General features: G+C 72.4%; 428 protein-coding genes, 3 tRNA genes, 1 other RNA gene, 4 pseudogenes and 1 riboswitch (2 of these 437 running past the window's edge). Of the genes and pseudogenes, 284 read left to right on the forward strand and 152 right to left on the reverse strand.

Annotated features, from left to right (window positions below; translation table 11 throughout):
- From ACUP6Y_RS01015 to ACUP6Y_RS01050, 8 genes are all read left to right on the forward strand, one after another.
- On the forward strand, positions 1 to 550 hold the 3' portion of the coding sequence (locus ACUP6Y_RS01015) for an ABC transporter permease (RefSeq protein ID WP_462553736.1). The gene continues 503 nt to the left of window position 1, outside the view; the window shows 550 of its 1,053 coding nt (coding positions 504-1,053); its start codon lies beyond the left edge, outside the window; its stop codon occupies positions 548 to 550.
- Positions 551 to 584: 34 nt separating this feature from the next.
- Complete coding sequence (locus tag ACUP6Y_RS01020; protein WP_462553737.1) at positions 585 to 1,973, forward strand: amidase; 1,389 nt, start codon at positions 585 to 587, stop codon at positions 1,971 to 1,973.
- On the forward strand, positions 1,966 to 2,178 hold the full coding sequence (locus tag ACUP6Y_RS01025) for a hypothetical protein (protein ID WP_462553738.1): 213 nt from the start codon (positions 1,966 to 1,968) through the stop codon (positions 2,176 to 2,178). Before ACUP6Y_RS01020 ends, ACUP6Y_RS01025 begins: the two co-directional genes overlap by 8 nt.
- A 20-nt stretch (positions 2,179 to 2,198) precedes the next feature.
- Complete coding sequence (locus ACUP6Y_RS01030) at positions 2,199 to 2,396, forward strand: hypothetical protein (protein WP_462553739.1); 198 nt, start codon at positions 2,199 to 2,201, stop codon at positions 2,394 to 2,396.
- The gene (locus ACUP6Y_RS01035; RefSeq protein WP_462553740.1) at positions 2,383 to 3,849 is read left to right on the forward strand and encodes an amidase; all 1,467 of its coding nucleotides are present in this window, start codon (positions 2,383 to 2,385) and stop codon (positions 3,847 to 3,849) included. The genes ACUP6Y_RS01030 and ACUP6Y_RS01035 overlap by 14 nt, the downstream gene beginning before the upstream one ends.
- A gap of 64 nt (positions 3,850 to 3,913) precedes the next feature.
- On the forward strand, positions 3,914 to 5,152 hold the full coding sequence (locus ACUP6Y_RS01040) for a DNA cytosine methyltransferase (RefSeq protein ID WP_462553741.1): 1,239 nt from the start codon (positions 3,914 to 3,916) through the stop codon (positions 5,150 to 5,152).
- A gap of 108 nt (positions 5,153 to 5,260) precedes the next feature.
- Positions 5,261 to 5,962, forward strand: a complete 702-nt coding sequence (locus ACUP6Y_RS01045; RefSeq protein WP_462553742.1) for a UPF0158 family protein — start codon at positions 5,261 to 5,263, stop codon at positions 5,960 to 5,962.
- A gap of 132 nt (positions 5,963 to 6,094) precedes the next feature.
- Positions 6,095 to 7,423, forward strand: a complete 1,329-nt coding sequence (locus tag ACUP6Y_RS01050; RefSeq protein ID WP_462553743.1) for a DUF2786 domain-containing protein — start codon at positions 6,095 to 6,097, stop codon at positions 7,421 to 7,423.
- Between the two features lie 8 nt (positions 7,424 to 7,431).
- On the opposite strand, the gene ACUP6Y_RS01055 is transcribed toward ACUP6Y_RS01050, so the two are convergent.
- A complete protein-coding gene (locus tag ACUP6Y_RS01055) occupies positions 7,432 to 9,588 on the reverse strand; it encodes an MMPL family transporter (protein ID WP_462553745.1) in 2,157 nt (718 codons plus the stop codon).
- A gap of 137 nt (positions 9,589 to 9,725) precedes the next feature.
- Here ACUP6Y_RS01055 and ACUP6Y_RS01060 point away from each other — a divergent pair, with 137 nt between their 5' ends.
- Genes ACUP6Y_RS01060 through ACUP6Y_RS01075 form a run of 4 tightly spaced genes read left to right on the forward strand, consistent with a single transcriptional unit; the run spans position 9,726 to position 12,645 of the window.
- On the forward strand, positions 9,726 to 10,871 hold the full coding sequence (locus ACUP6Y_RS01060; RefSeq protein WP_462553746.1) for a sensor histidine kinase: 1,146 nt from the start codon (positions 9,726 to 9,728) through the stop codon (positions 10,869 to 10,871).
- Positions 10,835 to 11,476, forward strand: a complete 642-nt coding sequence (locus tag ACUP6Y_RS01065; RefSeq protein ID WP_462553748.1) for a response regulator — start codon at positions 10,835 to 10,837, stop codon at positions 11,474 to 11,476. The genes ACUP6Y_RS01060 and ACUP6Y_RS01065 overlap by 37 nt, the downstream gene beginning before the upstream one ends.
- Before the next feature lie 31 nt (positions 11,477 to 11,507).
- On the forward strand, positions 11,508 to 12,125 hold the full coding sequence (locus ACUP6Y_RS01070; protein ID WP_462553749.1) for a nitroreductase family protein: 618 nt from the start codon (positions 11,508 to 11,510) through the stop codon (positions 12,123 to 12,125).
- Between the two features lie 40 nt (positions 12,126 to 12,165).
- Positions 12,166 to 12,645: a glutathione peroxidase gene (locus ACUP6Y_RS01075; protein ID WP_462553750.1), complete on the forward strand. Its 480-nt coding sequence runs from the start codon at positions 12,166 to 12,168 to the stop codon at positions 12,643 to 12,645.
- 110 nt (positions 12,646 to 12,755) lie between these two features.
- Here ACUP6Y_RS01075 and ACUP6Y_RS01080 read toward each other — a convergent pair whose 3' ends face one another.
- Both ACUP6Y_RS01080 and ACUP6Y_RS01085 read right to left on the reverse strand, forming a co-directional pair.
- Positions 12,756 to 15,050 carry an MMPL family transporter gene (locus ACUP6Y_RS01080; RefSeq protein ID WP_462553751.1) on the reverse strand — a complete coding sequence of 765 codons (2,295 nt, stop codon included), beginning with the start codon at positions 15,048 to 15,050 and terminating at the stop codon, positions 12,756 to 12,758.
- A 66-nt stretch (positions 15,051 to 15,116) separates the two neighbouring features.
- The gene (locus tag ACUP6Y_RS01085; protein ID WP_462553752.1) at positions 15,117 to 15,716 is read right to left on the reverse strand and encodes a TetR/AcrR family transcriptional regulator; all 600 of its coding nucleotides are present in this window, start codon (positions 15,714 to 15,716) and stop codon (positions 15,117 to 15,119) included.
- 141 nt (positions 15,717 to 15,857) lie between these two features.
- On the opposite strand from ACUP6Y_RS01085, the gene ACUP6Y_RS01090 reads away from it, so the two are divergent.
- Positions 15,858 to 16,355 carry a hypothetical protein gene (locus tag ACUP6Y_RS01090; protein ID WP_462553753.1) on the forward strand — a complete coding sequence of 166 codons (498 nt, stop codon included), beginning with the start codon at positions 15,858 to 15,860 and terminating at the stop codon, positions 16,353 to 16,355.
- Positions 16,356 to 16,395: 40 nt separating this feature from the next.
- Positions 16,396 to 17,916 (forward strand): flotillin family protein, encoded by a 1,521-nt coding sequence (locus ACUP6Y_RS01095; protein WP_462553754.1) that lies wholly within the window; start codon positions 16,396 to 16,398, stop codon positions 17,914 to 17,916.
- Positions 17,917 to 18,027: 111 nt separating this feature from the next.
- On the opposite strand, the gene ACUP6Y_RS01100 is transcribed toward ACUP6Y_RS01095, so the two are convergent.
- Together ACUP6Y_RS01100 and ACUP6Y_RS01105 are read right to left on the reverse strand one after the other, a co-directional pair.
- A complete protein-coding gene (locus tag ACUP6Y_RS01100) occupies positions 18,028 to 18,708 on the reverse strand; it encodes a response regulator transcription factor (protein WP_462553755.1) in 681 nt (226 codons plus the stop codon).
- Positions 18,690 to 19,952 carry a sensor histidine kinase gene (locus tag ACUP6Y_RS01105; RefSeq protein ID WP_462553756.1) on the reverse strand — a complete coding sequence of 421 codons (1,263 nt, stop codon included), beginning with the start codon at positions 19,950 to 19,952 and terminating at the stop codon, positions 18,690 to 18,692. The genes ACUP6Y_RS01100 and ACUP6Y_RS01105 overlap by 19 nt, the downstream gene beginning before the upstream one ends.
- A gap of 134 nt (positions 19,953 to 20,086) precedes the next feature.
- Here ACUP6Y_RS01105 and ACUP6Y_RS01110 point away from each other — a divergent pair, with 134 nt between their 5' ends.
- On the forward strand, positions 20,087 to 20,395 hold the full coding sequence (locus tag ACUP6Y_RS01110; RefSeq protein WP_462553757.1) for a hypothetical protein: 309 nt from the start codon (positions 20,087 to 20,089) through the stop codon (positions 20,393 to 20,395).
- Between the two features lie 103 nt (positions 20,396 to 20,498).
- Entirely contained in the window at positions 20,499 to 21,869 is a 1,371-nt protein-coding gene (locus ACUP6Y_RS01115) for a cytochrome P450 (protein WP_462553758.1), read from the forward strand.
- A gap of 145 nt (positions 21,870 to 22,014) precedes the next feature.
- On the opposite strand, the gene ACUP6Y_RS01120 is transcribed toward ACUP6Y_RS01115, so the two are convergent.
- Complete coding sequence (locus ACUP6Y_RS01120) at positions 22,015 to 22,758, reverse strand: M15 family metallopeptidase (RefSeq protein ID WP_462553759.1); 744 nt, start codon at positions 22,756 to 22,758, stop codon at positions 22,015 to 22,017.
- Complete coding sequence (locus ACUP6Y_RS01125; RefSeq protein WP_462553760.1) at positions 22,752 to 24,215, reverse strand: serine/threonine-protein kinase; 1,464 nt, start codon at positions 24,213 to 24,215, stop codon at positions 22,752 to 22,754. The genes ACUP6Y_RS01120 and ACUP6Y_RS01125 overlap by 7 nt, the downstream gene beginning before the upstream one ends.
- A gap of 156 nt (positions 24,216 to 24,371) precedes the next feature.
- Here ACUP6Y_RS01125 and ACUP6Y_RS01130 point away from each other — a divergent pair, with 156 nt between their 5' ends.
- The 6 genes from ACUP6Y_RS01130 to ACUP6Y_RS01155 all read left to right on the forward strand — a co-directional run bounded on the left by ACUP6Y_RS01130 (position 24,372) and on the right by ACUP6Y_RS01155 (position 30,999).
- Complete coding sequence (locus tag ACUP6Y_RS01130) at positions 24,372 to 25,877, forward strand: fatty acid desaturase (protein WP_462553761.1); 1,506 nt, start codon at positions 24,372 to 24,374, stop codon at positions 25,875 to 25,877.
- A complete protein-coding gene (locus ACUP6Y_RS01135) occupies positions 25,874 to 26,068 on the forward strand; it encodes a ferredoxin (RefSeq protein WP_462553762.1) in 195 nt (64 codons plus the stop codon). Before ACUP6Y_RS01130 ends, ACUP6Y_RS01135 begins: the two co-directional genes overlap by 4 nt.
- A 59-nt stretch (positions 26,069 to 26,127) precedes the next feature.
- Positions 26,128 to 26,691, forward strand: a complete 564-nt coding sequence (locus ACUP6Y_RS01140; protein WP_462553763.1) for a TetR family transcriptional regulator — start codon at positions 26,128 to 26,130, stop codon at positions 26,689 to 26,691.
- Between the two features lie 62 nt (positions 26,692 to 26,753).
- Positions 26,754 to 28,019 (forward strand): M15 family metallopeptidase, encoded by a 1,266-nt coding sequence (locus tag ACUP6Y_RS01145; RefSeq protein WP_462553764.1) that lies wholly within the window; start codon positions 26,754 to 26,756, stop codon positions 28,017 to 28,019.
- 99 nt (positions 28,020 to 28,118) lie between these two features.
- Entirely contained in the window at positions 28,119 to 29,282 is a 1,164-nt protein-coding gene (locus ACUP6Y_RS01150) for a CaiB/BaiF CoA transferase family protein (RefSeq protein ID WP_462553765.1), read from the forward strand.
- A 250-nt stretch (positions 29,283 to 29,532) separates the two neighbouring features.
- Positions 29,533 to 30,999, forward strand: a complete 1,467-nt coding sequence (locus tag ACUP6Y_RS01155) for a DEAD/DEAH box helicase (RefSeq protein WP_462553766.1) — start codon at positions 29,533 to 29,535, stop codon at positions 30,997 to 30,999.
- A 99-nt stretch (positions 31,000 to 31,098) separates the two neighbouring features.
- On the opposite strand, the gene ACUP6Y_RS01160 is transcribed toward ACUP6Y_RS01155, so the two are convergent.
- Positions 31,099 to 31,848: a MerR family transcriptional regulator gene (locus tag ACUP6Y_RS01160; RefSeq protein WP_462553767.1), complete on the reverse strand. Its 750-nt coding sequence runs from the start codon at positions 31,846 to 31,848 to the stop codon at positions 31,099 to 31,101.
- Positions 31,849 to 31,910: 62 nt separating this feature from the next.
- On the opposite strand from ACUP6Y_RS01160, the gene ACUP6Y_RS01165 reads away from it, so the two are divergent.
- The 5 genes from ACUP6Y_RS01165 to ACUP6Y_RS01185 all read left to right on the forward strand — a co-directional run bounded on the left by ACUP6Y_RS01165 (position 31,911) and on the right by ACUP6Y_RS01185 (position 38,666).
- Positions 31,911 to 33,122 (forward strand): acetyl-CoA C-acetyltransferase, encoded by a 1,212-nt coding sequence (locus tag ACUP6Y_RS01165; RefSeq protein WP_462553768.1) that lies wholly within the window; start codon positions 31,911 to 31,913, stop codon positions 33,120 to 33,122.
- 52 nt (positions 33,123 to 33,174) lie between these two features.
- Positions 33,175 to 35,364 (forward strand): 3-hydroxyacyl-CoA dehydrogenase NAD-binding domain-containing protein, encoded by a 2,190-nt coding sequence (locus tag ACUP6Y_RS01170; RefSeq protein ID WP_462553769.1) that lies wholly within the window; start codon positions 33,175 to 33,177, stop codon positions 35,362 to 35,364.
- Positions 35,365 to 35,470: 106 nt separating this feature from the next.
- Positions 35,471 to 37,123 (forward strand): LCP family protein, encoded by a 1,653-nt coding sequence (locus ACUP6Y_RS01175; RefSeq protein WP_462553770.1) that lies wholly within the window; start codon positions 35,471 to 35,473, stop codon positions 37,121 to 37,123.
- A gap of 30 nt (positions 37,124 to 37,153) precedes the next feature.
- Entirely contained in the window at positions 37,154 to 37,924 is a 771-nt protein-coding gene (locus ACUP6Y_RS01180) for an SDR family NAD(P)-dependent oxidoreductase (RefSeq protein WP_462553771.1), read from the forward strand.
- Positions 37,925 to 37,997: 73 nt separating this feature from the next.
- Positions 37,998 to 38,666: a histidine phosphatase family protein gene (locus tag ACUP6Y_RS01185; protein WP_462553772.1), complete on the forward strand. Its 669-nt coding sequence runs from the start codon at positions 37,998 to 38,000 to the stop codon at positions 38,664 to 38,666.
- 156 nt (positions 38,667 to 38,822) lie between these two features.
- On the opposite strand, the gene ACUP6Y_RS01190 is transcribed toward ACUP6Y_RS01185, so the two are convergent.
- Together ACUP6Y_RS01190 and ACUP6Y_RS01195 are read right to left on the reverse strand one after the other, a co-directional pair.
- On the reverse strand, positions 38,823 to 39,143 hold the full coding sequence (locus ACUP6Y_RS01190; RefSeq protein ID WP_462553773.1) for a calcium-binding protein: 321 nt from the start codon (positions 39,141 to 39,143) through the stop codon (positions 38,823 to 38,825).
- Complete coding sequence (locus ACUP6Y_RS01195) at positions 39,118 to 39,477, reverse strand: hypothetical protein (protein ID WP_462553774.1); 360 nt, start codon at positions 39,475 to 39,477, stop codon at positions 39,118 to 39,120. Before ACUP6Y_RS01195 ends, ACUP6Y_RS01190 begins: the two co-directional genes overlap by 26 nt.
- A gap of 235 nt (positions 39,478 to 39,712) precedes the next feature.
- Between ACUP6Y_RS01195 and ACUP6Y_RS01200 the strand changes: the two genes are divergently transcribed.
- Positions 39,713 to 40,801: a VanZ family protein gene (locus ACUP6Y_RS01200; RefSeq protein WP_462553775.1), complete on the forward strand. Its 1,089-nt coding sequence runs from the start codon at positions 39,713 to 39,715 to the stop codon at positions 40,799 to 40,801.
- Here the strand turns inward: ACUP6Y_RS01200 and ACUP6Y_RS01205 are convergent.
- Both ACUP6Y_RS01205 and ACUP6Y_RS01210 read right to left on the reverse strand, forming a co-directional pair.
- Positions 40,777 to 42,462, reverse strand: a complete 1,686-nt coding sequence (locus ACUP6Y_RS01205; RefSeq protein ID WP_462553776.1) for a lipase family protein — start codon at positions 42,460 to 42,462, stop codon at positions 40,777 to 40,779. The two genes, ACUP6Y_RS01200 and ACUP6Y_RS01205, sit on opposite strands and share 25 nt — an antisense overlap.
- Positions 42,463 to 42,468: 6 nt before the next feature.
- On the reverse strand, positions 42,469 to 43,266 hold the full coding sequence (locus ACUP6Y_RS01210) for an SDR family oxidoreductase (RefSeq protein WP_462553777.1): 798 nt from the start codon (positions 43,264 to 43,266) through the stop codon (positions 42,469 to 42,471).
- 54 nt (positions 43,267 to 43,320) lie between these two features.
- Here ACUP6Y_RS01210 and ACUP6Y_RS01215 point away from each other — a divergent pair, with 54 nt between their 5' ends.
- From ACUP6Y_RS01215 to ACUP6Y_RS01320, 22 genes are all read left to right on the forward strand, one after another.
- Positions 43,321 to 43,593, forward strand: a complete 273-nt coding sequence (locus ACUP6Y_RS01215) for an AbrB/MazE/SpoVT family DNA-binding domain-containing protein (protein ID WP_462553778.1) — start codon at positions 43,321 to 43,323, stop codon at positions 43,591 to 43,593.
- Positions 43,577 to 43,978 carry a PIN domain-containing protein gene (locus ACUP6Y_RS01220; protein ID WP_462553779.1) on the forward strand — a complete coding sequence of 134 codons (402 nt, stop codon included), beginning with the start codon at positions 43,577 to 43,579 and terminating at the stop codon, positions 43,976 to 43,978. Before ACUP6Y_RS01215 ends, ACUP6Y_RS01220 begins: the two co-directional genes overlap by 17 nt.
- Positions 43,979 to 44,018: 40 nt before the next feature.
- Positions 44,019 to 44,753, forward strand: a complete 735-nt coding sequence (locus ACUP6Y_RS01225) for a calcium-binding protein (RefSeq protein ID WP_462553780.1) — start codon at positions 44,019 to 44,021, stop codon at positions 44,751 to 44,753.
- A gap of 73 nt (positions 44,754 to 44,826) precedes the next feature.
- A complete protein-coding gene (locus tag ACUP6Y_RS01230) occupies positions 44,827 to 45,414 on the forward strand; it encodes a PadR family transcriptional regulator (protein WP_462553781.1) in 588 nt (195 codons plus the stop codon).
- Positions 45,411 to 46,130, forward strand: a complete 720-nt coding sequence (locus ACUP6Y_RS01235) for an ABC transporter ATP-binding protein (protein ID WP_462553782.1) — start codon at positions 45,411 to 45,413, stop codon at positions 46,128 to 46,130. Before ACUP6Y_RS01230 ends, ACUP6Y_RS01235 begins: the two co-directional genes overlap by 4 nt.
- The gene (locus ACUP6Y_RS01240; protein ID WP_462553783.1) at positions 46,127 to 48,709 is read left to right on the forward strand and encodes an FtsX-like permease family protein; all 2,583 of its coding nucleotides are present in this window, start codon (positions 46,127 to 46,129) and stop codon (positions 48,707 to 48,709) included. The genes ACUP6Y_RS01235 and ACUP6Y_RS01240 overlap by 4 nt, the downstream gene beginning before the upstream one ends.
- Positions 48,710 to 48,766: 57 nt before the next feature.
- On the forward strand, positions 48,767 to 49,024 hold the full coding sequence (locus tag ACUP6Y_RS01245; RefSeq protein ID WP_462553784.1) for a type II toxin-antitoxin system Phd/YefM family antitoxin: 258 nt from the start codon (positions 48,767 to 48,769) through the stop codon (positions 49,022 to 49,024).
- On the forward strand, positions 49,021 to 49,410 hold the full coding sequence (locus ACUP6Y_RS01250) for a type II toxin-antitoxin system VapC family toxin (protein ID WP_462553785.1): 390 nt from the start codon (positions 49,021 to 49,023) through the stop codon (positions 49,408 to 49,410). Before ACUP6Y_RS01245 ends, ACUP6Y_RS01250 begins: the two co-directional genes overlap by 4 nt.
- A 62-nt stretch (positions 49,411 to 49,472) precedes the next feature.
- Entirely contained in the window at positions 49,473 to 50,087 is a 615-nt protein-coding gene (locus tag ACUP6Y_RS01255) for a TetR/AcrR family transcriptional regulator (RefSeq protein WP_462553786.1), read from the forward strand.
- Positions 50,087 to 50,884, forward strand: coding sequence for a TIGR03084 family metal-binding protein (locus ACUP6Y_RS01260; protein ID WP_462553787.1), 798 nt, complete (start codon positions 50,087 to 50,089; stop codon positions 50,882 to 50,884). Before ACUP6Y_RS01255 ends, ACUP6Y_RS01260 begins: the two co-directional genes overlap by 1 nt.
- Entirely contained in the window at positions 50,881 to 52,596 is a 1,716-nt protein-coding gene (locus ACUP6Y_RS01265; RefSeq protein WP_462553788.1) for an acyclic terpene utilization AtuA family protein, read from the forward strand. Before ACUP6Y_RS01260 ends, ACUP6Y_RS01265 begins: the two co-directional genes overlap by 4 nt.
- On the forward strand, positions 52,596 to 53,732 hold the full coding sequence (locus ACUP6Y_RS01270) for an acyl-CoA dehydrogenase family protein (protein ID WP_462553789.1): 1,137 nt from the start codon (positions 52,596 to 52,598) through the stop codon (positions 53,730 to 53,732). Before ACUP6Y_RS01265 ends, ACUP6Y_RS01270 begins: the two co-directional genes overlap by 1 nt.
- On the forward strand, positions 53,732 to 54,202 hold the full coding sequence (locus ACUP6Y_RS01275) for an SRPBCC family protein (RefSeq protein ID WP_462553790.1): 471 nt from the start codon (positions 53,732 to 53,734) through the stop codon (positions 54,200 to 54,202). Before ACUP6Y_RS01270 ends, ACUP6Y_RS01275 begins: the two co-directional genes overlap by 1 nt.
- Before the next feature lie 35 nt (positions 54,203 to 54,237).
- A complete protein-coding gene (locus ACUP6Y_RS01280) occupies positions 54,238 to 55,788 on the forward strand; it encodes an acyl-CoA carboxylase subunit beta (protein WP_462556587.1) in 1,551 nt (516 codons plus the stop codon).
- Between the two features lie 8 nt (positions 55,789 to 55,796).
- The gene (locus ACUP6Y_RS01285; RefSeq protein WP_462553791.1) at positions 55,797 to 57,803 is read left to right on the forward strand and encodes an acetyl/propionyl/methylcrotonyl-CoA carboxylase subunit alpha; all 2,007 of its coding nucleotides are present in this window, start codon (positions 55,797 to 55,799) and stop codon (positions 57,801 to 57,803) included.
- Positions 57,800 to 58,966: an acyl-CoA dehydrogenase family protein gene (locus tag ACUP6Y_RS01290; protein WP_462553792.1), complete on the forward strand. Its 1,167-nt coding sequence runs from the start codon at positions 57,800 to 57,802 to the stop codon at positions 58,964 to 58,966. The genes ACUP6Y_RS01285 and ACUP6Y_RS01290 overlap by 4 nt, the downstream gene beginning before the upstream one ends.
- 30 nt (positions 58,967 to 58,996) lie before the next feature.
- Positions 58,997 to 59,380: a PLD nuclease N-terminal domain-containing protein gene (locus ACUP6Y_RS01295; RefSeq protein ID WP_462553793.1), complete on the forward strand. Its 384-nt coding sequence runs from the start codon at positions 58,997 to 58,999 to the stop codon at positions 59,378 to 59,380.
- 37 nt (positions 59,381 to 59,417) lie between these two features.
- The gene (locus ACUP6Y_RS01300) at positions 59,418 to 59,900 is read left to right on the forward strand and encodes a hypothetical protein (RefSeq protein ID WP_462553794.1); all 483 of its coding nucleotides are present in this window, start codon (positions 59,418 to 59,420) and stop codon (positions 59,898 to 59,900) included.
- A 56-nt stretch (positions 59,901 to 59,956) separates the two neighbouring features.
- A complete protein-coding gene (locus ACUP6Y_RS01305; RefSeq protein ID WP_462553795.1) occupies positions 59,957 to 60,877 on the forward strand; it encodes an AEC family transporter in 921 nt (306 codons plus the stop codon).
- A 54-nt stretch (positions 60,878 to 60,931) separates the two neighbouring features.
- On the forward strand, positions 60,932 to 62,050 hold the full coding sequence (locus ACUP6Y_RS01310) for a YihY/virulence factor BrkB family protein (RefSeq protein WP_462553796.1): 1,119 nt from the start codon (positions 60,932 to 60,934) through the stop codon (positions 62,048 to 62,050).
- Between the two features lie 45 nt (positions 62,051 to 62,095).
- Positions 62,096 to 63,199: an S-(hydroxymethyl)mycothiol dehydrogenase gene (locus tag ACUP6Y_RS01315; RefSeq protein ID WP_462553797.1), complete on the forward strand. Its 1,104-nt coding sequence runs from the start codon at positions 62,096 to 62,098 to the stop codon at positions 63,197 to 63,199.
- Positions 63,196 to 63,840, forward strand: coding sequence for an MBL fold metallo-hydrolase (locus tag ACUP6Y_RS01320; RefSeq protein ID WP_462553798.1), 645 nt, complete (start codon positions 63,196 to 63,198; stop codon positions 63,838 to 63,840). Before ACUP6Y_RS01315 ends, ACUP6Y_RS01320 begins: the two co-directional genes overlap by 4 nt.
- 45 nt (positions 63,841 to 63,885) lie before the next feature.
- Here ACUP6Y_RS01320 and ACUP6Y_RS01325 read toward each other — a convergent pair whose 3' ends face one another.
- Complete coding sequence (locus tag ACUP6Y_RS01325) at positions 63,886 to 64,650, reverse strand: tyrosine-protein phosphatase (RefSeq protein ID WP_462553799.1); 765 nt, start codon at positions 64,648 to 64,650, stop codon at positions 63,886 to 63,888.
- Positions 64,647 to 66,194, reverse strand: a complete 1,548-nt coding sequence (locus tag ACUP6Y_RS01330) for a chitinase (protein WP_462553800.1) — start codon at positions 66,192 to 66,194, stop codon at positions 64,647 to 64,649. Before ACUP6Y_RS01330 ends, ACUP6Y_RS01325 begins: the two co-directional genes overlap by 4 nt.
- A 119-nt stretch (positions 66,195 to 66,313) precedes the next feature.
- On the opposite strand from ACUP6Y_RS01330, the gene ACUP6Y_RS01335 reads away from it, so the two are divergent.
- Positions 66,314 to 68,635, forward strand: coding sequence for a glycosyltransferase family 2 protein (locus ACUP6Y_RS01335; RefSeq protein ID WP_462553801.1), 2,322 nt, complete (start codon positions 66,314 to 66,316; stop codon positions 68,633 to 68,635).
- Between the two features lie 148 nt (positions 68,636 to 68,783).
- On the opposite strand, the gene ACUP6Y_RS01340 is transcribed toward ACUP6Y_RS01335, so the two are convergent.
- The 9 genes from ACUP6Y_RS01340 to ACUP6Y_RS01380 form a co-directional block, all read right to left on the reverse strand.
- Entirely contained in the window at positions 68,784 to 69,602 is an 819-nt protein-coding gene (locus tag ACUP6Y_RS01340) for a DUF1295 domain-containing protein (RefSeq protein ID WP_462553802.1), read from the reverse strand.
- A complete protein-coding gene (locus ACUP6Y_RS01345; RefSeq protein WP_462553803.1) occupies positions 69,599 to 70,825 on the reverse strand; it encodes a class I SAM-dependent methyltransferase in 1,227 nt (408 codons plus the stop codon). Before ACUP6Y_RS01345 ends, ACUP6Y_RS01340 begins: the two co-directional genes overlap by 4 nt.
- Positions 70,822 to 74,130 carry an FAD-dependent oxidoreductase gene (locus ACUP6Y_RS01350; RefSeq protein WP_462553804.1) on the reverse strand — a complete coding sequence of 1,103 codons (3,309 nt, stop codon included), beginning with the start codon at positions 74,128 to 74,130 and terminating at the stop codon, positions 70,822 to 70,824. The genes ACUP6Y_RS01345 and ACUP6Y_RS01350 overlap by 4 nt, the downstream gene beginning before the upstream one ends.
- Positions 74,130 to 74,867: an anti-sigma factor gene (locus tag ACUP6Y_RS01355; RefSeq protein ID WP_462553805.1), complete on the reverse strand. Its 738-nt coding sequence runs from the start codon at positions 74,865 to 74,867 to the stop codon at positions 74,130 to 74,132. Before ACUP6Y_RS01355 ends, ACUP6Y_RS01350 begins: the two co-directional genes overlap by 1 nt.
- The gene (gene sigK / locus ACUP6Y_RS01360) at positions 74,864 to 75,472 is read right to left on the reverse strand and encodes an ECF RNA polymerase sigma factor SigK (protein ID WP_462553806.1); all 609 of its coding nucleotides are present in this window, start codon (positions 75,470 to 75,472) and stop codon (positions 74,864 to 74,866) included. Before sigK ends, ACUP6Y_RS01355 begins: the two co-directional genes overlap by 4 nt.
- A gap of 50 nt (positions 75,473 to 75,522) precedes the next feature.
- Entirely contained in the window at positions 75,523 to 76,206 is a 684-nt protein-coding gene (locus tag ACUP6Y_RS01365) for a fasciclin domain-containing protein (protein WP_462553807.1), read from the reverse strand.
- Between the two features lie 97 nt (positions 76,207 to 76,303).
- Positions 76,304 to 77,350, reverse strand: a complete 1,047-nt coding sequence (locus ACUP6Y_RS01370; RefSeq protein ID WP_462553808.1) for a molybdopterin-dependent oxidoreductase — start codon at positions 77,348 to 77,350, stop codon at positions 76,304 to 76,306.
- Entirely contained in the window at positions 77,341 to 77,817 is a 477-nt protein-coding gene (locus ACUP6Y_RS01375) for a hypothetical protein (RefSeq protein ID WP_462553809.1), read from the reverse strand. The genes ACUP6Y_RS01370 and ACUP6Y_RS01375 overlap by 10 nt, the downstream gene beginning before the upstream one ends.
- A 79-nt stretch (positions 77,818 to 77,896) precedes the next feature.
- Positions 77,897 to 78,916, reverse strand: coding sequence for a helix-turn-helix domain-containing protein (locus ACUP6Y_RS01380; protein ID WP_462553810.1), 1,020 nt, complete (start codon positions 78,914 to 78,916; stop codon positions 77,897 to 77,899).
- Positions 78,917 to 79,086: 170 nt separating this feature from the next.
- On the opposite strand from ACUP6Y_RS01380, the gene ACUP6Y_RS01385 reads away from it, so the two are divergent.
- Positions 79,087 to 82,170 (forward strand): Ig-like domain repeat protein, encoded by a 3,084-nt coding sequence (locus tag ACUP6Y_RS01385; protein ID WP_462553811.1) that lies wholly within the window; start codon positions 79,087 to 79,089, stop codon positions 82,168 to 82,170.
- A gap of 55 nt (positions 82,171 to 82,225) precedes the next feature.
- Here the strand turns inward: ACUP6Y_RS01385 and ACUP6Y_RS01390 are convergent, their stop codons facing one another.
- Together ACUP6Y_RS01390 and ACUP6Y_RS01395 are read right to left on the reverse strand one after the other, a co-directional pair.
- Positions 82,226 to 83,191 carry a succinylglutamate desuccinylase/aspartoacylase family protein gene (locus ACUP6Y_RS01390; RefSeq protein ID WP_462553812.1) on the reverse strand — a complete coding sequence of 322 codons (966 nt, stop codon included), beginning with the start codon at positions 83,189 to 83,191 and terminating at the stop codon, positions 82,226 to 82,228.
- Complete coding sequence (locus ACUP6Y_RS01395; RefSeq protein WP_462553813.1) at positions 83,178 to 83,648, reverse strand: ATP-dependent zinc protease family protein; 471 nt, start codon at positions 83,646 to 83,648, stop codon at positions 83,178 to 83,180. Before ACUP6Y_RS01395 ends, ACUP6Y_RS01390 begins: the two co-directional genes overlap by 14 nt.
- Positions 83,649 to 83,701: 53 nt before the next feature.
- Between ACUP6Y_RS01395 and ACUP6Y_RS01400 the strand changes: the two genes are divergently transcribed.
- The 3 genes from ACUP6Y_RS01400 to ACUP6Y_RS01410 all read left to right on the forward strand — a co-directional run bounded on the left by ACUP6Y_RS01400 (position 83,702) and on the right by ACUP6Y_RS01410 (position 86,418).
- Positions 83,702 to 84,892, forward strand: coding sequence for a RimK family alpha-L-glutamate ligase (locus tag ACUP6Y_RS01400; protein WP_462553814.1), 1,191 nt, complete (start codon positions 83,702 to 83,704; stop codon positions 84,890 to 84,892).
- 110 nt (positions 84,893 to 85,002) lie between these two features.
- Positions 85,003 to 85,764 carry an enoyl-CoA hydratase-related protein gene (locus tag ACUP6Y_RS01405; protein ID WP_462553815.1) on the forward strand — a complete coding sequence of 254 codons (762 nt, stop codon included), beginning with the start codon at positions 85,003 to 85,005 and terminating at the stop codon, positions 85,762 to 85,764.
- Positions 85,765 to 85,827: 63 nt separating this feature from the next.
- The gene (locus ACUP6Y_RS01410; protein ID WP_462553816.1) at positions 85,828 to 86,418 is read left to right on the forward strand and encodes a hypothetical protein; all 591 of its coding nucleotides are present in this window, start codon (positions 85,828 to 85,830) and stop codon (positions 86,416 to 86,418) included.
- A 26-nt stretch (positions 86,419 to 86,444) separates the two neighbouring features.
- Here ACUP6Y_RS01410 and ACUP6Y_RS01415 read toward each other — a convergent pair whose 3' ends face one another.
- The 4 genes from ACUP6Y_RS01415 to ACUP6Y_RS01430 form a co-directional block, all read right to left on the reverse strand.
- A complete protein-coding gene (locus tag ACUP6Y_RS01415; protein WP_462553817.1) occupies positions 86,445 to 87,083 on the reverse strand; it encodes a hypothetical protein in 639 nt (212 codons plus the stop codon).
- On the reverse strand, positions 87,076 to 87,582 hold the full coding sequence (locus ACUP6Y_RS01420) for a SigE family RNA polymerase sigma factor (protein ID WP_462553818.1): 507 nt from the start codon (positions 87,580 to 87,582) through the stop codon (positions 87,076 to 87,078). Before ACUP6Y_RS01420 ends, ACUP6Y_RS01415 begins: the two co-directional genes overlap by 8 nt.
- Before the next feature lie 211 nt (positions 87,583 to 87,793).
- A complete protein-coding gene (locus ACUP6Y_RS01425) occupies positions 87,794 to 89,125 on the reverse strand; it encodes an IS4 family transposase (RefSeq protein WP_462550973.1) in 1,332 nt (443 codons plus the stop codon).
- 211 nt (positions 89,126 to 89,336) lie between these two features.
- Entirely contained in the window at positions 89,337 to 89,960 is a 624-nt protein-coding gene (locus ACUP6Y_RS01430) for a TetR/AcrR family transcriptional regulator (RefSeq protein WP_462553819.1), read from the reverse strand.
- Between the two features lie 172 nt (positions 89,961 to 90,132).
- Between ACUP6Y_RS01430 and ACUP6Y_RS01435 the strand changes: the two genes are divergently transcribed.
- Positions 90,133 to 92,367, forward strand: coding sequence for a HelD family protein (locus tag ACUP6Y_RS01435; RefSeq protein WP_462553820.1), 2,235 nt, complete (start codon positions 90,133 to 90,135; stop codon positions 92,365 to 92,367).
- Here ACUP6Y_RS01435 and ACUP6Y_RS01440 read toward each other — a convergent pair.
- Genes ACUP6Y_RS01440 through ACUP6Y_RS01455 form a run of 4 tightly spaced genes read right to left on the reverse strand, consistent with a single transcriptional unit; the run spans position 92,351 to position 94,835 of the window.
- On the reverse strand, positions 92,351 to 92,599 hold the full coding sequence (locus ACUP6Y_RS01440; protein WP_462553821.1) for a hypothetical protein: 249 nt from the start codon (positions 92,597 to 92,599) through the stop codon (positions 92,351 to 92,353). The two genes, ACUP6Y_RS01435 and ACUP6Y_RS01440, sit on opposite strands and share 17 nt — an antisense overlap.
- Positions 92,596 to 93,534, reverse strand: coding sequence for a carbohydrate kinase family protein (locus ACUP6Y_RS01445; protein ID WP_462553822.1), 939 nt, complete (start codon positions 93,532 to 93,534; stop codon positions 92,596 to 92,598). Before ACUP6Y_RS01445 ends, ACUP6Y_RS01440 begins: the two co-directional genes overlap by 4 nt.
- The gene (locus tag ACUP6Y_RS01450; protein WP_462553823.1) at positions 93,535 to 94,179 is read right to left on the reverse strand and encodes a class II aldolase/adducin family protein; all 645 of its coding nucleotides are present in this window, start codon (positions 94,177 to 94,179) and stop codon (positions 93,535 to 93,537) included.
- Positions 94,176 to 94,835, reverse strand: a complete 660-nt coding sequence (locus tag ACUP6Y_RS01455; protein ID WP_462553824.1) for a TetR/AcrR family transcriptional regulator — start codon at positions 94,833 to 94,835, stop codon at positions 94,176 to 94,178. Before ACUP6Y_RS01455 ends, ACUP6Y_RS01450 begins: the two co-directional genes overlap by 4 nt.
- Before the next feature lie 56 nt (positions 94,836 to 94,891).
- On the opposite strand from ACUP6Y_RS01455, the gene ACUP6Y_RS01460 reads away from it, so the two are divergent.
- Positions 94,892 to 96,382 carry a flavin monoamine oxidase family protein gene (locus ACUP6Y_RS01460; protein WP_462553825.1) on the forward strand — a complete coding sequence of 497 codons (1,491 nt, stop codon included), beginning with the start codon at positions 94,892 to 94,894 and terminating at the stop codon, positions 96,380 to 96,382.
- Positions 96,383 to 96,387: 5 nt separating this feature from the next.
- On the opposite strand, the gene ACUP6Y_RS01465 is transcribed toward ACUP6Y_RS01460, so the two are convergent.
- The gene (locus ACUP6Y_RS01465; RefSeq protein ID WP_462553826.1) at positions 96,388 to 97,626 is read right to left on the reverse strand and encodes an MFS transporter; all 1,239 of its coding nucleotides are present in this window, start codon (positions 97,624 to 97,626) and stop codon (positions 96,388 to 96,390) included.
- An 84-nt stretch (positions 97,627 to 97,710) separates the two neighbouring features.
- Between ACUP6Y_RS01465 and ACUP6Y_RS01470 the strand changes: the two genes are divergently transcribed.
- Entirely contained in the window at positions 97,711 to 98,196 is a 486-nt protein-coding gene (locus tag ACUP6Y_RS01470; RefSeq protein ID WP_462553827.1) for a hypothetical protein, read from the forward strand.
- A gap of 10 nt (positions 98,197 to 98,206) precedes the next feature.
- Entirely contained in the window at positions 98,207 to 98,713 is a 507-nt protein-coding gene (locus tag ACUP6Y_RS01475) for a MarR family winged helix-turn-helix transcriptional regulator (protein ID WP_462553829.1), read from the forward strand.
- An 8-nt stretch (positions 98,714 to 98,721) separates the two neighbouring features.
- Here the strand turns inward: ACUP6Y_RS01475 and ACUP6Y_RS01480 are convergent, their stop codons facing one another.
- Entirely contained in the window at positions 98,722 to 98,979 is a 258-nt protein-coding gene (locus tag ACUP6Y_RS01480) for a LuxR C-terminal-related transcriptional regulator (protein ID WP_462553830.1), read from the reverse strand.
- Positions 98,976 to 99,356 (reverse strand): hypothetical protein, encoded by a 381-nt coding sequence (locus ACUP6Y_RS01485; protein ID WP_462553831.1) that lies wholly within the window; start codon positions 99,354 to 99,356, stop codon positions 98,976 to 98,978. Before ACUP6Y_RS01485 ends, ACUP6Y_RS01480 begins: the two co-directional genes overlap by 4 nt.
- A 134-nt stretch (positions 99,357 to 99,490) precedes the next feature.
- Between ACUP6Y_RS01485 and ACUP6Y_RS01490 the strand changes: the two genes are divergently transcribed.
- Positions 99,491 to 100,057 carry an RNA polymerase sigma factor gene (locus ACUP6Y_RS01490; protein ID WP_462553832.1) on the forward strand — a complete coding sequence of 189 codons (567 nt, stop codon included), beginning with the start codon at positions 99,491 to 99,493 and terminating at the stop codon, positions 100,055 to 100,057.
- Positions 100,054 to 100,494: a hypothetical protein gene (locus ACUP6Y_RS01495; protein ID WP_462553833.1), complete on the forward strand. Its 441-nt coding sequence runs from the start codon at positions 100,054 to 100,056 to the stop codon at positions 100,492 to 100,494. The genes ACUP6Y_RS01490 and ACUP6Y_RS01495 overlap by 4 nt, the downstream gene beginning before the upstream one ends.
- A 6-nt stretch (positions 100,495 to 100,500) precedes the next feature.
- Here ACUP6Y_RS01495 and ACUP6Y_RS01500 read toward each other — a convergent pair whose 3' ends face one another.
- The gene (locus ACUP6Y_RS01500) at positions 100,501 to 101,883 is read right to left on the reverse strand and encodes a S8 family peptidase (RefSeq protein ID WP_462553834.1); all 1,383 of its coding nucleotides are present in this window, start codon (positions 101,881 to 101,883) and stop codon (positions 100,501 to 100,503) included.
- A gap of 97 nt (positions 101,884 to 101,980) precedes the next feature.
- Here ACUP6Y_RS01500 and ACUP6Y_RS01505 point away from each other — a divergent pair, with 97 nt between their 5' ends.
- From ACUP6Y_RS01505 to ACUP6Y_RS01520, 4 genes are all read left to right on the forward strand, one after another.
- On the forward strand, positions 101,981 to 104,515 hold the full coding sequence (locus tag ACUP6Y_RS01505; protein ID WP_462553835.1) for a CHAT domain-containing protein: 2,535 nt from the start codon (positions 101,981 to 101,983) through the stop codon (positions 104,513 to 104,515).
- Between the two features lie 43 nt (positions 104,516 to 104,558).
- Positions 104,559 to 106,481 (forward strand): anthranilate synthase family protein, encoded by a 1,923-nt coding sequence (locus ACUP6Y_RS01510; protein WP_462553836.1) that lies wholly within the window; start codon positions 104,559 to 104,561, stop codon positions 106,479 to 106,481.
- 161 nt (positions 106,482 to 106,642) lie between these two features.
- Positions 106,643 to 107,188, forward strand: coding sequence for an anthranilate synthase component II (locus ACUP6Y_RS01515; RefSeq protein ID WP_462553837.1), 546 nt, complete (start codon positions 106,643 to 106,645; stop codon positions 107,186 to 107,188).
- 16 nt (positions 107,189 to 107,204) lie between these two features.
- Entirely contained in the window at positions 107,205 to 108,482 is a 1,278-nt protein-coding gene (locus tag ACUP6Y_RS01520) for an anthranilate synthase component I family protein (protein ID WP_462553838.1), read from the forward strand.
- Here ACUP6Y_RS01520 and ACUP6Y_RS01525 read toward each other — a convergent pair.
- From ACUP6Y_RS01525 to ACUP6Y_RS01545, 5 genes are read right to left on the reverse strand one after another with little or no spacing between them, the layout of a single operon-like run.
- Positions 108,472 to 109,050: a hypothetical protein gene (locus tag ACUP6Y_RS01525; protein WP_462553839.1), complete on the reverse strand. Its 579-nt coding sequence runs from the start codon at positions 109,048 to 109,050 to the stop codon at positions 108,472 to 108,474. The two genes, ACUP6Y_RS01520 and ACUP6Y_RS01525, sit on opposite strands and share 11 nt — an antisense overlap.
- Positions 109,043 to 110,467 (reverse strand): sensor histidine kinase, encoded by a 1,425-nt coding sequence (locus ACUP6Y_RS01530; RefSeq protein ID WP_462553840.1) that lies wholly within the window; start codon positions 110,465 to 110,467, stop codon positions 109,043 to 109,045. The genes ACUP6Y_RS01525 and ACUP6Y_RS01530 overlap by 8 nt, the downstream gene beginning before the upstream one ends.
- A 7-nt stretch (positions 110,468 to 110,474) precedes the next feature.
- Positions 110,475 to 111,188: a response regulator transcription factor gene (locus ACUP6Y_RS01535; protein ID WP_462553842.1), complete on the reverse strand. Its 714-nt coding sequence runs from the start codon at positions 111,186 to 111,188 to the stop codon at positions 110,475 to 110,477.
- Between the two features lie 46 nt (positions 111,189 to 111,234).
- A complete protein-coding gene (locus tag ACUP6Y_RS01540) occupies positions 111,235 to 112,101 on the reverse strand; it encodes a fructosamine kinase family protein (protein WP_462553843.1) in 867 nt (288 codons plus the stop codon).
- Between the two features lie 32 nt (positions 112,102 to 112,133).
- Complete coding sequence (locus tag ACUP6Y_RS01545) at positions 112,134 to 112,535, reverse strand: phage holin family protein (RefSeq protein WP_462553845.1); 402 nt, start codon at positions 112,533 to 112,535, stop codon at positions 112,134 to 112,136.
- Positions 112,536 to 112,637: 102 nt separating this feature from the next.
- Between ACUP6Y_RS01545 and nhaA the strand changes: the two genes are divergently transcribed.
- The gene (nhaA, locus tag ACUP6Y_RS01550; protein ID WP_462553846.1) at positions 112,638 to 114,029 is read left to right on the forward strand and encodes a Na+/H+ antiporter NhaA; all 1,392 of its coding nucleotides are present in this window, start codon (positions 112,638 to 112,640) and stop codon (positions 114,027 to 114,029) included.
- Here the strand turns inward: nhaA and ACUP6Y_RS01555 are convergent.
- From ACUP6Y_RS01555 to ACUP6Y_RS01595, 9 genes are all read right to left on the reverse strand, one after another.
- Entirely contained in the window at positions 113,980 to 114,399 is a 420-nt protein-coding gene (locus tag ACUP6Y_RS01555; RefSeq protein WP_462553847.1) for a pyridoxamine 5'-phosphate oxidase family protein, read from the reverse strand. The two genes, nhaA and ACUP6Y_RS01555, sit on opposite strands and share 50 nt — an antisense overlap.
- A gap of 99 nt (positions 114,400 to 114,498) precedes the next feature.
- The gene (locus ACUP6Y_RS01560; RefSeq protein WP_462551837.1) at positions 114,499 to 115,797 is read right to left on the reverse strand and encodes an ISL3 family transposase; all 1,299 of its coding nucleotides are present in this window, start codon (positions 115,795 to 115,797) and stop codon (positions 114,499 to 114,501) included.
- A 172-nt stretch (positions 115,798 to 115,969) separates the two neighbouring features.
- Positions 115,970 to 117,952, reverse strand: coding sequence for an acetate--CoA ligase (gene acs / locus ACUP6Y_RS01565; protein WP_462553848.1), 1,983 nt, complete (start codon positions 117,950 to 117,952; stop codon positions 115,970 to 115,972).
- A gap of 138 nt (positions 117,953 to 118,090) precedes the next feature.
- Positions 118,091 to 119,695 carry a solute symporter family protein gene (locus tag ACUP6Y_RS01570; protein WP_462553849.1) on the reverse strand — a complete coding sequence of 535 codons (1,605 nt, stop codon included), beginning with the start codon at positions 119,693 to 119,695 and terminating at the stop codon, positions 118,091 to 118,093.
- Entirely contained in the window at positions 119,695 to 120,072 is a 378-nt protein-coding gene (locus tag ACUP6Y_RS01575) for a DUF485 domain-containing protein (protein ID WP_462553850.1), read from the reverse strand. The genes ACUP6Y_RS01570 and ACUP6Y_RS01575 overlap by 1 nt, the downstream gene beginning before the upstream one ends.
- A 337-nt stretch (positions 120,073 to 120,409) precedes the next feature.
- Positions 120,410 to 121,090, reverse strand: coding sequence for a nitroreductase family protein (locus ACUP6Y_RS01580; protein WP_462553851.1), 681 nt, complete (start codon positions 121,088 to 121,090; stop codon positions 120,410 to 120,412).
- Positions 121,087 to 121,869, reverse strand: a complete 783-nt coding sequence (locus ACUP6Y_RS01585; RefSeq protein ID WP_462553852.1) for an ABC transporter ATP-binding protein — start codon at positions 121,867 to 121,869, stop codon at positions 121,087 to 121,089. The genes ACUP6Y_RS01580 and ACUP6Y_RS01585 overlap by 4 nt, the downstream gene beginning before the upstream one ends.
- Complete coding sequence (locus ACUP6Y_RS01590; protein ID WP_462553853.1) at positions 121,866 to 122,867, reverse strand: FecCD family ABC transporter permease; 1,002 nt, start codon at positions 122,865 to 122,867, stop codon at positions 121,866 to 121,868. The genes ACUP6Y_RS01585 and ACUP6Y_RS01590 overlap by 4 nt, the downstream gene beginning before the upstream one ends.
- Positions 122,864 to 123,892 carry a FecCD family ABC transporter permease gene (locus tag ACUP6Y_RS01595; RefSeq protein ID WP_462553854.1) on the reverse strand — a complete coding sequence of 343 codons (1,029 nt, stop codon included), beginning with the start codon at positions 123,890 to 123,892 and terminating at the stop codon, positions 122,864 to 122,866. Before ACUP6Y_RS01595 ends, ACUP6Y_RS01590 begins: the two co-directional genes overlap by 4 nt.
- 49 nt (positions 123,893 to 123,941) lie before the next feature.
- Between ACUP6Y_RS01595 and ACUP6Y_RS01600 the strand changes: the two genes are divergently transcribed.
- The 6 genes from ACUP6Y_RS01600 (at position 123,942) to ACUP6Y_RS01625 (ending at position 129,500) form a co-directional block, all read left to right on the forward strand.
- Positions 123,942 to 124,910 (forward strand): ABC transporter substrate-binding protein, encoded by a 969-nt coding sequence (locus tag ACUP6Y_RS01600; protein ID WP_462553855.1) that lies wholly within the window; start codon positions 123,942 to 123,944, stop codon positions 124,908 to 124,910.
- Positions 124,911 to 124,989: 79 nt separating this feature from the next.
- Positions 124,990 to 125,109: a streptamidine family RiPP gene (gene amiA / locus ACUP6Y_RS01605; RefSeq protein ID WP_246086471.1), complete on the forward strand. Its 120-nt coding sequence runs from the start codon at positions 124,990 to 124,992 to the stop codon at positions 125,107 to 125,109.
- A gap of 65 nt (positions 125,110 to 125,174) precedes the next feature.
- Positions 125,175 to 125,879, forward strand: coding sequence for a hypothetical protein (locus ACUP6Y_RS01610; RefSeq protein WP_462553856.1), 705 nt, complete (start codon positions 125,175 to 125,177; stop codon positions 125,877 to 125,879).
- Positions 125,876 to 126,898 (forward strand): CocE/NonD family hydrolase, encoded by a 1,023-nt coding sequence (locus tag ACUP6Y_RS01615; RefSeq protein ID WP_462553857.1) that lies wholly within the window; start codon positions 125,876 to 125,878, stop codon positions 126,896 to 126,898. Before ACUP6Y_RS01610 ends, ACUP6Y_RS01615 begins: the two co-directional genes overlap by 4 nt.
- Positions 126,895 to 128,226, forward strand: a complete 1,332-nt coding sequence (locus tag ACUP6Y_RS01620) for a YcaO-like family protein (protein WP_462553858.1) — start codon at positions 126,895 to 126,897, stop codon at positions 128,224 to 128,226. Before ACUP6Y_RS01615 ends, ACUP6Y_RS01620 begins: the two co-directional genes overlap by 4 nt.
- Positions 128,223 to 129,500, forward strand: coding sequence for an MFS transporter (locus ACUP6Y_RS01625; RefSeq protein WP_462553859.1), 1,278 nt, complete (start codon positions 128,223 to 128,225; stop codon positions 129,498 to 129,500). Before ACUP6Y_RS01620 ends, ACUP6Y_RS01625 begins: the two co-directional genes overlap by 4 nt.
- A gap of 49 nt (positions 129,501 to 129,549) precedes the next feature.
- On the opposite strand, the gene ACUP6Y_RS01630 is transcribed toward ACUP6Y_RS01625, so the two are convergent.
- Positions 129,550 to 130,098 (reverse strand): Uma2 family endonuclease, encoded by a 549-nt coding sequence (locus tag ACUP6Y_RS01630; RefSeq protein WP_462553860.1) that lies wholly within the window; start codon positions 130,096 to 130,098, stop codon positions 129,550 to 129,552.
- Between the two features lie 258 nt (positions 130,099 to 130,356).
- On the opposite strand from ACUP6Y_RS01630, the gene ACUP6Y_RS01635 reads away from it, so the two are divergent.
- Positions 130,357 to 131,850 (forward strand): MFS transporter, encoded by a 1,494-nt coding sequence (locus ACUP6Y_RS01635; protein WP_462553861.1) that lies wholly within the window; start codon positions 130,357 to 130,359, stop codon positions 131,848 to 131,850.
- A 21-nt stretch (positions 131,851 to 131,871) separates the two neighbouring features.
- Positions 131,872 to 132,432: an HAD family acid phosphatase gene (locus ACUP6Y_RS01640; RefSeq protein ID WP_462553862.1), complete on the forward strand. Its 561-nt coding sequence runs from the start codon at positions 131,872 to 131,874 to the stop codon at positions 132,430 to 132,432.
- A gap of 15 nt (positions 132,433 to 132,447) precedes the next feature.
- Here the strand turns inward: ACUP6Y_RS01640 and gdhA are convergent, their stop codons facing one another.
- Entirely contained in the window at positions 132,448 to 133,785 is a 1,338-nt protein-coding gene (gdhA, locus tag ACUP6Y_RS01645; protein WP_462556589.1) for an NADP-specific glutamate dehydrogenase, read from the reverse strand.
- Between the two features lie 201 nt (positions 133,786 to 133,986).
- Here gdhA and ACUP6Y_RS01650 point away from each other — a divergent pair, with 201 nt between their 5' ends.
- The 11 genes from ACUP6Y_RS01650 (at position 133,987) to ACUP6Y_RS01700 (ending at position 145,674) form a co-directional block, all read left to right on the forward strand.
- Positions 133,987 to 136,047 (forward strand): molybdopterin oxidoreductase family protein, encoded by a 2,061-nt coding sequence (locus ACUP6Y_RS01650; RefSeq protein ID WP_462553863.1) that lies wholly within the window; start codon positions 133,987 to 133,989, stop codon positions 136,045 to 136,047.
- 183 nt (positions 136,048 to 136,230) lie between these two features.
- On the forward strand, positions 136,231 to 137,001 hold the full coding sequence (locus tag ACUP6Y_RS01655) for a GntR family transcriptional regulator (RefSeq protein ID WP_462553864.1): 771 nt from the start codon (positions 136,231 to 136,233) through the stop codon (positions 136,999 to 137,001).
- Positions 136,998 to 137,483 (forward strand): VOC family protein, encoded by a 486-nt coding sequence (locus ACUP6Y_RS01660; RefSeq protein ID WP_462553865.1) that lies wholly within the window; start codon positions 136,998 to 137,000, stop codon positions 137,481 to 137,483. Before ACUP6Y_RS01655 ends, ACUP6Y_RS01660 begins: the two co-directional genes overlap by 4 nt.
- Positions 137,484 to 137,504: 21 nt before the next feature.
- The gene (locus ACUP6Y_RS01665) at positions 137,505 to 138,722 is read left to right on the forward strand and encodes a Rieske 2Fe-2S domain-containing protein (protein ID WP_462553866.1); all 1,218 of its coding nucleotides are present in this window, start codon (positions 137,505 to 137,507) and stop codon (positions 138,720 to 138,722) included.
- A gap of 66 nt (positions 138,723 to 138,788) precedes the next feature.
- The gene (locus ACUP6Y_RS01670; protein ID WP_462553867.1) at positions 138,789 to 139,688 is read left to right on the forward strand and encodes a fumarylacetoacetate hydrolase family protein; all 900 of its coding nucleotides are present in this window, start codon (positions 138,789 to 138,791) and stop codon (positions 139,686 to 139,688) included.
- Entirely contained in the window at positions 139,685 to 140,674 is a 990-nt protein-coding gene (locus tag ACUP6Y_RS01675; RefSeq protein WP_462553868.1) for a PDR/VanB family oxidoreductase, read from the forward strand. Before ACUP6Y_RS01670 ends, ACUP6Y_RS01675 begins: the two co-directional genes overlap by 4 nt.
- A gap of 35 nt (positions 140,675 to 140,709) precedes the next feature.
- A complete protein-coding gene (locus ACUP6Y_RS01680) occupies positions 140,710 to 141,552 on the forward strand; it encodes an ABC transporter ATP-binding protein (RefSeq protein ID WP_462553869.1) in 843 nt (280 codons plus the stop codon).
- 107 nt (positions 141,553 to 141,659) lie between these two features.
- On the forward strand, positions 141,660 to 142,649 hold the full coding sequence (locus ACUP6Y_RS01685; protein ID WP_462553870.1) for an ABC transporter substrate-binding protein: 990 nt from the start codon (positions 141,660 to 141,662) through the stop codon (positions 142,647 to 142,649).
- A 5-nt stretch (positions 142,650 to 142,654) separates the two neighbouring features.
- On the forward strand, positions 142,655 to 143,494 hold the full coding sequence (locus ACUP6Y_RS01690; RefSeq protein ID WP_462553871.1) for an ABC transporter permease: 840 nt from the start codon (positions 142,655 to 142,657) through the stop codon (positions 143,492 to 143,494).
- Complete coding sequence (locus tag ACUP6Y_RS01695) at positions 143,491 to 144,258, forward strand: ABC transporter permease (RefSeq protein WP_462553872.1); 768 nt, start codon at positions 143,491 to 143,493, stop codon at positions 144,256 to 144,258. The genes ACUP6Y_RS01690 and ACUP6Y_RS01695 overlap by 4 nt, the downstream gene beginning before the upstream one ends.
- Positions 144,259 to 144,459: 201 nt before the next feature.
- The gene (locus ACUP6Y_RS01700; protein WP_462551601.1) at positions 144,460 to 145,674 is read left to right on the forward strand and encodes an IS4 family transposase; all 1,215 of its coding nucleotides are present in this window, start codon (positions 144,460 to 144,462) and stop codon (positions 145,672 to 145,674) included.
- A 210-nt stretch (positions 145,675 to 145,884) separates the two neighbouring features.
- Here ACUP6Y_RS01700 and ACUP6Y_RS01705 read toward each other — a convergent pair whose 3' ends face one another.
- Complete coding sequence (locus tag ACUP6Y_RS01705; protein ID WP_462553873.1) at positions 145,885 to 147,369, reverse strand: hypothetical protein; 1,485 nt, start codon at positions 147,367 to 147,369, stop codon at positions 145,885 to 145,887.
- 129 nt (positions 147,370 to 147,498) lie between these two features.
- Between ACUP6Y_RS01705 and ACUP6Y_RS01710 the strand changes: the two genes are divergently transcribed.
- The 23 genes from ACUP6Y_RS01710 (at position 147,499) to ACUP6Y_RS01820 (ending at position 172,552) form a co-directional block, all read left to right on the forward strand.
- Positions 147,499 to 148,260 carry an IclR family transcriptional regulator gene (locus ACUP6Y_RS01710; protein WP_462553874.1) on the forward strand — a complete coding sequence of 254 codons (762 nt, stop codon included), beginning with the start codon at positions 147,499 to 147,501 and terminating at the stop codon, positions 148,258 to 148,260.
- A gap of 203 nt (positions 148,261 to 148,463) precedes the next feature.
- Complete coding sequence (locus ACUP6Y_RS01715; protein WP_462553875.1) at positions 148,464 to 149,660, forward strand: ABC transporter substrate-binding protein; 1,197 nt, start codon at positions 148,464 to 148,466, stop codon at positions 149,658 to 149,660.
- A 63-nt stretch (positions 149,661 to 149,723) separates the two neighbouring features.
- On the forward strand, positions 149,724 to 150,605 hold the full coding sequence (locus ACUP6Y_RS01720; protein ID WP_462553876.1) for a branched-chain amino acid ABC transporter permease: 882 nt from the start codon (positions 149,724 to 149,726) through the stop codon (positions 150,603 to 150,605).
- 4 nt (positions 150,606 to 150,609) lie between these two features.
- On the forward strand, positions 150,610 to 151,530 hold the full coding sequence (locus ACUP6Y_RS01725) for a branched-chain amino acid ABC transporter permease (RefSeq protein ID WP_462553878.1): 921 nt from the start codon (positions 150,610 to 150,612) through the stop codon (positions 151,528 to 151,530).
- Positions 151,527 to 152,330 carry an ABC transporter ATP-binding protein gene (locus ACUP6Y_RS01730; protein WP_462553879.1) on the forward strand — a complete coding sequence of 268 codons (804 nt, stop codon included), beginning with the start codon at positions 151,527 to 151,529 and terminating at the stop codon, positions 152,328 to 152,330. Before ACUP6Y_RS01725 ends, ACUP6Y_RS01730 begins: the two co-directional genes overlap by 4 nt.
- Positions 152,331 to 152,338: 8 nt before the next feature.
- A complete protein-coding gene (locus tag ACUP6Y_RS01735; RefSeq protein ID WP_462553880.1) occupies positions 152,339 to 153,109 on the forward strand; it encodes an ABC transporter ATP-binding protein in 771 nt (256 codons plus the stop codon).
- Positions 153,106 to 154,692, forward strand: a complete 1,587-nt coding sequence (locus ACUP6Y_RS01740) for an alpha/beta fold hydrolase (RefSeq protein ID WP_462553881.1) — start codon at positions 153,106 to 153,108, stop codon at positions 154,690 to 154,692. Before ACUP6Y_RS01735 ends, ACUP6Y_RS01740 begins: the two co-directional genes overlap by 4 nt.
- A complete protein-coding gene (locus ACUP6Y_RS01745; RefSeq protein ID WP_462553882.1) occupies positions 154,689 to 155,660 on the forward strand; it encodes a cyclase family protein in 972 nt (323 codons plus the stop codon). The genes ACUP6Y_RS01740 and ACUP6Y_RS01745 overlap by 4 nt, the downstream gene beginning before the upstream one ends.
- Positions 155,657 to 156,592 carry a phosphoglycerate dehydrogenase gene (locus ACUP6Y_RS01750; RefSeq protein ID WP_462553883.1) on the forward strand — a complete coding sequence of 312 codons (936 nt, stop codon included), beginning with the start codon at positions 155,657 to 155,659 and terminating at the stop codon, positions 156,590 to 156,592. Before ACUP6Y_RS01745 ends, ACUP6Y_RS01750 begins: the two co-directional genes overlap by 4 nt.
- The gene (locus ACUP6Y_RS01755; RefSeq protein WP_462553884.1) at positions 156,589 to 157,431 is read left to right on the forward strand and encodes a fumarylacetoacetate hydrolase family protein; all 843 of its coding nucleotides are present in this window, start codon (positions 156,589 to 156,591) and stop codon (positions 157,429 to 157,431) included. Before ACUP6Y_RS01750 ends, ACUP6Y_RS01755 begins: the two co-directional genes overlap by 4 nt.
- A complete protein-coding gene (locus ACUP6Y_RS01760; RefSeq protein ID WP_462553885.1) occupies positions 157,428 to 159,041 on the forward strand; it encodes an FAD-dependent oxidoreductase in 1,614 nt (537 codons plus the stop codon). Before ACUP6Y_RS01755 ends, ACUP6Y_RS01760 begins: the two co-directional genes overlap by 4 nt.
- Positions 159,042 to 159,227: 186 nt before the next feature.
- Positions 159,228 to 160,097, forward strand: a complete 870-nt coding sequence (locus ACUP6Y_RS01765; RefSeq protein ID WP_462553886.1) for an isocitrate lyase/PEP mutase family protein — start codon at positions 159,228 to 159,230, stop codon at positions 160,095 to 160,097.
- A gap of 1 nt (position 160,098) precedes the next feature.
- Positions 160,099 to 161,364: a 3-isopropylmalate dehydratase large subunit gene (locus tag ACUP6Y_RS01770; protein WP_462553887.1), complete on the forward strand. Its 1,266-nt coding sequence runs from the start codon at positions 160,099 to 160,101 to the stop codon at positions 161,362 to 161,364.
- Positions 161,361 to 161,915 carry a LeuD/DmdB family oxidoreductase small subunit gene (locus tag ACUP6Y_RS01775; protein ID WP_462553888.1) on the forward strand — a complete coding sequence of 185 codons (555 nt, stop codon included), beginning with the start codon at positions 161,361 to 161,363 and terminating at the stop codon, positions 161,913 to 161,915. Before ACUP6Y_RS01770 ends, ACUP6Y_RS01775 begins: the two co-directional genes overlap by 4 nt.
- A gap of 8 nt (positions 161,916 to 161,923) precedes the next feature.
- The gene (locus ACUP6Y_RS01780; RefSeq protein ID WP_462553889.1) at positions 161,924 to 163,528 is read left to right on the forward strand and encodes an FAD-dependent oxidoreductase; all 1,605 of its coding nucleotides are present in this window, start codon (positions 161,924 to 161,926) and stop codon (positions 163,526 to 163,528) included.
- Positions 163,525 to 163,959, forward strand: a complete 435-nt coding sequence (locus tag ACUP6Y_RS01785; protein ID WP_462553890.1) for an Ohr family peroxiredoxin — start codon at positions 163,525 to 163,527, stop codon at positions 163,957 to 163,959. The genes ACUP6Y_RS01780 and ACUP6Y_RS01785 overlap by 4 nt, the downstream gene beginning before the upstream one ends.
- On the forward strand, positions 163,956 to 165,647 hold the full coding sequence (locus ACUP6Y_RS01790) for an AMP-binding protein (RefSeq protein ID WP_462553891.1): 1,692 nt from the start codon (positions 163,956 to 163,958) through the stop codon (positions 165,645 to 165,647). Before ACUP6Y_RS01785 ends, ACUP6Y_RS01790 begins: the two co-directional genes overlap by 4 nt.
- 102 nt (positions 165,648 to 165,749) lie before the next feature.
- Positions 165,750 to 167,204: an FAD-dependent oxidoreductase gene (locus ACUP6Y_RS01795; protein ID WP_462553892.1), complete on the forward strand. Its 1,455-nt coding sequence runs from the start codon at positions 165,750 to 165,752 to the stop codon at positions 167,202 to 167,204.
- 6 nt (positions 167,205 to 167,210) lie between these two features.
- Positions 167,211 to 170,060, forward strand: a complete 2,850-nt coding sequence (nirB, locus tag ACUP6Y_RS01800; protein ID WP_462553893.1) for a nitrite reductase large subunit NirB — start codon at positions 167,211 to 167,213, stop codon at positions 170,058 to 170,060.
- Positions 170,057 to 171,169, forward strand: coding sequence for a uroporphyrinogen-III synthase (locus tag ACUP6Y_RS01805; RefSeq protein WP_462553894.1), 1,113 nt, complete (start codon positions 170,057 to 170,059; stop codon positions 171,167 to 171,169). The genes nirB and ACUP6Y_RS01805 overlap by 4 nt, the downstream gene beginning before the upstream one ends.
- A complete protein-coding gene (locus ACUP6Y_RS01810) occupies positions 171,166 to 171,918 on the forward strand; it encodes a sirohydrochlorin chelatase (RefSeq protein ID WP_462553895.1) in 753 nt (250 codons plus the stop codon). Before ACUP6Y_RS01805 ends, ACUP6Y_RS01810 begins: the two co-directional genes overlap by 4 nt.
- A 99-nt stretch (positions 171,919 to 172,017) precedes the next feature.
- Complete coding sequence (locus ACUP6Y_RS01815; protein ID WP_462553896.1) at positions 172,018 to 172,212, forward strand: acyl-CoA dehydrogenase family protein; 195 nt, start codon at positions 172,018 to 172,020, stop codon at positions 172,210 to 172,212.
- A gap of 7 nt (positions 172,213 to 172,219) precedes the next feature.
- Entirely contained in the window at positions 172,220 to 172,552 is a 333-nt protein-coding gene (locus ACUP6Y_RS01820; RefSeq protein ID WP_462553897.1) for a muconolactone Delta-isomerase, read from the forward strand.
- Between the two features lie 32 nt (positions 172,553 to 172,584).
- Here ACUP6Y_RS01820 and ACUP6Y_RS01825 read toward each other — a convergent pair whose 3' ends face one another.
- A complete protein-coding gene (locus ACUP6Y_RS01825; protein ID WP_462553898.1) occupies positions 172,585 to 172,890 on the reverse strand; it encodes a hypothetical protein in 306 nt (101 codons plus the stop codon).
- Between the two features lie 141 nt (positions 172,891 to 173,031).
- Between ACUP6Y_RS01825 and ACUP6Y_RS01830 the strand changes: the two genes are divergently transcribed.
- Positions 173,032 to 173,166, forward strand: coding sequence for a DUF7489 domain-containing protein (locus ACUP6Y_RS01830; protein WP_462556591.1), 135 nt, complete (start codon positions 173,032 to 173,034; stop codon positions 173,164 to 173,166).
- Here the strand turns inward: ACUP6Y_RS01830 and ACUP6Y_RS01835 are convergent.
- The 6 genes from ACUP6Y_RS01835 to ACUP6Y_RS01860 form a co-directional block, all read right to left on the reverse strand.
- A complete protein-coding gene (locus tag ACUP6Y_RS01835) occupies positions 173,153 to 173,833 on the reverse strand; it encodes an LpqN/LpqT family lipoprotein (protein ID WP_462553899.1) in 681 nt (226 codons plus the stop codon). The genes ACUP6Y_RS01830 and ACUP6Y_RS01835 overlap by 14 nt on opposite strands.
- A 284-nt stretch (positions 173,834 to 174,117) precedes the next feature.
- Positions 174,118 to 175,617: a sodium/solute symporter gene (locus tag ACUP6Y_RS01840; RefSeq protein WP_462553900.1), complete on the reverse strand. Its 1,500-nt coding sequence runs from the start codon at positions 175,615 to 175,617 to the stop codon at positions 174,118 to 174,120.
- Positions 175,617 to 175,991, reverse strand: a complete 375-nt coding sequence (locus ACUP6Y_RS01845; RefSeq protein ID WP_462553901.1) for a hypothetical protein — start codon at positions 175,989 to 175,991, stop codon at positions 175,617 to 175,619. Before ACUP6Y_RS01845 ends, ACUP6Y_RS01840 begins: the two co-directional genes overlap by 1 nt.
- Positions 175,988 to 176,731 (reverse strand): LytR/AlgR family response regulator transcription factor, encoded by a 744-nt coding sequence (locus ACUP6Y_RS01850; RefSeq protein WP_462553902.1) that lies wholly within the window; start codon positions 176,729 to 176,731, stop codon positions 175,988 to 175,990. The genes ACUP6Y_RS01845 and ACUP6Y_RS01850 overlap by 4 nt, the downstream gene beginning before the upstream one ends.
- Entirely contained in the window at positions 176,728 to 177,849 is a 1,122-nt protein-coding gene (locus tag ACUP6Y_RS01855) for a sensor histidine kinase (RefSeq protein WP_462553903.1), read from the reverse strand. Before ACUP6Y_RS01855 ends, ACUP6Y_RS01850 begins: the two co-directional genes overlap by 4 nt.
- 29 nt (positions 177,850 to 177,878) lie before the next feature.
- Positions 177,879 to 178,814, reverse strand: coding sequence for a class I SAM-dependent methyltransferase (locus ACUP6Y_RS01860; protein ID WP_462553904.1), 936 nt, complete (start codon positions 178,812 to 178,814; stop codon positions 177,879 to 177,881).
- Between the two features lie 69 nt (positions 178,815 to 178,883).
- Between ACUP6Y_RS01860 and ACUP6Y_RS01865 the strand changes: the two genes are divergently transcribed.
- Positions 178,884 to 179,612, forward strand: coding sequence for an oxidoreductase (locus ACUP6Y_RS01865; protein ID WP_462553905.1), 729 nt, complete (start codon positions 178,884 to 178,886; stop codon positions 179,610 to 179,612).
- Between the two features lie 288 nt (positions 179,613 to 179,900).
- Here the strand turns inward: ACUP6Y_RS01865 and ACUP6Y_RS01870 are convergent, their stop codons facing one another.
- Positions 179,901 to 180,710, reverse strand: coding sequence for an HAD family hydrolase (locus ACUP6Y_RS01870; protein WP_462553906.1), 810 nt, complete (start codon positions 180,708 to 180,710; stop codon positions 179,901 to 179,903).
- Positions 180,711 to 181,014: 304 nt separating this feature from the next.
- Here ACUP6Y_RS01870 and ssd point away from each other — a divergent pair, with 304 nt between their 5' ends.
- From ssd to ACUP6Y_RS01905, 7 genes and pseudogenes are all read left to right on the forward strand, one after another.
- The gene (gene ssd, locus ACUP6Y_RS01875) at positions 181,015 to 182,106 is read left to right on the forward strand and encodes a septum site-determining protein Ssd (RefSeq protein ID WP_462553907.1); all 1,092 of its coding nucleotides are present in this window, start codon (positions 181,015 to 181,017) and stop codon (positions 182,104 to 182,106) included.
- On the forward strand, positions 182,103 to 183,272 hold the full coding sequence (locus tag ACUP6Y_RS01880) for a TadA family conjugal transfer-associated ATPase (RefSeq protein WP_462553908.1): 1,170 nt from the start codon (positions 182,103 to 182,105) through the stop codon (positions 183,270 to 183,272). The genes ssd and ACUP6Y_RS01880 overlap by 4 nt, the downstream gene beginning before the upstream one ends.
- A complete protein-coding gene (locus ACUP6Y_RS01885; RefSeq protein ID WP_462553909.1) occupies positions 183,272 to 184,060 on the forward strand; it encodes a type II secretion system F family protein in 789 nt (262 codons plus the stop codon). The genes ACUP6Y_RS01880 and ACUP6Y_RS01885 overlap by 1 nt, the downstream gene beginning before the upstream one ends.
- On the forward strand, positions 184,053 to 184,775 hold the full coding sequence (locus ACUP6Y_RS01890; RefSeq protein WP_462553910.1) for a type II secretion system F family protein: 723 nt from the start codon (positions 184,053 to 184,055) through the stop codon (positions 184,773 to 184,775). Before ACUP6Y_RS01885 ends, ACUP6Y_RS01890 begins: the two co-directional genes overlap by 8 nt.
- A 172-nt stretch (positions 184,776 to 184,947) precedes the next feature.
- Complete coding sequence (locus ACUP6Y_RS01895; protein WP_462553911.1) at positions 184,948 to 185,127, forward strand: DUF4244 domain-containing protein; 180 nt, start codon at positions 184,948 to 184,950, stop codon at positions 185,125 to 185,127.
- Positions 185,099 to 185,500 carry a TadE family type IV pilus minor pilin gene (locus ACUP6Y_RS01900; RefSeq protein WP_462553912.1) on the forward strand — a complete coding sequence of 134 codons (402 nt, stop codon included), beginning with the start codon at positions 185,099 to 185,101 and terminating at the stop codon, positions 185,498 to 185,500. The genes ACUP6Y_RS01895 and ACUP6Y_RS01900 overlap by 29 nt, the downstream gene beginning before the upstream one ends.
- Positions 185,497 to 185,832: pseudogene (locus ACUP6Y_RS01905) on the forward strand (Rv3654c family TadE-like protein); the annotation flags it as partial. The gene ACUP6Y_RS01900 and the pseudogene ACUP6Y_RS01905, both read left to right, overlap by 4 nt.
- 42 nt (positions 185,833 to 185,874) lie before the next feature.
- Here the strand turns inward: ACUP6Y_RS01905 and ACUP6Y_RS01910 are convergent.
- Both ACUP6Y_RS01910 and ACUP6Y_RS01915 read right to left on the reverse strand, forming a co-directional pair.
- The gene (locus ACUP6Y_RS01910) at positions 185,875 to 186,186 is read right to left on the reverse strand and encodes a hypothetical protein (RefSeq protein ID WP_462556840.1); all 312 of its coding nucleotides are present in this window, start codon (positions 186,184 to 186,186) and stop codon (positions 185,875 to 185,877) included.
- 9 nt (positions 186,187 to 186,195) lie between these two features.
- On the reverse strand, positions 186,196 to 188,574 hold the full coding sequence (locus tag ACUP6Y_RS01915) for a DEAD/DEAH box helicase (RefSeq protein WP_462553913.1): 2,379 nt from the start codon (positions 188,572 to 188,574) through the stop codon (positions 186,196 to 186,198).
- A gap of 137 nt (positions 188,575 to 188,711) precedes the next feature.
- On the opposite strand from ACUP6Y_RS01915, the gene ACUP6Y_RS01920 reads away from it, so the two are divergent.
- From ACUP6Y_RS01920 to ACUP6Y_RS01940, 5 genes are all read left to right on the forward strand, one after another.
- Complete coding sequence (locus tag ACUP6Y_RS01920; protein ID WP_462553914.1) at positions 188,712 to 189,044, forward strand: STAS domain-containing protein; 333 nt, start codon at positions 188,712 to 188,714, stop codon at positions 189,042 to 189,044.
- A 233-nt stretch (positions 189,045 to 189,277) separates the two neighbouring features.
- Entirely contained in the window at positions 189,278 to 191,578 is a 2,301-nt protein-coding gene (locus ACUP6Y_RS01925; RefSeq protein WP_462553915.1) for a sodium-translocating pyrophosphatase, read from the forward strand.
- Positions 191,579 to 191,580: 2 nt separating this feature from the next.
- A complete protein-coding gene (locus ACUP6Y_RS01930; protein ID WP_462553916.1) occupies positions 191,581 to 192,357 on the forward strand; it encodes a M14 family zinc carboxypeptidase in 777 nt (258 codons plus the stop codon).
- A gap of 120 nt (positions 192,358 to 192,477) precedes the next feature.
- Positions 192,478 to 193,914, forward strand: a complete 1,437-nt coding sequence (locus ACUP6Y_RS01935; protein WP_462553917.1) for a Vgb family protein — start codon at positions 192,478 to 192,480, stop codon at positions 193,912 to 193,914.
- Between the two features lie 79 nt (positions 193,915 to 193,993).
- Positions 193,994 to 195,361, forward strand: coding sequence for an Ig-like domain-containing protein (locus tag ACUP6Y_RS01940; protein WP_462553918.1), 1,368 nt, complete (start codon positions 193,994 to 193,996; stop codon positions 195,359 to 195,361).
- A gap of 16 nt (positions 195,362 to 195,377) precedes the next feature.
- Here ACUP6Y_RS01940 and ACUP6Y_RS01945 read toward each other — a convergent pair.
- Positions 195,378 to 195,664 (reverse strand): annotated as a pseudogene (locus tag ACUP6Y_RS01945) (YciI family protein).
- Positions 195,665 to 195,941: 277 nt separating this feature from the next.
- Here ACUP6Y_RS01945 and ACUP6Y_RS01950 point away from each other — a divergent pair.
- On the forward strand, positions 195,942 to 196,376 hold the full coding sequence (locus tag ACUP6Y_RS01950) for a DUF6069 family protein (protein ID WP_462553919.1): 435 nt from the start codon (positions 195,942 to 195,944) through the stop codon (positions 196,374 to 196,376).
- 95 nt (positions 196,377 to 196,471) lie between these two features.
- Here ACUP6Y_RS01950 and ACUP6Y_RS01955 read toward each other — a convergent pair whose 3' ends face one another.
- A complete protein-coding gene (locus tag ACUP6Y_RS01955; RefSeq protein ID WP_462553920.1) occupies positions 196,472 to 197,032 on the reverse strand; it encodes a hypothetical protein in 561 nt (186 codons plus the stop codon).
- 18 nt (positions 197,033 to 197,050) lie between these two features.
- Positions 197,051 to 197,587, reverse strand: a complete 537-nt coding sequence (locus ACUP6Y_RS01960; RefSeq protein WP_462553921.1) for a matrixin family metalloprotease — start codon at positions 197,585 to 197,587, stop codon at positions 197,051 to 197,053.
- 242 nt (positions 197,588 to 197,829) lie between these two features.
- Here ACUP6Y_RS01960 and ACUP6Y_RS01965 point away from each other — a divergent pair, with 242 nt between their 5' ends.
- The 6 genes from ACUP6Y_RS01965 (at position 197,830) to ACUP6Y_RS01990 (ending at position 206,800) form a co-directional block, all read left to right on the forward strand.
- Positions 197,830 to 199,350 carry a DUF7059 domain-containing protein gene (locus tag ACUP6Y_RS01965; RefSeq protein WP_462553922.1) on the forward strand — a complete coding sequence of 507 codons (1,521 nt, stop codon included), beginning with the start codon at positions 197,830 to 197,832 and terminating at the stop codon, positions 199,348 to 199,350.
- Positions 199,351 to 199,360: 10 nt separating this feature from the next.
- Complete coding sequence (locus tag ACUP6Y_RS01970; RefSeq protein ID WP_462553923.1) at positions 199,361 to 200,371, forward strand: DUF2510 domain-containing protein; 1,011 nt, start codon at positions 199,361 to 199,363, stop codon at positions 200,369 to 200,371.
- A 143-nt stretch (positions 200,372 to 200,514) separates the two neighbouring features.
- Positions 200,515 to 203,223: a type I DNA topoisomerase gene (gene topA / locus ACUP6Y_RS01975; RefSeq protein WP_462553924.1), complete on the forward strand. Its 2,709-nt coding sequence runs from the start codon at positions 200,515 to 200,517 to the stop codon at positions 203,221 to 203,223.
- A gap of 171 nt (positions 203,224 to 203,394) precedes the next feature.
- Positions 203,395 to 204,069 carry a dTMP kinase gene (tmk, locus tag ACUP6Y_RS01980; RefSeq protein ID WP_462553925.1) on the forward strand — a complete coding sequence of 225 codons (675 nt, stop codon included), beginning with the start codon at positions 203,395 to 203,397 and terminating at the stop codon, positions 204,067 to 204,069.
- Positions 204,066 to 205,217, forward strand: coding sequence for a DNA polymerase III subunit delta' (locus ACUP6Y_RS01985; RefSeq protein ID WP_462553926.1), 1,152 nt, complete (start codon positions 204,066 to 204,068; stop codon positions 205,215 to 205,217). The genes tmk and ACUP6Y_RS01985 overlap by 4 nt, the downstream gene beginning before the upstream one ends.
- A 26-nt stretch (positions 205,218 to 205,243) precedes the next feature.
- The gene (locus ACUP6Y_RS01990; RefSeq protein WP_462553927.1) at positions 205,244 to 206,800 is read left to right on the forward strand and encodes an alpha/beta hydrolase; all 1,557 of its coding nucleotides are present in this window, start codon (positions 205,244 to 205,246) and stop codon (positions 206,798 to 206,800) included.
- A 10-nt stretch (positions 206,801 to 206,810) separates the two neighbouring features.
- On the opposite strand, the gene ACUP6Y_RS01995 is transcribed toward ACUP6Y_RS01990, so the two are convergent.
- On the reverse strand, positions 206,811 to 207,728 hold the full coding sequence (locus ACUP6Y_RS01995; RefSeq protein WP_462553929.1) for a LysR family transcriptional regulator: 918 nt from the start codon (positions 207,726 to 207,728) through the stop codon (positions 206,811 to 206,813).
- 230 nt (positions 207,729 to 207,958) lie between these two features.
- On the opposite strand from ACUP6Y_RS01995, the gene ACUP6Y_RS02000 reads away from it, so the two are divergent.
- From ACUP6Y_RS02000 to ACUP6Y_RS02010, 3 genes are all read left to right on the forward strand, one after another.
- A complete protein-coding gene (locus ACUP6Y_RS02000; RefSeq protein WP_462553930.1) occupies positions 207,959 to 209,557 on the forward strand; it encodes a hypothetical protein in 1,599 nt (532 codons plus the stop codon).
- A gap of 102 nt (positions 209,558 to 209,659) precedes the next feature.
- On the forward strand, positions 209,660 to 209,821 hold the full coding sequence (locus tag ACUP6Y_RS02005) for a hypothetical protein (RefSeq protein ID WP_462553931.1): 162 nt from the start codon (positions 209,660 to 209,662) through the stop codon (positions 209,819 to 209,821).
- Positions 209,822 to 209,885: 64 nt separating this feature from the next.
- Positions 209,886 to 209,961: transfer RNA gene (locus ACUP6Y_RS02010), tRNA-Thr, on the forward strand.
- A 161-nt stretch (positions 209,962 to 210,122) separates the two neighbouring features.
- Here ACUP6Y_RS02010 and ACUP6Y_RS02015 read toward each other — a convergent pair.
- The gene (locus tag ACUP6Y_RS02015; protein ID WP_462553932.1) at positions 210,123 to 211,133 is read right to left on the reverse strand and encodes a YeiH family protein; all 1,011 of its coding nucleotides are present in this window, start codon (positions 211,131 to 211,133) and stop codon (positions 210,123 to 210,125) included.
- Between the two features lie 70 nt (positions 211,134 to 211,203).
- Between ACUP6Y_RS02015 and ACUP6Y_RS02020 the strand changes: the two genes are divergently transcribed.
- Positions 211,204 to 212,124 (forward strand): LysR substrate-binding domain-containing protein, encoded by a 921-nt coding sequence (locus ACUP6Y_RS02020; protein ID WP_462553933.1) that lies wholly within the window; start codon positions 211,204 to 211,206, stop codon positions 212,122 to 212,124.
- Positions 212,125 to 212,407: 283 nt separating this feature from the next.
- On the opposite strand, the gene ACUP6Y_RS02025 is transcribed toward ACUP6Y_RS02020, so the two are convergent.
- Positions 212,408 to 215,998, reverse strand: coding sequence for an SdrD B-like domain-containing protein (locus tag ACUP6Y_RS02025; protein ID WP_462553934.1), 3,591 nt, complete (start codon positions 215,996 to 215,998; stop codon positions 212,408 to 212,410).
- A 382-nt stretch (positions 215,999 to 216,380) separates the two neighbouring features.
- Here ACUP6Y_RS02025 and ACUP6Y_RS02030 point away from each other — a divergent pair, with 382 nt between their 5' ends.
- A complete protein-coding gene (locus ACUP6Y_RS02030) occupies positions 216,381 to 216,509 on the forward strand; it encodes a hypothetical protein (RefSeq protein WP_462553935.1) in 129 nt (42 codons plus the stop codon).
- A gap of 46 nt (positions 216,510 to 216,555) precedes the next feature.
- A complete protein-coding gene (locus ACUP6Y_RS02035) occupies positions 216,556 to 217,734 on the forward strand; it encodes a thiolase family protein (RefSeq protein WP_462553936.1) in 1,179 nt (392 codons plus the stop codon).
- A gap of 47 nt (positions 217,735 to 217,781) precedes the next feature.
- Here the strand turns inward: ACUP6Y_RS02035 and ACUP6Y_RS02040 are convergent, their stop codons facing one another.
- A complete protein-coding gene (locus ACUP6Y_RS02040) occupies positions 217,782 to 217,997 on the reverse strand; it encodes a KTSC domain-containing protein (protein ID WP_462553937.1) in 216 nt (71 codons plus the stop codon).
- Positions 217,998 to 218,150: 153 nt separating this feature from the next.
- On the opposite strand from ACUP6Y_RS02040, the pseudogene ACUP6Y_RS02045 reads away from it, so the two are divergent.
- Positions 218,151 to 218,291: pseudogene (locus ACUP6Y_RS02045) on the forward strand (pyrroline-5-carboxylate reductase dimerization domain-containing protein); the annotation flags it as partial.
- 46 nt (positions 218,292 to 218,337) lie between these two features.
- Here the strand turns inward: ACUP6Y_RS02045 and ACUP6Y_RS02050 are convergent.
- Complete coding sequence (locus tag ACUP6Y_RS02050; RefSeq protein ID WP_462553938.1) at positions 218,338 to 219,765, reverse strand: HNH endonuclease signature motif containing protein; 1,428 nt, start codon at positions 219,763 to 219,765, stop codon at positions 218,338 to 218,340.
- Between the two features lie 201 nt (positions 219,766 to 219,966).
- Between ACUP6Y_RS02050 and ACUP6Y_RS02055 the strand changes: the two genes are divergently transcribed.
- Positions 219,967 to 221,184: an acetyl-CoA C-acetyltransferase gene (locus ACUP6Y_RS02055; RefSeq protein ID WP_462553939.1), complete on the forward strand. Its 1,218-nt coding sequence runs from the start codon at positions 219,967 to 219,969 to the stop codon at positions 221,182 to 221,184.
- 98 nt (positions 221,185 to 221,282) lie between these two features.
- Complete coding sequence (locus ACUP6Y_RS02060) at positions 221,283 to 222,749, forward strand: DHA2 family efflux MFS transporter permease subunit (RefSeq protein WP_462553940.1); 1,467 nt, start codon at positions 221,283 to 221,285, stop codon at positions 222,747 to 222,749.
- Here ACUP6Y_RS02060 and ACUP6Y_RS02065 read toward each other — a convergent pair.
- Together ACUP6Y_RS02065 and ACUP6Y_RS02070 are read right to left on the reverse strand one after the other, a co-directional pair.
- Positions 222,736 to 224,436, reverse strand: a complete 1,701-nt coding sequence (locus tag ACUP6Y_RS02065; protein ID WP_462553941.1) for a SulP family inorganic anion transporter — start codon at positions 224,434 to 224,436, stop codon at positions 222,736 to 222,738. The two genes, ACUP6Y_RS02060 and ACUP6Y_RS02065, sit on opposite strands and share 14 nt — an antisense overlap.
- 7 nt (positions 224,437 to 224,443) lie before the next feature.
- On the reverse strand, positions 224,444 to 224,779 hold the full coding sequence (locus ACUP6Y_RS02070; protein WP_179728970.1) for an ArsR/SmtB family transcription factor: 336 nt from the start codon (positions 224,777 to 224,779) through the stop codon (positions 224,444 to 224,446).
- Between the two features lie 115 nt (positions 224,780 to 224,894).
- Here ACUP6Y_RS02070 and ACUP6Y_RS02075 point away from each other — a divergent pair, with 115 nt between their 5' ends.
- Entirely contained in the window at positions 224,895 to 225,149 is a 255-nt protein-coding gene (locus tag ACUP6Y_RS02075; RefSeq protein ID WP_462553942.1) for a hypothetical protein, read from the forward strand.
- A gap of 15 nt (positions 225,150 to 225,164) precedes the next feature.
- On the opposite strand, the gene ACUP6Y_RS02080 is transcribed toward ACUP6Y_RS02075, so the two are convergent.
- The 3 genes from ACUP6Y_RS02080 to ACUP6Y_RS02090 all read right to left on the reverse strand — a co-directional run bounded on the left by ACUP6Y_RS02080 (position 225,165) and on the right by ACUP6Y_RS02090 (position 227,966).
- Positions 225,165 to 226,373, reverse strand: coding sequence for an aminotransferase-like domain-containing protein (locus ACUP6Y_RS02080; RefSeq protein WP_462553943.1), 1,209 nt, complete (start codon positions 226,371 to 226,373; stop codon positions 225,165 to 225,167).
- A gap of 41 nt (positions 226,374 to 226,414) precedes the next feature.
- A complete protein-coding gene (locus tag ACUP6Y_RS02085) occupies positions 226,415 to 227,296 on the reverse strand; it encodes a hypothetical protein (protein ID WP_462553944.1) in 882 nt (293 codons plus the stop codon).
- A gap of 76 nt (positions 227,297 to 227,372) precedes the next feature.
- Complete coding sequence (locus ACUP6Y_RS02090) at positions 227,373 to 227,966, reverse strand: TetR/AcrR family transcriptional regulator (protein ID WP_462553946.1); 594 nt, start codon at positions 227,964 to 227,966, stop codon at positions 227,373 to 227,375.
- A gap of 79 nt (positions 227,967 to 228,045) precedes the next feature.
- Between ACUP6Y_RS02090 and ACUP6Y_RS02095 the strand changes: the two genes are divergently transcribed.
- Both ACUP6Y_RS02095 and ACUP6Y_RS02100 read left to right on the forward strand, forming a co-directional pair.
- Positions 228,046 to 229,218 (forward strand): acyl-CoA dehydrogenase family protein, encoded by a 1,173-nt coding sequence (locus ACUP6Y_RS02095; protein WP_462553947.1) that lies wholly within the window; start codon positions 228,046 to 228,048, stop codon positions 229,216 to 229,218.
- Positions 229,219 to 229,320: 102 nt separating this feature from the next.
- Positions 229,321 to 230,040: a GntR family transcriptional regulator gene (locus ACUP6Y_RS02100; RefSeq protein WP_462553948.1), complete on the forward strand. Its 720-nt coding sequence runs from the start codon at positions 229,321 to 229,323 to the stop codon at positions 230,038 to 230,040.
- Between the two features lie 4 nt (positions 230,041 to 230,044).
- Here ACUP6Y_RS02100 and ACUP6Y_RS02105 read toward each other — a convergent pair whose 3' ends face one another.
- The 4 genes from ACUP6Y_RS02105 to ACUP6Y_RS02120 all read right to left on the reverse strand — a co-directional run bounded on the left by ACUP6Y_RS02105 (position 230,045) and on the right by ACUP6Y_RS02120 (position 232,646).
- The gene (locus ACUP6Y_RS02105) at positions 230,045 to 231,283 is read right to left on the reverse strand and encodes an amidohydrolase family protein (protein ID WP_462553949.1); all 1,239 of its coding nucleotides are present in this window, start codon (positions 231,281 to 231,283) and stop codon (positions 230,045 to 230,047) included.
- On the reverse strand, positions 231,280 to 231,477 hold the full coding sequence (locus ACUP6Y_RS02110; protein WP_462553950.1) for a hypothetical protein: 198 nt from the start codon (positions 231,475 to 231,477) through the stop codon (positions 231,280 to 231,282). Before ACUP6Y_RS02110 ends, ACUP6Y_RS02105 begins: the two co-directional genes overlap by 4 nt.
- 127 nt (positions 231,478 to 231,604) lie before the next feature.
- Positions 231,605 to 232,141: a gamma carbonic anhydrase family protein gene (locus tag ACUP6Y_RS02115; protein WP_462553951.1), complete on the reverse strand. Its 537-nt coding sequence runs from the start codon at positions 232,139 to 232,141 to the stop codon at positions 231,605 to 231,607.
- A 16-nt stretch (positions 232,142 to 232,157) separates the two neighbouring features.
- Positions 232,158 to 232,646, reverse strand: a complete 489-nt coding sequence (locus ACUP6Y_RS02120; RefSeq protein ID WP_462553952.1) for a winged helix-turn-helix transcriptional regulator — start codon at positions 232,644 to 232,646, stop codon at positions 232,158 to 232,160.
- Positions 232,647 to 232,689: 43 nt separating this feature from the next.
- Here ACUP6Y_RS02120 and ACUP6Y_RS02125 point away from each other — a divergent pair, with 43 nt between their 5' ends.
- Complete coding sequence (locus ACUP6Y_RS02125) at positions 232,690 to 234,033, forward strand: MFS transporter (protein WP_462553953.1); 1,344 nt, start codon at positions 232,690 to 232,692, stop codon at positions 234,031 to 234,033.
- The gene (locus tag ACUP6Y_RS02130; protein ID WP_462553954.1) at positions 234,030 to 235,271 is read left to right on the forward strand and encodes an NAD(P)/FAD-dependent oxidoreductase; all 1,242 of its coding nucleotides are present in this window, start codon (positions 234,030 to 234,032) and stop codon (positions 235,269 to 235,271) included. The genes ACUP6Y_RS02125 and ACUP6Y_RS02130 overlap by 4 nt, the downstream gene beginning before the upstream one ends.
- Here the strand turns inward: ACUP6Y_RS02130 and ACUP6Y_RS02135 are convergent.
- The 4 genes from ACUP6Y_RS02135 to ACUP6Y_RS02150 form a co-directional block, all read right to left on the reverse strand.
- Entirely contained in the window at positions 235,268 to 236,791 is a 1,524-nt protein-coding gene (locus ACUP6Y_RS02135) for a PucR family transcriptional regulator (protein ID WP_462553955.1), read from the reverse strand. The two genes, ACUP6Y_RS02130 and ACUP6Y_RS02135, sit on opposite strands and share 4 nt — an antisense overlap.
- 203 nt (positions 236,792 to 236,994) lie before the next feature.
- The gene (locus ACUP6Y_RS02140) at positions 236,995 to 238,773 is read right to left on the reverse strand and encodes an acetyl/propionyl/methylcrotonyl-CoA carboxylase subunit alpha (RefSeq protein WP_462553956.1); all 1,779 of its coding nucleotides are present in this window, start codon (positions 238,771 to 238,773) and stop codon (positions 236,995 to 236,997) included.
- Between the two features lie 16 nt (positions 238,774 to 238,789).
- Positions 238,790 to 239,038, reverse strand: a complete 249-nt coding sequence (locus tag ACUP6Y_RS02145) for an acyl-CoA carboxylase subunit epsilon (protein ID WP_462553958.1) — start codon at positions 239,036 to 239,038, stop codon at positions 238,790 to 238,792.
- A 108-nt stretch (positions 239,039 to 239,146) separates the two neighbouring features.
- Complete coding sequence (locus ACUP6Y_RS02150) at positions 239,147 to 240,733, reverse strand: acyl-CoA carboxylase subunit beta (RefSeq protein WP_462553959.1); 1,587 nt, start codon at positions 240,731 to 240,733, stop codon at positions 239,147 to 239,149.
- 49 nt (positions 240,734 to 240,782) lie between these two features.
- On the opposite strand from ACUP6Y_RS02150, the gene ACUP6Y_RS02155 reads away from it, so the two are divergent.
- Positions 240,783 to 241,469: a TetR/AcrR family transcriptional regulator gene (locus ACUP6Y_RS02155; RefSeq protein WP_462553960.1), complete on the forward strand. Its 687-nt coding sequence runs from the start codon at positions 240,783 to 240,785 to the stop codon at positions 241,467 to 241,469.
- Between the two features lie 7 nt (positions 241,470 to 241,476).
- On the opposite strand, the gene ACUP6Y_RS02160 is transcribed toward ACUP6Y_RS02155, so the two are convergent.
- Together ACUP6Y_RS02160 and ACUP6Y_RS02165 are read right to left on the reverse strand one after the other, a co-directional pair.
- The gene (locus ACUP6Y_RS02160; protein ID WP_462553961.1) at positions 241,477 to 242,286 is read right to left on the reverse strand and encodes a hypothetical protein; all 810 of its coding nucleotides are present in this window, start codon (positions 242,284 to 242,286) and stop codon (positions 241,477 to 241,479) included.
- 119 nt (positions 242,287 to 242,405) lie between these two features.
- The gene (locus tag ACUP6Y_RS02165; RefSeq protein ID WP_462553962.1) at positions 242,406 to 243,074 is read right to left on the reverse strand and encodes a helix-turn-helix domain-containing protein; all 669 of its coding nucleotides are present in this window, start codon (positions 243,072 to 243,074) and stop codon (positions 242,406 to 242,408) included.
- A 136-nt stretch (positions 243,075 to 243,210) separates the two neighbouring features.
- Between ACUP6Y_RS02165 and ACUP6Y_RS02170 the strand changes: the two genes are divergently transcribed.
- The 3 genes from ACUP6Y_RS02170 (at position 243,211) to ACUP6Y_RS02180 (ending at position 247,169) form a co-directional block, all read left to right on the forward strand.
- Positions 243,211 to 243,861 carry a GTP pyrophosphokinase gene (locus ACUP6Y_RS02170; RefSeq protein WP_462553963.1) on the forward strand — a complete coding sequence of 217 codons (651 nt, stop codon included), beginning with the start codon at positions 243,211 to 243,213 and terminating at the stop codon, positions 243,859 to 243,861.
- On the forward strand, positions 243,858 to 245,576 hold the full coding sequence (locus ACUP6Y_RS02175) for a cation:proton antiporter (RefSeq protein WP_462553964.1): 1,719 nt from the start codon (positions 243,858 to 243,860) through the stop codon (positions 245,574 to 245,576). The genes ACUP6Y_RS02170 and ACUP6Y_RS02175 overlap by 4 nt, the downstream gene beginning before the upstream one ends.
- Before the next feature lie 261 nt (positions 245,577 to 245,837).
- Positions 245,838 to 247,169, forward strand: coding sequence for an IS4 family transposase (locus ACUP6Y_RS02180; protein ID WP_462553965.1), 1,332 nt, complete (start codon positions 245,838 to 245,840; stop codon positions 247,167 to 247,169).
- Between the two features lie 36 nt (positions 247,170 to 247,205).
- On the opposite strand, the gene ACUP6Y_RS02185 is transcribed toward ACUP6Y_RS02180, so the two are convergent.
- Positions 247,206 to 250,034, reverse strand: a complete 2,829-nt coding sequence (locus ACUP6Y_RS02185) for an FAD-binding and (Fe-S)-binding domain-containing protein (protein WP_462553966.1) — start codon at positions 250,032 to 250,034, stop codon at positions 247,206 to 247,208.
- 251 nt (positions 250,035 to 250,285) lie between these two features.
- Here ACUP6Y_RS02185 and ACUP6Y_RS02190 point away from each other — a divergent pair, with 251 nt between their 5' ends.
- Together ACUP6Y_RS02190 and ACUP6Y_RS02195 are read left to right on the forward strand one after the other, a co-directional pair.
- Positions 250,286 to 251,341: an LLM class F420-dependent oxidoreductase gene (locus ACUP6Y_RS02190; protein ID WP_462553967.1), complete on the forward strand. Its 1,056-nt coding sequence runs from the start codon at positions 250,286 to 250,288 to the stop codon at positions 251,339 to 251,341.
- Positions 251,338 to 252,189, forward strand: coding sequence for a crotonase/enoyl-CoA hydratase family protein (locus tag ACUP6Y_RS02195; RefSeq protein ID WP_462553969.1), 852 nt, complete (start codon positions 251,338 to 251,340; stop codon positions 252,187 to 252,189). Before ACUP6Y_RS02190 ends, ACUP6Y_RS02195 begins: the two co-directional genes overlap by 4 nt.
- 181 nt (positions 252,190 to 252,370) lie before the next feature.
- Here the strand turns inward: ACUP6Y_RS02195 and ACUP6Y_RS02200 are convergent, their stop codons facing one another.
- The 5 genes from ACUP6Y_RS02200 to ACUP6Y_RS02220 all read right to left on the reverse strand — a co-directional run bounded on the left by ACUP6Y_RS02200 (position 252,371) and on the right by ACUP6Y_RS02220 (position 256,365).
- Entirely contained in the window at positions 252,371 to 252,661 is a 291-nt protein-coding gene (locus tag ACUP6Y_RS02200) for a DUF4031 domain-containing protein (RefSeq protein WP_462553970.1), read from the reverse strand.
- A 29-nt stretch (positions 252,662 to 252,690) separates the two neighbouring features.
- Positions 252,691 to 253,233 carry a C40 family peptidase gene (locus tag ACUP6Y_RS02205; protein WP_462553971.1) on the reverse strand — a complete coding sequence of 181 codons (543 nt, stop codon included), beginning with the start codon at positions 253,231 to 253,233 and terminating at the stop codon, positions 252,691 to 252,693.
- Positions 253,234 to 253,561: 328 nt separating this feature from the next.
- A complete protein-coding gene (locus ACUP6Y_RS02210) occupies positions 253,562 to 254,233 on the reverse strand; it encodes a hypothetical protein (protein ID WP_462553973.1) in 672 nt (223 codons plus the stop codon).
- Positions 254,234 to 254,330: 97 nt separating this feature from the next.
- Positions 254,331 to 255,770: a glyceraldehyde-3-phosphate dehydrogenase gene (locus ACUP6Y_RS02215; RefSeq protein ID WP_462553974.1), complete on the reverse strand. Its 1,440-nt coding sequence runs from the start codon at positions 255,768 to 255,770 to the stop codon at positions 254,331 to 254,333.
- A gap of 97 nt (positions 255,771 to 255,867) precedes the next feature.
- Entirely contained in the window at positions 255,868 to 256,365 is a 498-nt protein-coding gene (locus ACUP6Y_RS02220) for a VOC family protein (RefSeq protein WP_462553975.1), read from the reverse strand.
- A gap of 58 nt (positions 256,366 to 256,423) precedes the next feature.
- Here ACUP6Y_RS02220 and ACUP6Y_RS02225 point away from each other — a divergent pair, with 58 nt between their 5' ends.
- Positions 256,424 to 256,891, forward strand: coding sequence for a MarR family winged helix-turn-helix transcriptional regulator (locus ACUP6Y_RS02225; RefSeq protein WP_462553976.1), 468 nt, complete (start codon positions 256,424 to 256,426; stop codon positions 256,889 to 256,891).
- On the opposite strand, the gene ACUP6Y_RS02230 is transcribed toward ACUP6Y_RS02225, so the two are convergent.
- From ACUP6Y_RS02230 to ACUP6Y_RS02255, 6 genes are all read right to left on the reverse strand, one after another.
- A complete protein-coding gene (locus ACUP6Y_RS02230) occupies positions 256,892 to 258,430 on the reverse strand; it encodes an FAD-dependent oxidoreductase (protein ID WP_462553977.1) in 1,539 nt (512 codons plus the stop codon).
- 19 nt (positions 258,431 to 258,449) lie between these two features.
- Positions 258,450 to 258,860, reverse strand: coding sequence for a VanZ family protein (locus ACUP6Y_RS02235; protein ID WP_462553978.1), 411 nt, complete (start codon positions 258,858 to 258,860; stop codon positions 258,450 to 258,452).
- Positions 258,861 to 258,933: 73 nt separating this feature from the next.
- Positions 258,934 to 259,056, reverse strand: coding sequence for a type B 50S ribosomal protein L36 (ykgO, locus tag ACUP6Y_RS02240; protein WP_462553979.1), 123 nt, complete (start codon positions 259,054 to 259,056; stop codon positions 258,934 to 258,936).
- Positions 259,053 to 259,241: a 50S ribosomal protein L32 gene (gene rpmF, locus ACUP6Y_RS02245; protein ID WP_462553980.1), complete on the reverse strand. Its 189-nt coding sequence runs from the start codon at positions 259,239 to 259,241 to the stop codon at positions 259,053 to 259,055. The genes ykgO and rpmF overlap by 4 nt, the downstream gene beginning before the upstream one ends.
- Positions 259,241 to 260,305 (reverse strand): CobW family GTP-binding protein, encoded by a 1,065-nt coding sequence (locus ACUP6Y_RS02250; RefSeq protein WP_462553981.1) that lies wholly within the window; start codon positions 260,303 to 260,305, stop codon positions 259,241 to 259,243. The genes rpmF and ACUP6Y_RS02250 overlap by 1 nt, the downstream gene beginning before the upstream one ends.
- The gene (locus tag ACUP6Y_RS02255) at positions 260,302 to 260,571 is read right to left on the reverse strand and encodes a type B 50S ribosomal protein L31 (protein ID WP_462553982.1); all 270 of its coding nucleotides are present in this window, start codon (positions 260,569 to 260,571) and stop codon (positions 260,302 to 260,304) included. The genes ACUP6Y_RS02250 and ACUP6Y_RS02255 overlap by 4 nt, the downstream gene beginning before the upstream one ends.
- Positions 260,572 to 260,644: 73 nt before the next feature.
- Between ACUP6Y_RS02255 and rpmB the strand changes: the two genes are divergently transcribed.
- From rpmB to ACUP6Y_RS02295, 8 genes are all read left to right on the forward strand, one after another.
- On the forward strand, positions 260,645 to 260,881 hold the full coding sequence (rpmB, locus tag ACUP6Y_RS02260; RefSeq protein ID WP_462553983.1) for a 50S ribosomal protein L28: 237 nt from the start codon (positions 260,645 to 260,647) through the stop codon (positions 260,879 to 260,881).
- A gap of 1 nt (position 260,882) precedes the next feature.
- On the forward strand, positions 260,883 to 261,053 hold the full coding sequence (rpmG, locus tag ACUP6Y_RS02265; RefSeq protein WP_462553984.1) for a 50S ribosomal protein L33: 171 nt from the start codon (positions 260,883 to 260,885) through the stop codon (positions 261,051 to 261,053).
- On the forward strand, positions 261,053 to 261,358 hold the full coding sequence (rpsN, locus tag ACUP6Y_RS02270) for a 30S ribosomal protein S14 (RefSeq protein ID WP_462553985.1): 306 nt from the start codon (positions 261,053 to 261,055) through the stop codon (positions 261,356 to 261,358). The genes rpmG and rpsN overlap by 1 nt, the downstream gene beginning before the upstream one ends.
- A 136-nt stretch (positions 261,359 to 261,494) precedes the next feature.
- A complete protein-coding gene (locus tag ACUP6Y_RS02275) occupies positions 261,495 to 262,025 on the forward strand; it encodes a DUF4333 domain-containing protein (protein ID WP_462553986.1) in 531 nt (176 codons plus the stop codon).
- A 23-nt stretch (positions 262,026 to 262,048) separates the two neighbouring features.
- On the forward strand, positions 262,049 to 263,437 hold the full coding sequence (locus ACUP6Y_RS02280; protein WP_462553987.1) for a CAP domain-containing protein: 1,389 nt from the start codon (positions 262,049 to 262,051) through the stop codon (positions 263,435 to 263,437).
- A gap of 50 nt (positions 263,438 to 263,487) precedes the next feature.
- Positions 263,488 to 264,372, forward strand: coding sequence for a hypothetical protein (locus ACUP6Y_RS02285; protein ID WP_462553988.1), 885 nt, complete (start codon positions 263,488 to 263,490; stop codon positions 264,370 to 264,372).
- 7 nt (positions 264,373 to 264,379) lie between these two features.
- Complete coding sequence (locus tag ACUP6Y_RS02290) at positions 264,380 to 264,901, forward strand: hypothetical protein (RefSeq protein ID WP_462553989.1); 522 nt, start codon at positions 264,380 to 264,382, stop codon at positions 264,899 to 264,901.
- A gap of 197 nt (positions 264,902 to 265,098) precedes the next feature.
- Positions 265,099 to 265,242 carry a hypothetical protein gene (locus ACUP6Y_RS02295; protein ID WP_462553990.1) on the forward strand — a complete coding sequence of 48 codons (144 nt, stop codon included), beginning with the start codon at positions 265,099 to 265,101 and terminating at the stop codon, positions 265,240 to 265,242.
- Here the strand turns inward: ACUP6Y_RS02295 and ACUP6Y_RS02300 are convergent, their stop codons facing one another.
- The gene (locus ACUP6Y_RS02300) at positions 265,243 to 266,265 is read right to left on the reverse strand and encodes a CobW family GTP-binding protein (RefSeq protein WP_462553992.1); all 1,023 of its coding nucleotides are present in this window, start codon (positions 266,263 to 266,265) and stop codon (positions 265,243 to 265,245) included.
- Positions 266,266 to 266,324: 59 nt separating this feature from the next.
- Here ACUP6Y_RS02300 and ACUP6Y_RS02305 point away from each other — a divergent pair, with 59 nt between their 5' ends.
- Complete coding sequence (locus ACUP6Y_RS02305) at positions 266,325 to 267,599, forward strand: YibE/F family protein (protein WP_462553993.1); 1,275 nt, start codon at positions 266,325 to 266,327, stop codon at positions 267,597 to 267,599.
- Positions 267,600 to 267,688: 89 nt separating this feature from the next.
- Here ACUP6Y_RS02305 and eccCa read toward each other — a convergent pair whose 3' ends face one another.
- On the reverse strand, positions 267,689 to 271,825 hold the full coding sequence (eccCa, locus tag ACUP6Y_RS02310) for a type VII secretion protein EccCa (RefSeq protein ID WP_462553994.1): 4,137 nt from the start codon (positions 271,823 to 271,825) through the stop codon (positions 267,689 to 267,691).
- Positions 271,826 to 271,993: 168 nt separating this feature from the next.
- Here eccCa and ACUP6Y_RS02315 point away from each other — a divergent pair, with 168 nt between their 5' ends.
- The 7 genes from ACUP6Y_RS02315 to ACUP6Y_RS02345 all read left to right on the forward strand — a co-directional run bounded on the left by ACUP6Y_RS02315 (position 271,994) and on the right by ACUP6Y_RS02345 (position 279,696).
- Positions 271,994 to 273,391, forward strand: a complete 1,398-nt coding sequence (locus tag ACUP6Y_RS02315; protein ID WP_462553995.1) for a hypothetical protein — start codon at positions 271,994 to 271,996, stop codon at positions 273,389 to 273,391.
- A 134-nt stretch (positions 273,392 to 273,525) separates the two neighbouring features.
- A complete protein-coding gene (locus tag ACUP6Y_RS02320) occupies positions 273,526 to 273,849 on the forward strand; it encodes a WXG100 family type VII secretion target (protein WP_462553996.1) in 324 nt (107 codons plus the stop codon).
- Between the two features lie 34 nt (positions 273,850 to 273,883).
- Positions 273,884 to 274,198: a WXG100 family type VII secretion target gene (locus tag ACUP6Y_RS02325; RefSeq protein WP_462553997.1), complete on the forward strand. Its 315-nt coding sequence runs from the start codon at positions 273,884 to 273,886 to the stop codon at positions 274,196 to 274,198.
- Positions 274,199 to 274,380: 182 nt separating this feature from the next.
- Entirely contained in the window at positions 274,381 to 275,763 is a 1,383-nt protein-coding gene (eccD, locus tag ACUP6Y_RS02330; protein WP_462553998.1) for a type VII secretion integral membrane protein EccD, read from the forward strand.
- A 167-nt stretch (positions 275,764 to 275,930) separates the two neighbouring features.
- Positions 275,931 to 277,340, forward strand: a complete 1,410-nt coding sequence (eccB, locus tag ACUP6Y_RS02335) for a type VII secretion protein EccB (RefSeq protein ID WP_462553999.1) — start codon at positions 275,931 to 275,933, stop codon at positions 277,338 to 277,340.
- The gene (locus tag ACUP6Y_RS02340; RefSeq protein WP_462554000.1) at positions 277,331 to 278,560 is read left to right on the forward strand and encodes a S8 family serine peptidase; all 1,230 of its coding nucleotides are present in this window, start codon (positions 277,331 to 277,333) and stop codon (positions 278,558 to 278,560) included. Before eccB ends, ACUP6Y_RS02340 begins: the two co-directional genes overlap by 10 nt.
- Positions 278,560 to 279,696 (forward strand): glycerophosphodiester phosphodiesterase, encoded by a 1,137-nt coding sequence (locus ACUP6Y_RS02345; RefSeq protein WP_462554001.1) that lies wholly within the window; start codon positions 278,560 to 278,562, stop codon positions 279,694 to 279,696. Before ACUP6Y_RS02340 ends, ACUP6Y_RS02345 begins: the two co-directional genes overlap by 1 nt.
- Positions 279,697 to 279,735: 39 nt before the next feature.
- Here ACUP6Y_RS02345 and ACUP6Y_RS02350 read toward each other — a convergent pair.
- Positions 279,736 to 279,824 (reverse strand) — tRNA-Ser (locus tag ACUP6Y_RS02350).
- Between the two features lie 82 nt (positions 279,825 to 279,906).
- Here ACUP6Y_RS02350 and ACUP6Y_RS02355 point away from each other — a divergent pair.
- Together ACUP6Y_RS02355 and ffs are read left to right on the forward strand one after the other, a co-directional pair.
- Positions 279,907 to 280,128 (forward strand): hypothetical protein, encoded by a 222-nt coding sequence (locus ACUP6Y_RS02355; protein ID WP_462554003.1) that lies wholly within the window; start codon positions 279,907 to 279,909, stop codon positions 280,126 to 280,128.
- Positions 280,129 to 280,175: 47 nt separating this feature from the next.
- An RNA gene (ffs, locus tag ACUP6Y_RS02360) (signal recognition particle sRNA small type) lies at positions 280,176 to 280,266 on the forward strand.
- A gap of 6 nt (positions 280,267 to 280,272) precedes the next feature.
- On the opposite strand, the gene ACUP6Y_RS02365 is transcribed toward ffs, so the two are convergent.
- Positions 280,273 to 281,340, reverse strand: coding sequence for a class I SAM-dependent methyltransferase (locus ACUP6Y_RS02365; protein ID WP_462554004.1), 1,068 nt, complete (start codon positions 281,338 to 281,340; stop codon positions 280,273 to 280,275).
- Positions 281,341 to 281,373: 33 nt separating this feature from the next.
- Here ACUP6Y_RS02365 and ACUP6Y_RS02370 point away from each other — a divergent pair, with 33 nt between their 5' ends.
- The 6 genes from ACUP6Y_RS02370 (at position 281,374) to ACUP6Y_RS02395 (ending at position 287,720) form a co-directional block, all read left to right on the forward strand.
- Positions 281,374 to 283,581, forward strand: a complete 2,208-nt coding sequence (locus tag ACUP6Y_RS02370; protein ID WP_462554005.1) for a DNA polymerase III subunit gamma and tau — start codon at positions 281,374 to 281,376, stop codon at positions 283,579 to 283,581.
- Positions 283,582 to 283,640: 59 nt separating this feature from the next.
- The gene (locus tag ACUP6Y_RS02375) at positions 283,641 to 284,036 is read left to right on the forward strand and encodes a YbaB/EbfC family nucleoid-associated protein (RefSeq protein ID WP_462554006.1); all 396 of its coding nucleotides are present in this window, start codon (positions 283,641 to 283,643) and stop codon (positions 284,034 to 284,036) included.
- Between the two features lie 13 nt (positions 284,037 to 284,049).
- Entirely contained in the window at positions 284,050 to 284,646 is a 597-nt protein-coding gene (gene recR / locus ACUP6Y_RS02380) for a recombination mediator RecR (RefSeq protein ID WP_462554007.1), read from the forward strand.
- On the forward strand, positions 284,643 to 285,290 hold the full coding sequence (locus tag ACUP6Y_RS02385) for a DUF5063 domain-containing protein (RefSeq protein ID WP_462554008.1): 648 nt from the start codon (positions 284,643 to 284,645) through the stop codon (positions 285,288 to 285,290). Before recR ends, ACUP6Y_RS02385 begins: the two co-directional genes overlap by 4 nt.
- A 91-nt stretch (positions 285,291 to 285,381) precedes the next feature.
- Positions 285,382 to 286,674 carry an aspartate kinase gene (locus tag ACUP6Y_RS02390; protein ID WP_462554009.1) on the forward strand — a complete coding sequence of 431 codons (1,293 nt, stop codon included), beginning with the start codon at positions 285,382 to 285,384 and terminating at the stop codon, positions 286,672 to 286,674.
- Entirely contained in the window at positions 286,671 to 287,720 is a 1,050-nt protein-coding gene (locus tag ACUP6Y_RS02395; protein WP_462554010.1) for an aspartate-semialdehyde dehydrogenase, read from the forward strand. Before ACUP6Y_RS02390 ends, ACUP6Y_RS02395 begins: the two co-directional genes overlap by 4 nt.
- Before the next feature lie 114 nt (positions 287,721 to 287,834).
- On the opposite strand, the gene ACUP6Y_RS02400 is transcribed toward ACUP6Y_RS02395, so the two are convergent.
- The 3 genes from ACUP6Y_RS02400 to ACUP6Y_RS02410 form a co-directional block, all read right to left on the reverse strand.
- Positions 287,835 to 288,578: a hypothetical protein gene (locus tag ACUP6Y_RS02400; RefSeq protein ID WP_462554011.1), complete on the reverse strand. Its 744-nt coding sequence runs from the start codon at positions 288,576 to 288,578 to the stop codon at positions 287,835 to 287,837.
- A gap of 123 nt (positions 288,579 to 288,701) precedes the next feature.
- Positions 288,702 to 288,775: transfer RNA gene (locus ACUP6Y_RS02405), tRNA-Pro, on the reverse strand.
- A 92-nt stretch (positions 288,776 to 288,867) separates the two neighbouring features.
- Complete coding sequence (locus ACUP6Y_RS02410) at positions 288,868 to 289,797, reverse strand: metallophosphoesterase (RefSeq protein ID WP_462554012.1); 930 nt, start codon at positions 289,795 to 289,797, stop codon at positions 288,868 to 288,870.
- A gap of 36 nt (positions 289,798 to 289,833) precedes the next feature.
- Here ACUP6Y_RS02410 and ACUP6Y_RS02415 point away from each other — a divergent pair, with 36 nt between their 5' ends.
- Positions 289,834 to 290,292 carry a GatB/YqeY domain-containing protein gene (locus ACUP6Y_RS02415; RefSeq protein WP_462554013.1) on the forward strand — a complete coding sequence of 153 codons (459 nt, stop codon included), beginning with the start codon at positions 289,834 to 289,836 and terminating at the stop codon, positions 290,290 to 290,292.
- Positions 290,293 to 290,304: 12 nt separating this feature from the next.
- Here the strand turns inward: ACUP6Y_RS02415 and ACUP6Y_RS02420 are convergent, their stop codons facing one another.
- Positions 290,305 to 292,620, reverse strand: coding sequence for a transglycosylase domain-containing protein (locus tag ACUP6Y_RS02420; protein WP_462554014.1), 2,316 nt, complete (start codon positions 292,618 to 292,620; stop codon positions 290,305 to 290,307).
- A gap of 231 nt (positions 292,621 to 292,851) precedes the next feature.
- Here ACUP6Y_RS02420 and ACUP6Y_RS02425 point away from each other — a divergent pair, with 231 nt between their 5' ends.
- Positions 292,852 to 293,130, forward strand: a complete 279-nt coding sequence (locus ACUP6Y_RS02425) for a WhiB family transcriptional regulator (RefSeq protein WP_462554015.1) — start codon at positions 292,852 to 292,854, stop codon at positions 293,128 to 293,130.
- A gap of 14 nt (positions 293,131 to 293,144) precedes the next feature.
- On the opposite strand, the gene ACUP6Y_RS02430 is transcribed toward ACUP6Y_RS02425, so the two are convergent.
- The 3 genes from ACUP6Y_RS02430 to ACUP6Y_RS02440 all read right to left on the reverse strand — a co-directional run bounded on the left by ACUP6Y_RS02430 (position 293,145) and on the right by ACUP6Y_RS02440 (position 296,323).
- Positions 293,145 to 294,365: an ArsA family ATPase gene (locus tag ACUP6Y_RS02430; RefSeq protein ID WP_462554016.1), complete on the reverse strand. Its 1,221-nt coding sequence runs from the start codon at positions 294,363 to 294,365 to the stop codon at positions 293,145 to 293,147.
- 2 nt (positions 294,366 to 294,367) lie between these two features.
- Entirely contained in the window at positions 294,368 to 295,411 is a 1,044-nt protein-coding gene (locus ACUP6Y_RS02435) for an ArsA-related P-loop ATPase (RefSeq protein ID WP_462554017.1), read from the reverse strand.
- Positions 295,412 to 295,477: 66 nt separating this feature from the next.
- Entirely contained in the window at positions 295,478 to 296,323 is an 846-nt protein-coding gene (locus ACUP6Y_RS02440) for an SDR family NAD(P)-dependent oxidoreductase (protein ID WP_462554018.1), read from the reverse strand.
- Between ACUP6Y_RS02440 and ACUP6Y_RS02445 the strand changes: the two genes are divergently transcribed.
- Genes ACUP6Y_RS02445 through ACUP6Y_RS02455 form a run of 3 tightly spaced genes read left to right on the forward strand, consistent with a single transcriptional unit; the run spans position 296,303 to position 297,707 of the window.
- Positions 296,303 to 296,950 carry an RraA family protein gene (locus ACUP6Y_RS02445; RefSeq protein WP_462554019.1) on the forward strand — a complete coding sequence of 216 codons (648 nt, stop codon included), beginning with the start codon at positions 296,303 to 296,305 and terminating at the stop codon, positions 296,948 to 296,950. The genes ACUP6Y_RS02440 and ACUP6Y_RS02445 overlap by 21 nt on opposite strands.
- Entirely contained in the window at positions 296,947 to 297,378 is a 432-nt protein-coding gene (locus ACUP6Y_RS02450; protein ID WP_462554020.1) for a cupin domain-containing protein, read from the forward strand. The genes ACUP6Y_RS02445 and ACUP6Y_RS02450 overlap by 4 nt, the downstream gene beginning before the upstream one ends.
- A complete protein-coding gene (locus tag ACUP6Y_RS02455) occupies positions 297,378 to 297,707 on the forward strand; it encodes a hypothetical protein (RefSeq protein WP_462554021.1) in 330 nt (109 codons plus the stop codon). The genes ACUP6Y_RS02450 and ACUP6Y_RS02455 overlap by 1 nt, the downstream gene beginning before the upstream one ends.
- Before the next feature lie 142 nt (positions 297,708 to 297,849).
- Here ACUP6Y_RS02455 and ACUP6Y_RS02460 read toward each other — a convergent pair whose 3' ends face one another.
- The 4 genes from ACUP6Y_RS02460 to ACUP6Y_RS02475 form a co-directional block, all read right to left on the reverse strand.
- Positions 297,850 to 299,370 carry an FAD-dependent monooxygenase gene (locus tag ACUP6Y_RS02460; protein ID WP_462554023.1) on the reverse strand — a complete coding sequence of 507 codons (1,521 nt, stop codon included), beginning with the start codon at positions 299,368 to 299,370 and terminating at the stop codon, positions 297,850 to 297,852.
- 119 nt (positions 299,371 to 299,489) lie between these two features.
- The gene (locus tag ACUP6Y_RS02465; RefSeq protein ID WP_462554024.1) at positions 299,490 to 300,332 is read right to left on the reverse strand and encodes an ABC transporter ATP-binding protein; all 843 of its coding nucleotides are present in this window, start codon (positions 300,330 to 300,332) and stop codon (positions 299,490 to 299,492) included.
- On the reverse strand, positions 300,317 to 301,120 hold the full coding sequence (locus tag ACUP6Y_RS02470) for an ABC transporter permease (protein WP_462554025.1): 804 nt from the start codon (positions 301,118 to 301,120) through the stop codon (positions 300,317 to 300,319). Before ACUP6Y_RS02470 ends, ACUP6Y_RS02465 begins: the two co-directional genes overlap by 16 nt.
- A gap of 72 nt (positions 301,121 to 301,192) precedes the next feature.
- Entirely contained in the window at positions 301,193 to 302,263 is a 1,071-nt protein-coding gene (locus tag ACUP6Y_RS02475) for an ABC transporter substrate-binding protein (RefSeq protein WP_462554026.1), read from the reverse strand.
- Between the two features lie 197 nt (positions 302,264 to 302,460).
- Here ACUP6Y_RS02475 and ACUP6Y_RS02480 point away from each other — a divergent pair, with 197 nt between their 5' ends.
- The 4 genes from ACUP6Y_RS02480 to ACUP6Y_RS02495 are packed head-to-tail and all read left to right on the forward strand — an operon-like array spanning position 302,461 to position 307,363.
- A complete protein-coding gene (locus ACUP6Y_RS02480) occupies positions 302,461 to 303,450 on the forward strand; it encodes a ketopantoate reductase family protein (RefSeq protein WP_462554027.1) in 990 nt (329 codons plus the stop codon).
- 54 nt (positions 303,451 to 303,504) lie between these two features.
- Positions 303,505 to 304,425 carry an HpcH/HpaI aldolase/citrate lyase family protein gene (locus tag ACUP6Y_RS02485; protein WP_462554029.1) on the forward strand — a complete coding sequence of 307 codons (921 nt, stop codon included), beginning with the start codon at positions 303,505 to 303,507 and terminating at the stop codon, positions 304,423 to 304,425.
- Positions 304,422 to 306,494, forward strand: coding sequence for an acetate--CoA ligase family protein (locus tag ACUP6Y_RS02490; RefSeq protein WP_462554030.1), 2,073 nt, complete (start codon positions 304,422 to 304,424; stop codon positions 306,492 to 306,494). The genes ACUP6Y_RS02485 and ACUP6Y_RS02490 overlap by 4 nt, the downstream gene beginning before the upstream one ends.
- 14 nt (positions 306,495 to 306,508) lie before the next feature.
- Positions 306,509 to 307,363, forward strand: a complete 855-nt coding sequence (locus ACUP6Y_RS02495; RefSeq protein ID WP_462554032.1) for an enoyl-CoA hydratase-related protein — start codon at positions 306,509 to 306,511, stop codon at positions 307,361 to 307,363.
- Positions 307,364 to 307,479: 116 nt separating this feature from the next.
- On the opposite strand, the gene ACUP6Y_RS02500 is transcribed toward ACUP6Y_RS02495, so the two are convergent.
- Entirely contained in the window at positions 307,480 to 308,046 is a 567-nt protein-coding gene (locus ACUP6Y_RS02500; RefSeq protein ID WP_462554033.1) for a TetR/AcrR family transcriptional regulator, read from the reverse strand.
- 85 nt (positions 308,047 to 308,131) lie between these two features.
- Here ACUP6Y_RS02500 and ACUP6Y_RS02505 point away from each other — a divergent pair, with 85 nt between their 5' ends.
- Complete coding sequence (locus ACUP6Y_RS02505; protein WP_462554034.1) at positions 308,132 to 308,563, forward strand: organic hydroperoxide resistance protein; 432 nt, start codon at positions 308,132 to 308,134, stop codon at positions 308,561 to 308,563.
- A 122-nt stretch (positions 308,564 to 308,685) separates the two neighbouring features.
- Here ACUP6Y_RS02505 and ACUP6Y_RS02510 read toward each other — a convergent pair whose 3' ends face one another.
- Both ACUP6Y_RS02510 and ACUP6Y_RS02515 read right to left on the reverse strand, forming a co-directional pair.
- The gene (locus tag ACUP6Y_RS02510) at positions 308,686 to 310,077 is read right to left on the reverse strand and encodes a phenylacetate--CoA ligase family protein (protein ID WP_462554035.1); all 1,392 of its coding nucleotides are present in this window, start codon (positions 310,075 to 310,077) and stop codon (positions 308,686 to 308,688) included.
- Complete coding sequence (locus ACUP6Y_RS02515) at positions 310,074 to 311,216, reverse strand: mandelate racemase/muconate lactonizing enzyme family protein (RefSeq protein WP_462554036.1); 1,143 nt, start codon at positions 311,214 to 311,216, stop codon at positions 310,074 to 310,076. Before ACUP6Y_RS02515 ends, ACUP6Y_RS02510 begins: the two co-directional genes overlap by 4 nt.
- A 111-nt stretch (positions 311,217 to 311,327) precedes the next feature.
- Between ACUP6Y_RS02515 and ACUP6Y_RS02520 the strand changes: the two genes are divergently transcribed.
- Positions 311,328 to 311,942, forward strand: coding sequence for a TetR family transcriptional regulator (locus ACUP6Y_RS02520; protein WP_462554037.1), 615 nt, complete (start codon positions 311,328 to 311,330; stop codon positions 311,940 to 311,942).
- A 22-nt stretch (positions 311,943 to 311,964) separates the two neighbouring features.
- On the opposite strand, the gene ACUP6Y_RS02525 is transcribed toward ACUP6Y_RS02520, so the two are convergent.
- From ACUP6Y_RS02525 to ACUP6Y_RS02540, 4 genes are all read right to left on the reverse strand, one after another.
- Positions 311,965 to 314,382 carry an ABC transporter permease gene (locus ACUP6Y_RS02525; protein WP_462554038.1) on the reverse strand — a complete coding sequence of 806 codons (2,418 nt, stop codon included), beginning with the start codon at positions 314,380 to 314,382 and terminating at the stop codon, positions 311,965 to 311,967.
- Positions 314,382 to 315,083: an ABC transporter ATP-binding protein gene (locus tag ACUP6Y_RS02530; RefSeq protein WP_462554039.1), complete on the reverse strand. Its 702-nt coding sequence runs from the start codon at positions 315,081 to 315,083 to the stop codon at positions 314,382 to 314,384. The genes ACUP6Y_RS02525 and ACUP6Y_RS02530 overlap by 1 nt, the downstream gene beginning before the upstream one ends.
- Before the next feature lie 87 nt (positions 315,084 to 315,170).
- Complete coding sequence (locus ACUP6Y_RS02535; protein WP_462554040.1) at positions 315,171 to 315,848, reverse strand: response regulator; 678 nt, start codon at positions 315,846 to 315,848, stop codon at positions 315,171 to 315,173.
- Positions 315,845 to 316,996 (reverse strand): sensor histidine kinase, encoded by a 1,152-nt coding sequence (locus tag ACUP6Y_RS02540; RefSeq protein WP_462554041.1) that lies wholly within the window; start codon positions 316,994 to 316,996, stop codon positions 315,845 to 315,847. Before ACUP6Y_RS02540 ends, ACUP6Y_RS02535 begins: the two co-directional genes overlap by 4 nt.
- A 103-nt stretch (positions 316,997 to 317,099) precedes the next feature.
- Between ACUP6Y_RS02540 and ACUP6Y_RS02545 the strand changes: the two genes are divergently transcribed.
- Genes ACUP6Y_RS02545 through ACUP6Y_RS02565 form a run of 5 tightly spaced genes read left to right on the forward strand, consistent with a single transcriptional unit; the run spans position 317,100 to position 319,642 of the window.
- Entirely contained in the window at positions 317,100 to 317,252 is a 153-nt protein-coding gene (locus tag ACUP6Y_RS02545) for a hypothetical protein (RefSeq protein ID WP_462554042.1), read from the forward strand.
- Between the two features lie 28 nt (positions 317,253 to 317,280).
- Positions 317,281 to 317,436: a DUF4177 domain-containing protein gene (locus ACUP6Y_RS02550; protein ID WP_462554043.1), complete on the forward strand. Its 156-nt coding sequence runs from the start codon at positions 317,281 to 317,283 to the stop codon at positions 317,434 to 317,436.
- 3 nt (positions 317,437 to 317,439) lie between these two features.
- Positions 317,440 to 317,907 carry a RidA family protein gene (locus ACUP6Y_RS02555; protein WP_462554044.1) on the forward strand — a complete coding sequence of 156 codons (468 nt, stop codon included), beginning with the start codon at positions 317,440 to 317,442 and terminating at the stop codon, positions 317,905 to 317,907.
- Positions 317,907 to 318,818: an NUDIX hydrolase gene (locus ACUP6Y_RS02560; RefSeq protein WP_462554045.1), complete on the forward strand. Its 912-nt coding sequence runs from the start codon at positions 317,907 to 317,909 to the stop codon at positions 318,816 to 318,818. The genes ACUP6Y_RS02555 and ACUP6Y_RS02560 overlap by 1 nt, the downstream gene beginning before the upstream one ends.
- A 2-nt stretch (positions 318,819 to 318,820) precedes the next feature.
- On the forward strand, positions 318,821 to 319,642 hold the full coding sequence (locus ACUP6Y_RS02565; protein ID WP_462554046.1) for an MBL fold metallo-hydrolase: 822 nt from the start codon (positions 318,821 to 318,823) through the stop codon (positions 319,640 to 319,642).
- A 63-nt stretch (positions 319,643 to 319,705) separates the two neighbouring features.
- On the opposite strand, the gene ACUP6Y_RS02570 is transcribed toward ACUP6Y_RS02565, so the two are convergent.
- Positions 319,706 to 320,383, reverse strand: a complete 678-nt coding sequence (locus ACUP6Y_RS02570) for a Crp/Fnr family transcriptional regulator (RefSeq protein WP_141800618.1) — start codon at positions 320,381 to 320,383, stop codon at positions 319,706 to 319,708.
- Positions 320,384 to 320,532: 149 nt separating this feature from the next.
- On the opposite strand from ACUP6Y_RS02570, the gene nth reads away from it, so the two are divergent.
- From nth to ACUP6Y_RS02595, 5 genes are all read left to right on the forward strand, one after another.
- Positions 320,533 to 321,249, forward strand: coding sequence for an endonuclease III (gene nth, locus ACUP6Y_RS02575; protein ID WP_462554048.1), 717 nt, complete (start codon positions 320,533 to 320,535; stop codon positions 321,247 to 321,249).
- Entirely contained in the window at positions 321,249 to 321,869 is a 621-nt protein-coding gene (locus ACUP6Y_RS02580) for a TlpA family protein disulfide reductase (protein ID WP_462554049.1), read from the forward strand. The genes nth and ACUP6Y_RS02580 overlap by 1 nt, the downstream gene beginning before the upstream one ends.
- Entirely contained in the window at positions 321,866 to 322,594 is a 729-nt protein-coding gene (locus ACUP6Y_RS02585; RefSeq protein WP_462554050.1) for an NUDIX hydrolase, read from the forward strand. Before ACUP6Y_RS02580 ends, ACUP6Y_RS02585 begins: the two co-directional genes overlap by 4 nt.
- A complete protein-coding gene (locus tag ACUP6Y_RS02590; RefSeq protein ID WP_462554052.1) occupies positions 322,591 to 323,775 on the forward strand; it encodes a MarP family serine protease in 1,185 nt (394 codons plus the stop codon). The genes ACUP6Y_RS02585 and ACUP6Y_RS02590 overlap by 4 nt, the downstream gene beginning before the upstream one ends.
- A 160-nt stretch (positions 323,776 to 323,935) precedes the next feature.
- The gene (locus tag ACUP6Y_RS02595) at positions 323,936 to 324,712 is read left to right on the forward strand and encodes an enoyl-CoA hydratase/isomerase family protein (RefSeq protein WP_462554053.1); all 777 of its coding nucleotides are present in this window, start codon (positions 323,936 to 323,938) and stop codon (positions 324,710 to 324,712) included.
- 8 nt (positions 324,713 to 324,720) lie between these two features.
- On the opposite strand, the gene ACUP6Y_RS02600 is transcribed toward ACUP6Y_RS02595, so the two are convergent.
- Positions 324,721 to 325,608 carry an oxygenase MpaB family protein gene (locus ACUP6Y_RS02600; RefSeq protein ID WP_462554054.1) on the reverse strand — a complete coding sequence of 296 codons (888 nt, stop codon included), beginning with the start codon at positions 325,606 to 325,608 and terminating at the stop codon, positions 324,721 to 324,723.
- 60 nt (positions 325,609 to 325,668) lie between these two features.
- On the opposite strand from ACUP6Y_RS02600, the gene ACUP6Y_RS02605 reads away from it, so the two are divergent.
- The gene (locus tag ACUP6Y_RS02605; RefSeq protein WP_462554055.1) at positions 325,669 to 326,862 is read left to right on the forward strand and encodes an oxidoreductase; all 1,194 of its coding nucleotides are present in this window, start codon (positions 325,669 to 325,671) and stop codon (positions 326,860 to 326,862) included.
- A 39-nt stretch (positions 326,863 to 326,901) separates the two neighbouring features.
- Here ACUP6Y_RS02605 and ACUP6Y_RS02610 read toward each other — a convergent pair whose 3' ends face one another.
- A complete protein-coding gene (locus tag ACUP6Y_RS02610; protein ID WP_462554056.1) occupies positions 326,902 to 327,201 on the reverse strand; it encodes a hypothetical protein in 300 nt (99 codons plus the stop codon).
- 127 nt (positions 327,202 to 327,328) lie between these two features.
- On the opposite strand from ACUP6Y_RS02610, the gene ACUP6Y_RS02615 reads away from it, so the two are divergent.
- The 10 genes from ACUP6Y_RS02615 (at position 327,329) to ACUP6Y_RS02660 (ending at position 339,318) form a co-directional block, all read left to right on the forward strand.
- Entirely contained in the window at positions 327,329 to 328,441 is a 1,113-nt protein-coding gene (locus ACUP6Y_RS02615; RefSeq protein ID WP_462554057.1) for an NAD(P)H-dependent amine dehydrogenase family protein, read from the forward strand.
- On the forward strand, positions 328,438 to 329,262 hold the full coding sequence (locus ACUP6Y_RS02620; protein ID WP_462554058.1) for an SDR family oxidoreductase: 825 nt from the start codon (positions 328,438 to 328,440) through the stop codon (positions 329,260 to 329,262). The genes ACUP6Y_RS02615 and ACUP6Y_RS02620 overlap by 4 nt, the downstream gene beginning before the upstream one ends.
- 9 nt (positions 329,263 to 329,271) lie before the next feature.
- Positions 329,272 to 330,339 (forward strand): MBL fold metallo-hydrolase, encoded by a 1,068-nt coding sequence (locus tag ACUP6Y_RS02625; RefSeq protein WP_462554059.1) that lies wholly within the window; start codon positions 329,272 to 329,274, stop codon positions 330,337 to 330,339.
- 6 nt (positions 330,340 to 330,345) lie between these two features.
- Positions 330,346 to 330,452, forward strand: a riboswitch (TPP riboswitch).
- Positions 330,444 to 331,508, forward strand: a complete 1,065-nt coding sequence (locus ACUP6Y_RS02630) for a thiamine ABC transporter substrate-binding protein (RefSeq protein ID WP_462554060.1) — start codon at positions 330,444 to 330,446, stop codon at positions 331,506 to 331,508. Its footprint overlaps the riboswitch before it by 9 nt.
- Positions 331,505 to 333,136, forward strand: coding sequence for an ABC transporter permease (locus ACUP6Y_RS02635; RefSeq protein ID WP_462554061.1), 1,632 nt, complete (start codon positions 331,505 to 331,507; stop codon positions 333,134 to 333,136). The genes ACUP6Y_RS02630 and ACUP6Y_RS02635 overlap by 4 nt, the downstream gene beginning before the upstream one ends.
- Complete coding sequence (locus ACUP6Y_RS02640) at positions 333,133 to 334,149, forward strand: ABC transporter ATP-binding protein (protein ID WP_462554062.1); 1,017 nt, start codon at positions 333,133 to 333,135, stop codon at positions 334,147 to 334,149. Before ACUP6Y_RS02635 ends, ACUP6Y_RS02640 begins: the two co-directional genes overlap by 4 nt.
- A gap of 10 nt (positions 334,150 to 334,159) precedes the next feature.
- Positions 334,160 to 335,236, forward strand: coding sequence for a phosphatase PAP2 family protein (locus ACUP6Y_RS02645; RefSeq protein ID WP_462554063.1), 1,077 nt, complete (start codon positions 334,160 to 334,162; stop codon positions 335,234 to 335,236).
- A gap of 159 nt (positions 335,237 to 335,395) precedes the next feature.
- A complete protein-coding gene (locus ACUP6Y_RS02650; RefSeq protein WP_462554064.1) occupies positions 335,396 to 336,622 on the forward strand; it encodes a C40 family peptidase in 1,227 nt (408 codons plus the stop codon).
- Between the two features lie 21 nt (positions 336,623 to 336,643).
- A complete protein-coding gene (locus tag ACUP6Y_RS02655; protein WP_462554065.1) occupies positions 336,644 to 338,638 on the forward strand; it encodes an acyl-CoA dehydrogenase family protein in 1,995 nt (664 codons plus the stop codon).
- Positions 338,635 to 339,318: a class I SAM-dependent methyltransferase gene (locus ACUP6Y_RS02660; protein WP_462554066.1), complete on the forward strand. Its 684-nt coding sequence runs from the start codon at positions 338,635 to 338,637 to the stop codon at positions 339,316 to 339,318. The genes ACUP6Y_RS02655 and ACUP6Y_RS02660 overlap by 4 nt, the downstream gene beginning before the upstream one ends.
- A gap of 24 nt (positions 339,319 to 339,342) precedes the next feature.
- Here the strand turns inward: ACUP6Y_RS02660 and ACUP6Y_RS02665 are convergent, their stop codons facing one another.
- Complete coding sequence (locus tag ACUP6Y_RS02665; protein WP_141801263.1) at positions 339,343 to 339,831, reverse strand: inorganic diphosphatase; 489 nt, start codon at positions 339,829 to 339,831, stop codon at positions 339,343 to 339,345.
- A gap of 138 nt (positions 339,832 to 339,969) precedes the next feature.
- Here ACUP6Y_RS02665 and dacB point away from each other — a divergent pair, with 138 nt between their 5' ends.
- From dacB to folE, 6 genes are all read left to right on the forward strand, one after another.
- Complete coding sequence (dacB, locus tag ACUP6Y_RS02670) at positions 339,970 to 341,448, forward strand: D-alanyl-D-alanine carboxypeptidase/D-alanyl-D-alanine endopeptidase (RefSeq protein WP_462554067.1); 1,479 nt, start codon at positions 339,970 to 339,972, stop codon at positions 341,446 to 341,448.
- 59 nt (positions 341,449 to 341,507) lie between these two features.
- Positions 341,508 to 342,557 carry a zinc-dependent metalloprotease gene (locus tag ACUP6Y_RS02675; protein WP_462554068.1) on the forward strand — a complete coding sequence of 350 codons (1,050 nt, stop codon included), beginning with the start codon at positions 341,508 to 341,510 and terminating at the stop codon, positions 342,555 to 342,557.
- A complete protein-coding gene (gene tilS, locus ACUP6Y_RS02680) occupies positions 342,557 to 343,585 on the forward strand; it encodes a tRNA lysidine(34) synthetase TilS (RefSeq protein ID WP_462554069.1) in 1,029 nt (342 codons plus the stop codon). Before ACUP6Y_RS02675 ends, tilS begins: the two co-directional genes overlap by 1 nt.
- 4 nt (positions 343,586 to 343,589) lie before the next feature.
- On the forward strand, positions 343,590 to 344,141 hold the full coding sequence (gene hpt, locus ACUP6Y_RS02685; RefSeq protein ID WP_462554070.1) for a hypoxanthine phosphoribosyltransferase: 552 nt from the start codon (positions 343,590 to 343,592) through the stop codon (positions 344,139 to 344,141).
- A gap of 109 nt (positions 344,142 to 344,250) precedes the next feature.
- Positions 344,251 to 346,311: an ATP-dependent zinc metalloprotease FtsH gene (ftsH, locus tag ACUP6Y_RS02690; RefSeq protein ID WP_462554071.1), complete on the forward strand. Its 2,061-nt coding sequence runs from the start codon at positions 344,251 to 344,253 to the stop codon at positions 346,309 to 346,311.
- Positions 346,308 to 346,898, forward strand: a complete 591-nt coding sequence (folE, locus tag ACUP6Y_RS02695; RefSeq protein ID WP_462554072.1) for a GTP cyclohydrolase I FolE — start codon at positions 346,308 to 346,310, stop codon at positions 346,896 to 346,898. The genes ftsH and folE overlap by 4 nt, the downstream gene beginning before the upstream one ends.
- Positions 346,899 to 346,911: 13 nt before the next feature.
- Here the strand turns inward: folE and ACUP6Y_RS02700 are convergent, their stop codons facing one another.
- Positions 346,912 to 348,300 carry a sugar nucleotide-binding protein gene (locus tag ACUP6Y_RS02700; protein ID WP_462554073.1) on the reverse strand — a complete coding sequence of 463 codons (1,389 nt, stop codon included), beginning with the start codon at positions 348,298 to 348,300 and terminating at the stop codon, positions 346,912 to 346,914.
- A 2-nt stretch (positions 348,301 to 348,302) separates the two neighbouring features.
- Entirely contained in the window at positions 348,303 to 349,292 is a 990-nt protein-coding gene (gene rfbB / locus ACUP6Y_RS02705; protein ID WP_462556594.1) for a dTDP-glucose 4,6-dehydratase, read from the reverse strand.
- A gap of 85 nt (positions 349,293 to 349,377) precedes the next feature.
- Here rfbB and rfbA point away from each other — a divergent pair, with 85 nt between their 5' ends.
- Positions 349,378 to 350,271 carry a glucose-1-phosphate thymidylyltransferase RfbA gene (rfbA, locus tag ACUP6Y_RS02710; protein WP_462554074.1) on the forward strand — a complete coding sequence of 298 codons (894 nt, stop codon included), beginning with the start codon at positions 349,378 to 349,380 and terminating at the stop codon, positions 350,269 to 350,271.
- A gap of 94 nt (positions 350,272 to 350,365) precedes the next feature.
- Here the strand turns inward: rfbA and ACUP6Y_RS02715 are convergent, their stop codons facing one another.
- On the reverse strand, positions 350,366 to 351,925 hold the full coding sequence (locus tag ACUP6Y_RS02715) for a glycosyltransferase family 2 protein (protein WP_462554075.1): 1,560 nt from the start codon (positions 351,923 to 351,925) through the stop codon (positions 350,366 to 350,368).
- A gap of 23 nt (positions 351,926 to 351,948) precedes the next feature.
- Here ACUP6Y_RS02715 and folP point away from each other — a divergent pair, with 23 nt between their 5' ends.
- The 6 genes from folP to ACUP6Y_RS02745 all read left to right on the forward strand — a co-directional run bounded on the left by folP (position 351,949) and on the right by ACUP6Y_RS02745 (position 356,029).
- A complete protein-coding gene (gene folP / locus ACUP6Y_RS02720; RefSeq protein ID WP_462554077.1) occupies positions 351,949 to 352,881 on the forward strand; it encodes a dihydropteroate synthase in 933 nt (310 codons plus the stop codon).
- Entirely contained in the window at positions 352,874 to 353,281 is a 408-nt protein-coding gene (folB, locus tag ACUP6Y_RS02725) for a dihydroneopterin aldolase (protein WP_462554079.1), read from the forward strand. The genes folP and folB overlap by 8 nt, the downstream gene beginning before the upstream one ends.
- Positions 353,278 to 353,847 (forward strand): 2-amino-4-hydroxy-6-hydroxymethyldihydropteridine diphosphokinase, encoded by a 570-nt coding sequence (gene folK, locus ACUP6Y_RS02730; RefSeq protein WP_462554080.1) that lies wholly within the window; start codon positions 353,278 to 353,280, stop codon positions 353,845 to 353,847. Before folB ends, folK begins: the two co-directional genes overlap by 4 nt.
- The gene (locus ACUP6Y_RS02735) at positions 353,844 to 354,341 is read left to right on the forward strand and encodes a DUF3180 domain-containing protein (RefSeq protein ID WP_462554081.1); all 498 of its coding nucleotides are present in this window, start codon (positions 353,844 to 353,846) and stop codon (positions 354,339 to 354,341) included. The genes folK and ACUP6Y_RS02735 overlap by 4 nt, the downstream gene beginning before the upstream one ends.
- A 10-nt stretch (positions 354,342 to 354,351) precedes the next feature.
- Positions 354,352 to 355,344, forward strand: coding sequence for a hypothetical protein (locus tag ACUP6Y_RS02740; RefSeq protein WP_462554082.1), 993 nt, complete (start codon positions 354,352 to 354,354; stop codon positions 355,342 to 355,344).
- An 88-nt stretch (positions 355,345 to 355,432) separates the two neighbouring features.
- Positions 355,433 to 356,029 carry a hypothetical protein gene (locus ACUP6Y_RS02745; protein ID WP_462554083.1) on the forward strand — a complete coding sequence of 199 codons (597 nt, stop codon included), beginning with the start codon at positions 355,433 to 355,435 and terminating at the stop codon, positions 356,027 to 356,029.
- 332 nt (positions 356,030 to 356,361) lie between these two features.
- On the opposite strand, the pseudogene ACUP6Y_RS02750 reads toward ACUP6Y_RS02745, so the two are convergent.
- The 4 genes and pseudogenes from ACUP6Y_RS02750 to ACUP6Y_RS02765 form a co-directional block, all read right to left on the reverse strand.
- Positions 356,362 to 356,907 (reverse strand): annotated as a pseudogene (locus tag ACUP6Y_RS02750) (IS630 family transposase); the annotation flags it as partial.
- Complete coding sequence (locus ACUP6Y_RS02755; RefSeq protein WP_462554084.1) at positions 356,904 to 357,236, reverse strand: helix-turn-helix domain-containing protein; 333 nt, start codon at positions 357,234 to 357,236, stop codon at positions 356,904 to 356,906. The gene ACUP6Y_RS02755 and the pseudogene ACUP6Y_RS02750, both read right to left, overlap by 4 nt.
- Positions 357,237 to 357,261: 25 nt before the next feature.
- Positions 357,262 to 358,566, reverse strand: coding sequence for an IS256 family transposase (locus tag ACUP6Y_RS02760; protein WP_462553128.1), 1,305 nt, complete (start codon positions 358,564 to 358,566; stop codon positions 357,262 to 357,264).
- 126 nt (positions 358,567 to 358,692) lie between these two features.
- On the reverse strand, positions 358,693 to 358,893 hold the full coding sequence (locus ACUP6Y_RS02765) for a hypothetical protein (RefSeq protein ID WP_462554085.1): 201 nt from the start codon (positions 358,891 to 358,893) through the stop codon (positions 358,693 to 358,695).
- A 139-nt stretch (positions 358,894 to 359,032) separates the two neighbouring features.
- Here ACUP6Y_RS02765 and ACUP6Y_RS02770 point away from each other — a divergent pair, with 139 nt between their 5' ends.
- The 6 genes from ACUP6Y_RS02770 (at position 359,033) to ACUP6Y_RS02795 (ending at position 368,824) form a co-directional block, all read left to right on the forward strand.
- Positions 359,033 to 362,647 (forward strand): CDP-glycerol:glycerophosphate glycerophosphotransferase, encoded by a 3,615-nt coding sequence (locus ACUP6Y_RS02770; RefSeq protein ID WP_462554086.1) that lies wholly within the window; start codon positions 359,033 to 359,035, stop codon positions 362,645 to 362,647.
- A 373-nt stretch (positions 362,648 to 363,020) separates the two neighbouring features.
- On the forward strand, positions 363,021 to 364,193 hold the full coding sequence (locus tag ACUP6Y_RS02775; RefSeq protein WP_462554087.1) for a hypothetical protein: 1,173 nt from the start codon (positions 363,021 to 363,023) through the stop codon (positions 364,191 to 364,193).
- Positions 364,190 to 365,026 (forward strand): hypothetical protein, encoded by an 837-nt coding sequence (locus ACUP6Y_RS02780; protein ID WP_462554088.1) that lies wholly within the window; start codon positions 364,190 to 364,192, stop codon positions 365,024 to 365,026. The genes ACUP6Y_RS02775 and ACUP6Y_RS02780 overlap by 4 nt, the downstream gene beginning before the upstream one ends.
- Complete coding sequence (locus ACUP6Y_RS02785; protein WP_462554089.1) at positions 365,023 to 366,249, forward strand: hypothetical protein; 1,227 nt, start codon at positions 365,023 to 365,025, stop codon at positions 366,247 to 366,249. The genes ACUP6Y_RS02780 and ACUP6Y_RS02785 overlap by 4 nt, the downstream gene beginning before the upstream one ends.
- Complete coding sequence (locus ACUP6Y_RS02790; protein ID WP_462554090.1) at positions 366,249 to 367,379, forward strand: hypothetical protein; 1,131 nt, start codon at positions 366,249 to 366,251, stop codon at positions 367,377 to 367,379. Before ACUP6Y_RS02785 ends, ACUP6Y_RS02790 begins: the two co-directional genes overlap by 1 nt.
- A 38-nt stretch (positions 367,380 to 367,417) precedes the next feature.
- Positions 367,418 to 368,824 (forward strand): SDR family NAD(P)-dependent oxidoreductase, encoded by a 1,407-nt coding sequence (locus ACUP6Y_RS02795; protein ID WP_462554091.1) that lies wholly within the window; start codon positions 367,418 to 367,420, stop codon positions 368,822 to 368,824.
- Here ACUP6Y_RS02795 and ACUP6Y_RS02800 read toward each other — a convergent pair.
- Positions 368,808 to 369,917, reverse strand: a complete 1,110-nt coding sequence (locus tag ACUP6Y_RS02800) for a hypothetical protein (protein WP_462554092.1) — start codon at positions 369,915 to 369,917, stop codon at positions 368,808 to 368,810. The two genes, ACUP6Y_RS02795 and ACUP6Y_RS02800, sit on opposite strands and share 17 nt — an antisense overlap.
- Positions 369,918 to 370,113: 196 nt before the next feature.
- Here ACUP6Y_RS02800 and ACUP6Y_RS02805 point away from each other — a divergent pair, with 196 nt between their 5' ends.
- The 6 genes from ACUP6Y_RS02805 to ACUP6Y_RS02830 are packed head-to-tail and all read left to right on the forward strand — an operon-like array spanning position 370,114 to position 375,719.
- The gene (locus tag ACUP6Y_RS02805; RefSeq protein WP_462554093.1) at positions 370,114 to 371,025 is read left to right on the forward strand and encodes a Rossmann-like and DUF2520 domain-containing protein; all 912 of its coding nucleotides are present in this window, start codon (positions 370,114 to 370,116) and stop codon (positions 371,023 to 371,025) included.
- Complete coding sequence (panC, locus tag ACUP6Y_RS02810) at positions 371,022 to 371,903, forward strand: pantoate--beta-alanine ligase (protein WP_462554094.1); 882 nt, start codon at positions 371,022 to 371,024, stop codon at positions 371,901 to 371,903. The genes ACUP6Y_RS02805 and panC overlap by 4 nt, the downstream gene beginning before the upstream one ends.
- 19 nt (positions 371,904 to 371,922) lie before the next feature.
- Positions 371,923 to 372,342 carry an aspartate 1-decarboxylase gene (gene panD / locus ACUP6Y_RS02815; RefSeq protein ID WP_139624442.1) on the forward strand — a complete coding sequence of 140 codons (420 nt, stop codon included), beginning with the start codon at positions 371,923 to 371,925 and terminating at the stop codon, positions 372,340 to 372,342.
- 13 nt (positions 372,343 to 372,355) lie between these two features.
- Positions 372,356 to 374,029 (forward strand): L-aspartate oxidase, encoded by a 1,674-nt coding sequence (locus ACUP6Y_RS02820; RefSeq protein ID WP_462554095.1) that lies wholly within the window; start codon positions 372,356 to 372,358, stop codon positions 374,027 to 374,029.
- Positions 374,026 to 374,940, forward strand: coding sequence for a carboxylating nicotinate-nucleotide diphosphorylase (gene nadC, locus ACUP6Y_RS02825; protein WP_462554096.1), 915 nt, complete (start codon positions 374,026 to 374,028; stop codon positions 374,938 to 374,940). The genes ACUP6Y_RS02820 and nadC overlap by 4 nt, the downstream gene beginning before the upstream one ends.
- A gap of 2 nt (positions 374,941 to 374,942) precedes the next feature.
- Positions 374,943 to 375,719, forward strand: a complete 777-nt coding sequence (locus ACUP6Y_RS02830) for a type III pantothenate kinase (protein ID WP_462554097.1) — start codon at positions 374,943 to 374,945, stop codon at positions 375,717 to 375,719.
- 24 nt (positions 375,720 to 375,743) lie between these two features.
- Here the strand turns inward: ACUP6Y_RS02830 and ACUP6Y_RS02835 are convergent, their stop codons facing one another.
- Complete coding sequence (locus ACUP6Y_RS02835) at positions 375,744 to 376,013, reverse strand: hypothetical protein (RefSeq protein WP_462554098.1); 270 nt, start codon at positions 376,011 to 376,013, stop codon at positions 375,744 to 375,746.
- On the opposite strand from ACUP6Y_RS02835, the gene ACUP6Y_RS02840 reads away from it, so the two are divergent.
- Entirely contained in the window at positions 376,012 to 376,347 is a 336-nt protein-coding gene (locus ACUP6Y_RS02840; RefSeq protein WP_462554099.1) for a histone-like nucleoid-structuring protein Lsr2, read from the forward strand. The genes ACUP6Y_RS02835 and ACUP6Y_RS02840 overlap by 2 nt on opposite strands.
- 298 nt (positions 376,348 to 376,645) lie before the next feature.
- The gene (locus tag ACUP6Y_RS02845) at positions 376,646 to 379,213 is read left to right on the forward strand and encodes an ATP-dependent Clp protease ATP-binding subunit (protein WP_462554100.1); all 2,568 of its coding nucleotides are present in this window, start codon (positions 376,646 to 376,648) and stop codon (positions 379,211 to 379,213) included.
- 101 nt (positions 379,214 to 379,314) lie between these two features.
- Here ACUP6Y_RS02845 and ACUP6Y_RS02850 read toward each other — a convergent pair whose 3' ends face one another.
- The gene (locus tag ACUP6Y_RS02850; RefSeq protein WP_462554101.1) at positions 379,315 to 379,641 is read right to left on the reverse strand and encodes a DMT family transporter; all 327 of its coding nucleotides are present in this window, start codon (positions 379,639 to 379,641) and stop codon (positions 379,315 to 379,317) included.
- 80 nt (positions 379,642 to 379,721) lie between these two features.
- On the opposite strand from ACUP6Y_RS02850, the gene ACUP6Y_RS02855 reads away from it, so the two are divergent.
- Entirely contained in the window at positions 379,722 to 380,306 is a 585-nt protein-coding gene (locus tag ACUP6Y_RS02855; RefSeq protein WP_462554102.1) for a TetR/AcrR family transcriptional regulator, read from the forward strand.
- A gap of 6 nt (positions 380,307 to 380,312) precedes the next feature.
- Here ACUP6Y_RS02855 and ACUP6Y_RS02860 read toward each other — a convergent pair whose 3' ends face one another.
- Positions 380,313 to 381,194, reverse strand: a complete 882-nt coding sequence (locus tag ACUP6Y_RS02860; protein ID WP_462554103.1) for an HhH-GPD family protein — start codon at positions 381,192 to 381,194, stop codon at positions 380,313 to 380,315.
- A gap of 88 nt (positions 381,195 to 381,282) precedes the next feature.
- Between ACUP6Y_RS02860 and ACUP6Y_RS02865 the strand changes: the two genes are divergently transcribed.
- Entirely contained in the window at positions 381,283 to 382,047 is a 765-nt protein-coding gene (locus ACUP6Y_RS02865) for a hypothetical protein (RefSeq protein ID WP_462554104.1), read from the forward strand.
- A 15-nt stretch (positions 382,048 to 382,062) separates the two neighbouring features.
- Here the strand turns inward: ACUP6Y_RS02865 and disA are convergent, their stop codons facing one another.
- On the reverse strand, positions 382,063 to 383,136 hold the full coding sequence (disA, locus tag ACUP6Y_RS02870; RefSeq protein WP_462554105.1) for a DNA integrity scanning diadenylate cyclase DisA: 1,074 nt from the start codon (positions 383,134 to 383,136) through the stop codon (positions 382,063 to 382,065).
- Between the two features lie 121 nt (positions 383,137 to 383,257).
- Entirely contained in the window at positions 383,258 to 384,688 is a 1,431-nt protein-coding gene (radA, locus tag ACUP6Y_RS02875) for a DNA repair protein RadA (protein ID WP_462554106.1), read from the reverse strand.
- 80 nt (positions 384,689 to 384,768) lie between these two features.
- On the opposite strand from radA, the gene ACUP6Y_RS02880 reads away from it, so the two are divergent.
- Complete coding sequence (locus ACUP6Y_RS02880) at positions 384,769 to 385,806, forward strand: LacI family DNA-binding transcriptional regulator (RefSeq protein ID WP_462554107.1); 1,038 nt, start codon at positions 384,769 to 384,771, stop codon at positions 385,804 to 385,806.
- On the opposite strand, the gene ACUP6Y_RS02885 is transcribed toward ACUP6Y_RS02880, so the two are convergent.
- From ACUP6Y_RS02885 to ACUP6Y_RS02895, 3 genes are all read right to left on the reverse strand, one after another.
- A complete protein-coding gene (locus ACUP6Y_RS02885; protein WP_462554108.1) occupies positions 385,781 to 386,464 on the reverse strand; it encodes a class I SAM-dependent methyltransferase in 684 nt (227 codons plus the stop codon). The genes ACUP6Y_RS02880 and ACUP6Y_RS02885 overlap by 26 nt on opposite strands.
- 17 nt (positions 386,465 to 386,481) lie before the next feature.
- A complete protein-coding gene (locus tag ACUP6Y_RS02890) occupies positions 386,482 to 387,120 on the reverse strand; it encodes a VOC family protein (RefSeq protein ID WP_462554109.1) in 639 nt (212 codons plus the stop codon).
- 194 nt (positions 387,121 to 387,314) lie between these two features.
- Positions 387,315 to 388,076: a hypothetical protein gene (locus ACUP6Y_RS02895; protein WP_462554110.1), complete on the reverse strand. Its 762-nt coding sequence runs from the start codon at positions 388,074 to 388,076 to the stop codon at positions 387,315 to 387,317.
- 30 nt (positions 388,077 to 388,106) lie between these two features.
- Here ACUP6Y_RS02895 and ACUP6Y_RS02900 point away from each other — a divergent pair, with 30 nt between their 5' ends.
- The 6 genes from ACUP6Y_RS02900 (at position 388,107) to proC (ending at position 392,949) form a co-directional block, all read left to right on the forward strand.
- Entirely contained in the window at positions 388,107 to 389,045 is a 939-nt protein-coding gene (locus tag ACUP6Y_RS02900) for a Ppx/GppA family phosphatase (protein WP_462554111.1), read from the forward strand.
- On the forward strand, positions 389,042 to 389,860 hold the full coding sequence (locus tag ACUP6Y_RS02905; RefSeq protein ID WP_462554112.1) for a sugar phosphate isomerase/epimerase family protein: 819 nt from the start codon (positions 389,042 to 389,044) through the stop codon (positions 389,858 to 389,860). The genes ACUP6Y_RS02900 and ACUP6Y_RS02905 overlap by 4 nt, the downstream gene beginning before the upstream one ends.
- Positions 389,857 to 390,447 (forward strand): TetR/AcrR family transcriptional regulator, encoded by a 591-nt coding sequence (locus ACUP6Y_RS02910; RefSeq protein ID WP_462554113.1) that lies wholly within the window; start codon positions 389,857 to 389,859, stop codon positions 390,445 to 390,447. Before ACUP6Y_RS02905 ends, ACUP6Y_RS02910 begins: the two co-directional genes overlap by 4 nt.
- A gap of 27 nt (positions 390,448 to 390,474) precedes the next feature.
- Positions 390,475 to 391,185, forward strand: a complete 711-nt coding sequence (locus ACUP6Y_RS02915; protein WP_462554114.1) for an ABC transporter ATP-binding protein — start codon at positions 390,475 to 390,477, stop codon at positions 391,183 to 391,185.
- The gene (locus ACUP6Y_RS02920) at positions 391,182 to 391,916 is read left to right on the forward strand and encodes an ABC transporter permease (protein WP_462554115.1); all 735 of its coding nucleotides are present in this window, start codon (positions 391,182 to 391,184) and stop codon (positions 391,914 to 391,916) included. The genes ACUP6Y_RS02915 and ACUP6Y_RS02920 overlap by 4 nt, the downstream gene beginning before the upstream one ends.
- A 214-nt stretch (positions 391,917 to 392,130) precedes the next feature.
- On the forward strand, positions 392,131 to 392,949 hold the full coding sequence (gene proC / locus ACUP6Y_RS02925; RefSeq protein ID WP_462554116.1) for a pyrroline-5-carboxylate reductase: 819 nt from the start codon (positions 392,131 to 392,133) through the stop codon (positions 392,947 to 392,949).
- Here the strand turns inward: proC and ACUP6Y_RS02930 are convergent.
- Positions 392,946 to 393,647 carry an HAD family hydrolase gene (locus tag ACUP6Y_RS02930; protein WP_462554117.1) on the reverse strand — a complete coding sequence of 234 codons (702 nt, stop codon included), beginning with the start codon at positions 393,645 to 393,647 and terminating at the stop codon, positions 392,946 to 392,948. The genes proC and ACUP6Y_RS02930 overlap by 4 nt on opposite strands.
- 239 nt (positions 393,648 to 393,886) lie before the next feature.
- On the opposite strand from ACUP6Y_RS02930, the gene ACUP6Y_RS02935 reads away from it, so the two are divergent.
- The 4 genes from ACUP6Y_RS02935 (at position 393,887) to ACUP6Y_RS02950 (ending at position 396,747) form a co-directional block, all read left to right on the forward strand.
- On the forward strand, positions 393,887 to 394,102 hold the full coding sequence (locus ACUP6Y_RS02935) for a helix-turn-helix domain-containing protein (protein ID WP_203044008.1): 216 nt from the start codon (positions 393,887 to 393,889) through the stop codon (positions 394,100 to 394,102).
- Positions 394,103 to 394,386: 284 nt separating this feature from the next.
- A complete protein-coding gene (locus ACUP6Y_RS02940) occupies positions 394,387 to 394,488 on the forward strand; it encodes a 30S ribosomal protein bS22 (protein WP_008356322.1) in 102 nt (33 codons plus the stop codon).
- 47 nt (positions 394,489 to 394,535) lie between these two features.
- Positions 394,536 to 395,597 carry an NAD-dependent epimerase/dehydratase family protein gene (locus tag ACUP6Y_RS02945; RefSeq protein WP_462554119.1) on the forward strand — a complete coding sequence of 354 codons (1,062 nt, stop codon included), beginning with the start codon at positions 394,536 to 394,538 and terminating at the stop codon, positions 395,595 to 395,597.
- Complete coding sequence (locus ACUP6Y_RS02950) at positions 395,590 to 396,747, forward strand: lysophospholipid acyltransferase family protein (protein ID WP_462554120.1); 1,158 nt, start codon at positions 395,590 to 395,592, stop codon at positions 396,745 to 396,747. Before ACUP6Y_RS02945 ends, ACUP6Y_RS02950 begins: the two co-directional genes overlap by 8 nt.
- Before the next feature lie 23 nt (positions 396,748 to 396,770).
- On the opposite strand, the gene ACUP6Y_RS02955 is transcribed toward ACUP6Y_RS02950, so the two are convergent.
- From ACUP6Y_RS02955 to ACUP6Y_RS02965, 3 genes are all read right to left on the reverse strand, one after another.
- Positions 396,771 to 397,916 carry a DUF5667 domain-containing protein gene (locus tag ACUP6Y_RS02955; RefSeq protein WP_462554121.1) on the reverse strand — a complete coding sequence of 382 codons (1,146 nt, stop codon included), beginning with the start codon at positions 397,914 to 397,916 and terminating at the stop codon, positions 396,771 to 396,773.
- Positions 397,917 to 398,067: 151 nt separating this feature from the next.
- Entirely contained in the window at positions 398,068 to 398,847 is a 780-nt protein-coding gene (locus ACUP6Y_RS02960; protein ID WP_462554122.1) for a sigma-70 family RNA polymerase sigma factor, read from the reverse strand.
- A gap of 133 nt (positions 398,848 to 398,980) precedes the next feature.
- Entirely contained in the window at positions 398,981 to 399,868 is an 888-nt protein-coding gene (locus ACUP6Y_RS02965; RefSeq protein ID WP_462554123.1) for an HAD family hydrolase, read from the reverse strand.
- A gap of 42 nt (positions 399,869 to 399,910) precedes the next feature.
- Between ACUP6Y_RS02965 and ACUP6Y_RS02970 the strand changes: the two genes are divergently transcribed.
- The 9 genes from ACUP6Y_RS02970 (at position 399,911) to hemB (ending at position 409,653) form a co-directional block, all read left to right on the forward strand.
- Complete coding sequence (locus ACUP6Y_RS02970) at positions 399,911 to 401,524, forward strand: class I adenylate-forming enzyme family protein (RefSeq protein WP_462554124.1); 1,614 nt, start codon at positions 399,911 to 399,913, stop codon at positions 401,522 to 401,524.
- Positions 401,521 to 401,757: a glutaredoxin family protein gene (locus tag ACUP6Y_RS02975; protein WP_462554125.1), complete on the forward strand. Its 237-nt coding sequence runs from the start codon at positions 401,521 to 401,523 to the stop codon at positions 401,755 to 401,757. Before ACUP6Y_RS02970 ends, ACUP6Y_RS02975 begins: the two co-directional genes overlap by 4 nt.
- A gap of 205 nt (positions 401,758 to 401,962) precedes the next feature.
- Positions 401,963 to 402,649 (forward strand): redox-sensing transcriptional repressor Rex, encoded by a 687-nt coding sequence (locus ACUP6Y_RS02980; protein ID WP_462554126.1) that lies wholly within the window; start codon positions 401,963 to 401,965, stop codon positions 402,647 to 402,649.
- Positions 402,646 to 403,953 carry a glutamyl-tRNA reductase gene (locus ACUP6Y_RS02985; RefSeq protein WP_462554127.1) on the forward strand — a complete coding sequence of 436 codons (1,308 nt, stop codon included), beginning with the start codon at positions 402,646 to 402,648 and terminating at the stop codon, positions 403,951 to 403,953. Before ACUP6Y_RS02980 ends, ACUP6Y_RS02985 begins: the two co-directional genes overlap by 4 nt.
- Positions 403,950 to 404,957, forward strand: coding sequence for a hydroxymethylbilane synthase (hemC, locus tag ACUP6Y_RS02990; protein WP_462554128.1), 1,008 nt, complete (start codon positions 403,950 to 403,952; stop codon positions 404,955 to 404,957). Before ACUP6Y_RS02985 ends, hemC begins: the two co-directional genes overlap by 4 nt.
- Entirely contained in the window at positions 404,954 to 406,627 is a 1,674-nt protein-coding gene (locus ACUP6Y_RS02995; protein ID WP_462554129.1) for a bifunctional uroporphyrinogen-III C-methyltransferase/uroporphyrinogen-III synthase, read from the forward strand. The genes hemC and ACUP6Y_RS02995 overlap by 4 nt, the downstream gene beginning before the upstream one ends.
- 152 nt (positions 406,628 to 406,779) lie before the next feature.
- Entirely contained in the window at positions 406,780 to 407,310 is a 531-nt protein-coding gene (locus ACUP6Y_RS03000; RefSeq protein WP_462554130.1) for a SigE family RNA polymerase sigma factor, read from the forward strand.
- Positions 407,304 to 408,641, forward strand: a complete 1,338-nt coding sequence (locus ACUP6Y_RS03005) for a hypothetical protein (protein ID WP_462554131.1) — start codon at positions 407,304 to 407,306, stop codon at positions 408,639 to 408,641. The genes ACUP6Y_RS03000 and ACUP6Y_RS03005 overlap by 7 nt, the downstream gene beginning before the upstream one ends.
- 67 nt (positions 408,642 to 408,708) lie before the next feature.
- Positions 408,709 to 409,653, forward strand: coding sequence for a porphobilinogen synthase (gene hemB, locus ACUP6Y_RS03010; protein WP_462556596.1), 945 nt, complete (start codon positions 408,709 to 408,711; stop codon positions 409,651 to 409,653).
- Here hemB and ACUP6Y_RS03015 read toward each other — a convergent pair.
- The 4 genes from ACUP6Y_RS03015 to ACUP6Y_RS03030 all read right to left on the reverse strand — a co-directional run bounded on the left by ACUP6Y_RS03015 (position 409,607) and on the right by ACUP6Y_RS03030 (position 413,452).
- Positions 409,607 to 410,614, reverse strand: a complete 1,008-nt coding sequence (locus ACUP6Y_RS03015) for a glycosyltransferase family 2 protein (RefSeq protein ID WP_462554133.1) — start codon at positions 410,612 to 410,614, stop codon at positions 409,607 to 409,609. The two genes, hemB and ACUP6Y_RS03015, sit on opposite strands and share 47 nt — an antisense overlap.
- Complete coding sequence (locus ACUP6Y_RS03020; protein WP_462554134.1) at positions 410,611 to 411,537, reverse strand: Gfo/Idh/MocA family protein; 927 nt, start codon at positions 411,535 to 411,537, stop codon at positions 410,611 to 410,613. The genes ACUP6Y_RS03015 and ACUP6Y_RS03020 overlap by 4 nt, the downstream gene beginning before the upstream one ends.
- Positions 411,534 to 412,079 (reverse strand): dTDP-4-dehydrorhamnose 3,5-epimerase family protein, encoded by a 546-nt coding sequence (locus tag ACUP6Y_RS03025; RefSeq protein WP_462554135.1) that lies wholly within the window; start codon positions 412,077 to 412,079, stop codon positions 411,534 to 411,536. Before ACUP6Y_RS03025 ends, ACUP6Y_RS03020 begins: the two co-directional genes overlap by 4 nt.
- 131 nt (positions 412,080 to 412,210) lie before the next feature.
- The gene (locus ACUP6Y_RS03030) at positions 412,211 to 413,452 is read right to left on the reverse strand and encodes a lytic transglycosylase domain-containing protein (RefSeq protein ID WP_462554136.1); all 1,242 of its coding nucleotides are present in this window, start codon (positions 413,450 to 413,452) and stop codon (positions 412,211 to 412,213) included.
- Positions 413,453 to 413,673: 221 nt separating this feature from the next.
- On the opposite strand from ACUP6Y_RS03030, the gene hemL reads away from it, so the two are divergent.
- From hemL to ccsB, 6 genes are read left to right on the forward strand one after another with little or no spacing between them, the layout of a single operon-like run.
- Positions 413,674 to 414,975 (forward strand): glutamate-1-semialdehyde 2,1-aminomutase, encoded by a 1,302-nt coding sequence (gene hemL, locus ACUP6Y_RS03035; protein ID WP_462556598.1) that lies wholly within the window; start codon positions 413,674 to 413,676, stop codon positions 414,973 to 414,975.
- Positions 414,972 to 415,667 carry a histidine phosphatase family protein gene (locus tag ACUP6Y_RS03040; protein ID WP_462554137.1) on the forward strand — a complete coding sequence of 232 codons (696 nt, stop codon included), beginning with the start codon at positions 414,972 to 414,974 and terminating at the stop codon, positions 415,665 to 415,667. Before hemL ends, ACUP6Y_RS03040 begins: the two co-directional genes overlap by 4 nt.
- A complete protein-coding gene (locus ACUP6Y_RS03045) occupies positions 415,664 to 416,260 on the forward strand; it encodes a TlpA disulfide reductase family protein (RefSeq protein ID WP_462554138.1) in 597 nt (198 codons plus the stop codon). Before ACUP6Y_RS03040 ends, ACUP6Y_RS03045 begins: the two co-directional genes overlap by 4 nt.
- Positions 416,253 to 417,017: a cytochrome c biogenesis CcdA family protein gene (locus tag ACUP6Y_RS03050; RefSeq protein ID WP_462554139.1), complete on the forward strand. Its 765-nt coding sequence runs from the start codon at positions 416,253 to 416,255 to the stop codon at positions 417,015 to 417,017. Before ACUP6Y_RS03045 ends, ACUP6Y_RS03050 begins: the two co-directional genes overlap by 8 nt.
- Complete coding sequence (resB, locus tag ACUP6Y_RS03055) at positions 417,014 to 418,600, forward strand: cytochrome c biogenesis protein ResB (protein ID WP_462554140.1); 1,587 nt, start codon at positions 417,014 to 417,016, stop codon at positions 418,598 to 418,600. The genes ACUP6Y_RS03050 and resB overlap by 4 nt, the downstream gene beginning before the upstream one ends.
- Positions 418,597 to 419,583: a c-type cytochrome biogenesis protein CcsB gene (gene ccsB, locus ACUP6Y_RS03060; protein ID WP_462554141.1), complete on the forward strand. Its 987-nt coding sequence runs from the start codon at positions 418,597 to 418,599 to the stop codon at positions 419,581 to 419,583. The genes resB and ccsB overlap by 4 nt, the downstream gene beginning before the upstream one ends.
- Positions 419,584 to 419,595: 12 nt before the next feature.
- Here ccsB and ACUP6Y_RS03065 read toward each other — a convergent pair whose 3' ends face one another.
- Positions 419,596 to 419,838, reverse strand: a complete 243-nt coding sequence (locus ACUP6Y_RS03065) for a hypothetical protein (protein ID WP_462554142.1) — start codon at positions 419,836 to 419,838, stop codon at positions 419,596 to 419,598.
- A gap of 82 nt (positions 419,839 to 419,920) precedes the next feature.
- Between ACUP6Y_RS03065 and ACUP6Y_RS03070 the strand changes: the two genes are divergently transcribed.
- Positions 419,921 to 420,181 carry a DUF4229 domain-containing protein gene (locus tag ACUP6Y_RS03070; RefSeq protein WP_462554143.1) on the forward strand — a complete coding sequence of 87 codons (261 nt, stop codon included), beginning with the start codon at positions 419,921 to 419,923 and terminating at the stop codon, positions 420,179 to 420,181.
- A 134-nt stretch (positions 420,182 to 420,315) separates the two neighbouring features.
- On the opposite strand, the gene ACUP6Y_RS03075 is transcribed toward ACUP6Y_RS03070, so the two are convergent.
- Positions 420,316 to 421,197 carry a 1,4-dihydroxy-2-naphthoate polyprenyltransferase gene (locus ACUP6Y_RS03075; protein WP_462554145.1) on the reverse strand — a complete coding sequence of 294 codons (882 nt, stop codon included), beginning with the start codon at positions 421,195 to 421,197 and terminating at the stop codon, positions 420,316 to 420,318.
- A gap of 161 nt (positions 421,198 to 421,358) precedes the next feature.
- Between ACUP6Y_RS03075 and ACUP6Y_RS03080 the strand changes: the two genes are divergently transcribed.
- From ACUP6Y_RS03080 to ACUP6Y_RS03095, 4 genes are read left to right on the forward strand one after another with little or no spacing between them, the layout of a single operon-like run.
- On the forward strand, positions 421,359 to 422,363 hold the full coding sequence (locus tag ACUP6Y_RS03080; RefSeq protein ID WP_462554146.1) for an AMP-binding protein: 1,005 nt from the start codon (positions 421,359 to 421,361) through the stop codon (positions 422,361 to 422,363).
- The gene (locus ACUP6Y_RS03085; protein WP_462554147.1) at positions 422,360 to 423,310 is read left to right on the forward strand and encodes an o-succinylbenzoate synthase; all 951 of its coding nucleotides are present in this window, start codon (positions 422,360 to 422,362) and stop codon (positions 423,308 to 423,310) included. Before ACUP6Y_RS03080 ends, ACUP6Y_RS03085 begins: the two co-directional genes overlap by 4 nt.
- A complete protein-coding gene (gene menD / locus ACUP6Y_RS03090) occupies positions 423,307 to 424,920 on the forward strand; it encodes a 2-succinyl-5-enolpyruvyl-6-hydroxy-3-cyclohexene-1-carboxylic-acid synthase (protein WP_462554148.1) in 1,614 nt (537 codons plus the stop codon). Before ACUP6Y_RS03085 ends, menD begins: the two co-directional genes overlap by 4 nt.
- 1 nt (position 424,921) lies before the next feature.
- Positions 424,922 to 426,787: a Na+/H+ antiporter gene (locus ACUP6Y_RS03095; RefSeq protein ID WP_462554150.1), complete on the forward strand. Its 1,866-nt coding sequence runs from the start codon at positions 424,922 to 424,924 to the stop codon at positions 426,785 to 426,787.
- An 18-nt stretch (positions 426,788 to 426,805) separates the two neighbouring features.
- On the opposite strand, the gene ACUP6Y_RS03100 is transcribed toward ACUP6Y_RS03095, so the two are convergent.
- Positions 426,806 to 428,305, reverse strand: a complete 1,500-nt coding sequence (locus ACUP6Y_RS03100) for an ELWxxDGT repeat protein (protein ID WP_462554151.1) — start codon at positions 428,303 to 428,305, stop codon at positions 426,806 to 426,808.
- 25 nt (positions 428,306 to 428,330) lie between these two features.
- Here ACUP6Y_RS03100 and ACUP6Y_RS03105 point away from each other — a divergent pair, with 25 nt between their 5' ends.
- The 18 genes from ACUP6Y_RS03105 to nuoN all read left to right on the forward strand — a co-directional run.
- Positions 428,331 to 428,969, forward strand: coding sequence for an MBL fold metallo-hydrolase (locus tag ACUP6Y_RS03105; RefSeq protein ID WP_462554152.1), 639 nt, complete (start codon positions 428,331 to 428,333; stop codon positions 428,967 to 428,969).
- A gap of 55 nt (positions 428,970 to 429,024) precedes the next feature.
- Positions 429,025 to 429,675, forward strand: a complete 651-nt coding sequence (locus tag ACUP6Y_RS03110) for a hypothetical protein (RefSeq protein WP_462554153.1) — start codon at positions 429,025 to 429,027, stop codon at positions 429,673 to 429,675.
- A 4-nt stretch (positions 429,676 to 429,679) separates the two neighbouring features.
- Positions 429,680 to 430,399, forward strand: a complete 720-nt coding sequence (locus tag ACUP6Y_RS03115; protein ID WP_462554154.1) for a dienelactone hydrolase family protein — start codon at positions 429,680 to 429,682, stop codon at positions 430,397 to 430,399.
- A gap of 9 nt (positions 430,400 to 430,408) precedes the next feature.
- Complete coding sequence (locus ACUP6Y_RS03120) at positions 430,409 to 431,098, forward strand: demethylmenaquinone methyltransferase (RefSeq protein WP_462554155.1); 690 nt, start codon at positions 430,409 to 430,411, stop codon at positions 431,096 to 431,098.
- Between the two features lie 220 nt (positions 431,099 to 431,318).
- Positions 431,319 to 431,675: an NADH-quinone oxidoreductase subunit A gene (locus tag ACUP6Y_RS03125; RefSeq protein ID WP_462554157.1), complete on the forward strand. Its 357-nt coding sequence runs from the start codon at positions 431,319 to 431,321 to the stop codon at positions 431,673 to 431,675.
- Between the two features lie 124 nt (positions 431,676 to 431,799).
- Positions 431,800 to 432,354, forward strand: a complete 555-nt coding sequence (locus ACUP6Y_RS03130) for a NuoB/complex I 20 kDa subunit family protein (RefSeq protein ID WP_462556600.1) — start codon at positions 431,800 to 431,802, stop codon at positions 432,352 to 432,354.
- Complete coding sequence (locus ACUP6Y_RS03135; RefSeq protein WP_462554158.1) at positions 432,351 to 433,064, forward strand: NADH-quinone oxidoreductase subunit C; 714 nt, start codon at positions 432,351 to 432,353, stop codon at positions 433,062 to 433,064. Before ACUP6Y_RS03130 ends, ACUP6Y_RS03135 begins: the two co-directional genes overlap by 4 nt.
- Positions 433,064 to 434,401: an NADH-quinone oxidoreductase subunit D gene (locus ACUP6Y_RS03140; RefSeq protein ID WP_462554159.1), complete on the forward strand. Its 1,338-nt coding sequence runs from the start codon at positions 433,064 to 433,066 to the stop codon at positions 434,399 to 434,401. The genes ACUP6Y_RS03135 and ACUP6Y_RS03140 overlap by 1 nt, the downstream gene beginning before the upstream one ends.
- Positions 434,401 to 435,111, forward strand: a complete 711-nt coding sequence (gene nuoE / locus ACUP6Y_RS03145; protein WP_462554160.1) for an NADH-quinone oxidoreductase subunit NuoE — start codon at positions 434,401 to 434,403, stop codon at positions 435,109 to 435,111. Before ACUP6Y_RS03140 ends, nuoE begins: the two co-directional genes overlap by 1 nt.
- Positions 435,108 to 436,418 (forward strand): NADH-quinone oxidoreductase subunit NuoF, encoded by a 1,311-nt coding sequence (nuoF, locus tag ACUP6Y_RS03150; protein ID WP_462554161.1) that lies wholly within the window; start codon positions 435,108 to 435,110, stop codon positions 436,416 to 436,418. Before nuoE ends, nuoF begins: the two co-directional genes overlap by 4 nt.
- A complete protein-coding gene (locus ACUP6Y_RS03155) occupies positions 436,415 to 438,853 on the forward strand; it encodes an NADH-quinone oxidoreductase subunit G (protein ID WP_462554162.1) in 2,439 nt (812 codons plus the stop codon). Before nuoF ends, ACUP6Y_RS03155 begins: the two co-directional genes overlap by 4 nt.
- Positions 438,850 to 440,160, forward strand: coding sequence for an NADH-quinone oxidoreductase subunit NuoH (nuoH, locus tag ACUP6Y_RS03160; protein WP_462554163.1), 1,311 nt, complete (start codon positions 438,850 to 438,852; stop codon positions 440,158 to 440,160). The genes ACUP6Y_RS03155 and nuoH overlap by 4 nt, the downstream gene beginning before the upstream one ends.
- Complete coding sequence (gene nuoI / locus ACUP6Y_RS03165) at positions 440,153 to 440,782, forward strand: NADH-quinone oxidoreductase subunit NuoI (protein ID WP_462554164.1); 630 nt, start codon at positions 440,153 to 440,155, stop codon at positions 440,780 to 440,782. The genes nuoH and nuoI overlap by 8 nt, the downstream gene beginning before the upstream one ends.
- A 26-nt stretch (positions 440,783 to 440,808) precedes the next feature.
- Positions 440,809 to 441,627, forward strand: a complete 819-nt coding sequence (locus ACUP6Y_RS03170) for an NADH-quinone oxidoreductase subunit J (RefSeq protein WP_462556602.1) — start codon at positions 440,809 to 440,811, stop codon at positions 441,625 to 441,627.
- Complete coding sequence (gene nuoK / locus ACUP6Y_RS03175) at positions 441,624 to 441,917, forward strand: NADH-quinone oxidoreductase subunit NuoK (RefSeq protein ID WP_028657193.1); 294 nt, start codon at positions 441,624 to 441,626, stop codon at positions 441,915 to 441,917. Before ACUP6Y_RS03170 ends, nuoK begins: the two co-directional genes overlap by 4 nt.
- Positions 441,918 to 441,927: 10 nt before the next feature.
- Positions 441,928 to 443,886 carry an NADH-quinone oxidoreductase subunit L gene (gene nuoL, locus ACUP6Y_RS03180; RefSeq protein ID WP_462554165.1) on the forward strand — a complete coding sequence of 653 codons (1,959 nt, stop codon included), beginning with the start codon at positions 441,928 to 441,930 and terminating at the stop codon, positions 443,884 to 443,886.
- Entirely contained in the window at positions 443,886 to 445,394 is a 1,509-nt protein-coding gene (locus ACUP6Y_RS03185; protein ID WP_462554166.1) for an NADH-quinone oxidoreductase subunit M, read from the forward strand. Before nuoL ends, ACUP6Y_RS03185 begins: the two co-directional genes overlap by 1 nt.
- Positions 445,394 to 445,820, forward strand: the 5' end (the start) of a protein-coding gene (gene nuoN, locus ACUP6Y_RS03190; protein ID WP_462554168.1) for an NADH-quinone oxidoreductase subunit NuoN. Its footprint extends 1,175 nt past the window's final position; the window shows 427 of its 1,602 coding nt (coding positions 1-427); its start codon is at positions 445,394 to 445,396; its stop codon lies beyond the right edge, outside the window. Before ACUP6Y_RS03185 ends, nuoN begins: the two co-directional genes overlap by 1 nt.

Raw genomic sequence — 445,820 nt, forward strand, 5'->3', positions numbered from 1 at the left:
CGTCGTCGTCTACCTGATCGTCCTGGCTGCCCTCGTCTGGTGGCTGCTCGAACGCACGCCCGCCGGTCGCTACATGTACGCCGCAGGCAGCAACGCCGAGGCGGCCCGCCTGTCCGGTGTCGCCGTCGGCCGCTGGACGTTCGTGTCGCTGGTCGTCTCCGGGACGATCTGCGGCCTGGCGGGCGTCCTCTATGCGTCCCTGTCCGGGCCGTCGCTCACCTTCGGCGCCTCATTGCTGCTGCCGGCCTTCGCCGCGGTGTTCCTCGGCTCGACCCAGCTGAAGCCCGGCCGGTTCAACGTGTGGGGAACGCTCCTCGCCATCTACGTGCTCGCCACCGGTGTTCAGGGACTGCAGTTCGTCACCAGCGTGCAGTGGCTCAGCGCCGTGTTCAACGGGACCGCGCTGATCCTCGCCGTCGCGTTGGCGGGCGAGCGGCAGCGAGCGGTCAAGCAGTCCCATCGGCGCCGGCGCTCCTCCCCGGGCGGGGACGACGCGGGGCCATCGCGACCCGCGTCGACCGACGCCGTGCTCACCCCGGCCCACGACTAGATCTCGTGCGGCCGCTGCCGAAACCGAAGGAGTCATGAACGTGGAGACGATCCCAGCAACGATCAGCGAAGCGGCGCGAGGTCTGCGCTCGCACGCCTACAGCAGCGTCGAGCTGCTCGAGGCATGCACCGCCCGAGCGGACGCCCTGGACGCGGTCCTCGGCGTCTACGTCGATCGGTTCCCCGAGCAGGCGCGAGCTGCTGCGGAACGTGCCGACGACGAGCTGGGCAGGGGTGTCGACCGTGGTCCGCTGCACGGCCTGCCGATCGGGATGAAGGACATCGTGCTGACCGAGGAGGGGCCGACGACCGGCAACACCACCGCCGTGAACCCCGCGTGGGCCCGGCGCCGCGACGCGCCGGTCGCGGCACGGCTGCGCGAGGCCGGCGCGGTGATCACCGGCAAGGTCTCGACGATGGAGCTCGCCCTCGGGATCCCTGACGAGACGAAGCCCTTCCCCTATCCGCGCAACCCCTGGGACCCGGCGCGATGGGCCGGTGGATCGAGCTCCGGGAGCGCGGCCGGCGTCGCCGCGGGAATGTTCCTCGGCGCCGTCGGGAGCGACACCGGGGGAAGCATCCGGATCCCGTCGTCCTATTGCGGGACGACCGGCCTCAAGCCCACCTACGGCCTGATCGACAAGCGCGACGTCATTCCGCTCGGCAACTCGCTCGACGTCCTCGGACCGATGACGCGTGACGTCGGTGGCGCGGCCCTGATGCTCGCCGCGATGGCCGGTGACGCGCCGCGTCGGGTCGACACGCCGTTCGGGACCGGCCTCGACGGTCGCGCGCTCCGGGTGGGCGTCGACCGCGGCAACCTCGACGGCGATCACGTCCACCCGGACCTGGCGGCGGTCTTCGACGCGGCCATCGGCGAGCTCACGTCCTCTGGTGCGCGGATCAGCGAGGTCACCGTCCCGCTGTACGACGAGGTGACGGCGGCGACCATCATCACCTGGAACTGCGAGGCGCTGGCCTACCACCGCGCGAACCTCGCCAGCCAGTGGGACGCTTTCGGCACGTCCGTGCGCTCCGCGCTCGTCGCGGGGTCGGTCTTCAGCGCGACCGACTATATCCAGGCGCAGAAGGTGCGTCGGCTCGCTCAGCAGCGGCTGTGCGCGATGTTCGAGGACGTGGACCTGATCATCTCGGCGCCCGTGACGAGCATCGCCCCGGAGATCGAGGGATTCGACCAGGCCAAGCTGTACGCGAGTGTCTTCACCAACTACTGGAGCGGTGTCGGCAACCCGGTCGTGAACGTGCCGATCGGCTTCAGCGGCGAAGGCATGCCGTTCGGCTTCCAGATCGCCGGCCGCTGGTTCGAGGAGGACCTCCTGCTCGCCGCGGCGGACCGGTACCAGTCCCAGACGCCGTGGCATCTCGCCACGCCTGCGCTCGCGGAAGGAGCAGCTCATGCCTGACCCGACAACTGTCATCGATCTCGCTTGGGAGTCGGCGGCGATTCAAGGAGACGCCGCGGCGCGGGCGGTCGTCCGTGCCGACCTCCCTCGGCTGCAGGGCCTGGCGGCGCTGGTACATGTCGTCGCGGACGCCGTGGAGCTGGAGCCCGGACTGGTGTTCCAGTGTCCGGTTCCGGGCGCGGACCGGGACGGCGCGGCATCGTGACGGGTCGAGAGGAGTCGGCCGTGCGTCACCTGCTGGACGCCGCGGGTCTGCGGCTGAGCGAGGAGGAGGTGGCCCAGCTCGCGACGGCGTACCCCGCTCACCGTGCGATGGTCGAGACGCTGTACGCCGTCGCGACCACCACGGACGACGAGCCCCAGCTGTCGTTCTCGCCGGAGGTGCGGACGGCTGAGGAAGGAGGACGCCATGGAGCGCGATGAGGGTGCCGCGACGTGCCGGCAGGTGTCGGACGTCGACGGCCTTCCGCTCTCGATAGCCCGGGCCGCGGCCGACCTCCGCGCGGGCACGCTCAGCGCTGTCGACCTGACCCGTCGTGTGCAGAGCCGCGCTGAGCGACTGGACCCGCTGATCGGCGCCTACGTGACCCCCTTGTTCGACGAGGCGCTGGCGGCCGCCGAGCAACGTGACCGCGAGCTGGCCGAAGGGGTGGAGCGAGGCCCGCTGCACGGGATCCCGGTGGGCATCAAGGACATCATCACGACGTCCGACGCGCAGACCACCGCTCAGAGCCTGGTGCTGGACCGGTCGTACGGCGACCGGGGTGACGCTCCGGTTGTGCAGCGGCTGCGGGCTGCGGGCGCGGTCGTGGTCGGGAAGACCACGACCATGGAGTATGCGCTGGGGGCTCCGGACCCGAGCAAGGGGTTCCCGACGCCGAGGAACCCCTTCGACCTGGAGCGCTGGCCCGGCGGCTCCAGCTCCGGCACCGGCAACGGGGTGGTCTCAGGGCTCTTCCTCGCCGGTCTCGGCACCGACACGGGAGGCAGTGTTCGGCTCCCGTCGGCCTGGAGCGGGATCAGCGGTCTCAAGCCGACCTTCGGTCTCGTGCCCAAGAACGACTGCGTGCCCTTGGCGTGGACATACGACGCCATCGGTCCGATGGCCAGGAGCGCGCGGGACTGTGCCGCGGTGCTGAGCGCGATCGCGGGCCACGACCCGCGCGACCCGTCGTCCGTACGTCGCCCGGTCGGCGACTATCTGGCCGAGGTCGAGCGCCCCCTCGAGGGCGTCCGGGTCGGCGTCGACCACTCCCTCAGCGACGACCCGCGTTGCGACCCGGAGATCGCGCGCCTGTTCGCCGAGGCGCTTCCGGTCTTCGAGGCGGCCGGCGCCACGGTGGTGCCGTGCCGGCTGCCGATGTACGAGGAGATGACCGTCGTCACGGCCGTGGGCCTGACCGCCGAGGCGTTCGCCTATCACCGTGAGACCCTCGGCTCGCAGTGGGACGACTACGGCGAGCCGACGCGGATGGCGGCGGCGTACGGTGTGATGACGTCGGCGGCCGACTACCTCCAGTCCCAGCGAGTGCGGCGGGTGGGCCTGCGGGCGGCGCACGACGTCTTCCAGGAGGTCGACGTCGTGCTGCACCCGAGCTGTCTGCTGCCGCCCCCGCAGCTGGACGGCCTGTCCTTCGACTCGATCGTCGCGGCCATCCACACCAGGTACTGGAACGCTGTCGGGTTCCCTGCCATGTCGATCCCGATGGGGTTGACCGATGCCGGTCTGCCGGTGGGACTGCACCTCGGTGGCCGGCCGTTCGACGACGCCGTGGTGCTGCGTGTCGCCGCACAGTTCCAGGACCGCACGACGCACCACCTGGTCGAGCCGCCGCTGGTGGCGAGTACGTTGCGCGGGGCCACGACAGGCGGCTGACTGGTTCGCGACCTCCCGGAGATGCTCCGGACCGGGGTCGGCGCCCGTCGATAGGGTGAGCGCCATGCACCTCCCCCCGGCGCGGCCCGGGGAGTCCTCGGACCCGTTGCGCGCAGTCGACCTGTTCTGCGGCGCGGGCGGGCTGGCGTGCGGTCTCACCGAGCGGGGCTTCGACGTGCGGCTCGGGTCGGACGTGTGGCGGCCGGCGGCGGCGACGTATCGGGCGAACTTCCCGGGACACGATTTCGCCGAGATCGACGTGCGGGACCTGTCGGCCGCCGAGATCGTGCGCGCCAGCGGCGGGAGTGCGCCCGACCTGATGGCGGGCGGGCCGCCCTGCCAGGGGTTCTCGTCGGCGGGGACGCGGGCGGACGGCGACGTACGCAACACGCTCGTGGGCTGGTACGCGCGCCTGGCGGCGGAGGTCCGGCCGCCGGTCGTCGTCTTCGAGAACGTGGAGGGCTTCCTGACCGCATCCGAGGGCAGGTTCGTCGTCGACCTGCTCGACCCGCTGATCGAGGCGGGCTACGTCATCGGCCTGGAGAAGCTGAACGTCGCGAACTTCGGCGTGCCGCAGCTGCGCAAGCGGGTGATCGTGATCGCGGCGCTCGGTCGCCGGCCCGGCCGCATGACGCCGACCAACAGCGCGTCGGGAGCCCCGGGGGTCTGGCGCGTGGGTGCCGGGCTGCCGGCGACGGCGACGGCGGCCGAGGCCCTGGCGCGGGTGTCGGTCCATCCCGACGACCGGTGGGCGGCGGCGCGGGAGCCGGGTGAGCTGGAGCTGGCGCGCATCCGTGCGCTCCGGCCGGGGCAGACCATGCGCGATCTGCCCGAGCATCTGCAGCACCAGAGCTGGGCGGCGCGGGCCAACCGCCGGGTGCGCGACGGGATGCCGACCGAGCGGCGGGGCGGGGCGCCGATCGGGCTTCGCCGACTGCGGGCCGACGAGCCGTCGAAGGCGATCACCGGAGCGGCGACGCGGGAGTTCGTCCACCCGACCGAGGACCGCACGCTCACCCTCCGGGAGGCGGCGGCCCTGCAGACCTTCCCCGACAGCTTCCGGTTCGTCGGCAACAAGGCCGAGGTGGCGACGATGATCGGCAACGCGATCCCCCCGAAGTTCGCCGCGGAGCTCGCCTCGGCCGTCCGCGGCACGCTGGCGCAGCCGGTGGAGGCGCTGGACGCCGAGGTCGTCGACTTCCGGAGCACGAACGCCGAGGCGATGAGCCCGGCCCTGGCCCGTGTGGTGAGCTTGGTCGAGCGGCGCTACAAGATCGCGCAGCCGGCGCTCGCCGGGCGCTAGGCGCGGAGGGCGCCGACGCCATCCCGGAGGGGGCGGCGACTTCTTGCCGGGGCTCAGGTAGGCCACCCGGCTGCGAAAGCACTGATCTGAACAGGATGGAGATGGCCCATGGAGGAGCGTGACCTGCACACCCGGTTGCGAGGGCTGGTGTACGCCGGCGACAGCGCCGCGCTGGTCTCCCTGCTGGCCGAGGATCCTTGGCCCGAGGACGCGCTGCAGCTGATCGGTGACGGACTGGTCACGGCCTTGCGTACAGGCGTCGATCGGGCTGCCGGGCCTGCTGCCACCTGCGTGGCTCGGCTCGCGGAGCGTGACTGGGACGGAGACGCCGAGCTCGTCGCCGCCCTCGAAGCAGCCGACGGCACCGGACCCACCTCGATGCTGCGGTCGTTGGCTGTCGACCTCGAAGAGCTCTCGATGATCCTCGAGGGCGATCCGATGTACGGCGGAGGCCGGATCGACCTGGCGAGCGGCGAGGTCTGGACTCAGTCCTCCCTCGAGTACGGCCGCGAGAGCGGCGAGATCGATGAGGACGACAACGATCCCGACCGGTGGCTGTGGGTGCATTGCGAAGGCTCCCGCGACGGGTTCCGCGACATGGAGGGGTTCATCGATCGCCTCGACGATCGCCGCCTTGCGGACAGGCTGAGCCGTGCCTTGTCGGGACGGGCACCGTTTCGTCGCTTCAAGGACGCTCTGGCCGAGGAGCCAGACCACCTGGTCCGGTGGTTCGCGTTCTCGAACGACCGCCAACGCGGCCGGGCCCGGAGTTGGCTGGCGGTCCAGGGCTACACGCCCGTCCGTAGATGAGCACGGGTGGGGAGCCGCGGAGGCGGTCCGCCAGCGGGTGGGCCCGGCTCCCTGTGGAGGGACGATCCGGCGATGGGCGACATCTGATGTGATGGGCCCGACCGACGACATGCGTCACCGAGGGGCTGGACAGTGGGAAAGAACAACCAGGCGCGCCGGGCTGCCAAGGCGCGCCAGAAGGCGCGGCGGGGCACGCCGCGGAGCAGGGGTGAGCGGGGCGATGCAGGCCCGTTCGGGTACGCCGAGCAGCCCCGCCCGACTCCGGACCATCAGGTCGTGCGGACGCTGTGGTTGAGCGCGTTCCTCGCCGGCGATGCCGACGTCCATCGGCTGCCGGCGACGATGCGCGAGCTGGAGACCCATCCGGCGCGCCTGGTCGACGACCAGGCGCAGAGCCTGCTGGTCGAGCTGGTCGGCGAACTGTGGGCCGGAGGATGGCAGCCGGTCGAGCTGCGCCGGCACATCCGGATCGAGACGAGCGCGCTGCTCGCCCGGCTCTGCGAGCTGGTCATCCACGTCGACCATGACGAGCGGACCGGTCAGGCGCTGGATGCGAGGTGGGCACAGCAGGTCGCTTCGCTCGGCGGCCGCACCCTGTCGACGCGGGGACCGTGGCTGACCGAATGGCGTGAGCGGGAGAGCCTGACCCGGACCGAGGCTCACCGCGAGGTGGTGGTGTTCGCGCGGGTCGCGGCGCGCCTCGGCTCGCTCGACGTCCTGGTCCCGCCGCCGGGCGCTCCGGCATCGACGGTCACCGTCGGGGCACCGCTGCGCGGTCTCGGGCAGCACCCCTTGCTCGACCGCGTCCGCAAGCTGCTGGCCAAGGCGGAGGCCACGGAGTTCGAGGAGGAGGCGGCCACCTTCACCGCCAAGGCCCAGGAGCTGATGACCCGCCACGCGATCGATCAGGCTCTTCTCGACCACCCGGACCCGGGCGACGTGCCCCGGATGACCCGGATCCCGATCGACGCGCCCTATGCCGACGCCAAGTCGATGCTCCTCAGCGTCGTCGCGGCGGCCAATCGGTGTCGTGCCGTCTACCTCACCGGCCGGCACATGAGCAGTGTGCTCGGGCACGCCGACGACCTGGCCGTCGTGGAGCTGCTCTTCACCTCCCTGCTCATCCAGGCGCAGCGGGCCATGGCCGACGCCGGCCGCGGCGCCGCCGGCCGTCGCGCGCGCAGTGCGTCGTTCCGCTCGTCCTTCCTCATCGCCTACGCCGACCGGATCTCGCAACGGCTCGAGGTGGTCAACGCCTCGGCGCTCGGGGAGGAGGGCGTCGTGTCCGCGCTGCCGGTCCTGCGGGCACGGGAGGAGGCGGTGCAGGACTTCGTCACCGAGCGGTACGGCGACTCGCTGAGGGAGTCCTCGCTGCGGGGCGGCTACGACCACCTGGGCCGGCTCCATGGTCGCCGTGCCGCCGACGAGGCGAGCCTGGATGCGGGGCAGCTCACCACCTGAGGTCCGACTCACCGGACCAGCGCCGGTTCGGGCGCGGCGGCCGCGGTGGTCGCCGAGCGGCGGGCCCGACGCGGCCAGGCCCGCTCGCCGAGCAGCACCAGCACGGCGGGCAGGACGACCAGCCGGATCACGGTGGCGTCGATGAGGATCGCGGCGGACAGCCCGACGCCCATCATCTTCATCTCCATCATCGACAGCGTCGCGAAGATGGCGAACACCGAGACCATCACCGCGGCGGCGCTGGTGACCACGCCGGCGGTGTCGGCGATGCCGCGGTGGACGGCGTCGCGGGCGGGCAGGCCGCGGTCGACGAGCTCGCGGATCCGGCTGAGCACGAACACGTGGTAGTCCATGGACAGCCCGACCAGGACCACGAGCACGAAGATCGGGATCCACTCGATCACGAAGCCGGGGCTGGTGAAGTCGAGCAGGTCCGCGCCGACCCCGTGCTGGAAGACGATCGACAGCAGGCCGAAGGCCACGCCCACCGACGCCAGGTTGAGCACCGTCGAGACCAGCCCGAGCAGCACGCTGCGGAAGGCCAGCACCATCATGACCATGGTCAGCAGCAGCACGAAGCCCAGCAGCCACGGCATCCGCTGGTCCCTTTGCTGCTGGTGGTCCAGCGACTCCGCCGCGCCGCCGCCGACCGCCCACGAGCTGTCCTGCCCCAGCCGGTCGAGTGCCGCCGGGGCGAGGGTCGAGCGCAGCCGCTCGATGGCCGCGGTGGCGCGGTCGTCGGACTCCTCGTAGGGCAGCGGCAGGTCGACGACCGACGTGGCGCCGTCCGCGGAGGTGCGCACCTGGACGCCGTCGGTGACGAAGCCGTCCCGGCCGGCGGCGGCGGTGAGCCGCTCCAACGCGGGCCCCGCCTCGTCCTCCGGCGCGCCGGTGACGACGACCTGCGCGGCGGTGCCTTCGGCGGGGAACGCCGTGGTGATCGCGCGCAGCGTCTGCACGGCGGGAATGTCGGTGGGCAGGGTCTCGATGCTGGCCTGGTGGGTCTTCAAGCCGAAGGCGGGTACGGCGAGCGCGACCACGCCGACCGAGGAGACGACCAGCGCGACGACGGGGTGGCGGACCACCGGGCCGAGCACCCGGCCGCTGATCGTGCCCGACGGGACCCGCCGGGTGAGCCGCCACAGCAGTGGCAGCCGGGGCCGGTCGACCCAGCGGCCGAGCTTGACCAGCAGGGCCGGCAGCACCGTGATCGAGCCGAGGACGGCGACCGCGACGACGAGGATCGCGCCGGTGGCCAGCGAGTCGAAGGTGACGTCGGAGAGCACGAACAGCCCGGCCAGCGCGGCGATCACGGCGCCGCCGGACACGAGGATCGCGTGGCCCGAGGTCTCGGCGGCGATGGCGACCGCGTCGAGCGTCGTACGGCCGGCGGCGCGCTCCTGACGCTCCCGCTTGAGGTAGAAGAGCGAGTAGTCGACGCCGACGGCCATGCCGATCAGCACGATCATGCTGAGCACCGTCGACTCGGCCGGGACCAGCCACGAGATGGGCGCGCTGATGCCGATCGTCGCGGCGACGCTGGTGGCGGCGAGCAGCACCGGCAGCCCGGCGGCGATCAGCGCACCGAAGGCCAGCAGCATCAGCACCAGCGTGATCGGCAGGCTGATGAACTCCGCGGAGTGCAGGTCCTCGCCGACCCGGTCGTTGATCGCCTCGTCGATGGTGACGTCGCCCGCCTGCGCGACCTCGAGGTCTGGGTGCGCCTTCTGGACGGCGGCGGTCACCGCGAGCAGCGGTGCGGCGTCGACGTCGTCGGAGGTCAGCTCGACGGGGAGGAGGAGGGCCGCCCCGTCGGCACTCGGTACGGCGTCCCCGACCCCCGCCACGCCGGGCGCGATCCGCATCCGCTCGGCAATCTCGGCCGCCGCGGCCCGACCGGCTGCGGTGTCCAACCGGCCCGACCGGGCGCGGATCAGCACGCTCTCGGACGGCGGCCGGTCGAGACCCGCCTGCTCGACCATGGCCTCGGCCCGGCCGGACTCGCCGACCCGGTAGTCGGCGTCCTGGACGTCGTTGGTGGAGACGGTGGCGGCCAGCCCGACCGCGACCACGACGAACGCCAGCCAGGCGCCGATCGCGCGCCACGGATGGGTGGCGCTCCAGCGGGCGGCCCGGGTGGGCACCGCACTCAGCGAGAGGGACATGAGGACTCCTGGGAGAGGGGTGGGAGAGATGGATCCAGACTTCCGACGCGGGGGCGCACGGTCAGGGGTGGAGCGTCCCGTCCGCCGGTGGTGCCTGCACCACTGCGCGATCCGAGCCGGTCGGTCAGGATGGAGTCGTGCAGCACGTACCGACCCGACCCGCCGGCTCCCTCAAGGTCACCGGTGTGGCGCTCGCCCAGGTGCTGCTGTTCGTGCCCGTGATCGTGGTGTTCGTGCTGATCGTGGTGAGCAGCGTGCTCACCGTCGTGTGGGTCGGGATCCTGCTACTGCTCGGCGTGCTGCCGCTCGGCCGGCTGATCGCGAACGCCCACCGGCGGATGGCCGCCACGGTCATGGGGGAGCCGGTGCCCGCGCCGTACCTGCCGCCGCCGCCGGGTCCGCTGCGCGCGCTGCGGGCCCGTGCGCTCGATCCGGCGACCTGGCGCGACCTACTGTGGATGCTGTGGGCGATGACCGGCGGCATCGTCTTGTCGTTCCTGGTGTTCTTGCTGATGATCGCGGTCGTCACCCTGCCGCTGTGGCGCTACGCCGCCGTCCCGCTGATGCAGGCCCGCTCCTGGGTCGATCGCGCCATCCTCTCGCCGGGCCGCACCGAGGAGCTGGTGCGCCGGGTCCACGACCTCACCGCCTCCCGTGCCGTCGTCGTCGACCACTCCGCCGCCGAGCTGCGCCGCATCGAGCGCGACCTGCACGACGGCCCGCAGGCCCGGCTGGCCGCGGTGTCCCTCAGCCTGGGCCTCGCCGACGACCTCTTCGAGACCGACCCGCTGGCCGCCCGGAAGCTGATCAACGAGGCCCGCGGTACGTCGTCCACCGCGCTCGGCGAGCTGCGCGACGTGGTCCGCGGCATCCACCCGCCGGTGCTCGCCGACCGCGGCCTGACCGGCGCGGTGTCCGCGCTGGCGCTGGACATGGCGGTGCCGGTGGAGCTCGCGCTCGACGTACCGGACCGGCTGCCGGCGCCGGTCGAGTCGGCCGTCTACTTCGCGGTCGCCGAGTGCCTGGCCAACACCGCCAAGCATGCCGGCGCCGCGCAGTCGTGGGTGACCCTGCACCACGACGGCGCCACGCTGCGGGCCGAGGTCGGCGACGACGGCCGCGGCGGCGCCGACCTGCGCACCGGCTCCGGCCTGCCGGGGGTGGCCGCCCGGCTCGCCGCCTTCGACGGCATGCTGTCGGTGTCAAGCCCCGTCGGGGGACCGACCGTCGTCAGCTGGGAGATCCCGTGCGCATCGTCCTCGCCGAAGACCACGCGCTCCTGAGAGCCGGCCTCACCCAGCTGCTCGAGGCCAAGGGCTTCGAGGTGATCGCCGCCGTCGACAACCTCACCGAGCTCGAGCACGCGCTCGACGACCCCAGCGCCGAGGCGGCCGTGGTCGACGTACGGATGCCGCCGACGTTCACCGACGAGGGCCTGCGCGCCGCGATCGCCGTCCGGACCCGGCGCCCGGGCTTCCCGGTGCTCGTGCTGTCGCAGTACGTCGAGCAGCTCTACGCCCGCGAGCTGCTCGCCAGCGGCGAGGGCGCCGTCGGCTACCTCCTCAAGGACCGCGTCTCCGACGTCGCCGAGTTCGTCGACGCCCTGCGCCGGGTCGCCGGCGGCGGCACCGTCCTCGACCCGTCGGTGGTCGCCGCCGTCCTCGACCGCCGCCGCGACACCCCCGTCGACCGGCTGACCGAGCGGGAGCGTGAGGTGCTTGCGCTGATGGCCGAGGGCCGCGCCAACGCCGGCATCGCCCAGGCGCTGGTCGTCACCGAGAAGGCGGTCGCCAAGCACATCAACAGCATCTTCGCGAAGCTCGACCTGCCCGCCGACACCGACGACCACCGGCGGGTGCGGGCGGTCCTGGAGTGGCTGCGGTTCTAGGCCCTTGCTGCCCCTGGCGATACTCGACCCCATGAACCCCGTCGACATCGCCGAGCCGCTGCGGTCCCGCTGGAGCCCGAGCGTCTTCGACGCGCACCATGAGCTCACCGACGCCGAGGTCACCCGGCTGCTGGAGGCCGCCCAGTGGGCGCCGAGCTCGGGCAACCGGCAGCCGTGGCGCTACGTCGTCGCGCCCCGCGGCAGCGCCCAGCACGCGGCCTTCGTGCCCCACCTGAGCCGCGGCAACTCCGGCTGGGTGCCGCGGGCCTCGCTCGTTCTCCTGTCCGTGGTCGAGCTCGGCCAGGACGGCGTCGAGCTGCGTGACGTGCTGATCCCGACCCACGACGTCGGGCAGGCCTCGGCGCACATCACCCTGCAGGCACGGGCGATGGGCCTGCACGCCCACCAGTTCGGGGGGTTCGACCACGACGGCGCGGCCGCGGCCCTCGGGATCCCGGACGCCGCGCGGCTCCTCGCCGGCATCGCGGTGGGCGTGCGTGGCAACCCGGCCGAGGTGCCCGAGCGCGACGCCGAGCGCGAGCACCGCGAGCGCCACCGCCGCCCGCTCGCCGAGACGGCGTACGGCGCCTGGGGAGTGGCCTGGTCCGGCCTGACCCCGTCCGGGCCGACCGTGGCCGAGCGCGACTGACCGAGCCCGGGGCCCGGGGCGTGCGTGCCAGACTGGCTGGATGACCTCCCTCCACGACTTCAAGGCCACCGCGATCGACGGCCAGGAGGTCGACCTGTCGTCGTACGACGGCTCGGTCGTCCTCGTCGTCAACACGGCCTCCAAGTGCGGGTTCACCCCGCAGTACCAGGGCCTGCAGGAGCTCTACGACTCCTACGGCGACCGCGGCTTCGCCGTGCTCGGCTTCCCGTGCGACCAGTTCGCCCACCAGGAGCCCGGCACCGACGACGAGATCGCCGCCTTCTGCGAGCGCAACTACGGCGTCTCGTTCCCGATGTTCGCCAAGGTCGACGTCAACGGCAAGCAGGCCCACCCGCTCTACCAGTGGCTGAAGAAGGAGCAGGGCGGGCTGATCGGTGGCGCGATCAAGTGGAACTTCACGAAGTTCCTCCTCGGCCGCGACGGCCAGGTCATCGACCGCTACGCCCCGACCACCGAGCCGGCCAAGATCTCCGGTGACATCGAGCGCGCCCTCGGCTGAGCGCTCCTGGTGTCGGTTTCTCAAGGGATGCAGCGAAACCTGCACTGCCCAGTTCAAATTTGAACTGGGAAGTGCAGGTTCGTCGACATCCCTTGAGAAACCTGCAGCCCTCAGACCCCCGCCAACTGCTTGTCCCCGTCGAGGTCGGCGCCGACGTGGACCGGTGCCGAGTCGCGCTCGAGGGACTCACCCTCGACGTCGACGTTGGGCAGGATCCGGTCGAGCCACTTCGGCAGCCACCAGGCCTTCTCGCCGAGCAGGTAGAGCACCGACGGGATGAGCACCATGCGTACGACGAAGGCGTCGAACACGATCGAGACGGCGAGCGCGAAGCCCATCGACTTCACGACGGCGGTGTCCTCGAGGATGAAGCCGGAGAACACGGCGATCATGATCGTCGCGGCGGCGGTGACCACTCGGGCGCTGTTGCGGAAGCCGTCGATGACCGCCTCGTGGGTGGGCAGGCCGTGGACGTGCGCCTCCCGCATCCGGGTGACCAGGAAGACCTGGTAGTCCATGGCGAGGCCGAACACCACGCCGATCAGGAAGATCGGCATGAAGCTCACGATCGGCTGGCCCTCGAACAGCCCCAGCGCGCCCTCCTGGAAGATCGCGACCGTCGCGCCCAGCGTGGCCAGCACCGAGAGCAGGAAGCCCAAGGTGGCGGTCAGCGGGATCAGGATGGAGCGGAACACGAGGACCAGGAGTACGAACGCCAGGCCGATGACGACCGCGAGGTAGATCGGCAGCGCGCCGTTGAGCCGGTCCGACACGTCGGTGGTGATGGCGGTGAGGCCGGTGACGCCGACGACGGTGTCGGTCTGGTCCTCGATCGCGCCCTGGCCGTCGCGCAACGCCTCCAGCAGGTCGAGCGTCTCCGGCTCGTCCGGGCCGGAGGACGGGACGATCTGGATCATCGCGCCGGTACCGGTCCCGACCGGGGCGCCGTCCGCGTCGCGCTCGGCGTTGGTGGCGACCAGGTCGGCGCTCTTGACGTCGTCCTGGCCCGCGGCCCACTCGACCACGCGGTCGAAGGCGGCCTGGCGCTGGTCGTCGTCGGTGACCTTGCGGCCGTCGACGACGACGAGCAGCGGACCCTCGCGACCGGGGCCGAACGCGTCGGTCATCAGGTCCGACGCCTTGCGCTGCGTGGTGTCGGTCGGGGAGGTGCTGTCGGTCGGGAACGCGAGGTACATCTGCGAGATCGGGGCGGCCAGCGCACCCAGCAGGATCACGACGCCGAGGGCCCAGGCGACCGGCGCCTTGGCGAGCAGTCGCGCCCAGCGCACGCCGTTGTTGTGGATCCGGCCGTACTCGTCGCGCTTGGGGTCGTACTTGCGTACCTGGCCGGCGAAGGACTTCGACTTGGTCAGGCCGAGCAGCGCGGGCAGCAGGGTGAGCGCGACCAGCACCGCGACGAACACGGTGGCGGCGGCGGCCAGGCCCATGGCGGTCAGGAACGGGATCCGTACGACGGCCAGCGCCGAGAGCGCGATGAGGACGGTGAGGCCGGCGAAGACGACCGCCGAGCCCGCCGTACCGACGGCGATGCCGGCTGCGTGGGCGCGGTCCTTCGTGTGGTGCAGCTCGGTGCGGTAGCGAGCCAGGATGAACAGCGTGTAGTCGATGCCGACGGCGAGGCCGATCATCGTGGCCAGCATCGGGGTGCTGGAGCCGATGTCCATCAGCGCCGTCATCGCGGTGATCCCGGTCATGCCGAGGCCGACGCCGAAGACCGCGTTGAGCAGCGGCATGCCGGCGGCCAGCAGCGAGCCGAAGGTGAGCACCAGGACGACGAGCGCGATGCCGAGACCGATCAGTTCGGACGAGCCGCCCGGCGGCTCCATCACGGCCATGCCGGGACCGTTGGCCTCGGCGATCAGGCCGGTCTCGGCCGTGGTGTCGGCGAGCAGGTCCTCGAGGTCGTCGATGGTGGTGGTCTTCAGGTCCGACGGTGAGTCGACGTCCCACTCGAAGGACATGGTGCCGATCCGGCCGTCGTCAGAGAGGGTGGAGAAGGCGGCCGGCATCCCCTCGGCGGCCGCGGCGGGCGCGACCAGGCCGGGGTTCTCGGTGCCGGTCTGGGGCAGCGTGGGTACGCCGTCGATCAGCTGCTGGATCGCGGTCTGGTACGTCGGCTCGGCCAGGGTGTGGCCCTGTGGAGCGGCGACGACGAGGTTGACCGACGCGTCGTCGAAGGCGTCGCCGGACTCGGGGAACAGCTCCTGCTGGATGTCGGCGGCCTTCTCCGAGGGGATGCCCGGGATGGAGAAGGCGTCGGTCATCGGCTTGGAGAAGGCGGCCGCGAGGCTGCCGAGGACGACGGCGACGAGCAGCCATCCGGCGATGAAGAACGGCCACCGCCGGTAGGCGGTCGAGCCGATGCGATAGAGCAGGCGGGCCATGTGGGGTCTCCTGATGGGATGGGCTGCGGCCGGGGTCTCCGGGGCAGGACTGGGGTGGGGAAGGGGTCAGGCGAGAGCGGTCCGCGCGTCGGCGACCGTTGCGTCGAAGTGCTCGGTGAAGGTCAGGGCGGGGTCGGCCGAGGTCCGGTCGAGGGCGTGGTCGAAGAAGGTGAGCAGCAGCTTCAGCAGCAGCCGCGCCTGCTGGGCCGGGAAGTCCTCGCCCTCGCGCTGCCGCACGCACTCGACCAGGCCGGTCGCGGCCTCCTCGAGCCGGTCGTGGACGAGGACGAGCAGCCGGTTGTCCTTGACGACCGCTTCGCGCAGCGAGGTGATGAGCTGCTCGTCGGTCCGGTCCCGGATGGCCTCGTGGGCGAGCGCCATCAGGTCCTCGAACAGCCGCCCGGTCGGCCCTCCGGCGACGAAGGCGTCGACTTTCGCCTGGTCGACCTCGATCCCCGGGCCGAGGACGACGTCGGCCTTGCCGTCGAAGTAGTTGAAGACGGTCCGGCGCGACACGTCGGCGGCCACGGCGAGGTCGTCGATGGTCCAGCCGTCGAAGCCCCGCTCCAGGGTCAGCCGCAGCCCGCACTCCTGAAGGCGCAGCGCGGTCTGGTGGCGCTTGGCCTCGCGGCGGTTGGGACTGCATAGGTTGGGCACGGAGTGCATCTTTGCACTAGTTCTCCATGTGGTGCAACTTTGTGACGACCGTCACGGCCCGCGGTGCCGCCGGCGGGATCGGCAAACCACGGTTTGGTGCAGGACCCGGCGGATACGATCCAGAGCCCGTCCCCCTTCCCCGGAGAACTCGTGACCGTCTTCCTCGTGCTCGGCGTCGCCGGGCTCGTCCTGCTCGCGTTGTCGCTGGTCGTCGGCGACCTCCTCGACGGTGCCCTCGACGCGCTCGAGGCCGACTGGATCTCCTCGGCCGTGGTCGGTGGCTTCGTGTCCGCCTTCGGCTTCGGTGGCGCGGCCAGCGACGGTGCCGGCCTCCCGCTCCCCGCCTCGCTCGTGATCGGCGCCGGCTGCGGCGTGGTCGTCGGCTGGTTCGCCTGGTGGCTGACCCGGGTGCTCAAGGACAGCCCGAGTGACGGCACCGTCTCGATCGGCGACAGCGTCGGCCTGGTCGCGAAGGTCGTCACCGACATCCCCGGTGACGGGTACGGCGTCGTGCGAGTCGTCGTCGGCGGCCACCCGATGCGCCTCAACGCCACCGCCCACCGGCCCATCGAGGCCGGCACCGAGGTCAACGTGACCGGTGTGCTCTCGCCCACCGCCGTCAGCGTCACCGAGATCTGGCAACCCTGAGCCTCCGCCCCACCCTCCGAAGAGAACGGAAGTCATCGCTGTGAACACCGAGGTCCTGGTGCCGATCGCCGGCATCGTCGTCCTGCTGATCCTCCTGGTGCTGCTGGTCACCAGCCGCTACAAGGTGGCCGGTCCCAACCAGGCCTTCATCATCACCGGCCGCAAGGGCAAGGCGGTGATCAACCCCGAGACCGGTGAGCTCACCACCGACCTGTCCGGCCAGAAGGTCGTGCTCGGCGGTGGCGTCTTCGTCGTCCCGTTCGTGCAGAAGCAGGCCACCATGGACCTGTCCAGCCGCCGGATCTCCGTGCAGATCCGCGGCGCCGTGTCCGGCCAGGGCATCAAGCTCAACCTCGACGGCGTCGCGATCGTCAAGGTCGGCGGCAATGCCGACCAGATCCGGCTCGCCGCGCAGCGCTTCCTCTCCCAGCAGCACGACATCGAGCCGTTCACCCAGGAGGTGCTCGCCGGCGCGCTGCGCTCCATCGTCGGCGGCCTGACCGTCGAGCAGATCATCCGCGACCGCGCCGCGTTCGCCCAGCGCGTCGCCGACGAGTCGGAGTCCTCGCTCACCGGTCAGGGCCTGATCCTCGACGCCTTCCAGATCCAGGACGTCACCGACGACGGCAGCTACCTCGCCGACCTCGGCCGCCCCGAGGCCGCCCGGGCCAGTCAGGCCGCGCGGATCGCGGAGGCCAACGCCCGTCAGGCCGCCGAGCAGGCTCAGATCGCCGCCGAGCAGGAGATCGCGGTCTCCCAGCGCACGCTCGCGCTCAAGCAGGCCGAGATCAAGGCCGAGACCGACGCCGCGGCCGCCCAGGCCGCCGCGTCCGGGCCGCTGGCCCAGGCCGAGCGTGACCAGGCGATCCTCTCCGAGCAGGAGAAGGTCGCGGTCCAGCAGGCCGCGCTGACCGAGCGCCAGCTCGAGACCCAGGTGCGCAAGCCGGCCGACGCCGAGCGGTACCGGGTCGAGCAGGAGGCCGAGGGGCGCCGCAACGCCGAGATCGCGGCGGCCGACGCCCGCAAGGCGGCCACCATCGCGGCCGCTCAGGCCAAGGCCGAGGAGACCACGCTCAGCGGTGAGGCCGAGAAGGGCCGGCGTGCCGCGCTGGCCGAGGCCGAGGCGATCGAGGGTGCCAAGCGTGGTGAGGCCGAGAAGGCCCGTCGTGTCGCGGAGGCCGAGGCTACCCGGGCCGAGGGTGAGGCGCAGGCCGCCGCCACCCTGGCCGTCGGCCAGGCCGAGGCTGAGGCGATGGACAAGCGCGCGGAGGCGTTCGCCCACTACAACGACGCCGCGGTGCTGCAGATGCTGATCGAGGTGCTCCCGCAGATCGCCAAGGAGGTCGCCTCGCCGATCGCCGCGATCGACCAGCTCACCATCTTGTCGACCGACGGCGCCGGCGCGCTGCCCAAGCAGGTCACCGACAACGTCACCCAGACCCTGCAGATGTTGAAGACCTCCACCGGCCTCGACCTGGAGGCGCTGATCAAGAAGTCCGTCGGCAACGCCACGGAGAGCGTCGTCCCGGCTGAGCTGGATGTCCGACCCGGCGCAGACTGACCGCCCAAACTCCGCCGACCCGGCGCAGACTGCTCAGATCTGCCCGCCGACCCGGCGCGAAGCGAACGTCGAATGGTGTTCGCTTCGCGCCGGGTCGGCGCAGTTCCGGGGCTAGTTCGCGCCGGGTCGCACCAGGCCGTGGTCGTACGCGTAGACGATCGCGGCGGGGCGGTCCCGCAGGCCGAGCTTGGTGAAGATCCGCCCGACGTGGCTCTTCACCGTGAGCTCGGAGATGACCAGCTCGGCGGCGATCTCGCCGTTGCTGCGGCCCACCGCCATGGCGCGCAGCACCTCGAGCTCGCGGGCGGTCAGCGGGTCCACGCCGCCGGGAGCGGGGCCGGCCGGTGCGGGGGCGAAGGTGCGGAAGCGCTCCAGCACCCGGCCGGTCACCGAGGGATCCAGCCAGCTGCCGCCCTCGGCGACGGTGCGTACGGCCCGGATCAGGTCGTCCGCGGAGGAGTCCTTCAGCAAGAACCCGGCGGCGCCGGCGCGCAGGGCTCCGGACAGCATCTCGTCGTCGTCGAAGGTGGTCAGCGCCAGCACCGGCGGGCCGTCGGCCGCGATGACCGCGCGGGTGGCGGTGATCCCGTCGACGGTGCGCATCCGCAGGTCCATGACCACGACGTCCACGCCGCCAGGGCCCAGGCGATCCAGGGTCGCCGGCACCTCGGCTCCGTCGGCGCACTCGGCGACGATCTCGAAGCCGTCGCGCCGGCGCAGGATCCGGCGCAGGCCGGAGCGCACCAGCTCCTGGTCGTCGACCAGGACCACCTTCACCACGGGCTCGGCCACGCTGTCTCCATCCTTCCGAGGGTCCGGCCGCAGGGCAGGTCGAAGCCGGGTCCGGGACGCCCGGCGCCCAGTCGTACGTCGACCACCCAGTCCCCGCCCGTCGGTCCGGCGTCGAGCCGGGCGTCGAGCTGGACGGCGCGGGCCTGCATCCCCGCCAGCCCGGAGCCGAGTCCGTCGGGGCGCGGCCGGCCGGCGGGCAGCGGGTTCGAGACCCGCAGTCGGGCACGCGCGCCGGTCACGGAGAGCCGGACCCGGACCGGGGCGGCGCCACCGGCGTGCTTGACGACGTTGGCCAGCGACTCCTGCGCGATCCGGTACAGGCCCAGCCCGGCGGCGTCCGGCAGCGACGAGGGGTCGCCCTGCTCGTCGTACTCCACCGCGAGGCCGGCATCGGCCATCTCCCTGACCAGCGCCGCGATGTCGGCGGCGCCGGGCAGGGCGTGGCGCTCGGAGCTGCCGTCGGCCATCGCGCTCACCGCGCGCCGGATGTCGGCCATGGCGCGCCGCCCGACCTGCTCGGCGTCGGCGAGCGCGGCGTCCACCTCGGCCACCGCCTCGGCGGTCTCCGCCGCCCCGGCGGCCGCGCCGACGTCGCGCAGCGCGCGCCGGGCGCCGGTGACCTGGAGCAGCGAGACGCTCAGCGAGTGCGCCACGAGGTCGTGGATCTCACGGGCGATCCGCTCGCGCTCGGCCGTGGTGGCCCGCTCCCAGGCCTGCTCCCGCGCCCGGCGCTCGGCGATGAGTGCGCGCATCTGCCACAGCAGCATGGCGCCGATGACGAAGCCCAGCAGCAGCTCGAAGGTGTAGAGCGGCGCGCCGGCCAGCCCCGGCCCGATCGCGGCCCCGACGAGCACGACCTGCCCGATCGCCGCCACCGCCAGGCCCTCGCGCAGGCCGTCGCGCGCGGTGATCTCGGCGGTGGCGAGGCAGAGCAGCACCGGCGCCAGGTCGAGTACGCCGTCGGCCGGGCGGGACAGCAGCAGCGCGGCGGCGACCACGCTGCCGGCGCTGTCGACCCACCACGGCAGCCAGCGGCGGGTGGTGAACTGGACCATCGGGGAGACCATCACCAGTGGCAGGCAGACCAGCAGCGGGTCGAGCGGCCAGAGCGCGTCGCGCAGCGCGAGGGCGACGACCACCGAGAGCACCTGGCCGAGGTGGGAGGCCAACGGCACCCACCAGGGGTAGAGGATCTGGTGCCGTTCGAGGTTCGCCTCGATCCCGGCGCGCAACCAGCGCAGCATGACCACCACCCTAGGCAGCCCGGCGAGTCCCGGTCATCCCGCCGCGGGAGGCCCGCCGACTCCTCCCCAGGTAGGACGCCAGGTGCCTGCCGTCGGCCGATGTCCGTGCCGGGCGGCGCCCGTAGGTTCGAGCCATGACCTGGACCGAGACCCACCGCCGCTGGCAGGCCCTGCGCGCCATCGAGCAGGAGCTCGGGACCGCCGAGCGCCCCGAGCTGCCCTGGAACGCCGACCTCGCCGCGATCTTCGGCGACCGCGACGGCCTGCGCGCCGCGCTGCGCTACCGCTGGCGCCTGGCCGTCAGCACCCAGCTCGACACCCACCTGCCCGAGCGGGTGCTCGAAGAGCAGCGCCGGGTCCTCACCGAGCGGGCCCGTGGCGTACTGGCCGTGCTGGACAACGGCACCGACGAGGAGTTGGGTACGACGCATGCGGTCGCTTAGGCCAGGTCTGGAAGCTCCCCGGCTGCTGCGCGACGATTCGCATCCGATCTGGCTGCGTTGGCGTCGCTCAAAGGGCGATCCAGCACGTCGTCGCTCCGCCGCCTTGCCAGATCGGCGCGAATCGCCGCTCGCGACGCCGCCGAGCTTCCAGGCCTGGCCTGATCTCGCTCGCGCGGTCGACCTCCCGCGCTCCTTCACCGCGTGGACCCTCGCCCACGGGCTGCAGCGCTCCCTGATCCAGCGCGGTGCCCGCAAGGGCGACCTGATCAGCCGGATGGTGATGGACCCCGGTCTGCGGGTGGACCCGTTCCCGGCGTACGAGGAGCTGCGCGGACGCGGCGTGATCAGTGCCAACGACCTGATCTCGGCGAGCGTCGACCACGCGGTGTGCAACGAGGTGCTCCGCAGCGACGCCTTCGGTACGGCGGGCGGCCAGGGCGAGCTCCCGAAGCCGCTGCGCTGGTTGCACCACAAGGTGATCGACCCCGACACGCTCGGCCCGGTGGACCCGCCGTCCATGCTGGCGGTCGACCCGCCGCTGCACACCCGGTACCGCAAGCAGGTCGCGCGCGCCTTCACCGCCCGCAAGGTCGGCCGGATGGGCGACCGGGTGAGCGAGGTGGCCGGCGTCCTGCTCGACGAGCTGGCCGGGGTCGAGGACTTCGACCTGATCGAGCGCTACGCCTCCCAGCTGCCGGTGACCGTGATCGCGGACCTGCTCGGCGTACCCGAGCACGATCGCGGCCGGCTCCTCGCGCTCGGCAACGAGGCCGCGGTGACCCTCGACCCGGGCCTGTCCTGGCGGCAGTTCCGCCGTGCGGAGGGCGCGCTGCGGGAGCTGCACACCTGGTTCCGCGGCCACGTCGAGCGGCTCCGGGCCGATCCCGGCGACGACCTGATCAGCCAGCTGATCCTGCTCGACGGCCCGGACCGGCTCGACCCGGTCGAGCTGCACCAGGTCGGCCTGCTGGTGCTCGCCGCCGGCTTCGAGACCACCGTCAACCTGATCGGCAACGCCGTCGCGATGCTCGACGGGCACCCCGACCAGCTGCGCTGGCTGCAGGAGAACCCCGACGGCTGGGGCAATGCGGTCGACGAGGTGCTCCGCCACCAGTCGCCGGTCCAGCTCACCTTGCGGATCGCGCTGCGGCGCACCGAGGTGGCGGGGAAGGTCTTCGAGCCGGGCCACGGGATCCTGCTCTACCTCGGCGGCGCGAACCGCGACCCCGCGGTGTTCGCGGACCCGGCCGCCTTCGACGTCGCCCGCGCCAACGCCGACCAGCACCTCGCCTTCTCGGCCGGCGTCCACTTCTGCCTCGGCGCCAGCCTGGCCCGGCTGGAGACCGCGGTCGCGCTGCGGGCGCTGTACGAGCGCCACCCCGACCTCCACGTCGCCGGCCGACCCGAGCGCCGCGGGACCCGGGTGCTGCGCGGGTACGAGCGGCTGCCGGTCAGCACGGCCGTACGGGTCTGAGACGGCCGCGACGAGAGCCGAGCTCCGGGCCGACCCGGCGCAAAGCAAACAAGTTCCACGGTTCGCTTTGCGCCGGGTCGGCGTCGTTCCAGGAGTCAGTCTGCGCCGGGTCGGGGAGCGGGCGCGGCGGTCCTTCTTCCTCGGGTCACTCGGGCATGGCCGAGAAGTGCTGGTGGTCGACCGGGTCGTGCCACCGGCCGCCCCAGTGCCAGCCGATCGCGTCGAACGCCGCCACCACCGGGTCGCCCTCGCGCAGCACGCCGGGACGCGCGGTGGCACGGTCGAGATAGGGGACCGAGCCGTCGTGGGTGGTGCGCCCATGCAGGACGTACGGGTTCTCCAGCGGGTCGAGGTCGATCGCCCGGCCGTAGGCGTGGTGTGACCAGGTGGTGCTCGACCCGGTCTTCGGGCGGCAGTTGAAGGCCGAGGTGTTGTCGGCCTCGATCGAGGCGAAGTCGTCGCCGTCGTACGCCTCGATCGGGCGCATCCGCCGGATCGGGAAGCCGAGGTCCCACAGCCGCTCGAACACTCGGCGGACGTCGGCGACCACGTCGCGATGCACCACCAGCCGTCCGGTACGGCGCCGGCCGGCGAAGTCGTGGAACGCCAGTCGGACCACGCGCAGGTCGGTGAGCGGGACCGGGCAGCCGGGACGCCAGGTCACCCCGCGCATCGCCGCCTGCTCGGTCGCGCTCAGGCGGCGGCTGTGGGAGGTGAAGCCGGCCGGGGCCGGAGAGCCCGTGGGGGCGGGGCTCGTGGTGGCGGGGCTCGTCGGGGCGGCGGTGGGCGCCGGGGCGACCGGGTCCGGCCGGGTGGTGGCCGGGTCCGCGGTGCAGCCCGCGACCGTGAGCCCGAGCGCCGCCAGAGCGAGCGCGACGCGCCTCAGCACGCGGGGACCGTCGGGTCGTCGCCCGTGGTGTCGGTGAGGTGGAGCATGGCGACCCAGGTGTCGTCGACGGTCCGGGCCCAGCGGTCCGAGCTGCGGCCCAGGCTCTGCGAGGAGATCTTCTGGCCGCGCTCCCAGCAGGTCACCTCATGCACGGTGCCGTCCGCCCAGCGCTCGCTGGCGCCGGCGTCGTCGCGGGCCTCGGCGTCGTCGGTCGACGGGCCGGTGCGGACCTGGAGGTAGCAGCTCCCATCGCCGCACGTGCCCTGCACCCGCACCGCGACGGTTGCCGGCTCCTCGGGCCGGGTGGTGGCGACCCCGCCGACCTCACCGGTGCCGGGGTCGGCCGGGGTGGTCACCGGCGAGGCCGCGTGGGTCGCGGTCCTCGCCCGAGGCTCCTCGCCCGCCGCCCACGGCCGCAGCACCGCCGCCGCCACGCCGATCGCGACCAGGGCCGCGACGCCCGCGGCGAGGGCGAGCCACGCGGTTCGGCGAGCCGGCGCGACCGGACGCTGCGGCAGTGGCGGCGTTGCCAGCGGGAGCGAGGTCGCCGGAGGCGCCGGCGCCGGAGGCGCGGGGACGTCGGGTTCCGCGGGCCGGACCGCGAGCCGGCGTACGTCCATCGGCACGGCGGCCAGCACGTGGTCGAGCGCCACCCGCATCGCGTCGACCGTGGCGAACCGCTCGGCGGGGTCCTTGGCCATCGCCTGGATCAGCACCCCGTTGAGGTCCTCGACCCATGGCGCGTCGGCCGCGAGCTGGCGCACCGGCGCCGCGACGTGCTCGCGGGCGAGGGCGAACTGCGTCCCGGCGTACGGCGGCGCCCCGGTCAGCATCGTCCAGAGCAGGCAGCCGAGGGCGTAGACGTCGGTGGTGCGGGCCGCGGGGGCGCCGGCGAACCGCTCGGGGGCGAGATAGGGGAAGGTGCCGATCACCGCGCCGGTCGCCGTCAGCCCCTGGTCGGGCTCGGTGTCGCGGGCGATCCCGAAGTCGCACAGGTACGCGAAGGGGGCGTCCGGCGAGCCGGTGACGAGCACGTTGCTGGGCTTGATGTCGCGGTGCAGGACGCCGGCGCGGTGGGCGTCGGCGACGCCCGAGGTGATCTGGACGGCCAGCGCGAGCGCGGTGCCGACCGGCAGCGGCCCGCCCTCGAGCCGGTGGGCCAGGTCGGCGCCGGTGACCAGCTGGGTGGCGATGAACAGCGAGCCGTCGACCTCGCCGTGGTCGAGCACCTGGATGATGTGGGGGCTGTCGAGGCGGACCAGGGTCTCGGTCTCGTGCAGGAAGCGGGTGCGGTACTCGTCGTTGCCGGCCAGCTCGGGGGCGACCACCTTGAGCGCGACCCGGCGCCCGATCCGGGTGTGGGTGGCGCCGTAGACCACGCCCATGCCGCCGCGGCCGAGGACGCCGTCGACCAGGTAGTCGCCGAAGGTCTCGCCCTCGCGCGGGTAGCCCGTCATCACGACCACCTCCTGCCCGTTCGTCCGGAGCCCATTCTCGCGCGTCGGCGGTGTGACGGCGGGCACTTTACAGAACCGCCACACTTGTCAAAACACTTGACAAGTCATACCGTTCTGTCAAACGGCAGTGCTGCCGCAGTGCGAGGAGGCCAGACGATGACCGGACCGACCGTCGGTGCGACCGTTCCCGTGGGATCCACGGAGCAGTGGAAGGACAAGAAGCGCTACCTGTGGCTGTGGGGACTGATGGTCCCCGGCTTCGGCGTGCTGTTCGCGCTGGCCTACATCGCGACGGGCGGCTGGTGGGGCTTCACCCTGGTCGCGCCGTTCCTGGTCAACTTCATGATCCCGCTCATGGACCTGCTGATGGGCACCGACCAGAGCAACCCGCCGGACGAGGTCATCGAGGAGCTCGAGAACGACCGCTACTACCGGTGGGTGGTCTTCGCCTACGTGCCGATGATGTTCGCGCTCGTCTTCGCGGGCTACTACATCATCGGCGAGGGCAACCCGGTCGCCTGGGTGCTCAACCACGTCGGTCTCGGTGACTGGGGCGATGCTCACCTGAGCGCCAACCTGATGGCCGACCACCTCGAGCTGCCGTGGTGGGAGAAGGCGCTGTGGGCGCTGTCGATCGCCGGCGTCGTCGGCATCGGCATCAACACCGCCCACGAGCTCGGCCACAAGAAGGAGTCGCACGAGCGCTGGCTCGCCAAGATCACCCTCGCGCCGACCTTCTACGGCCACTTCTACATCGAGCACAACCGCGGCCACCACGTCCGCGTGGCCACGCCGGAGGACCCGGCGTCGTCCCGCCTCGGCGAGAGCCTGTACCGCTTCTGGCCGCGCACCGTCTGGGGCTCGCTGAAGAGCTCGTGGGAGGTCGAGGCCAAGCGCTACCGTCGCAAGGGCACGCACCCCTTCCACGTCGGCAACGACGTGCTCAACGCCTGGGCCATGTCCGTCGCCCTGTGGGCCGCCGTGATCGCGCTCAACGGCTGGGAGGTCGCGATCTACATCCCGATCACGGTCGTCTTCGGCTTCTCGCTCCTCGAGGTCGTCAACTACCTCGAGCACTACGGCCTCAAGCGCCAGCGGGTCGGCGAGAAGCAGCGCTACGAGCGGGTGCTGCCGATGCACAGCTGGAACAGCAACAACATCGTGACCAACATCTTCCTCTACCACCTGCAGCGCCACAGCGACCACCACGCCAATCCCACCCGGCGCTACCAGGCGCTGCGCGACTTCAAGGAGTCCCCGGCCCTGCCGACCGGCTACGCCGGCATGATCAACCTCGCGCTGATCCCGCCGCTGTGGCGCAAGGTGATGGACCACCGGGTGGTCGAGCACCTCGACGGCGATGTCACCCTGGCCAACATCGCGCCCGGCAAGGAGGCGAAGTACCTCGCCAAGTTCCCGCCGCCGCAGCAGCACGCCATCAAGACCGAGGACCTGTTCGCCCAGAAGTTCGTCGGTGAGGTGCTCGCCGCGAAGTGCCCCGGCTGCTCCTACGTCTACGAGGTCGCGGCGGGCGACGAGCACGAGGGCTTCGCGGCCGGCACCGCCTGGGCCGACATCCCGGACGACTGGTGCTGCCCCGACTGCGGGGTCCGCGAGAAGATCGACTTCGTCCCGTTCGACCCCGAGAAGGTGCAGGCATGAAGATCGTCGCGGATCTGGACAAGTGCGAGGGCCTCGGCATGTGCGAGGCCATGGCCAACGACTACTTCGAGGTGGACGAGGACGAGGACAAGGTCACCGTCCTCGACGACGCCCCGCCGGAGGGCGACCGGGCACACGTGTACGCCGCCGTGCAGGCGTGCCCCGTGCTCGCTCTCGCCCTCGAGGGCTGATGTCCCTCCTCGCCGACCGGACCCGGGCCCTGGTCGACCGGGTGGCTACCCTCACAGGGGTGGCCACCTCGACCCTCCGCGACCGTCTGCTCGAGGCGGCCGTCGAGCTCACCACCGGCTCGGGGTGGGCGAAGGTGACCATGGCCCGGCTGGCCGACGAGGTGGGGGTGAGCCGGCAGACGGTCTACAACGAGATCGGCACCAAGAACGACCTCGCCGAGGCGATGGTGCTGCGCGAGCTGGACCGCTTCCTCGCCGGGGTGACCCGCTCCTTCGACGAGAACCCCGACGACCTGGTCGCCGCGATCCGCGACTCGGCGCGCCGGGTGCTCAAGTACGCCGAGGACAACGCGCTGCTCCACGCCGTCGTGTCCGCGACCCACGGCGCGGACACCGAGCTGCTGCCGCTGCTGACCACACACTCGGAGTACCTGCTCGAGGGCGCCAAGATCGTGGTCGCCGATCGGGTGACGGCCTACGACGTCGACCTCCCGGCCGACCGCCTCGCCGCCAGCATCGACATGGTCGTGCGGCTGGTCCTCAGTCACGTCATGCAGCCCTCGGCCGATCCCGCCCGCACGGCCGACGACATCGCGTGGATCGCCGAACGCGTCCTTCGCTGAGGAGCCACGTACTACCCTCGCCTCGGGAGATGCCGGGAGGACCCGGCGGAGGGAAGGGGTTCATGGGGTTGGTGCGACGCGCCCTGGGGCTCGAGAGTCAGGTCCCTCGGGGCCGGCCGGCGGTCGGGCTCGCGGCCGGTGCTGCCCTCCTCGCGCTCACCGCCTGCGGTGGCACCCAGAAGGGCGCGGAGAAGGAGCCGACGGCCGACCCGAGCGAGGCCGCGGCCAGCGCCACCACCCCCACCGCGACGACCGCGGTGGCCGACCCGGCGCACGCCGTACCGCTGCCGGGGCCGTTCGACGGCAAGCAGTACGGCGACGACCTGCTCCTCGTCTCGCGCGACACGCTCTCCGACGACGACCTCGCCACGATCATCGGCGTGACGGTGCGGGGCAAGCCGGGCGTCGCGGCCTCCACGCAGCTGTCCTACGGCCAGTTCTCGGTGGAGAACAAGCTCTTCAACATCGCGGCCGTCGACCCGGGCGAGTACCGCCGCTTCACAGGGAACGACTCGGCCACCTTCCAGGAGCAGTGGGACCGGATCGCCGGCGGCGAGGTCGCGATCCCCAAGGCGCTGGAGCAGGAGCTGGTCCCCGACAGCTTGGGCTATCTCGCGGTCGACGAGGAGAAGATCCACATCGGCGCGCTGTTCCCGGGTGGGGTCGACGGGGTCGACGCGGTCGTCAACGCCGCGTGGGGAGACGCGCTCGGGCTGCCCGAGGACAACGCCGTGCTGATCAACACCGGCCTCTCCTCGCCGCAGGTCGTGCGCAAGAAGATCGAGAGGGCCTTCGGCAAGGAGCGGTTCTCGATCAGCGCCCTCGACATCGTGGCCCAGAGCGGCATCGACCCCGGCACCTACCAGCAGGCGATCCCGGTCGGCGCGTTCAGCGACGCGGTCGGCGTCTTCCGCTACACGCCCGTCGGTGGTGGCCGGATCGCGCCCGACCCGGCCTGGGTGAAGGCCCATATCGTCACCGAGGCGGTCCCGATCCTCGGGTCGGTCACCTGCAACCGGTTCATGATGCCGCAGCTCAAGGCAGCGCTCGCCGAGGTCCAGACCACCGGACTGGCCGACAAGATCCACGCGGGCGAGTACGCCGGCTGCTACTACCCGCGCTTCATCGCCGGCTCCACCCAGCTGTCCAACCACTCGTTCGGGCTGGCGCTCGACCTCAACGTGCCGGGCAACCAGCGCGGCACCGTCGGCCAGATGGACAGGGGCGTCGTGGCGATCTTCAAGAAGTGGGGCTTCGCCTGGGGTGGCGACTGGGCCTACACCGATCCGATGCACTTCGAGCTCGCGAGGATCGTCAACCCGGGGTAGGCGGCGCCGGTCGGTCGGCGTCGGATGCCCTGCCGGCAGACTACTGGACGGTAGTGATCGTGACACCACTGCTGTCACGATCCGTGTCATGATCGCCCCATGACGTTCGCGCTGGGTCAGGGAACCGGTCCGCTCAAGGGCCTCAAGGTCGTCGAGATCGCGGGCATCGGGCCGAGCCCGCACGCCTGCATGATCCTGGCCGACCTGGGTGCCGACGTGATCCGGGTGGAGCGCCCGGGCGGGCAGATGCTCACCGGCGGCTCGCACGATCTGCTCAACCGCGGCCGCCCCAGCGTCGCGCTCAACCTCAAGGACCCCGAGGCGGTCGCGACCGTGCTCGACCTGGTCGAGCAGGCCGACGTCCTCGTCGAGGGGATGCGCCCCGGCGTCGCCGAGCGGCTCGGCTTCGGTCCTGAGGAGTGCCACGCCCGCAACCCGCGGCTGGTCTACGGGCGGATGACCGGCTGGGGCCAGGACGGCCCGTGGGCCCAGGCCGCCGGGCACGACATGAACTACATCGCCATCACCGGCACCCTCCACGGCCTGGGCCAGGTCAAGGACAAGCCGCAGTTCCCGGCCAACCTCGTGGGTGACTTCGGTGGCGGGTCGACGTACCTCGTCATCGGGATCCTCGCCGCCGTCGTCGAGGCGCGGGCGTCGGGGCTCGGCCAGGTCGTCGACGCCGCGATCGTCGACGGCACCGCCAACCTCAACGCGATGACCGCGGCCTTCCTCGCCGGAGGCGGCTTCAAGGAGGAGCGGGCCGCGAACCTGCTCGACGGCGGCGCGCCGTACTACGACATCTACGAGACGGCCGACGGCGAGCACATGTCGGTCGGCGCGCTCGAGCCGCAGTTCTACGAGCTGTTCGTCGACCTGCTCGGCATCAAGGACACTGCTCCGGACCGCTTCGACCTGGCGCGGTCCGACGAGCTGCGGGAGCTCATCACGGCGACCTTCAAGGAGAGGACCCGCGACGAGTGGTGCGCGATCTTCGACGGCACCGACGCGTGCGTCGCGCCGATCCTGCGGATGAGCGAGGCCAAGGACCACCCCCACATCAAGGGCCGCGAGATCTTCGTCGAGCACGAGGGGATCGTGCAGCCCCAGCCCGCCCCGCGCTTCTCCCGCACCAGGGCCACGCTCTCCCACCCGCCCGCCCCCGGCGCGGGCGCCCACACCCGCGAGGCGCTCGAGGCGTGGGGCGTCAAGGACGTCGACGGGCTGATCGAGCGCGGGGCTGCGGTGCAGATCGGCGGCTGAGCGCGGCGACGCGGCAGCACGCCGTCCACCCGCCTGGTCCGCCGATTCACTCCTCGCGGGCGGCAGACCCTAGGCTGATGCCACCGATCCGGCCAGTCTTGCCCCGGATCCCGGCGCAGCTCACGGCACCAGCCCGAGGACCGCGCCCCTCACCAGAGGCACCGCTTCACCGCCTGTCACCGGACAGGCAGCACGGCGAGACGCCCAGTTGAGGGGATCGCTGCGTGCTGCGATCTCCGGAGAGATACCCGTGACCACCACCTTCGCCGACCTCGGCGTGCCCACTGCCCTGCTCGACGTCCTGACGGCCGACCAGATCACCGTCCCGACGCCGATCCAGGCCGCCACCCTGCCCGATTCGCTGAAGGGTCGCGACGTGCTCGGCCGCGGCCGCACCGGCTCCGGCAAGACCTACGCCTTCGGCATCCCGCTGGTCGCGCGTCTGGTCGCCGGTGAGCGCCGCCGCCCGGCTCCGAAGCGCCCGCGCGCCCTCGTCCTCGCGCCGACCCGCGAGCTCGCCTCGCAGATCGCCGCCACCGTCGCGCCGCTCGCCAAGGCCGTCGGTCTGCGCACCACCACCGTCTTCGGCGGCGTCGGCCAGGGTCCGCAGGTCAACGCGCTGCGTGACGGCGTCGACATCCTCATCGCCTGCCCCGGCCGGCTCGAGGACCTGATCGGGCAGGGCCACTGCAGCCTGGCCGACGTGCGGATCACGGTGCTCGACGAGGCCGACCACATGGCCGACCTCGGCTTCCTGCCCGCCGTGCGCCGGCTGCTCGACCAGACGCCGAAGGGCGGCCAGCGGATGCTGTTCTCCGCGACGCTCGACAACGCGATCGACGTACTGGTCAAGCGCTTCCTCGTCGACCCGGCCGTCCACGAGGCCGACTCGGCGCAGTCGCCCGTGACCAAGATGGATCACCACGTGCTGCACCTCGAGCGCGAGCAGCGACTGCCCGTGCTGCTCGACCTGGTGAGCGCGCCCGGCCGCACCGTGGTCTTCACCCGCACCAAGCACGGCGCCAAGGCGCTGGCCCGCCAGCTCAACAAGAACGGCGTTCCCGCCGTCGACCTCCACGGCAACCTCAGCCAGGGGGCGCGGACCCGCAACATGGAGGCCTTCCACAGCGGTACGGCGACCACGCTCGTGGCCACCGACATCGCCGCCCGCGGCATCCACGTCGACGACGTCTCCCTCGTCGTCCACGCCGACCCGCCGGCCGAGCACAAGGCGTACCTGCACCGCTCCGGCCGCACCGCGCGCGCCGGCGCCGCGGGCACCGTCATCACGCTGATGACCAGCGAGCAGCGCGGCGACGTCCGGGCGCTGACCCGGGCCGCGGGCATCACGCCGACCACCACTCGGGTCCAGGGCCCCGACCACCCGGTGCTCCAGGACCTCGCCCCCGGCGAGCGGTCCCGCCCCGGCGGGATCGACCTGACGCCCGCCGCGCCGCAGGGCGGCGGCAACGGGGGTGGCGGCCGGCGGCGCTCCGGTGCTGCCAAGAAGCCCGCCGCGAAGCAGGGCGCCGCCAAGAAGTCCGGCGGGCAGGGCCAGCCGCGATCCGGCCAGTCCCGGTCGGGTCAGGGTGCGGCCAAGCCGACGGGCCAGCGCTCGGGCGGCAACCGCAACCGGTCGCGCTCGCGCGGTGCCGGCTCGGGCTCCGGCTCGGGCGGCGGGCACAGCGCCGCGAGCTTCAGCTCCGGTCGCCGCTGACCCGCGCCCTCAGGCGCTCGCAGCGACCAGAGTCGTGAGGTCGGCCGCGGCCGGCTGGCCGCGGTTCCGGCCTGACCAGCCGCAGCCTCCCGCGCGACCTCAGCGCCGATGAGGCGTGCGCGCGGCCCGCGCCACGGCCGACTCGTACGCCGACACCAGGCCACCGACCGACAGCGGCTTGAGCCGCTCCATGATCTCGCGGAAGTGCGCGGAGGTGGTGGCGTCGTCGTACAGCGGGGCGAGCTTGTCGTTGATGACCTCGTAGAGCTCCTTGGCCATCTGCTCGCCGTGCTCCTGGTAGACGGCGGCGGCCGCGGCCGCGACCTCGCGGGGGAAGCCGAGCTCGAGCAGCCGGATGCCGATGGCGAGCTGGTTGCTCGCGACGAGGTACGACGCCCCGCGGATCCGCAGCACGCCCAGCGCCTGGAGCGTGGCGACGTCCTCGGCCGAGAGGGCGCGGCCGGCCCTCTTCTCGAGCTGCTCGCGGTCCATCTCGACGGGGAGGTCGGACTGCCAGGGGGCGAGCATGGTGCGGGCCAGCGCGATGTCCTCGGGGGTGGCGTCCTCGGGGATGCCGGCGACGTACCGCTCGATCGCGGAGAGCGTGAACCCGTGGCTCTGCAGCTCGAGGACCAGCTCGATCCGGGCCAGGTGGACCGCGGAGTAGTAGCCCGAGCGGCCGCGCCGGATGGGCGGTGGGACCAGGCCGCGCGAGGTGTAGAAGCGCACGGTGCGCACGGTCAGGCCGACCCGCGCGGTGAGCTCCTCGAGGGTGAGCAGCTCCTCGGGCGCGTCCGCCCCGGATGCGTCCTGGGTCACACCGTCCGCGGACTCCTCGCTCTTGACCATGACAGTAATAGTGTCACAATCGACCCCAGAGACACCTCTCCCGTACAGAAACAAGGACGGTCATGGCAGAAGCATTCGTGTACGACCACCTCCGCACGCCGCGCGGCCGGGGCAAGGCCAACGGCTCCCTCCACGAGGTGAAGCCGGTCGACCTCGCCGTCGGACTGATCGACGCCGTGCAGGAGCGCAACCCCGGTCTCGACACCAACCGGATCGACGACGTCGTCCTCGGTGTCGTCTCGCCGATCGGCGACCAGGGCGGCGACATCGCCAAGACCGCGGCCATCGCCGCCGGCCTGCCCGACACCGTCGCCGGTGTGCAGCTCAACCGCTTCTGCGCCTCGGGCCTCGAGGCCGTCAACCAGGCCGCCGGCCGCGTCCGCGGCGGGTTCGAGGACCTGATCATCGCCGGTGGCGTCGAGTCGATGAGCCGGGTGCCGATGGGCTCCGACGGCGGCGCCTGGGCGTCCGACCCGGCCACCGCCTTCAAGGCGGGCTTCGTGCCGCAGGGCATCGGCGCCGACCTGATCGCCACGATCGAGGGCTGGAGCCGCGAGGACGTCGACGCGTACGCCGCCGAGTCCCACCACCGCGCCGCGAAGGCCCAGGCCAACGGCTACTTCGACGGCGCGATCGTGCCCGTCAAGGACATCAGCGGCCTGACCATCCTGGACCGCGACGAGACCGTCCGCCCCGACACCTCGGTCGAGGGCCTCGCCGGCCTCAAGCCGTCCTTCGCCCAGCTCGGCGCGGACGCCGGCTTCGACGACGTGGCGCTCGAGAAGTACCACTGGATCGAGAAGATCAACCACGTCCACCACGCCGGCAACAGCTCGGGCATCGTGGACGGCGCCTCGCTCACCCTGATCGGCAACGAGCAGGTCGGCAAGGACCTCGGCCTGACGCCGCGCGCCCGGATCATCGCCACCGCGGTCTCCGGCGCGGACCCGATCATCATGCTGACCGGTCCGGCCCCGGCCGCCCGCAAGGCGCTGGCCAAGGCCGGTCTCGAGGTCGGCGACATCGACCTGTTCGAGATCAACGAGGCGTTCGCCGCCGTCGCCATGAGGTTCATGCGCGACCTGGGCATCAGCCACGACATCACCAACGTCAACGGCGGCGCCATCGCGATGGGTCACCCGCTCGGCGCCACCGGCGCGATGATCCTCGGCACCCTGATCGACGAGCTCGAGCGGCGCGACCTGCGCCGCGGCCTCGCCACGCTCTGCGTCGGCGGCGGCATGGGCATCGCCACGATCGTCGAGCGCGTCTGAGCGCCGTACTCCCGACCTCTCGAACACTCCTCGAAACTCTCAAGGAACGACATTGAGCACCGACACCCAGAGCGCGGTCCGCTACGACCGCGACGCCGACGGCATCGTCACCCTCACCCTCGACGACCCCAACCAGAGCGCGAACACGATGAACGAGTTCTACCGCGAGTCCATGGCGGCCGCGGTCGAGCGTCTGTACGCCGAGCAGGACGACGTCACCGGCGTCGTCATCACCTCCGCGAAGAAGACCTTCTTCGCCGGCGGCGACCTCAAGCTGATGGTCCAGACCACCAAGGAGAACGCGGGCGACGTCTTCGCCCAGTGCGAGAGCATCAAGGCCGCGCTGCGCCGCCTCGAGCTGTTCCCGAAGCCGGTCGTGGCCGCCATCAACGGCGCCGCGCTGGGCGGTGGCTACGAGATCACCCTCGCCACCCAGCACCGGATCCTGGTCAACGACCCGAAGATCAAGGTCGGCCTGCCCGAGGCTACCCTCGGCCTGCTCCCCGGCGGGGGCGGCGTCACCCGCGCCGTGCGCAAGTGGGGCTTGCAGACCGCGCTGATGGACGTGCTGCTCCAGGGCACCCAGTTCAACCCGGAGACCGCGCTCAAGAAGGGTGTCGTCGACGAGCTGGTCGCCACCCAGGACGAGCTGGTCCCCGCCGCGAAGGCGTGGATCGCCAGTGTTGCGGGCAACCCCGAGGCCGCGCTGAACGAATGGGACAGGCCCGGCTACAAGATGCCCGGCGGCACGCCGAAGTCGCCGGCCCTCGCCGGCTTCCTCCCGGCCTTCCCGGCGCTCCTGCGCAAGCAGCTCAAGGGCGCCGACTACCCCGCCCCGCGGGCGATCCTCTCCGCCGCGGTCGAGGGCGCGCAGGTCGACTTCGACACCGCCTCGCGGATCGAGTCGCGCTACCTCGCCAACCTGGTCGTCAACCAGGGCTCGAAGAACATGATCCAGGCGTTCTTCTTCGACCTGCAGGCGATCAACGCCGGCTCGCAGCGTCCCGCCGGCCACGAGCGCTTCGTGCCGAAGAAGGTCGCCGTGCTCGGCGCCGGCATGATGGGCGCCGGCATCGCCTACGTCTACGCGCGCAACGGCGCCGAGGTCGTCCTCAAGGACATCTCGGTCGAGAACGCCGAGAAGGGCAAGTCCTACACCGCCCAGCTCAACGAGAAGGCGGTCTCCCGCGGCAAGCTCACGAGTGAGAAGGCGGACGAGATCCTCAACCGGATCACGGCCACCGACAAGCCCGAGGACCTCGCCGGCTGCGACACGGTGATCGAGGCGGTCTTCGAGGACCCGGCCCTCAAGGCGAAGGTGTTCGCGGAGGTCATGCCGCACGTCAACGCCGACGCGGTGCTGTGCTCCAACACCTCGACCCTGCCGATCACGGTCCTCGCCGAGGGCGTGGAGCGGCCGGCCGACTTCATCGGCCTGCACTTCTTCTCGCCGGTCGACAAGATGCCGCTGGTCGAGATCATCACCGGTGAGAAGACCGACGAGGCCGCCCTGGCCAAGGCGTTCGACCTGACCCAGTTCATCAAGAAGACGCCGATCGTGGTCAACGACAGCCGCGGCTTCTACACCTCGCGGGTCATCGGCTTCATGGTCAACGAGGGCATGGCGATGCTCGCCGAGGGCGTGGCGCCGTACTCCATCGAGCGGGCCACCACCTCCGCCGGCTACCCGGCCCCGGTGCTGCAGCTCTCCGACGAGCTCAACCTCGAGCTGATGGCCAAGATCGCGAAGGCCACCAAGGACGCCAACCCGGACTACCCGGTCCACCCGGGCAGCCTGGTCGTCGACAAGATGCTCGAGGCCGGCCGCGCCGGACGGCTGCGCGGCGCGGGCTTCTACGACTACGAGGACGGCAAGCGCGGCTCCATCTGGGCCGGTCTCGCCGACCTCTTCCCCGTCGCCGAGGAGCAGCCGCCGATCGAGGACATCCGCGACCGGATGCTCTTCGCCGAGGCGCTGGAGACCGCGAAGACCTTCGAGGAGGGCGTGATCACCTCGGCGGCCGCCGCGAACATCGGCTCGATCATGGGCATCGGCTTCCCGCCCAACACCGGCGGCGCCGCCCAGTTCATGACCGGCTACGAGAACAAGGCCACGGGCGAGATCGGCCTGAACGCCTTCCTCGCGCGTGCCGACGAGCTGGCCGCGACGTACGGCGACCGGTTCCAGGCCACCCCGTGGCTGCGGGAGCTGGCCGCGTCGGGCCGGGGCTTCCCCGCCTGAGCACGCCGACCCGGCGCAAAACTGAACGAAATGCCCCGCCGACCCGGCGCGAAGTGCGATCCACTTTGCGCCGGGTCGGCGTGCGTGTGCCTGTAGGTTTCCGCACATGGGTGGGCGGCGACGGGTGGCGCGGCCGGGCCGGACGGTCCTGCGGATCATCGTGGCGAGCCTGGCGGCGCTGGGCCTGCTGACCGGGGTGGGCGTGGTGTTGGCCTACGAGACCTGGAACGGCAACCTCGAGCACCCGGCGGTCGTCGGCAAGAACCGTCCGAAGAAGCAGACCAAGGCCGTCAACATCTTGGTGATGGGCACCGACACCCGTAGCTGTGCGGGCTGCAGGATCGACGGCGAGGCCGGCGGCGGGCTGTCCGACACCACGATCCTGTTCCACCTCTCGGCGAACCGGAGGTTCGCCTACGGGATCTCCATCCCACGCGACACGGCGGTGCTGCGGCCGACCTGCTATGAGTCCGACGGAAGCGAGATCCCCGCCGCGACGACGTACGAGAAGTGGAACGCCGCGTACGCCGTGGGCGGGCCCGGCTGCACCCGCCAGCAGCTCGAGCAGCTGACCGGCATTCCGGTCGACAGGTTCGTCGTCGTCGACTTCAGCCAGTTCAAGGACATGGTCGACGCCCTCGACGGGGTGGAGATCTGCGTGCCCGAGGACATCGACGACACCACCGGCAACATCCACCTCAAGGCCGGCACCCGCGAGGTCGACGGCGAGGAGGCGCTGGCCTACGCGCGGGTGCGCTACGGCATCAGCGGCGGCATCGACCCCTACCGGACCCGGCGCCAGCAGGCGCTGATCGGCGCGATGATCGACAAGGCCCTCACCGGGGGGGATGCTGGCACGGCCGGACCGGCTGGCGAGCTTCATCAGCGCCGCGACCACCAAGCTGCAGACCGACTTCAAGTCCGTCGCCGCGATGGCCAAGGTCGCGGCCAGCGCCCAGGGCATCGACGCCGACGACATCAAGTTCATCACCACGCCGTGGACGCTCGACACCGACAAGGTCAGTGGCGGCGTGGAGTGGCTGCCGTCCGTCGACCGGCTGTGGCAGCTGGTCATCGACGACCGGCCGCTCACGAAGGAGTTCCTCGCCGACTCGCTCAGCGCCGGGGACTCCCCGTCCGGTGGGTCGGCCTCGGCGTCCGCCTCGGGCTCCCCCTCGAGCACGCCGTCGGCGTCGCCGAGCGGCACCGCGACACCGGACGGGTCGGCGGACCGCCTCTCGGACGACGCACGCGCGGCGGCCGGGCTGTGCAGCTGACGGTCGCCGGGCTGCACGTCCGGTTCGGCAGGAAGGTCGCCGTGTGCAGGGAGGTGTCGGCCTCGCTGCCGACGGACATCATCGTGGCCGGCATCCGCTCGGAGAAGAACGAGAAGTCGTCGGCGCCGAGCGAGCGCAGGTCGGTCGAGACCGGCATGCCCTGGCCGTTGAGCTGGGCGGCGACGACCTCGACCAGGCGCGGGTCGTTCGAGGACCGGCTCGCCGATGATGATCCGGACGACCGCCTCGCAGTCGTGGGCCCGCGCGATGTTCTCCGACACCGAGACGATCCGGTCGTGCAGCAGCGAGCGGGTCTCGGAGGACAGGGCTCGGATGGTGCCCGTCGCGAGTGGGTACAGGGCCGCGTGGGACGCCGTCGTCTCGTACGCCGAGCGCCGCGACGTCTCGCTGCGGCGGGCCGCGACGACCCCGCCGTCGAGACGGTGGCCAACGCCCACCTGACACGGGGCCTGTACCCGTAGGGCGCACGCCGACGCACTAATGTCGGCCGAGTGAGCGACCAGCCGTTGCATGTCCTGATCACCGGTGCGGCCTCCGGGCTCGGCGCCGCCCTCGCCCGGGCCTGGGAGGAGCGGGGCGCCGACGTGCTCCGCACCGACCGCGCGCCCGGCGAGGGGATCCTCCCGCTCGACATCACCAGCGACGCCGACTGGGCCGCCGCCCGCGACCACGTCGAGCGGACCTGGGGCGGGCTGGACGTGCTCGTCAACAATGCCGGGATCGCCGGCGGTGGGCGGCTCGACGTGTCCGGCATCGACGAGTGGCAGCGGCTGGTCGACATCAACCTGCTCGGCGCCGTGCGCGGCACGGCCACCTTCACGCCGGTGTTCAAGCGGCAGGGGAGCGGGCGGGTCGTCAACGTCGCCTCGCTCGCCGGGCTCGTGCATCCGGCCGGGATGGGCGGATACAACGCCACCAAGGCGGCCGTCGTCGCGCTGACCGAGACCACCGGGCACGAGCTCGCGGCCCACGGGGTGAGCGCGCACGTCGTGTGCCCGTCGTACTTCCGCACCAACCTGATGGCCGGGGTCGAGGGCCGCGACGCCGCGCTCCAGCAGGTGATGACCCGGCTGGTCGCCGACGCGCCGCTCGGGCCCGACGAGATCGCGGCCGCGGTCCTCGACGCGATCGACGCCGGCACCGAGCTGATCATCCCCGACGACGCGGCGCGGGCGGCGTACCGGCTCAAGGTGAGCGACCGGGCGTCGTACGACGCGGTGATGCGCGCGCAGGCCCGCAAGCTCGACGAGGTGGCCGAGTGAGCGACGAGTCCCGGGCGGTCCGGGAGGAGGACGCCTTCGACGTCGCCACCCCCGAGCCCGGGGACGGTGCCTGATGGGCGTGCTGCTGCTGGTCCGCCACGGCCAGGCCTCGTTCGGCTCCGACGACTACGACGTGCTCTCCGAGACCGGCTGGGAGCAGGGTCGGGTGCTCGGCCACTGGCTGGCGAAGGAGGGTCCCCGGCCGGTGTCCGTCGTCCACGGCGGGATGCGCCGGCACCGCGAGACCTGGGAGGCGATCGCCGCCGGCCTCGGCGCCGACGCCGCCGGCACCGCGATCGACGAGGACTGGGCGGAGTTCGACCACCTCGCCGTGCTCGCGCGGTACGCCGAGGCCACCGGCACCGTGGTCGACCACACCACCGACCGGCGTGCCTTCCAGGACCAGTTCGAGATCTCCACCGCGCACTGGGCCGCGGCGGGCGCCGACGGCGGCTACCCGGAGCCCTATGACGCCTTCGTCGGTCGCGCCCGCGCGGCCCTCGACGCCGCGGCCGCCCGGCCGGGGCCGACGCTCGTCGTCACCTCGGGAGGTGTGATCGCGGCGCTGGCCGCGCTGCTCGTCGTACCGGACGGCTCGGCGGTGGGCCCGGTCTGGGCGCGGTTCAACACCGTCATCGCGAACACCTCGGTGACCCGGGTGATCGTGGGCGCGACCGGCGCCCGGCTGCTGACCTTCAACGAGCACCCGCATCTGCCGCGCCCGCTGGTGACCTACCGCTGAGGGCCGCGGTCAGCGCCCCTCTTCGTCGATGTAGTTGTCGTAGTCGATCTTGTACTGACGCACGGCTCTGGCCGCCTGCCGAGGAGTTGTGCGTACTCCCCGGCAGCCGGCCGACCGGTTCTTCGGTAGGTCAGATCTCGTGGGCGCGCCTCGCCATCAGAGCGGTTCTTCCTTCCTGATGACGGTCTCGCAGTTGGAGTAGTTCCCCAGATCCAAGATCTGGCCGATGATGCAGGTGTCGCTGCCATCCATCCCGTCGACCACATCGGTGTAGGTGTCGTTGTAGGCGTAGATGGCGTCGTTGTCGGCACCACCGAACAGGAAGTCGGTCTTGTCGCCGCCGTCGATCACATCGGCACCGGACTTCCCTTCGATGGTGTCGTTGCCGTTGTCCCCGTAGAGGTGGTCGCCGCCTTGCCCCCGCCGGCAATGAGGCCGAGGATCGGTCGGCTCACTGGCCCACCTGCTGTGATCCACGCAGGTCGGCGGGGAGTGTGACACCCGACTCCAGGACCTTCTTCACTTGTCGCGACAAGGCGTCGACATCAGGGCAGTCGTCGGCGAAGAAGATCTTGGCGGGGTCCGTCTCCGTCTTGACATCGCCGTAGTACTGGTCGATGAACGCCTTGTACTCGGCGCTCTCGTAGTACTTCTGCACCTCCGGGCACTCACCCAACGGCACAGCCTCGGGAATCGTCTCGTCCGCGCGGACGGCAACGGCAGCGCTGGCGTCCTCTTTGCTGTCGGTCGACGCCATGTCAGCGATCGCGTAGCCCATCGGAACGCACAGCAGTGCCGCTGCCGCGCCCACGAAGATTGTTCGTTGTCCCCGCACAGCAACTCCTTCAAGATTTCATTCTGGTGGATCCCTCCCACAAGGGATTCACCAGGCGGAGTGGTTGCATCGCGGCTCAAGATCATGTGGCTGATGACCTCCGTTCGGAGGTCAGATCGCGGAAGGATGTCGCCGGTCAGCGGAGATTCTGCGTCACTCTGCCCTATCGGCGAGTGCGCGCCCAGGGGGCGCCCGGGCACAATGAGCAGCCATGTCCGACCAGGTGCTGAACGCGGTCGTCGCGACCGTCCTCGGGACCGTCGTCGCGGTGGTCCTGCTGCTCCCCGTGGCGGCGGTGGAGTACCGGCGCGACGGGCGGCTGGGGCCGCGCGACCTGACCGTGCTGCTGTCGGGCGCGGTCTACGGGCTGGCGCTGTGGACCTACACCCTGCTGCCGATGCCGGCGAGCGACGACTACCGCTGCGTCGGGAAGCAGACGATGCCCTTCGACACCATCCGCGGGATCGACTGGGGTGATCTCGGCTCGCGGGCCGGACTGTCGGCCCTGGCGCACGACGTGGCCTTCCAGCAGGTGGCGCTCAACGTGCTGCTGTTCGTGCCGCTGGGCTGGTTCGTGCGCCGGATCGCGCGGCGCGGGGTGGTCGTGGCGACCCTGCTCGGCTTCGTGGTCTCGCTGCTCATCGAGACCACCCAGGCCACCGGTGTCTGGCACCTCTACGACTGCGCCTACCGGCTCTTCGACGTCGACGACCTGATCATCAACACCCTCGGCGCGACGCTCGGCTCGCTGGTCTCGGCGATCTTCGTCCGCCGCCAGCGGCCGGAGGTGGTGTGGCCGACCACGATCACCCTCGGCCGGCGCTGGGTCGGCATGGTGTGCGACGGGCTGTTCGTGCTGCTGCTCGGGTCGGCGCTGTCGATCGCGTGGCGGGCGGTGCAGCTGTACGTCGTCGAGGTGCCCTTCGCGGACCTGCCGACCACGCCCGAGCGGCTGCTGCAGTGGGGCGTTCCGGGGCTGGTCGAGGTGGCCGCCGTACTCCTGGGCGGGCGGACGGTCGGCGAGTGGGTGGTCTCGGTGCGCACCATCGGCGGCCGGGGTCCGCTGCCGCTCGCGCGGCTGGTGAAGCTGGTGACCGGGGTCGGGCCGCTCCTCGTGCTGCTGGCGACCCCGGGTGCCTGGACCGGCCCGGTGCTCGCGCTGTTCGTCCTCGTCAGCCTGGGGGCGGCGGTCCCCAGGGCCGGCGGGCACCGCGGACTCGCCCACGCCGCCGCCGGCCTCGACCTGGAGATCGTGCTGCCGCGCTCGGTCGAGCGTCAGCAGGTGTCGGCGGCGGGCTGACCCGCGAACCGGTCCGCGGTCCAGGCGACCAGGTCGGCGATCGCCGGGGAGCCGGCCTCGACGAGCGGGACGTGGTCCAGGCCGGCGTACCGGTGGTAGGCGAGGGCCTGGCCGGCTGCGCAGCGCCCGGCGACGTACGCGTCCTGCGCGGCCGGCGTCACCAGCGTGTCGTCCTCGCCCTGGGCGATCAGGAGCGGCGCGGCGACCGGACCGTCCGGGACGTTCTCCCGCAGCCGGGCCGCGAGCCCGCCGCGGTCGGGGTCGCCGCGCCAGATCGGCTTGTCGAGGGAGAGCACGGTCGCCACCGACACCAGCGTGCTCGGCTCGGACAGACAGCGGCCGGCGAGCTCGCGGACGATCTGCCGGGCGGCGGGGCGGACGTAGGTCGCGTCGTCGACGTCGTCGTACGCCTCCGCATAGGCGTCGAGGACGAAGGAGGCGAAGATCTCGCCGCCGGTCACCTCGGCGAGGCCGTCGACCAGGGCGGGCAGGTTGGCGGCGGGGGCGAGTGCGGCGACGCCGGCGAGCGGCACGTCCGGGGCGTACGACGGCGCCAGCATGCCCGCCCACAGCGCGGCGTGGCCGCCCTGGCTGTGTCCCCACACCACGCTCCGCGCGCCGAGGTCGGCGTCGGTCAGCTCGCGCGCGGCCCGGACCGCGTCGAGTACGGAGCGACCCTCGCCCTGGCCGATGAGATAGGGGTGCGGCCCGGCGGTGCCGAGCCCGACGTAGTCGGTGGCGACCAGGGCCCAGCCGCGGGCGAGCACGTCGTCGAGCGCGAAGAAGGCGCCCGAGGTGAACGGCTCGCCGACGCTCGGCGCGCAGCCGCGGGCGATCCCGGTGGTGCCGTGCGCCCAGGCGACGACGGGCAGGTCCGCCGATCGCTCCCGCGGTACGACGACCAGCCCGCTTGCCACGGCGGGCACGCCGTCGTCGCGGGTCGTCGTGTAGAGGATCCGCCAGGCCCGTGCCCCGGCGGGGATGTCGCGGATGAAGGGCTCGCTGCGGATCAGCCGGCCCGGCTCGGACGGCACCGACGCGGGGGCGGTGTAGAACGCGTCGGGCCGCGGCGCCGCGCGGTCGATCGCCAGGCCGACGACCAGCAGTAGCAGCGCGACGCCGGCGACCACGGCGCTGCCGAGCAGACCGCGGCGACCCGTGGGACGGCGGCCGGTCAGCAGCCGCGCCCCGAGCAGGACCAGGCGGACGCCGACGAGGACGGCCATGGCCAGCACGCTGAGATCGGGCCACGCCAGCACCAGCACGCCGAAGCCGACCGCGGCGCCGCCGCTCAGCGCGGCGCTCCACCGCGTCGTACCACGCAGCCGGCGGGCGGCCCACGCCTCCAGGGCCCCGTGGCCCACCAGGCCCAGCCCGATGACGACCACGGCGGCGGCGAGGCCCGCGCCCGGCCAGGCGAGCAGCGCCCCGGCGGCGAGCAGGGCGACGCCCGCCCGGGCCTGGGCGAGCCGCCGGCCGGGACCCGGCTCGGGGAGGTCGACCAGCTCGCCGACCGCGGCGACGAGCAGGCCGGCCACGACCAGCAGCAGGAGCACCGCCAAGGACGCGAACGGCCGCACGGCCAGGCCGGCGCCGACGGCGACCAGCGCGATGCCGCTCGCCGTACGGAGCGCCGCGAAGGCGGCCGGGGGGACGGTCATCGGGAATCAGATCAGCCTCTTGAGCACGCCGAGCGGCGCGTGCCTCATCACCGGCGCCATCGCGGCCCACGGCAGCGCCGGCACGCAGGCGTCGGCGACCTCCTTCTCGATCGCGGCGACCATGGCGGCCACCCCCTTCTCGGTCGACGACATCAGCGGCGTCACCTGCCTACGGCCGGTCGCTTCGCTCCCCCCTGGCTTCGCCTGGACCTTGTCGTTCATCTCCGAGCGGATGTAGCCCGGGTAGAGCACGCTCACCTTGACCTTCTTCTGCAGCCGGGTGCCGTGCAGCTCGGTGCGCAGGCCCTCGGCCAGGTGCGCGACGCCGGCCTTGGTGGCGGCGTACGTCGTCATGGAGGAGGGCATGCCGCGCATCGCCGACATCGACGACACCATCACCAGGTGGCCCGCCTCCTGCGCGCGGAACACCTCCATCGCGGCCTCGGTCTGGGCGAGCGCTCCGACGAAGTTGGTCATCGCGGTCTCGAGGTTGACGTCGAAGCGGCCGGTGCCGAGCCTGGCGCCCTTGCCGAGGCCCGCGTTGACCACCACCCGGTCCAGCCGGCCCAGCTCGTCGCGCAGCTCGCCGAAGACCCGGAACACGGCGTCGTGGTCGGTGACGTCGAGCGCCCGGAGCGCGACCCGGCGCTCCGGGTGGGCGGAGCGGACCTCGGCCGCCAGCTCCTCGAGGCGCTCGGTGCGCCGGGCCGCCAGCGCCAGGTCGTAGCCCCGGTCCGCGAACTGGCGCGCCATCTCGGCGCCCAGGCCGCTCGACGCGCCGGTGATCAGGATCGTCTGTGCCATGGCCGCAGTCTTTCGTACGTGGATGATGCCACCGCAAATGGTATTGTGGCGACCATGAGCGTTGCCATCCAGACCACCATCGACGGTGCCGGGCGGATCGTCGTGCCCAAGGCGATCCGCGATGCCATGGGGCTGACCGGCGGCACCCGCCTCGACGTGTTCTTCGTCGACGGGCGGATCGAGATCGAGCTCCCGCGCGCCGAGGTCGAGATCGAGTTCCCCGAGGGCGGGCCACCGCGGATCGTCTACAAGGACGACAACGTGCCGCCGCTGACCGACGAGATGATCCGCGAGACCCTGGAGGCCGTCCGTGACCGCCGCCTGTGACACCAGCCTTCTGGTCCCGATGCTCAACCCGCGCCATCCCGCCCACGCCGCGGCGCTCAAGGTGTGGCCCGAGCTGAGTGCCGTGCCGACTCACGTGCTGCTCGAGACCTACAGCGTCCTGACCCGGGTGCAGCTGGGCTACCAGATGGCCGGGCGCGACGTGCTGCGCGCGCTCGACGGCCTGGGCCTCGAGGTGATCGGCCTGCCGGAGTCGTGTCAGGCCGAGCTGGTTGCCGACTGCGCCGCCTCGGACGTCGTCGGTGGCGCGGTCTACGACGGCCTGGTCGGGCTGACCGCGCGCCACCATGACGTCACCCTGATCACTCGTGACCGCCGGGCGCGATCGACCTACGACGCGCTGGGGGTGCGCTACCGGCTCATCTGAGTCGCGGTGACATCCTGCCCTGGTGCGACAGGGACGAGGGATGCGGAGAGCTCGGATCGTGGTGACCGCGGCGCTGCTGGCGGCCGGGGGCGGACTCGCCGGCGTGGCGCCCGCGCCGGCCCGGGCGCCGGTGCCGACCTGTGCGGGTCAGCGCGCCACGATCGTCGACCCGTCCAAGGGCGATGACCGGATCGTCGGCACGAACAGGCGCGACGTCATCGTCGCGGGCAGGGGCAAGGGACGCGACGTCGTCCTCGGGCTCGACGGCGACGACCTGATCTGCGGCGACGCCCGGACCCGGGTGGTCGGCGGGCGGGGCGACGACACCATCTACTTCGCCGGCCGGGCCGATGGCGGCAAGGGCGCCGACCGGTTCCACGGCGTCGGCGTCGCGCGCGGCGGCAAGGGCGCGGACACCTCCTGGGCGCCGATGGGCTCCGGCTCCTTCGACGGCGGCCCCGGCCACGACCGGGTGATCTTCTACGAGGGGTACGTCGCGGGCGCGACCTCGGGCGTCTACGTCAACCTGGCTCTCGGCCTGGCCTCCGCGGACGCCGAGGTCGGCGGCCTGCGGCTGCGCACCTCGCTCGCCGGGGTCGAGGAGGTCCGCGGCACCCCCGACGACGACCTGATCCTGGGCGACTCCCTCGACAACGTACTGCGCGGCGGCGCCGGCAAGGACGTCCTCAACGGCCGCGGCGGCAACGACACCGTGATCGGCGGCCGCGGCAAGGACACCTGCACCGGTGAGGTGCGCCGGAGCTGCGAGCGGTAGGGCTCGACACGACAACCACATACCGGGTATACATTTCTATACTCGGTATGTAGTCGTCGTCGAGGGAGTCCGGATGTCCGTCAAGCACGCCCTGCTGGCGCTGCTGGAGCAGCAGCCGATGTACGGCTACCAGCTGCGCGCCGAGTTCGAGCAGCGCACCGGCACCACCTGGCCGCTCAACGTCGGGCAGGTCTACACGACCCTGGCCCGGCTCGAGCGTGACGGCCTCGCCCTCGCCGACGGTGAGGACGGTGACGGGCACGTGATCTACCGGATCACCGACGCGGGTCGGGGCGAGGTCGCCACGTGGTTCACCACCCCGGTCGCCCGCACCCAGCCGCCACGCGACGAGCTCGCGATCAAGCTCGCCCTGGCGGTGACCGTGCCCGGCGTCGACGTCGGCACCGTCATCCAGCAGCAGCGCAGCGCCACCGTGGCCGCGCTCCAGGACTACACCCGGCTCAAGCGCCAGGCCGCCGGTTCCACGGAGCCGGCCGACCTGGCGTGGAGCCTGGTCCTCGACTCGCTGGTGTTCGGCGCCGAAGCGGAGATCCGCTGGCTCGACCACTGCGAGGCACGGCTGCGCCGGGCCGCGGCTGAACGGGGACGAGAGAACTCGCGCCTGGCCGGTGAAGCTCCTGCGAAGGCGGCCCCGCGATGAGCCCCGTCCTGCAGCTCACCGACGTCACCCGCACCCATGGCGAGGCGCCGCACGAGGTGCTCGCGCTGCGCGGGGTCTCGTTCGCGGCCCACCCCGGCGAGCTGGTGGCGGTGATGGGCCCGTCCGGATCGGGCAAGTCGACCCTGCTGACCATCGCCGGCGGGCTGGACCGACCGACGGCCGGTGCCGTCACCGTCGAGGGCGTCGACCTCACCCAGGTGGGGCAGCAGGAGCGGGCCCGGATGCGGCGCACGTCGATCGGCTACGTCTTCCAGGGCTTCAACCTGATCCCGGCGCTCACCGCCGCCGAGAACGTCGCGCTGCCGCGCGAGCTCGACGGGGTCGGTCCGCGCCAGGCCCGGGCCGAGGCGCGGCGGGCGCTGGAGGAGGTCGGGATCCGGGACCTGGCCGACCGGTTCCCCGACAACATGTCGGGCGGCCAGCAGCAGCGGGTCGCGATCGCCCGGGCGGTGGTCGGAGAGCGCCGGCTGATCCTGGCCGACGAGCCGACCGGCGCCCTCGACACCGAGACCGGTGAGGGCATCTTGCAGTTGCTCCGGGCGCGCTGCGACGCGGGTGCGGCGGGTGTGTTGGTCACCCACGAGGCGCGGCACGCCGCCTGGGCCGACCGGGTGGTGTTCCTGCGCGACGGCGTGGTGGTCGACGAGACCGGCACCGACCGGGTCGACGTGCTCACCGAGCCGGCCGCGCGATGAACCATCGGATCGCCGGCTGGCGGGTCGCGCTGCGGCTGGCCCGCCGCGAGGCCTGGCGGCGCAAGGCGCAGACCGCGCTGATGCTGGTCCTGGTCTGCCTGCCCGTGCTGGCCGTCGCGGCGGCCGCCGTGGTGTGGCGCACCGCCAACGTCTCGGGCGCCGAGGGCGTCGACCGGCGGATGGGTACGGCGGCCGCGCTGGTCAGCGGCAGCGGCACGTCCGAGGTGCTGCAGTCCTTCGACCCCGACGGCCCCACGTCCTGGGTCAGCGAGGACGAGCACGTCGCGACGGCAGAGGAGGTGCGCGGGGTCCTCGGTGCGGACCGGGCGCTCGTGCCGTTCGCCCAGGAGTACCTCTCCTATCGCACCGACCGCGGCGTCGGCGACCTCCTCGTCACCGAGACCGACCTGGCGGATCCGCTGACCGACGGGCTGTTCCGGCTCGAGGACGGCCGCTACCCGCGGGCCCCCGACGAGGTGGTGGTCAGCCCCGTGACCGCCGCGCGTGGTCCCGGGCTCGGCGAGACGCTCACCGTCCTGCGCCGTACGACGGCCGGCGAGACCGCCACCGAGCTGCACGTCGTCGGCATCGCCGCGAGTCAGACCACTCGCGAGGAGGCCGTCGCCGCGGTCCTCCCCGGCGCGCTCGGCACTCCCGACGGCCGGCCGAGCTGGCTGGTCGGCGGCGGCCCGGTGAGCTGGGACGACGTCCGCGCGCTCAACGCGGTCGGCCTGCTCGCCGCCTCGCGCCAGGTGCTCTCCGACCCGCCACCGGAATCGGCGCTGCCGCCCGAGGTGGTCACCGACGAGCCGGTCGACGAGACCAGGCTCACCGCGCTGCTGCTGGTCGTCACCATGGTGCTGCTCGAGGTGGCGCTGCTCGCCGGGCCGGCGTTCGCGGTCCGGGCCCGGGCGCAGGCACGCACGCTTGCACTGGTCGCGGCCACCGGGGGCACGCCGGCCCAGGCACGTCGTACCGTCCTCGCCTCGGGAGTCGTGGTCGGCCTGCTCGGCGGCGTCCTCGGGGTGCTGCTCGGCATCGGCGTCGGGGCGCTGCTGGTGCCGGTCGCGCAGCGCTTCCAGGGCACCTGGTTCGGGCCGTTCGAGGTGCCGTGGGCGCTGCTGGCCGTGGTCGCCTGCTTCGGGCTCGCCGCCGCGGTGCTGGCCGCCGTGGTCCCGGCGTTCTCCGCCTCACGACAAGACGTGGTCGCGGTGCTCGCCGGCCGCCGCGGCGAGGGTCGGCCCTCCCGGCGCTCGCCGGTGCTCGGGCTGGTGCTGGTCGCCGGCGGTGTCGCGGCCGGGCTGCTCGGGTCCCGCGCGAGCGGGGCCTCGCCGCTGCTGGTCGGCGCCTCGGCCCTGCTGTCCGTCGTCGGGATGATCCTGCTCGTCGCGACCGTGGTCGCCCTCGTCGGCCGGGTGGCCCGCGGCTTCCCGCTCGCCCTGCGCTTCGCCGCCCGCGACGCCGCCCGGCACCGCACCCGCACCGTCCCGGCCGTCGCCGCCGTCGGCGCGACGGTCGCCGGCGTGATCACCCTTGCCCTCGCGCTCAGCAGCCAGGAGGCCGCCGATGAGCGGGACTACGACCCCCAGCTCGCCCACGGCTACGGCGCGGTGCCGCTGGACTCCGCCGCCGATCCGGCCGCCGTACGCCGGGCGCTGGAGAAGCGTCTCCCCGAGGCCACCGTGGAGGCGGTCGACGGCGTGCGCTCGGACGACCCGGACGGCTACGTCGAGATCGGCTTCCAGGTCGGCGAGGAGCCGGTCGTCCTGCCCACGTCGGGCGTCTTCGGTACCGGCCAGCTGGTCGCCGACACCGCTCCGGCCTCACTGGGGCTCAGCGCGGCCGACCGCGACCTGGCCGACCGGGCGCTGGCCGAGGGCCAGGTCGTCCTGGTCCGCGGCGACGACGCGTTCGGGCCCGAGGTGTCCGGCCAGGTGCGGGTCGTCGTCGGCGAGCGCGCCGTGGACCTGCCCGCCACCACGGTGCATCCGCCGGGTGGGCTCGGAGCGGCGGCCGCCATCTTCCCGCCGACGCTCGCCGAGGACCTCGGCCTCCCCGTCGCCACCACCGCGCTCGCCGTCGCCCCGACGATCTCCGCGACCGCCGAGGAGGACCTCGGGGAGACCCTGGCGACCGTGCCGGGCGCCGGCACCCTCGTCGTGGAGCGCGGCTACCAGCCCGAGGACGGCGTCCGGATCCTGCAATGGGTGCTCGCGGTCCTCGGCGGCATCCTGATGCTCGGCGGCACCCTCACCGCCACCTTCCTCGCCCTCTCCGACGCCCGTCCCGACCTCGCCACCATGGCCGCCGTCGGCGCGCGGGCCCGGACCCGGCGCCGGGTCGCGGCGTCGTACGCCCTCGTCGTGGGGCTGGTCGGTGCCCTGCTCGGTACGCCGATCGGGTTCATCCCCGGCATCGCGGTCAGCCGCCCGCTGACCCGCGGCGACGACGGCAGCACGCTGCTCGCCGTCCCGTGGCCGCTGCTCGGCCTCGTGGTCGTCGGCCTGCCGCTGGTCACCGCCGCCGCGGTCGGGTTGTGCGCGCGCAGTCGGCTGCCGCTGGTGGCGCGGATCGACTGACTTCCGCCTGACCAGGTAGACCTGGTCAGGTTGGTCAGCCGGGCGTACGCTGGTGAGGTGAGCACCACCGTCAATGTGCAGGACGCGAAGACCCGGCTGTCGGAGCTCCTCAAGCGGGTCGAGGCGGGCGAGGACATCATCATCGCCCGGGCCGGGAAGCCGATTGCCGAGCTGCGAGCCATCGAGAAGCCGCGCCTGGTGTTCGGCCGCTTCGCTCACCTCGGTCCGGTGCCGGAGTCGTTCTTCGATCCACTGACAGAGGAGGAGTTGGCGCTCTGGGAGGACGGCGGGCCCGAGGACCCGCTCAACTGGTGAGGCTGCTGCTGGACACCCATGTCGTGTTCTGGCTCGCCAGCGACGCCGAGCGAGTCCCGTCCCGGGTGAGACGTGCCCTTGTCGAGGCGGAGGAGCGCGTCGTGAGCGCCGTCAGCGCCTACGAGATCGCCTTCAAGGCGCAGGTCGGCAAGTTGCCCGGCGGACGGCTGGTGATTGCCGGCTGGCAGCAGGTGCTGGTGGACCTGCTCGCTGACGAGGGGACGCTGACCGCGGGAGACATGGCACGAGCCGGCGCGCTGGACTGGGCGCACCGGGACCCGTTCGACCGGATGCTTGTCGCGCAGGCCCAGGCCGGGGGACTGGTGCTGGTCACGGCCGATGCACGGATCCGAGGGTTTGCCGACGTGCAGACGTACTGGGGATGACCTGCTCGGTGTACTTAAAGTCAGTCTTGACTGTTTGTTAGTCACCGCGCCATGCTGGCGTCGTGACCACGCCCGCGACCGCCCGCGTCCCGCAGGAGGAGCGCACCCGCGCCATGCGGCAGCGATTGATGGACGCGACGGTGGAGCTGCTGGTCGAGAAGGGCTTCGGTGGTACGACGACCACCCTGGTCTCGGAGCGGGCCGGCGTCAGCCGCGGGGCCCAGCTGCACCACTTCCCGACCAAGAACGACCTGGTCGTCGCGGCGGTCGGTCACCTCACCGCGCTCCGGGGCTCCGACCTCGAGGCCGCGGTGGCCCGGCTGCCGCAGGGCCGCGGGCGCACCGAGGCGGTGATGCAGATGCTGGGCGAGCACTTCGCCTCGCCGGTGTTCACCGCGGCGCTCGAGCTCTGGGTCGCCGCGCGCACCGACCCCAGCCTGCACGAGGCGGTCGCGCCGCTGGAGCAGCACGTCGGCCGCGAGACGCACCGGTTGACCGTCGAGCTGCTCGGTGTCGACGAGTCGCAGCCCGGCGCCCGCGAGCTGGTGCAGGCGACGCTCGACCTGGTGCGCGGTCTCGGCCTCGCCAACACGCTCGGCGACGACGCCCGTCGTCGCCGCCGGATCCTCACCGAGTGGGCCCGCACCCTGGACGCGGCCCTGAGCAAGGAGAGCTGATGACGGTTCTGGACGGCATTCTCGCCGATCTCGCGGCCGAGGGCGACGCGCTCCGCGCGGTGGTCGCGGGCCTCGACGACGCGGGCTGGCGCACGGCCACACCCGCGGAGGGGTGGGACATCGCGACGACGATCGGCCACCTGACCTGGACCGACGAGGTCGCCGTCCTCGCCTCGCTGGCGCACACCGGGGGCGGGAAGCAGGCCTGGGACGCGGTCGTGCTGGACGCCATCAACGACCCCTCGGGCTTCGTCGACGCGCAGGCCCTGGCGCTCGGAGCCGTGCCGCCGCAGCGATTGCTGACCCGCTGGGACGCGGGTCGCGACGTGCTCGCCGCCGCGCTCCGCAACGTGCCTGAAGGCCTCAAGCTGCCGTGGTTCGGCCCGCCGATGTCGCCGACGTCGATGGCCACTGCCCGCTACATGGAGACCTGGGCCCATGCCCTCGACGTGTACGACGCCCTCGGCACCCGACCCGAGGCCACCGATCGGATCCGCCATGTCGCCCACATCGGCGTGCGCACCCGCGACTTCGCCTACGCCAACAACGGGCTGGAGGCGCCGGCCGAGGAGTTCCGGGTCGAGCTGACGGCTCCTTCTGGGGCTTTGTGGACCTGGGGGGCCGCGGAAGCGACGCAAAAGGTGACGGGAGCCTCCTACGAGTTCTGCCAGCTGGTCACCCAGCGCATCCACCGCGACGACACCGCGCTGAAGGCGGTCGGCGAGGACGCCGAGAGGTGGCTCACCATCGCGCAGGCGTTCGCCGGCCCCGCCGGCGGCGGGAGGGACCCCCGATGACCCGGCCGATCAGGATCGCCAACTGCTCCGGCTTCTACGGCGACCGCCTCTCCGCCCTGCGCGAGCAGCTCGACGGGGGAGAGGTCGACGTCATCACCGGCGACTACCTCGCCGAGCTGACCATGCTGATCCTCGGCATGGACACCCTGCGCGACGCCGACCTCGGCTACGCGCGCACCTTCCTCACGCAGCTCGAGGACACCCTCGGCCTCGCGCTCGACAAGGGCGTGAAGATCGTCAGCAACGCCGGTGGGCTCAACCCCGCCGCGCTCGCCGCCAAGATCCAGGCGCTCGGCACCGGCGCCAAGGTCGCGTACGTCGAGGGCGACGACCTCCGCTCGGCCCAGCTGTTCGAGGGCGCGCTCACCGCCAACGCCTACCTCGGCGCATTCGGCATCGCGTCCGCGCTGAGCAACGGCGCCGACGTCGTCGTCACCGGACGCGTGACCGACGCCAGCGTCGTCGTCGGTCCCGCGATCGCTCACCACGGCTGGACCGCGGTCGACCACGACGCCCTGGCCGGTGCGGTCGTGGCGGGCCACGTCATCGAGTGCGGCACCCAGGCCACCGGCGGCAACTTCTCCGGCTTCACCGACCTGTTCCGGGCCGGCGCGCCGATGACGAGGCCGCTCGGCTTCCCGATCGCCGAGATCGCCGCCGACGGCGGCAGCGTGATCACCAAGCACGAGGGCACCGGCGGCGCGGTCACCGTCGACACGGTCACCGCGCAGCTGCTCTACGAGATCCAGACGACCCGCTACCTCAACCCCGACGTCACCACCCGTCTCGACTCGATCCGCCTGCACCAGCAGGGACCGGACCGGGTCGAGATCGGCGGCGTCACCGGCGCCCCTCCGGCGGAGCGGCTCAAGGTCGCGGTCAACCGGCTGGGTGGGTACCGCAACCAGGTCGAGTTCGTGCTCACCGGCCTCGACATCGACGCCAAGGCCGCCTGGCTGCGCGGCCAGCTCGACCCGCAGCTCACCGCGGCCGACGTGACCTGGACCCAGACCCCCGCGCGCGGCGGTGACGCCGACACCGAGGAAGGCGCCTCGGTCATCCTGCGCTGCATCGGCAAGGACCCCGAGGCCGGCCCGCTCGGCAAGCCGTTCACCGGCCCCGCGGTCGAGCTCGCGCTGGCGAGCTACCCGGGCTTCACGATGACCACGCCGCCCCAGAAGCCCAGTCCGTTCGGCATCTACACCCCCGAGTACGTCGACCGGGCCCAGGTGCGGCACACCGTGGTCCACCACGACGGCACCCGCGAGGTGATCGCCGACCCGACCACGTTCGCCGACCCCGCGGAGCTCGACCCCGCGCTCGGCAGGCGGCCCTCGCCGTACCCCGCCCCGGCCGACACCATCACCCGCCGGATGCCGCTCGGCACCTTCGTGCATGCCCGCTCCGGCGACAAGGGCGGCAACGCCAACCTCGGCCTGTGGGTGAAGAACGACGGCTCGCCGAAGTACGAGGCCCGCGTGCAGTGGCTCGCCAAGATCGTCAAGGACCGCAAGGTCCGCGAGCTGGTCCCCGAGGCGAAGGACCTCGACGTCGACGTCTACGTGCTGCCCAACCTGGGCGCCGTCAACATCGTGATCCACGGCCTGCTCGGCGACGGCGTCGCCGCGTCCACCCGGTTCGACCCGCAGGCCAAGGGCCTGGGCGAGTGGGTCCGCAGCCGGATCGTCCACATCCAGGAGGACCTCGTCTGATGCGTTGGAGCGACGAGCGCCAGGCGCTCAAGGAGTCGGCGACCGAGTTCGCGCGCCGCGAGATCATGCCGAGCCTGCAGGAGTGGGAGGACGCCGGCGAGCTACCGCGCAGCCTCACCGAGGCCGCCGCCAAGGCCGGCCTGCTGGCGGTCGGCTACCCGGAGGCGGCCGGCGGCGAGGGCGGCGACCTGCTCGACGCTTGCGCGCTGCAGGAGGGGCTGATGGAGGCGGGCGCGTCCGGCGGGCTGATGGCCTCGCTGTTCACGCACGGCATCTCGGTCCCCCACATGGTGGAGAACGGCTCGCCGTACCTCATCGACCGCTATGTCCGCCCCACGCTGGTCGGGGAGAAGATCGGCAGCCTCGGCATCACCGAGCCCGGCGGAGGATCCGACGTCGCGGGGATCATCACCAAGGCGGTGCGCGACGGCGACCGCTACGTGATCAACGGTGCCAAGACCTTCATCACCTCGGCGGTGCGCGGCGACTTCGTGGTGACCGCCTGTCGCACCGGCGAGGCCGGCCATGCCGGCATCTCGCTGATCGTCGTCGACAAGGGCACCCCGGGCTTCACCGTGCAGCGCAGCCTGAAGAAGATGGGCTGGCACTGCTCCGACACCGCCGAGCTGTCGTACGCCGACGTCCGGGTCCCGGTCGAGAACCTGGTCGGGCAGGAGAACCAGGGCTTCTACTACATCGCCCAGCAGTTCGTGGTCGAGCGGATCTTCCTCGCGCTGATGGGCTACGGCCACGCGAAGCGCTGCCTCGACCTCGCGGCGGCGTACACCCGCGAGCGCGAGACCTTCGGCAAGCCGCTCAACAAGAACCAGGTCGTGCGCGCCCAGCTGGTCGAGATGCACCGGCAGGTCGAGGTCGCGCGCACGTACACGCTCGACGTCGCCGCTCGCCACGTCGCCGGCGAGAACGTGATCGCCGAGGCCTGCCTGGCCAAGCAGACGTCCGTCGACACCGCGGTCGCGGTCTCCGACATCGCGGTCCAGCTGCACGGCGGCGCCGGGTACATGCACGGCACCGAGGTCGAGCGGCACTACCGCGACGCCCGGCTGCTCCCGATCGGCGGCGGCGCGACCGAGGTGCTGACCGACCTGGCCGCCCGACTGCTGGGCTACGCGTGATGGAGCTGATCAAGCCGCTGGGCGGCGAGGTGACGGTCCACATGAAGGCGCCGGTCGAGGAGGTCTGGGCGCTGGTCAGCGACGTGACCCGGATCGGCGAGTTCTCGCCCGAGACCTTCGAGGCGGTCTGGACCCACGGCGCGACCGGGCCGGAGGTCGGCGCCCGGTTCAAGGGACACGTGAAGCGCAACGGCGTCGGCCCGACGTACTGGACGCCCTGCACGGTCACGCAGTGCGTCGCGAACGAGGTCTTCGAGTTCGGTGTCGGGCTCGACGACAACCCGATCAACACCTGGGGCTACCGGATGCAGCCGGAGAACGGCGGCACCAGCGTCACGGAGTACTTCCGGCTGGCGCCGGCCTGGTACCTGCGCGGCTACTGGCTGCTGCTGGGCCGGTTGCGCGGCAAGACCAACGAGCGCGGCATGCGCACGACCCTGGAGAGGATGAAGGCGGTGGTGGAGGCGTGACGACACGGACCCCCGAGCAGGAGCGGCGTACGGCCATGGAGGCCAAGATCGCCGACCTGCACGTCGAGCAGACCAAGGCGGTCGAGGCCGGCGGCAAGTACGTCGCCCGGCACCGCGAGCGCGGCAAGCTCACCGCCCGCGAGCGGATCGAGCTGCTCGTCGACGAGGGCTCGGCCTTCCTCGAGCTGATGCCGCTCGCCGGCTGGGGCAGCGACTTCGCGGTCGGCGCCTCGCTGGTGACCGGCATCGGCGTCGTCGAGGGCATCGAGTGCATGATCGTCGCCAACGACCCCACGGTGAAGGGCGGCGCCCTCAACCCGTGGTCGCTGAGGAAGTCCTTCCGGGCCGGTGAGATCGCCGAGAAGAACCTCCTCCCGCTGATCAACCTCACCGAGTCCGGCGGCGCGGACCTGCCCACCCAGAAGGAGATCTTCATCCCCGGCGGCCGTGGCTTCCGCGACCTCACCCGGGCCAGCGCCCGCAAGCAGCCCACCATCTCGGTGGTCTTCGGCAACTCCACCGCGGGCGGCGCGTACGTCCCCGGCATGAGCGACTACGTGATCATGGTCAAGGAGCAGGCCAAGGTGTTCCTGGCCGGACCGCCGCTGGTGAAGATGGCGACCGGCGAGGAGTCCGACGACGAGACCCTCGGCGGCGCCGAGATGCACTCACGGATCTCCGGCTCCTCGGACTTCCTCGCGGTCGACGAGCGTGACGCGATCCGGCTCGCCCGTCGTACCGTGGCGCGGCTGAACTGGCGCAAGCAGGGCGAGGTCCCCGCGACGTCCTACGCCGAGCCCGACCTCGACCCCGAGGACCTGCTCGACCTGATCCCGACCGACCTCAAGGAGCCCTTCGACCCCCGCGAGGCGATCCTGCGGATCGTCGACGGCACCGGACCGGGCAACGAGCAGCCCTTCGACGAGTTCAAGCCGCTCTACGGCTCGGCGCTGTGCGTCGGGTGGGCCCAGCTGCACGGCCACCCGATCGGCATCCTCGCCAACGCGCGCGGCGTGCTGATGAGCGAGGAGGCCCAGAAGGCCGCGCAGTTCATCCAGCTGGCCAACCAGAAGGACACGCCGCTGCTGTTCCTGCACAACACCACCGGCTACATGGTCGGCGCGGAGTACGAGCAGGGCGGCATCATCAAGCACGGCGCGATGATGATCAACGCGGTCTCCAACTCGACGGTGCCGCACCTGACGGTGATCATGGGCTCGTCGTACGGCGCCGGCAACTACGGCATGAACGGCCGCGCCTACGACCCCCGTTTCCTGTTCACCTGGCCCTCGGCGAAGTCGTCGGTGATGGGCCCGGCCCAGCTCGCCGGCGTGCTCGAGATCGTGGCCCGCGAGTCCGCGGAGAAGAAGGGCCAGCCCTTCGACGCCGAGGGCTTCGTGGCCATCAAGGAGATGGTCGAGCAGCAGATCGAGGAGCAGTCGCTGCCCTACGTCCTGTCCGGGATGGTCTACGACGACGGCGTGATCGACCCGCGCGACACCCGGACGGTCCTCGGCATCTGCCTGTCCGTCATCGACAACCAGCCGATCGAGGGCGCCATGAACTTCGGCGTCTTCCGGATGTGAGGGCTCCCATGACGATCACCCGAATCCTGGTCGCCAACCGCGGCGAGATCGCCCGTCGCGTCTTCCGCACCTGCCGCGACCTCGGCATCGAGACGGTGGCGGTGCACTCCGACGCCGACGCGGAGCTGCCGTTCGTGCGGGAGGCGGATGCCGCCGTACGGCTGCCGGGGAACACGCCCGCCGAGACCTACCTGCGCGGCGACCTCGTCATCGCCGCCGCGCGGAGGTCCGGCGCCGACGCGATCCACCCCGGCTACGGCTTCCTCTCCGAGAACGCCGGCTTCGCCCGCCAGGTCGCCGATGCCGGCCTCGTCTGGCTAGGTCCGGACCCGTCCTCGATCGACTCGATGGGCTCCAAGATCGAGAGCAAGTTGCTGATGGACGCGGCCGGCGTGCCGGTCCTCGGCAACCTCACCGTCGTGGCGAAGCCGCAGGGGAGCGCCAGCGACCGACTGCCCACCGCGACCGAGGCGGACCTGCCGCTGCTGGTCAAGGCGTCCGCCGGCGGCGGCGGCCGCGGCATGCGCGTCGTCCGTACCCTCGGCGAGCTGGCCGGCGAGGTCGAGAAGGCGTCGGCCGAGGCCGAGTCCGCCTTCGGCGACGGCACCGTCTTCGTCGAGCCGTACGTCGAGCGCGGCCGCCACGTCGAGGTCCAGGTCGTCGGCGACCGGGCGGGCAACGTCGAGGTCTTCGGCACCCGTGACTGCTCGCTGCAGCGCCGCCACCAGAAGGTCGTCGAGGAGGCACCCGCCCCCGGCCTGTCCGACACGGTGCGCACCGCCATGCACGACGCCGCGCGGGCCGCGGCCCAGGCGGTCGACTACGTCGGCGCCGGCACCGTGGAGTTCCTCTACGACGCCGACACCGAGCGGTTCTTCTTCTTGGAGATGAACACCCGGCTCCAGGTCGAGCACCCGGTGTCCGAGCTGATCCACGGCGTCGACCTGGTCGAGCTGCAGATCGCGGTCGCCGAAGGCCGGCCGGTCCCGGCCGTCATGGAGCCGGTGGGCCACGCGATCGAGGTCCGCCTCTACGCCGAGGACCCGGCCGCCGACTACGCCCCGCAGGTCGGGCGGCTGCTCGAGCTGGAGGTCGAGCACGACGGCGCCTTCGCGCTCGACGGCTTCGGCACCCGCCTCGACACCGGCTTCGAGACGGGATCGGACGTCGGCACCTTCTACGACGCGATGCTGTCGAAGGTGATCGTCTGGGCGCCGACCCGCGAGCAGGCCGCCCGCTCGCTGGCTCGGGTGCTGGAGCGGGCCCGGATCCACGGCCTGGTCACCAACCGCGACCAGCTGGTCGCCTCGCTGCGGCACCCCGGCTTCCTCGACCCGGCTGGCCTGACCACCTCCTTCTACGGCGACCACCCGGAGACCCTGGTCGCCGCGGGCGCCGACGACCTGCTGCCGCTGGTCGGCGCGGTCGCGCTCGCCGAGCACCGCCGTACCGGGGCGAAGGTGCAGTCCCGGATCCCGGCCGGCTTCCGCAACGTGGTGGCCGCGCCCCGCTCGACCCGGTTCGGCGTGGGCGCCGAGGACGTCGACGTGCTCTGGTACGGCGGCCGCGACGGCTACCGCAGCGCCGACCGCGACGACGTCACGGTCGTCTCGGCATCGCCCTCCGCGGTGGTCGTGGACGTCGACGGGGTCACCCGCCGCTACCAGGCGCGGGTCGTGGAGGACGCCGTCCTCGTCGACGGCCCGCGCGGCGGCGCCACGCTGCGGATCGTGCCGCGCTTCGTCGACCCGTCGACCCAGGTCGCCGCCGGCTCCCTGCTCGCGCCGATGCCGGGCAGCGTGGTCTCGGTCAGCGCGGCGGTCGGGGACGTCGTACAGGAAGGACAGACCATCCTCGTGATGGAGGCCATGAAGATGCAGCACACCATCGCGGCGCCGTACGCCGGCACCGTGACCGAGCTGTCGGCGACCGCCGGCCAGCAGGTCGAGGCGGGCGTCGTGCTCGCCATCGTCGAGGCCGCAGAGGCCGCCGAGTCCGAAGGAGAGGACGCATGACCATCCCGTTCACCGAGTCCGAGGAGCGGGTCGCCCTGCGCGACTCCATCAAGGCCCTCGCCGGCAAGTACGGCCACGCCTATGTCGCCGAGCAGGCCCGCAAGGGCGAGAAGACGACCGCGCTGTGGGACGACTTCGGCAAGCACGGCTTCATCGGCGTCAACATCCCCGAGGAGTACGGCGGCGGCGGTGGCGGCATGGGCGATCTGGCGGCCGTCCTCGAGGAGGCGTCGGCCCAGGGCGCGCCGCTGCTGATGATGGTCGTCTCGCCGGCGATCGTCGGCTCGATCATCACCCGCTGCGGCACCGAGGAGCAGAAGCAGCGGTGGCTGCCGGGGATCGCCAGCGGCGAGACCGTCGCGGCGTTCGCCATCACCGAGCCCGACGCCGGCTCCAACAGCCACCAGATCACCACCACCGCCACCCGCGACGGCGACGCGTGGGTGATCAAGGGCCAGAAGACGTTCATCTCCGGCGTCGACGAGGCCGACGTGATCCTGGTCGTGGCGCGCACCGCCGACGCCAAGACCGGCAAGCTCAAGCCCGCGCTCTTCCTGATGCCGACCGACGCTCCCGGCCTCGAAAAGCAGCACATCCCGATGGAGTTCGTCGCGCCGGAGAAGCAGTGGACGCTCTTCTTCGACGACGTCCGGCTGCCCGACGACGCGCTGGTCGGCGACGAGGACGGCGGCCTGTGGCAGCTCTTCGCCGGCCTCAACCCGGAGCGGATCATGGGCGCGGCGATGACCTGCGGCCAGGCCCGCTACGCGCTGGAGAAGGCGGTCGAGTACGCCAAGACCCGCACGGTCTGGAAGGACCAGCCGATCGGCGCCCACCAGGGCATCGCGCACCCGCTGGCCAAGGTGAAGATCGAGCTCGAGCAGGCCCGCCTGCTCATGCAGAAGGCGGCCGCGCTCTACGACGCCGGCGACGACTTCACCGCGGGCGAGTACGCCAACATGGCCAAGTACGCCGGCGGCGAGATCGCCTGCAACGCCCTCGACGTCGCCGTCCAGACCCACGGCGGAAGCGGCCTGACCACCGAGCTCGGACTCGGCAACCAGCTCGTCGCCGCCCGCCTCGGCCGGATCGCCCCCGTCAGCCGGGAGATGATCCTCAACTTCGTCGCCATGCACAGCCTGGGTCTGCCGAAGTCGTACTGACGAGGGGCCGGCGTAGGGCATGATCCCGCCATGCTGCGGTTCCTGCCCTACGCCCTCGTCGGCATCCTCTGGCTCTACTGCCTGATCGACGTCATCACCTCGCGCGAGGACAGCGTCCGCAACCTCGCCAAGTCGTGGTGGCTGCTGATCGTGCTGTTCTTCCCGCTCGCCGGGTCGATCGCGTGGTTCGTCGCGGGGCGCCCGCTGGCCGAGCGGCCGCTGACGCGCGGCCAGGGCGCGGCGCCGAGCTTTCCGGAGTACGAGCGCCGCGGCCGGTTCGCCGCCGCGGACCCGGAGAAGGACGACGACTTCCTGCGCAGGGTGCGGGAGCGGGCCGAGGAGCAGCGGCGCTCCTATGAGCTCACGAGGCGCGAGGAGGAGCGGCGCAAGCAGGAGGGGACCGACCCGGCCTGAGGCGTCTGTCCCGAGCCGCAACGGGTACATCGGGAGGATGGACGACGAGGTTCTCCACGGATACCTGCAGCACCACTGGGTCGGGTCCACCGCCGGTGAGTCGCTCTTCCGGCGTGTGGCCGGCACCCATGCCATCGCCGCGGTGGCAGCGGCCGTGGGCCGGCTCGCGAGCGAGGTGGCCGAGGAGCGCGAGACGCTGCGGGGGATTATGCGGGGCGTCGGCGTCGAGCCGAGCACGCTCGGCACGGTCACCGCGAAGGTCGGCGCGGAGCTCGGCCGGCTCAAGCCCAACGGCCGCCTGCTCACCCGCGCCCCGCTGACCGACCTGGTCGAGATCGAGGCGCTGCGGATCGCGGTCCATGGCAAGCGCAGTGGCTGGGAGGTGCTGCGCTCGGTCGCGGACGACGATCCCCGGCTCGACCCGGCCCTCCTCGACGACCTCATCGCCCGCTCGGACCGCCAGCTCGAGACGCTGGCTCACCTGCACCTCACCACCGCGCGCCGGCGGATCGCGGCCTGACTGCGCTCCCCGACCCTGCCGCCGCCGGACCCGCGCGTGGGTGATGGGATCGGCCCGTGGGCGGCGTGCTGGAGGGCTTCGGGACGATCGCGATCGTGATCGCCCTCGGCGCGCTCCTGGCCGACCGCGGCATCGTCGACCTGCCCGGTCAGCGCAGCCTGTCGCTCGCCTCCTTCTACCTCGCCAGTCCGGCCCTGCTCGTCACCGTGCTCGAGGACTCCGACCCCTCCCGGGTGCTGTCCGGGCCCCTGGTGGCGACGGCGGTCGGCGTGGTGGTCAGCGCCGGGATCATGGTCGTGGTCGCCCGGGCCCGCCGCCTCGACCACGGCACCGCGGTGGTGGTCAGCCTGTGCTCGGCGTACGTCAACGCGGGCAACCTCGGCATCCCGATCGCGGCGTACGCCCTCGGCGACGCCGCCCTGGTCGTCCCCGCGCTGCTCATGCAGCTGCTGGTGCTCCAGCCGCTCGCGCTGACCGTCCTCGACGTGGTGACCAGCCCGGAGCGGCCCTCGGTCCTCAAGGTCCTGTCCCGTCCGGTCACCAACCCGCTCACCATCGCCTCCTTCGCGGGCCTGCTCCTGGCCGCCACCGACACCGAGCTGCCGCAGGTCGTCCACGCGCCGCTGGAGCTGGTGGGTGGGATGGCGGTGCCCGCCATGCTGATCGCGTACGGCGTCGCGCTCCGCCTCGGCCCGCTCCCCGGGCGCGGGGTCACGCCGCGCGCGCTGGCCACGGTCACCTCGCTGAAGATGGTGGTGCAGCCCGCCGCGGCGTACGTCGTGGGGCGGTTCGGGGTCGGTCTCGAGGGCACCGACCTGTTCGCGGTCACGCTGCTCTCGGCGCTGCCGACCGCGCAGAACGTGTTCGTGGTGGCGCTGAGATACGAGCGTGGGGTGTTGCTCGCGCGCGACGCCATCTTCGTGTCGACCCTGGCCTCGGCGCCGGTCGCGGCCGTGATCTCGGCGCTGCTCGCCTGACCACGCGGGCCGACCCTCCCGTGGCGCGCGGGGGCGATGTCATAGGTTGCGCCTGTGGGAGTTGTCGGTGACATGGATCGGGCGCAGCGGAAGCGCTCCGCTGTCGGCTTCCCTCTTGCCGTCGTCTACAAGTTCTTCGACGACCAGGGCAACTACCTCGCGGCGATCCTGACCTTCTACGCGTTCTTGTCGATCTTCCCGCTCATGCTGCTCGGTACGTCGATCCTCGGCTTCGTCCTCGAGGGGCGCGAGACGCTGCAGGAGCAGGTCCTGGACTCGGCGCTGGGGCAGTTCCCGATCATCGGCGACGCGCTCGGCCGGCCGGAGGGCATCCAGGGGTCGACGGGCGGCATCATCGTCGGCTCCCTGACGGCGCTGTACGGCGCGCTCGGGCTCGGCCTGGGCCTGCAGAACGTGCAGTCCGCGGCCTGGGCGGTGCCCCGCAACAGCCGGCCGCACCCGGTGATGACCCGGGTCAACAGCCTGTTCATCCTGGCGGTCGCCGGCACGGCCATCTTCACGGTCTTCGTCGGCTCCGCGGTGCTGACGGAGACCAAGCTGGTCGGCGACCTGTCCACGCACGGCTGGTTCCACTGGCTGGTGCGGCTGCTGTCGGTGATCCTCCTCGGCCTGATGATGACGGTGCTGTTGCGGATGGCTGCCGCTCGGGCGATCCGGGACCGCGGGATCCGGGCCGCGCCGGGCGGGTTCACGGTCGCGGTGCTGTGGCAGTTCCTGCAGTGGATCGGCACCTGGTACGTCACCAACGTCATCGCCAGTACCCATCGCAACAACATGACCGAGGCCTTCGGCGTCGTCCTCGGCCTGATGGGTCTGCTCTACATCGGTGCGGTCATGGGGGTCTTGGGCATCGAGGTCAACGTCGTGCTCGCCCGCAAGCTGTGGCCGCGCGCCCTGCTGACGCCGTTCACCGACTCGGTCGACCTCACCGAGGCGGATCGCCGGGCCTACGCCATGTATGCCCAGATGCAACGGCACAAGGGCTTCGAGACCGTCGCGGTGCGCTTCGACGGGCGCGACGGCGACTCGCACGAGATCGTGCTCGACCCGCGCACCGAGAAGGTCCACAAGCAGCACATCCCCGGCCGGCCGCCGCGCCCCGAGGCGGCCGAGGAGCCGACCCAGCCGGTGCACCTGCCGCCGTCCGGCTGACTACGGTTGTCCTTGACACGATCAGTCGGATGAGGAGGACTCCCCATGAGTCAGCAGGTGAAGGCCGTCGTCGCGAAGGCCAAGGGTGCGCCGGTCGAGGTCGTCACCATCAACGTCCCCGACCCGGGTCCGGGCGAGGCGGTGGTGAAGGTGCTCTCGTGCGGGGTGTGTCATACGGATCTGCACTACCGTGAGGGTGGGATCAACGACGACTTCCCGTTCCTGCTCGGTCACGAGGCCTCCGGGATCGTGGAGGCGGTCGGCCCGGACGTGACCGGCGTGGTGCCGGGTGACTTCGTGGTGCTGAACTGGCGTGCGGTGTGCGGGCAGTGCCGGGCGTGCAAGCGGGGTGAGGCGCAGTATTGCTTCAACACCCACAACGCGACCCAGAAGATGACCTTGGCGGACGGCACCGAGCTGTCCCCGGCTCTGGGCATCGGCGCGTTCGCGGAGACGACCCTGGTCGCCGCGGGTCAGTGCACGAAGGTCGACGGGTCGGCTCGCCCGGCGGCGGTGGGTCTGCTCGGGTGTGGCGTGATGGCCGGGATCGGTGCGGCGATCAACACCGGTGCGGTGGGCCGTGGGAGGTCGATCGCGGTCATCGGGTGTGGTGGTGTCGGGGTGGCCGCGATCGCGGGTGCTGCTTTGGCGGGCGCCAGTCCGATCATCGCGGTCGACATCGACGCGAAGAAGTTGGAGAAGGCCAAGGCGATGGGTGCGACCCACACCGTCGACTCCTCGGCTGTGGATCCGGTGGCGGAGATCAAGCGGATCTGCGGCGAGACCTACGAGGGTGCTGAGGGTGCTGATGTGGTGGTCGAGGCGGTCGGTCGCCCCGAGACCTGGCGGCAGGCGTTCTATGCCCGGGATCTGGCGGGCACGGTGGTGCTGGTCGGTGTCCCGACCCCGGACATGAAGGTCCCGGATCTGCCGTTGATCGACGTGTTCGGTCGTGGTGGGGCGTTGAAGTCGTCCTGGTACGGCGACTGCCTGCCCTCGCGGGACTTCCCGATGCTGGTCGACCTGTATCAGCAGGGTCGGCTGGATCTGGACGCGTTCGTGAGTGAGGAGATCGGGCTCGGCGACATCGAGGCGGCGTTCGAGAAGATGCATCACGGTGACGTGCTGCGGTCCGTGGTGATCCTGTGAGCGCTGCGTCGACTGCTCGGGTCGACCACGCGGTCACCTCGGGCACGTTCTCTCTGGACGGGGAGACGTTCGAGGTCGACAACAACGTGTGGGTCGTGGGCGACGAGGTCGAGTGCATCGTGATCGACGCCCCGCACAGCGTGGAGGACATCCTGGCCGTGGTCGCCGGCCGCCGGGTCAAGGCCATCGTGTGTACCCACGCCCACGACGACCACGTCCGGGTCGCCCCCGCGCTGCGGGAGAAGGTCAACGACGGGTCGGGGGCGCCGATCCTGCTGCACCCTGACGACCGGCCGCTGTGGGAGCTGACCCACGGGGGCGACCAGGGGTACCTGTGGGATGTCGACCTCGCCGACGGGCAGAGGATCGAGGTGGGCGGTACGACGCTGCAGGTGCTCCACACCCCGGGTCACGCGCCCGGGGCGGTGTGCCTGTACGCGCCGGACCTGGGCTGTGTCTTCACCGGTGACACCCTGTTCCACGGGGGTCCGGGTGCGACCGGCCGCTCCTTCAGCGACCGGCCCACCCTGGAGGACTCCATCCGCAAGAGGCTGTTCGACCTCCCGGCCGACACGGTGGTCCACACCGGCCACGGCGCGGACACCACCATCGCCGCGGAGCTGGCGAACCTGGGCGCCTGACCCGGGCCGCCGCACCGCGCTGTAACGTGCTGCGGCCCGGCCGGCTCAGGAGGCGAGCAGCAGCCCGCGGAGCCGACCCAGCACGTCGTCGTCCAGGCCCAACCCGTCGCGCAGGTACGACGACCGGTCGCCGAAGTGCCGGTCGACGGCGGCCCACGCGGTGTCGAGGTACTCGGTCGCGACGACCAGGGTGGGCTCGTAGACGGCGACCGCGTCCGGGCCCAGGTGGCCGGCGATCTCCGCCTCCACCCGGGCCCGGCTCGCGGCGCTGCGGACGTTGGTGAGCAGGTAGTCGCTCTCGATCGTCGAGTCGTCGACGCCGGCGATGTGCAGCAGGAGCGCGGAGACCCAGCCGGTGCGGTCCTTGCCGGCCGAGCAGTGGAAGAGCTGGGGGCCGCCGCTGGCGAGCTGGCGCAGGACGCCGCCGAACGCCGTACGGGAGCGGTCCTCGGTGACGAAGGTGCGGTAGACGTCGTCCATCAGGGCGACGGCGTCCTCGCGTCGCCGCAGGCCCGACATCCGCTCCATCGGGATGCCGATCGCGTCGAAGTGCAGGGCCGCGGCCCCGGGCACGGCCGGGTCGGGGTGGAGCGCGACCTCGGTGGGCGAGCGGAGGTCGATCACGGCACGTAGGCCGAGCGCGCCGAGCCGGCCGTGGTCGTCGTCGGTGAGGCGCAGGTCGTTGGAGCGGTAGAACACGCCGGTGCGCACCGCGCCGCCGTCGGATGTCGCGTAGCCGGTGCCGGCGACGTCGCGGAAGTTGTCGGCGGAGGCGAGGCGGAGCAGCTCGCGGTCGGCCGGTGCGGTCACGGGGTCGCTCCCTGCGAGGGGCCGGTGGCGATCTCGTCGGGGGTCAGTGGCCGCCACGGCGACGGGGCGGCGGCGGTCGACGGGGCCTCGGGGCTGGTGCCCTGGGTCCACCACTGGGCGACGTACGCCGTGCCGTGGAGCTGGACCCGGTCGCCGGCCTCGTAGACGTCCCGGGCGCGCCACTCGGGGTAGGTGCCGGCCGGGACGGTCGGGCTGGGCTCGGGCGTCTCACCGGGCAGCACCGGGCCGATCAGGCGCCACGCCGAGGCGCTCGCCTCGATCGTCGGGTCGTCGGGCACGTCGCCGCTGGTCCACCACTTCGCGACGTAGACGTTCTGCTTCCACACGACCCGCTGGTCCTCGAGGTAGATCACCTCGGGGTCCCAGACCGGGTAGGGGCTGGTGGCCGGGTCGTCGGTCGTGGCGGTGGCGGTCGGCGTCGCGGTGGCGGTGGGGCCGGCGGAGGAGGTCACCGGGCCGCCCTCGAGCCGGCGGGACAGGAGCCGCGCGAAGGCGCCGGTGTCCTGGTCGACGCCGCTGCAGGAGTCCGAGACCCTGGTCACGTCGGGCCAGTTGCTGCTGCACTCCCGGTCGCGGTTGAGCGACCACAGGGACAGACGGCCGAGCCGCTTGCCGTCGGCGAACGACTTGAGCCGCTCGGCGTCCTCGAGGGTGAACACCTCGCCGGCGACGTCGTTCTGGCCGGCCATCGGGGTCGCGCCGAGCGCGCGCCACAGCTGGGCGGCGGTGCGGTGGTCCCCGGCGTCGTCGTACAGGTCGCCGAGCTGCTCGTGGGTGCTCTCCAGCGCCTCGACCGCGGTGTCGCCGAGGTCCTGGCCCCGCTCGCGGCTGTCGCCGTAGTCCATGGTCATCACGTTGACGCCGGTCAGGTCGACGCCGCCGCCGATCATGGACCGCACCAGCGTGAGCCCCTCGTCCGTGAGCCCCTGGGGAGCCACCGGCAGGGTCAGCCAGACCTCGACGCCGGTGCTCTCCTGGAGTCGGGCGACAGCGGCGGTACGACGCTCGTTGGCCGCCGTGTCCGACAGCGCCGCGCCCTCGACGTCGAGGTCGATGACGTCGAGGTCGTAGCGGCCGACCACGGCTCGGTAGGCGTCGTACAGGTCGTCGGGGTCGGTGCAGGCCACGGCGAGCTCGGTGTTGGCCTGCCCGCCGAAGGACACGATGGGGGTGCCGCCGAGCTGGTGCAGCCGGGCGATCCGGCGGTCGAGGTCGAGCTGCTCGCCCGCCTCGGGCAGGGTGTAGTGGGTGCCCCAGGTCGGCGTGCAGGGGTCGTCGCTCGCCGCGACCACGAAGGACAGCACGGCATTGGCGCCGGCGCCCTTCTCCGGCTCCTCGAAGGGCAACGACGGGGTCGCGGTCACGTCGACGTAGCCCGCGAACCAGGAGTCCTGCGGGACCTTCACCCGGGCGTCCTGGAACCACCGCCAGCCCCGCAACGAGGCGAAGACCAGCGCCCCTGCCACCAGGACGACGACCACCAGACGCGCCCATGACAGGCGTCGACCCTCGACCAAGCCCACGCTCGCTCCATCCCTCGTTGTTCGCCGTTCGCCCTCCCGCAGCCCGGTCGGCGACTACCCTACGAGGCGGGAGCCGGGCGTGGGGACGAACGGCAGCAGCTGGGCCGGGGAGGGTTCACATGCGAGGGAGTGCCACCGTGCGCGCCGAGAGGGCTGCGCCGGTACGCCGACGGCAATGGGGGGCGGAGCGCCGGTCCGAGCCGATGCCGATCGTGCATCTGCGCCCCAGCACCGCCAAGCTGACCTGGGGCCGGATCGCGATCACCGCGACCGTGCTGTTCTGGTTCGCCTACCTGGTCTCGACGATCGTGCGGCACTTCCTCAACGACGTCGGCGGCTTCCGGTTCACGATGGAGGCGATCTCCTACCTGGCCGTCGTCACCCTGCTCAGCTTCTCGGCGCTGATGTACCTCGTCGCCCGCCAGGGGGCGCTCAAGCGGTTCCGGGCCCACCAGCGGGTCCCCCGCGGCCTGCTGGACGGGCACTTCACCGACACCCACCACCCGCTGACGGTCCTCGTGCCGTCGTACGCCGAGGAGCCCGACGTCGTCCGGCTCACCCTGTGGAGCGCGGCGCTGCAGGAGTACCCGGACCTGCGGGTCGTGCTCCTCGTGGACGACCCGCCGTTCCCCGAGGACCCGGCGGTGGCGGCCCGCCTCGACGCCACCCGGGCACTCGCGGGCGACATCGAGACGGCTCTCGCCGTCCCTCGCGACCGGGCCGTCGCCGCCTACGAGGTCGCGTGCGGCGAGCTCGGCTCGGCCCCGGTCGCCGGCCGCGGGCGGCTGGCCGCCCTGGCCGAGGAGTACCGCGCCGCCGCGGAGTGGCTGGAGGAGATGGCCGAGCAGGAGACGGTCGCCGACCACGTCGCGGAGTTCTTCGTCGACCAGGTGCTGATGGGCCTGGCCAGCGAGCTGCGGCTCTCGCTGCTCGCGATCGAGGCGGCCGTCGAGCAGGGCGGACAGATGCCCGCCGAGCGGGTCCGCCAGCTGCACCGCCGGCTGGTGTGGATCTTCGGGGCCCGGCTGGAGGGCTTCGAGCGCAAGCGCTACGCCTCCCTGTCCCAGGAGGCCAACAAGGCGATGAACATCAACGCCTACCTCGGCCTGATGGGCGCCACCTGGCGGCCGGCCGAGTCGGCCGAGGGCACGCTCCTGTCCCGCATCGCGCCGGAGGACGCCCGCGACGGGGACCTCGTCATCCCCGGCAGCGAGTACGTCCTCACCCTCGACGCGGACTCCCAGCTGCTGCGCGACTACTGCCTGCGCCTGGTCTACTTCCTCGAGCAGCCGGAGAACGACGACGTCGCGATCACGCAGACGCCGTACTCGTCGTACCGAGGAGCTCCGACCCGGATCGAGCGGATCGCCGGTGCCACCACCGACATCCAGCACATCCTGCACCAGGGCATGACCTACCACGACGCGACCTTCTGGGTGGGCGCGAACGCCGTGATCCGGCGCCGCGCGCTCGACGACATCGTGCAGGTCGAGACCGTGGGCGGCTTCGAGATCCGGACCTACATCCAGGACCGCACCGTCATCGAGGACACCGAGTCGAGCATCGACCTCGCCGCCGCAGGTTGGCGGCTGGTCAACTACCCCGAGCGGCTGAGCTACAGCGCCACCCCGCCCGACTTCGGCTCGCTGGTCGTGCAGCGCCGACGCTGGGCCAACGGCGGGCTGCTGATCTTCCCCAAGTTCTGGGCGCAGCGCAGGCCGCGCGCCGCGGCGGGCCTGCCGATCCGGTGGGGCGAGTTCACGCTCCGGCTCAACTACATGGCCTCGATCGCCTGGGCGACCTTCGCGCTCCTGCTGCTCCTGTTCTACCCGTACGACGGCCGGCTGCTCTCGCCGCTGGTGATCGGCGCCGCACTGCCGTACTTCCTGTGCATGGCCAGCGACCTGCGCCTGTGCGGCCATCGCCGGCTCGACGTGTTCCGGATCTACGGCTTCAACCTGGTCCTGCTGCCCGTCAACCTCGCGGGCGTGCTCAAGTCCGTCCAGCAGGCGTTCACCGGCGAGAAGATCCCGTTCGCGCGCACCCCGAAGGTCCGCAACCGGACGGCGGCCCCGGGCCTGCACGTGCTGGTGCCCTACCTGGTGGTGATCTACTCGCTGATCACCGCCTGGCGCAGCTACCAGCACGAGAACTGGGGCAACCTGGCGTTCGCGCTGTTCAACGCGGTCCTCGCCGCCGCCGCGATCCGGGCCTACATCGGCCTGCGCAGCTCGATCGTCGACATGGCCATGGGCGTCGTCAACTGGCTGTTCGTGCCCGTCCGCAAACCGGCTCCGGTGCTCGCCGAGCCGACCGGTCCGGGACCCGTCGACTGGCAGGGCATCCTCTACCACGGTGACCGCAGGCTCGGGCGCGACCTGCGCCGCAAGGGCGACCGGCGCAGGCGGATCGCCCGCCCGCGGACCGCGCGGCGGCGCTGACGCTGAGGCGGGGCCGGGGGCGGGGCGCGGGTTTCTCAAGGGATGCAGGCAAACCTGCACTTCCCCGTTCAAATTTGGCACGGGAAGCGCAGGTTTGCCTGCATCCCTTGAGAAACCGCCAGCGCCGACCCGAGGCCCGCGCCGCCGGTCAGTCACGGCGGGGCGGTCGCGGGACGAACCGCGCCGTCCGGGCGGCGTACGCCGGATAGCCGGGCCGCTGCATCATGGTCTGCTCGATCAGCTTGGCGCCGGTCGCCTCGCTGAGGAACCAGGTCATCGCGAGCGGCGCGACGACCGTGGCCAGGCCCGCGACCCAGCCGGAGGCGAGCCCGCCGGCGAGCCACAGGCCCCACCACACGCAGGCGTCGCCGAAGTAGTTGGGGTGCCGGGTCCAGGCCCACAGCCCGGTGTCGAGGACCTGCGGGCGCTCCTCGCGCGGCCGGGAGCGGTACGCCGCCAGCTGGGCGTCGCCCACCGCCTCGAAGAACAGCCCGACCGCCCACACCACCACGCCGGCCACCACGACCGGGACCCAGCGCACGGAGAGCACCACCCCGACCGAGACCGGCAGCGCGATCACCGGGACCAGCGCGCCCTGCAGCGCGAACACCTTCCGCACGGCGCGGGCCATCCCGACGTCGGCGAGGGTGCCGCCGAGCTGCTTCTCGTAGCGCGGGTCCTCGCCGTCGTGCCGGGCCGTACGTCGGCCGATGTGCCAGGCCAGCCGGCCGCCCCAGAGCACGACGAGGGCGACCAGCAGCCAGGTCCGCGGGCCCGAGCCCGCGTCCCCGGCCGCCGCCCCCGCCCCACACGCGAGCGCCGCGACGGCGAACGCGGCCCCCCAGGCCACGTCGACGACGGCCACCCGTCCCTGGCGGCGCGCGACCACCGCGGTCGCCGTCATCACGATCGCCGCCGCGGCGACCGAGAGGACGATCGAGAGGACGATGCTGAGCACCACCGTCATGCGGACCGCCTCAGCAGCAGCTGGTCGACGCCCATCCGCCCGTCGCGGAAGGCCATCGAGCCGCCGACCAGGTAGAGCCGCCAGACCCGGACCAGCTCCTCGCCGACCAGCGCGGTGATCGCGTCCAGGTTCTCCTCGAAGCGCTCCAGCCAGCCGGCGACGGTCAGCACGTAGTGCTCGCGCAGCGCCTCCACGCCGCGCAGCTCCAGCCCGGCCGCCTCCAGCAGGCCGATGGTGGCGCCGACCGGGCGCATGTGCATGTCCGGTGCGATGAAGGACTCGATGAACGGCCCGCCGCCGGGATGGCTCGCGCCGCGCGACATCTGCTGCACCAGCACCCGGCCGCCGGGGCGCACGGAGTCGTGCAGCACCCGGGCGTACGCCGGGTAGTTGCGCTCGCCGACGTGCTCGCCCATCTCGAGCGAGGCGACCGCGTCGTACTCGGCGCCCGGGACCGGCACCGCGTCGCGGTAGTCGCACAGCCGGATCTCCACGCGGTCGGCGACTCCCCGGCGCCGGGCCGCGGCCTCCGCGAACCGGCGCTGCTCCGCCGAGATGGTCACGCCGACGACGCGCGCGCCGTAGTGCTCCGCCGCGTGCAGCGACAGCGAGCCCCAGCCGCAGCCGACGTCGAGCAGCCGCATCCCGGCCTCCAGGCCGACCTTGCGGCAGACCAGGTCCAGCTTGGCCTCCTGCGCGTCGGCGAGCGGCTGGTCGGGCGAGGAGTGGTAGCCGCAGGAGTACGCCATGGTCCGCTCGTCGAGGATCAACGCGTAGAAGTCGGCGGTGGTGTCGTAGTGGTGGCTGATCGCCCGGCGGTCCCGGTCCTTGCTGTGCAGCCGCCCACGCACCCGCGCCTGGGTGGCGGGCGCCGCCGGTGGCCGGCCGATCAGGTCCAGGCCGACGGCGGTGCGCAGCGCGCCGGCCAGCGCGCCGAGTGACGCTCGCCGCGGGAGGTCGCGGTGGGCCGCCACCGCGAAGGCATGGGTCAGGGCCGCGTCCAGGTCGCCGGGTACGTCGAGCTCCCCGGTCACGTAGGCCTGCGCGGCCCCCAGCTCGCCGGGGTGCCAGAGCAGCCGCCGCAGCGCGTCGGGGGAGCGCAGCTCCACGACCGGTGCGTCCACCGGGCCGGCGACGGTGCCGTCCCAGGCGACCAGGCGCACCGGCAGGTCGCCGCCGACGAAGGGCCGCAGCGCGTCGGCGAGCCGGCCCGCGGTGCTCACCGGACCTCCCCGGGCCGGACCAGCGTGAGCTGGTGGTCGTTGATATAGCCGGCGGCGAACCCGGCCCGGCAGTACTCCAGGTAGAAGTGCCACATCCGCAGGAAGGTCTCGTCGAAGCCGAGCCCGACCACCCGGGTGCGGGCCGCCGTGAACGCCTCGTCCCACAGCCGCAGCGTGGTCGCGTAGTGCGGCCCGATCGCCAGGTCCTCCTCGATCCGCAGCGTCGTGTGCGCCCGGGTCACCTCGTCGATCGCCCGCACCGACGGCAGCGCGCCGCCGGGGAAGACGTACTTGGTGATGAAGGTGTGCGTCGACGCCGTGGCGAGCATCCGGTCGTGGGGCAGCGTGATCGCCTGCAGCGCGACCTTCCCGCCGGGTGCGAGGACGTGATCGAGCGTGCGGAAGTACGCCGGCCAGAACTCCCGGCCCACCGCCTCGATCATCTCGACCGACACCACCGCGTCGTATGCCGCGCCGGGCTCGTCGAGCAGCGTCCGGTAGTCGCACAGGTCGACGGTGACCCGGTCGGCGTACCCGGCGGCGGCGATCCGCTCGTGGGCCAGCTCCCGCTGCTCCACCGACAGCGTGATCGACCGGACCGTCGCGCCGCGGGCGGCGGCGCGGATCGCGAGCTCGCCCCAGCCGGTGCCGATCTCCAGCAGTCGGGTGCCCGCCGTGACACCGGCCTGGTCGAGCAGCCGGTCGTACTTGCGGTGCTGAGCGGCGACCAGGTCGTCGGCTCCGGCGCTCGCCGGGTCGGCGAACAGCGCGCTGGAGTAGGACAGAGTCGGGTCGAGGAAGGTCGCGAACAGGTCGTTGGACAGGTCGTAGTGGTGCGCGACATTGACCCGCGCGTTCTCGCGGGTGCCGCGCTGGCTGTGCGGGAGCCGGGGCACCACGAGCGAGCGCAGCCGCTGCAGCGGCGCCGGCACCAGCGTCGTCAGCTCCGCGGCCAGCACGGTGAGGAAGTCGCCGAGCACGCCGTCGCCCGGCTCGCCGTCCTCGGCCCAGGCGCCGCTCACGTAGGCCTCGCCGAACCCGATCAGCTGGTCTCGGCCGAGGCGCGCGAACAGCTCGTCGGGCCGCCGTACGACGACCGCCGGGCCGCCGCGACCCAGCACCTCCTCCGCGCCGTCGGCGTGGTGCAGCCGGACGGTCACGTCGAGCCTGCCGATCGCCCGGCGGAACAGCCACTCGGCGATCCGCGCCGCCGGCCCGCCGGTGCGGACGTGCTCGGGATCGGCGGGGCGTGGCCGGACGGGAAGCCGCCGGGCCCACAGCGCCACGCCGTGCGCCCGGATCAGCGCGGCACCGCGCAGACCGGCGAGCGGCAGCGACGGCGGATCGCAGGGCTCGCCGGCGAGGGCCGCGTCGAAGCGGGCACCGTCGTCGGTGACCAGGCGGACCGCGATCCGCAGTCGGCCGGTGTCCGGGTCGGGCGGCGGCGCGACCACCTCGTAGTGCCCGTCGGTCCCGTGGAAGGGGGACACGTACATCGCCTTGGTCACGGTGCCCCGTCCCTCGTCGTCGGTCTCCAGCAGGTAGGCGTGGCGCTCGCCGTAGGTGTTGTGGACCTCGACGACCGTCGCGTCCGGGGTGCCCTCCCCGGCCGGGTCCGCCCAGCACCAATGCACCGAGATCGGGTTGAAGCAGTGCCCGAACGCCCGAGGCTGAGCGGCCATCAGGGTTCGCCCGCCGCGCAGGTCGATGCCGTGCCCGGCCAGGAACCGGTCGAGACCCTCCCGCACCGATCGGGTGTCTCCGGTGAAGTGGTCGCGACCCTCGAACCGGCCCGGCGCGCCCTCGACGGTCCCGTCCGTCGCGACCCGGTCGAGATCGACCACGCTCAGGTGCGAGCGGTGGGTGAAGGCGTTGCGGAGCGGCTCGCGGCGGCGGTGGGTCAGGGTCGTGGCGTAGGTGGTCGCGGCCGGGGCGTGCGGGTTTCTCAAGGGATGTCGAGAAACCTGCACATCCCTGTTCAAATATGGCGTGGGAAGTGCAGGTTTGGCTGCATCCCTTGAGAAACCCGCACCCCCGAGGATCCGCTCGACCGCCCGCTGCCCCGAGCGCGCGCCGTCCTCGTGGAACCCCCAACCGTGGTATGCCCCGGCGAACACGATCCGGTCGGTGTCGATCTGCGGCAGCCGGGCCTGCGCGGCCACCGACGCCGGTGTGTAGAGCGGGTGCGCGTAGTCGCGCCGCACCAGCACGGTCGCGGGGTCGACGGCGTCCTCGCCGCCGAGCGTCACCAGGTAACGCGTGTCGGTGGGCAGCCGCTGCAGCCGGGTCAGGTCGTAGGTCACCTGGACCCCCTCCTGTGCGACTCGCGGACGGCGGAAGTTCCACGACGCCCAGGCGTCCCGGGCCCGCGGCAGCAGCCGGGTGTCGGTGTGCAGCAGCGCGGTGTTGCTCGAGTACGGGATCGCGTCGAGCACCTCCTTCTGCTCCCGGGTCGGCGCCGCGAGCATCCCGAGCGCCTGGTCCGGGTGCGTCGCGACCACCACGGCGTCGTACGTCTCCCGTCCGGTGGGCGTGGTGATCTCGACGCCGTCGTCGGTCTCCTCGACGGCGTGGACGGGGGTGGCGGTGCGGATCCGGCCGCCCGCCGCCTCGACCGCGGCGGCGATCGCGGTGACATAGGTGGCCGAGCCGCCGGTGACGGTGCGCCAGGGCGGGGAGCCGAGGACCGCGAGCATGCCGTGGTGCTGCAGGAACGCGAAGAGGTACGCCGCCGGGTAGTCCAGTGCCGTGTCCGGGTCGCACGACCACACCGCCGCGACCAACGGCTCCACGAAGTGCCGGCGGAAGTAGGGCGAGAAGCCGTGCGCGTCGAGGAAGGCGGCCAGCGTGGTGAGGTCGTCGCCCGAGGAGGTCAGCAGGCGGCGTGCGGCCCGGTGGAAGCGCGGGACCTCGGTCAGCATCCGCAGGTACGCCGGGTTGCGCTGGTTGCCCGCGCCGGCGGGGAACAGCCCGCGCCGTCCCAGCGCGCCGGCCCACTCCAGGCCGGTGACCTCGTCGCTGGTCGACATCGACATCTCCGACTCCTGCGTCGGTACGCCGAGCTCGTCGAGGATCCGCACCAGCACCGGGTAGGTGCGCCGGTTGTGGACGATGAACCCGCTGTCGATGCGCAGCTCCCGGCCGGTCGGGTCGGTGACGAGGTGCGTGTCGGCGTGCCCGCCGAGCCGGTCGTCGGCCTCGAGGAGGGTGACGTGGGCGCCGGTGCGCGCGGCGAGGTACGCCGCGGTGAGCCCGGCGACGCCGGAGCCCACCACGGCGATCGCACCGGAGGTCGTGGTGGTCATCACGAGTCCAGGGCGAAGAGCGCGATCGGGGTCGTGGTCGGTGCCGGCGAGCCGCCGTCGGGCTCGACGGTGATGCCGACGCCGGTGGCCTCGGACGCGTCGCCGTCGAGGACGTACGTCGTGTCCGGCTCGTCGGGCATCAGCCCGGCCGGGACCATGTCGCCGGCCGGCGTCTGCAGCCACAGCTCGTAGGCCTTGCCGTCGGGCGCCAGCGCCATGTCGGTCGTGCGGATCAGTGCCTTGCCCTCGCTGCGCGAGACCACGATGGTGGCGGTCGACCCGTCGGGGAAGGACTTCTCGACGGTGCTGGCGTCGGCGGCGTTGAGGATCCGCTCGGCGGCGGTGAGCGTCGGCGGCTGCTCGTCGCCGGCCCAGGGGCGGAGCCAGACTAGGCCGACCCCGAGCAGGAGCACGACGGCGGCGGCCACCGCGATCAGCAGCGGGGTGCGACGGCGCAGGGCCGCCACCGTCCCGACGCTGGGCTGCGGGGGCAGTGGGCGGATCCGCCCGATGCCGGCCAGCACCTGGTCGCGGACGGCGACCGGCGGCTCCACGAGGTCGGCGGTGCCGAGCAGGGCGGCGGCCTCGCGGAGGCCGTCGACCTCCTCGCGGCAGTCGGCGCACTGGGCCAGGTGGGTCTCGAAGCGGGCCCGCTCGAGCTCGTCGAGCGCGTCGACGGCGTACGCGCCGGACAGCGCGTGGACGTCCCATCCGTGGGTCTGGTCGTGATCGGTCATCGGCCTACTCCGATCGTGTCGCGCAGCCGGATCAGGCCGTCGCGGATCCTGGTCTTCGCGGTCCCGACCGGCAGGTCGAGGAGGGCGGCCACCTCGGTGTGGCTGTAGCCGCCGAAGTACGCGAGCTCGATCGCCTCGCGCTGCACCTCGGTGAGCTGGCCGAGCGCCGTCCGGACCCGGCGCGCCTCGAGCGACGCGTGCGCCGCCTCGGCGGTGGTGTCGTGCTCGATCGAGCGGTGGGTCTGCTCGTAGGTCACGTCGCGCCGGCTCGCGGCCTCCGCGCTGCGGACCCGGTCCACCGCCTTGCGGTGGGTGATCGTCATCAGCCACGCCAGCGCGCTGCCCCGAGCGGCGTCGTACCGGCTCGCCTGGCGCCAGACCTCGAGGAACACCTCCTGGGTGACCTCCTCGGCCTGTGCCGGGTCGCGCACCACGCGCAGCACCAGGCCGTGGACCCGGGCCGCCGTGGCGTCGTACAGGGTGGCGAAGGCGGCGGTGTCGCCGCGGGCGGCGCGCTGCAGCAGCGGGCCGAGGTCGGGGCCGTGACCGCCGGCCGGCGCCCCCACGTGGGGGACGCCGGCCGGGTCGCCGGGGGCCGGATCCATAGGTGTGATCCTTCCGGTTCGGGTGTGCGCTGGGGAGTGCCCGGAACGGGTCACTTCACCCCGGTGAGAACCTGGTCGATGACGTAGACGGTCGCGTTGGCGGTCGGGATGTTGCCGCAGAGGATCTTGGCGGTGACGGTGCCGTCGGACACGGTCATGCCGCTCTCCGGGTCGCCCTCGATGGTCAGCTGGTCGCCCGCGAGGGTCTCCTGGTCGCCGACGAGCGCCGTCGGGTCGTCGTTCGCGCCGAGCACGTGGTGGGCGAGCACCTTGTAGAGCGCGCTGTCCTGGCCCTTCTCCTTGCCCTCCATGACCATGCCGTTGAGGTCCTTCTCCGGGATCGCGGCGAAGGCGTCGTCGTACGGCGCGAACACGGTCAGCGCCGCGGCGCCGTTGAGCGTGTCGGCGAGTCCGTCGATGCTCGTGACGGCGGTGACCAGGGTGCTGAGCAGCGGGTTGTTGCTCGCCGCGGTGGCCACCGGGTCCTTGACCATGCCGTCGAAGGAGCCGGCGCCCGAGGTCGGGACCGCGGAGCAGCCGGGGCCGAAGGTCTGGGCGGCCGCGCCCTCCTCGGTGCTCGGGGAGTCGCTGGTCATGCCGCTGTCGGTGGACGGCGTGCTGCCGGCGTCGTTCGCGTCGCTGTCGCCGTCGTCACCGCAGGCGGCCAGGGAGACCGACAGGGCGAGGACGGCGGCGGTGGCGCCGGCGGTGCGGGTGAGGCGGTGGAGCTTCATGGTGGTGCCCTTCCGTAGAGGTCGGTGTGCAGGTGATTCGTCGCGGTGGCCGAACCGGATTGGTTGGCCGGAGGTCGAGGAGGTTGCGCGGCAACCGTCACGAGACCCGGACGAGGAGCTCGTGCAGCCCGCTCGCGCCGTTCGGGAACGGCTCGGCGCGGACGGCGGCCTGCGGCTCACCGTTCCCGGCGACCGCGCGGACCGCGATCCGGTGCGAGCCCGGCTCGGCGGACCAGCGGTGGAACCACTGCCGCCAGTAGTCGTCGCCGCCGTCGGGTCCCAGCTGCGCGTCGACCCACGGGCCGCCGTCGAGGCGGACCTGGACGCCGGCGATGCCCCCGCGCTCCTGGGCCCAGGCCACGCCCCCGACGACGACGTCCCCGGCGTCGAGCTCGGCGAGCGCCTTCGGGGTGTCGATGCGCGCGCTGATCTTGATCGGCGCGTCGGTCGCCCAGCCGCGCTCGGTCCAGTAGGCCTGCTGGTCGTCGTACGTCGTCAGGGTGAGTCGGCGCAGCCACTTGGTGGCGCTGATGAACCCGTACAGGCCCGGGATCACCAGCCGCACCGGGAAGCCGTGCTCGCGCGGGAGCGGCTTGCCGTTCATGCCGACCGCGACCAGGGCGTCGCGGCCGTCGGTGGCCAGCGCGAGCGGCGTGCTGATCGTCATGCCGGCGAAGTCGGTCGACAGGATCTGGTCGGCCTTCGTGCTCCCGATCCCCGCGAGGGCCAGTACGTCGGTGAGCCGGACGCCGAGCCAGCGCGCCGCCCCCACGTAGGGACCGCCGACGCTGTTGGACACGCAGGTCAGCGTGATGTCGCGCTCGACGAGCGGCATCGCCAGCAGCTCGTCGAAGCTCAAGGTGACCTTCCGGTCCACGTCGCCGTCGATGGTCAGCGTCCAGTCGTCGGCGCCGATGACGGGGACGTCGAGGCGGGTGTCGACCCGGTAGAAGTCCGCGGCCGGTGTCCGGAACCGGGTGATGCCGGGCACCTGGTCGTCCAGGCCGCGCGGCAGCGGCGGCGCGGGATCGGCCGGCTTCGGGAGGGCGACGTCCTCGGGCCGGGCGCGCAGCCCGGAGACCAGGCGGCCGGCCAGGCCGCTCACCGCGGCCGTGGCGGCGAGCGCGGTGATCGTCAGCAGCACGCCGCGCCGCCCTGCCGCCTCGGCCGCCGCCCCCTGTCGGCCCGGGCCAGCAGCCGTAGCGCGGCCGGCGCGGCGAGCGCCGCGACGAGGCAGGGCAGCAGGTCGAGCGGACCCGCGTCCGGGCGGCTCAGCACGGCCGCGCCCGCCACGGCGACCAGTGCCACCAGCAGCCCGGCCCCGGCCGCCGGTCGCCGGCGCGCCAGGATCCCGGCCAGCGCCGCCAGCACCAGCACGCCCGCGAGCACCGAGCCCACCAGCACGGTCTTGTCCGCGCTGCCGAAGGTGCGGATCGCCCACTCCTTCATCGGCGTCGGCGTCCGGTCGATCACCGCCGAGCCCACGGCCAGGACCGGTGACGTCGCCGGAGCGGTGAGGGCGGCCACCAGGTGGGCGAGCCCGATCCCGACGAGAGTCGCCAGGACGCCGTACCAGGCCCAGCGCAGTGTCCCGAGCAGTCGCATCCTCATGGGAGTGGTTCGTCGCCGACCACCCCGCCGGATCGCCCGGGAGGTCAGCAGTGCTGCACGACGGTCTCCGACGCCGCGATCAGCGCGGAGGTTTCTTCGAGCCGTCGACCGTTCGCCGGGCGGCGACGTCGCGCGTCCAGGCCGCCCCGAGAGCGAACTGGCTCTGCGTTCCGTAGTGCGCCATCGCACCGCGGATCCGGCGCTGTGCGGTGCGGGCCGACAGGCCGAGCGCCCGGCCCGCCGACTCGATGGTGGCGCCGTGCTCGAGCAGGCCCAGCAGGGCGTCCCACTCGGCCACCGCGGTCGCGGGACTGCGGCCGGGCGCCGGGACGGACTCGGTCCACAGCAGGTCGAAGTAGCCGGTCAACGCCCGGGCGATGGACCGGTTGCCGACCAGGACGAGGTCGACGAGGTCGGCACGTCCCCACTGGATCGGGAGCGCGGCCATGTGCTCCGAGACCATCATCCAGCTCGGCACCCGGGGGTGGATGCGGACCTTGGCACACGACGCGATCCCGGCGAAGGCGCGCGCCGGGTCCGGGTCCGACACGGCGGCGCTGGCGACCACCACCCGGACGTCCACCCCCATCTCGACCAGGTACGCCTCGGCCTCCTCGGGGTCGGCGCCGACGTCCGCGACGCCCACCACCTCGGGCATGAACATGCTGATCCGCTGCGGTGGCTGCGATGCCAGCTGGCGCGTCCAGATCTCCGCCATCGGCACCGGCCCGCGGATCACCTCGATGACGTGCGGGTCGTCGAGGTGGGAGCGCAGCGCCCAGTTCTCGACCAGGGCGGGGAGCTCCTGCAGCAGGCACTCCACATCGTCGAGTCGCCGGCGGACGCCGTCGAGCCGGTCGCCGACCTGCGCGATGGTGCGCTGCTCCGGGGACTGGTAGCCGAGGCTCTCCCCGTCCCAGACCAGGTAGCCCCGCTCGGCCAGCGCGGCCAGGCAGCGCTCGGTCGCCGCTTCGGTGAGACCGAGGACCTCGGCCGCCTCCGTGGTGTTGACCGGACGCCAACGCAACAGCGCGGGCAGCGCGGTCCGGGCGGATACGCCGTCGTCCGGTCCGGAGGGCCCTGAGGGGAGCGTGCTCATCGGTTTCCTCGCATCTGCCGTCGTCGATGCCGTCGACCGTGGCGGGTTCACGTCATGGCCGTACGGCGCCAAACCCCGCGTCCTAACCTGCCACAGGTACACCCCCTCCGGGTCTCGACTCCTGACCCGACTGCTCCCCCTCCCTGATCCTCCCTGATCGGAGACCCGTCATGTCCCCACGATCTCGGGCCGCCTGGTGGCTCGCTCCACTCGTCACGCTCGGCCTGCTGATCGCGCTCCTGGCCTCCGCGCCCGCGGCACACGCGGAGGAGGGCGCGACGGACAACTGCGTGCCGGGCGACGTCTTGGAATGCCTCCAGTTCAGCTCGGGGTACGCCGACGACGCCGACCCGGAGGAGGATCCGGTCAACAACCGGCCCACCGACGACTCCCCGTCCTGGGACATCGAGATGGCGACCGCCGCGCCGTCGAACAGCGGCCAGCCGTGGCAGGGCACCTTCCGCGTGGTCCAGCACAGCACGGTCGACGGTGCGGGCGGCGAGCAGTGCCTGCAGGCGCACGCCGTGATCACCGACCCGATCGCCATCGACAAGGGCGTGACGCTGGAGGACTGCTCGGCGATCGCCGACCAGCGCTGGTACGTCGAGCTGGTGGGGCGCGAGGACGAGGCGATCGACACCACCCCGGGTGCCTGGGATCCGTGGGCGCTCTACCAGAACCCGACCCGGGCCGAGGGCCGGCGGACCAAGTTCTACCTCCGCAGCGCCGGGGGCGGCGACGTGGCCGACCTCTGCTACGGCGCGGAGGCCGACGGCCTCTACGTCCTCGGCCAGACGGGCCGGGGCGGCCGGCTGTTCGAGTGCGGCCAGAACCCGTCCGACATCGGCGCCATCGTGGGCGCCAACTCCCGCATGGACAAGGAGAACGCCGAGTGGAACCTGTTCAGCTACGGGTCGGGCTATCCGCGTCATCGCACCGAGGGCGAGCGGCGACAGATCGCGGACGCCCTCTTCAGCGCCGCGCTCGTCCACGCGCTCGCGGTCTGCGCCAGCCCGAACGGCAGGAGCACCTGCGCCGGCAAGCTTCACGACGAGTCCGGGGCCGAGGTCTCCGACTGGAGCCGGATCGACAACCTGCAGCTCAACCAGCAGGTCACCCCCACCACCATCACCAACGGATGCGCGGCGGGTCCGGACGAGTCGGTCGGCGGTGACGACGGGGACGACGGCGACGGCGGTGGCGGTGGCTCGGGCACGACGGACCCGCCGCCCTCGGCACGGGTGATCTACAACGGCGGCGACGAGCCGATGACCACGACGCTCGGGAGCAGCGGCACCAACGCGTTCAGCGCGTCGGAGACCCACAGCCTCTCGGTCGCGGTCAAGGCCAGCTACGACGTGTTCATCACCTCGGGCGACGTCACGGTGACCACCTCGAGCGAGTGGGGCAAGACCTGGACCAAGAGCCACACCTTCAGCCAGGACGTGACCTGGACGGTGCCACCCCGCCGCTACGCCCGGGCCACCGTCAGCACGGCCGCGCTGCGGGTGCGGGCGGCATGGCGGTTCCACACGCAGACGGGTGGGTTCAACCCCTGGCAGACCGATGCCTTCTCGGTGCTCAACGTCCCCTACTCCAGCGACCCGACCGCCGGCGAGCCGGACACCTTGATGTCGGTCTACAACTCGTGGGACTGGAAGGCCTGCTCGGCGGCGGCCCCGAGCGTGCTCGACCCGGGCAGGCGGCCCGAGATCACCAACACCACCGAACCGGGCGTCGCGCCGACGATCGGCGACGTGCTCAGTGCCGAGGCCGACGACCCGGACGACTCCTGGTGGGACACGCGGGAGAGCAGCGAGCCCGTCGTCCTCCGCTACCAGTGGTACCGGCAGCGGGGCGCTCAGCCCGCCGAGGCGATCGACAACGCGCGCGGCCGCACCTACCTGGTGACCGACGACGACATCACCGACCCCGAGGTGATGGACCGGTTCGGGCCCTACCACCTCTTCGTGGGCGTCACCGACGTCGCGAACCAGTACCGCTTCGACTCCCGCGAGTACCTCTCGCTGACCACCTCCGCAGTCACCGAGGAGCGGACCCGGATCGGCGACACCCAGGTGCGGCTGTCGATCCTCAACCAGGACGTCGATGCCGGCACCGACACCATCGTCGACGTCGCCGCCTCGGCCGCGGGAGCGGCGGCGCCACCCAGCGGCACCGTGACGATCCGCGACAACGACGTCGAGATCGGCGTGCCGGTCGAGCTCGGTGCGGACGGCACGGTGCGTACCCGGCTCCGGCTGCCCCGCGGGGCCCACGCCCTGGAGGCCGTGTACGGCGGCGACGGCACCGTGAGCGGCGGGCTCAGCAACGTCGCCCGGACCACGGTCTCGGGATCGCCGTCGAAGACCACGTTGGAGCTGGTCGAGGCCACCACCGCCGTCGGCGCGGTCTCGCACGCCCGGGTCGCGGTCGTCCCGACCGGACGCGCCGACGTCGCTCCCGGCGGGCAGGTCCAGCTGCGCGCCGACGGCAACACCCTCGGCGCGCCGATCACGCTCGGCGCCGACGGCACGGCGGAGGTGGCCCTGCCCGCACCGGTCGCCGGCGGGCACCGCCAGATCACGGCCGGCTACCTGGGCGACGAGGTCTTCGACCCGTCGACGAGCCAGCCGGCCACCCAGCAGGTCGCCGCCATCGCCACGCAGGTGAGCCTCGCGGGCGACGTACTCATCACGCATCGCAGGGGGAGGATCAAGTGGGTCGCCACGGTCGCGGCCCACTCCGGGGCGCCGCAGGGCACCGTGCAGTTCCGGGTCGACGGCCTCGCCCACGGCGCTGCGATCGCGATCGACGACTCCGGCCGGGCCTGGCTGACGATGACGGGCCTGGCGCTCGGCCGGCACCGGGTCACCGCCCAGTACGCCCCGACGTCGTCGGTCCACGGCGGCTCGCTGTCCGCCACGGTCGACGTCGAGGTACGTCGCCACGGCGCCAAGACGAAGGCGAGGGCCGCCCACACGACGGTCAAGAAGGGCAGGAGGCTCGTCGTCACCGGCACCGTCAGGGGAACCAAGGGCGCCCCGCCGGTCGCCGGCCGCAAGGTGCAGCTGATCGTCAACGGGGTCGTCGTCGCGAAGGCGACGGTGGTCCGCAACGGCGGCTACCGGCTGACGGCGAAACGGCAACGGCTGCTCGAGGGCGACAACGTCGTCCGGGTCCGGTACGTCGGCTCCCGGCCCCGGTCCATCGCGCCGGATCTGTCGAAGAGGCTCCGGGTACGCCGTGCGTGACCTGGCGGGCCGGGGTCGACCGGCTGCATGGACTCCCTGACAGATCCCCCGTCGCCTACGGCGTCACCGGCGTGGCGATGTGGACCAGCGCGTCGCCCGCGTTGACGATCGGGGCCCGGGTCAGTCCGATCACGATGCCGTCGCGGTCGGCGTGGACCAGCCGCACCCGGCGCCCGAAGGTGTCGGAGAGCCCACCGAGGCGCTGACCGGTCTCGACGCGCTCGCCGAGCCTGACCTCGAGGTGCAAGATGCCGGTGCCGCGGGCGCGGACCCAGGCGCTGGAGCGGGACTCGGCCGGCGCCGGATGGTCGGCCCAGGCGGGATCGGGGTCGATCATGTCGAGCGAGGCCAGCACCCGTCGTACGCCGCCGACGCCGACGGCGATCGGCTCGGCCTGGAAGCGCATCGCCTCGCCGGCCTCGTAGAGCAGGACCCGCGCGCCGCGGTCGCGGCCGGCCTGGCGCAGCGAGCCGTCGCGCAGCCGGGCGTGCAGCATGACCGGCGCGCCGAACGCCTCGGCGAGCTCGCGGGTGCGGGGGTCGTCGAGGTCGGCGCGGATCTGGGGCAGGTTGCTGCGCCGGTCGGCCGCGGTGTGCAGGTCGATGCCGACGTCGCACTTGCCGACCACCTCGGTCATGAACAGGTGCGCGATCCGGCTGGCCAGCGAGCCGCGCGCCGAGCCGGGGAACGATCGGTTGAGGTCGCGCCGGTCGGGGAGGTAGCGGTCGCCCGTCATGAATCCGAACACGTTCACGACGGGTACGGCGAGCAGGGTGCCGCGCAGCGTCTTCGGCGACAGGCTCGCCACGATCTGCTGCACCACCTCGACGCCCATCACCTCGTCGCCGTGGATGGCGGCGTTGACCCAGACGGTCGGCCCGGCCTCCCGCCCGTGGACCACCCGTACCGGCAGGCTGATGTCGCCGCCGGTCACCAGGCGGGTGATCGGCAGCTCGACCTCCTTGGCCGAGCCGGTCCGGACCCGCACGGTGCCGATCGCGAAGGACTCACGCAACGCCACGCGGCACCACCCCGCGGTTCTTGCGGCGTACCTTCCGCGGTGGCCGACCGCCGAGGTAGGAGCGGCCCGAGTCGACGAGGAAGCCCTGGCGCAGGGCCTCGCGCCCCACCAGCATCCGGAAGCCCATCTCGTCGCGGCGGGTCAGGGTCACCTCGGTGCTCACCGTGGTCCCGAGCAGCTCGAGCTCGGTGAGGACGACGAAGCGCTCCTGGGTGTGTCCCGTCGAGCTGCGGATCGTACGCCGGTCGTGGACCGGGCACTCGACGTCCACCGCGTCCTCGGCGGAGCGCTGCCAGGGGTGGACCGAGAAGCGGACCCAGTCCGCCCCGTCGCGCTCGAAGGCGGTGAGGTCGAAGGCATGAAGGGCCGAGGAGCGGGCACCGGTGTCGAGCTTGGCCTTGACCGGTCCCACGCCGAGGCCGGGCAGACGCACCCACTCGCGCCAGCCGGCGACCACCGGCGGGCTGCTTGAATGTGTACTGACCACACCGCAATCCAATCAGGTCGGGTATGAAGCTCGCGATCCTCTCCCGCGCTCCGCGGTCCTACAGCACCCAGCGCCTGCGCACCGCCGCCCTCGACCGGGGACACCAGGTGAAGGTGCTCAACACGCTCCGCTTCGCCATCGACTTGTCGAGCGACGAGCCGGACCTGCAGTTCCGCGGCAAGCAGCTCTCGGACTACGACGCCGTGCTGCCGCGGATCGGCAACTCGATCACCTACTTCGGTACGGCGGTCGTGCGCCAGTTCGAGCAGATGGACGTCTACACGCCCAACACCGCGAACGGGATCGCCAATTCGCGCGACAAGCTGCGCGCCACCCAGATCCTCTCGCGCCACAACATCGGCATGCCGGCCACGACCTTCGTGCGCGACCGCGCCGACGTGATCCCCGCGATCGAGCGGGTCGGCGGCGCGCCGGTCGTGATCAAGCTGCTCGAGGGCACCCAGGGCATCGGCGTCATCCTCGCCCCGAGCATCAAGGTCGCCGAGGCGATCATCGAGACCCTGCAGAGCACCAAGCAGCAGGTCCTCATCCAGCGCTTCGTCAAGGAGTCGCGCGGTCGCGACGTGCGGGCCCTGGTCGTCGGCGACCGCGTGGTCGCGGCCATGCGACGGGTCGCGCAGGGCGACGAGTTCCGCTCCAACGTCCACCGCGGCGGCAGCGTCGAGCCGGTGGAGCTGGACCCGGCGTACGAACAGGTCGCCGTCCGCGCCGCGCAGATCATGGGTCTCAAGGTCGCCGGCGTCGACATGCTGGAGGCCAAGTCCGGCCCGCTCGTGATGGAGGTCAACTCCTCCCCGGGCCTGGAGGGCATCGAGACCGCCACCAAGCTCGACGTCGCCGGCGCCATCATCGACCACATCGACAACCAGGTCGCCTTCCCGCAGATCGACGTCCGCGAGCGGCTGTCGGTCTCCACCGGGTACGGCGTCGCCGAGCTCGTCGTCCACGGCGACGCCGACCTCGTCGGCAAGTCGATCGGCGACTCGGGCCTGCGCGACCGCGACATCACCGTGCTCACCCTGCACCGCGGCACCATCGTCATCCCCAACCCGTTCCCCCACCACGTGCTGGAGGCCGAGGACCGGCTGCTGTGCTTCGGCAAGCTCGAGGAGATGCGCTCGATGATCCCCGCTCGCCCCAAGCGCCGGGCACGGGTCAAGAAGCTCCCGAAGACCCCGATCCACGAGGCGTGAGCCGGGCCGGCCGCATGACCTGCCCGACCGGCGTGACGGATGGGTCCTGTGGGAAGCCCGCCATCCGGGCCCCGACCAGCGCGGATCCACGACGGGGCAGGATGGCCCGCATGACTGACGCACCCGCCGAGCTGGTCCACCTCGACATCGCGGACGGCATCGCGACGATCACCCTCGACTCGCCCCACAACCGCAACGCGCTCTCGCGCCAGCTGGTCACCGAGCTGGTCGCCCACCTGACCACGGCCGACGACGACGCCGACGTCCGCGTGGTGGTGCTGAGGTCCTCGGGCCGGGTGTTCTGCTCGGGTGCCGACCTCTCCGAGGCCTCGACGGTGCCGATGCAGGAGGGCGCTCGCGCGATCGTGGCCCTGCAGCGCCAGATCGTCGCCTCGGCGAAGCCGGTCGTGACCGTCGTCGAGGGTGCCGCCCGCGCCGGAGGGATCGGCATCGTCGCCGCCTCCGACGTCGTCGTGGTCGCCGACGACGCGACCTTCGCGCTGACCGAGGTCAAGCTCGGCCTCACCCCCGCCGTCATCTCGCTCACCGTGTTCTCGCGCCTCACCCCCCGCGCCCTGGCCTGGACCGCGCTCGGCGGCGAGGTGTTCACCGGTGCCGAGGCCGCCGAATTCGGGCTCGCGACCTTCGCCGTACCCGCCGCGGACCTCCAGGCCACGGTCGACGACGTGGTCGGCAGGCTCGCCACCGGCGCCGCCCAGGGCCTGCGCGAGACCAAGCGGCTCCTCGCTGCCGACCTGCTCGAGCGGATCGACGCGCGGGGTGAGGAGCTGGTCGAGCTCAGCGCGCGGCTGTTCGGCTCCGACGAGGCTCGCGAGGCGATGACCGCCTTCCTGACCCGCACGAAGGGCTGAATCCGTCGTCGGCGTTTGCGGCGGCCCGATCCGGAGCATGGACGTGGAAGGGAGGTGGACGTGGTGAACAGGAAGAAGTGTGGGTTCGCGGCGGCGGGGGTGCTGGTGGCAGTGGCGGTGACGGTCCTGCCAGGAGGTACGACGGCCCACGCGGCGTCGGAGGCCGACGAGGCGTGCCTGATGCGGGCGACCACGGGCCGGGTGGAGTGCTACCCGAGCGCGGACGCCCTGCTGCAGGCGGTGACCGGCCACTCGGCCGACGGACTCACCACCGCCGACCTGGCCGACCCGCGCACGGTGGCCGCGATCGAGGCCGGCCTGACCGGAGCGGCCCGGGCACCCGGCCTGCCTGCCCCCGGTGCGTCCCTCGCGTCGGCCGTGACCGCGATCTTCTACGACGGCCTCAACCGCACCGGCGCCGCGCTGGTCATGGAGGCGCCCAGCGGCTGCGACGACGACCCCGACGTCGACTGGGCCTGGCCGACGCTCACCGCCGCGTGGCGCAACCGGATCCGCTCGGGGGTGGGCTACGCCAGCTGCGAGTTCAAGGTGTGGAACCACGCGTCGTACGGCGGCGCGTCGTACGGCTACGTCGCGAGCTCCGGGAACTTCGGGGCGCTCGACGCCGCCGCCAACTCGGTCAAGATGCGCTAGATGACTGACCCCCGGGAATCAGTCATCTAGGGCCGCTGTCCGTCGGGCTGCACATCCCCCTGCTGGGCAGTGCTGAACTCCAGGACCGACGGCGTCGCCGGGTCCGTGCAGGCGGGGGTGTCCTCGGTGAGCTGGGCCTCGGCGGTCGAGCCGTCGGGGAAGCCGACCCGAACGACCGGACTCGCCTCGCCGCACCAATTGCGCCAGGACGCGTGCAGCGCGGCGTGCTGCCCGACGTCGAGGACGACCGGGGCGAGGGTGGCGGGGATGGTGGTGCGCGTCGCCGTCGTACCGGTGCCGACGGTGATCCGCACGCCCTGCCCGAGAACACAGGGGCGGGCCGCGGGGCCGTCGAGCAGCAGTACGAGGTCGCGGGGCATCGCGGTGTCGGCACCGGCAGTGCTCACCCCGGTCGCCCGGATGGTCACGGTGCCGCAGGCAGGGGAGGCGGCCGGGCCGGGGGCGTGGTCGCGCTCGCCGTGCAGGAGGACGCCCGCCACGCCGAGCCCGGCGACCACGCAGGCCGTGGCCGCGACACCGGCCACCCGGCGCTGCCGGTGCCGGCGCTGGGCGGCGGCCACCCGCTCGAGCAGGTCGGGGACGTGCGGGACGGGGACGTCGCCGCCGCGGACGAAGTCGCGCAGCGCCTTCTCGAGGTCACTCATGCGCCGACCTCCCCACGGTGTCGTCGGGCAGGTCCGCGCCCATCAGCCGGCGCAGCCTCGCCATCCCGCGGCTGGCCTGGCTCTTGACCGTGCCGGGCCGGCAGGAGAGGACCTCGGCGATCTCCTTCTCGGAGCAGTCCTCGTAGTAGCGCAGCACGAGCACGGCGCGCTGTCGCGGCGGCAGCTGTTGCAGGGCGGCCCATACGTCGGACTCCCAGTCCGGCCCGGCGTCGCCGACCGCCCGTTCCTCGAGCTCGGCGCGCAGCTGCTCGCGCCGGTCGCGCTTGCTGCGGGTCCACCACAGGCGGGTCATGGTGCGGCGGGCGTAGGCGTCCTGGTGCTCGACGTCGCGGACGTGCCGCCAGCGCCGGCCGAGCCGCAGGAAGGTCTCCTGGGTGAGGTCGGCGGCGGTGTGGGGGTCGCCTCCGGTCAGGAGCATGCCGTAGCGCAGGAGGCCGTGCTGCTTCGCCGCCACGAATGCGGCGAACTCGGCGTCCACGCGCCGCTCACCCCCTCCCGAGACTTCGTGTTCATGACTACCTCAAGGCCGCTGTGCCCCCTGAGGGTTGCATCACCGTCCTGATTCCTGGGTCACAGGGTCGCGAAGGCGGGCATGGAACACCTTCGACGCCGGGGCCGACCGTGGGCCGCCGACGCGACTCTCGCCGACCTAGCCCCAATGCCGTCAACTTAAGCCGACATGGTGGTTGTCACGGTGGCGCGCCGGTGAGGATGTTGATTCTGGTGTCGGTGTGGTGGCTGGGGCCGCGGAGCCGTCCTCTGGCGGTGTGTGGGGCGTAGTTTGAGATCGCTCGTTTCACCACCCGTGGGGCGGTACGGGCTCGGCGTTGGGGCAGAAGGTCGGCCAGGATCTGGCGTCCGATGGCGCCGACGATGTCGGTGACAGCGCCGGCGATGATCCCGGCCGCTTTGATGATCTGGTCACGTGCGGCGTTGAACGCCACGGTGAAGCTGGCCCGGTCAGGGTCGAGCTCGGGGCGGGCGATCGCGGTGTCAGCGATCGCGATCCTGATGGCCTGGTAGGCCACCAACAGTGCGTAGACCTCTTGCTCGATACCGGTCGGGGTGCGGGCGCGGAGCACTCGCCCGCCCAGGATGGTGGACTTGAGTTCGCAGTAGGTGGTCTCGATCTCCCACCGCTGGTGGTAGAGCCGCACGATCTCCTCGGCCCTGCAGGACTGATCGATGACGGTGGTGATCAGCCGGTAGGACGCCTCGCGCTGGCCTGCGGGAGTGGTGATCGTGATCGTTGCATCGATCACGCGGACTTGGACCGGACCGATCCGCGACAGGTAGGACCCGTCGCCCAGACGGTGGCACACTGGGAGCTTGCGAGCACCACGGCCGTTCTTGGCTCTCATGAGCACGTCGGCACCGGTTGCGGCGATCTGGGTGATGAGGTCGCCGGCCGCGAAGTTGCGGTCGCCCAGCACGATCATCCCCGGGCCCATCGCACCGAGCAGGTCGAGTGCGAACCGGGTCTCGCCACGGCTGGTCGGGCCGAACGTCGCGGCCAGCAGGGTCCGGGTGCCGCACGCGACCAACGCGAGCAGCCGGATCATCGGGTATCCGGTGCCGCCGTGATAGCCCCGGCCCTTGCGGTGCACCCTCAGGTTCGCTTCGGTGTCGGGGCAGCACATCATGGTGCCGTCGATCGCGCACACCAGCCGCCCGCGCCACCACGTGCCCTTCGTGCCAGGGGCCGCGGCCGACGTCGTCAGCAGAGCGAACAACTCTCGCAACGGTGCCGGGCCGACACGGCGGCGTGCTGCGGCCAGCGCCGCGGCGGACGGCCTGGCGAGGGGCCCGAGCGCCGGATCCAGACCCGTGACCAGCCGGGCCCATACCTGCCGGTAGCCGCACTCGGCGAACAGTGCACCGGCAAGGAGGAGGTAGACCACGACCCGGGAGGGAAGGTCACGGGTGCGTTGCTGGACCCTGCGGGTCTGGGCAAGGACCGCGTCGACCATCTCGAACGACACGATCTGGGTCAACTCGCCCAGATGACCCGGTGCGTACACGCTTCGCGAGCGCTCCTCACGTCCAGCGGCGTGGGAACTGACGCGGGAACTGATGTTGGGGATGACATGATGAACAGGCAACGGAGCTCCCGGGGAAGGAGAAGCTTCTTGGTCGTTGCATCTCTAACCCGGGCTCCGTTGCACCCCACGCCGACACGCCGCACTCGGTCCTTGACCCACCCGCCCCGTCCTTAAGTTGACGGCATTGGACCTAGCCCTCGAGGTACGCCGTCAGCATCGTCACGATCACGCTGTGGGCGCGGTCGAGGTCGATGTGGGTGCCGAGCAGCTGCTCGTTGCGCAGGCTGCGCAGCATCGCGGGCAGCAGCTCCGACATGGCTGCCCGCCGTTCCTCGTCGAGGCCCTCGACCCCGTCGAAGAAGCGGTTGAACGCCGTCGTCGAGAGCTCGTCGAGGCGTCGGATCGACGCGGCCGTGCGCGGGTGGGTCTCCGCGAGCGTCTCGAGCGGACGCGGCAGGGCCCAGCGCATGGTCTCGACGGTGACGGCGTACGGCGACTCGAGGACCGAGCAGTACAGCTCGGCGACCTCGGCGACCCGTCCGGCGACGGTCGTGCTCTGCGGCTTGCCCCACAGGTCGGGGCCGATCTCGGCGACCTGGTCGGCGACCGCGGACCAGAACCCGTCGGAGTCGCCGAACAGGTTCTGCACCGAGCCCCAGCTGAGCCCGGCCTCCTTTGCGACCATGTTGATCGAGACGGTCTCCGGGCGGCCGGTCCCGAGCATCTCGACCGCCGTCGACAACAGCTTCTCGCGCGCGGCGACGCCGCGGCGGTTGGGTTTGCGGGACATGGTCGTCCCGGTCGTGACGCTCATCGTGTTCCCCCCTTGGACACGTGATGCTTCGGGCCGTTCACCTCCACAGTAGTGCCTTTGGTGGTAGTTCGCTGTCCCCTTCGAGGCTTGGGGTTCGACGCCTGTAGAGTTGGTGGCTTGCCGCTTTCGAGCGGCTGTTCAGGAACGAGTGCGGACGGTAGGGGTCACGTCGGTGGCAGACGAGCTGGTGGAGCGCGAGGTCGCGGCAGAGCAGGCCTTCGTCGACCGGGTCTACCGGCAGCTGGAGCAGGCCGGGAAGGCCGCCCAGCAGCTGGCGAGAGAAGGACATTCGCGGGGCCGTCTGGGCCACGAGGGCGGCCTGGTGGAGCGCGACGCGATGGTGTTCCAGGCCGCGAAGCGGATCGCGCAGCTCGACGCCGCCCACGAGGGTCTGGTGTTCGGGAGGCTCGACCTCGACGCGGCACTCGACGCCGCCCCGCGCTATGTCGGCCGGATCGGCCTGCGCGACGACGACCACGAGTCGCTGCTGATCGACTGGCGCGCGCCGGCCGCCGCGGTCTTCTACCAGGCGACGGCGGCCGAGCCCCACGGCGTGCTCCGCCGGCGGGTGCTGCGCAGCACGGGTCGGTCGGTCGTGGGTGTCGAGGACGAGCTCCTCGACGCCGAGGGGCTGTCGGCCGCCGAGGCCGCCGGCCGCGAGCTGCCGATCGTCGGCGAGGGCGCGTTGATGGCGCAGCTCTCCCGGGCCCGCGACCGCTCGATGCACTCCATCGTCGCGACCATCCAGGCCGAGCAGGACAAGGCGATCCGGGCGCCCTCGCGGGGCGTCGTGTCGATCTCCGGTGGTCCCGGCACCGGCAAGACCGTCGTCGCGCTGCACCGGGCGGCGTACCTCCTCTACACCGACCGCCAGCGCTACGAGCGCGGCGGCGTGCTCGTCGTCGGCCCGTCGGGCGTGTTCATGCGCTACATCGAGCGGGTGCTGCCCTCGCTCGGCGAGACCGCGGTCGCGCTGCGCAGCCTCGGCGAGGTCGTCGACGAGGTCCGCGCGACCCGCCACGACGAGCCGGCCGTCGCCGACATCAAGGGCTCCGCGCGGATGGCCGAGCTGATGCGTCGTACGGCGCGCCAGCAGGCGCCCGGCAGCCCGCGGGAGTACCGCGTCTTCTGGCGTGACGACCGGCTGCTCCTCGACCGCGGCAGGCTCGGCCAGGTCCGCCGCCAGCTGATGTCGCAGGGTCTGCGCAACAAGCAGCTCCCGCGGATCTCCCACGCTCTCCTCGATGCGCTGTGGCGTCAGGTCCGCGGCGAGCGTGGCCGCGAGCAGGGGCGGGAGAAGTTCAACGACGAGATGCTCTCGCGCGACGACTTCCTCGACTTCGCCCTCGCCTGGTGGCCGCCGCTCGATGCGCCGACCGTGCTGTGCTGGCTGCGCGAGCCGGAGTTCCTGGCCCGGGTCGGCGAGGGCCTGCTGTCGGCCGAGGAGCAGCGGCTGCTGTCGAAGACCTGGGCCGGACTCGACCCGTCCCGGCCGATCAGTCCGCAGATCTCGATCGAGGACGTGCCGCTGCTCGACGAGCTGCGCTACGCCCTCGGCGACGTACCCCAGAAGGCCGACGACGAGCGCGACGACCCGATCGCGCTGATCGAGGGCGCGGTCGACATCCAGGAGCTGATGACCGCCTCCGACCGTGAGTTCGCGCCGTCGGGCCGGGCCTGGCGGCCGCCGATCTCGAGCATCGAGGACGACGGCTACGCCCACGTTCTCATCGACGAGGCGCAGGACCTCACCCCCATGCAGTGGCGGATGGTCGGCCGCCGCGGACGCACCGCCTCCTGGACCATCGTCGGCGACCCGGCACAGTCGTCCTGGCCGGTGCCCGAGGAGGCTGCGGCGGCGCGTTCGGCGGCGCTGGAGCGCAAGCAGGCGCACTCCTTCCACCTGTCGACCAACTACCGCAACTCGGCCGAGATCTACGCCCACGCGGCCGCCTACGCCTCGCGCGTGGGCCTCGACGCCGACCTGCCCGACGCCGTACGCCGCACCGGCGAGGAGCCGGTCGTCGTCGACCTGCCCCCGGGCGCCGGCGTCGCCGAGCTCGAGGCCGCCACCCGTGCCGCCGTTCTCGACCTCGCCGGTCGGGTCTCCGGGACGGTGGGCGTCGTCGTACCCGTCGCCCGGCGCTCCGAGGTCAACGCCTGGCTCGCCTCCTGGCCCGAGCTGGCCGCCGACGCCCCCGGCGCCCGCGCCGCCATCGACTCCTCCGTCGCGCCCTCCGGCGAGGACCGGGTGGTCGTGCTCACCGGGCTCGACACCAAGGGCCTGGAGTTCGACGGGATCGTCGTCGTCCGGCCGCAGGAGATCGAGGACGAGTCGGTCACCGGACGCGCCACGCTGTACGTCGTGCTCACCCGCGCGACCCAGCTGCTCACGACCATCGGCTGAGGTCGGGGAACCGGCGTTCGCCCCGAGCGCATCCAGCGGAGCCTCGTGCGCGTTGTGCAGCCCACCAACGCCTCAACCCCACGTTGTGCTGCGCCCGGTCGAGCCCGCGCGCGACGACGTCGCGCCACACCGTGCCGCCGCCTTCGGCGCCCTCCGCGCCGAAGGCGGCGGCGATCAGCCGCAGCGTCGCGTCGCTCTCGTCGGGGCGCGGGGCACGGATCTCGAGACTCACCCCGTCATGGTCGCAGCCGACGCGGCGAGCGCCTCGACCGCCGCCAGGTCGTAGCTCCCGGCGTCGGTGCCGAGCCCCTGGGCGACCTGCGCGGCGGTGGCGCAGCCGAGCCGGGCCGCCTCGACGGGCGTCCGGCCGAGTGCGAGCCCGCGCAGGTAGCCGGCCGAGAAGGCGTCGCCGCAGCCGGTGGTGTCGACCACCTCGACCGGGTACGCCGGCACCTCGCTCACCCCGTCGGCCGTGGCGACCAGCGCGCCCCGGGCGCCCTGGGTGACCGTGACGCAGCCGGCGCCGGCGGCGACCAGGGCCTGCGCGCCCTCGGCGAGCGTGGCGGCGCCGGTGAAGCCCAGGACCTGCTCGTCGTTGGGGAGCAGGTGGTCGGTGTGGGGCAGCGCGGCGGCGATCCAGGCCAGCAGGTCCGGGTCGCCGGGGGCCAGGATGTCGACCGAGGTGGTGATTCCGGCGGCGCGGGCCCGGGCCAGCAGCTCACCGGCCGCGTCGCCGCCGAGGAACTCCGGGCCGCCCAGGTGCAGGTGGGTCACGCCGGACAGCAGGTCGGCCGGCAGGTCGTCGAGCGTGAACGCGCCGTTGGCGCCGATGCAGTGCCAGGCCGGGCGGTCGCCGTTCGGCCGGACCGGCAGCACCGACGCCGACGTCTGGGCGGAGTCCTTGCGCACCAGTCCGGCCACGTCGACCCCCTCGCGGGCGAGCAGCGCGAGCAGGGTGTCGCCGACGGGGTCGGTGCCCACGGCGCCGTACGACCGGACCGTGGCGCCGAGCCGGCTGAGCACGACGGCGGTGCCGCCGGCGGTGCCGGCCGGCGACATCCGGATCGTCTCGACCAGCTGGCCGTCGGACCCGGCGGGGATGGACTCGATGCCGAGCACGTGGGTGTCGAGGACGTGGACGCCGACGGCGGCGACGGTCATGCTCATTCAGATCTCCTGGGGAACCCCGTAGCCGCGCTCCAGCGCGGCGCGGACGACGTCGAGCTGCTGCTCCTCGGTGAGCGCCCGCGGCGTGCCGAGGGCGCTGGCCCGGTGGTGCAGCTGGCACAGCCACTCGAGCAGCAGGGCGTTCTCGACGGCCTGGTCCAGCGAGCCGCCGAGGGTGACCGAGCCGTGGTTGGCGAGCAGCGCGGCGCTGCGGTCCGCCAGCGCCGCCCTGACGTTGGCCGCGAGCTCGGCCGTACCGAAGGTGGCGTACGGCGCCACGCGGACCTCGCCGCCCAGCGCGAGCTGTTGGTAGTGGAGCACCGGCAGTGCGTCGTGTACGCACGCGACCGCGGTCGCGAAGGGTGCGTGGGTGTGGACGACCGCGGCCGCCGGTCCGTCGGCGTACACGCCGAGGTGGAGGGAGAGCTCGCTGGTCGGCGCGAGCCCGCCCTCGACCACGGTGCCGTCGAGCGCGACGACCGTGACGTCGTCGGGGGTGCAGGCGCCGAGGGCGACGCCCGTGGCGGTGACCGCGATCCGGTCGTCGTGGCGGGCCGAGACGTTGCCGGCGGTGCCGATCAGCAGCCCGGCCTCGGCCAGCCGACGGGCTGCGGTGGCGACCTCCGCGCGGAGCGGGTCGGTCAACGCGCGATCCGCTCGAGATAGCCGGCCACCAGGGTGATCGCCTCGGTGATGAGGAACTCGTCGCCGCGCGGGTCGTGCTCGAAGGCGAGCTGGAAGGCGCTGTCGCCGACCTCCACGGCCAGCTCGGCGATCGCGGCGAGCTGGGCGTCGTCGTAGTCGCCGGGGGAGAAGAGTCCCGCGTCGCGGCCGACGGCGAGCAGGTTCTCCGCGATCCGCCGGTTGTGGTGGCGGCCGTACTCGTAGATCGCGGGGTTGGTCCGGCCCCGCACCCAGATCTGCATGAACGCCGGCCGGCGGTGGTAGACCGCGACGAACGCCCGCATCGCGGTCTCGACCAGGCTGGCGACGGTGAGGTCGTCGACGGCGAGGAGGTCGGCTGCGACCTGCTCGTCCATCTCCGCCATGTCGCGCTCGCACAGCGCGAGCAGGACGGCCTCCTTGTCGGCGAAGTACTGGTAGAGCGAGGCCACGGGGAGCTCGGCCGCGTCGGCGATGGAGCGTGTCGTGAGCCCGTCGACGCCGTTGGTCACGACGAGCCGCGCGGCCGAGTCCAGGATCCGCTCGACCCGCTCCCGGGAGCGGGCCTGGGCAGGGACCCGGCGCCGGCTCGGACCCGTGCTGGGCCCGACGGTGGGCTCGACGGTGGCGGACGGCATGGACGCACTGTAGCCTCCGAACTCGAACCTGACACACATTCATCTTCGGAGGCGACGTGCAGACGATCGAGATGGGCCGCCGTGGACTGCTCGCCGGGGGTGCCGCCGCGTTCGGCGTACTCGCCCTCGACGCCCTCGAGGCGCAGGTCGCGGCCGGCGTCCGCAAGGGCAGGCTGCCGCGCAAGGTCGACGTCGTGGTGGTCGGCGCCGGGCTCGCCGGCCTCGTCGCTGCCCGCAAGGTCCGCGCCGCCGGGCACTCCGTGCTCGTCGTCGAGGCCCGCGACCGGGTGGGCGGCCGGGTGCTCAACCACGAGCTCCCCACCGGCGGCACCATCGAGGCCGGCGGCGCCTTCGTCGGCCCCACCCAGGACCACATCAAGAAGCTCGCCCACAAGCTCGGGATCGACACCTTCGAGGAGTACGCCACCGGCAAGAACGTCTACCTCTCCTCGCTGCTGGGCCGGATGGAGTTCACCGGCACCGTTCCACCCGATCCGACGATCCTGCTCGACGCCGCCCTCGCGCTGCAGCGCCTCAACGGCTTCGCCGGGGAGGTCCCGGTCGACGCGCCCTGGTCGCACCCGCGCGCCGCCGAGTGGGACGCGATCTCGCTCGGCGACTGGCTGCGCCGCAACACGCTCAACAGCGCGGGCATCGAGAGGCTCATCCAGTCCTGGACACAGCCCGGCTTCGGCGCCGACCCGGACCAGGTCTCGCTGCTCTTCGTGCTGCACTACATCGCCTGCTCCGGCAACGAGACCACCCCCGGCACCTTCGAGCGCAACTCCGACACGGTGGGCGGCGCGCAGGAGAGCCGGTTCGTCGGCGGCTCCCAGCGGATCCCGCTCGAGCTCGCCCGCCGGCTCGGCAAGCGGATCGCGCTGAACGCGGCGGTCACCAGGATCGTCCAGCCGGCGCACGGCCGGGTCCGGGTGCATACCCGCCGCGGCACGGTGCGGGCCCGCCGGGTGATCGTGGCCGCGCCGCCCAAGCAGGTCCTCGGGATCGGCTTCGCGCCGGAGCTCCCCGCGGGTCGCCGGGCGCTGCTCGAGGGTGTGCAGATGGGTCGGCTGATGAAGTGCGACGCCGTCTACGAGACGCCGTTCTGGCGCGACCAGGGGCTCACCGGGTTCGGCATCGCCGAGACCGGCGCGGTCCGGGTCGCCTTCGACAACCACGTCGCCGACACCGGCCACGGCGTGCTGCTCGCCTTCGTGGGCGGCTCGGCATGGCAGCAGTTCGGCACCCGCTCACTGGAGGAGCGTCGTGCCGCCGTGCTCGAGGGCTTTGCCGCGATGTTCGGCGAGCAGGCGCGGCACCCGATCGACTACACCGAGCACGACTGGACCCGCGAGCCGTGGACCGGCGGCGGCCCCACCGCGATGTATCCGCCGGGCGTGCTGTCGACCCATGGCCGGCACATCCGCACCCCGCACGGCCGGGTCCACTGGGCCGGCACCGAGACCTCGACGTACTGGACCGGCTACATGGACGGCGCCGTTCGCTCCGGCAGGCGTGCGGCCCGGGAGGTGCTGGCCACCCTGTGAGGTGGTCAGGTGCGTGCGGACTCCGGAACCACGGGCACAGGAGCGGTACGACGGGTCAGCTGCCGCACCGAGGGGGCGGCGAGCGTGGCCAGCGAGCTGAGCCCGATCACGGCGGCGACCACGACCAGCCACCGCTCGGTCCCGACGAGGACAGCGACCGGGCCGGTGAGGGCGAGGCCGAGCGGGCGGCACACGAACGAGCCGACCAGGTCGAAGGAGTACACCCGCGCGAGCATGTCCTCGGCCACGTTCTCCTGGATCGCGAGATCCCAGCTGACGCTGAACAGCTGCAGCCCGACACCATGCACGAAGGCCCCGGCCAGGACGACGCTCAGGTCGTCGGCGACGGCCAGGGCGAGCGGGAAGGCGGCGGTGAGGGAGAGCATCAGCACGCCCCAGCGCAGCAGGTGCCGCGGACGCCAGCGCAGGGCGACCAGTCCGCCGGCGACGAAGCCGGCCATCAGTGCCGCGAGCGCCCCGCCCCAGGCCTGCTTGCTCCACGTCTCGCTGACCACGATCGGTCCGAGCACGCCCTGCACGCCCCCGAAGCACAGGTGGTAGAGCAGCGCCTGGCCGATCAGCAGCCACAGCCAGGCATGCCGGAAGACCTCGCGGGCACCGTCGGCCAGCTCGGCGAGGAGCCGCTCGCGCCCGGCGCTCACGACGCTGGGCACCCGGATCATCGCGAACAGCGCCGCCGCGACGGCGTAGGTCGCCGCGTCGACCGCGATCGCCCAGCCCGGGCTGGTGACCGCGACGATCACCCCCGCGAGGGCGAATCCGATCGCGAACGCGGTCTGGGTGGCCAGGCTGCGCAGCACGACCGCCCGGCCGAGCTGCTCGTCGGCGACGGTCGAGCGGGTCATCGCGTTCGACGCGGGCTGGGCGATGGCGCCGAGGCAGCCGTTGACGACGCCGATCGCGGTGAGCAGGAGCAGCGAGCCGTGCCCGGTGATCAGGACGACGGCGCAGGCGCCCTGGCTGACGGCGGTGGCCGCGGACGAGCCCTGCATGAGGAGCTGGCGGGGGAGCCGGTCGCCGAGCACGCCGCCGTACAGGATCGTGAGGACCTCGGCCGCCGAGAACGCGGCCACGACCAGGCCCAGCTGGGTGGCGCTGCCACCGAGGTCGAGTACGGCGAACGCCAGTGCCACCGGGGTCATCGCCGACCCGAGGCCGCTCACGGCGACGCCGCCGACGAGCAGCCGGAAGTCGCGCGAGCGCAGCGGGGAGGACACCGTCACGGAGATGAGGATACTTCGTTGCCTAAGTATTCGCCAGCGAAGTACCTGTTTCGCTCTGGTCGGGACCGGGGCAGGATCGGGCCCATGACCGACACAGGTGCTCCGCCCCCGCCCCCTCCGGGACCGCAGGCTCCCGCGCTCCCACCCCGGGGCGCCCGACGGTCGATGGCGCTCCGCCATCTCGTCAGCGTGGTGGTCGCCCTCGGCGCGACACCCGTCGGCATGCTGCTCTTCGACTACGGCGCCGGGAAGTACAACCAGGAGCGGCTCGCGTACTACGACACCAAGATCGGGATCGAGCTCGTCTACCTGATCCTCGGCGCAGGCATGCTCCTGGTCGCCGCCGCCGTGGGCCAGCTCTCCGGACTCGGCCCGGTCCTGGCCGGCGTGGTCTGGGGAGCGCTCCCGTTCTTGTGGTTCACCGTCGACCTCTCGAGCTTCTACGACGTCATCCGGGATCTGCCCTCGACCTACGTCTGGTTCGGCGCCGCGGCGTACGAGTTCCCGCTGGTCGCGACGCTGCTCATCGGCGCCGGTCTCGCCGGGCGCTGGCGGGGGCGGGCGCAGTAGCGTTTCCGTCATGGTCGAGGACTGGACGGACCGCCACGTCGCGCGGTGGAAGGACCACTGGCTCGACGTCACCTTCGACGAGACGGTCGAGGGCGTGTTCGTGCGGATCCACCGCATCGACCGCTACCTGCGCCGGGCCAAGCAGCACGCCGTCGCCGAGGTCGGGCTGACCGACTTCGAGTACGAGACCCTGCACGTGCTGATGATCCGCGACACCCCCGGCTCCGCCTCGCCGACCGAGCTGGCCACCGAGCTGGGCGTGTCCGGGGCCGGGATGACCGGCCGGCTCGACGGTCTCGAGAGGTCCGGCTGGATCCGTCGGATCCCCGCTGTCGACGACCGCCGCCGGGTGATCGTCGAGGTCACCAAGGCCGGCATGGCCGTCTGGCGACAGGCGATGGCCATCCGCGGCCGGGCCGAGGACGACCTCGCCGAGGCGCTGACCGAGCGGGAGCTCGCGACGCTCAACCGGCTGCTCAAGAAGGTGACGGTGCGCTCGGAGGAGCGCGAGGGCTAGAAGCGTTCTCAGGCCTGCTGGAGGGTCAGGATCGCGAGCAACCGGCGGTCGAGGTGCCGCGAGGGCGTGAGCCCGAGCGTGTCGAACACCTCGGCGCACAACGCGGCGGCGGTCTCCGGCCGGACTACCAGCTCGGCGGCGATGGCCGCCTCCGACCGGCCCGCCGCGACGAGCTCGAGCACCCGCCGCTGGCGGCGGCTGAGCCGGCCGATCCGGCCGGCGGCGAGGGTGGTGCGCTCGACGGTGGTCGCCTCGCGCGCGCTCATGACCGGTCCAGGACCGAGCGGATCCGCCGGATCCCCCCGGCAGGCCGGGGCCGGAAGGCGCGAGGCGGATCCGCCAGCCGGAGGAGCACCGGGTCGGTGGCGTCGCCGGCGTCGTACCGGCGCAGGATCTCGAGGACCCCGAGCTCGCTGCGGCGGATCCGGACGTCGGCGAGCTCGTCGAGCTCGTCGAGCTCGGGGTCGGGGGGCGCCGGAGACCAGTGCGCGCAGTGGCCGCGGAGCGCGGCGATCAGCCCGACGGGTCCGCCGAAGTAGGTGGCCCACTCCTCGCGCCAGGGAAGGGCGCCGCTCATGTCGGTGGCGGCGACCGCCTCGACCACGCGGATGATGCGGAGACGTTCGTGGATGTTCCAGGTCATGGGACGAGGAGTCCTGGGGTCCGGCCGGTGATACCCGGATCTCGGCGTATCAGCGGTACTGGCCCGTGGGTCCGATGTGCGGGACGATGCATCCGCAAGCTCTCGCGTCACGCGAAGGGGGGTCGGGTGTGGACGTGGACTCACCGCTGTCGGCGCTCGTCCCCGCGGCGCGGGAAGGAGACCAGCATGCATGGGACGCGATCGTGGACCGCTTCCTCCCGCTGGTGGACGCGATCATCCGCGGCCACCGGCTCTCGGAGGCCGACGGCGACGACGTCAGCCAGACGGTGTGGCTGCGCCTCGTCGAGCACCTCGGCGACCTGCGCGAGCCCGCGGCCCTGCCCGGCTGGATCCGTACGACGACCCGCAACGAGTGCCTGCGCCTGCTGGCCGCCCGCGGGCGGGTCCGGCCGGTCGATCCGCAGGACGCGACCGGGCTCGACGCCGTCGTCGACGACGCCGCCGGCATCGACCTGCTCGCGGCCGAGAGCCGCCAGCTGCTCCGCGAGGCCCTCGCCGCGCTCCCCGAGGCCCGCCGCGCCCTGCTCCTGCTCCTCCTCGCCGACCCGCCGGTCGGCTACGAGGAGATCAGCCGCCGCCTCGGCATCCCGATCGGCAGCATCGGCCCGACCCGGGCCCGTGCCCTCGAGCAGCTGCGGCGCATCCCCGCGCTGCGCCGACTGGTGGAGGTGACCCCGTGAACGACGACGAGCTCATGGCCCTGCTCGGCGAGGCCGTCGCCGAGGAGGCAGCCGTCAGCGACCGGCGGCGTACGGCGGCCCGCGCCGCCTTCACCTGGCGCTCGGTCGACGCCGAGCTGGCCGAGCTGCTCCACGACTCCGCGCTCGACCCGGGCGCCGCCGTACGCTCCGGCGCGGACGAGCCGCGCACCCTGTCCTTCGGCCACAGCGGACTCACCCTCGAGGTCGAGGTGGACGGCGAGGCGCTGCTCGGTCAGGTGCTCGGCGGCGGCTCCGGGGACGCGACGGTGATGGTGGAGCGTCCCGAGGCGGACGCGCTCACCGCCGAGGCGGATCCCGCCGGGTTCTTCCGGTTCGAGGGGGTGCGGCCCGGGACGGTGCGGTTCGTCGTCGAGCAGGGTGAGCGGTCGCTCACCACGCCGTGGGTGACGCTGTAGGCCCCGCTACGTCAGCGGACCGACGATCCGGATCGCCCCGCCCCGCGGGTCGGTCCGTGGAGTCGCGGTGGCGGCGACGTCCTGCCACGCCTCCCGGGCGGACTGCCCGGTCTCGCGCATCCGCGCCGCGATCAGCCCGGTGACGACGGGCGTCGAGAAGGACGTGCCGCTCCACTGGGCGAGACCGTCGAAGGTGCGGACCTCGCCGACGTTCGGGGGCTCGTGGCAGGTGTAGGTCCCCTTCGGGAAGGCGTTGACCAGGTCGCGGCCGCGGGCGTAGACATCGACCCAGGGGCCGACATTGGAGAAGTCGGACACGCACGCGTCGGGATCCACCGACCCCACCGACACCACCCACGGGAAGGCCGCCGGCCAGAACGGCTTGTCGCTGGAGTCGTTGCCCGCCGCGGCCACGATCAGCACGTCCGTGCGCTCGGCCAGCTTGTGGGAGCGGCCGAGCAGCTCGAACCCGAGCAGCGCGAAGTCGCCGCGGGTGTGGGTGCCGGCCGAGATGCTGACCACCTGCGGTCGGTCGTCGTCCTCGATCGCCTCGTGCAGCTGCTGCACGATCTCCGACTCGAAGACCGCGCCCCCATGCACCAGCACCCCCTCCACCTCGATCCGGGTGTCCGGGGCGAGGCAGCTGATCACGCCGGCGACGAAGGTGCCGTGGCCGGCGTACGGGTGGATGGCGTGGGGGTCCACCGTCTCGACATCGCTCGGGTCGGCCACCACGTCGCCCACCTCCAGCCAGGGTGTCTGGGCGCTGCCCACGGCGTCGGTCCACAGACCGGTGTCGACGACCGCCACCCGGACCCGGTCGCGGTCCGCGAGCCGGCCCGGCGAGGTCTGGGCGGCGGGCCAGGGCTTGGTGTGGCGGTGGGGGGTCGCGGGTTCGGTGGCGGGGCACATGAAGCCCCGAGGCGTCACGTACACGACGTGGTCGGGGGTGATCGCGCCCCGCTCGACGACCTGCGAGCGCTCCAGCTCGTCGAGCGTCGCCAGTACGTCGTCCCTGCGGTCCACGCGCGACGGCAGGGTCGCCAGCAGCAGATCGGGGACCCGGGTCTCGCGCGCGTCGAGCTCACCGGTGAACCGCTTCCGGTTCTCGTCCGTGGCGAAGTACTCCTCCAGGCGGCCGAGATCCTCGCGCCGCACCAGCGCGTGCCGGGGCCGGTACAGGTAGTGGATGTCCGCGTCGTCGCGGGGCGGCTGCGCGCCCTTCACCGGCGCGCCCAGCACCCCGGACTCCTTCATCGCGCTCCGGATCACCCGGACCTGGGCGCGCAGGCGCTCGGCCGCGAGGTCGCGAGGACGGGTGCGGCGCAGCCGGCGCAGCAGCTCGCGCAGCAGGTTGATCGGAAGGCTCGGACGGGTGGGGTCGCTCATGGCCGCTCCTGGGGGCGAGATGACCGGCAGCCGTGGCCCGCCGGCGGCGCTAACGTAGTTCTGCCGTGCGGGTCTCGTAAAGGAGCACAGACCGCCGATGGAGGAACTGCTCGATCTCGCGCTCGAGGACCCGGAGGAGGGTCGGGCCCGCGCCGAGCAGCTGCTCGACGGACCGGCCGACCCTCTCGCCCGCTCCTACGCGCACCACTGTCTCGGCATCGTGCACCGGGAACGCGGGGACCATCCCACCGCTGTGGAGGAGCTCCGAGCCGCGCTCACGTGGGCACGACGGGCCTCGGCTCCTGACCGGGAGCGGGACGTGCGGGCCACGCTGGGTGCGACCCTGGTCTTCGCCGGCCGGACCCGAGCAGGGCTCGCCGAGCTGACCCGAGCCGCCGACGGCGCCACGGGAGCCCTGGCGGCGCGGATCGGGATGCGGCGAGCCGGGGCGCTGGTGCTGCTGGGCCGTGACGAGGAGGCCGTCCCGGTCCTGAGGTCCTCGCGGGACGCGCTGATCGAGGTGGGCGACGAGCTGTGGGAGGCCCGCACCCGGATCTGGCTCGGTGACCTGGAGCTGCGCCACGGCCGGCTGGACGCCGCCGAGGACGAGACGCGGCACGCCGAGTGGCTCCTGGCGAGGTCGGGGGCGCAGCTCGAGCGGCTGACCGCCCTCGAGAACCGCGCCGACATCGCGATCGCCCGAGGCGATCTCGCGGCCGGGCTGCGGATCCATGCCGAGGCCGGGGCCCAGTACCGCGCCCTGCGCCGACCCGTCCGGTACGCCGGCGCCGCCATGCACGCCGGCGCCTACCTGGCCGCCGGCCTGGCGCCCGAGGCGGTGGCGCTGGTCGCGGACTTCCTCGCGTCCGGCGAGCTGCCGGCGGTGGACCGGGCCGAGCTGCACCTGTTCCACGCCACCGCGCTGCTGGCTCTGGGCGACGGCGTCCGGGCCCTCGCCGAGGCGGGCACCGCGGAGCGGATGCTCCGGCGCCAGCACCGGGACTGGCACCGGGACCGCGCCGAGCTGGTCGGCCTGCGGGCGCGGCTCGCGGTGGGAGAACCGGCGAGTCGGAGCCGGGCGGTCGCGCTGGCGACGTCCCTCGACCGGGAGCGCGCCCCCGAGGCGGCGCTCGCCCTCACCCTCGCCGGCCGGCTCTCCCGCGGCGAGGACCGACTCGACCTGTGGACCCGCGCGGCGTCGTACCGCAGCCACCCGAACGCCCTGGTCCGCGCCGGCGCCTGGCACGCCCGGGCCCTGGCTCGCGAGGAGACAGCCGACCGGGGCGGGGTGCTGCGGGCGGCGGCGGCCGGTCTGGACGCGATCGACGAGCACCGGCGCCTGATCGGGTCCAGCGAGCTGCGGGCGCTGGCGACCACCCACGGGCGCGACCTCACCGCCCTCGCCCTGCGCCATGCGGCCAGTGACGCACGGACCCTGCTGCGCTGGAGCGAGCGGACCCGGGCGACGGCGCTGGCGCAGCCGCCGGCGACCTCGGACGCGGCGACCATCCCGGCCTCGTTGGCGGCGCTGCGCGACAACGGGCGGCAGCTGGCCGAGGCCCGCCAGGACGGTACGCCGACCGAGGAGCTCGAGCGGGAGCGGCGTCGGCTGGAGCGGGCGGTGCGGGCCGAGAGCCACACCCTGTCGGTGACCACCGCCGCGCAGCAGCGGCCGGCGGGCGTCGACGAGATCCTGGCGGCGACGGGGGACACCTGCCTGGTCGAGCTGGTCGACGTCGACGGGAGCCTGCACGTCGTGGTCGCCCATGCCGGGAAGGTACGTCGCCGGGTGGCCGGCACGACGAGCGAGGTCGCCGACCTGCTGGGTCCGGCGGGGATGCTGCTGCGCAGGGCGGCCCGCGGGCGTCCGGCCGACACCACCAGCGTCGGGCGGGCTCTCCAGGACGCGGTGCTGGGCGATGCCGTCCGGCTGCTCCCGGACGCCCCGGTGGTCCTCGCGCCCACCGCCCGCCTGCACGGCCTGGCCTGGTCCCTCCTGCCGAGCCTCCACGACCGGCCGTTCGCGGTCGTTCCGTCGGCGGGCCAGTGGCTGCGCGCCCGGGCCGCGGCGCCACCGCAGCCCGCCAGCACCGTCCTGGTCGCCGGCCCGGCGCTGGCGAGCGGCGGCGCGGAGGTGCCGGTCCTCGCCGGGCGCCACCCGGACGCCGTCCTGCTCGACGGTCCGCGCGCCACCCTCGACGCGGTGCTGACCCACCTCGACGGCGCGGGTCTGGTCCACCTGGCCGCGCACGGCCGGTTCCGGGCCGACAGCCCGCTGTTCTCGGCGCTCGACCTGGTCGACGGGCCGCTGACGGTCCACGACCTGGAGCGGGTCCCGCGGGCGCCGTACCGGGTCGTGCTGTCGGCCTGCGAGTCCGGCGTGCTGGCGCCGGTCGGGGCGGAGGAGCTGCTCGGGTTGGCTGCGGCGCTGTTCTCGCTCGGCACCGCGGGCCTGGTCTGCAGCGTCGGCGAGGTCAACGACGCCGCCACCGCCGCGTTGATGGTCGACCTGCACGCCGCGCTCGCCACCGGCAGCGACCCGGCCACCGCGCTGTGCGAGGTACGCCGTCAGGTGGTCGGCGACCCGGTCGCGGCCGGCACCGCGGCCGCCTTCCTCGCTCTCGGGGTGTGAGCAGTCGTCCGGACCGCGACTGCGACCCGAATAGGCTGCCGCCATGACTGACACCAGCCTCACCGCCCGGGAAGCCATCGCGGCCGTCCAGGGGCACGAGGCCTGGGCGATCATCCGGCGCTCCACCCGTGCGGGCGACCGCGACACCGTCGGCGTGCTCGGCGGCACCCGCAGCATCGTCGAGTCGATCATGGACATCCCGCTCGAGACCGGCGTCCCGGAGCCGGGGCACATCTGCGACCGGCTGGTCGCCGTCCCCTTCCGCCAGGTCGGCGAGCGCGGCTTCGAGGCCCACGACGACGGCACCCCGCTGGTGGTCGTGGACGTGCGGAGCGAGCACGAGTTCTCGGTGGCCGACGTGGTCGACGCGATCGACCCGGTGGCGGTCGAGTTCACCGACCGCGGTGGCTTCGAGACGTCCGACGAGGAGTACGCCAAGATCGTCGCGGCGATCATCGACGGCGAGATCGGCCAGGGCGAGGGCGCGAACCTCGTCGTGGGCCGCAACTACCGCGCGGTCGTCGCCGACTTCGACGCCTCGGTCGCGCTGACGGTCTTCCGCCGGCTGCTCGAGCGCGAGCGCGGCGCGTACTGGACCTTCGTCTTCTTCACCGGCGACCGCTTCCTGATCGGCGCGTCCCCTGAGCGGCACGTGTCGGTCCACGGCGGCGACGTACGGATGAACCCGATCTCCGGCACCTTCCACCTGCGCCCGCCCGCCGGCGAGACCCGCAGCACCGAGGCCCGGATGCGCGACTTCCTCAAGGACGAGAAGGAGATCTACGAGCTCTTCATGGTCGTCGACGAGGAGCTCAAGATGATGTGCGACATCTGCACCGAGGGTGGCCAGGTGCTCGGGCCGTTCCTCAAGCCGATGACCCACCTCATCCACACCGAGTACCTCCTCGCCGGCCGCACGTCCAAGGACGTCCGCGAGGTCCTGCGCGACACGATGTACGCCGCCACGGTGACCGGCTCGCCCGTCGAGAACGCCTGCCGGCTGATCAAGCAGTACGAGCCCGAGGGGCGCGGCTACTACGCCTCCGCGCTGGCCCTCTTCGGGCGCGACGACGCCGGTGAGCCGGTCCTCGACAGCCCGATCGTGCTGCGCACCGCCGACGTCTCCCTCGACGGTCGGCTCAAGGTCACCGCGGGGGCGACGCTGGTGCGCGACTCCACCCCGGCGTACGAGGTCGCGGAGACGCACGCGAAGGCGGGCGGCATCCTCTCCGCCTTCGGCCTGGTCCCGCCCGCGCCGGTGCCCGACGTCGCCGTCGCCGACCTCGTCGTGGACGAGGAGGTGCTGATCGCGCTCAACGCCCGCAACAACCGGCTCTCCGGGTTCTGGCTCGCCGACCAGGCCGGTACGCCGGTCGACCCGCGCCTCGCCGGCAAGTCCGCCGTCATCCTCGACGGCGAGGACGACTTCGTGAACATGCTGCGGCACATGCTCGCGCGGATGGGCATGACCAGCACGGTGGTGCGCCACGAGGACTACGCCGACGGCGTGCTCGACGGCTTCGACCTGGTCATCGTCGGCCCCGGCCCCGGCGACCCGCGCGACGAGGCCGACCCGAAGATGGGCCAGCTGCGCGCCGCCGTCGCCTGGCTGCTGGCCCACGAGAAGCCGTTCGTCGCCGTCTGCCTCGGCCACCAGGCGCTGTGCCACCAGCTCGGCATCCCGCTCACCTACAAGGACATCGTCTTCCAGGGGACCCAGGCCACCGTGCTGCTCGACGGGCGGCAGCAGAAGGTCGGCTTCTACAACACCTTCGTGGGGCGGGTCTCTGCTCAGGTCGCGCTGCCCGAGGCGGTTCGCGTGGACGCCGACCGGGAGACCGGCGACGTCAACGCGCTCGCCGGCCCGCACTACCGCGGCGTCCAGTTCCACGCCGAGTCGATCCTCACCGAACGGGGCTTCGACATCGTCCACGACCTGGTCTCCGGCGTCCTGCTCGAGACCTGACGATGACCGGCGTCGTGGACCTCGTCGTCGGAGCACCGTCGGCGAACTCGCGGTGGAGCTGTGACCCGGAGGGGCGGGACGGCCCGGCACCCACCTGGGCCGTCCCGCTTCCTTCCTTCGAAGGTACGCCGAGATGAGGTTCTGATGGTGGTGACGATGCGATGACTGTCCCCGACGTGGTCGTCGTCGACCACCGCGACTCCTACACCTGGAACCTGGTCCACCTCGTCGCGGGTGTGACCGGGGCCCTGCCGACGGTGGTCCAGTGGGACGACCCCGTCGACCTGGCTGCGTTCTCGCACATCGTCCTGTCGCCCGGTCCGGGCCATCCGAGCGAGTATGACTGGGGCTTCGCCGAGGGCCGGCCGGTGCTGGGCGTGTGCCTCGGCATGCAGGGGATGGTCGTGGCGTTCGGCGGCGAGGTCGGGCGGGTCGAGCCGGCTCACGGCGCGGTCGAGGCGGTGGCCCATGACGGGCAGGGGGTGTTCGCCGGCGTACCGACGCCCTTCGACGCGGTCCGCTACCACTCCCTGGCGGCCATCCGCCTGCCCGACGAGCTCGAGGCGACCGCCTGGGCGGCCGACGGCACCGTGATGGGAGTACGGCACCGCAGCCTTCCGCTCGAGGGCGTGCAGTTCCATCCCGAGTCGGTGCTGTCCGAGCGCGGTGCGCGGCTGGTCGCGAACTTCCTCGCCATGGGACGCTGACGCCCATGGTGGCCCGATGGTGACCCAGCGCGACCCCGCCGAGGTGTTCGCCCGGATCCAGGCGCGCCACCCCCGCTGCGTCTGGCTCGACGGCGGCGGCGCCCGGGACTGGTCGCGCCGCCGGTCGATGCTCGGCTGGCTCGACAACGACGACGTCTCGCTGAGCTACGACGCGGCCGCCCGCGAGGTGACCCGGCACGCCGACGGCCGCTCGGTGGTGGTCGGCGACGACCCGTTCGCCGTCCTGGAGGCCGAGCTCGCCGCCGGACGGGCGAGCGACCAGTGGTTCGGCTACTTCGGGTACGCCGCCCGCGCCGACCTGCCCGCCACACCCGACCCGGATCTGCCCGACGCGGTCTGGCTGCGCCCCTCGCACATCCGGGAGTATGAGCACCCACTTGTCGCGCAGAACTGGCACTTGTCGGGCGTTGCAACGCCCGACAAGTGCGGGAATCGCCGGTCGACCGGCGATTCCGACACCCCGCCCCCCACCTACGCCGCAGCCTTCGCCAGGGTCCAGGACCACCTGCACGCCGGCAACTCCTACGAGGTCAACCTCACCCACCGGCTCCGGGCGACCAGCCCGCTCGGCCCGGCGGCGGCGTACCTCCGGCTGCGCGCGCTGAATCCGGCTCCCTACGCGGGCTTCCTGCAGCACGACGTGCCGGGAGCGGAGGCGTGGCTGCTCAGCTCGAGCCCGGAGCGCTACGCCCTCGTCGCCGAGGACCGGACGATCGAGACCAAGCCGATCAAGGGCACCACCGCGCGTGGCAGCACGCCCGCCGAGGACCAGGCGGCCAGGGACCGGCTGGCGAGCGACCCGAAGTTCCGCTCGGAGAACCTGATGATCGTCGACCTGCTGCGCAACGACCTCGCCATGGTCTGCGAGGCGGGCTCCGTCGACGTGCCGACCCTGATGGAGGTCGAGTCCTATGCCTCGGTCCACCAGCTGGTGTCCACGGTCCGCGGCCGGCTCCGCGGCGACGTCAGCACGGTCGGCGCGTTGAAGGCGCTGTTTCCCGCCGGGTCGATGACCGGCGCGCCCAAGCTGCGCACGATGGAGATCATCGAGGAGGTCGAGGAGACGCCGCGAGGGGCCTACGCCGGGGCGTTCGGCTGGGTCTCCGGCGACGGCCGGGCCGACCTGGGCGTGGTGATCCGCACGCTCGTCACCGCCGGCGAGGACTACCTGCTCGGCACCGGCGGCGGGATCACGGTCGCCAGTGACGTCGAGGAGGAGTGGGCCGAGACCGAGTGGAAGGCCGCCCGGCTGCTGCAGGCGATCAACCCGTAGGACTCGGGTCCGCGCCCGCGCCGGTGTCGGCGGCGTGGCTGGACAGCGTGGTGAGCGTGGCCTGCACGCCGCGCACGACCCGCTTCTCGTCGTACGGCGCCGGGTCGACCACGTCCACCTGCTGGATCAGGTCGCCGTTCTGGACGAAGCCGGTGACGTAGAGCTGCTTCCTCGTGGCGTTGACGACCACGCGCGCGTCGTCGGCCCGCTCGATCGTGGGGGTGCGGACGTCGGCGTCGTCCTGCTGGCCCATCGTCTTCCAGGCCTGCTCGAGGGTGCCGGGGAAGAGCAGGTAGTTGGCGGTGACCACGGCGTCACCGCTGTCCTCGGCCGGGGTGAACCGGCACTCCGGCTTGGTCGGCGTGCCGGCGTGCTCGGTCGCCTCGATGCCGAACTGCGCCTTCACGAACGCCGCGTCGAGGACGTCGCACGGGTTCCACAGCGCCGGCGTCTCGGTCGGGAGGTCCGGCTTCGCGCCGACCTTCTCCTCGCCGCCGCAGCCCGCGAGGGCGAGCGTCAGCGGCGGGAGGAGGGCCGCGACCAAGGCGGTACGACGGAGGTCAGACATGCGGGTTGTTCTCCCGTCCGGGCAGCTTGAGCACGAGGCGGGCGCCTCCACTCGCATTGGCGGTGGCCTGGACCGAGCCCGAGTGGCGGGCGGCGACCTGGCGCACGATCGCCAGGCCGAGGCCCGAGCCGGGCATGGTGCGGGCGTCGTCGGAGCGCCAGAACCGGTCGAAGATCCGGGTCCGGTCGGCCTCGGCGATCCCGGGTCCCTGGTCGTCGACGGTGAGCACGCCGTCGCTGAGCCGGACGGTCACCTGACCGCCCTCGGGGCTCCACTTGGCGGCGTTGTCGAGCAGGTTGGTCACCGCGCGCTCCAGCTCGGCGTCCTCACCGATCACCCACCAGGGCCGGGTGAAGACCTCGAACTCGAGGCCCGGCGCGCGGCGGCGTACCCGCTGCACGGCGTGGTCGACGACGTCGGCCAGGTCGACCGGCTCGACCTGGACCGGGATCGGCTCGTCGCGGGCCAGCTCGGTGAGGTCGCCGATGAGGGTGGTGAGCTCCTCGATCTGGGCGCGGACGTCGTCGAGCAGCTCGTCGCGGGCGTCGGGCGGCAGCGCGGCGAAGCCGTCGGGGCCGCGGGCGGTCATGGTGAGCAGGTCGACGTTGGTGCGCAGCGCGGTCAGCGGGGTGCGCAGCTCGTGGCCGGCGTCGGCGATGAGCTCGCGCTGGCGGGTCCGGCTGGCGTCGAGCGCGACCAGCAGGTGGTTGAACGCCGTCGCCAGCCGGGCCACCTCGTCGTCGCCCTCGATGGGCAGCGGGGTGAAGTCCTCGGTGCGCGCGATCTCCTCGACCGAGCCGCTCAGCCGGCGTACCGGTCGCAGCCCATTGCTCGCGACCACCCAGCCGGCCAGTCCGGCGGCGAGGACGCCGAAGAACCCGAACGCGATGGTCACCCAGCCGAGCCGGCGCAGGGTGCGGTCCTGGTCCTCCAGCGGCTGGGCGATGATCAGCGCGACCCCGCTCTGCTGGGTGGGTACGGCGACGACGCGGTAGCGGTCGCCGGCCAGCACCATGGTGCGCAGGCTGCGGTCCTTCTTGCCCTGCGCGACCTCGAGCTCGGCCCGGCCGAGCTCCAGGGTCGGACCGCGGTCGAGGATCCGCAGCGTGCCCGCGTTGTAGTCCAAGATCGCGATCCGCACGTCGCCCGCACCCAGTGCCCACGACGGGATGCCCTGGGAACCGGCCTGCAGCAGGCTGTCGGACGCGGCCGCCTTCCCGGCCCGGTCCACGAGCGCGTTGTCGAGCGTGTCCTGCATCTGCACCCGGGCCGTGATGTAGGCGCCCACCGCCACGAGCGCCACCGACATGCCGACCGCGATCGTGGTCAGCCAGATCACCCGGCTCGCCAGCGAGCGGCGGTAGTGCCAGCGCCCGTCGGCACCGGGGCCGACCGCGAGGCCCCAGGGAACGGTCACGCCAGGCTCATGACTCGCTCGCGCGCAGGACGTACCCGATGCCGCGGACGGTGTGGATCAGCCGCTGCTCGCCCTCGGCCTCGGTCTTGCGGCGCAGGTAGCCGACGTACACCTCGAGCGAGTTGGCGGTCGTGGGGAAGTCGTAGCCCCACACCTCCTCGAGGATGAAGCTGCGGTCGAGCACCCGGCGCGGTCGGCGCAGGAACATCTCGAGCAGCGTGAACTCGGTGCGGGTCAGCTCGATCAGCCGGCTGCCGCGGCGCACCTCACGAGTCGTGACGTTCATGGTGAGGTCGGCGAAGGAGAGGACCTCCTCCTCGGCGCCGTCCTCGATCGGCGCCACCCGGCGCAGCAGCGCGCGCAGCCGGGCGAGCAGCTCCTCGAGCGCGAACGGCTTGGTGAGGTAGTCGTCGGCTCCCGCGTCCAGTCCCTCGACCCGCTCGCCGACCGCGTCGCGCGCGGTCAGCACCAGGATGGGTACGTCGTTCCCGGCCGCCCGCAGCGCCCGGGTCGCCTCGAGCCCGTCGAGCTTGGGCATCATCACGTCCATCACGACCACGTCGGGCGCGACCGCGCCGATCCCCGCCAGGGCCTCCGCGCCGTCGCCGGCCAGGTGGACGTCGTACCCGTTGAACGCGAGGGAGCGCCGCAGCGACTCCCGCACGGCACGGTCGTCGTCGACGACGAGGATGCGGTGCGGGACGGCGGAACGGGCGGACACCCTCCCATCATGGCCGATCGGCCTGAGCGATGGCTGAGAGGCCGGCTCAGAGGTAGCGCTGGGCGACCCGGGCCGCGCGGGCGCCGTACTGGCCGCCGAACAGGCAGGCGTGGACGAGCAGCGGGAACAGCTGGTGGAAGCCCAGCCGGTCCTCCCAGCCGCCGACGAGCGGGTGCGCCTCGGAATAAGCGGTCATCACCTGCGGGAGCTGGGGGAGGCCGAAGAGGGCGAGCATGGCGAGGTCGACCTCGCGGTGGCCGCCGTATGCCGCCGGGTCGACGACCACGACCCGGTCGCCGGTGCCCCACAGCACGTTGCCGTTCCACAGGTCGCCGTGCAGCCGCGCGGGCGGCTCCTCGGGGACGATCGACGCGCCGCGGGCGGCAGCGGCCTCGATCACGGCGGCGTCGTCCGCGCTGACGATGTCCTTGTCACGCAGCACCTTGAGGTACGGCGCGATCCGGCGCTCCGCGTGGAACTCCGACCAGGTCGGCAGCGTGCGGTTGGGCAGCGGCAGCCGGCCGATGTAGCCGTCGGCGTCGGCGCCGAACCCGGGGGCGCCGTAGGCATGGGTGGCGGCGAGCGCGCGACCGAACGCGCCGGCCGCCTCGGCCGTGGGTCTGCCGGCCTCCACCCAGTCGAGGATCAGGCAGTCGGTGTCGACGGCGAGCACCCCGGCGGTGGCGACCCCGCCGCTCGAGGTGGCCTCCGCGAGCCAGCGCAGCCCCGCCGCCTCGCGGGCGAAGAACTGCGGCGGCGCGGGGCTGAGCGTCTTGAGGAACGCCGTGCGCCCGCTGGACAGGCGCAGCTTGACCGCGGTGGAGATGTCGCCGCCCGCCACCGGCGCGGTGGCGACGACGGCCGCGCCGAGCAGCTGCTCGGCGCGCCCCGCGACGACCGGCTGGCGTGCCATCGGCTCCCCTTGCCCGGCCCGTCAGACGGGTCTCAGGCCTGGCCCTTGAGCGCGCGCGGGATCTTCGAGCCCTGCTCGATCGCGCGTTCGGGGGCCTTGACCTTCTTGAACCTGCGGATCGCCAGGAACACCAGCAGGCCCGCGAGGAGGACGTAGAACGCGAAGACGATCAGGAAGGCCCAGTGCAGGTCGAGGCCCTTGCCGTTCCAGTGGATGAAGTAGGCGATCGCCACCGAGAGCATGATGACGGCCAGCACGAGCAGGAAGCCCGCGACCGCGAGCAGGCCGACGCCGACACCGCCGGCGGTGACGCTGACCTTCAGCTCGGACTTCGCGAGCTGGATCTCCTTGCGCATGATCGTGGAGAAGTCGGTCTGCGCGTCCTTGATGAGACGTCCGATGGTCGGCTCTTCGCGGAGCGGTTCGGTGGCCATGCGGCCGACCCTACCGAGTCTCGGTAGGCTGGGCACAGGTGAGCCGGGAAGTCTGGTCGGCACGTATGCGCCCCTGCCCGCACCACGCCAGGAGACCTCGCCGTGTCCGATTCCCCGCACCACACCGACGACCTGTGGCACCGCGGACCCGTCTGGACGGCGAGCGAACGCCCTCTGGCGCGGTACGTCGCCCGCCCGCTGCGCGAGTTCCTCCACGTCGAGTCGGCGGGCTCGGTGCTGCTGCTCGCCGCCACCGTCGTCGCGCTGCTGTGGGTGAACCTGCCGTTCGACGGCTGGGCGTCGGCGTACGACCACCTCTGGCACACGCCGATCGCGCTCGAGGTCGGTGACTGGCGGATCGAGGAGTCCCTCCAGCACTGGGTGAACGACGGGCTGATGGCGATCTTCTTCTTCGTGGTCGGCCTGGAGATCAAGTACGAGCTGGTCCACGGTGACCTGCGCGACCCCCGCACCGCCGCGCTGCCGATCGTCGCCGCGGTCGGCGGCATGGCCGTGCCGGCCCTGATCTATGCGTGGGTCGTGGGCGGCGGGGCCGGGGCCGCGGGCTGGGGGATCCCGATGGCGACCGACATCGCGTTCGCGGTCGGCGTGCTCGGGCTGCTCGGCCGTCGTGTCCCGTCGGCGGCGCGGCTGTTCCTGCTCACCCTCGCGATCGTCGACGACATCGGCGCGATCGTGGTGATCGCCGTGTTCTACACCGACGACCTCGCGCTCGGCTGGCTGCTCGCCGCGTTGGCGCTGCTCGCCGTGATGGCGGTGCTCCGGGCCGCACGGGTCTGGGCGATCCCGGTGTACGCCGTGCTCGGCGTCGCCGTCTGGTTCGCGCTGCTCCAGTCCGGCGTCCACGCGACCCTCGCCGGCGTCGCCGTCGGCCTGCTCACCCCCGCCGTCGCGCTGCTGCGCCCCTTGGTCGCCACGGAGTACGCCATCGAGGGCCTGCGCGATCGCGATCTCGACGCCGAGGAGCTGCACCGGCTGCGCTTCCTCATCGGCGAGTCCGTTCCCGTCGTCGAACGGCTGCAGACCCGGCTGCACCCGCTGTCGGCGTACGTCGTGCTGCCGCTGTTCGCCCTCGCCAACGCCGGTGTCGCGCTCGGCGACGGCGTCCTCGGCGAGGCCCTGCGCGCCCCGGTCGCCCTCGGCATCGCCGCCGGCCTGGTCCTCGGCAAGCCGCTCGGCATCGCGCTCGCGTGCTTCGTCGCGATCCGGCTCGGTGTGGGCCGGATGCCCACCGGCACGACCTGGCCGCAGCTGATCGGCGTCGGCGCGGTCGCCGGCATCGGCTTCACGGTGTCGCTGTTCATCGCCGGGCTGTCGTTCCCCGGCGCGCCCCTGCTCACCGACGAGGCGAAGGTCGGGATCCTGGTCGCGTCGGTCGTCGCCGCGGCGCTCGGCGCGATGACGCTGGCGCTGGCCGGGCGGGTCAGGTCGTCGGCAGCACCAGCACCGAGCCGAGGACCCGCTCCACGCTGATCCGGATGGCCACCCGCTCGGGGTTCGGCTCGGGGGCGCGGTAGCGGTCGGCGTACCGCGCGCAGGCCCGAGCGACCGATGCCTCGTCCTCCAGCACCTCGCCGGTGCCGACCAGCGTCGCCCAGCGCCCCTTGTCGACCTGGGTCACCGTGAGCCGCGGATCGCGGCGGACGTTGGCGACCTTCTGCGAGCCGCGCCGGGTGATGATCCACGCGCAGGCGTTGTCGGGGTCGAGGGTCGCACCGACGGGTACGGCGTGCGGGGCACCGTCGCGGTCGAGGGTGGACAGCGTGCAGAGGTGGTACTCGGCCCAGAATTCCGCCAGCGTGGGCGGGAGGGCGGACCAGTCGACGGGGTGGAGTGCGGACACGGGCACCCAAGGTACGCCGACCCGGCGCAAAGTGCCCGCAGAACTGCGCCGACCCGGCGCAAAGGTGTCACTTTTGGGCTCTCCTGACGCATCTGTGGGTCAGTTTCGGCCGGGGAGTGCTGGGCGGTAGCCGCCGAGGTTGAGCATCGCGAGGGCGATCAGAGCGTGGGCGGAGTGGAATCCGTAGGCCATGCGGGTGATGAGGCGGATCTTGGTGTTGGTCGACTCGATGAGCCCGTTGGACAGGCCGTGCTCGATCGCTGCGAGGATCCGGGCGCGGTGTTTGACGATGCTCTTCTGCAGCTTCACGAACGCTGGGATCCGGCAGCGACGGGCCCAGCTGACCCAGCGGTCCAGCGCAGCGACGGCGGCCTTGTAGGGCACCCGGAACACCATCCGGAGCCCTTCCTTGAGCAGGTAGGCCCGATACAGCCTCGGGTCGGTCGCAGCGATCCAGGCCAGCATCGTCTGCTGGTTCTCGGTGAGGTCTTCGGGGTTCTTCCACAACGAGTACCGGGCACCCTTGAGCGTCTTGGCCCGCTCGTTGCCGGGCCGGGGCGGCGCGTCCGCGGGTGGGCGTCCACGACCACGCTTCGGCTCCTTCCTGGCCTGCTTGCGGGCGTCGTTCCATGCCTCGCGGCGGACCTCGTCGAGGGCGTCGGTGGCCCACTTCACGATGTGGAACGGGTCAGCGACCCGGACCGCGGCCGGGCACATCTGGGCGACGATGGCGTCGATGAAGTCGGCTCCATCCGCGCTCACGTGGGTGATCAGCTTGCAGCGTTCGGGGCCGAGGAGGTCGAAGAACTCCCGCACGGTCGCTGAGTTGCGTCCCGGGGCGGCCCATACGAGGCGTCGGGTGTCGTGGTCGACCACGACCATCAAGTACTTGTGGCCCTTCTTGTAGGAGATCTCGTCGATCCCGATCCGCCGTAGGCCGGCCAGACGATCATGCTGGGCATCGATGTCAGCCCAGACCCGGGTGATGATCGCCCCGACAGTGCGCCACGCGATTCGCATCAACTCGGTCGCGGTGGTCTTCGAGGCCCGCGTCGCCAGCCAGGCGACCTGATCATCGAAGGCCAGCGTGTGACCGGCGTCGTGCCGAGCCCACGGGACATGCGCGACCACGACACCGTGGTCGCGGCAGCGGACCCGAGGGGTGTCTGCCTCGAGCATCGCGACCGTCGTGCCCAGGTCGAGCGACCGCCAGCGACGCCGTCCCGGCCCGGTGTCGTAGCCAGGACACCGACGCCGACAGATCCCGCACCGGCCCTGTTGCCTGCTGGTGGGTCGGACATGAGCGATCAGGACCTGGGCGTCCTCGTCGTACTCGACCTTCTCGATCACCGTCTTCTCGACCCCGAACACGCCTCGCCATAGGCTGACATCACGCACGCCGCTCTCCTGTGCACCTGGTTCCTGTTCCTAGACAGCTCAGAAACCTAGACAGGAAGCGGCGTGCGGCTCGTTCAGGCGCGCTCAGACACCCACAGGTACGTCAGGAGAGCCCACTTTTGCGCCGGATCGGCGGTTCTCAGGCGTTCAGATGAGCCGGGTCGGCATGCCCTCAGTCCTCGGTGGAGGTGGCCTGGCCGGCGGAGATGAGGTCCATGATCGAGGCGTCGGCGAGGGTCTGGGTGTCGCCGACGGTGCGGCCCTCGGCGACGTCGCGCAGCAGGCGCCGCATGATCTTGCCCGAGCGGGTCTTGGGCAGCTCGGGGACGATCATGATCTGGCGGGGCTTGGCGATCGGGCCGATCTGGCTGCGGACGTGGTCGGAGAGCTCCTTGACGATGTCCGCGCCACCGTCTCCGGCCTCGTTGCGCAAGATGACGTAGGCGACGACGGCCTGGCCGGTGTCGGGGTCGGAGGCGCCGACCACGGCGGCCTCGGCGACCTTCGGGTGGGAGACCAGGGCGGACTCGATCTCGGTGGTCGAGAGGCGGTGGCCGGAGACGTTCATGACGTCGTCGACCCGGCCCAGGACCCAGATGTCGCCGTCGTCGTCCTTCTTCGCGCCGTCGCCGGCGAAGTAGTAGCCCTCCTTCGCAAAACGCGACCAGTAGGTGTCGACGTACCGGTCGTCGTCGCCCCAGATGGTGCGCAGCATCGAGGGCCACGGCGAGGTGACGACCAGGTAGCCGCCCGAGCCGTTCGGGACGGACCTGCCCTCGTCGTCGACCACGTCGGCCTCGATGCCGGGGATCGCGGTCATCGCGGAGCCGGGCTTGCCGGCGGTGACGCCGGGCAGCGGGGAGATCATCACGGCGCCGGTCTCGGTCTGCCACCAGGTGTCGACCACGGGGGTGCGGTCGCCGCCGATGACATGGCGGTACCAGACGTAGGCCTCCGGGTTGATCGGCTCGCCGACCGAGCCGAGGATCCGCAGCGACGACATGTCGAACTGGTCGGGGATCTCGTGGCCCTGCTTCATGAACGAGCGGATCGCGGTCGGTGCGGTGTAGAAGAGCGTGACGCCGTAGTCCTGGATGATCTTCCACCAGCGACCCGGCTCGGGCGAGTCGGGCGTGCCCTCGTAGAGCACCTGGGTGACCCCGTTGGCCAGCGGCCCGTAGACGATGTAGGAGTGCCCGGTGACCCAGCCGATGTCGGCGGTGCACCAGTACACGTCGGTGTCCGGCTTGAGGTCGAACACCGCGTGGTGGGTGTACGCCGCGCCGACCAGGTAGCCGCCCGTGGTGTGCAGGATGCCCTTGGGCTTGCCGGTGGTGCCGGAGGTGTACATGACGTAGAGCGGGTGCTCGGCATCGAACGCCTCGGGGGTGTGCTCGGCCGAGGCGCCGCCGACGGCGTCGTGCCACCACACATCAACAGCGTCGTCCCACCCGTTCTCACCCAGGTCCTGACCGGTACGCCGGACCACGAGCACCTTCTCGACCACATCGGTCTTGGTGCGGGCCTCGTCGACCGCGGGCTTGAGCGCGGACGCGGTGCCGCGGCGGTAGCCGCCGTCGGCGGTGACCACGACCTTGGCCTGGCAGTCGTCGAGCCGCGAGGCGAGCGCGTCCGCGGAGAACCCGCCGAACACGACCGTGTGGGGGGCGCCGATCCGGGCGCAGGCTAGCATGGTGACCACGGCCTCGGGGATCATCGGCAGGTAGATCGCGACCCGGTCGCCCGCCCGGACCCCGAGATCGGTGAGCGCGTTGGCGGCCCTGGAGACCTCGTCCTTGAGCTGGCCGTAGGTCAGGTCGCGGGTGTCGCCCTCCGGCTCGCCGACCCAGTGGATCGCCACCTTGTCGCCCCGGCCGGCCTCGACGTGCCGGTCCACGCAGTTGTACGCCGCGTTGAGCCTCCCGCCGACATACCACTTCGCGAAGGGCGGGTTGTCCCAGTCCAGGACCCGGTCCCACGTGGTGTCCCACGAGAGTCGCTCGGCCTGGGTGGCCCAGAAGCCCTCCCGGTCCGCGGCCGCTGCGGCGTAGGCGTCGGCCGTGACGTTCGCGTGCGCGGCCAGCTCGGCCGGCGGCTCGAACCGACGGTCCTCCTTCAGCAGGTTGGCCAGGGTCTCGGCGGTCTCGTCGCTCACGGTTCATCTCCTGATCGGGTCGGGTGCCACAGGTCACATTAGGACCCACGAGAAGTGTGGTCACCAGGGGTTGCAGCGGGGTTGCTCACACCTGAGGCCGGGACGCGGTCCGCGCCGTCCCGGCCTCAGGCCCTGCGGTCAGTGCTGGACGGCCTGCTCGGCCCCCGCTCCGGTCAGGGCGCGCACCTCGAGCTCGGTGAATCGCTCCTCCGCGGCCGGCTCCCGCGAGGTCACCGTGCCGAGCCAGCCGAGGAAGAAGCCCAGCGGGATCGAGACGATGCCGGGGTTGCTCAGCGGGAACCACGACCAGTCGGCGCCGGTCACCAGCGCGGTCTCCGAGCCCGAGACCACGGGCGAGAAGAACACCAGGCCGACCGAGGCCAGCAGGCCGCCGTAGATGCCCCAGGTGGCGCCGCGGGTGTTGAAGCGCTTCCAGAACATGTTGTAGACGATCGCCGGCAGGTTCGCCGAGGCCGCGACCGCGAACGCCAGGGCCACGAGGAAGGCGATGTTGAGCTTCTGGGCCGGGATCGCCAGCGCGATCGCGATGACGCCGATGGCGGCCGCGGCGATCCGGGTCACCTTGATCTCGTCGTGCTCGCTCGCTGTACCGCGCTTGACCACACTGTTGTAGATGTCGTGGGCCACCGAGGTCGACGAGGTCAGGGTCAGGCCCGCCACCACGGCGAGGATCGTCGCGAACGCGACCGCCGCGATGAAGGCGAGCAGGATCGCCCCGCCCGTGGAGCCGGCGCCGCCGCCGACCTCCTCGGCGAGCAGCGGCGAGGCCAGGTTGCCGCCGGACGCGGCCACGTCGGCGGCCTTGTCGCCCTTGAGCATCGCGGCCGCGCCGAAGCCGAGGACCAGCGTGAACAGGTAGAACACGCCGATCAGGCCGATCGCCCAGAGCACCGACTTGCGGGCGTCCCGCGCCGTCGGGACGGTGTAGAAGCGGATCAGGATGTGCGGCAGGCCCGCCGTACCGAGCACCAGCGCCAGGCCCAGGCTGAGGAAGTCGATCTTGCTGGTGGTGTCGATGCCGTACTTCAGGCCGGGCTCGAGGAACGCCTGGCCCTTGCCGGTGTTCGACGCGGCGGTGCCGAGCAGCTCGGACAGGTTGAAGTGGAAGTGCGCGAGCACGAGTACGACGATCAGCGCCGAGCCCACCATCAGCAGGATCGCCTTGACGATCTGCACCCAGGTGGTGCCCTTCATGCCGCCGATGGTGACGTAGAAGATCATCAGCGCGCCGACCCCGATGATGGTGAGGTTCTTCAGCGCCTGGCTGTCCGCGCCGAGCAGCAGCGCGACGAGCGCGCCGGCGCCGACCATCTGGGCGAGCAGGTAGAAGATCGACACGACGACGGTCGAGGTGGCGGCGGCCATCCGGACCGGGCGCTGCTTCATCCGGTACGCCAGCTGGTCGGCCATCGTGTACCGGCCCGAGTTGCGCAGCATCTCCGCCACCAGCAGCAGGGCCACCAGCCAGGCGACCAGGAAGCCGATCGAGTAGAGGAAGCCGTCGTACCCGGACAGCGCGATGGCGCCGGAGATGCCGAGGAAGGACGCGGCGGACATGTAGTCACCGCCGATCGCGAAGCCGTTCTGGATGCCGGAGAAGCCGCGGCCGCCGGCGTAGAAGTCGGCCGCGCCGGACGTCTGCCGGCTCGCCCAGATCGTGATCCCCAGGGTCACCGCGACGACGGACAGGAACAGCAGGGTGGTGAGCAGCTGGTGGTCCATCAGTGGTCGCCCCTTCCGCGGGAGGACTTGCCCTCGAGGGCGACGAACCGGGCGTCGAGCTCGCCGGCGAGCGGGTCGAGCCGGGCGCTCGAGTAGCGCGCGTAGAGCCAGGCGATGAGGAAGGTCGTCGCGAACTGGAGCAGGCCGAAGACCAGGGCCACGTTGATGTTGCCGACGACCTGCTTGCTCATGAAGTCGCCGGCCCAGTTCGAGAGCACGACGTAGAGCAGGTACCAGGTGAGGAACGCGAAGGTCGCGGGGAACACGAAGCCGCGATAGCGCCGCTTCAGCTCGGCGAACTCCGGCGCGGCGTGGAGCTCGTCGTACACGGGATCATGGCGCGCAGCCATGTCATGGGGCGAGATGTCGGACGTCACGACGGGCCTCCTCGGGATCGGTGCGTGTGACCGGGGTCACGGACGTTCCGACGCTAGGAGCGGGCGTGGGTACGTCGGCAGGGGTGCGGTCCGGCTGCGCGCCGAGTGGGACCGGGTTGTCGACCAGCGGTCGGTACGGCGCGACGAGCGGTCGGTCTCGGGTGGTGGTCGGGCGTCCCTGCGGCCGGGGCGCAGGTTTCCCAAGGGATGCAGCCAAACCTTCGCTTCCCAGTTCAAATACGGCCAGGGGAGTGCGGGTTGTGCTGCATCCCTTGAGAAAGCCGCACCCAGCCGCACCCAGCTGCACCCAGCCGAACTCGGGGCGGCGCGGGGAGGCTCAACCCAGCGCGACCACGCCCGCGACCAGGACGTCCGGGGGTAGGTCGAGCAGCCGGACCCAGGCCCGGTCGTCGTAGCCCATCACCGGACAGGCGGCCAGGCCCAGCCCGGTCGCGACGAGGAGCACGTTCTGCAGCGCGGCGCCGGCATCGAGGTGCAGGGTCCGGTAGTGGCGCGCGGGGTAGCGGGTCAGCGAGCCGCCCACGTCGATGCCGAGGGCCAGCCAGACCGGGGCCCGGCGGGCGAACGGCGGCTGGTCCAGGGCCGCCGCCAGGTAGTCGGTGGGATCGCCGCGCCGGATCTGGACCAGGTTCGGCAGGGGAAGTCGCAGGTCCGCGCGATGCACGCCGCATGGCAGCTCGCCGGCGCCGCGGACGACGAGGTGGGGGAGCACCGAGGCCAGCCCGCCGGCCCGCGGCGCGGTGCCGACGCCGAGCCGCAGCAGCGCGGCCAGGTCGGCGAGCGGCGGCTGGTCCGGGCCGAAGGCGTAGCGCGAGCGGCGGGCCACCAGCGCCTCGGCCAGGGAGAGGTCGGGGCGGCGCGGGGCCGGCAGCGGGCGGGTGTCGCCCGCGGCGGCCGGGGGCAGCAGCCCGGGTCCGGGGGTCCGGGGCACGGCCGTCCGGTTGAGGGCGTCGTGGACGGCGCGGACCAGCCGGAGGCCGGCGTCGGTCGCGGTCATCGGGCGACGAACAGCGGCCGGCCGCTGACCGGGTCGGTGAGCACCACGGCGTCGATGTCGAAGACCGCGCCGAGGGTCTCCTCGGTCAGCACCTGCTCCGGTGTCCCGTCCGCGCGTACCCGTCCCTCGCGCAGGGCGACCACCCGGTCGGCGTACCTGGCCGCCTGGTTGAGGTCGTGCAGCACCATGACGACGGTCATGGCATACACGTCGCGGAGCCGGCGCACGAGTCGCATCAGGTCGATCTGGTGGCGGACGTCGAGATAGGTCGTCGGCTCGTCGAGCAGCAGGATGCCGGTCTCCTGGGCGAGGGTCATCGCGATCCAGGCCCGCTGCCGCTCGCCGCCGGAGAGGCTGTCGAGACGGCGGTCGGCGAGCGCGGTGAGGCCGGTCAGCGCCAGCGCGCGTCGGAGGGCCCCGTCGTCCTGCTGGCGCAGCATCGCCCACGGTCCGCACCGGGGGTAGCGGCCCTGCTCGACCAGCTCGCGCACGGTGGCGCCGTTCGGTGTCGTCGCGGTCTGCGGCAGTACGCCGAGACGGCGCGCGATCTCGCGGGAGGTGTGGCTCGCATACGGGCGACCGTCGAGACGGAGGTCGCCGGCCTGCCGGGGGAGCACCCGGGCGAGGGTCATCAGCAGCGTCGACTTGCCCGATCCGTTGGGACCGACGAGTGCGGTGACGGAGCCGTCCGCGATCTCCAGGTCCAAGTCGGCGACGACGACCCGCCGGCCGTGGCCGGCGTCCAGGCCGAGGGCGGCGAGGGCGGGTGCGGTGGTCATCGGCGGCTCTCCCTGCGAACGAGGCTGATCAGGACGGGTGCGCCGAGGAGGGCGGTGACGGCGCCGACCGGCACCCCCGACACGTCGGCCGCGACGCCGGGCAGCCGGATCGTCACCGAGAACGCGACCAGGTCCGCCAGGCTGAGGAGAACGGCGCCGAGCGCGGCGCTGACCGGCACCAGGCACCGGTGGTCGGCGCCGACCCAGAGCCGGGCGACGTGCGGCGCGACCAGGCCGACGAAGGCCACCGCGCCGGCCGCGGCGATCGCGGCCGCGGCAGCGCCGACGGCGACCAGCAGGACCACCGCGACCAGCGGCCCGGCGCGCAGCCCGAGACCGACGGCGACGGCCTCGCCGAGCGACCACGCGTTGAGCCGGGACGCGAGCAGCCAGGCGAGGGGCACGAGCACCGCGACCCAGGGCCACAGCAGCGCCCAGTCGTGGGGCGTGCGGGCGTTGAGCGAGCCGACCAGCCAGCGCAGCACCACGCCGATCGGCGCGGAGTCGACGACGAGCAGCAGCGAGGTCACCGCGGCGAGCACGGCGCCCAGCAGCACGCCCGCCACCGCGAGGGAGCGCCGCCCGGCGGCGTACAGGACGGCCCCGGTGGCCAGCGCCCCGAGCAGGGCGGCGGGATAGGCGAGCGCGTGGCCCGGCCAGAGCACCAGCCCGGCGGTGACCGCGAGCGCGGCCCCGGCGCCGACGCCGGTGGTGGCCGGCTCGGCGAGGGGGTTGCGGACGACGGCCTGCACGAGGACGCCGGACACCGCGAGCAGGGCGCCCGCGCCGAGCCCGACCAGCACCCGCGGGAGCCGGTAGTCGAGGACGATCACCTCGTAGACCGGGTCGCTCGCCCGGCCGACCAGCGCGCGGAGCACCTCGCCCGGCGGCAGCTCGGAGCGGCCGACGAGCAGGTGCGTGAGCACCAGCAGCACCCCGGCGAGGATCCCGGCGGCGACCACGGCGCCCGCGCGCCGCGTCGTCGTAGCGCCGGTCATCGGGGCCGTCCGGTGGGACGGAGCAGCAGCAGCGCGGGTACGCCGACCAGCGTGGTCACGATGCCGACGGGGACCTCCACCGGGTAGAGCAGGCGCCGGGAGACCAGGTCGGCCGCCATCAGCAGCAGGGCGCCGACGACCAGGGTGGGAGCCAGGACGCGGCGGGTGCTGGTGCTGCCGGTCAGCCGACGCGCGACGTGCGGCGCGAGCAGGGCCACCCACGCCACCGGCCCGCAGGCCGCCGCGACGGCCGCCGCGATCAGAGCGGCGGTGCCGACGGCGAGCACCCGGGTCCGGACCACCGCGACGCCGAGCCCGGCCGCCACCTCGTCGCCGAGCGTCAACGCCTCGACCCGGCGCCGGATCAGCCAGGCGACGACGACACCGGCCGCCACGAGCGGCGCCACGGTCGCCACGTGGGACCAGCCGCGGGCGGCGAGGCTGCCCATCAGGTAGCGGAAGAGCACCACGACATTGCCCTGCGTGCCGAGCCCGACGACGGCGACGACCAGGCCGCCGCACGCGGCGGACACGGCCGCGCCGACGAGGACCACGTGGGCCGGGTCGCGGGTGCGGCCCATCGCCAGGAGCACGCCGGCGCCCGCGACCAGGGCGCCGGCGAGCGCGAGCCACGGCTGGAGGCCGAGGGGCACGCCGAGCCCCAGCACCACGACGGTGGCGACCACGACGGCCGCGCCGGACGAGACGCCGAGCAGCTCCGGGCCGGCGATCGGGTTGCGCAAGGCGTCTTGGAGCAGCAGTCCGCTGACGCCGAGGCCACCGCCCGCGACCGCGCCGAGGACGGCGCGGGGCAGGCGCACCTCGGCGACCGCGACCCGCTGGGGATGGTCGGGATCGAGCAGGGCGGACAGGGCGGTCGCGGGTCCGAGGCCGGGGTGGCCGACGCACAGGGCCGCGAGCCCGCAGCCCGCGGCCGCGACGCCGAGGGCGGCGAGGGCGGTGCGGCCGATGCGGGCGGTGCGGGCGACGGCTGGAGAGGACCGCGGGACCGCCGTCGTCCTCAAATTGGGAATGATTATCATTTCGATTCCATCGTTCACCACAGGAGCTCTCATGCGCAAGCCCACTGCCCTCGCCGCCCTCGTCCCCGCCGCCCTCGTCCCCGCCGCCCTCGTGGCCGCCGCGACGCTCGCCGCCTGCGGGGCATCCGACGCCTCCGACGCCGACGCCGGCGGCTCCCGCCGATCGGCGGGCGAGTCGATCGCCGTCACCGACGACACCGGCGCCACCCTCACCCTCGACGCGCCGGCCCGGCGGGTCGCCTGCCTCACGATGATCTGCGTCGACGCGCTCGCCGAGGTCGGCCTCGCGCCGGTCGCGTACCGCGACGCGCTCGCCCTCGACGAGCGCTACGCCGGCCCGGACGCCGACATGCGCGAGATCACCGGCGGCTTCGGCGAGGAGAACGTCGAGGACATCGCCCTCGCCACCCCGGACCTGGTCATCGGTCTCGCCGGCGTGCAGGACGGGTTGCGCCCCGCGGTCGAGGCGCACGCGCAGCTCTACCTCGTCGACCCGCACTCGTGGCAGGACTCGGTCGCCTTCCTGCGCACGGTCGGCCGGCTCACCGGGACCGAGGAGCGGGCCGAGGAGCGCGCGGTCGCGTTCACCGAGCGGGTCGAGGCGGCCGCGTCGCGGCGCAGCGGCCTGACCACCCTGTCGATGTACGGCGAGCCGGGGAGTCTCGGGGTCGACTCGGTCGAGACGCCGGTCGGCTCGCTGCTGGCCGAGGTCAGCGACTACCCCTGGCCCGCGGCCGGCGACCCGTTCGCCAGCGTCGCCGTCGAGCAGATCGCCGAGGTCGACCCCGACCTGGTGTTCGCGCAGGCGTTCTCGGCGTCGACGGACACCGAGCCGCTCGGCGAGCGGCTCGCGTCCGACCCGGTGTGGGCCCGGCTGACCGCGGCCCGCGAGGACGGGGTGGTCGAGGTCGAGGCCCCGGTCTGGGCGACCGGCCGCGGCACCATCTCGCTCGGCCTGGTCCTCGACACCGTTCTCGAGAATCTCGGCAAGCGCGGTTGAGAATGATTATCAATATCGGATACGGTCCATCCGCACCCCCGATCCGCGGGGCGCATCCATCCCCCCAGAGGAGATACCGATGAACGAGTTCTTCACCCCGGTCGGCCAGCGGGCCCAGCTCTCGACCCACAGCGCCGGTCACAGCAACGCCCTCGTCGAGAACCCCTTCGACGAGGTCGAGGCCACCGAGGGCGACTGACCCGTGCCACCGGTCGACCCCCGCGCGTCCCGGGCGCGTGGGGGCCGACCCCGGAACGAGACCCCATGAACCTGACTCCTCCCGTCTCCCCTCCGGCGTCCTCGCGCCTGCGTGCCGACGTCGTCCTCTACCCGACCGCCGACGGTCACGTCCTGCGCGCCGGGGACGGCTACCACCACGTGCGGCTGGCCGGTCCGGAGCTCGACGACCTCCTCGGCGCCCTCGTCCGGGACCACGAGCCCGTGACGCCCGCGGCGCGCGCCGCGCTCGACGCCCTGGTCGCCGCCGGGCTCGCCGACCCGGGTCCGCTCCGGCTCAGCGTGTCCGGGGCCGGCGCCCTCGCCACGGCCCTGCGCGCCGCGCTCGGGCGGATGGGCGTCGAGCCGGACCTCGACGGTACGGCGGTCCTGGCGCTCGATGACGCGATCGTCCCCACCGGGCTGCCGGCCGGCGCCCGCGCCTGCTGGCGGGCCGGCCATCGCGTCGTCCTGTCCCCGCCGGGCGTCCCCGCGGCCGAGGTCGCGGCCCGCCACCACGCCGCCACCATGCACCGGGCGACGGATCGCCGGGTCGCCCCGCGCGACCCGGCCGCCGGCGTGCGGTCCGCCGCCCCGCCGCTCGCCGGGCCGGGACTCGAGCTGGCCGCCGTCGTCGTGGCGGCCGAGCTGCTGCGGCCGGAGCCGCCCACCCACGAGGCGGTCGTGGTCGACCTGGTCACGCTGAGCGTGTCGCGGCACCCGGTGCTGCCCGTTCCGCCCGCCCCGCGATGAGGGAGCGGCACGTCTCGGTCGGCGACCTGGCCACCCGGGTCTGGCTGCCCGCGACACCACCCCGGGCGGTCCTCGTCGTGCGCACGCCGTACGGCGCGGCCCAGCACGCCGCCGAGGCGAGGGGGTGGACGGGCCACGGCGTCGGCCTCGTCGTCCAGGACGTCCGGGGTCGCCACGAGTCGCCCGGCGTCTTCGTCCCGTACGCCGAGGCGCACCGTGCCGACGGTCCCGACCTGCTCGCCTGGGTGCGCTCGTGGGCGGACGCGCCCGTCGTCGTGATGGGCACGTCGTACGGCGCCCACACGGCGCTGGCCACCGCGGTGACCGCACCGGTCGACGGGGTCGTGGTCGCCGTACCGGCGCTCGGCCTCGGCGAGACCGCGCGCACCCGGGGTGGCGTCCTCCAGCTGGCGTCCCGGCTCGGCTGGTGGCTGGCCCAGGACGTCCGGCGACCCTGGGCCGAGGTCGTCACCGCCCGCCGCCACGACACCGAACGGGCCGCGGCCGTCGCCGGGCTCGAGTGCCCCCTGCTGGCGATCGGCGGCACCGACGACCACTTCGCCCACGATGTCGTCGACCTCTGGTCGGCCTGGGGCGGCCCGGCCCGGCTGGTCCTGGGGCCGTGGGACCACGGCCTCGCCGGGGCCGGCCGGGCGCGGCGCATCCTCGCCTGGCTCGATGCGCTGCTCGCCGGGCGCCCGCCCCGCGGCGCCACCCTGGTCGACCGCTCCGGCGGCCACCACTCCGGGCCGCCGCCGATGGCCGAGGTCCGGCTCAGGTCGGCGCCGGGCGTGTCCTGGTGCGCGTCCCTGGCCGTCCGGGCACCGGACGGCGGCGTTCGGGAGATCGCGCACGGCGCGGCCTTCGGGAGCCGCCTCACCCTCGGCCCGGTCGTCCTCTCCGCCGCCGACCGCGCCGCGCTCGAGCTCCGGGTCACCGCCGACGACTTCCCGCGCTATGCCCGATCCCCCCACCCGCCGGGCGCGGTCCCGGACCATCACCTGGAGCTGATCCCATGACCTCCCTGAGCGTCGAGAGCCTCGTCGACCCCCACTTCGGCATCGTCACCGGCCTGCACCCGGTCGAGCGGCTGGCCGGCCTGCCCCCGGCGTACGTCGGCATCACGGCCGAGGTCGCCGACTCGCGGATGCACGGCAACTGGCCGAGCGACCGGGTCTCGCTCGGCACCACCTTCGCCGACCCGGGCGGCGCCCGGATCGCCGCGATCGGCGAGGCGGTCGAGCGCTACTGCGGCAACTACGTGCCCGAGGGTCTGCTCCGGGCGAGCGCGGGCGAGCTCGCGGCCGCGGGGCACCGGCTGCTCGGCCCGCGGGACCTGCCCTTCTTCGCCGACTGGCAGCACGAGCGCGCCGGGTTCCCCTTCGCGCGGTTCACCGAGGACGTCGAGATCGCCTGGGTCGAAGGGCGCGGCGACACCGGCCCGGTGCTGGTCCCGGCGTCCTGGGCGCATCTCAACTGGCGCACCGGCTCCCGCCGGCGCGACCCCTTCCTGCACCACGTGAACTATGCCGGGATCGCCACCGGGCAGGACGTCGCCGACGCCACCCGCCGTGGCCTGCTGGAGCTGGTCGAGCGCGACGCGCTCTCGTTGTGGTGGCACCTCGGCGCCGATGCGTCCGGCATCGACCCGGCGACGGTGCCCGGGCTGCTCGACCACCTGGCCGGGTCCCGGCTCGAGCTGCACCTGCTGGCCCTGCCTGCCTGGTTCGGCGTCCCGGTGGTCGCGGCGGCGGTCCACGATCCGGTGACCGGGATCGTGGCGGGCGGCTTCTCCGCGAAGCTCGACCCGGCCGAGACGGCGCTGAAGGCCACCCTCGAGGCGATCCACAGCTGGGTGTTCACCCAGGGCCTGCTCGACGCCGACGGCTGGGTGTTCGACGCGGTGGCCGCCGGGATCCTGTCGAAGGGGCTCTACCTGCCCCATCGCCCCGAGCGCGACTACCTGGCGGTCGCGGGACCCCAGTGCGCCGCCGTCCGCGACCTCGGCGCCCAGGCGCAGGTCTGGCTGGACCCCGCCGTGCAGCGCGAGCTGCTGCCGCGGTTCACCGCGCCCGCCGCCACCGTCGGGATCGACGACCTCCCGGTCGGCACCGAGGCCGGGCTGCGGGCGGCGCTGGCCGTCGGCGGCCACGAGGTGGTGGTCTGCGACCTCACCACCCCCGACGTGGCGCTCACCCCGCTGCGCGTGGTCCGGGTCTGCGCCCGGGGTCTGGTGCCGAACGCCCCGGCCGGCTTCCCCTACTACGGGCTGCCGCGCTGGACGGAGGTCGGCGGCCGGCCGCCGACCCCGGAGAGCCTGCTCCTGCTGCCCCCGCCCAGCCTGTGACCGCCGCGCCGGTCGCCACCTCGGCGCTGGCCGACCCGACGTACCGCCGGTTCCTGGTGGCCCGGGCCGTCGCGATGACGGGCAACGCGCTCACCATGGTGGCCCTGCCGATCCTGGTCTACCGGCTGACCGGGAGCGCCACCCTGACCGCCCTGGTCGCGGCGGTCGAGACCACGCCGTACCTCGTGCTCGGCCTGCCCGCCGGCGCGCTCGCCGATCGCTGGAACCGTCGCCGGGTGCTCGTCGTCACCGGGTCGCTCAGCGGCCTGGCGCTGCTCACGGTGCCCGCTGCCGACCTCCTCGGCGCGCTGAGCTTCGCCCACCTGCTGGTCGTCGCGGCCGTGGTGTCGACCCTCTTCGTGTTCGCCGACGCGGCCTCGTTCGGCCTGGTGCCGCAGCTGGTCGGGCGGGACCGGGTCGCCTCGGCCACCTCCACCCTGGTGACGGTCGGGACCGCGATCGGGCTGGCCGGTCCACTGCTCGCCGGGCTGCTCGTGACCGCGACCTCCCCGGCGCTCGCCCTCGGTCTCGACGGGCTCGGCTACCTCGCCGCCGCAGGCATCGTCGCCGGCCTGCGCTGGCCGGGCAGCGAGACGGTGGCGGCGGCCGTACCGGGTCGCCGGCTGGGCCGGGAGGTCGTCGAGGGGCTGAGCTTCATCTGGGCGGTGCCGGTCGTACGCTGGTTGACGATCCTCGGCGCCGGCGCGAGCCTCGCCGGCGGAGCGACCTCGGGCCTCCTGGTCGTCGTCGGCGTCGAGCAGCTCGGTCTGGACGTCGACTCACCGGCGCTGGGGTGGCTGTTCGCGGCGGGGGCGGTGGGCACCTTCGTCGCCAGCCTCGCCCTGCCCCGTCTGCAGCGGCGCACCGGCGTCGGGGTGATCACGACGACCGGGTACGCCGTGGCCCTGGTCGCGCTGCTGGCCCTGTCGGCGACCACCACCGTGCTCCTGGCCCTGCCGCTGCTCGTCGTCCTCCAGCTCGCGATGACGACCCTCATCGTGAACGGGATCGTCACCCGCCAGGTGGTCACCCCGGACCACCTCCAGTCCCGGGTCAACACCACGGCCCGGCTGATCGCCTGGGGTGGCAGCCCCCTCGGCGCGGCGTTGGCGGGGGTAATCGCGGGCGCCGCCGGCACGGAGTGGGCGCTGCGGCTCGCCTCGGGCGGCCTGCTGTGCAGCCTGGTCGGCGCGGTCGTGGTCGGCGTACCCCGGTTCGGACGGCTCGCCACGCTGGTCGACGTGCCGGTGGCGCGCGGTCCAGCCGGGCGGTAGCCACCACGTGGTGCGGTGGGCCGTCGAGGATCGGCCACCGCAGGCCGCGTCAGATCAGCAGCACCGGCAGGTCCAGCTCGACCGGGCCGAGGTCGGCGACCTCCAGCGAGCCGGTCGGAGACACCTCGGTGAGGCTGAGGCCGGTGCTCCAGCACTCGCCGGCGTTGACCAGGGCGGTGAGGGTGCGGGCCGCGCCGTCCACGATCCAGTACTGCGCGATCCCTGACCGGCGGTAGTCGTCGGGCTTGTGAAAGAGGTCCTCGTCACGGGTCGACGCGGAGAGGATCTCGACCACGAGCACCGGGACCGCGGGCGACCAGACCTCGTCGTCGTGCTCGCGCTGCAGGGCGAGGTCGGGGACGCGGCGCGATCCGGTGGGGAGTGCGAGGCCCCGCTCATAGGTCACGAACGCGTCGGGGAATGCCTGGCGCAGGACGATCGCGATGTTGAGCCCGACGCGGTTGTGGTCGCCGCGGGCGGGCGGCGTCACGAGCGCCACCCCGTCGACGAGCTCCACCCGGTGGTCCTCCGGCAGCCGATCGAACTCGGATCGCGACATCGGCACGCGTTCGAACCGGTCGGCGTAGGCGACATCCATAGCTGAGTCCTGACCAATCGACACATCCAGTTCCTCCAGTCTGCACGCATCTCCCGAGAAGGAGAAGCGAGCACGACCGTGACCGAGGGGGCCGACACAACCGGCGCAGCCGCCGCGCGTTCTCCACAGCCGTGATCCCGTGAGGCGTGTGAGCCCGTGAGACGGAGTTGACGAGACGAGATCTCGCGGCGCATCGCGCCGAAACCGCCGCCACCCAGGCTCGGAGCAGCACCCGCCCCCCTGCCCCAGGAGCCCGCGATGACCCTCACCGCCCCTGTGACCGCCCCGAGCCTGCGCCGGAGGAGGGGCCGCTGGATCGACGACTGGCGTCCCGAGGACCCGGAGTTCTGGGAGTCCAGCGGCGCGTCGGTCGCCCGCCGCAACCTGCTCTGGTCGATCTTCGCCGAGCACCTCGGCTTCTCGGTGTGGCTGATCTGGAGCGTGAGCTCGGCGTTCCTGGTGGCCCAGGGGTTCGCGTTCAGCCCGCAGCAGCTGTTCTTCCTGGTCGCGATCCCGAACCTGGTCGGCGCCCTCATCCGGGTGCCCTACACGCTCGCGGTCGGCAGGTTCGGCGGCCGGAACTGGACGATGGTCAGCGCGGGCCTGCTGCTCGTGCCGACGCTCGGGTTCGCCTACGTGGTCACCCAGCCCGGGACGCCGTACGCCGTGTTCTGCGTGATCGCCGCGAGCGCCGGCTTCGGCGGCGGCAACTTCGCGAGCTCGATGGCGAACATCAACTTCTTCTACCCCGCGCGGCTCAAGGGCGCGGCGCTCGGGCTCAACGCGGCGGGCGGCAACCTCGGGGTCGCGATCATCCAGCTGCTGCTCCCGGTGCTGGTCGGCGGGGCGGGCATCTTCGGCCTGGTCACGGCGAGCGCGGGTGGGATCCACCTGGAGCGGGCCGCGTTCCTGTACGCCGCCCTGGCCGTCGTCGGTGTGCTGGCCGCCTGCTTCCGGATGGACAACCTCTCCAACGCCCGCACCGACACCCGCCAGCAGCTGAGCGTGCTCAGGCACCGCCACACCTGGGTGATGTCCTTCCTCTACATCGGCACCTTCGGCTCGTTCATCGGCTACTCCGCCGCGATGCCGCTGCTGATCAAGCTCAACTTCTGGCACCAGGCCGGTCCGCAGGCGCCGGGCATCGGCATCAACTTCGCCTACTACGCCTTCCTCGGCGCCCTGGTCGGCTCGGTCACCCGCCCGCTCGGCGGGCACCTCGCGGACCGCTTCGGCGGTGCCCGGGTCACCGTCGTGGCCTTCTCCGGCTTGGTGCTCGGCACCCTCGGCCTGCTCGGCACGCTCTCGATGCTGACCCCGATCCCTGCTCTCGCCGGAGCGGCGCAGACCGCGGCGGTCGACGCCAACGCCGACGTGTTCCCGCTGTTCTTGGGTGTCTTCCTGGTGGTCTTCGCCTGCACGGGCATCGGCAACGGGTCGACGTACAAGATGATCCCGGCGATCCACCGCACCGACGCCGTGCTCGCGACCGCCGCGGACAGCCCGGAGCGCGAGCTCGCCCTCCTCGACGCCACCAAGCGGTCCTCGGCCGCGGTCGGGATCATCGGGGCCGTCGGCGCGATCGGCGGGTTCCTGATCCCGATCACGTTCAACAGCCCGTGGGTCAGCGAGCCGCTCGCCGCGACGAAGAGCGCGTTCGCCGTCTTCGCCGGGTTCTACGTCGTCTGTCTCGTCGTCACCTGGGCGGCCTACCGCCGCCGCGGCCGGACCTACGCCGACGCGGGCATCTGAGCCGTCTGGTGGAATGGGCGGATGCGCACCCTCGCACTCGCCCTGCTGCTCGCCCTCCTGCCGGCCTCGGTGGCCGCGTCGGCCGCGGACCGCGCCTCCGGACCGCTGCCGTCAGCTGCCCAGTGGCAGGCCGACGTCCGGGCGGTCTACGCGAAGAAGCGGCCGGGTGCCTACCTCAAGCAGCGGGCGGCGGGCGGCGAGAAGCACCTGGCCGTCGTACTCGACATCGACAACACCTCGCTGGCCACCCACTACGCCTGGCCGAAGGCGATCAAGCGGACCCTCAAGCTCACCAGGAACGCCGAGCGCCGGGGCATGAGGGTCATCTTCGTCACCGGCCGCTTCGAGGACAGCCTGGCCAAGGTGACCAAGGCCCTCGACGCGGCCGGCTACCACCACGACGGGATCTGCGGGCGCCGGCACGGCGAGCCGATCGCCGCGGGCAAGCAGCGCTGCCGGGCGCAGTACGCCGAGCAGGGGCTGACCTTCGTGCTCAACGTCGGCAACCGTTCGACCGACTTCGTCGGCGGCGACTACGAGCGCAAGCTCAAGCTGCCCGGCTACGGCGGCGCCCTCAGCTGACTCCCGGGTTCCGGTTCAGATGACGCCGAGGGCCAGCATCGCGTCGGCCACCTGGGTGAACCCGGCGATATTGGCGCCGGCGACGTAGTTGCCGGGGGCGCCGTAGGTGTCGGCGGTCTCGAGGCAGCGGGCGTGGATGCCGACCATGATCTCCTCGAGCCGCGCCTCGGTGTGGGCGAAGGTCCAGGAGTCGCGCGAGGCGTTCTGCTGCATCTCCAGGGCGCTGGTCGCGACTCCGCCGGCGTTGGCGGCCTTGCCGGGGGCGAAGGCGACCCCGGCCTCGGTGAGCACCTTCACGGCGGACGGGGTGCAGGGCATGTTGGCGCCCTCGGCGACGACCGTGCAGCCGTTGCGAACCAGGGTCAGCGCGTGGTCGCCGTCCAGCTCGTTCTGGGTGGCGCAGGGGAGCGCGATGTCGCACGGCACGTCCCAGACCGCCCCGTCAGCCACGAAGCGGGCCGACTCCCGGGCCTCGGCGTACGACGAGAGCCGCTCGCGGCGTACCTCCTTGACCTCCTTCAGCAGGTCGAGGTCGAGTCCCTTCTCGTCGACGACGTACCCGCTGGAGTCGGAGCACGCGACCACGGTGGCGCCGAGCTCGGCGGCCTTCTCGGCGGCGTAGATCGCGACGTTCCCGGAGCCGGACACCACCACGGTCTTGCCCTCGAAGGAGCTGCCGCGGGCCTTGAGGATCTCATTGGCGAAGAAGACCGTGCCGTAGCCGGTGGCCTCGGTGCGGACCAGCGAGCCGCCCCAGCCGATGCCCTTGCCGGTCAGCACGCCGGACTCGTAGCGGTTGGTGATCCGCTTGTACTGCCCGAACAGGTAGCCGATCTCGCGCCCACCGACGCCGATGTCGCCGGCGGGGACGTCGGTGTACTCGCCGATGTGGCGGTACAGCTCGGTCATGAAGGACTGGCAAAAGCGCATGATCTCGGCGTCGCTGCGGCCCTTCGGGTCGAAGTCCGAGCCGCCCTTGCCGCCGCCGATGGGCATGCCGGTGAGGGCGTTCTTGAAGATCTGCTCGAAGCCGAGGAACTTGATGATGCCGAGGTAGACCGACGGGTGGAAGCGCAGCCCGCCCTTGTACGGCCCGAGCGCGGAGTTGAACTCCACCCGGAAGCCGCGGTTGAGCTGCACCTGGCCGGCGTCGTCGACCCACGGGACCCGGAAGATGATCTGCCGCTCCGGCTCGCACACGCGGCGGATGATCGCGGCGTCGGTGTACTCGGGGTGACGGGCGACGACCGGGCCCAGGCTGTCCAGCAGCTCGCGCGTCGCCTGGTGGAACTCGGCCTCACCGGGGTTCCGGGCCAGGATCTCGTCGAAGATCGGCTGCAGGGTCGGGTTCAGGTCCGTCACGGGGTCACTCCTCCATACGCGTCGGGAGACGCCCCGCGTTCATGGTGGGACCTCTCCGAGAAGCTCCCACGGTCTCATCCCGCCGGAGGCGTGCCGGACGCGGGCCCGGTCCGTGAGACCGTGAGGAGTCGTTGACACGGGTGTCCTCCGCCCGCGTCCGCCCCGCAACGCGGGTCCCGTGCAATGGGCTCCATGACCCGGACCCACTGCCCGTACTGCAGCCTGCAGTGCGGCATGGCGGTCTCCCGCAAGGGCCGGGCGGGGATCGAGATCGGAGCCTGGGAGGAGTTCCCGGTCAACGAGGGCGCGCTGTGCCGCAAGGGCTGGACGTCCGGCGGCCTGCGCAGCAGCCGGGAGCGGCTCACCCGGCCGCTGGTGCGGGACCGGGCGACCGGCGAGCTGCGCGCCGTCGAGTGGGACGAGGCGCTCGACCTGGTCGCGCGGCGGATCACGGACCTGCAGGAGGCCCATGGCAAGGACGCGGTCGCCGTCTTCGGCGGTGGTGGGCTCACCAACGAGAAGGCCTACCAGCTGGGCAAGTTCGCCCGGGTCGCCCTCGGCACCAGCCAGATCGACTACAACGGCCGCTGGTGCATGAGCTCGGCGGCCAGCGCCGGCAACCAGGCGTTCGGGGTCGACCGCGGCCTGCCGTTCCCGCTCGCCGACGTCGAGCGGGCCGACGTGGTGGTGCTCGTCGGCTCCAACCTCGCCGAGACCATGCCGCCCGCCGCCCGCCACCTCGACCGGCTGCGCGAGCGCGGCGGCAAGGTCGTGGTCATCGACCCGCGGCTGACGCCGACCGCCGAGCGCGCCGATCTCTTCCTCCAGCCCGTGCCCGGCACCGACCTCGCTCTCGCGCTGGGCGTGCTGCACCTGCTCGACGCGCAGGGCGCGGTGGACGAGTCCTATGTCGCGGCCCGGACCACCGGCTTCGACGACGTACGCCGCGCCGCTGCGGCGTGGTGGCCCGAGCGCGTCGAGCGGACCACCGGCATCGCCACCGACGAGCTGCGGTCGCTGGTCGCGATGCTCGCGGACGCCGACAAGGTGATGGTGCTGACCGCCCGCGGCGCCGAGCAGCACGCTCAGGGCACCGCCACGGTGCTGGCGTGGATCGACGTGGCGCTGGCGTTGGGCATGCCGGGGAAGCCGTACGCCGGCTACGGCTGCCTCACCGGCCAGGGCAACGGCCAGGGCGGGCGCGAGCACGGGCAGAAGGCCGACCAGCTGCCGGGGTACCGGATGATCGAGGACCCCGCCGCCCGCGTCCACGTCGCGCGGGTGTGGGGCGTGCCCCCGGAGAGCCTGCCCGGCAAGGGGCGCTCGGCGTACGAGCTGCTCTCCGCGTTGGGCACCGACGCCGGCCCGAAGGCGCTGCTCGTGCATGCCTCCAACATCGTGGTCAGCGCACCGAACGCCACCCGGATCACGCAGCGGCTCGAGTCGCTCGACCTGCTCGTCGTCTGCGACATCGTGATGTCCGAGACCGCCGCGCTCGCCGACGTCGTACTGCCCGTCACCCAGTGGGCCGAGGAGACCGGCACCATGACCAACCTCGAGGGGCGCGTCATCCTGCGGCAGCAGGCGATCGCCCCGCCCGAGGGCGTGCGCAGCGACCTCGACGTGATCGCCGGTCTCGCCTCCCGGCTTGGCTCTCCCGTCGAGTTCGCGACCGATCCCGAGGAGGTCTTCGCCGAGCTCGGCCGCGCGTCCGCGGGCGGCAAGGCCGACTACGCCGGCATCAGCTACCGGCGCATCGCCGAGGAGAAGGGCGTCTTCTGGCCCTGCCCCACCCCCGACCACCCCGGCACCCCACGGCTGTTCGCCGACACCTTCGCCACCCCCGACGGCCGAGCCCGCTTCGTCGTACCCGAGTACGTCGGGCCCGCGGAGGCACCCGACGCGTCGTACCCGCTGCACCTGACGACCGGCCGCGTGCTCGCGCAGTACCAGTCCGGCGCCCAGACCCGCCGGATCCGCGACCTCGCCGACGACGGCGCCTTCGTCGAGATGCACCCGATGCTCGCCGACCGGATCGGCGCCCGCGACGGCCGGCCGGTCCTCGTCCGCACCCGCCGCGGCGAGCTGAAGGCGCCCGCCCGCGTGGTCACCACGATCCGCCCGGACACCGTCTTCGTGCCCTTCCACTGGGTCGGCGCCAACCGGCTCACCAACGACGCGCTCGACCCGTCCAGCCGGATGCCGGAGTTCAAGGTGTGCGCGGCGGACGTGCTGGTCGCGCAGCGGGGCTAACGATCCTGTGTTCATCTGACCCTCAACGTTGAGGCCATCTGTATCCACGAACGCCTGAGTGTGAACGCAGAGACATCTGTCGTCAGGCGTGATCTGCACGGTCGATCGTGAAAGCAGGCGGCCTGACGGCGAAATCTGTATCCACCATTGCGATCTCGTGGATACGAATGTAGCGTCCGCCACATGCCCTCCGCCGACTCGCTGACGCACGACGCCCAGTCCGATCGCGTCAGCTACCTCTACGACAGCCTGCGCCGGGCGATCCTCAGCTGCGAGATCCCTCCCGGCGCGACGTTCACGCAGATGGAGCTGGCCCGCAGGTACGACGTCAGCCGCACCCCGCTGCGCGAGGCGCTGCGACTCCTCCAGGCCGACGGCCTGATCGACGTGGGTGGCCAGCGGCTCCGCGTCCGCGAGACCTCGTTCGACGATCTGGACGACCTCTACACCATGCGGATCACGTTGGAGGCGCTCGGCGCCCGGATCTCCGTGCCCAGGATGACCGCCGACCACATCGGCGAGCTGCGGTCCTGCCTGGACGAGATCGACGAGTTCGACCGGACCGAGGACTTCGACCGCCGCGAGATCCCGCATGTCGCGTTCCACCGCGGGCTGGTGGGTCTGGCCGGCCCCAGCCTGGTGTCGGCCTTCGACTCCTACAACGCCCTCAGCAGCCGCTACCGGCGGCTGCAGGCCACGCAGCCCCGTGCCTACGCCCTGGCCGCCGACGAGCACCGCGCCATCCTGAGCGCGTGCGAGGCCCGTGACGCCGATCTGGCGGCCCGCCTGCTGGCGCACCACCTCGGCCGCGTGGCGCTCACCCTGGTCGCCGAGCTCGCGCCGATGCGGGACCCCTCGAGCCTGAGGACCTCGATCCGGTTCGCCTGCGGTGACCTGGCGCTGGACGGGCGTGGCGCCGTACGACCGGACGGCACCGAGGTGCGGGGGCGATGATGGCCCTCGAGGACCTGCAGGTCGGCCCGTACCACGCCGCACTGGTCGTGCCGGACGTTCGCGCCACCACCCGGGAGATGACCCGGCAGTTCGGCTGGTCGTGGACGCCGGTACGCCGGCGGCCCCAGACCTATCGCAGCTTTCCTTCGGGCGAGCTCGGCGAGATCGAGGTCGAGGTCTGCTTCTCGCGGCACTCCTCGTTCCGCCTCGAGGTCATCTCCGCGGCGCCCGGGACGCCCTGGCGGCTGCCCGAGGGGCAGAGCCTCCATCACGTGGCCTGGTGGGTCGAGGACCTGCCCGCGGCCGTCAGCGCCCTGACCGAGCGCGGGGCCACGTTGGAGGCGTACGGGGTCGACGTCGAGGCCGGTGTCGAGCCGGCACGGTTCGCCTACTTCACCGAGTCCGGTGTCCGGATTGAGCTGCAGGACGCGGCCCGCAAGCAGGACTTCGAGCTCTGGTTCGCAGAGGAAGACCCCCGTTGACGACGACGCTGAGGAGCTGACGTGCTGCATCAGGAAGAGAACGACCTGTTGACGAGGTCCGGTCCCGACACGCCCGGCGGGCGCTTCATGCGGAGGTACTGGCTGCCGGCGCTGCTGGAGGCCGAGCTGATGGACGACCAGCCGGTACGGGTCAAGATCCTGGGGGAGTCGCTGGTCGCCTTCAGGACGAAGGACGGCAGCGTGGGCCTGCTGGACGAGCGCTGTCCCCATCGAGGCGCCTCGCTGGGGCTGGCCCGCTGTGAGCCGGACGGGATCCGGTGTCTCTTCCACGGATGGAAGTTCGGCCCGAGCGGCGATGTCCTCGAGCTGCCGACCGAGCCGGAGTCACGACAGGGACTCAAGGACAAGATCCCCGTCAGGTCGTTCGACACGAAGATCGCCGGCGGCATCGTGTGGGCCTACCTCGGCCCTCCGGGGAGCGCTCCGGAGTTCCCCGACTTCGCCCCGTTCTCCGCCGGGTCACGCCGCTGGCACGCCTCGAAGCTGCGTCTGGAGTGCAACTATCTGCAAGGTGTCGAGGGCAGCCTCGACCCCGCCCACGTCTCGGCGCTGCACAGCTCGCCCGCCACCGGCGCCCCCGTGGACAGCTCGCTGGCGATGACGATGTCGAGCACGGCGCCGAGCCTGGAGGTCGACGAGACCTGGTTCGGCATGCGGCTGGCGGCCCGGAGACCGGGACCCGACGGCGGGACGGAGTACCTGCGGATCACGGCGTTCGCCTATCCCTGCATCACGTTCCTGCCGGGCGAGGACAAGGTGCTGTGCGCCTGGGTCCCCATCGATGACGAGAGCTGCTGGCAGTACTGGCTCTTCTACGACCACGAGAACGACCTGGAGCACGAGGCGCTCTTCGATCGCCTGGGCCTGGAGATCGTGGACCACCAGCACAAGCGCACGTCCCGGCGCGAGGACGGCTGGCCCCAGGACCGCGCGGCGATGAGGGACGGCCACTTCTCCGGCATCAAGGGGATCGCCGAGGAGGACTGCGTCATCCAGGAGAGCCAGGGACTCGTCACCGACCGGTCCTTGGAGCACCTGGGCTCCAGCGACCTGGGCGTCACCCGGATGCGCCGCCTGATGCTGCGCGCGATCAGGGCCAGCGAGGAGGGCGAGCCCCCCGCGACCCGGGAGCCCAGTCACCGGTACCGCGAGATCGAGCGGGTCGACGAGGTGATCGCCGACGGCCTGACCTGGCAGTCGCGGTTCGCCCAGCAGTGACCAGCACAACCCCGTTCGCCCGGATCGAGTGCTCGCTCGACGGGCACGTCGAAGAAGAGGAATGACATGCGTATCGGATCGATCAGTGTCGACGGATCGGCGCACCTGGCGGCACACCTGGCCGACGGCGTGCTCGATCTCACGGCGTCCGCCGCCACCGCCGGCGTGGACCTCGGCGGCGCTCGCGACGTGGGGACGCTCCTCGACACGGATCCGGCTGTTCTGGCAGAGGTCCGCCGCATGGTCGACGCGCCCGACCGCCGGCACCTCCTGCCGGAGGCCGAGGCCGAGGTCCTGGCACCGATCCGGCGTCCGTCGAAGATCATCTGCATCGGCCTGAACTACAAGCGCCACGCGCAGGAGGCGGGGCTGGACGTTCCCGAGCGTCCGGTGCTGTTCCCCAAGTGGCCCAACTGCGTGGTCGCGAGCGGCACCCCGATCAGCAGCCTCGGCCTGACCGCGGAGCTCGACTACGAGGTCGAGCTGGCCGTGGTCATCGGGCGTCGCGCCAGCAAGGTCGCCCTCTCCGACGCGCTGGACCATGTCTTCGGCTACACGTTGGTCAACGACGTCAGCGCTCGCGACCTGCAGCACAGCGACCCTGCCCAGCAGTGGGCCTGGGGGAAGGCCCTCGACGGGTTCGCGCCGATGGGGCCGTGGGTCGTGACGGCCGAGGAGGCCGGCGACTGGCGCGATCTGCGGATCAGGGCCCGGGTCAACGGTCAGCTGCGGCAGGACGAGCTCTGCGGCGACATGGTGTTCGGGGTCGAGGAGCTCATCTCCTGGATCAGCCAGGGCGTGACCCTGGAGCCGGGGGACATCATCGCGACCGGCACCCCGTCCGGGGTCGGCTACGGCTTCAACCCGCCGCAGTACCTCGTGCCAGGAGACGTCGTCGAGGTGGCGATGGAGGGAGTCGGCACGCTGGTGTCCCCGGTCGTCGACCCTCCGGGGCCGCGGACGTGACGCCCGTCGGTGCGACGCCGAGCGCGCTGTCGCTTCGGCTGCTGGTGACGCAGGCGCGCTACGAGGGGGCAGGCGTCCTGTCGCTCACGCTGCGCTCGCCGGACGGCGAGCTCCTCCCCGCATGGTCCGCCGGTGCCCACGTCGGCCTCGCGCTGCCGTCGGGAGCCGTCCGGACCTACAGCCTGTGCGGACCGGTCTCGCAGCGGTCCTCCTATCGGGTGGCGGTGCTGCTGCAGGAGCGGGGGAGAGGCGGCTCCCGGGAGATCCACGAGACCCAGCTGGTGGGAAGGATCCTGCGGGCGACGCCTCCCCGCAACCTGTTCGAGCTCGCTCCCGCACAGAGGTACGTGTTCGTCGCCGGTGGCATCGGCATCACGCCCCTGCTCCCGATGATCGCGACGGCCGCCGCGCAGGGACGGGCATGGGAGCTCGTCTACGGCGCCCGCTCGCGCGACACGATGGTCTTCCTCGACGAGATCCGAGCGTTGCCGGGTGGCTCGGTGAGCCTCCTCGCCGAGGACGTCGACGGCCGCGTCGACCTGGCCGGGATCCTCGACGACCTCGCGGCGGACGCCCATCTGTACTGCTGCGGACCGTCGGGGATGCTCGACGCCCTGCTGGCCCTCGCCGGGGCGGGCCTCGGCGACCGGCTCCACATCGAGCGCTTCGCACCCACGACGTCGTCCCCGCCCGGCGCCGCGGCGACGGCGCAGGACGACTCCTGCTTCGAGGTGGTGCTGGCGCGCTCGGAGCGGACGCTGACGGTGCCCTCGCACCGCACCATCCTCGAGACGGTGCGAGAGGTGGAGCCGGGGGTTCTCTCCTCCTGCGAGGAGGGCTACTGCGGAACCTGCGAGGTGAAGGTGCTCGAGGGCCGGCCGGACCATCGCGACACCGTGCTCAGCGACGCCGAGCGCGAGGGCGCGGCCACGATGATGATCTGCGTGAGCCGGTCCAGATCGGCCCGCCTCGTCCTCGATCTCTAGCGGATTCAACAGGTGGGCACGAAAGGAGACTTCTCATGACGAGCCAGCAGCTGACCGACGCCGCTCCTGCGGACGAGCGGCGCCAGCAGGTCCTCGAGGCGCGAGGAATCGGCAAGACCTACACGACCTCGCAGGGTCGGACGAAGGCCATCGACAGCGTGAGCTTCACGGTCCATGCCGGTGAGGTCCTCTGCGTCGTCGGGCCCTCGGGATGCGGGAAGACCACCCTGCTGCGCGTGATGTCGGGCCTCATGGCGCCGACGGAGGGCGAGATGTGGGCGATGGGCGAGAGGGTGACCGGCCCCGCCGACGGCATCGCCCTGGTCTTCCAGGACTACAGCCGGTCGCTCTATCCCTGGATGCGCGTGGCGAAGAACGTCGCGTTCCCCCTGCGCAGCCTGAAGCTGGGTCAGGCGGAGAGTGGGCGCAGGGTCGCCGAGGCGATCGCCGCCGTCGGCCTGCAGGGATTCGAGTCCAGCTACCCGTGGCAGCTCTCGGGTGGGATGCAGCAGCGGGTGGCCATCGCGAGGGCGCTGGCGTTCCGCCCCAGGATCCTGCTGATGGACGAGCCGTTCGCGTCGGTCGATGCGCAGACGCGAGCAGAGCTCGAAGACCTGATCCTGGCCGTCCGGCACGAGTACGACGTGTCCATCGTCTTCGTCACCCACGACATCGACGAGAGCGTCTACCTCGGTGACCGGGTGGTCATCCTGAGTCACCGGCCGACGGTGGTGCGCGAGCTCCTCGAGGTCGAGCTGCCCCGTCCGCGTGACCAGGTGAGCACCAAGCAGCTCCCGGAGTTCTCGGCCCTCCGCGGGCACGTGTACGAGGCGATCATGGCCAGTACCCGGACGGAGCAGGCAGCCGACGGCGGGTGACCTCCGCCGACACTCTCGGACGCTGCACGGTGAGCCACGGCCGATCGAAACGTGGCACTCCGGGCCGGCAACTGAGCCTGTCCGTGGAACAGCCAGAGGAGACCAGCATGACCATCCGCCGTCGACACCGACGCGTGATCGCAGCCATCGCGCTCGTTGCCCTGATGATCCTCCCCTCAGCCTGCGGCCTCGGGGGAGACGACGCCGACGATGCGGGGGAGGGGGGCCTGAAGACCCTCCGCCTCGGCATCTTCCCCGCCGCTGACGTGGCGCCCGTCTTCCTCGCCGAGTCGCAGGGCTTCTTCGAGGACGAGGGGCTGAAGATCGAGACCCAGATGATGACCGGTGGAGCCGAGGTCACCGCCTCGGTCGTGGCCGGCGACAGTCAGATCGGCTTCTCCAATATCGCCTCCCTCGTGATCGCTCGGGGCCAGAAGCTGCCGGTCACGATCGTCGCCCCGTCCACCGAGGCCGGGTCCGACGCCTCGCAGGCCAACGCCGCCGTACTCGTTGCCGACGGCAGCGACGTGCAGGGGACCGCCGACCTCGCCGGCAAGAAGGTCGCGGTCAACGCGCTGGGCAACATCCTGGACATGACCTTGCGCAACTCCCTGGAGAACGCCGGCGCGGATCCGGACGACGTCGAGCTGGTCGAGGTGCCGTTCCCCGAGATGGCATCGACGCTGGCCTCCGGACAGGTGGACGCCATCTTCGTGATCGAGCCGTTCATGACGACGGCGCTCAGGGACGGCGCCCGGGTCGTCGCGACCCCGTACGAGGAGACCGCTCCCTCGCTGCCCGGTGCCGCCTACTTCTCGACCGAGTCCTTCGCGGACGGCGATGCGGAGACGGTCGAGGGGTTCAGGAACGCGCTGGCGAAGGCGGTCGAGTACGCGCGCGAGAATCCTGACGCGCTGAAGGCGGCGGTGGGCGACTACACCGAGATCTCCGAGGACGTCATCGACGAGATGGTCTTCCCGCAGCTCTCCGACGACGTTCCCGAGTCGATGATCGAGCTCTACGTCGAGCTGCTCGACAAGTACGGGATCCTCAAGGGCGACGTCGACATCGACGGCCTCACGGCAGGACTCGGCTGAGCTCGATGTCCAGCCAAGTCGGCGCCGCGGCGCACGTGTCCGTCACCGTGACGGACCGTGCGCTGCGGCGCAGGGCCCGTCTCAGCCGTCTGTGGGAGCCCGCCCTCGGCATCGCCGTGGTCCTGGGGACGCTCGAGGTCGTCAGCAGAACCGGTCTGGTCGACGCCAAGGCGCTGCCACCGGTGTCGGACATCCTCGCCGAGCTGGTGCGCCGGATGGGCGGGTCGAGCCTGTGGTCGGACGTCACGCTGACCCTCCAGGGCTGGGCGCAGGGACTTCTCCTCGCCCTCGTCGTCGGTGGGCTGGTCGGAGCCGCCGCCGGCCTCTCGGAGGTCGTGTTCCACGTGATCAGGCCGGTCGTGGAGTTCCTCCGCCCCGTTCCCTCGGTGGCGCTGATCCCGCTCGCGATCCTGGCTCTCGGCGCCGGGATGGAGTCCAAGATCTTCCTCGCCGGCTTCGCCGCCTCGTGGCCGATCCTGATCCACACGATGTACGGCGTGCGCGGCCTCGATCCCATGTACGCCGACGTGGCGCGGTCGTTCGGCACCAGGAGGTGGGACGTCGCTACCCGGATCGTGCTGCCCGGCGCGATCCCCTACATCGCGACCGGCGTACGCATCGCGTCCGCCATCGCGCTGGCCCTGACGGTGTCGGCCGAGCTGATCATCGGCGCGCCTGGGATCGGCGCGTCGCTGGCCCTCGCGCGCTCCAGCGGCGCGACCGAGCTGGCGTACGCGCTGTTGATCCTCGCCGGCGTCCTCGGCTGGCTGCTGAACGTGGTGTTCGTGTCCGTCGAGTCCCGTGCCCTGCGGTGGCACCCCGGCTACCGGGAGAGTGCGACATGAGGCGGTCCCGCTGGCTGGTCCTGGAGCTGGCCTCCGCGCTCGCCGCGCTGGCCGCTGTCTGGATCTGGACCTCACGATCCGACACCTACTACTTCCCGGCGCTCGGCGACGTGCTGAGGACGTTCTACGACACGTGGATCTTCGACAGGCTCGCCAGCGACGTGCTCCCCAGCCTGCGCCGGCTCTTCCTCGGGCTGGCGATCGGCGCGGGAGCCGGCTTCGTCGCGGGGATCGCGCTGGGACGGCTGCCTCGGCTCGGCCGGATCGCCTCACCCGTCGTGGAGTTCTGTCGCGCCATCCCCGCCCCCGCGATCGTTCCGATCCTGCTGCTGCTCGTCGGCCTCGGCGAGCGCAGCCAGATCACGTTGATCGCGTTCGGGACGCTGTGGCCGGTGCTGCTCAGCACCGTCGACGGAGTGCGGAGCGTGGACCCGACGTACCTCGACACCGCACGCAGCTACCGGATCCCCTTCTGGCAGGCCATGTTCGGCATCACCATTCCCGCCGCGCTGCCCCAGGTGTTCGCCGGCCTGAAGACATCGCTGTCGATCGGCATCATCTTGATGGTGATCTCGGAGATGGTGGGCAGCACCAACGGGGTCGGCTACTTCATCCTGCAGTCGCAGCGCAGCTTCGCGATGCAGGAGATGTGGGCGGGCATCGTCCTGCTGGGTCTTCTCGGGTACGCGTTGAACGCCCTCTTCGAGGCCGTCGAGCGCCGGATCCTCGCCTGGTACCTCGGCTCCCGCGCCAACCCCACCTAGGGTCTGTCGCCCAAGTCCCCGCCTGCTACGCGTCGTTTCCGACTCGATCTGGCGGCGTTGGGGCCGCTCGACGTGCGATCCAGCATGCCGTCCCCGCCTTGCCAGATCGGCCGGAACGCCGCTCGCGACGGCGCTGACTTGAGAGACACACCCTAGCGCCAATACCGTTCAGTTAAGGTTACGACGGTGTAGTTTGGTGGCATGCCGCGTGCTGGATGGAGGAAGCCGGAGACCGAGCGACGCTTGTCTGATCTGGTGTCGGTGGGGGTGCTGACGCGGGTGTTCCCGCCGGAGTTGGTCGACGATGTGATCGCCAAAGTGGGGCGGACCGAGCGTCGGCATCGGTCGTTGCCGGCGCGGGTGATGGCGTACTTCTCGATCGGGATGGCGCTGTACTCGGAGGGCTCTTATGAGGACGTGCTGGCTCAGTTGACCGATGGTCTTTCGTGGGCCTCGGGCTGGACCGAGGAGTACTCCCCGCCGAGCAAGTCCGCGATCTTCCAGGCCCGGGCCAGGCTGGGCGCTGAACCGCTGAAGGAGTTGTTCGAGCGGGTTGCCAAGCCGATCGGCACCGATGAGATGCCAGGAGTCTGGCTCGCCGGTCGGCGGCTGGTTGCGATCGACGGCACGTGTCTCGATGTCGCCGACACGGCAGTCAATGCCGAGCACTTCGGCCGGCCGGGGGTGAACAAGGGCGAGCAGGCAGCCTTCCCCCAGGCTCGCGTGGTCGCGTTGGCCGAGTGTGGCACGCACGCGGTGTTCGCCGCCGAGGTCGGCACCTACTCGACATCCGAGGCCGTCTTTGCTGATCGTCTCGTGGACCGGTTGGCGCCAGGGATGCTGCTGACCGCGGATCGCGGGTTCTTCTCCTACGCCCTGTGGCGCAAGGCAATCGCGACCGGGGCGGACCTGCTGTGGCGGATCCGCACCGACAAATCCGCCCCCAAGCCGGTCCATGTCGAAGACCTGCCCGACGGCTCCTGGCTGGCCGACCTACAACAGACCCACTCCAAGGCCGCGCGGGCTGCGGAGCCGATGCGAGTGCGCGTCATCGACTACACCCTCGACGACGGCCGCGAGAACACCACGTCGTATCGGCTCTTCACCACCATCGTGGACCCGGGCGAGGCGAGCGCGACCGATCTGGCCGCGGCCTACGCGCAACGGTGGGAGATCGAGTCGACCTTCGACGAGCTCAAGACCCACCAACGCGGCCCGAGGACTGTGCTGCGATCCAAGTCGCCGGACCTGGTGCTCCAGGAGATCTGGGGCCACCTGTGCTGCCACTTCGCGATCCGCTCGCTGATGGCCGAAGCCGCCGCACACTCCGGGCATGATCCCGACCGGGTCAGCTTCGTTGCCGCGCTACGGATCACCCGCCAGACCCTCGCCCACCCGGGCGCCTTTCCCCCCTGACCAGCATGGGCGAGACAGTCCCGGCTGGCTGGACTTCCTACGCCGGCTGCTGCGACGACTCAACCCAGAGCGGCGACGACGGGCAGCACCGCGCGTCGTGAAGAGGAAGTACACCAAGTGGCACGTCAAACGCGCCGCCCACGCCACCTGGCCCCAACCCGGCAACACCACAACCATCTCCGTCGCGCGGCTAACTGAACGGTATTGACCCTAGCGCCGCTCCCACACCCGCAGCTCCCCGAACCTCGCCCGCTCCTCGTAGTTCCGCACGAAGTACGCCTGCGCCTGCCGCGCGTCCACGCCCCAGGTCGCGAGGCCGGCGCCGGAGACGACGACCCAGCGGGGCGCGGCGGGGGACTCGAGGACGGCCCGGAACTCGGCCAGGTCGGGGTCGCGGACCCGGACGGGCAGGCTCCACAGGTGGGCGTAGGGACTGGCCAGCCCGCTGGCGGCGACGACGTCGGGCCGGCCGAAGGCGACGACGACGCCGTCGCTCGGGTCCGCGTGGGTGCGCAGGTAGTGGCCAACGTCGGCGTCGCGGACCAGGGTGGCGTCGATCGGCGCGACCAGCGTGTAGCCCCAGACGGCCAGGCAGGCGGCGGCGGTCAGGCCCAGGCAGGCGTCGACGATCCGGCGTCGCCGGCCACGCGGGTGCACGAGGCAGGAGAGCAGTGCCACGCCGGGGACGACGCCGGTGAGGTAGTGCAGCCAGTAGCTGCCGCCGGCGGCGACCCCGAGCACCTCCCAGGCCGCCATCGCCAGCGCGGCGACCGGGAGCGGCGCGGAGCGCGGTCCCTCCTTCACGGCGGTCCGGGCGGCGAGGAAGGCCGTCGTGACCAGGGTGACCGCGGCGCCGCTGGCGAGGAAGGCGAGTGCCACGAGGGTCATCCGGTACTCGGTGGCGGGCGAGGCCTCCGTCCCGATCACCGTCGCGGCGCGGAACCGGAACACGACGACCGCGTCCCACAGCTCGACGGGCGAGGTGCCGCGGGCGGCCGCGGAGGCGAGGGCGAGGCCCAGGACCGCCGCGGCGCCGGCGGCGAGGGCGAGCACCCGGCGGCCGAGCTGCGGGACGCGCCCGGCCGACAGGGGCACGAGGACGAGGGCGAGGACGAAGACGTCGATCATGTTCTGCTTGACCAGCGCGGCCGCCATCGCCGCCGCTCCCGCGCCCGCGGCGAGCGCGAGTCCCCGCCGGCCCGCCGGCGCCGCCACCGCCTCGACCAGGCACAGCACCCCGAGCAGGATGAAGGGCGCGGCGAGGACCTCGCCGTTGGTGGCCGGCATGCCCAGCAGGGGGCTCGACAGCAGGGCCGCGGTGAGCAGGGGGACGATCCGCCGGGTCCAGCGCGACGGTCCCGAGGAGAGCCGCGCCGCGAGCACCCCCGCCAGCAGTACGGCGACCGCGCTCGCCGCCGCGCCGACCAGCTTCACGCCGGGCGCGACCATCCCCTCGGCGGTCAGGTCGACCGGGCCGAGCTGCCCGGCGAGCCGGAAGATCCAGATCAGCAGCGGCGGCCGGTCGACCCAGTGGTCGCCGTACAGCGAGGTGCCGGGGGACCACTGGCGGGCGAGCAGCAGGAACCCGCCCTCGTCCGACTCCAGCGGGCGGCGCAGGAACGGCAGCCAGGCGACGAACGCGATCGCGGTCGCGACGTACGTGGCTCGCGAGACGCGGACGCGGCCTTCCACCATGACCCAGACGGTAGGCGGTGGGTCCAGGGGGCGGACCTCGCGTCGTCGGGTCGGTGCGAGCCTCCCGGGCGGCGGACGCCGCCGTCGTGGTCCAGGCCCGGCATTCCGAATAACGGTACAGTCCGTGGCATGGAGGCGGATATCGACCCGAAGAGCATCGTGGGGTCCATCATCAAGGGAGCACGGCTCCTCGACCTGTACTCGACCGACCGTCGCGAGATCTCACTCAACGAGTTCACCCGGGAGTGCGGCTACAACAAGACGACCACCTACCGGCTGCTGCAGACGCTCGTGGCGGTCGGCTGGCTGGTGCGCTCGACGAAGGGCGGGTACCGGCTCGGGGCGCGGATGCTCGTGCTCGGTGCCATCGCCCGAGCCGACCTCGACCTGCGCAACGAGGCGCTCCCGTTCATGCAGCAGCTCGCCGACGACCTCGGCGACACGTCCTTCCTGATGGTCCCGGGGCCGCAGGGTGCCGTGGTCATCGAGACCATCGTGGGTGGCAATCCCGTGCAGGTGCACGGGCTTGCGGTGGGGTCCGTGCTGCCGTACCACGTCGCGGCCGGGCCGGTCGTCCTCGCGGCCTTCTCCGAGGAGACCCGGGCCCTCGCCCTCGCCGCGGAGCGTCGCCGTTTCACCGAGCACACCACGTCCGACCTCGACGGCTTCTCGCGGCGGCTCGAGGCGATCCGCGAGAAGGGCTATGCCGTCAGCATGGAGGACTACATCGAGGGGGTCGGCGCCGTCGCCGCGCCGGTCCTCGCCTCCGACGGCAGCGTCGTCGCGTCGCTGAGCGTGGGCGGGCCGGTGAACCGGTTCGTCGACGGACTGCGGGAGCGGACGATCGAGCTGGTCACCGCCAACGCGGCGACCCTGTCGGCACGGCTGTGACCTGTTCCGGCATCCGGTACACCTGTCGCCACGTCTCGATTTTGTGCCCCTGAAAAGTTGACGCTCGTCACACCCCGGGCCTAACGTGCTTCGTAATCCGGACTTAGTTCCGGAAAACGGAACAACCTGGGTAGCTCGATCCGGCCGGCGCGAACCGCGCCCCAGCCGGGTCGCGGCACCCGGCAGGCCAACTAGGAGGCTCTGTGCGCGCGTTGCGTCCCACCACCCGTCACCAGTCCGGCAAGGGCCGAAGGGGCCTCAGGGTCGGCGCGGTCCTCGTTGCGGCCGCGATGGTCGCCAGTGCCTGCGCCAAGGACGGCGCCGGCAGCGATGGCGACACCATGAAGCTCGGTGTGATCGTGGCCGAGACCGGGCCGATCGCCGGTGCCGGCAAGACCTTCATCAACGGCGGCAGGATCGCCGAGCGGATGGTCAACGACGGCGACCTGATCGGTGACGGTCAGAAGATCGAGCTGGTGACCAAGGAGGGGTCCGAGGACCCCGCCAAGTCGGCGAGCGTGATGGCACAGCTGGCGGCCGACCAGAGCATCGTCGGCGTCGCCTGCTGCATCCTCAGCACCGTCGCCGGTGCCGCCGAGCCGATCGCCGAGAAGCAGAAGCTCCCGCTCATGCTGTGGGGCGCCACCGACGAGGACCTGGCGAACCCGCCCTACGTCTACCGCACGGTGACGATGCCGCAGCCCGCGAACGAGACGCTGGCCACCCAGGTCGCTGAGGAGGAGGGGCTCGGGACGGTCGCCTACGGCGTCATGACCGACAACTCCGGCATCGTGTCGCAGGCGGCGGCCTTCAAGAAGGGCATGGACGCCGCCGGGGTCGAGGACCTCGGACAGGTGGAGACGCTCTCGACCCAGACCAACTTCACCGGCGCCGCGACCGACCTGATCCGCAAGGACTCCGACGCCGTCGTGGTGGTGGGCACCCAGTCCAACGCCGTGGGCCTGATCGCCGCCCTGCACGACAAGGGCTACGACGGCCAGATCATCAGCGGCCAGACCATCAGCGGCACCGGCGTCTACGACTCCCAGCCCGAGGCCCTCGAGGACGTCCCCTTCCCCGTCTACTTCCTGGCCAGCGAGGCCACCGGCCTGGGCAAGGAGTTCGCCGACGCGTACGCGAAGGAGTACGGCGAGGAGCCGGACGACTACGCCGCCCAGGGCTTCAACGCGATCTACACGCTGGCGATGGGCCTGAAGGCCGCCGGCGACGACACGACCCGCGCGGGCCTGTCGTCGGCGCTGGAGGACATGACCGAGCTCGACACCATCTACGGGAAGGTCACCTTCTCCGGCGGGCAGCTCGAGGCCGCCAACGCGGTCACCGTCGTCCACTACTCGGCCCCCGACGGCGTCATCGTGCCGTGGACGCCCGGTAGCTGACGCTCACGGCGGGGTCGTCGGATCCGACGACCCCGCCACCCGTTCCACCAGAGAGGGAATCCCGTGCTCTTCCTCGAGCAGCTGGCGAACGGCATCTGCACCGGTGCGGTGTATGCGCTCTTCGCCGTCGGCTTCAGCATCGTCTTCTCGACGATGCAGATCCTCAATCTCGCGCAGGGCGTCTACGCGACGTACGGCGCGATGCTCACCTACTTCGTGACCGACTCCTTCGGCCTGCCGTTCTGGCTCGCCGCGCTCGTCGGCGTCCTGGCGGGCGGTCTCGTGGCCGTGCTGGTCGACCAGGTCGCCTTCCAGCCGCTGCGCCGCCGCGGCACCCAGATGCTCGGGGCGGTCATCGCCAGCATCGGCATGTGGATCGGCCTGAGGGAGATCCTCAGCATCGCGACCGACGCCACCCCGGTCGGCTTCCCGCCGGGCTCGGTGCCGCGCGGCCAGATCAGCATCGGCCCGATCGACCTGCTCAAGACGCAGGTGCTCGCGGTCGTGTGCGCGGTCGTGGTGATCACCGCGGTCTTCCTCCTGCTCGACCGCACCAAGATCGGCGCGGCCATCCGGGCCGTCGGGTACGAGAAGCGCTCCGCCCAGATCGCGGGCATCAACCCGCAGACGATGATCATCGCGGCGGCGCTCCTCTCGGGCGCGGTCACCGGGCTGGCCGGGATCCTGCTCGCCGGCGGGCAGAGCTTCAACTTCAACCTGGGCGACGCGCTGCTGCTGCAGGGCTTCGCCGCCGTGGTCATCGGCGGCATGGGCGACGTCCGGGGGGCGGCACTCGGCGGCGTGCTCATCGGGGTCGTGCAGAACCTGTCGGCGTCGTACATCTCCGCGTCGTACCAGGACGCGATCACCTTCGGGCTGGTCCTGGTCGTCCTCATGTGGCGACCGACCGGACTGCTCGGCACGGCAAGCTTCCAAAGGGCGTGACGCGATGAATCCCACCCTGGTTCTCCTCCAGAGCGCGACGATGTTCGCGATGGCCGGCGGCGTGCTGGCGCTGAGCACCTACGTCAAGCTGTGGAGCGGGCTGCTGAGCTTCGCCACGGTCTGCTTCGCCGCGGTCGGCGCGTACGGCTCGATCTACCTCTACAACGAGACCGGCCTGGGCCTGTGGGGCTCGGTCCTCGTCGCCGCCGCGGCCGCGGGCGTTCTCGGGCTCGTCGTCGGCCGGCTCCTGCTGCGTCTCTCGAGCCACTGGCTGGCGCTGGCGACCGTCGCGCTGGTGCTGATCACCCGGGTCTTCGTGGTCAACCTCGTCGACTACACGGGCGGCTCGCAGGGCCAGGTCGTCCCCTACACGATGTCCGCTCCGCAGATGGCCGTCGTGCTCGTCCTCGTCTGCGTGCTGATGTGGGCGCTGCGCCGGTCCAAGTTCGGCGTCGCGGCGGACACCGCCCGCGAGGACCCGGACGTGGCGGCCGCGCTCGGCGTGCCGGTCGACCGGATCAAGGTCGTGGCGTTCGGCCTCTCCGGGTTCATCGGGGCGATCGGCGGTGCGATGCAGGCCTCGAAGCTCTCGTACGTCGACCCGAACACCTTCTACGTCGACCTCTCGGTGACGGTCATCGCGAGCGTCGTGCTGGGCGGTGCCTACCACTGGTTCGGCTCGGTGATCGGCGCGGCGGTCTTCACGGGCATGCCGGTCTACATCAGCCAGTACATCACCGCCGGCCAGTCGATCATCAACGGCGCGCTCCTCGTCGCGATCATCATCTTCCTGCCCGGTGGCCTCATCGACCCGCTGCGCTGGCGGCGGCTCACCGAGAGGCGCCGCTCCCGAGGGGCGGCTCCACCGGGTGCCGGGAACGACGCCGAGTCCAGTCCGCACGAGACCGCGGGAGCCGCCCGATGAGCACGACGACCCGGACGCCGGGTGGCGGCGCCGCCCGCACCGGTGTCCCCGCCCTCGCCGTCGACTCGATGGGCAAGAGCTTCGGCGGTCTGCACGTGCTGTCCTCGGTCACCTTCGAGGTCCCCGAGGCGACGGTGTTCGGCATCGCCGGCCCCAACGGCGCCGGCAAGACCACGCTGCTGAACCTGCTGACCGGCTTCGGCGCCTCCAGCGGCGGCCGGATGGCGATCCACGGCGTCGACGCCGGCGGCCGCGACGCGCGGGCGATCAACGCCCTCGGGGTCGCGCGCACGTTCCAGAACATCCGTCTCTTCCGTGGCCTCACCGTGCTCGAGCAGGTCGAGGCCGGCGCGTACCGGCACCGCCGGGCGTCGCTGCTCAGCAGCCTGGTCGGCTCGCCGACCGACCGCAGCGACCGGCGCGAGACACGGCGTGCCGCGATGGAGGCGCTGGAGTTCGTCGGGCTCGCGGAGCACGCCGACCGCCTCTCCGAGACCATGTCGTACGGCGACCAGCGGCGCATCGAGATCGCCCGTGCGCTCGCCACGCGGCCGACCCTGCTCATGCTCGACGAGCCGACGGCCGGCATGAACGACGCCGACTGGCAGCCCATCGCCCAGCTGCTGGACCGGCTGCGCGCCGACGGGGTCACGGTGGTGGTCGTGGAGCACAACATGCGTCTGCTGGAGCGCGCCTGCGACCGGGTCGCCGTCATCGCGGCCGGTGAGGTCATCGCCGAGGACGAGCCGGTCACGTGCCTGCGCCGTCCCGAGGTCCGACGCGCATACTTCGGAAAGTAGGACACACCATGACCGCCATCCTCACCGTCACCGACCTGCACGTCCGCTACGGCACGATCCCCGCCCTCAGCGGCCTCTCGATCGAGGTCCAGCGCGGCTCGCTGACCGCGCTGCTCGGCGCCAACGGGGCCGGGAAGTCGACGACGCTCAACACCGTCGCCGGTCTGTTGAAGCCCACGAGCGGCCGGGTGACCTTCGACGGGCACGACATCACCGGGACGCCCGCGCACCGGACCGCCCGGCGCGGACTGGCTCTCGTGCCGGAGGGACGCATGGTCGTCGCGCCCCTGACCGTCGAGGAGAACCTCGGCCTCTCGTCCTTCGCCCGTGGTCGCAGGCGCCGGGCCACGCTCGACCAGGTGTGGGAGCTGTTCCCGCGCCTCGCCGAGCGCAAGACCCAGCGCGCCGGCCTGATGAGCGGTGGGGAGCAGCAGATGCTCGCGATCGCCCGGGCGTGGATGACCGCGCCCAGCATGGTGCTGCTCGACGAGCCGTCGATGGGTCTGTCCCCGGCCCTGGTGGATGTCGTCTTCGAGGCCATCCGCGCCATCCACGCCGCCGGCACCACGGTCCTCCTCGTCGAGCAGAACGCCTCCGAGGCGCTGCCGCTGTGCGACCACGCGTACCTGATCCACCGGGGCGACATCATCGCCTCGGGCACGCCGGCCGAGCTCGAGGAGGACCCGGATCTCGTGGCCCGGCACCTCGGGCTCGACCCCGAGATCGCGGCGCCGGTCATCGAGCGGGCGCTCACCGCGGCCGAGGGCGGCGGCGCGTGAGCACTCCGCACTACGTCACCACCTCGCGGGGCCAGGTCCGGCTGTTCCTCGCCGGGGCGGGCGCCCCGGTGCTGGTCCTCGCCGGACCCTCCCGGTCCGCGGCGCACGTCGCCGACGAGCTCGCCGAGCTGCTCCCCGGCCGGCACGTCGTCGTCGTGGAGCCGCCCGGCACCGGGGGCTCGGCACGGCTGCCGCTCGCCGACCTCGGCGCGGCCACCGCTGCCGTGGCCGACAGCGTGTCCTTCCTCGCGGGGACGACGCCGGTGGTCGTGGCCCTCGAGCTGGCGGCGGTCCAGGCCGCCGCCGTCGCCGCCAGCATCCGCGCGGCGCGGGTCGTGCTGGTCGGCGCCGAGGACGTCGAGGGCTGGGTGGGCCACGGCACGGTGCCGCCGTCGCCGGTGCCGCACGAGGACGGGCGGCACCTCACGGCGTACTGGTCCTTCCTGCGCGACCGCCGCCTGCTGCGTGCCGACGAGCCGACCCTGCCGCGCACCAGCGGGGCACCGCTCCCCGAGGTCGCCGACCTCGCGGCGACCTTCGTCGCCGCCGTCACCGAGCCGGCCGCGTTCGAGCGCTGGTGGACGCTGGCCGCGCAGGCCATCCGGCCCAGCCTGGCGGAGCTGTCCGGCGCGGTCCGCGTGCCGACGCTCGCCGACGTCCCGGCGGTCCTCGGCCCCTCGCCCGACCCTGCGTCGGCCGGTCCCGAGGTCACGCCGCCGCCGACCGCGTCCGCGCCCGGCGTCGAGATCTGGCACCAGTACGTCGAGACCGCGCACGGCCGGGTCCACCTGCGCCGTGCCGGCTCCGGCGGCCGTCCGCTGTTGGTGCTCTCCACCGGCGGCGGGTCCTCCGCCCAGTTCGCCCCGGTGGTGCAGGGACTCGCCGAGACCCGCGCGGTCGCCTCGATGGACTACCTCGGCAACGGCCTGTCCGATCACCCCCGGCGGCGGCCCGACGTCGCCGAGCTCGCGGCCGACGCGTTCGCCCTCGCGGACGCGCTCGGGTGGGACGAGCTCGACGTGTGGGGCTCCCACACGGGGGCCTGCGTCGCCCTGGAGATGGCGGTGGTCGCGCCGGAGCGGATCGGCCGCGCGGTGCTCGAGGCGCCGGTGATGATGGCGTCCGACTTCCGCGACGACATCTTCGCCCACTACTTCCCCGACCTCGCGCCCGACGCGTTCGGGACCCACCTCCCGCGGGTCTGGAACTGGCGGCGCGACGCGTTCCTCTATTGGCCGTGGTACCGCGTCGACCACGCCGCCGGCCGTGCCATCGGCCTGCCCTCCGCCGCCGACCTCCACCTGTACGCCGTCGGCATCCTCGAGAGCGGCGCGACGTACGACGGCGCCTACCGTGCCGGGTTCGGCTACGACACGCGCTCGCGGCTGCCGCACCTGCGCCGGCCGGCGATCCTCACGGCAGGCCCGCACGACATGCTCGCGAACGCTCTCGACGATGCCGCGGACCTGGTGCCCGACGGACTGCTCGAGACCGTGCCGACCCCGGCGACCGTGTGGTGGCCGGCGCCCGAGCCGCGCGCCGCCGAGCAGACCCTCGAGATCTACCGGGAGTTCCTGGGATGAGCGACGACCGGACGGGCGCCACACTGGCCGCCGACGAGGTGCGCGCGCACGCCGAACGGCTCGGGGTGCGCGTCAACTGGGGCCGCTGGGGCCCCGACGACCAGCGCGGCACCCTCAACCTGGTCACCGAGGACAACGTCCGGCGGGCGACCGCGGCCGTCCGCACCGGCCGGGTGGTCCAGCTCGGCGCGCCGCTCGACGTCGCGGCGCCGCCGTACTACCCGCAGGGCATGGACGCCGCCGTCCGCCACGAGATGGTCACCGCCTGGGGCTCCAACGCCGGTGGCGACGTCCAGGCCGCCAGCGACCAGCTGCAGGTGCAGTGCCACGGCCTCGACAACACCCACATGGACGCGCTGTGCCACATCGGCTACGGCGGGATCGGCTGGAACGGCCGCCCGTTCACCGAGATGGTCGACATGACCGGCGCCGCGGTGTGCGACCTCGAGGCGGCCGGGCCGGTGACGACCCGGGCGGTGCTCGTCGACGTCCCGCGGCTGCGTGGCGTCGACCACCTCGCGGGCGGTGACCCGGTCACCGAGGACGACCTGCGGGCGGCCGCGCCCGACGTCCGTCCCGGCGACGCGCTGCTGGTGCGGACCGGGCGGCCGCGTGCGGTCGCCGGCGCCCGGAGCGCCGCCGAGGCGGAGGGGCGGTCGGCGCAGCAGAAGTACGGCCCGATCGCGGGTCTCCACCACAGCGCGATGAAGGTGGTGGGCGAGCTCGACTGCGCGGTCCTGGGCACCGACGGGTCCGGCGACAACTTCCCGGCCGTGGACGAGCACCGGCTCCCCGTGCACGTGCTGTCGCTGGTCCACCTCGGCGTCCACCTGCTGCACAACCTCGACCTGGAGGAGCTCGCCGACGCCCTGGCGGAGCGTGGGAGCTCCGAGTTCATGCTCGTCGCCGCCCCGTTGCGGATCCCCCGCGGCACGGGCAGCCCGATCGCGCCGGTGGCGTTGCTGTGACCGACCGATCCTGGCGCGTGCTCTCGACCTCCCCGAGCTTCGGGCGGCACTCGGACGACCCGGTCCGGCTGCTGCGCGACGCCGGGTGCGACGTCGTCCTCGCCTCGGACCTGTCCGAGCCGGAGCTGCTGGCCGCACTCGCCGACACCGACGCGTGGATCGCCGGCTTCGAGCCGGTCGGGCCGGGCACGGTCGGCGGCTCGAGCCGGCTGCGCGTCGTCGCCAAGTGCGGCGTCGGCATGGACAACTTCGACCTGCCCTACCTCGCCGGACGGGGGATCCGCGCGGTCAACGTCCCCGGCGGCAACGCCGGCGCCGTGGCCGAGTACGCCGTGGGCATGCTCATCTCGCTCGCCCGCGGGATCGTCGCCACGGACGCGACCGTGCGTGCCGGGGGCTGGGGTCCCGTGGTCGGCCGCGGACTGGCCGGGCGCACCCTGGGGGTCGTCGGGCTCGGCCGGATCGGCGCGCGGGTCGCTGCCCTGGGCCGCGCCCTCGGGATGCAGGTGCTCGCGCACGACCCGGGCCTGGGCGACGCCGAGCTGCGGCTGCGCGGCGAGGTCCCCGCGACGCTGCCCGATCTCCTGGCGGCCTCGGACGCGGTCAGCCTGCACGTGCCGCTCACCGACGGGACCCGCGGTCTGATCGGCGCACGCGAGCTCGAGCTCCTCGGCCCTGCGGGCCTGCTGGTCAGCTGCGCCAGGGGCGGGGTCGTCGACGAGACGGCGCTCTGCGCGGCACTCGAGGACGGCACCGTCGGCGGCGCCGCGCTCGACGTCTTCGAGCAGGAGCCGCTGCCGTCCGGCTCGCCGTTGCGGCGGGCGCCACGGCTGCTGTTGTCCTCACACACCGCCGGCTACTCCGACCGCGCGCTCGCCGACGTCACCTGGCAGTGCGCCCGCAGCGTCCTCGACGTCCTGGAGGCCTCATGAGGATCGCGCGCGATCGACACGGCGTCCTGCTCCTCGGCACGGGGGACGGGGGGTGGGTCCGCGCCACCAGCCTCGGTGGCCCGACCACGGACCTCGACGAGCTCCTGACGGACCTGGACCGGCTCGGTCGCGAGACCGCGGCGGCCACGGCCGAGGTGGTCGATCCGGAGCTCGGGCCGCCGGTCGCCAGGCCGGGCAAGATGCTGGCCGTCGGCCTCAACTACGTCGGCCACATCGCGGAGGTCGGCAAGCCGCGGCCCGAGAGCCCGATGATCTTCGCGAAGTACCCCAGCTCGCTGACCGGTCCGCGCGACGCCATCGAGCTCGACCCGGCCCTGACCACGCAGCTCGACCACGAGGTCGAGCTGGCGGTCGTCATCGGTCGGCCCGCTCGCCGGGTGTCGCCCGCCGAGGCGGTCGGCCACGTGCTCGGCTACTGCGTCGCCAACGACGTCTCGGCCAGGGACATGCAGCGGTCCGAGAGCCAGATCTCGAGGTCGAAGGGCATGGACACGTTCTGTCCCCTCGGTCCCTGGATCACCACGGCCGACGAGGTGGGCGACCCGCACCGCCTGCGGATCCGCTGCTGGGTCGGGGACGACCTGCGCCAGGACGCGACGACCGCGGACCTGCTCTTCGACGTGCCGGCCCTGATCGCCTACCTGTCGAGGACCACGACCCTGGAGACGGGCGACGTGATCCTCACCGGGACCCCGGCCGGTGTCGGGTCCGGCCGGACACCACCGACCTACCTGGAGGAAGGAGACGTCGTGCGCTGCGAGATCGAGGGACTCGGGACGCTGGAGAACCGCGTCGTGGCCCCGGAGGTGGCCCGGTGAGCGCCGAGGCGTACGACGTCGTCTGTGTCGGCGGCGGACTCGGGGGCCTGGCCGCGGCCGTCCGCGCCCACGACCTCGGAGCCCGCGTGCTCGTGCTGGAGCGCTCCACGATGGTGGGCGGCGTCGCGGCGTACAGCGGGGGCTGGTGCTGGGTCGGCGCGAACCACTTCGACGACGGCAAGGACGACCTGGCGGCCACCGAGGAGTACCTCGACCACGTCCAGGGCGAGGGCCGTCCGGTGGACCGCGCCGCCCGCCGCAGCTACCTCGAGTCGGCGGTGGCGGCGACCCGCTGGTTCACCGAGGCCGGCGTGCCGCTGAGCCCGATCCGCTCGGCCGCCGACCTCTACCAGCCGGGCCCGGGGTCCACGGCCGAGGGCCGGATGATCGAGTGCGTCGTCCCGGGCAGCGAGCTGGGGGAGTGGCGAGACCGGCTGAGGCCCAGTGTCTACTACCGCACGGGAGTCAGCCGCGACGAGATCCACCACGTCCTCGCCGGCGATGTCGCGGCGCGGCTCGACCTCGCCCGGCGGCGCGAGCAGGAGGACCTGCTGACCCACGGCCTGGGGCTGGCGGGCGGCTTCGTCCGTGAGGCTCTCGTCCGCCGGGGGATCGAGTGCCGCCTCGAGCACCGGGTGACCCGGCTGCTCGAGGAGGACGGTCGGGTCGTCGGCGTGGAGGCGGAGGGCCCGGACGGGCCGGTGCGGGTGCGCGCGGCCCGCGGGGTGCTGATCGCCGTCGGCGGGTACGGCAACGCACCGGACGCCGCGGAGCTGGAGGACGTGCCCGAGCTGATCGAGGCCGCGCCCCCGGTGGTGGCCGGCGACGGGCTCACCCTGGGCCAGCAGGTCGGCGCGACCGTCGTCCGCGGCGCCGACCCGTTCGTGGTGCTCGGGGCGCGGTTCGACGAGAGCACCCACCCCGGCAGCGACGAGCCGCTGTACTCGCAGCTGCTCGAGAACCTCGGCTTCCCGCACTCCATCGTCGTCAACCGCGAGGGCCGGCGCTTCGGTGACGAGAGCTACTACGGCGCGCTGATCCGCGGCATCCGCACCTTCGACTCGCGGCGCAAGCGGTGGGCCAACTTCCCGTGCTGGCTGGTCATCGACGACCAGTTCCGCCAGCAGTACCCGCTCGGCCCGTACGCCCCGGGTGCGGAGTACCCCGACACCGTCGTCCGGGCCGACACCCTGGCCGAGCTGGCCGACGCCGTCGGCGTCGACGCCGCGGGGCTCGCCGAGACCGTCGATCGCTTCAACGCGATGGCCGCGGCCGGCCACGACGACGAGTTCGACCGGGGCGCACTGCCGTTCGCGCAGGCGGCGTACGGCGACCCGCGCTACCCGCACCCCAACCTCGGGCCGATCGCGACGGCGCCGTTCCACGCCGTGCCCCTCCACGTGCTCGGGGTGGGCCTCTCGTCGCTGGGCCTGGCGATCGACACCTCGGCCCGAGTCCTGCGGCGCGACGGCGCGGCGATCCCCGGGCTGTACGCGACCGGCAACGCCGCGGCGACCCGGGAGCTCAAGGGCTATGTCACCGGCCTCGCCAACGCTCGCAACTACACCTACGCCTGGTGCGCGGTGAACGACATGCTCGCCGACCCCTAGCAGCCGCCGGCGCCCTCTCCCGGCCCGGAGGCGGGGCCGGGGCGGGAGCCTGCCCACGCGCGGCCTCCCGGCCGCGCCACAGAACCGGCGCGGAGGCCGGCGCCGGTTGACCCGTGGTCGCGGCCGACCTACCGTGCAAGTATCGAATAGTGAATCCAAGTTCGGATTCCGGAACAGGTGGAAAACATGGCTCGGACCCTGAAGCAACTTCTCTCCGACGACGGCGTGATCAAGGCGCCGGGAGTCTGGGACGGCCTGTCCGCACGGCTCGCCGACCAGGCCGGGTTCTCGGCGGTATGCGCGTCGGGCTTCGCGATCGCCGCCGCGCTCGGCATGCCCGACGCCGAGGTCTTCACGGCGACCGAGGGTGTCGAGGCCGTCCGCAAGATCCGCGAGGCCAGTGAGCTGCCGATCATCGCCGACATCGACACCGGCTACGGCAACGCCATCAACGCCCAGCGCACGGCGGCCGCCATGCGGCGCGCCGGGGTCTCCGCGGTCTTCATGGAGGACCAGGTCTCGCCCAAGCGCTGCCCGATCTGCGTCGGCGACCCCGTCGAGGTCACCCCACTGCCCGAGGCGGTCGGCAAGGTCCGGGCCGCCAAGGACGGCCTCGGCGACGACGTGCTGCTCATCGCCCGCACCGACGCCGTCGGCGACGACGCGCTCAAGCGGGCTGAGGCGTACGCCGCGGCCGGCGCGGACCTGATCATGCCGGTGTCCAAGACGTTCACCGGGCTGGAGGAGTGGCGGCGCTGCCACGAGCTGACCGGAGTGCCGCTCGTCGCCTCCCTCACCGCGTGGACCTGGGTGGAGCGCGAGTTCACCGACGAGGCGATGGCCCAGGCGGGCATCAAGATCGGCCTGATCGCCACCCACGGCGTCCTGGCGGCCGCCACGGCGATCCGCGACTCCTTCACCCGACTGGCCGCCGGCGAGCCGCTCCCGGACGTCTCGGGCCGCTACATGGAGCATCACGACTTCGTGCAGATGATCGGGTTCCCCGAGATGGAGGAGCGTCAGCGCACGTACCTGCCCGCTCCCGAGGAGCTCTGACATGGGCGCCACCATCACCGAGAAGATCCTCGCCCGGGCCGGCGGCCTGGAGTCGGTCACACCCGGCCAGAACGCGCCGTTCCGTCCCGACTACATGGTCGCCTACGACTACCCGGGCTACACGGACGTGATGTTCCGGCAGATGAAGGAGGACTTCGGCATCGAGCGGGTCAAGGACCCGGAGCGCTACGTCCTCTTCATCGACCACATGACCACGCGCAACAACCAGCGTGAGCTGGAGATGCACAACGTCACCCGCGACTGGGGCCGCCTCAACGGTGTCGCCGTGCACGAGGGCGTCGGCATCGGGCACCAGGTCTGCGCCGAGCTCGGGTACGCCGCGCCCGGCAACTTCCTGGTCCACTTCGACGGGCACATCAGCGGTCTCGGCGCCCTCGGCGCGCTCGGGTGGGGAGTCCGCAAGGACCTGCTCGAGGCCTGGGTCAGCGGCGCGGTGTACCTCGACGTGCCCGCGAGCACGCGGTTCCACCTCGAGGGGTCCTTCGCGACCGGCGTCGACAACCGCGACCTGATCCACCACATCATCGCCACCTACGGCGCGGACGCGTGCGCGCACCAGGTCATGGAGTACACCGGTCCCGGCGCGGAGTCGATGTCGATCGGCCGTCGCCAGGGCCTGTGCGCGATGGCGATGTTCACCGGTGCCGTCTCGGCGATCTTCAACCCCGACGAGCTGTCGCTGGAGTACTCGCGCCGCGTGCAGCGTGCGGACTTCGAGCCGGTCTACAGCGACCCCGACGCGAGCTACGCCGCGACCAACCACGTCGACCTCGACGCGCTGTCGCCGCAGGTCGTGATGCCGGGATCGGCGAAGTCGCGCAACACCAGGCCGATCGAGGACCTGGTCGGCACCGAGCTGCAGCACGCCTACATCGGGTCGTGCGCCAGCGGCCGGATCGAGGAGATCCGCGCGGCCGCCGAGATCCTGCGTGGCAGGAAGGTCGCGCCGGGCGTGCGGTTCAACGTGGTGCCGACCTCGAAGCAGATCTACGACCAGGCACAGGACGAGGGGCTGCTGGAGATCCTCAGCGATGCCGGCGCCAACGTGGCGCAGGCGTCCTGCGACTTCTGCGTGGGCTACGCCTCCCCGCTCGAGCCCGGGGACAACGCGATCTCCACCGGCGTGCTCAACATCTCGGGCCGCATGGGCAGCACCGAGGCCAACATCTACATGGGGTCGGCCTACACCGTCGCGGCGTCCGCGCTCGCCGGCAGGATCGTCGACCCGCGGGAGGTGATGGCGTGAGCGCCGTCGCGGACGTGTTCGAGGGCAGGGTCGCGTGGGTCTTCGGCGACGACTTCGACATCGACCTCGTCATCGGGGTGACGAACATCAAGTACTACGACCCGGACAAGCTGCGGTCGGTGCTGATGCGGGCCTACGACCCGACGTTCGTCGACGACGTCCGTCCCGGCGACGTCATCGTGGGCGGCCGGAACTTCGGCTACGGGCACCCGCACTACCCGGCCATGATCGCCATGCGCAACGCCGGTGTCGTGGCCGTGGTCGCGGAGTCCTACGCTCCCGGCTTCTGGCGCGGCGAGCTCTACCAGGGCATGCCGCTCGTCACCGTCCCGGGCATCGCGGCGGCCGTCGAGCGCTGGGACGACGTCGAGGTCGACTGGCGCGCCGCAACCGTCCGGGTGGGCCGGACCGGCGAGGTGCTTCAGGGCACCCCGCCGAGCGCCCACGCCATCGCGGTCATCGAGGCCGGCGGTGGGCTGAACCTGCTGCGTCAGCAGTACGGTCCCGGGCGGGCCGCGCCCGCGGACCGCGAGTCCCAGCCGGCGAGCTGAGGACACCGGTGGCGACGTACGACACCGACGTGGTGTGCGTCGGCGGCGGGCTCGGCGGGCTCGCCGCCGCGGCCACGGCGGTCTCCCTCGGGCTGCGCTGCGTGGTGATCGAGGCGTCGTCGTACGTCGGCGGGGGCGGCGCCTACAGCGGTGGGCTGCTGTGGGCGCCCCTGGAGCCGGACGACGACGTCGGCGAGGCCGACCGCTACCTGGCGGCCGTGCAGGGCGAGCGAGCCGGTGACGACCACCTGCGCCGGGCCGTGCTCGAAGCGGCGGTCGAGGCGCTCGCCCACCACCGTGACCGCGGTGTCCCGATCGAGGTGGTCCCGGACAACCCCGACGTCTTCCACCCGTCGGTGCCCGGGTCGCGCGCGTCCGGCCGGATGTGGGAGGTCGCCGTGCCGGGTGCACGGCTCGGTGCCCTGCGCTCGGTCCTGCAGCCGACGCCGCACTACCGGGTCGGGCTGCGGCACCGTGAGCTCTTCGGCGGCCGCGTCGACGAGGTGTCGATGCGGGAGCTGTGGGCGCGGCGCGAGGCCGAGGACATGCTGACCTTCGGGCCGGGCCTCGCCGCGGGGTTCCTGCACGCGGCGGCGGTGGCGGGCGACGCCGAGCTGCGGTTGGGCGAGCGTGTCGTCTCGCTGGCCCGCGACGGCGGCCGGGTCGTCGGCGTACGCACCGACCGGGGTCAGGAGGTGCGGGCGCGCCTGGGTGTCGTCCTGGCCACGGGCGGCTACGGCTGGGCCGAGGACGCCGCCGACCTCGAGGGGCTGCCCGACCTGGTCGAGGCGGGCCCGCCCACGATCCGCGGCGACCACCTCACCCTGGCGGCGCCGGTCGGTGCCGAGGTCGCCCGGGGCGGTGGGCCGCAGTTCACGATGGGCGCGCACGTGCGCCCGTCGGACGTGCACCCCGGCACCGACGTCCCGCTGCACAGCCAGCTGTTCGACGTGATGGGCCTGCCGCACAGCCTGGTCGTGAACCGGGCCGGCGAGCGCTTCGGCGACGAGAGCTACTACGTCGGCATCAACCAGGCCCTGGCGAGCTGGTCGGCCGAGCACAAGCGGTGGGTCAACGTCCCCTGCTGGCTGATCGTCGACGAGCAGTTCCGCCGGAGGTACCCGCTCGCGACGGTCCCCGCGGGCGCGACGTACCCCGACACCGTGACCAGCGCTCCCGACCTCGCCACCCTCGCCGGGCTGATCGGCGTCGACGCGGGCGGGCTGCTCGCCACCGTCACCCGGTTCAACGAGGGCGCGGAGCGCGGCGAGGACCCCGCGTTCGGGCGCGGCAGCCGCGCCTTCGTCCGCCGCCGGTACGGCGATGCCTCGCACGCGCCCAACCCCAACCTCGGCCCCGTCGGCGAGCCGCCGTTCCACGCGCTCCCGCTGCGCCTGCTCGGCACCGGCATGTGCACCTTCGGGCTGCGCACCGACGAGCACGCGCGGCTGCTGCGCCGCGACGGGTCTGCCGTCCCCGGCCTGTACGCGACCGGCAACGCGGCGGCGACCACCGAGTTCCGCGGCTACGTCACCGGCTACGCCAACACCCGCAACATCGCGATGGCCCACCGGGCCGTCGTCCACCTCGCACAGGAAGGCACCACCGCATGACCGCCCAGCTCGAACGCATCGCCTACACCGCCACCGCCACCGCCACCGGTGGGCGAGCCGGGCACGCCCGGTCCGACGACGGCCTCCTCGACGTCGACCTCCGCGTGCCCGAGCCGATGGGCGGCCCCGGCGGGGGCACCAACCCCGAGCAGCTCTTCGCGGCCGGCTACGCCGCCTGCTTCCAGGGCGCCCTCGGCGTCGCCGGCCGCAGGGCCAAGGTCGACACGTCGGGCTCCCTGGTGACCGCCGAGGTGAGCATCGGGCCCGTGGGGGACGCCTTCGGGCTGGCCGTCGTCCTCACGGTCGAGATCCCCGACGTGGACGAGAGCACCTGCCAGGAGCTCGCGGACGCCGCGCACGCGGTGTGCCCGTACTCCAATGCGACACGTGGCAACATCTCCGTCGAGGTCCGGGCACGCGTGGCCCGATGACCACCACCTCGGGAGGCGGCGCGGCGAGCGACGCGACCTACGCCGATCGGCCCTGGCTCGCGCGCTACCGCGACGGACAGCCCCACGACATCGAGCCGGAGTTCGCCGACCTGCTCGAGATGTTCGCCGACGCCGTACGCCGGCGGCCCGACCAGGACGCGATCCGCTACTTCGACGGCGTGCTGTCGGTGGCGCAGCTCGATGCCGCGGCCGACGCCCTGGCGGCTGCGCTGCAGCAGCGCGGGTTCGCGCCCGGTGACCGGTTGGCGCTCTTCAGCCAGAACCATCCGGCGTTCGTGATCGGCATGCTCGCCGCGTGGAAGGCCGGGGGCATCGGCGTCTCGGTCAACCCGATGTACAAGGAGCGCGAGCTCGCCCACGTCCTCGGCGACTCCGGCGCCCGGGCGCTGCTGTGCCTCGACGAGGTGACCCCGGTGGCGGCGTCGGTGCTGGGCAGCGGCTCGACCGCGGTCGAGGTCGTCGTGGTGTCCGCGAGCCGCGACTTCCAGTCCCGCGACGACGACCGGGTGCTCCCGGAGCGGGAGCCGACGCCGATCCCGGGCGCGCTCGATCTGACCGCGCTCCTGGAGGAGCACGCCGGGCAGCGACCGGTGGAGGTGCCGGCGGCCGCGCCCGACGACACGGCCTTCCTCGTCTACACCTCCGGCACCACCGGTGACCCGAAGGGCGCCCAGCTCACCCACGCCAACTTCGTGTTCAACGCCCGCAGCTACCGCGAGTGGATGGAGCTCGGTGCCGACGACGCGATCCTGGCGATCGCGCCGCTGTTCCACATCACCGGGCTGGTCGGGCACGGCGTGCTGTCGCTGCTGCTGCCCGCCCCGCTGGTGCTCGGCGGGCGGTTCCACCCGCAGGCGATGGTCGACCTGGTGCGCGAGCATCGCCCGACGTTCACCGTCGGCGCGATCACCGCCCTGACCGCGATGGCCGCCGTGCCCGGCGTCGGTCCGGCAGACTTCGCGTCGCTGACCAAGATCTACTCCGGAGGCGCGCCGATCGCACCCGCGGTGGCGGACAGGGTGGAGGCCGTGCTCGGCGGCTACGTGCGCAACGCGTACGGCCTGACCGAGACCTCCTCGATCACCCACATCGTCCCGCCTCAGCTGCGCGCACCGGTCGACCCGGTGTCGGGGGCGCTGTCGATCGGAGTGCCGATCGCCTCGGTACGCGCCCGGATCGTCGACGAGGACGGGACCGAGCTGCCGCCGGGTGAGGTCGGCGAGCTGCTGATCGCCGGACCGCAGGTGGCTCGGGGGTATTGGGGCCGCCCGGACGCCACGGCGGCGTCGTTCCCGGGCGGCGAGCTGCACACGGGCGACGTCGGGGTGATGGACGCCGACGGCTGGTTCTACCTCGTGGATCGCAAGAAGGACATGATCATCGCCTCCGGCTACAAGGTGTGGCCGCGCGAGGTCGAGGACGTGCTCTACAGCCACCCCGCCGTGGCCGAGGCAGCCGTGGTCGGCGTACCCGACGAGTATCGCGGAGAGACGGTGCACGCGTTCGTCTCCCTGGAGCCCGGCGCGAGCGCGACCGAGTCCGAGCTCGTGACCTGGTGTCGCGAACGGATGGCCGCCTACAAGTACCCGCGGCGGGTCGTATTCGTCGAGGAGCTTCCCAAGACGGCGAGCGGCAAGATCCTGCGACGCGAGCTGCGCTGGCCCTGATCCGCGCGAGGCCGTGCGGCCGGTGAGGCCGTGAGGAGTCGTTGACATCCGCGTGCAACACGAGCACACGGCCGCGAAACGTCGGTGACCTTCGATGGGTGCATGGAGCAGAGCCGACCCGTCGCGCCGCGCCCGCGGCTGGTGGTCGTCGGCTCCGGCATGGCCGCCACCCGCCTGGTCGAGGAGCTGGTCGCGCGCGGCGCACCGGACCGGATGGCGATCACCGTCCTCGGCGACGAGGACACCGCGCCCTACAACCGGATCCTGCTCTCCGCCGTGCTGGAGGGGACGCACCGTCCCGAGGCGCTGACGCTGCGCGACGAGCAGTGGTACGCCGGCCACGGCGTCGACCTGCGTCTCGGCGCCCGGGTACTCGGCGTCGACCGCGAGCACAGGGACGTGATGCTCGTCGACGGCACCCTGGTGGAGTACGACGTGCTGGTGCTCGCCACCGGCAGCATCCCGTCCCTGCCGCCGATCCGCGGCCTGGTCCGGATGGACGGGTCGCTGCACGAGGCGGTGCACGCCTTCCGCTCGCTCGCCGACTGCCGGCGCCTGCTCTCCGCGCTGCCCCACGGCCGCCGCGCCGTGGTCGTCGGCGGCGGCCTGCTCGGCCTCCAGGTGGCCCGCGCCCTCGGCGTACGCGGCATCGAGACCGAGGTCGTCGAGGGTGCCGACCACCTCCTGCACCAGCAGATCACCGCCCCCGCCGGGCGGATCCTCGCCCGTGACCTGAAGCGGCTCGGCGTGGCCGTCTACACCGGCGCCCGCGCCGTCCGGCTCGTCGAGGGACCCACGGGCCCCAGCCTCCGCCTCGACAACGGCGTCACCCTCGACACCGACCTGGTCGTGCTCACCGCGGGCGGCCGCCCGTCGACGGCGCTGGCCCGTGGCGCCGGGCTCGAGGTCCGCCGGGGCGTCGTCGTCGACGACCGGCTCGCCAGCGTCACCGATCCGTCGGTCCACGCGCTCGGCGACTGCGTGGAGCACGACGGCCGCACCACCGGCTTCGTGCCGCCCGCCTGGGAGCAGGCCGGCATCCTCGCGGGGATCCTCTGCGACGAGGCCGTGAAGTACGACGGCGCGCGCATCGTCGCCCGTCTCCGGGCCACCGACCTCGACGTCGCCGTGCTGGGCGACGCCGAGGCCGAGCTCGCGGCCGGCGGCGAGGTGGTCGAGGTCGCGAACCCGCTCTCCGGGTCGCACCGGCGCCTCGTCGTGCGCGACGGGCGGATCGTCGCCGCCACGCTGGTCGGCGACCTGTCCCGGGTCGGCCTGATCACCCAGCACTTCGACCGGCAGACCGTCCTCGGGCCGCACGAGCCCGGCGACCTCCTGCTGCCCGAACGGACCCGGGACGGCGGCAACGGCGCCGTCGTCCTGCCCGACGACGCCGAGGTGTGCGCCTGTGCGGGCGTCACCGCCGGCCGGATCCGCGCCTGCTCCTCGCTCGAGCAGGTCCGCGACACCACCCGCGCGACCACCGGCTGCGGTGGTTGCGCCAGCACGGTGCGCCAGCTGCTCAGCAGCCGGCCCGCCCTCGCCACGAAAGGCTGATGAGTCATGAACCAGCGCAAGCAACTGGTGGTCGTCGGCCACGGCATGGTCGGTCACCGCTTCGTGCAGGCGGCGATCGAGCGCGGGCTCACCGAGACCCACGACATCACGATCCTGGGCGAGGAGCCGCGCCCGGCGTACGACCGGGTCGCCCTCACCTCGTTCTTCGAGCGCGGTGCCGAGGCGCTGTCCTTCCTGCCCGGCGGCGCGTACGACGACCCGCGGGTCAGCCTCAGGCTCAACGCCGAGGTCGTCGCCATCTCCCCGCGGCAGCGGGTGATCACACTCGCGACCGGCGAGGACCTGCACTACGACGAGCTCGTGCTCGCGACCGGCGCGTTCCCGTTCGTGCCGCCGGTGCCGGGCAAGGACCTCAAGAACGTCTTCGTGTACCGCACCATCGAGGACCTCGAGGCGATCCGCGCGGCGTCGAAGAGGGCCAGGGTCGGCGCCGTCATCGGTGGCGGCCTGCTCGGCCTGGAGGCCGCGAACGCCCTGCACCAGCTGGGCCTCGAGACGCACGTCGTCGAGCTCGCCCCGCGGCTGATGGCGGTGCAGATCGACGACGCCGCCGGCTCCACGCTCAACCGCCACATCGAGACCCTCGGCCTCACCGTGCACACCGGCGCGATGACCGAGGCCGTGCTCGGCAAGGACAAGGTCACCGGTCTCGCGCTCAAGGACCGCAACCCGCTCGACGTCGACCTGGTCGTCTTCTCCGCCGGCATCCGCCCCCGCGACGCGCTGGCCCGGGCCGCCGACCTCGACATCGCCGAGCGCGGCGGCATCCTGGTCGACGAGCACTGCCGCACCAGCGACGAGCACATCTGGGCGATCGGCGAGTGCGCCGCCCCCGGTGGCCGGATGTACGGCCTGGTCGCGCCCGGCTACACGATGGCCGAGGTCGTCGTCGACGCCCTGCTCGGCGGCGAGGCCGGCTCCTTCACCGGCGCCGACATGTCGACCAAGCTCAAGCTGCTCGGCGTCGACGTCGCCTCCTTCGGCGACGCGTTCGCGACCGACGAGGACGCCCTCGAGGTCGTGTACGCCGACGCCGTGGCCGGCATCTACAAGAAGCTCGTCGTCAAGGAGCTCGCGAGCGGTGGCTACGAGCTGCTGGGCGGCATCCTGGTCGGCGACGCGTCGTCGTACGGCGTGCTGCGGCCCCTCGTCGGCTCCGGCATGGAGCTCCCGGACAACCCGGAGGAGCTGATCCTCCCGGCCGCGCGGGGCGGCGTCGAGCTGGGACTCCCGGACGACGCGCAGGTCTGCTCGTGCAACAACGTGACCAAGGCCGAGATCGTCGCGGCCGTCTCCGACGGCGGGGACTGCGACAGCCCGGCCTGCGTGACGGCCTGCACCAAGGCCGGCTCCACCTGCGGCTCCTGCAAGACCGTGGTGAAGAAGATCGTCGAGGACCACTTCGCGTCGGTCGGCAAGGTCGTCGACAGGTCGCTGTGCGAGCACTTCGCGATGACCCGACAGGAGCTGTTCGAGGTCGTCGCGGTCCACGGCTACAACCGGTTCGACGACATCGTCGAGGGCCACGGCCGGGGTCGGGGCTGCGACATCTGCAAGCCCGCGGTCGCCTCGATCCTCGCCAGCCTGCTCAACCACCACGTCCTCGACGGCAGCAACGCGACCCTGCAGGACACCAACGACGCCTACCTCGCCAACCTGCAGAAGAACGGCACCTACTCCGTCGTCCCGCGCATCCCCGGCGGCGAGATCACGCCCGACAAGCTGATCGTGATCGGCGAGGTCGCCCGCGACTACGGCCTCTACACGAAGATCACCGGCGGCCAGCGGATCGACCTGTTCGGCGCCCGGGTGGAGGACCTGCCGGCGATCTGGAAGCGGCTGGTCGACGCCGGTATGGAGTCCGGCCACGCCTACGGCAAGTCGCTGCGGACCGTGAAGTCGTGCGTCGGCTCGACCTGGTGCCGGTACGGCGTGCAGGACTCGGTCGGCATGGCGATCGAGCTCGAGCTGCGCTACCGCGGCCTGCGCTCGCCCCACAAGCTCAAGGGCGGCGTCTCCGGCTGCGCCCGCGAGTGCGCGGAGGCGCGCTCGAAGGACTTCGGGATCATCGCCACCGAGAAGGGCTGGAACCTCTACGTCGGCGGCAACGGCGGCGCCGTCCCGGCCCACGCCCAGCTGCTCGCCGGCGACCTGACGCGGGAGGAGCTGATCCGCTGCCTCGACCGGTTCCTCATGTACTACATCCGCACCGCCGACCGGCTCCAGCGCACCTCCACCTGGCTGGACGAGATCGGCGGCCTGGACCGGGTCCGCGAGGTCGTCGTCGACGATGCGCTCGGGCTGGCCGCGGAGTTGGAGAGCAGCATGGACCGCCACGTCGACTCCTACTTCGACGAGTGGCGCGCCACCATCGAGGACCCCGAGAAGCTCAGCCGGTTCGTGTCTTTCGTCAACGCCCCCGGCATGCCCGAGCCCGCGGTCGCCTTCCAGGAGGAGGCCCGCACCGCGACGCCCACGCTCACCCTCGGCACCGCCGTGTGCCGCCTCGACCAGGTGCAGCGGGAGTCCGGCGTGGTCGCGCTCGTCGGCGGCGAGGACGTCGCGGTCTTCCGGACGTACGACGACGAGGTGTTCGCCCTCGCCAACCTCGACCCGTTCGGGCAGGCCTCAGTGCTCTCGCGCGGCATCGTCGGCACCACGACCCGCGGCGACGACGAGGTGCCGTTCGTCGCGAGCCCGCTGCTCAAGCAGCGCTTCGACCTGCGCACGGGTGCGTGCCTGGACGACCCGGCGGTCGTCGTACCCACCTGGGACGTCCGGGTGGTCGACGGCATGGTGGTCGTCGGGGCGCGGCGCGAGACAATCGATTCGTGAGCGACCTTCCCCTGTCCGGTTTCAGGATCGGCGTGACCGCGGCGCGCCGCGCGGAGGAGCAGGTCGCGCTGCTGGAGCGGCGCGGGGCGAGCGTCGTGCACGCCCCCGCGCTGTCGGTCGACCCCAACCGGATCGACGAGTCGGCACTGCTCGCCGCCACCAAGCAAGTGCTCGGCCAGCCGGTCGACATCTTCGTCGCGACCACCGGCATCGGCCTGAAGTCCTGGTTCGGCGCGGCCGAGCGCTGGGGGCTGCTGACCGACCTGACCAAGCACTTGGGCACCGCCGAGATCCTCGCCCGCGGACCGAAGAGCGTCGGTGCCCTGCGGCGGTTCGGCCTGCGCGAGCTGTGGGCGCCGGCGTCGGAGGAGTTCGAGGACGTCCTCGCGCACCTGCGCGGGCGCGACCTCACCGGCCTGCGGATCGTCGTCCAGGAGCACGGCCAGTCGCTGTCGATGGCCGCCCACGCGCTGCGCCGGCTCGGCGCCGAGGTCACGACCGTCGCCGTCTACCGGGTCGAGGGCGCCGCCGACCCCGAGCCGATGTTCGGCCTGATCGAGGACATCGCCGAGCGCCGGGTGGACGCGGTCACCTTCACCGCCGCGCCGGCGATCGCCGCGATGATGGAGGCCGCCGCCTCCACCGGCCACCGCGACGAGGTGGTCAGCGCCTTCCAGGCCGACGTGATCGCCGCCTGCGTCGGGCCGGTCACCGCGGCCGCGTTCGAGATGTGGGGCGTGCCGTCGATCTACCCGGACCGCTCGCGCCTCGCCGCGATGGTCAAGCAGCTCGAGGTCGAACTGCCCTCCCGCGCCGGCGGCACCAGCCTCGACGTCGCCGGCCACACCCTGCTCCTGCACGGCGACACCGTGCTCCTCGACGGCGTCGAGGTGAAGCTCTCGCCGGCGCCGTACGCCGTCCTGCAGGCCCTGCTCGTCAACCCCGGCACCGTGGTCTCCCGCCGCGACCTGCTCGCCGCGCTGCCCTCGGGCACCGCGGGCTCCGAGCACGCCGTCGAGATGGCCGTCGCCCGGCTGCGCGCCGCCCTCGGCACCCGCTGCGTCCAGACCGTCGTGAAGCGCGGGTACCGGCTGGCGGTCACCCCGTGACGCGGGTTCCGGACGTAACGTCATTCGTTCCGTGGGCGATCACCCACGGAACGAATGACGTTACGGCGGCACCCCACCTGGTCGCCGTCGCCCACGGCACCCGCACCGCCGCCGGAAACGAGGTCGCCCGGGCCCTGACCTCCGCCGCCGCGGAGCGCCTCGGCTGGCCCGCCACCACGTCGTACGTCGAGCTGTGCGCGCCGCTGTTCGCCGAGGTCGTGGCCACCGTCGAGACGCCCGCGGTCGCCGTACCGCTGCTGCTCTCGACCGGCTACCACCTGCGCCAGGACCTGCCGGCCGTGCTCGCCACCACCGACCGCGAGGTCCGCCTCGGCCGCTCGCTCGGCCCCGACGCGCTGCTCGCCGCCGCCCAGGTCGACCGGCTCCGCGCCGCCGGCGCGACCCCCGGCCAGCCGGTGGTCCTGGTCGCGGCCGGGTCCACCGACCCCGCGGCCGCCGCCGACCTCGAGGCCGCCACCCACCTGCTCGCCCACGCCTGGGGCGCGCCGGTCCGCCTCGCCACGCTCTCCGGTCGCGGTCCGCGGCTCGCGGAGGTGGTGCGGCCGGGTGACGCCGTGTCGCCGTACCTCCTGGCCACCGGACACTTCCACCGCACGGCCCGCCACGAGGCGCTGGCCGCCGGAGCGAGCGTCGTCGCCGACGTCATCGGCCCGCACCCGCGGGTGGTCGAGTTGGTCGTCGAGCGGGCCCGCGCGCTCGCACCGGCGCTCGCCCGGGTGCCCGCCTGACGGGTGCCCGCCTGACGGGTGGGCACCGGCTCCGGTGGGCCTGCGTCGGTGATCAGCCATGCGTCACGGTTCCGTCCGCCGCCGACCTCGACGTGGAAGATGGCGCTCTCGAACCACGACCCGTCGAGGATCTGCCTCACGACGATGCGCATCCACGGCGGATACGGATACTCCAAGGAGTACAACGTCGAGCGCTACTTCCGCGACGCCCCCCTGCTGCTGATCGGCGAGGGCACGAACGAGATCCAGAAGAACGTCATCGCTCGCCAACTCGTCATCCAGAGCCGAGGCTAGGGGCACGATGGACTTCCAGGTCAAGATCTTCACCGAGCGGGTGCATGCGCTGGTCGAGGCCGAGCGCGAGGAGCTTGTCGCGCGAGAGTGGGTGCGCGGTCGAGAGCTCCACGAGCAGGGCGTCTTGCGCCGGCTGTGGAAGGTCGATGGTCTCGTCGGCAACATCGGCTGGTGGGTGGCCGACGACGAGGAGGAGCTGCGGCGAACTCTGGAGAGCCTACCGATCTGGCCCCTGGTCTCGGTCGAGATCACCCGTTTGCACCAGCACCCGCTCTTCGCCGTGATCGACGGCGAAGAGGGCCCCGGTCGCCGGCCCGCGGCAGCGGCGCCGCCGGCGTAGGTGAGCGTCCCGCTTGAGCCGTGCCGCCCCGGCTACTCGTCGAAGGTCACCCGGACGACGACTCGCTCCCGCTCGCCGGCGGCGGTCGTGGTGATGCTCGCGGTGTCGAGCGGCGCGAGGTCGGCCGGCTTCAGCTCCCCGTCGCTGAGCGTGCTGGCCCAGTCGCCGCGGTCGAAGTCGAGGTAGACGATCGTCAGCGCGTCCTTCGCGTCGGGCACGGCGTCGCGGAAGCGGTCCGAGTCGCCCAGCGTCCCCTTCGACCGGGCGAGCTGCTCCACGAAGGCGTGGTCGGCGCCGATCACCGCGACCACGCCGACCACACCGCCGACCGCTGCCACCCGGCGCTTCCTCCTGGGGCCGGGCGCCGGCTTGGGGAAGGTTCACCGGGATCGAGGACCCCTTCGGCTACGTTCGTCGCATGACTGAGACAGGGAAGGCGTGGTGGTCAAGAAGTCGCGCGGCCTGACGACGGCGCGAATCTGTACCGCCGCTTGAAGGTCCGCACCACCAGCGGCTCGACCGTGAAGGCGCGGATCGACCGGACGCTGTGGGACGCCGTCGCGGTCGGCGACGCGGTGCGCCGTACCGAAGACGGGACCGTCACCCGGGCGTGATCGTGGTCTGCTCGTCGATGGCGTCCAGCGCCGCGACGAGAGCGTCGATCTCGTCCACCGGCGCATAGGCGTTGAGTTGCAGCAGGTACAGCGCCTCGTCGGTGGGGATCACCACCGTCTTCTGGGCGATGGCGAGCCGGCGGCTGCCGACGTCGTAGCTGCCGCTGGCCTGGACGGCGTCGTACCCGTCGAGGGTGCTGGCCTCGCCCGCGTTGATCGGCTCGAGACCGTCGATCTCCTGCAGCTCCCCAGGGGCGTACTCGAGGATCCTGGCCGGGTCGGCGTCGCCGTCCAGCCGCGCCAGCAGCGCCAGCACCCGCGGTGGGTCGGCCGGGTCGGCGGCGGCGTCGAGCACGATGGCGCCGTACGACGCGGCCGCGGCGTACCTCTCGGTGGTGCTCCATCCGTCGGGCACGGGCAGGTCGACGACCGGGCCGTCGTCCTCGCGGGTGAGCGGGATCTGCTTGATCCCCTCCAGCTCGAGGTACTCGAGGAGGGTGCTCGGCTCGATGTCCGGCGCGTCCGGCATGTCCGTCGGTGTGGGTGGGGCGCTGGCCGTCGCGTCGGCCGGTCTGACGACGCGCTCGTGGTCGTCCCCGCAGGCGACCAGGCTGAGCGCCAGGAGGACGGCCGCGGGGGCGGCGACAAGGCGGGTGGGGTGCTTCACAGAGGCTCCTTCGCAGGGACGGACGGCGGCCCGTCGGGCCGGTGGCCGAACCTAGGCGTGGGCGCTTGGAGCTCACTGGGAGTGCGTCTTGGCCTGCATTCACCGATCAGCCGCTACTGCGCGCCACCAGTCGGGCACGCTCGCGGCGTTGCGGACGCTCGATGGTGCAACCAGACCGCCGTCGCGCCCCGCGCCGTGCGATCGCACCCAGCTGGTGACGCTCGCTACGCGGCGGACCGGTGAACCCAGGCTGTGCGGGCGCCGGCGTGCCCGTGGCGGCGGTGTCAGCGGCCGAGCGACTCGGGCGTGTGCAGCCGCACCAGGAACCGGCGGGCGTGCGCGGGCTCCCGGTCCGCGGTGGCCAGCGACACCGTGACCATGACCAGGACCGCGAGCGGCACGCTCCAGGCGGCGGGCTGGCCGAGCAGCGCGCCGGCCCAGCCGCCGGGGGCGTAGCCGGCGAGGGTGGTGATCGCCGCGCCGCCGGCACCGAGGCCGCCGGCCGCCAGCCCGGCGAGCGCGCCCGCGCCGGTGAGCCGGCGCCACCAGATGCCGAGGACGAGCAGCGGGCAGAAGGTCGACGCGGCCACCGCGAAGGCCAGGCCGACCGACTGGGCGACGCCGACGTTGCGGACCAGCAGCGCGGCCAGCACCGGGATGACCACGGCCACCATGGCCGCGAGCCGGAACGCCGCGACGCCCCGCTGCTCGTTGACCAACCGGCTGGTGACGTCCTGGGTCAGCACGCCCGCGACGGCGATCGCCAGGCCCGAGGACGTCGACAGGAAGGCCGCGAAGGCGCCGGCGGTGACCAGCCCGGTCAGCACGTCGCCACCCACGCCGTCGAGCATCGCGCGCGGCAGCTCGAGCACCAGGACGTCGGAGCGGCCCTGGGCCACCAGCCGGCCGCCGTACACGCGGCCCAGGGCGGCGTACACCGGCGGCCAGAGGTAGAACAGCCCCAGCAGGGCGAGCACCGCGACCGTCGTACGACGGGCGGCGCGGCCGTCGGGGTTGGTGTAGAACCGCACGACGACGTGGGGCAGGCCCATGGTGCCGAGGAAGAGCCCGGCGATGAGCGAGTACGTCGTGTACAGGCCGACCCCGCCGTCGCCCGCGACGGGGTGGGACCAGCCGGCGCCGCCGACGGTGCCGCCCGGCCGGCCGTCGCCCCACCAGACCGCGACCAGCACGGCGGCGGGGACGAGCAGCGCGGTGAGCTTGAGCCAGTACTGGAAGGCCTGGACGAAGGTCACCGACCGCATCCCGCCGGAGGTCACGTTGGCGAGCACGATCGCGGCGACGACCAGCACGCCCACCCACTCCGGCGCGCCGATCGCGGAGCGCAGGGTGATGCCGGCGCCCTCGAACTGCGGGATCAGGTAGAGCCAGCCGATGCCGACGACGAGCAGCGAGCAGGCCGCCCGCACCGTCCGTGACCCGAGGCGGGCCTCGGCGAAGTCGGGCAGCGTGTAGGCGCCCGAACGGCGCAGCGGGGCGGCGACCAGGACCAGCAGCACGAGATATCCGGCGGTCCAGCCGACCGGGTACCAGAGCATGTCGGCGCCGCCGACCAGCAGCAACCCGGCAATGCCGAGGAAGGACGCGGCGGAGAGGTACTCCCCGCCGATCGCCGACGCGTTCAGGCCCGGCCGGACGGTGCGCGAGGCGACGAAGAAGTCGCTGGTCGTGCGGGAGAAGCGCAGGCCCCAGGTGCCGATCGCCAGCGTCGCGACGGTGACCAGGACGACGGCGACCAGGCCCGGGACGTCGGCGCGCTCCATCAGCCGCTCTCCTCGGGGTCGCTGACCAGGTCGGCGAAGACCCGCTCGTTGCGCTCCGCGCTGCGGACGTAGCGCCAGGCGAGCAGCAGCAGGCAGGGATGGACCAGCACGCCGAGCACCAGCCAGGGCAGCGGGATCCCGAGCGGTCGGATGTCGGCGAGCGACGGCGCGAGGTGGAAGACGAGGGGGAGTGCGCCGAGCGTCACGGCCAGCAGGCCGAGCAGGCGCACGGCCAGGCCGAGCTGGGCGCGGAGCAGCGAGCGGAGGTACACGTCGCCGAGCGCGGTCTGCTCGTGGACGTCGCCGAGCCGGCTCACCGCCCGCCCGGCCGGGCTGTGCCGCGGAGGCCCGGTGACCCGCACCCGCTCGGTCATGACCCGCGTGCTCGCCGGACGAGGACGTCGCGCAGGCCGCGCGTGTGGCGCCGGCTCACCGGCAGCTCGGTGCCGGTCGCGCCGATCCGCACCGATGTGCGGCCGGCGTCGCTGCGCACCTCCGTGACGTGGGCCAGCGCGACCAGCAGGGAGCGGTGGATCCGGTGGAACCCGGCATCGGCCCAGTCCACCTCCAGGGTCGTCAACGGCATCCGGACCAGGTAGCTCTCGCCGGTCGCCGTGTGCAGTCGGGCGTAGTCGCCCTGGGCCTCCACGTGGGTGATGTCGCCGCGGTCCACGAACCGGGTGACACCGCCGCGCTCCACCGCGATCGGGGCGTCCGTCGCGGCCGGGGGCGGGGAGGCGCCGCCGAGGACGCGTCGTACGGCTTCGGCCAGGCGCTCGGGCCGCACCGGCTTGAGGACGTAGTCGACCGCGTGCAGGTCGAAGGCGTCGACGGCGTGCTGCTCGTGGGCGGTCACGAAGACCACCGGCGGCGGCTGCTTGAACCGTCCGAGCACCTCGGCCAGCTCGAGCCCGGTCAGGCCGGGCATCTGGATGTCGAGGAACACGCAGTCGACCTCGCGCTCGCGCAGGATCCGCAGCCCGTCGGTCGCGGACTGACAGGCGATCACCTCGCCCACCCGGTCGTCGGCGTCGAGCAGGTAGCTCAGCTCGTCGAGCGCGGGGCGCTCGTCGTCGACGACCAGCACCCTGAGTCCCGCGGTCGGCCCGCTCACACCGACACCCCGGGGGCGAACTTCGGCACCCGCACGATCACCTTGGTCCCGGCACCCGGAGCGGTCTCCACGACCAGACCGTAGTCGTCGCCGAAGGTCGTGCGCAGCCTCGCGTCCACGTTCCCGAGACCCACCGAGTCGAGCTCGGTGTCGCCGGCGAGCGCGCGGCGTACCCGCTCCGGGTCCTCGCCCACGCCGTTGTCCTCGACCTCGAGCACCGCCTCGTGCCCGCGGTCGTGGGCGACGATCGTCAGGTGCCCGGTGGCCTCGACGCTCTCCAGGCCGTGGCGCACGGCGTTCTCGACGAGGGGCTGGATGCACAGGAACGGTACGACGACCGGCAGCACCTCCGGCGCGATGTTGAGGGTCACCTGGAGCCGATCGCCGAAGCGGGCCTGCTCGAGCAGCAGGTACCGCTCGATCGAGCGCAGCTCCTCGGCGAGTGTCGTGTACTCGCCGTGGCGGCGGAAGGAGTAGCGGGTGAAGTCGGCGAACTCCACCAGCAGGTCCCGCGCCCGGTCGGGGTCGGTGCGCACGAAGCTCGCGATCGCGTTCAGCGAGTTGTAGACGAAGTGCGGGCTGATCTGGGCCCGCAGCGCACGCACCTCCGCCTCGATCATCCGGTTGCGGTGGGCGTCCAGCTCGGCCAGCTCCAGCTGCCCCGACACCCACTCCGCGACCTCCTCGGTCGCCCGCACCAGGCCCGCGGTCGGCGTCGGCGCGAACGCCTGCACCGTGCCCAGCACCCGCCCCTCCACGACCAGCGGGCTCACGACGCCGATGCGCAGCGGGCAGCCGCCGACCGAGCAGCCGAGCTGGTCGCGGTCGAGGGTGCGGGTGCTGCCCTTCTCGATCGCCAGCAGGCCCACCACCGCCGCCTGGTCGAGGTGATGGTCGCCCACCCCGTCCCACGCCAGCACCGCCTCGGTGTCGGTGATCGCCAGCGCCGGCGTGCCCAACAGTGCCCGCAGGTGCCGGATCGCCCGTTCCGCACTCGCCGTCGTCAGGCCCTCGCGCAGCGCGGGCGCGGCCAGCGACGCCTGGTGCAGCGCCCGGAACGCCGCCCGGTCCGCATCGCTGCCCAGATGGTCGCGCCGCCACCACCGTCCACCCCGCATCCGCCCATGGTGCCGTACGGCGAGCCGGGTCAGCGGAAGTCGATGAGCAGCATGCCGGAGTCGTCGTCGGCCGGCGGCTCGACGGCGGGCGCCAGCGCCACGGGGACGGTGTCCTCGCCCACCAGGTCCGGGTCCGGACCGACCGCGGAGTCGGCCGCGGGCTCGACGACAGGCCCGCCGGCCGTCGTACCGGTCGCGGCGGGCTCGTGGCGGATCGTCTTGGGCTGGATCCCGACGACGGCGCGGAAGCACTCGGTCACCCAGGGCAGCTGCATGCCGTCCATACCGCGGCCGAAGTCGTCGTAGAACGCCAGCACCTCGCGGACCCTGGAGTCCTGTCCGGTGAGCTCGAGGCCGGCGACATCGGGCAGCGAGCGTGCCAGATCCTGCACCGACGCGCGGTCGATGACCTGCCAGTGCTTGAAGGACGTCTCGTCGGCCGGCCCGAAGTACGGGGAGGAGTCGATCGCCTCGCCCACGCCCTCCCCGGTCGTGTGGTGGCCGATCAGGTTGCCGAGCCGCCTGACCCACGGGATCCGCTCGTCGCGGACGTTGCGCACCACCGCGAACGTCCCGCCCCGCTTGAGGACGCGCGCGATCTCCGGCAGCGCCAGCTCGCTGTCGAACCAGGTGTCGGCGTCCGCCGCGATCACCAGGTCGTACGTCGCGTCCGCCGCCGGGATCTCCTCGGCCGCGGTCTGCGAGACCCGCAGCTCCGGAAGCCGGGTCCCGAGCCGGTCGAGCATCCGCGGGTCCGGGTCGGTCGCATGCACGTCGTGGCCGAGCGCGACGAGGTGCTCGGTCAGCTTGCCGGTACCGGCCCCCAGCTCCAGCACGGCCAGCGGCTGCTCGCCGGTCAGCCACGCCACGGCCTCGCGCGGGTAGCCGGGGCGGCCGCGGTCGTAGGCCTCGGCCACACTGCCGAAGCAGAGGCCGGGTGCGTCGGGGGTGGAGTCGGTAGCCATCGGGCCGAGCGTACGGCGGCAGCGCCCTCGGATCACGGAGGCTCGCGAGCGCGCCAGTAACGTTGCCGAGTGACCACCGACCCCCACGCCTGGCTGATCTCCCTCGAGGGCGTCCCGTCCGGCTTCGCCGGCGCCCGCGACGGCATCGACGTGGTGCTGCGTGACCGCGGCCTGCGCCGGACCAGCCCGGAGCTGACCGCCGAGTCGCTGCTGCGCGGCGCCCACGCCAGCGCCGTGCTCGAGGGCTCCGCATCCACGCTCGCCGAGGTCCGCGCCGGCGAGGGCGACGAGGTCGCCGCGGACGCGGTTCGCCTGGCCACCGAGCTGCTCTCCCTCGTCCCCGTCGTACGGCGCCAGCCGCTCCAGGCGCTGGCCCGGATGCACACCGTGGCGGCCCGGGGCGTGCTGCCCGACGAGCTGCTCGGCCGACCCCGCGACGGCGAGTCGGCGTCCCGGCTGCGCGGCATCGCCGAGCTGATCACCGCCCCCACCGAGGCGCCCGCGCTCGCGGTCGCCGCCGTCGTCCACGCCGAGATCGTCGCCGCCGCGCCGTTCGGCTCCCACAACGGGATCGTGGCTCGTGCGAGCGAGCGGCTGGTGGCGGCCGCCCGCGGCGTCGACGAGAAGTCGCTCGTCGTACCGGAGGCCGCGCACCTCGCCCTGCGCCCCGAGTACGAGTCCAACCTGCGCGGCTGGGCCAGCGGCAGCCGCGCCGGCATGCACTCCTGGCTGCTGTACGCCGTCGAGGCCTGGTCGGCCGCCGCCGAGGCGAGCCCGCTGGTGCGCGACATCGAGTAGCACCTGCAAATGCAGGTGGCACCCGAGCCATCGAGTGTCTCGGGTGCCACCGCTGACACGTGAACCGTGGCTACCAGGCGTGCATCATCAACAACTGCTCCGGAAGTCTTCCGGAAGCAAGCGCCCAATTCGGAAGGGTAGATCGCCGCGTGGGTACCGGGATCACGTGTTGCTCTTGAGTTCTTGGTGTCCTTTGTACGCCGGTGTCCGGCCACCTTCAAGGGTTGTCTTTTCGGTGGGGACGGGGAACGCTGGCCGGTTGGGGGCAGGTCTCTGCTCGGCGGTGGGTCAGGCGCTGAGCGCTCGCCGCCGGGCGCCGATCCACACCGCCGCGCCGACCGCGACGACACCCCCGACGGCGAGGGCGGCGAGGGTCGGCTTCGGCGGCGGCAGATGCAGTCGCGACTGCAGCGCGACCGGCCGGGTGAACACCAGGACCGGCCAGCCCCGGGCGGCCGCGACCTTGCGCAGCTCCTTGTCCGGGTTGACGGCGTGCGGGTGGCCCACCACCTCGAGCATCGGCACGTCGGTCACCGAGTCGGAGTAGCCGTAGCTGTTCGCCAGGTCGTAGCCGACGCTCTCGGCCAGCGCCCGGATCGCGTTCGCCTTCTCCTCCGCGTAGGCGTAGTACTCGATCTCGCCGGTATACCGCCCGTCCTCCACCTTCAGCCGGGTCGCCACGACCCGGTCGGCGCCGAGCAGCGCGCCGATCGGCTCGACCACCTCGCTGCCGGACGTCGAGACGATGACGACGTCGCGGCCCGCGGCGTGGTGCTCGGCGATGAGGCGGACCGCTTCGTCGTACACCAGGGGGTCGACGATGTTGTGCAGCGTGTCGGCCACGATCTCGCGCACCGTCGCGACGTCCCAGCCGGCCGTCAGCTGCGACATGAACTGCCGCATCTTCTCGACCTGGTCGTGGTCCGCGCCGCCGACCATGAAGACGAACTGGGCGTACGCCGAGCGCAGCACCGCGCGCCGCGAGATGAGGCCGCCGGCCTGGAACGGCTTGCTGAAGGCCAGCACGCTCGACTTGGCGATGATCGTCTTGTCGAGGTCGAAGAACGCGGCGGTGGGCGGCGTACCCGCGGAGGCCATGCGTCCATCCTAGTAGCGTGTCGTGGCTAAGACGCGGAGTTGGGAGGTGCCCGGGTGCGTGCATCGCAAGGCGGCGCAGCGCTGGCATACCGGGTCGTCTGTCGAGCTGCGTCAACGTGGCGAGGTGCGTGCCTGGGCGACTCCCAGCCCGCGTTTTAGCTGCGACGCGCTACTAGGGATCTCACCCGTCCCACCCGTCGCCCACGCCGCCGTTCGGCGTCCACAGCCGGCGCTCGCCGGGCGTCGTCCACAGGCGGGCACGGTGCCCCGCATGGTCGTGTCGGACCGTGGCGACAACCTCGTCATGACACGCAACCGACCCCTCCCGTCCCCGCACGCCCGCGCCACGGACGTGCCTCCCCTGGTGGTGACCGCCGATGACGACCTGCTCGCCGAGCTGCTGCCGCTCGCCGCCGCGGCCGATGTGGCCCCGACGATCGCGCGCGACCCGCTGACCGCCCTGGTCACGTGGAGCCGCGCGCCGGTCGTCCTCGTCGGCGCCGACCTCGCGGTCGCGATGGTCCAGGCCGCCCCCGAGTCCCGTGCGCGCACCTATGTCGTGAGCGGACCCCGCCCGCCCGACCAGCTGTTCCGCACGACCCTCGAGCTCGGCGCCGAGAACGTCCTCGAGCTGCCCACCTGCGCCGGCTGGCTGGTGGAGCTGCTCGCCGACCTCACCGAGCAGCAGTCCGACCGCGGCCGGGTGATCGGGGTGATCGGCGGCACGGGCGGTGCCGGCGCGACCACCTTCGCCTGCGCCCTGGGCCAGTGGGCCGCGCGGTCCGGCGACGCGGTCGTCGTCGACTGCGACCCGCAGGGCCCCGGCCTGGACCGGATGCTCGGCCTGGAGCGCTGTGACGGCTTCCGCTGGGACGCGCTGTGCCAGACCACCGGCCGGCTCTCCGCGCGCTCGCTGCGGGAGGCACTACCGCGGCGGGGCCGCTTGGGCGTGCTGTCGTGGTACGTCGATGGGCGGACCCAGACGCTGCAGGCGTTCGCCGTGCGGGAGGCGCTCTCGGCCGCCCGTCGCGGGCACCGGGTGGTCGTCGTCGACCTCCCGCGCTCGCCCGACCCGCTGGTCGACGAGATCGCCGCGCGCTGCGACGAGCTGCTCGTGGTGACCCTCGGCAGCGTCGTCGGAGTGGCCGGTGCCGCCCGGATGCGTGCCCGGTTCGCCGACCACGCCGGGCCCGGCGTGGTGCTGCGCGGCGACGCGTTCGGCGCGGCTGAGGTGGCGCGGGCCGTGGGGCTGCCGGTCCGCGCCCAGATGCGGAACCAGCACCGGCTCGCGGAGGCTGTCGACCTCGGGTTCGGTCCGTTGCGCTCGCTGCGCGGGCCGCTCGCGCGGGCGGCGCAGCGGGTGCTCGACGCGCCGGCGGACCAGGTCGCGGCGTGATCGCGGAGACCGATCTCTCGGGGCTGGTCGAGGACGTGCGCGCCCGCCTGGCCCGGACGCCCGGCGAGCTCAGCCCGCACCGGGTGGCCGACGCCCTGCGTGCCGCCGGGCGGCCGGTCGGCGACGCGACCGTGCTGGCGGTCTACGAGGCGCTGCGCCGCGACGTCGTCGGCGCCGGCCCGCTCGAGCCGCTGCTCGCCCTGCCCGGGATCACCGACGTCCTGGTCAACGGCCCGGGGGCGGTCCGCATCGACCGGGGCGACGGCGTCGAGGAGACCGACGTCGTCCTGCCCAGCGAGGAGTCCTGTCGCCGGCTCGCGCAGCGCCTGGTCGCGAGCGGCGGGCGCCGACTCGACGACGCCGCGCCCTGGGCCGACGTCCGCCTGCCCGATGGGACCCGCTGCCATGCCCTGCTCGCGCCCCTCGCGCAGCCGGGGACCGCGATCTCGCTGCGGATCCCACGCCGTGGCGGGCTCAGCCTGGCCGAGCTGCACGCCTCCGGGACGCTGACCGAGCCCGGTCTCGAGCTGGTCCGGCAGGTGGTCGAGGCACGGCTGGCCTTCCTGGTGACCGGCGGCACCGGCGGCGGCAAGACCACGCTGCTGGCCGCCCTGCTCGGTGCCGTCGACCCCGGTGAGCGGATCGTGGTCGTCGAGGACGCCGCCGAGCTCCGGCCCGCGCATCCCCAGGTGGTCGGACTGGAGGCGCGGCCTGCCAACCTGGAGGGTGCCGGAGCGGTCGCGCTGCGCGACCTGGTCCGCCAGGCGCTGCGGATGCGCCCGGACCGCCTGGTCGTCGGCGAGGTCCGCGATGCCGCGGTCGTCGACCTCCTCGCCGCGATGAACACGGGGCACGAGGGCGGCTGCGGCACGCTCCACGCCAACTCCGCCGCCGACGTACCGGCCCGCATCGAGGCGCTCGCCCTCGGCGCCGGACTGGCCCGTGGGGCCGCCCACAGCCAGTTGGTCGCCGGCCTCGACGCGGTCTTGCACGTGCGCCGCGACCGCGGCTCGGGCCGCCGGCGCCTGGGCGAGGTCGCGGTCGTCGTCCGCGGCCCCGACGGCCTGGCCCGCACCGAGGTGGCGGTCGCCTTCGACGCCGCGGGCACGCCGGCCGCCGGCCCCGGCTCGCGCCGTCTCCTCGCCCTGCTCGACGGGAGGAGGTGATGGGCCCGCTCGTGGTCGCGTCGTTGGTCGCCGCCGCCCTGGTCCTCGTGGCGCCCGGACCCGCTCGTCTGCCCGCCGCCTCGTCCCGGCCGTCTCGACGGCGCGTCCTGCTGGTCGTGGGTGCCGCCGCGACGACGGCGACCGTGGTCACCGCGGCCGGTGGGTCGACCTCGGGGCTGGTCCTCCCGCTGCTGGGCCTCGCCCTCACCAGCGCGGTCGTCCGGGCGCTCGCCGCGCGCCGCCGCGACCGGGCCGCGACCGACGTACGCCGCCGCGTGGTCGAGCTCTGCGACGCGCTGCGGGCGGAGCTGGCCGCCGGGCAGACCCCGGCGGTCGCGCTCGACCGGGCCGCGGCCGAGTGGCCGTTCGTCGCGCCGGCGGCCCGAGTGGCGCTGACCGGGGGAGATGTGGCGGCCTCCTTCCGGACGCTGGCCAGGACGCCGGGCGGCGACGCGCTCCGAGTGGTCGCGGGCGCCTGGTACGTCGCGCACCGGACCGGCCACGGCCTCGCCGACACCCTCGCCCGGGTGGCCGTCGACCTGCGCGCGGTGGAGCGCACGCGGCGGGTGGTCGGCGGCGAGCTGGCCTCGGCGCGGGCGACCGCTCGGCTGCTCGCCGCGCTGCCCGTGGTCGCGCTGGTGCTGGGCTCCGGCACCGGCGCCGACCCGCTCCACTTCCTGATCGGCCAGCCGGCAGGACTGGCCTGCCTCGCCGGAGGCCTGGCCGCCGGGTACGCCGGCCTGATCTGGATCGAGGCCCTCGCCCGCGACGTCGAGCGCGATGGCTGAGGCGGTCCTGGTCGGCCTGCTGACCGGCCTGAGCCTGCTCCTCGGTCCTGGAACGCCGCGGCCCGCGGACACCTCGACCGCGCCGGCGCCGGCGTCCACGATCGGTGACCACGGGTTGCTGCGCCGCGGCCGCGTCCTGTGGGCACTGCTCTCCGGAGGCGGTGCCGCTGTGGTCCTCGGTGGTCCGCTGGCCCTGCCGGCCGGGGTCTCGGTGGGTGTCGCCGTCTGGGCGGCGGCCGGCCGGCTGGAACCGCGGGTCGTGCGGCAGCGGCGCGAAGAGGTGCGCCGCGACCTGCCCCACGTCGTCACCCTCCTCGCCGCCGCCCTGCGCTCGGGCGCCGCGCCCGTCGAGGCGATCGAGCTGGTCTGCCGTGCCCTGCCGGGGGCCGCCGGTGAGCGGCTGGCGGCGGTTGCCGTGCGCCTGCGGCTCGGGGGCGACGTGGCCGCCATCTGGGCCCGTCTGGCCGAGGATCCCGACCTCGGGCCGCTCGGACGGGCGCTCGCCCGCACCCACCGGACCGGGGCACCGGTGGTCGCCGCCGTCGAGGGACTCGCCGACGAGCTCGGCGCCCGGGCCCGGGCCGAGGCGGAGGACCGGGCGCGCGCGGTCGGCGTGCGGGCCGCCGTACCGCTGGGGGTGTGCCTGCTCCCCTCCTTCCTGCTGCTGGGCATCGTCCCGCTCGCGGTGTCCCTCGCCTCGAGCATCGTGAGCTGACCTGCCCAGGAGCCTCATCCGTACCACCGCGAGCCACTCGTCGTCCCCAGGCCGCCCATCCACCGGTCTCCGTCCACAGGCCGGGCCGCCCCGAACCGCCGGAGTCGGCCGCCCCGCGCAGGCTCACTCCCAAACAGCCGCGCCCGGCGGCTGCCGACGAACGGAGAGACCCGTGCCCCTACTCACCTCCCGCCCCTCGGAGCGGGGCGTCACCACCGCGGAGTACGCCGTCGCCACCGCGGCCGGCGCCGGCTTCGCCGGCCTGCTCTACAAGCTGCTCAGCGGCGGCTTCGGCGACAAGCTGATCAAGACCCTGTTCGACCATGTCCTCAACCTGCTCGGGCTGGGCTGAGTGGGCGCCGCCGCGCCGCCGCGGCGAGCGGGGCGCGGTGACGGCCGAGCTCGCCCTGGCCCTCCCCGTCCTCCTCGCCGTGACGGCCGGCCTGGTGTGGCTGCTCGCGGTCGCGGTCGCCCAGGTCCGCACCGTCGACGCCGCCCGCGAGACGGCCCGCGCCCTCGCGCGCGGTGACGGTGTCGACGAGGCGGTGGCGTTGGGCGAGCGGGTCGCGCCCGCCGGTGTCCGGCTCTCGGTCACCCGCTCGGGCGACCGGATCGTGGTCCGGGCGCGGGCCCGGATCGGTGGTCCCGGCGGGCTGTTCGGCGCGGTTCCCGGCGCGACGGTTCGTGCCGAGGCGGTCGCGCTCACCGAGGGAGGAGGTCCGTGAGCCAGCGCGGCGCCGCCACGGTGCTGACGGTCGCGATGGCGGGGGTGCTGCTCCTCGTCGGGGCCGCGACCGGCGTGGTCGGCGCGATCGTGGCCGCCCATCGCCGTGCGCAGGCGGCCGCCGACCTCGCGGCGCTCGCCGGGGCCGCCGCCCTGGCCGGGGGCCGAGCCGGACACCCCGGCCGCGATCCCTGTACGGCGGCCGCCGAGGTCGCCCGAGCCAACGGTGGTGCGCTCGCGAGCTGCCACGTCGAGGGCTCCGAGGTCGTCCTCGAGGTCCGCGTCAGCGGACCCCGCTGGCTCGGGCAGAGCCGCGACCTGACCGCCGCTGCCCGCGCCGGCCCGGCGTCCGCAGCGTCCGGTGTCCGCGTGGGGTCAGCCGTCGTCGTCGGAGAGCTCGCCGCGGCGTCGATCGAGCTCGACCTGGTCCAGCTTCTCGGACAGCTCGGAGAGGCGCCTGTGCTCCTTGCGGCGCCGCCAGCCCTGCTTCGCGCCGGCCTTCATCAGCCACAGGCCGAGGACGACCAGCAGCGTCGAGACCGCGCCCCACAGCACGAGCGTCCCGGGAGCGACATCCCAGTTGAGGATCTCGGCGGACCGGTGCTTGTAGTCGATGCTGGCGCCGAAGAGGCTGAGCACCAGCGCGATCACACCGACGACCAGGATGACCAGTCCGAGCAGCAGCATGGCGACAGGCTACTCGGACGAGCCGTCGCCGTCGGTCGCCGCGCGGAGCAGCACGTCGAGCAGTGCGACCGCGCCGGCCTTGTCGAGCGGGTCGTTGCCGTTGCCGCACTTCGGTGACTGGATGCACGACGGGCAGCCGCTGGCGCACTCGCAGGCCGCGATCGTCGCCCGGGTGGCGCGCAGCCAGGCGGCGGCGGTGCGGTAGCCCCGCTCGGCGAAGCCGGCCCCGCCCGGGTGTCCGTCGTGGACGAACACGGTGAGCACGCCGGTGTCGGGGTGCCGGGCGGTGGAGACGCCGCCGATGTCCCAGCGATCGCAGGTCGCGAAGAGAGGAAGGAGGCCGATCGAGCAGTGCTCGGCGGCGTGGGCAGCGCCCGGCAGGTCGGTCGAGGCCATCCCCGAATCCGCGAGCAGCGCACCGACGGCGTCGTCCGGGACGGTCCACCAGACCGCGGCGGTCGAGAGGGTCCGGGCGGGGAGGTCGAGCGGCCTCTCGTCGATCACCTCGCCCGTCCGGGTGCGCCGGCGCAGGTACGACGTGACCCGGCTGGTCACCTCGACCGTCCCGAAGGCGACCCGGCAGCGGCCCCAGTCGACGTGCTCGCGCTCCTCGACGATCGCGATGTCGGTGACCTCGCGGGCGGTGGTGGTGTGGTCGACCTCGGCCCGGCGCAGGGTCGCGACGTGCTCTTCGAGGTCGAGCGACTCGACGAGCCAGGTCTCGCCGCGGTGGAGGTACACGGCGCCCTCGTGGGCGGTGCCGTGGACGCGGCCGCCGTCGACAGTGCCGACCACGCGGCCGGTGCCGGCCTCGACCAGCTGGACCTGCGTGCCGCCGGCCGAGCGGATGTCGGCGAGATCGGCCGCGCGGCCGCGGTCGGTCCAGTACCAGCCGGCGGCGCGGCGGCGCAGCAGCCCGCGCTCGACCAGCGACCGGAGGACCTCCCGCGTCCGTGGGCCGAACAGCGGGGCGTCGGCGACGGTGACGGGCAGCTCCTGCGCGGCCGCGCACAGGTGGGGACCGAGGACATAGGGGTTGTCCGTGTCGAACACGGTGCCCTCGACCGGTCGGCCGAGCAGCGCCTCGGGGTGGTGGACGAGGTAGGTGTCGAGCGGGTCGTCGCGCGCCACGAACAGCCCGAGCGCGCCGCCACCGTCGCGCCCGGCCCGGCCGACCTGCTGCCAGAACGCCGCCCGGGTGCCGGGGTACCCGGCTACCACGACCGCGTCGAGCCCGCTGATGTCGATGCCGAGCTCGAGCGCGTTGGTCGCCGCCATGCCGAGCAGCCGCCCACTGCGCAGGTCCTGCTCGAGGGCGCGGCGCTCCTCGGGGAGGTAGCCGCCCCGGTAGGAGTCGATCCGTCCGGCCAGGGACGGGTCGACCTCCTCGACCAGCTCGCCGGCCCGGCGGGCCACGGTCTCGACGCCGTGCCGGGAGCGCACGAACGCGAGGGTGCGGACGTCCTCCACCACGAGGTCGGCGAGCAGGTCGGCGGTCTCGGCGGTGGCGGGCCGGCGGACCGGCGCGCCGTGCTCCCCCTGGTACGACGTCAGCGGCGGCTCCCAGAGGCCGAGCGCCAGCGCGCCGCGCGGCGAGCCGTCCTCGGTCACCGCGGTCACGTCGAGCCCGGTCATCCGGCGGGCCGTGACGTCGGGATCCGCGATCGTGGCCGACGCGAGCACGAAGGTCGGCGAGGACCCGTGGGACGCGCAGATCCGCCGCAGCCGGCGCACGATCTGGGCGACGTGGGCGCCGAACACCCCGCGGTAGTGGTGGCACTCGTCGATCACGACATAGCGCAGCGACCGCAGGAACGAGTGCCAGCGCTCGTGGCCGGGCAGCAGCGAGCGGTGGAGCATGTCGGGGTTGGACAGCACGTACTCGGCGTGGTCGCGGGTCCACTCCCGCTCCTCGGCGGTGCTGTCGCCGTCGTGGGTGGCGACCCGCACGTCGAGTCCCAGGTCGCGGATCGCGGCCCCCTGGTCGTGGGCCAGGGCCTTGGTCGGGGCCAGGTAGAGCACGGAGGCGCCGCGCTGCCCGCGCGGACCGCGGGCGGCGCGGATGTCGCAGAGCGCGGGGAGCAGGTAGGCGAGCGACTTGCCGGACGCCGTACCGGTCGCCACGACGACGTGCTCGCCCCGATGGGCGGCCTCGGCCGCCGTCACCTGGTGTCGCCAGGGGAGGGCGACGCCGCGCGCGGCGTACGCCGCGACCACCTCCGGGTCGGCCCACGCGGGCCACCTCGCCGTGGCCGCCGCCCGGGCGGGGACCCGCTCGCGGTGGGTCAGCCGGTCCGCCCGGGAGGGCGGCGCGACCAGCCGGTCGAGCAGCGCCTCCGGGTCGCGTCGCCGGGTCGGGGCGACGTCGAGATCGGGCTGCGCGGTCATCCTCTGATTGTCTCTCGGACCCCCGACACGACGCGCAGGCATACCGACGGGATGTCCGCTCCTTGCGCGTGCCTGTGCCGGGCATGGTTTGATAAGTCCCACCAGACGGAGAAATAGGGCTAGCCCGGGGTGAGGTCGTGAATCTGACACTGTCGACGCGCGAGGTCGGTGGGCGCACCGTCGTCGCCGTGGGTGGCGAGATCGACGTCTACACCGCCCCGAAGCTTCGCGACACCATCACCGAGCTCGTGGCCGGCGGCACGTACCACATCGTCGTCGACATGCAGGCGGTCGAGTTCCTCGACTCCACCGGCCTCGGTGTCCTCGTCGGCGGCCTGAAGAAGGTCCGCGCCCACGACGGCTCCCTCGAGCTGGTCTGCAACGCCGACCGGCTGCTGAAGATCTTCAAGATCACCGGCCTCGCCAAGGTCTTCGTCATCCACGACTCGGCTGAGGCCGCTCTCGCCTGAGCGGGGCTCGCCGCGGGATGTGACGCGGCTGCGAACGGCGTTCGACCGGATCTCTCGGGCGGCGTGACGAAACCCGCTCAGCCCCACGCCGTGGGGTCAGCCGCGAGCCGGTCATGCATTGTGATGCGTGTCACAACCTCCATGTGTTCTACGACACAGTCTGCGTAGACTCCGGGCACGATCTCAGACCTGGCCCCCGTGGCCGACCCTGAACCCCCGCAGGAGGCAGTCGTATGCCCCATCCGCTCGTCGTCGATGTCGAAGTCACCGGGGGCGATCTCGCCCTCGTGGCGATCGTGGCCGTGATCGCCCTCGGTTCCCTGGGCATGGCCGCGCTGTTCAGATCGGAGGTGCTGCGCGCAGGCGAGGGCACCCCGAACATGCAGCGCATCGCCCAGGCCGTCCAGGAGGGGGCCAACGCCTACCTCACCCGCCAGTTCCGCACCCTGACGATCTTCGCGGCCATCGCGTTCGTCGTCCTGCTCGCGCTCCCGGCCCACACCGCCGACGGCGCGACGGGCCTCCAGTCGGAGTGGGCGGTCCGGATCTCCCGGTCGATCTTCTTCCTGGTGGGAGCCGGGTTCTCCGGGGCGGTGGGCTACCTCGGCATGTCCTTGGCCGTGCGCGCCAACCTGCGGGTCGCCGCGGCGGCCAACGAGCAGGGACGCGACCCGGCGATGAACATCGGCTTCCGCACGGGTGCCTTCGTCGGCATGTTCACGGTCGGGCTCGGCCTGCTCGGGGCGAGCGTCGTGGTCATCGTCTTCCAGGAGACCGCGCCCAACGTGTTGGAGGGCTTCGGCTTCGGGGCCGCGCTGCTGGCGATGTTCATGCGGGTCGGCGGTGGCATCTTCACCAAGGCGGCCGACGTCGGCGCCGACCTGGTCGGCAAGGTCGAGCAGAACATCCCCGAGGACGACCCGCGCAACGCGGCGACGATCGCCGACAACGTGGGCGACAACGTCGGTGACTGCGCGGGCATGGCGGCCGACCTGTTCGAGTCGTACGCCGTCACCCTGGTCGCCGCGCTGATCCTCGGCTCGCAGGCGTTCGGCGACAAGGGTCTGGTGTTCCCGCTGATCGTGCCGGCGATCGGCGCCCTGTCGGCGATCGCCGGTGTCTACCTCACCAGGCCGCGGGCAGGCGAGAGCGGGCTGAAGACCATCAACCGGGCCTTCTACATGTCGGCCGCGGTGGGTGCGGTCGCGAGCGCGATCGCCGCGTTCATCTACCTGCCCGGCGAGTGGAGCGAGCTGGGCTCCGGCGCGACGGCTGATCTGTCGCCGCCGGTGTTCGCGGCCGGCGCCGTTGCGATCGGCATCGTGCTGGCGGCGGCGATCCTCGCGCTGACCGGCTACTTCACCGGCACCGAGCACCGGCCGGTCAAGGACGTCGCCCGGACCTCGCTGACGGGCCACGCCACCGTGATCCTGTCCGGGCTCTCGGTCGGCTTCGAGTCCGCGGTCTACACGGCGATGGTGATCGGCGCGGCCGTGTTCGGTGCCGCGCTGCTCGCGGGTGGCTCGACCGGACTCGCGCTGTTCGCGGTCGCCCTGGCCGGCTGCGGCCTGCTGACCACCGTCGGCGTGATCGTCGCGATGGACACCTTCGGCCCGGTCTCCGACAACGCCCAGGGCATCGCGGAGATGTCCGGCGACGTGAGCGAGGAGGGCGCGCAGATCCTCACCGAGCTCGACGCGGTCGGGAACACGACGAAGGCGATCACCAAGGGCATCGCGATCGCCACGGCCGTGCTCGCGGCGAGCGCCCTGTTCGCGTCCTACACGCAGAGCGCCTACGACGAGGTCGGATCCGTCCTGGACCAGGACTTCCTGGTGTACGACGCCAAGCTGATCGTCGGCGCCCTGCTCGGCGCCTGCGCCGTGTTCCTGTTCTCCGGGCTAGCGATCAACGCGGTCGGCCGCGCGGCGGGTGCGGTCGTGATGGAGGTACGCCGCCAGTTCCGCGACATTCCCGGGATCATGGAGGGCACCGCCCGTCCGGAGTACGGGCGGGTCGTCGACATCGTCACCCGCGACTCGCTGCGCGAGCTCGCCACGCCGGGCATCTTGGCCATCCTCGCCCCGGTGGCGGTCGGCTTCGGACTCGGCGTCGGGCCGCTGGCCGGCTTCCTCGTCGGAGCGATCGCCACCGGCACGCTGATGGCGGTGTTCCTCGCCAACGCCGGCGGCGCCTGGGACAACGCGAAGAAGCTGGTCGAGGACGGGCACCACGGCGGCAAGGGCTCGGAGGCGCACGCCGCCACGGTCACCGGTGACACGGTCGGCGACCCGTTCAAGGACACCGCCGGTCCGTCGATCAACCCGCTGCTCAAGGTGATGAACCTGGTGTCGCTGCTGATCGTCGGCGCCGTCGTCAGCCTCACCTATGGAGAGAACGAGAACGACTTCCTCCGGATCCTGATCGCCGTGGTGGCGGCGGCCGGCATCTTCGCCGCGGTCTACATCTCCAAGCAGCGCGTCTCCACGATCGGCGACGACGCTCCGGAGCCTGCCTCGGTCGAGTCCGCCTGAGGATGCGCCGACTCCTGGCCGCGCTGGCGGCGACCCTCGTGGTCGTCGCCGGCGCGGCCGTCGTCGTCTCCGCCCCGATCGCGGCGGCGTCCGAGGCGGCGACCGCGGCGTCGTACGTCGAGAAGTCGGTCGTGATCGGGACCTCGGCCCGGGGCCGCCCGATCCGCGCGTTCTACCGGGGCGAGGAGGGCGCGCCGCGGGTGCTGCTCGTCCTCGGGCAGATGCACGGCGACGAGAAGGACGGCATCGCCACCGCCCGCTGGATCCGCGACCACGTCCACCCGCGGCCGGGCACCGGGGTCTGGGTGGTGCCGACGATGAACCCCGACGGCAACGCCCGGGGCACCCGCACCAACGGCCGCGGCGTCGACCTCAACCGCAACTGGCCCACCGACGGCTGGTCGGGCGCCCGCCGCGGCACCCGCTACTGGGGCGGTCCGCGCCCGGCGAGCGAGCCCGAGACGAAGGCGATGATCGCATTCCTCACCCAGGTCCAGCCGGACCTGATCGCCTCGATCCACCAGCCGCTGCGGGCGATCGGTTGCGGCGGCCACGGGAGGTGGGAGAAGCGGCTGGTCCGGTTCCTGCACCTCCCGCGCCGCCACCTCGGTGTCGGCAACCCGTCCGGGACCGACTCCCCGACGCTCACCGCCTGGTACGACTCCACCCTCGGCGAGTACGGTGCCGCCACCACGATCGAGTACGGCGCCCGCACCACCCACCGCTACCGCACCGAGATCGCCGGCCGCGGCATCCTCCGCGCCGCCCGCATCCACTGACAGCCCGCACCCGTGGTGCCGCTCGCGCCGGCGCCCGGCCACGGATCCAGGCGGAGCATCCGGCCTGACTTCGCGAAGTGGCGAGGGTTTGGCGAGCAGGGGTCCGGGTAGGTCGGCGCCATGACGATGCGACGTTCGCGGGCCCGCAGCGCGATGGCCCTGGCACTCGGAGTGCTCGCCCTTCCCGCGCTCTCGATGGTGGGGGTCGGTCTCCCCGCGGCGGCGGCCGACGACACCGGCGGCCAACCGGCGCACGTGACGGTCGAGCATCGACCGGCGCCGCGTCGGGCCGCGAAGGCGGGTGCCTTCCAGGTCTTTCCCGTGCCGACCAGCGCTGCGGGCCTGCAGCGGATCACGACGGCGCCCAACGGCGACATGTGGTTCGTTGAGCGTGACAAGAACAAGGTCGGCCGGATCACCACCGGCGGCGCCATCGACGAGTTCAACCTCCCGGCCATCGACGGCGAGGGGTGGGTGATGGATCTGGACGTCGATGCTGCCGGGAACGTCTGGGTGGCCTTCGACCAAGGTGAGAAGCTTGTTCGCTTCCACCCGAGCAACCCGGGCGGCGGGTACGGGTGGATGTACGACTATCCGTATGGCGAGGAGGTCCGCGTCGGACCCGACGGGACCTGGATGACCATGTCGTTCGACGAGGACGGCATCGCCAAGATCGTGGGCAACAACAGCAACTGGGACGCCAACGCCCCCGAGTGCGACGGTGCCCTCGGCCGGGGCCGCGACGGACTGATGTGGTGCCAGTCCTTCGACAAGCTGATCCAGGTCAACGCCGCGGGCAACGGTGGGGTCGCGTACCCGCTCCCGGCGAATGCCACCTATCCCTACTCGGTCGCGACCGGCCCGACCGGCAGGATCTGGTTCGGCCGCTCCTCGTCCGGGACCTGGTTCACCTCGCCCGGCGACGGCAACATCGGCTGGGTCGCCGACAACGGCCAGGTCGGCACGATCCGCACCGGCGACCGTACGGCGCCCCGCAGTCTCGTGACCGGAGCGGACGGCAACGTCTGGTTCACCAGCGTGGGCGCGGCGAAGGGTATCGGGCATGTCGACGCGGCGGGGGTCGGCGCGGTCGTCCAGGTCGGCAACTACGAGCCCACCGCGCTGACGTACGGCGCTGACGGGGCGATCTGGTTCACCGACGAGACCAACAACGCGATCGTGCGGGTGCCGCGCGAGAGCCTGTGGGTCACCAACGTCGACGTCGGCGCCAACGCGCAGCTGGCCCCGCACGCCCAACCGCCCGCGACAGCGAAGAAGAAGGTCAAGGCGGACAAGAAGCGCAAGAGGGCGAAGCTCACGATCTCCTGCGGCAACGGCCTGCTCGCCTGCTCGGGCACGGTAGTGATCAAGGCCGGCAAGGCCAAGGTGGCCAAGGGTGCCTACGCCGTGCCCGTCAACAGCAGCGCCAAGGTGAGCGTCAAGCTCACCAAGGCCGGCCGCAAGGCGCTCCAGCGCAGCAGGTCGGTCAAGGTCAAGGTCGTGCTGAGCGCCGCCACCGGCGCGCAGAGCAAGAAGAAGGCCAAGCTCACCCGCTGACCGACCAGGTCAGGGTCCGGCCCCAACATTGGGGTCGGACCCTGACGCGGCGGCCCGCGGCGGCTGGCGCAATGACAGGGTGACCAGAACCCTGCGCTATCTCGCTGTCCTCGTCGCTCTCCTCCTCGGGACCGGCCTGCTTCGTCCTGCCCCGGCGTCGGCGGACGACCCCGGCAAGTGGTACGACGGCGCCATCCGGTACTCGACGATCACGAACTGTCCCTCGCTCATCCAGGGCACGCCGTACCTCGAGAAGGGTGCGGGCGCGTACGCCGGCTACTGGGCCGACCCGGACAGCGGGGTCCCGGCGGCCGGGCAGACGTTCTGGATCCACTTCGCGTTCTACGGCATGGGCATGCCGTGCTCGGGAGGTACCTACTTCTACCCGACGATCTACCTGCCGGACGGCGTCACCTTCGACACCAGCCAGCAGATCCGGTGCGGGTACGACGGCCAGGGCGGCTCCGCCCCACAGGGCAACTGCCCCGGCTGGGACCACATGTCGGCGGGGACCTACTCCAACAACCAGGACTCGGGACTGTGGGGCGTGGCGCAGGGCCATCACTGGGAGTTCCAGTTCCCGGTGAAGGCTTCGCACGCCGTCACGGGCGCCGACATGCTGATCGCGGTCAGGACCGCGGACGGGAACAACAGCCCCACCCTCAACCTGCTCGCGTCCCTCTACGTCTTCAACGGGGGCAGCCAGCCGCCTTCCGGGCCGCAGGTCCTCTACGACACGCCGTCGACGATCAACGCGGCGACTGGTCCGGACGGTGCGACCAGCCGGTACGGCTTCTACTCGACGTTCAACGCGATCACCAACCACGTCGGCGGGTACCTCGGGGTGCAGTTGAGCCCGAACCAGTCGACCGGCTGGCAGCTCGAGCTGCCCTGCGGCTCCTACTGCACCGACACCACCGGCGCCTCGATGTGGACGACCTGGGACGAGTCCGCCTTCCCGGCGCTCACGCCCGGGGCGACCTACTACTGGCGCGGCTACTTCCGGCCGACCAGCGGCGCCACCGTCTTCGGCGCGTGGCAGTCCTTCACGCTCGGGTCCTCCGGGACCGGCGCCACCACCGAGCCCGGTGGGCTGGGCAGCACGGGCGGCGTCGCGCCGGGCGGGCTGTCGGGCAGCAGCTCGCTCGGCGGCACGATCACCGCGATCAAGGCGAGCGCGACGGTGAAGGCGAAGGCGAAGGGCAAGCTGCGCGTCGGCAAGCGAGGCAGGCTGAAGGTGACCGTCACCTCCGCCCGCGGCGCGACCGGCACCGTGACGGTCACCGAGAAGGGCAAGGTCGTCGGCACCGGCACCCTCGCCGGTGGCACGGTCGTCGTCCGTCTCAAGAAGCTCAAGGCCGGCAAGCACAAGCTGGTCGTGAGCTACGCCGGCGACTCGGCGGCCAGTCCCGCGGGCGGCAAGGCGAAGGTCACCGTACGACGGTAGCGCCGCGGCGCCGCGGTCAGGCGAGCCCGTCGAACGGGCGGACCTCGATCTTGCCGCGGCACGCCCGCGACGCCTCCACCGCCAGCCGCAGGGCCACGTCGAGGTCGGGCACCTCGATCACCCAGAACCCGCCGATCGCCTCCTTGGTCTCGAGGTAGGGGCCGTCGGTCATCACCGGCGTCTCGCCCTGCCCGTCGACCACGGTGGCGGTCGACGCGGGGCCAGGCCGCCGGCGAAGACCCAGTAGCCGTCGGCCTTCAGCTGCTCGTTGAAGGCACCGGTCTCGGCGAAGGACTGCTCCATCTCCTCCTTCGACCCGTAGCCGTAGAACTCGTCGGTCACCTCGGTGGGCCCCTGTACGGACATCAGGTACGTCGTCATGTCGTCGCTCCTCGTTGCGGGCGGTCCCGATGACCGCCTCCCGTCCTCACCACGAACGCCACCACACGGATCCGACAGCCGCCACCCCGGAGATCTCGATCGACGAATTCCTCGGCCGGCTGTCGTACGACGGCGCCCGCGTTCGTGGTGTGGGCACAGGCAGGCCACCGGGCCCGCCGCCGACACTCAGGAGCAGCAGATGTCCACCACCACGCAGATCCCCGTCACCACCGTCACCGGCACCCCGGCGCGTCGTACCGTCTGGAAGCACGGCGTCGCCGCCGCGGCCGCCGCGGCTGTCGCCACCAGCGCCCTCGCCGCGCTCGCCTCGGCCGCCGGCGTCTCGTTCGCCGACCAGAGCGGCGTGTCGATCCCGGTCCTCGGCTTCACCCAGCTGACCCTCTTCTTCGCTCTGGTCGGCGTGGGCCTGGCCGCCGTCCTGGCGCGCCGGGCCCGGCGCCCGCGCTCGACCTTCGTCCGCACGACGGTCGCGCTCACCGTGCTCTCGCTCGTGCCGGACGCGACCTTCGGCTTCGACCCGGCCTCGGCGTTCAGCCTGATGGCGCTGCACGTCGTCGCGGCGGCGATCGTGATCCCGGTCCTCGCGGGCCGGCTGGCTCGCGTCGCCGCCTGAGAGTGGGTCTGGGCGCCCGGAGGCCGGGAACGGGCCCCATCCCCACGACTGTCTGTTGCGGTGAGGTGAGGTCGATGGCATTGGGACAGTGACGATCAGGAGATGCTTCGCGTGAGAGTTCCCAGCGAATCGATCACCGGGGGCAACTCATCTGGACCACGCGACGTGTTCGTGAGAACACCCTGGCCGTCGACGTGGTAGATACCCGCTCCGCCCGGAACCGTCCACACGCCTGTGACCTCACCGGGTCTCCACTCGAAGGGCTGGAGGAACAAGACGTACTCGGCACCTGCGATCAGTGGTGCCGGGATCTCGGACTCGCCGTTCGACGAGGTCACCAGGCGTACCGGCACAGCGTCGGGGATCGTTCCCTTGATCGCCCGGATGACCGTGACTGTCACGGTCGTTGCCCGGACGACGCTCTCGCCGGCCTCGTCGGCGGGGGCCTCGTTCGCATCGTCTCCGACGCGAACGTGCGCTACCACTGGCACATCCTTCGCCAAGGCTTCCAACGAGTCGTAGAGGCTCGTCCTGCTGACTCCCACCTGCTCACTGTCTAGCCGGGGCGCTGCGGCGTGCTCCGTCTGGTTGGCGCATGCCGAGACAGTGAGCGCAAGGACGGCTGCGGCCGTCGCGAGTTTCGATATCGAGGTCATCGCGCTTCTCCCGGGTTCCTAGTAGATCGCGTTGATGCCGACGACGTCGTCGGGCCGCGGCTCGGTGTACCCACAGCTGAAGTAGCGTGCGCTCGTGGCGTACATGATCGGCATCTGGCAGCCGTTTGCGCCAGCGTGGTCGAGACCAAGCGCATGCCCGATCTCGTGGACCATCACGGACTTCCGTGCGGCCGCGCTGTACCCGGCGGCGTAGTAGGTGTTGTAGTAACTGTAGGACGCTTGAGTCTGGACTCCGGTTCCACACCATGTGTAGGTAATCCCGTCATATCCGCTGGCACCGAAGTTGCTGCTGGTGACGAACATTTCTGTCGTGCCGGCGGTGGTGAACTTCAGAGGCGTCGACGTAGCGTCCCAGGCGTCGACCGCCTTCTGCGACGCAGCGGCGTAGGAGCCGGAGATGTCGTAGTGAGTGTTCTTGTTGCTCTTCTTGCAGTTCGCGCTCACCCATGCGTCGGCGGGTGCCTGTTGTACAACGACGGCAACAGCCGCCGAGAGCATCGCGGATGCCACTGTGGCGCAGATGGTGTGTCGCATCACGATTCCTTCAGCTGTGGGACGTGCTCTGTCGACGTCTGCGTCATGATGGCGACGTTGGCTGCGTCCGCCACGTCCGTCAAGCGACAAGGTCGCGGTGTGGCTGCGATCCCGTCCTCGTTGTCATCCCGGTGACAAAGAGGAGCAGGACTCGATGCCTTGGCGTTGCCGGTTGCGCTCCCGCAGGCGCCGGCGGGTCGGGTACCGCGCGGTCCGGTCCGGCGGCGCCGTAGCGTTGTCCCGTGCTGCCGATCTCCCTCGCCGCCCCGCTGCGCGAAGCCCTGCTCGCCGCCGACTTCACCTACGACGCGGTCAGTGAGCTGCTCGGCCCGCAGGCCCACCAGGCGCTGTCGCGCAACGAGACCACGCCCGGCCGTCGCCGTACGACGGACGGCGGTACGGCAGATGGGGGCCAGCTGGCGACGCTGGTGCGGCTGTTCCTGCTCCAGACCGCGGTGTCGGTCGAGGACGCGGAGCGGGCGTTGCCCGGGCTGGTCGACAAGCTGGCGAACGCGGGCGCGCTGGCGCAGAGCGTGGGGGAGGTGGCGGCGCGGCTCGACGTGCGGCCGTACGCCTCCGAGGAGGGTGACTTGTGGGTGGTCAGCGACCTGACGCCGGGGCTCGACGGGATCCCCACGAAGGTGACCGGCGACTACGTTCTCGGGATCAGCCCGGCCTCGTCCAGCCTGGCCCAGCTGACCTTGCGCCACGACGTCGGCAGCGCGCTCGACCTCGGTACCGGCTGCGGCGTGCAGGCGCTGCACCTGGCCACCCACAGCGACCGGGTGGTGGCGACCGACGTCAACCAGCGGGCGCTCGCGCTCGCGCGCTTCAACGCGGCGCTCAACGACGTGGACGACAAGGTCGACGTGCGAGACGGGTCGTTCTTCGCGCCGGTGGCGGGGGAGCGGTTCGACCTGATCGCCACCAACCCCCCGTTCGTGATCTCGCCGGCGACCGGTGAGCGGCTGGTCTACCGCGACTCCGGGCTGCCCGGCGACCAGGTCGTCGAGCACATCGTCCGCACCGCGCCCGACCACCTCACCGACGGCGGCTGGTGCCAGGTCCTCGCCAACTGGGTGATCGAGCGCGACCGGCCGTGGGACGAGCGACTCGGGACCTGGCTGCCCGACGAGTGCGACGCGCTGGTGGTGCAGCGCGAGGTGCTCGACCCGGCGTCGTACGTCGAGCTCTGGCTCAAGGACGCCGGCCACCACCCGGCCACGGGCGGCGACCCCGCGTCGTACGCCCACCGCTACGACACCTGGCTGTCCTGGCTCGAGGAGCAGGGCGTCGGCGGGATCGGGTTCGGCTGGGTCAACCTGCGCCGCCGCGAGGGCGCTGCCGCCGGGGCGCTGACCCGCGACCTGCTGGAGTGGCCCTACGACGTCGAGCAGCCGATCGCGCCCGCGATCGCCGCCTGGGCCGACTCGGCGCGGGCCGCGGGCGCGCTGGACGCCGACACCCGGCTGGTGATCCGCGAGGACGTCGTCCAGGAGACCAGCGGGCCGGTCGGTGCCGAGGACCCGGCGGTGATCGTGCTGCGCCAGCAGCGCGGCTTCCGGCGCGCGCGCCAGGTCGACACGGTGGTCGCCGCCGTCGCGGGCGCCTGCGACGGCGAGCTGCCGCTCGGTCAGCTCGTCGACGCCGTCGGGCACCTGCTGGAGCGTGACCCGGCCAGCCTGCGGGAGGTCTACCTGCCCGAGATCGCCGAGCTGGTCGCCGAGGGCTTCCTGGCGCCGTCGGCTCCGGTCGACTCGTAGGCTGATCCCCGTGACGAACGCAGGCTGGTACCCCGACCCCGCGGGCGCGCCCGACACCTACCGCTACTGGGACGGTCAGGCGTGGAGCCAGATGACCACCACCCAACCCTCCGGCGGCGCGCGTCCGGCCGAGACGCCGGCGACGCCGCCGCCCGCCGCGCCGACCCAGTACGGCGCGGCACCGACCCCACCCGCGCCGCCCGCCCCGCCCGCGCCACCTGCTCCGCCGATCGGCTACGGCTATCCCCAGCAGTGGAGCCCGACCCCGCCTCCGGGCGGCGGCGGTGGCAACAAGACGGTCGTCATCGTGATCGCCGCGGTGGTCGCGCTGGTGCTGCTCGGCGTGGGCGGCTTCTTCGGCATCCGCGCCCTCACCGGTGACGACGACGGCGAGCGCAAGGCCGACGACGACAGCTCGCAGGGCGAGAAGTCCGCGGACCCGACCGACCAGTCGTCCAGCACCGTCAAGCCCACCGGCATCCAATGCACCGGCGGCTCCCCGAAGCCCGCCCAGGACCCGGACCCGGCCGCCGCGCAGCTGACCGGCGGCGGCCTGTCGATCCCGCGCGACTCGGCGTACGAGCTCGCGACCGGCGACCAGGTCTCCTTCGGGTTCGCCAACGCGTTCGTGCTGCAGTACACACAGGTCGAGGACAAGTGGATCAGCCTGACCGGCGTCGGTGCGCTCCCGCGGGCCAACGGGTTCGACGACGTCGCGACCGCCGCCGAGGTCGTGATGCAGTGCCTGACGGGCAGCGACAACGTCTACCGCGGCTTCACCGGCCGCACCGACAAGGTCAACGAGAAGGTCACCGTCGACGGCAAGCCGGGCTACCGGATCTCCGCCGAGGTCCGGGTCACCGACCCCGAGGTCACCGTCGAGGGGGACCTCACCGACGTGATCGTCGTCGACACCGGCGACCCGGCGTCGTACGGCATCTACATCGGCATGGCGGCGCTGGGTCACGACGACCTGATCAGCGCCAACGAGGCGGTCATCGACCAGATCAAGGTGGGCTGACTCGAGCTCGCCGGCGCTCGCGGCCACCCGACCACCGGGGCGGCCGGACGACCACGGTGGACGCCGGGAGAACGCTCGTTGGACAACACGCGCTACCGTGAACCGCCGAATCAGGCAGCGCACGAGTAGTAGAGAAGGTCCCTGTGTCCCACAAGTTGGTGATCGTCGAGTCGCCGGCCAAGGCCCGCACCATCGGCGGGTACCTCGGCGACGGCTACGTCGTCGAGTCCTCCATCGGCCACATCCGTGACCTGCCCAACAACGCGGCCGACACCCCGGCGAAGATCAAGGACAAGCCGTGGGGGCGGCTCGCGATCGACGTCGACAACGGCTTCGAGCCCTACTACGTCGTCCCCCGCGACAAGAAGAGCCACATCTCCAAGCTCAAGAGCCTGCTCAAGGACGCCGACGAGCTCTTCCTCGCCACCGATGAGGACCGCGAGGGCGAGGCGATCGCGTGGCACCTCCTCGACGAGCTGAAGCCGAAGAACATCCCCGTCAAGCGGATGGTCTTCCACGAGATCACCAAGGCCGCCATCCAGGAGGCCGCCGCCAACCCGCGTGAGCTCGACATGGACCTCGTGGAGGCCCAGGAGACCCGCCGGCTCCTCGACCGCCTCTACGGCTACGAGGTCTCGCCGGTGCTGTGGCGCAAGGTCATGTCCGGCCTGTCCGCGGGCCGCGTGCAGTCGGTCGCGACCCGGCTCGTGGTCGACCGCGAGAAGGAGCGGATGGCCTTCAAGGTCGCCTCCTACTGGGACCTCGAGGGCACCTTCGACGCCGGCAGCAAGCACGACCAGCGGATGTTCCCGGCCAAGATCCACAGTGTCGACGGCACTCGTGTGGCGTCCGGCTCCAACTTCGGACAGGACGGCCGGCTCAAGGCCCGCGCCGACGTCGTCCACCTCGACCAGCGACAGGCCCAGGACCTGGTCGCGGCGCTGGCCGACACGGCGTACGACGTCCGCTCGGTCGAGGCCAAGCCGTACCGCCGCTCGCCGTACCCGCCCTTCCGCACCACCACGCTCCAGCAGGAGGCCAGCCGCAAGCTCGGCATGAGCGCCTCGGTGACGATGAGCGTCGCGCAGCGGCTCTACGAGAACGGCTTCATCACCTACATGCGTACCGACAGCACCACGCTGTCGGGCAGCGCCATCGGCGCGGCGCGCTCGCAGGTCCAGGAGCTGTACGGCGCCGAGTACGTCCCCGACGCCCCGCGCACCTACACCAGCAAGGTCAAGAACGCCCAGGAGGCGCACGAGGCGATCCGGCCCGCGGGCGACTCGTTCCGCACCCCGGCGCAGACCGGGCTGACCGGCGACCAGTTCCGGCTCTACGAGCTGATCTGGATGCGCACCGTCGCCTCGCAGATGAAGGACGCCGTCGGCCAGTCCGTCACGATCCGCCTCGGTGGCGCGGCGTCCTCGGGCGAGGACGTCGTGTTCTCCGCCTCCGGCCGCGTGATCACCTTCCACGGCTTCCTCAAGGCCTACGTCGAGGGCACCGACGACAACGCGGCGAAGGACGACCAGGAGACCCGGCTGCCCAACCTGGCCGAGGGCGACCCCGTCTCCGCCGCCTCGCTGTCGGCCAACGGCCACGAGACCAAGCCACCGGCCCGCTACACCGAGGCCACGCTGATCAAGGAGCTCGAGGACCGACAGATCGGCCGGCCCTCGACGTACGCCTCGATCATCGGGACCATCCTCAACCGCGGCTACGTCTACAAGAAGGGCACCGCGCTGGTGCCGGCGTGGATCGCGTTCTCCGTGGTCCGGCTGCTGACCGAGCACTTCACCCGGCTGATCGACTACCAGTTCACCGCCGGCATGGAGGACGTCCTCGACGACATCGCCCGCGGCGACAAGAGCCGGGTCGCCGAGCTGACCGAGTTCTACTACGGCTCCGACACCCTCGCCGGCCTCAAGCGGCTCGTCGACGACCTCGGCGACATCGACGCCAAGGCCCTGGCGACCTTCCCGGTGGGTGAGCCGGAGGACGGAATCGACCTGCGGGTCGGCAAGTACGGGCCCTATCTCGAGGGTCCGGGAGACGACGGCGCCCCGGCGGGCAAGCGGGCGAACGTCCCCGACGACCTGCCGCCCGACGAGCTGACGCTCGAGAAGGCCAAGGAGCTGCTCGCCAACCCCGCGGGCGAGGAGATCGACCTCGGCGTCGACCCGGAGACCGGCCTGCAGGTCGTGGCGAAGAACGGCCGGTTCGGGCCCTACGTCACCGAGGTGCTGCCCGAGGACGCGCCCAAGAGCGCCAAGCCCCGGACCGGCTCGCTGTTCAAGTCGATGTCCCTCGACACCGTCACGCTCGACGACGCGGTCAAGCTGCTGTCGCTGCCGCGCGTCGTCGGCGTGGGTGAGGACGGCGAGGAGATCACCGCCCAGAACGGCCGCTACGGCCCGTACCTCAAGAAGGGCACCGACTCCCGCTCCCTCACCAGCGAGGACCAGATCTTCGGGATCACCCTCGACGAGGCGCTCAAGATCTACAGCCAGCCCAAGCAGCGCGGCCGCGCCGCCGCGGCCCCGCCGCTCAAGGAGCTCGGCAACGACCCGGTGTCGGGACAGCCGATCGTGGTGAAGGCCGGGCGGTTCGGCGAGTACGTCACCGACGGTGAGTACAACGCCACCTTGCGCAAGGAGGACTCGGTCGAGGCGATCACCACCGAGCGGGCCGCCGAGCTGCTCGCCGAGCGCCGGGCGAAGGGTCCGGCCAAGAAGGCCGCCAAGCGCGGGGCGACGAAGACCGCCGCGAAGAAGACGGCGGCCAAGAAGGCTCCGGCCAAGAAGGCTCCGGCCAAGACGACCGCTGCGAAGAAGGCGGCCAAGAAGAAGTGACCGCCGGACGTCGAGGAGGTCGCGTAGCGACCGTCACGACACGCGGCGAGGTGCTGCTGGAACTGTCCCGGGCAGTCCCAGCACCTTCTCGGGTGGTCTCGTGACGGTGGCCGGGGCAACCTCCTCGACCTCCGGACGGCGCGCGTCGGGGGCGTCGTCTAGGTTGCTTCCGTGACGACCCGCCCGAACCAGCGCTGGCCCGGCCAGTACGCCGACACCGGCGTCTTCGTCTGCTTCGAGGGCGGCGAGGGCGGCGGCAAGTCCACCCAGTCGCGACTGCTCCACGACCGGCTGACCGAGGCGGGCTACGTGGTACGCCTCACCCACGAGCCGGGCGACACCCCGGTCGGCCAGGAGATGCGCCGGATCGTGCTCAGCCCCGAGACCGGGGAGCTGGCCCACAAGACCGAGTTCCTGCTCTACCTCGCCGACAAGTCCGAGCACGTCGAGACCCTGGTCCGCCCGGCGCTGGCCCGCGGTGAGGTGGTCGTCACCGACCGCTACGTCGACTCGACCCTCGCCTACCAGGGGGCCGGACGGGCGCTGGACCGCGACGAGCTCGAGGACGTCTCGCGCTGGGCGACCGGCGACCTGCGGCCCCACCTGACCGTCGTCCTCGACCTGGAGCCGGCAGCCGGCCTGGCGCGCTTCGAGGGACGCGATCGGATCGAGGGGGAGGGACTGGAGTTCCACCAGCGGGTGCGGCAGTCCTTCCTCGACCTGGCCGCCCGCAACCCGGAGCACTACGCGGTCATCGACGCGCGAGCACCGATCGAGGAGATCGCCGCCGAGGTCGCGAGCCGGGTCGAGCCGCTGCTCGTGCAGGCGACGAGGAGCGGGTCATGACCGTCTGGGACACCCTGGTCGGGCAGCGCCACGTCATCACCGCCCTCGAACAGGCGGTCGCGGGGCAGGGCATGACCCACGCCTGGCTGTTCACCGGCCCGCCGGGCTCGGGGCGGTCCAACGCGGCGATCGCGTTCGCGGCGGCCCTGCAGTGTCGCCAGGGCGGCGCCGGCCCCGACTGCCCCGACGGGTGCCACGACTGCCACACCGTGCTCGCGGGCTCCCACGCCGACGTGTCGGTGGTACGCACCGAGAAGCTCTCCATCGGCGTCGACGAGGTCCGTGACCTGGTCCGCCGGGCGTCGCTGAGCCCGATGGGCGACCGCTGGCAGATCCTGATCGTCGAGGACGCCGACCGGCTCACCGAACAGGCCTGCAACGCGCTGCTCAAGGCGATCGAGGAGCCCAACGGCCGCACCCTGTGGATGCTCTGCGCGCCCACCGTCGAGGACGTGCTCCCGACGATCCGGTCCCGCTGCCGCCTGGTGACCCTCTCGACGCCGACGGCCGAGGAGGTCGCCGGCTTCCTGGTCGCGCGGGGCGTGGCGGAGCCGCTGGCGTCGTACGCCGCCCGGGCGAGCCAGGGCCACATCGGCCGGGCCCGGGCGCTGGCGTTCGACGAGGCGGTGCGGACCCGGCGCCAGGAGGTGGTCGCGATGCCGGCTCGGCTGACCTCGCTGGGTCGCTGCATGGACGCCGCCACCCGGCTCGCGTCGACCGCGAAGGACGAGGCCGACGCGATCACCGCCGAGCTCGACGCGCGGGAGAAGGTCGACCTCGACGCGGCGTACGGCGTGGTCGAGCGGGGGCGGCGACCGCGCGAGTACGGTCCGGCCCTCGCCGCGCTCGAGAAGGGCCAGCGCACCCGCGCCAAGCGGCGACATCTCGACGTCGTCGACCGCGGCCTGACCGACCTGATGTCGGTCTACCGCGACGCGATCGCGCTCGCCAGCGGCGCGCCCGGCGCGTTGGTCAACGAGGAGATCCGCGACCAGGTCCAGGCGATCGTGGACGGCGCCACGCCCGAGCTCAACCTGCGCCGGATCGGGTGGATCTTCGCCGCCCGGGAGCAGATGCTGGAGTTCAACGTGCCGGTGGCCTTGGCCCTGGAGTCGATGATGGTGGCACTGCAGGCGCCGCAGCGGTGACCTGAGCCGATCCCGAGGAGCTGAGTGTGAGCAAGCGGACCCTGATCGTCGCCGTCGTCACCGTGTGGGCGCTGGTGCTCGCCGGCGCGGTCGGTGTCGGCATCGTCCTGCTCAAGGGCGACGACTCCGACGGCAAGGCCGCGGGCGACGACAAGGCCTCCGACGCCGCCTCCACCGAGGGACCCGACGGGCGCAGCCTCGAGGACTTCTACAGCCAGCAGATCACCTGGACCCGCTGTGACCAGGACGAGTGCGGCACCCTCGACGTCCCGATCGACTACCAGAGCCCCGGCGACGGCTCGATCAAGCTGGCCGTCGAGCGCACCCGGGCCACCGGCGACCGGATCGGCTCCCTCGTCGTCAACCCGGGCGGCCCCGGCGCCCCCGGCACCGACACCGCCAAGGACGCCGACTTCTACTTCGCCGACACGCTGCGGGCGTCGTACGACATCGTCGGGTTCGACCCCCGCGGCACCGGCGACTCCGCCCCTGTCGACTGCCTGAGCGACGATGCCCTCGACGCCTACGTCGCGGCCGACCCCGACCCGGACACTCCTGAGGAGGTCGAGACCGCGAAGGAGAACTCCGAGGAGTTCTGGTCCGGCTGCCAGGCCCGCTCCGGAGCCGTCGGCGGCCACGTCAGCACCGTCGAGGCGGCCCGCGACATGGACGTGCTGCGTGCCGCGCTCGGCGAGGACCAGCTGGACTACTTCGGCTTCTCCTACGGGACCCGCCTCGGTGCGACCTACGCCGAGCTGTTCCCCGACAAGGTCGGCCGGATGGTCCTCGACGGTGCCGTCGACCCGTCCCTGTCGGCGCGCGACGGCGCGCTCAGCCAGGCCAAGGGATTCGAGACCGCGCTGCGCTCCTACCTGCAGAGCTGCGTCGAGGAGGGCGGCTGCTTCCTCGGCGACACCGTCGAGGCCGGCCTCAAGACGATCAAGGACCTGCTGGCCGGCATCGACGCCACGCCGTTGAAGACCAAGGACCCCGAGGGGCGCGAGCTCACTGTCGGGCTCGCGTTCTACGGCCTGATCCTGCCGCTCTACAGCAAGGACAACTGGCCCTACCTCGACGACGGACTCCAGCAGGCGCTCGACGGCGACGGCTCGACGCTGCTGCAGCTCTCCGACTTCTACGGCTCACGCGAGAACGGCGCCTACACCGACAACAGCCTCGAGGCGATCTCCGTGATCAACTGCCTCGACGACCCCTGGTCGATCACCGCCGACGAGGTCCCCGACAACGTCCCCGACTTCGAGAAGGCCTCGCCCACGTTCGGCGACGTCTTCGCCTGGGGCCTCACCGCCTGCGACGGCATCCCGTTCACCTCGACCGACGAGCCGGACCTGAAGATCGACGGCTCCGGCGCTGCCCCGATCGTGGTGTTGGGTACGACGCGCGACCCCGCCACGCCGTACGCCGAGGCGGTGGCGATGGCCGGCCAGCTCGAGTCGGGTGTCCTGGTGAGCCGCGACGGCGACGGGCACACGGCGTACAACAAGGACAACAGCTGCATCGACGACGCCGTCCACGCCTACCTCATCGACGGCACGGTGCCGACGGACGGGCTGACCTGCTGAGCCTGGCGCCTCACAGGGGCTCCATGATCCCCTGGATCCGCTGGGTCGCCAGCTCGATCATCAGCCGGGCGGCAGGTGACAGCGTCGCCGCCGCCCGGTGGACGATCGCCATCGTGTCGTAGAGCCGCGGGCGCAGCGACACCCAGCCGGCGTTCGGCGCAAGTCGTGGCACCAGCTGCACGGCCGCGCCCTTGTTGGTCACCGTGTCGGCCAGCCCGCGACCGACCAGCTCGATCGCGGTCTCGACGTCCTCCACCTCGATCCGGGTGCCCGGGTTGTAGCCGGCCTCGTGGAGCATCCGCCGCAGCACGATCCGCGCCGAGTCGGAGTCGCGGTAGGTGCTCTCCGCCATCACCAGGTCCGCCTCGGCCAGGCGCTTCGCTGTCACCGGTGCGGTCAGCCGGCTCGGGTCGGCCGACACGTAGACCAGCTCGTCGCGCGCGATCGGCGTGATCGACATGCCCTCGCTCGACAGGCCCGCCACCGCGATCATCGCCGCCTCCAGCCGCCCGCGCCGCAGGTTCTCCTGCACGTCCATCGAGTGCCGGCCGACCAACTCCACCCGCACCCCCGGATAGCGATCCAGCACGTCGGCGACCAGTTCCGCGCCGCCGTACAGCCGCGCGACGCCGAACATCCCGAACCGGATGGTCCCCGTCTCGAGCGAGCGGATGCTCGCCACCGCCCGCTGCGCGTCGTCGGCTGCCGCCAGCACCTTCTCCGCGTGCGGCCGGAAGGTGTCCGCCGCCGTCGTCGGCACCACGCCCCGCCCCACCCGCCGGAACAGCTGCACGCCGAGCGACTTCTCCAACCCCCGGACCTGCTCCGAGACCGACGGCTGCGCGTAGCCCAGCTCCTCCGCCGCCCGGGTCAGCGACCGGTGCTCGTAGGTCGCCAGGAAGCAGGTCAGCTGGTGCAGCGACAGCATCGGTTCACCTCTAGGGAATCCCTATGGAAGTGTCAGGAAAGAGAGCCTACCCCTAACGGGGCTTCGCCCCAGCCCGACGAGTCATGTCGTGGTTGCGGTGGGCGGGGCGGCTCCGGTCGACGGGTGACGAAGTCCGAAGGCTTCGTGTTGTGACCGCCTCCGGGGCGGTGGTTGGCTCGGTGGGAGCCGTCCCGCCTGACCGGAGCCTTGTCATGAAACTACCTCGCACCGTGGCCGATGTGCTGGCCGAGCACACGGTCTTCGAGATCGAATGCATCGACCGGATGTACCTCAACGTCTACGTCCCGCAGCTTCAGCACGCGGGCGGGATCGTGGGCTACGTCCAGCGACAACTCGGGCTCCCGATCGCCTCGACCGCGCCGCTGGGCAAGATCACCGACGCCTTCAGTACCGCGATCCGCCGGTTCGCACTCGATCAGGGTGTGCCGTGGATCGACTTCGTCAAGGGCCAACGCAAGGACGAGGTGATGCACGAGCACCTGGCCCGGTTCATCGCAGCAGGACACACCGAAGGCGTGTTGTTCATCGGCCGGGCGCAGGAGAAGACCAGTCTGTTCCGCACCGAGAAGCGCCGCAATGCCGAGGGGCGTTCCTACCCGTGGATCGTGAAGACCACCGGGATGGTCAACCACTTCTACATCTACGCCGTCGATGCCGACTTCGGTCCGTTCTTCCTCAAGTTCTGCTCCTACTTCCCCTACAACGCCAAGCTGTGTATCAACGGCCACGAGTGGGCCAAGCAGCAGGCCGCCAAGGCCGGGATTGGGTTCACCGCGTTGGATAACGCGTTCGGGGCCATCAAGCCCGCCGATGTCGCGAGAGTGCAGGCGATCTGCTCCAGCCTGGGCCCCGCCCAGATCGACGCGCTGCTGCGCAAGTGGCTGGCCCTCGTGCCCCACCCCTACACGCAGACGGACCGTGCCGCCGGATACCGCTACGACCTCTCGGTGCTGCAAGCGGAGTTCTCACTGACCCAGGTCCTGGACCGGCCACTGTCAGGTCGGATCTTCTTCGAGCAGGTCATCCGCGACAACCTCGACATCGGCCGCCCCAACCAAGTCTCGCTGATCTTCGAGCGCCGGATCTTCTCCGGGAAGAAACGCCCGACCCCCGGCCGGTTCCGGACCAGGGTGATCACCGAGGAGGTCACTCCGAGCCTGCACGTGGACTACAAGCACACCCAGATCAAGCAGTACCACAAGGAAGGCAGAGCGCTACGGACCGAGACCACCATCAACAACAGCTACGACTTCCGGATCGGGAGACGACTGACCAACCTGCCTGCCCTGTGCGAGGTCGGCTTCACCGCCAACCGACGTCTGCTCGACGTCCAACGACTCAGTCACGATCCCTGCCGCGGACATACTGCCTTCGCCGCGGTCAACAACCCCGTCACCACCGACACCGGCACCCGGGTCGCCGGACTCCGGTTCGCCGACCCCCGAGCCCAAGCTCTGCTCACCGCTCTGCTGATCTTCCGGCTCCTGCCCGACGGGTTCACCAACCGCGACCTCCGCGGCTGGGTCAGCCAACTCCTCGACACCACGATCACCCCCGGACAGATGACCTACGACCTGCGCCGACTACGGATCCACGGTCTGATCGTCCGTATCCCGCACACCAACCGCTACCACCTCACCGACACCGGCCTACGAGATGCCAAGTTCCTGACCTGTATCCACGACCGTGTCCTGCGCACCGGCCTGGCCGAACTCGACGACCCCGACCACCCAAGCCACCTGCACGCCGCCGACCGCCGCTACCGACAAGCCATCAACGAACTCATCACCGCCGGAGCCGCCGCTTGAGAACTTGACTCAACATTCCGGCTTCGCCGGACCTAGCGAAGCTAGACCTCACCACCGCGGACCATGGAGATACCCCACCTGAGAAGCCCGAAGGAGGCCTCCATGTTCATCCACGACTGTCCGTCCTGTGGCCGCCGCGAGCTGATCTTCCCCGACCAGCTGACCGGTCTCGACAACCGCCCCGACGGCTTCCTCGTCCACTTCACCTGCTGGTGCGGCAGCCCCCAGGCCCACCTGGAGCAGCGCGTCGTACCCGCTGCCTGAACTGGCCGATTCGCCGTCATCTCCTCGACGCCGGTATGCTTCCGCGGTCGCCCTCGGGTGGCACGCCGCCTTAGCTCAGTCGGTAGAGCGAATCACTCGTAATGATTAGGTCGTCGGTTCGATTCCGACAGGCGGCTCCAGTGTGATGTCTCAGGACATCGGCGTGGCTCGGACCCACGGATGTGGGTTCGGGCTCACTGCTTTTGGGTCCTGGTCGCGGTCGGCGGAATCGGAGGTCGGTCGGCGTCAGTCAGGAGGGGCGCGTGTCTCGAGACGCCGCCGCCTTCGTGTCACTGCTGTGTCAGGCGCGAAGCAGGATCATCGCGAGCGGGACAGCGGTGGCGATGACGGTGGCGATGCTTGCGAGGCCGATGGCGCGGGCGGGCACGTGCAGAAGGTCCTTGAGGACGAGGCCGAGCCCGAGGCCGAACATTCCCGCAGCCAGCAGGATCGTGCTGGTCGCAGTGGCGATGTCGAGGGCACCGGCTGGGAGCAGCTCCGTGGCTCTGAGTGCGACAGCGGCCATGAACGCCCACAAGAACCATGGGATCCCGGCGCGGTGGCCGCCGGCGGTGCCGCGATGGGCGGCCATCACCGAGTGGTGGACGGGCGCGAGCATGAGGACGCGACCCAGCTTCACGCTCATCGCCACGGCGAGGACCGAGCCACTGCCGCCGATGATCGCCGCGGCCGCTACTACCTGGGCCACCTCGTGGATGCTGGCGCCGGCCCAGAGCGCGGCGTCGGTGCTCTCCAGGCCGAGCCCGTCGGCGGCAAGCGGGATGAGGATCAGCGCCCCGGTGCCGTAGATGGTCACCAGCGTGATTGCCAGGGCGACCTTGTGTTCGGCGGCCTTGACGGTGTCTTGCACCGCGGCAATGGCGGCGGCGCCGCAGATCGAGAAGCCGGCCGCGATGAGTTGGGTGAGGTCCTCGTCGAGGCCGAGGCGTCGCCCGGCGTACTGGGTGCCTTTGAAGGTCGCCGTGACGGTGGCGAGGATGACGAGCGCGCCGAACCAGCCCAGGGCGGCGATGTCGGACAGCGCGAGGCGCAGGCCGAGCAGCGCGACGCCGCAGCGGAGGAGGACCTTGGCGCGCGCCGCGATGGCGGACGCGTTGACGATCTTGGCTCCGGGAGTGTTGGCGACCACTGCGCCGACAGCGAGCGCGACGAGGAGCGCGCTCAGCAGGGGCTGGTAGCGGTTGACTCCCCACGCGGCTACCGCGACGACCAGCGGGATGAGGAACGAGGTCGCCCCGGGGAGTGCTCGTGTGCGCCGCGCACCGCTGGCGGCGGGGATCTCGGACAGCATGGGTCCACGCTTGCGGAACCCGGCCGTGGTCAGTAGAGGCCGGAAGACGGGCAGGGCATATGGTTTGGTTATGGGTCTGCCGGAGCTGGACCTCGAGAGTGCTCGCCTGATCGTCGCGCTTCAGGACCTCGGGAGCATCGGCGCCGCGGCGCGAGAGCTCGGTATCAGCCAGCCCGCCGCCAGCAAGCGGATCCGCGAGTTCGAGGCGCGGTGGCGTCTACAGCTCGTGGTGCGCTCCGCGCGCGGGTCGGCGCTGAGTGTCGACGGTGAGGCCGTGGCGGCGTGGGCGAGGCGGGTGCTGCACGAGGTCGACGTGATGCGCGCCAGCCTGGACGCCCTGACCCTGGAGCGGCGGGCGGGCCTGGCGGTCGCGGCCAGCCTCACGGTCGCCGAGTTCATGCTGCCGTTGTGGATGGCCGAGCTGCGGTCGCGGGTTCCCGAGCTGCATCCGCAGCTGCGAGTGGTCAACAGCGAGCAGGTCTCAGCGATGGTGCGAGCCGGGGAGGTGGACGTCGGGTTCATCGAGACCGCGCTGATGCCGCGCGACCTGGATGTCACCACGCTGGGGCGCGACCGGCTGGCGATCGTCGCGCCACCCGGCCACCCATGGGCGCGTCGTTCCACACCGCTCTCGCGTGAGGCGCTGCTGGACATGGAGTACGTCGTGCGCGAGGAGGGCAGCGGGACGCGCGATACCTTCGAGCGCGCCCTGCGCGCGACGCCGCGGGTGGCCTTCGAGGCCGGCTCCACCGCCGCTCTGGTCGGCGCCGCACTTGCCGGCCTGGGCCCGGCGGTGGTGTCCGTCCGCGCCGTCTCGACCTACCTGAGCACCGGAACCCTCGCCGAGGTCAGTCACGAGTTGGACCTGTGGCGGCCCATCTCCGCGGTGCGGCTGGGACAGCGCCGACCGGGTGCGCACGCGGACGAGCTGGTGCGGATCGCGCAGGCAGCGGTGCGACGGGAGGACTCGCAGCAGACCGGCGCGAGCTGAGTGCTCCCCGCCGCACCGCTGCCCGACGCTCACGAGGATCCGGCGCGGGTGGCCGGCGGAGGTTGCCTCTCCGTGTCGAGGCCGGTGATGCCGCTGCGGAAGGACGAGAACCGACGGCCCCACCTCGGGGTCGAGGGTCACGACCTGGGAGAGGTAGGAGACGAGGAACGCCGGCTTGAAGAGCAGGTCTGCAGGTGGATGGCCCCGACCGGTAGGGGTTCGGTCGGGGCCACCCTGGGGCGACGGCGCGCTCGAGGCGGAGCGGCCGTCGCTGTCTCGGAACCTACTTCTTGACCGGCTTCAAGGTGACCACCAGGTTGTCGCGGTAGTGGAACCGGCCGTTGGGACGGGTGATCTTGTTGGTGCAGGTCACCAGCAGCAGCCGCGGGCCCCTCGTCATCGAGAACAGGCTTTCTGGGAGGGGCTTGGTCCGTAGGTAGCGCTTCTTGGTGACGACCTTGTACCGGTAGGTCTTGCCGTCGTTGCCCTTGATCTTGACCACCTTGCCGCGCTTGAGCTGCTTGAGGCGGTAGAAGGCACCGGGACGGTCGTGGTTGTCGGAGACGTGGCCGACGACGACCGTCGTGCCGATCGCGTCATTGAGACGAGCTGAGGTCTGCAGCCAGCCGAGTGCGTTCCGGTTGCTCGGGACGTTGGCGCGCACGCCGGTGAGGCCGATCTGCCGGACGGTGGCGTTCAGGCCGAAGGCCGGCACCTTGACTCGCTTCGGGGAGCCCGGGACGGCGGCCCGGCCGGCCGCCCACGGGTCGACTCCGCTGAATCCGGTGTCGATGTGGCGCACCTTGTTCTCCGGTCGGTGGACCAGGCTGGTCTCGGCTGCCAGCCCGCAGGCGTGCGTTGCGGCGTCGTTGAGCTGGTCGGCGCTGATCGATGCCACCCAGGTGTAGTAGCCGGGCCTGGTCACGGTGACCGATGGGGTCTTGACTGTCCCGTTGGCCGGCGTGAACGGCACCGAGCCGACCCGGGTGTCCGGCGTACACACTGCCGCCGACGGCGAGGAGAACGGACCGTAGAGCGTGGCCGATCCCGTGGAGGTGCCTCCCGGGGTGAACCCGGTGATGGTGACCCGGTCGTGCAGCTCGGCGCCGACCAGCACCTTGTCGTCCGACGTGGCGGTCGTCAGCGTCGGCTGCCCCGCCTGTGCCGGCGTCGGCTTCACGATGAATCCGAAGTCGAGGGTCGGGTCGCGATCACCGTTCTGGGTCAGGTCGCCGGACTCGGCGGTCCAGGTCGAGGAGTCGCCCTCGTGGTCGCCTTGACCGGCTTGGGTGGGGACGTAGGGCTCCAACGCTGTCTGGGTGGAGGGGGCGGTCTGGTCGATGGTGACGGTGTAGTGGTCCCCGGCGGGTAGTGGCGGCAGGTCGTCGAAGGTGTAGGCGCCGTTCGCGTCGGTGGTGGTGGGGCCGACCGGGTTGCCGAAGACGTCGGTGACGGGTTGGCCGTTGGGGCCGGTCAGGACGAGTACGACGCCGGGGATGCCGGGCTCGCCGGTGTCCTGGCGGCCGTCGCCGTCCTGGTCGACCCACACGTAGTCGCCGACCGACACCACCGCGGGGATGACCACGCCGGCGTCGATGGTGTGGTCCACGGAGCCCGGAGTCAGGGGCGCCGTGATCGCCACCTCGGCGATCCCTGGGCCGACCGGTGTCGGATCGGAGTCCAGGGTGTCGTCGCCCCCGGCGTCGGCGGTGGTGTAGGAGAGCCCGGCCACGGGCGGCGCGCCCGGCAGCCCGGAGGTGTCCGCGGTGCTGATGTCGAAGCGGACGGTGTACGACGCACCCGGCACCACCTGGTACGCCGCGCCGTCGCCACCGAAGTAGTACTCACCGGCAGCGTTGGTCGTGGTCGTGGCGACCACGGCGCCCGTGTCGTCGACCAGGCTCACCGTGGTCCCGGGGATCGGCAGCTCGTCGGCGTCCTGGACGCCGTCCTTGTCCGCGTCGAACCAGACCCGGTTGCCGATCTGGACCGGTGCCTCGGCGAGCAGGTCGAGGTCACCGAGTCCGTTGCCCTTGCCGAACGACTCGGGGTAGGTGTTCACCAGCCAGCCACGGGTGGCGGGGGCGCCGCCGGGGCCTTGGCCGGTGGAGGTGTTGAAGAAGCCGATGCCACCGGTGCCGACGAGGCCGGTCGGGTCCATGGCGATGGAGCCCAGCTCGCCGTTGCGCGGAGCAAAGGCGAGGCCACCTTGGGCGACCTCGTGGTGGTTGCCGGACGTGGTGCTGCCGCTCAGGGAGACCCAGTCGCCCGCGAAGAACTCGATGACGGCCGGGTCCTGGCCACCGTCGGGGATGCTCGTGGTGTTGTCCGGGCAGCCGTTGACGCCCTCCCAGGAGTAGCTGCCGTCGGCGTTGACGCAGGCCTTGTTGACGTCGCCGGCGCTGATGGCGTTGAGCAACACCGCGGTTCCGGTCGCGACGCCGGGCTCGAGGCTGGCGATGCCGATCTGGTCGGAGTGGCGATCGCGGAAGCCCAGGAACAGGGAGCCGTCGATGTCGAACTCGAGCGAGGTCAGGAACGGCGTGGGGTACTTGATGTTGTACTGGCTACCGGCAGACGGCGGCACCGGCAGCCCGTCGAGGCCGGTGCGCGACCAGGTGGTACGCCAGGTGTTCCACTGACGAGATATCGCGGTGCCGCCGTTCTCGGCCTGGCCGCGAAGGAAGTCGAGCGGCTGGGAGAGCACCGTGTCGAACGATCCGCCGTCGAGGCGCAGCACGAAGGCGCGCAGGTCCGAGCGGTTCGACGACACCGAGGCGTCGCAGACCCCGCCGACGTACACCTGGCCGTCACGAACTGTCACCGCTCCGGGGCGCCACTGTCCGCCCACGCAGCCCGGGTCTGCGATGGCGGTCGAGCCGGTGATGGTGCCGGTCGCGCCGGTGGCGTCGACCTCGTAGAGCCGCTTGTCGTTGAGGTTCACCACGTACAGGGTCGCCTCGTCGTCGGAGAGCGCCAGGCCACCCAAGGACTCAGCGCCGGCCGCGCCGTAGAAGTCGTCGTCGCGGCCACTGGGGATGTTGCCGTGCGCGGTCGACCCGGCATTGGGGATCGTGACGAACAGGCTGGCGTTCGGCGAGCCCGAGGTCATGTCGGTGACATAGACCGCGCCCGAGCCGCCCGGGCCGTAGGGCACCATCGACTTGGCGAACGCGGCGCTGAACAGCCGCTCGTCCAGCGCCGCGGCGAGCCCGAAGACCGAGCCGGTCTGCGCCTTGGTCGCCAAGGTGGTGATGTTCTGGGTGTTGGGCGTGGTCGCGTTGCCGTTGCCGTTGCCCCGGTAGGTCCAGTTGGTGCGCACCAGCGAGCGCGAGCTGCCCGGGGACGAGGCCGACGGCTGGATCGCCAGCACGTAGTCAGGGTTGAGTGGGGCGTAGTCGGCGGGGTTCCAGACCCCGACCCGCACGGTGGCGTCGGTCCCGCCGCTGACGTCGATGAAGCTCGTCGCGCTCCGGAACGCGTTGGCGGCCCCGGTCGCGGACGCCGGCGCGGGCTGCAGGTAGGAGAGCGCGGCCGGCACGGTGGTCTCCACGCGATACCGCCCGCCGACCAGGCCGGAGGCGGGCGCGACGACTACCTCGCCGGCGGCGTCGGTCACGCCGTTGACCACGTGGCCGACGCTGTCGCTGACCTTCACCTCGATCCCCGCCTGGGGCAGGTCGAGGATGGGGTCGTAGATGCCGTCGCCGCTCAGGTCGCGCGCGAGCGCCACGGTGAGTGAGCCGTCCCCCGGCTCCGCGGCGGCCGGGGCCGCAGTCGTCACCCACGCCAGCCCGCTGACCATGACGGCCAGGCCACTGGACAGCGCAATGGCGCGCCGCCGCCGTGCCTTGGTTGCACGGAGAGCATGCATTCCTGCCTCGTTTCGCTCAGCTGCCTGCCGCCGATTTCGGCAGGTCCTGGGAATTACGTGGACCACGGCCGCCCGAGAAGATGACGGCAGAGTCTGGAGAAGGTGCCCCATCGCGTCCATCCCCTTCGCCCGCCCTCCGAGCCGAGGTTCGTCCGGGTCTGGACAAACCCTCGCGCCACCGACCGTCCGACCGCCAGGCCCGACGCGGTCAACGCCGCGCTCGGCGCAGGATTTGACCCCCGTTCGGGTGACGTCATCGCGCCTGCGGATGTCGGAGTCCGCGGTGCTCGGCCCAGGCACATCGAGCGCGTCACGCCGAGGCCGGCGGCGCCGAAGTAGTTGAGACGACGGCGGTCGGCACGCTCGCCGGTGGTTCGACATCGTGTCGGACCGCCCCGACGCGTTCTCCGCGCTGCAGTCGCAGCTCGCGCTCGCCTTCACGACCGAGGACATCAAGGAGGGCGTCGCCGCCTTCCGTGACAAGCGGCCGCCGGTCTGGCGGCTGCGCTGAGGTGGCACCATGACCACCGCCTGGACCGAGTGAACGGAGAGCTTTGATGGCGGACGAGAAGATCGTGTTGGTGGACGGGGCGCGGACCCCGATCGGCAGCTTCGGTGGGGTGTTCAAGGACGTCCCTGGTTTCGAGCTGGGTGCGGTCGCGGCGAGGGCGGCGCTGGCACGTGCGGGCGTGGAGGCGGCCGATGTCGCCGAGGTGGTGATGGGCTGCATCGGCCAAGTGGGGCCGGACGCGTACAACGCACGTCGGGTCGCGATCACGGCCGGCCTGCCGACCAACGTGCCGGCGTACACGGTCAACCGGCTGTGCGGCTCGGGGCTGCAGGCGATCTGGTCGGCGGCGATGGAGATGCGCTGGAACGGGCTGGACGTCACGCTGGCCGGTGGCGACGAGTCGATGACCCGGATGCCGTTCTACGACTTCGGGGCCCGGGGTGGCTACAAGCTCGGTGACCGGTCGCTGGTCGACGGCACGGTGATGATGCTGACCGACCCGTTCCACGGGATCCACATGGGTGTCACGGCGGAGAACGTGGCCGCGAAGTACGGCGTGTCCCGACTCGAGCAGGACGAGTTCGCGGCGGAGTCGCAGCGTCGAGCCGCGACCCCGGAGGCGAAGGCGGTGTTCGCCGAGGAGATCGTGCCGGTCGAGGTCGGCGGTCGTCGGCCCTACACCGTCTCCGAGGACGAGCACCCGAAGCCGGACACCACGGTGGAGACGCTGGCGGGTCTTCGTCCCGCGTTCCAGAAGGACGGCACGGTCACGGCGGGCAACGCGTCGGGGATCAACGACGGCGCGGCTGCGGTGGTGCTGGCGCGCGAGTCGGCGGCTGCCGAGCGGGGGCTGCGGCCGTTGGTGGCGTTGGAGGCGGTGGCGACGGCGGCGATGGAGCCGGAGCTGATGGGCTACGCGCCGGTGCTGGCGTTGAAGGCGCTGTTCGAGAGGACCGGCACCACGCCTGCAGACATCGGCACGATCGAGCTGAACGAGGCTTTCGCGTCGCAGGCGGTCGCGTGTGTGCGGGACGCGGGTCTGGACCCGGAGCGGGTGAACCCGTACGGCGGGGCGATCGCGCTCGGCCATCCGGTCGGTGCCACGGGGGCGATCTTGTCGCTGCGGGTGGCGCGGGATCTGGTGCGCCGGGATCTGGAGCTCGGGATCGTCACCATGTGCATCGGTGGTGGCCAGGCGCTGGCTGCCCTGTTCCGCCGGGTCTGAGCTGGTTCTGGGCTGGTTGCGCGAGGTGTGAGCCGGGTCGGCGGCGGTCAGTCGCCGACCCGCTCGACCTCGTGGGCGAGGACCTCCTCGCGCCACTCGGTCCAGGGATGGGCGGAGGCGCACAGCCCTTCGAACACCGCGGGCTCGACGTCGAGGTAGTCGTAGGTCCCACCGTGGCGGAACCGAACCCGCAGCCGGGCGTGGGCGGCGTCGTACCCCACCGAATCGAGGGCGCGGGACCGGCGCATCCGGGTCATGTCCATCCCACCGTCCTACTCCGGCCCGGGCGGCTCGTCCAGGGGCGGAGACGGGGCAGGATGGCTCCATGCCCACGACTATCGCCTTCCTCGGCTGTGGCTCGATGGGCTAGGCCGTCCTGGCCGGGCTCCTGAGGTCCGGCTTCCCGGCGGCTGGGTCTGCCGGCCGACCTCACCCACACGCTCGCGGCGCACACCGGCGCCGGCCGCCTGCTCGACGCCCCGGACGCCGATCCCGTCGCGCTGCGGCGCGCGGTCAGCAGCCCGAACGGCAGCACCGAGCGGGCGATCGCGGCGTTCGAGGAGCGAGGGAGATCACTGCCGAGATCGCCTCCGCTTGAAACAATCAGGCGGCCCGGGGTGGGGCTGTGCCTGGTGGTCGGGTGGGTGTGTAGCTGGCGCCTGCCGCGTGGAGTCGGTCGAGGGTGGCTCTCGGCGGTGGGGTCCACACGGGTTGTCGGGTGTCGGGGTCGATGTGGACGGCCCAGGGGCTCTGGTGGAGGAGGACGTGGTGGTGGCGGCACAGCATGATCAGGTTGTCGAGGCTGGTGGGGCCGCCGTCGGCCCAGTGGGTGATGTGGTGGGCGTCGCAGGCCAAGGGCATCCGGGTGCAGCCGGGGAAGGCGCAGTGCCGGTCCCGGATGATCAACGCCATCCAGATCGCGGCCGTGACGAGGCGTTGGGCGCGTCCGACGTCGAGGACCTGCCCGTCGGCCCCGAGGACTCCGGGGATGATCTCGGCATCACACGCGATCCGCCGGATCGCGGTGGCCGAGAGCCGGGCTCCGGTGGGGGTGTGGCCGGGCTTGGCGAGGCCGGCGTCGATGACTTGTCGGGTGAGGCTGTCGTGGTCGATGAGCACGATCACCCGGGGCCGGGCTCCGTGGTCGCGGGGCAGGTCGTCGGTGGCGGTCAGCCGGTCGCAGGCGTCGACGAGGGCGTCCCACATCCGGGCACCGGCATCGCGGGGGTCGCGACCGGTGTGGCCACATCCCGGGGTCAGGCAGGGGGTTTGGGTGGACACCCCGTCCTCGTCGTAGGAGGCCTGGTCGGGTTTGCGGTTGACGCCGCCGCAGGCGCCGGGCTCGGTGGTGAGCGGTGCTGAGAGCGGCAGCAGGGTCGCCTTGATCTTCTCGGCGTCCTCGACGGTGCCGTAGCCCTTGACGCGGACCCCGCCGTGGCCGTCCTCGGCGAACGACAGGCCGCGGGCGTGGTGGGCGCCGCGTTCGGCCTTCGCCTTCTCCTTCTCGCTGTTCACGATCGACCCGTCGGCGTCGAGCTCACGCACCACGTCACCGAACGCGGTCTGCAGGTCGGAGGCGTCATGGCCGTGGACGTCGACCAGGTCGAGCATCGCCCCGGCCACCTGGGCGCGGAACTCCGGCACCCGGGGCAGGGTCTGCACCTTCGAGGCGATCGCCCGGGCCTGCGGCAACGTGACCCGACCGGAGTCGAGCGCCGCCTGGACCTCGGGCAGGTCCCGCAGCTGCTCGGCCGCGCGGACCAGCCCGCCGCCGGTGCCCTTGTGGCCGCCGGTCAGATGGGTCACGTAGTCCTTGACCGAGGCCCAGCCCAGCTCCCGCAGCACGTCGGTGGCCTCGAGTCGGGCGATGCCTCGCAGCAGGGCGGCGTCCAGGAACGATCGTGCGGCGACCACTGCCTCGAGGGCCGTCACCGCGTCCGGGCCACTCAGCCGGCCCCAGTCGTCTGGGGCCAGCTCCGCGGCATGCGCGAGCACGGTGGTGGCCGTGTCGAGCGCTGCGGGAGTGGTCATGCGCTCATCCTAGTTCGAACATATGTTCGAAGTCAAGGACGTCTTCCACGCCCACCACGCCGCCCACCGGACCCCTCGCATGCCCCCGTTCCCCACCATCCGGCCCGCCGACGCGAGCCTGTCGGAAGCCGCCGTACCCTTGCTCGGGAGTGCTGAGCGGGCCGCCGCTTGGCCGCGTCACCCCTGAACTGAGGAGTCCTCGTGCCCGAAGCCGTGATCGTGTCCACAGCCCGCTCGCCGATCGGCCGGGCCGGGAAGGGCTCGTTGAAGGACATGCGTCCTGACGAGCTGGCCGTGCAGATGGTGCGGGCGGCGCTGGCGAAGGTGCCCGAGCTCGACCCCGCGGAGATCACCGACCTGATCCTCGGCGTCGGTCAGCCGGCCGGTGAGGCGGGCAACAACCTCGGCCGCGCGGTCGCCGTCCTGTCCGGCATGGACCGGCTGCCAGGGGTCACGGTCAACCGGTACTGCTCGTCGTCGCTGCAGACGACGCGGATGGCGTTCCATGCGATCAAGGCCGGCGAGGGCGACGCGTTCATCTCCGCGGGCGTGGAGACAGTGAGTCGGTTCTTCAACGGCTGGTCGGACAATCCGGAGGGTCAGAACCCGGCGTTCGCGGACGCGCAGGCGTTGACGGACAGGCGGTCGCAGGGTGGTGCGGAGTCGTGGGTGGACCCGCGTGAGGCGGGGAGCCTGCCGGATCTGTACATCGCGATGGGCCAGACCGCGGAGAACGTGGCGCAGGTCCTCGGCATGTCGCGTCAGGAGCAGGACGAGTTCGCGGTCCGCAGCCAGAACCTGACCGAGCAGCGGATCGGTGAGGGCTTCTGGGCCCGCGAGATCACCCCGGTCACGCTGCCCGACGGCACGGTGGTGGCCGCGGATGACGGCCCGCGCGCGGGTACGACGCTGGAGGCGGTCTCGGGCCTGAAGCCGGTGTTCCGCCCCGACGGCACGGTCACGGCGGGCAACGCGTGTCCGCTCAACGACGGTGCGGCGGCGTTGGTGGTCATGTCCGACACCCGGGCGAAGGAGCTCGGCCTGACCCCGCTGGCGCGGATCGTGTCGACCGCGGTGACCGGTCTGTCCCCGGAGATCATGGGCCTGGGTCCGGTGGAGGCGATCCCGGCGGCGTTGAAGCACGCGGGGATGTCGTTGGGTGACATCGACCTGTTCGAGATCAACGAGGCGTTCGCCGTGCAGTCGCTCGGGTCGGCGCAGCAGTTGGGGATCGACGTCGAGAAGCTCAACGTCAACGGTGGTGCGATCGCGGTGGGTCACCCGTTCGGCATGACCGGTGCCCGGATCACCGCGACGTTGATCAACTCGTTGCAGTGGCACGACAAGCAGTTCGGGGTGGAGTCGATGTGCGTGGGCGGTGGCCAGGGCATGGCCATGGTCCTCGAACGACTCAGCTGACGACGGCCAGTACGCCGCCGGGCCCGGTGTCGGACCGGCGGCGTACTGTCTAGGACGCCCTGATCGTCTCCGCCCCGACCCGTCCAGGAGGATCTCCCTTGTCCACCTCAGCAGTGCCCACCGGCGAGCCCGTCGACGACGACCGGATCACCCCGGAGATCCTCAAGATCGCCGGAGTGGTGGTCCTCGGCTCGATCATGGCGATCCTCGACACCACGGTCGTCAACGTTGCGCTGCCGACGTTCATCACCGAGTTCGAGGTCGACTCCTACTCCACGGTCGCCTGGACCATCACGGGCTACACGCTGGCGCTCGCCGCGGTCATCCCGGCCACCGGCTGGGCGGCCGACCGGTTCGGCACGAAGCGGCTCTACACCATGGCGCTCGTGCTGTTCACCCTCGGCTCGGTGCTGTGCGCGACCGCGTGGAGCATCGAGACGCTGATCCTGTTCCGCGTGCTGCAGGGTCTGGGCGGCGGCATGCTGATGCCGCTGGGCATGACGATCATGACCAAGGCGGCCGGCCCCCACCGGATCGGCCGGCTGATGGCGATCCTCGGCATCCCGATGCTCCTCGGCCCGATCCTGGGCCCGATCGTCGGCGGCTGGCTGATCGACTCCGCCTCGTGGCACTGGATCTTCCTGATCAACCTGCCCCTCGGCATCGCCGCGATCACCTACGCGCTCCTCGCCCTGCCGGCCGACGCGCCCGAGCCCAGCGAGTCCTTCGACGTCGTCGGCATGGCCCTGATGTCGCCCGGTCTCGCGCTCTTCCTGTACGGCGTCTCGTCGATCCCCGGCGAGGGCACCGTCGCCGCCACCAAGGTGCTCGGGCCCGGCATCGCCGGGCTGGCGCTGATGGTCGGCTTCGTGTTCTGGGCCTTCCGGCCCGAGCACCCGCTGCTCGACCTGCGGCTGTTCAAGGACCGCAACCTCACGGTCGCGACGATCGTGATGTTCCTGTTCGCGGGCTCGTTCTTCGGCGCGCTGCTGCTGGTCCCGACCTACTTCCAGGAGATCCGCGGCGAGAGCGTGCTCAAGGCCGGACTGCTCGTGGCGCCCCAGGGTCTCGGCGCCATGCTGACCATGCCGCTGGCCGGTGCGCTGGCCGACAAGATCCCGGTCGGCCGGATCGTGCCGTTCGGGTTCATCGGCATCATCGTCGGCGTCGGCGGCCTCGCGTTCAGCACCGACCCCGATACGTCGTACCTGCAGATCATCGTCTTCCTCTTCATCATGGGTCTCGGCATGGGCGGCACGATGATGCCGGTCTTCACCTCGGCCCTGAAGACGCTGCGCGAGCATCAGGTCGCCCGCGGCTCCACGTTGATCAACGTGCTCCAGCAGGTCGCCAGCTCGGTCGGCGTCGCGGTGATGTCGGTCGTGCTGACCAATCAGCAGAAGTCCGTCGCCGACCCGTCCGAGGCGTTCCGGGCGCCGTACCTCGTGGCGACGGTGGCGCTGATCCTGACCCTGATCCCGGTCGCCTTCCTCCCGCGCCGGCGCGAGCCGTCGCACCTGCTCGACGACGAGGGGCAGGGCGAGCGGCCGGTCATCCTGCACTGACGGTGGAGCCGGGCTCGTGCGCGATCCGAGCGGCATGCAGCCGCGCGTGCGCGATCGCCTCGGGCGTCGTGGCGAACAGGTGCCGCTCGTGCGCGAGCCGGGCGGGTACGCCGAGCTGCTCGAGGACGGCGACGTGCTCGGGCCGGGTGCCGGAGAGCAGGACGCTGACGCCGCGCTGCTCGAGCCGGCCGATGGTGTCGGCGAGCACGTGGGCGCCGGTGGCATCCACGGTCGTCAGGTGTGACATCCGCAAGACGACGACACGGACCCGTTTGACCTCCGCGAGCTCGAGCAGGAAGTCGTGGGCGGCGGCGAAGAACAGCGGGCCGTCGAGGCGGTAGGCGACGATGTGCTCGTCGAGGAGGCGTCGTTCCTCGTCGTGGTGGTCGCTGTCGTCGAGTGGCACCTCCTCCAGCCGCGCGGTGGTGGCAGTCTGGCGCAGCGCGAAGAAGCCGGCCGCGGCCAGGCCGACGGTCACGGCGAGGACCAGGTCGAGGGCGACCGTGGCGGCCGCGGTGAGCAACAGGGTCGCGGCGTCCCCGCGTGTGGCGCGCAGGAGTGGCGCCAGGCTCGAGACCCGCACCATCTGCACGGCGGTGGCGATGAGGACGCCGGCGAGGGCAGCGAGCGGGATCTGGCCGACCCAGCGCGCGGCCACCAGCGCCACGACCAGGAGCAGGACGGCGTGGCTCAGCGCGGCGAGGCGCGAGCGTGCTCCCGACCGGACGTTGACGGCGGTCCGCGCGATGGCGGCGGTCGCGGGGATGCCGCCGAAGAGCGGGCTGGCGACATTGGCCAGGCCCTGACCGAGCAGCTCGCGGTCGGGGTCGTGGCGCTGCCCGACGCTCATCGCGTCGGCGACGGTGGCGGAGAGCAGGCTCTCCAGCGCCCCGAGGGCGGCGACCGCGAGGGCGGCGAGCGCGAGGGTGTCGAGGTCGCCCCACGGGACCGACGGCAGGTGTGGGGCGGGCAGGCCGGAGGGGATGGTGCCGATCGTCGCGAGCGGCGTCGTACCGTCGGGGTCGGTCAGCAGCGCGTTCCCGACGGTCGCCACGACGACCAGGACGAGGGCCGCCGGGAAGCCGGCGCGCACCCGGGCCGAGGCGACGATGAGTACCGCGATGCCGGTCGCCGTCGCCGGCGCCACCCAGCTCGGGGCCGCGGCCCAGGCCCGGACCGCTTCCGCCGCCAGGACGAGCACCTTCTCGGCACGTACCTCGACGCCGAGTGCCGCGGGCAGCTGCTGCAGGGCGATGATCACCGCGATCCCGGCCGTGAAGCCCTCGATGACCGGCACCGGGACGTAGCGGATCGCCCGGCCGGCGCCGGTGATCGCCAGCGCGAGCAGCATCAGGCCGGCGAGCAGGCCGACCACGAGGACCCCGTCGGGGCCGTGCGCGGCGACGATCGGGATGAGGACGACGATCATCGCCCCCGTGGGACCGCTGACCTGGACGTGGCTGCCCCCGAACACGGCGGCGATCGCGCCGGCGACGACCGCGGTCACGATGCCGGCGCCGGCGCCGACCCCGGAGCTCACGCCGAACCCGAGCGCGAGCGGCAGCGCCACCAGCGCGACCATCACCCCGGCCGTCAGGTCATGGCGCAGGTCCGCCTGGGCCCAGTCCTCGCGCCGTGGCGCCAGCTGGCGGAGTCGCGTCGGAACGGCGCGCATCCGGTTGCTCATCGACGGTTCATCGGGCGCCGGGGACCATCAGCTCGTCCTCGAAGTCGGTCCGGGTCTCGGCGAGCCCGACCAGGATCCGGCGGGCCGACAGCAGCAGGTCGCGGACCTCGGGTGCGCTGATGGAGTAGACGACGGCGGTGCCCTCGCGCCGCGAGACCACGAGCGAGGTACGGCGCAGCACGGCGAGCTGCTGGGACAGGTTGCTGGGCTCGATCGCGATCTGCTCGAGCAGCTCGTGGACCGCGTGGTCGCGCTCGGACAGCAGCTCGAGGATCCGGATCCGGGCCGGGTGCCCCAGGGTGCGGAAGAACTCGGCCTTGGTCTGGTAGAGCGGCACGCCCATCGCGATGCCCCCTCTCGTGGTCCGTGTCGTCAGCGGGCCGCTAGGATAACAGGACTTGAAGAAGTCTTCATATAGTGATCCTTTCGAGGACCGGAGCGAAGGAGTGTCAGACCGCATGCACGAGGGCACCGACGAGACCGTCACCGCAGCCCAGCTCGAGCCCGGCGACATCGTCACGCTGCCGGGGATCTCGAGCCGCTGCCGGGTTCAGGTCGCCCGCTCGGCCGTCCCCGGTGTCGTCTGGCTCCATGTCGTCGACGCGGCCACCGGCGTGCGCCGCCGCGGCCATGTCGCCCTGCCGCTGCACCAGGTCGTCACCCGGCACGCCGGTACGCCGGCGCCGCGGGGTCCGGCGCCCGAGGACACCTGAGAGCCGCCCCGGCGGTCAGGACGGGCCGACCTCGGCGATCGCGTCCAGCAGTCGTCGTACGCCCTCGGCCAGCACCTCCTCGCGCTCCAGCGAGAAGGCCAGTCGCAGCTGGTTGCCCCCGCCGCCGTCTGCGCGGAACGCCGAGCCCGGGACGAAGACGACCCGGCGCTCGATGGCCGCGTCCAGCACGCCGTGGACGTCGCTGCCCTCCGGCAGCGTGACCCAGGTGAAGAAGCCGCCCCGGGGCACCGACCAGTGGACGTCCGGTCCCGCGCCGGCAGCCAGCGCGTCGAGGACGGCGGCGGCACGGGCCTGGTAGCGGTGGCGGGCGTCGGCGAGCACGGCCAGCCAGTCGTGGCGCAGGACGTACTCCTCGACGACGGCCTGGCTGAGCACCGGCGCGCAGATGACGGTCGCCTCGGAGGCCAGTTGCAGCGGCCGGCGCAACGGCTCGGGCGCCACCACCCAGCCGACCCGCAGCCCGGGGGAGACCACCTTGGAGAACGAGCCGAGGTAGATCACGTTGTCGGGGTCGAGCGAGCGCAGGCTCGGCAGCGCGCTGCCGTCGAAGGAGAGCAGGCCGTACGGGTTGTCCTCGATGACGGCGATGCCCGCCGCCCGGCAGATCCGGACCACCTCGGGCCGCCGGCCGGTCGCGAGCGTCACGCCGCTGGGGTTGTGGAAGTTCGGGATCGTGTAGAGCGCCTTGATCCGCCGCCCTTCGGCGCGCACCCGCGCGATCGTCTCCTCGAGTGCGTCCGGGCGCAGGCCGTCGTCGTCGATCGGCACGTGGACGACGTCGACCTGCATGCCGACGAACAGCCCGATCGCGCCGACGTACGACGGCCCCTCGGCCAGCACCACATCGCCCGGGTCGCACAGCAGCTTGACCACCAGGTCGAGCGCCAGCTGGGAGCCCGCGGTGACCTGCACGTGCCCGGGGTCGACGGCGAGGCCCTCCGCGGCCATGGTCCGGGCGACCGCCTCGCGGGTGCCGGGCGCGCCGGTGCCGCCGCCGTACTGCAGGACCTCGAGGCCGCGGTCCCGGACCACCCGGGCCGCGACCTCGCCCAGCTCGTCGAGCGGCAGCACGGACAGGTCGGGGTTGCCGCCGGCCAGCGAGATGATCCCGGGCTCCATCGACACCTCCCAGAAGTCGCGGACCGGGGAGGGCCGGAAGCCGCCCGCGCGGCCGGCGAGGAGGGAGGCGAGGAGATCGGTCACCTGGACAGTGTGACCCGTTCAGCTCGCGCGGACGGTCAACCTCAGCCGACCAGCTCCACGTCGACCTGCTGGCTGGTGCGGACGGTCCCGAGCAGGTTGGACTGCACGAAGACGGTCACGGTGTCGCCGGCGGCGACCTCGACGAGGAAGTCCTGTCCGATGCGCTCACCGGCCAGGACCGGGTTGCCCACCGTGCGGCTGACCTGGCTGCCGGGCACCACCGGATCGGTCGGCAGCCCGCCCTTGGTGGCGAAGGCGGCCAGGGTGGTGACCGCGAGCGGGACCTGCAGGTCGACGCCGTAGGTGATCCGGTACGTGCCCGCACGGGTGAACGTGAGTCCGTTGCCGCCGAGGAAGGACGGTCCGGTGCCGAGCTTGGTGAAGGGCATGCCGCTGACGTTCTGCGGGGTGTTGATCATCAGGATCGGGATCGCGATGCTGTTGGGTGCGCTGTGGTCGTAGTAGGTGTAGGCGCTGCCCTCGGTGCCGGCCGGGCCCTGGGGGCCGACGGGTCCCGTCGGCCCGATCGGACCGACCGGGCCGACGGGGCCAGCCGGACCCGGCGGGCCCGCGGGGCCCTGCGGACCCGCCACCCCCTGCCCGCCGGTCGCGCCCTGCTCGCCGTCCGCCCCCGCGGCGCCCGGTGCTCCGGCGAGCAGCTCGCCGGTGCGGAAGTCCACCGCTCGCAGGCTGCCGTCGAGGATCTTGCCCGAGCCGATGGCGCCCTTGCTGATCTTCGAGCGGGTGACGGCGTGCTGGTCGATCTTGGACGTGGTGACGGCGTGGTCGCGCAGGGCGGCGGTGCCGACGGAGTTCCGGTTGGCCACCACCGCCGCGTAGGAGCTGCCGGACACGGCCACGAGGAGGGCGAGGAGGGCGATCACGAGCGCGGCCGGGCCGCTGCCCTTGAGGGGGATGCGCATGCCGGCACGGTAGTGGTGACGGCGCCCCGAAGCCGGACCTTCGCGCCAAGATCACCCGCCCGGTCGCCCGGTGACGTCAGCCCCGCACCCGCAGGCCGGTCGCGACCAGGTCCACCAGCGCCTGGTAGGCCTGCGCGTCGTCGAGCCCGGTCGCCGTACCGATCCGGCCGTCGCCGATCGCGTCCATCACCTCGGCGACGGCGGCGCCGACGAAGGTCGCGTCGACCTGGCGCAGGGTGCCGGCCTCGACGCCCTCGCTCACCAGCGCCTGCACGCGGGCGGCGGCCCGGGCGGTGTTGGCGCGGTAGACCTCGGCGCCGGGTGGGAAGCCGGCCAGGTCGGCGTAGAACTGCGGGGAGGCGGGCGCGAGCTCGTCGGCGACGGCGGTGAGGTACGTCGCCAGCCGCTCCGCCGGGTCGGCGACGGCCGCGACCCGCTTCTCGATCCGCTCGGCGGCGTGCTTGAAGAAGCGCCGCACGGTCGCGGTGATGACCTGCTCCTTGCTGGGTGCGACCAGGTAGAGCGTGCTGCGCGAGCAGGACAGGCGCTGGGCCAGCTCGCCGATCCCGAAGCCGGCGAAGCCCTCGGCGAGGAACAGGTCGACCAGCTCGTCGAGCAGCGCGTCACGGCGCTGGCGGGTGCGCGCCGGGAGGGTTCGCTGCTGTTGCACGCTCGCAGGCTAGCAACGAACGGGGTACTGTAGTCCGTACCAGAATCATTGCTTCGGTACTGACCGCACGGAGGATCCGATGCCCGCACGTCGCCTGATGGCGTCCGAGGAACACGCCGACCTGCTCCGCCTGGCCCGCCAGCTCGCCACCGACGAGCTGCTGCCGCGCGCCGCGGAGGCCGAGGCGACGGGGACCTTCCCCCGCGAGGTGTTCCGGCTGCTCGGCCGGGCCGGCTTCCTCGGTCTGCCCTACCCGGAGGAGGTCGGCGGCGGCGGGCTGCCCTACGAGGTCTACCTGCAGGTCCTCGAGGAGATCGGCTCGGTCTGGTCCAGCGTCGGTGTCGGCGTCTCCGTCCACGCGCTGAGCTGCTTCGGCCTGGCCACCGCGGGCACCGACGAGCAGCGCGCCGCCTGGCTCCCGGAGCTGCTCGGCGGCGACCTGCTCGGTGCCTACTGCCTCTCCGAGGCGCACGCCGGCTCCGACCCGGCCGCGATGCGCACCCGGGCCCGCCGCGACGGCGACGCCTACGTCCTCAACGGCGCCAAGGCGTGGGTCACCCACGGCGGCAAGGCCGACTTCTACAAGGTGATGGCCCGCACCGGCGACGCCCGCGGCGACATCTCCTGCTTCCTGGTCCGCGCCGGCACCCCCGGCCTGTCCGCCGACGCCCCCGAGGACAAGATGGGTCTGATGGGCTCGACCACCGCGACGGTGCGCTTCGAGGACGTCCGGGTCCCCGTCGAGCAGCGGCTCGGTGACGAGGGCCAGGGGCTCAAGATCGCGCTCGCCGGCCTCGACGCCGGCCGGCTCGGCATCGCCGCCGTCGCGACCGGTCTCGCCCAGGGCGCCCTCGACCGCGCGGTCGCCTACGCCCAGCAGCGCGAGGCCTTCGGCCAGCGGATCATCGACCACCAGGGCCTGGCCTTCGTGCTCGCCGACATGGAGGCCGCGATCCAGTCCGCCCGCGCGACGGTGCTGCACGCCGCCCGGCTCAAGGACCTCGGCCTGCCCTTCTCCCGTGAGGCCTCGATCGCCAAGCTGGTCGCCACCGACGCCGCCATGAAGGTCACCACGGACGCCGTCCAGGTGCTCGGCGGCGCCGGCTACACCAAGGACTTCCCGGTCGAGCGCTACATGCGCGAGGCCAAGGTGATGCAGATCTTCGAGGGCACCAACCAGATCCAGCGGATGGTCATCGGCCGCTCGCTCGACCGCGAGACCGGCGCCGGCGCCATCGTCTCGGTGGGCTGAGGATCGGCTCGAGCCTCCCTCGTCGTACCCAGGCGGACCCGAGGCGGACCCGAGGCGGACCCGAGGCGGACCCGTCCACGGATCCGGGCCTAGGGTGGCCGCGTGAGTGACGCGGGGGTGCCCGAGCCGGTCGAGCGCCGGCTGCAGCGGCTCTGGGCAGACGCGGCCGAGCGGGGCGGGCCGATGCCGGGGGAGACCGCGCTCGCGTCATCGCTCGAGATCAGCCGGCCGGCGGTGCGCGAGGCGCTGGTGCGGCTCGAGGAGCGCGGCTTCATCCACCGCCGCAAGGGCGCCGACACCACGGTGAACAGCTCGCTGCTCGCCATCTCGGCCCGCTTCGAGCAACGCCTCGACAGCGCCGACCTGATCGCCGCGATGGGCCGCACCCCGTCGGTGGAGGTGGTCTCCGCGGAGGTCGGCGAGGTGAGCCTCGACGAGGCCGACGCGTACGACGTCTCGCCGCGTCAGGGCGTGCTGCGCACGACCAAGGTGTGGTCCGCCGACGGTGAGCCGGTGCTGGTGGCGCGCGACGTCGTACCGGTTCTCACGGGGGTGGACCCGGCCGAGGTGGATCCCGCGACGCCGATGCCCGAGCTCGCCCGGGCCCTGGCGGGGCAGCAGGTCGGCTGGGAGCTGGTCTGGCCCGGCGCCGACGGCCTGTCGGCTGAGGACGCCGGGCTGACCGGCCGGCCCGAGGGCGAGCCGGCGATGACCCTGGACGCGACGGGGATCAGCCGCACCGGCACGGTCTGCTACTGGACCCGCGAGGTCCACCTACGGGGTGCGTTCCGGTACGCGCTGGTCCGCCGCGCCGACTGGTAGTCCGCTACCGCACCAGGCGGGTCGTCGACTCCGACTCGGCGACCACCCGGCCGCGCCGTACCACCCAGCGGGGGCGGGCATGCTCGGTGAGCACGTCGCGCAGCCGCCCGTCGGCATGCACGCACAGGTTCGCCGGGTTGCCCTGCGCGATCGCGTGGTCCGCGACGCCGAGCACGGCGGCCGCCCGGGTCGTGATCAGCTCGAGCAGCAGTCGCTGGTCGGCGGCGGTGAGGAAGCGCAGCGTGTGCGCCGCCAGGAAGGCGACCTCCAGCATGCTGTGCCGGCCGAACGGGTAGTACGCGTCCTCGATGTCGTCCTGGCCCAGCGCCACTGCGATGCCGTCGTCGAGGAACTCCCGCACCGGCAGGTGCAGCGGCCCGGTGTGCGGGTCGGACACGAAGCCCAGGCCGGCCGCATGCGCGAGGTCCATCAGCCGCTGCACGGTCGGCTGCGGGTAGGTCGCCAGCGCCCGCGCATGGCAGGCGACGCCGCGTCCCCGCAGGTCGTGCGCGAGCATCGCCTCGGCCAGCATCCCGGTGGTCCGCAGCCCCGGGTCGCCCGCGTCGTCGACCAGCATCGCCACCCGCCTGCCCTGCTCCGCCGCCAGCCGGCAGGCCCACGCGACGTGCGCCCGCGCGTCGGCGTCGGTCATCTCGATCCACGGGATCCCGCCCACCACGTCGGCCCCGAGCCGCAGCGCCTCCTCGCACAGCTCGGCCGCCCCCGGGTCACGCAGCAGCCCGTCCTGCGGGAACGCCACCACCTGGATGTCGAGCAGGTCCCGGTACTCCTCCCGCACCGCCAGCACCGCCTCCATCCCCACCAGCCGCGCCGTCGTGTCCACGTCGACGAAGGCCTGGATGTGCAGCACCCCGTGCGCGACCGCGGCGTCCAGCGCCCGGCGGATGTTGGGCTCGAGCCAGGCCCGGTCGTACTGCCGCTTCACCCCGCTCGCCTCGCGCACGATCGAGCGCAGCGCGGCGCCCATGTTGCCGGAGGTGTACGCCGCCAGCGCCCCGTCGCCCGCCCGGTCGAGCGTGTGCACCTTCTCCAGGTGCATGTGCCCGTTGACGAAGGACTCGGTCACCAGGCCGCCGTCGGCGTCGATGGTGCGCGTCGCCGCTGCATCGACCGGCGGCCGCGGCCCGATATGGGCGTAGCGACCGTCGCGGATCCCCAGCGTGACCGGCGATCCGTCGGCCAGGCGGGCGTCGGTGACCAGCAGGTCGAAGGGCGCGCTCACGCCGCCGCCTCGAACGCGATCGACTCCTGGACGGTGAGTCCACGCCGCAGCGTGTTGCCCACCGGGCAGGTCTCGATGCGCGGCGCGTCGATGACGACGGTGTGCTCGTCGCCGACCACGGCGAGCGAGGCGAAGTCGGCCAGGTTGCGCACGACGACGTCGCGGTTGGCCGACTCATGGGTCGTTGCGGTCACGGGTCCTCCCCGGGGTCGATGATCTGTCAGACAGGACGGTCCTCACCTGTCAGACATGTGTCAAGAGTCCTGGGGATCCCGACGGGCCGGCTGGTCAGGTGTCGACGAGCCGGTCCGGGTGTCCGGGTCAGGAGTTGCCGTCGACCGCGACGACGCCCGCCCGGTGTCGCTGCGCCAGCTCCGCGTAGTAGACCGCATTGGTCTCCACCCAGAAGTGCGCACCCGTCCCCTCGATCGGCCGCTTCGTCTCGGCCGGCGCGCCGGCCGCGAGCACGCCCTCGGGGATCGTGGTGCCTGGCGTGACGACCGCGCCGGCGGCGACGAGGGAGCCCGCGCCGATGGAGGCGTGGTCGAGGACGGTGCTGGCGTTGCCGAGCAGCGACTTCTCGCCCATCGTGTCGCCGTGGAAGACGCAGGCGTGGGCCACGGTGGCGTTCGGGCCGATGTCGACGACGACGTCGGGGGCGCCGTGGACGACGGAGTTGTCCTGGATGTTCGAGCCCTCGCGCACGATGATCGTGCAGATGTCGGCGCGGAGCACGGCGCCGTACCAGACGCTGGCGCCCTTCTCGATGCGGACGTCGCCGATCAGGGTCGCGGTCGGCGCCACGAACGCCTCGGGGTGGATCTGGGGCCGTCGGCCCTCGAACTCGTAGAGGAACACGGCCCCACCGTAGGGGTCAGGTTCCGGCGGCGCGCAGCCGGTGCTCGGCGGCGCGCCACGGCTTGACCCAGGTCATGTCCTCGGGCCGCAGCGGCTCGCCGCAGGCGCTGCAGGTCTCGGCCCGGGTGGTCTCCTGGCCGCAGGTCTCGTGGCGCAGGCCCATGGGGGCGCCGCCCTCGGGCAGCCGGGTGTGCTTCTCGCCCCACAGGGCGAGCTGCTGGAGGAGGGGGAGCAGGTCGGCGGCGGCCTCGGTGGCGACGTAGCGCTGGCGGGTGCGGCCGTCGCGGACGTAGTCGACGGTGTCGAGCAGCCCGGCCTCGCGCATCGCCCGCAGGCGCCGGCTGAGGACCGCCTCGGAGATGCCGAGGTTGTCGCGCAGCTGGTCGAAGCGGCCGCTGCCGTGGAGCACGTCGCGCACGATCAGCAGCAGCCACGGGTCCCCGAGTACGTCGAGCGAGCGGCGGACCGGGCAGAAGTCGGTCGACCAGTCGGAGCGCAGTGCCATGCGTGCTAGCGTACCGCTCTAACTTCCTTCAAGAAAGTCAGACATGACCGCGACCCCCACCCGACCCGCCACCCGGCGCGGCCTCCATCCCGCCTGGGTCGTGGCCGCGGTCGCCTTCCTCGCGCTGATCGGCGCGGCCGGGTTCCGCGCGGCGCCCGGCGCGCTGATGGTGCCGCTGCACGACGAGTTCGGCTGGTCGACGAGCGTGATGTCGCTCGCGGTGAGCATCAACCTGGTGCTGTTCGGGCTGACCGCACCCTTCGCGGCGGCGCTGATGGACCGCTTCGGCGTACGACGCGTGGTCGCCGCCGCCCTCTGCCTGGTCGCCCTCGGCGCGGGCGGCAGCGTGCTGATGACGGCGTCCTGGCAGCTGCTCGTGTGCTGGGGCGTGCTCATCGGCCTCGGCACCGGCTCGATGGCGCTGGTCTTCGCCGCCACCATCGCGAACCGCTGGTTCGAGCAGCGTCGCGGCCTGGTGATGGGCATCCTGACCGCCGGGTCGGCGACCGGACAGCTGGTGTTCCTGCCGATCGTCGCCGCGCTCGCCGACGGCGCCGGCTGGCGGCCGGCGTCCCTGGTCATCGCCGGGGCGGCGCTGGCCGTGGTACCCGTGGTGTGGCTGGTCGTCCGCGACCATCCGCAGGACCGTGGGGTGGCGCCCTACGGCGCCGCGCCGGACTGGGAGCCCCCGGCCCGCGCGGAGGGCGGCGCCACCCGGCGCGCGATCGAGGGCCTGACCTATGCCGCCCGGCACCGCGCCTTCTGGGCGCTCGCCGGCGCCTTCGCGATCTGCGGCGCGACCACCAACGGCCTGATCGGGATCCACTTCATCCCGTCCGCCCACGACCACGGCATGTCCGCGACCACCGCCGCCGGGCTGCTCGCCGTGGTCGGGGTCTTCGACATCGTCGGCACCATCGCGTCCGGTTGGCTCACCGACCGGTTCGACCCGCGCGCGCTGCTCGTCGCCTACTACCTGTTCCGCGGCCTCGGCCTGCTCCTGCTGCCGAGCCTGCTCGCGGACGCCGTGCATCCGAGCATGGTGCTGTTCATCGTGATCTACGGCCTGGACTGGGTCGCCACCGTCCCGCCCACGGCAGCACTGTGTCGCGAGGCCTTCGGCGAGCGCGGCACCATCGTGTTCGGCTGGGTGTTCGCCGCCCACCAGCTCGGCGCGGCGGTCGCGGCCCTGGGCGCCGGCGTCATCCGGGACCAGCTCGGCGCCTACACGTGGGCCTGGTGGGGTGGTGCTGCGCTGTGCGCGGGCGCGGCCGTGCTGTCGATGCTTCCCGGCAGCCGGCTGTCGGGAGACGACAATCCGGGCGGCCCGAGTTGTCCTCGTCCTCCAGCCGCCGCGACCGACCGGGCGACGACCATGGAGGCATGACCACTTCCGAGCTTCGTCCCCAGCGCGTCGCCGTCCTCGGCGCCGGCATGGTCGGCCTGTCGACGGCCTGGTTCCTGCAGGACGCCGGCGTCGACGTGACGGTCCTCGACCGCGACACGGTCGCCGCCGGATCGAGCTGGGGCAACGCCGGCTGGCTGACCCCCAGCATCGCGGTTCCGCTCCCCGAGCCGTCCGTGCTGAAGTACGGCATCGGCGCGGTGCTCAACCCCCGCTCGCCGGTCTACGTGCCGCCGACGGCCGACCCGCGACTGATCCGCTTCCTGCTCCAGTTCGCCCGCAACTGCACGCCCCGGCGCTGGCAGCAGGCGATGCAGGCGCTGATCCCGCTCAACAACGGCGCGCTCGCCGCCTTCGACGAGCTGGAGGCCGGCGGCGTCAGCGCGCGCACCCGCCCGGCCGAGCCGTTCACCGCGGCCTTCCGGAGCGTCGAGGACAGCCACGCCCTGCTGGAGGAGTTCGAGCACATCCGGGCGTGCGGCCAGTCGGTCGAGTTCGACGTCGTCGACGGAGACCGGGCCCGCAGCGACGAGCCGGCCCTGTCCGAGGAGATCACCATCGCGATCCGGATCCGGGCCGAGCGGTTCCTCGACCCGTCGTTGTACGTCGAGGCGCTGGCCGCGTCGGTGCGGGAGCGCGGCGGCCGGATCCTCGAGGCAACCGAGATCAGCGACGTCCGGTCCGGGGGTCACGGTGTGGACCTGGCCGGCGAGCGGTACGACGCCGTGGTCGTGGCGACCGGAGCGTGGCTCGGCCGGCTGGGCCGGCAGGTCGGCGTACGGCGGATCGTCCAGGCCGGTCGGGGCTACTCGTTCACCGTCAAGGTGGACGACCTGCCCCAGGGGCCGGTCTACTTCCCGAAGCAGCGGGTGGCCTGCACGCCTGCCGGTGACCGGCTGCGGATCGCGGGGATGATGGAGTTCCGGCCCGCCGACGCGCCGTTGGACCCGCGTCGGATCGCGGCCCTCGTGGCGGAGGCGCGCACTCTGCTGAAGGGCGCGCACGTCGACGAGCGCGAGCACGAGTGGGTGGGCGCCCGGCCCTGCACCGCCGACGGCCTGCCGTTGGTCGGTGCCAGCGCCGACCCGCGGGTGTTCGTCGCGGGCGGACACGGGATGTGGGGCATCACCCTCGGTCCCGTCACCGGCAAGCTGCTGGCCGAGCGGATCGTGACCGGTCGGCTCCCGCGGCCACTGGCCGGCGTCGACCCGTTGCGCTAGCGGCCGCGGGCGCGCAGGCCCGCGATCTCCAGCCGGACCGCGAGTCGCGCCGCGGGGTCGTCGAGGTCGACCGGCCACAGCGTGGCCAGCTGGCGACAGCGGTACCGGATCGTGTTCGGGTGGACGCCGAGGCTGCGGGCGGCTCGCTGGGGCTCGCCCCAGTAGTCGATCACGGCCTCGAGGGTGTCGAGCCACATGCCGCCCGCCTCGCCGGTGGCCGCGAGCAGGCTCGCGAGCGGGGAGACCATCGGCCGCTCTCCTTGGCCGCCGACGGCGCGGGCGAGGACCACCTCGGCCCAGGCGGAGGCCAGGTCGACGACCGGCTCGGTGCGGTCGGCGACGATCGTGTCGAGCTCCACCGCCTCCGCGCGCGACCGGCTCAGGTCGGGTACCCGGGTCGCCGGGCTGCCGAGCGCCAGGCGCATCCCCGGCGGCGCGCCTTCGGTGGCACCGAGGAGGCCCGTCAGCCACGTCGTGCTGCCCGGAGCGGTGCCCTCGGCCTGGAGCACCAGATGGAGGTCGCCGTCCAGGTCGGCGATGAGCGGCTGGCGCCAGCCGTGGCGCCGGCACAGGGCGAGCCAGACCTCGTAGCGGGAGGACGGGGGCAGCTCGCCCGGACCGGTCAGGGCCGCGACGTGCCACGGCCCGTCGGGGAGCCACGCGGGGCGGTCGGTGGTGGCCCCGCGCAGGAGGCTGCGCACCTGGTCGATCTGGACCTGGCGGTGCAGCTCGGCGCGGGAGCGCAGGCGCAGGAGGTAGAGCGCCACCACCTCGGTCGCGGCGGCGAGCTCGCGTCGGTGCGCGGAGCCCACCGGGGCGTCGACGACCGCCCAGATCGAGCCCAGCCACTCGCCGCCTGCCCGCACCGGTACGACGAAGCGCGCCTTGACCCCGTCGGCCCCCGCGGGCACGAAGAACGGCTCGTCGGAGTTCGTCAGGCGCCGGAAGACCCCCAGGGAGCGGAAGTGGTCGCGGACCTCGCTCGGCACCCGGCGTCCGACGATGGTGGACATCCGGGCGCTGTCGACGTCGATCTGCCCGCTCGAGTAGGCCAGGACGCGCGAGGTGGCGTCCTCGATGGTGACGGGCGCGGAGAGCAGGGCGCTGATCTTGTCGGCCATCTCGAACAGGTCGCCGTAGACATGGTCGACGGACCCGGCGTCGGCGGTCGGCGAGGCCGCGAAGGCCCGCTGCAGGATGGACAGGGTGGCGCTCCAGCTCGCCGCGTCGTCGAGCGCGAGCAGGGGCAGCAACCGCTCGGCGCAGTGCTGCCGGACGTCGATCCGGTCGGCCCACCTGCGCCGCAGCAGCACCCCGGCCGCCTCGTGGACCGCGTCGATCAGGCCGAGTACGGCCGCGGAGTTCTCGGCGCCGACGATCGCGACCAGGTCACCGCGGTCGACGTGGACCGGGCCGGGCGCCTCGACGATCTCGACTCCCAGGAGCGGCCGGGGATCGCCGGCCTGGACGAGCTCGAGGACGGCCGGCGTCACGATCTCCGCCAGGCTCGCCGCAGTCATCACGGTCTCACTCTGTCATGGGCACGACGGCCCGCATTGTCGTGAGCGGACAAAGCGGAGGGAGAGGGCGGAGGGGAGAGGGCGGAAGGAGAGGGCGGAGGGAGAGGAGCGCCGGCTCCCCGTCCTCTCCGCTCGCCGACCCGGCGCAAAAGTGACACTTTTGCGCCGGGTCGGCGTCGATCTAACGAGCAGTTTGCGCCGGGTCAGTCCTTGATCTCGCAGACGACCTCGCCGTTGCCGATCGTGGCGCCGACCTCGGCCGACAGGCCGGTGATGGTGCCGGCCTTGTGAGCCTTGAGGGGCTGCTCCATCTTCATCGCCTCGAGCACGACGACCACGTCGCCCTCCTCGACGGCCTGGCCGTCCTCGACGGCGACCTTGACGATGGTGCCCTGCATCGGCGAGGTGACCGAGTCGCCCGACGCCGCGGCGCCGGCCTTCTTGCCGCCCGCGCGCTTCGGCTTCTTCGCGCCGCCCGCGCCAGCACCGACGGAGAGACCGCCGAGACCCGCGGGGAGGACGACCTCGATCCGCTTGCCGCCGACCTCGACGACGACCTTCTGCTTCTCACTGGGCTCGTCAGCCTCACCGGCGGCGCCGCCGTACGGCGTGATCTGGTTGTCGAAGTCCGTCTCGATCCAGGTGGTGTAGACGTCGAAGGAGCCCTCGCCCGACGGGTTGGAGGCGCCGACCCAGGCGGGGTCGTCGACGATCACCTCGTGGAAGGTGATCGCGGTCGGCATGCCGTCGACCTCGAACTCCGACAGCGCCCGGCGGGAGCGCTCGATCGCCTGGGTGCGTGTCGACCCGGTGATGATCAGCTTGGCGATCAGCGAGTCGAAGGCGCCGGGGACGGTCTCGCCGACCTCGTAGCCGCCGTCGACACGGACGCCGGGGCCCTGCGGCGGGTTCCAGGCGGTGAGCGTGCCGGGGGCCGGCATGAAGTTGTTGCCGCCGTCCTCCGCGTTGATCCGGTACTCGATCGAGTGGCCGCGGATCTCCGGGTCGCCGTAGCCGAGCTCCTCGCCCGCGGCGATGCGGAACATCTCGCGGACCAGGTCGATGCCGGTGACCTCCTCGGACACGCAGTGCTCCACCTGGAGGCGGGTGTTGACCTCGAGGAAGGAGATGGTGCCGTCGGCGGCCACGAGGAACTCGCAGGTGCCGGCGCCGACGTAGTTCGCCTCGCGCAGGATCGCCTTCGACGACTCGTAGAGGCGGGTGTTCTGCTCCTCGGTGAGGAACGGCGCGGGCGCCTCCTCGACCAGCTTCTGGTGGCGGCGCTGCAGCGAGCAGTCGCGGGTCGAGACCACCACGACGTTGCCGTGGGAGTCGGCCAGGCACTGGGTCTCGACGTGGCGCGGCTTGTCGAGGAACTTCTCGACCAGGCACTCGCCGCGACCGAAGGCGGAGATGGCCTCACGGGTGGCGGACTCGTAGAGCTCCGGGATCTCCTCGAGAGTACGGGCGACCTTGAGGCCGCGACCGCCACCGCCGAAGACCGCCTTGATGGCGACCGGGAGGCCGTGCTCCTTCGCGAAGGCGGTGATCTCGTCGGCGTCCTCGACCGGGTCCTTGAGGCCGGGGGCCAGCGGGGCGCCGGCGGCCAGCGCGATCTGCTTGGCCTTGGCCTTGTCGCCCAGGCCGTCGATCGCCTCGGGGGAGGGGCCGATCCAGATCAGGCCGGCGTCGAGCACGGCCTGTGCGAACGCGGCGTTCTCGGCGAGGAAGCCGTAGCCCGGATGCACCGAGTCGGCGCCCGACTGCAACGCGGTCTCGATGATCTTCGCGATGTCGAGGTAGGTGTCCGCGGGAGTCGCGCCGCCCAGGGAGTAGGCCTCGTCGGCCAGGCGCACGAACAGCGCGTTCGCGTCGGGCTCGGCGTACACCGCGACCGACCCGATCCCGGCGTCCTTGGCGGCACGGATGACCCGCACCGCGATCTCGCCGCGGTTGGCGATCAGGACCTTCTTCAACGACATGGTGTGGCCTTCCAGTTCAGCGGGGCAGGGCGCTGGCGCGCCACGCGCCGCGTCCGGGGTTCGGGTGGGAGCTGGCGGTACGACGCAGGCGGCGGGCCGGGTTGGTCCACTCCGAGCGTGGTGCCTCGGGTGCCGCCGCGCCACCACTCATCGCGGAGAGGACGGCCACGATCGCGGCGACCTCCTCCGGCGTGGTGCCGGGGGTGACGACGGAAAGGAGGGGCGGTACGACGTCGCTCGTCGTGCCGGTCTGCTCCTCGGTCATGCCGGTGCTCCCTGTCGTTCGTTCGGTTTCGGTTGGTCTGTGGGGCGCCGACCCGGCGCAAGCCGTCCTCCTCCGCTTCGCTCCCCCGGGCCGTTTGCGCCGGGTCGGCTAGAGCGGGATGTTCCCGTGCTTCTTGGGCGGCAGCACCTCGCGCTTGTTGCGCAGCAGGCGCAGCGCCTTGACCACCTCGGCGCGGGTGTCCGCGGGCCTGATGACGCCGTCGATGTAGCCGCGCTCGGCCGCGATGTAGGGGTTGGCGAGCGTGGTCTCGTACTCGTCGATCAGCTCGGCGCGCTTGGCCTCGACGTCGCCGCCCGCGGCCTCGAGCTCGGCAAGAGTCCGCCGGTGGACGATGTTGGCCGCGCCCTGGGCGCCCATCACGGCGATCTGGCCGGTCGGCCACGACAGGTTGATGTCGGCGCCGAGGTGCTTGGACCCCATCACGTCGTACGCGCCACCGTAGGCCTTGCGGGTGATGATGGTGACCAGCGGGACGGTGGCCTCGGCGTAGGCGTAGATCAGCTTGGCGCCGCGGCGGATGATGCCGAGGTGCTCCTGGTCGACGCCGGGAAGGAAGCCGGGGACGTCGACGAAGGTCAGCACCGGGATGTTGAAGGCGTCGCAGAACCGGACGAACCGGGCGGCCTTCTCGGAGGCGTCGATGTCGAGCGTGCCGGCGAACTGCATCGGCTGGTTGGCCACGACGCCGACCGAGCGGCCCTCGATCCGGCCGTAGCCGACGATGATGTTGGGCGCGAACAGCGGCTGCACCTCGAGGAAGTCGCCGTCGTCGACGATCGTCGTGATGACGTCGTGCATGTCGTAGGGCTGGTTCGGCGAGTCCGGGATCAGCGTGTCGAGCGCGAGGTCCTCAGGCGTCGGCTCGAGATCCGCCGTGTCGTCGTACGACGGCGCCTCGTCGAGGTTGTTCTGCGGCAGGAAGGCCAGCAGCGCCTTGACGTACTCGAAGGCGTCCTCCTCGTCGTGCGCCATGTAGTGCGCGTTGCCGGACTTGGTGTTGTGGGCCCGGGCGCCGCCGAGCTCCTCCATCGAGACGTCCTCGCCGGTGACGGTCTTGATGACGTCGGGGCCGGTGATGAACATGGCCGAGGTCTGGTCGACCATGATCGTGAAGTCGGTGACCGCGGGGGAGTAGACGTGGCCGCCGGCGCAGTTGCCCATGATCATCGAGATCTGCGGGATCACGCCGGAGGCGTGGACGTTGCGCTTGAAGATCTCGCCGTACAGGCCGAGCGAGACGACGCCCTCCTGGATGCGGGCGCCGGCGCCCTCGTTGATGCCGATGATGGGGCAGCCGGACTTGATCGCCAGGTCCATGACCTTGGTGATCTTCTCGCCGTAGACCTCGCCGAGCGAGCCGCCGAAGACGGTGAAGTCCTGGGAGAACACGCACACCTGGCGGCCGTCGACCGTGCCGTAGCCGGTGATCACGCCGTCGCCGTAGGGGCGGGTCTTCTCGAGTCCGAAGGCCGTGGAGCGGTGCCGGGCGAACTCGTCGAGCTCGACGAAGCTGCCCTCGTCGAAGAGCAGCTCGATGCGCTCGCGGGCGGTCTTGCGTCCCTTGGCGTGCTGCTTCTCCTGCGCCTTGGCGGCGGGAGCATGCACGGCCTCGTCGGTGCGGCGGTCGAGGTCCGCCAGCTTGCCCGCCGTCGTGTGCAGGTCGATCTCGGTCATGAAACTGAGTATCATCCATTGACACTGGAGTTCACAAGGGGGGTGGGGTGTGACGCAATCGCACGAGGGCGACCTGCGCAGCCCGGTCGCCAAGGGACCGGCCGCCGCGATCGTCGACGCCGCCTTCCGGCTGTTCGCCGAGCGCGGGTACGACGCCACCAGCGTCGACGACATCGCCGCCGCCGCCGGGGTGAGTCGCAGCTCCTTCTTCCGGCTGTTCGGGTCGAAGGAGATGGTGATCTTCCCCGAGCACGACGCGATCCTCGCCGCGGTCGAGGAGCGGCTGGCCGCCTCCACCGAGAAGAGCGCGATCCTCGCCGTCTCCGACGCCGTCCGCGTGGTCCTCTTCCACTACATCGCCGAGGGCCCGCTCGCCCGCCGCCGCTACCAGCTCACCTCCACCGTCCCGGCCCTGCGTGAGCGCGAGCTGATCAGCGGGTCGCGCTACCAGCAGCTGTTCCGTCAGTACATCAGCGCCTGGGGCGACGGCTCCGAGGAGTCCGAGCGCCGCGGCGAGCTGATGGCCGCCGCCGTCGTCGCCGCCCACAACCGGGTGCTGCGCCGCTGGCTGCGCGAGGAGTGCGAGGACCCGCACGTCGAGATCGACGAGGCGATGGCGCAGGTCAACGCGCTGTTCGCACCGGCCTCCGCCGTGCCTGCGGGCCCCGGCGCGATCGTCGTGGTCCGCACCGACCAGGACCTCGCTGCGCTCGCCGAGCAGCTGCGGTCGCTGTGACCCCCGCTCAGTCCCAGCTCCAGCGGATGCCCAGGGTCCCGGGGCCGAACCCGGTGACGGTGCGGCTCACGCTGGTGCCGAAGGTCTCGAGCTCGACGACCTCCTCGCGTCCCTCGACGATCGTGTAGTACTCGCAGCGCGTCGGCATGTCGTCCGGGTCGAAGCGGATCCACAGGCTGATCGAGCGCATCCTGCGCACGGCCCAGTAGAAGTAGCTGTTGTCGTCGGGGTCGGGTGTGCGGTAGACGACCTCCTGCTCCAGCAGCGTGGTCTCGCCCGGGCCCAGCGGACGGTCCAGGAGCATCTCGCCGACCACGATGCCGCGCTCCTCGTCGTGGATGATGTCGCCCAGCCGGAAGCCGCCGAGCGAGGTCACCCCGGGGGTCAGCGCGCCGGGACGCACCCGCAGGATGAAGGCCCGCCGGTCGGCGTTGACCCGGACCGACTCCACGACGACGATGTAGGTCATCCGGACCGGCGAGCGGTCCGGTCCGATCTCGTACTTCAGCGTCACCTCCTGGTCGACCAGCCGGTCGGAGGGCGAGCGGAAGTCGAGCTCGTCGAGGAGCACCTGGATCCGGTCGGCGTCGTCGCTCAGGTCGGAGAGCAGGTCGGCCGCGACCCGGCGGCGCCGGCCCTCGATCAGCATCTCCAGGGCGCCCGGATCCAGGCCCAGGACCTCCTCGACCTGGGTGAGCGCGTGCAGCGAGCGCTCCTGCTCGGGCTCGCGCTGGCCGGAGCGCCAGTAGCTCAGGGTCGCCAGACTGACGCCGGCACCGCGTGCGCTCAGCACGCGGTGCAGCGCACTCAAGCTCATCGTCCGGTCCGCGAGTGCCTGGTCGAAGGCCAAAGAGAACGGGCCCCTCCGCATGAGTGGACCCTAGCCAACAACCAGTCGCGCCGCCGCGAGGTCCGAGGACCGGCCCGGAGGAGGGATCAGGACGCGCGGGGGACCCTCGAGTGGATCTCCACCCGCTTGATCCGCAGCATCATCGTCGCCGACGGTACGACGTGCCCGTGGACGTAGCTCGACAGCCGGGACGCGGACGTGCCGACCCGTGCGGCGAAGGCACGCTGGCTCAGGCCGCTCATCGCCACGATCCGGCGCACCTCGGTGGCGACCGCGGTCCGCTCGCGGTCCGCCTCGCGCTGCCGGCACACCTCGCGGAATTCCTCGACGGCCCGCCGGGCTCGCGGGTCGGCCGTCCGGGTGATCGCGTCGATGGCGTGGTCCGCCTCGTGGCACCAGGGGCTGCGGACCAGCCGGGCCAGTACCGGCTGCCAGCCGTGGGGGTCGACGGCGACGCCGGGGGAGTCGGTCTCGACCGCGGCGAGGAGCAGCCAGCCGGCCGGGTGGCTCGCCTCGGCGAGCTCGATGAGGTCGGCCAGCGCGGCGGCGGCCGCGATCGTCGCCGGCCAGTCGCGCACCCCGCCGGTCGTCGTACCCCACTCCTGCTGGACCTGGCCGACGTACCCCTCGCCGAGGGCGCTCTGCAGCTCCCGCAGCGTCCGCACCGCGCCGGCGTCGGGGTGCGTCAGCAGCCGGTTCAGGTTGGCCAGGATCTCGTGGTGCCGACTCCCGGCCGCTGTGTGCGTGACCGACATGGCGGGTCCCCTCTCTGTGTCGTCCGCTGCGTGGAGGACGGTAGGCAGGAGGGCTTCACGCGCCACGGCGCGAAGTGTGAAGGGAGGAGGCCGGGTCGGCGTGGACTGGTCACCGGTCACCGGGCAGACTCGGTGCGTGACCACGATCAGCGCGCCGCCGAGCGAGGAGTCCGCCGAGGACCCTGCGGCGTTCGAGCGCTCGCTCGGGCCGTTCCTGCTCACCTACAAGTTCGGCCTCGACGAGATCCTCACCAAGATCAACATCCTGCGCGAGGAGCTGGCCTTCCGCGGGACCGGCAACCCGATCGAGCACGTCAGCTCGCGGCTGAAGTCGGTCGAGAGCCTGCGGGCCAAGGCGCTGCGGATCGGCTGCCCGCTCGACGTCGAGGCCGTCGCCGAGCAGGTCACCGACATCGCCGGCGTGCGGATCGTGTGCAGCTTCATCGCCGACGCCTACCAGGTGCTCGACATGCTGACCACGCAGCCCGACGTCACGGTGCGCACCATCAAGGACTACGTCGCCCATCCGAAGGCCAACGGCTATCGGAGCCTGCACGCGATCGTCGAGATCCCCGTCTTCCTCTCCGACGCCACCCGGACGGTGCCGGTCGAGCTGCAGATCCGCACGGCCGCGATGGACTTCTGGGCCAGCGTGGAGCACAAGATCTACTACAAGTACGACAAGGACGTCCCCGGCGAGCTCGTCGAGGAGCTCTCCGCGGCGGCCCGTGTCGCCCACGAGCTCGACACCCGGATGGCCGAGCTGCACCGGATCGTGCACGGGTGAGTCACGAGCTCGTCCTCATCTCGGCCGCGGGCCTGACGATCAGCATCGCGGCGGCGGTGTTCGCGCGTCGTACCGGGGTGGCGGCGCCGCTCCTCCTGGTCGCGTTCGGCATCGCGGCCGGCCTGCTCCCCGGTACGCCGGACCTCGCGATCGACCCCGAGCTGATCCTTGCCGGCGTGCTGCCGCCGCTGCTCTACGCCTCGGCCGTCCAGCTGCCCGTGATCGACCTGCGCCGCAACCTGTCGCTGATCACCTGGCTCTCGGTCGCGATGGTGATCGTCTCGGCGGTGGTCGTCGGCCTGCTCGTCCACCTGGTGTTCCCCGCGATCCCGCTCGGGCTCGGCATCGCGCTGGGCGCCGTGGTCAGCCCGACGGACGCCGTCGCGGCGACGGCGGTCGGCCGGCGGGTCGGCCTGCCGCCGCGGCTGATGACGGTGCTCGAGGGCGAGAGCCTGGTCAACGACGCGTCCGCCCTGGTCGTGCTTCGTACGGCGATCGGCGCGGTCGGCACCGGCTCGGCGTTCAGCCTCGGCGGCACCGTCGGCGACTTCGCCTGGGCGGTGGTCGGCGCCGGGCTGGTCGGCTGGGCGGTGGCGTGGGTGACCGCCCTGGTGCGCCAGCGGCTCGACGACCCGGTGCTCAACACCACGATCTCGTTCATCACGCCGTTCCTCGCCTACGTGCCGGCCGAGGAGATCCATGCGTCCGGCGTACTGGCCGTCGTCGTCGCCGGCCTGGTCACCGGCGCGATGGGGGCGCGGCGGTTCAGCGCCCGTGACCGGCAGACCCAGACCACGACCTGGGCGACGATCAACTTCATCCTCGAGAGCGGCGTCTTCCTCGCGCTCGGCTACCAGCTGCCCGTCCTGGTCGACGACGCCCGCGCGGAGACCAGCGCCGGCCAGGTCGTCGGCATGGTCAGCCTGGTCCTCGTCACGCTCGTGGTGCTCCGCGCCGCCGGCCTGGCCTGGCCGGCCCTCGTCGGCCGGTTCGGCTCGCGCGAGCGCAAGGCACGGGTCCGCGAACGGCTCGACCTGATCGAGCAGAGGGTCGAGAGCTGGGAGCCGAAGGACGACCGCGAGGAGACCCGCCTGCACTGGGCCCGGCGCCGCATCGACCGCGCCAGCGCCGACATCGCGTTCGAGGAGCGTGAGCCGATCACCGCGCGCGGTCACCTGGTCCTGGCCTGGGCCGGGATGCGGGGGGTCGTCACGCTCGCGGCCGCGCAGACCATCCCCACCGAGACCGCGCACCGCGACACCGTGGTCCTCGTCGCCTGCCTGGTCGCGATGGTCTCGCTGGCCCTGTTCGGCCTCACCCTGCCCGCCCTCATCCGCCGGATGAGCTTCCCGAGCACCGGCCCCGCCAAGCGGCGCAACGACGTGCTCACCTTGATGCGCCAGATCGGCGAGGACGCCACCGACGCCCTCGGCCCCCTCGACGCGCAGACCATCGACGGCGAGCCGCTCGACCCGGCGGTGGTGACCGCGCTCAAGGACCGCTTCTTGCCGATGCTGCTGACCGGCGTACGACGCGGGGTCGACGCGAAGCCCGGCCAGCGCGAGCAGGCCTTCATCATCCAGCGTCGCTACCTCGACGCGCTGCGCGACGGCCTGCTCCGAGAGCGCTCGGTCGGCGCGTTCAGCACCGAGACCTACAAGCAGGTCGAGGCGATCTTGGACCAGGAGGAGCAACGGCTGGGCGCGGTGGGCTGAGTCTTCGGCGGTGGCGAGTAGAACGGGTTCTAAGGTGATCCCGAGGCTAGGCTCAATGCCGTCAACTTAAGGACGGGGCGGGTCGGTCAAGGACCGAGTGCGGCGTGTCGGCGTGGGGTGCAACGGAGCCCGGGTTAGAGATGCAACGACCAAGAAGCTTCTCCTTCCCCGGGAGCTCCGTTGCCTGTTCATCATGTCATCCCCAACATCAGTTCCCGCGTCAGTTCCCACGCCGCTGGACGTGAGGAGCGCTCGCGAAGCGTGTACGCACCGGGTCATCTGGGCGAGTTGACCCAGATCGTGTCGTTCGAGATGGTCGACGCGGTCCTTGCCCAGACCCGCAGGGTCCAGCAACGCACCCGTGACCTTCCCTCCCGGGTCGTGGTCTACCTCCTCCTTGCCGGTGCACTGTTCGCCGAGTGCGGCTACCGGCAGGTATGGGCCCGGCTGGTCACGGGTCTGGATCCGGCGCTCGGGCCCCTCGCCAGGCCGTCCGCCGCGGCGCTGGCCGCAGCACGCCGCCGTGTCGGCCCGGCACCGTTGCGAGAGTTGTTCGCTCTGCTGACGACGTCGGCCGCGGCCCCTGGCACGAAGGGCACGTGGTGGCGCGGGCGGCTGGTGTGCGCGATCGACGGCACCATGATGTGCTGCCCCGACACCGAAGCGAACCTGAGGGTGCACCGCAAGGGCCGGGGCTATCACGGCGGCACCGGATACCCGATGATCCGGCTGCTCGCGTTGGTCGCGTGCGGCACCCGGACCCTGCTGGCCGCGACGTTCGGCCCGACCAGCCGTGGCGAGACCCGGTTCGCACTCGACCTGCTCGGTGCGATGGGCCCGGGGATGATCGTGCTGGGCGACCGCAACTTCGCGGCCGGCGACCTCATCACCCAGATCGCCGCAACCGGTGCCGACGTGCTCATGAGAGCCAAGAACGGCCGTGGTGCTCGCAAGCTCCCAGTGTGCCACCGTCTGGGCGACGGGTCCTACCTGTCGCGGATCGGTCCGGTCCAAGTCCGCGTGATCGATGCAACGATCACGATCACCACTCCCGCAGGCCAGCGCGAGGCGTCCTACCGGCTGATCACCACCGTCATCGATCAGTCCTGCAGGGCCGAGGAGATCGTGCGGCTCTACCACCAGCGGTGGGAGATCGAGACCACCTACTGCGAACTCAAGTCCACCATCCTGGGCGGGCGAGTGCTCCGCGCCCGCACCCCGACCGGTATCGAGCAAGAGGTCTACGCACTGTTGGTGGCCTACCAGGCCATCAGGATCGCGATCGCTGACACCGCGATCGCCCGCCCCGAGCTCGACCCTGACCGGGCCAGCTTCACCGTGGCGTTCAACGCCGCACGTGACCAGATCATCAAAGCGGCCGGGATCATCGCCGGCGCTGTCACCGACATCGTCGGCGCCATCGGACGCCAGATCCTGGCCGACCTTCTGCCCCAACGCCGAGCCCGTACCGCCCCACGGGTGGTGAAACGAGCGATCTCAAACTACGCCCCACACACCGCCAGCGGACGGCTCCGCGGCCCCAGCCACCACACCGACACCAGAATCAACATCCTCACCGGCGCGCCACCGTGACAACCACCATGTCGGCTTAAGTTGACGGCATTGAGGCTAGGCTCGCGTCGCCGCTCGCGCCAACAGCTCCGCGAGATGCACCGGCTCCGCGTCGGGCGCCAGCTCGTCGAGCTGGGTGCGGCACGAGAAGCCGTCGGCCAGCACCACTCGTGTCGTGTCGCCCGAGGACGACCGCACCGCCGGCAGCAGGTTCGCCTCGGCGACCGCGACGGAGACCTCGTAGTGGCCCTGCTCGACGCCGAAGTTGCCGGCCATGCCGCAGCAGCCCGGCACCGCCTCGACCGTCGCCCCCGCGCGCTCCAGCAGCGCCTGGTCGGTGGACCAGCCCATCACCGCGTGGTGGTGGCAGTGCGGCTGCGCGACGACGCGCACCCCGGCGAGTGAGGGCGGCGTCCAGCCGGGGGTGCGGGCGAGCAGCTCGGCGAGCGTCGTGGTCGCGCCGGCGACCGCGGCCGCGTCCGGGCCCGGCACCAGCTCGCGCAGCTCGTGGCGCAGCACCGCGGTGCAGGACGGCTCCAGCCCGACGATCGGTACGCCGGCCCGCGCGTCCGCCTTCAGCGCGTCGACCATCCCCCCGAGCCGGCGCGCGGCGCCGTCGAGCTGGCCGGTGCTGATCCAGGGCAGCCCGCAGCACTCCTGCTGCCGGGTGATCCGCGGGTCGTACCCCGCGTCGCGCAGCACCGCGACCGCGGCCTCGGCGACCCGCGGCGCGAAGTGGTTGGTGAACGAGTCGACGAACAGCACGACCGGCGTCCCCGTCCCGACCGCACCCTTGAAGGTGCGCCGGAAGGTGCGCCGCGCGAACGCCGGCATCCGGCGCCGGGTGTCCACGCCCGCCGCCTTCAAGGCGACCTTGCGCAGCGGCGTGACGTCCATCGACCGGTTCGCGAAGCGCGGCATCGCCGAGCCGAGCTTGGCCCACCGCGGCAGCCAGCCGACGGAGTAGTGGGAGCGCGGGCGCAGCTTGCGCTTGTAGGTCTGGTGCAGCACCTCGGCCTTGTACGACGCCATGTCGGTGCCGGTCGGGCAGTCCGACGCGCAGCCCTTGCAGGACAGGCACAGGTCGAGCGCCTCATGCACCTCGGGCGAGCTCCAGGTCGTCGTACTCGACCCGTTGACGATCTCCTGCAGCAGCCGCGCGCGGCCGCGGGTGGAGTGGATCTCCTCCTTGGTCGCCTGGTACGACGGGCACATCACGCCGCCCGCGCCGCTGTTGTCGGCGCGGCACTTGCCCACGCCGGTGCAGCGGTGCACGGCCTGGCCGAAGTCGCCGCCGTCGGAGGAATAGGCCAGCGCGAGGCCCTTGGTCAGTCGGGCGGTCGAGGTGTAGCGCAGCTCGGCCGTGCTGGACGCCGGCTCGACCAGGATCCCCGGGTTGAGCATCCGGGTCGGGTCGAAGACGTCCTTGACGGCGGCCATCAGCGACAGCGCGGCGGGGGAGTACATCCGCGGCAGCAGGTCGCTGCGCGCGCGCCCGTCGCCGTGCTCGCCGGACAGCGAGCCGCCCAGCGAGGTCACCAGGTCGGCGGCGCCCTCGAGGAAGGCGCGGAACCGGTCCGCCCCGTCGGGCCGGTCGAACGGGAAGTCCATCCGCACGTGCAGGCAGCCCTCGCCGAAGTGCCCGAACGGCATCGCGCTCAGCTCGTGCTCGGTGAGCAGCTCCTCGAACGCGGTCAGGTAGGTGCCGAGCCTCTCGGGGGGAACCGCGGAGTCCTCCCAGCCCGCCCACGCCGGCCGGCCCGACGGCGCCCGCCCCGCGAGACCCGCGCCGTCGGCCCGGATCTTCCAGAGCCGGTCGGCCGTCCTCGGGTCGTCGATGACCTGCGCGGAGACGCCGAGGCCGGCCGCGGCGAGCAGGTCCGCGCGCCGTCGTACGTCATCGGGGTCGGTGCCGGACAGCTCGACGAACATCCACGCGTCGCCGGCGGGCAGCGGCGGCACCGCGTTCTCGCCGCGCCGCTCGCGGATCACGTCGACGATGCGCCGGTCCAGGCCCTCGCAGGCGGACGGCTCGAACGAGAGCACCTCGGGCGTCGCGAAGCCGGCGGTCGGGAAGTCGGGGAAGCCCAGCACCACCATGACGGCGGCCTTCGGCGCCCGGACCAGCCGCACCGTCGCCTCGGTGAGCACGGCCAGGGTGCCCTCGGAGCCGACCAGGGTGCGGGTCAAGTCGTTGCCGCGCTCGGGCGCGAGATGGTCGAGCGCGATGCCCGAGACGTGACGGCCGAAGGTGCCGAACTCGGTCCGCACGGTCGCGAGGTCGCCCGCCACGACGGCCCGCAGCCGGTCGAGCACGTCGCTCCCGTCCGCCGTCGCCACCGGGGAGCCGGAGTCGTCGTACCCCGTGCTGAGCGAGGAGCCGTCGGCGAGCAGCCCGCGCAGCCCGCGCACGTTGTGGGACGTCCGGCCGAACGCGAGCGAGCGCGCCCCGCACGCGTCGTTGCCGATCATCCCGCCGATCGTGCAGCGGGTGCTGGTCGAGGGGTCCGGCCCGAACCGCAGCCCGTACGGCGCCGCCGCCTGCTGCAGCACCGCCTGCACCACGCCCGGCTGCACCACCGCGGTCTCGGCCTCGGCGTCGACCGAGACCACCCGGTTGAGATGCCGGCTGAAGTCCACGATCACGCCCGGCCCGATCGCGTTGCCCGCGACCGACGTACCGGCTCCGCGCGCGGTGACCGTCAGCCCCTCCGCCCGCGCCGCCCCCAGCACCGCCGCGACCTCGTCGGCCGAGCGCGGGAACGCGACGGCCACGGGCGGGACGCGGTAGAGCGAGGCGTCGGAGGAGTACGCGCCCAGGACCGCGGCGTCGTCACTGACGTCGCCCGCTCCGTGGCGCTGGAGCTGTTGAGCGATGCCGGACACGGCTGCAATCTATCGGGCGGGCGAGCGACCCGAGACGGCACGGGCCGGGCTTGGACACCTCGACGCTACGGCCCGTTGACCACGGCCTTCGGGTTCGGCGCCTTGACCGGCGCCCCGGTGTCGTGGGCGACGAGATCCAGCTGGAGCGGCCCGTGGTCGTAGGTGCCGGTCAGCCGCATGATCAACGGCTTGGCGAAGCCGGGCTACGCTCCCTGGCAGATCGCGACCGTCACGACCACCCAGGGGGAGCCATGCGGCTCGGCATGATCATCGACTACTCCGGCGGCTTCGCCCAGACCGTGGAGCTGCTCCAGGAGTACGAGCGCAACGGCCTGGACCTGGTCGCGATGCCCGAGGCGTACTCCTTCGACGCGGTCAGCCAGCTCGGCTACATCGCCGCCAAGACCGAGCGTCTGGAGCTGATGTCCGCGATCTTCCAGATCTACACCCGCACCCCGTCGCTGACCGCGATGACCGCGGCGGGCCTGGACTTCGTGTCCGACGGCCGGTTCACGCTCGGCCTGGGTGCGAGCGGACCGCAGGTGATCGAGGGCTTCCACGGCGTGAGGTACGACGCCCCGCTGGGTCGCACCCGCGAGGTGATCGAGATCTGCCGGCAGGTCTGGAAGCGCGAGCCCGTCGAGCACCGCGGCAGGCACTACACAGTGCCGCTCACCAAGGACGACGGCGGCTCCGGCCTCGGCAAGCCGCTCAAGATCATCAACCACCCGGTCCGCAGCGAGATCCCGATCTCGGTCGCCGCGCTCGGCCCGAAGAACGTCGCGCTCGTCGCCGAGCTCGCCGACGGCTGGCAGCCGCTGTTCTTCCACCCCGGCAAGGTCGACCTGGCGTGGGGGGAGCCGTTGAAGGAGGGCTTCGCGAAGCGCGACGCATCGCTCGGGGAGCTCGACATCCAGCTCCAGATCGCCTACCACCTCGGCGAGCCCTCGCCCGAGGCGGTGCAGGCGATCCGCAACCAGCTGGCGCTGTACGTCGGCGGGATGGGCGCGCGCGACAAGAACTTCTACAACCAGCTGGCCTGCCGCTACGGCTACGAGGCCGAGGCGAAGGAGATCCAGGACCTGTACCTGTCCGGCCAGAAGGCGGAGGCCGCGGCCGCCGTGCCCGCTGACCTGGTCGAGGCCGTGACCTTGATGGGCGACGAGGACGCGATCCGCAGGCAGGTGGCCGAGTTCCACGCCGCCGGCGTGCGCACCTTCCTGCTGAGCCCGCTCGCCGCGACCGACGAGGAGAAGGTCGCGCAGGTGCGCCGGCTGTCCGAGATCGTCAAGGAGGCCACGGCATGACCTCGGAGGTCGAGGAGGTTGCGCAGCAACCGTCACCAGACCGGCGCTTCACGATCAGCCGCGACGGCGCGGTGGCCACGGTCGGCCTGGCCGGCCCGGGCGGCAAGGCGGTCATGGACGAGGCGTTCTTCGCCGAGCTGGCCGTGACCTTCGCCGAGCTCGACGCCGACGACGCCGTCCGCGCGGTGGTGCTCACCGGCGTGGGCGACCACTTCTCCTACGGCCTCGACCTGGCCGCGGCCGCCGGCACCTTCGCGCCGCTGCGCCAGGCCAGCCACGCCGGTGCGCGGCAGGAGCTGATGGCGCTGATCCGCCGTTGGCAGGCGGCTCTCGACACGGTCGCGAACCTGCGCAAGCCCACGGTGGCCGCGGTCACCGGCTGGTGCATCGGCGGTGGCGTCGACCTGGCGGTCGCCTGCGACGTCCGGGTCGCCTCGGCCGACGCCGTGTTCAGCGTGCGCGAGGCCAAGGTCGGCATCGTCGCCGACCTCGGCAGCCTGCAGCGCCTGGTCGGCGTCATCGGCGACGGCCACCTGCGCGAGCTCGCCCTCACCGGCGACGACGTCGACGCCGCCCGAGCGGCCGAGATCGGCCTGGTCAACCACGTCCACGGCTCGGCCGACGAGGCGCGTACGGCGGCCGCCGCCCTCGCCGCCCGGATGGCCGCCAACTCCCCGCTCGTCCTGCGCGGCATCAAGGACGTCCTCGACGCCGAGCGTGGCCCTCGTGTCGAGGCCGGACTGCGCTACACCGCGGTGTGGAACTCCGCCTTCCTGCTCAGCGACGACCTCGACGAGGCGATGCTGGCCTTCCTCGAGCGGCGCCCGCCCGCGTTCACCGGCCGCTGATCGGAGGTCGAGGAGGTCGCGCAGCGACCGTCACGAGACCCTGGCCGTGGGGCCGGAGCTGTCCAAGGACGGTCCGCGCGGCACCTGACCCGGTCTCGTGACGCGCCGTGACCTCGCTTGCTTCGCGCCGCGAGCTCGTCGGCGCTCCTCGACTTCCGCCCGCTCGCCGCGGCTTCGTTCCTCAGCTGCGGGCGGCCTTGGCCCGGGTGATCGCGGCGACCGCCCGCCCGTAGGCGATCGGCACCGCGCCCAGCGCCAGGGCCCGCTGCCGGGTCGGCTCGGTGACGTCGAAGTGCTCCCGGGCGGTGCCCGGGTGCTGGATCCAGCGCGCCTCGATGCCGAGCCGGTCGGCGAACGCCAGCAGCTCGCGGTGGCCGGCCTCGCCGGGCAGGTCGGAGAGCAGGTGCGACCAGACGCCGTCGACGGGACCGACCACCGCGGCCAGCTGCATGTCGTCGACGTACACGGTCACGTGGCCAGCCTCCCACGTGCCCGCAGCGCTCAGCGCACCCGGCCGTAGAAGACCGAGCTGGTCCAGATCCGGTCGCGGCGGACGGGTACGCCGGGCCGCGAGGCGTGCCAGAGCGTGTGGCTGCCGGCGTAGATGCCGACGTGGTAGACCCGGCCGCCGCTGGTGAAGAACACCAGGTCGCCGATCCGCGGGCTGCGCACCCGCCGCGTGGCGCCGGCCTGCGCGCCCGAGGTCCGCGGCAGCCTCGTGCCGACGTGGCGGTACACCCACTGCACGAGGCCCGAGCAGTCGAAGGCGTTGGGGCCGGCGGCGCCGTACACATAGGGCTTGCCGGCCCGCGAGCGGACCGTGTCCATGACCTTGTCGATCCGCTTCTCGGTCTTGGTCGCCTTGTCGTCGGCGTGGTGGGAGTGTCCGGCGGCCTCGTCCTTGGCGAGCTCTGCGGGCAGGACCAGCGAGGAGCCGGTGTCGTCGTCGGCGTGGGCCGCCGGCGCGGGCGAGAACAGGCTCGCCGAGGCGAGGACGGGGACGACGAGCAGGCGCGCGGCAGCGCGCGACGCGATGGTGGACATCAGGGGAACTCCGCAGCGGCGCCTGCGAGAGATGACCTGTCGGGCTTGGGCTGCTGGTGCCCAGGGACCGGTGTCCCTTCGCCCCGAGCCGGATCACTCCGGCACACTGCCTGGGTCTCCCGTGCCCGCGCTTACCTTCATCGTGGTCGATGTCTCCCCACCGTCGAGCGCGGGCCTCGGCGCGACGCGGGCGGCCTCCCCGGTCGGGGAGGTCTCGACCGTCCATTCGACCTGCTTGCCATAGTCAGCGCAGTGGCCGGCGTCACGTTTGCGGCGTGGCGATGCTCACCCGGTTCGATGTAACGCGGACGCCGATCGGCGCCGCCGATCAGCTCGGGAGATGCGGATCCGCCAGCAGGTACTGCGCGATCCGCCCGTCCCGGCCCCGGTGCGGGCGCACCGGCTCGGGGACCATCCGGCCCTCGGCGGTGTCCCAGAACCGGTCCACCCGCAGCGCGACTCCGCGCGCCAGCCGGCCGGACAGGCCGCGGTGGGGAAGGTAGGGGTGCGGGCGGGTCGGGACCCGGCGCTCGGTGCGGTAGAGCCGCTCGGCGAGGTGGTCGCACTCGTCCGCGGTGGTGGCCGAGCCGAGGTCGGAGACCAAGCGGAGCTCGAGGGTGCGGATGGCGGCCAGCTCGCGCTCGACCTCCTCCCAGATGCCGGCCCAGGGCCGCCGCACGACGAACGTGGAGCCGTAGAGCTTGGCCTTGAGCTGGGCCAGCGCGATCTCCAGGCGCCTGCTCTGCGCGGCCAGCTCCTGGGCGCGGCGCTGGCCCTGGTCGAGGTGGCGGCGGGCGGCGGGGGCGAGGACGGCGTTCGCCGCGGCGACGTGGCGGCTGGTGCTGGCCAGGAACGGGTCGGTCGCGCTGAGGGCGACCCGTGGTCGCTCGCGGGTGGGCCGGGAGGCCTCGGCGCTGCGCATCCGGGCGTGCAGCACGGCGTGGGTCTGGGTGACGGTGTCGGCGAGGACGTCGGCGCCGGGGGACGAGCTCTCGGTCATGGTTCCACCTCCGTGTGTGAACCCCCCTCAAATGCAGTGTGCGCCGGTCCCGTCCCCTGTTTCAAGGGGCCGACGGGACCGGCGCACGCGGCGGAGGTCAGGCGCGCGGCAGCGTCGTGTACTCCACGCCGCAGATGTACTGCACCGTGCGCAGCACCTGGCAGGAGTAGCCGAACTCGTTGTCGTACCAGACGTAGAGGATGGCCGAGTCGCCGTCGACGATCGAGGCGCCGCCGTCGACGATCGAGGCCGCGCGGGCACCGATGAAGTCGGTGGACACGGCGTCCGAGGCGGTGGTGTAGTCGAGGTTGCGGGCCAGCGGGCCGACCAGGGAGGCCTTGCGCAGGTGGTCGTTGACCTCGTCGCGGGTGGTCTCGCGCTTGAGCTGGAGGCTCAGGATCGCGATCGAGACGTCGGGGGTGGGGACCCGGATCGAGTTGCCGGTGATCCGGGCCTGGAGGTCGGGCATGACCTTGGCGACGGCGGAGGCGGCGCCGGTCTCGGTGATGACCAGGTTGAGCGGCGCGGAGCGGCCGCGGCGGTCGGCCTTGTGGTAGTTGTCGAGCAGGTTCTGGTCGTTGGTGAACGAGTGGACCGACTCGACGTGGCCGCGGACGATGCCGAACTCGTCCTCCATCGCCTTCAGCGGCGGGACGATGGCGTTCGTCGTACACGACGCGCAGGACAGCACGGTCTCGGAGAGGTCGACGTCGAGATGGTTGACGCCGTGGACGATGTTGGGGACGTCGCCCTTGCCCGGCGCGGTCAGCAGCACCTTGGCGATGCCGGGGCGCAGGTGGCCGGACAGGCCCTCGCGGTCGCGCCAGATGCCGGTGTTGTCGATGAGGATCGCGTTGTCGATGCCGTACTCGGTGTAGTCGATCTCCTCAGGGGAGTTCGAGTAGATCACCTGGATCACGTTGCCGTTGGCGATGATCTGGTGCTTGTCCTCGTCGACCGTGATCGATCCGTTGAAGGCGCCGTGGATCGAGTCGCGGCGAAGCAGCGAGGCGCGCTTCTTCAGGTCGTCGCCCTTGCCCTTGCGTACGACGACGGCGCGCAGTCGCAGGCCGTTGCCGGAGCCGGACTTCTCGACGAGCAGACGCGCGACGAGGCGGCCGATGCGGCCGAAGCCGTAGAGGACGACGTCCTGCGGGCACGGTGCGGTGAGCTTGTTGTCGCCGGTGGCCTCGGCGAGCGCGGCGGCGGTGAAGTCGGGGATCGACTGTCCCTCGCCGGAGGCGCGGTAGGCCCGGACCAGGAGCGCCAGGTCGACCTTCGCCGCGCCGAGGTCGAGCGCGCCGATGGCCTCGAGGAAGGGGAAGGTGTCGCGGACCGACAGCTCGACGCCGTCGATCTGTCGCGCGTAGCGGTGCGTCTTGAGGATGTCGATGACCGACTTGTTCACCAGCGAGCGGCTGTGGAGCAGGATCGTGACGTCCTTCTCGCGGTGCAGCTTGCCGACGATCGGGATCATCGCCTCGGCGAGCTCCTCGTGGTGCTTCCAGCGAGTGAACTTATCTTCGGTGGTGCTCAACGCTTCCCCTCTTAGCAGGTCGACAAAGCGGCTCGATCGTAGGCCCGCTGATTGTCGGACGCCTCATCGGGCCGCTCGGTGGGACGCGTGCGGTCGGTCACAGCACCTTGGTGCCGTACATCTCGCCGAGAGGGTCCGCGAGCAGTTCCAGCCGCTCGCCGTCGGGGCCGGGGAAGTAGAGGGAGACCTTCGACTCCAGGTGGTAGGCCACGCCCGCGTCGTCGAGCTTGGCGCGCAGGTAGTCCCACTTCTCCCGGGTCACCGAGATGGCGAGGTGATGGTGCCCACCGAGCACCTCGGCGTACGGCCCGAGGTCGAGTCCCGGCAGCGTGAAGAAGGCCAGCAGGTTGCCTGCGCCGACGTCGAAGAAGAAGTGGTCGGAGCCGGCGTAGTCGCGGTTCTCGAAGATCTCGGTCAGCGGGAACTCCAGCAGCCCCTGGTAGAAGTCGATCGTGCGCCGCACGTCGGAGGACAGGAGGGCGGCGTGATGGATCCCGCGCGCGCTGCTCTCGGGGCGCTCGCCCTCAGGGGCGAGGTACTCCTTCTTGATCCGCTCGCGGTCCTTCGTGATCGCGTCGAGGTCAATGGTTGCCATGTCAACTATTCTCCACGAGATCGTGGATATGTCAACATTCCCGGCTAGGGTGGTGCCGATGAGTACGACGACGCGATGGCTCGACGCCGAGGAGGCCCAGGCCTGGCGGGCCTGGCTCGACCTCAACAACCGGCTGTTCGCCCGACTCAACCGCGAGCTGCAGGCCGCGAGCGGGCTGTCGATCTCCGACTACGAGATCCTCGTCGCCCTCACCGACGCCGACGTCCCCGAGCGGTCGCTGCGGATGTACGAGCTCGGCGAGCGGCTCCAGTGGGAGAAGAGCCGCGTGTCCAAGCAGGTCTCCCGGATGCAGGCCCGCGGCCTGGTCGAGCGCCGGCACTGCGCCGACGACCGGCGCGGCGCCTTCGTCGACCTGACCGAAGCCGGCCAGGCCGCCATCGACGCCGCTGCCCCCGGCCATGTCGCGCTGGTGCGCGAGCTGTTCTTCGACGGCCTCAGCGGCGACCAGGTACGCAGTCTGGGCCGGTTCGCGACGACGGTGCTCGACCGGCTCGCCGAGGACTGATCAACCCCGCAGGTCGGCCACCGCGAGCGACGCGAAGGTCATCGCCGCGCCGAGCGGCGCCCCAGGACCCGGGTACGCCGAGCCGAACACCGACGCCGCGGAGTTGCCGACGGCGTACAGGCCGGGGATCGGCCGGCCCTCGCCGTCGAGCACGCGCGCGCTCGCGTCGGTGACCAGGCCGCCCTTGGTGCCGAGGTCGGAGAGCACGAACCGCGCGGCGGTGAACGGCGCCCGGTCGACGGGGACCAGGACCGCCGACGGGCCGCCGCCTCCGGCGAAGAAGGTGTCGTACTCGTCCTCGCCGCGGCCGAAGTCCTCGTCCTTCCCGGCCGCCGCGAAGGCGTTGTAGCGCTCGACCGTGGCCGTGAGCGCGGCCGGGTCGAGCCCGGTCGCGGTCGCCAGCTCCGTGAGGGTGTCCGCCTCCACCCAGGTGCCGGCGGCGAGGTGCTCGGTGCGCTCGCCCTCGGGCATCGCGATCGCGGGCAGCCGGCCGTCCTCGCGGGAGTCGAAGACCAGCCAGGACGGCGTCCGGTCAGGCGTTGCGGCCATCGCCCGACCGAAGCGGTCGTAGGGCAGGCACTCGTTGCCGTACCGCTGCCCCGACGGGTCGACCATCACCCCGCCGCGGAAGCCGAGCGTGAACGCGCCGCCGCCGTCGGGCTGCTGCAGGCCGGGACAGAACCAGCCCTCGCCCGACCAGTCGGTGGCGGCGCCGACGGCGGCGGCCGCGTCGATCACCTCGCCGGTGTTGGTGCCGCGCGGCGCCATGGTCCAGGCCGCGTCGCCGGGCGTCTTGTGGACGGTACGACGCTGCGGGCTCCCCTCGAAGCCGCCGGCCGCCACCAGGATCCCGCGTCGCGCGCGGACCTCGCCCGGACCGTCGTCGCCGACGAACCGGACCGTGGTGACGCGGCCGTCGGCGTCCCGCCCGAAGCCGGTGACCTGGCGCCCGGTCGCGATCGTGCCGCCGTCGCGCACGGTCATCGCGGCGAGCCGGGCGATCAGCGCCTGCCCGCCGGACAGGGCGGAGCGGCCCGGCCGCCCGACACGGTCCCGCTCGACGGGCGGCCGGACCAGTGCGGCGATCGCGGGATCGAGCTCGTCGCGGCGGATGCTCCTCGGCTGGATGGAGCGGCCCATCGGCACCCGGCCGGGCGCGTCGTAGTACTCCGGGAACGGGATCCACTCGAACTCCATGAGCGGGTCCGCCTCCAGCCGCCCAACCAGGCGCGGGGCCTCGGCGAGCAGCGCCTCGACCCGCTCCTGGTCCGGGTCGTCCAGGACGGCGGCGAGGTACGCGCGGGCGCTCTCGGTCGAGTCCGGCAGCCCGGCGCGCTGCTGGACCTCGGTGCCGGGCAGCCAGCACGCACCGCCGGAGTACGCCGACGTGCCGCCGATCAGCGGGGTCCGCTCGAGCACCAGCGTGCTGAGCCCGGCCGCGGCCGCGAGGGCGGCCCCGGTCAGGGCGCCGCCGCCCGACCCGACCACCACGACGTCGTGTTCCTGCTGCAGGGTGTCCGCCCCGACCAAGCCGCTCATGGCGGAACGATAACGTGTTCTAGTTCAGCTGTGGGGCGAGGCGCGGGCGGGCGGTCAGCGGCCACGCGACCACCGCGCCGGCCACGCCGCCCAGTCCGTTGTGCAGGACGTCGGCCGGGGACGGAACCCGGGTGGGGAAGTACTGCTGCTGGGCCAGCTCGATGCACGCGGACGCGAGCACGGTCAGGACCACGGCGAGCAGCGGCCGGCCGAGCACGATCGCGAGCAGGAAGCCGGCCGGCACGAACAGCGCGACATTCGCCAGCACCTCGGTCCGGTTCCAGTCCATCCGCCCGCCGGTGGCCCGCCCGGCCAGCGAGTCCGCGAGGCTGAACGCCCACCGTCCCGCGGAGGGATCGGCCAGGGTGAGCCGGGCGACGAACACCGAGTAGCAGGCGAGCAGGACGGCGGCGACGGGACGGCGGATCATGCTCTCGACGCTAGGTCGGCCGGCTGGTCGGGAGATCGGTCGCGAGTGCCGACGGCCGGTACCTGAGGACCGATCAGCCCTGCCGGCCCTTCATCCGCGGGTTCTGCTTGTTGATCACATAGGTCCGGCCGCGCCGGCGGACCACCTGCGCGCCCGGCTGCCGCTTCAGCGACCGGATCGAGTTGCGCACCTTCACCGCCTCGCCCTCCTTCCCGTCTCCGGATCGACCAGCCCGTCCATCACGGCGCCGATCAGCCTCCGCGGCACCCGGTGGGTGCGGCCGTCGATGGTCACCGGCACCAGGTCCGGCGCCGTCGCCTTCCACTGAGCCCGGCGGTGCCGGGTGTTGCTGCGCGACGTACGCCGCTTGGGGACGGCCATCACGCCACCTTCCGGGTCGGGCCCAGCCAGGGCTCGAAGCCGTCCTCGCCGACAGACCAGGAGCCGCGCTCGTCCTCGCCGAGCAGCAGGTCGTCGAACGACGGGCGCAGCTGCGCGGGCGCGACGCCGACCCCGGTCACGACGATCCGTGTGAACGGCGTACGGCGCCCCCAGCCTGCGTGGTCGCCGATGCTGAGCTGGCCGCCCGCACCGTCCCACTCGACGGCTCGCCCGGGCCGGGAGGGCAGCCAGAAGCAGCCCCGGGAGCGGTGCGCGCCGCCGCCGATGAGCTCGAGAGACTCCAGCAGCCGGTCGGGGTGGAAGGGCCGCAGCGACTGCAGGTCCACCCGCCACACGCCCTCGGTCCGCAGGTCGGGCAGGGCGTCGGACCGGGTGGGGCTGGTCCACGCCTCCTTGTGCCCACGCTGGTGTCGGCTCCCGAGGAGCTGCTGGCTCTCCAGCCCGTGGCCGCCCTCGAGGAGCGCGACACCCGGACGAGCGAGGGTCTTGACCAGGCCGCGGGCGACCGGGTCGACGGCATCGTCGAAGGTCAGCACGTCGGCGTACTCCACCATCGTGGCGAGCACCTCGCCGACGCCGCGGCGGTCGTCGGGCGTGCAGTGGTGGCCGCGTTCGGCGAGCAGGTCGTCGCCGAGCAGGTCGCGCACCGGGTGTCGCGCGCTCAGGGCGGTGACCACGCTGGAGACGCGCAGGAACCGGGCCAGCCGCGTGTCCCAGGTCAGCACGGAGCAGACGTGCCCGGCCTCGGCGCCCACGGGCAGGTGGGCCACGATGCTGTGCCAGCGGCCGTCGCGGGCGAGCCGCTCGAGGGTCGGCACGATGTCCTCGCGGATCGCGCAGCTCACGCATGCGTGCTCCAGCAGGGTCTCGTGGGTCTCGACGACGCCGCTCAGGTCACTGACCGTGCGGGTCAGCAGGCCGCGCTCCGGGTCGATCTCGTGACGTACGGCGACCGTGTCGGGCAGGCCGAACTGCAGGCTCACCATCGTCGTGGCCATCGCGTCCGGGTCGACCCCGGCGAGCAGGACGACGGGGACCCTCATGGCTGCCCCTTCCCGCCGCGCCGCCCGTAGCGGCGCTCGAAGGCCTCGACCCGGCCCTCGCTGTCGAGGACCCGGCCCTGGCCGGTCCAGAACGGGTGGCTGTGCATGCTCACGTCGACGTCGACGACCGGGTAGGTCCGCCCGTCGAGCTCGATCGTGGGTCCGTCCGTCCGCCCGGCCAGCGTCGAGCGGGTGAGGACGACGTCGCCGGTGGCCCGGTCGCGGAAGGCGACCGGGCCGTACGCCGGGTGGATGTCCTGTTTCATCTCCTGTGCCCTTCGTGATTAGAATGAGAATCGTTCTCAATCATGACACATCCCCCGAGAGAAGGAGAAGACGATGTCCCAGGTCTGCCAGGTCACCGGCGCGCGGCCGGCCTTCGGCAACCACGTGTCGCACTCGCACCGGCGGACCCGGCGGCGCTTTGACGTCAACATCCAGCGCAAGCGCTTCTGGGTGCCGTCGCTGGGACGGCACGTCACGCTGCGGGTCTCCGCCCGCGGCATCAAGACCATCGACCAGCGGGCGATCGAGGCCGTCGTGGCCGACCTCCGCGCCCGAGGAGAGAGGTACTGACATGGCCACGAGGGCATCGGACGTACGGCCGATCGTGAAGCTGCGCTCGACCGGCGGCACCGGCTACACCTATGTCACCCGCAAGAACCGCCGCAACGACCCCGACCGGCTCCGGCTGCGCAAGTACGACCCGGTGCTGCGTCGCCACGTCGAGTTCCGTGAGGAGCGCTGATGGCGTCGCAGGCCAAGATCGCCGCCGAGGCGCGGCGCCGCGCCACGGTGGAGAGGTACGCAGAGCGGCGCGCCGCCCTCAAGGAGCGGGTCCGCCGCGCCGCGCCGGGCTCGGCGCAGCTGGCCGCGGCGATGCAGGAGCTGGCCCGGCTGCCCCGGGACGCCTCGCCGGTCCGGCTGCGCAACCGCGACCAGGTCGACGGCCGCCCGCGGGGCTACCTGCGCAAGGCCGGCCTGTCTCGGATCCGGTTCCGCGAGCTGGCGCATCGAGGTGAGCTGCCGGGAATCACAAAGTCCAGTTGGTGACGGCTCGGCACTGCTAGCCTTCGCGCACTGATGTGCGGCGTGACAGCCAGGCTCGGCTGCCGGTTGCCTCGAGCATCGGGCCCGTCTCCACTGCTTCCTGTGGGACGGTCACCGCCCGATTCCTGGAAGGACCGCCGTGCCTCGCTCGCCCCTGCCCGGGTGGCTCGCAGCTGCCACCGCCCTCGCGCTCACCCCGCTCCTGACCGGATGCTCCGGCTCGGACGCGCTGTCCGTCGAGAAGATCAGCGAGCCGCTGGCTGCGCACCTCGCCGACGCCGGCCTGCTCGCCGACCCCGACTCGTTGTCCTGCGACGGCGACGTCGGAGTCGGAGTCGGCAAGAGCCTCGAGTGCGCCTTCACCACCAACGGCCAGCCGGTCGCCCTCGCGGCCAAGGTGAGTGCTCTGGACGGCGATAGGGTCGAGTTCGACCTGACCACCATCGCACAGCCGGTAGCGGCCGAGGTCCTCGCCCGCGACGTGAGGACCACCGTCGGCCAGCAGGTCGGCGCCGAGCTCGACGATGCCGCCTGCGACGCCGAGTTGGCGCCCGAGGTCGATGCGACCGCGACCTGCAAGGTCACCGCCGGTGGCCAGAGCCGCGAGTTCCTGGCGACGGTCACCGTGATCGACGGTGGCCGGGTCGACTACCGATTGGACCCGAAGTGAGGACGTCGAGGGCGAAGCGTGCCATGACCGGACTCGCACTGGCGTTGGCCGCCGCCTGCCTGACCCTGCTGCCCAGCAGTCCGGCGCCGGCCGCTGCCCCGGCCCACGCTCCGGTCGCTGCCACCCCGGCGGTCGACTACGACGCCCTGGCGCTGCAGATCGCGATCGAGATCAACAACGCCCGGATGAACCCGGCGGGGATGGCCGACGCGCTCGAGAAGCTCGCGCCCACGCTGAAGGGCCGCGGCCTGCACCTGTCCGACGGGAATGTCATCCAGACCGACAAGGCCTACCTGGACCAGTCGATCGCCGAGGCTCGCAAGCAGACTGTGCTCAAGCCGCTTGCCTGGTCGCCGAAGCTGGCGAAGGTGTCCCGGGACTTCGTGCCGACCGCCGCGCGATCCATGGGGCACGGCAACTACGGCTCCCGGACCAACGGCATCGGTGGCAAGGGCTGGATCGAGGCCATCTCCTGGGACGACCCGAACCCGCTCGCCTACGTCTACGGCCACTGGATCAGCGAGGCCGACAAGTGGCCCCGCACCACCGAGTTCTGCCCCGACTGCGACTTCTCCAAGCAGGCCGGACAGCCCGGCGCCGTACCGTGGCGCGGGCACCGCGGCATCGTCAACGACAACCGGATGACAGCCATCGGCGTCGCCTGCGGGTTCAGCCGGATGTGGGTGCCCGACGGCGTCGTGTGCGTGATCAACGACGGCATCGACATGCCCGACGAGAGCCCGCTGGCCACGCCCGCCAACGGCGCCCCGGCGCTGGACAAGATTGCCGGACCGATCGACGGCAGCGTCGGCGGCACGGCCACCGCGCCGAAGGTGAGCGTGGATCTGAAGGCCCCGACGAAGCCGACGGCCACGGCCTCGGAGCGTTCGGCGGCGACGGGCGGACCGCTCGACGGTACGTCCGAGACCACCGCCTCGTCGCCGAGCCCGTCGGCCAGCCCGTCGGCCAGCGCGTCGGCCAGCGCGTCGGCCAGCGCGTCGGCCAGCGCGTCGGCCAGCCCGAGCGCCAGTACGTCGCCCAGCGGTTCGCCGGCCGGAGACTGCGCCGGCGCGGACCAGCCCGCCCCCAGCCCGGCGGAGAACGCCGCCCTGCTGCGCTGCTTGATCGACGACGCCCGCGCCGCGGCGGGCCTGCCCGCCTATGCGGTCAACGCCAAGGCGGACGAGTACGCGGTGCAGGCCACCGGGCGGACCAGGCTCAACCCGACCAACGTCTGCGCGGGCAAGTCACCGGCCGGCTGGGGCAGCGGCCAGGTCCCCGAGCAGACCGCGAAGAAGGCGTTCGACGCGATGGGCGGGGCCAAGAGCACGTGGGTCACCGCTGCCGAGACCGACCTGGGCGTGGGCTTCGGGAACCGTCAGTTCGGGCTGTTCCGGGCGACCTGCGGCTGACGCCTGCCGTACGACTTGACTCACCCAACCTCTATGGAAAGGCACCACCCATGCGTACCACCCTCCTTCGCGGCGCCGCCGGGCTCGGCGCCGGCGCCGTCGCCGCCGGCCTGCTCGTGGCCGCCGGTCCGGCCCAGGCGGCAACGAAGTTCTCCTCGCCCGCGTTCGGTGACATCGATACGCCCGCGGCCAACCTGTGGACGTCAGGGTCGGTTAACGTCTCCGGTCTGTCCGGGAAGGTGAGCGACGTCAACGTCACGCTGCGCAAGCCGGCCGGCGTTCTCGGCAATCTCGACATCTACCTGCAGTCGCCGAGCGGCCAGAAGGTGTGGCTGCTCTCAGATGTCTGCGCCGGTGGGATTCTGAAGGACTTCGACATCGTGATCGATGACGCCGCGCCCGCCAAGCTTCCGGCCAGCGCCAGCGACGGCTGTGGTGCCACGACGGTCAAGCCGGCGAACTACAACGATGGTGACGACGACGGTGGAGTCGTCGCTGCGGAGACGCTTGCGGCGTTCAACGGGTCCGAGGCCAATGGGTCGTGGAAGCTGCTCGTCCGCAACGAGCAGGGTGCCAACAGCGGCGCTTGGACCGAGTCGCTCGACGGGTTCGACCTGATCATCGACACCGTGGCGACTGCGCCGGAGACCAAGGTCACCAAGGTCAACACCAAGAAGAAGCGCAAGGTCGTCATCAAGCTCGCGTCCGACACCCCCGGCGTGACCTTCCAGAACAAGGTCAAGTCCAAGGCCGGCAATGTCGACTGGCAGGCCACCAAGAAGCCCACCAAGGTGGTCGGCAAGGGGCTGACCAACGGCAAGAAGGTGATCTGGGTCCGTGCGGTCGACAGCGCCGGCAACGTCGACGCCACCCCGGTGAAGGTGGTCGTGAAGGTCGCGCCCAACGGCAAGGTCAAGGCCAAGGTCAAGGGCTGAGCGGCCGATGCGTACCACTCTGCTCCGTCGTGTCGTCGGTCTCGGCGCCGGCGCCCTCGCCGCCGGTCTGCTCGCCGTCGCCGGTCCCGTCCACGCCGCCACGAACTTCTCCTCGGGAGCCTTCGGTGACATCAACACGACCGCGCCCGGCACCTGGACGTCGGGTACGGTCGACGTCTCGGGCCTGTCCGGCAAAGTGAGCGATGTCAACGTCACGTTGCGCCAGCTCGAGGGCATGATCGACGAGCTGGACATCTACCTGCAGTCTCCCGCCGGGCAGCGGGTCTGGCTCTTCTCGGACGCCTGTCTCGGCAACCCCCAGGCGGCGACCGACTACACCTTCGACGACGCGGCACCTACAAGCCCACGAACTACAGCGACGTCTACGACGACGACAACGGCGTCAGCGCCGCGGACACACTCTCGGCGTTCAACGGGACCTCACCCAACGGCACGTGGACGCTCTACGTCCGCAACGAGCAGTCTGGCGGCGGTAGCAGCGCCGAGAGACTGGCGGGTTTCGACCTGAGCATCGACACGGTTGCGGCCACCGCGGCGACGGCGCCGCAGACCACGGTCAAGAAGGTCAAGGTCAAGAAGCCCAAGGCCAAGAACCGCAAGGTCATCGTCAAGCTGGCCTCGGACACTGCCGGAGCCCGCTTCGAGAACAAGGTCAAGGCCAAGGGCGGTGACGGCGACTGGCAACCCACCAAGAAGCCCACCAAGGTGGTTGTCAAGCATCTGATCCGGGGCAAGCGGATCATCTGGGTCCGGGCCGTCGACGCTGCCGGCAACGTTGACGCGACCCCGGTGAGGATCAAGGTCAAGGTCGCGCCGAATGGCAGGATCAAGGTGAAGTACAAGGGCTGATCAGCTGAGCCGGCGCAGCCGGTCCAGTCGCCGGAGGCCGTCGTGGTCCGTCTCCTCGGAGGCGACCATGGCGGCCTCCAAGCGTTCTCGTGCGGTGGTGGCGTCCAGGTGCATGCCGATCGCGACGACCTCGCTCGCGGACGGAGGCGTGCGTAGGCCGTCGACGTGGACCTGGCGGCCGACCACGTGGATGACATACCCCTTCGCGCCTGTACCGGTGGCGACGCGCACCGTGCCCTTCATCCGGTACGCGCCGGCGGGCGGGTCGAGGAGCAGGTCTACCAGGGAGCCGGGGCGGATCGCCCCGTCACGTCGTACCGCGGCCGAGGCGGCGTGCGGACCGTGGTCGAACACGTCGGCCGCGGCGCGCTCGGCCCGCAGCAGCGAGGCGATCGGGAGCTGGTCGGGCGGGTCCTCGGCCAGGGCGACGTCGTGCAGCAGGGCGGGGTCGACCCGGCCGCGAGAGGTGCGTACGACGTGCGCGCCCGGGTTCACCTCGCGCACCCGCGCCTCGATCGCGGCGAGGATCCCCTCCCGCTCGGACGGCGGCAGCAGGTCGGCCTTGTTGAGCACGACCAGGGTTGCGACCGAGAACCGGGCCGGCGGCATCCCGCCGTCGTCGACGGTGCCGAAGTACTCCACGGCATCCACGACGTCGACCACGCCGCCCGGCCGTACCCGCGGCGCGCGGCTGTGCCGGATCAGCTGCGCCAGCGCACCCGGCTCGGCCAGCCCGCTCGCCTCGACGACGACCGCGTCCAGTGCCAGCCGGGGATGGCTGAGCTTCTCGAGAGCGGCGTCCAGGCCGGACACGTCCTCCAGGCAGCACAGGCAGCCGCCCGCGATCGAGACCGGCTCGTCGACCTGCCCGGTCACCAGGCCGGCATCGACGTTGATGGCGCCGAAGTCGTTGACGATCACCCCGATCCGCGCACCCGGCCGGCGCAGCAGCCGGTTGAGCAGGGTGGTCTTCCCGGCCCCCAGGTGCCCGGTCAGGGCGGTCACGGGGACGGCGGTGCTCACGGCCCCAGTCTAGTTGACAACGATTCTCATATCAGGGCGGGCCGTGGCAGGGTGATCGCGTGAGCAGCCACCGCCGTCAGAAGCCCACGCGCGGCCATGGCCACGGGCATGGTCACGGCGGCGGCGGCGATCTCGCCCCCGTCCGGATCGGTACGACGGCCCGCACCGCCCTGCTCACCGTCCTCGTTCTCGCCCTGCTCGGCACCCTCGCCGGCCTCGTCGCCTGGTGGCCGCCCTCGGACGCCGCCGCCCGCAGCGCCGAGGCGGGCGGCCCCGCCGCGCAGTTCGCGGCACCCGGCGTCACCTTCCCTTCGGCGGAGGTGGTCTCGGTGGCGCCGCGATGCACCGGGAACGGGCTGCCGGACGGCTCGGGCTGCAGCTCGCTGACCGTCAAGGTCGCCGCGGGGGAGAAGGGTGCGGGCGACACGGTCCGAGTCGACGTACCGCCGGAGGTGATCGACTCCGGGATCGGCAAGGGCGACCACGTGGAGCTGCTCCGCACCCCGACCCCGGAGGCGGACCAGGACGTGTCGTACTCCTACTTCGCCACCGAGCGCTACGGCACCCTGATCTGGCTGAGCGTGCTCTTCGTGGTCGTGGTGCTCGCCGTGGCCCGGCTGCGCGGGCTGCTCGGCCTGGTCGGCCTGGCCTTCGGCGGCGCCGTCGTGTGGTGGTGGATGCTGCCGGCGCTGCTCGACGGCTCGCCCGGCGTCGGCGTCGCGCTGACCGGCGCGACGGCGATCATGTTCGTCGTCCTCTACACCACCCACGGCTTCTCGCTGCGCACCAGCACCGCGCTCGCCGGCACCCTGCTCGGCATCGTGCTCACCGCCGGCATCGGTGTGCTCGCGATCGGCGACGCCCGGCTCACCGGCATCAGCGACGAGGGCGGTGCCATCCTGGCCAGCTTCGGTGCCCTCGACTTCCAGGCCCTCCTCGGCTGCGCCCTCGTCATCGCCGGCCTCGGCGTACTCAACGACGTCACCATCACCCAGGCCTCCGCGGTGTGGGAGCTGCGCGCCGCCACCCCCGACGCGTCGCGCACCGAGGTCTTCACCAGCGCCATGCGGATCGGCCGCGACCACATCGCCTCGACGATCTACACCATCGTCTTCGCGTACGTCGGCACCGCGCTCATCCTGCTCATGCTGCTGCGCGTCTACGACCGCCCGCTGCTTGAGCTGATCTCGACCGAGCAGCTCGCCGAGGAGGTCGTGCGCACCCTGGTCACCTCCGTCGGCCTGGTCCTCGCCGTCCCCGTCACCACCGCCCTCGCCGCGGTCATCGCTGCCCCGGCTCGGGCGGCTGCGACGGGTGCGGGAATCACCGCTTAAGCGGCGATCCCCGCACTTAATGACGGTTGCAACAGTCAGTAAGCGCCAGTTTCACCGCTGAGCGGTGATTCCTGCAGCCCCCGAGCCCCTCACAGCGTCGGGTCGGTCCAGGCCAGCTGGACCACCTCGGCGCCGCGGTCGCGGGTGAGCATCTTGCCGCGACCCGGCTGGGCCGGACCGGGCCGCAGGTTGCCGATGAGTGCGCCCTCGTCGCGGCTGCCGGCCAGCAGGATGCCGGGCATGGCCAGGTCCCGCATGGACTGGATGACCGGCTCGTAGAGCGCCCGCGACGCGCCGCCCGCGCGGCGTGCGATCGCGATGTGCAGGCCGACGTCGCGGGCCTGGGCCATCAGCGGCTGCAGCAGCGCGACGGGCGAGCTCTGCTGGGTGGCGACCAGGTCGTAGTCGTCGACCACGACGAACACCTCCGCACCCTTCCACCAGGACCGGTTGCGCAGCTGCTCGGGCGTCACGTCGGGACCGGGGATCCGGTTCTGCAGGTACGTCGCCAGGTCGCTGAGCGCCGGCTGCGCCTGGGTGGCCGAGGTGAGATAGTTGAGCAGGTAGTCCTCGGGCACCTCACCCAGCAGCGAGCGGCGGTAGTCGACGAGGAGGATCTGGGCCTCGGCGGGGGTGCGGGTCCGCATGATCTCCTGGCAGTAGCTGCGCAGCAGGTTGGTCTTCCCGGACTTGCCGTCGCCGAACAGCAGCAGGTGGGGCTCGGCGTCGACGTCGAGCCCGACGGGGGCGAGCTCCTTCTCGTTGACGGCGAGCAGCAGCTGGCGCTGGGGTGGGGTGCCGGCCTGGGCCCGGACCTCGTCGAGCGTGATCTTGTCGGGCAGCAGCCGCAGCTTGGGGCCCGCGGGCCCGCGCCACGCGGTCGTGACCGCGTCGATCATCGCGTCGACGCCGTCGCCGAGGGTCTCCACGGCGTCGTCGCCGTCGATGCGGGGCAGCGCGCCGAGGAAGTGCAGCTTGCCGGGCACCAGGCCGCGGCCCGGCCGGTTGCCGGGCACGAGGGCGGCGACCTTGCGGTCGATCTCGGAGTCGATCGGGTCACCGAGGCGCAGCTCGAGGCGGGTGCCGATCAGGTCGCGCATCGCGGCCCGGAAGTCGGGCCACCGGGTCGCGCCGGTGACGATGTGGAGCCCGAAGGTCAGGCCGCGCCCGGCGAGCTGCTGGATCTCCAGCTCGAGGTCGTCGAAGTCCGAGCGCAGCGTGCCCCAGCCGTCGATGACGAGGAAGACGTCGCCGTACCCGTCGTCGGCCCGGCCCTGGGCGCGCCGGCTGCGGTAGGTCTCGATCGAGTCGATGCCCTGGCTGCGGAAGTACCGCTCGCGGCGGTCGACGATGCCCTTGACCTCGGCGACGATGCGGCGTACGACCTCCGGCTCCGAGCGGGTGCCGACGCCGGAGACGTGGGGCAGCGCGGTCATCGGGGCGAACGTGCCGCCGCCGAAGTCGAGCACATAGAACTGCGACTCCTGCGGGGTCGTGGTCAGCGACAGGCTGGTCACGATGGTGCGCAGCACCGTGCTCTTGCCGCTGCGCGGGCCGCCGACGACAGCGACGTGGCCGGCCGCGCCGCTGAGGCTGACGGTCAGCGTGTCGCGGCGCTGCTCGCGGGGGCGGTCGACGGTGCCGAGCGGGACGGTCAGGTTGCCGACGCCGCGCCACCGCATCGACACCAGGCCGAGCTCGGGGTGCGGCGCGAGGTCCGGCATCAGCTGGTCGAGGGTGTCGGGCCGGTCGAGCGGCGGCAGCCACACCTGGTGAGCCGCGGGGCCGCGCCCGTCCATCCGGGAGACGGCCACGTCGAGCAGCGACGCGCTGCCCTCCGGTACGACGACGGCCGGCGTCTCGGCCTCCTCTCGCTCCGGCTCGTCGAAGGTCTGCACCTCCGAGATCGTGAACGGCAAGATGCCGCGCACCTTGCCGCCGCTGTCGCGCACCACCCGGCGCCGGCTGGTCTCCGGCGGCCCCGACACGTAGGCCGCCTTGAACCGGGTCATCGTCGTCGGGTCCGGCTTCAGGTAGCCGAGACCGGGCACGGCGGGCAGCTCGTAGGCGTCCGGCACGCCGAGGACCGCGCGCGACTCCTGGGCGCTGAAGGTGCGCAGACCGATCCGGTACGACAGGTGCGACTCGAGCCCGCGCAGCCGGCCCTCCTCCAGCCGCTGGGAGGCGAGCAGCAGATGGAGGCCGAGCGAGCGACCGAGGCGGCCGATCGCGACGAACAGGTCGATGAACTCCGGCTTGGCCGACAGCATCTCCGAGAACTCGTCGACGACGAGGAAGAGCGAGGGCAGCGGCGCGAGGTGCGCGGTCGCCGGATCGCCCGACGTACGGGCCTTCTCGTAGTCGCGGATGGACGCGAAGTTGCCGGCCTCGCGGAGCAGCTCCTGGCGGCGCACCATCTCGCCGGACAGGGCGTCCTGCATGCGGTCGACGAGGGTGAGCTCCTGGGCGAGATTGGTGATGACCGCGGACACATGGGGCATCTCGGCCATGCCGGCGAAGGTCGCGCCACCCTTGAAGTCGACGAGCACCATGTTGAGCTGCTCGGGGGAGTGGGTCATCGCCAGGCCGAGGACCAGGGTGCGCAGGAACTCCGACTTGCCCGAGCCGGTCGCGCCGATCACCAGGCCGTGGGGTCCCATGCCCTGCTGGGCGGACTCCTTGATGTCGAGGTGGACCGGCCCGGCGCCGTCGCCGACGCCGATCGGGACGCGCAGCCGGTCGCGTGCCGGCCGCGGTCGCCAGGCGGTGTCGGGGTCGAAGCGGTAGACGTCGCCGAGGCCGAGCAGGTCCATGAAGTCGGTGGGCGCGGTGAGGTCGGCCGCCTCCTCGCCCACGGCCGCGCCGGCGCTCGGGGTGAACAGCGGCGTCAGCCGCCGGGCCAGCGCCTCGGCGGTGGCCGCGCCGCACTGGTCGCCCTTGGCGCGCACCGGCTCGGTGCGCAGCCGTACGGCGACGATCGGGACCGTCTCGGCGCCCACCCCGGCGTGCGGCTCGATCTCGAGGCGCAGCGCGGTCGGGCTGTCGAGCTCGCCCCAGCGGGCGGGCAGGTCGACCACCGTGACGCCGTGCAGGCCGTCGGACGGGATCAGGTGGTTGCCCGGCGGCAGCTCCGCGCCGTCGGTCACCACGATGATGTGGGGGATCGCCGGCCGCTCGTCGGCGCCGAACCGGGGCCGCTCGGTGAGGTCGGGCGGCAGCATCGTGGCCAGGTCGCTGAGCGAGGTGGTCACCATCCGGGCCGGGCCGACGGCGTCGTTGTGGTGCTGGCTGTGGGCGTGGGGCAGCCACTTCACCCAGTCCCAGTGGGCCAGGGTCGCCTCGGTCGCCAGGACCGCGATCTGCAGGTTCTCCGGGGACTGGAAGGTCGCCGAGGAGCAGAGCAGCGCCCGGGCCAGGGCGCGGGCCTCCTCCTCGTCGCCGCACACCTCGATCCGGTCGAAGGCGCGCAGGTCGATCGACGCGGGCAGGTCGGGCTGCAGGCGATGGACGACGAGCAGCCGGTGGAGCGCGGACGCCGACGCCGGGTCGACCTCGTCGATCGGCGCGGCCTCCGGCGGCAGCAGTTCGAGGGCGAGCGGCTGCGCGCACACGCCGTACCGCACCTGGAGGAAGGCGGGGTCGGTCGAGGAGCGCTCCCACACCCGGGTCCGGTCCTCGGCCAGCGACGGCAGCGCGGTCGGCGTGGGATGCATCCAGGTCAGCGCCCGGCGCTGCTGGTCGGCCGCGTCGCGGGCGACCTTGCGGACGGTGGCGAGATAGCGGAGGTACTCGGTGCGCGAGCCGGTGACCTGCTGCTGGCGCTGCTTCCGCTGCCGGTCGATCTGGACCACGATGAAGCCGAGCGTCGCGAACAGGAACATGCCGGCGGCGATGAACCGCAGCGAGGAGTTGCCGCCCGTGCCGCCCAGACCCGCGACGAGCACGATCGAGCCCAGGCTGCCGAGCATCGGGATGGCGTTCATCGCCACGCCCGCGGCGCCCTCGCTCGGCTGGAGCTGCGGCGGGGGCTGGAGCTGGAGCTGCCCGCCGGGGAGCTCGGGACGCTCGCCGCGGCTGCCGCGCTGGGTCAGGCTGCCGGGGGCCGCCGCGGGCGGGGCCGCCCGCCTTCCCGGGGGACCGCCGGGACCGACCGGTCCGCCGGGGACGGCGCCGCCCGGGGCGCGGTGCGCACCCGGACCGCCACCTGGAGTGATGCCCACCGTCACGCTGCCGTCCCCTGTCGTCGATGCCCGGTCATGCGACGCCGACGATGATAGGACCCGGGTCCGTCAGCGTAGGTGGAGTAGGCCTCAGGACGCACGGGAAGAAGGACTACCCTGCGAGCCGGACCTGAACCCCGTCCGGCACCACGACTCACTCGGGAGGCGACCACGGTGAACGGCACCTCACGTGTTCCCGCTCCGGGCACGGTCACCGCGGTGAGCGTGCATGGCCCCCGTGGCGTGCTCGACCTGACCGTGCCGGTCGACGCCACGCTCGACGACGTGTCGCGGACCTACTCCGCCGAGGCGGGCCTGCCCGCCGTGCTGCCGCTCGTCACCCGTGCCGGCGCGCCGCTCCAGCTGGACGCCGTCGTCGGCGACGTGGGCCTGGTGGCGGGCTCGGTCGTCGTCGCGGTCGACCCGTCCTCGCGGCCGGCGCCGCCCCGCAGCCGGTTCCGCGCCGGAGAGGCGGGCGAGACCGCCCTCGTCGCCGGTCGCGCCTCGGCCACCTGGTTCGCGCTCGCCGTCGGGTTCGCGGCCCTGGCGGGGTGGAGCGCGTCCCGGCTGCCGTACGACGACCGCTGGCCGGTCGTCGCCGTCCTCCTCGTCGGCGCGCTCGTCGGCTGCCTGCCGATCGGCGTGCTGCGCGCGCAGCGGGTCCTGGCCGCCCCGGCCTTCGCCGCCGCGGCGGGCTTCGCGCTGACCTGGGACCCGCTGCCCGAGCGGCTCCCGACCGTGTGCGGCATCGCCGCCCTCTGCGCGGCGGTCACCGCCGGAGCCGGGAGGGCGCTCGCCGACGCCGACAGCCCCGCGGCCGACGGTCTCCGGGTCTGGGTGGCCGTGGGTGCCGGCTGGTTCGTCGTCGCCGGCCTCGGCGCCCTCACCGGCGTGGCCCCGCAGGTCGTGTGGGCGGTGCTCTACCTCGCCGCCGTGCTCGCCGCCCGGTTCGTGCCCGAGCTGATGGTCGACGTTCCCGATCAGTACCTCCTCGACCTCGAGCGCCTCGCCGTCACCGCATGGTCGGCCCGCGAACGGCCGACCGGACGGCGCGGGCGGATCGTCGTGCCCGAGCAGGCGGTGCGCGCCGTCGCCGACCGGGGCGCCCGCGCCGTCACGGCGGCGGCGAGCGCCGTGCTGGTGGTCGTGGTCGTCACCACCCCGCTGCTGCTCGCCACCGCCGACCTGCCCCTCGACCGCACCGGCGCCCGCTGCCTGGTGGGCTTCGGGGGCGCCGCCCTGCTGTTCGCCGCCCGCAGCTACCGCCACGCCGCCGCCGGCCGGCTGCTGCGGCTGGCCGGGATACACGCCCTGAGCGTGCTCGCGGTCGTCCTCCTCGGGATCGCGCCCGGTGGCCGGGAGCCGGTGGTGGCGCCGGGAGCGGTGGCCGCGGTGGCCGTCGTGCTGGCCGGCGTCCTCGTGCTGGCGGCGGTGTTCGTCGGCCGCGGCTGGCGCTCGGCCTGGTGGTCGCGGCGGGCCGAGGTCGCCGAGGCGGTGTGCGGTGCGTTCGCCGTCGGCTCGCTGGTCGTGGCGGTCGGCTTCTTCCGCCACCTGTGGGAAGTCACGGGCTGAGGTTTAGCCCCTTGCGAGGCGCGGGTAGCACCTGACCCGTCGGCTCTTTGGCAGCGCTCGGGGAGCCAGATCGATGGAACCGCAATGCAGGGGCGGGTTGACGCCGCCCGCCGACCAGCAACCAAGGAGCAGACATGGCAGGCACGGAGTTCGGACACGGAGAAGGCGCCCTCAAGAAGGTCGCCGAGCTCGTGGCCACGACCAAGCAGGACCTCGTGAAGAAGTCGGGCGAGATGGAGACCGAGCTCGCGGCGATGAAGTCCGCGTGGGTCGGTGGCGGTGGCCTCGCGTTCGACAACGTCAAGAATGCCTGGATCGAGAAGCACAAGGTCGTCACGGCGGCGCTCGACAAGTTCGAGGCGTCCCTCATCGAGACCGAGTCGGACAACATGAACACCGACGGCCAGGTCAGCGGCGACCTCGCCGGCTTCCTGAGCAAGCTCGACGCCCAGTCCTGACCACCCTCACCCACGACCTTCCAGGAGTAGAACCATGACCGGACCTGACTACGGCGCCCTCGACGGACTGCGCGTCAACCACCCCAAGCTCGAGGCGGCCGCCCACAACATGTACGAGACGGCCAAGGCGATGAACGCCCGCCTCGACCAGCTCGAGAGCGACGCCGCCCCGTTCATCCAGACCTGGGCGCCCGACAGCGCCCAGCGGCTGAGCTACAACCAGGCCAAGACCGCCTGGGACTGGGCGATGAAGGAGCTGCTCGACCTGCTCGACGGCGTCTCGCAGACGACCTACCAGTCCAACGCCGACTACATCCAGGCGGACAAGCGCGGAGCGGGCCGGTTCTGATCGCGGACCCGGTTGCCCGCAGGCAGGGAGGGGCCGACCCCGGTGGTCGGTCCCTCTGTTGCTGTCGGCGGTGTCGAGGCCGTAGATCCCAGGTCCCCGCCGGCAACGCCGCTCGCGACGGCGGCGACGTGAGAGACACGTCCTAGGATCGGGGCCGTATCTCTCGGGGAAGGGTTGAGCAGATGACACAGGTGGGGCGCGCGAGCGCGGCGGTCGCGTCCGGACTGGTCCGGGTGACCGTCACGTCCGGGACCCGGCGAGTCGACCTCGTGCTCCCCGGAGCCATCCCCGTCGCCGAGCTGCTGCCCGAGCTGGCCCGCAGCGTCGGGCTCCTCGACCCGGCCACCGTCCACGGCGGCTACCGGGTCGGCACCTCCGAGGGCCGACGCCTGGCCCTCGACACCGGGCTGACCCTGCAGGGCATCGAGGACGGCGGCCTGCTCACCGTCACCGCCGGCGTCGACGACCCGGCGCCGCGGGTCTACGACGACGTGGTCGAGGCGATGACCGACGTCGTCGAGCACGACCTGGCGCCGTGGCACCCGGCCGCGGGCCGTCGTACGGCGCTGGTCGCGGCGGGCCTGTTCCTCGCGCTCGGCGCCTGCGCCCTGCTGGTGCAGCGCGGCTCCGACATCGCCGCCGCCGCGACCGCCCTGGTCGCGGCCGCGCTGTGCGCCGGCGCGATCGTGCTGTCGCGGGCGCAGGGCGAGCACGAGGCCGGGATCGGCGTGGCCTGGCTGGGCGCCGGGTACGCCGCCGTCGCCGGCGTCATGCTCACCCCCGACAGCGACGCCTGGTTCGCCGAGCCGCTCGCCGCGGCCGGCGCCGGTGCGCTGCTGGCCGGCGTCGTGTGCCTGATCGGCCTCGGCCCGGGCCGCACCCTCGCCTTCCCGCCGCTCGTCGTCGGTGCCCTGGCGCTCGGCGTCGGCGGCTACGTCCGCTCCGCGCCCGACGGCTTCGCCCCCGCGCCCCTGCTCACGACCGTGCTGGCGCTCGTCGTGCTGGCCGGCAGCGTCTTCCCGTGGCTCGCGCTCGGGGCGACCACCACCCGCGTCGACCAGCTGTACTCCACCGCCGACATCACCGCCGACCCCGACGACATCGAGCGCGACCGGGTCGCCGGCGATGCCCGGGTCGCCCACGAGATCCTGCTCGCGATCAGCGGCACGGTCGGCCTGCTCCTGGTCCTGGTCGCCCCTCTCGCGGTCAGCCTCGGCGTCACCGGCACCCTGCTCGCCGTCGACGCCTGCCTGATCGTGGTGCTCCGCACCCGCCAGTACCGCACCGGCAGCGAGGTCCTGCTCGGCCTCTCCTCCGGCGTCGCCGGCATCGCCGCCACCGCGGTCGCCGTGCTCGCCTTCCACGCCGACTGGCGTCCGACCCTGGCCGTCGTCCTCGCGGTGGTGGGCGCCGTGCTCCTCGTCGCGACGCTCAGCCCCGCCGCCCCGTCCGTACGACGCGGCCGGCTCGGCGACGTGCTCGAGTCGGTCGCCCTGCTCACCCTGCTCCCGCTCCTCGTCGTCGCCACCGGCCTGTTCGACCAGGTCCGCGACTGGATCGGCTAGCACAGGTCGTGTCTCCCGTTCCCTGGCGGCGCCCGGCCCGCCCAGCACGCACGCTGGCGGCGTTGCCGACGCTCGACGTGCGCCCAGCATGCCTTCGCGCCGGCGCCTGGCCATCGCACGCACTGGACGACCCGGGCATCCACCGAGGAACGGGAGACACGACCTAGATGGCCACCAAGAAGGACCTCGTCGAGGCCTATGCCTTCAGCCGGCGCCGGCTGGTGACGGCGTTCGTCTCCGGTGCGCCGGGCGGGCGCGAGGTCGAGCCCGCGCGTCCGGGCCGGATGATCGTCGGCGGCATCGCGCTCGCCATCCTCCTCGTCGCGGGAGCGGCGATCGCGGGCGCGCTCTCCGACCGGGCCGAGGTCGACTGGAAGAAGCCGGGCCTGGTCGCCGACGACCGTGGCGCGCTCTACGTCATCCTCGACGAGGACGCCGTGCCCGGCCTGCCGCGGGTGCGTCCGGTCATCAACGTGACCTCGGCCCAGCTGATCCTCGGCGCCGAGGTGCAGGCTCGCAAGGTGCCCGACGAGGAGATCGCCGGCGTGCGCAAGGGTCCGCCGATCGGCATCCTCGACGCGCCGGCGACGGTGCCGGCCGCCGACCACCTCGACGAGAGCGGCTGGACGTCCTGCACCGGCACCGGCCTCGGCATGCAGACCGCCGTCGCCGCGCGGCCGCGGGTCACGCCGGTGCCGACCACCGGCTTCGTGGTCAGGTCCGACGCCGACGGCGGTGTCTTCCTCGTGGCCGAGGCCGACGTGCCGGGGCTGCCCCGCCGCGCCTACCGCTACGCGCTGCCGACCGACAACGACGGGCTCTACACCGACCTCGGCATCTCGCCGAACGACCGGATCACCGTCCCGGACGCCTGGCTCGAGCTGTTCCCGCCGGGCGACCCGCTGGACGCCGAAGGCCTCGGTCTCGAGGGCGGCGGCCGGCCGGCCGGGCTCCCGGGGTACGACGGCGCGCGGGTCGGCGACCTGCTGGAGCGGACCGGGTCGACGTACGCCTTCACGAAGCAGGGCTTCGTCGAGCTGAGCCCGTTCGAGGCCGCGGTGCTGCGCAACACCACCTTCGGCAAGCGCGGCAAGCCGGTGGAGGTCCCCGACAACACCGATGCTCCGTTCGACATCGCCAAGCCGGTCGCGGGCGCCGGGGAGTTCTGGCCCGAGCAGGTGCTGACGGACTCGCTCGACCCTGCCGGGCAGGTCTGTGCCCAGCTGGTCACCGCCAAGGGCGAGCCCGCCGCCGCGCGGCTGGTCACCGCCCCGCAGGGCGACGCCAGCGCGGAGGATGTGACGTCCGGCGACCGCGAGGTCACGGTCGCGTCCGGACAGGGCGCCGTGATCCGCTCGGCCGACTGGATCACCGGCGACGACGGCACCATCCACCTGATCGACGACCGCGGCTACAGCTACCCGGTCGCCAGCACCTTCGACCTCGAGCAGCTCGGCTACGCCAAGGTCCCCGTGGTCGTGGTGCCCGACGTGTGGAACAAGCTGTTCGAGATCGGACCGGAGCTCTCCCAGGACGCGGCGCTGTGCCCGCCGTCCAAGGACCAGTCGTGCGGCTAGGTCGTGCGCGGTGCGCGGCCGCGACCTTGGCGGCCACCCTGATCGGGCTGTCGGCGCCTCGGGCGGTGGCGGTCGCGGCGGTCGACGCCCCGGTCGGCGCGTCCTGCCTCGACGTCTCGGCGTCTGCGGTCGACCCGCGTCCGGTCAAGGGCGAGAACACCGCCAACCTGTCCCTCCACGTCGCCGAGGCCCAGGCACTGGCCACCAAGGCCGGGCGGGGGCCGGGGGAGGGGGTGACGGTCGTCGTCGTCGACAGTGGCATCACCGGCTTCCAGGGCACCGCGCCGGTCGACCTCCCCAGCGGGCACGGCATCGCGGTCGCCGGCATCATCGCCGGTCCGGACCAGACCTCCCCGGACGTCGCGGTCGGGATCGCACCCGCCGCCGCCGTACGGGACGAGAGGTTCTACGACGCCCCGGATCGCGCGCAGGACGGCCAGCAGGTCCCCACGACCGCCGGACTCGCCGCGGCGCTGGGCCGGCTGGCGGACCAGCGCGCGCCGGGTGGTGGGCTCGGCGGCAAGGTGGTGGTCGTCGTACCCACGCAGGTGCCGCGCTCGCCCGAGCTCGCGACCCAGGTCGGCCGGCTGGTCGACTCCGGGGTGCTGGTCGTCGCCGCCTCGGGCGACCGCCCGACGGGCGAGGGCGGCTTCCCCGACGGCTACGACGGCGAGCCGAGGAAGGGTGAGGACGTGGCCGAGCTGATCTGGCCGGCCGCTCACCCCGGTGTCGTCGCCGTCGGCGTGTCGACGCCCGACAGCACCGGCACGGTGCTCCGCAGCTCCGACATCGACCTCGCCGCCCCCGGCGCCGGCGCCGTCTCCCGTGGCCGCGACGGCGGTTGGTGCGTGGTCGCGCCGGCCTCGACCGCCTGGGCCGCCGCGCAGGTCGCCGGCGTCGCCGCCCTGGTCTGGTCCCTGCACCCCGACGAGGACGCGGCCCAGCTGCGGACTCGCCTCGAGCAGACCGCCAGCGGCAACGGCGGCCCCTCCAGCCCGATCACCGGGTACGGCGTGGTGCAGCCGGTCGAGGCGATCCAGCGCACGGTCGCGGAGATGGGGGCCGAGTCCACCGAGCAGCTGGAGCCGGCCCGCCCTCCGCGAGCCGAGGCCGACGTGCTGGCCGGTGCCCGCCACGACGCCGTGTGGTGGGGGCTCGGCGGGGGAGCCGCGCTCGTCGTACTGCTGATCGCGCGCCCGCTGCTGTCCCGGCGGCGCTGATGCCACGGACCGCCCTGCGCGTCACCCTGCTCGTGGGGCTGCTCGTCGCGCTGTTGGGTGTGCCGACGGCGCCGGCCGAGGCGGGCGCGGCCGGTCGGCGGGTCGTCGTACGAGCGCCCGACCACGCCCGCAGCGGTACGTCGGTCCGGGTGCGGGTCCGGGTGCCGGCGGTGGGGCCGCGGCACCGCAAGGTGCGGCTGCGGGTCGTGACGGCGAGCGGCGTGAAGGTGCTGCGCGGCCGGTCCGGCCGGGGCCGGGTCGCCCGCTTCGACGTACCGCTGGCGCGGCCGGGCGTCGTCCTGCTGCGGGCGCGGGTGGCCAAGCAGGGCCGCCGGCCCGCGGTCCGCTCACGGGTCCGCGCACTGCGGGTGTGGCCGGCGGTGACCCCTCAGCTGCTCGCCCACCGGGGCCGGAGCGCGGTCGCGCCGGAGAACACGATGCCGGCCTTCACCGCGGCCGCCGGGCACGCTACGGGCATCGAGACCGACCTGCGTGCCACCTCCGACGGCCACCTGGTGCTGATGCACGACCCGACGCTGCGGCGTACCACCGACGTCCGGCAGGTCTTCCCCGGCCGGGCCGACCAGCCGGTCGAGACCTTCACCTGGGCCGAGCTCCAGCGGCTCGACGCCGGCCGCTGGTTCGGCGCGCGCTGGGCGGGGACCAGGGTCCCCGGGCTCGACGACCTGCTCCACTACCTGGCCACCACCGCCCTGAGCCTCCACATCGAGCTGAAGCAGTCGAGTGCCGACTTCGTCCAGCGCGTCGTCGCGGCCCTCCAGCCGTACCTGTCTTTGGTGGCTGCCGGCCGGATCCGGTTCGACAGCGCCGACCTGACCGGTCTCGAGCGGCTCACCTTGGCCCTCCCGAGCGCCCGGGTCGCCCTCATCCGCGCCGATCCGCCCGCCGACCTGGGGCCGCTCGCCGGCCGGGTCGACGCGGTCCACGTCCGGCCGCAGGAGGTCGACCGCGCCCTCGTCGCCCGCGCCCGGGTGGCCGGGATCGACGTCGTCGCCCGCACCACGAGCGCCCCCGCGACCCTCGCCGCCCTCGCCGCCACCGGCTGCTGGGCGGTGATGACCGACGACCTCGACCTCGCGGCCGAGGTGCTGGGTCCGCCGCCCGCCGCCCGGTGAGAATGCCGAACGGCGCCGACCTGGGTCGACGCCGTCTGCTGGCGGAGCTGGGGGGATTCGAACCCCCGAGGGCTGTTAACCCAACCCGCTTTCCAAGCGAGCGCCATAGGCCACTAGGCGACAGCTCCGTGGGAGAGATTACCGGCAGATGGACGGCGGGGTGGAATCGGGACTCCCCGAGGACCCCACCGGGCGACGTACCATCGACGCATGACCGCGCGGGGCGAGGACCCGGAGCCGTGGGCTCCCGTGGAGCATCTGCCCGCCGACGCGCAGCGGATGGGCCTCAACCGGCTGGTGCCCGACGGCGCGCTGCTCGAGCTCGCCGGGTCGCTCGACGGCTCGAAGCGCTCGCACCGGCTGGTCGCCTGGGTGCTGTTGGTCGTGATGCTCACGCCCGTCGTGCTGACGGTGGTCAGCCTGCTGCGCTGACCCCGGCGATGTGAGGCGCTCCCACGGCATCCTCTAAAGTGGTCCGCAACCCCCCACGTGGCGGTATCTCACCCAACTCCCCCAGGGCCGGAAGGCAGCAAGGGTCAGTGAGCTCTATCGGGTACGTGGGGGGCCTCTGCTTTCCTATGGGCGGCGCGCGAGGTAGAAGTAGTTGAACGGGTCACTGCGCACCTCGCGGACGTCGACGTCGACCAGGCCCGCCTCCTCGAGCATGCGGACGGCGGTCTGCCGGCCCCACACGGTGCCGAGCCCGGCGCCGCCGTGGGCGAGTGACACGGTCATGCAGTGCATCAGGCTGAGCGTGTAGAGGTAGGTCAGCCAGGGCAGGCCGAGGTTGTTCTCGACACCCGACTGGGCCTTGATGTCGACCATCACGAACGTGCCGCCGGGGCGCAGGGCGGCGGTGATGCCGGTGAGCACCCGGTCGGGGAACGCCTGGTCGTGGATGGCGTCGAAGGCGGTCACGACGTCGTACGCCGCGGCCTCGCCCAGCTCCGCGACGTCGCGGACCGCGAAGGTCGCGTTGGGCAGGCCCCAGTCGGCGGCCTCGGCGCGGGCGGCGTCGATGGCCTCGGCGCCGAGGTCGTAGCCGACGAACCGGCTGGCCGGGTAGGCGCGGGCGAGCAGGTTGACGGCGTGCCCGGACCCGCAGCCGATGTCGGCCAGGTCCGCGCCGGCGCTGAGTCGTTCGTGCAGGCCGGGGACGGTCGGTACCACGACGTCGAGCAGGCCCGCGTCGTGGACGGCGGCGGCGTCGGCGGCCATCAGCTCGTGGAAGCGGGGAAAGCGGTCGTAGCCCAGACCGCCGCCGCTACGGAACCTCTCCCGCAGCTCCGGCTCCACGCCGGCGAGCATGGTCAGCATCTTCAGGCTGCGCGCGAGGTTCACCGGGCCATCGGCGGGGGTGAGGCAGGCGGCGCGCTCGCGGGAGAGCGCATAGTGGCCGGTGGCGGCGTCGTAGGTCGCCACGTCGCCGGCGACGATGCCGTCCAGCCACTCGCGCAGGTAGCGCTCGTCGACGCCCGCCGCCTCGGCGAGGAACGCGGGGTCCGCGGGGCCGGTTCGGGCCAGGACGTCGAGCAGGCCGAGCTCGTCGCCGATGCCGAGGAGCAGGCCCAGGGCGGCGTCCTCGCGCACCCGGACCATCCGCTTCTGGAACGCCCTCGCCTCGTCGCGGTCGATCGTCGTCATCGTGCTCGTCCTCTCCCTCGGGGGCGCCCGGCCGTGTCGGGGCCAGCGACTAGGGTGACACTCGTGGACTCCCCGCTCGCGCTCTACCGCCGCTACCGGCCCGAGACCTTCGCCGAGGTCATCGGACAGGAGCACGTCACCGAGCCGCTGCGGGCCGCGCTCGCCGCCAACCGCGTCAACCACGCCTACCTCTTCTCCGGGCCCCGCGGCTGCGGCAAGACCACGAGCGCGCGGATCCTGGCCCGGGCGCTCAACTGTGAGAAGGCCCCGGTCTCCGACCCGTGCGGCGAGTGCGAGAGCTGTCGCGACCTGGCTCGCAACGGCCCGGGCTCGATCGACGTGATCGAGATCGACGCCGCGTCCCACGGTGGCGTCGACGACGCGCGCGACCTGCGCGAGAAGGCGTTCTTCGCCCCGGTGAAGAGCCGCTACAAGGTCTACATCATCGACGAGGCCCACATGGTCACCACGCAGGGCTTCAACGCCCTGCTCAAGCTGGTGGAGGAGCCGCCGCCCCACCTGCGGTTCATCTTCGCCACGACCGAGCCGGAGAAGGTCATCGCGACCATCCGGTCCCGGACCCACCACTACCCGTTCCGGCTGATCCCGCCGCGGCTGCTGACGTCGTACCTCACCGAGCTGTGCGCCCGCGAGGGTGTCTCGATCGAGCCGGCCGCGCTGCCGCTGGTCGTCCGGGCGGGCGCGGGCTCGGCGCGCGACACCCTCTCGGTGCTCGACCAGCTGCTCGGCGGCGCCGGCCCGCAGGGCGTGACCTACGACCTGGCCAGCGGGCTGCTCGGCTACACCCCCGACACGCTGCTCGACGACGTCGTCTCCGCGTTCGCGGCCGGCGACGGCTCGGCGGTCTTCGGCGTGGTCGACAGGGTGATCGAGACGGGACAGGATCCGCGCCGGTTCACCGAGGACCTGCTGCGCCGGCTGCGCGATCTCGTCATCATCTCCGCGGTCCCCGATGCCGCCGCGTCCGGCCTGCTCGACATCTCCGGCGACCAGGCCGACCGCCTCGTCGCCCAGGCGGCCGCCTTCGGCCGCGCCGAGCTGACCCGCGCCGCCGACCTGGTCGCCGCCGGCCTCACCGACATGCGCGGCGCCACCGCGCCGCGTCTGCTGCTCGAGCTGATCTGCGCCCGGATCCTGCTCCCCGCCGCCGACCACACCACCGAGGGGGTGCTCGCCCGCCTCGACCGGCTGGAGCGCCGCGCCTCCATCAGCGGTACGACGTCGGCGGAGTCCGCGCCTGCCCCCGCGCCCGCCGCGGTGCCCGCCCAGGACCGGCCGGCCCTGTCCCGACACGAGCGAGCCGCGCCCGAGCGGGCCGAGGAGCCGGCTCCCGCGCCCACCCCGGCGCCGGAGCCGGTTCGTGAGCCCGAGCCGGCTCCCGTCGTGGCCGCCTCGGAGCCGCCCGCCCCGGAGCCGCCGGCCCCGGAGCCCGAGTTCGTGGCCCCGCCTGCTCCGGACGTCGAGGAGGTCGCGCAGCGACCGTCACGAGACGCCGAGCCCGCCCCGGCGGGACAGGCACCCTCCAGTGACCTCACCCTCGTCGACATCCGCCGCCTGTGGCCCTCGGTCATCGACCGGGTCAAGAGCGTCAAGCGGGTCACCTGGATCCACCTCACCCAGAACTCCCAGGTCGTCGGGTTCAACGGCAAGGTGCTCAGCCTCGGCTTCCAGTCCGACGGCCCGCGTCGCTCGTTCGAGTCGGGTGGGCATGCCGAGATCGTCCAGCAGGCGGTGATCGACGAGATCGGCGCCGACGTGCGGATCGAGGCGATCGTCGACCCGGCCGCCGATCCCGGTGCCCGCGTCCCCGCGCCCGCCGCCCCTGCGGCACCGGCCCCGGCTCCGAGCGCTCCTGCTGCCGACGCCGGCGGCTGGCCGCAGGTCACCGCCCCCCCGCAGGCCGCCGCGCCGCCCGCGCCCGTCCACGACGCCGCTCCGGCCGCCCCGGCGGCCCCGCTCGACGACCCGCCGCCGTGGGCCACCGAGCCGCCGTCGGCGGACGGTCCGCCGGACCCCGGCCCCGAATCCGAGCCGGGCGCCCGCCGGCAGCGGATCGCTGATCTCCAGGCCCAGGCCGACGCCGCCGTGGAGGCGCCGCCGGAGGACCCGGACGCCGCCGTCGACTTCAACGACCAGGAGGTCGACGCCGAGTCCAGCGCCGAGCTCCTGGCCCGCGAGCTGGGCGCCCAGATGATCGAGGAGATCCCGCGCGGCGGCTGACCCCGCCGCGACTCCGACGTACCCGTCCTCCGCCGCAGACACAGAGAAGAGACCCACCCATGAGCCAGAACCCCTTCGAGGCCCTCGCCGGCGGAGGTGGCCTCGGCGGCCTCGACCTGGGCGCGCTGCTCCAGCAGGCCCAGCAGATGCAGGACCAGCTCCACGACGCCCAGCAGCGCCTGGCCGAGGCCACCGTCGACGGCTCCGTCGCCGGTGGCGCGGTGAGTGTGACGGTCACCGGCTCCGGCGAGCTGACCGCCGTCCAGATCAGGCCCGAGGCGCTCGACGGCTCCGATGCCGAGGCGCTCGCCGATCTCGGCGACCTGATCGTGGCCGCGTTCCGCGACGCCCGCGCCAAGATCGACGAGCTGGCCGAACAGACGCTGGGCCCGCTCGCCGGCGGGATGCCCGACCTGGGCGGCGGGCTGCCCTCGCCCGGCCAGCTCGGCTTCTGAGCGGGGGCCACCCTTGTACGAAGGCGTCGTCCAGGACCTCATCGACGAGCTCGGGCGGCTGCCCGGGGTCGGCCCGAAGAGCGCCCAGCGGATCGCGTTCCACCTACTGCAGGCCGACCCGGCCGACGTACGACGCCTCGCCGACGTGCTGATCGAGGTCAAGGACAAGGTGAAGTTCTGCTCGATCTGCTTCAACGTCGCCGAGGACGACCAGTGCCGGATCTGCCGTGACCCGCGCCGTGACCCGTCGGTGCTGTGCGTGGTGGAGGAGTACAAGGACGTCGTGGCGATCGAGCGGACCCGCGAGTTCCGCGGCCGCTACCACGTCCTCGGCGGCGCGATCTCGCCGATCGACGGCATCGGCCCCGAGCAGCTTCACATCCGCGAGCTGCTCACCCGGCTGGGCGACGGCACCGTCACGGAGGTGATCCTCGCCACCGACCCGAACCTCGAGGGCGAGGCGACCGCGACGTACCTCACGCGCATGCTCGGCCCCCTGGGGTTGCGCGTGACGCGTTTGGCCAGTGGACTTCCGGTGGGAGGAGACCTCGAGTACGCCGACGAGGTCACCTTGGGCCGAGCATTCGTGGGAAGGCAGACAGCGACATGAGCGACAACGACACCACCACCGAGCAGCTCCCGGGCCTCGCCGCGCTCGAGGCATTGATCGCGGTCGAGACCGAGACCGTGCGCCTCGCCGACGACATCGCGGCGTCGGTGCGCTCCTTCCTCGACGGCGTCCGGGTCGTCGCGGCGCAGGCGAGCGGCGGACAGGCGGTGTCCTTGCTGCTGCTCCAGATCAGCCAGATCGCGCTCACCGGCGCCCGGCTGGGCGTCCATCGCGACTTCGCGCCGCGCGACGAGTACCAGCCCGACGACGGCCCGGACCCCGACGACATCGACGAGCTGCGCCTCCAGCTGGCGAGCCTGCTCGGCCAGCTCGACACCTACAGCTACGTCTTCGACCCCTACGCGCCCGAGGTCGTCGAGGGCCTGCTCTCCGACGACCTCACCAGCATCGCGGCCGACCTCGCCGTCGGCGTGCGCCACTACGAGGCGGGCGACGTCGAGGAGGCGCTGTGGTGGTGGCAGTTCTCCTACGTCTCGTCGTGGGGGGCGCTCGCCGGCTCGGCGATGAAGGCGCTGCTCTCGGTCGTGGCCCACGACCGGCTCGACGTCGACCTCGACACCACCCAGGAGCTGGCTCTCGTGGAGGTGGCGTCCGCCGTACTGGACAGCGCGGAAAACGGCTAGCAGGCTCTCGTAGAATCGGGGATGGCCCCGTCGATGTGGCCTTGCCTAGAAATAGCACCACCCCCGAGACCACCGCCAGGAGTGAGCCCCCGTGGGCATTGTCGTGCAGAAGTACGGCGGCTCGTCGGTCGCCGATGCCGCCGGGATCAAGCGCGTCGCGCAGCGCATCGTCAACACGAAGAAGGCCGGCCACCAGGTCGTCGTCGTCGTCTCGGCGATGGGGGACACGACCGACGACCTGATCGACCTCGCCAACGAGGTGTCCCCGCTGCCGCCGGCCCGTGAGCTGGACATGCTGCTCACCGCGGGCGAGCGGATCTCGATGGCCGTGCTGGCCATGGCGATCCACGACCTCGGCCACGAGGCGCGCTCGTTCACCGGGTCGCAGGCCGGCGTGATCACCGACGCCGAGCACGGCAAGGCGAAGATCATCGACGTCACGCCGGGCCGGATCGAGGCCGCCATCGGCGAGGGCGCGATCGCCATCGTCGCCGGCTTCCAGGGCGTCTCCCAGACGACCAAGGACATCACCACGCTCGGCCGCGGCGGCTCTGACACCACGGCGGTCGCGCTCGCGGTCGCGCTCGGGGCCGACGTGTGCGAGATCTACTCCGACGTCGACGGCATCTTCACCGCCGACCCGCGCATCGAGCCCCGCGCCCGCAAGGTGCCGCGGATCTCCTACGAGGAGACGCTCGAGATGGCCGCGCAGGGCGCCAAGATCCTGCACCTGCGGTGCGTCGAGTACGCCCGCCGCTATGACATGCCCATCCACGTCCGCTCGTCCTTCTCCGAGAAGGAGGGCACCTGGGTCGTCAAGTCCGCAGATGTTGCAGGTGTTGTTCAGGAGGGTACGAATACGATGGAAGCCGCGATCATCACCGGCGTCGCCCACGACCGCAGCCAGGCCAAGATCACCGTGGTCGGCGTACCGGACAAGCCGGGCGAGGCGGCCGCGATCTTCCGCGCCGTCGCCGAGGCGCAGATCAACATCGACATGATCGTGCAGAACGTGTCGGCCGCCGCGACCAGCCTGACCGACATCTCCTTCACGCTGCCCGCCGGCGAGGGCCAGACCGCGATGACGGCGCTCTCCCGCCTGCAGGAGTCGGTCGGCTTCGAGTCGCTGCTCTACGACGACAGCGTCGGCAAGGTGTCCATCGTGGGCGCCGGCATGAGCTCCTCGCCCGGCATCTCCGCGCGCTTCTTCGAGGCGCTCTCGGAGGCCGGCGTCAACATCGAGATGATCTCCACCTCGGAGATCCGGGTCTCGGTCGTCGTGGCCGAGGTCCAGGTCGAGGCGGCCGTCAACGCCGCCCACGCGGCGTTCGACCTCGGGTCGGACGAGATCGAGGCTGTCGTGTACGGAGGGACCGGGCGATGAGCACCCCCATCAACATCGGCGTCGTCGGCGCGACCGGCCAGGTCGGCGTCGCCATGCGCCAGATCCTGCTCGAGCGGAGCTTCCCGGTCGGCGAGATCCGCTTCTTCTCCTCGGCCCGCTCGGCCGGCAAGGTGCTCCGGTTCGGCGAGCGTGAGGTCACCGTCGAGGACGCCGAGACCGCCGACCCGACCGGCCTCGACGTCGCGCTGTTCTCGGCCGGCGCCACGGCGTCGCGTGCGCTGGTGCCGCGGTTCGTCGACGCCGGCGTGATCGTCGTCGACAACTCCTCCGCCTTCCGCAAGGACCCCGCCATCCCGCTGGTCGTCTCCGAGGTCAACCCGGAGGCCGCTCGGGAGGTCATCGAGGCCGGTCGCGGCATCATCGCGAACCCGAACTGCACCACCATGGCCGCCATGCCGGTGCTCAAGCCGCTGCACGAGGAGGCCGGCCTGGTCCGGCTGATCGCCTCGACGTACCAGGCCGTCTCCGGATCCGGCATCGCCGGCGTCGAGGAGCTCGCCACGGGCATCGCGGCGGCCGGCGACAAGGCCCGCGAGCTGGCCTACGACGGCGAGGCCGTCGCCTTCCCCGAGCCGGGCGTCTACCGCGAGACCATCGCGTACAACGTGCTGCCCTTCGCCGGAGCGCTCGTCGACGACGGTCTGAACGAGACCGACGAGGAGCAGAAGCTCCGCAACGAGTCCCGCAAGATCCTCGGCATCCCCGACCTGCGGGTCTCCGGGCTGTGCGTCCGGGTCCCGGTCTTCACCGGCCACTCGCTGGCGATCAACGCGGAGTTCTCGCGCTCGCTCACTCCTGAGCGGGCGCGCGAGCTGCTCGCGGGTGCGCCGGGCGTCGAGCTCGCCGACATCCCGAACCCGCTCGCCGCGGCGGGCAGGGACCCGTCGTACGTCGGCCGGATCCGTCAGGACCCCGGTGTCGACGACGACCGCGGTCTCGCCCTGTTCGTCTCCAACGACAACCTCCGCAAGGGCGCCGCCCTCAACACGGTCCAGATCGCCGAACTGATCGCCGCCTCTCGCTGACCCGGCGCAAACTGACTGCTTCAAACGCGCTGACCCGGCGCAAAGCGAACCGAGATCTCGGTTCGCTTTGCGCCGGGTCAGCGGCGTTCTCGCGTCAGTTTGCGCCGGGTCGGCCTACTCGTTGGCTGGGTCGACGAAGGTCTTGGTGACCCAGACCGAGGCGAGGTAGGCGCCGATGCTGAGGATCGGCACGGTGATCAGGGTCGACCAGTGGTCGAGCAGGTCGATGAGGAACAGCAGCGCCACCACGGCGACCAGGCCGACTGCCAAGAAGCTGCTGCTGCCCGGGTCGGGGATGCCGAACGCCTTGAGCAGCTGGGCGCCGAGCAGGACGCACAGCGCGAACGTGGCGACCAGCAGGAGGAAGCCGGGACCGCCGCCGCAGGAGGAGGTGCCGCGAACGGCCTCGCAGCCGCGCAGGGACAGCCAGGTCAAGACGACCATCGCCGCACCCACCACCAGGCCGGTGAGGGCCGCGGCGCGGTAGACGGTCAGCAGGGGGCCGCTGTCGCCGAGGGTGGCGATCTCGGCGTCCTCCAGCGCCGCCGCGCTGACCGGCTCGGGCTCGACCACGAGGGTGGGCTCCGCAATGGCGTCGGGTCTGGGGGCCGGCTCGGGGGCCGGTGTCGCGGCGACCGGCTCAGGTTCAGGTTCGGGCTCGACGACCTCGACAACGGGCTCGGGCTCGACGACCGGCTCGGGCTCGGCGACCGGCTCGGGGGCCGGGCGGGCAGCAGGACGAGCGGGCGGAGCAGCCGCCGGGGCGGACTCGGCCGACGGCTCGGCGGACTTCTTCTTCCGCCCGAACAGCGTGGGCGGCTCCAAGCTGAGCTTCAGCTTGTCCTGCTCGTCTGACATGGCATGCAGTGTGTCACGAACGCACACGTGAGCGAGGGGTGGCCGCGGGACGGCACGGCGGCGACGGCCGGGTGAAAACGCCGAGGGGCGGAGCCGGTCTCACCGGATCCGCCCCTCGAGCTGTCGGGCTGACAGGATTTGAACCTGCGGCCTCCTCGTCCCGAACGAGGCGCGCTACCAAACTGCGCCACAGCCCGCCGATCACCGGCTTCGATGAAGCCGACTCACAAGCATCGGATCATAGCGGAGCCAGGGTCCGGACCCGCAATCGGGATAGCCCTCCGGCGAATCATCGCGGCTGCAACGTGAACAGCGTGGCCTCGGGGCGACAGGCGATCCGGATCCGGGTGTACGGGTTGGTGCCGAGGCCGGCCGACACGTGCAGCCAGGCCGAGCCGGGGTCGCCGGGCCGGGAGTCGGCGGGGTGGCGGTGCAGGCCGCGGGCGCGGGCGGGCTCGAGGTCGCAGTTGGTGGCGTACGCACGCGAGCCGCCCGGCCGGGGCAGGCGCACCTGACCGCCGTGGGTGTGCCCGGCGACGATGGCGTCGTAGCCGTCGGCGGCGAACTGGTCCAGCACCCGCAGGTACGGCGCGTGCGCGATCGCGAGGCGCAGGTCGGCCGTGGCGTCGGCGGGTCCGGCGACGGCGGCGAGGTCGTCGTACTCGAGGTGGGGATCGTCGACGCCGGCGAAGGCGAGGACGGTCTCGCCGATGGTGAGCCGGTCACGGCGGTTGGTGAGGTCGAGCCAGCCGGCGCCGGTGAGGCCGGTGCTGAGGTCGCGCCAGGGCAGCTGGGGGACCTGGGTGTGGCGGGTGCCGTCGTCGGGGAGCAGGTACCCGATCGGGTTGCGGAAGCCGGGCTCGAAGTAGTCGTTGGAGCCGTGGACGAAGACGCCGGGCCGGTCGAGCAGCGCGCCGAGGCTGTCGAGTACGACGGGCACCGAGTCGCGGTGCGCGAGATTGTCGCCGGTGTCGATGACCAGGTCCGGCTCGAGTCGCGCCAGGCCGCGCAGCCACTCCTGCTTGCGGGTCTGCCCCGGCGTCATGTGGAGGTCGCTGAGATGGAGCACCCGCAGCGGCCGCATCCCCGCGGGCAGTACCCGCAGGTCGAGCCGGCGCAGCGTGTACTGGCGTGCCTCCCACAGCGCGTACGACGTCACCGCGGCCCCGAGCATCCCCCCGACGCCGGCCGCCCGCAGCAGACCGCTCCCGAATCCCATTCGCCCAGTCTCGCCCACGGCAGGCAGAATCGAGGCATGTGTACCCTCAAGGAGCAGCTGCGCACCGATCTCACCGCAGCCATGAAGGCCCGTGACGATGTCCGGTCGTCGACGCTGCGGATGGTCCTGACCGCGGTCACCAACGCCGAGGTCGCCGGCAAGGTCGCCAAGCAGCTCACCGACGACGAGGTCCTCACCGTCCTCGCCGCGGAGTCCAAGAAGCGCCGTGAGGCCGCAGTCGCGTTCGAGGAGGGCGACCGCCCGGAGAGCGCCGCGAAGGAGCGTGCCGAGGCCGCCGTGATCCAGGACTACCTGCCCGAGCAGCTCGGTCCGGAGGAGATCGCCGCGATCGTCACCGCCGCCGTCGAGCAGGCCGGCGCCGCGGGTGCCGGGCCGAAGGCGATGGGCCAGGTGATGGGCATCGTCCAGCCGCAGGTCAAGGGCCGGGCCGACGGCGCCGCCGTCGCCGCCGAGGTACGCCGCCAGCTCGGCTGAGCCGGCAGGCCGTCAGCCGCGGCCCTTCTTGCCCTTCTTGCCCTTGTTCTTGCCCTTCTTCACCTTGGGCGTGCCGTCGGAGACGTAGAGCGTGACCGTGTCGCCGGAGGCGAGCCGGGCGCCGGTGCCGGGGGCGGAGTAGGCGACCAGGCCCCGGCCGACCGCGGAGTCGACGGTGCCGCCGTTGACCACGTTGAAGCCGAGGCCCTCGAGGACCGCCTTCGCGTTGTCGTACGACTTCCCGGAGACCGCCGGGACGGTGATCAGCAGGCCGCGGATGTCGGTCGAGGACGGTCGGGTGAAGTCGACGTCGTCGAGCAGGGGCGCGACGGCCTTGAAGGCGTCGCCCCAGATCGGTCCGGCGGTGGTGGAGCCGGAGGAGGAGTACAGGGTGCGGCCGCCGACGAGCTTGCCGTCGAGGGACTCGGGGTGGCCCTGCGGATTGACGCCGGCGACCATCGCCGCGCCGGCGAGGTTGGGGGTGTAGCCGACGAACCAGACCGACCGGTTGTCGTTGGTGGTGCCGGTCTTGCCGGCGGCCGGCTGGCCCGGGTCCTGGGCGTTGGCGAAGCCGCCGTCGATCACGCCGCGCAGCACGTCGTTGACGGCGTTGGCGACCGGGCTGGCGAGGACCTGGGTGCAGTTCTTCTCGTACTTCTTGAGCACGTTGCCCTGCGCGTCGGCGATCTCGGTGACCGGGCGGGCGTCGCAGTGCAGGCCCTCGGCCGCGAAGGTGGCGTACGCCTCGGCCATCTCCAGCGGGCTCACCCCGGCGACACCGAGCGTGAAGGACGGGACGATGTTGGCCTCGGTGAGCTCGGTGATGCCCATCTCGCGGGCCAGCTTCCACGGCTCGCACAGGCCGGTGGCCAGCTCGAGGTTGACGAAGAAGGTGTTGACCGAGTTCCTGGTGCCCTCGTAGAGGTTGGGCGAGGCCGAGGAGCTGGTCGAGTTCTTGGGCGTCCAGATCTCCCTGCTCTGGTAGGGCCCGTCGCAGGTCTCGAACTCGTTGAGCGGGAACCGGCCCGGGTTCGGGGCCGGGAACCGCTGGGTGAGTGGGATGTCCTGGTTGATCGCCGCGGCGAGCACGAAGGCCTTGAACGTCGAGCCGGGCTGGACGCCCGCCGCGTCGCCGTACCTGGTGGGCACGGTGTAGTTGAGGAAGGTCTCACCCTTCTTCTTGCCCATCGGGCGTGACTGGGCCAGGCCCTTCACGTTGCCGGTTCCGGGCTCGATCAGGGCCAGCCCGCCGATCGCCTGGTCGTCCTTGTAGACGTGGGCGGCGACCGACTCGTTGGCGGCCTTCTGGTAGCGCAGGTCGACGGTGGTCTTGATGGTCAGGCCGCCGTTGAAGATCAGCTGACGCCGCTCGTCCTCGGTGGTGCCCAGCGCGGGGTCGGTCATCAGCCAGCGCACGACGTAGTCGCAGAAGAACTGCGCCTCGGAGTTCACGCAGCCGTTGGGCTGCTCTTGGACCTTCAGCCCGAGCTTGCGGTCCTTGACCTTGTCGGCCTTCTCGTCGGGGATCACGCTGAGCTGGGCCATCCGCTCGAGGACGACGTTGCGGCGTACCGTCGCCTGGGCGGCGTTCTTCGTCGGGTTGTAGGCCTCGGGGCTCTGCACGAGGCCGGCCAGCAGCGCGGCCTGGCGCAGGTTGAGGTCCTTGGCGTTGACGCTGAAGAAGTGCTGCGCGGCGGCCTGGACGCCGTACGCGCCGTCGCCGAAGTACGCCGTGTTGAGGTAGCGCTCGAGGATCCAGTCCTTGCTGTGCCGCTTCTCGAGCGCGATCGCGTAGCGCAGCTCGCGCAGCTTGCGGCCGTAGCTGTCCTCCTTGGCGGCCGCGATCGCCTCCTTGTCGCCGTTCGCCTGCGTGATCAGGGTCAGCTTGACCAGCTGCTGGGTGATCGACGAGCCGCCCTGGGCGACGCTGCCGGCGGCCTGGTTGGTCAGCAGGGCGCGCATGGTGCCCTTCAGGTCCAGTGCGCCGTGCTGGTAGAAGCGGAAGTCCTCGATCGCGATGATCGCCTCGACCATGGTGCGCGAGATCTGGCGCAGCGGGACGTTGACCCGGTTCTGGTCGTAGAGCGTCGCGATGGTCTTGCCCTCGGCGTCCTGCACCTCGGTGCGCTGTGGCAGCTGCTCGGTCTCGAGCTCCTGCGGCAGGTCGTCGACGGACTCCGACACGTTGCGCGCGGAGAAGCCGAGCACGCCGGCGAACGGAATCGCCAGGCCGGAGACGACGACGCCGAGCACGACCGCGACGAGCAGCATCACGCCGAGGTGGGAGGCCACCTTGCCGGGGGGGAGGCCGTCGAACCTGCGAGACATGCGCTCAGGGTACGGGAACCCACCTCACCGGCCCGACTCGTCGCGATCGGCGGCCCCAGCGCCGCCAGAGCTGCGTTCTTCAGCAGTCTCGTAGTCCGATGTGACTAGACAGGTTGGGCCCAATGAGCGGTATCAGGATTGGCGATCCTCCTTTACTTTGGGTTCGGTCGGAGAGACCGAGCGCTGTGGGGGCGACGGCTCTTCGGATGTGGGAAGCATCAGGGGACGAATATGTGGGTTGAGGATTGGGCGCCGCGTGCCGCCTGCAGGGACCAGCAGCCGGACCAGCTCTTCGTCAGGGGCGCCGAGCAGAACAAGGCGAAGCAGGTCTGCACCAGCTGCGCCGTTCGCACCGAGTGCCTCGCCGAGGCGCTCGACAACCAGATCGAGTGGGGGGTCTGGGGCGGCATGACCGAGCGGGAGCGTCGTGCCCTGCTCCGTCGTCGCCCCGCTGCGTCGTGGCGCAAGGTCCTCGAGGACGCGCGCGACGAGCAGACCACCTCGGTCTGACCCTCCCGCGAGGCTCAGCCGCGCCGGGACAGCAGCGTCCCGACCCGGCGGAGGCCGGCGAGGTCATGCACGTCGCCCGCGAGAGCCGGTACGACGGCCGTCGCCACCTGCGGGTGCGCGGTCGCGAACCGCTCGCGCAGCGTGCGCTCGCGCTCGACCATGCGCACCCGGTCGGCGTGCAGCCGCAGCAGTCCGGCGGTCAGCGCCGCGCTCGGTGAGGTCGCGTCGGCGCGACGCAGCCGCTCGGCCGCGGCCATCGCCTCGTCGGCGGACAGCTCGCCGCCCGGGTCCGGGCTGGCCCGGTTGACGACCAGGCCGGCCAGCGGCATGTCGTCCTCGCTGAGCCGCTCGACGAAGTACTCCGCCTCGCGCAGCGCGTCCGCCTCGGGCGCGGCGACCACGAGGAACGCCGTACCGTCGGCCTTGAGCAGCGAGTAGGTCTGCTGCGCGCGCTGCCGGAACCCGCCGAAGACGGTGTCGAGGGCGGTGACGAAGGTCTGCAGGTCCTTGAGGAACTGTGCGCCGAGAATCCGGGTGAGCGCGTTGGTGATCAGGCTGAACCCAGCGCTCATCAGCTTGGCGGGGCCCTTCGCGGGCGCCAGCAGCAGCCGCACGAACCGGCCGTCGAGGAAGCTGGAGAGCCGCTCGGGAGCGTCGAGGAAGTCGAGCGCCGAGCGCGACGGCGGGGTGTCGACCACGATCAGGTCGTACGTGCCGTCGGCCCGGCCCCCGGCAGGAGTGGTCTGGGTGGCGACATGCTCACGGTACAGCTGGCCCAGCTTCTCCATCGCCATGTACTCCTGGGTGCCGGCGAACGAGCTCGACAGCGCGATGTAGAACGGGTTGGCCAGGATCTGCCTCGCCTTCTCCGGGCTGGCCTGGGAGAGCACCACCTCGTCGAAGGTGCGCTTCATGTCGAGCATCATCGCGTCGAGTCGTCCCTCGCCCTCGACGCCGACGACCGGCCGCGGGGTGTTGTCGAGCTCCTCGATGCCCATCGACTGCGCGAGCCGGCGGGCCGGGTCGATGGTCAGCACGACGACCTTCCGGCCCCGCTCCGCGGCCCGGAGCGCGAGCGCGGCGCTGGTGGTGGTCTTGCCGACACCGCCGGAGCCGCAGCACACGATGATGCCGGTGCCAGGGTCGTCGAGGAGGGCATCGACGTCGAGCGGGCCGGCCTGGCGGCCGGTCGCGGGGCCGACGCGGGAGGGACGGTGGGCGCTGCTGCGGGCCATGGTCACGCCATCCCTTGGGTCCGGAGGAGGCCGGCGAGCTCGTAGAGCCCGCCGAGGTCGATGCCGCCGGCCATCCGCGGCAGCTCGTACGACGGCACGTCCAGTCCCGCCACGATGGCCCGTTGCGAGTCCTCGAGCGCCCGGCGCTCGGCGTGGTCGGCGGCCTCGGCGAGCAACCCGTCGACGAGCGCCGGGCCGACCGCGATGCCGCCCTCGGCGAGGTCGGCCTCGATCGCGCCCCGGTCCAGGGTGCCGGCACGGGCGGCGGCGAGGTCGTCGGAGCTGAGGTCGCGGGGCCGGACCTGGTTGACGATCACCCCGCCCACGGGCAGCCGGGCCGCACGCAGCTCGGCGATCCCGTCGGCGGTCTCCTGGACCGGCATCTCCTCGAGCACGGTGACCAGGTGGACCGCCGTACGCGAGGAGCGGAACAGGGTCATCATGGTGTCGGACTGCGCCTTGATCGGACCGACCTTGGCCAGCCCGGCGAGCTCGTTGCTGACGTTGAGGAACTGGGCGATCCGGCCGGTGGGCGGCGCGTCGAGCACCACGGCGTCGTACTCGATGGCGTGCTTGTTGCGGCTGTTGCGCTGCACGGCCTCGTAGACCTTGCCGGTCAGCAGCACGTCGCGGACGCCGGGTGCGATGGTCGTGGCGAACTCGATGACACCGAACCGGTCGAGCGCCTTGCCGGCGCGGCCGAGGCGGTAGTACATCGAGAGGTACTCCAGCAGCGCGGACTCCGCGTCGATGTGCAGCGCGTGGACCACGCCGCGGCCACCGTCCTCACCCGGGAGGCCCGTCGTGAGGCGCCGTTCCTGGTAGGGCAGCGGGTCGACGTCGAACATCCGCGCAATGCCCTGGCGGCCCTCCACCTCGCACAGCAGCACGTTCCGTCCCCGGGTCGCGAGGGCGAGGGCGAGGGCCGACGCGACCGTCGACTTGCCCGTGCCGCCCTTGCCGGTGACGACGTGGAGACTCACCTTCGGCCAATCGCTCACCCGACGGAGCCTAGCTTCAGTGGCCACTGCCAGGATGGCGCGCACGTCGGGAGCTTGCGTCCAAGAGAGCGCCTCGGCGTGCCGTCGATGGCTTTCGTGTGGCTGCCGTGTCTAGCGCATCGTCAGGCCCCCGTTGATGCTGACGGCCTGGCCGGTGAGCGCCGCGGAGTCGCCGAGTGCGAGGTAGGCGAACAGCTCGGCGACCTCGCGAGCACGCGTCGGTCGGCGGTTCGGGATCGCCTTCAAGGTGGCGTCCAGGAGTCCCGGATTCGACGCCTTGAGGCGTTCCAGCGCCTCGCCCTCGACCGGCCCCGGACAGACCGTGTTCACGGACACGCCGTGCTTGGCCACCTCTCGCGCGAGTGCTCGGCAGAAGGCGTTGACTCCGCCACGTGCGGCCGAGCTGACCGCCTGTCCCGGCGCCCCGACGAGCGCGGAGTCCGAGCTGAGCACGACGATCCGCCCCGCCGCCTGAGCGACCAGCAGTGGCGCGACGCGATGGACGAGCGTCAGCACGGCGTGGAGCTCGACGTCCAGGATCGCGGCCCAACTGTCGGGCGTGGAGTCCAGGAACGGGCGCGGTGGCAGTGTGGTTCCGATGCAGCTGACCAGCGCGTCCACCCTGCCGTGTGCCCTGAGCCCGGCATCCACCCAGCCTGCCACCGACGCGACGTCGGACGCGTCGCATGCCTCCACTGTCGCGGTGCCAGGAGGCAACCGGTCGACCCAGGCGACGAGGCGGTCGCTGCGGCTCCTGGCGCCGAGATGGAGTCGGGCACCGCGCTCCACGAACACCCGAGCGACCTCGGAGCCGATTCCGCCTGCCGCGCCGGCCAGGAAGACCACCGGCGCGGAAGAGGACGAACTCGTTGACGCCTCATTCACCATATGTGTAGCGTACCGGCTATTGACTTGCGCGCAAGCAAAGGAGACGTGATGGACATTCGCGGGACTCATGTCGCCGACGCGCTCAAACAGCTCCGCCGGGGCGGAGCCGTCCTGCCGGGCTGGACCCAGCCGGGCCGTTCGTTCAGCGGTACGGCTCTTCTGGTCGAGTGTGTCTGGGAGCCGTTTCGTGACCTCGCTCCCGACGAGTATTCGACGGAGGCCATCGTCGAGGCCGTGACGCCGGGCTCGATTCCCGTGTTCGCCGCACATGACGACCCGCGCGCGGTCTGTGGCACCGTCGCCGCGCTCGCCTACGCCCGCGCCGGCGCCGCCGGCCTCGTCGTGGACGGTGCGATGCGAGGGGCGACCGAGTCGACCGACCTCGATCTGCCGGTCCTGGTGCGGCGTCACGCCGTCCTGTCCGGCTATGGCCAGGTCCGGCGGCGTCTCGTCGATCGGCTCATCCTGGGGAGTGCAGAGCTCTGCACTGGCGACCTGCTCGTCGCCGACGACGGGAGTCTGGTGATCGTCCCCGCGGACATCCGGGAGGCCGTTCTCGACTGTGCGACGACGTTGCGTGCCGCGGACGACGAGCTGATGCAACGTCTCCAGGACGGCGCATCCTTCGGCTCCGTGTGGCCGATCTCCGAACGCAATCACTTCATCAACCGCGACAAAGGGAGTAGCAAGCAATGACGATCACCGATAGCGCCCACCCGTTGGTCCGGCACTTCACCGATGCCGACTTCGTCGACCTGCACAAGATCACCGGGGACGTCCGCGAGGGTGGCCAGGTATGCACACTGGTCTCCGGGGAGTACGGCGGTTCGAACGACATCATGGTCGGACTCGCCCGTTTCGCGGCCGGTGAGTCGCGTCGGCCACACCACCATCCCCATGCCAGTGAGGTCTATGTGGTCCTGTCCGGCGAGCTGGTCATCCACATCGGCGGCGACGACGTGACCACGACCTACGGCAACGCCGTCTACATCCCGGAGAACACGGTGCACTCCATCCGCAACGACAGTGACGCACCGGCCGAGGTCCTCTGGGCCTTCAACCTTCCCGAGCGCGCGGAGCACGGACTCGTGTACGACGAGCACGTGTGGCCCGACCGCGCGTGATGGCCGACACCTTCCGCTGCGTCCATCTGACGCGCATCCGACCGGGGCAGCTTGCGAGCGTCAACGCCCGACTGGCCGACTATGCGCCAGATCCGGACGTGCTCAGCGCCCAGGGCATCCGCAGTCTGCAGATGTTCACGACCACCGAGAGCGCTCCGGACGGCGTCGTCGTCGCTGTTCTCGAGGGCACGGACGAGCAGGCTGTGCTGCGATTCCTCGATCAGAACGAGGAGGGGAATCGCTCGCTCATCGACCGGCTGTATCTGCCGCACACGCACGCCGCCGTCGTCGACGCGCCGATCCGGTTCCACTTCGGCCTGCGAAGCTAGGCCGCCGCGCACCGACGGTGCGCATCGACCGCCGACGCCGCGGCCGGCAGTTCTCACAACTGCCGGCCGCGGCGTCGCGTCCGCTCGCTCCGGGCCGCTCGTGTGCGCACCAGAGCTGAGTGCCCGGCGCGGGGGAGTGGTCCTACCTCGTCGCGTGTCCCGTGACCGTCCGGAGGACGTCGTCAGCCGGCGAGCGGATGTCTCCGCGCCAGGCGACGTGGTGGTCGGGCCGCACCAAGACCTGATCCGAGCCCAGCATCGAGCGCAGCGGCTCGGTGTCACAGCGAACGACCTGTAGGGGCACGCCCCGTCGTGCGGCCGCCTGCTCGAACGCGTCCCCCGTGCTCGCTGACGGGTGACTCAGCAGGGTGAACCACGGGCCCAGCCCGTCTTGGAGCGCTGAACCGTCGCTCATCCACTGATGGGGCAGCAAGCGGCCGGGCGTCGCCCCGCCGTCATCGACGTGGCCGGCGAGGATCAAGGGAGAGCCCGCGTAGGAGTAGTCGAGCTGCAGGCCGAGGCTGTCGAAGTATCTGGGAGCCCTGCCGTCGATCGACGCACCGAGCTTCTCGGCCGGCCGTAGGTCTACCGCCCAGAAGTTGGCCATCGCCCGGTCCATGGTCCGGCGGTGGACCGGACGCCGCTCGATCTCGTAGGTCTCGAGCAGACTCGGATGCGCCCAGCCGGCAACCACCGCCGCCAGCTTCCAGCTCAGGTCGAAGGCGTCGCCGATGCCCATGTTCATCCCGAAGCCACCCGTCGGCGGATGCAGGTGAGCGGCGTCGCCGATGATGAAGGTCCGAGAGCCGCCGTAGGACGAAGCCTGCAGGTCATGCACCCCCCAGCGTTCGATGTCGAGGAGCTCGAACGGGACTTCGGCGCCGATGGACGTGCGAATCATCCGTGCGACGTCCTGGCGGTCGGCCGACGTACCCGCGGCGACGCCCATCGCCTGGACGAACCAGGTTCCTCGGGTGTCCAGTGGGCCGAAGCCGAGAGTGGCCGGGAGCGAAGGGTTGACGACCCAGTAGTGCACCCCCGGTCCGGCGACGATCGTCTCGGCGAGCGTCGGTGCCGAGAAGACCGCGCCGATGCTGCGCGCGACGTCGGCCTCGCCTTCGAACGCGGCCCCGATCAGGTTGCGCACCGTGCTGCGAGCGCCGTCCGCTCCCACGACGTAGCGGGCACGCACCCGAGCCTCCTCGCCGGTCGCGCTCCGCAAGGTCGCGACGACGGCGTCCGTGTGCTCTGCGACATCGGTGAGCTCCCAGCCACGCAGAGGCGCTCGGCCGCGGTCGCACAGCGCACGTTCGAGGACCGACTCGAAGACCGGCTGCGGGAGCCGGGCCGCCTCCTCCGCATATCGGGAGTCTCGGGTCGGTCGCAGCGGGAATGCGTCCTGCACGGTGTGGAGGGGATCCGAGGCCAGACTCGGGACGTAGTACACGTGGGGCGCGTCGTGCCACGGGTACGGCGCCGCAGCCCGCACCTTCTGCGCGAGGCCCAGCGTCCGCAGGATCGACATCGACCGCACGTTGATGTACTTCGCCTTGGGCTGAGCGGCTCGTGCGGTCCGCTTGTCGATCGAGATCGACTCGAGCCCCCGCGCGTGGAGGAAGAGCGACATCGCGAGACCGACCGGGCCGGCTCCCACGACGAGCACGTCTGCTTCCAGTTCTTTGCAATCGCCCATCAGTCAATAGGTCCTGTTCATGAAGCGAGGTGGGCCGGCCGCGGGGATTCGCGACCGGCCCACCTCGACTGGAGAGAGCCGAAGGCACTTCAGTGCCGGTGATAGATCCCCGCCTCGGCGATGATGGACTTGAGGAGATCCCAGACCCCGGACTTGATCGCGCCGAGCTCCTGCTCGCGCTCCTGGGCCGACATGGCATCGAGCTGTTGACGGTCGAGCTTGATCTCCTTGACGACGCGTCCTGGCCGGGTGCCCAGGACGAGTACACGGTCGGAGAGGTGGAGCGCTTCGTCGACCGAGTGGGTGACGAACAGCACCGTGTTCCTCACCCGCGCGTGCAGGTCATGAAGCTCCTCCTGCAGGACCTCGCGGGTGATGGCGTCCGCGCCGCTGAACGGTTCGTCCATCAGCAGCACGGCCGGCCGGCAGACGAGTGCGCGCGCGAGCGCCACGCGCTGCTGCATGCCTCCCGACAGCTGGCCCGCATACCGGGTGCTCGCCTCGGACAGGCCGACGGTGGTCAGCGCATCACGCACGGCCGTCTCGCGATCGCCTGCCGACATGCCGGCGAGTCGCAACGGGAACTCGACGTTCTGGGCGGCGGTCAGCCACGGGAACAGGGCGTAGTGCTGGAACACCACGGCCCGCTCCGGTCCCGGTCTCGTCACCAGCTTCCCGTCGAGGGTCACCGTGCCGCCCTCGGGCTGCTGGAGGCCGGCCAGGATCTCCAACAGGGTGCTCTTGCCGCAGCCGCTCGGGCCCAGGATGCTCACGAACTCCCCGGGCGCCAGCTCGATGGAGACGTCGTCGAGTACGACGACCTCGCCACCGTCGGGTGAGCGGAATCTCTTGGTCAGACCCTCGATGCGGACGTGACCACGTCCCGTGGGCACCGGGACCGAGGGCCGAGCGTTCATCACTGAAGTCGCCACTTTGACATCCTCCGCTCGCCTGCGACGAGTGCGTAGTTGATGACCACGCCGATGACGCCGAGGATGACCAGGGCTGCGTACATCTGCGGGATCTTGAACAGGTACTGACTGCTGATGACCAGGTAGCCGATGCCGTTGTTGGCGCCGATCATCTCGGCGCCGACGAGCACCAGGAAGGAGAACGAGCCGCCGAGGCGGAGCCCGGTCGCGATCGACGGGATGGCGGCGGGCAGCGTCACACGAAGGAACAGGTCCTTGGGCTTGGCGCCGAGGGTCAAGGCTGCCTTGATGAGACGCGGGTCGACACTGCGAGTGCCCGTGATGGTGGTCAACAGGATGGGCCAGGACGCGGCCCAGACCACCATCGCCAGCTGCGACTCGTACCCGATGCCGAAGAACAGCAGGAAGACCGGGAACATCGCCAGCGACGGCAGCTGTCGGAACACCTCGATGAGCGGCCCGAACACCCTCTCGACCGGTTTGAACCAGCCGATGAGGATCCCGAGCGGCACGCACACCAGCGAGGCGACGGCGAACCCGCCGAGGCCGCGCTTCAGCGACGCGAACAGATGGGGCCAGATGTCACCGGTCCGGAACAGCTCGACCAGCGCGTCGCCGACCGTGAGCGGGCTCGGCAGCAGACTCTTGTCGACCATGCCCGCGTCGACGACGACCTGCCAGACCGCGAGGAACCCGGCGATCGGTGCGAACCACCAGACGAGCGCGGGGACGCGACGCCGCTCGGCGACGGACCTCGTCTTCGTCTGCTCGGGAGGGGCCTGCGCCATCACGGCCATCGTGACCTCCGCATCGAAGAAGTGGCGTTGTGTCGGTGGGACGGGTTGCTCGTATCCACGTTCTCACTCACACCCCGTCGGGTTCTGCTCATTGGTGTACCAGGAGTCGGCGTCGACCTTGCCCGGCTCCACCTGCTTGGCATCCTCGAGGAGGGAGATCCAGGTGGTGGACTCGTCAGGGTCGATGCAGAGCCCGTCCGGCCAGGCCGGCGTCGGCACATCGACACTCGGGATCGCGTCGGCGTCCACAGCGATCTGAGCCGCCTCCGTCGGGTTCTCGGCGATCCACTGGGTGGCCTCGGTCATCGCCGCGATCCACGCGGAGACGACATCGGGGTGGTCCTTCACGAAGTCCGAGCGCATGGTGTAGACGGTGTACAGCTTGTCTGACGGCAGGAGGTCGCTCTCCCAGGCGATCCGCTCCATCCCGGCGGCGGCAGCCTCGTTGTCCGCGATCCAGGGATCCATGACCGGGAGGACGTTGCCGATGACATCGACCTGGTCGCTGTCGAGAGCCTGCGGCATGTTGGCATAGGGCACGACGACCTTCTTGACCTTGGAGGGGTCTCCGCCCGCGTTCTTGACCCAGGCGTCCAGGCCGATGTCGATGGTGGAGCCGACGTTGGCGATGGCGACGCGCTTGCCCTCGAGATCGGCGGCGGAGGTGATGCCGGAGTCCTTCTTCGTCCAGACGCCGAAGTTGTGGAAGTCCGGGGACGTGACGAAGCCGGCGGCCACAGCGGTGACGTCGGCGCCGTTGCCGCGGCTGACGATGGGCGCGGAGACTCCGGCGCCGGCCGTCACATCGAGCTCACCGCTGGCCAGGAGCGGGATCCAGGCGACCCCGCCGACCTTGGCGGGGACGATCTCGACGTCGAGGTTGTAGGCCTTGAAGAACCCCTTCGCCTTGGCGATGTACTCCGGCAGGAGGTCGGTCCCGGCGCCCTGCTTGAAGTCGAAGGGCTTGTCGAGCCTGTAGGTCTCCCGCATCTCCTGGGTGGCCGCCTTGACGGGCGCCGCGTCCTCCTTGCTGTTGTTGGCGTCTCCGTCGCCCGAACCACAGCCCGCAAGAGCAAATGCCAGCGTCATGGCGAGCGCGGTCGCCGCTCGGCGCCGAACACGAAGGGTGAGCATGTCTACTCCATCTGTAGGGGTGAACGCCGTCGGGTGGAACGTCTTCGGCCGGCGAGCTAACTTGCTTTCGTGCAAGCAAGTTAGGACGTGGCGCCGACCTGTGTCAACGGTCACACCGCAGGTTTCTGGCGGAGCCCGCGACTGTTGACGACTTCCGAGAGCGCGGATAGTTTGCTTGCGTGCAAGTAAGCGACACCGTGACGTGGATCGCCGGGGCAGGTGGCCTCGGCCGGGTGATGGCCGCACGCCTCGCCCAGACTCCCGAGCTGGGCCCCGTCCGCCTGATCGCCTGCCGCGAGGGCGGTGGCTCGGCCCGCGACCTTGCCGACGGTCTGACGGTGAGCTTCCCGAGCGGCCCGGTGCAGGCGAGGCCGGAGGTGACGGCGCTGGACGAGCTCGACGCGAGGGCCGCCGCACCGGCGGTGGTCATTCTCTGCGTCAAGGGCGGTGACACCAGCAGGGTGATGGCCGCTCTCGCACCTCGTCTCGGCGACGCGACGGTGGTCGTCTCGCCCCAGAACGGGCTGCACGCCCTGCGCCTGGCCGACTCGCTCGGTCCGCATCGGGTGGTCGGTGCCATGCTCGCCTTCGACGGCCAGCGCACGGGCCCGTCGTCCGCGGCGCAGACGCGTCGCACCCCGACCATCCGGATCGGAACCGTCACGGATCAACCCGACCTGGCGGCCTCGGCGAAGAGCGCGATGGAGAGACTCGCGCCGACCACGGTCGTCTCGGACCTTCCGGCAGCCCTGTGGGGCAAGCTCGTGCTGAACGCGGCGGGCAACGCGGTGAGCGCGGTGCTGAATCGTACGATGCGCGGGGTGCTCGACGATCGCCGTGCTCTCGAGCTGTGCATTCGACTGCTCATCGAGGGGCTGGCGGTGGCCGACGCGGCCGGCATCGCCGTGACTGCCGGAGATCTCGGTGGCTTGGACCCGGACGAGTTCGCCTCGGCCGACGCGATCGACGAGCGCTTGCGGAGCCGGTTCGCGCACGCTCATCGCGGCGTGAGGGACCTGCGATCCAGCATGTGCCGTGACCTGCAGGACGGTCGCGTGACCGAGACCGACTGGCTCAACGGTGAGATCGCCCGCACCGGTGCCCGCCATGGGGTGATGACCCCGTTCCACGACGAGATTCGCCGGCGCATCAAGAGGCTCGAAGCACGCCCGAGCGCCACCTTCTGATCAGTCGCCTGCCGGCCGCAGGTCGAACCCGCCCGCTAGAGAGAGACGCCACACATGTCCATCCGCTCATTGTTGGTGACGCCGTCACTGAGACCGAAGATCCTGCTCAAGGCCCTCGCCAGTGAGGCCGACGCCGTCCTCCTGGAACTGGAGGACGGCGTCCACCCCAGCCGCAAGGCCGAGGCACGTGCAGCCCTGGTCCAGCTCTTCGAGGAGCGTCGCGGATCAGGAAAGCGGGCCATCGTCCGGATCAACGACATCCACACGCCTGACGGTGTCGCGGATCTGCGAGCACTGGCGATGGCCGGTGCCGAGGAGCTGATGCTCCCGAAGGTGCGGCGACTGGCCGAGATCGAGCTCGCCGACGACCTCCTCAGGAGAGCCGAGGGGGACGCGGCGCTGCCGGTCCACTCGGTCGGGCTGTGGGTGATGATGGAGACGACCGAGGGCGTCCTCAATGCCGACGAGATCCTGGCGCACCGCCGGGTGCGTGGTGTTCTCATGGGCAGTGGGGACCTGTCGGCCGAGCTCATGGTCAGTCGTATCGGATTGGGCGCGAACCGGACCCTGTGGGACTTCCCGATGGAGCTTCTCTATGCGAAGCAGCGCTGCCTGCTCGCGGCGCGTGCCTATGGACTGATCGCGATCGACACGGGAGTGACCAACTTCCGCGACCTGGATGCGACCGAGCACGCCGGACGCATCGCCGCTCAGATGGGCTTCGACGGCTGCCTCGCGTTGAGCCCGCGCCAGCTCGATGTCATCCACGGCTGCTTCACCCCGCTGAAGGAGGACTACGAGTGGGCGCGAGCGGCCCTGGAGGCCATCCGCGCGGCCGAGCGCAGTGGAGAGACCGTCACCGTGCTCAACGGCGAGATGATCGAGGGTCCGTTGATCCGTAACGCGGGGACCATCGTCCGCCGCTACGAGCGTGCCAACCCGCCGGTCGAGCGTGACCAGGCGGAGCTGACGTGAGCACCACTTTGGCATCACTCATCTCCCCATCCTCGGTGGCGCTGATCGGTGCCGGAGATGACGCGACGACGTTCTCCGGGGCGCCGCTGGCGAACCTGTTGCGGCATCGGTGGGGTGGCCGGATCTACCCCGTGAACCCCAGCCGCGAGACGGTGCGCGAGCTGACGTGCTATCCGACCCTGACCGAGCTGCCGGAGCCTCCTGAGGCCGCGGTCATCACGATCGCGGCACGTCATGCCGTCGAGGCGGTCGCCGAGTGCGCCCGAGCAGGCGTGAAGACCGTGACCCTGGTCAGCTCCGGTTTCGGCGAGGGCGCGGCAGGAGCCTCGGGTGCCGCGCTCCAGGCCGAGCTCAGATCCGTGCTCGCCGCCACTGACATGCGTCTGCTGGGCCCGAACACCACCGGCGTCATCAATCTGTGGGACGGCTTCGTGCCGCGGGCCGCCCACAACCACCTCGATCCGAGCCGACTGCGAGCAGGGCGGGTCGCCCTGGTGACCCAGAGCGGGGCCTGCAGCAACATCGTGTTCAACCGGGCACAGCGCGCAGGGGTCGCCGTCGGCTGTGTGATCGCGGCAGGAGGGCAGATCGACCTCAGCGTCTGGGAGCTCGCCGAGGCGCTCGTCGACGATGTACGCGTCAAGGTCGTGATGATGGTCGTGGAGGACCTCAGCGACGGACCGGCGTTGGAGGCAGCCGCACGTCGTGCGGCCGTGCTGGGCAAGTCCCTGGTCCTGCTGAAGCTCGGCCAGGGCGATGCCGGGAGTGCCGCCGTCTTGGCACACTCCGCCTCTCTGGCCGGCGACGCCGACGTGCAGCGAGCGGTGTGTCATGCGCTCGGAGTGCACTGGGTCGAGGACTTCGACTCGCTGTGGGCCGTCGCCTCGCTGCTGGACCACTGGGGACCGCCGACGCGGTCCGGCGGACGCCTCGGTGTCATCGCGTTCTCCGGAGGAGAAGGCGCGTTGATCGCCGACGCCGCCGAACGCGTGGGACTGACGCTTCCGCAGCCCGGTCCGACGATGAGCGCGATCGTGCAGCAGGACTTCGCCTACGCCGTCGCCGCAAACCCCTTCGATCCGTCCGGCGAGGTCATCGGTGACCCGACCAAGCTGACGTCGGCGATCCGGGCCTTCTGCGAGGACCCTGCCTACAGCGAGCTGCTCCTGGCGTCACCGATCTTCGGTGAGGGACTGGCATCCAAGCTCTACCCCCACGTCTCCGAGGCGTTGGCGGGCCTCGACGCCAGAGTGGTGCTGTCGTCGTGGAGGGTGGAGGGACTGACGGAGGTTCAAGACCGGTTCCAGCAGGACCAGCAGCGCCCGGTCATCGACGACTCGGCCCGCGCGGTGCGGGCCATCGCCGCCTACTACGACGTGCGCCTCGGTGCGGCCTCAGCCGCTGAGGAGCTGCTCACCTGTCCCGGTGCCGAGCATGACGTCGTCCTGGTCAGCTCGGACAGCGCCTACTCGGTGGTCCGGGCCGCCCTGGCGGGGGCTGGGCTCCGGTTCGGCAAGGCGCAGATCGTGGGCCCGCACGAGGATCCTGGTCCGGCGGCCGCGACCGTCGGGTTCCCCCTGGTCGCGAAGGCGGACGTCGCGAGTACGACGCACAAGTCGGCACTGGGCCTCGTCGTGACGGGCGTGAGCTCGCCAGCGAGGCTGAGCGAGGAGACCGCGCGGCTCCTGGGCCACGCCGATGGGGTGGTCCTCGAGGAGCAGGTCGGCGGCGAGCTCCAGGTGTTTCTCGGCATTCATCGTGATCCGTCGTTCGGCCCGATGCTCGTCTTGGGATCGGGGGGAGTCTCTGTCGAGGCTCAGTCCGACACCGTGCTCGTGCCGTTGCGACACGGTGACGTCGCGTCGATCAGGACGGCCTTCTTGCAGACTGCCGTCGGCAGGTACCTGAGCAGCCGGTCGGAGGTGGTCGTCGAGAGCGTGATCGACCAGGCCCGGCTGATGGCTCGCTGGTTCGCCTCTCAGGCCCACCTGTCCTCGGTCGAGGTGAATCCTGCCTTCGTCGACCTCGGAGCCGAGACCGTCACCTGCGCGGACGCGCGGGTCAACTAGTGAAGGAGTTCAGTGTGAACGATACGTCCGTGTGGGGTCAGTGGTCGCCCGTCGAGGGCAAGGACTTCGAAGACGTCATCTACGAGAAGAAGGAGCACCTGGAGTACGGCGCCCGGCTCGCCCGGATCACGATCAACCGACCCCAGCGCTACAACTCCCTGACGGCGCGTGGTCTCGAGGAGATCTACTCGGCGCTCGACGATGCCAGTCATGACGACGAGGTCGGGGCGGTCGTGCTCACCTCGACCGGGGAGAAGGCGTTCTGCACGGGCGGTGACGTCAGCTTCGAGGCCGCAGGCGGCACCCGGCGGATCTACTACTACGAGCCGCAGCCCAACCACCACATCCGGCTCTGTAGGAAGCCGGTGATCGCCGCGGTGAAGGGCTACGCGATCGGCGCGGGCAATCACCTCGCGTACTTCTGCGACTTCACGATCGCTGCCGAGAACGCGATCTTCGGGCAGAGCGGCCCCAAGATCGGGAGCCCGATCGATGGCTACGTGGTCAACTACCTCGTCGACGTGGTCGGTGCCAAGCGGGCGCGGGAGATCTGGATGCTCTGCCGCAAGTACGACGCGCAGCAGGCTCTCGACATGGGTCTGGTGAACACGGTCGTCCCCATCGATCAGCTCGATGAGGAGGTCGACCAGTGGGCCGAGGAGATCCTCGCGAAGTCCCCGTCGTGCATCTCGATCCTCAAGGCGAGCTTCGATGCCAAGATCGACCACCTGGTCGCGGGAACGGGACGCATCGGTGCGCAGATGCATCCGCACTTCTTCGAGGGTCCCGAGCCGAAGGAGGGGCAGGACGCCTTCTTCGAGAAGCGCAAGCCCAACTTCTGGAAGGTGCGGCGCGAGGCACGCTCATAGCTCGGCTCCGCGGCACCGTGGTTCGGGCCTCAGCGGGAGGAGGTCTCACTCCTCCCGCGGGGGCCCGGCTGTCTCTGAGGCCCTGCCGTCAGCGGTCGAGGAGCGACGACGCGGCGCTAGGGTGCTGCGAGGACCGCCCGTCCCGCCGTCAGGAGCAACGCCTCGACCTCCACCGAGTTCGTGTGCAGCTGGCGCGTCATCATGGCTCCGTCTCGCAGGAGCAGCAGCTGGGCGGCCTTCGCCTGAGGGTCGCCGACCCCGAGCTCGTCGAGCAAGCGCTCTGCTTGGGCCGTCAGCCAGGCGTGATGGCGGACGATGACGGCCCAGCCGGGGTGGTCCGTCCCCGCGAGCTCGGCTCGCGCATTGACGAACGGGCATCCGCGGAACTGTTCCCCGCAGCTCACCTCTGCCACGCGCCCGGCGTACCAGGTGAGCACCGCGCACGGATCGCGGAGCTCGTCGATCCGTGCGCTGATGATCGACGCCTCCGTCTCGGCCTGCGCCTCGAGGTAGGCCACCACCAAGTCGGCCTTGGTCGCGAAGTACCGATAGAAGGTCACCTTGGACACGCCGGCCTCGGCGATGAGCCGATCCGCGCTCACCGAACCGATGCCGTCGGCGTAGTACCGCGTCCGCGCGGCCTCGAGGATGCGCGCGCGTGCAGACCCGCGTCCGTCGACCACGGTGCGTCTCCTCTCGCTCCTTGCCGGCACATTCTGACACGCCCTACGATGTGTACGTACTAGTACGTCCACTTAGGAGCTCGAGATGCCTACGAAGATTCTGTACACAGCCGTCGCAACCTCCACCGGCGATGGCCGTAACGGCCATGCGCGCACCAGCGACGGCCTGCTGGACATCGAGGTCCGCACGCCGGCGGAGATGGGTGGCCCCGGTGGTGCCACCAACCCGGAGCAGCTGTTCGCCGCGGGCTATGCCGCGTGCTTCCACTCCGCGCTCAAGGGCACCACGAAGCTGCACGGTGTCGAGATCGTCGACTCGTCGGTGAGCGCCGAGGTCGGCATCGGGCGCAACGACGCCGGCGGCTACGGACTCTCCGTCACCTTGCGCGTGAGCCTCGGTGGTGGCGTCGCCCGGTCGGACGCCGAGCGTGCCGTGGCGACCGCGCACGAGATCTGTCCCTACTCGAACTCCGTGCGCGGGAACATCGACGTGGAGCTGCTCGTCGAGGTCGCCTGACCTGTGCTCTGCGCCGGTGCGCTGAGTCTCAACGGTGACGGAGGCTCAGCCTCGAGTCGGTGACGTGAGGCTGGATCCACCGATCTCCCGCCGCTGCGCGCCAGATCGGTGGATCCAGGCTCTCAGCGGGAGTTGCGATCGTCGCGGAACCTGACCGGCTTGGTCCGCACGCCGAGTCCGGTCAGCTCCGCGGTACCCCCGATCGGTACGACGGCGACCTCGACCCTCACTCCGAGGCGAGCACGCAGCTCGGTGGCGATGGTCTCGGCGTCCCCGGCCTCGGAGGAGGAGAGCTCCACCGTCACCGTCATGGTGTCGACGTTGTCCTTGCGCGACGTCACGCAGATGTACTCGCCGTTCGCCCGAGGGTGCTCGGTCGCGATGCGTCCGACGTCCTCGGGGTAGATGTTGAGTCCCCTCAGCTTGACCATCGTGTCGGACCGTCCCAGGAATCCCGCGATGCGCCGGCTGGGTTGACCGCACGCGCATGCCGCGTCGGGCAGATGTGCGCTCCGGTCGAGCGTGTTGAATCGCACGATCGGAAAGGCCTCGTTGTAGAGGCTCGTGAACACGAGCTGGCCGCGTTCGCCGTCGGCGAGCAGCACCCCGGTCTCCTCGTCGTGGACATGGACCACGTGGGCGTCGTCGCTGTAGTGGATCCCGGCATGCGCCCGGCACTCCCCGCCGGGTGTCTGCAGCTCATAGGTCCCATAGAGCCCGTACGCCGGCACTCCGCCCCAGGCGGCGCTCGCCAGCGCGGGGTCGCCGCCACACACGATGGTCCGGAGAGCGAAGTCCGTCGCCGGATCCATCCCGATCTCGCGGGCCACCCCGGCGAGATGCACGAGGTAGTCGGACATCCCGATCCACGCCGTCGCCCGGTACTGATGGGCCATGGTGACCTGGAGCCGCGACGAGGTCACATTGCCCGTCGACACGGGTAGCACCATCGCCCCGAGCCAGCGGTAGGCGCCTTCATGCATCGTGGTCGCCGCGTTGTGGGGCCCGTAGCCGAACGAGTTCATCACGACGTCGCCGGCCCCGATGCCTGCCGCCCAGAGATGGCGCGCCTGGATGAGCTCCCCGATCTCGCGGTCGCGCGCGCTGTGGATGACCGGACGCGGGGAACCCGTCGTGCCGCCGGAGAAGAGCACGCGATGAGGGGTGGTGCCATCCACGGGCCGCTGGTGCTGCCCGAACGGAGGGGCGGCCTCGATGCTCGCCCGCAGGTCGTTGACGGTGAACTGGGGGACCCGTGCCAGGTCGCCGAGCTCATCGATGTCGTTCGGCTCGAAGCCGTGGCCCGCCCAGAGCTGCCGGTAGAAGGGCAGTTGCGCGGCTCGCGCCAGGACCGCCCGCAGGCGGGCCAGACTGCGTGCCTGGCGCTCGTCCGCGGTGATCGCGCTCAGCTCCGCGACGTGGCGCGGCGGAGGGGGGTAGTCGCGGGCGATGGCCGCCGGCGACACCGCCTCGTGATAGGCGAGCGTTCCGGGCGTCGTCGGCGTCCGATTCACAGCTCCACCCATCCGCCGAGGCCGAACCGGTCGAGCGCGTCGGGATCGAAGTCGACGCCCGTGCCGATCACGTCGGGCACGGTGACCGCGCCGTCCGTGATCTCCAGCTCGTAGGTCATCAGGTCATCCCACCAGGTCATGTACTCCACCCAGGACGGGCGTGCGGGGGCTGCGGACATCAGTTGCGTGCAGATGTGCGGGTACACGTGTGGGGTCAAGATGGTCCTGGTCGTCTCCAGGAGTCCGGCCGTGGACACCCAGCCCGAGATGCCGCCGACCCGCTCGAGGTCGACCACCGCATAGGCCAGTCCGGTCGCGGCCAGTTGCCTGAAGCCCTCGGGGAGATACTCGTTCTCGCCGCTCGCGATCGGCACCGCGGAGTTCGCGACCACGTGGGCCAGGCCGTCGTAGTCGTTGTGGGCCACGGGCTCCTCGAGCCAGCGGGGGGCGAACTGCGCGAACCGGCGCGACGCCTCGACCGCCTCGTGCGGTGTGTAGTACTGCACGGCGTCGAGCATGATCACGAGGTCGTCCGGAGTGTTCTCCCGGACCAAGCGGACGCGGGCGACATCGCGCTCGATCGTGTTGCGCCCGACGCGGATCTTGCAGGCTCTGAATCCCCTCTCAACGAGCCGGTGGGTCTCCGCGACCAGATCCTCGTCCGACTCGGTCAGCATCAGGCCGCTCCAATAGACGGGGACACGATCATGCGCGCGTCCCAGGAACGTCGAGAGGCTCACGCCCAGCCGGCGACACCGAAGGTCATGCACCGCCATGTCCAACGCCGAGAGGCCGAAGACCGCGCTTCCCTTGAGGCCGAGGAAGTTGATGTCATTGCGCATCGTCGCGTGGATCGCGCCGACCGCGTCGGGCGACCTCCCCCGTACGACGTCTGCGACGTGTTCGACCGCCGTCATGAGGACCTTGATCTGGGACTCCGTCACGCACCACAGGTAGGCGTCGCCCGCGGCCCCGTCCTCGTCGGTGACGCGCACGGCGACGCCGTAGATCGAGTCGATGACGTAGTTGGGTGTGACGATCGGCTTGGCGAACGGCAGGCGGATCGGTCTGGCGGCCACGCGCGCGATCGACGCGCTCAGGATCCCGGTCTCCGGTGGCGGCGCTGCAGTAGAAGTCATGAGAACCTTTCGACGCGACCGAACCTACTTGCTCGCAAGCAAGGTGTCGAGAGGGCTATGGTGTCCTGGTCAGTCGGAGCCCGTTCGGGCGGAGCGGAACGGCGGTGAGCAGTGGCCGAACGAGTTGTCAGCCGCGAGACGATTATCGATGTCGCGGCCAGGCTGTTCGCCGAGCGGACCTACCTCGGCGCGAATCTTCACGACGTCGCCAAAGAGCTCAATGTCACCCGGCAGGCGCTCTACTACCACTTCGAGAAGAAGCACGACATCCTGTTCGCCGTCTTCGAGCGGCTCTTCCGGGAGCTCAACGCGGCGGCTGACGCGATCGCCGACACGGGTGAATCGTCCTTCGCCAACCTCCTTCACAACCACATCGCCTTTCTCGCGAACCACCCGGACCTGGCCAAGCTGAGCACCGAGGAGCATCAGCATCTGCCGGCCGAGATGGCCCAGGCGGTCATCGAGATGCGCGAGCTCTACCTGAACCGGTTCTACGACGCCTATCGCTCAGGCGCCGAGGCCGGGCAGCTCAGCCCCGTGGACCCGCGGATCGCCGTCCAGCTGTCGATGGGTGCGGCGAACTGGCTGCACCGGTGGTACCGGCCCTCCGGAGACCTGTCCCCGACCGACATCGCCGACCTCGCCGTCAAGACGCTGCTGTCCGGCTTCGCCTCGGGAGACGAGGCGTCCCTCAAGCGCCTCGAGTCCATCGGCGCCGAGAGCTGATCTCGATCCATCCTCGTCGCGGTCAATCCAGCGAGAGTCCTGCTGCCGGGGTGATCCGGGACGCCCTGCGCGACGGGAGCACCGCGGCGACCAGGCCGGCGAGCCCGGAGGCCGTGACGACCAGGGCGAGCTGACCCCAGGGCAGCACCAGGCTCGCGCCGTCGACCGCGGGCTGCACCAGCGCGCGGACGGCGGTCCAGGCGAACAGCACGCCCAGCGCGGTGCCGAGCACGGTCGCCACGACGGACAGCAGGACCGCCTCGGCGGCCAGCATCCGACGTACCTGCCGGCGGGTGAGGCCGAGCGCCCGCAGCAGGGCGTGCTCGCGGCCGCGCTCCAACACGGACAGGCCGAGGGTGTTGCCGATGCCGACCAGCGCGATGAGGACGGCGATCGCGAGCAGGCCGACGACGCCGCCGGTGAGCACGTCGAGCTGGGTGTCGACGTACGCCCGCCACGCGAGGCCGTTCTCCACGCCGGCGTCGACGGGGGCGGCGACCGCCTCGACCGAGCCGGCGAGGTCCTCGGGGTCGGCGTCCTTCGCGGCGCGCAGCCACACCGCCTGGGTGGTGGCGTCGGGGACGAGCAGGTCGAGCGTCGTACGACGGACCAGGGCGGCCTCGCCCCAGCCCTCGCCGCCGGCCACGCGCAGCTTCCGGGTGGTGTCGCCGACCGTGACGGGCACCAGGTCGCCGACCTCGACCCCGTCGCCGATCAGGTCCCACGGGACCAGCACCTGGCGGGGACCGGGTCGCGGCAGGTCGCCGTGCAGCACCTTCGCGTCGCCGGCGGCCGTGGCAGGAAGGAGCGGGAGCGGGGCGAGGTCGCCGATCCGAGCGACCACGCCGGGCACGGGCACCGCGGCCACGACCCCGTCGATCGCCCGCAGCCTGTCCAGCGTGTCGGCGGGCAGGGGAGCGGTGCCGGTGACGGCGAGGTCGATCGGGTGCTGCTCGTCCATGTCGGCGGCGAGGGCCGAGCGGGAGCTGGCCATGCCGGTCAGCACGGCGGTCGTGAGCGTGACGCCGACGAGCAGCGAGGCCGCGGTGGCCGCCGTACGACGCGGGTTGCGCACCGCGTTGCCGGCAGCCAGCCGCCCGGCCGGCCCGAGCAGCCGCTGGGTGAGCGGCCCGGCGGCCCGGATCAGGGCGGGCACCAGGACCGGACCGAAGAGCAGCACGCCGACGAAGACCAGGGTGCCGCCGACCGCCAGGGCGCCGACGCCGGCGGTGGCGATCGCGGCGGCCAGGCCCAGCCCACCGAGGGCCAGGGAGAGGACGCCGAGGGCCAGCCGGATCCGGCCGGTGCGGGTGCGGACCTGGGTGCTGTCGTCGGGACGCAGGGCGGCGAGCGGGCTGACCTGGACCGCGCGGCGGGTCGGCAGCCAGGCCGCCACCAAGGTGACCAGGACGGCGACGGCCGCGGAGCCGGCGAGCCACGGGAGCGTCACGTGCGCCGTACCGAGCCTGGTCTCCGGCCACTGCGTGCGGACCAGCGCGACCAGGCCGTGTCCCGCACCGAGACCGGCCAGGACGCCGATGACGGCGGCCAGCACCCCGAGCGCGAGCGACTCCAGCCGCACCGAGCGCAGCACCTGGCGCCGGGTCGCGCCGACGCAGCGCAGCAGCGCGAAGTCGTGGGTCCGCTGCGCGAACAGGATGGTGAACGTGTTGTTGATGACCAGGACCCCCACCACGAGGGCGATGGCGCCGAACAGCAGCACGACGATCTGAACGATGTCGACGCCGCTGTCGACCTGCTGCTGCAGGTCCTGGACGTAGCCGTCGACGGACTCGACCTCCGCGTCCGGCACGGCGGCGCGGATCGTCGTCGCCGGGTCCGGGCCGGCCCAGGCGAGGCTGGTCACGAAGAGCTGGTCCTGCCAGCGGGCGAGGTCGGACCAGAGCACGTAGACCGAGGCGTAGGCGTAGGTCGACGGCGAGTCGACCAGCCCGACCACGGTGACGTCGAGCGCGCCGGCACCGGTGCCGATCCGCAGCTCGTCGCCGACCGCGATCTCGTCGACCTTGGCGGTGTTGGTGTCGACCACCGCCTCGCCCGGACCGCCCGGGAACCGGCCCTGCACCAGCTCCTGCCACCGCCGGCTCGGCCGGTCGGGCAGCTGACCGATGTCGGTGTCGGAGTCGACGACGGTGCCGCCGACCGCGACCTGCTGCATGGTCCAGCCGATCAGCCACGCGTCGGCGCCTTCTCGCCGGGCGGCGTCGAGGAGCTCTCCCGTGTCGGCGGCGGACGGGCTGTCGACGACGGCGGTGGCGCCGTCGTACGGCTCCCCGAGGCCGGCGGTCAGGCCCTGCCGCATCGCCGAGGACAGGGCGGCGGTCACCACGATGAACGCGGAGCCGATGACGACGGCGAGCAGAGCGGCGCCGTACCGGCGGGTGTGGGTGCGCAGTGACGCCAGGATCACGGTGCGCATCAGGCGGCCACCTGGCGCTGCTCGGTGATCCGGCCGTCGGCGAGGACGACGATGTCGTCGGCGTACCCCGCGGCGTCGATCTCGTGCGTCACCATCACGACGGTCTGGCCGAGCTCGCGCACCGACTGGCGCAGCAGCGAGAGCACCTCGGCCGAGCTGGTGCTGTCGAGGTTGCCGGTCGGCTCGTCCGCGAACACGATCGCCGGTCCCGCGAGCAGCGCCCGCGCGATCGCGACCCGCTGCTGTTGCCCACCCGACAGCTCGGCCGGCCGATGGCCGAGGCGCTCGGTGAGCCCGAGGGTCTCGACGATCGCCGCGAACCGCTGCTGCGCGTCGGAGCTGCGGGTGCGGCCGGCGAGCTCGGTGGGCAGCCAGATGTTCTGCTCGGCGCTCAGCATCGGCAGCAGGTTGAACGCCTGGAACACGAACCCCACGTGGTCGCGCCGGAACCGGGTCAGTGCGTCGTCCCCCAGACTCTCCAGCGGCTGCCCGGCCACCGTGACGGTGCCTGCCGTCGGCTGGTCGAGCCCGGCCAGGCAGTGCATCAGCGTGGACTTGCCCGAGCCGGACGGGCCCATGATCGCGGTGAACCGGCCCGCGGGCAGGTCGAGGTCGACGCCGCGCAGGGCGTGGACCAGCGTGTCGCCGCGGCCGAAGGACTTGGTGAGGCCGCGAGCGCTGGCGGCGAGCAGGGAGGTCATGGCATCGAGCGTCGCCGGGATCGGCCGGTGGATCGTCAGGCCACGGGCTGATCCGTCGTACGACGGTGGGTGGACAGGGTACGACGCTCAGGGCCGGACGAGGCCCGTCTCGTACGCCAGCACGACCAGCTGCACCCGGTCCCGGGAGCCGGTCTTGGCGAGCAGCCGCCCGATGTGGGTCTTCACGGTCGCCTCGGAGACCACGAAGTCCGCGGCGATCTCGGCGTTGGAGAGCCCGCGGCCGACCAGGACGAGGGTCTCCCGCTCGCGCTCGGTGAGCGCGTCGAGGCGGGGGTCCGGCCCCGCGGCGACAGGAGGGGGAAGGGTGCCGGCGAAGTGGTCGAGCAGCCGGCGGGTGGTGCTGGGGGCGACGACGGAGTCGCCGGCGTGGACGGTGCGGATCGCGTCGAGGAGGGTCTCGGGGGTGGCGTCCTTGAGCAGGAAGGCGGCCGCGCCGGCGCGGATCGCGGCGAAGGCGTACTCGTCGAGGTCGAAGGTGGTCAGCACGATGACCTGCGGCGGATCGGGGCGCTCGAGCAGGAGCCGGGTGGCCTCGACGCCGTCGAGGCGGGGCATCCGCACGTCCATCAGTACGACGTCGCAGCGGGTCACCGCCAGCCGTTCGAGGGCCTGGCCCCCGTCGCCGGCCTCGCCGACCACGGTCAGGTCCGGCTGGCTGTCGATGAGCATCCGGAACCCGGCCCGGACCAGATCCTGGTCGTCGACGAGGAACACCCGGATCGGCTCGGACTCGGGCGGGCTCACCGGGGGATCCTCGCGCACACGGTGAAGCCACCCCCCGGCGCCGGGCCGGCCGTGAGCGTGCCGTCGTGGGCCGCCACCCGCTCCCGCATCCCGGCGAGCCCGAGACCCCGCCCGTCGTCATGGGCGGCCGCGCCACGCCCGTCGTCGCTCACCTCGACCACGAGCACGCCGCCGTCGACCCGCAGCCCCACGGTCGCGGTGGCGCCCGGCCCCGCGTGCTTGCGCACGTTGCTGAGCGCCTCCTGCACGATCCGGTACGTCGTCAGCGCCACTCCGTCCGACACGACCGGCGCCACCACGGGCAGCCGGGCGTCGACCCCCGTGCCCGCGGCCCGCGCCTCCTCCAGCAGCGCCGGCAGGTCGGTGAGCCGGGGCTGGGGCACCGTCGGCGTCTCCTCGGCCCGCAGCAGCCCCAGCATCCGGCGCAGCTCGGCGATCGCGTCCCGGCCGGTGGCCGCGACGGTGGCCAGGGCCGGGTCGGTCACCGAGGGGTCGTGCGCCGCCGCGGCTCGTGCCCCGTCGGCCTGCACCACGATCGTGGTCAGCCCGTGGGCCACGACGTCGTGCATCTCGCGGGCGATCCGGTGCCGCTCGTCGATCGCCGCCAGCGCGGCCTGCTGGGCCGCCTCCCGCTCGAGCCGCTCGCCGCGCTCGACCAGGGCGTCGACGTACGACTGCCGGGTGCGGCCGAGGGTCCCCAGCGTCCAGGCGACGACCACGAAGAGGCCGATCGTGACGGAGTACGCCGTCAGGTTCTGCGCGGTGAGCAGGTCGGCGCCGAAGCCGTGCAGCCAGTCCACCGCGGCGATCCCGGCGCCGACCAGGCCGGTGCCGAGCGCGGCGGCGGCCCACCGGGAGCCGGCGTGCCGCGCGACCGAGTAGACGGCGATCGGGAACGCGAACTGGCTCCACAGCGGGTAGTCGTTGACCAGCGGCTGCACCGCGGTGGCCGCCGCGACGACGGCGAACACCGCGACCGGATGGCGGCGTCGGGCGACGAGCGGGCTGATCTGCACCAGCATCAGCACACCGTCGACCGCGTCGACGAAGAGCAGGTACGGCAGCACCGGCAGCAGCAGGACCACGGTCAGGCCGACGTCGAACCACCGTTCGCCGCGCGGCCCGAGGCGCCAGGGTTGCCGATGCACCGGGCCACCGTAGACGGACCGGAGAGCGCCGGCGTCAGACCACGGGTGGATCCGCCGCGGGCGACGTACGATCGAGATGTCGCAAGGATCGGAAGGAGTCGCCATGGCCCAGCAGTCCCGGCTGGAGCGCTACCAGCACCTGCCCCCGCCGATCGACCCGGAGACGCTGCGCACGACGCAGGACGTCGACCCGCCGCCGCCCGAAGAGGACGACGCCTACCGCGAGCTGCTCTGGGTCGTGAACCGCTACGGGTGAGCCCCGGGGCCTTGAGTAGGGTGCCCACATGACCAAGTGGGAGTACCAGGTGGCGCCCGTCCTCAACCACGTCGCGGCGCAGATCCTCAACAACTTCGGCCAGGACGGCTGGGAGCTCGTCACCCTCGTCCCGGGCGAGAGCGGCAACGACATCGCGTACTTCAAGCGCCCGGCCGAGGGCTGAGCCGTGGCGACCCCGGAGGAGCGCCTCGCCGAGCTCGGACTCACCGTCCCGGACGTGGTGCCGCCGGTCGCGGCGTACGTCCCCGCGACCCGCAGCGGCGACCACGTCTACACCGCCGGCCAGCTGCCGATGCGCGACGGCGCCCTGATGGCGACCGGCAAGGTGGGCGGCGCGGTCAGCGCGGAGGACGCCACCGCCTGCGCCCGGCAGTGCGCGCTCAACGCGATCGCCGCGATCCGCTCGATCGCCGGTGACCTCGCGAACGTGCGGATCGTCAAGGTGGTCGCGTTCGTCGCGTCCACGCCCGACTTCACCGGTCAGCCGGGCATCGCCAACGGCGCCTCGGAGCTGTTCGCCGAGGTGTTCGGCGACGCGGGCGTCCACGCCCGATCCGCGGTCGGCGTCCCCGTGCTCCCCCTGGACGCGCCGGTGGAGGTCGAGGTCATCGCCGAGATCCTGGGCGAGGCTTGATGTCCGGCAGCGTCACCGAAGACGCGCTCGGGCCGAGGGCGCGGCGGATCCCGTTGCCTCCGGTGCCGCTGCCGACCCACGTCGCCGACCTCGCGGCGCAGTACGGCGACGGGCGGCGCCAGGCCGTGGAGCCGCGCGACGCCGCGACGGTGGTGCTGCAGCGCCCCGACGCCCAGGGCCGCCCGGAGATCTACCTGCTGCGTCGCCAGACCACGATGGACTTCGCGGGCGGCATGTGCGTGTTCCCCGGCGGCGGCGTCGACCCGCGCGACTACGACCACGCCGTCGCCTGGGCCGGTCCCCAGCCGGCCGAGTGGGCGGCCCGGCTCGGCGCGACCGAGGACGTCGCCCGCGCGCTGGTCTGCGCCGCGGTCCGCGAGACCTTCGAGGAGTCCGGTGTGCTGCTCGCCGGCACCTCCGCCGACTCCGTGGTCGCCGACACCACCGGCGACGACTGGGAGGCCGACCGGGTCGCGCTGGAGTCGCGGGAGCTGTCGATGACCGACTTCCTCGACCGCCGCGGCCTGGTCCTGCGCACCGACCTGCTCGGCATCTGGAGCGGCTGGCTGACCCCGGTCTTCGAGCCGAAGCGCTACCGGACCTGGTTCTTCGTGGCTCGCCTGCCCGAGGGCCAGGTGACCCGCGACGTGTCCTCGGAGTCCTCGGAGGTGGTCTGGACCCCGGCCGCCGAGGCCGCCGACCGGGCCGACCGCGGCGAGCTCGCGATGCTCCCGCCGACGTACCTCACCTGTCTGGAGGTCGGCACCCTCGGCGACGTCGACGCCGTCATGGCCGCCAGCCAGGACCGTACCGTCACCATGTTCATGCCCCAGGTGGAGCCGCTCGGGGACGGGTTCACCCTGTCCATGCCCGAGCAGCTGCGCCCGCTCGTCGCGGCCCGGCGGGGCTGAGCATGGGCGAGCCCTGGACCGGTGGGGAGTACGGCGACCGCGGCCGCTGCGTCCTCGCGCCCAACCCCGGGATCATGACGCTCGACGGGACCAACACCTGGGTGCTGCGCGAGCCCGGCTCCGGCCGCTCGATCGTCGTCGACCCCGGCCCGCTGCACGACGACCACCTCGACGCCGTCGCCGAGGTCGCGGGTCAGGTGGAGGCGGTCGTGGTCACCCACCACCACGTCGACCACACCGAGGCGGCCCGTTCCTTCGCGGAGCGGATGGGCTGCGGTGTGCGCGGGCTCGATCCCGGGCAGTGCTGGCGCGCCGATCCGCTCACCGACGGCGAGGTGCTCTCGGTCGGCGGCCTCGACGTCGAGGTGCTCTCCACCCCCGGTCACACCACCGACTCGGTCTCGCTGCTCGTCGAGGCCGACGGGGCGCTGCTGACCGGCGACATGGTCCTCGGCCGCGGTACGACGGTCATCGTGCATCCCGACGGCGATCTCGGCTCGTACTTCGACTCGATCGCCCGGATGCGCTCCCTGGTCACGTCGGGCCGGGTCGGCTCGCTGTGGCCGGCCCACGGGCCGGTGCTGCCCGACGCCGCCGGCGTCCTCGACCACTACGTCGTCCACCGCCGCGAGCGGCTCGCCCAGGTCGAGGTCGCGCTCGGGCGCCTCGGCCTCAGCCCGGGCGGGCTGCCGGCCGACGTCGCCGAGGATCCCACCCTGCCCCGCCAGGTCGTCGAGGTCGTCTATGCCGACGTCGACGAGTCGCTGTGGGACGCGGCCGAGTGGTCGGTGCGCGCGCAGCTGGCGTATCTGGTCCGTCGCTGAACGCCGACGCCCCTGGGCACGCGTGGTGCGCAGGGGCGTCGACCGGGTCGGGGTGGCTCAGGCTCAGCGAGCCCGGCGCGACATCCGCTCCATGTCGAGGATGACGACGGAGCGGGGCTCCAGGCGCAGCCAGCCGCGCGAGGCGAAGTCGGCGAGTGCCTTGTTGACCGTCTCGCGGGAGGCGCCGACCAGCTGGGCGAGCTCCTCCTGGGTGAGGTCGTGGTGGACGTGGACGCCGTCGTCGGCGGTGCGGCCGAAGCGGTCGGCGAGGTCGAGCAGCGCCTTGGCGACGCGGCCGGGGACGTCGGAGAACACCAGGTCGGCGACCACGTCGTTGGCCTTGCGCAGCCGGGCGGCCAGCTGGGCGAGCAGCCCGCGGGCGACCGTCGGGCGGCCCTCGAGCCAGCGCAGCAGGTCCTCGTGGGACAGCGACGCGAACTCGGCGTCGGTCACGCAGGTCACCGTCGCCGAGCGCGGGCCGGGGTCGAACAGCGACAGCTCGCCGAACATCTGGCCCGGCCCCATGATCGCGAGCAGGTTCTCGCGACCGTCGGAGGAGGTGCGGCCGAGCTTCACCTTGCCCTCGAGGACGACGTACAGCTTGTCGCCGCTGTCTCCCTCGTGGAACAGCACCTCGCCTCGGCGCAGCCGGGTCGTGGCCAGCGATGTGCGCAGCCCTGCCATCGCCTCGTCGTCGAGGGCACTGAACAGTGGCGCCTGACGGAGTACGTCGTTGTCCACGCTTCCTCCAAAGAACGTAAAACCCGGTCGGCCGCATCCTAGCCAGTGCCCGATGTCACACCTAGCGCCCCCTCCGGCATGTCCTCGGGCGGTTGGCGCACAGGACAGGCGACTCCGGACTGTCGGGGCCACACCGTAGGGTGGCGTCCGTGCGGCCGATCGACATCACCGAGGAGACGTCGACCCAGCTCGTGCGGCGGGCTCGCAAGATCGACCGGGTGCTCGGGGAGACCTACCCCGACGCCAAGGCCGAGCTCGACTTCGACAACGCCTTCGAGTGCCTCGTCGTCACCGTGCTGTCGGCGCAGACCACCGACAAGCGGGTCAACGCGGTGCGCCCGACCCTGTTCGCGGCGTACCCGGACCCGGCGTCGATGGCCGCCGCGGACCGGGCCCACCTCGAGCAGATCGTCGGCCCGCTCGGGTTCTTCCGGGCCAAGACCGAGTCGCTGCTCAAGCTGAGCGCCGCCCTCGTGGAGCGCTACGACGGCCAGGTGCCCGCCCGCCTCGACGAGCTCGTGACCCTGCCCGGCGTGGGCCGCAAGACCGCCAACGTGGTGCTCGGCAACGCCTTCGACCTGCCCGGCATCACCGTCGACACCCACTTCGGCCGGCTCGCCCGGCGCCTCGGCTGGACCCAGGAGACCGACCCGGTGAAGGTCGAGCACGCCGTCGGCGCGCTGTTCCCCCAGCGGGACTGGACCATGCTGTCCCACCACCTGATCTGGCACGGCCGCCGCCGCTGCCACGCGAAGAAGCCCGCGTGCGGTGCCTGCCCCGTCGCGCGGTGGTGCCCGTCGTACGGCACCGGGCCGACGGACCCGATCGAGGCGGAGAAGCTGGTCCGCACCGAGGGGCCCAACTGATGCAGCGCCTGCCCGCCATCATCGTGGCGCTGGTGGCGGCCGGGGTGCTGCTGACCGGCTGCGACAGCGTCGCGCCGGCGGCGTTCTCCTGCAAGGTCGACGTCACGACGCCCGACCTGGTCCAGGATCGCGAGGCGGCCGGCATCGCCGACTGCACCAAGCTGGCGACCGAGGCCGGCGCGGCCGAGCTGCCCGACCTGTCGCTCGACTGCCTCGGCAGCACCTCCTCGATCTCGCTGGCCGACGTGAAGGGCCCGGCGATCGTGAACTTCTGGTCGACGACCTGCGGGCCGTGCCGGGAGGAGATGCCGGTACTGCAGCAGTTCCACGAGCAGTACGGCAGCCAGGTGCCGCTGCTGGGCGTCAACTACCTCGACACCTACCCCGGCGCGGCCATCGACTTCGCCCGGATGAAGGGCGTCACCTACCCCTCGGCAGCCGACGCGTGCGGCGACCTCCAGAAGAGCGACCTGGTGCTCAAGGTGCTGCCGCAGTTCCTGTTCGTGCGCGCCGACGGCTCCGTCCAGCAGGTCGCCGGCGGCATCGACTCGCTCGACGAGGTCGTGGCGATGGTGAAGCAGGACCTCGGCATCGACCTCACCGCGAAGGCGGCCCCGTGACCGACCTGCCTGACGACCTGCCCGACTGGCTGCACCCTGTTGCCGCGGGCGCGCGCGCCATCGACGGCGCCGACCTGAGCGCGTTCTTGCCCCCCAAGGACAAGCCGGTGCGCCGCGGCGCGGTGCTCATGCTCTTCGGCGACCACGACGTGCTGCTCACCGAGCGCGCCCACGACATGCGCTCCCACCCGGGCCAGGTCTCCTTCCCGGGCGGCAGCATCGACCCGGGTGAGACCGTGGTCGAGGCGGCGCTGCGGGAGGCCGACGAGGAGATCGGGGTCGACCCGGCCGGGGTGGAGGTGTTCGCCACGCTGCCGGAGCTGTGGCTGCCGCCGTCCAACTTCGCGGTCACGCCGGTCCTCGGCTGGTGGCGCGAGCCGGTGCCGATCCGGGTCGCCTCGCCGCAGGAGGTGCATGCGATCCACCGGGTGACGCTCGAGGAGCTGTTCGCGGCCGAGCACCGGATCCAGGTCCGCCATCCCGGTGGCTGGACCGGCCCGGGCTTCCTCATCGGCCCCGACAAGGACGTGATCCTGTGGGGCTTCACGGGCGGGATCCTGACCCGCTTCTTCGACTTCCTCGGGTGGCTTCCACCGGTGAGCGACCCGCCGGTGCATGATCTCCCGGACTACATGCTCGCCGAGCACGTCCGCCGGACGGCCGCCGCGGCGGCTGGCGACGAGGAGCCGGGGGACGGCATGGACATCCTGGAGCCCAACGAGTGAACGTCCTCGACTGGCTGCTCGTGGTCCTCGTCGCGGCGTACGCCCTGTCCGGCTACTGGCAGGGCTTCATCACCGGCGCCTTCGCGACGATCGGGCTGCTCTCGGGCGGTCTCGGCGGCATCCTGCTCGCCCCGCTGGTGCTCAGCAGCCTCGAGCCCTCGCTGGCGGTGTCGCTGGGGGCGCTGTTCATCGTCATCCTGTGCGCCTCGCTGGGTCAGGCCCTGCTGCAGTACGCCGGCGCCCGGGTCCGCGAGCGGATCACCTGGCAGCCCGCGCGAGCGCTGGACGCGGTCGGCGGCGCATTGCTGAGCGGGCTCGCCGTCCTGCTCGTCGCGTGGGCGCTCGGCGTCGCGATCTCCGGCACCCGGATCGGCCCGGTCACCTCGATGGTGCGCAGCTCGGTGGTGCTCGCGAAGGTCAACCGGGTGCTGCCGGAGTCGGCCCCCAACGCGCTGCAGGCGTTCAACAACGTCGTCGGCACCGGCTTCTTCCCGCGCTACCTCGAGCCGTTCGCGCCCGAGCGGATCGTCGAGGTCGCGCCCGGTCCGGCCGACCTGCCCGGCACCGACCCGGTCAAGGCGACCCGGTCCAGTGTGGTGAAGATCCGCGGCGCCAACGACTGCGGTCGCGGCGTCGAGGGCACCGGCTTCGTCTTCGCCCCCGACCGGGTGATGACCAACGCCCACGTCGTGGCCGGCGTCGACGACCCCGAGGTCAGCATCGGCGGCGGCACCGAGCTGGCCCGCGTGGTGCTCTACGACCGCGAGCTCGACATCGCCGTCCTGGCCCTGGAGACCGACGACGCCCCGGTGCTGAAGTTCGACACCACGGTCGGCGCCGAGGACCCGGTGGCCATCGTGGGCTACCCGCAGGACGGGCCGTTCGACGTCCAGACCGGGCGGGTCCGCGCGACGCAGAACCTCCGCTCGCCCGACATCTACGGCAACGGCACCGTCGTCCGCGAGGTCTACTCCCTGCGCGGCCTGGTCCGCCCCGGCAACTCCGGCGGCCCGATCGTCACCCCCCGGGGCAAGGTCGCGGGCGTCGTGTTCGCCGCCTCGGTCACCGACCCCGAGACCGGGTACGCCCTCACCGCCGACCAGGTCCAGGCCAGCGCCCGCGCCGGCACCGGTCCCGGCACCGACGACACCGAGGTCGACACCGGCGACTGCGCCTCCTGACCGCTGCGGGAGGTGCAGGGATCGCCTCCTAGGAGGCGAACCCTGCGCTTACTGGCCGTTGCAACGGCCAGTAAGCACTAGTTTCGCCTCTTAGGAGGCGATTCCGACGCCCAGGGACCCCCGAGCCTGGTGTCGGCAGCCCTCCGCCATAGTGGGCGCCATGACCGACACCTTCGTGCGCTACGAGTACGCCGCCGGCGTCGCCCGGATCACCCTCGCCGACGGCGAGCGTGGCAACCCGATCCACCAGGACTCGGTCGCCCAGCTGCACGACGCCGTCCGCGCCGCCCACCGCGACGGCGCCCGCGTCGTCGTGCTGGCCGCCGAGGGCCGGTTCTTCTCGGTGGGCGGCGACCTCGGGGCCTTCGCGGGCGCCGACGACGTGGCCGGCTTCATCGACGACCTGGCCGAGGCGCTGCACCGCGTCGTCAGCGAGCTGGTCCGCTCCGAGGCGATCGTCGTCAGCGTCGTTCACGGCACCGCCGCCGGCGCCGGCTTCCCGCTCGCTGCCGCGGCCGACGTCGTGATCGCCGCCGACAGCGCGAAGTTCAGCCTCGCCTACACCAAGGTCGGTCTCTCGCCCGACGGCGGCAGCTCGCTGCTCGTCAACACCCTCGGCCTGCACCGCGCCCTGCGCCTGGCCCTGCTCGGCGACCTGCTCACCGCGCAGGACGCGTACGACGCCGGCCTGGTCGCGCGCGTCGTACCCGCCGACGAGCTGGCCGCCACGGTCGACCAGGTGGTCGACGGCCTGGCCGCCGGCTCCGCTACCGCGAACGCTGCCGCGAAGCGGCTGCTGCGCGAGGTCGCCGCCCCCGCTCCGGAGGCCGCGCTGCGCAGGGAGACCCTGTCGATCCGTGCCCTCGCCGCCAGCCCCGACGGCCGCGAGGGCGTGGCCGCCTTCGTCGGGAAGCGGGCGCCGAAGTTCAACGCCTGACCCGGAGGTCAGGTGGTGGCGTCGTGGCGCACCGGGCAGCCGCCCAGGCCGGGGACGGGAAAGGTGCCGAGGTCGGCGAGTGCGAACCCGTCGGGGTAGCTCTTGATCCGCGGCAGGTCGGCGGTGTACGTCGGCACCCGGTTCGACGGGGTGTGGCGCAGCAGTCGCGCGCGGATCCGCATCGCGCCCCTGCTGAGCCGGCGCACGACGGGTCCCGGGTCGGCGTACGCGAAGGCGTCGAGCAGCGGCCGGTCCATCAGCCCGCGGCTGAACAGCTCGACCGGCTTGCGCAGCGGCCGCGGGTAGAAGGTCGTCAGCAGGTGCAGCGTGGAGTCGGCGACCCGGCGCCCGCCGGCGTCGAAGTCGAAGTGGGCGCGCTCGTAGTCGTCCATCAGGTGCATGAACGCGTCGTAGGTCTCGGGGATGTCCTTGATCCCCATGCGCCGCCCGAGCGCGCGGTAGTAGTTGACGCTCGCGCGCAGCTCGGTGTCGGTGAGCGGGCGCCAACCGTAGTCGTCGAGCCAGCGCTTGGGGATCACGACGAAGGTCGACAGCACGTAGCGGAAGTCGTCGTTGCTGATGTCGTAGGCCTTGTGCATCTGGTTGATCCGGCGCAGCGCGGTCTTCCCGGCCTCGGAGTCGAAGCCATGCACGAAGGGCGCCTCGAGCAGCAGGGCGGTGTCGTCGTACCGCTTCTGGACGGCGCCGGTGAACGCCCCGGTCTCGTCGAGGAGCCGGCCGATGCTGGGCACGGCGTAGGTGCGGAACAGTGCGAAGCTGAGTGCCTGGGTGATGTCCCAGGTGAACTCGTAGAGCGTGAGGTTCTGGACGATCTCGACGTAGTCGGTCTCCGGGTCGAGCGATTCGTTGCGGTCCCGCCAGAGCGTCTTCCCCATGCGCCGACGATAGACCCTGACCGCTAGAACGTGTTCCAGTTCGGGACTAGAGTGCGCCGCGTGAGCATCCCCGACGTCTTCGCGCCGGCCGACCTGGGACCGGTCCGGCTGCGCAACCGCACGGTCAAGGCCGCGACCTTCGAGGGGCGCACGCCCGACGGTGTGGTCACCGACGAGCTGATCGCCTACCACCGGGCCCCGGCGGCCGGCGGCGTCGGGCTGACGACCGTCGCCTACCTGGCGGTCGCGCCCGAGGGGCGGACCCACCGCGAGCAGATCGTCGTGGGGGAGCGCACCCTGTCCGGGCTGGCGCGGCTCGCCGACGAGATCCACGCGACCGGCGCGAAGATCGCCGGGCAGGTCGGGCATGCCGGTCCGGTCGCCAACGGTCGGTCCAACGGGGTCCACGCGATCGCGGCCGGCCGGATGCCGAGCCCGCTGTCGATGCAGATGATCCGCTCGGCGTCGGAGAAGGACCTGACCCGCGTCACCCGGGCGTACGTCGACACCGCCCGCACCCTGGTGCGCGCCGGGTTCGACGTGCTCGAGCTGCACATGGCGCACTCGTACCTGATCTCGTCCTTCCTGGCGCCCGGACTCAACCGGCGTCGTGACCGTTGGGGCGGCCCGCTCGAACGACGGGCGCGGCTCGCGCGGCAGGTGGCGCGCGTCGTACGCGAGGAGGTCGGAGGTGCCGTCGCGGTGACCGCGAAGGTCTCCGTCTCCGACGGCTTCGCCGGCGGCGTCACGACCGCGATGAGCGTCGAGCTCGCGCAGCTGCTCGAGGCGGACGGTCACCTCGACGCCCTGCAGCTCTCGGGCGGGTCGTCGCTGATGAACCCGATGTACCTGTTCCGGGGCGATGCCCCGGTCGCGGAGTTCGCGGCGAGCATGCCCGCGCTCGTGCGCTGGGGCATGCGGACGCCGGTGGGGCGTGGCTTCCTGAAGCGGTACGACTTCGAGGAGGCCTACTTCCGCCCGAAGGCGCTGGAGGTCCGCGCCGCCGTGGCGATGCCGTTGATGCTGCTCGGCGGCATCAACCGGGTCGAGACGATGCGTCAGGCGATGGCCGACGGCTTCGACTTCGTCGTGATGGGCCGGGCGCTGCTGCGCGAGCCGGACCTGGTGGGCCGGCTGCGGGCGGGGGTGGCGCGGGAGGGCGTCTGCACCCACTGCAACCGCTGCATGCCGACGATCTACTCGGGGACCCGGTGCCCCGAGTGGGCGCCGGGAGAGGTGATCTCGGCGCCCTGACGCCTCGAGCCACCGAGATCGGTGGCTCGAGGCGGAGCCTCACTTCGAGGCGCAGTCCGTGCTGGCCTTGGTGATCACCTCGGTGGCGTCGGAGACCTCGTCGCTGGAGCCCTTGTCGTTGTCGACCATCTTGTTGAGCGTGTCGTCGGAGAGGTCGGAGTCGACGACGGCCTTGGCGATGCAGTCGATGACCTCGTCGCTCAGGGCCGAGGAGGTGCCGCCGGGGATCTGGTCCTTGATCGCGTCGGCGACCTCGCTCTGGGAGGGTCGGCCGCCGCCACCGCAGGCCGACAGTGCGACGGCGAGAAGGGCGGCGCTGGTCGCGAGCTTGATCTTCATGGAGATGTCTCCTGGGTCGATGCGTGCGGACGCGCGGTCGTGCGCGCCCTCCGGTGTGGCTGCATGCCCCGTTGTCGGCGTGCTGAACCCCTTCCCAGAAACTAGAACTCGTTCTAGATTGATCCGCATGTCACAGGACCCCTCCCTGCTGCACGGTCCCGAGAATCCGCTGCGGGTCGTCGTCTGGTCCACGGGCACGATCGGACGGCACGCGATCGTCGGCATCGACGCCCATCCCGACCTCGAGCTGGTCGGCGTGTGGACCTCGACGCCCGAGAAGCACGGCCAGGACGCCGGCCTGCTCGCCGGCCTCGACCGCGAGCTCGGCATCAGGGCCACGACCGACCGCGACGAGCTGGTCGCCCTGCGGCCCGACTGCGTCGTGCATGGCGCGATGACCGACGATCGGGTGTTCGAGTCGATCGACGACCTCACCGAGCTGATCCGCGACGGCGTCAACGTCGTCTCGTCGGGGCCGGTGATCCTGCTCCATCGCGCCGGCACGCTGCCCGACGAGATGATCGAGGCCATCGACGAGGCGGGTCGGCAGGGCGGCGCCAGCCTGCACGTCAACGGCATCGACCCGGGCTTCGCCAACGACGTGCTGCCGCTCGTGCTGACCTCGCTGTCCCAGCGGATCGACCACGTCGTCGTCAGCGAGATCGCCGACTACTCGACGTACTACCAGCCGGTCGTGATGCGCGACCTGTTCGGCTTCGGCCAGCCGCTGGACGCCAAGCCGCTGCTGTGGGAGCCCGGCATCCTCACCACCGCCTGGGGTCCGGTGGTGCGGGTGATCGCGGCGGGGCTCGGGGTCGCCCTCGACGAGCCGCTGGTCGAGGAGGTCGACCGGCGCCCGGCGCCGCGAGACACCCGGACCGTGTCGCTGGACGTGGCGGAAGGCACCATGGGGGCCGTCCGCTTCCGGGTCGTCGGCACCGTCGGCGGGGTTCCGCGGATCACCCTCGAGCACGTCACGCGTACGGCGCCCGACCAGGTGCCCGAGTGGCCGAGGCCCGCCGAGGGCGACGGCTGCTACCGGATCGAGATCACCGGGGAGCCGTGCATGAAGCTGGAGTTCACCCATCACGGCGAGCACGGCGACCACAACGTCTCCGGGATGATCGTCACCGCCCAACGGCTGATCAACGCGATCCCGGCCGTCGTCGCCGCGCGGCCGGGCCTGGTCACCGCGCTCGACCTGCCGCTCGTCACCGGTCGCGGGCTGGTGACGACATGACGATCCTCGACCGGTTCCGGCTCACCGACCACGTCGCCGTGGTCACCGGGGCCGGGCGCGGGATCGGCGCCGCCACCGCGGTCGCGCTCGCCGAGGCCGGCGCGGACGTCGTGATCTCCTCGCGCACCGCGGCCCAGCTCGAGGAGGTGGCCGGGAGGATCGAGAACGCCGGGCGCCGGGCGCTCGTCGTACCGGCGAACCTGGCGCACACCGACCAGGTCGCCGGGCTCGCTTCGGCGGCCGTCGAGGCCTTCGGCCGCCTCGACGTCGTCGTCAACAACGTCGGCGGCACCATCCCGAACGCCTTCCTCGACACGGACGTCGCCTACCTCGAGGAGGCGTTCCACTTCAACGTCGCCACCGCTCACGCGCTGAGCCGGGCCGCCGTACCGCTGATGCTGGCCTCGGCGGGGCAGGGGCGGCACAAGTCGATCACCTCGATCTCCTCGGCCATGGGCCGCCTGGCCGGGCGCGGGTACCTCGCCTACGGCACCGCCAAGGCGGCGCTCGCGCACTGGTCGCGGCTCGCCGCCACCGACCTGAGCCCGGAGATCCGGGTGAACGGGGTGTTCGTCGGCTCGGTGATGACCAGCGCGCTGGAGTTCGTCGCCGGCGTGCCGGAGACGAGGACCCGGCTGGAGGAGGCGACGCCCCTGGGCCGGATCGGCGAGGCCGAGGACATCGCCGCCGCGGTGGTCTATCTCGCCTCGCCCGCGGGCGAGTACGTCACCGGAAAGATGCTCGAGGTCGACGGCGGCATCCAGGAGCCGAACCTCGACCTCCGGCTACCCGATCTGCGGCCGGATGTGAACCCTGCCTAGAGTGCGTCCATGAGCACTGGAGGGATCGCCACCGGGCACGCCGTCTCACCCGACTCCGGCCGGCACTGGGCCGACGAGGGTGCGTGGGAGGTCGCCGAGGGCGTCCACCGGATCCCGCTGCCCCTCCCGATGGACGCGCTGAAGGCGATCAACGTGTACGTCGTCCAGGGCGACGACGGGCTGACCCTCATCGACGGCGGCTGGTCGATCCCGGTCGCCCGGGAGCTCCTCGACACCTCGCTACGCTCGATCGGCTCGGGCTTCGGCGACATCAAGCGGTTCCTGGTCACCCACGTCCACCGCGACCACTTCACCCTCGCGACCGTCCTCGGCCACGAGTACGGCGCCGACGTGGCCCTCGGCCTCGAGGAGCGGCCCGCGCTCGAGCTGCTGCACCGCGCCAGCGCCGAGGGCCTCGACGAGAGCCCCTTCCTCGAGGTGCTGCGCACCGCCGGCGCCGAGGAGCTCATCGAGGAATGGGCCGCCGGCCACCGCGACCTGCCGCAGGCCGTGGACTGGGCCTACCCCGACACCTGGCTCGACGGCGACCGCACCTTCGACATCGGCCGCCGCCGGCTCGACGCCGTCCACACGCCCGGCCACACGCCCGGCCACTACGTCTTCGCCGACGAGGCCGAGGGCGTCTTGTTCTCCGGCGACCACGTGCTGCCCACGATCACCCCGTCGATCGGCTTCACCGTGCCGCCCTCCGACCAGCCGCTCGGCCAGTTCATGGCCTCGCTCGCCCGGGTCCGCGAGCTCCCCGACCTGCGCATCCTCCCCGCGCACGGGCCGGTCGCCCCCTCGTCGTACCAGCGCGTCGACGAGCTGCTCGCCCACCACGAGCACCGGCTCGACCTGTGCCTGGCCTCGCTGAAGGAGCGCGGCTCCGCCACCTCGCTGGTCGTCGCCAAGGACCTCGGGTGGACCCGGCACGAGCGGGCGTTCGGCGAGCTCGACGTGTTCAGCCAGGGCATGGCCGCGATGGAGACCAAGGCGCACCTCGACCTGCTCGTCGCGCGGGGGCAGGCGACGGCCGACGACCTCGCCGACGGGGTCGTGTACGGCGCGTCCTAGACTGATCGGGTCAGACAGGGGAGCACCGACCGGGTGCTGAGAGTGCGGCTCGCCGCAGACCCTCCGAACCTGATCCGGTTAGCACCGGCGAAGGGAGTCATCCGATGCGTACGCGCATGCTCACCGGCCGCCTCACCCTGGCGGCCCTCGCCACCACCGTCCTCGCGAGCGGCTGCTCGCTGATCGGCACCGAGAACGAGGGGAAGCAGGACGCCGACAAGACGGTCACCCTGGTGACCCACGAGTCGTTCGCGATCCCCGACGAGCTGGTCGAGGCGTTCGAGAAGGACACCGGCTACGACCTGAGGATCAGCAAGCTCGAGGACGCCGGCGCGCTCACCAACGAGCTGGTGCTGACCAAGGACAACCCGGTCGGCGACGTCGTCTTCGGCGTCGACAACACCTTCGCGACCCGGGCGATCGACGAGGGCGTGTTCGCCTCCTACGCGCCCACGCTGCCCGAGGGCGCCGACGCCTACGAGCTGGCGGGCGACGAGGACGACGCGCTCACGCCGGTCGACACCGGCAACGTCTGCGTCAACGTCGACGACGCCTGGTTCGCGGCCAAGGGGATCCCCGCGCCGACGACGCTGGACGACCTCACCAAGCCTGCCTACCAGGACCTGTTCGTGATCCCGGGCGCCAGCACCAGCTCTCCCGGCCTGGCCTTCCTGCTGGCGACGATCGCGAAGTACGGCGCCGACTGGCCGTCGTACTGGACCGGGCTCGTCGACAACGACGCGTTGGTCGTGAAGGGCTGGTCCGACGCGTACTTCACCGACTTCACCTTCTCCGGCGGCGACCGCCCGATCGTGGTGTCCTACGACTCCTCGCCGGCGTTCACGCTGAACAAGGCGGGTGACGAGACCACGACCAGTGCGCTGCTCGACGGCTGCTTCGAGCAGGTGGAGTACGCCGGGGTGCTGCGCGGCGACACCACCAACACCGCCGGCGCGCGCGCCGTGATCGACTGGCTGCTCTCGCCGCAGGTGCAGGCCGCGCTGCCGGACTCGATGTACGTCTTCCCGGTCGACACGTCCGTGGAGCTGCCCGCGGACTGGGCCGAGTTCGCGAAGCGGCCCGCCAAGACCGAGCAGGTCGCGCCCGCCGAGATCACCGACAAGCGCAAGGCGTGGCTGGAGCAGTGGACGGAGATCGTGTCGCGATGACCCGACGGCTGGGACTGGGGCTGCTCGCCGCGGTCCCGGTCGCCGTCGTCGCGGTGTTCTTCGTGCTGCCTGTCGGCGCGATGCTCCAGCGCGGGGTGTGGCCGGACGGCTCGTTCGACCCGGGCGCGGTGCTCGACGTGCTGCGGCGCCCGCGCACCGGCCGGGTGCTGTGGTTCACGGTGTGGACCAGCAGCGTCGCGACCGCGCTCGCGGTGCTGCTCGGCCTGCCGGCGGCCTACGTCCTGCACCGGCTGCGCTTCCCCGGCCGCACCCTCGTCCGTGGCGCGCTGCTCGTGCCCTTCGTGCTGCCCACGGTGGTCGTCGGGCTCGCCGTCCGGGAGCTGATCTCGTCGTCGGGCCCGCTCGGGTTCCTCGACCTCGACGGGACGCCGGTCGCGATCCTGGTCGGCCTGGTGTTCTTCAACGTGGCCGTGGTGATCCGCACCGTCGGTGTCGCCTGGGAGGGCCTGGACCGCCGGCCGGCCGAGGCCGCGGCCGCGCTCGGTGCCACGCCGGGCCAGGTGCTCTGCACCGTCACCCTGCCCGCCCTGCGCCCGGCGATCGTCTCCGCGGCGAGCGTGGTCTTCCTGTTCTGCGCCACGGCGTTCGGGGTGGTGCTGGTGCTCGGCGGCGTGCGCTACTCCTCGGTCGAGACCGAGATCTACCTGCTCACCGCCGACCTGCTCGACCTGCCCGCCGCCGCGGCCCTCTCGCTCGTGCAGATGCTCGCGGTCGTGGCGCTGCTGCTCGTGGTGGGCCGGCTGCGCGCCGTACCCGACCCGACCGTACGACGCGTCGCCGCGACCCCGGCCCGCCCCCGAGCCCGGGACCTGCCCGCCTTGACGGTCACCCTGCTGACGCTCGGGCTGGTGGCGGCGCCGGTGCTGGCCCTCCTCCTCGGCTCGATGCGCCGCGACGGTGACTGGACGCTCGCCTACTACCGCGCCCTCGGCGGCTCGGCCGACGGCCTGCTCCAGGTGTCGGTCACCCATGCCCTCGCGGCCAGCCTGCGGATCGCCGTCGACGCGACCTGGATGTCGCTGACCCTGGGCCTGGCCGTGGCCTTCGTCGTGACCCGTCGAGTCCGCTCCCGTGCGGGACGGCGGGCGCGGGCGGTGCTCGACGGGTTCTTCATGCTGCCGCTCGGCGTCTCCGCGGTCACCCTCGGCTTCGGCTTCCTGGTCGCGCTCGACCGCCCGCCGCTCGACCTGCGCGCGAGCCCGCTGCTGGTGCCGATCGCCCAAGCGCTCGTCGCGCTGCCGCTCGTCGTACGGACCCTGGTCCCGGTGCTCGCCGGCATCGACGACCGCCAGCGCCAGGCTGCAGCGTCGCTCGGCGCGGGCCCGTTGCGTGCGCTGCTCACCGTCGATCTGCCCGTCGTGTGGCGACCTCTGCTCGCCGCGGCGGGCTTCGCGTTCGCCGTGTCGCTGGGGGAGTTCGGGGCGACCTCGTTCATCGTGCGGCCCGCCGAGCCGACGCTGCCCGTGGCGATCTACCGCTTGCTCGGTCACCCCGGCGCGCTCAACTACGGCACCGCCATGGCCGCGGCGGTGGTGCTCGCCGTCGTGACCGCGGGTGTCATCCTCGTCGTCGAGCGGCTGCGTGTGCCGGGAGTGGGGTCGTGGTGAGCCTGGAGCTGCGGGGAGTGAGCGTCGCCTTCGACGGGGCCGTCGCGGTCGACGGCGTCGACCTGAGTGTCGAGGACGGTCACGTGCTCGCGGTCCTCGGTCCGTCCGGGTGCGGGAAGTCGACGCTGCTGCGCGCCGTCGGCGGCCTCGAGCCGCTCGCCGCCGGCCGGATGGCCTGGGACGGCGCCGACCTCGCCGGCGTCCCGACGCACCGGCGCGGGTTCGCGCTGATGTTCCAGGACGGCCAGCTCTTCGACCACCTGACGGTCGCCCGCAACGTCGGCTACGCCCGCCGGCTGCAGGGTGCCTCCCGCTCGGCCGTCCACGCGGAGGTCGGCGACCTGCTCGAGCTCGTCGGCCTCGCCGGGTACGGCGACCGGTTGCCCCGCACCCTCTCGGGTGGCGAGCGGCAGCGGGTCGCCCTCGCCCGCTCGCTGGCCGCCCGGCCCCGGCTGCTGCTGCTCGACGAGCCGCTGAGCGCCCTCGACGCGGGGCTGCGCGGCCGTCTCGCGACCGACCTGAGGCGGATCCTCACCGAGTCCGGTACGACGGCCCTGCTGGTCACCCACGACCAGGACGAGGCCTTCGCCGTCGCCGACCGGCTGGCCGTCATGCGCGAGGGACGCATCGTGCAGGAGGGCGCCGCCGGTGACGTCTGGGCACATCCCGCCGACGCCGCCACCGCGCTGTTCCTGGGCTACACCCGCGTCCTGGAGCCGCGCGCGGCCAGCGCCCTCCTGGGGCGTCCCGAGGGCGCCGTGGCCCTCCGGCCGTCCGCGCTGGTCGCCGGCCCGGACCTCGCCGACGGGCTTCCCGCTCAGGTGTGCGGCTTCCGCCCGACCCCCGACGCCGGCCGGCTCGTGGTGGCCGTCGACGGGATCGGCGAGCTGGACGCCGTGGGCGCGCCGGGGTGGGTCGCCGAGCCCGGCCAGTGGGTCGCCGTACGTGTCGAACAGCACGCCATCGCCGTCCTGACGGGCGGTGCGGGTCAGTCGGCTAGGCCTGCACCGTAGGATCCCTCGGGTGTACCGCCGCGCCTACACCCTCCTCATCGGCACGGCCGCGCTCATGCTGGGTCTCGCGGTCTTCACCGCGTGGAAGCTCGATCGTCGGCTCCTCGACCCCGAGGGGAGCTTCCTCGGACCGTCGTACATCCGGCTGCCGCTGCTCCTGTTCGGGGCACTCCTCCTCGACCTGCTGCCACTGGCGCTGTGGAAGGCCCACGGCCGCCCGAGCCGCGTGGTGCCGGTCGTCCGGGAGCGGCTGCGCACGCACTGGACCAGGGAGCGCGCGACGCTCGTCGCGATCGGCGTCATCAGCTTCTACCTGACCTATGTCAGCTACCGGAACCTCAAGTCGTTCCTGCCCTTCGTGCGCTCCGACCCCGACGCCGCGCCCGGCGAGGTGCGCGCGCTGTCCTTCGACCGCGAGCTGCACATCCTGGACCGGGTCATCTTCTTCGGCCACGACCCCAGCGACGTCATCCACGCCGTCTTCGGGACCTCGCTGACCGCCCACGTCCTCTCGCCGATCTATCTCGGCTTCTTGCCGCTGGTCCCGCTCGCCGTCACCGCGTGGCTGGTGTGGTCGCGCAACCACTCCTTCGGCTACTGGTTCGTCACCTCGCAGTGCCTGGCCTGGTCGCTCGGCACCCTGTCCTACTACCTGCTCCCCACGCTCGGCCCGGGCATCGCGTACTGGCCCGAGTACAGCTCGCTGGCCCACACCGGCACCACCGACCTGATGAACTCGATCGTCCGGGCCCGCGGCAACGTGCTCTACGGCGGCGCGACCGAGTCGGTGAACTCCATCGCCGGCTTCGCCAGCCTGCACTGCGCGATCACCTTGCTCTTCGCGCTGATGGTCCAGTACACGCTGCGCTCGAAGATCCTCAAGATCGTGTTCTGGGTGAACTTCGGCCTCACCGTCATCGCCACCTTGTACTTCGGCTGGCACTACGTCGCCGACGACCTCGCCGGCATCGCGATCGCGATCGTGTCCTTCTACGTCGGTGGCATCGCGAGCGGCCAGAGGTTCGACAGACGGGGGCATTCGCACCCGACCACGACGACGTCCAAGGTGCCCGTCAGCGTCGATTGACCCGACCGGTCCGGCGCCTGCGGGAGCCTCACCGGCCGGGAGACGGTCGCCTCCCGGCGAATGACATCCCTGTAGTTCGTCAACGCGACACGCCGAGAGTCTCTGAGATTTCTGAGATTTCTGTTTCGCATGTGACAAAACAGCACTACGGTGACGCAAGTGCGTTCTCCCAGCATCGGTACCGGCCTGGCCGCCCTCGTCCTGACGGCGGTGGTCTGCGTTCCCGGAGCGCAGGCCGACCCGCCCGCCCCGCCGACGCCCCGTACCCCCAGCGCTGCGGACGTACAGGCCGCCCAGGACCGGGCCGGCGCGGCCCAGGGGGACGTCGCCGCGATCCAGCAGCGGCTGGCCGACGCCGCCGCCGAGCTCGACACCGCGACGATCCGCGCCGCCCGCGCCACCGAGGCGTGGAACGGCGCCCGCTGGGCCGCACGCACCGCCCGGGCGGCGGAGCGGCAGGCGACGGCCGACGCGGCGGCCGCGGACCAGGTGCTGGCCGAGCACGAGGCGTCCTTCCGCGACGCCGTGATCACGGCCCAGGGTCTCGGACTGGAGCTGTCCGTCGTCGAGGCCATCGTCGACGCGAAGGGCATCGACGCGCTGCTCGAGCAGACCTCGGCCAACGAGCACGTGCAGGCGCTTTTCGACCAGCGCCGGGACGAGTACGTCGCCGCGTCGGCGGCGGCCACGGAGGCGGCCGACGCGGCCATCACCGCGTCGGCGGAGGCGGACCAGGCCCTCGCCGATGCGCGGGCCGCGCGCGACGAGGCCAGGGCGGCCGCCCGGGACGCGGAGGCGGTGACGGCGCGGATCGAGGGCCGTCGTACCCGGCTCGTCAAGCGGCTCGCTCGGCTCCAGGGCGTGAGCGTCGCGGTCGCCCGCGCCCACCAGGCGGCCGTCGACGCCGAGGCAGCGGCCGAGGCCGCGGCGGCGGCGGCGAAGGAGGCTGAGGAGACCGAGGAGACCGAGGCCGCGAAGCCTGAGGACGACCCGTCGCCGGAGCCCGCCCCCGCTCCCGCCTCCGGCGACGGCGCCCAGGCAGCCATCGCCTTCGCCCGCGCCCAGCTCGGCGAGCCCTACCGCTGGGGCGCGGCCGGACCGGGCTCTTGGGACTGCTCGGGCCTGGTCGCCAAGGCCTGGGCGGCGGGTGGGAAGGCGCTGCCGCACTACTCGGTGGCGCAGTACGCCCAGTCCACGCCGATCACCCGCGACCAGCTCCAGCCCGGCGACCTCGTGTTCTGGTCCGACGGCGCTCCGGGCGCGATCTTCCACGTCGCGCTCTACGTCGGCGGCGGACAGATCATCCACGCCCCGCGCACCGGTCGCCCGGTCAGCCTGGAGTCGATCGACTACTGGCGCACGCCCGACTTCTACGCACGTCCCTGACCGGGACGCTAGGTTCGCCCCATGGCCGAGGACTCCACTGCGACCGCACCCCCGGAGCTGACCGTCGACGTCGCGGCGCTGCGCGCACTGCTCGACGGGAGGTACGCCGACGTCCGCCGCACGGTGCGCGAGCTGCTGCCGTCGTACGCCTCCGTGCTGGAGGACGCCGAGACGATGCCGCGCGAGGAGTTCCGCGAGCGCGTCAAGGAGGTGGTCCTGGAGATCGCCGCGACGGGATCCGCGGCGATGGGCTTCCCCAAGGAGTACGGCGGCGGGGGCGACATCGGCGCCTCGATCGCCGCCTTCGAGTCCCTCGCGTACGGCGACTTGTCGGTGCTCGTCAAGGTCGGGGTGCAGTTCGGACTGTTCGGCGGCGCGATCTTGCAGCTCGGCACCCAGCGACACCACGACAGCTACCTCGCCGACATCGTGAGCGGTCGCTTGCTCGGCTGCTTCGCGATGACCGAGACCGGCCACGGCAGCAACGTCCAGGCGCTCGGCACGGTGGCCACCTACGACCCGGACACCGCGGAGTTCGTGGTCACGACGCCGACCGAGCAGGCCGGCAAGGACTACATCGGGAATGCGGCCAAGCACGCCCGAGTGGCGGTCGTGTTCGCCCAGCTGGAGGTGGCCGGCGAGCGGCACGGCGTGCATGCGCTCGTCGTACCGCTGCGCGACGAGGACGGCACGCCCCTGCCCGGTGTCCGGATCGAGGACGACGGCGCCAAGATGGGCCTGGGCGGCGTCGACAACGGCCGGATCTGGTTCGACCCCGACGGCACCGTGCGCGTGCCACGAGCGAACCTGCTCAACCGGTTCGCCGACGTCACCGCCGACGGCCGCTACGTCAGCGACATCGAGAGCGCGGGCCGGCGGTTCTTCACGATGCTCGGCACCCTGGTCCAGGGCCGGGTCTCGGTGGGCGCGGCCGGGGTGAGCGCGTCGAAGACGGCGCTGAGCATCGCGGTGCGCTACGGCCTGCGGCGGCGGCAGTTCGAGACCGGCACCGAGGACGGTGGCGAGCAGCTGCTGCTCGACTACGGCCTGCACCAGCGGCGGCTGTTCCGGCGGCTGGCCCGGACCTACGCGCTGCACTTCGCCCAGGAGGTGCTGGCCGGCGAGCTGCACGACGTGTTCTCCGGCATCCGCGACGACGAGGAGACCCGGCGGCTGCTGGAGTCCCGCGCGGCCGGCACGAAGGCGCTGGCGACCTGGCACGCGACCGACACGATCCAGGAGTGCCGCGAGGCGTGCGGCGGCGCGGGCTACCTCAGCGTCAACCGGTTCGCCGCGCTCAAGGCCGACACGGACGTCTTCACCACCTTCGAGGGCGACAACCACGTCCTGCTGCAGCTGGTCGGCAAGGGCCTGCTGACCGACTACGCGAGCGAGTTCTCCGACCTCGACCAGCTGGGCATGGTCCGCTTCGTCGCGGGACTTGCGGTCGAGACGGTGCTGGAGCGGACCCGCGTGCATCGGCTCTTCGAGCAGATCCGCGACGCCCTGCCGGGCGGCAACGACGACTGGCACACCGACAGCGGGCTGCGCGACCCGAACTACCACCTGGCCATGTACCGGTTCCGCGAGGAGCACCTGATCGGCGGCGTCGCGCGCCGGCTGAAGCGGGGCGTCGACTCCGGCATGAACCCCGGAGAGGTCTTCTCCCGGGTGCAGGACCACGTCATCGCCGCGGCCCGCGCCCACGTCGAGCGGCTGGTGCTGGAGGCGTTCGTCGCGAAGGTCGAGTCCGTGCCCGAGGAGGACGGCGACCTGCGGCTGACCCTGAACCTGCTCTGCGATCTGCACGCGCTGTCCGGCATCGAGGCCGACCGGGGCTGGTTCATCGAGCACGGCCGACTGAACACCCAGCGCTCGAAGGCGATCACCCGCGAGGTCGCCGAGCTGTGCCGTCGGGTGCGGCCGATCGCGCGCGAGCTGGTGGACGCGTTCGCCGTACCCGAGGCGCTGTTGCGGGCCCCTGCTCTCATCGGACCCGTCGGAGGGGACGCATGATCCGATCCACCCTGTCCCGTGTCCCCGGACTGGGCGGCTGGTCGGACGACCCGCTGTGGGCGTCCTTCTACGACTGGACCGTCGAGCACCCGACCGCCGGCAGCGCCGTGTGGCGCCTCGGGATCAACAGCGACCTGCGCCGGCTCTACCGGGCCGCCGACGAGATCGGCCGCCAGCGAGCCGGCAGCCGGATCCTCGACATCCCCTGCGGCGGTGGCGTCGCGCTGCGCGGCCTGCGGCCCGGCCAGGGCGTGGAGTACGTCGCCGGCGACATCGCGCAGACCATGCTGGACCGCACGATGCGGGTCGCGGAGCGGCGCGGCGTCGCCGACCAGGTGGTGCCACAGATCGCCGACGTCGGCGATCTGCCGTTCGACGACGCGTCGTTCGACCTCGTCGTCACCTTCACCGGCCTGCACTGCTTCCCCGACCCGGAGCGGGCCGTCGCCGAGCTGGCGCGCGTGCTGCGGCCCGGGGGAGTGCTCACCGGCAGCGCGCTGCTCAACGACACCGGCCTGCGGTTCGAGCCGCTGCGCCGGGCCGGCCGGGTCGCCGGTCTCCTCGGGCCCGGCTGCACCAGCGCCGACCTGGCGGCCTGGTTCGCCCGTGGCAGCGTCGCCGACCTGATCGTCGAGCGCAGCGGCGCGATCGCCTACTTCCGCGGGGTCAAACGTGGGTGAGCATCGCCGACTCGCCCCGAGTGGTCAGTGGCCGGTGGTCTTGAAGCGCTCGAAGGACGCGGCGATCTCGGCCTCGGCCTCGGTGCGGCCGACCCAGTCGGCGCCCTCGACGGACTTGCCGGGCTCGAGGTCCTTGTAGACCTCGAAGAAGTGCTGGATCTCGAGGCGGTCGAAGTTCGGCACGTGGTTGATGTCGCGCAGGTGCTCCATGCGCGGGTCGCCCGCGGGGACGCAGAGGACCTTGTCGTCGCCGCCGGCCTCGTCGGTCATCCGGAACATGCCGATCGCGCGGCACTTGATCAGGCAGCCCGGGAAGGTGGGCTCCTGGAGCAGGACGAGGGCGTCGAGCGGGTCGCCGTCCTGGCCGAGGGTGTCCTCGATGTAGCCGTAGTCGGCCGGGTACATCGTCGAGGTGAAGAGGAACCGGTCGAGGCGCATCCGCCCGGTCTCGTGGTCGACCTCGTACTTGTTGCGGCTCCCCTTGGGGATCTCCACGAGGACGTCGAACTCCAGCACTGGCTTCCTCCACACAATTCTCGGCCGGGATCGGCTCGCGGGGAGCTGTGAGCCTGCCCGACGCCGATGTTCGCAGCATTGTCCCGCACAATGTCCCCGAACGCGCAGTCGGGGAGCACCCTCGGGAGGACAGCAGTGGCGAAGAAGGACCGCGCGCCCGGCGGCGGGCGCGCCCGCCGCGTCGTGTCCGGGCTGCTCGTCGTGGCGCTGCTCGCCGGAGCGGGCGTCGCCTGGCGGACCGGGTGGGCGGAGCGGAGGTGGGACGAGCTGCGGGCAGGCGGCGGTACGCCGGCCGACCCGGCCGCGGTCGCCCCGCCGCCGGAGGTGGACGTGCCGCCGGTCGTCGTACCCGGTGCGCTGGCGCCGGTCGCCGACGGCACCGCCGCGCTCGACGCACGGGCGGTCAGGCAGGCGCTCGCCCCGCTGGACTCGGCGGACCTGGGCCGTCACGTGATCGCCGCGGTCGGGCCGCTCGAGGGAACCGGCTACGCCTATGAGGCGGCCGAGGGCGCCGCGGTCGCCATCCCGGCCTCGACGACCAAGCTGGTCACCTCGACGGCGGCGCTGTTCCTGCTCGGGCCCGAGCACACGTTCGCGACCACGACCGTCCTCGACACCAGCGGCCTCGGCTCATCGGGAGGGGCGCCCCGGCTGGTCCTCGTCGGCGGTGGCGACCCGCTGCTGGCACGGGAGCCGAGCGCGGCGTCCACAGGGGCGACGTACGACCCCGTGCGGGCCGACGTAAGGACCCTCGCGAAGCGGACCGCCCGCTCGTTGAAGGCGTCCGGGGTGACGAGTGTCGAGCTCGGGTTCGACGACTCGCTGTTCACCGGGCCGGCGGTGCATCCGCGGTGGAAGCCGGACTACATCCCCGAGGAGGTCAACCCGATCAGCGCGCTGTGGGTCGACGAGGGCCGTGCGCTCCCCGGTCAGGGGCCGGTGGCCGATCCGGCGCTGGAGGCGGCCACGACCTTCGCCCAGGTGCTGGCCCGCCGCGGCATCACCGTCACCGGCAGCCCCACCCGCACCACCGCTCCCGCCACCGCCACCGAGGTCGGCCGGGTCACCAGTCCCACCGTCGCCCAGATCGTGCAGCGGCTGGTCGAGGTCAGCGACAACGCCGCCGCCGAGGTGCTGCTGCGCCAGGTCGGCCTCGCCGACTCCGGCGACGGCTCCTTCGCCGGCGGGCAGCAGGGCGTCGAGCGGGTGCTCACCGCCAACGGCATCGACCTGCGCGGCTCGGTCCTGTACGACGGCAGCGGCCTGTCCCGCGCCAACCGGCTCGCGCCCGGCGTACTCGTCGACGTGCTCCGCCTCGCCGCCTCCGCCGACCACCCCCAGTTGCGCCCGCTGCTCGCCGCGCTGCCGATCGCCGGCTACACCGGCTCGCTGGCCTCCCGGATGGACCTCGGCCCCGCCGCCGGCCGCGGCCGGGTCCGGGCCAAGACCGGCACCCTCACCGGCGTCACCTCGCTGGCCGGCATCGCCATCGACGCCCAGGGCCACCTGCTCGCCTTCGCCCTCATGGCCGACAAGGTCAAGAAGGACAAGGCGCTGCTCGCCCGCACCACCATGGACTCCGCCGCCGCCGGGCTCGGCGCCTGCCTGTGCTGACCGACGTCGCGGCCCCGAGCGGGCGACGCCGTGGGGAGGGGGTGTCTAGGCTTCCCGGCATGACCGCACCCGCCACCCCGCTGCCCCCGATGATCGACTGGGGCCTCGCCGTGGCGCTCGGGTCCCGGCTGGCGGGGGACGGGCCGGTGGTGAGCCGGGCGGAGGCCGACGAGGCGGTGGCCGAGCTGCGGGCGGGTGCGCACCGCTCGACGGGGCTGGTGCGGGAGTTCACCGGACTGGACGCGCCGGAGGGCACGGCACCCATCCTGGTCGTCGACCGGCCCGGCTGGGTGCAGGCGAACGCCGAGGGCTTCGAGGTCGCCACCCGGCCGATGGTCGAGAAGCTGGCCGCCGCCAAGCAGCCGAGCGGGATCGGACTCAAGGTCGGCGCGAAGGTGACCGGTGCGGAGGTCGGCGGGCTGCTGGGGTTCCTCGCCGGGAAGGTGCTCGGTCAGTTCGACCCGTTCCACGAGCCCCACGGCCGGCTGCTCCTGGTCGCGCCCAATATCGTCCACGTCGAGCGCGAGCTCGACGTCGACCCCCACGACTTCCGGCTCTGGGTCTGCCTGCACGAGGAGACCCACCGGGTGCAGTTCACCGCCGTACCGTGGATGAGGGAGCACCTGTTCTCGGAGATCCGCGCGATCAGCGACACCGTCGAGCCGGCCAGCTTCCTCGAGGGCGGCCTGGAGCGGATCAGCGAGGCGATCAAGGCCGGCCGCAACGGCGGCAGCATCGTCGAGATGTTCAGCACCCCCGAGCAGCTCGCCGTCATCGACCGGGTGACCGGCATGATGTCGCTGCTCGAGGGCCACGCCGACGTGGTCATGGACGACGTCGGCCCGACGGTCATCCCGAGCGTCGCGCGGATCCGCAGGAGGTTCACCCGCCGCCGCCAGGGCGTCGGCGCCCTCGACCGCGTGCTGCGGCGGCTGCTCGGTCTCGAGGCGAAGATGGCGCAGTACCGCGACGGCGCCCACTTCGTCCGCGCCGTCGTCGACGAGGTCGGCATGGCGGAGTTCAACGCGGTCTGGGCCGGCCCCGAGAACCTCCCGAGCAAGGCCGAGCTGAGCGACCCCGACGGCTGGGTCAAGCGCGTCCTGGCCTGATGGGTCTCCACCCCGCGATCGCCGCCGTGCGCCAGGGCGTACGACGCGCGCTCGCCGACCGCGATCCCGGCGCCACCGTGGTGGTCGCCTGCTCGGGTGGCGCCGACTCGCTCGCGCTGCTCGCGGCGACCCTCTTCGAGGGCCACAAGGCCGGCCTGCGGGTGGTCGGCGCGACCGTCGACCACGATCTGCAGCCGGGCTCCGGCGACCACGCGGCCCGAGTGGTCGCGCAGATGGCCGGACTGGGCGCCGACGAGACCGCCACCGCCCGGGTCCAGGTCGACCCGGCGGGCCTGGGGATCGAGGCGGCCGCCCGCCGCGCCCGCTACGCCGTCCTCGACCAGCTCCGCGAGCACCTCGGCGCCGAGCTCGTGCTGCTCGGCCACACCCGCGACGACCAGGCGGAGACCGTGCTGCTCGGGCTCGCCCGCGGCTCCGGGGGACGCAGCCTGGCCGGGATGCGCCGCGCGTACGACCACTACCGGCGCCCCCTCCTCGACGTCGCCCGCGCCGACACCGTCGCCGCCTGCCTGGCCGACGGCATCGACTTCTGGGATGACCCCCACAACAGCGACCCCGGGTTCGCGCGGGTGCGGGTCCGCCAGCGGGTGCTGCCCGTCCTCGAGGACGAGCTCGGTCCCGGTGTCGCCGCCACCCTGGCCCGCACCGCCGACCAGGTGCGTGCCGATGTCGAGGCGCTCGACGCCCTCGCCGCGGCCGCGTACGACCGAATCGCCGCGCAACGTCATTCGTTCCGTGGGCGGTCGCCCACGGAACGAATGACGTTGCGCGGGGAACTGCCCCTCGCCGAGCTGGCCGAGCTTCTCCCCGCCCTCGCGACCCGGGTGCTGAGGTTGGCCGCGCTGGAGGCCGGAGCGCTCGATGCCGAGCTGTTCCACGTCCACGTCACGGCGCTGGCGGACCTGGCCGCCGGGACGATCCGCGGGGAGGTGCAGCTGCCCGGCCACGTGACGGCGTACCGCGACCGCGCCCACCTCCGGTTCCGGCCGACCGCTGTGGCAGGCTGACGCCATGCATGCGAGCGACGTCGCGGACGACCTGGTCGAGGTGCTCTTCACCGAGAAGCAGATCCAGGATCGGGTCAAGGAGCTCGCCGCCGAGATCGACCGTGACTACGACGGCAAGGACCTCGTCCTCGTGGGCGTGCTGCGCGGCGCGGTGATGATCATGGCCGACCTCGCCCGGTCCCTGAACAAGCACGTCGAGATGGACTGGATGGCCGTGTCGTCGTACGGCTCCGGCACCAAGTCCTCCGGTGTCGTCCGGATCCTCAAGGACCTCGACGCCGACGTCGCGGGCCGCCACGTCCTCATCGTCGACGAGATCATCGACACCGGCCTGACCCTGTCGTGGCTGACCTCCAACCTCGGCTCGCGCGGCCCGGCGAGCGTCGAGATCGCCACCCTGCTGCGCAAGCCCGAGGCGCTCCAGATGCCGGTGAAGCCCAGGTACGTCGGCTGGGACATCCCCAACGAGTTCGTGGTCGGCTACGGCCTCGACTACCGCGAGCGGTACCGCAACATGCGCGACATCGGCACGCTCTCGCCCTCGGTGTACTCCTGACTCCGGCCGATCCCCACCTGCCCAACCAGGGACCAGACAGAATGGGACCCGTCGGCGGCGTGTACCGTCGTCTGATCCTTGTCGACGGAGTTGGGGAGCGAGTAAGTCTGTGAAGCGCGTTTTCAGGGGGCCCTGGCTCTGGATCGTGGTGGCGGTCCTTGCCGTCATCCTCGCCCTCGAGTTCCTCGCGCCAGGCGGCGGGTACGACGAGGTCCCCACCTCGCAGATGTCGAAGTACATCGAGAGCGGCCAGGTCGAGGAGATCACCTTCATCGACGGGGACCAGACGATCGAGGCGACCCTCGACAAGGGCACCCGCAAGCAGGGCGACAAGGTGATGTCGTCGTACATCGACGGTCAGCAGGAGACCCTGCTCGAGCAGGTCGACGACCAGGTCGCCAAGGGCACCATCGACAAGGCGAACTCGAAGAACCCTCAACCCAGCCTGCTCGGCTCGATCCTCGCGACGCTGCTGCCGTTCGCGCTGATCATCTTGCTGTTCATCTTCTTGATGAACAACGTCCAGGGCGGTGGCCGGGGCGTGATGCAGTTCGGCAAGTCCAAGGCCAAGATGATCACCAAGGACATGCCGAAGACCACCTTCGCCGACGTCGCGGGCTGCGACGAGGCGATCGAGGAGCTCGGGGAGATCAAGGAGTTCCTCCAGGAGCCGGCGAAGTTCCAGGCCGTCGGCGCCAAGATCCCCAAGGGCGTCCTGCTCTACGGCCCGCCCGGAACCGGCAAGACCCTGCTCGCGCGCGCCGTCGCCGGCGAGGCGGGTGTCCCGTTCTACTCCATCTCCGGCTCGGACTTCGTCGAGATGTTCGTCGGCGTCGGTGCCTCCCGCGTCCGCGACCTGTTCGAGCAGGCCAAGGAGAACGCGCCCGCGATCGTGTTCATCGACGAGATCGACGCCGTCGGTCGCCACCGCGGCGCCGGCATGGGCGGCGGCCACGACGAGCGCGAGCAGACCCTCAACCAGCTCCTCGTCGAGATGGACGGCTTCGACGTGCGTGGCGGCGTCATCCTGATCGCCGCCACCAACCGGCCCGACGTCCTCGACCCCGCGCTGCTGCGCCCGGGCCGCTTCGACCGTCAGATCCAGGTCGACGCGCCCGACCTGGCCGGCCGCAAGCGGATCCTCGAGGTCCACTCCCGGGGCAAGCCGCTCGGGCCCGACGTCGAGCTGATGTCGGTCGCGCGTCGTACGCCCGGCTTCTCCGGCGCCGACCTGGCCAACGTGCTCAACGAGGCCGCGCTGCTGACCGCGCGCAACAACCAGAAGGTCATCACGGCGACGACCCTGGACGAGGCCATCGACCGTGTCATCGCAGGCCCGCAGCGCAACTCCCGCCTGATGTCGGAGAAGGAGAAGCTGATCACCGCCTACCACGAGGGCGGCCACGCCCTCGTCGCGGCGGCGCTGCCGGGCACCGACCCGGTCCACAAGATCACGATCCTGCCGCGCGGCCGGGCGCTGGGCTACACGATGGTGCTGCCCGACGAGGACAAGTACTCCCAGACCCGCTCGGAGATGCTCGACAAGCTCGCCTACATGCTGGGCGGCCGGGCCGCGGAGGAGCTGATCTTCCACGACCCGACCACCGGTGCCGGCAACGACATCGAGAAGGCCACCTCGCTGGCCCGGGCGATGGTCACCCAGTACGGCATGACCGACCGCCTCGGCGCGATCAAGCTCGGCGACTCCAACTCCGAGCCCTTCTTGGGCCGCGACATGGGCCACCAGCGCAACTACTCCGAGGACGTCGCCGCGATCATCGACGAGGAGACGAAGAACTTCCTCGCCACCGCGCACCAGGAGGCCTTCGACATCCTGGTCGAGAACCGTGACGTCCTCGACGCGCTCGTGCTCGCGCTGCTCGACAAGGAGACGCTCGACAAGGAGCAGGTCGCTGAGGTCTTCACCGCGCTCCGGCTGCGACCGGCGCGTCCGGCCTGGACCGGCTCCCCGACCCGGATCCCCTCGACGATCCCGCCGGTGGAGATCCCCGAGGAGATCCGCCGCCGCGCCGAGCAGAACGGCTCGGCCCCTGCGCCGGAAGGCGAGGGCGGCCAGATCCTGACCCCGCCGGGACCCGGTGGCGACGTCTACGGCGGTACGCCGACCGCGCCCCCCACCGACCCGCAGCCGCCGGCGCCCTCGGCATGACCGCTCCCGAGGGCGCGTTCGACCACGAGCGCGCCGAGGCCGCCGTACGCGAGCTCCTCGCCGCCATCGGCGAGGACCCCGACCGTGAGGGGCTCCGCGACACCCCGGCCCGCGTGGCCCGGGCGTACGCCGAGCTCACCGCCGGGCTGCGGATGTCGCCGGAGGACGTGCTGACCACCACCTTCGACCTCGGCCACGACGAGATGGTGCTGGTCCGCGACATCGAGCTGTGGTCGATGTGCGAGCACCATCTGGTGCCGTTCACCGGCGTCGCCCACGTCGGCTACATCCCGGCCGAGTCCGGCAAGATCACCGGACTGTCCAAGCTGGCCCGGCTGGTCGACGTCTACGCCAAGCGTCCTCAGGTCCAGGAGCGGCTGACCACCCAGGTCGCCGACTCGCTGATGGAGATCCTCGGCGCGCGGGGCGTGATCGTCGTGATCGAGGCCGAGCACCTGTGCATGACGATGCGCGGTGTTCGCAAGGCCGGTGCCCGCACCATCACCTCCGCCGTGAGAGGCACCATGCTCAAGGACGCGGCCACCCGCGCCGAGGCGATGGCGCTCATCCACAGCCCGCGGGGCTGAGCCCAGCTGGGGCTCAGGCCAGGTACGCCGCCAGCGCCTCGTCCGCGTCGGTGCTCACGAACCCGGTGCCGGCGAGCTTGTCCAGCGCCAACGTGCTGTGCAGCGGGCGGGGCGAGAGGTCCTTGCCGGCGCCGTACTCCTCGGTGGTCACGGTGCTGACCCGGGCCGGGTCGTGGCCGGTGAGCTCGAAGACCCGCCGGGCGTAGTCGGCCCAGGAGCGAGGCGCGCCGCTGTTGGTGACGTTGTAGGTGCCGTAGGCCGCACCACTGGCCACCAGATGGGCGGTGGCGCGGGCCAGCTCGGAGGTGAAGGTGAGCCGGCCGACCTGGTCGGACACGACCGCCGGGTCCACGCCGTCGGCCGCCAGCTTCGCCATGGTGCGCACGAAGTTGTGGCCCTCGCCGATCACCCACGACGTGCGCAGGATGTAGTGGCGGGGGGCGCCGGCCACGGCGAGGTCGCCGGCGGCCTTGGTCTGGCCGTAGACGCCGAGCGGCGCGAAGGCCTCGTCCTCGGTGTGCCCACCGGGAACGGGGGAGCCGTCGAAGACGTAGTCGGTCGAGTAGTGGACGAGGGTGATGCCGTGCGCCGCGGCCAGACGCGCCAGGGCCGCGGGAGCGGTGGCGTTGGCGGCCCAGGCGACCGGGCGGCCCTCGGGGGTCTCGGCCTTGTCGACCGCGGTGTAGGCGGCGGCGTTGAGGATCAGGCCGTACTCGTCCCACGGCCATGCGGCCACGGCGGCGGCGTCGGTGAGGTCGAGCTCGTCGAGGTCGACCAGCGTCGCGCCGGGGTAGAGCGGAGCGAGCGCCTGCCCGAGCTGGCCACGGCAGCCGGTGATCAGCGTCTTCTTCGGCGCCATCGGCTCGACGTCGGCCAGCGCCGGGTTGGCGAGGTCCTTGGCGGAGATCTCGACGTCGCCGGAGTCGAGCGGGATCGGCCACGGGATGGCGGCGGTGGCGTCGGCGAGGTGGAGAGCGGGGTAGACCCGGCCCGCGACGTAGTGGTCGTTGACCAGGTAGGAGTACACGGTGCCGTCGGCCAGCGCCTGGTAGGAGTTCCCGACCCCGCGCGGCACGAAGATCGCCTTGCTCTCGTCGACCTCGGTCCAGTACGTCGCCCCGAACGTGTCGCCCTCGCGCATGTCCACCCAGGCCGCGAACACCGACCCGGTGGCGACGGAGACGAACTTGTCCCACGGCTCGGTGTGGATGCCGCGGGTCGCCCCGCGGGCGGCGTTGAAGCTCATGTTGTTCTGCACCGGACCGAAGTCGGGCAGGCCGAGCGCCACCATCTTCTCGCGCTGCCAGTTCTCCTTGAACCAGCCGCGGTCGTCGCCGTGGACCGGCAGGTGGACGACGAGCAGGCCGGGGATCGGCGTCGTCTCGACGCTCAGCTCGGCCACGCTCACTGCCCCTTCGCGGCGTACGCCGCCTCGGTCGCGTCCTTCTTCGGGCGCCACCACGCCTCGTTGTGCTGGTACCACTCGACGGTCTGCGCGAGACCGGCCTCGAAGTCGCCGTACTGCGGCGTCCAGCCGAGCTCGGTGCGCAGCTTGCCGGAGTCGATGGCGTAGCGCAGGTCGTGGCCCGCCCGGTCGGTGACGTGCTCGAAGTCGTCGGCGTCGCGGCCCATCAGGGTCAGGATCATCCGGACCACCTCGAGGTTCGACCTCTCGCCGTCGGCGCCGATCAGGTAGGTCTCGCCGATCCGGCCCTGCTCGAGGATCCGGAGCACGGCCGAGGAGTGGTCCTCGGTGTGGATCCAGTCGCGCACGTTCTCGCCGGAGCCGTAGAGCTTGGGCCGGCGGCCGTCGGCCACCTCGGTGATCTGGCGGGGGATGAACTTCTCGATGTGCTGCCACGGGCCGTAGTTGTTGGAGCAGTTCGAGATCGTCGCCTGCACCCCGAAGCTGCGTACCCACGCCCGCACCAGGTGGTCGGAGCCCGCCTTCGAGGCGGAGTACGGCGACGACGGGGTGTAGGGCGTGTCCTCGGTGAACCGCTTCGGATCGTCGAGCTCCAGGTCGCCGTACACCTCGTCGGTGGAGACGTGGTGGAACCGGGCGCCCGCCTTGCGGACCGCCTCCAGCAGGGTGAAGGTGCCGATCAGGTTGGTCTGGATGAACGGCGAGGGGTCGTTGAGCGAGTTGTCGTTGTGGGACTCCGCGGCGTAGTGGACGACCGCGTCGTGCTCGGCGACCAGCGGCTCGACGAGCGCGGCGTCGATGATGTCGCCGACGACCAGCTGGACGCGGTCCTCGGGCAGCCCGGCCAGCGACGCGCGGCTGGCGGCGTAGGTCAGCTTGTCGAGGACCGTCACGGTCGCGTCGGTGTGGCGGACGAGGTGGTGGACGAAGTTCGAGCCGATGAACCCGGCTCCGCCGGTCACGAGGATGCGCACGTCGGACAGCCTATGTTGGACAATGCCCCGTCGAGACATCGAGACGGGGCCGCCGAGGCGCCGGGGAGTGGGAGACCAGATGCGCGGGATCATCCTCGCCGGCGGCACGGGAAGTCGGCTGCACCCGATCACGCACGCCATCAGCAAGCAGCTGATGCCGATCTACGACAAGCCGATGATCTACTACCCGCTCTCGACGCTGATGCTGTCGGGGATCCACGAGGTGCTGGTCATCACGACGCCCCACGAGGCCGACCAGTTCCGCCGTCTGCTCGGCGACGGGTCGCAGTTCGGGATCGAGATCAGCTACGCCGTCCAGCCCTCGCCCGACGGCCTCGCGCAGGCCTTCTTGATCGGCGAGGAGCACCTCGCCGGCGGTGGCGCGGGCCTGGTCCTCGGCGACAACATCTTCTACGGCGCCGGCCTCGGCACCCGCCTGCGCCGCTTCGAGGACCTCGACGGCGCCGCGGTGTTCGGCTACCGCGTGGCCGACCCGAAGGCGTACGGCGTCGTCGAGTTCGACGCCGACGGCAAGGCGCTCTCCCTGGAGGAGAAGCCCGAGAAGCCGCGCAGCCACTACGCCGTGCCCGGCCTCTACTTCTACGGCTCCGACGTGGTCGAGAAGGCCAAGACGCTCCGGCCCTCGCCGCGCGGCGAGCTGGAGATCACCGACCTGAACCGGATGTACCTCGACGAGGGCCGGCTCCAGGTCGAGGTGCTGCCCCGGGGCTCCGCCTGGCTCGACACCGGAACCTTCGACGACCTCAACGACGCCAGCAACTTCGTGCGCGCCCTCGAGGCCCGGCAGGGCACCAAGGTCGGCGCGCCCGAGGAGATCGCCTGGCGGCTCGGGATCATCGACGACGCGCGGCTCGAGGAGCTCGCGAAGCCGCTGCTCAAGAGCGGATACGGCCGCTACCTGCTCGACCTGCTCGCCGAGGCCGCCGACTCCGGCCCCGACCATCTGCTCTGAGGCGGTCAGCGGCCGAAGGTCGTGGCGCGTCGAGGAGGCGGGCCTGGGCGTCTCGTGACGGTCGCTGGGCGACCTCCACGACGCCCGGTGGCCGTCAGCCCCGCCGCAGTCGCTTGAGCAGCCCCTTGCGGGCGGGCGGCTCGGCGGCGGGCACCCGCAGCAGCAGGCCGTCCTGGGCGGAGTAGTCGAGGACGACCGAGCCGACCTGCGTGCCGGCGGGGAGGTCGCTGAACGCCCGCTTGATGCCGGTGCGCCCGTCGAGCTCGCACATGCCGAGCACCAGGTGCGCGCCGGGCGGCAGCGGGCCGCCCATCGCGGCGGTCGCGGGGTCGAAGCGGGCGGTGAAGGTGCCGGCCGGCTCGAGGGTGCCGTCGGGCTGCTCGACGAGCTCGACGCGCGAGGTCGAGGGCAGCAGCCAGTTGACCCGGGTCGGGGCGTGCCGGATCGCCACGTCCACGAACGCGTCCGCGACGTCCGCCGAGGGAGTCAGCTCGAACTCGGCGAGCAGGCCGGCCAGCGGCTCGGGCCGGGCGCGGACCACCTCGCCGTCCGCCGTACGACGGGCGAAGGGCCGGCCCGGCACCCGGCTCCAGGTGACGGTGCCGGTCACCGTGACGCCACCGTCGCCGGCGTCCTCGACGGTGGTCACCGCGAACTCGGGGCGCCGCTCCAGGCCGTCGCGCAGGAAGTCGGCGGCCGCGTCGGCGTGGCCGGCGCGGAAGAGCGTGATCGCGATCCGGCTGCGCTCGGGCAGCAGCGCGTCGAGCTCGGCGGGGACGTACGCCGAGAGCAGCCGGGCGACCTCGGCCCGGGCCTCGGCGACGCTCGCGTCGTCGCTCGCCCGCTGGCCGAGCTGGGAGACCAGCCGGACGTGGACGTTCTGGGCGAGCAGCTCGTCGCGGATCGGGGGCCGCTCGACACCGGAGATCAGCCGGAACAGCTTGTCGAGGTAGGGCCAGTACTCCGGGTCGCCGCTGTAGTCGAGCTTGGTGCCGTCGGTGGACGTCGAGCTGTTCTCGGCGGTCTTGCGCCAGTGGTAGAAGGGCGTCGAGCTCAGCAGCGCCACCTCAGGCTCGTGCCGGAGCACGTCGACGTGGAAGAAGAGGTCCTCCCACAGGTGCCGCGGTGCCTCGGGGAAGCGGATGTCGTGCTCGACCAGGAACGCGCGCCGGTACAGCTTGTGGGGCGTCATCGGCAGCAGCCCGCGCAGCGGCTCGTCGCTCGCGTCGGGGGCGTCGTGGGTGTAGTGGGTGAGGCCCCAGCGGGCGATCTGGGTGCGCACCTCCTTGCCGTTGACCACGTCGGCGCCGGCCGCGTCGCCCAGCGCGACGCCGGCGCGCAGCGCGTCGGGGTAGAGCTCGTCGTCGTGGTCCAAGAAGAGCACGTAGCGTCCCCGTGCCTCACGCACGCCGATGTTGCGGGGCCGGCTCGGCCACCCCGACGGCTCCAGCGCGAACGCGCGGTAGTTCGCCCGGTCGGCCGCGATCCCCTCGATCCGGGCGGCGGTGTCGTCGGGGGAGCCGTCGTCGAGCAGCAGCACCTCGAGCCCGCTCTGCGGGAGGCTCTGGGCGTCGAGTGACGCGATCGCCCGGTCCAGCCCCGGGCCGGAGCGGTAGGTCGGGATCACGACGGACACCGCGGGAGCCTCGGCCATGTCCGGAGTCTAGGGTTTCCGCCATGACCGGCCCGTCGACGCCCCTCGTGATGGGGGTCGTCAACGTCACGCCCGACTCGTTCTCCGACGGCGGGCTCTACGACGACCCGGCCCGCGCCATCGCCCACGGCCGCGAGCTGCTCGCCCAGGGCGCCGACATCCTCGACGTCGGCGGCGAGTCGACCCGGCCGGGTGCGACCCGGCCGCTGGTCACCGAGGAGCTGGACCGCGTCGTACCCGTCATCGAGGCGCTCGCCGCCGACGGCGCCACCGTCTCGGTCGACACCATGCGCGCCGAGGTCGCCGAGCGCGCGGTCGCGGCCGGCGCGCGGATCGTCAACGACGTGTCCGGCGGCCTCGCCGACCCTGCGATCCTCGAGGTCGTCGCCCGCACGGGCGCCACCTACGTCGCCATGCACTGGCGGGCCCACAGCGACCGGATGCAGCGGTTCACCGAGTACGACGAGCAGGGCGGCGTCGTCGCCGCCGTCCACGCCGAGCTGGGGGAGCGGGTCGCGGCGATCCGGGCCGCCGGCGTGCGCGACGACCAGGTCGTGCTCGACCCGGGTCTGGGGTTCGCGAAGCTGGCCCACCACAACTGGGAGCTGGTCCGCGGCCTCGACGTGCTGGCGGGCCTCGGCTTCCCGCTGCTGATCGGTGCCAGCCGCAAGACCTTCCTCGGGCGCCTGCTCGCGGACGCCTCGGGCGAGGCGCGCCCGGTGGGCGAGCGGGAGGCGGCCGGCGTGGCGCTGAGCGCCCTGCTCGCGGCCGGACTCGGTGGCGCGCCGGTGTGGTGCCTACGGGTCCACGATGTGCGTGCCCATCGCGATGCGCTGGCGGTTGCGGCACAGTGGAGTCCAGCCGCGGATCGGGACGCGGCGCCCCCGGTCGTCGATGAGTTGCGCAGCGACCGTCTCGAGACGCCCGGGGCAGAGCGGAGAGTTGAGAATGACTGACGAGCTGAGCATCCTCGGCATCGAGTGCTTCGCCCATCACGGCGTCTTCGACCACGAGCGCCGCGACGGCCAGGTCTTCAGGATCGACCTGACCCTCGCCGTCGACACCGCCCCCGCGGCGGCGTCGGACGATTTGCGTGACACCGTGGACTACGGAAGCCTCGTCGACCAGGTCGTGGCGGCCGTCACGAGGGACCCGGTCGACCTGATCGAGACCCTCGCGCAGCGGATCGCGGACACCTGCCTGTTGGACCCTCGTGTTGAATGGGTGCGTGTGACCGTCCACAAGCCGGATGCGCCGATCCAGGCGACGTTCGCCGACGTACAGCTCACCATCACCCGCCGCCGTGAGGCAGCCGGGGTGGGAGACCGAACCGGGAAGGCAGAGGGCCCAGCATGACCGAGACCCCCAATCCGAATATCGTCGACGCGGACACGTTGACCGGCGAGATGCGCCCGATCCGTCGCATGGTGATCGCGCTCGGATCCAACCTCGGCGAGCGGTTCGCGACCCTCCAAGGCGCGCTCGGCGCGCTCGCGGACACCCCGGAGGTCTGGATCACGGGCGTGTCGCCGGTCTACGAGAGCTCGCCGGTCGACTGCCCGCCCGAGGCCCAGGACTTCCTCAACGCGGTCGTGCTCGCCGACACCACCCTGCCGGCCCACCGCCTCATCGACCGCGCCCTGGCCATCGAGGACGCCTTCGAGCGCGAGCGCAGCGACGTCAAGAACGCCCCGCGCACGCTCGACGTCGACCTGATCGTCGTCGGTGACCGCCGCAGCGACACCGACGAGCTGCGGCTGCCGCACCCGCGCGCGCACGAGCGCGCCTTCGTGCTCAAGCCGTGGCACGACCTCGAGTCCGACGCGCAGCTGCTCGACCACGGCCCGATCGCCGATCTGCTCGAGAAGATCGACGCCAGCGGGCTCAAGCTGCGCGACGACCTGGTGCTCGAGACGGAGTGACGCGGGACCCGGTCCCGGAGCCCGAGCAGGAGCCCTCGGGCCCGTCGCCCGACGGGCTGCGGCCGACTGGTCTGCCCACCGTCCTCGGCTGGGTGGTGGTCGGCGTGGTCGTCGGCTGGGCGCTGCACCCGGTGTGCGACCGGCTGGGCGTCGTACCCCCGCTGGTGTCGCCCGCCCAGCCGCTCGCCCTGCTGCTGCTCGCCGCGATCCTCGGGTACGTCGCCTGGGTGACCCACCGCGCGGTCCACGTGCGCCGCGAGCGGCTGGAGGCCCACCAGGCCGTCAACCGGCTGGTCCTCGCCCGCGCCAGCTCCCTGGTCGCGGCCCTGGCCACCGGCGGGTACGTCGGCTACGCGCTCTCGTGGATCGGCGACTCCGCGGAGCTGGCCGACGAGCGGATGGTGCGCTCCCTCGTCGCGGCCGGCTGTGCGCTCGCGGCCGTCGTCGCCGGGCTCCTGCTCGAGCGGGCGTGTCGGATCCGCGACGATGGGTAGGAGGCCGCGCGTGCGCCTCCTGATCGCTCTCGTCTCGTCGCTCGCCCTCACCGTCGTCGCCGCTCCCGCCGGCGCGCGCGCCGCAGCCGCGGCGCCCGACCCGCAGGTGGTCGCCGCCTTCGACGCCGCGGTCACCACGTCCTTCCTCACCGCCTGGGAGAGCGAGAGCGGCACCGTCACGAGTGCCTGTCTCGACGACCAGGAGGGCGACGAGAGCACGGTGATCGAGTACGACCGCCCGACCGACACCAAGCGGACCCGCACGACCTGGGCGAACGACGTGCCCACCGACGTGATCGAGCGTGGCCGGGCCCGCTACGGCCGCACCGCGCCCGCCGTACGGAAGTCGCTGCGGGTGCATCGTGCGCCCGTGCCGCCCAAGTGGGTCAAGAGCCGCAACGCGCTGGGCGTCGAGAGCCCCGCGGCCGAGCTGTGGGGCGAGGACGCGGGCGACGAGCCGGTGTTCAGCGACGCCGCGTGGGACGAGTTGACGATGACCGCCGACCCGGGTGGGGGTGCCACCTTCACGGGCAGGCTCAGGTACGGCGGCGGGGAGCTGTCGTACAGCCACTTCGCGCTGACGATGACGGCGGTCAGCGACGCGGCCGGACGCCTGGTGCGCACCGACGAGCGGTACGAGCAGATCGGCTTCGGTGGCGAGGTCCAGCAGGTGAGCACCTGCGCCATGGCCTGGACCTGGGCCCGGCCGCAGATCAAGATCCCGAAGCAGGCCCGGGCCAACAAGCACAAGGCGCGCTACCAGTGGGAGCGCCGGGGTGTCGCCCGGGCGATGGGGGTGACCTGGCGGGCCAACCAGCAGCTCGCGGCCGGCGCGAGCGAGGCCGACGTCGTCGCCTGGCTGCACACGAAGGTCTCGGCGAAGCAGCAGCGTGCGCGCGGCATCAAGCTGGTCCAGGGCAAGGCCAAGCGGGGCGCCAGGCCGGCGATCGCGTTCAAGATCACGGTGGCCGGCGGGCAGGCGTCGTGCCGACCGGTGCGCTGAGCCACGCCGGGCCGCCTGTGGCGGTTGTGACGGTTGTGACGAGCGTGTCTGCGCCGTCACGGGCGTCCGGAGGCTTACCGTGCAAGACATGACTTCCCCTGTCATGTCCGGCAACCGCCGCCGCCAGCGCTCCACCCGGGTGCTGGTCGCCGTGCTCCTCCTCATGCTCGCGACGCTCGCCGTCGCCGGCACCGCCGTGACCGGCTCCTGGCTCCTGGTCACGATCGCCGCCGGCGCCGCGCTCGTCCTGGGCGCCGCCGCCACCAAGATCACCCACACCGAGCTCCTGGACTCCCGTCAGGAGGCCGCCCGCGACCGCGCCACCCAGGCGCGCGGGTACGCCGAGCTGACCGAGGTCCGGACCGCGGAGAACGTCGAGTTCGCCGCCGACATGACCGGCAAGGTCGCCAAGCGCGACGCCACCATCGCCCGCCTCGAGAAGCGCCTCGGCGACGCCGCGGCCGAGCTGGCCGACGCCCGGCGGGAGCTGGCCGAGGCCGGCGAGCGGGCCGACGAGGCCCAGCGCACCGCCGACCGGCTCGCGGAGCGGCTCTCCGACGCGGAGGAGCGGGCCGGCCAGGCCGTCGTCCGGGTCGCCGAGCTGGAGGCCGAGCTCGACGTCCTCACCGCCCAGATCCACGCCCTCGAGGCACAGGCCCGCACCCAGGCCCGCCGCCCCGCCTGATCCGTCCCCGCCGCTAGTGGTGCGTCGCTGAAATGGCTCACCACTTCGCGCACCCAATGCACGCACCTCGCGGCGTTGGCGATCGCTCGCAATACGCCCGGTATGCCGTCGCGACGCCGCCTTGCGTTGCACGCACCCTGGGCACGCGAAGCGGCAAGCCATTTCCGCGCCACACCACTAGTAGAGCGTCGCGGCTTTTCTTGCTTTAGTTGTGGGTAGAGGTGGCGGAGCTTGATCCGGGCGTCGTCGGTGGTGAACTGCCAGTTGACCTGCCGCTGATCGGCGTTGACAGCCGCCTGCCAGGCCGCGAGCTCGGTGTTGAGGACATCGATGTCGCTGATGCGCCGGTCCAGACATTGGCGGGTCAGCGCGGAGAGTTCGATCTCGGCGATGTTGAGCCAGGAGCCGTGCTTGGGGGTGTGGTGGATCTCCAGGCGTTGCGCGAGGGCGAATGCGGTCTCGGGCTCGAAGGCCTGGTACAGGGAGCCGATGGTGTGGGTGTTGAGGTTGTCCATGACCAGCACGACGGTCTCGGCGTCGGGATAGTCGACGGTGAGCAGCCGCTGGACCTGGTGGGCCCAGTCCACCTTGGTGCGCTGCGGCTGGGCGTCCACCCGCCGCCACCCCGCCAGGGGCTCGACCCAACAGAAGATCGAACACGTCCCGTGCCGCACGTACTCGGAGTCCTCCTTCAAGTCGGCTCCGGGCTTGGCAGGAATCGCCTCGCGCGCGTGGGCCAAGAGCTGGTAGGGCTTCTCGTCCATACACACCACAGGCCGGCACTGGCTGTAGCCGCGGGCATAGACCGCCAGCACGTCCTCCATCGCCGCCGCGAACGCCGCGTTCTGCTTGGGCGGGATGGTCCAGCACTTCTTCAGATGAGGACGAAGCTCCGTTTTTTTAACACCCGGCCGATGGTGGAGTGGTCCAGAGCCGGGATGCCCTCACCCTTCTCACCCTTCTCACCCTCTTCGGCCAGCAGTGCCACGTGCTTCTCCAGCAGCCGCAGCGACCACCGCGAACGCCCTTCCGGAGGAGTCGAGCACGCCAACGCGATCAGTCGGGCCTCGACCTCGCCAGTGATCCGCGAGGGCACCGGCGGGCTCTGGCGGGGCTTGCGCCCCACGGTGAACCACGCATCACCACCGGACTCCACGAACCGTTTGGAAACCAGGCGGATCGTCTCGCAGGAGACACCGAGGAGCAATAGTCAAGACCTGTGGATCGGCGTGTCATGCGGCGTGAGCGTCACCTCCTGATTCGTGGCTCGAGGGCTGCCCGTCTTGGTCGTTGGGGCGTTCGACGAGTACTCCGTTCTTGAACGTTGCGCCGGCACGGACGAGCGCGACGAGGTGGGGTGCGTTCACGGCACGCCACCTGGCCTGTGCGGACTCGATCAGTTTGAACGCCATCGCGATCCCGGCCGCTCGGGAGCCGGGCCCCTTGGTGATCCGCTGACGCAGCCGCACGGTCGCGAACGTCGACTCGATCGGGTTGGTGGTTCGTAGGTGGACCCAGTGCTCGGCGGGGTAGTCGTAGAAGGCGAGCAGCACGTCGAGGTCATCGGCGACCTTCGCGACGGCCTTGGGCCACTTCGTGCCGTAGTCGGCGGCGAACGCCTTCACCGCCGACCTCGCGTGGTCCTTGTCCTCGGCGTTCCAGATCTGCGCCAGTGCCGTCTTCGCGCCCGGCTGGGCCGACTTCGGGAGCGCGTTGAGGACGTTGGCGATCTTGTGGAACCAGCAGCGCTGCTCGTGGGTTTCGGGCCAGACCTCGCGCAGCGCGGCCCAGAACCCCAGCGCCCCGTCACCGACCGCGAGGACCGGTGCCCGCATCCCACGCCGCTTGCACGAGCGGAGCAGGTCGAGCCAGGACTCGGTGGACTCGCGGTGTCCGTCGTCGAGCGCGATCAGCTCCTTCGAACCGTCGGCACGCACGCCGATCATCACCAGCAGACATACCTTGTCCTGCTCCAGGCGGACCTTGAGGTGGATCCCGTCGACCCACACGTACACGTAGTCGGGCCCGGCCAGGGAGCGCTTGTTGAACGCGGCCGCCTCGTCTTGCCAGTCCTTGGTCAGCCGGGTGATCGTCGCTGGCGACAGGCCGTGGCTGGTGCCCAGGAACTGGGTCAACGCTGGCCCGAAGTCACCGCTGGACAGGCCGTGCAGGTACAGCAGCGGCAACACCTCCGCCACCCGCGGCGACTTCCGTGCCCACGCTGGCAGGATCGCCGAGGCAAACCGTCGCCGCTCCCCGGTCGCCTCGTCGATGCGCTTGTCGTTGACCCGCGGCGCCCGTACCGGGACCGCACCCGCGGCCGTGGTCACCTCCCTCGGCTGGTGGAACCCGTTGCGGACCACCAACCGCCGACCCTGCTCATCGACCTCGTCAGCGAACGCCTCGACATAGGCGGCAACCTCGGCCTGCAACGCCGCAGCAAGCATCTGCCGAGCGCCGTCGCGGACGATCTCATCAAGCAGCGACCCACCGGCCGCCTCGTTGGACGCCGAAGCGTCGTGAACTACCTTGAGCATGGACGTACCTTCCCGAGCCGGCGCGCCAACGCCGACCCCGATCCGAACTTGAGCATGGGCTTCGATCTTGCTCGGGAGGTACGTCCACTTCACGTCACCTCGCCGAGAGCCATCCACAGGTTCTGATCATTGCTCGACACCGAGCCGTTGCGCGATCACCGCGCGATCCTCGACCGGCCCAGGCGCCGCGTCTCCGGTGTCCAGTGCGAGCAGCACCCGCGCACGACGTACCAGCGACACCGAATGAACCCCACTCCGGGTCACCCGCTCCAGCGCTTCACGATCCTCCAGCGAAAGCCTCACCGGATACTTCTTCTGCGACGGCACGACACACGTCCTGACTGGCAGGTGAAGGGGAAGGTCCTGCCAGAACCCAAACTGCACCAAACGCAACCACTATTAGCGGCGACACGCTACTAGGTAGCATCGGGCGACCCACCCGTCGACCCGGAAGGACGCTGCTGCCGTGGCCCTCGACCGCGCCCGCGCCCAGCAGGGCCTGATCCGGCTCGCCAAGGCGGGACCCGGGCGGCTGCGGGGACCGCTGGGGCGGGCCACCCGCCGCTTCCGGGGTGAGTTCTCCGGGCCGCTGGTCACGGTCGTGCTGCCGGTCAGCGACGACGACACGACCCGGATCGGCACCTGCCTCGACTCGCTGAAGGTGCAGACCCACCGCAACCTCGAGGTGCTGGTGGTGCGCTTCGGCCGCCACGAGCGGGTCACCGCGACGGTGCGCGAGCACGCCGCCCAGGACTGGCGGATCAAGACCCGGGTCAAGATCGAGAAGACGCTCGCCGCCGCCCGCAACGCCGGGGTCGCCGCCGCCTCCGGCGAGCTGGTCGTCGTGGTCACCCACGCCGGCGACGACTTCGTCCACACCGGCATCGAGCGGCTGGTCGAGGCCCACGCCCGCTCCGGCTCGCCGGTCGTGGTCGGCGCGATGCGCGAGCCCGACATCGCCGGCTGGATCCCCGACTCGGCGTACGACGCCGCCCACCACACCCCCGTCCGCGGTACGACGCTCGCCGCCACCCCCGTCGCGGTCACCGACCTCGGCCTCGGCAACAAGCTCTTCACCCGCGCCACCTGGCGGCAGCTCGGCCTGCGCTTCACCGACGAGTTCCCCGACGGCGCCGACGTCGCGCTCGGCCTGCTGGAGCGGGCGAGTGCCTTCGACCTGCTCGCCGACTTCACCTACATCCCCACCGACCGCCGCGACGGCGTTCAGGTCGGCACCGTCCCCGACGTGCTCAGCGGCCTGCCCGGCTGGATCGACCGCAACGACCACACCTGGCACCGGGTCGAGGCGCTGGGCCTGCCCGAGGTCCGGGAGTGGTTCCTGTGGGGCGTGCTCGACACGGCCGTGCAGCCGCTGATCGCCGACGTCGAGCGGGCCGACGCGCACCAGTGGCAGACCCTGCGCGACCACGTCGCGATGCTCCTCGACGCCGCCGACGAGCAGGTGTGGGCCCGGCTCAACGCCGAGGCCCGGGTCAAGCTGTGGCTGCTGCAGGGCGGCCACCGCAAGGCGCTCGAGGACTTCCTCGGTGCGCGGCTGTTCACCCGCGGCAACCGGCCCACCGAGGTCCGCGACGGCAGGGTCTGGGCGCTGCTGCCCCACCACGACGACGCCGAGCTGGCCATCCCGCCCGAGCTGTTCGAGATGACCGCCGACGAGACCCGGTTCCGGGCGATGCTGCGCGAGGCCCGCTGGGTCGACGCCACCACCCTCGAGCTGACCGTCTTCGCCGCGGTCGACTTCGTCCACATGACCGCGGCCCCCGCGATCTCCTGCGCGCTCGTCGAGCAGGGGACCGGCCGGCGGCTCCCGCTGGAGGCCCGGCAGTTCCGCGACGCCCGCGCCAACCAGGCGCTGCGCCGCCACCAGGACTTCTCCTGGGGCGCCTTCGACGCCGTCGTACCCGTCGCCGACGTGGTCGCCGCGAGCGCCGACACCGCCACCTGGGTGCTCGAGGTCGACATCGACGTCGACGGCGTACGACGCTCCGGCGCCGTCCCCCTCATCGACGAGCAGGCCTCCGCCGGGTTCATCGGCCGCGACCACCTCGCGCCCCGCCCGGTCGCCGGGTCCGTCGTCGCCTTCAACCCCCGCTCCGACGTGGTCGGCCTGCGGATCCGCCCCGACCAGGGGCCGCGGCTGCGCAGCCTCACCGTCGAGGGGCGCACGGTCGCGGGCACGATCGACCCCGCCGGCACGACACTCACCACCCTCCGGGTCACCCAGGGCACCCAGCAGGTCCGCGCCGAGCTCACCGACGGGCCCGACGGGCCCGACGGCAGGGCCTTCCGCCTCCAGCTCCCCGCCGCCTGGACCGGCCAGCGCCGCTGGCAGGTGCGGGCGCTCACCGCCGACGGCCGCGAGGTCGCCCTCGGCTGGGCCGCCGGGGCGCCCCAGTGGCTCGCCGTCGGCGAGGGCGAGGTGGTCGGCTCCCGCACCGCCTCGGGCGACGCCGAGCTCTACGAGACGGCCGGCACCCTGGTCGTCGACGACCTCGCCGTCGAGGGCCTCCGTCTCGACGTGACCGGCCGCTGGCTCGGCCTCCCGGCACCCGAGGCCCGCCTGGTCCTGCTCACCCAGACCGGCGGCGTCGAGGTGCTCACCACCGACCTCCGGCCGGGCGAGGCGTCCGGGGAGGTCCGCGCCAGCCTCACGCTGACCACCGACCGCTGGGGCCTCGGCGAGCGCCCGCTCGCCCCCGGGTGGCTCTGGCTCGCCGTCACCCACGGCGACACCACCACCCGCGCCCTCCTCGGCGAGCGCGGCATCGACCGTCTCCACCACTTCATGGTCGGCTCCGACTACTCCGCACGGATCGTGCAGGAGGGCCGGGTCGCCGGCGTCGAGCTGCTGCCGCCGGTCCCGGTCGAGGAGCGCGTCCCCTACGGCCAGACCCGGCTCCAGGAGTGGTACGCCGACGCCGACATCCCGCTCGAGCCCGACGCCGTCTACTTCCAGTCCTATGTCGGCGCCTCCGCGACCGACAGCCAGCTCGCGCTCCACGACGAGCTGCGGCGCACCCGCCCGGACCTGACGCTCTACTGGGGCGTTGCCTCGGCCGCCTCCTGGGTGCCCGAGGGCGCCGTACCCGTCGTGATGACCACCCGTGAGTGGTACCGCGTCATGGCCGCCGCCGGGCAGCTGTGCATGAACATCGACCCCGAGCGCTGGTTCCGCAAGCGCCCGGGCCAGCGGCTGCTGCAGACCTTCCACGGCTACCCGTCGAAGTCGATGGGCATCCGGATGTGGGACGCCAAGCACTACCCGCCGCGCCGCATCGCGTTGGAGCTGGCCCGCACCTCCCGGCAGTGGGACCTGATCCTGACGCCCGACCCCGACATGGACCAGTACTACCGCCGCGAGTACGCCTACGACGGGGCGATCCACAGCGAGGGCTACCCGCGCGACGACGTCCTCGTGGACGGGCGCGCGGCCGCGGTCCGCGCCGACGTACGCCGCCGGCTCGGCATCGAGGACCACCAGAAGGCGATCCTCTACGCCCCCACCTGGCGCGACGACCAGGCCACCAACTGGCGCGCCGCCGACGCCGTCCACCACCTCGACGTCGCCGCCGCGGCCCGCGAGCTGGGCCCCGACTACGTCCTGCTGCTGCGCGGCCACCGCTTCCATAACCCGGCCGGCGACGGTGCGGACAGGGCCGGGGCGACCCGGTTCCTCGACGTCACCGAGTACCCCGAGATCAACGACCTGATCCTGGCCGCCGACGCGGCGGTGCTCGACTACTCGTCGCTGCGCTTCGACTTCGCCCTGACGAACCGGCCGATGGTCTTCCTGGTCCCCGACCTCGACACCTATGTCGGCGGCGTGCGCGGCTTCCTCTACGACTACGGCCCCACCGCTCCCGGCCCGCACGTCGACACCGCCGAGCAGGTCGTCGACCTGCTGCGCGACCTCGACGGCCTGCAGCGGCGCTACGCCGGCGCGGTGGCGGCCTTCCACGAGCGGTTCAGCCGGTTCATGGACGGGCAGGCCGCCGAGCGGGTGGCGGCGGCCTTCTTCGGTCGCCCCCCAGCACCGTCCAGTCGCCCCAAGACTGCCTAGACATTGCTAGACACCCTGGCTCGACCTAGCCTGTCCGACGTGGCGAGACGTGTTCCCAACGCCTGTACGCCGCGCGCTGGGAGGACTCCTCCGAGCGCGAGCGTGAACATCTCGGCACCCTTGCCGATCTCTCGGTCGCGACGCCCCGGGTGCGCGGCGCGCACGTCACGGCCGCCCTCGGCAAGCCTGCCAAGGCGGTCTCGTGGATCCGCGCGAGCCTGATCCAGAAGGGCACGATCCTCCCTGAAGGAGACACGGTGCGGTTCACCATCTCGGGCATGGGTGATTGGCTCACGTCGAGAGCGGACCGATCGTGACCGTGCCCGCCCAACCCGACCCCGACCCCCTACCGACTGAAGGAGCTGTCCCCGAGATGCGCTCTGTCGATCTGCCCGACGCCCTCCCCGACGGCGCGCGCTTCATCCACATCGGCCTCCCGAAGACGGGGACGACGGCGCTGCAGGGCGCACTCGACCGCGCGCGGCCCGAGCTCGAGGCGCTCGGCGCCCACAACGTCAACCACGGTCGCCACGAGATGCGGGTCGGCCAGGTGGCCGCGGGCGGGCTGGCCGACTTCTGGCAGGGCACCTGGGAGAAGCGCTGGGAGGCGCTGGCGAGCGAGTTCCGCGAGTCCGACGCCCGCTGCACCTTCTGGTCGAGCGAGTCGTTGAGCCATGCGAAGGGCGAGCGGATCTCCTATCTCGCCGACCAGCTCGGCGCCGACACCCACGTGGTCGTGACGCTGCGCCCGCTGGCGCCGCTCATGGTGTCCCAGTGGCAGCAGTGGCTGCGCCGGCGCGGCACCCAGTCCCTGGAGGAGTGGGCCGCCGACCAGTTCGCCGCGGTGAGCGTCGAGGGCGAGGTGAGCGTCGACTACGTCAAGTTCATGCCGTCGCTGCACCGGTTCAGCCTGCGCCGCATCATCGAGGAGTGGGGACCGGTGTTCGGCGAGGACCGGATCGTCCTGGTCGTCCCCGACCCGGTCGACCGGCTGCGCGGCTTCCGGGTCTTCGAGCGGCTGATGGGCGTCGGGGAGGTGCTGCAGCCGGTGCCCGAGGGCAACGCCTCGCTGCCCTACCCCGAGGCCGAGATGCTGCGCCACTTCAACCGGGCCTGGACCGACCACGGCGGCGACCACCCCACGTGGATGGAGGTGATCGGCGTACGCGCCCGGATCCCGCTGCGCGACTACACCAACACCCTCGAGCCCCATCCCATCCGCGCCCCGCGCTGGGTCGCCGAGCGGGCCAACGAGTACGCCGCCGCATGGAACCGCGCCGTCGAGGCCTCCGGCGTCACCGTGGTCGGCGACCTCGCCGAGCTCGTCGTCGACCCCGCCGAGTACGCCGAGCAGGTCGGCGTGCCCGACGCCGTCGGCGTACGGAGCGCGGGCCGGCTGATGGACGTCGCGTTCACCGCGGCGCTCCAGCACGCCGCCAAGGCGCCCGCCGACGCACCGCAGGCGCCCGACCTGTCGTCGTACGGCGGGCGCGCACTGCTCGGCGAGCTCGGCCGTCGCGCCCGACGGCGGGTGACGCGCCGATGAGCCTGCTCCACGTGCCCGACGCCCGCGCCGGGATGAACGCCTTCGCCGTCCCCACCTGGTGGGCCTCGCTCGAGGACGAGCGGATCGGCCGTGACGACGACGAGCGCCCCGACGTGACCGTGGTCGAGGTGGCGGACCTGCCGGCCGAGCGCACCCTGCTCGTCGTCGGCGCCATCGCCGAGCTGCTGTCCGAGCCGACCCCGGAGGGCCTGGCCGCCTGGGTGGGTGAGGTGCGGGCGCGGCACTCCGCCGCCGCGCCGCTCCACCTCGCGGTCTCCCTCGACGAGGTGACCACGCTCGACCAGCTGCTCACCCTCGCCGCCGGCCGCCGCTGGCCGCGGTTCGCCGCGGCCGCCGCGGCGGCCCACACCGACGCCGACCCGGTCCCGCCGCAGAGCGTGCCCGGCGGGCAGGACGCTGCCCGCGCCTACGCCGACGCGATCGTGGCCCAGGTCGAGGTGCTGCTCCCGCCCACCTGGCAGACCGCCGTCGACGGCGTCGCCGACGCGACCGCCTGCATCAGCCGCTCCCTCGACACCGACCCCGACCTCGGCGCCGCAGAAGCACGGGCGATGCGCGAGGCCTGCCGCACCGCCCTCGCCGGTCTGGAGACCGCCGGGGTCACCCTCAGCGGGCCCCGCGACGCACTGCTCTGGCCGGTCCCGGCCGAGCGTGGCCTGGTCCCGATCGACGTCGCCGTCGACGCGGCACTCGAGGTGATGCTCGGCCTGGTCGAGCGACCGGCGGACCTCGCGCCGGACCGGCCGGTCGTCGTACCCGTGGGGGAGCTGCCGGCCCGCGCCCTCCTCACCCGGCTGGGAGGCGGCCGATGAGCACGTCGATCCCGCCGCTGCCCGACGGCACCACCCTGGTCCACATCGGCCCCTACAAGACCGGCACCACCGCGATGCAGGGCGCCCTGTGGGAGGCCCGCGGCTCGCTCGCCACCCACGGCGTCGCCTACCCCGGCGAGCTCGCCCACGAGATGAACGCCGCCATGGCGCTCGCCCTCGGGCGGGTCGACCCCGGCAAGGACATCGACGCGTTCCGCGAGCGCTGGTACGCCCTGGTCGCCGCCCTGCGCGACGCACAGCCGCGGATCGGCGTGCTCAGCAGCGAGGTCTACTGCGAGGCCACCGACGAGGGTGCCCGCACCCTCCTCGACGTGCTCGGCCCGCGCACGCACATCGTGATCACGGTGCGCCCGATCGTGCGGCTGCTCGGCTCGCAGTGGCAGCAGTACGGCCAGAACGTGCCCGTGCCGGCGTACGACGAGTGGCTGCGCGCGATCCTCGAGCAGGCCGAGACGTCCGGTGGGGGCGCGGTCACCCCGTCCTTCTGGCAGCGGCACCGCCACGACCGGCTGGTCGAGCGCTGGGTCGGCCTGGTGGGCGCCGACCGGGTCACGGTCATCGTGGTCGACGACCGCGACCACCGAGGCCTCCCGGCCGCCTTCGAGAGCCTGCTCGGGCTCCCCGAGGGCCTGCTCCGCCCACCGGCCGACAAGACCAACCGGTCGCTCACCTTCGCCGAGGCGACCCTGATGCAGGAGCTCGTCGACCGGACCTCGCAGGCGCCGTGGACCAGCGCCGACCACGGCCGGTTCATCCGGTTCGGCGCCGCCCGCGGTCTCCAGGCCGCGCCCCCGGACCCGGCCGCCGAGAGGCTGCTGACGCCCGGGTGGGCGGTCGACCGGGCGCTCGAGGTCGGCGCCGCGATGGCCGAGCGGATCGGCGCCTCCGGTGCCCGCGTCATCGGCGACCTCGCCCTGCTCTCCGACCGCGCGCTCGCGCCCGCCGAGGGTGACAACGTGCCGGTCGCGGCCATCGACCCCGGCGCCGCCGCGGCCCTCGCCGCCGGCATCATCACCAAGCTGACCGGTGTCCACCCCCGTCCCGAGCACCGCGACCTCGCGGGCCCGGTCGAGCGGGCGGCCTGGTCCCGGCACCGGGCCGTCGCCGAGCAGTGGGACGCCGAGCGCGACCGCGACGGCGCGCGTCGGGTGGCGGCCCGCGAGCTGGCCCGCCGGGCCCGGCGCCGGCTCGGAGGCAGCTGATGGAGTCCCTGCCCGACGGCGCCCGGCTGCTCCACATCGGCATGCCGAAGACCGGGACCACCGCGCTCCAGCACTCCCTGTGGGCGGCCCGTGCCGAGCTGGAGGAGCGCGGCGCCCACAACGTCTCGCGCCGCGCCCACGAGCGGAAGGTCGCCATCACCGCCGCCGGCAACATCCGGTCCTACTGGGCGCCCGAGCACGAGCGCTGGCAGGAGCTCGCCCGCGAGTTCCGCACCTCCGCGGCACGGCGCACCTTCTGGTCGAGCGAGTCCCTGTCCTTGGCCCTGCCCGACCGGATCAGCGGCCTGCGCGAGGAGCTCGGACCGTCGTACGTCGTCTGCACGATCCGGGCCCTCGCCCCGCAGCTGGCCTCCCGCTGGCAGCAGGGGCTGCGACGCGCGCAGCCCCTGCCGCTCGACGAGTGGCTGCGCGCGACCTTCGCCGAGGAGCCGCTCGGCGGAGTCGGCGACGGCTTCGTGCCCGGGCAGGCGCTGCGCCGGCTCAACCCGCGCCGCGTCCTGCGCGACTGGGGCGCCGTGTTCGGGGAGGAGAACCTGGTCTTCGTCGTCCTCGACCCGACCGACCACAGCTGGCTGCTGCGTGCCTTCGAGAGCCTGCTCGGGGTTCCCGAGGTGCTCGAGCTGTCGCCGTCGCGCAACCTGTCCCTCCCGATGCCCGAGGCCGAGATGCTGCGCCATCTCGCGGCCGCCTACCGCGCCCACGGCGGCGACCTCGACGCCTGGATGGCGACCGCCGGCGACACCCGCAGGATCAAGCTGCGCCCGGTCGTCGAGGCCGCCCCACGGCACCAGACCGTCCGGGTTCCCCGGTGGGCGGCCGAGCGCGCCAACGAGTACGTCGCCGACTGGGTCGAGGCGCTGGAGTCCTCCGGTGCGCGCGTGCTGGGCGACGTACGCCACCTGTCCAGCGACCCCGCCACGCATCCCGCGGAGGTCGAGGTCCCCGAGGTCGTCGACGTCGCCTCGGCCGGGCGGATGATGGAGGCCTACGTCCGGGTCGCGCTCACGCTGCCGGCCGCCCCGGCCCCGAAGTCTCCGCTGGACGCCGCCAGCGGCCGGGCCATCCTCGGGGAGCTCCGCCGCCGGGCCCTGCGTCGACGGGGTCGTTGAGTGGGCCGCTGAGCCGGCCGCGTGGAAGACTGCGGGCCATGACGAGGAATGTCGCCGTCCTGCTCGCCGGCGGTGTCGGAGCCCGGGTCGGACTGGACATCCCGAAGCAGCTCATCAAGGTCGCCGGCAAGACCCTGCTGGAGCACACCCTGCTCGCGCTGCACGACCACGCCGACGTCGACGAGGTCGTCGTGATGATGACGCCGGGGCACACCGACGCGGTCCGCGACATCACCCGCGGTGGCGGCTATCCCAAGGTCACCGCGATCCTCGAGGGCGGCGAGACCCGCAACGACACCACCCAGCGCGCGATCGACCACCTGGTCGGGACCGGCGACGCGGCGCAGACCCGGATCCTGCTCCACGACGCGGTCCGCCCGCTCGTGACGCCGCGGATCATCGGCGAGTGCTTCACCGCGCTCGAGCGCTACCCGGCCGTCGACGTCGCGATCCCGTCGGCCGACACGATCATCGAGGTCGCCGCCGACGACACCATCCGCAGCATCCCGCCGCGCGCCTCGCTGCGCCGCGGCCAGACCCCGCAGGCGTTCCGCCTCGACGTCCTCGCCCGCGCCTACGAGGTGGCCGCCGGCGATCCCGACTTCACCGCCACCGACGACTGCAGCGTCGTGCTGAGGTACCTGCCCGACGAGCCGATCATCGTGGTCCACGGCGACGACCGGAACATGAAGGTCACCGAGCCGATCGACGTCTACATCGCCGACAAGCTCTTCCAGCTCACCGGGATCGACCTGCCCCGTGCCAAGGACGACGCCGGCTACCGCGCCGCGCTCGAGGGCAAGACCATGGTGGTCTTCGGCGGCAGCTACGGCATCGGCGCCGACATCGCCGAGCTCGCCCAGTCGTACGGCGCCACCGTGCTCTCGTTCAGCCGGTCGACCACCGGCACCGACGTCGGCAGGCGGGCCGACATCGCCGCCGCCGCCAAGGAGGCGATCGCCAAGGCCGGCTCGATCGACTTCGTCGTCAACACCGCCGGCGTGCTGCCCCGCGGCGAGCTCCTCGAGACCACCGAGGAGACGATCTACGCCGCGACCGACATCAACTACCTCGGCCCGATCTTCATCGCGCAGGAGTTCCACCCGCACCTCGCCGCCAGCAAGGGCGCCCTGCTGCTGTTCACCTCCAGCTCCTACACCCGCGGCCGCAGCGGCTACAGCCTCTACTCCTCGGCCAAGGCCGCCACGGTCAACCTGACCCAGGCGCTCGCCGACGAGTGGGCCGACGCGGGCGTGCGGGTCAACTGCATCAACCCCGAGCGGACCGCCACCCCGATGCGCACCAAGGCCTTCGGCCAGGAGGCGCCCGGCACCCTGCTCGACTCCCAGACGGTCGCGCACACCTCGGTCGACGTGCTCATCTCCGAGTCGTCGGGGCATGTCTACGACGTCCGCAAGGACGATCCCTTCAGCCTCGGCGACTGAACCGCCGGCGCGGTGCCGGCGCGGCCTCCGCCCGGGGGGCCGGTGTCCGCGTGAGCCGCTCGGCCGCCATCGCGAGCCCGGCGCCGAACCACCCCGCCACGGCGGCGTCGATCGCCGCCGGCGGCTCGGGCGTGGCGGCGACGCCGCTGGGCCGGGTCGCGAAGATCGAGTCGAGGTCGCCGTACACCCTCGCGCCGAGGGCCCTGATCGCCTCGGCCATCTCGGCCCCGACGGCGTTGGCCCGGGCGATCGCCCAGTCCGGTGTCACGAGCGGCGCCTCGCCGGGCCCGGGCTCGCGCTCCTTGAGGTGGTCCTTGAGGTGGCGGAAGAGCCGCACGTAGTGGTCCGGCGGCAGCCCGAGGTCGGCGTAGCCGCCGTTGAAGCGTCGCAGCAGCTCGGCCTCGTCGGCGCTCAGCGACCGGTTCTCGCGGGCGTCCTGGCCGGCGAGGGTCTCGGCGCGCAGGCCGAGGAGCCGCTCGAAGGTGTGGGGGAGGAAGGCGTGGTCGCGGGAGTCGAGCACCACGACCAGCACCCGCTCGGCGCCGACGTGCTCGGCCCACCGGCGCACCAGCGCGTCGTGGCGGTGCCGGTTCCAGAACTCCCGAGGCTCCGGCGCGGACACGTCGTCGGCGAGCACCATGCGCAGCCAGGCGTCGTAGGTGTGGGGGCTCTGTCGCTGCAGGCCCTGCTGGTACTGCGACGACAGGATCCGGGCCAGCGGCCGCAGCGTGAGCGCCACCCACAGGTCCTCGGTGCCGATCTCCCCGACGATCCGCGCGATCTGCTCGTCGGTGGCGTCGGAGAGGAACTCGCTGCTGAACACCCGTCGCTCCGGGCCCTCCGCGGTGAGCGTGCCGACCACGGCCCGCCAGGCCCGCTCGGCCCGCTCGGGGTCGCGTCCGGCGACCATCCGGCCGGTGACATAGCGTGCCGCCCGCGCGTCGTGCCGGCTCCGGGACACGTAGCGCACCCCCTGCGGGCCGAGGTCCGCGCGGGCCAGGTCGAAGGCGCTCTGCAGGGCCGTGGTCCCCGTCTTGTGGGGGCCGATGTGGAGCAGGCGGGCGCCGGCGGGGAGGGCGGACGGCGTCGACATGGGCCCGAGCCTAGAACGCGGTCTCGGCGTGTGACGCAAGCCACCGGACCGACCCGTTCCCGGGCTTCGCGGGCAGGCGTACCGTTGAGGCGTCCCGGAACCCCGGGACGAGACCACTGAGCACAACGTCCGGTACCCACACCGGCTCGCACCGCAGGGCGCGAGTGGTCGGCGGGACGGGAACGAAAGGTTCACGATGTCCCCCAAGCACTCTGTGGGTGTGATCGGCGCGGGTCGCGTCGGCGCTGTCCTCGCCGCGGGTCTCCGCACGGCCGGCCACCCCGTCGTCGCCGCTGCCGGTGAGTCCGACGCCTCGCGCCGTCGCGCCGCCGACCTGCTGCCGGGCGTGCCGCTGCGCAAGCCCAGCGACGTCGCCCGCGAGGCCGACCTGCTGCTGCTCACCGTGCCCGACGACATGCTGCCCAACGTGGTGAAGGTGCTGGCCGACAGCGGCGCGCTGCACGCCGGCCAGGTCGTCGCCCACACCTCGGGCCGCCACGGCCTCGCGGTGCTCGCGCCGGCCGCCGCGGTCGGCGCCCGGGTGATCGCCCTGCACCCGGCGATGACCTTCACCGGCACCGCGGTCGACCTCGAACGGCTGCACGGCTGCGTCTTCGGTCTCACCGCCGGGCCCGAGGAGCGCGAGCTCGCCGAGTCCCTGGTCGCCGACCTCGGTGGCCGCGCGACCTGGGTGCCCGAGGAGATGCGCACGCTCTACCACGCCGGCCTCGCCCACGGTGCCAACCACCTGGTCACCCTGGTCAGCGAGGCGATGGGCCTGCTCAGCGCCGCCGGCGTCGACGACCCGGCCGGCACCCTGCGCCCGCTGCTCGACGCGGCCCTCGACAACGCGCTCGCCCACGGCGACGCCGCGCTGACCGGCCCGATCGTGCGCGGCGACGTGCAGACCGTCGCGGCCCACCTCAAGGACATCTCCGCCAACGCGCCCGACACCGTGCCGTCGTACGTCGCGATGGCGTGGGCCACCCTCGACCGCGCGGTCACCGACGGTCGGCTGCTGCCGATCCGCGCCCAGGCGATCGCCTCCGTCCTCAGCGCGTACGGCGACCGCCGGGTCCTGCCCACCCCGCGGGTGGAGTCCGCGTGACGACGCTGACCACGCCCGCTGTCGCACGCAGCCGGGCCGACCTGAGGAGCCTGCTCACGGACCGCGGCACGGTGGTGCTGGTGCCGACCATGGGCGCGCTCCACGAGGGCCACGCCACCCTGATCCGGATCGCCCGCGAACGTGCCGGCGCCGACGGCACCGTCGTGGTCTCGATCTTCGTCAACCCGCTGCAGTTCGGTCCCGGCGAGGACCTCGACCGCTACCCGCGCACCTTCGACGCCGACCTCGCGGTCGCCGCCGCCGAGGGCGCCGACGTGGTGTTCGCGCCGGTCGTCGCCGAGATGTACCCCGACGGCGTGCCCCACGAGGGCGTCGCGTCCGAGGCGGTCACCGTCCAGCCCGGCCCGCTCGCCGACCTGCTCGAGGGCGCCAGCCGCCCCGGCCACTTCCGCGGGGTGCTGACCGTCGTCGCCAAGCTGTTCGGCCTGGTCCGTCCCGACGTCGCGGTCTTCGGCGAGAAGGACTACCAGCAGCTCGCGCTGATCCGCCGGATGACCTCCGACCTGTGCCTCGGCATCGACATCGTCGGCGCCGAGACCGACCGGGAGCCCGACGGGCTGGCCCGGTCCAGCCGCAACCGCTACCTCGACGCCGAGCAGCGGCAGCAGGCGGTCGCCCTGAGCCGGGCCTTGCGCGCGGCGCAGGAGCGGGCGTCGTACGGCGTCCCGGCGGCGCGCTGGGCCGCGATGGGCGTGATCAAGGCCGAGCCCGGCGTCGAGCTCGACTACCTCGCGCTGACCACCACGGGCCTCGGCGAGCTGCCCGACTACCCCGAGCCCGGCACCGAGGGCCGGATCCTCGTCGCCGCCCGGGTCGGCACCACCCGGCTCATCGACAACCTGCCTCTGCAGTTCTGAACCCTCGAGGGAGACTCCCATGCTGCGCACCATGATGAAGAGCAAGATCCACCGGGCCACGGTCACCCAGGCCGACCTCCACTACGTCGGCTCGGTCACCGTCGACGAGGACCTGCTGGAGGCGGCCGACCTGCTGGCCGGCGAGCTGGTCCACATCGTCGACATCACCAACGGCGCCCGGCTGGAGACCTACACGATCGCCGGCGAGCGGGGCAGCGGCGTGATCGGCATCAACGGTGCCGCCGCCCGCCTGGTCCACCCCGGCGACCTGGTCATCTTGATCGGCTACGGCCAGATGACGACCGAGGAGGCCAAGGAGCACCAGCCGCACGTCGTCTTCGTCGACGCCGACAACAAGATCATGGCCACCGGATTCGACCCGGCCGAGACCTTCGGCGACCCGGGGCTGTCCCGGGGCGACGTCACCGCCGGTCGCTGAGTAGCCTGCGGGGATGCCCCAAGAGCTGCACCTGCCCGGGTGCCTGACCGCCCCGAGCCCCGGCTGGACGACGCGCGCCGACGTCGTCATCGTCGGCTCCGGCATCGCCGGCCTCACCGCCGCCCTGCGCCTGCGCGGCCAGGTCGACAAGATCCTGGTCGTCACCAAGGACGTCCTCAACGCCGGCTCGACCCAGTGGGCGCAGGGCGGCATCGCCGCCGCCCTCGGTCCCGGTGACACCCCCGAGCAGCACGAGGCGGACACCCTGGTCGCCGGCGCGGGCGCCTGTGACCGCGACGCTGTGCGGGTGCTGGTCAACGAGGGACCGGAGGCGGTGCGCGAGCTGATCGCGCTCGGCACCAACTTCGACCACACCGCCGACGGCGAGCTGTCGCTGACGCGCGAGGGCGGTCACCACCGGGACCGGATCGCGCACGCCGGCGGCGACGCCACCGGCGCCGAGATCCAGCGGGCGCTGATCGCCGCGATCGAGGCCGCGCCCGACATCGAGGTGATCCAGCACGCGCTGGCCGTCGACCTGCTGCTCGGCCCCGATGCGGCCGGTGCGCCGGGCGTGGCCGGCCTGAGCCTGCACGTCATCGGCGAGGGCGAGCGCGACGGCGTCGGCGCCGTCCACTGCCGCGCGGTCGTGCTCGCCAGCGGCGGGCTCGGCCAGGTGTTCACCCAGACCACCAACCCGGTCGTCTCGACCGGCGACGGGATGGCGCTCGCGCTGCGGGCCGGCGCGACCCTGCGCGACCTGGAGTTCGTGCAGTTCCACCCGACCGTGATGTATCTGGGCCCCGACTCCCGCGGCCAGCAGCCGCTGATCTCCGAGGCGGTCCGCGGCGAGGGCGCCTTCCTCGTCGACGACGAGGGCAACCGGATCATGCAGGGCGTCCACGAGCTCGCCGACCTGGCCCCCCGCGATGTCGTCGCCAAGGCGATCATGAAGCGGATGCTGGAGACCGGCCGGCCGCACATGTGGCTCGACGCCCGCCACCTCGGCAAGGAGTTCTGGGAGCGCCGCTTCCCGACCATCGTGGCCACCGCCCGCTCCTATGGCATCGACCCGGTCACCCAGCTGATCCCGGTCGCGCCCGCCTGTCACTACGCGTCGGGCGGCGTGCGCACCGACCTCCACGGTCGCACCGACGTCGCCGGGCTCTACGCCACCGGCGAGGTCGCCTGCTCCGGCGTCCACGGCGCCAACCGGCTCGCGTCCAACTCGCTGCTCGAGGGCCTGGTGTTCTCGCGGCGGATCGCGGAGGTGCTGCCCGATGAGCTCGGGCCCTGGCGTGAGCCGGCGACCGACCGTCGTACCCCCGGCCTGGTCGCGGGCGACATCCGCCAGGAGCTGCAGGAGACGATGAGCTCGCGGGTCGGCGTGCTCCGCTCCGCCCCGGGCCTGGCCGAGGCGGCCGCCGTCCTCGACAAGCTCGCCGGCCGGGCCGCCGAGACCGTCGACCAGGCGTCCTGGGAGGCGACCAACCTGCTCACCATCAGTGCCGCCCTCGCCGACGCGGCCGCGCTGCGCGAGGAGACCCGCGGCTCCCACTGGCGCGACGACTTCCCCGAGCGCGACGACGCGCACTGGGCCGGGCACTTCGACGTGACCATGGACGACGGCGCCACGACGGTCGCCTTCGTCGCCGAGCCCGCGACCGACGGAGACCTGCCCGCATGATCGCCCGCACCCCGTACGACGAGCTGCCCGCCCCGCTGCTCGCCGAGATCAGTGCGGCCGGGCTCGACCCGCGGGCGGTGTACGACCACGTCGTGCTCGCCTTCGAGGAGGACCTGCCCGGTGGCGTCGACGACGTCACCAGCGACGCGATGCCCGACATGGGCCGGGCCGTCGCCGACGTCGCCGCCCGCGAGCCGGGTGTCGTCGCGGGCCTCGCGATCGCCGAGCTCGCCTTCGGCTATGCCCTCGGCGACACCGTTGCGATCGCCGACCGCGTCCCCGACGGCACCCGCGTGCAGCCCGGTGACGTCGTGCTCACTGTCTCCGGGCCGGTCCGGGGCGTGCTGACCGCCGAGCGCACCGCCCTCAACTTCGCCTCCCACCTGTCCGGGGTCGCGACCGCGACCTCCCGCTGGGTCGACGCGCTCGCCGGCACCCGCGCGCGCGTCCTCGACACCCGCAAGACGCTGCCGGGCTGGCGGGCGCTGCAGAAGTACGCCGTGCGCTGTGGCGGCGGCGTCAACCACCGGTTCAGCCTGGTCGACCGGGCCATGGTCAAGGACAACCACGCGGTGGCCGCGGGCGGTGTGGTCGAGGCCTACCGTGCTGTTGTCGCCAAGCACCCCGGCCTGCGGGTTGAGGCCGAGGTGATGGATCTCGACGAGCTGCGCGCCGTGCTCGCTGCGGGCTGCACCGAGGTTCTCCTCGACAACATGTCGACCGCCGACATGACCGAGGCGGTGCGGATCAACGAGGCTGCCGGCGGCAAGGCCACCTTGGAGGCGTCCGGCGGGCTCACCCTCGAGCGGGCCCGTGAGGTCGCCGAGACCGGTGTCGACTTCATCTCGGTCGGCGCGCTGACCCACTCGGTCACCGTCTTCGACCTCGGCCTGGACTTCCGGACGGACTGAAGGTGTCCCTGCTCGCCGCCGACATCGGCAACGCCCACACCGTCCTCGGGCTGGTGTCCGACGGCGCCGTGCATGCCGACTGGCGGGTGTCGACGGCCGAGAACCGCACCGCCGACGAATGGGGGGTGCTGCTGCGCGGGCTGCTCGGCACGCGTGAGGACGAGGTCACCGGAATCGCGGTGTGCGCGACGGTTCCCGCCGTGCTCAATGCGTGGCGCGAGATGCTGCCCGCGCATTTCCCCGACATTCCGTGCGTCATCGTCGAGCCCGGTATTCGTACCGGCGTGCCGATTCTCGTCGACAATCCGCGTGAAGTCGGCACCGACCGGATCGTCAATGCGCTCGCCGCGGCGGCCGATTTCGAGTGCCCCGCGATCGTCGTCGATTTCGGCGGCACCGCCACGACGTACGACGTCGTCGACGAGCAGGGTCGCTATGTCGGCGGCGCGATCACACCCGGAATCGAGATCTCCCTCGACGCGCTCAGCCGCGGTGGCGCCCAGCTGCGGATGGTCGAGCTGGTCCGGCCCCGGGGAGTGATCGGCAAGAACACCGTCGAGGCGCTCCAGTCCGGCATGGTCTTCGGCGTGGCCAGCCAGGTCGAGGGCATGGTCGAACGGCTCACGGCGGCGCTGGGCGCCGCGCCCGGTGGGGTGTCGGTGATCTCCACCGGCTACCTCGCCTCACTGGTCACCGACGAGTGTCGCTGCTTCACCCATCGCGCGCCGTGGCTGACCCTGCGCGGACTCGAGAAGGTGTTCGCTCGCAATCAGCGCTGAGCCGTCCCCGGACGGAATCGGCCCTCACGGCGCGGCGTAGGCGATCTTCCCGTCGAAGGGGTCGCTTCCGGTGGCACCGAGTCTGACGATCTTGGTGCTCACGCTAGGCAGCGCGAGGATCGCGGTCATGCGGGTAAGCCCCTGACCTTTCGGTGTCGGTGTGTCCCGGTGCGGCGGCGCACCGCTGGTTTCGGCGACATGCTCTGAATAACTGCTAGTGTGAATTCGCGGCGCGATATCCGGGTTTGTCGGTGTTCGTCCGAATATCCCTACTTCTCCCAGCGAGGAATTCATGGCACAGAAGGTCAACATCGTCCTGGTCGACGACATCGACGGCACCGATGCCACGCAAACCATCTCCTTCGGGCTCGATGGCGCCAATTACGAGATCGACCTCAACGACAAGAACGCCACCAAGCTGCGCGACGCGCTGGCGGCGTACGTCGGCCACGGGCGCAAGGTCGGCCGCGGTGGCGGTGGGGCCAAGCGGGGTGGCGGACGGGCGGCCGCGGCCGGCGGCACCTCCGCCAAGGAGATCCGCGAGTGGGCCCGCGACAACGGCTTCACCGTGCCCGAGCGGGGTCGGATCCCCGCTGACGTGCGCGAGGCCTACGAGTCCGCGCACTGACCTCGATCTCCTGCACGGGGGAAGTCGCGATCCGCTCCGGCGAGGGCGGCACCCCACTCGTCGTCGAGGCCGGTGAGGTCCGCCTGAGCGGACGAGATGGTCAGGCTCGTCCTCCTGCCGGGATCCCCCAGCCACCGTGCGGACCCGGGCCCGACCTCGTCCGGCGCGACAGATCGGCCCGGATCGGGAGGCGTTCGCTGACAGCGGACGGATCCAGGTCCTTGGGCTGGAACGCGTAGGGTGTGAGCGGGGTTGTAGACCCTGAGAACAACCCCGTGTGACGTGTGAGGAGCGTGCAATGTTCGAGCGGTTCACAGACCGTGCCCGCCGGGTGGTCGTGCTGGCCCAGGAAGAGGCCCGCATGCTCTCCCACAACTACATCGGGACCGAGCACATCCTGCTCGGCCTCATCCACGAGGGTGAGGGCGTCGCCGCCAAGGCGCTCGAGTCGCTGGACATCTCCCTGGAGGCCGTGCGCGCCCAGGTCGAGGAGATCATCGGCCAGGGCCAGCAGGCGCCGTCGGGACACATCCCCTTCACCCCGCGCGCCAAGAAGGTCCTCGAGCTCTCGCTGCGCGAGGCGCTCCAGCTCGGCCACTCCTACATCGGGACCGAGCACATCCTGCTCGGGCTGATCCGCGAGGGCGAGGGCGTGGCGGCCCAGGTGCTGCAGAAGCTCGGCGCCGACCTCAACCGGGTCCGCCAGCAGGTCATCCAGCTGCTCTCCGGCTTCCAGGGCAAGGAGGGCACGGCCGCCGCGGCCAGCACCGGCAGCTCCAGCAGCGGCGACGCGCCGTCGTCCTCGCTGGTGCTCGACCAGTTCGGCCGCAACCTGACCCAGGACGCCCGCGAGGGCAAGCTCGACCCGATCATCGGTCGCGGAGCGCAGATCGAGCGCGTGATGCAGGTCCTCAGCCGGCGCACCAAGAACAACCCGGTGCTCATCGGCGAGCCCGGCGTCGGCAAGACCTCGATCGTCGAGGGCCTGGCCCAGGACATCGTCAAGGGCAACGTGCCCGAGACGCTCAAGGACAAGCAGATCTACACCCTCGACCTGGGTGCGCTGGTCGCCGGCTCCCGCTACCGCGGTGACTTCGAGGAGCGCCTGAAGAAGGTGCTCAAGGAGATCCGCACCCGCGGCGACATCGTGCTGTTCATCGACGAGATCCACACCCTCGTCGGCGCCGGCGCGGCCGAGGGCGCCATCGACGCGGCCTCGATCCTCAAGCCGATGCTGGCCCGCGGCGAGCTGCAGACGATCGGCGCGACCACCCTCGACGAGTACCGCAAGTACCTCGAGAAGGACGCCGCCCTCGAGCGTCGCTTCCAGCCGATCCAGGTCCCCGAGCCGTCGATCGCCGACACGATCGAGATGCTCAAGGGCATCCGCGACCGCTACGAGGCGCACCACCGGGTGACCATCACCGACGAGGCACTGGTCTCCGCGGCCACCCTCGCCGACCGCTACATCTCCGACCGCTTCCTGCCCGACAAGGCGATCGACCTGATCGACGAGGCCGGCTCGCGCCTGCGGATCCGCCGGATGACGGCTCCCGCCGACCTGCGCGAGTACGACGAGCAGATCGCCGAGGTGCGTCAGCGCAAGGAGGCCGCCATCGACGGCCAGGACTTCGAGGCCGCGGCGCGCCTGCGCGACGAGGAGAAGCAGCTCATCTTGAAGAAGTCCGAGCGCGAGAAGCAGTGGCGCGCGGGCGACATGGACGAGGTCGCCGAGGTCGACGAGGAGCTGATCGCCGAGGTCCTCGCCGTGGCGACCGGCATCCCGATCGTGAAGCTCTCCGAGGAGGAGTCGACGCGACTGCTCAAGATGGAGGACGAGCTCCACAAGCGGGTCATCGGCCAGGAGGAGGCCGTCAGGGCGCTGTCGCGGGCGATCCGTCGTACCCGTGCGGGGCTGAAGGACCCCAAGCGCCCCGGCGGCTCGTTCATCTTCGCCGGTCCCTCGGGCGTCGGAAAGACCTGGCTGTCCAAGACGCTCGCCGAGTTCCTCTTCGGCGACGAGGACGCGCTGATCCAGCTCGACATGTCGGAGTTCGGCGAGAAGCACACCGTCTCGCGGCTCTTCGGCTCGCCTCCGGGCTACGTCGGCTACGAGGAGGGCGGCCAGCTCACCGAGAAGGTGCGCCGCAAGCCGTTCTCCGTCGTCCTCTTCGACGAGGTCGAGAAGGCCCACCCCGACATCTTCAACAGCCTGCTGCAGATCCTCGAGGAAGGTCGCCTGACCGACTCGCAGGGCCGGGTGGTGGACTTCAAGAACTGCGTCATCATCATGACCACCAACCTCGGGTCCCGTGACATCGGCAAGTCCGTCGGCCTCGGCTTCGGCGGCGGCGACGCGGCCGGCTCCTACGATCGGATGAAGGCGAAGGTCTCCGACGAGCTCAAGCAGCACTTCCGTCCCGAGTTCCTCAACCGCGTCGACGAGATCATCGTGTTCCCGCCGCTGTCGCAGGAGCAGATCGTCGCGATGGTCGACAACATGATCGCGTCGGTCGAGGTCCGGATGCGCGATCGCGACATGCGGCTCGAGCTGACCCAGAAGGCGAAGAACCTGCTCGCCGAGCGGGGCTTCGACCCGGTCCTGGGCGCCCGGCCCCTGCGTCGTACGATCCAGCGCGAGATCGAGGACGTGCTCGCCGAGAAGATGCTCTACGGCGAGGTCGGCCCCGGCCAGATCGTGCTCGTGGACGTCGACGGCGAGGGCCCGGCGGCGACCTTCACCTTCGAGGGCCAGAAGGTCGGGGAGCTGCCCGACATGCCGCCCCTGGAGACGGTTGCCGAGACCATCGCCGAGCCCGGCGATCTCGGCGGCGACGGTGACCTCCCGGCTACCGGCAACGACTGACCCGGCGCAGGCTGGCTCTCGTATTTCGCCGACCCGGCGCAAAAGTGACACTTTTGCGCCGGGTCGGCGTGTTCCTGGGGTTGATTCGCGCCGGGTCGCGGTCAGTGGGCGCCGGCGAGGTTGAGCAGTACGACGCCGAGCACGATCAGCGCGAGGGCGGCGGCCTTCATCAGGTCCAGCCGCTCGTCGAGGAAGAGCACGCCGACCATGGCCATGCCCGCGGTGCCGAGACCGGCCCACACGGCGTACGCGATCGAGACGGGCAGCTGCTTGACCACCAGCGCGAGCAGCCAGATCGACGCGGCGTAGCCGGCCAGCACCAGCGCGGTCCACAGCGGGTCACGGAAGCTCTGGGTGCGGGGGAGCGCGGCGCTCGCGGCGACCTCGACCCCGATGGCGGCCATCAGGAGCGCCCAGGCGATCGCCATGGCGCACCTTCCTCTCTGCCCGTCCCCCGGGCGCGTGTGTAGCGACTGCTACATACTGTAGCACCTGCTACATTCACGACGTGAGGACGGGGACCGCCCGGGAGGGCGAGCGGCGGCGGCAGCTGGCCGAGGCGGCGACCGACCACGTCCTCGTGAACGGCCTGATCGGGCTCAGCCTGCGCCCGCTCGCGGCGGCGCTGGGCACCAGCGACCGGATGCTGCTCTACCACTTCTCGGGCAAGGACGACCTGGTCGCGGCCGTGCTGCACATCTCCAACGAGCGCTCCATCGGGCTGCTGCGCTCCCTGCCCGCCGCATCGTCGGTGCGCGAGGCGGTGGTGGCGCTGTGGGCGGCGTCGACCGAGGGTCAGCTGGAGCGCTGCCAGCGGCTGTACGTCGAGGCCGCGGCCCTCGGGCTGCTCGGCAAGGAACCGTACGCCGGCGTCGTCGGCGAATCCAACCGCGCCTGGCTGCGCGCCCTCGCCGACCTGCTCGTCGCCGCCGGCTGCAGCCCCGCGCTCGCGCCGCGCGCCGCGAACCTGCTCGACGCCGCCATGATGGGCCTCCAGCTCGACCTGCCGCTCGACCGCGGCACCGTCGTCCTCGACCGGTCGGTCGCCGATCTCGCCGACGCGGTGGCGGCGATCGCCGCCACGGCCGGCTGAACGACGTCAGGGCAGCCGGTAGCGTCCGTCCGCGTCGATGGCCGCCAGTCCGTCCGCGACGAGTGAGGCCAGCGCGCGCTCGCGCTGCTCGGTGTGCTCCCAGGCAAGGTCGAGGCGCGCCTTCGCAACGGCGCCGGGGGCGTCCCGGAGCACCGCGAGCAGCCGACCGCGGCACTGTCGGTCGGTGCCGGCATAGGACTGCACCGGCCGCGGCGGTCCGTCGTACGCCGGCGCGCCGGCCCGCTGCCATGCGCACAGCCCGGTCACCGGGCAGCTGCCGCAGCGGGGCCGGTCGGCCGTGCAGACCAGCGCGCCCAGCTCCATCACCGCCACCGACCACGTCGCCGCGGTCGGCGGGTCCTCCGGCAGCAGCTCGGCACCCAGGTCGCGCTCCGCGCGGGTCACCGAGCGGGGCGGGAACTCGGTCCCGGTGACGGCACGGGCCAGAACCCGCCGGACGTTGGTGTCGAGCACGACCTGGCGCTGCCCGTACGCGAACGCCGCCACGGCCGCCGCCGTGTAGTCGCCGACGCCGGGCAGGGCCAGCAGGTCGGCGTACTCGCTGGGGACCGCGCCACCGTGCTGCTCGGTGATCGCCACCGCGGCGGCGTGCAGGCGCAGTGCCCGGCGCGGGTACCCCAGCCGGCCCCAGGCCCGGACCGCCTCGCCCGACGACTCCGCCGCCAGTGCCGCGGGGGTCGGCCAGCGGGTCAGCCAGGCCTCGTGGACCGGCAGCACCCGCACCACCGGCGTCTGCTGCAGCATGAACTCGCTCACCAGCACCGACCACGGGGTCGCCTCCGGGCGGCGCCAGGGGAGGTCGCGGGCGTTCGCGTCGTACCAGTCCAGGACCGTCTCGACCAGGGGACTCGGGGTGCTCGTCGTCATCGCGTCCCCATTGTGACGTGGCCCCCGATCGCGGGTGGCCTCGGCGGGTCAACCGGGTTCGTGGGGCGCGGCTGACTACCGTCGTCCCATGCCCGCCTCCCGCCAGCTCCCGCCCGGGGTGTACTGGCGGCGGCGGCTGTTCGTGCTGGGCATCGCGTTCGCGCTGGTGTTCGTGATCGCCCGTCTGCTCACCGCCGGCAGCGACGCGAGCTCGGGTGAGCAGCCGGCCGCGAAGCAGGCGGGCGCGGACGTCGACCGGAGCCCGAGTGGTGACGGCACCGAGGGCGCCGCCACCTCGGGCAGCGCCGACCCTGCCGACCCTGCTGACCCTGTCGGCAGCGAACCGGCCACCGTGCCCACGACGCCGACGCTCGCCGTACCCGAAGGCGAGTGCGCCGCCGCGGATGTCCTGGTCACTCCGTCGATCGCCGCCGGTGCCGTGGCCGGGCGCGACGTCCCGATCACCTTGTCGCTGCAGACCCGCGAGTCCGAGGCCTGCACCTGGCAGGTCAGCGCCAAGGGCCTGGTCGTGAAGGTCGCCCAGGGCAACAAGAACGTGTGGACCACGAGCCAGTGCCCGCAGGCCATCCCCGAGCAGTCGCTCGTCGTCCGCCAGGCCGTCGCCACCACCATCCAGATCACCTGGGCCGAGGCCCGCGAGTCCACCGACGGCTGCACCCGCCGTGCCGGCTGGGCCGCGGCCGGGGACTTCACCGTCGCCGCCGCGGCCCTCGGTGGCGAGCCGGCCCAGGCGGACTTCGCCCTGGCCGCGCCGGTCGCCGAGACCATCCAGGTCACCCCGAAGGCGAAGCACACCAAGCAGGCGAAGAAGCCCAAGACACCCGTCAACTGACGGGCCGGCGCCGGATCAGACGTAGCGCTCGAGGATGGTCGACTCGGCGAGCCGGCTCAGGCCCTCGCGGACACTGCGGGCGCGCAGCTCGCCGACGCCCTCGACGGCCTGGAGGTCGTCGATGCCGGCCGAGAGCAGCTTCTGCAGCGTGCCGAAGTGGTCGACCAGGCCTTCGATGACGCTGGCGGGCAGCCGGGGCACCTTGGTGAGCAGCCGGTAGCCGCGCGGGGCGACCGCGCCGTCGAGGTGCTCGCCGGTGCCGATGCCGAGCACCTTCGCCACCGCTGACGGGTCGACCAGGTCGGTCGAGGAGAGCTGCTCCAGCTTGGAGAGCAGGTCGCCGGGTTCGCGACTGCGTCGCCGGGACGGGGCGTAGTCGCGGATCACCAGCTCGCGCTCGGTGTCGACGCCGGTGACCAGCTCCTCCAGCTGGAGGGCCAGCAGCCGGCCGTCGGTGCCGAGCTCGAGGACGTAGTCCTCGATCTCGCGCGCGATCCGGCTCACCATCTCCAGGCGCTGGGCCACGACCGCCACGTCGCGCACCGTCACCAGGTCCTCGATCTCCAGCGCGGACAGGGTGCTGGAGACCTCGTCGAGACGCAGCTTGTAGCGCTCGAGGGTGGCCAGCGCCTGGTTGGCGCGGGACAGGATCTGGCCGGAGTCCTCGAGGACGTGGCGGGTCTCGCCGACGTACGCCGCGATGATCTGCATCGACTGCGACACCGAGATCACCGGGTGCCCGGTCTGCTTGGCGACCCGGTCGGCCGTCCGGTGCCGGGTGCCGGTCTCGTCTGACGGGATGCTCTGGTCGGGCATCAGGTGGACGGCCGCGCGGATGATCCGGTTCACCCCGCCATCGACGATGATCGCGCCGTCCATCTTGGCCAGCTCGCGCAGGCCGGTGGCGCTGAAGGGGACGTCGAGCTCGAAGCCGCCCGTGCACAGGCTGTCGACCAGGCGGTCCTGCCCGAGCACGATCAGCGCTCCGGTCCGGCCGCGGAGGATTCGCTCGAGTCCGTCGCGCAGCGGCGTGCCGGGGGCGATGGACGCGAGGGCCTCGCGGAGTCGGGGATCGGCCGACGTGACCACTGGTGCTCCCTGCTGATGTGCTGCTCGGACAGGTTTGGCTTCGACCCACCCTATCGGCGTGGGGGGTACCTCATGCCCGGGTATTCGGCAGGTGGCGTCCTCGGATGTGTTCGACAGGTGCCTACTCGACCACCTCCAGCGCGTGCTTGGTCCGCCGGTCGAGGTGGAGCGCGACCAGGGCGGAGGTAACGTCGGGCGCCTCGATCACCCGCATGCCGTCGACGGTCCGCTGTGTGCCGGTGCGGCGGACCCCCTGGGCGGTGCCGGGGTCGGCGGGGACCACCGCCATCGCGAAGCCGAGGCGAGCGGCCTCGGCGAGGCGCTGGGGGAGGTCGCGGACCCGGCGCAGCTCGCCGGAGAGCCCGATCTCGCCGAGGGCCACGACGCCGGCGGGCGGGGCGCTGACGAAGTGCGCCGAGGCGATCGCGACCGCGAGGGCGAGGTCGGCGCCGGGGTCGCTGAGCCGGGCGCCGCCGACCGTCGAGGCGAAGACGTCGTGCTGATGCAGGCGGATGCCGCAGTGCTGCTGGAGCACGGCGAGGATCATCGCCAGCCGGGAGCCGTCGATGCCGGACGTGGTACGCCGGGGGCGCTCGGCGGGCGAGAGGGTCACCAGACCCTGCACCTCGGCCAACAGCGGCCGGCGACCCTCCATCGAGACGGCGACGCACGTGCCGGCGACCCGGCCGTGGTGGCGCTCGACGAAGATGCCGGTCGGGTCCTCGACCGTGCGGATGCCGTCGGGGCCGAGGTCGAAGCAGCCGACCTCGTCGACCGGGCCGAACCGGTTCTTGACCGCACGGAGCATCCGGAACCGGGAGTTGCGCTCGCCCTCGAAGTGGAGCACGACGTCGACGAGGTGCTCCAGCACGCGGGGACCCGCGATCCCGCCGTCCTTGGTGACGTGGCCGATCATCACCACGGTGACGTCGCGGCTCTTGGCCATCCGCACCAGCGCCTGCGCCACCTCCTTGACCTGGGTGACGCCGCCGGGCACGCCCTCGACACCAGAGGCACTGATCGTCTGGACCGAGTCGATCACCACGGTGCTCGGCCGGACCTGCTCGATGTGGGTGAGCACCGCGCCGAGGTCGGTCTCGGCGGCGAGGTAGAGCTGGTCGTGGATGCCGCCCGTGCGGTCGGCGCGCAGCCGGACCTGGGCGGCCGACTCCTCACCGGTGACGTACAGCGTGCGCTGGCGGGCCGCGGCGGTGCGGGCGGCCACCTCGAGCAGCAGCGTGGACTTGCCGACGCCGGGCTCGCCGGCGAGCAGCACCGCGGCGCCGGGCACCAGCCCGCCACCGAGCACCCGGTCGAGCTCGGGCACGCCGGAGCGGTGGTGGACGGCGCGGTCCGCCGAGACCTGGCCGATCGGGATCGCGGCGCTCGTGACGGGAGCCGCCGACGTACGGCTCGACGGACCGGAGCTCGCCACCGCGGTCTCGGACACCGAGCCCCAGGCCTGGCACTCGCCGCACCGGCCGACCCAGCGCGCGGTGGACCAGCCGCACTCGCTGCAGCGGTAAGTCGAACGTGTTTTCGAACCAGCCATGGCACGACAGTAGAGCAGGGGGCCGACGGAACCGTTCTGGCACGCGGTGGCTGTGGAGAACGACGTGGGAGAATCGCGCGGTGGACACCCCTCGCCCGCCGGCCACTCTCGCCGACGTCGCCGAGCGGGCCGGTGTGTCCCGGCAGACCGTGTCGAACGCGATCAACAACCCCGACCTGCTCCGGCCCGACACCCTGGCCCGGGTCCAGGACGCGATCGAGCACCTCGACTACACGCCCAACCAGGCCGCCCGTCACCTGCGCACCCGCTCCTCGCACCTGGTCGGGCTGCGGCTCGGCCCGGCGCAGGAGTTCACCGCCAACATGGCGATGGACCGGTTCGTCCACGCCCTCGTCGAGGCCTCGCGCGAGGCCGGCTACCACGTGCTGCTGTTCTCGGGCGGCCGCGTCGCGGAGGGTGAGCTGCCCGACCCCCTCGGCGGGTACGACGACCTCCTGCGCTCCACCGCTGTCGACGCGTTCGTGGTGACCGACACCTACCTGGGCAACCCGCAGACCATCGGGCTGGCCAAGCGCCGCGCACCGTTCGTGGCGTTCGGCCGGCCCTGGGACGACCCGGCCGCGACCCACCCGTGGGTCGACGTCGACGGCGCCGCCGGCGTCGCGGCCGCGACCGAGCACCTGCGCGCGCAGGGCCACGAGCGGATCGCCTGGCTCGGCTGGCAGCCGGGCTCGCGCATCGGCGAGGACCGGCGCGCCGGCTGGCACCGCGCGATGACTGCGCTCGAGCTGCCGACCGCGGGCCTCGAGGCCGCGGTCGAGGACGGCGTGCTCGCGGGCGGCCGGGCGGCCGCGTCCCTGCTCGAGTCGAGCGCGCCGACCGCGTTCGTCTGCGCGTCCGACACGCTGGCGGTCGGCGTGCTCGGGGCACTGTCCGACCGGGGGCTGAAGCCCGGTCGCGACGTCGGCGTGGTCGGCTTCGACGACTCGCAGGTCGCCCAGGTGATGGGGCTGACCTCGGTGCGTCAGCCGCTCGAGGAGGTCGCGGTCCACCTGGTCGCCGCGCTCCGCGCGCTGCTCGCGCCGGGACACGTCGCCGAGAGCGGCGTCCTGCTCCAGCCGAGCCTGGAGATCAGAACGTCTTCGACCAGAGGTTGACGGCGTAGTCGACCTCGAGCCCCTGGTGCTCGCCGAGCACCTGGTCGGCGACCTCGCGCGCGAACTCGATCCGTACGACGGCCTCCAGGTCCGCGCGCGACGCGAACCGCCACCCCATGTCGACCCGGTCGAGGGTCCAGCCGCGCAGGCTCCAGAAGCGCTCGGTCTCCTCGGGCGGGTCGAGGTGCGGGTACCCGCGGCGGAACCAGCCGCCGAAGGTCGAGCGGGAGCCGTCGTTGTCGACGACCAGCGCGACCCCGCCCCGTCGTACGACGCGGTCGAGCTCGACCAGCCCGGGCTCGCAGCCGCGGCCGAAGAAGTAGGCCCACCGGGCGTGGACGACGTCGACCGACGCGTCGGGGAGCGGGATCTGCTGGGCGGTGCCCTGCCGGACCTCGGCGTTGGCGACCTCGCGGGCGCGCAGCCGCCGGGCGGCCAGCTTGGCCAGGCCGCCGTGCGGCTCGACGCCGACCACGTGCGCCGCCGTCTCCGCGAAGACGGGCAGGTGGAAGCCGGTGCCGCAGCCGAGGTCGAGCACGGTCCGGCCGGTCCAGTCCGCTCGAGCGGCCATCGCCGTCCAGAGCCGGCCGTCGGGATCGGCAGCGCGGTTCTCGAGCTCGTAGGTCGCCGTGTGGTGCCAGATGTTGGGGCTGGGCACGGTGCCCGGGGGCTGCTTCAGATCCGCACGATCCCGTTGGGCGTGAGCACCTGGGCGGCCAGGATGCCGGGGGTGCCGTGCGGCGCGACCCACTCGACCTTGACGTCCTCGAGGGGAGCCTCGACGGTCTCGCCGAGCCACTCGCTGACCCGCTGCGGGTCGCCGGCGATCTCGATGCCCGCGAGCGACACGGTGCCGTCGGCGCCGGTGGAGGGGTGCAGGTCCGCGGGGACGTCCCACTGCAAGAAGAACGGCAGCTGGGGGTCGGCGATCAGGCCGTTGATGCCGATCTGCTTCCAGCGCAGCTCGGTGCCGTCGGGGCGGTGCCGTGAGCCGGGGACGGCGGGGCGGCCGAGACGCTCCTCGACGACGGCGATGTCGGGGACGGCGACGGCCCAGCCGAGCCAGCCGCCGCCGAGGGCGGAGCGGGCCTTGACGGCCTGGCCGAAGGGGGCCTTGTCGGAGGCCGGGTGGTCGAGTGCCTCGACGACCTCGAGGTAGGTGCCGTCGGTCAACGGGAGGATCATGTTGCGGGTGCCGAAGCGGGGGTGGACCCCCCCGTCGGCGAAATCACGCCCGATCGCCGCGCCCAGGCGGGCTGCCGTGTTTGTGAGTCCGTCGGGGCCGGCCGCGTAGGAGAGATGATCCAGGCGCATGCCAGACATTCTGAGCATGCCGGGAGAGGTCCGACGAATCGGGGTCGTTGTCTCTTGATGTCGAGACGTGCGTCGGGCGGGTTGTCGGTTTCTCAAGGGATGCCGAAGAACCTGCACTTCCCCGTTCAAATTTGGCCAGGGAAGCGGAGATTTGGCGACATCCCTTGAGAAACCGACCCCCCCGCCCCCGCCGCTCAGCGGGGGTCGGCGGGATGCAGCGCGAGGGCCGACCGGGAGCGCAGGTGGGCCTCGCAGTGGCGCACCAGCTCGTCGTACGCCTCCTGCCCCATCAGCGCCACGAGCTCGGCCTGGTTGGTGACGTAGACCGGCTCGACGCCGACGTGGGCCTCGGTGTTGCCGGAGCAGTACCAGTCGAGGTCGTGGCCGCCGGGGCCCCAGCCGCGGCGGTCGTACTCGGTGATCGTCACCTCGACGTACGACGTGCCGTCCATCCGCTTGATCTCGCGGAAGGTACGGCGGATCGGCAGCTGCCAGCACACGTCCGGCTTGGTCTCCAGCGGGTTGCGGCCGAGCTCGAGGGCGAGGCCGTGCAGCGCGCAGCCCGCACCGCCCGCGAAGTCGGGCCGGTTGGAGAACACGCACGAGCGCTGGCCGTCGACGGTGTGCATGCGGGTCTTGCGCTCGCCGTCCTCGTCCTTCTCGACCCAGTCCTTGCGCTTGACCGGGCGGCCGGGGTGGGACTGCCAGTGCCCGGGCGTCAGCTGCTCGACGAACACCGCGACCCGCTTCTCGTCGGTCTTGTCGGCGAAGTGGGCGCCGAGCGTGCAGCAGCCGACGTCGGGCGAGTCGGCGTAGATGCCGGCGCAGCCGCTGCCGAAGATGCAGGTGAAGGACGACGTGAGCCAGGTGAGGTCGCACTTGAGGACCTCGGACTCGTCGGCGGGGTTGGTGAACTCCACCCACGCACGGGGAAAGTCGAGCGAGACCTCAGGCACCGGCCAATCCTAGGCGGGTAGGCTCGAACCATGCGTCTGGGTGTGCTCGACATCGGCTCGAACACCGGCCATCTCCTCGTGGTCGACGCTCACGGCGGTGCGGCGCCGCTGCCGGCGTACTCCTACAAGGAGCCGCTGCGGCTGGCCGAGCACCTCGACGACGACGGCGACGTGTCGCCGACCGGCATCGCGGCGCTGACGGCGTTCACCGCGCAGGCACTGGTGGTGGCCGAGGAGAAGGGCTGCGAGGAGATGCTGCCGTTCGCGACCTCCGCGGTCCGCGACGCCGGCAACTCCGAGGCGGTGCTGGCCCACGTCGAGGCCGAGACGGGGGTGCGGATCGCCGTACTCCCGGGCGAGGACGAGGCGCGGCTGACCTTCTTGGCCGTACGACGGTGGTTCGGCTGGTCGGCCGGCCGGCTGGCGGTGTTCGACATCGGCGGCGGCTCGCTGGAGATCGCGGCCGGCTCCGACGAGCGCCCCGACGTGGCGTGGTCGCTGCCGTTGGGCGCGGCCCGGCTGGCGCGGGCGGAGTTCGCGGCGCAGCCCGACGAGGACCAGCTACGCCAGATCCGTCGGCGGATCCGCGCCGACATCGCCCGCGACGCGGGCCACCTCCTGCGCGCCGGTACGACGCATCGCGCCTCGGCGACCTCGAAGACCTTCCGCTCCCTGGCCCGGATCTGCGGGGCGGCGCCGTCCGCCGACGGCCAGCTGGTGCCGCGGATCCTGCCGCTGGTGGAGCTGCGCCAGTGGATCCCCAAGCTGGTGGCGATGACGCCCGAGGAGCTGGCTGCGCTGCCCGGCGTCTCCCCGAGCCGCACCCACCAGATCGTGCCGGGGGCGCTGGTCGCCGAGGCCTGCATGGACATCTTCGACCTGCCCGAGCTGGAGATCTGCCCGTGGGCCCTGCGGGAGGGCGTGATCCTCGAGCGGATCGACAAGCTCAGCGTCAACGACCCGTCATGACATCCGACGGTCCGGGACGTCCCCGGATCGGGCTCTCCACGAGCTCGGTCTACCCGGACTCGACGGCCCATGCGTTCGCCTACGCCGCATCGGTGGGCTACGAGGCGGTCGAGGTGATGGTCGGCATCGACGCCCTGTCGCAGCAGGTCGACGCCGTGCGCCGGCTCTCCGAGCACCACGAGCTTCCGGTCAGCGCGATCCACGCGCCCTGCCTGCTGTTCACCCAGCGGGTCTGGGGCGTCGAGCCGTGGGGGAAGCTGGAGCGGTCCGCCGCGATGGCGCAGGCGGTGGGCGCCGCGGTGGTCGTGGTCCACCCGCCGTTTCGCTGGCAGCGGGAGTACGCCCGCGACTTCGTGAACGGGATCGCCGCGCTGGAGGAGTCCTCGGGCGTCGCGTTCGCCGTGGAGAACATGTACCCGTGGCGGGCCTCGCGCCGTCGGATGGAGATGTACCTGCCCGGCTGGGATCCCTCCGAGGAGCCCTACGCCAACGCCACGATCGACCTGTCCCACGCGGCGATCGCGCAGTCCGACCCGGTCGCGATGGCCGAGCGGCTCGGGCCGCGGCTGCGCCACATCCATCTCACCGACGGCACCGACTCCGCCAAGGACGAGCACCTCGTGCCGGGCCGCGGCGACATGGGCGCCTCCGGGTTCCTGCGGCACCTCGCGGCGACCGGCTTCGCCGGCGAGGTGGTGCTCGAGATCAACACCCGGCGCTGCACGACCCGCGAGGAGCGGGAGGCCGACCTGCGCGAGTCGCTCGAGTTCGCGATCGAGCACCTGAGCGTCGTACCCGTGGGGGAGGACTCGTGACCGCCGCGCCCCGGGGCCGGCGCCGGGGCAGCCCGGACACGCGGGCGGCGATCCTCGTGGCGGCTCGAGCACGCTTCGCGGAGGCGGGCTTCGCCGGTACGACGATCCGCGGGGTCGCCGGCGACGCGGGAGTGGACCCGGCGCTGGTGCATCACTACTTCGGGTCGAAGGACGACCTGTTCGTGGCCGCGCTCGAGCTCCCGGTGGACCCGCGGGCGGTGCTCGCCGAGCAGGTCGTCGGCCCGGTCGAAGGTGCGGGGGAGCGGCTGCTGCGGGCCTTGATCTCGGTGTGGGACGACCCGGCGGTCCGGCCGGCCTTGCTGGCGATGGTGCGGCGACTGATCGAGCCCGGCGGCGACGCGCTGTTCCGGGGCGGGTTCCTGCCCGTCGTGCTGGTGCCGCTCGGCCAGGCGCTCGGGGTCGACGCCCCCGAGCGGCGGATGCAGCTGGTCGCGAGCCAGGTGATCGGAGTGATCGTGCTGCGGTACGTCGTCCGGGCCGAGGCCATCGTCGCGATGGACGTCGATGCCCTGGTGGCGACGTACGCCCCGGTGCTGGACGGCTTCCTCACCGCGCCCTTGCCCTGACGCTGTCGGAGGCGCATTATTCAACACATGATGAATTCCGTCGTCGAGATCGCCGGGCTCCGCGTCGTGCGGGGAGGCCGGACCGTGCTCGACGGCCTCGACCTGACCGTCGGCGCGGGCGTCACCGGCCTGCTCGGCCCGTCGGGGTGCGGGAAGTCCACGCTGCTGCGCTCGATCGTGGGCGTCCAGCGGGTCGCGGCCGGAGCGGTCACGGTGCTCGGCGAGCCGGCCGGCAGTGCGCCGCTGCGCGACCGGGTCGGCTACCAGACCCAGTCCGCCAGCGTGTACGACGACCTGACGGTCCTCGAGAACCTCCGCTTCTTCGCCCGGGTGCTCCGGCTGCCGCCCGCCGCAGCCGAGGACGCCCTCGTGTCGGTGGACCTGAGCGGTCACCGCGACGCGGTCGTCGGACGGCTCAGCGGCGGCCAGCGCTCCCGGGTCGGCCTCGCCGTGGCGCTGCTGGGCAGCCCGTCCCTGCTGGTGCTCGACGAGCCGACCGTCGGCCTCGATCCTGTGCTCCGACGCGACCTGTGGGGGCTCTTCCACCGGATCGCCGCCGCCGGCACGGCGGTGCTCGTGTCGAGCCACGTGATGGACGAGGCCGAGCGCTGTACCGACCTGCTGCTCATGCGGGAGGGCCGGATCATCGCGCAGGGTGCGCCCGCCGCGATCAAGGAGCGACTGGGGGCGCCGGACGTCGAGACCGCCTTCCTCGCGCTCGTGGAGGAGCGGCGATGACGCCCCGGGTGACCGTGGCGATCGCCACCCGCGTGCTCACCCAGCTGCGCCGCGACCACCGCACCCTCGCGATGCTGCTGGTGCTGCCGTGCCTGCTGCAGGCCCTGCTGTGGTGGATCTTCGTGGACCAGCCGTTCGTCTTCGATCGGATCGGCCCGGCGCTGCTGGCGGTCTTCCCGTTCTTCGTGATGTTCCTGGTCACCAGCGTCACCACGCTGCGGGAGCGCTCGAGCGGCACCCTGGAGCGGCTGTTCACGATGCCGATGGGTCGCCTCGACTTCCTGGTCGGCTACGCCCTGGCCTTCGGCGCGGTCGCCGCCGTGCAGGCCGCGCTGGCCGCGGGCGTGGCGATCGGGCTGCTCGACCTCGACCTGCGCGGACCCGACGTGCTGCTCGTCTTGGTGGGCGTCGCCGACGCCGTCTTGGGTACGGCGCTCGGGCTGTTCGTCTCCGCCTTCGCCCGCACCGAGTTCCAGGCCGTGCAGTTCCTGCCGGCGGTGGTGGTGCCGCAGATCCTGCTCTGCGGGCTGCTGGTGCCGCGCGACCGGCTGCCGCGGGTGCTCGAGGCGGTCGCCGATGTGCTGCCGCTGACCTGGGCGGTCGACGCCATGGAGCACCTCGCGACCACGACCCGCACCGGCGCGGTGTGGCGCGACGTCGGCATCGTGATGGCGTTCGCGCTGGCGGCGCTGGCCCTCGGCGCGGCGACCCTCCGGCGTCGTACCGATTGACGAAGCCCCGTACTTTGGGCCCTGCGACCGGTCCGGGACTCCCTGACGCCGTTGTCCCGCAGCACCCTGGGTCGGCGGGTCCTGCGCCGGCTCGTGGCCGGGGAGCAGGTCCGGGTGCGGCTGGTGTCCGGCAGTGGCCCGGCTACCTGATGGGGCGAGTGGCGGAGCGTCCCGCCGACCTGAGACTCTTCATCACGTCGTTGGTCTCCGGAAGGTGAGTGAGCAGGGCGTGGGCGAGAAGCGGACCGCAGTCATCGGCGCGGGTGTGATGGGGGAGACCCTGCTGTCCGGCCTGATCCGGGCCGGCCGGAGCGCCGACGCGCTCGTGGTGGTCGAGAAGCGCGCCGAGCGGGCCGCCGAGCTCACCGAGAGGTACGGCGTCCGCGTGGTCGACGACGTGGCCGCGGCCGCCGCGGCCGACACCGTGCTGCTGGTCGTCAAGCCGCAGGACATGGCCGACGTGCTCACCGAGCTGGCCCCGGCGTTGCGCCCCGGCCAGCTCCTCGTCTCCCTCGCCGCCGGCATCACCACCGGCTTCGTCGAGTCGCGGGTGCCCGAGGGCGTCGCCGTCGTCCGGGTGATGCCCAACACGCCCGCGCTCGTCGACCAGGGCATGGCCGCGATCTCGCCCGGCACCCACTGCGACGAAAGCCACCTCGCCGAGGCCGAGGAGCTGATGGCGTCGGTGGGCCGTGTGGTCCGGGTGCCCGAGAAGCAGCAGGATGCCGTGACCGCGATCAGCGGCTCCGGGCCGGCGTACGTCTTCTTCGTGGTCGAGTCGATGATCGAGGCCGGCGTCCACCTCGGCCTGCCGCGCACCATCGCCCACGAGCTGGTGGTCCAGACCCTGGTCGGCTCCGCGACCATGCTGCGCGAGACCGGCGAGCACCCGGCCGTGCTGCGCGAGCAGGTCACCTCGCCGGGCGGTACGACGGCCGCGGCGCTGCGCGAGCTCGAGGTGCATCGGGTGCGGGCTGCCTTCCTCGCGGCCCTGGAAGCCGCCCGGGACCGCTCGCGCGAGCTGGGTTCCTAGGCCACCTGGGCCACCTCGGCCAGACTGCGCACGGTCCGCACCCGCATGCCCGCGCGTCGGGCGTCGTGGCGTCCGTACCGGTCGAGCAGCCGCGCCTGCAGCCCGGCCCGCTGCGCGCCGACGACGTCGTGGCGCAGCGAGTCGCCGACCATGAGCGTCGCGGCGGGGTCGGCGCCGAGCGTGGCGCAGGCGGTGAGATAGGAGCGCGGGTCGGGCTTGGCGGCGGGCAGGTCGGACGACGCGAAGACGGGGACGTCGGCGCGGAGCAGGCCGGTGCGGCGCAGCTTCTCGGTCTGGATGGGCAGCTGGCCGTTGGTGAGGATGCCGACCGGGAGACCGGCCGCGCGGGTGCGTGCGATCGCCGCGGCCGCGTCGTCGAAGGCCCGCCAGGCGGCGCGGTAGCAGCCGAGGAAGCCGGCGTAGACGTCGTCGGCGAGACGGTCGTCGGCGAGGTCCCAGCCCGGCAGGAAGTCGCGGATCCGGGCCCGCCGGTGCTCGACGTAGCTCACCTCGCCACGCTGGGCCCGCTCGTAGTGGCGCGCCTCGAGCACGAACCAGCGCTGCACGTGATCCTCCAGCTCGGCCGGCGTCTGGGCCAGGCCGAGGCCCGAGAGCCACGCGCGCACGCCGCGCTCGGACGCGCCGCGGTGGTCGACGAGGGTGTCGTCCAGGTCGAGGAGCAGGGCCCGGAACGTCATGCGGAGCAGTCTGCCAGCGGCCGCCGACGGCCCTCACGGCCCATCGGCGAAGCCGGCGAGCGGGACTCGGGACGACGTCCCGGATGGAGCGGCGGTCAAGCCGACACGCCGAAGCGGGAAAGTTTCACTGATCAATCTCTTCCCCACGAGTCACATCTGGCTCTATTCTCACGCAAGTGGCGTCCGGCGGATCACAGCTGGGGAAGGCGGTGACTCCGGGCGCGGAAAGTTGGTGTGTCATGGCTCCTTCGTCGCGCGAGCGCGCCGAGTCCCTTCCGGACCCGAAGTTCCTCACCATCGCCGAGGTCGCCTCGGTCATGCGCGTGTCCAAGATGACGGTCTACCGCCTGGTCCACGGCGGCGAGCTGCCGGCCGTGCGGGTGGGTCGCTCGTTCCGGGTCACCGAGGACGACGTCAACGAGTACCTGCGCAAGTCCTTCTACTCCGCCGGCTGAGGTCGAGGAGCCGGCCGCTGCGGTGCCTTGCAGGAATCCCCGCTTCAGCGGGTATCCATGCGCTTCCTGACTGTTGCAACGGTCAGGAAGCGAGGGAACCCCCGCTTCAGCGGTTATTCCTGCACCCGGTCGCCCGCCGCGCCGGTGCGATCTTCATCCCATCTCCCGTGCTGATTCACCGCGCTCACGGGGCTGCGGATAGGCTGACCCGGTGCTCCGGGGTCCCCGGGGCGTCGTACGTCACGCCGAGCGCTGCCGCGCCCGGCGCTCTGGAGAGGTTCCACGTGGGTTCAGTCATCAAGAAGCGCCGCAAGCGCATGGCGAAGAAGAAGCACCGCAAGCTGCTGAAGAAGACGCGCGTCCAGCGTCGCAAGCTCGGTAAGTGACCCGAGCGTCGTTCCAGTAGCTTCCTGATTCCGAGGAGTCGGTGGAGATGGGCGCCGGACGCACGGTCCTGGTCACAGGGGTCTCGCGAGACCTCGGCCGTACCCTTGCGCGCACCCTGGCCACCGACCCCGGGATCGACCGGGTCATCGGGGTCGACGTGGTGCCCCCGCGGGGCGATCTCGGCGACGTCATGTTCGTGCGCGCCGACATCCGCAACCCGGTCATCGCGAAGGTCATCGCCAAGGAGGACGTCGACACCGTCGTCCACATGAGCGTGATCGCGACCCCCGGCTCCGCCGGTGCCCGCGGCACCATGAAGGAGCTCAACGTCATCGGGACGATGCAGCTCCTCGCGGCCTGCCAGAAGGCCGAGGGGCTGCGCGCCCTGGTCGTGAAGTCCTCGACGACGGCGTACGGCGCCAGCAGCCGCGACCCCGCGATGTTCACCGAGGACATGGAGCCGCGGCGGCCGGCGCGCACCGGGTACGCCAAGGACGTCGCCGAGGTCGAGCAGTACGTCCGCGGCTTCGCACGCCGCCGTCCCGACGTGACGACCACGCTGCTGCGCTGCGCCAACGTGATCGGCCCGCGGGTGGTGAGCCCGCTCGCGTCGTACTTCCGGCTGCCGGTGATCCCCACCGTGCTCGGCTTCGACCCGCGCCTGCAGTTCCTCCACGAGAGCGACCTCAACCGGGTGCTGCGCCATGCCGTGCGCGAGAACCGCGGCGGCACCTTCAACATCGCCGGCGACGGGCTGCTCATGCTGTCCCAGGCGCTGCGCCGCTCCGGGCGGCCCAATGTCGCCGTGCCCGGCGTCGCCTTCGGGGGACTCGGCTCGGTGCTCAAGTCGGTACGCCGCGCCGACCTCTCGCCCGAGCTGGTCGCCTTCTTGACCTACGGCCGCGGCGTCGACACCACCCGGATGCGCAGCGAGCTCGGCTTCGAGCCGCACTACTCGACGGCCGCGGCGTTCGAGGAGTTCGCCGCCTCGCTCCCGCCCGGCTCGCGCCGCACCGACCGGGTGCTCGGCTCGCTCGCCGAGCGGCTCCCCGCGGTCGACGACGACCGTCCCGCCCGGCTCACCCTCGCTGGAGGCACGGATGGCTGACGCCGAGATCATCCCGATCGGCACGCGTGGCCAGCCCGGTCGCGGCACCGGGAAGCGGCCCTCGGCCGCGGCCCGCGGGCTCGCGCCGAAGGGCAGCACGCCGCCGCGCAAGGCACCCGCGAAGAAGCCCGCCGAGGAATCGGCCGAAGAGCCGGCCGAGTCGGTCGAGGAGCGGCCGGTCGCCGAGACCCCGGTGATCGGCCCGCCGACCGACGTCCCCGCCCGCGCCGAGGAGCGCGGCGCCGGCCCGCTCGCCGGGATCCCGGTCGGCGACTGGCTGGCCGGATTCCAGCAGGCCAGCAAGGAGCTGTTCGGCGACCAGTGGGAGCCCCAGCTGGCCCGCTTCCTGGCGTTCCTGCGGCGCCGGGTCACCGGCGACTACGCGGTCGACGAGTACGGCTTCGACGCCGAGGTCACCGAGCGCTTCTTCATGGCCGCGCTGCGGCCGGTGGCGCAGAAGTGGTTCCGGATCGAGGTCCGCGGCGTCGAGAACATCCCGGCCGAGGGCGGCGCCCTGGTCGTCTCCAACCACTCCGGCACCATCCCCGTCGACGGCCTGATGACGATGGTCTCGATCCACGACCACACCGGCCGCTACCTCCGCCCGCTCGGCGCCGACCTGGTCTTCAAGCTGCCGGTCGTCGGCAGCCTGGCCCGCAAGGGCGGCGCCACCCTGGCCTGCAACGAGGACGCCGAGCGGATGCTGCGCGGCGGCGAGCTGGTCGGCGTGTGGCCCGAGGGCTTCAAGGGCATCGGCAAGCCGTTCGCCGACCGCTACAAGCTGCAGCGGTTCGGCCGCGGCGGCTTCGTGTCCGCGGCGCTGCGCACCGGCGTCCCGATCGTGCCGCTGTCGGTGGTGGGCGCCGAGGAGATCTACCCGCTCGTCGGCAACATCCCGTCGCTGGCTCGCCTGCTCGGCGTGCCGTACATCCCGATCACGCCGTTCTTCCCGCTGCTCGGCCCGCTCGGCCTGGTGCCGCTGCCGTCGAAGTGGCTGCTGGAGTTCGGCGAGCCGATCCGCACCGACGAGTACGACGACGGCGCGGCCGAGGACCCGATGCTGGTGTTCAACGTGACCGACCAGGTCCGCGAGACCATCCAGCAGACGCTCTACAGCCTGCTCATGCAGCGGGAGTCGGTCTTCCGCTGAGGGTCAGCCGGCCGGGCGCGCGCTCACTTGCCGCCGCCGAGGAGGCCGCCGAGCACGGCGGTGACGCCGTCGACCAGGCCGCCGACCAGCGAGGGGTCGGTCGTCGTACCGTCGGTCGTCTGGCTCTCGCCGTTGATGCCGAGGGTCTCGGTGAGGCCCCGCGTGACACCCTCGACGGTCTCGCCGAGCGGCGTGTTCTTCTTCGGCGTCTTCGTGGGGTCCGGAACCACCGGGAGGGTGGGCGGCGGCACCTGCGGGCCGGCCGGGGCGGAGGCCTCCGGCGTCGTGGGCGTCGGCTGCGCCTGGGGCTTCGTCGTCGCCGGGGGCGGCAGCGTCTCGGTCACCGAGGCGGTGATGTCGCCGCTGAGGACCGCGCTGAGCGGCAGCGTCGCGAAGTCGGGCATCTCGGTCACCGCGCCGTCGGCGCAGGACGGGCAGGCCTCCCACGCGGCCGCGTCGATCTGGCGGATCGTCTGGGTCGCGGTGATCAGGCTGGAGCGGCTGCCGGTCGGGATGACCGGGCCGAGGCCGGCGAGGACGTCCATGCTGTCGGCGGCGAAGGCGCGCAGGTCGGCGATCCGGTCGGCCTTGCCGGTGGCGGCGTAGTCGTCGAGCGCGAGCTCGGAGGCCTGGCGGGCCTGGTCGGTGAAGTCCTGCAGGGTCGCGTTGACGGCGTTGGCGCCGGCGTCGCGCGACACCAGTGACTGGAGCTCGCCGAGCCGGGCCTCGGCGTGCGAGATGAGGGCATCGGCCTTGGCCGCGCCGTCGGGCTGCAGGTTGGTCTGGGCGTTCTCGATCGCGCGCTTGACCGGATACAGCACGTCGCCGGGCAGGGCGTCCTGGGACGCCATCGCCATGGAGCCGGTCGCCGAGACCACGGCGAAGCCGCCGATGACGGCGGCGAGGCGACGCTCGCGCGAGCCGCGGCGCTGGCGCGGGGTGAGCCGGGCGGCCAGGGCCTGCTCGGCGCGAGCCGGCTCGCGCTCGGCGGCGGCGACCAGCTGGGTGCGCAGCGAGGAGACGAACTCGGGGCGGGCGGTGACCGGGGGTACGGCGCGCAGCGCGGCGACCAGCTCGAGCAGCTCGGCGTGCGCCTCCGCGTCACCGGCGCCGCCGGTGACCAGGGCGTCGAACTCCTCGGCGTCGCGCGACCAGCCGTTCCCGCGCATCACAGTGACCGTCCTCGTGTCGAGAGGGCTCGCGCTCCCGCGGAGCACGCCCTCGTGTTCTCTCGAACGTCCAACGACATGGCGAGGCGGGTGGTTACGGTCCGGAAGGACACGCCGGCATGGCCCGAGCCGATCATCGGCCGCTGCGTCCTCATCGGATCCCCTCGGGCATGAGCTTCGCGAGATTGCGCACGCCGCGCAGCTGGAGCTGCTTGATCGCGCCGTCGCTGCGGCCGAGCGCCGCCGCGGTCTCGGCGATGCTCATGCCCTGGAGGAAGCGCATGATCAGGCAGTCGCGCTGTTCGTTGGGGAGCTTGGTGAGCGACTCCAGCAGGATCTCGTTGGTGAGGCTGGCGAGCACGGCGTTCTCCGGGCCCTCGGTCGCGTCGTCGTGCTGGCCCATGTCCTCGGTGGTCAGCTCGAGGCGGGTCCGGCCGGCCTTGAAGTGGTCGGTGGCCAGGTTGCGGGCGATGGTCATCAGCCAGGCGCCGAAGTCCTTGCCCTGCCAGCGGAAGGACGACATGTTGCGCAGCGCGCGGAAGAAGGTCTCCGAGCACAGGTCCTCGGCGACCACGACCGAGCGCGTGCGGTAGTAGAGGAAGCGGTAGACCGAGGGCTGGTAGTGGTCGTAGAGCTGCCCGAACGCCTCGGCGTCGCCGCCCCGGGCCAGCTCGACGAGCGCGATCAGCCGCTCGCGCGCCTCGGGGGACTCCTCGGAGGAGGTGGCGAGGGTGGCGTCGCCGAAGCCGCCGGAGCCCTCGCGGTCGAAGCCGTCGGTCTCCGCCCGGGCCTCGCTGAGCAGCCAGTGCTCGGCGGTACGACGGCCGCCGGCCGGGCCGCCCGCGAGCGCCGGTCGGGGGGCGAGGGCAGCGAGCACGGCCGCGCGCAGGGCATCGAGCCCTCGCGACAGGTCGGTGCGCTGCCAGGTCATACGGGTCCCCTCCCTCATGCCCCCGCAGGGATCCTACGGCGGATCCTTGCGTAGCGGTACTGGAACGCGAGAACCGCTCGCTCGGGTCCCGGACCCACCGGAAGGACCAGGTTACCGTCCGGTAGGGCTGAGGTCAGCCGCCGTGCCGCCGCACCTGTCGGCGTACCAGCGCCCCAGCGATCGCCGCTCCCGTGGCCGCCGAGCCCGCGATCAGCCCGGCCCGGGCGGCCTTGCGTCCGGTGCGGTAGTCGCGGATCCGCCAGCCGTGGGCCCGGGCGTGGGCGCGCAGCCTGGCATCGGGGTTGATGGCGCAGGGGTCGCCGACCAGGCCCAGCATCGGCAGGTCGTTGGCGGAGTCGCTGTAGGCCGAGCACAGCGACAGGTCGAGGCCCTCCCGCTCCGCGAGCGCGGTGACCGCGACGGCCTTGGCGGGTCCGTGCAGCATGTCGCCGACCAGCCGACCGGTGTAGACACCGTCGACGTGCTCGGCGACCGTGCCCAGCGCTCCGGTCAGCCCGAGCCGGCGGGCGATCAGGCCGGCGATCTCGATCGGCGCCGCGGTGACCAGCCAGACCCGCTGGCCCTGATCGAGGTGCATCTGCGCCAGGGCCCGGGTGCCGGGCCAGATCCGGTGCGCCATCGCCTCGTCGAAGATCTCCTCGCCGATCTCCTCGAGCTCGTGCACGGTGTGCCCGGCGATGAACGCGAGCGCGGAGTTGCGGGCCTCGGCGACGTGCTCGGGGTCCTCCACGCCGGCGATGCGGAAGTACGCCTGCTTGTAGGCGGCCCCGACGAGGTCGCGCGTCGTGAAGAACTTGCGCCGGTACAGGCCCTTGGCCAGGTGGAAGATGCTGGCGCCCTGCATCACCGTGTTGTCGACGTCGAAGAACGCGGCCGCCTTCGGGTCCGCCGGGTGCGCGAGCGCGGTCTCGACCTCCGCTGCGGCCGCCGCGGCCTCGCCGGCCAGGCGGGAGCGCTGCTGCAGGTTGAGCCGGCGGGGGCGGTCGGCGGGCGGCACCATGCGCCCCAGCCTAGAAGAATCGCGGCCACGTAGGATCCCTCCATGTCGTTGCCGGACGCTGTGCCCGACGTGGCCGCTCTCGTCGCGTCCGCCGCCGCCGAGCACCCCGACCGGCTCGCGGTCGTCGAGGCCGGTGGCCGGGGGCTGACCTGGGCCGAGCTCGAGGACGAGGTCGCCCGCGTCGCCACGGGGCTGGGCCGGGCCGGCGTCCTGGCCGGGAACCGGGTGCTGCTCGCGCTCGGCAACCGGCTCGAGTTCGTCACCGGCTATCTCGGCGTGCTGCGCGCCCAGGCGGTCGCCGTACCCGTCAACCCGGGGTCGACCCCGACCGAGCTGGCCGCGATGCTCGTCGACTGCGGAGCCCGGCTGGCGCTGGCCGACGGGTCGACCGTCGCCGCCGCCCGCGAGGCCGCGGCACGCACCGAGGTCGCCGCGGCCGCGCGGGACGAGAGCCGCCCCGCCCCGCGGATCGTGCTGGTCGGCGAGGGCGACGTCCACGACGGCGAGAGCAGGTACGACGACCTGCGGGCCGAGTCTGCCGTCCCGGTCCCGCCGCTGCAGGACCCCGAGAAGCTGGCGGTGCTGCTCTACACCAGCGGGACGTCCGGTCGCCCGCGCGCCGCGATGCTCACCCACCGGGCGCTGCTCGCCAATGTCGACCAGGTCGCCGCCGTCGAGCCGCCGATGATCCACTCGGACGACGTCGTGCTCGGGGTGCTGCCGCTGTTCCACGTCTACGGCCTCGGCGCCGTGCTCGGCGGCGTGATCCGGCACCGCGCCAAGCTGGTCCTCGCCGAGCGCTTCGACCCCGAGGGCACCTTGGACCTGATCGAGGACGAGGCCTGCAGCGTCGTGCCCGTCGCGCCGCCGGTGTTCGCGGCCTGGCGGGGCGTGGACGCGCTCGCCGAGCGGCTCGGGCCGGTGCGGATGATCCTGTCCGGCTCCGCCCCCCTCGCCGCCGAGACCGTCGAGGAGTTCGGCGCGCTGGCCCGGGTCCCGATCCACCAGGGCTACGGGCTCACCGAGGCCTCGCCGGTCGTCACCAGCACCCTGCGCTCGGCGCAGGTGAAGCCCGGCTCGGTCGGCGCCGCGCTCGACGGCATCGACGTCCGCCTCGTCGACGACGAGAGGGTGCCGCTCGACGCCGCCGCCGTCGACGACCCCGGCGAGATCCAGATCCGGGGCCGCAACCTGTTCAGCGGCTACTGGCCCGACGGCGCCGACGGCCCGGGTGAGGACGGCTGGTGGTCCACCGGCGACGTGGGCTTCCTCGACGCCGACGGCGACCTGTTCCTCGTCGACCGGGTCAAGGAGCTGGTCATCGTCTCCGGCTTCAACGTCTACCCGACCGAGGTCGAGACGGTGCTCGAGGAGGTCGCCGGCGTGCGCCAGGCCGCCGTGCTCGGCGTACCCGACGAGCAGACCGGCGAGGCCGTGGTCGCGTACGTCGTGCCCGCGGCCGGCGAGGTCGCCGGGGCCGCCGCCGAGGAGCTGGTGGGCGCGGTGCGGGCCGCGGCCGAGGAGCACCTGGCGCCGTACAAGAGGCCGGTGCGGGTCGAGGTCGTCGCCGCCCTGCCGCGCACCGTGACCGGAAAGATCCGCAAGGGCGTGCTGCGCGGCGCCGAGCGGCGCAAGGCGCTGGGGATCCTCGAATGACCGCGCGGGTCACGCTCTACAGCCGCCCCGGCTGCCACCTGTGCGACGACGCCCGTGCGGTGATCGAGGCGGTCTGCGCCGAGCTCGGCGAGTCCTACGAGGAGCTGTCGATCGACGACGACCCGGCGCTCGCCGACCGCTTCGCCAACGAGATCCCGGTGACCTTCGTCGACGGTCGCCAGCACGACTTCTGGCGAGTCAGCCCCGACCGGCTGCGCGCAGCGCTGAGTTGAAGGGCGCGAGCGCGTCGCTCGTTCCTCGCGCCACGCTGCCGTGCTCGCGTCGCTCGGACAGCCGGCCGATCCGGCGCCGTCTACCACGGGGCGTCCCTGTACCTGATGCCGGGGCCTTTCGTCCATTTTGTTCCCACGTTCACAAACTCCTACAGTGATCTGGTCGCGTGATTGACGCCTGATCGTGCGGCTGGAAAGTGGAGCTGTGACCACACGGAGTTCGACGGATGCCGCCCGGGTCATCCCGGAGGCCACGGTCGCCCGCCTGCCCGTCTACCTGCGGGCACTGACGGCGCTGGCCGACAGCGGGATCCGCACCTGCTCGAGCGAGGACCTCGCGACCGCCGCGGGCGTCAACAGCGCGAAGCTCCGCAAGGACCTCTCCTACCTCGGCAGCTACGGCACCCGCGGCGTCGGGTACGACGTCGACTACCTGCGCTACCAGATCGCCCGCGAGATCGGGGTGACCCAGGACTGGCCGGTCGTCATCGTCGGCATCGGCAACCTGGGCCACGCGCTGGCCAACTACTCCGGCTTCCGCAGCCGCGGCTTCCGGGTCGTGGCGCTGCTCGACGCCGACCCCGCGCTGGTCGGCCAGACGGTGGCGGGCGTCGTCGTACGACCGTTCGACGAGCTGGAGGAGATCGTCCGCGACCACGACGTCGCGATCGGCGTGATCGCCACACCGGCCTTCGCCGCGCAGGACGTCGCCGACCGGATGGTCGCGATCGGCATCACCAGCATCCTCAACTTCGCGCCCGCCGTGGTGGCGGTGCCCGAGGGCGTCGACGTGCGCAAGGTCGACCTGTCGATCGAGCTGCAGATCCTCGCCTACCACGAGCAGCGCAAGGCCAACGGCGCCGAAGCCGCCGGCGACGGAGGTGCCGCATGAGTGTGCTGGTGGTGGGGATCTCCCACAACTCCGCGCCGGTCTCCCTGCTGGAGCGGGTCGCGCTCGACCGCGACGGCGTCCACAAGCTGATCGCCGACGCCGCGTCGTGCGAGCACGTCAGCGAGGCGACCGTGATCGCGACCTGCAACCGGCTCGAGATCTACACCGAGGTCGAGCGCTTCCACGGCAGCATCGAGCAGATCTCCCGCCTCCTGGTCGACCGGGCCGGCGAGACGACCGAGACGATGCTGCCGCACCTCTACGTCCACTACGACGACGGCGCGATCTCCCACCTGTTCCAGGTGGCGGCCGGACTCGACTCGATGGCGGTCGGCGAGGGCCAGATCCTCGGCCAGACCCGCGAGGCGCTGCGCCGCGGCCAGGAGCTCGGCACCGTCGGGTCCGCCCTCAACAACCTGTTCCAGCAGGCGCTGCGCGTCGGCAAGCGCACCCGCGCGGAGACGGAGATCGACCAGGTCGCGCCGACCCTGGTCAGCGCGGCGCTCGACGAGACGGCCAAGGTGGTCGGCGCCGTCGAGGGCAAGTACGTCGTCGTGGTCGGCGCCGGCGCGATGGCCGGTCTCGCGACCGCGACGGCCAGCCGTCTCGGCGCCGGGCACCTCTCGGTCGTCAACCGGTCCGTGGACCGGGCGGTCCGGCTGGCCGTGCAGTACTCCGGCGAGGCGGTCCGGCTGGCCGACCTCGGCGACGAGCTGGCCCGCGCCGACATCGTGATCAGCTGCACCGGCTCGTCCGGCACCATCATCGACCGCGTGCTGCTGACCGGGGTGCGTCCCGGCAGCGAGCGGCCGCTGGCGCTGATCGACCTGGCGCTGCCCCACGACATCGCGCCCGACGTCGCCGACCTGCCCGGCGTACGACGCGTCGGGCTCGCCGAGCTCGCCGACCTGCTCCACGGCGGCGCCACCGGCCGCGAGGTCCAGGAGGTGCGCCGGATCCTCGGCGAGGAGGTCACCGCCTTCCTCGCCGCTCGCCGCCAGGCCAGCGTGACGCCGACCGTCGTCGCGCTCCGCTCGATGGCGACCAATGTCGTCGACGCCGAGATGACCCGCCTCGAGGGCCGGCTGCCCGACCTCGACGAGGCGACCCGCGAGGAGATCCGCCACACCGTGCGCCGGGTCGCCGACAAGCTGCTCCACGAGCCGACCGTCCGGGTCAAGGAGCTCGCCAACGAGCAGGGTGCCGTCTCGTACGCCGCCGCGCTCGCCGAGCTGTTCGCGCTCGACCCCGACGCGGTCGACGCCGTCACCCGTCCCGTCGTCAGCGAGGAGGGCCGGTCATGACCCTGCGCATCGGCACCCGCCGCAGCACCCTCGCCACCACCCAGTCCGGTCACGTCGCCGACGCCCTCGCCGCGCTCGGGACCCCGACCGAGCTGGTCGAGATCACCACCGACGGCGACCGTAGCCAGGCCAGCGGGGTCCCGCTGGCCGGTGCTCCCTCGACCGGGGTCTTCGTCAGCGCGCTGCGCGACGCCCTGCTCGCCGGCGAGGTCGACGTCGCCGTCCACTCGCTCAAGGACCTGCCGACCTACGGCACCGAGGGCATCGCGCTGGCCGCCGTGCCGCCTCGCGAGGACCCGCGCGACGTCGTCGTCGCCCGCGACGGCCTCACCCTCGGCGAGCTGCCGCAGGGCAGCCGGGTCGCCACCGGCTCCCCGCGCCGGGTCGCGCAGATCGAGGCGCTCGGCCTCGGCGTCGAGCTGGTCGGGGTGCGCGGCAACGTCGACACCCGGATCGGCCGCATCGCCGAGGGCAGCTACGACGCCGTCGTGCTCGCCCGCGCCGGCCTGGCCCGGCTCGGCCGGCTCGACGAGGTCACCGAGGTGCTCGACCCGCTCCAGGTGCTGCCGGCTCCCGGCCAGGGCGCGCTGGCCGTCGAGTGCCGGGCCGGCGACGCCGAGACCCGCGCGCTGCTCGCCCGGCTCGACGACCCCGCCAGCCACGCGGCCGTCACCGCCGAGCGCACCCTGATGGCCACGCTCGAGGGCGGCTGCGCCGCGCCGATCGGCGCCCTCGCCGAGGTCGCCGAGGGCGACGACGGTCCCGAGCTGTGGCTGCGGGCCGTCGTGCTGAGCGAGGACGGCGCGCTCGCCGTACGCCGCTCCGCGTCGGCCGAGCTCGGCGCCGATCCCGCCTCCTGGCCCGCCGCGGCCGCGAAGCTCGGCGGCGACCTCGGCGCCGAGATGCTGACCGACGGCGCCGACGAGCTGATGACCCAGCTGAACAGCTCCCACGACCCGAACTCCCACCCGTCCGCACGATCTGCAGAGGTGCCCAACCCATGACGCGAGCCACGACAGCCAAGAAGGCTGCTTCGACTCCCGCCGCCGCCCAGGTCCACTCCGGAGGCCCCGGCTTCACGGCCTTCGTCGGAACCGGCCCCGGCGACCCCGACCTGCTCACCGTGCGGGCCGTCAGGCTGATCGAGGACGCGGACGTCGTGATCACCGAGGAGCCGGGTCATGCCGACCTGGTCGCGGTGGTCCGGGCCCGGGCCGAGCAGGTCGGCGACGAGCCGGCTCCCGAGCCGGAGATCATCGACGGCGGCTTCGGCGAGGACGGCCAGCCGCTGACCCACGCCGCCCGCGCGAAGGTGGTCGTGAAGCAGGCCAAGCGCGGCGTGCGCGTGGTCCGCCTCCTCGGCGGCGACCCCTTCCTCTACGCGTCCGGTCCCGAGGAGGCCCAGGCGGTCGCCAAGGCCGGGCTCGCGTTCGAGGTCGTCCCGGGCGTCTCCTCGGTCGGTGCGGTCCCGGCGTACGCCGGCATCCCGCTCACCACCAAGGACCACCGCGAGGTGGCCGTGGTGACCTGCGGCGACAAGGTCGACTGGACCCGGTACGCCGACACCCCGACCCTGGTGCTGCTCTCCGCCGTCGGCCAGATCGGTGACATCGCCAAGCAGCTGATCGCGATCGGCCGCTCGCCGCAGACCCCTGTCGCGATGACCCGGGTCGGCACCACCACCGAGCAGGAGACGATCACCTCCACGCTCGAGCACATCGCCGCCGACGTACGCGCCGCCCGGATCGCCCCGCCGGCGATCACGGTCATCGGCGCCGTCGTCGACCTGCGCGAGAAGCTGTCCTGGTTCGAGACCAAGCCGCTGTTCGGCTGGCGGGTGCTGGTGCCGCGCACCAAGGAGCAGTCCGCGTCGCTGTCCAACCGGATCCGCGAGTTCGGCGGCGTCCCGGAGGAGGTCCCCACGATCTCCGTCGAGCCGCCGCGCAACCCGCAGCAGATGGACAAGGCCGTCCGCGGGCTGGTCGAGGGCCGCTACGAGTGGATCGCCTTCACCTCGGTGAACGCCGTCAAGGCGGTGCGCGAGAAGTTCGAGGAGTACGGCCTCGACGCCCGCGCCTTCTCCGGCCTCAAGATCGCCGCCGTCGGCGAGAAGACCGCCCAGGCGATCGCCGACTGGGGCCTGCGCGCCGACCTGGTCCCCTCCGGCGAGCAGTCCGCCGCCGGCCTCCTGGAGGACTGGCCCGAGTACGACGAGCAGCTGGACCCGATCAACCGGGTGTTCCTGCCGCGTGCCGACATCGCGACCGAGAACCTGATCGCCGGCCTGATCGACCTCGGCTGGGAGTGCGACGACGTCACGGCGTACCGCACCGTCCGGGCCGCCCCGCCGCCGGCGCCGACCCGCGACGCGATCAAGACCGGCAAGTTCGACGCGGTCGTGTTCACGTCGTCCTCGACGGTGCGCAACCTGGTCGGCATCGCCGGCAAGCCGCACCCCTCGACGATCATCGCGGTGATCGGGCCGGCCACGGCCAAGACGGCGGAGGAGCACGGCCTGCGGGTCGACGTACTGGCGCCCAAGCCGGACGTCGAGCTGCTCGTCGAGGCCCTCGCCGGCTTCGGTGCCAGCCGCCGGGCCGCGATGCTGGAGGCCGGCGAGCCGGTCACCAAGCCGAGTGACCGTAAGCCGTCGGCTCGTCGTCGCAAGGCCTGACCCGGCGCAAACCTGCTCCCCAACCCCGCCGACCCGGCGCAAAAGTGACACTTTTGCGCCGGGTCGGCGGCATTCCGGAGCAGTTTTGTGCCGGGTCGGTGCAACCTGGGGAGGTGGTCACCACGTTGGGTGCGGCATGGAGCGGATGACCGATGCGTGAGCGGGACGAGGACGAGTTCGTCGCCTTCGCCCAGGGGGCACGCGACCGGCTGCGCCGGACGGCGTACCTGCTGTGCGGTGACTGGGACCGGGCGGCCGACCACGTCCAGGACGCGCTGATCCGGGTGTACGTCGCATGGCCCCGGCTGACCCGGGCCGGGCGCGAGTACGCCTACGCCCGCAGGGCGCTGGTCAGCGTGGTGCTCGACCACGCGCGGCGGCGGGCGAGCACCGAGCTGGTCGTCGAGCCCGACCACCAGCGCCCGGACGGGATCGACGTCGCCGAGCTGGTGAGCGCGCGGGAGACCCTGCTGGGCGTGATGGCCGGGCTGCCGCCGCGGCAGCGGGCGTGCGTGGTGCTGCGCTACTTCGACGACCTCAGCGTCGCCGACACGGCGAAGGCGCTGGGCTGCAGCGAGGGCACCGTCAAGAGCCAGACCGCGCGTGCCTTGGATCGGCTCCGCTCCGTGTTCGAGGACTCGTCGTTGGGCGAGCTGACCCTGGGAGGAATGCGGACATGGTGAACGAGATGCGCGCCCTGTTGCAGGAGGCGGCGGCGACCCCGCCGGCCGACGACATCGACCTGGCGGCCGTGCTCGCCGGCGGCCGTCAGCGGGTACGACGACGCCGGGCACGGCTCGCCGGAGGCGTGGCCGCCGTGGCGGTCGGCGCGGTGGCCGTGGGCACCCTGGTCGGCGGTGGCGCCGACGGTCGGGACACGCCGGCCACGAGCGTCGTACCGCGTCCGGACGGGCCGGTCGTCCGGCTCGCCGACGCCCGGCCGGCCACGGAGGGCGGCGACTTCACCGTCGTGTCCCGGTACACGAACCAGGACCTGGACGCGGCCAACGGTCAGTACTACGACGGCGTCACCGACGACGGGCTGATCCTGTTCCGCGACGGTCCGCACGGGCCCGGGAACGAGGTGCGGTACGCCCTGCTCGACCCCGCCACCGGCGCGAAGGACTGGCTGCCGTCCCTCGGCGAGGAGATCCAGGCCTGGCCGGCAGAGCTGAGCGCCGACCGGCTGGTGCTGCTGTCCTTCGAGAAGCAGTCCGGCGAGGGCGTCCGGGCGTTCGTGTTCGACCGTGCCGCCCGCACCTGGTCGAGCGTCGAGTGGCCCGGGCTCCCGGCGACGGCCGACCTGTTCCAGGCCGAGCTCGGTGCCCAGGGACGCCTGTACGTCGGCGTGCCCGCCACCGCCGGGTCGCCGCCCCCGGGCGGCTGGCCGACCGGGCCCGACGGCGAGGCGGACGACGCCGGCGCGACGGGGGAGACCTATGACCTGTGGTCGGTGTCGCTGACCGACCCGGCCGACGTGCGCGACGAGCACCTGCGCGTCGGCGACGTCGCGTTCACCGACGACGCGATGGTCTGGACGGCGGCGACCAACGGCATCAACGAGCGCATCCACGTCCGCGACCTCGCGACCGGCGCGGAGCACGACTTCGACCCGAGGTCGGGTGAGCGGTGCAACCTGCTGGGCTTCGGCGCGAGCGAGGACCGGATCGTGCTCAGCCAGTACTGCGGCACCTACGACGACGGCCGCGACGACCGGATCCAGGTGCTCGACCTGGACGGCCGGACGATCACCACGATCCAGGGCGACGGCATCGGCGGCGGCGTCCACGGCGGCCTGGTCCAGGTGGCTTCCTACGAGCGCGACGAGGCCGGGACCTACGTCTACGAGCTCGACAGCGGCCGGTTCGTGCGCGTCAGCGACGCGGTGTCGTCGTACTCCCTGGGCGGCCCGACGCCGGAGGGCTATCTGCTGTGGGACACGCCTGTCGGCCAGCGCACGGACCCCATGCAGGGCGGGGGCGCCACCCAGTGGCTCGCGCGCTGGCACTCCTAGACTCGGAGGCGTGAACGAGATCCTGCGCCCGATCGTCCGTCCCCGTCGCCTGCGGACCTCGGCGGCGATGCGCGACCTGGTCGCCGAGGTCGCGGTGCGGCCCGAGCAGCTGGTGCTGCCGGTGTTCGTCCGCGAGGGCGCGAGCGAGCCGACGCCGATCAGCTCGATGCCGGGCGTCGTCCAGCACACCCGCGACTCGCTGCGCAAGGCGGCGCTCGAGGCGGCGGAGGCGGGGCTGCGCGGGATCATGCTGTTCGGCGTGCCGGAGACCAAGGACGCCGCCGGCACCGGCGCGACCGACCCCGGCGGGATCCTCAACGTCGCGATCGCCGACGTGGTCGCCGAGGTGGGCGATGCGCTGGTCGTGATGGGCGACCTGTGTCTCGACGAGTTCACCGATCACGGCCACTGCGGCGTCCTCGACGCGGCCGGGCGGGTCGACAACGACGCCACCTTGGAGCGGTACGCCGACATGGCGGTCGTGCAGGCCCGGGCCGGCGCCGGCATGGTCGGCCCCAGCGGCATGATGGACGGCCAGGTCGCGGTCATCCGCGCCGCCCTCGACCGGGCCGGCTTCACCGACACCGGGATCCTCGCCTACTCGGCGAAGTACGCCTCGGCCTTCTTCGGCCCGTTCCGCGAGGCGGTCGACAGCTCGCTGGAGGGCGACCGCCGGACCTACCAGCAAGACGGCCGCCGCAACGCCAACGAGGGTGTCCGCGAGGCCCTGCTCGACATCGAGGAGGGCGCCGACGTCGTCATGGTGAAGCCGGCCCTGGCCTACCTCGACGTGCTGCGCCGGGTGGCCGACGCGGCGGGCGAGCTCGGCATCCCGACGGCGGCGTACAACATCTCGGGGGAGTACGCCATGCTCGAGGCGGCCGCCGCCCACGGCTGGATCGACCGCGAGCCCGCGATCATCGAGACGCTGACCTCGATCCGGCGTGCCGGCGCCGACATCATCCTCACCTACTGGGCCACCGAGGCCGCCGGGCTGCTCCGCCGCTCCTGAGGGCGGCCAGCTCCTCGGTGAGGGCCTGGTTGCGGGCGCGCAGGCGCCGGTTGGCCCTCCGCTTCCGCTCGGCCCGGGCGGTCTGGAGATCGAGCGCCTCGCGGGTCCCCTCGAGGTGGGTCCACAGGTTCGCGACCTCGGCGACCGCCTCGTCGTGCGCCGCGCGGATCTGCCCGGAGTGGGCGGTCGTCATGGCGAGGCTCGCCCCCAGGTCGGCGAACGCGCGCGCCCGGAAGTCGCGCCGAGCCGGCTCCGAGCCGATCAGGTCGGCGGCGATCCGGCGGTTCTCGGCCGCGCGCTGCGCGAGGTCGGCGTCGGCGCGCTCGGCGGCGGGCAGGCTGACCCCCTCGACCGCGAACCGGGTCGCCAGCCGCAGGCCCGGGGTGTCGAGGAAGGCGCGCCACATGTGCAGGTCGCTCCACACGTCGGTGGGTGCGGGCTCCCAACCGTGGACCAGACGGTGGTACGCCGCGAGCCGGTAGCCCGCCACGCTCGGCCCGAAGAAGTTGAACCGCTCGGTGCGAAGCCGCTCCCGGATCGCCGGGTCGGCCAGGTCACCGACGTGGAGGGAGACCTCGCCCTCGGGGGTCAGCCGGGCCTGGAGCAGGTTGCCGAAGTCGGCGTCGGCGAGCAGTCGACCGAGCTCGGCGAGGTGTGTGGGGAACCACAGGTCGTCGTCGGCGATCTGGGCGACCAGCGGGCGGGTGGCCTCGGCCAGCACCCGGTGCCGGTGCGCCTCCCCGTGCCGCTCGCCCTTGGGCAGGTCGAGCACGCGGACCCGCGGGTCGCGCTCGGCGTACCCCCGGGCGCAGGCGGCCGTCTCGGGCGGCGCGCCGTCGCAGATCACGACCAGCTCGAGGTCGGTGACGGTCTGTGCCAGCACCGACTCGATCGCCAGCGGCAGCAGCGCCGGCGGGCGATGCACCGGCAACAGGACGGTGAACCCGGTCGGCTCGCTCAACCGGTCGCTCCCGGGAGGCCGGCCATGGTGCGCAGCGCGGAGATGGCGCGGACGACGGCCAGGGCGTCGCTCGCGCTCGAGCGGGGCGGCGGGCCGCCGGCGAGGTGCTCCAGGAACGCCCGCAGCTCGGCCTCCAGCGGCAGCTCGGCGCCGACCGCGCGCTCGCGGGTCTCCGGCGTGATCGCGACCCCGTCGACCGTGCCGGCGAGCACGATCCGGTCGTCCCACGAGTCCGCGAGCTGCCCGGAGCCGTGCTCGCCGACCACGACGACGGTACGACGGTTCACCGGGTGGTCCGCGGACACCTCGCAGGTGACCAGCGGGCCGTCCTCGTCGCGCAGCACCGCGAGCAGCCCGCTGCCGGAGGCGTCCGCGGCGGCCGCGAACCGCGGCTGGGGCACCCGGCCGAGGATCTCGACCGCGATCGACAGGTCGTGGGGGAGCAGGATCCACACGGCGTCGACGTCGCGGTGCGGGTTGCCCCAGCCGAGCCGGTGGCTGGTGATGCTCCGGATCGGGCCGAGGGCGCCACTGCGGGCCAGCCGGGCGAGCTCCACGATCCCGGGGTGATAGCGCCACTTGTCCATCACGAAGATCCGCTCGCCGGCGGCCGCGACCAGCTCGGCGGCCGTCTCCGGGTCGGCGGTCAGCGGCTTCTCGACGAAGATCGGCCGCCCGCGGGGGAGCAGCGCGCGCACGCACGCGGCGTGGCGCACGGTGACCGGCGCGACCACGTAGCCGTCGGCCTCCGGCAGGTCCCCGGCAGCCGCGACCACCGAGGCGGCGCCGGCCGCGAGCGCGGCAGCCCGCGAGGCCTCCGACGGCACCGCGACGTGGACCTCGGCGCCGAGCGCGCGCAGGTCGCGGAAGATCAGCCGGCCCCAGCGGCCGAAGCCGACCAGGCCGACGACGGGCGCGCTCACCGCGAGCTCGCCTCGAGGTACGACGCCCGCATGGTCGCGAAGTCCGGGGCGACCCGGTCGCGCTCGGACAGCAGCGGCTCGGTGTCGAGCGGCCAGTCCAGGCCGAGCGCCGGGTCGTCGTAGCGGCAGCCGAGCTCGTCGGTGACGTTCCAGTACCGGTCGACGCCGTACAGATGCACGCTCGGCACCGGGAACCAGAACCCGTGGCACACACCGGGCGGGATCGCGACGGCGAGCGGAGCGTCGGCCTCGATGGTGAGCATCGCCGAGCGGCCGGCGGACGGGCTGTCGGGGCGCAGGTCGTACAGGCCGAGGACGAGGGTGCCGGCGAGCACGGTGAGGTAGTCGTGGTGGGTCACGTGGACGTGGACGCCCCGCAGCACCCCGGCGTGGGAGCGCACCGCGTTCCACTGCACCGGGCGCACGTCGAGGGGCCACTCGTCGCGGAAGACCTCGACGAACTGGCCCCGCTCGTCGGCGTGCCCGGTGAGCGGCACGACCCGGACGCCGGCCAGCTCGGTGTCCTGGCTGGTGACTGTCACGGTCCCTCCTCCTGGCCCCGGGGTGCGGGGCCGCGGCACACGTTAGTGGCTGCCGGTGTGGAGTGAGGAAAAAAGGACGAGAGCCCCGGTCTGGGGGGCAGCGCCGGGGCTCTCGTGGGTCGTGAGGTGGGCTACGGCTTGAGGCCGTAGCTCAGCAGGCAGTTCAGCAGCTGCACCGTCTGGGTGAGCTTCGGGTACTCCTTCTGGCAGGCCGCCGCCGCGTCCTGCTTGGTGAGCAGGCCGAGCACGCCGCTGATCAGGTTCGAGGTGACCGCGCCCACGCCGTCGTCGACGCCCTCGACGACCGGGTCGAGCGGGGTGTTGGTCTTCGGGATGGACGGGGACGGGGCGCCGCCGTTGCCGCCGGTACCGCCCTTGCCGCCACCCGTGCCGCCGTTGCCACTGTTGCCGGAGCCACCGCTGCCGGCGTCCGCGGGCGGGGCCTGGACGGTCGGGTCGGCGGACGGGGCGCCGGTGGTGGTGCTCTTGGAGCTCTTGCCGCTCTTGAACTTGCCGGGTCCGCTGACGTCGAAGCTCGGCGGCTCGGGGACGACATAGCCCGCGGCGGTCGAGTTGTTCGGCACCGAGGTGAAGTCGCCCTCGAGGTAGGCGTTCATGATCTTGAGCACCAGGTCGACGTAGGCCTGGCTGTGGTTGTAGCGGTAGACCGCGGCACGCTGGCCGACGACCGTGGAGAGGTCGCCGTCGCCGGAGCAGAGGTAGACGGCGGCGGCCAGGGCCGCGTCGTCGATGTCCTGCGGGTTGCGGGCGGCGTCGTCGTCGGCGTCCACGCCGACGACCTGCCAGGTCGACGGGATGAACTGCATCGGGCCGACCGCGCGGTCCCACTGGGTGTCGTTGTCGTAGACGCCCGCGTCGGTGTCGGAGATGGCCTGGGTGTTGTTCTGCCCGTCGAGGGCGGGGCCGTAGATGCCGGGGGTGGCCACGCCGTCGTTGTCGAGGACGTTGCCGCCGTGGCGGCCGTGGTTGGACTCCACGCGGCCGATGGCGGCGATGAGCTGCCAGGTGATGTTGCAGGACTCGTCGGCGGAGTTGATGACCGTCTCGGCCCGCTGGTAGGCGGCCAGGGCGGCGGCGGGGATGGCGTTGGTCGAGGCGGCGGAGACGATGCCCGCCTCGTTGCCGTCCTCGAGGCCCTCGACCGAGGCCGGGTCGGAGAGGCTGGCGGGGTCCTCGATGGACTCCTCGGGGACGCTGGTGCCGTCGGTCACCTGACCGGGCGTCTCGGCGGCCTGGACGGGCGACCCGATGCCGCCGATGCCGGCGACCGATGCGGTCCACGCGGCGGACAGCAAGGCGAGCGGAATGATCGTGGCGACGCGCTGCAGTCGCCCCAGACGCTTCCTCGACATGTGTGACTCTCTCCCCTGGCCATGATCTGGCCCGTTCGCGCGGGCTCTCCCTCAGTGCCCACCTGTGCACCGAGTCAACGAATCGTGACACACGCGCGTTACGGGTGTCACATGATCCCGCGTACAACTCTGTGAACATGCTATGGGCGTGATGCACGAGGCAGGCACCGCGATGAGGGCGATTGGGGCCCATCGGAGACAATGGCGCGGTGTCCGCACCCCTGACCTCGCGCTCCGAGGCCCTCTTCGCCCGAGCCCGTGAGGTGACCCCCGGCGGCGTCAACTCGCCGGTCCGTGCGTTCAACGCCGTCGGCGGGACTCCGCGGTTCATCCGCTCCGCCTCCGGGCCGTGGCTGAGCGACGTCGACGGCAACGAGTACGTCGACCTGATCTGCTCGTGGGGGCCCATGCTCCTGGGCCACGCGCACCCCGCCGTCCACGACGCCGTGCAGGCGGCGGTGAGTCGCGGGACGTCGTACGGCACCCCGACGGAGGGGGAGGTCGCCCTGGTCGAGGCGATCGTCGCGCGCACGCCCGTGGAGCGGCTGCGCCTGGTCACCTCCGGCACCGAGGCGACGATGTCGGCGATCCGGCTCGCGCGCGGGTTCACCGGCCGCGACGTGGTCGTGAAGTTCGCCGGCTGCTACCACGGCCACGTCGACGCGCTGCTCGCCGCGGCGGGCTCGGGCCTGACCACCTTCTCGATCCCGGGGACGCCGGGCGTGCCGGCCAGCTCCACCGAGCTGACCTTGGTGCTGCCCTACAACGACCGCGAGGCGGTCACCGCGGCGTTCGCCGAGCACGGTGACCGGATCGCGTGCCTGATCACCGAGGCGGCGCCCGGCAACATGGGCGTCGTCCCGCCGGCGCCCGGGTTCAACCGGTTCCTCGCGGAGACCTGCCGGGCCCACGGCGCGCTGTTCGTCAGCGACGAGGTGATGACCGGCTTCCGGGTCTCGAAGGCAGGCCAGTGGGGCACCGACGGTGCCGTCGAGGGCTGGGCCCCCGACCTGATGACCTTCGGCAAGGTGATGGGCGGCGGCTTCCCGGCGGCGGCGTTCGGCGGCCGCGCCGACGTGATGTCCCACCTCGCGCCCGAAGGCCCCGTCTACCAGGCCGGCACGCTCGCCGGGAACCCCGTCGCGACCGCCGCCGGCCTCGCCACCCTCACCGCGGCCACCGACGAGGTCTACGCCCGTCTCGACGTCGTCGCCGACGCGCTGCGCGCGGGGGTCGCCGAGGCGTTCACCGCTGCCGGGCTGCCCCACGTCATCCAGTCGACCGGCTCCATGTTCTCGGTCTTCCTCACCGAGGGCCCCGTGGCGGACTTCGCGCAGGCGCAGGCCACCAGCGTGCCGGCGTACGCCGCGCTCTTCCACTCGATGCTCGACCAGGGCGTCCACCTGCCGCCGTCGGCGTTCGAGGCGTGGTTCGTCTCCTCGTCCCACGACGACCGGGCCGTCCAGCAGGTCCTCGCCGCGCTGCCCGCGGCGGCGCGCGCGGCGGCGGAGGCGATCCGGTGAGCACCCCGGACACGGTCGTCCACCTGGTCCGCCACGGCGAGGTCCACAACCCGGGGGGCGTGCTGTACGGGCGCCGCGACGGCTTCCACCTCTCCACCCGCGGCCGGGCCATGGCCGACCGGGTCGCCGAGGCGCTCCAGGGCAACGACATCACCGTGATCCGCTCCTCCCCGCTCGAGCGGGCCCAGGAGACGGCCGCGCCGCTGGCCGCCGCGCTCGGCCTCGAGGTCGGCCGCGAGGCCCGGGTGATCGAGTCGGCCAACCGGTTCGAGGGCCTCACCTTCGGCAAGGGCAACAACGCGCTGCGCAACCCGCTGCTGTGGCGCCATCTCTACAACCCGCTCAAGCCGTCCTGGGGCGAGCCCTACAAGCAGATCGTCGAGCGGATGATGGCGGCCGTCCACGACGCCCGCCGCGATGCCGCCGGCCACGAGGCGGTCCTGGTGTCCCACCAGCTCCCGATCTGGACCACGCGCCTGGCCGCCGAGAGGCGCTCCTTCCTCCACGACCCGCGCAAGCGGCAATGCACGCTGTGCTCGATCACGTCGTTCGGCTTCGCCGGCGAGGAGCTGGTCGAGATCTCGTACGCCGAGCCCGCCATCGACCTGATCCCGACCGGGGACATCGCCGCGCCGTTCTCCGCCGGCGACGCGCCGGAGGAGAACCGGCCGGAGGGGACGCCCCCCGCATGAGCCTGGATCGCCCGCTTCGCCGCCGTGCTGTCGCCGGCCTGCTCGGCGTCGTCCTCCTCGCGTCCGGATGCTCCCGGATCGGGGGCACCGGCGACCTCGAGTACATCGACGGCGACCAGCAGGTCGTCCTCGTCAAGGACGCCGACCGCGAGCAGCCCCTCGACATCAGCGGTACGACGGTCCAGGGCGAGGCGCTCGACGTCACCGACCTGCGCGGCAAGGTCGTCGTGCTCAACGTGTGGTGGTCCGGCTGCGGACCGTGTCGCAGCGAGATGCCGATGCTGGTGGAGGCCGAGGACGAGCTCGCCAAGGACCAGCCCGACCAGGTCGCCTTCGTCGGCATCAACATCCGCGACCTCGCGCCGGAGACGGCGGCGGCGTTCGAGCGCGACCGCGGCGTCGACTACCCCTCGCTCTACGATCCCGGCAGCGAGACCCTGCTCGACATGGGCAAGTACGCGCCGTACGCGCCGCCGGCCACGCTGGTCCTCGACCGGGAGGGCCGGGTCGCGGCGCTGATCAACGGGCCGATCCCGTCGAAGACCACGCTGACCAGCGTGGTCGAGGACGCCCTGGCGGAGTCCGATGGCTGACTGGTTCCGCGAGCAGGCGCTCGCCGGCGGGCTCGGCATCGCCATCCCGGTCGCGATGGTCGCCGGGCTGGTCTCCTTCTTCTCCCCGTGCGTGCTGCCGCTGCTGCCGGGCTACCTGTCCTACGCCACCGGCCTCTCCGGGGCCGACCTGGCCGCGGGTGAGGCGAGCCGGCGCCGGGGCCGGATGCTGCTCGGCTCGGTGCTGTTCGTGCTCGGCTTCGCGGTCGTCTTCGTCTTCGCCGGGACCGCCTTCGGCGGGCTCGCCTCGCGCCTGCAGCGGTGGCAGGACGTGATCACCCTGGTGCTCGGCGTGGTGCTGATCGTGCTGGGCCTGGTGTTCGCGGGCTTCGTGCCGTGGCTGCAGCGCGACGTGCGCATCCACAGGCTGCCGGGCGTCGGGCTCGGCGCCGCGCCGCTCATCGGGGCCCTGTTCGCGATCGGGTGGACGCCCTGCGTGGGGCCGACCTTCGGCGTGATCCTCAACCTGACCTACGCCGACGGCGGCACCGCCGCCCGCGGCGCCCTGCTCGCGCTCTGCTACGCCCTCGGCCTCGGCATCCCGTTCGTGGTCGTGGCGCTGGCCTACAACCGCACCGTCGGCGCGCTGAGGTGGGTCCGCCGCCACCAGGCCACCGTGATGCGGATCGGCGGCCTGTTCCTGGTCGCCATCGGCCTGCTGATGGTCACCGGCTGGTGGGACCACATCGTGCAGTGGGCCCAGCTGCGCACCGTCGACTTCGGACAGACCATCGTATGAGCGACACCGACGAGCGTCGTGCCCATGGGCGCCGGCCCGGCGAGCTGACCGCGCGCGAGCTCGGTCGCTGGACGTGGCGGCAGATCACCTCGATGCGCACCGCGCTGCTGCTGCTGCTGCTGCTCGCGCTGGCCGCCATCCCCGGCTCGGTGATCCCGCAGGCCGACGTCGACTCGCTCGCCGTCACCCGCTGGAAGGAGGAGCACCCCAAGCTGACGCCTCTCTACGAGAGGCTCGACCTGTTCTCGGTCTACAGCTCCCCGTGGTTCTCGGCGGTCTACCTGCTGCTCGTGCTGTCGCTGGTCGGCTGCATCATCCCGCGGCTGCTCGTCTACTACCGCGCGCTGCGCGCTCAGCCGCCGGTGGCGCCCCGGCACCTGACCCGGATGCCGGTGCAGGCGTCGTACGACACGGACCAGGCGCCGGCCGAGGTCCTCGCCAAGGCGCGGCGGGTGCTCGGACGTCGCCATCGCCTGAGGGCGGCCGGGGACGGCGACGACTTCGTGTCCGCCGAGCGCGGCTACGTCCGCGAGGCCGGCAACCTGGTCTTCCACCTGTCGGTGCTGATCGTGCTCGCCGGCGTCGCCATGGGCAGCCTGTGGGGCTACCAGGGCGGCGTGATCCTGGTGCAGGGCACGACCTTCAGCAACAACCTCACGCAGTACGACGACTTCAAGCCCGGCGGGCTGTTCCGGCAGAGCCAGATGAGGAACTTCCGGTTCTCCGTCGACAAGTTCTCCGTCGACTGGCTCAAGGAGGGCCCGCGCTTCGGCCAGGCCCGCAAGTTCCAGGCCTCGCTGAGCTACCGGGTCGGCGACGGCGAGACGCAGAAGTACGAGCTCAAGGTCAACCACCCGCTCGAGATCGACGGCACCGACGTCTTCTTGATCGGCCACGGCTATGCGCCGGTCATCACCGTGCGCGACGGCACCGGCGAGGTCGTCTACACCGGGCCGACGGTGTTCTTGCCGCGCGACGCCAGCTTCTTGTCGTACGGCGTCGTGAAGGCGCCGACCGCGAAGCCGGGCCAGATCGGGCTCGACGGGCTGTTCTTCCCGTCCTTCGAGATGCAGGACGGCAACCCGGTCACCGTCTTCGGCGACGACCTCAACCCGACCCTGTCGATGCTCGCCTACACCGGCGACCTCGGGCTCGACGACGGTCGCTCGCAGTCGGTCTACGTCCTCGACAAGGCCAAGGCCACCCCGATCGAGGACGCCGACGGCAAGCCGCTGCGCGTGGATCTCCAGCCCGGTGACACCGTGGACCTGCCCGACGGGCTCGGCTCGGTGACCTTCGACCGGGTCGACCCGTGGATCCGGGTCCAGATCAGCCAGACGCCGGGCAAGGGGATCGCGCTGCTCGGCGTGATCCTCGCCCTGATCGGGCTGTGCTGCTCGCTCTTCATCCGGCCGCGCCGGGTGTGGGTGCGGGCGGTCCCGGCCGGTACCGACGGGGACGGCACCGGCACCCGGGTCGAGGTGGCTGTCCTGGACCGCTCCGGCAATGGTGAGATGGACGAGATCCTCGCCGCCACCCTCGACCAGCTGCAGGACAAACCCGAGAACGTGAGGCAGTCATGAGCAACACCGCGTGGGAGACGTTGAGCAACCAGGCCGTCGCGACGGCCGGCATCGTCTACTTCCTGGCCCTGGTCGTCTACCTGGCCGAGTGGGCCTCGCTGCGTCAGCCGGCCGCCGACCGGGAGCTGGCCGCCGACCGGGAGCTGGTCGGCGCGGGTGCGGCCGCGGCGGCGCCGGAGCCCGGGCCGCGGGCCGAGCGGACGGCGTTCCTCGGCCGCCTCGGCATCCTGCTCACCGCGCTCGCCTGCGCCGCCCACCTCGTGGCGCTGGTCGGGCGCGGCATGGCCGCGGACCCGAACCGGGTGCCGTGGGGCAACATGTACGAGTTCACCCTGTCCGGCACCTTCGTCGTGGCGCTGCTCTACGTCGTGCTCTACAAGAGGTTCGGCCTCGGCTGGATGGGCCCGCTGGTCGTCGGCTTCGTGGTCGCGACCTTGATGGTCGCCGTGATCTGGCTCTACGACGCGGTGGCGCCACTCACCGAGGCGCTCAACTCGCCGTGGCTGGTCATCCACGTGATGTCCGCGATCACCGCGACCGGCGCCTTCACCCTGGGCGGCATCGCCTCGATCATGTACCTCGTCCGGATCCGGGCCGAGCGCCGCGCCGCCGCCGCGCAGCGCCCGCTGAGCCGCTGGCTGGAGCGGGTCCCGCAGCTCGACGCCCTCGACCGCCTCGCCTACCGGGTCCACGCCTTCGCCTTCCCGGTGTGGACCTTCGCCGTCCTCATCACCGGCCCGATCTGGGCGCACGAGGCCTGGTCGCGCTACTGGAACTGGGACCCCAAGGAGGTCTGGGCGTTCATCACCTGGGTCGTCTACGCCGGGTACCTCCACGCCCGCGCCACGGCCGGCTGGAAGGGCCGCAAGGCCGCCCTGCTCGCGCTGGTCGGCGTCGCCACGCTCTGGTTCAACTTCATCGGGATCAACTACTTCTCGACCACCAGCCAGCACTCGTACGCGGCCGAGCGCATCGTTCCCTGAGGGGCCGTCCGCTCAGGCGTCGGGGGTGTCCGGCGGCTGGGGCTGATCGCGGTGGCGCTCCTGCTGGCGGCGCTGCCACTCGAGGTCGCGCAGGAAGCCGTCGTCGTCGTCGGGGGCGACCGGACGGCTGGGCGGCTGCGGCTTCGGCACCCGACGCCGGGCGGGCTGGTCGTCGCCGTACCCGTGGTCCTGGAGCCAGCGGACCGCGAGATAGGTCACGGCCGCGAAGACGAGGACGACGAGCAACAGCTTCACGTCTCCAGAGTAGGCCGTGGGCGGTGAGATCGCGCCCCCTCCCGATGACTGGGGACGGGGACTTCCGGCCTAACCTGGAGTGGTGAGGGAGTTCTGGATCTACACGGCCCTGCGGGCCGGCCTGTTCATCGGTGCGTTCTGCGTGGTGGCCGGTGTGTGGCTGCTCGTCGCCGACACCGTCAACGTGCTGTGGGTCATCGTGATCGCCTTCCTGGTCAGCGGCATCGCGTCGTACCTCCTGCTCGAGCGGCAGCGCTCGGCGTTCGCGGCGAAGGTCGAGAACCGGGCGGGCCGGATGACCCAGAAGTACGAGGAGATGCGGTCACGCGAGGACGAGGACTGAGAGCGCTGAGGTCGGCGATGCGGCTGCGGGTTTCTCAAGGGATGCAGCCATCCCTGCACTTCCCAGTTCAAATTTGGCCAGGGCAGTGCAGGTTCGTCGACATCCCTTGAGAAACCTGCGCCCGCCCGCCCGGATCAGCCCACGACCAGGCCGACGCCGGCCAGCACCGCCCAGGCCAGCTCGGCGACCCCGGTCCGCTGCAGCACCGGGATGAGTGCCGGGCCCTGGGCGCCACTGAGGACGATCCGGGCGGCTGCGACGCCGGGGAGCAGGAAGCCCAGGCCGACCAGCGCCCACCAGGTGGTGAGGGCGGCGAGGACGATCACGGCGGCCGCGGAGAGCCCGACGAGGACGGCGTAGAACCCCCGGGTACGACGCTCGCCGAGCCGCACCGCGAGGGTCATCTTCCCGGCGACCCGGTCGGTGGGGATGTCGCGGAGGTTGTTGGCGACCAGGATCGCGCAGGCCAGCGCGCCGACGCCCGCGCCGGCGGCGACCGAGGCCCAGCCTGGCGTCCCCCAGCGCTCGGTCTGCACCCAGGTGGTGCCGACGACGGCGACCAGGCCGAAGAAGACGAAGACCATCACCTCGCCGAGGCCGAGGTAGCCGTAGGGCCTCTTGCCGCCGGTGTAGTACCAGGCGGCGAGCACGCTGAGCGCACCGACGAGCAGCAGCCACCACGAGGTGGTGGCGGCCAGGACCAGGCCGGCGACGGCGGCCACGCCGAAGGCGCCGAAGGCCGCGCGCCTCACCGCGGCGGGGGTGGCCAGGCCGGAGCCGACCAGGCGCAGCGGGCCGACCCGCTCGTCGTCGGTGCCGCGGATGCCGTCGGAGTAGTCGTTGGCGTAGTTGACGCCCACCTGGAGCGCCAGGCTGACCACGGCGGCGAGCAGCGCCTTCCACCAGACCCCGCGATCGTCGTACACCGCGACGGCGGTGCCGACGACGACCGGCGCGACCGCGGCCGGGAGGGTGCGGACGCGGGCGCCCGCGATCCAGTGCGCTGCTGTGGCCATAGCCGCCGATTCAAGCAGGCCGGGTCGTGTCGTCGTCCAGGCGGGTCAGGTGCCGCCCGGCGGCCCGCCCGGTGGGATGGATGCATCCTTTCCCTGCGGCTCGATGAGTAGCGCCAAGGGATCGTGCGAGCCCTTGGCGTTGGTCATCTAGGTTCTGTCGTGTGGATTCCTGGGCGCCCGGCAGTCGTGCCGCCGATGTCGTCGAGCAGGCGCGTGCCTGGCTCGACGGACCCGACGACGTCTCGCTGGTGATCGAGACCTCCGGCTCGACGGGTGCGCCGAAGCGGGTGGTGCTCGCGCGCGCGGCCGTCCTCGCCTCGGTGCGGGCCTCGGCGGCCCGGCTCGGCGCGAGCGGGCCGTGGGTGCTGGCCCTGCCGCCGACGTACGTCGCCGGGGTGCAGGTCGTCGTCCGCTCGCTGGTCGCCGGGCACACCCCGAGCCTGCTGGAGCGCGACGGCTGGCCCGCCGGGGACGGCTGGTTCGTGTCGCTCGTGCCCACGCAGCTGACCCGGATGCTCGCCTCGCGAGACGACCTGGCCGCGCTGCGGCGGGCGCACACGGTGCTGCTGGGCGGCGGGCCGATCGGCGCGTCCCTGCGGAGCCGGGCGGAGGCGGCGGGGGTGCGCGTGGTGGCGACGTACGGCTCCGCCGAGACCGCCGGCGGCTGCGTGTACGACGGGCTGCCGCTCGACGGGGTCGCCGTCGCGCTGGGGGAGGGCGGCCGGATCCGGATCGCCGGACCCACCCTGTTCACCGGGTACGACGGCCGCCCGGACCTCACCGCAGACCTCATCGCCGGCGGCTGGTTCCTGACCTCGGACGCCGGACGGTTCGATGAGGACGGGCGGCTGGTCGTGATCGGGCGGGTGGACGACGTGATCGTGACCGGCGGGCTCAACGTGCCCGGGCCGGCGGTGGCCGAGCGGCTGCGCGAGCATCGCGGCGTGAGCGCGGCCGAGGTGCTCGGCGTGCCCGATCCGGAGTGGGGCAACCGCGTCGTCGCCTTCGTCGTGGGGCCCGCCGAACTGGACGAGCTGCGCGCCTGGGTGTCCGCGGCGCATCCGCGGGCCTGGGCGCCGCGCCAGGTGGTGCGGCTGGACGCGATCCCGCTGCTGGCCAACGGCAAGCCCGACCGGCAGGCGCTGCTGGGGCTGGTGGCCCGATGAGGGTGGTCTCGATCCCGATGCGCACGCGCTTTCGCGGCATCACGGTGCGTGAGGCGGCGCTGGTGCGCGGCGCGGCGGGATGGGGGGAGTGGAGCCCGTTCCTGGAGTACTCCCCGCAGGTCGCCGAGCCCTGGCTGCGCTGCGCCGAGGAGGCGGCGGCCGGCGACTGGCCCGCGCCGGTGCGCGACCGGGTCCCGGTCAACGTGACCGTGCCCGCGGTCGGGCCGGAGCGGGCGCACGAGATCGCGCGCGCCGGCGACTGCCGCACCGCCAAGGTCAAGGTCGCCGAGCCCGGGCAGACGCTGGCCGACGAGGAGGCCCGGCTGGAGGCGGTCCGCGACGCCCTCGGGCCGGACGGCCGGATCCGGGTCGACGCCAACGGCGGCTGGTCGGTCGACGACGCGGTCTCCGCGATCGGCCGGCTGGACCGCGCCGCCAAAGGCCTGGAGTACGTCGAGCAGCCCGTCGCGAGCGTCGAGGACCTCGCGCTGGTGCGGCGCCGGGTCGCGGTGCCGATCGCGGCCGACGAGTCGATCCGCCGGGCCGAGGACCCCTACCGGGTGCGCGAGCTCGACGCCGCCGACATCGCGGTGCTCAAGGTGCAGCCGCTGGGCGGGGTGCGCGCCTGCCTGGAGATCGCCGAGCGGATCGGCCTGCCGGTCGTGGTGTCGAGCGCGCTGGAGACCTCGGTCGGGATCGCGGCAGGCGTCGCGCTCGCCGCCGCGCTGCCCGCGCTGCCCTACGCCTGCGGCCTGGCCACGGTGCAGCTGCTCACCGGCGACGTCGTGGACGACTCCCTGCTTCCGGTCGACGGCGCGCTGCCCGTCGTACGTCCGCAGGTGGCGGCGGCCCGGCTGGACGAGCTCGCGGCCGGCCCCGCGCGGGTCGCCCACTGGGAGGCCCGGCTGGCCGCCGTTCGGGCGCTGGGGAAGGATCTGGGTCCATGACGGACAGCTCGTTCGCGCTCGCGGACGCCCTCGTCGCCCGGCTCCGGCGGGCCGGCGTGAGCGAGGTCGTGATCGCGCCCGGCTCCCGCAACGCGCCCGTGGCGATGGCGCTGTGGGTCGCCGCGCAGGCGGGCTGCTTCCGGTTGCACACCCGCATCGACGAGCGCACCGCCGGCTTCTTGGCCCTGGGGCTGACCAGGTCGGGCGCGCGCGCGGCGGTTCTCACCACCTCCGGCACCGCCGTCGCCAACCTGCACCCCGCCACCCTCGAGGCCGTCCACGCCGGTGTCGGCCTGGTCGTCGTCTCCGCCGACCGCCCCGCCCGGCTGCGCGGCACCGGCGCCAACCAGACGACCGATCAGGTCGGCCTCTTCGGCGCCCTGGTCACCACCCACGACATAGCGACCGTCGCCGAGCTCGACGCGGTGCCGGTCGGGTGGGACGACGTCGTCCACCTCAACCTGCAGCTCGACGCCCCGCTGGTGCCGGGGGTCTCCGTCGTACCGGACGAGATGGTCGTGATCTCACCCGATCCACGACCAGATCGTCCGGTACGACGGGAGCACCCGCTCACCCCGGGAGCCCGGACGGTCGTGGTGGCGGGTGACGACGCCGGCCCGCGGGCGCGGCAGCTGGCCGAGGCGGCGGGCTGGCCGCTGCTGGCCGAGCCGTCGAGCGGGGCGCGGACCGGCGAGAACGCGCTGCGCACCTACCGCCTGCTGCTCGACACCGAGCTCGGCGAGCGGATCGAGCGGGTGGTGGTCTTCGGCCGGCCGACGCTGTCGCGGCCGGTGAGCGGGCTGCTGGAGCGTGCCGAGGTCGAGGTGCTGGTGGTCCCGGCGCCCGGCGTGTGGCCGGTTCGGCCGGCCGGATCCACCGCGGTCGGCGCCCCGGCCTGGACCGGCGACGAGCCCGACGACCCGGCCTGGCTCGACGCCTGGCGCGCCGCCGACCGGGAGCTCGGTCGGCGGGTCGACCGGCTGCTCGCCGAGCAGCCCGCCCTCACGCCGTACGACGTCGCGGCGGCCACCCACGCCGCCCTCCCCGCCGGCGGTCTGCTGGTCGTGGGGGCGTCGAGCCCGATCCGGGACCTCGACCTGATGGTCCGCCCACCCGCCGTCGGCACCCACCGCAAGGTGATCGCGAACCGCGGCCTCGCCGGCATCGACGGCACCATCAGCACCGCGATCGGGGCCGCGCTGGGCCGGCCCGAGGGCACCCGGAACCTCGCCCTGATGGGCGATCTGACGTTCCTGCACGACCAGACCGCGCTCGTCCTGGGGCCCGACGAGCCGCGCCCGGACCTGACCATCGTCGTACCGAACGACGACGGGGGCGCCATCTTCTCGATGCTGGAGCAGGGCGCGCCCGAGCACGCCGCGTCCTTCGAGCGACTCTTCGGCACTCCCCACGGCCACGACCTCGCCAGCGTCTGCGCGGCCGCGCGGATCCCGCACCTGCGGGTCACCTCTCGTCCCGAGCTGGAGCAGGCCCTCGCCACCCCCAACGGCGGGATCGAGGTCGTCGAGGCCGTCGTCTCCCGCGAGGGGCGGCGTGAGCTCGACCTCCGGATCCGGGCGCTCGCCACCGAGCCGACCAAGGGAGCCTGACGTGGAGATCGCCTTCCTGCTCGTGGCCATCGCGGCCACGGTGCTCGCCGTCACCGCGATCTCGGAGCGGGTCGAGATCCCGGCGCCGCTGACCCTGGTCGTGGTGGGCGTCGCGGCGTCGTACGTCCCCGGGGTGCCGGAGCTGCGCCTCGAGCCGGAGGTCGTGCTGCTCGGCCTGCTCCCCCCGCTGCTGTACTCCGCCGCGGTCAACACCTCGCTCGTCGACTTCAACGCCAACCGACGCCCGATCCTGCTGCTCTCGGTCGGCCTGGTCGCGTTCACGACGGTCGGCGTCGCGGCGGTGATCCGCCTCGTGCTCCCCGACGTCGAGTGGCCGCTGGCCCTCGCGATCGGCGCCGTCGTCGCTCCGCCCGACGCTGTCGCCGCGACCGCGATCGGCCGCCGGATCGGGCTGCCGCGACGCATCGTCACGATCCTCGAGGGCGAGTCGCTCTTCAACGACGCGAGCGCCCTGGTCGCGTTGCGCGCCGCCGTCACCGCCATCGGTACGACGGTCACCGCCTGGCAGGTCGGGCGCGACTTCGTGCTCGCCGCCGGGGGCGGGGTGGCGGTCGGTGCGCTGACCTTCGTGGTCGTCGGCTTCCTCCGCAAGAAGATCACCGACCCGCTGATGGACACCGCCATCTCGCTGGTGATCCCGTTCGCGGCGTACATCGTGGCCGAGGAGATCCACGCCTCCGGCGTGGTCGCGGTCGTCGTCGCCGGCCTGACGCTCGGACACGTCGCGCCGGTGCTGCAGACCGCGCAGTCGCGGATCGCGGAGCGGATGAACTGGCGCACCATCGCCTACGTCTTGGAGAACACGGTCTTCCTGCTCATCGGGCTGCAGGCCGACTGGCTGTTCGGCGAGGTGGGGGAGAGCGAGTTCGGCGCCGGGACGGTCGCCGCGGCCTGTGCGGCCGCGTTCGTGGCGGTCGTGGTGCTGCGGATGGTGTGGGTGTTCGCGGGCCAGGCGTTCTTGCTGCGGCACGGACCGGACCCGGTGACGGGGGAGCAGCGGTCGTGGCGCTACTCGCTCCTCATCGGTTGGGCCGGGATGCGCGGCGTGGTCACCCTGGCCGCCGCGTTCACCGTGCCGGAGGACACCGCCCACCGTGAGGTGCTGTTGATCGTGGCGTTCACCGTCGTGGCCGGCACCCTGCTCGGCCAGGGGCTGACCCTGCCGCTCGTCGCGCGCCGACTCGGGGTGCCCTCACCCGACCCGCACGACGACGCGCTGGCCCGCGCCACGCTGCTCCAGCAGGCCGCGAAGGCCGGCATCCACCGGCTCGACGAGCTCGCCGCCGACTCCGACGACCCGCACCAGGTCCGCGCGCTCATCATCCAGCGCATCGAGCAGCGCAACTTCGCCGCCTGGGAGCGGCTCGGCACCACCGAGGGCGAGGAGAGCCCCAGCGACCTCTACTCGCGCTGGCGCGGCGACATGATCGAGGCCGAGCGCCGCCGGGTGCTGGAGATCCGCTCCACCGGGTCGGTGCCCTCGGAGATCGTCAGCGAGGTGCTGGCCATGCTCGACGTCGAGGAGTCGATGCTCGACGCGGCCGAGGCGGTCCGGGCCGACCTGCGCAACAGCGCTCGCACCCAGCGCGCCGACGGCTGCGAGCACCTCGCCGGCACGCCCCTGCTCGATCCGCCGGACGAGCCGGCCTGCGCCGACTGCCTCGCCGAGGGCACCCGCTGGGTCGCGCTGCGGATGTGCCTGTCCTGTGGGCAGGTCGGCTGCTGCGACTCCTCCCCGGGTCGCCACGCCACCGCCCACTTCCGCTCGACCCAGCATCCGGTGATGCGTTCGGTCGAGCCCGACGAGGACTGGCGCTGGTGCTACGTCCACCACCAGACCGGCTGAGCGCGCCGGGCTCGCCGCTCAGGCGCAGGCGGCCGCCTGGGTGTTCTTGGCGCTCTTGGCGGCCTTCTTCGCCTTCGCCAGCTTCTTCTTGGCCTTCTTGACCTTGGCCGTCTGGTGGCTCTTCTTCGCCTTCTTGAGCTTGGCCTTGACGACCCTCACCTTGTCGGCCGCGCTCACCGCGGCCGTCGTGGCCGCCACGCAGGCGGGCTTGACGGTCGGTACGACGGGATCCGGCGTCGGCGGCGCGCTCGGCTCCGCCACGCCTTGCACCCACAGGCCGGTGCCGCTGCCGTCGTCGGCGGTGAGGAAGAGGATGCTGCCCGTGGCCGCCAGGGCACTGGGAGCGAGGTCGGCCACGCGGCGGGTCCCGGCGTCGGTGCCGTCGGACGACCAGAGCTGGTTGCGCCCGACGGCGGGGAAGTAGAGAACGCCGTCGACCACCGCGGAGTCGCTGCGCGCGAAGCCGCTGAGCCCGCCGTCGGCGCCCACGACGACGTCGCGCACCAGCTCCGTGTGCTCGGCGGTGCCGTCGGATCGCCACAGCTCGGTGCCGTGGATGCCGTCGTCGGCCGCGAAGTAGAGGACGCCGTCGACGACCGCGGCGAGTCCGTCGAGGGACTCGATCGACGGATCGCTTTCGTGGGAGTTGATGTCCTTGACCAGGTCGGGCGTGCCGCCGTCGAGCTTCCACAGCTCGCGGCCGTGCTCGCCGTCGTCGGCGCTGAAGTACAGGATGCTCCCGTCGATGACGAACCCCGCCGGCCACGAGCTGTTGGGTCTCACGACGTTCTCGCCGTCGATCGTGTCCTCATGGTCACCCGGGTAGAGGTCCTCGACCAGCTGGGGGGAGGCGCCGGTGCCGGTGAGGCGCCACAGCTCGGTGCCGGTGTTGCCGTCGTCGGCGGTGAAGTAGAGCGTGGAGCCGATCGCCGCCATGGCGGTGGTCGGGAGGATCGAGCTGCCGCGGTCGTCGATGTCCGCGACCATCGTGGTCTCGCCGGGCGTGCCGTCGGACCTCCACAGCTCACGTCCATGGGTGCCGTCGTCGGCGGCGAAGTACACGAGGCCGTCCATGGCGGTCAGCCCGGCACCGTCACCGGACAGCGAGTCCTGGTTGCTCCCGTTGATGTTCGCGACCACACGGGTGCCACCGGTGGTGCCGTCGGAGGTCCACAGCTCGCGCCCGTTCGTCCCGTCGGCCGCGGTGAAGTACAGCGTGCTGCCGACGACGACCAGGTCGGTCGGCACGGAGCCGGCGGCGCCCGGGTAGACGTCCTTGAGCAGCCGCGTCCCGGCCGTCGTGCCGTCCGAGGTCCACAGCTCGCGTCCGTGGGCGGCGTCGACCGCCGAGAAGTACGCCTGGCTGCCCATCGTCACCGTCGCCTGGGGATCGATGCCACGCACGACCAGGTGCAGGTCGGTCCCGGCGGCCTGCGCGGGTGGCACCGCCAACCCGGCCAACCCCGACCCGGCCAAACCCAGCCCGACCACCAGCGCCACGCGACGTCCCCAGCTCACAAGGCACCACAGTAGGTTGGACGGCATGCGTCTCACCAAGTTCGGTCACTCCGCGGTCCGGCTCGAGCACGCCGGCACGACGCTCGTCCTCGATCCCGGCGTCTGGAGCCAGCGGGAGTCCGTCGAGGGTGTCGACGCGGTGCTGATCACCCACGAGCACCCCGACCACTACGACCCTGAGCACCTGCGGGCCACGGACGCGCCGATCTACACCATCGACGCGGTCGCCGCCCAGATCCGCGATCACGCGCCCGACCTGCTCGAGCGGGTCACCGTCGTCGCGCCCGACGAGGCCTGGACGATCGGCGGCATCGGGGTGCGCGCGGTGGGCGAGCTGCACGCCGTGATCCACCCGGAGCTGCCGCGCTTCCACAACAGCGGGTACCTGCTGACCGCGGGGGAGACCACGCTCTTCCACCCGGGCGACGCGCTGCAACCGCCGGGAGTGGCGGTCGACGTGCTCCTGGCGCCGGTGTGCGCGCCGTGGATGCGGGTCGCCGAGGGCGTCGACTTCGCCCGCGCGGTGGGCGCGCCGCGCACTGTCGCGATCCACGACCGGGTGTTCTCGCCGGAGGGGCTCGGGATCGCCGACGCCCAGTTCGGGCGGTTCCTGGAGGCCGGCGACCAGGAGTACGTGCGGCTGGCCGACGGCACCGACCTGTGATCTCCCGGCGCGGCCCGATCAGTCAACGCTCAGGTCGACCCGGCATGATGGCCTGATGCCGATCGCTCGATCCACCGTCGTGGGCGCCACCACCGGCGTCCTCCTCCTCGCCGTCGCCGTGGGCTTCGGCGTCGGTCTCCCGAAGGCGGTCGGCGACACCGCCTCCGCCGCCGTGCCGGCGCTGCCGACCAAGCTCGACGACCGCTTCGTCGCGCTCCAGGAGGTCACCCAGGAGCAGACGGGCGCGGACGCCGAGCGCTACGCCGCCTTCGTGAAGGAGACCGAGGAGTCCGAGGCCACGGCCCAGAAGGCTCTCGCCGCCCAGTACGACGACGCGGCGGTGCGCGCCTACATCGACGTGCCGGAGGCCACCAGCTCCACGTCGGTGCCGGCCCAGATCGCCGTCACCATCGTCCCGGGCGAGGCCGGTCTGGTGAACCCCAGCGGCCCGTTCCTCGTCGACGAGTCCGGCACCCACTACACGCTCGAGGAGATCGACGGCAGCCACTGCGCGGTCGCCTGGACCGACCCCTACGACCAGACCACCGGCGCGCCCACGGGCGAGAAGCCCACGGCGGCCGACTACCGCGTGCAGTGCCGCAAGGAGGTCGACGGGCTCACCTACGACCTCTACACCAACGGCCTGACGCCCGACGAGGTCGCGTCGTACGTCGACAAGGTCCTCGACCTCACGCGGGCGGGCTGAGCTCGTGGACGCGATCGTCGCCCGCCCCGAGGGGCCGGGCCCGCACCCCGGGGTGCTGCTGTTCGCGGACGCCTTCGGGCTGCGTCCCCAGATCCAGGCGATGGCCGACCGGATCGCCGCCTGGGGGTACGTCGTCCTCGCGCCGCACCTGTTCCACCGCGACGGCACCGCCGCCGAGCTCGCGCCGCAGGGCGACCTGCGCGTACCCGAGGTCCGCGCGGCGGCGATCGAGCTCGCGATGGTCCGGGTGCGGGCGCTGACGCCGGACCTGGTCGTCGCGGACGCCGCCGAGCACGTCGCGGCGCTGCGAGCGCTCGACGGCGTCGCGGACGGACCGATCGGCGCCACGGGCTACTGCATGGGCGGCGCGGTCGCCGTCCGCACCGCGGCCGCGTGCCCCGACGACATCGCCGTCGTCGGCAGCTTCCACGGCGGCCGGCTCGCCACCGACGCCCCGGACAGTCCGCACCTCACGCTCTCGGCATCGCGGGCGGCGTACGTGTTCGGTCACGCCGACCAGGACGCCTCGATGCCGCCCGACGCGATCGCCCGGCTGGAGCAGGCGCTGACGGCCGCCGACCTGGCGTACCGCAGCGCGATCTACCCCGACGCGCCCCACGGCTTCACCATGGCCGACACCAGCAGCTATCAGGAGGCCGGCGCCGAGCGCCACTACCGCGAGCTCCGGGACCTGCTCGACGAGCGGCTCCGAGTCGGCCACTAGGCTGCCGCGGTGGCCCGCGCAGAGCTCGACAAGCAGCCCGCCGACGTACGACGGATGTTCGACACCGTCGCCCGGCGCTACGACCTGACCAACGACATCCTGTCCTTCGGGCAGGACCGCCGCTGGCGCCGCGACGTGCTCGCCGCGGTCGACCCGTCGTACGGCGACCGGGTGCTCGACCTCGCCGCCGGAACCGGCACCTCCAGCCAGCCGTTCCTCGACGCCGGCGCCGCGGTGGTGCCGTGCGACTTCTCGATCGGCATGCTCCAGGTCGGCAAGCGGCAGCTGCCCCACCTGCCGTTCACCGCCGGCGACGGCACCCGGCTGCCGTTCCGCGACGCCACCTTCGACGCCGTCACGATCTCCTTCGGCCTGCGCAATATCGTCGACCCGCTGGCCGGGCTCGCCGAGATGCGCCGGGTCACCAAGCCGGGCGGCCGGCTGGTGGTCTGTGAGTTCAGCCACCCCACCTGGTCGCCGTGGCGCACGGTCTACATCGAGTACCTCATGAGGGCCCTGCCCGCCGTCGCCCGCACCGTCTCCTCGGCCCCCGACGCCTATGTGTACCTGGCCGAGTCGATCCGGGCCTGGCCCGACCAGCGCGGCCTCGCCGACCTGATCGCCGAGGCGGGCTGGACCACGCCGCAGTGGCGCAACCTGTCGGGCGGGATCGTCGCGCTGCACCGCGCCACGGCCTGACGAAATTCGCTGATGCGCGGCACCTGCTGTGGTTGGCCACCGCCTCCTGAATTACGCAACCCTCTCGTGCATTAAATCCGCAGGTCAGGGCTGGTTTTCGGGTCCCGGAGCGCGGCGTGCGCGGCTTTCGGCACCCCCCTGTGACGAGCCCCCGGAGCAGTGGCAGTATGTGCTTCACGCCACTAGTGATTCTGTTCACAAGGTCACGAGAGGGGGGCTCATGGAGCTCTACACGCCGGTGCTGGTGCTGGCGGCTCTGGCCGCGTTGTTCGCGGTCGGGTCGGTCGTCATGAGCACGATGGTCGGGCCGCGCCGCTACAACCGCGCGAAGTACGACTCCTACGAGTGCGGCATCGAGCCGACACCCCAGGCGCTGACGGGTCGCTTCCCGGTGAAGTACTACATCACCGCGATGCTCTTCATCGTCTTCGACATCGAGATCGTCTTCCTCTACCCGTGGGCCGTCCGCTTCGACGCCATGGCCTGGTTCGGGCTGATCGAGATGGTCCTGTTCATCGGCACCGTGTTCGTCGCCTACGCCTACGTATGGCGCCGCGGCGGACTCGACTGGGATTGAGGACCACGATGCACGCACACCGCCGGCGTTGTCGTCGCTCGACGACCGCTTCGCTTTTCAGGTCGCCTTCGCTCCTCCGCCTTGGCGGTGCACGCACCTCGCGGCCCTCAACGGGAGGAAGATGATGGGCATCGAGGAGAAGCTCCCGAGCGGAGTCCTGCTGAGCACGGTCGAGGGCCTGGCCGGCTACATGCGCAAGGCCAGCTTCTGGCCGGCGACCTTCGGGCTCGCGTGCTGCGCGATCGAGATGATGACCAGCGGCGGCCCGAAGTACGATCTGGCCCGGTTCGGCATGGAGGTCTTCCGGGCCAGTCCGCGCCAGGCCGACCTGATGATCGTGGCCGGCCGGGTCAGCCAGAAGATGGCCCCGGTCCTGCGCCAGATCTACGACCAGATGGCCGAGCCCAAGTGGGTGCTCGCGATGGGCGTGTGCGCCAGCAGCGGCGGCATGTTCAACAACTACGCCATCGTCCAGGGCGTCGACCACGTCGTTCCCGTCGACATGTACCTCCCCGGCTGCCCGCCGCGGCCGGAGATGCTGATCGACGCGATCCTCAAGCTCCACGACAAGGTCCAGCACACGCCGCTCGGCGCCAACCGCCAGGCCCAGATCCGTGAGCTCGAGGCCGAGGGCCTGGTCGCGCTGCCGACCAGCGACATGAGGGGGATGCTGCGGTGAGCGACGAGAAGTCCGTCGAGCAGCCCGCCACCGAGCAGTCGCCCGAGAACGCCCCCGAGGCGCTCGGCGAGCCCGGCGTCGAGATCCGTGCCGTCGGCGAGCGCCACGGCATGTTCGGGGTGAAGGGCTCCGGCGACACCAGCGGGTACGGCGGCCTGGTGGCTCCCGTGGTCCTGCCCGGTGCCGCGCAGCGCCCCTACGGCGGCTGGTTCGACACCGTCGCCGACGTCCTCGACCCGCTGATCGAGCAGGTCGTGATCCACCGCGGCGAGATCACCTTCCACGTCCACCGCGACCACCTGCTCGAGGTGGCCGGGAAGCTTCGCGACGACCCGAGCCTGCGCTTCGAGCTGCTCTCGGGCGTCAGCGGCGTCCACTACCCGGGCGACGCCGGGCGCGAGCTGCACGCCGTCTACCACCTGATGTCGTTCACCTGGAACCGCCGGGTCCGGGTCGAGGTCGCCGTACCGGACAGCGACCCGCACCTGCCCTCCGTCGTGCCGATCTACCCCGCGGCCGACTGGCACGAGCGGGAGACCTGGGACATGTTCGGCCTCCAGTTCGACGGCCACCCGGCGCTGACCCGGATCCTGATGCCCGACGACTGGCCGGGCCACCCGCAGCGCAAGGACTACCCCCTCGGAGGCATCCCCGTCGAGTACAAGGGCGCCAGCGTGCCACCGCCGGACCAGCGGAGGAGCTACAACTGATGAGCACCGACTTCTACGCCGACGCCAGCGAGACCGCCGAGGGCAGGGTCTTCACGGTCACCGGCCAGGACTGGGACGAGATCGCTGCCGACATGGGTGACGGCGATGCCGCGGAGCGGATCGTCGTCAACATGGGCCCGCAGCACCCCTCGACCCACGGCGTGCTCCGCCTGATCCTCGAGATCGAGGGCGAGACGGTCACCGAGGCCCGCTGCGGCATCGGCTACCTGCACACCGGCATCGAGAAGAACATGGAGTACCGCTCCTGGACGCAGGGGGTCACCTTCTGCACCCGGATGGACTACCTCTCGCCGTTCTACAACGAGATGACCTACGTGCTGGGCGTCGAGCGACTGCTCGACATCGAGGACCAGATCCCCGAGAAGGCCCAGATCATGCGGGTCCTGCTCATGGAGCTCAACCGGATCTCCTCCCACCTGGTCTGCATCGCCACCGGCGGCATGGAGATCGGCGCGCTGACCGTGATGACGATCGGCTTCCGCGAGCGCGAGCTGGTGCTCGACCTGTTCGAGCTGATCACCGGCCTGCGGATGAACCACGCGTTCATCCGCCCCGGCGGCGTCGCGCAGGACCTGCCGCCCGGCGCCCTCGACGAGATCCGCTCCTTCGTCGCCCTGATGAAGAAGCGCCTGCCCGAGTACGCCGCGCTGTGCAACGCGAACCCGATCTTCAAGGCCCGCCTGGAGAACGTCGGCCACCTCGACCTCGAGGGCTGCATGGCGCTGGGCCTCACCGGCCCGGTCCTGCGCAGCGCCGGCTACGGCTTCGACCTGCGCAAGGCCCAGCCCTACTGCGGCTACGAGACCTACGACTTCGACGTACAGACCTGGGACACCGCCGACTCCTACGGCCGGTTCCGGGTGCGTCTCAACGAGATGCACGAGTCGCTGAGGATCATCGAACAGGCCGCCGACCGGCTGGCCAGGCTCGAGGGCGCGCCGGTCATGGTCGCCGACAAGAAGATCGCCTGGCCCAGCCAGCTCTCCATCGGCAGCGACGGCATGGGCAACAGCCTCGACCACATCCGCCACATCATGGGCGAGTCGATGGAGGCCCTGATCCACCACTTCAAGCTGGTCACCGAGGGCTTCCGGGTGCCCGCCGGTCAGGCGTACGTCCCGGTCGAGTCGCCGCGCGGCGAGCTCGGCGCGCACGTCGTCTCCGACGGCGGCACCCGCCCCTTCCGGGCGCACTTCCGCGACCCGTCGTTCAACAACCTCCAGGCGATGGGCGTGATGAGCGAGGGCGGCCAGATCGCCGACGTCATCGTCGCGATCGCGAGCATCGACCCCGTGATGGGAGGCGTGGACCGCTGATGGCTACGAACACACTGGACGACAAGACGCTCGCCGAGCTGCGCGAGATCGCCGAGCGCTATCCCGAGCCGCGCTCGGGCCTGCTGCCGATGCTGCACCTCGTGCAGTCGGTGCAGGGTCGGATCACCCCCGAGGGCATCGAGGCGTGCGCGGCGATCCTCGAGATCAGCGCCGCCGACGTCAACGGCGTCGCGACCTTCTACACGATGTACAAGCGTCACGGCGTCGGCGACTACCACGTCGGTGTCTGCACCAACACGCTGTGCGCGGTGATGGGCGGCGACGCCATCCTCGAGCGGCTCAAGGACCACCTCGAGATCGGCAACGACGAGGTCGCCGTCCAGCGTCAGGGCGACTCCCGCACGGTCAGCCTCGAGCACATCGAGTGCAACGCGGCCTGCGACTACGCGCCGGTGATGATGGTCAACTGGGAGTTCATGGACAACCAGACCCCCGAGTCGGCCGTCCAGCTGGTCGAGGCGCTGCGCGCCGGCCACGAGGTCAGCTCGACCCGCGGCCCCAAGCTGTGCACCTGGAGGGAGGCCGAGCGGGTCCTCGCCGGCTTCCCCGACGGCCGCGTCGACGAGGGACCCTCGGCGGGCGCCGCGTCCCTCGCCGGGCTCGAGATCGCCCGCCAGCGCGGCTGGCACGCCCCCGAACCGGCAGCCACCCCCGCCGTCGAGGCCCCGCAGAAGGACGGTGACGCATGACCGACACGCTGACCCCGGTCCTCACCGACATCTGGGACGCCGAGCAGTCCTGGAAGCTCGCGACGTACGCCGGCACGGGCGGCTACTCCGCCCTCGACGCCGCCTTCGCGATGAGCCCCGACGACGTCATCACCGCCGTCAAGGACAGCGGCCTGCGCGGCCGTGGCGGCGCCGGCTTCCCCACCGGCATGAAGTGGTCCTTCATCCCGCAGGACAACCCCAAGCCCAAGTACCTCGTCGTCAACGCCGACGAGTCCGAGCCGGGCACCTGCAAGGACATCCCGCTGATGATGGGCAACCCCCACGTCCTCGTCGAGGGCGTGATCCTCAGCTCCTACGCCATCCGCGCCAACAAGGCCTTCATCTACATCCGCGGCGAGGTCGTCCACGTCATCCGCCGGGTCCAGGCCGCCGTCGCCGAGGCCTATGCCGCCGGCCACCTCGGCACGAACATCCACGGCTCCGGCTACGACCTCGACGTGGTCGTCCATGCCGGCGCCGGCGCCTACATCTGCGGCGAGGAGACCGCGCTGCTGGAGGGTCTCGAGGGCCGCCGCGGCCAACCCCGGCTGCGCCCGCCGTTCCCCGCCGTCGCCGGCCTCTACGCCAGCCCGACGGTCATCAACAACGTCGAGTCCATCGCCTCGGTCCCCGCGATCGTCAAGAACGGCGCCTCCTGGTTCGGCTCGATGGGCACCGAGAAGTCCAAGGGCCACGGCATCTTCTCGCTGTCCGGCCACGTCCACAGGCCCGGTCAGTACGAGGCGCCGCTCGGCATCACCTTGCGCGAGCTGCTCGACCTGGCCGGCGGCGTCCGAGAGGGCCACCAGCTGAAGTTCTGGACCCCCGGCGGATCCAGCACCCCGCTGCTGACGGCCGAGCACCTCGACGTACCCCTCGACTTCGAGGGTGTCGGCGCGGCCGGCTCGATGCTCGGCACCCGTGCGCTGCAGATCTTCGACGAGACCGTGTGCGTGGTCCGCGCGGTGCTGCGCTGGACGGAGTTCTACAAGCACGAGTCCTGCGGCAAGTGCACGCCGTGCCGCGAGGGCACCTGGTGGCTGGTGCAGGCGCTGACCCGTCTGGAGAACGGCCAGGGCAGCGAGGCCGATCTCGACCAGCTGCTCGACCAGTGCGACAACATCCTCGGCCGCTCGTTCTGCGCCCTGGGCGACGGCGCGACCAGCCCGGTGTCCAGCTCGATCCAGCACTTCCGTGACGAGTACCTTGCGCACCTGTCCCACGGCGGGTGCCCGTTCGATCCCGCCAGGTCGACCGCCTGGGCCGGGCAGGAGGTGTCGGCGTGAGCGCTCCCGAGATCGAGAAGACCGACCTGGTCACCGTCACCATCGACGGCGTCCAGGTCAGCGTCCCCAAGGACACCTTGGTCATCCGCGCCGCCGAGGAGATCGGCGTGCAGATCCCGCGGTTCTGCGACCACCCGCTGCTCGCGCCGGTGGGCGCCTGCCGCCAGTGCCTCGTCGACGTACCGGACGCGGGGAACGGCCGCGGCTTCCCCAAGCCGCAGGCCTCCTGCACGCTGCCGGTCGCCGAGGGCATGGTCGTCAGCACCCAGGTCACCAGCCCGGTCGCCGACAAGGCGCAGCAGGGCGTGATGGAGCTGCTGCTCATCAACCACCCGCTCGACTGCCCGGTCTGCGACAAGGGCGGCGAGTGCCCGTTGCAGAACCAGGCGATGTCCAACGGTCGCGGCGAGTCGCGCTTCTCCGACGACCGCAACCGCGGTGTGAAGCGGACCTTCCCGAAGCCGATCAACCTCTCGCCGACGGTGCTGCTCGACCGCGAGCGCTGCATCGTGTGCCAGCGCTGCACCCGCTTCGCCGACGAGATCGCCGGCGACCCGTTCATCGCGCTCGTCGAGCGCGGCGCCCAGCAGCAGATCGGCATCGCCGAGGACGCGCCCTTCTTGTCGTACTTCTCCGGCAACGTCATCCAGATCTGCCCGGTCGGCGCGCTCACCTCCGAGCAGTACCGCTTCCGCTCCCGGCCCTTCGACCTGGTCTCGACGCCGGGCATCGCCGAGCACGACGCGTGCGGGTCCGCGATCCGGATCGACCACCGCCGCGGCACGGTGCTGCGCCGCCAGGCCGGCAACGACAGGTACGTCAACGAGGAGTGGATCAGCGACAAGGACCGGTTCGCCTTCGCCTACGCGCAGGCCGACGACCGGCTCGGCTACCCGCAGGTGCGTGACACTCTGCCTGATGGCGGGCGGGGCAGCCTGCGCCCGGCGTCCTGGCCCGAGGCCTTCACCGTCGCGGCCCGCGGCCTCGCGGCCGCGAAGGAGGCCGGCGGCGTCGGCGTGCTGACCGGTGGCCGGCTCAGCACCGAGGACGCCTACGCCTACAGCAAGCTGGCCCGAGTCGCGCTCGGCACCAACGACATCGACTTCCGGGCCCGGCCGCTCTCCGCCGAGGAGACCGCCTTCCTGGCGAGCCACGTCGTGCTGACCGGCCCCGGCAGCGGCGCGGTCACCTACGACGACCTCGAGGCGGCCGCGAAGGTCGTCCTCGTGGGCCTGGAGCCCGAGGACGAGGCGGCCGCGATCTTCCTGCGGCTGCGCAAGTCGGTCCGAGCCGGCGGCACCGAGGTGGTCAGCCTCGCGCCGTTCACGACCCGGGGCCTGACCAAGGTCTCCGCCCGCGTGGTCCCGACGGCGCCCGGCGACGAGCCGGCCGCGCTGCGGGCGCTCGCCGGCGAGCTCGACGCCACCTCGGTGCTCCTGGTCGGCGAGCGGCTGGCCGTCGTACCGGGGGCGTTGAGCGCCGCCGCCGAGGTCGCCGCCTCGACCGGCGCCCGGCTGGCGTGGGTGCCGCGCCGCGCGGGTGACCGCGGGGCGCTCGAGGCCGGCTGTGTGCCGACCCTGCTGCCCGGTGGCCGGCCGGTCGGCGACGCACGGGCCCGGGTCGACGTCGCCACCGCCTGGGGCGTCGCGCACCTGCCCGAGGCTGCGGGCCGCGACGCCGACGCGATCGTCGCCGCCCTCGGTGCCGGAGAGCTGGGCGGCCTGGTCATCGCCGGGGTCGACCCCGACGACACCGGCGACCCGGCCGCCACCCGGGCCGCGATCGACGCCGCCGGCTTCGTGGTCGCCCTCGACCTGCGTCGTACCGAGGTCACCGACCGGGCCGACGTCGTCTTCCCGGTCGCACCCACCACCGACAAGGCCGGCACCTTCGTCAACTGGGAGGGCCGGGTCCGCTCCTGGGAGGCCGCCCTCCACAACCCGGCCTCGCTGCCCGAGCTGCGAGCACTGGCCGGCATCGCCGAGGAGCTGGGCGCCCCGCTCGGTTTCCGCACCGTCGACGAGGTCCGCGCCGAGATGGCCCAGCTCGGCCCGTGGGACGGCGAGAGGCCGCGTCTCGATACGTCCTCGCTCGTTCCTCACGAGGACTACTCGACGAGCCCGGGGACGGTCCGGCTGGCCACCTGGAAGCAACTGCTCGACAACGGCTCGCTGCAGGACGGCGACAAGTACCTCAAGGCGACGGCGCGGACGCCGGTGGCCCTGGTGACGCCGGCCGACTTCGACCGCTACGGGCCGACCGTCACGCTCACCGGGGACCGGGGATCGATGACCCTGCCGGCCGAGATCTGCGACGACCTGGTCGAGGGCGTGGTCTGGGTGCCGGCCAACTCGGTCGGCAACGGCGTCCGGGCCGACCTGGCGTCTCCGGGCGCCACGGTCACCATCACGGGAGCGGAAGGGGTGCACGGATGAGCCAGTCGCTCGAGCTGTTCGGCAAGGATCCCTGGTGGGTCGTCGGGCTCAAGACCCTCCTGATCTTCGTGATCCTGGTCCTGCTCACGCTGTTCAACATCTGGTGGGAGCGCCGGGTCGTGGCCCGGATGCAGCACCGGATCGGCCCCAACGTGCATGGCCCCTTCGGGCTGCTGCAGTCGCTGGCCGACGGCGTGAAGCTGGCCTTCAAGGAGGACCTGATCCCCCGGGCCGCCGACAAGGTGGTCTTCGTGCTGGCACCCGTGATCGTGGTGGTGCCGGCGTTCGTGACCTTCAGCGTGATCCCGTTCGGTCCCGAGGTGAGCTTCTTCGGGCACCAGACGCCGCTCCAGCTCACCGACATGCCGGTCGCCGTGCTCTTCGTGATGGCGATCGCCTCGATCGGCATCTACGGCATCGTGCTCGGCGGCTGGTCCAGCGGCTCGACGTACTCCCTGCTCGGCGGTCTGCGCTCGAGCGCCCAGATGATCTCCTACGAGGTCGCGATGGGCCTCGCGCTGGTCGCGGTGTTCATGTACGCCGGCTCGATGTCGACCAGCGAGATCGTCGCCGCGCAGGACAACCTGTGGTTCGGCCTGATCCTGCTGCCGTCGTTCGTCATCTACGCGATCGCCATGGTCGGTGAGACCAACCGCGCGCCGTTCGACCTCCCCGAGGCCGAGGGCGAGCTGGTCGGCGGCTTCCACACCGAGTACTCCAGCCTGAAGTTCGCGCTGTTCTTCCTCGCCGAGTACATCAACATGGCGACCGTCTCCGCGCTCGCGACCACGCTCTTCCTCGGCGGCTGGCACGCGCCGTTCTGGATCGACCACGTGTGGGCGGGCGCCAACGAGGGCTACTGGCCGGTGCTGTGGTTCTTCGGCAAGGTGCTGTTCTTCATCTTCGTCTTCATCTGGCTGCGCGGCTCGCTGCCGCGGTTGCGCTACGACCAGTTCATGGCGTTCGGCTGGAAGCGGCTGATCCCGATCTCGCTGGTGTGGATCGTCGCGGTCGCCACCATGCGAGCCGCCCGCAACGAGGGCGTGTTCGACGAGGGCTTCGGCAGCAACCCGCAGTTCTGGCTGATCATCGTCGGCGTGGTCCTGGTGGTCCTGCTGCTGACCTTCCTCGTCCCCGAGAAGGACGACGAGCAGGCCGCCGAGGCCACGACGCCACGGGCCGGGGGGTTCCCGGTGCCGCCGATGCCGGCGGGCGGCGCGGTCCGCGGCGCCGCCGCGCCGCTGGTGTTCGGCTCCGATGCCACCGTCACACAGACCGTCCGCGAGTCAGGGGTGAGCAATGGCTGACCAGCCCAAGCAGAAGGCGGCGAAGGGCCCGTCCCTCAAGGAGCAGCTCTGGGACCCGGTCGCCGGGTTCGGGGTCACCTTCCGGACGATGTTCCGCAAGGTCGTCACCGAGCAGTACCCCAAGGAGAAGCTGCCCACCGCACCACGCTTCCACGGCCGCCACCAGCTCAACCGCTGGCCCGACGGCCTCGAGAAGTGCGTCGGCTGCGAGCTGTGCGCCTGGGCCTGCCCGGCCGACGCCATCTACGTCGAGGGCGCCGAGAACGTCGACGGGCCGACGCGTGACGCCGACGGCAACGCTGTGGACTCGGGGCGCTACAGCGCCGGTGAGCGCTACGGCCGCGTCTACCAGATCAACTACCTGCGCTGCATCCTGTGCGGCCTGTGCATCGAGGCCTGCCCGACCCGGGCGCTGACGATGACCAACGAATACGAGCTCGCCGACGACAGCCGGGCCAGCCTGATCTACGAGAAGTCCGACCTGCTGGCGCCGCTGCTGCCCGGCATGGAGCAGCCGCCCCACGCTCAGCTGCTCGGCAGCGACGAGGACTACTACCGCGGCGACTTCAAGGAGCCGGTGCCCGTGCCGGGCGTCCCCGCGGCCGAAGGGGTGCAGCAGTGACCGCCTTCTGGGTCCTCGCGCCGATCATGGTGCTCGCAGCAGCCGGCATCCTGTTCGTCCGCAAGGCCGTCCACGCCGCGCTGCTGCTGGCGGTCGTGATGATCAGCCTCGCCGTGCTGTACGCCGTCCTCGAGGCGCCGTTCCTGTTCGCGGTGCAGATCATCGTCTACACCGGCGCGATCTTGATGCTGTTCCTGTTCGTGCTGATGCTGGTCGGCGTGGACGCCTCCGACTCCACGGTCGAGACCATCAAGGGCCAGCGTCCGCTGGCCTGGCTGGTCGGGCTGGCCTTCGTCGTGGTCATGGTCGTCGCGCTGACCCAGCTCACCTTCGGCACCGCGGTGGGGCTCGACGAGGCGAACTCGGGCGGCAACGTCCAGGCGCTCGCCGATCTGCTCTTCTCGCGCTACGTCTTCATCTTCGAGGCCACCAGCGCCCTGCTCATCACGGCCGCGGTCGGCGCGATGGTGCTGGCCCACCGCGAGCGGCTCACCCCGCGCAAGACCCAGCCCGACCTCGCCGCCGACCGGCTCCGCGCGTACGCCGAGACCGGTGCCCACCTCGGCCCGCTGCCGCCCCCGGGCGTCTACGCCCGCCACAACGCGGTCGACACCCCGGCCCTGCTGCCCGACGGCAGCCCGGCGCCGGCGTCGGTCTCCCGGGTGCTCGCGGCCCGCGGAACGATGCAGAAGACCGGCCTCAGAGACATCGAGGCGATCAACGAGCAGCTCGGCGTGGATCCCGCCACGATGCCCGAAGAGGCCGGCAAGAGCGGTGCGACCGCCTCGAGTGATGCGCAGCAGCCGGGGAGCGAAGCGACCGACGGCAAGGAGGACGTCAAGTGACCGAGTACGTCGTGCTGAGCGCGATCCTCTTCACCATCGGGTCGATCGGGGTGCTCACCCGCCGCAACGCGATCGTCGTGTTCATGTGCGTCGAGCTGATGCTCAACGCCTGCAACCTGGCCTTCGTCGCCTTCGCTCACCAGCACGGCAACCTCGACGGCCAGGTCGCCGCCTTCTTCGTGATGGTGGTGGCCGCCGCCGAGGTGGTGGTCGGGCTCGCGATCATCATGACCATCTTCCGGACCCGTCGCTCGGCCTCGGTCGACGACGCGAGCCTGCTGAAGTTCTGAGGACGAGACGATGGACGCACTCACCGCGCTGACCCTCAAGGCCAGCGAGACGCACATCCCCGTGGTCTCGCCGGCCGACGCCGACGGGCCGTTCACCCTGCTCTGGCTGATCATCGCGCTGCCGCTGCTCGGCGCCGCGATCCTGCTGCTCGGCGGCCGCTCTACCGACAAGTGGGGCCACCTGCTCGGCACGGCGACCTCCGCGACGTCGTTCGTGATCAGCCTCGTGCTGTTCGTGAACCTGCTCGGTCGCGACGAGGGGGAGCGCCAGGTCTCCCAGCACCTCTACGACTGGATCGACGCCGGCGGCCTCCACATCGGCATGGACCTGCTCTACGACCCGCTGTCGGCGCTCTTCTTGCTGCTGATCACCGGTGTCGGGTCGCTGATCCACGTGTACTCGATCGGCTACATGGCCCACGACCCGCGCCGGCGGCGGTTCTTCGCGTACCTGAACCTGTTCGTCGCCGCCATGCTCATGCTGATCCTCTCGGAGAATTACGTGGGCCTGTTCCTGGGCTGGGAGGGCGTCGGCCTCGCGTCGTACCTCCTCATCGGGTTCTGGCAGCACAAGCCCTCCGCGGCGGCCGCGGCCAAGAAGGCGTTCGTCATCAACCGGGTCGGCGACATGGGCATGGGCCTGGCGATCTTCTTGATGATCGTCACCTTCGGCACCACCAGCTTCAGCGGCGTCAGCGAGCTGGCCGGCGGCGCGACCGAGACGACGCTCAACTGGATCGGCGTCCTGCTCCTCGTCGGCGCCTGCGGCAAGTCGGCCCAGGTCCCGCTCCAGGCGTGGCTCCTGGACGCGATGGAGGGCCCGACCCCGGTCTCGGCCCTGATCCACGCGGCGACCATGGTCACCGCGGGCGTCTACCTGGTCACCCGCTCCAACTTCGTCTTCGAGCTCGCGCCGACCGCGCAGACCGCGGTGGTCATCGTCGCCACGGTGACCCTGCTGTGGGGCGCGATCATCGGCTGCGCGAAGGACGACATCAAGAAGGGCCTGGCCGGCTCCACGATGAGCCAGATCGGCTACATGATGCTCGGCGCCGGCCTCGGCGTCGCCGGCTACGCCTTCGCGATCTTCCACCTGCTGACCCACGGCTTCTTCAAGGCCAACATGTTCCTCGGGGCCGGCTCGGTCATGCACGCGATGGACGACGACGTCGACATGCGTCACTACGGCGCGTTGCGGAAGGCACTGCCCATCACCTTCGCGACCTTCGCGCTCGGCTTCCTCGCGATCATCGGCATCCCGCCCTTCGCCGGCTTCTGGTCGAAGGACAAGATCATCGAGGTCGCGCTCACCGAGAACCCGGTCGTCGGGGTCTGTGCTCTTCTTGGTGCAGGCATCACGGGCTTCTACATGACCCGGATGATGCTGATGACCTTCTTCACCGCGGACCGAAACGGCAGGGGGCGCTGGGAGAAGAACGTCCACCCCCACGAGAGCCCGCTGGTGATGACCATCCCGCTGATGGTCCTCGCCGCGCTCTCCGCGCTCGGCGGCCTGATGCTCGCCGGCAACTGGATCGTCGACTTCCTCAGCCCGGTCGTCGGCCACGTCGAGCACGAGGACCCGCCGCTGCCGGTCCTCGTGCTCACCCTGATCACGATCGCGGTGGTCCTCGCGGGCGTGGCGCTGGCCTGGGTGCTGGTCGGGCAGCGCGACGTGCCCCGCACGGCGCCGGCCGACGTCTCGTTCGCCACGAAGGCCGCCCGTGCTGACCTGTACGGCGACGCGATCAACGAGGGCCTGGTCGTCACCCCGGGCCGGGCCACGGTGCGCGCGCTCACCGACGGCGACCGCACGCTCGTCGACGGCCTCTTCATGGGCGCCACCACGGTCCTCGCCGGCACCGGCGAGCTGCTCCGGCGGCTCCAGAACGGCTACGTCCGCTCCTACGCCCTCGGCATCCTCGGTGGCGCACTGCTCCTCGTCCTGACTCTGGTGGTGGTGAACTGATGTTGCTCAGCCTGCTCGTCTGGCTGCCGATCGCCGGTGCGATCGCCGTCGCGTTCCTGCCGCGCACGGTCAGCAAGACCGCCGGCCTGGGGATCGCGCTGGCGACCCTGGTCGTCGGTGTGGTCGTCGCCGCGTCCTACGACGCCGACGGCGGCCGCCAGCTCACCGAGGAGCACGAGTGGATCGAGGCGTTCGGGGTGCACTACGCCCTCGGCGTCGACGGCCTCGGCCTGCTGCTGGTGCTGCTGACGGTGCTGCTGGTCCCGCTGGTGCTCGGCGCGGAGTGGTTCAAGGCCGACGCCGAGGGCTCGGCCGGGGCCCGCGCGTTCGTCGCCTGGACGCTGGCGCTCGAGGGCCTCTCGCTCGCGGTGTTCTGCGCGACCGACGTGTTCTTGTTCTACGTCGTCTTCGAGGCGACGCTGATCCCGGCGTACTTCCTGGTCGGCGGCTTCGGCCGCGAGGGCCGGGGCGCGGCGGCGCTGAAGTTCTTGATGTTCCAGCTCGCGGGCGGCCTGATCCTGCTCGCCGCGGTGATCGGGCTGTACGTGGTGTCCGCCCAGCAGGGCGAGCCGTCGTACCTCCTCTCCGACCTGGAGAAGCTCGACATCGGCACCGAGGCCGGCCGCTGGCTGTTCTTCGGCTTCTTCATCGCCTTCGCGATCAAGGCGCCGCTGTTCCCGCTGCACACCTGGCTGGCCGACACGACCGAGAAGGCGACGCCCGGCACCGGCGTGCTGCTCGTGTGCATCCTCGACAAGATCGGCACCTTCGGGATGATGAGGTTCTGCCTCGGCATCTTCCCGGAGGCCTCGCAGTGGGCGACGCCGCTGGTGATCACGCTGGCGCTGATCTCCGTGGTCTACGGCGCGTTCATCGCGATCGGCCAGGACGACATCTTCCGGCTGATCGGTCTCACCTCGCTGAGCCACTTCGGCCTGATCACGCTGGGCGTCTTCACGATGACCAGCCAGGGCGGCACCGGCGCGATCCTCTACATGGTCAACCACGGCCTCGGCACCGCCGCGCTGTTCCTCGTCGCCGGCTACCTCTACGACCGCAGCGGCACCTCCTCGATCCGCGAGATGCGCGGCGTCGAGAGGATCGCCCCGGTCCTGGCCGGCCTGCTCCTGGTCGCCGGCCTGGCCACGCTCGGACTGCCCGGCCTGTCGCCGTTCGTCAGCGAGTTCCTGGTGTTCGTCGCGGCCTTCGACTACGGCTGGTGGGTCGGCGCGATCGCCGTCACCGCGGTGGTGCTGTCCGCGATCTACGTGCTGTGGATGTACCAGCGCACGATGACCGGCCCCACGCCGCCCGAGGTCGAGGGCACCAGGGACCTGGGCGTGCGTGAGATCGTCGCCGTCGCGCCGCTCATGGCGGCGCTGGTCTTCTTCGGGTTCTATCCCGCACCCCTGCTCGACGTGAGCAACCCGATGGTGGGTGACCTCATGCACCAGATGGGGATCCAGGACGACCAGCCCACGGTCGTGCACACGGAGGAGGCGCACTGATGGACTTCGTGAAGCCCGAGCTCGAGTACGCCGAGCTGCTGCCGCTCCTCATCGTCTTGGGCGGCGCCTGCGTCGGTGTCGCGTTGGAGGCCTTCCTGCCGCGCGGCACCCGCCGGCTGCCCCAGGTGGGCCTGGCCCTGGTCACCGTCGTCGCCGCGCTGGTCGCGACCGTCCTCGTCGGCCGGAACCTCGACGTCCACAAGGGCGCTGACGGCGCCGAGGGCCGCGGCCTGGTCGGTGCGATGGGCAGTGTCGTCGTCGACGGCCCGACCGTCTACCTGTGGGGGCTGCTCCTCCTCTTCGCCCTCGGCGGCATCGCGCTCTTCGCCGAGCAGCGGCTCGAGGGCGGCGTCTCCGCCTTCACCGGCCAGGCGGCCGCGCTGCCCGGCACCGAGGGCGAGCGCGAGGCCTCGACCCGCGGCCTGG

This window comes from Nocardioides sp. S5-5, assembly GCF_054954065.1.

What these genes read in the sequence shown, in the direction of transcription:
- ACUP6Y_RS01350 (WP_462553804.1), bottom strand. Translation starts at nt 74,130, where the DNA reads ATGACCACCACGACCTCCGGTGCGATCGCCGTGGTGGGCTCCGGCGTC.
- ACUP6Y_RS01735 (WP_462553880.1), top strand. Translation starts at nt 152,339, where the DNA reads ATGACCGCCATCCTCACCGTCACCGACCTGCACGTCCGCTACGGCACG.
- ACUP6Y_RS02235 (WP_462553978.1), bottom strand. Translation starts at nt 258,860, where the DNA reads ATGATCCGCCGTCCCGTCGCCGCCGTCCTGCTCGCCTGCTACTCGGTG.
- ACUP6Y_RS02860 (WP_462554103.1), bottom strand. Translation starts at nt 381,194, where the DNA reads ATGACGACGAGCACCCCGAGTCCCCTGGTCGAGACGGTCCTGGACTGG.
- ACUP6Y_RS02630 (WP_462554060.1), top strand. Translation starts at nt 330,444, where the DNA reads ATGCGTACGCGCATGCTCACCGGCCGCCTCACCCTGGCGGCCCTCGCC.
- ACUP6Y_RS01630 (WP_462553860.1), bottom strand. Translation starts at nt 130,098, where the DNA reads ATGGATGTCGCCTACGCCGACCGGTTCGAACGCGTGCCGATGTCGCGA.
- ACUP6Y_RS01745 (WP_462553882.1), top strand. Translation starts at nt 154,689, where the DNA reads ATGAGCGACGACCGGACGGGCGCCACACTGGCCGCCGACGAGGTGCGC.
- ACUP6Y_RS02530 (WP_462554039.1), bottom strand. Translation starts at nt 315,083, where the DNA reads ATGACCTCCCTGCTCGCCGCCAGCGCTCGCGGCCTCACCAAGTCCTTC.
- ACUP6Y_RS01700 (WP_462551601.1), top strand. Translation starts at nt 144,460, where the DNA reads ATGCCGCGTGCTGGATGGAGGAAGCCGGAGACCGAGCGACGCTTGTCT.
- ACUP6Y_RS02365 (WP_462554004.1), bottom strand. Translation starts at nt 281,340, where the DNA reads ATGACGACGATCGACCGCGACGAGGCGAGGGCGTTCCAGAAGCGGATG.
- ACUP6Y_RS01730 (WP_462553879.1), top strand. Translation starts at nt 151,527, where the DNA reads ATGAGCACGACGACCCGGACGCCGGGTGGCGGCGCCGCCCGCACCGGT.
- ACUP6Y_RS03030 (WP_462554136.1), bottom strand. Translation starts at nt 413,452, where the DNA reads ATGTCGAGGAAGCGTCTGGGGCGACTGCAGCGCGTCGCCACGATCATT.
- ACUP6Y_RS02125 (WP_462553953.1), top strand. Translation starts at nt 232,690, where the DNA reads ATGACCGCGACCCCCACCCGACCCGCCACCCGGCGCGGCCTCCATCCC.
- ACUP6Y_RS01485 (WP_462553831.1), bottom strand. Translation starts at nt 99,356, where the DNA reads ATGACCTGGAACATCCACGAACGTCTCCGCATCATCCGCGTGGTCGAG.
- amiA (WP_246086471.1), top strand. Translation starts at nt 124,990, where the DNA reads ATGAACGAGTTCTTCACCCCGGTCGGCCAGCGGGCCCAGCTCTCGACC.
- ACUP6Y_RS02020 (WP_462553933.1), top strand. Translation starts at nt 211,204, where the DNA reads ATGGGTCTGCCGGAGCTGGACCTCGAGAGTGCTCGCCTGATCGTCGCG.
- ACUP6Y_RS01020 (WP_462553737.1), top strand. Translation starts at nt 585, where the DNA reads ATGAACGTGGAGACGATCCCAGCAACGATCAGCGAAGCGGCGCGAGGT.
- ACUP6Y_RS01705 (WP_462553873.1), bottom strand. Translation starts at nt 147,369, where the DNA reads ATGGTGGAAGGCCGCGTCCGCGTCTCGCGAGCCACGTACGTCGCGACC.
- ACUP6Y_RS01385 (WP_462553811.1), top strand. Translation starts at nt 79,087, where the DNA reads ATGTCCCCACGATCTCGGGCCGCCTGGTGGCTCGCTCCACTCGTCACG.
- ACUP6Y_RS03085 (WP_462554147.1), top strand. Translation starts at nt 422,360, where the DNA reads ATGAGGGTGGTCTCGATCCCGATGCGCACGCGCTTTCGCGGCATCACG.
- ACUP6Y_RS02475 (WP_462554026.1), bottom strand. Translation starts at nt 302,263, where the DNA reads ATGCTCACCCTTCGTGTTCGGCGCCGAGCGGCGACCGCGCTCGCCATG.
- ACUP6Y_RS02015 (WP_462553932.1), bottom strand. Translation starts at nt 211,133, where the DNA reads ATGCTGTCCGAGATCCCCGCCGCCAGCGGTGCGCGGCGCACACGAGCA.
- ACUP6Y_RS02525 (WP_462554038.1), bottom strand. Translation starts at nt 314,382, where the DNA reads ATGCGCACCGTGATCCTGGCGTCACTGCGCACCCACACCCGCCGGTAC.
- ACUP6Y_RS01985 (WP_462553926.1), top strand. Translation starts at nt 204,066, where the DNA reads ATGACCGTCTGGGACACCCTGGTCGGGCAGCGCCACGTCATCACCGCC.
- ACUP6Y_RS03140 (WP_462554159.1), top strand. Translation starts at nt 433,064, where the DNA reads ATGAGCACCGACTTCTACGCCGACGCCAGCGAGACCGCCGAGGGCAGG.
- ACUP6Y_RS02065 (WP_462553941.1), bottom strand. Translation starts at nt 224,436, where the DNA reads ATGAGCAACCGGATGCGCGCCGTTCCGACGCGACTCCGCCAGCTGGCG.
- ACUP6Y_RS02440 (WP_462554018.1), bottom strand. Translation starts at nt 296,323, where the DNA reads ATGAGTCCCGCGAATGTCCATCACGTCTCCTTTGCTTGCGCGCAAGTC.
- ACUP6Y_RS02550 (WP_462554043.1), top strand. Translation starts at nt 317,281, where the DNA reads ATGACCAAGTGGGAGTACCAGGTGGCGCCCGTCCTCAACCACGTCGCG.
- ACUP6Y_RS02595 (WP_462554053.1), top strand. Translation starts at nt 323,936, where the DNA reads ATGACCGACACCTTCGTGCGCTACGAGTACGCCGCCGGCGTCGCCCGG.
- ACUP6Y_RS01845 (WP_462553901.1), bottom strand. Translation starts at nt 175,991, where the DNA reads ATGACCGAGCGGGTGCGGGTCACCGGGCCTCCGCGGCACAGCCCGGCC.
- ACUP6Y_RS01510 (WP_462553836.1), top strand. Translation starts at nt 104,559, where the DNA reads ATGACTGACACCAGCCTCACCGCCCGGGAAGCCATCGCGGCCGTCCAG.
- ACUP6Y_RS01035 (WP_462553740.1), top strand. Translation starts at nt 2,383, where the DNA reads ATGGAGCGCGATGAGGGTGCCGCGACGTGCCGGCAGGTGTCGGACGTC.
- ACUP6Y_RS01105 (WP_462553756.1), bottom strand. Translation starts at nt 19,952, where the DNA reads ATGCTGCGCTGGTTGCGCGCCGGGATCGAGGCGAACCTCGAACGGCAC.
- ACUP6Y_RS01660 (WP_462553865.1), top strand. Translation starts at nt 136,998, where the DNA reads ATGATGGCCCTCGAGGACCTGCAGGTCGGCCCGTACCACGCCGCACTG.
- ACUP6Y_RS02850 (WP_462554101.1), bottom strand. Translation starts at nt 379,641, where the DNA reads ATGGCGATCGCCTGGGCGCTCCTGATGGCCGCCATCGGGGTCGAGGTC.
- ACUP6Y_RS02250 (WP_462553981.1), bottom strand. Translation starts at nt 260,305, where the DNA reads ATGAGGGTCCCCGTCGTCCTGCTCGCCGGGGTCGACCCGGACGCGATG.
- ACUP6Y_RS02715 (WP_462554075.1), bottom strand. Translation starts at nt 351,925, where the DNA reads ATGGCCGAGGCTCCCGCGGTGTCCGTCGTGATCCCGACCTACCGCTCC.
- ACUP6Y_RS03125 (WP_462554157.1), top strand. Translation starts at nt 431,319, where the DNA reads ATGGAGCTCTACACGCCGGTGCTGGTGCTGGCGGCTCTGGCCGCGTTG.
- ACUP6Y_RS01580 (WP_462553851.1), bottom strand. Translation starts at nt 121,090, where the DNA reads ATGACCGCGACCGACGCCGGCCTCCGGCTGGTCCGCGCCGTCCACGAC.
- ACUP6Y_RS01055 (WP_462553745.1), bottom strand. Translation starts at nt 9,588, where the DNA reads ATGTCCCTCTCGCTGAGTGCGGTGCCCACCCGGGCCGCCCGCTGGAGC.
- ACUP6Y_RS02420 (WP_462554014.1), bottom strand. Translation starts at nt 292,620, where the DNA reads ATGTCTCGCAGGTTCGACGGCCTCCCCCCCGGCAAGGTGGCCTCCCAC.
- ACUP6Y_RS01480 (WP_462553830.1), bottom strand. Translation starts at nt 98,979, where the DNA reads ATGAGCGCGCGCGAGGCGACCACCGTCGAGCGCACCACCCTCGCCGCC.
- ACUP6Y_RS01525 (WP_462553839.1), bottom strand. Translation starts at nt 109,050, where the DNA reads ATGTCTGACCTCCGTCGTACCGCCTTGGTCGCGGCCCTCCTCCCGCCG.
- ACUP6Y_RS03075 (WP_462554145.1), bottom strand. Translation starts at nt 421,197, where the DNA reads ATGGCCACAGCAGCGCACTGGATCGCGGGCGCCCGCGTCCGCACCCTC.
- ACUP6Y_RS02415 (WP_462554013.1), top strand. Translation starts at nt 289,834, where the DNA reads ATGTGTACCCTCAAGGAGCAGCTGCGCACCGATCTCACCGCAGCCATG.
- ACUP6Y_RS02545 (WP_462554042.1), top strand. Translation starts at nt 317,100, where the DNA reads ATGGCCCAGCAGTCCCGGCTGGAGCGCTACCAGCACCTGCCCCCGCCG.
- ACUP6Y_RS02070 (WP_179728970.1), bottom strand. Translation starts at nt 224,779, where the DNA reads ATGGGCGTGCCGCTCTACCAGACCAAGGCCGAGTTCTTCCGCACCCTG.
- ACUP6Y_RS01445 (WP_462553822.1), bottom strand. Translation starts at nt 93,534, where the DNA reads ATGAGCATGACCGTCGCCGCCGTCGGCGTCCACGTCCTCGACACCCAC.
- folB (WP_462554079.1), top strand. Translation starts at nt 352,874, where the DNA reads ATGACTGACGAGCTGAGCATCCTCGGCATCGAGTGCTTCGCCCATCAC.
- ACUP6Y_RS02795 (WP_462554091.1), top strand. Translation starts at nt 367,418, where the DNA reads ATGACGAGGAATGTCGCCGTCCTGCTCGCCGGCGGTGTCGGAGCCCGG.
- ACUP6Y_RS01615 (WP_462553857.1), top strand. Translation starts at nt 125,876, where the DNA reads ATGAGGGAGCGGCACGTCTCGGTCGGCGACCTGGCCACCCGGGTCTGG.
- ACUP6Y_RS01455 (WP_462553824.1), bottom strand. Translation starts at nt 94,835, where the DNA reads ATGCCGTCCGCCACCGTCGAGCCCACCGTCGGGCCCAGCACGGGTCCG.
- ACUP6Y_RS02655 (WP_462554065.1), top strand. Translation starts at nt 336,644, where the DNA reads ATGGCCGAGGACTCCACTGCGACCGCACCCCCGGAGCTGACCGTCGAC.
- ACUP6Y_RS02375 (WP_462554006.1), top strand. Translation starts at nt 283,641, where the DNA reads ATGAGCCAGAACCCCTTCGAGGCCCTCGCCGGCGGAGGTGGCCTCGGC.
- ACUP6Y_RS01215 (WP_462553778.1), top strand. Translation starts at nt 43,321, where the DNA reads ATGAGCGTTGCCATCCAGACCACCATCGACGGTGCCGGGCGGATCGTC.
- ACUP6Y_RS02945 (WP_462554119.1), top strand. Translation starts at nt 394,536, where the DNA reads ATGGGCGCCGGACGCACGGTCCTGGTCACAGGGGTCTCGCGAGACCTC.
- ACUP6Y_RS02035 (WP_462553936.1), top strand. Translation starts at nt 216,556, where the DNA reads ATGGCGGACGAGAAGATCGTGTTGGTGGACGGGGCGCGGACCCCGATC.
- ACUP6Y_RS02190 (WP_462553967.1), top strand. Translation starts at nt 250,286, where the DNA reads ATGCGGCTCGGCATGATCATCGACTACTCCGGCGGCTTCGCCCAGACC.
- ACUP6Y_RS02920 (WP_462554115.1), top strand. Translation starts at nt 391,182, where the DNA reads ATGACGCCCCGGGTGACCGTGGCGATCGCCACCCGCGTGCTCACCCAG.
- ACUP6Y_RS01275 (WP_462553790.1), top strand. Translation starts at nt 53,732, where the DNA reads ATGGAGCTGATCAAGCCGCTGGGCGGCGAGGTGACGGTCCACATGAAG.
- rpmF (WP_462553980.1), bottom strand. Translation starts at nt 259,241, where the DNA reads ATGGCCGTCCCCAAGCGGCGTACGTCGCGCAGCAACACCCGGCACCGC.
- ACUP6Y_RS01265 (WP_462553788.1), top strand. Translation starts at nt 50,881, where the DNA reads ATGACCCGGCCGATCAGGATCGCCAACTGCTCCGGCTTCTACGGCGAC.
- ACUP6Y_RS03185 (WP_462554166.1), top strand. Translation starts at nt 443,886, where the DNA reads ATGTTGCTCAGCCTGCTCGTCTGGCTGCCGATCGCCGGTGCGATCGCC.
- ACUP6Y_RS02960 (WP_462554122.1), bottom strand. Translation starts at nt 398,847, where the DNA reads ATGACCTGGCAGCGCACCGACCTGTCGCGAGGGCTCGATGCCCTGCGC.
- ACUP6Y_RS02005 (WP_462553931.1), top strand. Translation starts at nt 209,660, where the DNA reads ATGTTCATCCACGACTGTCCGTCCTGTGGCCGCCGCGAGCTGATCTTC.
- ACUP6Y_RS02900 (WP_462554111.1), top strand. Translation starts at nt 388,107, where the DNA reads ATGCGTCTGGGTGTGCTCGACATCGGCTCGAACACCGGCCATCTCCTC.
- ACUP6Y_RS01585 (WP_462553852.1), bottom strand. Translation starts at nt 121,869, where the DNA reads ATGACCACCGCACCCGCCCTCGCCGCCCTCGGCCTGGACGCCGGCCAC.
- ACUP6Y_RS01235 (WP_462553782.1), top strand. Translation starts at nt 45,411, where the DNA reads ATGAGCCCCGTCCTGCAGCTCACCGACGTCACCCGCACCCATGGCGAG.
- ACUP6Y_RS02075 (WP_462553942.1), top strand. Translation starts at nt 224,895, where the DNA reads ATGCACGAGGGCACCGACGAGACCGTCACCGCAGCCCAGCTCGAGCCC.
- ACUP6Y_RS01145 (WP_462553764.1), top strand. Translation starts at nt 26,754, where the DNA reads ATGGGGTTGGTGCGACGCGCCCTGGGGCTCGAGAGTCAGGTCCCTCGG.
- ACUP6Y_RS02675 (WP_462554068.1), top strand. Translation starts at nt 341,508, where the DNA reads ATGACCGCACCCGCCACCCCGCTGCCCCCGATGATCGACTGGGGCCTC.
- ACUP6Y_RS01135 (WP_462553762.1), top strand. Translation starts at nt 25,874, where the DNA reads ATGAAGATCGTCGCGGATCTGGACAAGTGCGAGGGCCTCGGCATGTGC.
- ACUP6Y_RS02145 (WP_462553958.1), bottom strand. Translation starts at nt 239,038, where the DNA reads ATGACCGAGGAGCAGACCGGCACGACGAGCGACGTCGTACCGCCCCTC.
- nirB (WP_462553893.1), top strand. Translation starts at nt 167,211, where the DNA reads ATGAACCAGCGCAAGCAACTGGTGGTCGTCGGCCACGGCATGGTCGGT.
- ACUP6Y_RS01365 (WP_462553807.1), bottom strand. Translation starts at nt 76,206, where the DNA reads ATGAAGCTCCACCGCCTCACCCGCACCGCCGGCGCCACCGCCGCCGTC.
- ACUP6Y_RS02400 (WP_462554011.1), bottom strand. Translation starts at nt 288,578, where the DNA reads ATGTCAGACGAGCAGGACAAGCTGAAGCTCAGCTTGGAGCCGCCCACG.
- ACUP6Y_RS01300 (WP_462553794.1), top strand. Translation starts at nt 59,418, where the DNA reads ATGGACGACGAGGTTCTCCACGGATACCTGCAGCACCACTGGGTCGGG.
- ACUP6Y_RS01260 (WP_462553787.1), top strand. Translation starts at nt 50,087, where the DNA reads ATGACGGTTCTGGACGGCATTCTCGCCGATCTCGCGGCCGAGGGCGAC.
- ACUP6Y_RS02085 (WP_462553944.1), bottom strand. Translation starts at nt 227,296, where the DNA reads ATGCGCATCCCCCTCAAGGGCAGCGGCCCGGCCGCGCTCGTGATCGCC.
- rpmG (WP_462553984.1), top strand. Translation starts at nt 260,883, where the DNA reads ATGGCCACGAGGGCATCGGACGTACGGCCGATCGTGAAGCTGCGCTCG.
- ACUP6Y_RS02985 (WP_462554127.1), top strand. Translation starts at nt 402,646, where the DNA reads ATGAGTGTGCTGGTGGTGGGGATCTCCCACAACTCCGCGCCGGTCTCC.
- ACUP6Y_RS01505 (WP_462553835.1), top strand. Translation starts at nt 101,981, where the DNA reads ATGGAGGAACTGCTCGATCTCGCGCTCGAGGACCCGGAGGAGGGTCGG.
- ACUP6Y_RS03170 (WP_462556602.1), top strand. Translation starts at nt 440,809, where the DNA reads ATGGTGCTCGCAGCAGCCGGCATCCTGTTCGTCCGCAAGGCCGTCCAC.
- ACUP6Y_RS01285 (WP_462553791.1), top strand. Translation starts at nt 55,797, where the DNA reads ATGACGATCACCCGAATCCTGGTCGCCAACCGCGGCGAGATCGCCCGT.
- ACUP6Y_RS02790 (WP_462554090.1), top strand. Translation starts at nt 366,249, where the DNA reads ATGGAGTCCCTGCCCGACGGCGCCCGGCTGCTCCACATCGGCATGCCG.
- ACUP6Y_RS01655 (WP_462553864.1), top strand. Translation starts at nt 136,231, where the DNA reads ATGCCCTCCGCCGACTCGCTGACGCACGACGCCCAGTCCGATCGCGTC.
- ACUP6Y_RS02095 (WP_462553947.1), top strand. Translation starts at nt 228,046, where the DNA reads ATGCCCGCACGTCGCCTGATGGCGTCCGAGGAACACGCCGACCTGCTC.
- eccB (WP_462553999.1), top strand. Translation starts at nt 275,931, where the DNA reads ATGGCCACCAAGAAGGACCTCGTCGAGGCCTATGCCTTCAGCCGGCGC.
- eccD (WP_462553998.1), top strand. Translation starts at nt 274,381, where the DNA reads ATGACACAGGTGGGGCGCGCGAGCGCGGCGGTCGCGTCCGGACTGGTC.
- ACUP6Y_RS01725 (WP_462553878.1), top strand. Translation starts at nt 150,610, where the DNA reads ATGAATCCCACCCTGGTTCTCCTCCAGAGCGCGACGATGTTCGCGATG.
- ACUP6Y_RS01610 (WP_462553856.1), top strand. Translation starts at nt 125,175, where the DNA reads ATGAACCTGACTCCTCCCGTCTCCCCTCCGGCGTCCTCGCGCCTGCGT.
- ACUP6Y_RS01685 (WP_462553870.1), top strand. Translation starts at nt 141,660, where the DNA reads ATGACCATCCGCCGTCGACACCGACGCGTGATCGCAGCCATCGCGCTC.
- ACUP6Y_RS01340 (WP_462553802.1), bottom strand. Translation starts at nt 69,602, where the DNA reads ATGACGGTGGTGCTCAGCATCGTCCTCTCGATCGTCCTCTCGGTCGCC.
- ACUP6Y_RS02485 (WP_462554029.1), top strand. Translation starts at nt 303,505, where the DNA reads ATGTCCATCCGCTCATTGTTGGTGACGCCGTCACTGAGACCGAAGATC.
- ACUP6Y_RS01670 (WP_462553867.1), top strand. Translation starts at nt 138,789, where the DNA reads ATGCGTATCGGATCGATCAGTGTCGACGGATCGGCGCACCTGGCGGCA.
- ACUP6Y_RS01520 (WP_462553838.1), top strand. Translation starts at nt 107,205, where the DNA reads ATGGTGACCCAGCGCGACCCCGCCGAGGTGTTCGCCCGGATCCAGGCG.
- ACUP6Y_RS02150 (WP_462553959.1), bottom strand. Translation starts at nt 240,733, where the DNA reads ATGACCGAGATCGACCTGCACACGACGGCGGGCAAGCTGGCGGACCTC.
- ACUP6Y_RS01955 (WP_462553920.1), bottom strand. Translation starts at nt 197,032, where the DNA reads ATGACCTCGATATCGAAACTCGCGACGGCCGCAGCCGTCCTTGCGCTC.
- tilS (WP_462554069.1), top strand. Translation starts at nt 342,557, where the DNA reads ATGGGTCTCCACCCCGCGATCGCCGCCGTGCGCCAGGGCGTACGACGC.
- ACUP6Y_RS02565 (WP_462554046.1), top strand. Translation starts at nt 318,821, where the DNA reads ATGGGCGAGCCCTGGACCGGTGGGGAGTACGGCGACCGCGGCCGCTGC.
- ACUP6Y_RS02835 (WP_462554098.1), bottom strand. Translation starts at nt 376,013, where the DNA reads ATGAATTCCTCGCTGGGAGAAGTAGGGATATTCGGACGAACACCGACA.
- ACUP6Y_RS01590 (WP_462553853.1), bottom strand. Translation starts at nt 122,867, where the DNA reads ATGACCGGCGCTACGACGACGCGGCGCGCGGGCGCCGTGGTCGCCGCC.
- ACUP6Y_RS01870 (WP_462553906.1), bottom strand. Translation starts at nt 180,710, where the DNA reads ATGGCCTCCGCGGGTACGCCGCCCACCGCCGCGTTCTTCGACCTCGAC.
- ACUP6Y_RS01230 (WP_462553781.1), top strand. Translation starts at nt 44,827, where the DNA reads ATGTCCGTCAAGCACGCCCTGCTGGCGCTGCTGGAGCAGCAGCCGATG.
- ACUP6Y_RS02230 (WP_462553977.1), bottom strand. Translation starts at nt 258,430, where the DNA reads ATGAGCGGCTTGGTCGGGGCGGACACCCTGCAGCAGGAACACGACGTC.
- ACUP6Y_RS01995 (WP_462553929.1), bottom strand. Translation starts at nt 207,728, where the DNA reads ATGCTGTCGCTGCACCAGCTGACCTGCTTCCTGGCGACCTACGAGCAC.
- ACUP6Y_RS02210 (WP_462553973.1), bottom strand. Translation starts at nt 254,233, where the DNA reads ATGACCGAGAGCTCGTCCCCCGGCGCCGACGTCCTCGCCGACACCGTC.
- ACUP6Y_RS01900 (WP_462553912.1), top strand. Translation starts at nt 185,099, where the DNA reads ATGTCCTCAACCTGCTCGGGCTGGGCTGAGTGGGCGCCGCCGCGCCGC.
- ACUP6Y_RS01890 (WP_462553910.1), top strand. Translation starts at nt 184,053, where the DNA reads ATGGCTGAGGCGGTCCTGGTCGGCCTGCTGACCGGCCTGAGCCTGCTC.
- ACUP6Y_RS01930 (WP_462553916.1), top strand. Translation starts at nt 191,581, where the DNA reads ATGCGCCGACTCCTGGCCGCGCTGGCGGCGACCCTCGTGGTCGTCGCC.
- ACUP6Y_RS02840 (WP_462554099.1), top strand. Translation starts at nt 376,012, where the DNA reads ATGGCACAGAAGGTCAACATCGTCCTGGTCGACGACATCGACGGCACC.
- ACUP6Y_RS02445 (WP_462554019.1), top strand. Translation starts at nt 296,303, where the DNA reads ATGGACATTCGCGGGACTCATGTCGCCGACGCGCTCAAACAGCTCCGC.
- ACUP6Y_RS01380 (WP_462553810.1), bottom strand. Translation starts at nt 78,916, where the DNA reads ATGAGCACGCTCCCCTCAGGGCCCTCCGGACCGGACGACGGCGTATCC.
- ACUP6Y_RS01765 (WP_462553886.1), top strand. Translation starts at nt 159,228, where the DNA reads ATGGCTCGGACCCTGAAGCAACTTCTCTCCGACGACGGCGTGATCAAG.
- ACUP6Y_RS01185 (WP_462553772.1), top strand. Translation starts at nt 37,998, where the DNA reads ATGGGCGTGCTGCTGCTGGTCCGCCACGGCCAGGCCTCGTTCGGCTCC.
- ACUP6Y_RS02280 (WP_462553987.1), top strand. Translation starts at nt 262,049, where the DNA reads ATGACCGGACTCGCACTGGCGTTGGCCGCCGCCTGCCTGACCCTGCTG.
- ACUP6Y_RS01840 (WP_462553900.1), bottom strand. Translation starts at nt 175,617, where the DNA reads ATGGAGCGCGCCGACGTCCCGGGCCTGGTCGCCGTCGTCCTGGTCACC.
- ccsB (WP_462554141.1), top strand. Translation starts at nt 418,597, where the DNA reads ATGAGCAACACCGCGTGGGAGACGTTGAGCAACCAGGCCGTCGCGACG.
- ACUP6Y_RS02430 (WP_462554016.1), bottom strand. Translation starts at nt 294,365, where the DNA reads ATGGCCCGCAGCAGCGCCCACCGTCCCTCCCGCGTCGGCCCCGCGACC.
- ACUP6Y_RS03050 (WP_462554139.1), top strand. Translation starts at nt 416,253, where the DNA reads ATGGCTGACTGGTTCCGCGAGCAGGCGCTCGCCGGCGGGCTCGGCATC.
- ACUP6Y_RS01915 (WP_462553913.1), bottom strand. Translation starts at nt 188,574, where the DNA reads ATGACCGCGCAGCCCGATCTCGACGTCGCCCCGACCCGGCGACGCGAC.
- radA (WP_462554106.1), bottom strand. Translation starts at nt 384,688, where the DNA reads ATGGCTGGTTCGAAAACACGTTCGACTTACCGCTGCAGCGAGTGCGGC.
- ACUP6Y_RS02890 (WP_462554109.1), bottom strand. Translation starts at nt 387,120, where the DNA reads ATGCGCCTGGATCATCTCTCCTACGCGGCCGGCCCCGACGGACTCACA.
- ACUP6Y_RS02970 (WP_462554124.1), top strand. Translation starts at nt 399,911, where the DNA reads ATGTCGTTGCCGGACGCTGTGCCCGACGTGGCCGCTCTCGTCGCGTCC.
- ACUP6Y_RS01960 (WP_462553921.1), bottom strand. Translation starts at nt 197,587, where the DNA reads ATGCGACACACCATCTGCGCCACAGTGGCATCCGCGATGCTCTCGGCG.
- ACUP6Y_RS02560 (WP_462554045.1), top strand. Translation starts at nt 317,907, where the DNA reads ATGTCCGGCAGCGTCACCGAAGACGCGCTCGGGCCGAGGGCGCGGCGG.
- ACUP6Y_RS01355 (WP_462553805.1), bottom strand. Translation starts at nt 74,867, where the DNA reads ATGACCGATCACGACCAGACCCACGGATGGGACGTCCACGCGCTGTCC.
- ACUP6Y_RS01925 (WP_462553915.1), top strand. Translation starts at nt 189,278, where the DNA reads ATGCCCCATCCGCTCGTCGTCGATGTCGAAGTCACCGGGGGCGATCTC.
- ACUP6Y_RS02165 (WP_462553962.1), bottom strand. Translation starts at nt 243,074, where the DNA reads ATGTCGGTCACGCACACAGCGGCCGGGAGTCGGCACCACGAGATCCTG.
- ACUP6Y_RS01295 (WP_462553793.1), top strand. Translation starts at nt 58,997, where the DNA reads ATGCTGCGGTTCCTGCCCTACGCCCTCGTCGGCATCCTCTGGCTCTAC.
- ACUP6Y_RS01045 (WP_462553742.1), top strand. Translation starts at nt 5,261, where the DNA reads ATGGAGGAGCGTGACCTGCACACCCGGTTGCGAGGGCTGGTGTACGCC.
- ACUP6Y_RS01205 (WP_462553776.1), bottom strand. Translation starts at nt 42,462, where the DNA reads ATGACCGTCCCCCCGGCCGCCTTCGCGGCGCTCCGTACGGCGAGCGGC.
- ACUP6Y_RS02930 (WP_462554117.1), bottom strand. Translation starts at nt 393,647, where the DNA reads ATGACGTTCCGGGCCCTGCTCCTCGACCTGGACGACACCCTCGTCGAC.
- ACUP6Y_RS02515 (WP_462554036.1), bottom strand. Translation starts at nt 311,216, where the DNA reads ATGACTTCTACTGCAGCGCCGCCACCGGAGACCGGGATCCTGAGCGCG.
- nuoL (WP_462554165.1), top strand. Translation starts at nt 441,928, where the DNA reads ATGGACGCACTCACCGCGCTGACCCTCAAGGCCAGCGAGACGCACATC.
- ACUP6Y_RS02455 (WP_462554021.1), top strand. Translation starts at nt 297,378, where the DNA reads ATGGCCGACACCTTCCGCTGCGTCCATCTGACGCGCATCCGACCGGGG.
- ACUP6Y_RS01080 (WP_462553751.1), bottom strand. Translation starts at nt 15,050, where the DNA reads ATGGCCCGCCTGCTCTATCGCATCGGCTCGACCGCCTACCGGCGGTGG.
- ACUP6Y_RS01335 (WP_462553801.1), top strand. Translation starts at nt 66,314, where the DNA reads ATGCGAGGGAGTGCCACCGTGCGCGCCGAGAGGGCTGCGCCGGTACGC.
- ACUP6Y_RS02345 (WP_462554001.1), top strand. Translation starts at nt 278,560, where the DNA reads ATGCCACGGACCGCCCTGCGCGTCACCCTGCTCGTGGGGCTGCTCGTC.
- ACUP6Y_RS02285 (WP_462553988.1), top strand. Translation starts at nt 263,488, where the DNA reads ATGCGTACCACCCTCCTTCGCGGCGCCGCCGGGCTCGGCGCCGGCGCC.
- ACUP6Y_RS02050 (WP_462553938.1), bottom strand. Translation starts at nt 219,765, where the DNA reads ATGACCACTCCCGCAGCGCTCGACACGGCCACCACCGTGCTCGCGCAT.
- ACUP6Y_RS01315 (WP_462553797.1), top strand. Translation starts at nt 62,096, where the DNA reads ATGAGTCAGCAGGTGAAGGCCGTCGTCGCGAAGGCCAAGGGTGCGCCG.
- ACUP6Y_RS01690 (WP_462553871.1), top strand. Translation starts at nt 142,655, where the DNA reads ATGTCCAGCCAAGTCGGCGCCGCGGCGCACGTGTCCGTCACCGTGACG.
- ACUP6Y_RS02610 (WP_462554056.1), bottom strand. Translation starts at nt 327,201, where the DNA reads ATGAAGATCAAGCTCGCGACCAGCGCCGCCCTTCTCGCCGTCGCACTG.
- ACUP6Y_RS01160 (WP_462553767.1), bottom strand. Translation starts at nt 31,848, where the DNA reads ATGGTCAAGAGCGAGGAGTCCGCGGACGGTGTGACCCAGGACGCATCC.
- ACUP6Y_RS02780 (WP_462554088.1), top strand. Translation starts at nt 364,190, where the DNA reads ATGAGCCTGCTCCACGTGCCCGACGCCCGCGCCGGGATGAACGCCTTC.
- ACUP6Y_RS02965 (WP_462554123.1), bottom strand. Translation starts at nt 399,868, where the DNA reads ATGGTGCCGCCCGCCGACCGCCCCCGCCGGCTCAACCTGCAGCAGCGC.
- ACUP6Y_RS02135 (WP_462553955.1), bottom strand. Translation starts at nt 236,791, where the DNA reads ATGACTGCGGCGAGCCTGGCGGAGATCGTGACGCCGGCCGTCCTCGAG.
- ACUP6Y_RS02450 (WP_462554020.1), top strand. Translation starts at nt 296,947, where the DNA reads ATGACGATCACCGATAGCGCCCACCCGTTGGTCCGGCACTTCACCGAT.
- ACUP6Y_RS01040 (WP_462553741.1), top strand. Translation starts at nt 3,914, where the DNA reads ATGCACCTCCCCCCGGCGCGGCCCGGGGAGTCCTCGGACCCGTTGCGC.
- ACUP6Y_RS02205 (WP_462553971.1), bottom strand. Translation starts at nt 253,233, where the DNA reads ATGTCCACCATCGCGTCGCGCGCTGCCGCGCGCCTGCTCGTCGTCCCC.
- ACUP6Y_RS01175 (WP_462553770.1), top strand. Translation starts at nt 35,471, where the DNA reads ATGGGTGGGCGGCGACGGGTGGCGCGGCCGGGCCGGACGGTCCTGCGG.
- rfbA (WP_462554074.1), top strand. Translation starts at nt 349,378, where the DNA reads ATGCGCGGGATCATCCTCGCCGGCGGCACGGGAAGTCGGCTGCACCCG.
- ACUP6Y_RS01500 (WP_462553834.1), bottom strand. Translation starts at nt 101,883, where the DNA reads ATGAGCGACCCCACCCGTCCGAGCCTTCCGATCAACCTGCTGCGCGAG.
- ACUP6Y_RS02975 (WP_462554125.1), top strand. Translation starts at nt 401,521, where the DNA reads ATGACCGCGCGGGTCACGCTCTACAGCCGCCCCGGCTGCCACCTGTGC.
- ACUP6Y_RS01240 (WP_462553783.1), top strand. Translation starts at nt 46,127, where the DNA reads ATGAACCATCGGATCGCCGGCTGGCGGGTCGCGCTGCGGCTGGCCCGC.
- ACUP6Y_RS01855 (WP_462553903.1), bottom strand. Translation starts at nt 177,849, where the DNA reads ATGCGGGGTGGACGGTGGTGGCGGCGCGACCATCTGGGCAGCGATGCG.
- ACUP6Y_RS01570 (WP_462553849.1), bottom strand. Translation starts at nt 119,695, where the DNA reads ATGGACCACCAGCTGCTCACCACCCTGCTGTTCCTGTCCGTCGTCGCG.
- panD (WP_139624442.1), top strand. Translation starts at nt 371,923, where the DNA reads ATGCTGCGCACCATGATGAAGAGCAAGATCCACCGGGCCACGGTCACC.
- ACUP6Y_RS01290 (WP_462553792.1), top strand. Translation starts at nt 57,800, where the DNA reads ATGACCATCCCGTTCACCGAGTCCGAGGAGCGGGTCGCCCTGCGCGAC.
- ACUP6Y_RS02760 (WP_462553128.1), bottom strand. Translation starts at nt 358,566, where the DNA reads ATGCTCAAGGTAGTTCACGACGCTTCGGCGTCCAACGAGGCGGCCGGT.
- nadC (WP_462554096.1), top strand. Translation starts at nt 374,026, where the DNA reads ATGATCGCCCGCACCCCGTACGACGAGCTGCCCGCCCCGCTGCTCGCC.
- resB (WP_462554140.1), top strand. Translation starts at nt 417,014, where the DNA reads ATGAGCGACACCGACGAGCGTCGTGCCCATGGGCGCCGGCCCGGCGAG.
- folP (WP_462554077.1), top strand. Translation starts at nt 351,949, where the DNA reads ATGACCGGCCCGTCGACGCCCCTCGTGATGGGGGTCGTCAACGTCACG.
- ACUP6Y_RS01405 (WP_462553815.1), top strand. Translation starts at nt 85,003, where the DNA reads ATGACTGACGCACCCGCCGAGCTGGTCCACCTCGACATCGCGGACGGC.
- ACUP6Y_RS01430 (WP_462553819.1), bottom strand. Translation starts at nt 89,960, where the DNA reads ATGAGCGTCACGACCGGGACGACCATGTCCCGCAAACCCAACCGCCGC.
- ACUP6Y_RS03130 (WP_462556600.1), top strand. Translation starts at nt 431,800, where the DNA reads ATGGGCATCGAGGAGAAGCTCCCGAGCGGAGTCCTGCTGAGCACGGTC.
- ACUP6Y_RS01225 (WP_462553780.1), top strand. Translation starts at nt 44,019, where the DNA reads ATGCGGAGAGCTCGGATCGTGGTGACCGCGGCGCTGCTGGCGGCCGGG.
- folK (WP_462554080.1), top strand. Translation starts at nt 353,278, where the DNA reads ATGACCGAGACCCCCAATCCGAATATCGTCGACGCGGACACGTTGACC.
- ACUP6Y_RS02620 (WP_462554058.1), top strand. Translation starts at nt 328,438, where the DNA reads ATGACGATCCTCGACCGGTTCCGGCTCACCGACCACGTCGCCGTGGTC.
- ssd (WP_462553907.1), top strand. Translation starts at nt 181,015, where the DNA reads ATGACACGCAACCGACCCCTCCCGTCCCCGCACGCCCGCGCCACGGAC.
- ACUP6Y_RS02040 (WP_462553937.1), bottom strand. Translation starts at nt 217,997, where the DNA reads ATGGACATGACCCGGATGCGCCGGTCCCGCGCCCTCGATTCGGTGGGG.
- ACUP6Y_RS01650 (WP_462553863.1), top strand. Translation starts at nt 133,987, where the DNA reads ATGACCCGGACCCACTGCCCGTACTGCAGCCTGCAGTGCGGCATGGCG.
- ACUP6Y_RS01130 (WP_462553761.1), top strand. Translation starts at nt 24,372, where the DNA reads ATGACCGGACCGACCGTCGGTGCGACCGTTCCCGTGGGATCCACGGAG.
- ACUP6Y_RS02320 (WP_462553996.1), top strand. Translation starts at nt 273,526, where the DNA reads ATGGCAGGCACGGAGTTCGGACACGGAGAAGGCGCCCTCAAGAAGGTC.
- ACUP6Y_RS01770 (WP_462553887.1), top strand. Translation starts at nt 160,099, where the DNA reads ATGGGCGCCACCATCACCGAGAAGATCCTCGCCCGGGCCGGCGGCCTG.
- ACUP6Y_RS01125 (WP_462553760.1), bottom strand. Translation starts at nt 24,215, where the DNA reads ATGACGGGCTACCCGCGCGAGGGCGAGACCTTCGGCGACTACCTGGTC.
- ACUP6Y_RS01200 (WP_462553775.1), top strand. Translation starts at nt 39,713, where the DNA reads ATGTCCGACCAGGTGCTGAACGCGGTCGTCGCGACCGTCCTCGGGACC.
- ACUP6Y_RS01795 (WP_462553892.1), top strand. Translation starts at nt 165,750, where the DNA reads ATGGAGCAGAGCCGACCCGTCGCGCCGCGCCCGCGGCTGGTGGTCGTC.
- ACUP6Y_RS01640 (WP_462553862.1), top strand. Translation starts at nt 131,872, where the DNA reads ATGCGCACCCTCGCACTCGCCCTGCTGCTCGCCCTCCTGCCGGCCTCG.
- ACUP6Y_RS02410 (WP_462554012.1), bottom strand. Translation starts at nt 289,797, where the DNA reads ATGGGATTCGGGAGCGGTCTGCTGCGGGCGGCCGGCGTCGGGGGGATG.
- ACUP6Y_RS01110 (WP_462553757.1), top strand. Translation starts at nt 20,087, where the DNA reads ATGACCTGGACCGAGACCCACCGCCGCTGGCAGGCCCTGCGCGCCATC.
- ACUP6Y_RS01680 (WP_462553869.1), top strand. Translation starts at nt 140,710, where the DNA reads ATGACGAGCCAGCAGCTGACCGACGCCGCTCCTGCGGACGAGCGGCGC.
- ACUP6Y_RS02130 (WP_462553954.1), top strand. Translation starts at nt 234,030, where the DNA reads ATGACCACTTCCGAGCTTCGTCCCCAGCGCGTCGCCGTCCTCGGCGCC.
- ACUP6Y_RS02905 (WP_462554112.1), top strand. Translation starts at nt 389,042, where the DNA reads ATGACATCCGACGGTCCGGGACGTCCCCGGATCGGGCTCTCCACGAGC.
- ACUP6Y_RS01860 (WP_462553904.1), bottom strand. Translation starts at nt 178,814, where the DNA reads ATGGCTACCGACTCCACCCCCGACGCACCCGGCCTCTGCTTCGGCAGT.
- ACUP6Y_RS02425 (WP_462554015.1), top strand. Translation starts at nt 292,852, where the DNA reads ATGTGGGTTGAGGATTGGGCGCCGCGTGCCGCCTGCAGGGACCAGCAG.
- ACUP6Y_RS02255 (WP_462553982.1), bottom strand. Translation starts at nt 260,571, where the DNA reads ATGAAACAGGACATCCACCCGGCGTACGGCCCGGTCGCCTTCCGCGAC.
- ACUP6Y_RS03110 (WP_462554153.1), top strand. Translation starts at nt 429,025, where the DNA reads ATGCCGATCGCTCGATCCACCGTCGTGGGCGCCACCACCGGCGTCCTC.
- ACUP6Y_RS02505 (WP_462554034.1), top strand. Translation starts at nt 308,132, where the DNA reads ATGCCTACGAAGATTCTGTACACAGCCGTCGCAACCTCCACCGGCGAT.
- ACUP6Y_RS01165 (WP_462553768.1), top strand. Translation starts at nt 31,911, where the DNA reads ATGGCAGAAGCATTCGTGTACGACCACCTCCGCACGCCGCGCGGCCGG.
- hemB (WP_462556596.1), top strand. Translation starts at nt 408,709, where the DNA reads ATGCGCGACCTGGTCGCCGAGGTCGCGGTGCGGCCCGAGCAGCTGGTG.
- ACUP6Y_RS02625 (WP_462554059.1), top strand. Translation starts at nt 329,272, where the DNA reads ATGAGCACTGGAGGGATCGCCACCGGGCACGCCGTCTCACCCGACTCC.
- ACUP6Y_RS02805 (WP_462554093.1), top strand. Translation starts at nt 370,114, where the DNA reads ATGTCCCCCAAGCACTCTGTGGGTGTGATCGGCGCGGGTCGCGTCGGC.
- ACUP6Y_RS02195 (WP_462553969.1), top strand. Translation starts at nt 251,338, where the DNA reads ATGACCTCGGAGGTCGAGGAGGTTGCGCAGCAACCGTCACCAGACCGG.
- ACUP6Y_RS02995 (WP_462554129.1), top strand. Translation starts at nt 404,954, where the DNA reads ATGACGCGAGCCACGACAGCCAAGAAGGCTGCTTCGACTCCCGCCGCC.
- ACUP6Y_RS02660 (WP_462554066.1), top strand. Translation starts at nt 338,635, where the DNA reads ATGATCCGATCCACCCTGTCCCGTGTCCCCGGACTGGGCGGCTGGTCG.
- ACUP6Y_RS01375 (WP_462553809.1), bottom strand. Translation starts at nt 77,817, where the DNA reads ATGAGGATGCGACTGCTCGGGACACTGCGCTGGGCCTGGTACGGCGTC.
- ACUP6Y_RS02800 (WP_462554092.1), bottom strand. Translation starts at nt 369,917, where the DNA reads ATGTCGACGCCGTCCGCCCTCCCCGCCGGCGCCCGCCTGCTCCACATC.
- ACUP6Y_RS02935 (WP_203044008.1), top strand. Translation starts at nt 393,887, where the DNA reads ATGGCTCCTTCGTCGCGCGAGCGCGCCGAGTCCCTTCCGGACCCGAAG.
- ACUP6Y_RS02865 (WP_462554104.1), top strand. Translation starts at nt 381,283, where the DNA reads ATGCCCGCCTCCCGCCAGCTCCCGCCCGGGGTGTACTGGCGGCGGCGG.
- ACUP6Y_RS03005 (WP_462554131.1), top strand. Translation starts at nt 407,304, where the DNA reads ATGGTGAACGAGATGCGCGCCCTGTTGCAGGAGGCGGCGGCGACCCCG.
- folE (WP_462554072.1), top strand. Translation starts at nt 346,308, where the DNA reads ATGACCGCTCCCGAGGGCGCGTTCGACCACGAGCGCGCCGAGGCCGCC.
- ACUP6Y_RS01950 (WP_462553919.1), top strand. Translation starts at nt 195,942, where the DNA reads ATGTCCACCACCACGCAGATCCCCGTCACCACCGTCACCGGCACCCCG.
- ACUP6Y_RS02470 (WP_462554025.1), bottom strand. Translation starts at nt 301,120, where the DNA reads ATGGCGCAGGCCCCTCCCGAGCAGACGAAGACGAGGTCCGTCGCCGAG.
- ACUP6Y_RS02580 (WP_462554049.1), top strand. Translation starts at nt 321,249, where the DNA reads ATGCAGCGCCTGCCCGCCATCATCGTGGCGCTGGTGGCGGCCGGGGTG.
- ACUP6Y_RS01515 (WP_462553837.1), top strand. Translation starts at nt 106,643, where the DNA reads ATGACTGTCCCCGACGTGGTCGTCGTCGACCACCGCGACTCCTACACC.
- ACUP6Y_RS02355 (WP_462554003.1), top strand. Translation starts at nt 279,907, where the DNA reads ATGACCGCGCGGGGCGAGGACCCGGAGCCGTGGGCTCCCGTGGAGCAT.
- ACUP6Y_RS02820 (WP_462554095.1), top strand. Translation starts at nt 372,356, where the DNA reads ATGCCCCAAGAGCTGCACCTGCCCGGGTGCCTGACCGCCCCGAGCCCC.
- ACUP6Y_RS02950 (WP_462554120.1), top strand. Translation starts at nt 395,590, where the DNA reads ATGGCTGACGCCGAGATCATCCCGATCGGCACGCGTGGCCAGCCCGGT.
- ACUP6Y_RS02225 (WP_462553976.1), top strand. Translation starts at nt 256,424, where the DNA reads ATGAGTACGACGACGCGATGGCTCGACGCCGAGGAGGCCCAGGCCTGG.
- ACUP6Y_RS02915 (WP_462554114.1), top strand. Translation starts at nt 390,475, where the DNA reads ATGATGAATTCCGTCGTCGAGATCGCCGGGCTCCGCGTCGTGCGGGGA.
- nuoE (WP_462554160.1), top strand. Translation starts at nt 434,401, where the DNA reads ATGGCTACGAACACACTGGACGACAAGACGCTCGCCGAGCTGCGCGAG.
- ACUP6Y_RS01885 (WP_462553909.1), top strand. Translation starts at nt 183,272, where the DNA reads ATGGGCCCGCTCGTGGTCGCGTCGTTGGTCGCCGCCGCCCTGGTCCTC.
- ACUP6Y_RS02845 (WP_462554100.1), top strand. Translation starts at nt 376,646, where the DNA reads ATGTTCGAGCGGTTCACAGACCGTGCCCGCCGGGTGGTCGTGCTGGCC.
- ACUP6Y_RS03045 (WP_462554138.1), top strand. Translation starts at nt 415,664, where the DNA reads ATGAGCCTGGATCGCCCGCTTCGCCGCCGTGCTGTCGCCGGCCTGCTC.
- ACUP6Y_RS02140 (WP_462553956.1), bottom strand. Translation starts at nt 238,773, where the DNA reads ATGTCGTTGAAGAAGGTCCTGATCGCCAACCGCGGCGAGATCGCGGTG.
- ACUP6Y_RS02290 (WP_462553989.1), top strand. Translation starts at nt 264,380, where the DNA reads ATGCGTACCACTCTGCTCCGTCGTGTCGTCGGTCTCGGCGCCGGCGCC.
- ACUP6Y_RS01470 (WP_462553827.1), top strand. Translation starts at nt 97,711, where the DNA reads ATGACCGACACAGGTGCTCCGCCCCCGCCCCCTCCGGGACCGCAGGCT.
- ACUP6Y_RS02635 (WP_462554061.1), top strand. Translation starts at nt 331,505, where the DNA reads ATGACCCGACGGCTGGGACTGGGGCTGCTCGCCGCGGTCCCGGTCGCC.
- ACUP6Y_RS02395 (WP_462554010.1), top strand. Translation starts at nt 286,671, where the DNA reads ATGAGCACCCCCATCAACATCGGCGTCGTCGGCGCGACCGGCCAGGTC.
- hemC (WP_462554128.1), top strand. Translation starts at nt 403,950, where the DNA reads ATGACCCTGCGCATCGGCACCCGCCGCAGCACCCTCGCCACCACCCAG.
- ACUP6Y_RS01150 (WP_462553765.1), top strand. Translation starts at nt 28,119, where the DNA reads ATGACGTTCGCGCTGGGTCAGGGAACCGGTCCGCTCAAGGGCCTCAAG.
- ACUP6Y_RS01540 (WP_462553843.1), bottom strand. Translation starts at nt 112,101, where the DNA reads ATGGCACGCCAGCCGGTCGTCGCGGGGCGCGCCGAGCAGCTGCTCGGC.
- ACUP6Y_RS01475 (WP_462553829.1), top strand. Translation starts at nt 98,207, where the DNA reads ATGGTCGAGGACTGGACGGACCGCCACGTCGCGCGGTGGAAGGACCAC.
- ACUP6Y_RS02220 (WP_462553975.1), bottom strand. Translation starts at nt 256,365, where the DNA reads ATGGCAACCATTGACCTCGACGCGATCACGAAGGACCGCGAGCGGATC.
- ACUP6Y_RS01815 (WP_462553896.1), top strand. Translation starts at nt 172,018, where the DNA reads ATGGCGCTCTCGAACCACGACCCGTCGAGGATCTGCCTCACGACGATG.
- ACUP6Y_RS02385 (WP_462554008.1), top strand. Translation starts at nt 284,643, where the DNA reads ATGAGCGACAACGACACCACCACCGAGCAGCTCCCGGGCCTCGCCGCG.
- ACUP6Y_RS02160 (WP_462553961.1), bottom strand. Translation starts at nt 242,286, where the DNA reads ATGAGCTTGAGTGCGCTGCACCGCGTGCTGAGCGCACGCGGTGCCGGC.
- rpsN (WP_462553985.1), top strand. Translation starts at nt 261,053, where the DNA reads ATGGCGTCGCAGGCCAAGATCGCCGCCGAGGCGCGGCGCCGCGCCACG.
- ACUP6Y_RS01935 (WP_462553917.1), top strand. Translation starts at nt 192,478, where the DNA reads ATGACGATGCGACGTTCGCGGGCCCGCAGCGCGATGGCCCTGGCACTC.
- nuoI (WP_462554164.1), top strand. Translation starts at nt 440,153, where the DNA reads ATGGCTGACCAGCCCAAGCAGAAGGCGGCGAAGGGCCCGTCCCTCAAG.
- ACUP6Y_RS02600 (WP_462554054.1), bottom strand. Translation starts at nt 325,608, where the DNA reads ATGGGGAAGACGCTCTGGCGGGACCGCAACGAATCGCTCGACCCGGAG.
- ACUP6Y_RS02955 (WP_462554121.1), bottom strand. Translation starts at nt 397,916, where the DNA reads ATGCGCGGGAACGGCTGGTCGCGCGACGCCGAGGAGTTCGACGCCCTG.
- ACUP6Y_RS02785 (WP_462554089.1), top strand. Translation starts at nt 365,023, where the DNA reads ATGAGCACGTCGATCCCGCCGCTGCCCGACGGCACCACCCTGGTCCAC.
- ACUP6Y_RS01400 (WP_462553814.1), top strand. Translation starts at nt 83,702, where the DNA reads ATGAAGCTCGCGATCCTCTCCCGCGCTCCGCGGTCCTACAGCACCCAG.
- ACUP6Y_RS02325 (WP_462553997.1), top strand. Translation starts at nt 273,884, where the DNA reads ATGACCGGACCTGACTACGGCGCCCTCGACGGACTGCGCGTCAACCAC.
- ACUP6Y_RS02615 (WP_462554057.1), top strand. Translation starts at nt 327,329, where the DNA reads ATGTCACAGGACCCCTCCCTGCTGCACGGTCCCGAGAATCCGCTGCGG.
- ACUP6Y_RS01270 (WP_462553789.1), top strand. Translation starts at nt 52,596, where the DNA reads ATGCGTTGGAGCGACGAGCGCCAGGCGCTCAAGGAGTCGGCGACCGAG.
- ACUP6Y_RS01070 (WP_462553749.1), top strand. Translation starts at nt 11,508, where the DNA reads ATGAACCCCGTCGACATCGCCGAGCCGCTGCGGTCCCGCTGGAGCCCG.
- hpt (WP_462554070.1), top strand. Translation starts at nt 343,590, where the DNA reads ATGCATGCGAGCGACGTCGCGGACGACCTGGTCGAGGTGCTCTTCACC.
- ACUP6Y_RS01620 (WP_462553858.1), top strand. Translation starts at nt 126,895, where the DNA reads ATGACCTCCCTGAGCGTCGAGAGCCTCGTCGACCCCCACTTCGGCATC.
- ACUP6Y_RS02025 (WP_462553934.1), bottom strand. Translation starts at nt 215,998, where the DNA reads ATGCATGCTCTCCGTGCAACCAAGGCACGGCGGCGGCGCGCCATTGCG.
- ACUP6Y_RS01210 (WP_462553777.1), bottom strand. Translation starts at nt 43,266, where the DNA reads ATGGCACAGACGATCCTGATCACCGGCGCGTCGAGCGGCCTGGGCGCC.
- ACUP6Y_RS01025 (WP_462553738.1), top strand. Translation starts at nt 1,966, where the DNA reads ATGCCTGACCCGACAACTGTCATCGATCTCGCTTGGGAGTCGGCGGCG.
- ACUP6Y_RS01710 (WP_462553874.1), top strand. Translation starts at nt 147,499, where the DNA reads ATGGAGGCGGATATCGACCCGAAGAGCATCGTGGGGTCCATCATCAAG.
- nuoH (WP_462554163.1), top strand. Translation starts at nt 438,850, where the DNA reads ATGAGCCAGTCGCTCGAGCTGTTCGGCAAGGATCCCTGGTGGGTCGTC.
- ACUP6Y_RS02120 (WP_462553952.1), bottom strand. Translation starts at nt 232,646, where the DNA reads ATGGCACTGCGCTCCGACTGGTCGACCGACTTCTGCCCGGTCCGCCGC.
- ACUP6Y_RS01695 (WP_462553872.1), top strand. Translation starts at nt 143,491, where the DNA reads ATGAGGCGGTCCCGCTGGCTGGTCCTGGAGCTGGCCTCCGCGCTCGCC.
- ACUP6Y_RS01755 (WP_462553884.1), top strand. Translation starts at nt 156,589, where the DNA reads ATGAGGATCGCGCGCGATCGACACGGCGTCCTGCTCCTCGGCACGGGG.
- ACUP6Y_RS01545 (WP_462553845.1), bottom strand. Translation starts at nt 112,535, where the DNA reads ATGGCCACCGAACCGCTCCGCGAAGAGCCGACCATCGGACGTCTCATC.
- ACUP6Y_RS02775 (WP_462554087.1), top strand. Translation starts at nt 363,021, where the DNA reads ATGCGCTCTGTCGATCTGCCCGACGCCCTCCCCGACGGCGCGCGCTTC.
- ACUP6Y_RS01635 (WP_462553861.1), top strand. Translation starts at nt 130,357, where the DNA reads ATGACCCTCACCGCCCCTGTGACCGCCCCGAGCCTGCGCCGGAGGAGG.
- ACUP6Y_RS01280 (WP_462556587.1), top strand. Translation starts at nt 54,238, where the DNA reads ATGGAGGCCAAGATCGCCGACCTGCACGTCGAGCAGACCAAGGCGGTC.
- ACUP6Y_RS02745 (WP_462554083.1), top strand. Translation starts at nt 355,433, where the DNA reads ATGACTTCCCCTGTCATGTCCGGCAACCGCCGCCGCCAGCGCTCCACC.
- ACUP6Y_RS01085 (WP_462553752.1), bottom strand. Translation starts at nt 15,716, where the DNA reads ATGCACTCCGTGCCCAACCTATGCAGTCCCAACCGCCGCGAGGCCAAG.
- ACUP6Y_RS01820 (WP_462553897.1), top strand. Translation starts at nt 172,220, where the DNA reads ATGGACTTCCAGGTCAAGATCTTCACCGAGCGGGTGCATGCGCTGGTC.
- ACUP6Y_RS03000 (WP_462554130.1), top strand. Translation starts at nt 406,780, where the DNA reads ATGCGTGAGCGGGACGAGGACGAGTTCGTCGCCTTCGCCCAGGGGGCA.
- ACUP6Y_RS01415 (WP_462553817.1), bottom strand. Translation starts at nt 87,083, where the DNA reads ATGAGTGACCTCGAGAAGGCGCTGCGCGACTTCGTCCGCGGCGGCGAC.
- ACUP6Y_RS03105 (WP_462554152.1), top strand. Translation starts at nt 428,331, where the DNA reads ATGCGTCTCACCAAGTTCGGTCACTCCGCGGTCCGGCTCGAGCACGCC.
- ACUP6Y_RS01075 (WP_462553750.1), top strand. Translation starts at nt 12,166, where the DNA reads ATGACCTCCCTCCACGACTTCAAGGCCACCGCGATCGACGGCCAGGAG.
- ACUP6Y_RS01910 (WP_462556840.1), bottom strand. Translation starts at nt 186,186, where the DNA reads ATGCTGCTGCTCGGACTGGTCATCCTGGTCGTCGGTGTGATCGCGCTG.
- sigK (WP_462553806.1), bottom strand. Translation starts at nt 75,472, where the DNA reads ATGGATCCGGCCCCCGGCGACCCGGCCGGCGTCCCCCACGTGGGGGCG.
- ACUP6Y_RS01600 (WP_462553855.1), top strand. Translation starts at nt 123,942, where the DNA reads ATGCGCAAGCCCACTGCCCTCGCCGCCCTCGTCCCCGCCGCCCTCGTC.
- ACUP6Y_RS01785 (WP_462553890.1), top strand. Translation starts at nt 163,525, where the DNA reads ATGACCGCCCAGCTCGAACGCATCGCCTACACCGCCACCGCCACCGCC.
- nuoF (WP_462554161.1), top strand. Translation starts at nt 435,108, where the DNA reads ATGACCGACACGCTGACCCCGGTCCTCACCGACATCTGGGACGCCGAG.
- menD (WP_462554148.1), top strand. Translation starts at nt 423,307, where the DNA reads ATGACGGACAGCTCGTTCGCGCTCGCGGACGCCCTCGTCGCCCGGCTC.
- ACUP6Y_RS01790 (WP_462553891.1), top strand. Translation starts at nt 163,956, where the DNA reads ATGACCACCACCTCGGGAGGCGGCGCGGCGAGCGACGCGACCTACGCC.
- rpmB (WP_462553983.1), top strand. Translation starts at nt 260,645, where the DNA reads ATGTCCCAGGTCTGCCAGGTCACCGGCGCGCGGCCGGCCTTCGGCAAC.